Source organism: Pectobacterium parmentieri, from assembly GCF_001742145.1.
GTDB classification, from domain to species: domain Bacteria; phylum Pseudomonadota; class Gammaproteobacteria; order Enterobacterales; family Enterobacteriaceae; genus Pectobacterium; species Pectobacterium parmentieri.
This window is the reverse complement of record NZ_CP015749.1, coordinates 4,322,330-4,783,702: the sequence shown is the minus strand read 5'-3', so window position 1 is coordinate 4,783,702 and position 461,373 is coordinate 4,322,330. Positions and strand designations below refer to the sequence as shown.

Here is a 461,373-nt window from a genome sequence, read left to right as displayed (position 1 = left end):
GCCTCGGTTTCCGCACCGAAGAAATTGTTGTACCAAATACCGATCAGCGCCAGCAGCACGGGCAGGTTTTTCTCCGCAGGCGTGGAGGCAAAGTGCTTATCCATCGCGTGCGCACCGCTAAGCAATTTTTCAAAGTTCTCAAAGCCGAGAGAAAGAATGATCGACAGCCCAATCGCAGACCACAGGGAGTAGCGTCCACCGACCCAATCCCAGAATTCGAACATGTTGTTGGTATCAATACCAAATTCACCGACGGCTTTCGCGTTGGTGGACAAGGCAGCAAAGTGCTTGGCAACGTGTTTCTCGTCCTGCGCCGTTTTCAGGAACCAGTCACGCGCGCTGTGCGCGTTGGTCATGGTTTCCTGGGTGGTGAAGGTTTTAGAGGCAACAAGGAACAGCGTGGTTTCCGGGTTCAGAGGCTTCAACGTTTCAGCAATATGCGTGCCGTCAACGTTGGAGACAAAATGCATGTTGAGGTGATTCTTATAAGGCTTCAACGCTTCCGTTACCATGAACGGACCTAGGTCAGAGCCACCGATACCGATGTTGACCACGTCGGTGATCGTTTTTCCGGTATAACCCTTCCACTCACCGCCAATCACGCGCTCGCTGAAATCCTTCATCTTCGCCAGCACTGCGTTGACTTCCGGCATCACATCTTTGCCATCTACCAGAATCGGCGTGTTGCTACGGTTACGCAGGGCGACGTGCAGAACGGCGCGATCTTCCGTGCGGTTGATTTTCTCGCCGGCAAACATGGACTGAATGGCCGCAGACAGGTCGGTTTCCCGCGCCAGTGCGTGCAATTTATCCATGGTTTCCGCCGTGATGCGGTTTTTGGAGTAATCCACCAGCATCTGATCGTCGAACGTCGCGGAAAAATGCGCAAAACGGTCGCTATCCTGTGCAAACAGCTCGCTAATTTGCACGTCTTTCAGCGCGTCAAAATGGGTTTGTAATGCCTGCCAGGCGGCAGTTTGGCTTGGATTGATATTTTTCATAATGCGACTTTCTCTCTAAGCATGAGTTCAAAGTGACTGAATCGATTGTATCCCTTAAAATCCCGATTGAGATCCCTTTTCTTGCTAAAAGCGATTTATGCCCTGTAGTTCACTGACAGATGGTTTACTGACAGATTGTTTATTGACAGAAACCGCATAACCCGTTATTTCTAACACCGTACTTGCACACTCGGTGTGCAAGCCAGAAGAGGCGCGTCGCCCAGGTAAGATATCGGAGGAACCGTAATCCGCTGATGGTATCTGAGGGGGAGCGACGCCGAGATGAGGTGAAGTACGGCTTTCACCCTATCGACTACAGAGGCTGAATCCTCTGGGTTGTCACCAGATTCGTCCTGATGGACGTTCAGCAAGGTGGAGCGCTTCTGGGTGTATCGTAGCGATTGTCTACGCCTGCCCCCAACTTACCGCCCTCCCCCTGTGCCAAGGCTGATTTAATGGAATGCTGTTTACTGAAAACAGCCTACCCTGACACGAGGTTTTTTGACATGTCTGCAACTGAAGTATCCGCAAACGCGAATTCTACCGTTATTGCCAAATTTGGCGGCACCAGCGTGGCGGACTTTGACGCCATGAATCGTAGCGCCGATGTGGTGTTATCTAATCCGAATGTACGCGTTGTCGTGCTATCGGCATCGGCGGGTATCACCAATTTATTGGTCGCACTCGCGGAAGGCCAGACGCCGGAAACGCGCGTCGAACATCTGGCGAAGATCCGCCAAATCCAATACGCCATTATCGACAAGCTGACCAATCAGAGCGTTATTCGTGATGAAATTGATCGCATGTTAGATAGCGTCACCACGCTGTCTGAAGCCGCGGCGCTCGCGACGTCCAACGCCCTGACCGATGAACTGGTCAGCCATGGCGAACTGATGTCTACCCTGCTGTTTGTTGAGATCCTTCGCCAGCGCGATGTGGTGGCTGAGTGGTTCGATGTACGTAAAATCATGCGTACCGACGATCATTTTGGTCGCGCACAGCCGGATTGCGATGTACTGGGCGAACTGACTCGCAGCCAGTTGCAACCACGCCTTGAACAAGGTCTGGTGATTACTCAGGGCTTTATCGGCAGCGAAGCAAAAGGCCGTACAACCACACTGGGTCGCGGCGGTAGCGATTATACGGCGGCACTGCTGGGCGAAGCGCTCAACGTCAGCCGGATTGATATCTGGACCGATGTTCCCGGCATCTACACCACCGATCCACGCGTCGTGCCGACAGCAAAACGCATCGACCAAATCATGTTTGAAGAAGCCGCCGAAATGGCAACATTTGGCGCGAAAGTCCTGCACCCAGCCACGCTGCTGCCTGCGGTGCGTAGCGATATCCCAGTGTTCGTCGGCTCCAGCAAAGATCCAGCCGCAGGCGGGACGCTGGTATGCAACAAAACAGAAAATCCGCCGCTGTTCCGCGCGCTGGCACTGCGTCGTAAGCAAACGTTGCTCACGCTGCACAGCCTTAACATGCTGCACACTCGCGGTTTTCTGGCTGAAGTATTCAGTATTTTGGCCCGTCACAACATCTCCGTTGACCTGATCACCACATCAGAAGTCAACGTGGCCCTGACACTTGATACCACCGGCTCCACCTCAACGGGCGACAGCCTGCTGTCCAGCGCCTTGCTGACCGAGCTGTCATCGCTGTGTCGGGTTGAGGTTGAAGAGAATCTGTCGCTGGTCGCGCTGATCGGCAACAAGCTATCTCAAGCCTGTGGCGTAGGGAAAGAAGTATTTGGCGTGCTGGAACCTTTCCGCATTCGCCTGATCTGCTACGGTGCCAGCAGCAACAACTTGTGCTTCCTGGTACCGGGTGATGACGCCGAGCGAGTGGTACAGACGCTGCACCGCAGCCTATTCGAGTAGATTCACAACGTCTAGTCGGTCTCCTCGTCATATGTTATGGGAACGCGATTTTGCCGTTATCCGGCGTAAAAATTATGCTGAGGAGATAGCAGGCTTAGGATGAGCCGCATGGACGCGGCGAAAGCTTGCGCCACGCCGGACAAAAACGTCAGAGACGTTTTTGAACAGCACTTGTGCTGGCCCGAAGGGTGAGCCCCATTATTTATGGGGCGAGTAAGCGTGTCGCAAGCGGTCCGTTAAGCCTGATATCGACGAAGGCACCGCAGTCAGCGGCATAATTTCCGCCAAAAGCCTGGGGTCTCGGGGCGAGCGGCGTTTGAGCCGTCCCGAGTCGGGCGCGAGCTACGAGGTAGCATGAAAATGGCAGCATTATCGCGCACGAAACTATCTCTCAGTCAGCATAAAAATAGACTGCTGTGTCCAGTGAAACCCCACAAGATTCTGTCACAATGTCAGCGGCGATTCTTCGCGCTCTTCGTCCCCGTCCTGCTGCACAATCAATACGTTATATGCCACCGCACAGAACAGTGAATTCAGTCGGTTCATATCTCCCAACAGGCTCAAATGGAGCGAACTGGTTTCCAGACTCTGTACGTTGTGTTGATGTAAGCGATCAACGTGTGCATGTGCATAACGGCGATTCATAATGCGGAAGCGGTGTTTGGCACGGCGCAGACGTTTAGCACTGGTCACGTCTTCCGACAAGAAAACCGACAGCCCCAGACGCAAGTTCGCCAGCAGTTGGTCATGCAAGTGGTTCAACTCTTCCAACCCCTGAGCGGAAAACGCCATGCGTACACCAGATGAATGATTGCCGATGTCATCCGCCATGCGTTCAATAATATCGCCCGCCTGTTCCAGATTCAGCGCCACTTCGATCACTTCCGCCCAGCGCTGAGAATCCCGCTCATCCAACCCATCTTTCTGAATCTGCGCCAGATAAAGCTTAATCGCGGTGTACAGTATATCGACATCATCATCAAGCCGACGGATCTCGCGCCGCTGCATAAGATCGCCTTGCAAGACTTCGCGGTACAAGCTCAGCATCTGCTCCAGCACATCGCCAATCCGCAGCGTTTCCCGTGCCGCATTGGCTAACGCCAAAGCTGGCGTATCCAGCGAACTGGTATCCAGATGACGCGGTTTCATCTCAATATCAACCTGCGGCGAATCAGCAATCATTGCGCAGGACAGCCGGGCCACCACGCCAGTAAGCGGAATCAACAGCAGGCAACGGATCAAGTTGTAGAACAGGTGGAAGTAAATCACCAGTTCTTCGGCACTTAACGGAATACGCGTCAGCCAGCGCGAGAGCGGCTCAACCAGCGGCAGCACAACCAGACAACCGATCATCTTAAACAACATACTGCCGAGCGCCACACGTCGTCCCGCCGCATTCTGCGTCGAGGTGCTCATCATTGTCAGTAATCCGCTACCCAGATTGGCCCCGATGACCAGACACATCGCCACTTCCAGCGAGATCACACCGCTTGCCGTTAACGTCGCCGTCAGCAGCACCGCAGCCAGACTGGAATAGGTCATCACCGCAAACAACGCCCCAGCCAACGCATCCAGCATCACGTCGCCCGTCAGCGAGGAGAACAGCACCTTCACGCCCGACGCTTGCGTGATCGGCGCAGCAGCCAAGACGATCATTTCCAGCGCCAGCAGAATCAGCCCAAGTCCAATCGCTACACGACCAATCTGGCCAACACGCGTCTGTTTACGGCTGAGGAAAAACACCACGCCAAGAAAAATCAGCAGCGGAGAAAGCCAGGACAGATCGAACGTCAGAATTCGCACCATCAGTGCCGTACCGACATCTGCCCCGAGAATAATCACCAACGCAGGCGTTAAGGCCACCAGCCCCTGCGAGACAAAAGAGGTCGTCAGCAACGCTGTCGCATTACTGCTTTGCACCAGCGCGGTTACGCCAATACCTGCCATAAAAGCCAACGGTTTTTTCTCAACGCTATCGCTGAGAACCCGCCGTAACTGAGTGCCATAAACCCGCATGATACCGGTACGGACAATGTGAGTGCCCCAAACCAGTAACGCAATCGCAGAGAGGAGATTCAGCAGTGTTAACAAAAAGTCCGCGCCTCCGGTTAAACAATATGTCGATGAAATACCGTGTATAGATAGGAAACACGGTATTGATGAGGTAATGAGCCGCCATCTTACCAGATGTTAGCTGGCTGTACTGCGAGGCAGTCCTCGCCACAGGAAAATCACTCACATCAATAAATGAAAAAAATTAATTAAATGACAATATTTAAAAAACAGAATCCAAATCAATAATCCTGCGGTTTCCTGTCACACCTTGTCTGGTTAGCGCTATGCTCCTCTTATGCACCTAACCCTTATGGGGTATGCACTTAAAAAACGTTAAGCATGCTTAATATTTAGCAAATTGAGTACGTTAGCGTATGCCCTGCAATCCTTCTGGCTTTTTAGTAAGGAAAATGGATGAAGACAAAAACCTCGTATGGACTAAACTGGCTCCCGCTGATCGTGATCCTTGCCGTCGCCGCCTTTTTTTGGCAGATGGAACCTCCAACAGGCTTAAATCCAGCCGCCTGGCACTCTGCCGTCATTTTTGTAGCAACAATCGTTTGTATTGTCGCTAACGTCCTCCCAATTGGGGCTATCGGTATTATCAGCATCACCCTTTTTGCGCTAACTTACGCCGCAGGGGATAAAACGGCCAGCGGAGCCATACAAACCGCACTCAGCGATTTGAACAGCTCGCTAATCTGGCTGATTGTTGTTGCCTTCATGATCGCACGCGGCTTTATCAAAACGGGATTGGGCCGCCGCATTGCCTTGCAGATGATCCGCCTGCTGGGAAAACGCACACTGGGACTGGCTTACGGCCTGGCCTTTGCCGATCTGGTGCTTTCCCCCGCGATGCCGAGCAACACCGCACGCTGCGGCGGAATTATTTATCCGATTGCCGATTCACTGTCGCGCAGCTTCGACTCCAAACCGGAAGACGCATCGCGCAGTAAGATTGGCACATTCCTGATCACCTGTATTGGTAACGTTAACGATGTGACGGCGGCGCTGTTTATGACCGCCTACACCGGCAACCTGCTGGCGGTAAAACTCGCAGCCAACGCAGGCGTTACCATTACCTGGGGAAGCTGGTTTCTGGCAGCACTCGTCCCCTGTTTGATCTCTCTGGCGATTGTCCCGTTGCTCGTCTACTGGCTGACCAAGCCAGAAATTCGCCATACGCCAGATGCGCCAAAACTGGCCGTCGCCGAGTTGGCAAAGATGGGCAATATGAGCCGTGGCGAATGGCTGATGGCATTCACCGTGATCCTACTACTGGTACTGTGGATTTTTGGCGACCGTTTAGGCGTAGATGCCACAACGGCCTCCTTCGTCGGGCTTTCCTTCTTGCTGTTAACTGGTGTACTGAGTTGGGAAGACGTGAAGAGCGAGAAAGGCGCCTGGGATACGTTGATTTGGTTCGCTGCCCTGCTGATGATGGCGAATCAGTTGAAAAAGCTCGGCTTCACCAACTGGTTCGGCGATCTCATCGGCAGCAACATCGGCCATTTGATGCAGGGAACAAGCTGGGTCTTGGTGCTGTTGCTGCTGAACGCAGCCTATTTCTACACTCACTATTTCTTCGCCAGCGGTAATGCACAGATCGCCGCACTTTTTGCGGTATTCCTCGGTGTTGGGATCAACCTGAACATTCCAGCAGTACCGATGGCGTTCATGCTGGCGTTTACCAGTAGCCTGTACTGCTCACTAACGCAATATACCCATGCACGCGGTCCGATCCTGTTCGGCGCAGGCTACGTGCCCACCGCTGTCTGGTGGCGCACCGGTTTTGTCGTCAGTCTGGTGAATCAGGCGATCTTCATGAGTGCGGGTCTGCTGTGGTGGAAAGTGATTGGGCTGTATTGATCGCTAGCTAATACATGATGTGAAAAAGCCGAGTTTCCTCGGCTTTTTCGTTTACTACCTAAAATTTCAATACAAAATATTGTTTTTATTATTTTTCTTTTTTTTGTTTTCCAATCTTAAGTTTTCACATATTTATTAATTTGTTATGTTGTTTTCATTAACAAACAAGAATGTGATATAAAAACACCTCTTTTATTCAAAATGGATTTTTAGAAAAATTTAAAATAGATTTCTGCTAGTACTGTATTTTCTTCCTTGCAGGAAATGCACGGGTAGTTAGAGTAGCTGAACGAGTGCCCCCTATAGCCAGAGTGGATACTTATTCAGCCGATTTCACTCTAGCTTAACGCTGTTGTATTACGAATAGGTATAAAAATGTTATCAAAGATCGATATAACATCTTGAATACTTTCTTTAAAAGCCACTGGGAAAAAACAGGATATAAATGCTCGCGATGAATTGACTATTGCTAATTTAGTCAAATCGGAGTCTAGCACTAAGGTATCATTCTCATCTCAAGCACAACAACAGACTAAATTATCTGAAGTCGTGTTGAATAAATATCAGCAACTGCGCAGTAACGTCGATCAAAATGAAGTTGATTCCTATATAAAGGACTTATATGCCACCCCTCGGCAATCTCATGAATTAGTCTCTATTGAACATTACCCTGATGTGTTTAACGCTTATACAGGTGAAAAGGTAACATCAGAATCTACGGCTATGTTTGCAGAATGGGATCAGAGCATTTTAGCTATGACAACTCAAATATATAATGAAGAAAAAGCGAAAGGAACGTCATCTTCAGATATCTATTTGAAAATTCAGACCCATATGAGCCAGCAACCGGATTATTTTCTGAATAAGATCAACTGGCCTAACCAGGAAGCATAACGTTTCTGAGTAATCAATTACTACGTATCTATTCCCCGAAGAGGTTGCTACAGGCCGTGTTAAAATTTGCCTCTGGCAGGCTCGTCGCTTATCCAAATCATTTACCTGTAGCCAGCAACGGATTCAATTATTACCGCCACTAAGGTGCCATGATATAGCAGTACTTTCACACTTGGATCATGGGGAACAGAGCTGAATTAGCAGAGCGATTTGACACACACTTGCTATTTTGCTCCATTCCCCTTTCTAAGCTGTGGGGCTATTTATTTTACTTATTCAACCTTGCTCACAGTAATCGCATTACCTTCCCTCTAAATATTCGGTTATAAAAGTAAACCGCACAGATCGGTTCTCATAACTTAATCCGCATCATAACCAAGATTCGGCGCCAGCCAGCGCTCAACTTCGCTCACGTCCATGCCTTTACGCACTGCATAATCCTTCACCTGATCGTGCTGAATTTGCGCGACGGCGAAGTATTTGCTGTCAGGGTGGCTGAAATACCAGCCGGATACTGAGGCGCCCGGCCACATGGCATAGGACTCAGTGAGCTTCATACCGGTATGCTTTTCTACATCCAGCAACTGCCAGATTGGTACTTTCTCCGTGTGGTCTGGACAAGCCGGATAGCCCGGCGCAGGACGAATACCCTGATAATTCTCACGAATCAGCAGCTCATTACTGAGATTCTCATTCGGCGCATAGCCCCAGTAAACCTTACGCACGCGCTCGTGCAGGTATTCCGCAAACGCTTCCGCCAGACGGTCAGAGATCGCTTTCACCATGATCTTGTTGTAATCATCGTGCTGCGCTTCCCACTGATCGGCCAACGTATCCTCTTCCAGCCCGCCAGTCACCGCAAACGCTCCCAGATAATCCGGCTTGCCGCCGGATTTTGGTGCCACAAAGTCGGACAAACTGTAGTTAGGGAAGTCAGTTTTTTCCGTCTGTTGACGCAGGTGATGGCTGACTGACAGCACCGTCTCACGCCGCTCATCGGTATAAATCACCACGTCATCCCCCACGCGGTTCGCCGGAAATAAGCCAACCACGCCACGAGGGTTCAGCGCGCCACGCGTGGACAAATCGTCCAACATCGCATTAGCGTCGGCAAATAGGCGTTTAGCTTCTTCCCCTACTACTTCATCTTCCAGAATGCGGGGATACTTCCCCGCCAGCGACCAGGTCATAAAGAACGGCGTCCAGTCGATGTAGTTGCGCAGCGTTTCGATGCTGGCCGTTACCGCCTGCACCCCCAGACGATGCGCAACCGGCGGCGTATAGTTTTCCCAGTCCAGATCTGAGGCGTTAGCTCGGGCTGCCTCCAGCGTCACGGGCGGCGTTCTCGGCTTTTTCCTCGCGTGCTGAATACGCACGGTTTCATACTCTTTACGGGTGCGCGCAACAAAATCGTCATACTGTGTACTGGACAGCAGCGCCGACACCACGCCAACAGAGCGCGAGGCATTCTGTACGTAGACCGTCGGGCCGCTATAGTTCTGCTCAATCTTCACGGCGGTATGGGCTTTAGAGGTCGTTGCGCCGCCAATCAGCAGCGGCAGCGTAAAGCCCTGACGCTCCATCTCTTTCGCCACGTTGACCATTTCATCCAGCGACGGCGTAATCAGCCCGGACAGCCCGATGATATCGACCTTCTCCTCACGTGCGGTCTTCAGGATTTTATCCGTCGGCACCATCACGCCCAGATCGATAATCTCGTAGTTGTTACATTGCAGCACCACGCCGACGATATTCTTACCGATATCGTGAACGTCGCCTTTTACCGTCGCCAGCAGGATTTTCCCCGCAGACGAGCCTTTATCTTTGCTGGCTTCAATATAAGGTTCGAGGTAAGCCACCGCCTGCTTCATCACACGCGCGGATTTCACCACCTGCGGCAAAAACATTTTGCCTGCACCGAATAGGTCACCGACCACGTTCATGCCGTCCATCAACGGGCCCTCGATCACTTCAATCGGTCGTGACGCCTGCTGACGCGCTTCTTCCGTATCCAGCTCGATAAACTCGGTAATGCCTTTAACCAGCGAATACTCCAGGCGCTTCTTCACATCCCAGCCGCGCCACTCCGCCTGTGTTTTACTGCCTTCATCTTCTGTTTTGCTACCGCGATATTTTTCCGCCAGTTCGAGCATGCGCTCGGTGGCATCAGCGCGACGGTTAAGGATCACATCCTCTACCGCATCGCGCAGCTCCGCAGGAAGATCGTCATAGATCGCCAGTTGGCTAGCGTTCACGATCCCCATATCCATACCATTGCGGATCGCGTAATACAGGAAAACAGCGTGAATCGCCTCACGAACCAGATCGTTACCGCGGAACGAGAACGATACATTGGACACGCCGCCAGAGATCATCGCATGCGGCAACTCTGCCTTTATGTCTGCGCAGGCTTCGATGAAATCCACCGCGTAGTTGTTGTGCTCGTCGATCCCCGTTGCCACCGCGAAAATATTCGGGTCGAAAATGATGTCTTCAGGCGGGAAGCCGACTTCTTCCGTCAAGATGCGGTAAGCGCGGCGACAAATTTCAATTTTACGTGCGCGAGTATCCGCTTGCCCGACCTCATCGAAGGCCATCACCACCACGGCTGCGCCATAGCGCCGCACCAGCTTAGCGTGATGGATAAAAGCCTCGACGCCTTCCTTCATGGAGATTGAATTAACAATCCCTTTGCCCTGAATACATTTAAGCCCTTTCTCAATCACCTCCCATTTTGAGGAGTCGATCATAATCGGCACACGGGCGATATCAGGCTCACCCGCAATCAGATTTAGGAAGCGGATCATCGCCGCTTCCGCATCCAGCATGCCTTCATCCATGTTGATGTCGATGATCTGCGCGCCGCTTTCGACCTGCTGGCGGGCGACATCCAGCGCTTCGTTATATTTCTCTTCTTTGATCAGACGTTTAAAACGCGCAGAACCGGTAACGTTCGTCCGTTCCCCCACGTTAACAAACAGGGTGTTAGCATCGATAGTCAGCGGCTCCAGGCCGGATAAACGACACGCCACGGGGATCTCTGGCAGCTTGCGCGGCGGCACGCCGTCCACCACTTTCGCCATCGCGGCAATGTGCGCAGGCGTCGATCCACAGCAGCCGCCGACAATATTCAGAAAACCGGATCGCGCCCATTCACCAATATGCTTCGCCATATCGGCGGGATCGAGATCGTATTCCCCGAAGGCGTTAGGCAGCCCTGCATTCGGGTGCGCACTCACATAACATTCCGAAATACGCGATAGCTCGGCGACATACTGGCGTAGTTCATCCGGCCCCAACGCGCAGTTCAGACCGAAGGAAAGCGGGCGGGAATGACGCAGGGAATGGTAAAATGCCTCTGTCGTTTGACCAGATAACGTCCGTCCTGACGCATCCGTGATCGTGCCGGAAATCATCACGGGTAGAACGATCCCCAACGCCTCAAATTCGCTTTCCACCGCAAAGCTTGCCGCTTTGGCATTCAGCGTATCGAAAATGGTTTCGATCATGATCAGATCGACACCGCCCGCGATCAATGCACGGGTCGATTCACGATACGCTTCTACCAGTTGATCAAAACTGACGTTACGAAAAGCTGGATCGTTAACATCGGGGGAAATCGACGCAGTGCGGTTCGTCGGGCCAAGCACGCCGGCAACATAGCGCGGCTTATCCGGCGTTAGCGACGTCCATTTGTCCGCGCTGGCACGCGCCAACTGGGCAGCAACGGTGTTAATTTCCGCCGACAGCGATGCCATATCATAATCTGCCATCGCAATAGTGGTGGCGTTGAAGGTGTTGGTTTCGAGAATATCGGCACCGGCTTCCAGATAGGCATCATGGATTTCACTAATCACCCGCGGCTTGGTCAGCACCAGCAGATCGTTATTTCCCTTCACATCGCTCGGCCAGTCGGCAAAGCGCTCGCCGCGATAATCTGCTTCCTGCAGGCGATACCCCTGGATCATGGTACCCATACCACCATCCAGCACCATAATGCGTTGCGCCAACTGACGCCGCAATTCGTCTAACCGATTACTCACGCGAACCCCATTCCCGGCCAATAAATACGATATGTTGTGTGTATCCTAGCATAAGTTATGAACACGCTAACGCGAGGTAGCATGAGACTTTTTCAGGTCATTTGCCGATAAAAAACACGGAGAAAGAAGAGTTGCATTCTGCGGTAAAAAAACGAAAATCAATTCCATTACCATAAAAAGGAATCGATGCCATGACGCCACCAGAGCCAGCTAAACGCGGCAAGAAGCCCAGAGCCAGCACGGGCACCGCTACACAGCCAACCGGGCAGGTTCAGTCGCTGACCCGTGGCCTGACGCTGCTTGAATATATCGCCAAAGCAAACGGCAGCGTGGCGCTAACCGATTTGGCTCAGCAAGCTGGTTTACCCAATTCCACCACCCACCGCCTGCTCACCACTATGCAGCAGCAGGGCTTTGTGCGTCAGGTTGGCGATCTGGGGCTGTGGACGATTGCGTCACACGCGTTTATCGTTGGCAGTAGCTTTCTGCAAAGCCGCAATCTGTTGGCAATTGTGCATCCGATACTACGCACGTTAATGGAGAATTCGGGTGAAACCGTCAATCTGGCCGTTCTCGATCAGACGGATAGTCAGGCGATCATTATCGATCAGGTACAATGCACCGCGCTGATGCGGATGTCTGCACCGATCGGCGGTAAGTTACCAATGCATGCCTCCGGTGCTGGAAAAGCGTTTTTGGCACATTTACCCGATGCGCAGGTCACACAACTGCTGCACAAAAAAGGACTGCATGGCTATACGCCACACACGTTCAATTCGCCGCAGGCTCTGAAGGAAAATCTCTCGCTGATTCGTAAGCAGGGGTATTCGTTCGATGACGAAGAACACGCGCTGGGGCTACGCTGTATCGCGGCCTGTATTCTGGATGAACATCATGAAGCCTTTGCCGCCATTTCCATTTCCGGCCCCGTATCACGCATCACGGACAATCGCGTAACAGAACTCGGCGCATTGGTGATCAAAGCCGCTAAGCAAATCATGCAGGAATATAGTGGGATACCATGATAATGGGCGAGTATACCAGTCCGAAGATAAGCCTGCGGCGTGAAAAAGAAGATGTATAAAAGGGTGTGCGACCCTCGTAATACCATTATTCTTACCGGTACTTACAGCATACATACCTATACGTTTTACCAATGGATCATGTACATCATGGAACAAGATATCAAAGATCGCCGCCCCATTAAGGCTCGACAAACACGCTGGGCCAGCTATTTCGCTCGGGCATTGCAATTGAGGGGCTTTACCCCTAACGCGATTTCCCTTTTCAGCATTCTTTTTGCTTTGATCGCCAGTATCAGCTTTATTTTCGCTTTTCGTACCGACCAAGACACCACCACTCGGCTACTCCTGCTGGTAGGGATTATCGGTATTCAGGGTCGCCTGCTATGCAATCTGCTTGATGGTATGGTCGCGGTAGAAGGCAAACTCCGCAGCCCGGTCGGGGCGATTTATAACGATCTGCCCGATCGGATCTCAGATACGCTGATCATCATGGGCGTCGGTTACGGCATGACAGTGTGGCCTCTTGCCCCCACGCTTGCCTGGGCTGCGACCGTGATGGCAGTGCTGACGGCTTACATCCGTCTGTTAGGTGGAAGTTGTGGTTTACCGCAACAGTTCAGCGGGCCAATGGCAAAGCAGCATCGTATGGCCATTCTAACGCTGGTTTCCCTACTCGCCCTGATCGCCCCCGCTTATGGGCAATGGCTTTTCATCGCCGCGCTTGGGGTAATTCTGCTCGGTTCGACCGTCACCTGTATTAACCGCACTCGACAGATTATGAGCGCACTGCGCATTCAGGGATAATCTTATGGCTAACGTTTTCTCTGGGCTGGACAAAAAAATTGTCAGTTCACTTCTGGTTACAGTTTGTCGGCTCCTCACCGGCGTTCGCGCACACTGGCGAAGTGAACCCGATCTGGTACGCCCTAAAATTTATTATGCCAACCATAGCAGCCACCTTGATGGACTGGTGATCTGGGCCAGCCTGCCACGCGAACTTCGAACCATCGTACATCCAGTCGCTGCTGCCGACTATTGGCTAAAAAAACCGTTACGCCGCTATCTGGCTCTGCGTATTTTTCAGGCTGTTCTGGTCGAGCGACGCAATAAAATCCCAGAAGAAGGGCACTCGGAACGGCTTTCACAAGATCCGCTGCAACCGCTAAAAACCACGTTAAACGAGAACCAGTCACTGATTCTGTTTCCCGAAGGCACGCGGGGAGATGGCGACCAGTTGAATAGCTTTAAAAGCGGGATTTACCACTTATCAAAACAGTATCCAGACATCGAATTGGTTCCCGTCTGGCTGGAGAACCTTAACCGCGTCATGCCAAAGGGGTCGCGGCTGGTCGTTCCTATCATCTGCCACGCCACATTTGGTGAACCAATACAAGGCGTTGCCGAGATGGAGTCGAAACAGGATTTTCTTGAACGCGCTAAGCAAGCGCTTGAGGAGTTATCAGCGTGACAGCTTGGGATAACGAGATGCAATGGCTGCTGAGCGGCCTATTCGGATTACTGACTTTTGCCAGCCTAGTCGGTTACATACTGGCAAAACGTCAGCAAAATGCCACAATCATGAACCTCAATGCCCGCATTCGTGCCTGGTGGCTCATGTGCATTATTTCTGTGTTAGCCATGATGATTGGTGCGATTGGTTCGACGATCCTGTTTGCCCTGATGTCATTTTATGCACTGCGAGAATGCATTACGTTGATGCCAACTCGCCGGGGCGACCATGAGGCGCTGTTCTGGTGCTTTTTCATTATCCTGCCGCTTCAGTATCTGCTGGTTGGCATACAGTGGTACGGCGTTTTTATTATTCTGATACCGGTATACGCATTTCTCTTCGTCCCTGCGCGTTTGGCGTTAGCGGGAGATACGCTGCATTTTCTTGAGCGTGCCGCCAAAATTCAATGGAGTCTGATGATCGCCGTGTACTGTGTCAGCCACGCGCCAGCGCTGCTGATGCTAGATATCGCAGGGTATGAGCACCAGAATATCAAGCTGTTGCTGTTTCTCATGATCGTGGTGCAGTTATCAGACGTACTGCAATACGTTTTCGGTAAACTCTGGGGAAAACGCCCTATCGTCCCCAAACTCAGCCCAAACAAAACGGTGGAAGGGTTTATCGGTGGTATTTTGACCGCCAGCCTAGTGGGGATGGGGTTGTGGTGGATCACACCATTTTCCCCCTGGCAGGCTTTTCTCATCGCCTTCTTGATCGCACTGCTAGGTTTTGCCGGTGGGCTTTGCATGTCCGGCATTAAGCGCGATCGCGGCGTGAAAGATTTCGGCACCATGCTGGAAGGGCACGGCGGGATGATGGATCGCATCGATTCTCTCTGTTTTTCTGCTCCCATTTTCTTCCATATCGTGCGCTATTTTTTCACCTGAATGCCACATCAGCCGTCGGATACTCTGACGGCTGATACCCGCCCCGCTGGCTAAAACGCTTCCGGCGTCGGTAGGCGTAAACATCCTCGATATAGCCGTCCTTTATGCGCTGCTGTAATGCCCGCCAATAATCCGCACAAAACAGATCGCCATGCATTTCCTCAAACAACGTCCGAATATGACGGTCACTACACAGGAAATGCGGAAACTCTTCGGGAAATACATCATTCGGTGCGACGCTGTACCACGGCTCTGCGGCCAGTTCGTCCTCTGGGTGACGCGGTGGCGGAATCTTGCGGAAATTCACCTCTGTCATGTAGCAAATTTCATCGTAATCATAAAACACGACTCGCCCATGACGCGTGACGCCAAAATTCTTAAACAACATATCACCGGGGAAAATATTCGCCGCGGCCAACTGTTTGATGGCATTACCGTACTCTTCAATCACATCGTGCAGTTGCTGTGCGCTTGCCTGCTCCAGATAGAGATTCAGCGGCGTCATCCGGCGTTCCATATACAAGTGTCGGATCACTAACTTATCACCCAGATCTTCCAGCTTATCAGGTACCTCACGCCAAAGTTCATCCAGTAGTTCCGGGCTGATTCGGTGCTTATCGATGACGAAATTTTCATATTCCTGCGTATCCGCCATGCGCCCAACACGATCGTGCTCTTTCACCAGTTGATAGCACGCCATGACCCGCTCCGCACTCACCTCTTTCTGTGGCGCAAAACGATCTTTGATGACCTTAAATACGCGATCGAACGAAGGCAGCGTAAACACCAGCATCACCATACCTTTCACGCCGGGAGCAATGATGAACTGCTCTTCTGATGCCGCAATGTAATCCAGATATTCGCGGTAATACTCGGTTTTACTGTGCTTCTGACAGCCAATAGCCAGATAAAGCTCTGCTGTCGTCTTTCCCGGCAAAATGTCACGTAGCCAGGCCACCAGCGCGGACGGCAACGGGGCATAGACCATGAAGTAAGAGCGGGCGAAACCGAACACGATGCTGGCGTCTGATTGACTGGTTAAGCAGGTATCAATAAATAGCGCCCCGCGTTCGTTGTGGTGAATCGGTAGCAGGAACGGAAAAATACCGTCAGGCAGCGACAGTTTCCCCACCAGCCAGGCCGCTTTGTTGCGATAAAACAGCTCGTTCGCTATCTGTAACGTCGACTGAGCAAGCTGATCAGGCGAGAAAGTACGCTGTAAATATGCAACGATATAGCCAATATCACGCGGCAAATCTTCCCACGGTAAACGCAGCGGCACATCACCCAGCAACTTTTCCAACATATTCTGCCAGCCGTCAGCGGGCACAAACGTCTTGGCAATCGGACGGGGAATCTCATGAAAGCGCTGCTCTGGCTGAGAACTGAAAACAAACAGTTTATCGGGCGTCAGCTCCCGATGATTAAGCAGCCGACAATAGACGGAATTAAAGAAACTCTCAGCAATCTCGAAACGTGGATAATCCGGCAATAGGCAGGTGTAGATATGCTTCACCCGCGCCAGAAAATCCGCATCATCACAGCGGATACTGGTAATACAGCGCAACTGTGCAACCACCAGCCCAACATGGTGATCGTATAGATGAATACGCTGTTTCATTGCCTGCTGTACGGCAGACCAGTCAGCCTGTTCAAAACGCTGCTGCGCGCCAGCCGTTACTTCGAGAAAACGTCCATATTGCGCATCAAACCCTTGCAGGATCGTCTGCGCCACCAGCTTTTCAAGGTCACGCGTCATCATGATCTCCAGATGAAACCCGGCCAGCCGAACGCTGACCGGGTTAGGATCAGAACTGCTGTTCTTCCGTCGATCCCGTCAGCGCCGTCACTGAAGACTCGCCTCCCTGAATGATGTTCGTTACCTTATCGAAATAACCTGTCCCCACCTCCTGCTGATGCGATGAGAAGGTATAGCCGTCTTTAATCGCCTCGAATTCAGGCTGCTGTACTTTTTCTACGTAGTGCCGCATCCCTTCGCCTTGCGCATAGGCATGCGCCAGGTCAAACATGTTGAACCACATGCTGTGGATGCCAGCCAGCGTAATAAACTGATACTTGTAGCCCATTGCCGACAGCTCATCCTGAAAACGTGCGATCGTGCTGTCATCCAGATTCTTCTTCCAGTTAAAGGAAGGCGAACAGTTGTACGCCAGCAACTTGCCGGGAAACTTAGCGTGGATGGCCTCGGCAAAACGACGCGCCAGCGATAAATCCGGCGTCGACGTTTCGCACCACACAAGATCCGCATAAGGCGCGTAGGCCAGCCCACGGCTGATTGCCTGTTCAATCCCCGCACGCGTGCGATAGAAGCCTTCCACCGTGCGTTCCCCGGTAATGAAATCACGGTCATATTCATCACAGTCGGACGTCAGTAAATCTGCCGCATCCGCATCAGTTCGCGCAACCAGTAAGGTCGGCACGCCCAAGACATCCGCTGCCAGCCGGGCCGCAACCAGCTTCTGAACGGCTTCCTGCGTGGAAACCAGTACCTTGCCGCCCATGTGTCCGCATTTCTTCGCCGATGCCAGTTGATCTTCAAAGTGAACCGCCGCCGCACCCGCTTCAATCATCGACTTCATCAGCTCGAACGCATTAAGCACACCGCCAAATCCGGCCTCCGCATCCGCAACAATCGGCAGGAAGTAATCGGTATAGCGCTTATCACCCGGCTCAATGTGATTCGCCCACTGAATCTGATCGGCACGCCGGAACGTGTTATTAATGCGTTCGATCACCGCAGGCACCGAATTTGCTGGGTAGAGCGACTGATCGGGATACATGCTGGACGCCAGATTGGCATCCGCCGCCACCTGCCAACCGGAAAGGTAAATAGCCTCAATGCCGGCTTTCGCCTGCTGCAAGGCTTGCCCACCCGTCAGCGCCCCCAGGCAGTTAACATAGCCTTTGCGGGATTCGCCATGCAGCAGGTTCCATAGCCTCGCCGCACCGAGCTGTGCGAGTGTGCATTCCGGGTTCACCGATCCACGTAGATTAATCACATCTTCTGCGCTGTAGGGGCGCGTAATACCTTCCCAGCGGGCGGTTTTCCACTCTTTTTCGATATGCTGGACTTGTTGGGTACGAGAGGTCGTCATAGCAGAGGTTCCTTTTTATTATCAGTCAGGATTAATCAAGCAATGCGTAGCCGGGTAACGTCAGAAAGTCGATCAGTTCATCTTGCGTAGTGATTTGCTCCATCAGTCGGGCTGCCTCATCGAAGCGCCCTCCGCTAAAACGGGCATCACCTAATTCTTCCTGAATCACAAACATCTCTTCGGCCAGCATCTGGCGGAACAGCGTTTTGGTGATCACTCGACCATCGCTCAACGTCTTACCATGACGAATCCACTGCCAGATCGAGGTTCGGGAAATTTCTGCCGTCGCCGCGTCCTCCATCAATCCATAAATCGGGACGCAACCATTACCAGATATCCACGCTTCGATGTACTGCACGGCAACGCGGATATTCGCGCGCATACCGATGTCCGTACGCTCCCCCGGACAGGGTTCCAGCAGTTCCTCTGCGCGAATAGGCGCATCCTGTTCACGGCTGATATCGAGCTGATTTTTACGCTCACCTAACGCCCGATCGAATACCTCCATCACGGCATCTGCCAGCCCCGGATGAGCCACCCAAGTGCCATCGTGACCATTGTGAGCTTCCAGTTCTTTGTCTTTACGTACCTTATCCAACACCCAGTTATTGCGTTCCGCATCCTTACTCGGAATGAACGCTGCCATTCCACCCATGGCGAATGCACCGCGCCGATGACAGGTTTTGATTAACAACCGCGAGTAAGCACTAAGAAAGGGTTTTTCCATCGTCACCGACTGACGATCGGGCAGAACGCGATCGCTGTGGCTCTTTAATGTTTTGATATAACTGAAAATATAATCCCAACGACCACAGTTCAACCCGACGATATGATCGCGTAAGTGGTAGAGGATTTCGTCCATCTGGAAAACGGCAGGTAGTGTTTCAATCAATACTGTCGCTTTGATCGTCCCACGCGGAAGGTCAAAGCGATCTTCCGTATAGCAGAAGACATCATTCCACCAGGCCGCTTCCTGCCATGACTGTGTCTTTGGCAAATAGAAATAAGGACCACTACCTTTCTTCAACAATTCCTGATAGTTGTGGAAAAAATACAGCGCGAAATCAAACAGGCTGCCGGGAATGGCTTCCCCCTGCCAGGACACGTGTTTTTCAGGCAAATGCAACCCGCGTACCCGGCAAATTAATACAGCAGGATTGGGTTTCAACTGGTAAATTTTTCCTGTTTCATTGATGTAGGAAATCGTACCGCGCACGGCATCACGCAAGTTGATTTGCCCATCAATCACCTTTTCCCATCCCGGTGACAGCGAATCCTCAAAGTCCGCCATAAAAACCTTCACATTGGCATTCAACGCGTTGATCACCATCTTGCGTTCAACCGGGCCAGTAATTTCAACACGGCGATCCTGAAGGTCATCGGGAATACCACGTATCATCCATGCTTTATCTCGAATGGAAACTGTTTCTGAAATAAAATTTGGTAGCTTACCCTGATCGATATTACGCTGCTGCACCTGCCGTTCCGCAAGTAATTGATTACGTGCTGGCGTAAAATGTGCGACCAACTCCGCTAAGAAATCAACTGCCTCTTCAGTAAGAATGTGCTTCTCACCTTCGCCAAAACGCTGACTAAATGCCAATTCTCTGTTTATCGTCTGCTGCATCATTCGTGGTTCCTTTTCAGATTCCGCTTCATTCATCAACAACCGCCAGGTCGGCAAAAACAGTATGTACGTTTCTTAGCCGACAGAATTAAGCGTAATGCAATAAAAACAAAAATCAAAAACAATTTCCATTTTTATGAAAAAACAATGTCAAGCATATGATATAAATGAACATTAATATTAAAAAGAAAAAGAAATAGCTTTCACTTACCAACAGGAATGAAGTGATTCAGTACAAAAAAGAAAGGCACCTTTAACGGTGCCTCAGAGAAAAAGATCAAGATGAGAGCTAGTCCAGCGTAGGATTCATTTTGCGCAAATCGTAAGGCGTAATCTGGTAAACATAGTAATTCAGCCAGTTAACAAAAAGTAGATGCCCATGGCTACGCCAGCTCGCTTTCGGTTCCAGTTCAGGATTGTCATCCGGGAAATAGTTAACCGGAACCGCCGGATCTAATCCGGCATCGCTATCACGGAAAAACTCTCCTGCCAGCGTCAGAACATCATACTCTGGGTGCCCAGTAACGAACGCCAGACGTTTATCTTTACTGGCAAACAGGTAAGCACCAGCCTGCTCCGATTCAACCAGAATATCTAAATCCGTATGTTGTCGAATCACATCAGATGGGAAATCTGCGTAGCGTGAATGTGGAGCCAGGAACGTTTCGTCAAAGCCGCGGGTCAGCAAAGCATGGGGTTGTAACGTCTGATGCAAGTAAACGCCAGATAGCTTTTCCTTTCGGGTCATCTTGGGAATGCCGTAGAGGATATTGAGAGCCGCCTGTACAGCCCAGCACACGAATAATGTGGATGTGACATGCTCTTTTGCCCACTCGATGACACGTGCGATCTGCGGCCAATACACAACATCGCAGAAATCGACGAGTCCCAGCGGGGCACCAGTAACAATCAAACCATCAAAATTGTCGTCCTGAATATCGTCAAAATTGCAGTAGAAATTATTCAAATGCTCAGTTGGCGTATTCTTGGATTCTCGACTATCGATACGCAACAGTTGGATATCGATCTGTAGGGGAGAATTGGATAACAGACGTAGAAACTGGTTTTCAGTCTCGATCTTCTTAGGCATCAGGTTCAGAACCAGTACTTTGAGTGGACGAATTTCCTGCGTTTTAGCACGCGAGGACGTCATGACAAAGACGTTCTCATTACGCAGAAAATTAACGGCTGGTAACTCATCAGGAACCCGAATTGGCATAACCTTATATCCTCAAAGCATACGTTTAAACGTTTAGACATCCAGATGCCCGAAGATAGCGAGTTTTCAGACTAATGTCGAGCACTCAGCGCATAAGGTGAAAATGTTTCACTGTGCCTAAAAAAACGTTATGCGTTTATCTATTTTTCTTTGCTTGTTCAATAACTTCCGCATCAGCTAATACGCGAGCATCTTCTATCACAACTAGCCGGGCTCTTGGTGAAGTGGAAACGGCTATTTCCTGAAGAATACGTTGCTCAACCTGAGACAGCCCACCTTCATTCATTTCAAGAGCATGAATGACAAGTACATCCTGACCAAATTTGAACCAGCTACGTTTTATTAATTTTCGGGCTAAATTTTTAAGCACCTTCTCTGCACGAAAAAAATCAGCAACAAGTAGACGTGTATTACTGAAAACCTGACTAGAATCACCTAGCTCTTGGTGAGTTTCAGGATTACGCACAACCATTTTGTTCTTACGGATCTGGATATATAAGATCGTCATTTATTTCCCTATATTTCTTATTCCTAGTGGATCTCTATGTGCAAACAGTGGGCAAATTTATTACAGATAAGGTCAAAAATAATATATAGCAAAAAGCCCCTGTCTTTCGACAGGGGCTTTCCACTTATTTGATGCCTGGCAGTTCCCTACTCTCACATGGGGAAGCCCCACACTACCATCGGCGCTACGGCGTTTCACTTCTGAGTTCGGCATGGGGTCAGGTGGGACCACCGCGCTATCGCCGCCAGGCAAATTCTGTTTCATTCCAACCGTTACTTTACATGACTTTTTTCTTTGTCATCTCCGTAACCATCAGAACCAATCTTTGAACAAGCTGAACATCAAAATCTATGAGTCTTTCATCACCCACAAAACACCTTCGGTGTTGTAAGGTTAAGCCTCTCGGGTCATTAGTACTGGTTAGCTCAACGTATCGCTACGCTTACACACCCAGCCTATCTACGTCGTCGTCTTCAACGGCCCTTCAGGGACATCAAGTGTCCAGGGAAGACTCATCTCGAGGCAAGTTTCCCGCTTAGATGCTTTCAGCGGTTATCCCTTCCGCACTTAGCTACCGGGCAATGCAATTGGCATCACAACCCGTACACCAGTGGTGCGTTCACTCCGGTCCTCTCGTACTAGGAGCAACCCCTCTCAATCTTCCAACGCCCACGGCAGATAGGGACCGAACTGTCTCACGACGTTCTAAACCCAGCTCGCGTACCACTTTAAATGGCGAACAGCCATACCCTTGGGACCTACTTCAGCCCCAGGATGTGATGAGCCGACATCGAGGTGCCAAACACCGCCGTCGATATGAACTCTTGGGCGGTATCAGCCTGTTATCCCCGGAGTACCTTTTATCCGTTGAGCGATGGCCCTTCCATTCAGAACCACCGGATCACTAAGACCTGCTTTCGCACCTGCTCGAGCTGTCACTCTCGCAGTCAAGCTAGCTTATGCCTTTGCACTAACCTCCTGATGTCCGACCAGGATTAGCTAACCTTCGTGCTCCTCCGTTACGCTTTGGGAGGAGACCGCCCCAGTCAAACTACCCACCAGACACTGTCCGCAACCCGGATCACGGGCCTACGTTAGAACATCAAACATTAAAGGGTGGTATTTCAAGGTTGGCTCCATGCAGACTGGCGTCCACACTTCAAAGCCTCCCACCTATCCTACACATCAAGGCTCAAGGTTCAGTGTCAAGCTATAGTAAAGGTTCACGGGGTCTTTCCGTCTTGCCGCGGGTACACTGCATCTTCACAGCGAGTTCAATTTCACTGAGTCTCGGGTGGAGACAGCCTGGCCATCATTACGCCATTCGTGCAGGTCGGAACTTACCCGACAAGGAATTTCGCTACCTTAGGACCGTTATAGTTACGGCCGCCGTTTACCGGGGCTTCGATCAAGAGCTTCGCCTTGCGGCTGACCCCATCAATTAACCTTCCGGCACCGGGCAGGCGTCACACCGTATACGTCCACTTTCGTGTTTGCACAGTGCTGTGTTTTTATTAAACAGTTGCAGCCAGCTGGTATCTGCGACTGGCTTCAGCTCCATCCGCAAGGGACTTCACCTACGCGCCAGCGTGCCTTCTCCCGAAGTTACGGCACCATTTTGCCTAGTTCCTTCACCCGAGTTCTCTCAAGCGCCTGAGTATTCTCTACCTGACCACCTGTGTCGGTTTGGGGTACGATTTGATGTTACCTGGAGCTTAGAGGCTTTTCCTGGAAGCGTAGCATTGGTTACTTCATCACCGTAGTGACTCGTCATCACGCCTCAGTGTTAACGATGACCCGGATTTACCTAAGTCACCCACCTTCACGCTTAAACCGGGACAACCGTCGCCCGGATAACCTAGCTTTCTCCGTCCCCCCTTCGCAGTAACACCGAGTACAGGAATATTAACCTGTTTCCCATCGACTACGCTTTTCAGCCTCGCCTTAGGGGTCGACTCACCCTGCCCCGATTAACGTTGGACAGGAACCCTTGGTCTTCCGGCGTGCGGGTTTTTCACCCGCATTATCGTTACTTATGTCAGCATTCGCACTTCTGATACCTCCAGCAACCCTCACAGGCCACCTTCAACGGCTTACAGAACGCTCCCCTACCCAACAACACCTAAGTGTCGCTGCCGCAGCTTCGGTGCATGGTTTAGCCCCGTTACATCTTCCGCGCAGGCCGACTCGACCAGTGAGCTATTACGCTTTCTTTAAATGATGGCTGCTTCTAAGCCAACATCCTGGCTGTCTGTGCCTTCCCACATCGTTTCCCACTTAACCATGACTTTGGGACCTTAGCTGGCGGTCTGGGTTGTTTCCCTCTTCACGACGAACGTTAGCACCCGCCGTGTGTCTCCCGTGATAACATTCTTCGGTATTCGTAGTTTGCATCGGGTTGGTAAGTCGGGATGACCCCCTAGCCGAAACAGTGCTCTACCCCCGAAGATGAGTTCACGAGGCGCTACCTAAATAGCTTTCGGGGAGAACCAGCTATCTCCCGGTTTGATTGGCCTTTCACCCCCAGCCACAAGTCATCCGCTAATTTTTCAACATTAGTCGGTTCGGTCCTCCAGTTAGTGTTACCCAACCTTCAACCTGCCCATGGCTAGATCACCGGGTTTCGGGTCTATACCCTGCAACTTAACGCCCAGTTAAGACTCGGTTTCCCTGCGGCTCCCCTATTCGGTTAACCTTGCTACAGAATATAAGTCGCTGACCCATTATACAAAAGGTACGCAGTCACCTAACAAGTAGGCTCCCACTGCTTGTACGTACACGGTTTCAGGTTCTATTTCACTCCCCTCGCCGGGGTTCTTTTCGCCTTTCCCTCACGGTACTGGTTCACTATCGGTCAGTCAGGAGTATTTAGCCTTGGAGGATGGTCCCCCCATATTCAGACAGGATGTCACGTGTCCCGCCCTACTCATCGAACTCACAACTTGTGCATTTTTGTGTACGGGACTATCACCCTTTACTGTGCGACTTTCCAGACGCTTCCACTAACACACAAACTGATTCAGGTTCTGGGCTCCTCCCCGTTCGCTCGCCGCTACTAGGGGAATCTCGGTTGATTTCTTTTCCTCGGGGTACTGAGATGTTTCAGTTCCCCCGGTTCGCCTCATTACGCTATGTATTCACGTAATGATAGTGTGTCGAAACACACTGGGTTTCCCCATTCGGGTATCGTCGGGTATAACGCTTCATATCAGCTTACCGACGCTTATCGCAGATTAGCACGCCCTTCATCGCCTCTGACTGCCTAGGCATCCACCGTGTACGCTTAGTCGCTTAACCTCACAACCCGAAGGTGTCTTGAATAAATCAAGGTCACGTTCGCGCTGCGATTATTTGAGAGACTCATTGACAGACTGATGCATCACGATGCACTCGAAGGTCATCGTGTTTTGTCAGCCGTCATGTTTCAATTTTCAGCTTGTTCCAGATTGTTAAAGAGCAATATCGTAAACATGACTCCGAGGAATCATCTTTAAGATATTCGGTGATAATGTCTTTCACTCATTATCGGATTGGCGTCCCCAAGGGGATTCGAACCCCTGTTACAGCCGTGAAAGGGCAGTGTCCTAGGCCTCTAGACGATGGGGACACGAAAAATCCGTACCGAATCAGAAATTCGGCACTATCGCGTCAGCATGAGTCTACACTCATGACATCAACAGGTGCGCTTGCTCAGTATTTTCATCAGACAATCTGTGTGAGCACTTCACGTAACACACATCTTTTTTGGTAAGGAGGTGATCCAACCGCAGGTTCCCCTACGGTTACCTTGTTACGACTTCACCCCAGTCATGAATCACAAAGTGGTAAGCGCCCTCCCGAAGGTTAAGCTACCTACTTCTTTTGCAACCCACTCCCATGGTGTGACGGGCGGTGTGTACAAGGCCCGGGAACGTATTCACCGTAGCATTCTGATCTACGATTACTAGCGATTCCGACTTCATGGAGTCGAGTTGCAGACTCCAATCCGGACTACGACGTACTTTATGAGGTCCGCTTGCTCTCGCGAGTTCGCTTCTCTTTGTATACGCCATTGTAGCACGTGTGTAGCCCTACTCGTAAGGGCCATGATGACTTGACGTCATCCCCACCTTCCTCCGGTTTATCACCGGCAGTCTCCTTTGAGTTCCCGACATTACTCGCTGGCAACAAAGGATAAGGGTTGCGCTCGTTGCGGGACTTAACCCAACATTTCACAACACGAGCTGACGACAGCCATGCAGCACCTGTCTCACAGTTCCCGAAGGCACTAAGGTATCTCTACCGAATTCTGTGGATGTCAAGAGTAGGTAAGGTTCTTCGCGTTGCATCGAATTAAACCACATGCTCCACCGCTTGTGCGGGCCCCCGTCAATTCATTTGAGTTTTAACCTTGCGGCCGTACTCCCCAGGCGGTCGACTTAACGCGTTAGCTCCGGAAGCCACGCCTCAAGGGCACAACCTCCAAGTCGACATCGTTTACAGCGTGGACTACCAGGGTATCTAATCCTGTTTGCTCCCCACGCTTTCGCACCTGAGCGTCAGTCTTTGTCCAGGGGGCCGCCTTCGCCACCGGTATTCCTCCAGATCTCTACGCATTTCACCGCTACACCTGGAATTCTACCCCCCTCTACAAGACTCTAGCCTGTCAGTTTTGAATGCAGTTCCCAGGTTAAGCCCGGGGATTTCACATCCAACTTAACAGACCGCCTGCGTGCGCTTTACGCCCAGTCATTCCGATTAACGCTTGCACCCTCCGTATTACCGCGGCTGCTGGCACGGAGTTAGCCGGTGCTTCTTCTGCGGGTAACGTCAATCGACAAGGTTATTAACCTTATCGCCTTCCTCCCCGCTGAAAGTGCTTTACAACCCGAAGGCCTTCTTCACACACGCGGCATGGCTGCATCAGGCTTGCGCCCATTGTGCAATATTCCCCACTGCTGCCTCCCGTAGGAGTCTGGACCGTGTCTCAGTTCCAGTGTGGCTGGTCATCCTCTCAGACCAGCTAGGGATCGTCGCCTAGGTGAGCCATTACCTCACCTACTAGCTAATCCCATCTGGGCACATCCGATGGCAAGAGGCCCGAAGGTCCCCCTCTTTGGTCCGAAGACGTTATGCGGTATTAGCTACCGTTTCCAGTAGTTATCCCCCTCCATCAGGCAGTTTCCCAGACATTACTCACCCGTCCGCCGCTCGTCACCCGAAGAGCAAGCTCTTCTGTGCTACCGCTCGACTTGCATGTGTTAGGCCTGCCGCCAGCGTTCAATCTGAGCCATGATCAAACTCTTCAATTTAAGATTTGTTTGATTTGCTGAACTCGTCAGCGATGCTCAAAGAATTAGTAACTGTTTATTCGTAATGAATTTCACTGTTGTTCACTCTTCAAGACTTTTTATATCGTTAAGATACGGTCTTGTGAGTGCCCACACAGATTGTCTGATTATATTGTTAAAGAGCAGTGCGTTGCGGTCTTATCCGCTTCGCGAGGTGGCGTATGTTACGCTTATCACCTTCAGAGTCAACGTTTATTTTAAAGCGTTTTCTCTTTCTTTATCGACCCGGTTGTGAGTCACAGCGCCGTGTCGATGGAGGCGCATTATAGGGATCTGTTTTCGTTGCACAACAACTTTCTTGATCTTTTTTTCTGTTCGCGCATTTTTCGACCCTTTCGATGAGATCTCACTCGATCTGCGCCACTTTTCAGTTGCCGCCACCGCATATCTGCCGATATTTTGTCTGTTAATGCGAATAATCAGCATATGGTAAATAACTACGAGGTTGTCGATGAGTACAAAAATGTTCCGTCGTTATAACGGTATTTCTCCCATTTTAGGCGAAAGAGTCATGGTCGATCATTCCAGCGTGGTGATTGGCAAGGTAACACTAGGCGATGATGTCGGTATCTGGCCCCTTGTCGCCATACGCGGCGATGTTAACTACATCACTATTGGTGCCAGGAGTAATATCCAGGACGGATCAGTGCTTCATATCACCCACTGCTCAGAGAAAAAACCAGAAGGTAACCCACTTACTATTGGTGAAGACGTCACTGTAGGCCATAAAGCGATGCTACACGGTTGCCAAATAGGAAATCGGGTTCTGGTCGGAATGGGGTCAATACTCCTCGACGGAGTCGTTGTTGAGGATGATGTCATGATTGGCGCTGGTAGCTTAGTCCCGCCAGGAAAACGCTTAGAGAAAGGGCATCTATACGTTGGTAGTCCAGTTAAGAAAATTCGACCACTGACACAAGAAGAAATAGAGGGACTGATTTACTCGGCAAATAACTATGTTCGTTGGAAAGATGAATACCTTGCTCAGGATAATGAGTAATAGCCCTCATCATTCCATTCTTCAGCAAGGATCATTTTTTCCAATTCATCTTCAAGATCCCATCGATGTTCCCTGAACAGCGCCAGCCACTGTTCGGGGCTATCACCGCCATAACGTCGCTGGAGCTGCTCTGCGCTCACTAGACATTCCTGCTGAAAGCCATTTACTAAAACAGGAAAGCGGATCGCCATTACCTTATCATCCCAATTTTCACGATCTGGGAACTGGATCGCTTGGTTCATTTAGCGAGATCCTGCTTTAGCAAATCAATCACTGGCTCCACATCCGGCATCACACCATGCCAAAGTTTAAACGCATGTGCCGCCTGTCCCACCAGCATTCCCAAACCATCTGCATAATAAATAGCACCATGCTGTACGCACCATGACAAAAAGGGTGTCAGTTGCGGCAAATAAAACATGTCATAGCAACACGTTTTTGGAGAAATGAGTTCTGGCGGTAAATTAGGAATACTGTCATACATTCCGGAAGAGGTTGCGTTAATGATCAAATCGAAAGACTGACCATGTAAATCGTCGAGAGCAACCGCTTGAATATCGCCAATATCACAGAAGGCCTTAGCTAAAGCATCAGCTTTAGAAAATGTCCTATTCGTCAGCACAACTGTACAGCCATAAGCCAGCAAGGGTTGGATAACTCCCCGCGCCGCGCCGCCCGCTCCCACCAGCAAAACACGATCCAGCGGTTTCACCAACGCCAGCCGTTGCAGATCGCTGAGTAAACCGATGCCATCAGTGTTATCACCAAATAGACGACCGTCACTCAGCCTCTTCAATGTATTCACCGCGCCTGCACGCGCCGCACATTCGCTACACTCATCAGCTTCGGCAAAGGCTCTCTCTTTAAAGGGCGCAGTGACATTTGCACCACCAGCACCATCGTGAAAATACTGATGCAGCAGCAGCTCAAAATTATCCAGAGGCGCTAACACACGCTGGTACGTCAACGTTATCCCCGTCTGTGCAGCAAATAGCTCATGTATACGAGGTGATTTACTATGCGCAATCGGATTGCCAAAAACCGCAAAAGACGTTACTTCAGACACGTTCCCCTCCAAGTTGCCGTTATCCCTGACGAATGAGCTCGCCTGTTAGTACATCTCTGATCTCTGATGGGTTCATTCTTCCACCGACGTCCCCCACTAGCACAGGAAAATCATCACCAAATTGCTGAGATACTTCCTGAGCAGTACGGCAAGGTGGTTGGCCACTTAAATTGGCACTGGTCGAAACTAACGGTTTACCGTAACGCTGGCACAGTTCCTTGACTAATGGATGCCCACTAACGCGCACCGCAAGCGAAGAAAATTGCCCCGTTAACCATTGTGGCGTTGTGTGCTTCGCTGGCAATACCCAAGTAACTGGACCAGGCCATGTGGAAAACATCACGGCTTTCTGCTCATCGGATAACGCACTGTCATCAATATAAGGTACTAGTTGGCTAAAATCTGCCGCAATCAAGATCAACCCTTTTTGCCAGGGGCGTTGTTTCAGCGCTAGCAGGCGATTAACCGCCACTTCACTATCAGGATCGCACCCCAACCCAAATACCGCTTCAGTCGGGTACGCAATCACCTGCTCAGTATGCAATTCCCGCAAAACGGGAATCATTAACTCATCAGACACATCACTCATTCTTATCAACTTCTGTCGCTATCGGTTTTCCACATAATTTACTGGCACAAAATAGCTTAGAGCCTTGTGCCGTCTTCTTCTCAAACAATAAAGCATAATGGCAAGAAGGACATTCACCCGCTATCGGTTTATGGTTTAACACAAACTGGCAATCAGGATAGCGATCGCAAGAATGAAACACCTTGCCGTAGCGAGACTTACGCTGTAGCAGCGTGCCTTCATTACACTGTGGACATCGAATCGCCGTTTCATCAGGGCGATCGATAATCTCAGTATGATTGCACTCAGGATAATTGCCGCAACCGATGAACATCCCATAACGGCCTTGCCGTAGCACCAATGTCGACTGACAAAGCGGGCATTGCTGCCCATCCAACACTTTGACGATATGTCCATCAGCCTGCGCTTTCAGTGGGCGAATGAATTCGCATTCTGGATACGCAGAACAGCCAAGAAATGGACCGTGCCGACCAGAACGGATAACCAGTACTGACCCACAGTCTGGACATATTTCCTGTTTTTTTTCAGCAAACAGTACGGACTTAGCCATTCAAAATGTTATCCCTTTGGCTATTGCACATAACCGTTATTGACCTCAAAAAGTAATTCTTCCATTTGCTGATAGGCATTCTCACAACCAGGAACATTGAAAAGCACCATGAGAATGACCCACTTCAGATCTTCCAGATCAAACTCCTGCGTTTCCAGCGCCATGACGCGTTCGATGATCATCTCGCGCGTTTCAAGATTCAGAACCTGGATTTGCTCAAGGAATAATAAAAAGCCACGGCAGTCCGCATCCAAACGCAACTCCTCATCTTGCGTATAGATCCGCATAGCCAGAGCATCACTCGCCAAATAAAGCGGCGCAGCTTGCCCTTCCTGAATATCGGCCAATTTTTCCAGCCAACTCAACGCGCTATAAATATCGTTACGATGGAATCCAGCGCGAGTGAGGTCATCAGTTAACGTATCCTGATCGACACGCATTTCAGTTTCATTGTGGATGTAGCTCTCAAACAAGTACATGAGTACGTCGAACATGGCTTGCCCTCCTTAATCGAACATAGCCGCCGGGTACTGCTGCGATCCATCCTGCTAACTCCAGTTCTAATAGCTTAGTAACTACCTCTGGCACAGGTTGGCCGGCACGTTCAGCGACAACGTCAACAGGTGTAACCTCATCTCCTACGTTAGCCAACACGTCGGCAAATGGCAATTCGCCATTCTCTTCTTCGTTAGAAATAGTTTGCCCGCTTTCCATCGGCAGCCACTGTAGTTCACTCACCAACTGTTCAAGAATATCCTTCGGATGTGTAACCAGGCTTGCCCCTTGCTGGATCAACCAATGTGTACCCTCAGCCATAGGATTACCGATAGCCCCCGGCAAGGCAAAAATGTCCCGCCCTTGCTCCAAAGCATAACGTGCAGTGACCAGCGACCCACTACGGATAGACGCTTCGATAACCAGGACGCCCAGCCCTAACCCACTGATGATGCGATTTCTTCTAGGGAAGTTGGTTGGAAACGGCGGCATAGCAAGGGGAAATTCCGAGACCAGTGCGCCACCATCGCCACAAATACGCTCAGCAAGCTTAGCGTGCCGCTTGGGATAAATATTCTCCAGTCCGCTCCCCAGCACTGCTATCGTTTTCCCTCCAGCATCCAAGGCAGCCCGATGAGCAATACCGTCAATACCAATCGCTAGCCCACTAGTCACCGTGAGTTCATTCGCAGCAAATTCCTGTGCGAAAAAACACCCCCAGCGTTCACCATAAGTGCTATTGCCTCGGCTACCAACGATCGATATTTGTGGCGATGCCAATAACTCAGGAGAACCAGAGACAAAAAGCAACAGAGGAAAATCACGAATATTGCTCAACAGAAAGGGGTACAGAGCATCTTCGCACGTCACGATATGGTGATTGGGACAAGACAGCCAGTTGAGAGTCTCTTCCAGGATCTTGGGATCATAGGCCCAAAACTGAGATATTTGAGCATGAGACAAGCCTAATACGCTCAACGCATTGTTATCTAACTCATTTATATAAATAAGCTTTCTGGCAATCGCTCGACTACGTCTGATGCTCAGATGCCTTACGCCCGTCATACGTAGCCAAATTTCCGTTGATAGCATCAGCGTCCCTTATTCCGCTATGTTCAGATAAGTCGTGCAATTCGGTGCTGATGCTGTCAATCGAGGCCGGAAATGTCTAGAATGTACGCTAAGTCTCTTTCACTATTCAGATACAGATCTAAACATATATGTCAGTTTTGCAGGTATTACATTTCCCAGATGAGCGGCTCCGCATCACTGCGCAATCCGTAAAAGAAGTCAATGCAGATATTCAACGTATCGTGGATGATATGTTCGATACCATGTACGAAGAAGAAGGTATTGGGCTGGCCGCAACGCAGGTGGATATTCATCAGCGTATTATTGTGATTGACGTCTCCGAAGAACGAGACCAACGGCTGGTGCTGATCAATCCAGAGCTGATTGAAAAGAGCGGTGAGACGGGTATTGAAGAGGGTTGCTTGTCGATCCCCGAAACACGCGCACTGGTTCCCCGAGCAGAGCATGTAAAAGTGCGAGCATTGGATCGTGAAGGTAAAGTATTCGAGCTTGAAGCAAGCGAGCTACTTGCCATTTGCATTCAGCATGAAATGGACCACCTGGTTGGGAAATTGTTTATCGATTACCTTTCCCCGCTTAAACGCCAGCGTATCCGTCAAAAACTGGAAAAGCTGGCTAAGCAGAACAGCCGAACCCAATAATTTTCATCCTGACAGGAAGCACCGTGTCTGATTCTTTACGTATCATCTTTGCCGGAACCCCTGACTTTGCAGCGCGTCACCTTGACGCACTTTTATCATCAGGGCACGAGGTTGTGGGCGTTTTCACACAGCCTGACCGCCCATCGGGTAGAGGCAACAAGCTCACACCAAGCCCGGTAAAAGTGCTGGCAGAACAACATAGCATCCCCGTTTTCCAGCCTAAATCTCTGCGACCAGCAGAAAATCAGGCGATGGTTGAGGCGTTAAGTGCCGATGTTATGGTCGTTGTCGCCTACGGGTTAATTCTGCCACAGCCGGTGCTATCTATGCCTCGCCTCGGTTGCATTAATGTACATGGTTCTCTGTTGCCTCTCTGGCGTGGTGCTGCGCCTATCCAACGCGCATTGTGGGCTGGGGATAGTGAAACTGGCGTGACGATCATGCAAATGGACGTGGGACTCGATACTGGCGCAATGCTACACAAAATTTCGTGCCCCATCCTGCCACAGGATACCAGCGCAACGTTGTACGATAAACTTGCTGAGTTAGGGCCGCGTGGCTTATTGGAAACGTTGGAACAGCTTGCGGATGGTAGTGCTGTTGCTGAAGCACAAAATGACGCCCTTGCCACCTATGCAGAAAAACTTAGCAAAGAAGAAGCTCGCTTAAACTGGCAGCTATCCGCTGAGCAACTTGAACGCTGTATTCGCGCTTTTAATCCCTGGCCAGTCAGCTATTTCATCGTAGATGAACAACCAGTAAAAGTCTGGAAAGCTGAGGCCATCGCCAAAGCACATGGCTTACAGCCTGGCACAATCATACAGGCAGAGAAACAAGGCATTCAGGTAGCAACAGCCAATGGCATCTTGAATATTCAGGAGTTGCAACCCGCAGGCAAAAAAGTGATGAGTGCGCACGATCTGCTGAACTCACGTCGTGAGTGGTTCGTTCCCGGTAATACACTGAACTGATCTATTTTTCATACCGGCACCATGCCGGTATATCCTCTCTCTTTTACGTATACATCATCGCTAACACATGAAAAGCTCATACAATCTACGCAGTATTGCCGCAAAAGTGGTGGGACAAGTTCTGGATCAGGGGCAATCACTCAGCGCCTTATTGCCTGTTCATCAACGTGACGTTTCCGATAAAGATCGTGCACTTTTACAAGAGCTTTGCTTCGGCGTATTACGCGTTCTGCCGCAGTTGGAATGGTGTATTCAACAACTGATGGCTAAGCCCCTGACGGGCAAACAACGTACACTGCATTATCTCATCATGGTTGGTATCTACCAATTACACTACACTCGTATCCCACCCCATGCTGCTCTAGCAGAAACGGTAGAAGGTGCTGTCGCGTTAAAGAGGCCACAGCTTAAGGGACTGATTAATGGCGTATTACGCCAATTTCAACGTCAGCAGGAAGAACTTATTCAGCGTGAGGCGACAAATTCGTCTCACTACCTGCACCCAAGTTGGCTGCTGGCGCGTATTGAGCATGCTTATCCAAATCACTGGCAAAGTGTTGTTGATGCGAATAATCAAAGACCTCCGATGTGGTTACGCGTGAATCGGTTACACCATACACGGAAAGCATACTTAGACTTGTTAGCGCAAGAAGGAATCGAAGCGTTTGCTCATCCTGAATATGCCGATGCGATACGACTTGCTTCTCCCTGTGCCGTCGATCTCTTGCCGGGCTTTGCACAAGGGTGGGCAACAATACAGGATGCTTCGGCTCAAGGCTGCGTCTACTGGCTTGAGCCACAAGATGGCGAGCAGATCCTCGATCTCTGCGCCGCACCCGGTGGAAAAACAACGCACATTTTAGAAGCTGCGCCAAAATCTCACGTACTCGCTGTCGATATTGATGAAACGCGTTTAGGCCGAGTAAGAGAAAATTTACTGCGATTACAAATGCATGCAGAAGTGAAACAAGGCGATGGGCGTTACCCCAGTTCATGGTGTGAAGGGCGTATGTTTGATCGTATTCTATTGGATGCCCCTTGTTCCGCTACTGGTGTGATTCGTCGTCACCCTGATATCAAATGGTTACGCCGAGACAGGGATATCGAGGAATTGGTTGCGCTGCAAAAAGAGATTATTGATGCCATCTGGCCACATCTAAAGCCGGGCGGCACAATGGTCTACGCGACCTGCTCTATTCTGCCGCAAGAGAATGCCCAGCAAGTCACAGATTTCTTGTCTCGCCATGCCGATGCAACGCTTGTTGATACAGGTACAAGTGAAATACCGGGTATACAGATGCTCCCCCATGCTGATGGTGGCGACGGTTTCTTTTATGCGAAGCTGGTAAAAAACTGATATTGAACCCAGTATTGTCTGCAACAGACAGCAATCAATAAACGGCATGGCTTATTATGAAAATTATCATTCTTGGCGCGGGTCAGGTCGGCGGAACACTGGCAGAAAATCTAGCGGGTGAAAACAATGACATCACTGTCGTTGATACTGATGCAAATCGGTTGCGCCAGCTTCAGGATAAATTTGATCTTCGCGTCGTTACAGGCCATGCCTCTCATCCGCGTGTGCTACGTGAAGCGGGAGCGGAAGATGCTGATATGCTGGTCGCCGTTACCAATTCAGATGAAACGAATATGGTCGCATGCCAGATCGCTTATTCTCTTTTCAAAACACCAAACCGTATTGCACGCATACGGGCCGCTGAGTACATTCGTGAATCTGAGCATCTGTTTTTACCAGAAGCCGTCCCTATTGATCATCTGATCTCCCCAGAGCAGTTGGTGATCGATAACATTTACAAGTTGATCGAATACCCTGGGGCACTTCAGGTCGTCAACTTCGCTGAAGGTAAAGTGAGTCTTGCCGCTGTTAATGCCTACTATGGCGGCCCGCTAGTCGGTAATGCCCTTACTTCTCTCCGCGAGCATATTCCTCATGTAGAGACCCGCGTTGCGGCGATTTTCCGCCACGATCGTCCTATTCGCCCTCAAGGTTCCACCATCATCGAGGCCGGAGATGAAGTATTTTTTGTCGCGGCTTCCCAGCACATTCGTGCTGTGATGAGTGAGTTGCAGCGCCTTGAAAAACCGTATAAAAGGATCATGATCGTTGGTGGGGGTAACGTCGGCGCAGGATTAGCACAGCGGTTAGAAAAAGACTACAGCATCAAGTTGATAGAACGAAATGCAGAACGTGCGACGGAGTTGGCAGAATTTCTGCAAAATACAGTTGTGTTTCATGGCGACGCCTCAGACCAAGAGTTACTCGCCGAAGAGCACATTGAGCAGATAGATGTATTCATCGCCATTACCAATGATGATGAAGCAAATATTATGTCAGCTATGCTGGCTAAGCGTATGGGCGCGAAAAAAGTGATGGTACTCATCCAGCGTCGGGCTTATGTCGATCTGGTTCAGGGCAGCGTTATTGATGTCGCTATTTCCCCACAGCAGGCGACAATTTCTGCACTACTCAGCCATGTGCGTAAGGCTGATATTGTTAGCGTATCCTCTCTGCGCCGAGGAGTTGCCGAAGCGATCGAAGCCATCGCACATGGTGACGAGGGTACATCGAAAGTTGTCGGCAGAATGATCGAAGATATTAAGCTCCCACCGGGTACCACTATTGGAGCAATTGTTCGCGGTGATCACGTCATTATTGCCAATGCAAATAGCAAAATTGAGCAAGGCGATCATGTCATCATGTTCTTGGCTGACAAAAAATTTGTGCCCGATGTTGAACGCCTATTTCAACCAAGCCCTTTCTTTTTGTAATCCGGGAGCTAATTTATTACTAACCGATAATCTGGCAAAGATACGGCTATTGGTTAGAATTAATTTATATTTTTGGCAAGGAGAACAGATATGAGTATCATCAAAGAATTCAGAGAGTTTGCCATGCGTGGCAACGTTGTCGATTTAGCGGTGGGTGTCATTATTGGTGCCGCTTTCGGTAAAATTGTTTCTTCTCTGGTATCGGATATTATTATGCCGCCGCTAGGGCTTTTGATTGGTGGTGTCGATTTTAAACAGTTCAGCCTCATTCTCCGTGATGCCCAAGGCGACATTCCTGCCGTTGTCATGAACTACGGCGCTTTCATCCAGAATATTTTCGACTTTGTCATCGTCGCTTTTGCAATTTTTATAGCTATCAAGCTGATGAATAAAATGCGTCGTAAACAGGAAGATATCCCTACCGCCCCACCAAAACCGAGCGCAGAAGAGAAGCTGCTAGCTGAAATCCGCGATTTGCTTAAAGGGCAGCAGCCCAAACAGTAAATATTGAATTTCTGCCCGCCCCTTAGTTCGTTATTACGCAGAAAGTAGAAAGGCCAGAGGTAAATAATCACTTGATTGCTTACCACTGGCCTCCCAACTCCCTTTCTTCACATGTTTGTCTTTTCTACGATAACTTCCTTTCCCTTTTTCATTCACTTCAATTCGTTGGCGAAACAGCGGATCATGCAGCAACGCCTCAATGGCGTTATCCTGAATTTTTCCGCGCTTATGGCGGTATGTGGTCATCATTACTCCTAAGAAAGTCGAAATGGTATGTACATCAATAAAACGTGCAGAGTATATAGTCGAAATGGGTAGATGAGAATAGGTGGGATGTATTTTCAGCTCACTCAGACACAGGCAGTTGTTTACCATGTATATTTATGCGAAAGCATGACTTATTTCAGATATAAAAAAACCGGGTTTCCCCGGTTTTTTTACGCTCTTACAGATTACTCTGCAGTAGCCACTTCTTCTGTCTGCGAAACTGAGCGATCAACGAGCTCGATGTATGCCATCGGCGCATTGTCACCAGCACGGAAGCCACACTTCAGAATACGAGTGTAACCACCGGCACGGCTCGCGAAACGCGGGCCCAGTTCATTAAACAGTTTTGCCACGATCTCGTTATCACGAGTGCGGGCGAATGCCAGACGACGATTAGCAACGCTGTCGGTCTTGGCAAGAGTAATCAGCGGTTCAACAACGCGACGCAGCTCTTTCGCTTTCGGCAGGGTCGTCTTGATGATTTCATGACGAACCAAAGAACTAGCCATGTTACGGAACATAGCCTGACGATGGCTGCTGTTACGGTTCAGTTGACGACCACTCTTACGATGGCGCATGACCTTATCCTTCTCAGTAAAACCTTAACCTGTGATCTGGTTACTCATCAGCAATACTTGCAGGTGGCCAGTTTTCTAGGCGCATGCCCAGAGACAAACCACGGGAAGCCAGTACGTCTTTAATCTCAGTAAGAGATTTTTTACCCAGGTTAGGCGTTTTGAGCAGCTCAACCTCGGTACGCTGTACCAGATCACCGATGTAGTGGATAGCTTCTGCCTTAAGGCAGTTAGCAGAGCGGACAGTCAATTCCAGATCGTCAACAGGGCGCAGCAGGATCGGATCGAACTCTGGTTTCTCTTCTTTAACTTCTGGCTGACGAACATCACGTAAGTCAACAAAAGCTTCAAGTTGTTCAGCCAGAATGGTGGCCGCACGGCGGATCGCCTCTTCAGGATCGATCGTACCATTGGTTTCCATCTCGATGACTAGCTTGTCCAAGTCAGTACGCTGTTCTACGCGAGCTGCTTCAACATTGTAGGCAATACGCTCTACAGGGCTGTAGCAAGCATCAACTAACAGACGACCAATCGGGCGCTCATCTTCTTCCGTATGAATACGGGCAGATGCCGGCACATAACCACGACCACGTTGAACTTTGATACGCATACTAATAGATGCGTTTTCATCGGTCAGGTGGCAAATTAAGTGCTGCGGCTTGACGATTTCGACATCACCATCATGGATGATGTCGGCTGCAGTCACAGGGCCAATGCCAGATTTATTCAGGGTAAGAATAACTTCATCTTTGCCTTGAACTCTCACCGCCAGCCCTTTCAGGTTGAGCAGGATTTCCAGGATATCTTCCTGTACGCCTTCTTTGGTGCTGTACTCATGCAGTACACCATCAATCTCAACCTCGGTCACCGCGCAACCTGGCATGGATGAAAGCAGAATACGGCGCAGTGCGTTGCCAAGAGTATGGCCGAAGCCTCGCTCTAATGGCTCAAGGGTCACCTTGGCGTGCGTCGAACTCACTTGCTCGATATCAACCAGGCGCGGTTTTAGAAACTCTGTCACAGAACCCTGCATTGTGTCCTCTCTTTGGTACTAAGCTTTACTTGGAGTAAAGCTCGACGATCAGGTGTTCATTAATGTCCGCAGACAGATCGGTACGTTCAGGAATACGTTTGAACACACCTTCCATCTTGGCAGCATCAACTTCCAGCCAAGTTGGCTTTTCACGCTGTTCAGCCAGCTCCAGAGCGGCTTTCACGCGAGATTGCTTTTTCGCTTTCTCACGGATGCTGACTACGTCATTCGGGGATACCTGATAAGAAGCGATGCTAACAACGCGACCGTTTACCATGATAGCTTTGTGGCTCACCATCTGACGTGATTCAGCGCGAGTAGCACCAAAACCCATACGATAAACAACGTTATCCAGACGACCTTCCAGCAGTTGCAGCAGGTTTGCACCTGTGTTGCCTTTCAGACGTGCAGCTTCTTTATAATAGTTACGGAACTGACGCTCAAGCACACCGTAGATACGGCGAACTTTTTGCTTTTCACGCAACTGTACACCATAGTCAGACAGACGCGGCTTACGCGCACCATGCTGGCCAGGAGCTTGTTCAATTTTACACTTGGAATCGATCGCACGAACACCAGACTTCAGGAACAGGTCGGTGCCTTCACGACGGCTCAGCTTGAGCTTAGGACCCAAATATCTTGCCATTTTCTTTCTCCAACAATCCTAAAAGCGGCGTTATACGCGGCGCTTTTTCGGCGGACGACAACCGTTATGAGGGATCGGAGTCACATCAGTAATATTAGTGATGCGGAAACCAGCCGCGTTCAATGCGCGGATAGTAGACTCACGGCCCGGACCAGGTCCTTTAACCATAACTTCCAGGTTCTTAATACCGTATTCTTTCACGGCCTCTGCGCAACGTTCTGCAGCTACTTGAGCAGCGAACGGCGTAGATTTACGAGAACCACGGAAGCCGGAACCACCGGCAGTTGCCCAACCCAGCGCATTACCCTGACGATCAGTAATGGTTACGATGGTGTTGTTGAAAGAAGCATGGATATGAGCCACACCGTCAGAGACTTGCTTTCTTACACGCTTACGTGCACGAATAGGTGCCTTTGCCATTATTCAATCACCCCGATTATTTCTTGATCGGTTTGCGCGGACCCTTACGGGTACGGGCGTTAGTCTTGGTACGCTGACCGCGAACCGGCAGACCACGACGATGACGCAAACCACGATAAGTACCAAGGTCCATAAGACGCTTGATGCTCAGGGTAACTTCACGACGCAGATCACCTTCTACAACAAACTTGGCAACTTCGTCACGCAGCTTATCGATTTGCTCTTCAGACAGCTCACTGATCTTAACATTCTCGGCAATCCCTGTTGCAGCACAAATAGCCTGCGACCGAGTTTTACCGATACCGAAAATTGATGTTAATGCAATAACGGTATGTTTATGATCAGGAATGTTAATGCCTGCTATACGGGCCACTATGCACTCCTACAATTTTATACAGCAACACCATTCTGAAAAGCCCGTTTTCAGGATACTCAAATAATGTTGCAGCTACATACAAAAGATTGGCTGGCTAATCTAGCCAGCTCAACCCAACTTTGCAAGAAAAATATGCGAGATAATCAGCCTTGACGCTGTTTATGCTTCGGTTCGGCACTGCAGATCACACGAACGACACCGTTACGCTTAACAATCTTACAGTTACGACATAATTTCTTGACGGAAGCACGAACTTTCATTTTTACTCTCCGTAACTTCTCAAGCTCACCTAATTAACGGTTATAGCCTTTCAGGTTTGCTTTCTTCAATGCAGACTCATATTGACTCGACATCATCAGAGTTTGCACTTGAGCCATAAAGTCCATGATGACGACAACAACGATCAATAAAGATGTACCCCCAAAATAGAAAGGCACTTTCATTGCGTCACGCATAAACTCCGGGATCAGGCAGATAAAAGTAATATACATCGCACCAATCAGAGTCAGGCGAGTCATCACTTTATCGATATATTTCGCCGTTTGCTCTCCCGGACGAATTCCTGGCACGAATGCACCGGACTTCTTCAGGTTATCTGCTGTTTCACGCGGGTTGAAAACCAACGCAGTGTAGAAGAAACAGAAGAAGATGATTGCAGACGCATAGAGTAACACATAAAGCGGTTGTCCGGGCTGCAAATACAGCGAAATAGTTGTCAGCCAGTTCCAACCGGTACCGCCCCCAAACCAAGATGCAATCGTGGCAGGGAACAGAATAATACTGGAAGCGAAGATCGCAGGAATAACCCCGGCCATATTCACTTTCAGCGGTAAATGCGTACTCTGTGCTGCATAAACACGACGACCTTGTTGACGCTTTGCATAATTAACGACGATACGACGTTGACCACGCTCAATGAAAACAACGAAGAAGGTTACTGCAAACACTAAAACTGCAACCAACAGCAACAGGAGGAAGTGCAGGTCGCCTTGCCGAGCTTGCTCGATGGTATGGCCAATGGCCGGCGGGAGACCCGCAACAATACCAGCAAAGATTATGATCGAGATACCGTTACCGATACCACGCTCCGTAATCTGTTCTCCCAGCCACATCAGGAACATTGTTCCAGTAACCAGGCTTACAACAGCGGTAAAGTAGAAAGCAAAACCTGGATTTATGACCAAATCTTGCATTCCAGGCATATTCGGCAAACCGGTAGCAATACCGATAGATTGGAATATGGCCAACACCAAGGTGCCGTAGCGGGTATACTGACTAATCTTACGACGGCCAGCCTCCCCTTCTTTCTTTATTTCAGCCAAGGTGGGATGAACCACCGTCAGCAACTGGATAATAATCGATGCCGAAATATATGGCATAATACCCAGTGCAAAGATAGAAGCACGGCTGAGAGCACCACCAGAGAACATGTTAAACATTTCAATGATGGTGCCTCGCTGCTGTTCAAGCAATTTGGCAAGCACAGTGGCATCAATACCAGGGATCGGAATAAAAGAGCCAATACGGAAAACAATTAGCGCACCGATAACAAACAAAAGTCTGCGCTTCAGTTCACCAACTCCGCCTTTAGCACTCTGAAAATCTAATCCTGGTTGCTTAGCCATCTGCTACTTATTCCTCAATTTTACCGCCAGCAGCTTCGATAGCAGCACGAGCACCTTTAGTGACACGCAGACCACGAATCGTTACCGGACGAGCAACTTCACCAGACAGAATCACTTTCGCGAATTCAATCTGAATGCCAATAACATTAGCGGCTTTCAGCGTATTCAGGTCAACTACGTCGCCTTCTACTTTAGCAAGATCAGACAAACGAACTTCTGACGTGATCATTGCTTTACGAGAAGTAAAACCGAATTTCGGCAGACGACGGTATAAAGGCATCTGACCACCTTCAAAACCACGGCGCACGCCACCACCAGAACGAGAGTTCTGACCTTTGTGACCACGACCGCTAGTTTTGCCCAGGCCAGAACCGATACCACGACCTAAACGCTTCGGTGCATGTTTAGCACCTTCGGCCGGAGACAGAGTATTTAAACGCATCTGTTACTCCTCCACTTTAACCATGTAGGAAACCGCGTTGACCATACCACGAACCGCAGGAGTATCCTCACGTTCAACAGTATGACCAATACGACGCAGACCCAGGCCAAGCAGTGTCGCCTTATGTTTCGGCAGACGACCGATTGCACTACGGGTTTGAGTGATTTTAATAGTCTTTGCCACGGTCAATTACCCCAGAATTTCTTCAACGGATTTACCACGCTTGGCAGCGACCATTTCCGGGGACTTCATGTTGGCTAAGCCATCAATCGTTGCACGAACCACGTTAATCGGGTTAGTGGAACCATAGGCTTTAGCCAATACGTTGTGAACCCCTGCAACTTCCAAAACGGCGCGCATTGCGCCACCGGCAATAATACCGGTACCTTCGGAAGCTGGCTGCATGAACACACGAGACCCCGTGTGAGCACCTTTAACTGGGTGCTGCAGGGTGCCGTTGTTCAGCGCGACATTCATCATATTGCGACGGGCTTTTTCCATCGCTTTCTGGATCGCTGCTGGAACTTCGCGAGCTTTACCGTAACCAAAACCAACGCGGCCGTTGCCGTCACCCACTACAGTCAGTGCGGTGAAGCTGAAAATACGACCACCTTTAACGGTTTTAGATACGCGATTTACCGCGATCAGCTTTTCCTGCAGTTCGCCAGCTTGTTTCTCGATGTGAGCCATCTTACACCTCTACCTTAGAACTGAAGGCCAGCTTCACGGGCAGCATCTGCCAGTGCTTGGACTCGACCATGATATTGGAAACCGGAACGGTCGAAAGAGACATTCTTGATGCCTTTTTCTAACGCGCGTTCTGCAATAGCTTTACCTATTGCGGTTGCTGCGTCTTTGTTGCCAGTCGACTTCAGTTGTTCAGCGATAGCTTTTTCTACAGTAGAAGCGGCTACCAGGACTTCAGAACCGTTCGGTGCAATGACCTGCGCATAAATATGGCGTGGAGTACGATGTACCACCAGACGCGTCGCACCCAGTTCCTGGAGCTTGCGGCGTGCGCGGGTCGCACGACGGATACGAGCTGCTTTCTTATCCATAGTGTTACCTTACTTCTTCTTAGCCTCTTTGGTACGCACGACTTCGTCGGCGTAACGGACACCCTTGCCTTTATAAGGCTCAGGACGACGGTAGGCGCGTAATTCCGCAGCAACCTGACCAATAACCTGCTTATCAGCACCTTTCAGTACGATTTCAGTTTGGCTTGGGCATTCTGCAGTAATACCTGCCGGCAGTGCATGCTCAACTGGGTGAGAAAACCCAAGAGACAGATTAACCACATTGCCTTTAACAGCAGCACGGTAACCAACACCAACCAGTTGCAGCTTCTTAGTGAAGCCTTCGGTAACACCGATAACCATTGCGTTCAACAGAGCGCGAGTGGTACCCGCTTGGGCCCATCCATCAACGAAACCTTCGCGCGGGGCGAAAGTCAGAGCGTTGTCAGCTTGTTTCACTTCAACGGCATCATGGATCTTACGACTCAGCTCGCCGTTTTTACCCTTAATCGAAACATCCTGACCGTTGAGTTTTACCTCTACGCCGGCAGGAATGACGACGGGTGCTTTTGCAACACGAGACATTTTTCCTCCCGATTAAGCTACGTAGCAGATAATCTCGCCACCAAGACCAGCCTGGCGAGCTGCACGATCAGTCATAACACCTTTAGAGGTAGAAACAACTGCGATACCCAAACCGGCCATAACTTTTGGCAGCTCATCTTTTCTTTTATAGATGCGCAGACCTGGACGGCTTACTCGCTGAATGCTTTCTACCACTGCCTTGCCCTGGAAATATTTAAGTTCTAATTCCAGAACTGGCTTGGTGTCGCCTTCGATTTTGAAATCTTCAATATAACCTTCTTCCTTCAGCACGTTGGCAATTGCCACTTTCAGCTTGGAGGAAGGCATGGTGACCGCAACTTTGTTCGCGGCTTGACCGTTACGGATACGGGTCAGCATATCCGCGATCGGATCTTGCATGCTCATCTGTCTTTACTCCCGTGATTCAATTGGTGACAATTACCAGCTAGCCTTTTTCAGACCCGGAATTTCACCGCGCATAGCGGCTTCACGGACCTTGATACGGCTCAACCCGAACTTCCGCAGGAAAGCGTGCGGACGACCAGTTTGGCGGCAGCGGTTACGCTGACGAGACGGGCTGGAATCACGCGGCAGAGTCTGCAGCTTAAGAACAGCATCCCAACGATCTTCGTCGGATGAGTTCACACCAGAGATGATAGCTTTCAATTCCTCGCGTTTAGCGCGGTATTTTTCAGCCAGTTTCACACGAACAACTTCGCGTGCTTTCATGGATTGCTTAGCCATTAGTAACCCTACCTTACTTGCGGAATGGGAAGTTAAAGGCGGCCAACAGCGCACGGCCTTCATCATCGGATTTCGCAGTAGTGGTAATGGTAATGTCCAAACCACGAACGCGATCGACTTTATCGTAGTCGATTTCCGGGAAGATGATCTGCTCACGCACACCCATGCTGTAGTTACCACGACCATCAAATGACTTAGCGGACAAGCCACGGAAGTCACGGATACGCGGTACAGCAATGGAAATCAGTCGCTCAAGGAACTCCCACATGCGTTCGCCACGCAGAGTTACTTTACAGCCGATCGGATAGCCCTGACGGATTTTGAAGCCTGCAACAGATTTGCGTGCTTTGGTGATCAACGGTTTTTGACCGGAGATTGCTGCCAGATCTGCTGCTGCATTATCCAGCAGTTTCTTGTCAGCGATCGCTTCACCAACACCCATATTCAGGGTGATCTTCTCGACCCGAGGGACTTGCATGACAGAATTGTAGTTAAACTCAGTCATGAGTTTTTTAACTACTTCGTCTTTGTAGTAATCATGCAGTTTCGCCATCGTACTACTCCAAATTACTTGATAGTTTCGCTATTAGATTTAAAGAAACGGACTTTTTTTCCGTCTTCGAATCTAAAGCCTACACGGTCAGCCTTACCAGTTGCCGCATTGAAGATTGCAAGGTTAGAAACTTGAATTGCAGCTTCTTTTTCAACGATGCCACCTGGTTGGTTCAGGGCCGGAACCGGCTTCTGATGTTTTTTAACCAGGTTAATACCTTCAACAATGACCTTACTAGCAGACAGGACATTTTTTACTTTACCGCGCTTACCTTTATCTTTGCCGGTTAGCACGATAACTTCGTCATCACGACGGATTTTCGCTGCCATGATTCGCTCCTTAAAGTACTTCTGGTGCCAGAGAGATAATTTTCATGAACTTCTCATTACGCAGTTCACGAGTTACCGGCCCAAAAATACGCGTACCGATAGGCTGTTCGCTGTTATTGTTTAGAATAACGCAAGCATTTCCATCGAAGCGAATGACAGAACCGTCCGGGCGACGAACACCCTTCTTGGTGCGCACCACTACCGCCTTCAGAACATCGCCTTTTTTCACCTTACCGCGAGGAATTGCTTCCTTGATGGTAATTTTGATGATATCGCCGACGCCTGCGTAGCGACGGTGCGAGCCACCTAGAACCTTGATACACATTACGCGACGTGCACCGGAATTATCGGCCACGTTCAGCATAGTCTGTTCTTGGATCATTTTAGTGCTCCGCTAATGTCAACTACTACTTTAGGACCCTTTCGGGCCATTAAATACCCCATAATTGAGGGCGCAGCATTATAACACCGCTTCCTTAGTATGGGTAGAAAAAATAAACGGCCCTTTGCAGAGCCGTTTATCGTAAGAGAAGAGCGCTACTTTATTACAGAATCGCTTTCTCTACAACGCGAACAAGTGTCCAAGACTTAGTTTTGGACAGTGGACGGCATTCGTGGATTTCAACCACGTCACCGATACCACATTCATTGTTCTCGTCATGTACGTGCAGCTTAGTCGTACGTTTAATGAATTTACCGTAAAGCGGGTGTTTCACGAAACGTTCGATAGCAACAACAATGGATTTCTCCATTTTGTCACTTACAACACGACCTTGCAAAGTACGGATTTTATCGGTCATTACGCACCCGCCTTCTCAGTCAGTAAAGTCTTAACACGTGCAATATTGTGACGCACTTGTTTTACCAGGTGAGTCTGTTGCAACTGACCACTGGCAGCCTGCATACGCAGGTTAAATTGCTCGCGCAGCAGGCCGAGCAGCTCAGTATTCAGCTCTTCAACGCTCTTTTCACGCAGCTCATTTGCTTTCATTACATCACCGTCTTAGTTACAAAGGTGGTTTTGATAGGCAGTTTCGCTGCTGCCAGTTGGAATGCCTCACGGGCTAACTCTTCCGGCACACCGTCCATTTCGTACAGGACTTTACCTGGCTGAATCAAGGCAACCCAATATTCCACGTTACCTTTACCTTTACCCATACGAACTTCAAGCGGTTTCTCGGTGATCGGTTTGTCCGGGAATACACGGATCCAGATCTTACCTTGACGCTTAACAGCACGAGTCATGGCACGACGTGCAGCTTCGATTTGACGAGCAGTCAGGCGACCGCGGCCAACAGCTTTCAGACCGAAAGTGCCGAAGCTAACATCCGTACCCTGCGCCAGACCACGGTTGCGGCCCTTGTGCACCTTACGGAATTTTGTACGCTTTGGTTGTAACATCAGCGACTCTCCTTACTTGCGGCCTTTACGCTGCTGCTTTTTAGGTTGAGCAGCCGGTTTTTCCGGTTGTTCAACGGCAGCCATACCACCCAGGATCTCACCTTTGAAGATCCACACTTTCACACCGATAACACCATAAGTGGTGTGCGCTTCGGAAGTGTTGTAGTCGATATCCGCACGCAGTGTATGCAACGGAACGCGACCTTCACGGTACCATTCGGTACGCGCGATTTCAGCGCCGCCAAGACGGCCACTTACTTCAACTTTAATACCTTTAGCGCCCAGACGCATGGCGTTCTGTACCGCACGCTTCATAGCACGACGGAACATCACACGACGCTCCAGCTGAGAAGTAATGCTGTCAGCAACCAGTTTTGCGTCCAGTTCAGGTTTACGAACTTCTGCGATATTGATCTGTGCAGGTACGCCAGCGATATCCGCTACGACTTTGCGCAGTTTTTCAACATCTTCACCTTTTTTACCGATCACGATGCCTGGGCGAGCAGTGTGAATAGTCACACGGATGCTTTTTGCAGGACGTTCGATAACGATACGAGAAACGGAAGCCTTCTCCAGTTCCTTCGTCAGGTATTTACGAACTTTAAAATCGCTGTCCAGGTTGTCAGCGAATTCTTTGGTATTCGCATACCAGGTAGAGTTCCAAGGTTTGACAATACCCAGGCGAATACCATTAGGATGTACTTTCTGACCCATTGCTAGTCTCCAGAGTCTCAGCGATCGGACACAACCACAGTAATGTGGCTGGTACGCTTCAGGATGCGATCCGCACGGCCTTTAGCACGCGGCATAATGCGCTTCATGCTTGGGCCTTCGTCAACGAAAATCTTCGCGACTTTCAGATCATCAATGTCAGCGCCATCGTTGTGTTCTGCGTTAGCAATAGCAGACTCCAGCACTTTTTTAACCAGACCAGCAGCTTTCTTGTTGGTGTAGGTCAGAACTTCCAGAGCTTGCGACACTTTCTTACCGCGAATCAGGTCTGCCACCAGGCGAACCTTTTGAGCAGAAGAACGAGCGTGGCAATGTTTAGCGATAGTTTCCATCTCTTCCTCCTACCTTAGCGCTTCTTGGCCTTTTTATCGGCCGCATGGCCGCGATAAGTACGAGTCGGCGCGAATTCACCCAGCTTGTGACCGACCATTTCATCGGAAACAAACACCGGAACGTGCTGACGACCATTATGGACAGCGATGGTCAAACCGATCATATTTGGAAAGATCGTTGAACGACGGGACCAAGTGCGCAAAGGCTTCTTGTCTCCGCTTTCCACCGCTTTCTCTACCTTCTTCAGCAAGTGCAGGTCAATAAATGGACCTTTCTTGAGAGAACGTGGCATGGTTTATCCTCTAAGATTATTTAGTACGGCGACGTACGATAAATTTATCAGTACGCTTGTTGCTGCGGGTCTTTTTACCTTTGGTCTGAAGGCCCCACGGACTAACCGGGTGCTTACCAAAGTTACGACCTTCACCACCACCGTGTGGGTGGTCGACTGGGTTCATTGCCGTACCGCGAACGGTAGGACGAATCCCGCGCCAGCGTGCAGCACCAGCTTTACCCAGAACACGCAGCATATGCTCAGCGTTACCAACTTCGCCCAGCGTAGCGCGGCAGTCGGATTCGACTTTACGCATTTCGCCAGAACGCAGACGCAGGGTAACGTAAGCACCATCACGAGCAACGATCTGAACGTAAGTACCAGCAGAACGAGCCAATTGGCCGCCTTTACCTGGTTTCATTTCTACGTTGTGAACCGTTGAACCGACTGGGATGTTACGCATAGGCAGGGTGTTACCCGCTTTAATCGCAGCATCAACGCCAGATTGAATCTGGTCGCCGGCTTTCAGGCCTTTCGGCGCCAGAATGTAACGACGCTCGCCGTCTTTATACAGAACCAGCGCGATATTCGCGGAACGGTTCGGATCATACTCCAGACGCTCAACAACCGCAGGAATACCATCTTTGTTGCGTTTAAAGTCAACAATACGGTAAGCCTGTTTGTGACCACCACCGATGTGACGGGTAGTGATGCGGCCATTGTTGTTACGGCCACCGGATTTGCTGTTCTTTTCCAGCAACGGGGCATAAGGTTTGCCCTTGTGCAGCTCAGGGTTAACCACTTTAACAACGTGGCGACGACCCGGAGATGTCGGTTTACATTTAACAACTGCCATTGTCTTTCTCCTCCGACTTACTCAGCGCCGCCGATGAAGTCCAGATTCTGGCCTTCTTTCAGGGTGACGTAAGCTTTTTTCCAGTCGCTGCGACGACCAATACGCTGTCCGTGACGCTTAACTTTACCCTTAACTACCAGGGTGTTTACGTCTTTAACTTCTACTTCGAACAGTTTCTCTACAGCAGCAACGATCTCTGCTTTAGTCGCGTCTTTAGCAACTTTGAGAACGATGGTGTTAGTTTTTTCCATCGCGGTAGATGCTTTTTCAGATACGTGCGGCGCGCGCAGTACTTTCAGCAGACGTTCTTCACGGATCATGCCAGCATCTCCTCAACTTGCTTAACTGCATCAGCAGTCATAACGACTTTGTCGAAGGCGATCAGGCTAACTGGGTCGATTGCTGCTGCATCACGCACATCAACCTTGTACAGGTTACGCGCAGCCAGGAACAGATTCTCATCCAGTTCACCGGTGATGATCAACACGTCTTCCAGTGCCATTTCTTTCAGTTTCTGAGCCAGCAACTTAGTTTTCGGTGCTTCTACAGAAAACGTCTCGACAACGATCAGACGATCTTGACGTACCAGTTCGGACAGGATGCTTTTCAGCGCGCCGCGGTACATCTTCTTGTTAACTTTCTGACTGTGGTCCTGTGGCTTAGCAGCGAAGGTCACACCACCGGAACGCCAGATCGGGCTCTTAGCAGAACCTGAACGCGCACGGCCAGTACCTTTCTGACGCCAAGGTTTTTTACCGGAACCAGTTACTTCAGCACGGGTCTTCTGGGCGCGAGTACCTTGACGGGCACCTGCTGCATAAGCAACAACAACCTGATGTACCAGCGCTTCGTTGAAATCACGACCGAAGGTAGTTTCGGAAACAGTCAGCGCGCTTTGCGCGTCTTTCAATACTAATTCCATTGCTATCTCCTCACGCCTTCACAGCTGGTTTAACGATCAGGTCGCTACCGGTAGCTCCCGGAACAGCACCTTTAACCAGCAGCAGGTTGCGCTCAGCGTCAACACGCACTACGTCCAGGCTCTGAACAGTTACACGTTCGTTACCCAGCTGGCCTGCCATTTTCTTGCCTTTAAACACTTTGCCCGGAGTCTGGTTCTGACCGATAGAACCCGGAACGCGGTGGGACAAGGAGTTACCGTGGGTAGCATCCTGAGTACGGAAATTCCAGCGCTTAACTGTGCCAGCAAAACCTTTACCTTTAGATGTACCAGTAACGTCTACTTTTTTAACGTCAGCGAAAATTTCAACACTGATGCTCTGACCAATAGTGAATTCTTCGCCTTCAGACAGACGGAATTCACGCAGGGTACGGCCAGCTTCTACACCAGCTTTAGCAAAGTGACCTGCTTCTGGCTTGGTAACACGGTTTGCTTTTTTAGCACCAGTAGTTACTTGCACAGCGCGGTAACCGTCGTTAGCCAGGTCTTTAACCTGAGTTACGCGGTTTGCTTCAATTTCGATAACGGTTACGGGGATAGATACGCCATCTTCAGTGAAGATACGGGTCATGCCCACTTTTTTACCGACTAAACCAATCATTGTTTCAACCTCTCAATCGCTCAATGACCTGATTAACCCAGGCTGATCTGCACGTCTACACCAGCAGCCAGATCCAGACGCATCAGAGCATCAACGGTTTTCTCGGTTGGCTCAACGATGTCAACCAGACGCTTGTGAGTGCGAATCTCGTACTGATCGCGCGCATCTTTATTGACGTGCGGAGAAATCAGAACGGTAAAGCGCTCTTTGCGGGTCGGCAGCGGGATCGGACCACGTACTTGCGCACCAGTGCGCTTAGCAGTCTCGACGATTTCCGCAGTTGATTGATCAATCAGACGATGATCAAACGCTTTCAGGCGGATACGGATTCTTTGGTTCTGCATGAGACCAGAGCTCCAATTATTTATAAACGTAAATGATTACTCCTCGCACCCATTTCGATTGATGAGGGAGTGTAATCGTCAGCACATAACCCCCATATTGGGAGTATTGTTTTAGGCGCAATAAATGAATATTGACCCTCTGATTCGGATTGAATCAGGCTTACCTTGTTTCAGCAAGCTCGCGCATTATACGCAAATTGGCAGGGGAAGCAATAAGCAGGATGAAATGATTTGAAACCCGACCGGACGATGTGAACTAGTCCGGCCAGGTTGGGCATAAAGCACATAAGATCGTATATCTACTCTGTTACTCAGCTTTTAGCTGAGCTTGAAGATAGTTTTGTATACCAAGACGTGAAATCAAATCTAATTCAGTTTCCAGCCAGTCGATGTGCCCTTCTTCATCGGCAAGAATTTCTATCATTAAATCCCTGCTGACATAGTCATGTACAGAGTCAGCATAGGAAATTGCTTCGCGCAAATTCTTTGCGCCATCCAATTCAAGTTGAAGGTCTGAACGTAAGATCTCTTCGACATCCTCGCCAATATTTAACTTACCCAAATCCTGTAGATTCGGGATGCCTTCAAGAAACAGGATTCGTTCGATGTAGCGATCAGCATGCTTCATTTCGTCAATAGACTCATGATACTCGTGATCGTTAAGACGGGTTAAGCCCCAGTTTTTAAACATGCGGGCATGAAGAAAATATTGGTTAATGGCTACCAGTTCGTTGCCCAATAACTTATTCAGGTATGTGATGACTTTTTTATCGCCTTTCATGACATGCTCCTCCGCTCCAGTTCTTAAAGTGTAGAACTGGTCAGCAGAGAGTCAAAAAAACGACCCTACATTTTATGCTACTTCATACATGTCAGGAATTTTAGCTTGTTCTTCCTCAAAAATGACGCGCGCCTGACGAATACATTTACCACAATCTGTCCCGATAGGAACGAGCTTGCGTAATTGTTGCATAGATTGAGGCTGGTGCTGACGAACAGCATTACGAATGACTTTGTCAGAAATCGCGTTGCATAAACAAACATACATACCAGAATGACTCATCGTTATCGCGAGTGTCTTTAACGCTACCTTTCAGGACACTACAAACAGCATTTGAAACCGCTCCTAGCGATTTTTTAACCAACACCGATATTGTAAATAAGAATTATTTTTATTTCAATTTAGATTTAATTATTTAGACGTAAAAAAAGGCACCGAAGTGCCTTTTTCATGCATTGAGTTTATCAGCGATTAAGCGATAACTTTAGCAACAACGCCCGCGCCTACAGTACGGCCGCCTTCACGGATTGCGAAACGCAAACCATCGTCCATCGCGATTGGGTGGATCAGGGTAACAACCATTTTGATGTTGTCGCCCGGCATGACCATCTCTACGCCTTCTGGCAGTTCGATGGTACCCGTTACGTCAGTGGTACGGAAGTAGAACTGAGGACGGTAGCCTTTGAAGAACGGAGTATGACGACCGCCTTCATCTTTGCTCAGGATATACACTTCTGATTCAAACTGGGTGTGCGGCTTGATTGAACCCGGCTTAGCCAGTACCTGGCCACGCTCGATTTCTTCACGCTTGATACCACGCAGCAGAACACCAACGTTCTCCCCTGCACGACCTTCGTCCAGCAATTTGCGGAACATTTCTACGCCAGTACAGGTCGATTTCGCCGTATCTTTGATACCAACGATTTCAACTTCTTCACCGACTTTAACAATACCGCGCTCTACACGACCGGTAACAACAGTACCACGACCGGAGATGGAGAATACGTCTTCGATTGGCAGCAGGAACGGCTTGTCAATTGCACGCTCTGGTTCTGGAATATAAGAATCCAGGTAGCCTGCCAGTTCGACGATTTTAGCTTCCCACTCAGCTTCGCCTTCCAGCGCTTTCAGCGCTGAACCACGAATTACCGGCGTGTCATCGCCTGGGAAGTCGTACTGAGACAGCAGCTCACGCACTTCCATCTCAACCAGTTCCAGCAGTTCTTCGTCATCAACCATGTCACATTTGTTCAGGAACACGATGATGAAAGGAACGCCAACCTGACGACCCAGCAGGATGTGCTCACGAGTCTGAGGCATTGGGCCGTCAGTTGCAGCAACAACCAGGATCGCGCCATCCATCTGGGCAGCACCGGTGATCATGTTTTTCACATAGTCGGCGTGTCCTGGGCAGTCAACGTGCGCATAGTGGCGAGACGGGGTATCGTATTCAACGTGAGACGTGTTGATGGTGATACCACGTGCTTTTTCTTCTGGTGCGTTATCGATCTGGTCGAATGCACGTGCGTTACCACCGTAGGTTTTAGCCAGAACGGTAGTGATTGCAGCAGTCAGAGTCGTTTTACCATGGTCAACGTGGCCGATAGTACCGACGTTAACGTGGGGTTTTGTACGTTCAAATTTTTCTTTAGACACGGCGATATTCCTTACTCAAATGCTCTCCCCCTATGGAGAGAGCACGGGATTTTGTTTTAACCCTGAGGCTTATTTACCACGGGCTTCAATTACGGCCTGAGCAACGTTGTTAGGCGCATCATCGTACTTCAGGAACTCCATGGAGTAAGAAGCACGGCCTTTAGTCAGAGAACGCAGTTGAGTTGCGTATCCGAACATTTCAGACAGCGGAACTTCAGCGTGAATCACAACGCCAGTCACGTTAGATTCTTGACCACGCAGCATACCACGACGACGGCTAAGGTCACCGATGACGTCACCCGTGTTCTCTTCCGGCGTTTCAACTTCAACCTTCATGATCGGCTCAAGCAGAACTGGTTTCGCTTTCTTAAAGCCATCTTTAAAGGCGATAGAAGCAGCCAGTTTAAACGCCAATTCAGAGGAGTCAACGTCATGGAAAGAACCGAAGTGCAGACGCACACCGAGATCAACCACTGGGTAACCAGCCAGAGGGCCCGCTTTCAGTTGTTCCTGGATGCCTTTATCAACGGCAGGGATGTATTCGCCAGGAATTACACCACCTTTAATGTCGTTGACGAACTCGTAACCTTTCGGATTTGAGCCCGGCTCCAGCGGGTACATATCGATAACGACATGACCATACTGACCACGACCACCAGACTGCTTGGCGTGTTTACCTTCGATATCGGTAACTTTCGAGCGAATTGCTTCACGATAAGCAACCTGTGGTTTACCCACGTTTGCTTCAACGTTGAACTCACGCTTCATACGGTCAACGATGATATCGAGGTGCAACTCACCCATACCAGCGATGATAGTCTGGTTAGATTCTTCGTCAGTCCATACACGGAAAGACGGGTCTTCTTTAGCCAGACGGCCCAATGCCAGACCCATTTTTTCCTGATCAGCTTTGGTTTTCGGTTCTACCGCGATGGAAATTACCGGTTCTGGGAATTCCATACGTTCCAAAATGATGACGTTGTCTGGATCACACAAGGTGTCACCCGTCGTTACATCTTTCAGACCGATAGCAGCAGCGATATCGCCTGCGCGAACTTCTTTGATCTCTTCACGCTTGTTAGCGTGCATCTGAACGATACGACCAAAACGCTCACGTGCTGATTTAACTGGGTTCAGTACGGTATCACCGGAGTTAACCACACCGGAGTACACGCGGAAGAACGTCAGGTTACCCACAAACGGGTCGGTAGCAATTTTGAACGCCAGTGCAGCAAACGGCTCGTCATCACTTGCGTGACGCTCAGCCGGTGTGTCTTTACCGTCATCCAAAAGACCGTTGATCGCAGGTACGTCGACTGGGGATGGCAGGTAGTCAATTACCGCATCCAGCATCGCCTGAACACCTTTGTTCTTAAAGGCAGAACCACAGGTTACCAGGATGATTTCGTTGTTCAGAACACGCTGACGCAGAGCTTTTTTGATCTCTTCTTCAGTCAGTTCTTCACCACCCAAGTATTTCTCCATCAGCTCTTCAGAAGCTTCAGCAGCGGACTCGATTAGGTTCTGGTGCCATTCTTCAGCCAGATCTTGCAAATCAGCCGGGATATCTTCGTATTCGAAGGTCACGCCCTGATCGGCATCATTCCAGTTGATGGCTTTCATTTTCACCAGGTCAACAACACCGGTGAAACCTTCTTCAGCACCAATCGCCAACTGCAGCGGAACAGGGTTCGCGCCCAGACGGGATTTGATCTGACCAACAACTTTCAGGAAATTCGCACCCATGCGGTCCATTTTGTTAACGAACGCAATGCGTGGAACTTTATATTTGTTTGCCTGACGCCATACGGTTTCAGACTGCGGCTGAACACCACCAACTGCGCAGTAAACCATTACCGCACCATCAAGCACACGCATAGAACGTTCTACTTCGATAGTGAAGTCAACGTGTCCTGGGGTGTCGATGATGTTTACGCGATGCGGTTCATACTGCTTAGCCATACCAGACCAGAATGCAGTAGTCGCTGCGGAAGTGATAGTAATACCACGTTCCTGCTCCTGCTCCATCCAGTCCATGGTAGCTGCGCCGTCATGAACTTCACCGATTTTATGGTTTACACCAGTGTAGAACAGAATACGTTCGGTAGTAGTGGTTTTACCGGCGTCGATGTGCGCACTGATACCGATGTTACGATAGCGTGCGATGGGTGTTGTACGAGCCATTTGTATCCTCTATTTACTAGGGCGTTCAATTTAGTTAACCCAAGCGGGTTGGCTATTTTTAGCGCCCGCTTGGTTAGCATGACTACAACGAAGGGATTACCAACGGTAGTGAGCGAACGCCTTGTTAGCTTCGGCCATACGGTGAACGTCTTCACGTTTCTTAACAGCAGTACCTTTGTTTTCTGCTGCATCAGAAAGTTCGTTCGCCAGGCGCAGAGCCATAGATTTATCACCGCGTTTACGAGCAGCTTCTACGATCCAACGCATTGCCAGCGCATTACGACGAACCGGACGGACTTCTACTGGTACCTGATAAGTAGAACCACCAACGCGGCGCGACTTAACTTCGACAGTCGGGCGAACGTTGTCCAGAGCTACTTCAAAAGCTTCCAGATGGCCTTTACCAGAACGCTGAGCCAGGGTCTCCAGCGCGGTATAGACGATTGCTTCAGCAGTAGATTTTTTACCATCTACCATCAGGATGTTTACAAATTTGGCCAGCAGTTCTGATCCGAACTTAGGATCCGGCAGAATTTTACGTTGACCAATGACGCGACGACGTGGCATGGAAATACTCCGTTGTTAATTCAGGATTGTCCAAAACTCTACGAGTTTAGTTTGACATTTAAGTTAAAACGTTTGGCCTTACTTAACGAAGAACCATTAAGCCTTTGGCTTCTTCACGCCGTATTTGGAACGGGATTGCTTACGGTCTTTAACACCTGAGCAGTCCAGCGCGCCACGAACGGTGTGGTAACGCACACCTGGCAGGTCTTTAACACGACCGCCACGGATCAGGATCACGGAGTGCTCCTGCAGGTTATGACCTTCACCGCCGATATAGGAGGTGACTTCAAAACCGTTAGTTAAACGAACACGACATACTTTACGCAGTGCGGAGTTCGGTTTTTTAGGGGTGGTAGTATATACACGGGTACATACGCCACGTTTCTGCGGGCATGCTTCCAGCGCCGGAACGTTGCTTTTAGCAGCCTTCAGGGAGCGTGGTTTGCGTACCAGCTGGTTAATTGTTGCCATTAAAAAAGCTCCTGGGTTTTGCTTCGTAAACACGTAATAAATCGCCTCATGTTTGCGCAAGGCAAAGTATGAGGACGCAGAATTTTAGGGCTGGCAGTGGAAGGAGTCAAGAAATATACAAAAAATCGGCGTTACCACGCGAGTTGCTGAGGGTGTTCCACTGTCAGTTGAACAAATTTATTATAGTCAATGAGGGCCACATTGTTTGAAATTTGTTCAGTCATGCCCCTTGCCTCAGTATCAGGTCGGAGCACATAGAGAAACACTGCTGAAGCAAGAAGGCGGTGAATAATGTCTCCACCAGCCAGGGCAGCAATCACACCATCTTGTAGTAAGACCAAAGCATCCCCCTCGTCCACACTACGCAAAAGCGTATCCAGATCAGCGTGATAAGGGGAACTTGAGAGCGTATGTAGCATAAATGGAAAGACCCGCAGCTAGAATGAAAGGATGGAATGATAATCGGCCAGCTTGCTACGCCATGCTTCTGGCGCTAATAATTCCACATCCAAAACCCAGTCCGTATCGACACTCAACCCACGCTGATGCACGGAAGTCTCGCACAGATAGCAGCATTCGATATCGTACAACGGCAGCACGCCAAACGTTGCGATGTAATTGCGCATCAGAATCTTTTCCGGCTGTTGGTGCGGCAGAAGTTGGAGAACGCCATCGCCAACAAAAAATACGCCAATCTCTTCCGTCAGTGCTGACATCGCCAATAGCGCATCCAGCCCTTCTCGCCCGGATGCACTTCCATGCGGAGAATGCGTAAAAACAAATGCGACTCGCTTCATAACGCTACCTTAAAACTGAATAACCCGATCGCAGGTCAGCACCGATTGCGCCAACTCACCCAGCCCGCTCAGAATAAAACCGGGTTGCAGGTTCGCTCCCACAAGGCCAAGTTGGGCAGCTTGCTGAGCGTCGGCAACGCCTCGGCGCAGTGCGGCAGCAACACACACATTCAGCGCCACCTGATGCTTTGACCCCAGTTGTTGCCAGCCGCGTACAAGATCAAACTCATCATTAGCGGGTGATGTCAGTTGGTTGGCATTCAGCACGCCTTCCCGATAGAAGAACACACTTTTCAGCGTGTGCCCCTCAGCTAACAGCGCCTGCGCAAACTGCAATGCGCTGCTCGCTTGCTGTGTGCCGTAAGCCGGGCCAGTCACCAGCAAACAATAACTCAGCATCAACGCTCATGTCCGCTGAAGTCGCCGCTTTTGAATTGACGAATATAAAGATAAACCGTGTGCTTGGAGATATTCAGACGTTCAGCGACCTGGTTGATAGCGTCTTTAATATCGAAAATGCCTTTCTCGTACAGGCTCAGTACGATTTGGCGGTTTTTGGCATTATTAGAGACGTTGCGGTCCGCATTGACTTCCTCAATGGAAAATTCCAGCGTTTGTGCAACCAGGTCGTCGACAGATGATGCGAAGTTGACGGAAGAGGCAACGTCATGCGTTTCAGGTGGAATAAAAGTCTGCACAATCTGGGAGAAAGGTACGTCCAGATTCATGTTAATACACAGCAACCCAATCACGCGCTGATCGCGATTACGGATCGCAATCGTCACTGATTTCATCAACACGCCGCTTTTTGCACGGGTAAAATAGGCTTTCGACACGCTGCTATCTTCACCAGCCATGTCATGCAGCATACGCAATGCCAGATCCGTAATCGGCGAGCCAATCTTCCTGCCAGTATGTTCCCCATTCGCAATACGCACAGCGGAACATTTAAGATCCTCAAGCGAGTGCAATACAATCTCACAATGCTCGCCAATCAACATGGCTAAGCCATCAACCACAGCTTCATACGATTTCAGGATCTCATAGTCCGTTTGACTGAACGGCCGTTCATCCAGTAAATCAAGCTCATAAGATTCGCCAGATACAAGCGAATTAGACATGGCAAACACCACCCTCAACGTCATCTATCCCCTAAATAATTCGAGTTGCGTGAAGGCGGCTAACGCACAAGCAGCTTGAAATATGGCGGATATATTTATTTTATATTGACAGGGGACATAGTCTAGCAAATGTCCACACTCTCGTCCCTGAATTTCACGGTTCCCCTCTTAAGGTTGCATTAATTTAACCTCGCTAGAGTCTGCGTCTTCTTTCCTCTCCATAATGGAAATCACGAGAGACGTGTATGAAAAATCTAATATCGATGGGCAGGCCACACCTGAACAGCATCACGTTCGTGCTGATATTTTCTGCCTTCATTACCCTGGCCCAGAACATCGCCTACTACCGTCAGGCGCTGCAACTGATGGATATGACAGACTGGAGCACGCTCCTCTTCTTTCTCAGCATGCCGGTGGTGATTTTCGCGGTGCTGAATATTATTTTCACGCTGCTGGCCGTCCCTTATCTGCGTAAGGCCGTCATCGTTTTTTTCTTACTGTCCGGTGCCGCCGCACAATATTTTATGCTGAACTACGGCATTATCATTGACCGCACCATGATCCAGAATATTTTGGAAACTACGGCCAGCGAGTCCTTCTCACTGCTTACGCCGCAGCTTGTCGCTTGGGTATTCTTTATTGGCGTCATTCCCGCCGCGCTCGCTATCTGGATAAAAATAAAGCCCGCCAAACCGACAACCCTCTATATCGGCATGCGCGTTCTCAGCGTCATTATTTCGTTATTCGCTATTTTATCTGTCGCGGCCTTCTTTTATAAAGATTACGCCTCATTCATGCGTAATAACAAAGAGTTGGTAAAAGCGATTACGCCCAGCAATATTGTGGCAGCCAGCCTGTCCTACCATAAGCATAGCGCGCTAGCTAATTTACCCCTGGAGCAGATTGGCCTGGATGCCCACAAGGTTTCGCCACCGTCCCCAACGGCAAAAAGGAATCTGGTTATTCTGGTCGTGGGAGAAACCTCGCGTGCACAAAACTTTTCACTGGGAGGCTATGGGAAGGAAACCAATCCGCTACTGGCAAAGGACAACGTGGTTTATTTTGAAAACACGTCATCATGTGGCACATCAACAGGCGTTTCCGTTCCCTGCATGTTTTCTAACATGCCGCGCCAAAGCTTTAATGGTGACGTAGCCAGCCATCAAGAAGGGCTGCTGGATATATTACAACGGGCAAAGGTTAACGTGCTCTGGCAGGAAAATGACGGCGGTTGCAAAGATGTCTGTACCCGTGTACCAACGGTTGATGTGACATCGCTGAAACTACCAGGGCTATGCACCAACGGCGAATGCCACGATGAAGCGTTATTCCACGGTGTAGAAGACTATATTAACAAGCTCGACAACGACGGGATTATTGTATTACATACGATAGGCAGCCACGGCCCGAGCTATTACCAACGTTACCCTGACGCCTTTAAGAAATTTACCCCAACCTGTGATACCAATCAGATTCAAACCTGTACGCAGGAAGCGCTGACTAACACGTATGACAACACGATCCTGTATGTCGATTTTTTTCTGGATAAGACGATCAATTTACTGAAACAGCATCAGGATAAATTTAATACTTCACTGGTTTACCTATCTGACCACGGAGAGTCGTTAGGCGAGAACGGTATCTACCTGCACAGCATGCCCTACTCTATTGCGCCCAAACAGCAAACACATGTGCCAATGTTGATTTGGTTATCAACGGGTTACCAACAGCAACAGGCGATTCAGGACACCTGTCTGCGTCAGAGTGCGAAGCAGCAGGATTACTCGCAAGATAATCTTTTCCATACCATACTGGGGATGTTTACTATCGCTACGAAAGAATATCAGCCTCAGCTTGATATCCTTCAGCCATGCAGGGATAAGGCAACATGAAATTATTGATTGTTGAAGACGATAAGCTGCTGCAAGAGGGATTATTATTGGCGCTGAGTCATGAAGGCTATGCCTGCGATTGCGCAGGCACGGCCAAAGAAGCGGATGCGCTCATCGGCAGCGCACACTACAGTCTGGTGATCCTCGATCTTGGCTTGCCGGACGACGACGGCCTCGCCCTACTATCCCGCTGGCGTAAGAACAATTATCAGCATCCCGTGCTCATCTTAACGGCGCGGGATAAGGTCGACGATCGCGTCAGCGGATTGGATGTTGGCGCAGACGATTATCTCGCCAAGCCTTTTGCACTGACGGAATTACAGGCGCGAGTACGCGCGCTGATTCGCCGCAATCAGGGGTCGAGCAACAGCAAGATACAGGTCGACAACATTACGTTGGATTTAAACAACCAACAGGTGCTGCTGGACGAAAAGCCGGTAGTGCTGACGCCAAAAGAGTTTGCGATACTTTCCCGCCTGATGTTGAAAGCCGGTTCTCAGGTACACCGAGAACTTCTACATCAGGATATTTATGCCTGGAACGACGACCCGTCCTCGAATTCGCTTGAGGTACATATCCACAATCTGCGTCAAAAGATAGGGAAAGACCGGATCCGAACTCTGCGAGGATTTGGCTACCTGCTGACCAAAGGGGAACAACCATGAAGGGCGACTCCGAAGCCGTCACCAGCATGCGCCGCCGTTTAGTGCTGGCGCTGGGCGGCATTCTCCTCGTCTGCCAGATGATCAGCGTATTCTGGCTCTGGCACGAAAGCGAAGAACAAATCGGCCTGCTGGTTGATAAGTCCCTGAGCGCAGCCGCCCAGAACATGCAGATCGATCAAGAGATTAATGAGGCGATCGCCTCTCTCAGCATCCCAAGTCTGGTGATGGTCATCCTGACGTTGCTCATGTGTTTTCAGGCAGTCAGTTGGATTACCCGCCCGCTTTCCCGTCTTCAGGAAGAGTTGCAGGATCGCACGGCTGAAAATCTGGAGCCGCTGCCACAGCAGAGTGACATTAAAGAAATCGCCGCGGTCACCCATACCATCAACCAGCTTTTTCAACGCTTAGACGAAACGTTGAAACGCGACAGGCAATTTACTGCCGATGTCGCCCATGAGTTACGCACTCCGCTAGCCGGCATCCGGCTGCATCTTGAATTACACCAGCAACAGCATCAGATTGACTGTAGCTCACTCATCAAACGGATTGATAAGATGGTGAAAACGGTGGAACAACTCTTACTGCTTGCGCGTGTCGGACAAGAATTTTCAGCAGGCCACCACGAGAATGTCGCATTCCTGAAAGACGTTATTTTTCCCATGCAGGATGAACTGGCTGAAATGCTGCAAAAGCGCCAGCAAAGGCTGAAATGGGTATTACCGCAGGAAGATGTCACTCTCCACGGTGATGCCACGTTGCTACAATTGCTGTTACGCAATCTGGTAGAAAATGCCTATCGCTATAGCCCGGAAACAAGCCAGATTACCGTGAGCCTTAACACCCAACAACATGTTGAACTACAAATCGAAGATGAAGGGCAAGGTATCGATGAAAGCAAAGTGGGTGAATTAAGTAAGGCGTTTGTTCGCATGGACAGTCGCTATGGCGGTATCGGCCTTGGGCTTAGCATCGTGACGCGCATTGCTCAGTTGCACAATGGGAAATTTTTCCTCAGTAATCGGCCGCAAGGTCCTGGCGCACTCGCGCGAGTGGTACTAACCACGCCTGACAACTACCCAGATGTAGCCTGAAGAACACTACTAGAAGATCTACGTCAAAATAGCACCGCGACGGCACATCCCTGTGCAGAAGCCTTATCCCCTTATTGATACACAGGATAGCGGCGGCACAGTGCTACCACTTGCTCACGAACGCGATCGCGTATCGCCGTTAATTCCTCATTCCCGGCACCCAGTCCATCCAGCACATCACATAGCCATCCCGCCAATTGCTCGCACTCTGCCACACCGAAACCACGCGTTGTGACGGCTGGCGTACCAATACGCAAGCCTGAAGTAACAAAAGGTGAACGCGGGTCGTTAGGCACCGAATTCTTATTTGTCGTGATATAAGCCTCGCTCAGCGCGGCGTCGGCCTCCTTACCGGTATAGGGCTTAGCGGACAGGTCGATCAGCAGTAAATGGTTGTCGGTGCCGTCGGAGACAATCTTGTAACCCCGCAATTGGATAATACGCGCCATTGCCCTGGCGTTAGCCACAACCTGACGCTGATAAACCGTGAACTCAGGGCGCAACGCTTCCTTGAAGGCTATCGCTTTGGCGGCAATAACATGCATCAGCGGGCCGCCCTGAATACCGGGGAACACGGCTGCGTTGAGCTTTTTGTAAAAATCTTCACTCTGTCCTTTGGCCAAAATAATTCCACCACGCGGGCCGCGCAGGGTCTTATGCGTTGTACTCGTCACAACATGCGCGTGAGGGAGCGGAGTCGGGTACTCACCTGCTGCCACTAAGCCAGCCACATGCGCCATATCCACCCAGAAGATAGCTCCCACTTTGTCAGCAATCGTGCGCATGCGCGCCCAGTCCTTGTGACGTGAATAGGCAGAGAACCCGCCTATTAACATTTTTGGCCGGGTTTCCAAGGCAATACGCTCCATTTCGTCATAGTCGATAAGCCCTGTTTCAGGGTCAAGACCATAAGGTACGATCTTGTAATGGCGACCAGAGAAGTTGGAGGGATTACCGTGAGTCAAATGCCCACCTTGAGCCAGATTCATCCCCATCACGGTGTCACCGGGGTTAGTCAGTGCCAGAAACACGGCCGTATTAGCCTGAGCGCCGGCATGGGGCTGAACGTTAGCGTAATCGCAGTCAAACAGCGCTTTAACCCGCTCGATAGCCAGGCGTTCGGCTACGTCTACATACTCGCAGCCGCTGTAGTAGCGCTTGCCGGGGTAACCTTCTGCATATTTGTTGGTGAAGACGGAATTCTGGATCGCCATCACCAGCGGGCTGGCATAGTTCTCTGAAGCGATGAGTTCAACGTGGGTTTCCTGACGGTGTTCTTCATGCAAAATGGCATCGGCCAACTCAGGGTCGAAGTCGGTAAGCGTAAAAGAGGTGTCATACATGGGCATCATCCTATGCGTTAATCGTTGGTTTTTTTAAAGATGTACTTCTGTGGTGGTTTCATCAGGCCAGTAGTAGCTATCCGGCAAAGGGCGTGCACCGAAGATCGCCTGACCGACGCGTACGACAGTGGCACCTTCCTCGATCGCGATCTCAAAATCGCCGGACATTCCCATAGATAATTCATCCAGCCCGATGCCAGCAGGCGCGTTTTGCTGCAACCGGTCGCGCAGGTTACGCAGTCGAATAAAACACTGACGCACACGTTCAGCCTCGTTGGAAAACAGCGCCAGCGTCATGAGCCCACGCACACGTAGCGCAGGGAATGCGGGAAGCGCCTGAATAAAAGCGGGAACATCTTCAGGCGACAGGCCGTACTTACTGGCCTCACCGGAGGTGTTAACCTGCACGAAGACATCCAGCGAGCGCCCTTCAACATGCAAGCGACGATCTAACGCTTCAGCTAGTCGCAGGCTATCCAATGCCTGAAATTCGCTAGCGAAGCGTGCCACCAGCTTAGCCTTGTTGGTTTGCAAGTGGCCAATGACCGACCACTGTAAGTCAGCCAAGTCCTGCATCGCTTCCCATTTACGGTTTGCCTCCTGCACCTTGTTCTCACCCACTATCCGGCAACCTGCCATATAGGCCATACGCAGGCGATTTTCTGGTTTAGTCTTGCTGACTGGCAGTAAGCGCACGGTGGCAGGATCGCGGCCGACACGATGGCAGGCCGCCGCGATACGCATCTGTACCGCAGCCAGATTACGTTGGAAATCTTCAACCGTGGCAGCTTCAGGGTAGCGACCGTGGCTGTCATGGCGAGTCGGTGTATCGGAAAATATCGGCATCAGCCTAACTCCTGATGAAGAGGATGAATGGATTGTGAAACGTATTTATAGATTTAAAATAGCCGGATGTTCCCCACCATTTTCTTTATAAGAGGCAGACCAATTGTTCAAACATGCCCAACTTGAATCTGTCAAAGCCTGGATTGGCGATCCCGCACACGGCACGTTGCCCCTGCATGCTCGTATCCAGCGGGCGATTCGCCAGCTCATCCTTGATGGCATTCTCGACGTAGGGAAATCCTTGCCTGCATCGCGCGCGCTGGCTACATCACTGGGAGTATCGCGTGATACGGTCGAATCGGCTTACAGCCAACTACATGCCGAAGGGTTCATTGAGCGTCGCGTTGGCAGCGGCAGTTTCGTGTCCGAGCAGGCAAAACGCCTGTCAGGACGTGGCAAAGCTCGGAAAGTCGGCACTAGCAAAACAGAGCTACGTCTCAGCCAGCGCGGCAGCGCCATGTTCCAGAATGGTGGGGTGCGTGATTTCATCATACCGCGCGCGTTTGCGCCCGGCGTACCGGAAACACGCACCTTTCCCCTCCAGACGTGGGAGCGACTGGAACGGCAGGTGCTAAAAGAGCATGGCACACAGGCGCTGCTACACAGCCCGCCGCAGGGTATGGAAGTGCTGAGACGAGCCATCTCAGATTACGTCAATCTCGAACGCGGAGCCCGCGCCACACCCGACCGCGTGTTAGTGTTGACCAGTTCCCAGCAAGCGCTAACCCTGTGCGCGAATGTGCTGATGGATGTTGGCGACAGGATCTTCCTTGAAGATCCTGTGTACCACGGTGCCCGTAAGGCATTCGAGGCTGCCGGGCTTGCTTGTGTGCCGATACCATTAGATGCCAATGGGTTGCAAGTCGATCGCTTGCTTGAAGCAAGCGGCGAACACAATGCGTCCGCGAAAGCCGTGTTCCTGACTCCCTCACACCAGTTTCCTACCGGTGCGACTCTGACGTTGGATCGAAGGCTCGCGGTTATCGAATGGGCCTGGCAGCACCAGAACTGGATTATTGAAGACGATTACGACAGCGAGTTTCACTACGCGGGCAAACCTACCGCCTGCGTGCAGGGACTCGATCCGCACGATCGCACGATCTATATCGGCACTTTCACCAAATCACTGTTCCCCGGCCTACGCATCGGCTACATGGTACTGCCGCCACAGTTGGTCGCACCGATGACCGTGGGCCGCACCTTGATGGATGGACACAGCGCACCGATCCCACAACTCACGCTGGCACGCTTCATCGAAGGCGGCCATTTTGGTGCTCATGTACGCACGATGCGCACCATTTATGCGGCACGTCGCGATGTGCTGGTACAACTGGTTCGTCAGCATCTGGCTGATTTCGTAGAACCACGGGTGCCGACAGGAGGCATGCAGATGCCCTGCATCTTCATCCGTGATATTCCTGAACACGATGCGGTGGAATCCGCACGTCGAGCCGGTATCGATCTACTGGGACTGACGGCGCTGCATACGTCGGGTCAGCATAAAGCAGGTTTCCTTATGGGATTTGCTGCCCACGCTCCGCATGAACTGGAAATTGCCGTCAAGACGCTGGCAAAGGTGCTACGTGCACTGTGCCGCTCATAGGTGGTAAGCATTGAGTAATAGGTATAAGCCGAGCCGTCACGGTCAGTTGGAAAATATCTGTCAGACTGGAGATAAGCGTCATTGAAAGACGATTAGCTGGAAAAAGGATTTGATCGCAGGGAAGTGATTGTGAAACACAAAAAAACCGCAGGCCAGGCCTGCGGTCATATCACCATAATAGCGATACTTATTTAGCGGTTTTCTCTGCGGCGGCTGGTTTTTCAGCTTTCGCATCATCTGCGGCTTTCAGATCAGCTTCAGATTTAATGTCCAACAGCTCAACGTCAAACACCAGCGTAGAGTTAGCTGGAATGCCAGGCACGCCGTTTTCGCCATAGGCCAGCGCTGGTGGGATAGCTAGCTTGATTTTGCCACCTTTCTTAACGTGCTTCAGACCTTCAGTCCAACCTGGGATGACGCCGTCCAGACGGAAAGAAAGCGGCTCGCCACGTTTGTAGGAGTTGTCAAACTCGCTACCGTCAACCAGCGTACCTTTGTAGTTAACGACTACGGTATCGCTGTCTTTCGGCGCGCTACCGCTACCTTCTTTCTCAACCTGGTACAGAAGGCCAGATGCCGTTTTCTTCACGCCTTTTTCTTTAGCGAAGGTTTCAAGATACTTGGTGCCTTTGTCCGCATTATCTTTCGCATCTTGCTTCATTTTGCCTTCAGCAGCAGCTTTCACTTTGCCTTCAAAACCTTGCAGCGTTTTCTCAATTTCTTCGTCAGTCAACTTGCTCTTGTCAGCAAACGCATCTTGCACGCCAGCAATCAACTGATCTTTATCCAGTTTTATGCCTAATTTTTCTTGTTCTTTCAGAGAGTTATCCATATAACGCCCTAAAGAAGCACCTAACGCATAAGCCGCTGCCTGCTCATCGTTTTTGAATTTGGCTGCCGCAGTATTATCAGATGCCTGCGCCTTGTCTGCCGCCAGAACCTGGCCTGCGTTCAGAGCCAGAGCCATCGTTGTTGCTAACAGCGTTACTTTAAACAGTGATTTCATCCATTTCTCCAGCATCTGGAGCGACGCGCTCCAGCCATCATTAAAATAAATTCGCGCCTACTATAACTGTGCGGACGAAGACAACACAACGACGCACTCGACAATCCTTTGATAAAAAACGTCAGGAAGCTTTTCCGACATCATTTGTATCGCCCCGAGGCCATCTGGCAACGATATGCCCCATTTCGGATACTGCATTGCGCCCTACTGCGACCGTTTTTACTACCAGAAGTTTCCGCTTTCTGACAAACTCGCAGGTAACAAGAAGTAAGGGGAATACCGATGTCATCATCAGCACTTGAAGAACGGCTTGAACAGTTGGAAAGCCGACAGGCCTTTCAGGAATTAACCATAGAAGACCTTAACCAAACAGTCATTCAACACGAGCGAGAAATTAGCCGCCTGCGTGAGCACGTTCGTCTACTCACCGACAGACTGCGCAACCAGCAAACGTCGCTCGTTGCTCCTCAGTCAGAAGAAACGCCGCCGCCGCATTACTGAGGCCTACCATACCGAGATTCACTACCAGCAAGATATAAAAAAACCTCAGGTGACATTCATCAACCTGAGGTTTTTTTTATGCGCTACAACTAATTAGTGTAATTAGTGGCAACCGCATCCACCGTGGCCGCCGCAGCCGCCTTTACCGTGTTGGTGATCATGGTCATGATCGTGGTCATGGCCATGACCGCCACAGCAGCCGTCACCGTGTTCGTGATCGTGTTCGCCATGAACGTGACCGTGCGCCAATTCTTCTTCCGTCGCTTCGCGAATAGCAATCACTTCAACATGGAAGCTCAGGTTTTGACCTGCCAGCATGTGGTTGCCGTCGACAACAACGTGGTCGTCTTCAACTTCAGTGATTTCAACCGGAACAGGACCCTGATCGGTTTCAGCCAGAAAACGCATGCCAACTTGCAATTCGTCAACGCCCATAAAGACATCTTTCGGTACGCGTTGAACCAGATTCTCGTCATAGTTGCCGTAAGCGTCGCTGGAACCAATGTTCACATCAAACGTTTCGCCAGCTTCACGGCCTTCCAACGCAGTTTCCAGACCTGAAATCAGGGAACCGTGACCATGCAGATAGTCCAACGGCGCGCTCACCGGAGACTCATCAACCAAAACACCGTCTTCTGTACGTACCTGATAGGCCAGGCTGACCACCAGATCTTTTGCTACTTTCATGATATCTCCTACCGTTGGAAATCAAACTGGCGCAAATTGTAGCTGAAAAATGTCCCTATGTACCGTCTGGAATCAAAAAACGTCAACAGTTGGTGACAATGCCACCATGACTCTCATCCCTCATTCTGGCCGGAAGATCCCGATAATATCGCTAGCCTGCGGGGCAGGTGCTGTCATGGGTTCATCTGCCCGACTCTGGCGATATCCGCACTTTACGCACACCACCACCTCAACGTCATCTTCTCGTCCAACCGCTAGCGTGTCCTGCGCCTGACACGTCGGGCACACCGCCCCGGCAATAAAACGTTTACGCATGCTCGCTCCCATTATCCATTACAGAACCTGTATCCAAGAACTTATCCAGTAGGCGTTATTGATTCTTACTCGTCGTCCTCATCCCACACACTGGGCCGACGGCGCTCACGCAGCATTTCGCGCTGGAAAATATCCTCCAGTTCACGGCGCGCCTCTTTCACACGGGAAATTTGTGCGACATCCCCCGTCAACTGCGGCATCAGCTCGCGCAGCATGCGCATATCCAGACGGCGAAAGTGCTGTTGCGCCCGCATCGCCTGGTGGGGGTGCATACCGAGCGTCACCAGTGTTTTCCGCCCCAGCTCCAGCGCGCTGGAAAAGGTTTCACGCGAGAAATGTTTCACACCGGTTTGCAGCAGTTCATGGGCTTCAACACGACCACGCGCCCGTGCCAGAATCTCCAGATTTGGAAAATGCTGCTGACACAGATGTACGATTTCCATCGTATCTTCCGGCGCATTACAGGTGATCACAATCGATCGCGCTTTGTCCGCTCCCGCCGAACGCAGCAGTTCCAGCTCCGTGGCATCACCATAATAAACCTTATAGCCATAGCTACGCATCAGGCTGACGGCACTGATATCGCGCTCAAGAACCGTAATCCGCATTTTGTTCGCCATAAGCAAGCGGCTGATCACCTGTCCAAAACGTCCGAAGCCCACCACAATGACCTGCGGCTCGTCGTCTTCAACATACGGCTTCTCATCCGGCACGTCCTGCACGTTATAACGACGCGCCAGAATGCGGTCAATCACCTGCATCAGCAAAGGCGTCGTCATCATCGATAGCGTCACCGTCACCAGCAACAGCGGCAACTGTTCACCTTTCAATACGTTGAATGAAGCCGCGGCGGAAAACAGCACGAAAGCGAACTCGCCGCCCTGACTCAGCACACCGGCAAACTGCAAGCGCTCGGAGCGGCGCATTCGGTTAATCCGCGCAAGGAAATAAAGTACCGCCGCTTTCACTGCCACCAGCACCAATACCGCAACCATAATCTTTACGATGTGGGTATAGAGGATGCCGAGATTCAGCGCCATCCCCACGGAGATGAAGAACAGCCCAAGCAGTAAACCTTTGAACGGCTCAATCGCAATTTCCAGTTCATGCCGGTACTCACTTTCCGCCAGCAGAATACCAGCGATAAAAGTGCCTAACGCCATGGAAAGCCCTAATGCTTCCATAAACAACGCAGAACCGAGCACCAGCAACAGCGCGGCAGCAGTGAATACTTCGCGCACGCCAGATGCCGCAATAAAACGAAACAGCGGACGCACCAGATAGCGGCCACCGATTAACATGCCGAGGAACGCGGCAACTTTAAGCCCGATCCGCTCCCAATCGCCGAAATCCCCCTGCACACCCGCCAGAATCGGAATCAACGCCAACGCAGGGATAACGGCCAGATCCTGAAACAGCAGGACAGAGAAGCCAAGCTGCCCGGACTCACTGCGATTCATGCCTTTCTCGCGCATCAGTTGCAGCGCCATGGCTGTTGACGACATCGCCAGCCCCACGCCACCAATCAACGCTGACTGCCACGAGAAGTCTGTCAGATATAATGCCCCACCGAGAATCAGCGCACTCAGGCCAACCTGCGCCGCCCCAACGCCGAAGATCGAACGACGCAGCGTCCAGAGCTTGGCCGGATTCAGCTCCAGGCCGATGATAAACATCAGGAAAACCACACCCAGCTCCGAGAAGTGCAGGATAGCGTCCACGTCACGAATAAAGCCGAGCCCCCAAGGGCCAATGGCGATCCCGGCGATCAAATAGCCCAATACGGCGCCAATCCCTAATCGGGCAGCGATCGGTACGGCTACTACCGCCACAAACAAAAACAAGACTCCGGCGGTCAGTAGCGCAGAACTCTCCATATTAGCGTTCCTCTTCAGATAAAGGTGAGGAGAGCCATTCACCGTAAGCTCTGGCTTGACTCGATAACACATCGGGCTGTAAACGACGTGCCCAGTAAACAATCATGGGGCGCATCCAGTGCATACGACACATGGCGGCCGTCAGCTCAAACGGGCGTAGCAAATCTTCCATCGGGTAGCGGTTGTTACCATCAGCATGATAAGCATCTTCCGGTTCACCGGTCGTAATCACCGAACGCCAGTATTTGCCCGCCAGCGCATTGCCGCCAATCCCATTGGCAAAACCACGGGATAACACCCTATCGAGCCACTCTTTCAGTAACGCCGGGCAGCTATAGGTGTAAAACGGGTGTTGGAAAACAATGATCTGATGCTCGCGCAGCAACTGTTGTTCGTGATGAATATCGATAAAGAAATCAGGATAGTGTGCATAAAGATCGTGCACGGTTACATTTGCCAACTGCTGCGCCGGTTGCAATAAGACGCGGTTTGCTACCGAGTCCTGTGGTTCCGGATGGGCATACAGCAGCAAAATCTTCGGTGGCTGCGACATCATTCCCCTCCAAAGCGTCGTCATGATAATCGTTTTCCGTTACCATGCAGCGCAACGACTAAAAACAGGACACCGCGTGTCCTGATATGTCCATAATTTAACATACTCTGAACATACGGCGCTTTATGATTGTTTTCTCTTCGCTGCAAATTCGACGTGGTGTACGCGTTCTAATCGACAACGCGACAGCAACGGTTAATCCCGGCCAGAAAGTCGGTCTGGTTGGCAAAAACGGCTGTGGTAAATCTACGCTGCTGTCATTACTGAAAGGTGAAATCAGCGCCGATGGCGGTAGCGCGACATTCCCGCAAAACTGGTCACTGGCCTGGGTCAACCAGGAAACACCGGCATTGGACAAACCTGCGCTGGACTACGTGATTGACGGTGACCGCGAGTTTCGCCAGTTGGAAGCTGCGTTGCAAACCGCCAACGAAGAGAACGACGGCAACGCTATTGCCACCCTGCACGGCAAGCTGGATGCCATTCAGGCCTGGACGATACAAGCCAGAGCGTCAAGTCTGCTCAGTGGATTAGGGTTTTCTCAGCCACAGTTGCAACAACCTGTCAGTGCCTTTTCCGGCGGCTGGCGGATGCGCCTGAATCTGGCACAGGCGCTGATCTGTCGTTCAGACCTGCTGTTGCTGGACGAACCAACCAACCACCTCGATTTGGATGCGGTCATCTGGCTGGAAAAATGGCTGAAAAACTACGCCGGCACGCTGGTATTGATCTCGCACGACCGTGACTTCCTCGATCCGGTGGTGACCAAGATTCTGCACATCGAACAGCAGTCGCTCAACGAGTACACCGGCAACTACTCCTCGTTTGAACGCCAGCGCGCCACCCGCCTCGCACAACAGCAATCGCTCTATGAGCACCAGCAGGAGCGCGTCGCGCATCTGCAACACTATATTGATCGGTTCCGTGCGCAAGCGACCAAAGCCAAACAGGCGCAAAGCCGGATAAAAATGCTGGAACGCATGGAGATGATTGCGCCAGCGCATGTCGATAACCCTTTCCGCTTCAGCTTTCGCGCGCCGGAATCGTTGCCCAATCCACTCATGAAGATGGAAAAGGTCAGTGCTGGCTACAACGACAAGCTGATTCTCGAATCCATCAAACTCAATTTAGTGCCAGGTTCCCGCATCGGATTGCTCGGCCATAACGGTGCGGGTAAATCCACGCTGATCAAGCTGCTTGCGGGCACACTTGCCCCGCTGAAAGGGGAAATCGGGCTAGCGAAAGGCGTTAAGCTCGGCTACTTCGCCCAGCATCAGCTAGAGTTTCTGCGTGCGGACGAGTCCCCCTTGCAACATCTGGTGCGTCTGGCAGAACGGGAAACGGAACAGCAACTGCGCGACTACCTCGGCGGCTTCGGTTTTCAGGGTGACAAAGTCACCGAAATCACCGAGCGCTTCTCCGGCGGCGAAAAAGCCCGTCTGGTGCTGGCGCTGATCGTCTGGCAGCGTCCGAATCTCCTGCTGCTCGACGAACCGACCAACCACCTCGATCTGGATATGCGTCAGGCACTAACCGAAGCGTTAATCGATTTTGAAGGCGCGCTGGTTGTCGTCTCGCACGATCGACACCTGATCCGTTCGACCACTGACGATCTCTATCTGGTACACGACCAGAAAGTCGAACCGTTCGACGGTGATTTGGAAGACTACCAACAGTGGCTGGTTGGCCTGCAACGTCAGGAAAATGCGGCCGATGAAACGCCAAAAGAGAATGCCGCCAACAGTGCGCAGGGTAGAAAAGATCAGAAACGTCGCGAAGCCGAGTTGAGAACACAAACTCAGCCGCTGCGTAAGCAGATAACCAAGCTTGAGCAGCAGATGGAAAAGCTGGGTGAAGCGCTGGCCACACTTGAAGCCAAACTGGCGGACAGTGCAATCTACGATATCAGCCGCAAAGCCGAACTCACCGACTGCCTGCAACAGCAAACCAAAGTCAAAATCGATCTGGAAGAAACAGAGCTGTCCTGGCTAGACGCACAGGAACAGTTAGAGCAGATGATGCAGAGCGAGTAACTTTGATATCTCTCGTCTGAAAAGCGTCGCGAGCGGTAAACCGCTCGCGGCCTCATCAGCATCAGTTCAGCACTAATGCCAAATCAACAGCACACAGGCGGCAGTCAGCAGCCCCATTGACACGTTGAAGATAATCCACGCTTTCTTACTGCGCAGCAGTCGCCCAATCATCGTACCAAACCCAAGCCAGATGACGCCGGAAACCAAATTCACCAGCACAATGCCGATGCTTATCGCGATCACAGAATGGTTATAACCTTCACCCGCCAGACTAAAGCTGGCAACCGCACCCAGCGCCATGAGCCACGCTTTCGGGTTCAGAAATTGCAGTAACCACCCCTGATAAAGTCGGATCGGCTGAGGCGGTGCAACGGACGTCTCCAGCCGTTCGTAAGCCGCCGTGGCGATTTTCCACGCCAGCCAAAGCAGATAGGCGCTACCGAGGACTTTCAGGACAAAGTGCAGCGAAGGATAAATCAGAATCAAACCACCGACGCCGAATGCGACCAGCAGCAGAATGCTCTGCATGCCCAGCATAATACCGACCATCAACCACAGTGAACGCATAAAGCCAAAATTCGCGCCCGAGGTGGTCAACAGCATATTATTCGGCCCCGGTGTGATGGCCGCTACCCACAAAAAGCCCAACATCGAAAGAAATAAACTCAGTTCCATTATTTGTGGGCGCTCCTGACCCAAATGTCGTACCAACTGGCAGCATTGAAGCTAACAGTGTGATATTGATCGTACAAGAGCCGACAACAAGATTTTCATATTCTTTATGCATGACCATTTTCGCCCGCTGAGCGGCGCGCATAATCCGCATCTGCAAACGCTATTACCGCGCCTGATTCGCCGTCACGCGCAGTTTTTACCAGTCTGGCAAGCGCTCGAATTACCGGACGGCGATTTCGTCGATCTGGCATGGAGCGAGGCGCCCGAGCAGGCGAGGCATAAACCGCGCGTGGTGCTGTTTCACGGCTTGGAAGGCAGCTTCCATAGCCCCTATGCCCACGGCCTGCTTCATGCCTGCAAACAGCGCGGTTGGCTGGCCGTCATCATGCATTTTCGCGGGTGCAGCGGTAAGCCCAACCGGATGAAGCGTATTTATCACTCTGGAGAAACCAGCGATGCCGGCTATTTCCTGCACTGGATGCAGGAGACGCTGGGCGAGGCTCCTACCGCCGCCATCGGCGTTTCTCTCGGCGGCAACATGCTGGCCTACCTGCTCGGCCAGCAGGGTGAAGCCTGTTCCTTGTCCGCTGCGGTCATCGTTTCCGCCCCCTTGATGCTCGAACCCTGTAGCCGTCGGATGGAACAAGGTTTCTCCCGCATCTATCAGCACTACCTGCTGCGTCTGTTGAAACAAAACGCGGGACGCAAGCTGGCCGCCTACCCGGACACGCTGCCGATTCAGTTGCCGCAGTTGAAGAAAATCCGTCAGTTACGCGAGTTTGATGACGTCATTACCTCACGTATCCACGGCTTTCACGATGCGGCTGACTACTATCGACGCTGTAGCGCTCTGCCGCTGTTACCTCAAATACGCAAACCGCTGCTGATCATCCACGCGAAAGACGATCCTTTCATGACGCCGGAGGTGATTCCCGATCTGTCGCAGTTACCGTCTAATATTGAGTATCAGCTAACGGAACATGGTGGGCACGTTGGCTTCGTCAGTGGTACGTTATTGAAACCGGAAATGTGGCTGGAACAGCGCATTCCCAACTGGCTTAGCCCATTTTTGGACTACGCCACCGATTCTTCTCTAGGAACCCTTTTGACCCAGGAACCCTTTTACTCAGGAAACATAGCGTGATTATTCCCTGGCAACAGCTCGATCCAGAAACGCTGGATAACATCATCGAATCGTTCGTGCTGCGCGAAGGCACTGATTACGGCGAACAGGAGCGCTCGCTGGCACAGAAAGTGGAAGATATCCGTAGCCAACTCCAATCTGGCGACGTAGTTTTGGTGTGGTCTGAGTTACATGAAACCCTCAATATTATGCCACGCGGCCAGCTCAATGCCGGAGGGCATGCCCCTTATTGATCATGGCGAAAGGCGTGAAAGCGCACGCCAAACATGCTAACAATGGGAACCATTACGTCTTTTTTGAGGATGCACACAGGCTTCAGCCTATGTGGCATCGCGATCACGGAGTCACGCGCCTTATGTCACATCAGCATCCGATTATTGCGGTTACCGGCTCCAGCGGAGCAGGTACCACGACAACCAGTCTGGCCTTTCGTAAGATTTTCCAGCAGTTTGATCTACGAGCAGCCCAGTTGGAAGGCGACAGCTTTCACCGCTATACCCGCCCGGAAATGGACATGGCGATCCGCAAAGCGCGTGATTTAGGGCGACACATCAGCTATTTCGGCCCGGAAGCGAATGATTTCAGCCTGCTGGAACAATCGTTTATCGAATATGGCCTACATGGTCACGGTCAGACGCGTAAATACCTTCATACCTACGATGAAGCGATCCCCTACAATCAGGTTCCCGGTACATTCACACCGTGGGAACCGATGCCGGAGCCCACCGATATCCTGTTCTATGAAGGGCTGCATGGTGGCGTGGTCACCGATCAAAACGACGTGGCACAGCATGTCGATTTGCTCGTCGGCGTGGTACCGATCGTCAACCTGGAGTGGATCCAAAAGCTGATTCGTGACGTCAATGAACGTGGTCATTCGCGTGAAGCGGTGATGGATTCCGTCGTCCGCTCTATGGAAGACTACATCACCTACATCACGCCACAGTTTTCTCGCACACACATCAACTTCCAGCGCGTCCCCACCGTGGACACCTCCAACCCGTTTGCTGCCAAGTCAATCCCCTCACTGGATGAAAGTTTCGTCGTCATCCACTTTCAGGGATTGGATAATATTGATTATCCCTATCTGCTCGCCATGTTGCAGGGGGCGTTTATCTCCCACATCAACACGTTGGTCGTCCCCGGCGGAAAAATGGGGCTAGCGATGGAGCTAATCATGGCACCGCTGGTGCAGCGGCTGATAGAAGGGAAAGCCATCGAATAAGCAAAGCTGGGCACGGTGAGAACGTGCCCGAGGATAATACCAATCGTTTATGCATCGAGATACTCGGGCCGTCCACCGGGGTGAGGCCTCCCTACGAGAACCTCCCCCCCGGTGTTTCTCCTAATAACGGGCTCAAGTGAGCAGAATTAGTGCCCAGAGGAAGGAACTATGCCAGCGCTCTAATTTCGTGACTGTGCGTCACTTCAACGGCTTTGCCCAGCATCAATGCCACGGAGCAGTATTTTTCCGCTGATAGGGCAACCGCCCGCTCAACGACGTTATCGGTCAACCCTTTCCCCGTCACAATAAAATGCAGATTGATATGGGTAAATAAACGCGGCGCTTCAGAGCGGCGTTCCGAGGTTAATTTCACCTCACAATCTGCCACATCGTTGCGGCCTTTTTGCAGAATTGAAACCACATCAATCGCGCTGCATCCCCCTACGGACATCAACACCATTTCCATCGGACTAGGCGCTTTATCGCCAGAATTACCGTCCATCAATATCTGGTGCCCTGATGCCGATTCGCCCAAAAACGTTAAGCCTTCAACCCATTTTACCCGAGCCTGCATGATGCCTCTCCACTAAAATTTTTTTGAAAATTTATATCGTTACTGTACAAAAACCAGCGTTAATCAGAGCTTTGTCATGCTGAAGCGAGACAACACAAGACACATCATTAAAGCTGTGTTAAAACAAAAATAGAATAGACCTTTTCTGGACAAACCCAGAAACGAAGAAGATGATGACGTAGCCAGACATACCCAGCCACGTTTACGGTGCGGCAAGGTAGCAACCGGAAAATCAAGGGTACAGTGGTTCCAGTATATTCCCTGACGTCATTCTGCCTAGACTGAATTTTATTTTTTTAGCAGTTAAACACGCCGTACAGGGAACTCTGACCCCTGTAATTTGCGCAGTGAATTACAACAGAGGATGATAGCGAATGGTTCTCGGCAAACCGCAGACAGACCCAACTCTCGAATGGTTCCTTTCCCATTGTCATATCCACAAGTATCCATCGAAGAGCACGCTGATTCACCAAGGTGAAAAAGCAGAAACGCTTTACTACATCGTGAAAGGCTCTGTCGCAGTGCTAATCAAAGATGAAGAAGGCAAGGAAATGATTCTTTCCTACCTCAATCAGGGCGATTTTATTGGTGAGCTAGGCCTGTTTGAAGAAGGTCAGGAGCGCAGTGCCTGGGTTCGGGCAAAAACTGCCTGTGAAGTGGCTGAAATTTCATACAAAAAATTCCGTCAACTCATCCAGGTTAACCCGGACATCCTCATGCGCCTGTCTGCGCAAATGGCAAACAGACTTCAGGTGACTTCAGAAAAAGTCGGCAACCTCGCCTTCCTTGATGTGACTGGCCGTATCGCCCAAACATTACTCAACCTGGCCAAACAACCTGATGCCATGACACATCCGGATGGCATGCAAATTAAAATTACCCGTCAGGAAATTGGGCAAATCGTTGGCTGCTCGCGTGAAACCGTGGGCCGCATTCTGAAAATGTTAGAAGACCAGAATCTGATCTCTGCACACGGTAAAACGATCGTCGTTTACGGCACTCGCTAAATCCCTGTCGCGGTACCCTACCAATAAAAAAGCGTGAAGCCTCGGCCTCACGCTTTTTTTATGGCGAGTTTTCTGCTCGTCACCCCACGCGCCGTCGCAAGCGACGTTGAAAAACGTTCCCTACGTTTTTTATGGCGTGCCATCCCTGGCCGCCCCCCTGCGGGCCGTCGCAAGCGACGTTGAAAAACGTTCCCTACGTTTTTTTATCGCTGCTATTTTAAGAGCGTAACTCAGTTTCCTGCGTTAACGACCTGCGCAACAGCGTTGGCGAATTTCGCCATCCCCTGTGCAATATCATCTTCATCAATGATCAAAGACGGCACAAAACGGATGACGTTCGGACCCGCCATCAACACCATCAGCCCCTGTGCCGTTGCGGCAGCCAGAAATTCGCCCGCACGGCCATGCCACTGCGGTTTCAGTTCGGCCCCCAACAGCAGCCCCATACCACGTACCTGATCAAACACACCGTACTGCTGGTTGATTTTCTCAAGTTCACTAACAAAGCGATCGTGACGATCTGCTACGCCCGACAGCACTTCCGGCGTATTGATGATATCCAGCGCGGCTTCTGCCACCGCACAGGCCAGCGGATTGCCGCCATAGGTCGTTCCGTGTACCCCAACCGTCATGGCCGATGCGATCTCTTCCGTCGTCAGCATCGCGCTAATAGGGAAACCACCGCCCAACGCTTTAGCGGTTGTCAGGATATCCGGCGTAATCCCATAGTGCATATAGCTGAATAATTTACCGGTACGCCCCATCCCGCTCTGCACTTCATCAAACACCAACAGCGCTTTATGTTGATCGCACAACTCACGAACGCCCTGCAAAAACTCAGGCGTAGCGGGTGTAATACCGCCCTCTCCCTGAATCGGCTCCAGCACAACCGCGCAGGTGTGATCGTCCATCACTGCTTTAACCGCAGCCAGATCGTTGAATGGTACGTGCACAATATCGGCAGGCTTAGGCCCGAAACCATCGGCATACTTAGGTTGTCCGCCAACTGAAACGGTGAACAGCGTGCGACCATGGAATGCATTGTAGAAGGCGATGATCTTGGTTTTATACGGACTATGGCGTTTAACCGCATAGTGACGTGCCAGCTTAAATGCCGCTTCGTTAGCCTCTGCACCGGAGTTAACAAAAAACACACGATCGGCAAACGTGGCATCGATCAGTTTGCTAGCGAGGCGTAGTGCGGGTTCATTAGTGAAAATATTGCTGGTATGCCACAGCTTTTCGCCCTGCTGCTGCAATGCGTTGACCAGCGCCGGATGGCAGTGACCGAGCGCCGTGACCGCGATACCACCAGAGAAATCGATATATTCACGACCATCCTGATCCCAGACGCGACTCCCTTTACCTTTCACTGGTACAAACTTCGCGGGTGCATAAACCGGCAAAATCACTTTATCGTGAGTATCCCGTGTCACTGCTTTCTGCTCTGCTGCCATTTGCTGCCTCACTCTGCTATCCATCACGTTAGAATGAAAATATAGTCAATAAATATGCATAAAAAATCAATTACAGGCAATATTAAATCGGCCACTAGAGAGAATAACTTTCTATATAGCTAAATTTTAAGGAAATTATCCAAAAGCTGATGTCCTTGCTGGCTGAGAATGCTCTCCGGGTGAAACTGCACACCTTCAAGCGGCAGTGAGCGATGGCGGATCCCCATAATCTCATCTCGCTTGCCTTCATGTTCGCTCCAGGCGGTAATCTCAAAGCAATCGGGTAGCGAAGCTGCATCAATGATGAGCGAATGATAGCGAGTCACCGTCAAGGGCTGAGCGAGCCCCGCAAAAACGCCTGTATTGCTGTGCGCAATCGTAGAGGTTTTGCCATGCATCACCTGTCGTGCCCGCACTACGCGCGCGCCAAACGCCTGCCCCATCGCCTGATGGCCAAGGCACACACCCAAAATAGGCAACTTGTCAGCAAAGTGACGAATAGCCGCCAGTGAAATACCCGCCTCATCTGGCGTACAGGGGCCTGGAGAAATCACCAACCGCTCGGGCGCAAGCCGCTCAATCTCGTGCAGCGTCAGTTCATCATTACGCTTCACCACGACTTGTGCACCAAGCTCACAAAAGTATTGGTAAAGGTTGTAGGTAAAGGAGTCGTAGTTATCGATAATTAGCAGCATAAATTAGTTAACTTATTGATAAATAATAAACATGTTAATTGAGTTGTCTTTCAATACCCGCATTAATACCCGCAATTTTTTTGATACATTCTTATGGGCTAAAGCGATAAAGGCCATTGTACCTGTCTCCAGCATGAAAGGGATGACAAGAAATTTACGCTAACAAAACGCTAAAGATACCCATGACCATGCAGTGGAACCCATCACACCGCGCCCGCCCCTTATTCAGGGATCACGGCTTCCCCCATCTGATTTTTATGATTAGGTTAAAAATTATTATTTATTAGTGAGTTAAGTTATGATCTGCCTTGATTTAGTGCCCACCTTGTTTTCAAATCAGTCAACGAAAGCGAGGTCGCTATGACGAGACAACAATATACCCCGGAGTTCAAGCGTAGAGCCGTGGCGTTACTGCTCGAAAGCGGCAAGTCTGTTGCCCGTATGGCACAGGGGCTTGATATCAAAGAGAACACGCCCTACAACTGGAAAAAACTCTATCAGGATATAGACGCACTGGAGATGGCGAATATCGATATATCGTGAACTGGCCGGATTCCGCGAGTTGGAGAAGCACTACGCAACCCTTGCCGATGAAAAAATTACAGCACTGATTAAGAGTAAAGAACTGGTGGAGATTTGCCATGACCGCACAAAGTAAATTCAAGAATCCTGCATTTGAGGCTATTCACAGCGCGGCTTCTGGATTATTCAGTGTCGACGCTATCCCTCAGGAAACCATGCGCAACTTTGACAAAGCGTGCCTCAACAGTGTGGATGATCTTCACCACCTTGAGATTAAGGCACTGCGTGAAAAGCTGAACGTCAGTCAGCCAGTTTTCGCCCGCTACCTTAACACCAGAGTCTCAACGGTGCAGAAATGGGAAAGCGGCGTAAAACGTCCCAGCGGGTTATCGCTGAAACTGCTTACCGTGGTGCAGAAGCATGGTTTGAAGGTGTTGGTTTGATTTATTGGACTGGTTATTTTGGAAGATAGATTGACGGTCTGCCCTGTGCCAGAAGCGAACGTCTATGAGATCGTGTAATGTTGTTAACTGGGAGCGGTTCGTTAGGTGTACAGTTCGCGCAACGAGGGAATTGGCTGGCACTGAATAATAATGGAGAAGATGAATGACAATTGATTTTATTGCGCTTTCTGCTATTGGTGTAGCTATCACGATCGGTGCAATGAGCCCGGGGGTGAGCTTTCTCCTCGTTGCCCGCACTGCCATGTCCAGTTCGCGACGGGCGGCATTATTTGTTGCGGCAGGTATGGGTTTTGGTGCGCTTGTCTTTGCTGCCATAGCGTTGGCGGGTCTTCACACCTTACTGACGTTGGTTCCGTCACTTTACACAGCTCTGAAAGTTGTCGGCGGTTGTTATCTTCTGTGGCTGGCGTTAAAAATGTTTCGTCGTCCTTCAAACCGGTTTAATGATCCTGCCGTTTCAGGGAACATCAGCGCCTCAAAAGCTTTTCTGACCGGTGTATTCACACAAATCAGTAATCCCCATACCGCTCTGGTATTTGCCAGTATCTTTTCCGCGGCACTTAGCAAAGATATTCAGCCGGTTATGTATATCATCCTGCCCATGATGGCCTTCGTTATTGATGTGCTCTGGTATGCAGTCGTTGCATGCCTGTTATCAACTGAGGGGCCACGTCAAGCTTACATTAAATACCGTAAATTCTTAGATAGACTAAGCGGAGCAGTAATGGCCTTTCTTGGAATTCGACTGCTGTTAAAGTAAGTGAGACGAGTAAATTTCAGTCCGTGGATACGCAGCCCTCAGGTCTGTTTTTCGCTCGTAGCAGACGTGTTATTCATGGGCCTGTCAGCTCCGTGCCGAAACAGACGTTTGGTGCTTCTAGAAAAGCTCTCATGTCGTGGACAATTTTTGTCGCCCACTGCAAGCCACTGAAATTATTTACAATGCAAATTACCGACAAAATCCGCCCACACTTGCATCATCTTCCGTCGCTCATCCAGATATTCCGCACGGTTGTAACTTGCCCGTACCTTGTTACGCTCAGTATGAGCAAGCTGACGTTCGATCACATCCGGCCGGTAGCCCATTTCATTTAATAAACCATAAGATGGAGCGTAACAAACGCTAATGGACGTCGATGACAGTTATCGATAAGTAGCAGCATAGTCATTGTACTGTTAGTCGGAAAAACGGTACTAACATACATGAAATTCGAATCTGGCACCCAGTCCCTTGTCTCCAGCAAAGACAAAAGACTCACAATCCCTGCGCAATAAATTAGTGCAATAATAATTATATTGATCACAAATGATTTATTTCCACAATAAATAACCTTATTAATAGGTAATATTTATTATTCCATCCCTGTAGAACGCGATTTTCATGAAATCATTTTTAACAAAAAAAATAATAACTAAAAATACCTCATGAATTAATTACGTTTTTTAAATTCGGCAGGTTAAGCCATGGGATTAATATTCATAAATCGTATTTATTTTTAACTTTTGACGGCGATCACAATTGCTTCAAAAGGAATAACTCTTACGTAAAAAACGGATAAAAATAAAGAATCCATATCGAAAAATAAAACATAAGCGAATGAATTAAAAGGATTTAAACAGAAATAAGTTTCTATTTAAAGATAATGAACACAAATTTACTCAGTTGTCCTCTGTTATTTAATTAATATATTTAACGCCCCATCTTGTATTGTTTGTTTTTTCTGTTAACACTTAGCTCGGCTTTATAGACAAACCTTAATTTCATTTTTGTTGAAACAGCCATTTTATTACACAGGGTGTGTAGTGATAAATACCCAAAAAATTCTACGTCAAGGAGAGTACTCAATGAAATACCTACTGCCTTCTGCAGCCGCTGGGCTGTTGCTGCTCGCAGCCCAACCGACAATGGCGGCAAACACGGGAGGTTATGCCACCACTGACGGCGGCGATGTTTCCGGCGCGGTGAAGAAAACCGCACGTTCTCTGCAAGAAATCATTAATCTCATCGAAGAAGCGCAACTGGATTCTAAAGGTAAGAAAGTCAAAGGCGGCGCTTATCCGCTCGTCATCACCTATAACGGTAATGAAGATGCATTGATCAAAGCGGCTGAAGCCAATATCTGTGGCCAATGGAGCAAAGATCCGCGCGGTGTAGAAATCAAAGAGTTTACCAAAGGGCTCACCATCCTTGGTACCAATGGCTCTTCCGCCAATTTCGGTATCTGGCTGGTTAACTCTTCCAACGTTGTCGTGCGCAACATGCGCTTCGGCTACATGCCGGGTGGAGCAAAAGATGGCGATGCCGTCCGTATCGACAACTCACCGAACGTCTGGATCGACCACAACGAGATCTTCGCTAAGAATTTCGAATGTGCTGGTACGCCAGACAACGACACCACTTTTGAATCGGCTGTCGATATCAAGAAAGGGTCAACCAACGTCACCGTATCGTACAACTATATCCACGGCGTGAAAAAGGTAGGTTTGAGCGGTTCAAGCAACACGGACACCGGCCGTAACCTGACTTACCATCACAATATTTACAGCGATGTTAACTCACGTCTGCCGCTGCAACGTGGTGGTCAGGTACATGCTTATAACAACCTGTATGACGGCATCAAAAGCTCAGGCTTTAACGTCCGTCAGAAGGGGATTGCGCTGATCGAAAGCAACTGGTTCGAAAATGCACTCAACCCAGTAACTGCACGTAATGACGATTCCAACTTCGGTACCTGGGAACTCCGTAACAACAACATTACCAGCCCATCTGATTTTGCTAAATACAAGATCACTTGGGGTAAACCGTCTACCCCGCACATCAATGCGGATGACTGGAAAAGCACCGGTAAATTCCCAGCCGTACCGTATAGCTACTCTCCTGTTTCCGCACAGTGCGTGAAGGATAAACTGGCGAACTATGCTGGCGTAGGTAAAAACCAGGCAGTACTGACAGCAGCCAACTGTAAATAAACGCGTTAATCCCGACGTGTTCACTCTGCGTCGGGTTCTCTCTGAGCGAGCTGTTTGGGCTCGCTCATTTTTTACGCTACATAGAGACCAATAATAATTATTTTTTAACAAACTAAAATTCACGATAAAATTGACGCATCACGTAAACAATATTGAATATGCCTGTGATAGTATATTTTGACTTAAGATGATTTCCTTACGCTAGCGGCAGTCATTGCCACAACCAAAATAATCATTTAAAACCCAACCAATAAAGAAACCCGAGTGAATCTATTCTCTGCAAAAAAAATAACTTTATGATTTCCGGTTACTTTAAAAGAAAATTGTTTCTTATAAAACCCAAATTATCCAATCATCAGTATTACAAAATGTTTCAACCGTAATACATTTAACATTTCACCCTTGAACTGATCTTATTTTTTGACCACACTCCCCTTGGTTTTTCACCAAAACTGAGTTTCATTTTTGTTGAAAAATTTGTACCTGCGACATCGGGCATATGGAACGATAAATGCCCATGAAAATTCTATTTCAAGGAGACAGTCATAATGAAATACCTATTGCCTACGGCAGCCGCTGGATTGTTATTACTCGCTGCCCAACCAGCGATGGCCGCAAATACGGGTGGCTATGCCACCACAGATGGTGGAGATGTTTCCGGCTCAGTGAAAAAAACCGCACGTTCCCTGCAAGAAATCGTGGATATTATTGAAGCCGCGAAAGTGGATTCAAAAGGCAAGAAAGTCAAAGGCGGCGCTTACCCACTCATTATCACCTATAACGGTAATGAAGATTCATTAATCAAAGCGGCTGAAAAGAATATCTGCGGCCAGTGGAGTAAGGACGCACGCGGCGTACAAATCAAAGAGTTCACCAAAGGTATTACCATTCAGGGTACCAATGGCTCATCCGCCAACTTTGGCGTCTGGATCGTGAACTCCTCTAACGTCGTGGTACGTAATATGCGCTTCGGTTATATGCCGGGCGGTGCGCAAGACGGTGATGCCATTCGTGTTGATAACTCTCCGAACGTCTGGATTGACCATAACGAGATCTTTGCCAAAAATTTTGAGTGTAAGGGCACACCAGACAACGACACGACTTTTGAGTCAGCGGTTGATATCAAGAAAGGATCAACTAACGTCACGGTATCCTACAACTACATTCATGGCATCAAGAAAGTCGGTCTAAGCGGCGCAAGCAATACGGACACCGGTCGTAACCTGACTTACCATCACAATATCTATCGCGATGTTAATTCACGTCTGCCGCTGCAGCGTGGTGGCCTGGTTCATGCCTACAACAACCTGTATGACGGCATCACTGGCTCTGGCTTTAACGTTCGCCAGAAAGGGATCGCGCTGATCGAAAGTAACTGGTTCGAAAATGCACTGAACCCAGTGACGGCACGTAACGACAGCTCCAACTTTGGTACCTGGGAGTTGCGTAACAACAACATCACCAAACCGGCAGACTTCTCCAAATACAACATTACTTGGGGTCGCCCTTCCACACCTCACGTCAATGCCGATGATTGGAAAAGTACCGGCAAATTCCCTTCCATTTCTTACAAATACACACCAGTTTCGGCGCAGTGCGTGAAGGATAAACTGGCAAACTATGCTGGCGTAGGTAAAAACCTGGCAGTACTGACAGCAGCTAACTGCAAATAAATGCGGTCAGGCTTCCTTTCCCCAATGAATGGCAGGAAGGAATAAGCCTGAATTTTCCACAACAGCGACTTTTCACTCTGAGCCACTGTTCTGTCCGAGCGAGCGCTTAGCGCTCGCTTATTTTTATGAAAGCCTACGCGTGAATATTGAAATACATGCCTAAAAATAAGTGATGAATTAACTATCAAGCTAATTATTAATTTAGTTAATTGATAGCTTAACCAATAAATAAACCATTCATTAGTTAAGGATTAGGATGTGCAACCTAAATAATAACTCACCAACACGGGATTAATTAGTAACTTGATCGACATCAACTATTTTCTGATACCATCATCTCAATTAGGTAACCCTATTTGTTGATATTACCCACAGCGATCGTTTCCATCAAAGCACCCCTATCAAAAAATAATAAAACGAAATATAATTTCGTTTTTAATAAAAACCATAAAGACCTTAATTTTAGAAAAAATGAAAATAATATTATCATTTAAAATAGACACTTACTAATCATCAATACATCCCTATGTTATTCAATCGATAGATTTAATATCTAAATATTGAGTTATTTTATTTTTGTGATAACACTTATCCGGGGTTTCAATAAACTTAATTTTCATTTTTATTGAAACACCACAATAATATAATCTGGGTTATGTGGACCATAAACACCCAAACAAAAATTCTATTCCAAGGAGAGTACCTAAATGAAATATCTACTGCCTTCTGCAGCCGCTGGGCTGTTATTGCTTGCAGCCCAACCGACGATGGCGGCAAATACGGGAGGTTATGCTACCACTGACGGCGGTAACGTTGCCGGTGCCGTGAACAAAACAGCGCGTTCCATGCAAGATATCATTGATATTATCGAAGCTGCGAAGCTGGACGCCAAAGGTAAGAAGGTCAAAGGTGGCGCTTACCCGCTCGTCATCACCTACAACGGTAATGAAGATGCGCTGATCAAAGCTGCTGAGAATGATATCTGTGGTCAATGGAGTAAAGACGCTCGCGGTGTGGAAATCAAAGAGTTCACCAAAGGGATTACTATCATCGGAACCAATGGTTCTTCCGCCAACTTCGGGATCTGGCTGACGAAATCATCCGATATTGTCATCCGTAATATGCGTTTTGGTTACATGCCGGGCGGTGCGCAGGACGGTGATGCAATTCGTATCGATAACACGCCAAACGTCTGGATTGACCACAACGAGATCTTTGCCAAGAACTTTGAGTGTAAAGGTACAAAAGACGGTGACACCACATTCGAATCCGCAATTGATATCAAGAAAGCGTCTACCAACGTGACCGTGTCGTACAACTACATTCACGGCATCAAAAAGGTGGGGCTGAGCGGCTTCAGCAGCAGCGATACAGGTCGTGATCTGACTTACCATCACAATATTTACGACGATGTTAACGCTCGCCTCCCACTGCAACGTGGTGGTCAGGTTCACGCTTACAACAACCTGTATACCAACATCACCAGCTCTGGCCTGAACGTGCGCCAGAAAGGGATTGCGCTGATCGAACGCAACTGGTTCGAAAATGCGAAAAACCCGGTGACCTCACGCTACGATGGTTCCAACTTCGGTACTTGGGAATTGCGTAACAACAACGTCATGAGCCCAGCCGACTTCGCGAAATACAACATCACCTGGGACAAAGATACCAAGCCCTACGTGAATGCTGAAGACTGGAAAAGCACCGGCACGTTCGCTTCTGTTCCTTACAGCTACTCCCCAGTTTCAGCACAGTGCGTGAAGGACAAGCTGGCAAATTATGCTGGCGTGAACAAAAACCTTGCCGTACTGACAGCAGCAAATTGCAACTAGTCGAGAAGAGTAAATAAGCTGGCTTCAGGCTCCTACCCTCATTGTCCTGTGCTAACAGGAGTCTGTAAACGAGCTTAACGCCCGTCGATTTATCGTTCGGGCCGCACTTGAGCGAGCCCTTAGGGCTCGCTCATTTTTATCGTTAATATTCAAGGAAATGAAATGAAACGTACTCTTTTGTTCGCCGCACTGTTCAGCACCAGCTTAACATTCAGTGTCGGCATACCGATGGCGAGCGCAGCCACACCGGCAGCACCAGAGTTGAAAGGATTCGGAACTGATACCGTGGCAGGCAGTGGTGGGCGCATTATTCGCGTCACGACGCTGGCGTCTTCCGGGGCAGGTTCACTCAGAGAAGCACTGGCCGCCAAAGGGCCACGCATTATCGTTTTCGAGGTTGGCGGTATTATCGACTTAAACAAAAGTGACCTCCGGCTAACGGAACCGTTTGTCACCATCGCTGGTCAGACCGCACCTTCTCCCGGCATCACCATTATTCGCGGCGGGATGGGGATTAGCACCCATGACGTACTCATGCAACATATTCGTTTTCGTATCGGCGATGCAGGTACGGGTAAGAAAAGTGGCTTTGAACGCGATGTTTCAATCAACGGCGCAAATGCCTACAACGTTGTCATCGACCACTCAAGTTTCGCCTGGGGTACAGACGAAAACCTATCGATATCCGGCCCGCGCTATGACGGCCCACAGAACACCGCACACCGTATCACGCTCTCGAATAATATCGTTGCAGAAGGCTTATACGATTCCGCCCACACCAAAGGTATTCACTCGATGGGGACGCTGGTTCACGATAACGTGACTGACGTGACGATCGTTGGCAGCCTGTATGCCCACAACAACGAGCGCAACGCCTGGTTCAAGGCTGGCTCAACGGGCGTCATGGTCAATAACCTGATCTACAACCCCGGCATCTGGGGTCTTCGCGTTGGTGGGGTAAAAGGAGAATGGGAAGGGAAAACCATGCCCGCTAGCCCACGCGTCTCCGTTGCGGGTAACGTTATGCACTACGGCGTAAATACCAAAGCCGGTTTAGGGCTGGTAGGAAGCAACAGCTCTGGCGATGTCTGGATGTCAGATAACCTCGCGTATGATGCCAACGGAAAAACTGCACCGCAAACGTCAGGCAGCGGGATTACGTTACTCAAGGTATCCCCTATTTGGCCTGCGGGCTTAACGGCTTCACCGGCCAGCTCAGTCACCAATCAGGTACTACAAAGCGCGGGCGCACGTCCCAAAGATCGTGATGCTGTCGATAAGCGTATCGTGGACAATGTCAAACAGCGGAAAGGTAGCTTCGTAAACAGCCAGGAAGACGTTGGTGGCTACCCTGTAGCAACGGCAACTTACCGCAAACTTAGCGTGCCAAGTACTGGCGTAGATGCCTGGCTACAGCAGATGGCAAAAGCTCTGGAATAGCGCGGTAGCTAAGGCGTTAAGATCGTAAAAGGCCACTCTCATGGCCTTTTTCATATTCTCAGTGTCTTACTTCTATCTCACCAATCAAGGCAGCACTTTTGCTGACTGAATCACGATCGGTGTAGTCGGCACATTCTGGTAAGGCCCAACATTCTTCGTTGGCACCTGAGAAATCTTATCCACGACTTCCATGCCCTTCACCACTTTACCGAACACAGCGTAACCAAAATCACGCTGACCGTGATCGAGGAAAGCGTTGTCCGCAATGTTGATAAAGAACTGGCTGGTCGCGCTATCTTTGTCAGCAGTTCGCGCCATCGCGATCGTACCACGCTGGTTACGCAGGCCGTTGTCAGCTTCATTCTTGATCGGCGCATTGGTCGCTTTTTGACTCATTTCGCCAGAAAAACCGCCGCCCTGCACCATAAAACCGGGGATCACACGATGAAATGTCGTCCCGTTATAGAAGCCATTGTTAACGTACTCGACGAAATTTTTTACCGAAACTGGTGCTTTTTGATTATCTAAAGACAGTTCGATATTGCCTGCGGACGTCGTCAACAGCACATGCGTGGTGCCGGAAGCCGCAAAGGCTGGAGAAAATGCCGCCAGTGAAATAAGGGCTGCTGCCGCAACCAGAGTACGTTTGAACATGAGAATTCCTTTTTGAAGAGGCCAACTACAGAAAGCGTAATGATTGTAAGTATCCACACTCTTCAGCGCTACCCATTTACCTTTTTTTACGTATAAAAGTCTGTTCGTAACCAACTGTGAACGAAAACCTGCGTGAAAGATAAAAAAAAGGCCGATTACTCGGCCCTCATGATGCTTATCGCGCAGCATGCCGCCTATACAACCTAGCCCATGCGCTCCGAACGCACCGCCAGATCGCGGCTGTACTGACGACTGGCATCCACCAGCATCGAGGTATAGGCATCCTTCGGCACATCGCTGGTCAGATCGTCGGTCTCCAGCGTTTCCAGTATCTTACCGTATTGCATCACCGCCACTTTATGACACAAGTGGGAAATCACGCCCAAATCGTGCGTCACCATTAGGTAAGTCAGCTTTTCCTGCTGGTGCAACTCCGTCAACAGATTGAGGATCTCCGCCTGCACCGACACGTCCAGCGCCGAAGTTGGCTCATCCAGCAGCAGCACTCTCGGCTCCAGAATCAGCGCCCGGGCAATCGCCACGCGCTGGCGCTGCCCACCCGATAGCTGATGCGGATAGCGTCGGCGGAAGTTCGTTCCCAACCCGACCTTCTCCAGCAACGTATCGATACGATCGTCACGGTCGTCAAAGCGGTGGATCGACAGTGGCTCTTCCAGAATCGCTTCCACCGTGTGGCGAGGATGCAGCGACCCATACGGGTCCTGAAACACCATCTGCACCCGACGACAGCGTGCCCGATCGATCCGGTGCGCCAGTTTCTGCCCGTCAATGTGCAGCGTGCCTTCCCAATGATTAAACAATCCGGCCAGACACTTCAGCACCGTAGTTTTACCGGAACCCGATTCCCCCACCAGACCAAAGATATCGCCATCGTTGACCGTGAGGTTCACGTCGTACAACACCTGATTCTTTGCACTACCCTGACCGAAAGAGAGATTCAGGTTATTCACTTCGATCATCGGCTGACGCTGACGCATTGCTTCAGTTGCCATGATTATCCCCTTTATCCGTTGATCCAGGCAGGATCGCGATTCATCACCGGCAAACGCGGGCGTCGGTGGTCGATATCCGGCAGCGAATTCAGCAGCCCGCGCGTATACGGGTGCTGTGCGTTATCCAGATCGGCGGCAGCAATTGACTCCACGACGCGCCCGGCATACATCACCAACACCCGATCGCAGAAGCTGCGCACCAGATTGATATCGTGGCTGATGAAAATCAGCCCCAGACCACGCTCACTCACCAGATCGTCCAGCATCGCCAGTACCTGCAAGCGCACGGAGACATCCAGAGCGGAGGTCGGCTCGTCGGCAATCACGATTTCAGGTTCGGTAATCAGCATCATCGCAATCATGATACGCTGCCCCTGACCGCCCGAAATCTCGTGGGGATAGAGATTGTAGACACGTTCTGGCTGACGAATACGCACCACGTCCAGCATCGCCATGACCTTTTCCTTCGCCTCGCGGTGCGACACCTTATGGTGCGCCAGATAGGCTTCGGCAATCTGATCGCCGACGCACACCACCGGATTCAGCGAGTATTTAGGGTCCTGCATAATCATGGATATGCGCTTGCCGCGAATCTGACGCATCCGCGCCTCATCCGCTTTCAGCAAATCGGTATCACCGAAACGCAGTTTATCCGCTGTAATCCGCGCACTGTGCGGGTGCAATTGCAACAGCGCACGGCCGACCGTCGATTTACCGGAGCCAGATTCGCCGACAATGGCCAGCTTTTCACAACCCAATGAGAAGGAGACACCGCGCACGGCATCCGTCACGGCACCACGGTTCACGAAGCTTACCCGCAAATTCTCCACTTCCATCAGAGGAGAGCTTCCCGATACACGTTGAGAAGACTTATTCAGTTCTGGGATCGAGGATGTCACGTAGGCCATCTCCAAGGAAGTTGAACGCCAGGCTGTTAATCAAAATCGCCAGCCCCGGAATAGTTACTAACCACCAGCACTCCATCATGTAACGACGACCCGCAGAGATCATCGCACCCCATTCAGGATCGGGCGGCTGTGCCCCCAATCCCAGAAAGCCCAGGCCCGCAGCCGTCAGAATGATGCCCGCCATATTCATGGTGATACGAATAATCACCGACGGCAGACACAACGGAACAATGTGGTGCAGCAGGATGCGGACAGACGATGCGCCTTGCAGCTTCACGGCAGAAACAAAATCCGCGTGGCGCAGCGACAGCGTCTCCGCCCTTGCCAAACGCGCAATCGGCGGCCAGGCCGTCAGCGTAATCGCGATCACCACATGATCCAGACCAGGACCGAGTGCCGCCACGAACGCCAGCGCCAATACCAGACTAGGGAAAGAGATGAAAATATCGGTGATACGCATCAGGATGGTATCGACGATACCGCCGTAATACCCCGAAACCACACCTAGCGCCAGCCCGATCGGCCCAACGGTGACCGACACCAGCGCAACGATATACAGCGTGATGCGCGAACCGTAGACCAGACGACTAAACACATCGCGCCCAAACTCATCGGTGCCAAAGTAATGTGCCGCACTCGGTGCCTGTAGCGCATTGGACAAATCCTGTACCAGCGGATCGTGCGTGGCGATCCACGGCGCGAAGATGGCAACCAGCACCAACATCAGCACAATCGCGGAACCAATCGCGGTGAGCGGATTGCGTAGCATCGTCAAGAGAAACCCGCCGATTCGCGCCCCGCGTAGCCGCAGACGACTCACGCGTTTTTCCGGTGGTGTCCGCATTACCGACTCACGGCTGACCGGCGGCTCAGTGGAAATATTCATGCGTTCGTCCTCGGATCAAAGATTTGATACAACATGTCCGACAGCAGGTTAAGCGTCACGAAGATCAACCCCACCAGCAGCACACACCCCATCACCGCGTTCATATCCCCCAGCAGCAGGCTCCCCGTCAAATAGGAACCAAAACCTGGCCACGAGAAGACCGTTTCAATCAGTACCGCTCCTTCCAGCAGTGAGCCATACGCCAGCGCCACCACCGTCAAAAGCTGAACCAGAATATTGCGAAACGCGTGCGCCCAGACAACACGGAACTCAGACAGCCCTTTCACTCGCGCAGTAATGATGTATTCCTGCGAAAGCTGCGCCAGCATGAAGCTGCGCGTCATACGGCTGATATAGGCCAGCGAATGGAAACCGAGGATCGTAGCTGGCAGCACCAGATGGTTCAGCGCGCTGCGGAACACATCCCACTCACCTGCCAGTAGCGAATCCAGCAACAGCAGGCCGGTACGGTTCTCCACCAGGCCGTCGTAGGCCATGTCAACCCGCCCAGCACCGCCGACCCAATTCAGCCAGGCATAGAACACCAGCAGCCCCATCATCCCGACCCAGAATATCGGCGTCGAATAACCGGCCAGACTGATAAAACGCACCACATAATCCGCCCACTTACCGCGCCGCGCCGCAGCCAGCACGCCTAGCGGTACACCCAGACCTGCACCGACGATAATCGCCATGGTGGCAAGCTCGATGGTGGCAGGGAAAACCCGGATAATGTCATCCATGACCGGTCGCCCAGTCAGGAGCGCATTGCCCAAGTCCCCATGCATCAGTGAATTGAAGTAAATAAAGAACTGGACATACAGCGGCTTATCCAACCCCAGTTGTTGGTAAACCTGTTGATAGGTACTTTGGTCAGCATCCTGCCCGACAATAGCCAGGACTGGATCGATTGGCATCACGCGGCCGATCACGAAGGTCAGGATTAATAACCCGAACAGCGTGACGATCACCTGAAACAGACGTTTTGCCAAACGACGCAGTACTCCACCCGGCTTGATCCAATCAGAGAAAACCATGTTCTTTCTCCTGATATCCCGGTTAGCGGCGACAGCAAATCACCACCCACGCGGTCATCTCTTTTTAGCGTATCTGATCGGGATGATTAGCCGGGAACGTGTCGGCTAATCATCCGATTTAACGTGTGGACACTAGCGCTGCTTATAAACCTCGCGCAGATGCGTCGTGGAAGACGGATGCGGCACATAGCCTTTCACGTCCTTACGCAACACCACAGAATCGATCATCTGCGACACCGGAATAATGGCCGGGAACAGTTCTTCATAGCGATTCTGTACGTTGATATACATCTGCTTCTGTTTCTGAGGATCTTTCTCCAACAACGCCTGATCGATCATGTCGTTCAAGGGTTTGTCGTAGAAAGAGGTGCGCCAGCCTTGGAAGTTGGTCAGTTTGGCTTCGTCGCTGTTATCCGGGTTATAGACAACAGAACGCAGGCTGGAGTGAGGATGCGGATCGACGCCACCACCACCGCGGCCAACCAGCATATCGAAGTTACGATCGCGCATCGCGCCGTAAACCTGATTACCAGTGCCGGAGATGATTTTGGCTTTGATGCCCGCCTGTGCCAGCGTGGACTGTACCGATGTCGCCAGATTCAGGAACGGCTGATCGGAAAGAACACGCAGTGTGGTTTCAAATCCATTCGGGTAGCCCGCTTCGGCCAACAGCGCTTTAGCGCGTGGCACATCCAGCTTGTAGCCAGGGTCCGGCAACGTCGCATCCATCCCTTTTTGGATGGGGCGCTGATGATAGAAGCCGTAGCCAGGCATCACCGTCTTATTGACGCCATCGTAATCAATCAGGTAACGAACCGCTTCGCGCACTTTCGGTTTAGCGAAGTATTCGTTTTTCAGGCTCATTGCAACGTAGTACAGCGTGCCTTTTTTCACCTCATCAACCACAACATCTTTGTCTTGTTTCAACGCATTGATATCTGGCACCGACATCCCAGAGGCCACGTCAATGTCGCCTTTTTCAATCATCAGACGCAGCGCCTGTGATTCGGTCATATGGCGGAAAATCACGCGCCGCATTTTCGCGTCGCCCTGCCAGTTATTCTCAACTTTGCTGATGCGCAGCACGTCTTTCGCCTGCCACACGTCCAGCTTGAACGGGCCAGAACCGGCTTCATTGGTGGTTAGCCAGCCATTGCCCCAGTCGCCGTTTTTCTCATGTTGCATGACGGTTTTACTGTCCAGTACCGAGCCGCTACCCAGCGTCGCCAGCGAGTAGATCACCAGTTTGGGGTCGTTTGGTTTTGGCAGTTCGATTTCAACGGTGTGAGCATCTTTGGCACGGATCATTTTCTCCACGTTTTCCGCGGTGAAGCCGTAGGATTTCCACGTCGTGGCCTGAGCCATGTTGAGGTTAAGCAGACGCTTCATCGACCAGGCGAAGTCTTGCGCCGTTACGGGGTTACCGGAATGGAATTTGGCGTTATCCACCAGATTGAAGGTAATGACCTTACCATCATCACTGACGCTCCAGCTTTTCGCCAGAGAAGGCAGGATGTTGCTCAGGTTAGCCGGGTCGAGCACCACCAGCGAGTCATAGAGGTTGACGATAATGCCCACCACTTCGTTACCGGTCATAGCGGCCGGATCGAGTGAGAGCATGTTGTTCATGTTCATCCCCACGATCAGCTGATCGTCAGGGGTTTTTGCCGATAGAATGGCCGGCGTAGCGGCCACGCAGAGTGAACCTAACAGCAGGGTACGGAGTATTGCTCGTGCTTTCATCATTATTCTCCAGGTGTGGGAGCATGGAAGACGACAACTTTTTATTTTTTAGGTAAGGCTATCTTTCAGATCGAACAAAAAACTATTCATACAAAAAAACTATTCTTTGCTTAGGGTATGCTCCTCAATCCAGTCAAAATTAATATCCTCTCCCAGCCCCGGACGTTGCGGCAGATGCACAAAGCCCTCGTCATCCATCGGGTCGACAATCGAATTAAGGTAAGCAGCAGGCTCATCGTAATCGAGGAAAGGATGCAGTAACCCGCGTTCATACCAGCGGCAGTTTTTAATTGCCCCCACGACGTTGAGGTTTGGCGCACCGTTACCGTGGATTTCGCAATCCATACCGAAAGATTCCGCCAGACTGGCAACCTTCAGACACGGCCAGAGACCACCGACGCCTTGCACGCCCGCGCGTAAAATGTCACATGCGCCTTCTTTAACCCAGTCAGCACGGCTGAAATATTTACCCGACAGGCTTTCCGGCCCGATGACATCGATATCCAGGCTCTTGGTCAGCCAACTGTAGGATGCCATGCTCTGTTCTTCCATTGGCTCTTCAAACCAGGTGAAATCGAGCTTTTGCAGTTCACGGCCGATATATAGCGCATCGCTGCGGCTATACCAGTGGTAGCCATCCAGCATCAGGCAGACATCCGGGCCAACGGCTTCACGCACCGCCGCACAGGCTTTTACATCAATCTTCGGGCTGGGCGCGAACGAGACAGGCGGCATCCAAGTATGCAATTTGATGGCTTTGTAGCCACGCTGCACCAGCTTTTCGGCAAACTGACCAAATTCCTCTGGCGTGGATAAACCGCCTTCCAGCTCATCGCCACACATGGTGCTGCCGTAAGCAGGGACTTTTTCACGATAGCCGCCAAGCAGCTTATGCACCGGCATGTTCAGCACGCGACCTTGCAGATCCCACAGTGCAGATTCCACAATCGACAACGCGCGATCGGTCAGTTGGTTGGCGCTACCGCGTTGCCAATGCACCAGATCCTGCCAGAGACGCTCACGATCGAACGGATTCTGCCCAATCAGCACTTTGCGGAAGAACGCATTAACGATATGGGGACGAATCACTTCCGGCGGAGCGAAAGCGTAACCTTTTTGGCCGTCATCTGCCGTGATGGTCAACAGCGCCATCTTGGCCTGATTCTCGGCTCCCGGGTGTGAATGGCCCGCACTATCGGAAACCCGACGTGTGGGATAAGTGAAGACGGTGACATCAATTGATTCTATTTTCACGTTTTTACCTGCTTTGATGTTTAACACAACTCATGTAAAAGATTTGCGAATGTAAGCCGTATAAATAATTAAAGAATCACTTCACTGCCTGTGCTGGGACTAGTAGATAAAAAACGCATAACGCTTTCTGGTACGACCTTATAAGTCGATCGGCGTCACAAAAAGAAATCACGTGTTAATTAAAAAAAAATAGCGTTTTATTTTTAATTATTAAGGTTGTTACGCCGTTAGTCATTAGGCAATTTCTTTCATATGAAGAAATTATGTCGCGGATAACTGTGCATTTGCACATAAAGCTGTGAGCACTATCACCAGAAAATTCCATATCCTTACTAAATGAATGGATAATCCCTTAGTTTTATTTTTACGCCTTCAGGAACGTGAATGATTGATGAGAGGGACGATTACCCTGATAGCGGATTGGCCGCTAATCAGTCGGCTTCTGACCAAAAGCGTGCTATAGATCTCATTTTTACCCATCCCAAAAACTCCAATGAAAACCAACACTTAATAAAAATTAAGTAAAATCATCAAGATACCCACAAAGAAGTATATAAAAGACAACTTGATGTACATCAATAAGCGGCCTTTGTAGCGCGATAAGGTAACCTCAGAAGAAGCAATTTTGAGGCAAAAATGAACAAAGTCAGACTCGCTGTTATCGGTAACGGGATGGTTGGCCACCGTTTTATCGAAGAGTTGCTGGATAAGGCCCCAACGTCCACCTACGAGATTACCGTTTTTTGTGAAGAACCCCGCGTTGCCTACGATCGTGTCCACCTCTCTTCTTACTTCGCTCACCATACGGTAGAAGAACTTTCTTTAGTACGCGAAGGTTATTACGAAAAAAATGGCGTTAACGTCCTGCTCGGTGAACGCGCCATCACCATCAACCGCAGTGAAAAAGCCATTCACTCTAATTCCGGCCGTACCGTGTATTACGATAAGCTCATCATGGCAACCGGCTCCTACCCCTGGATTCCTTCAATCAAAGGATCAAACGGGCAAGACTGTTTCGTCTACCGCACCATTGAAGATCTGAACGCCATCGAAAACTGCGCACGCCGTAGCAAGCGCGGCGCGGTGATCGGCGGGGGGCTATTAGGTCTAGAAGCGGCTGGCGCGCTGAAACACCTTGGCGTGGAAACACACGTCATTGAGTTCGCCCCCGTGCTCATGGCCGAACAGTTAGATGCACAGGGTGGCACCCTGCTGCAACGCAAGATTGAAAACATGGGTGTGCGTGTGCATACCAGCAAGAATACGCAGGCGATCCAACATTCTGGTCTGGAAAGCCGCAAGACGATGGTGTTTGCCGACGGCAGCACGCTGGAAGTCGACTTCATCGTGTTCTCTACCGGTATCCGCGCACAAGACAAATTGGCACGTCAGTGTGCGCTGGAAATTGGCCCACGCGGCGGTATCGCGATTAACGACTGGTGCCAAACTTCCGACCCTGACGTCTACGCTATCGGCGAATGTGCCGCTTGGCAGGGCAGACCGTTTGGTCTGGTTGCGCCCGGCTACAAAATGGCACAGGTTACCGTCGACCATCTGTTAGGACATGAGAACCGCTTCCAAGGCGCCGATATGAGCGCCAAGCTCAAACTGATGGGTGTCGATGTCGGTGGGATTGGCGACGCACACGGCCATACGCCAGGCTCTCGCAGCTACATGTGGCTGGATGAAAATAAAGAAACCTACAAACGACTGATCGTCAGCGCCGACAATAAAACGCTGCTCGGAGCTGTGCTGGTCGGCGACACGCGGGATTACGGTAACCTGCTGCAATTCATGCTGAACAAAATCCCGCTGCCGGATTCTCCTGAAGCGCTGATTCTTCCTGCGTCCGCTGGCAGTGCGAAACCGACGCTGGGTGTCGATGCACTGCCAGAAAGTGCGCAAATCTGCTCCTGCTTCGACGTGTCCAAAGGCGACATCATCAAAGCGATTAACGGCGGCTGCCATACCGTCGCGGCGCTTAAGGAAACCACTAAAGCCGGTACGGGCTGCGGCGGCTGTATCCCGCTGCTTACGCAGGTGTTGAACGCGGAACTCAGCAAACAGGGGATCGAAGTCAATAATCACCTGTGTGAACACTTCGCCTATTCGCGTCAGGAGTTGTACCACCTGATCCAAATCGAAAAAATCAAAACGTTCGATCAACTGCTGGAGAAACACGGTTCAGGCTACGGCTGTGAGGTCTGTAAACCGACCGTTGCGTCCCTGCTGGCTTCCTGCTGGAACGAGTACGTGCTCAAACCGCAGCACACGCCGTTGCAGGATTCTAACGACAATTTCCTCGGCAATATCCAGAAAGACGGCACCTACTCCGTGATCCCCCGCTCCGCAGGCGGGGAAATCACGCCGGATGGCCTGATCGCCATTGGTCGCATCGCGAAGCAATACAACCTGTACACCAAGATGACCGGCTCTCAGCGCATGGCGTTATTTGGCGTACAAAAAGACGACCTGCCTGACGTATGGGCTCAGCTCATCGAAGCCGGATTTGAAACAGGCCACGCCTACGCCAAGGCGTTGCGTATGGCAAAAACCTGCGTCGGTAGCACCTGGTGCCGTTTTGGCGTTGGTGACAGCGTAGGGTTTGGCGTCGAACTGGAAAACCGCTACAAAGGCATCCGCACCCCACACAAAATGAAATTTGGCGTCTCCGGCTGCACGCGGGAATGTGCAGAAGCACAGGGTAAAGACGTGGGGATCATCGCCACCGAAAAAGGCTGGAACCTCTATGTCTGCGGCAACGGCGGGATGAAGCCGCGCCACGCTGACCTGCTGGCAGCCGACTTAGACCGCGAAACGGTAGTCCGCTATCTGGATCGTTTCATGATGTTCTACATCCGCACGGCCGATAAGCTCCAGCGTACCTCCGTCTGGCTGGATAATCTCGAAGGCGGTATCGACTACCTGCGCAATGTGATTGTGAAAGACAAACTGGGCATTAACGATCAGCTTGAAGCCGATATCACACACCTGCGAGCAGGCTACGTCTGCGAATGGCAGGCCACGCTGGAATCTCCGGAAGCACAGAAACGTTTTGCCCACTTTATTAACAGCCCAGAACGTGACCCGAACGTACAAATGGTGGGTGAACGTCAACAACACCGTCCGGCGCGTCCTGCTGAGCGTATTCCGGTGAAACAGATTGAGCTGGAAGGGGAAAACGCATGAGCCAGTGGACTACCGTATGTAAGTTAGACGACATCCTACCCGGCACCGGTGTTTGTGCGCTGGTTGAACAGCAGCAGATCGCCGTGTTCCGGCCACGTAACGATGAGCAGATTTACGCCATCAGCAATATCGATCCGTTCGCCCAAGCGAGTGTGTTAAGCCGTGGGATAGTGGCTGAACATCAGGACGAGCTTTGGGTCGCAAGCCCATTGAAAAAACAGCATTTCCGCCTTTATGACGGCTTCTGCCTGGAAGATGATGCCTATTCTGTTGCAGCTTATGATACTCAGGTAACAAACGGTAATGTGCAAATATCCATCGCAAACAGTAACGTAGCGGTTGATAATAGCCGACCATTACCGTAATGACATGGCCGGTGCCCTGCGACAGCAGGGCACACCACTATCTGAGTCTTCAAGAGGCGTTGCATGGATTACCTACCGATATTCTGTCAGTTGCACGATAAACCTTGTCTGTTGGTAGGAGGCGGTGAAATAGCCGAGCGCAAAGCCCGGCTATTGCTGGATGCTGGCGCAGTCATTACCGTCAATGCTCTCGATTTTAACGATCAATTTCAGGCATGGGAGCAGGATGCCCAAGTAACGCTGGTACACGGCACTTTCGATCCCACCTTGCTGAACGAGGTGTGGCTGGTGATTGCCGCTACAGACGATCAGGACGTCAATAATCACGTTTATGCCAGCGCCAGCGAGCGTCGGATTTTCTGCAATGTGGTCGATTCACCAGAACGTGCCAGCTTCATTATGCCGTCAATCATCGACCGTTCACCGCTGATGGTTGCCGTATCTTCCGGCGGCGCAGCTCCGGTATTAGCTCGGCTACTGCGGGAAAAACTGGAAAGTATTCTGCCGCAAAATCTCGGTAAACTGGCAGCATTCGCCGGTGAATTACGCGGTCGGGTAAAAAACCGTTTCTGCAAAATGAGCGCACGCCGTCGCTTCTGGGAAAAACTCTTTGTACACGATAGGCTAGCACAGGCGCTGGACAGCGAAGACAGCGAACGCGTTCAACAACTGACGGAGCTGCTGTTCTCCGCCCCACTGGATGACCGGGGGGAAGTCACGTTGGTCGGCGCAGGACCGGGCGATGCCGGGTTACTGACGTTGAAAGGCCTACAACACCTACAGCAGGCTGACATCGTCGTTTACGATCGGCTGGTATCGAAAGAGATTCTCAATCTGTCACGCCGTGATGCCGAGCGCATCTTCGTCGGCAAAACGTCTGGCTATCACTGCGTTCCTCAAGATCAAATCAATCAGTTGCTGGAAGAAAAGGCACGCGCTGGCCATCGGGTCGTCAGACTAAAAGGTGGCGACCCGTTTATCTTCGGCCGTGGTGCTGAAGAATTGGAGTACCTGCAACAGGCTGGCGTACCGTTCTCTGTCGTTCCCGGTATTACTGCTGCGTCAGGCTGCTCAGCCTACAGCGGGATCCCACTCACCCATCGCGATCACTCGCAGGGTGTCAGACTGATCACCGGGCACGTCAAACATGACACCGATCTTGACTGGTCAAGCCTCGCAGCAGAAAAACAAACGCTGGTGTTTTACATGGGGCTTCAGCAGGCTGAACACATTCAAAATAATCTCATCGAGCAGCAACTGCCGGAAACCGTGCCTGTCGCCATTATCGAAAACGGCACGTCAACCAAGCAGCGCGTTCTGAGTGGACAGCTCTCACAGTTGAGTGAATTAGCCCAACAGGCAAGCAGCCCGAGTTTGATCATCATCGGCAACGTTGTCGGACTACGGGAAAAATTGAGCTGGTTTTCAGACCAGACAGCATAATCTTCTTCTCACCCTCCCACTCACCCGCTATCCGTCCTGCCGGATAGCGGTTACTGCACCATCATAATGCAACGCCCCACCAAATAGCATAATAATGCACTATTTTTAACATCCCCCCTTACAAAATATCACTTTAATGCTTTACCACAGGCCATATCTGTCTTATTTTGACTAAAACAAAACTAATTAATAAGCAGGCTATGTGAATAAATAATCAATTATCGTCTACATGAAACGTGGCCCGAGTATTGCTTAGTTTTCTAATAGATTCGCGGCACGACTTCTGAATCGTTCTTATCGAACCGATTTCATCGTCAAACCATCGTGTTTCATCGAATTCGTACTCCATAGAATGAGTACATCATCGAGTCAGTGCCATTACGCATTGCTGCTCTCGTTCCTAAACAGAGTGTGTAACCCTCTCATCACAAACACAGTTCTGTGTAACGGAGCCATTTTTTACTACTAACAAAACTTGCTAAGAACACTATTTGCTAAGAATAAAATTTGCCAAAAACAGGCAGTTTGGAGTCACTTGTGGAAAACATTAGTTTCTGGCAGCTCATCAGTTTTGGTGAACACGGCTGGGGAAAATTATTACTGATTGGGGCAGGAATGACGATCGCACTGGCGATCGGTGGCTTCCTGCTGGGGGCCGTGATCGGCACGATCGGAGCCTGGTCCAAAATTTGCGGCAATCGCCCCGTGCGCTATCTGGCCGATGGCTACACCACACTCATCCGTGGCGTCCCCGATCTACTCATCATCTACCTACTTTATTTCGGCGGCAGCTCGGCGTTAACCCTGCTCGCCAAACTGTTTGGCAGCAATGAGTTCTTTGGCTTTCCGGGTTTCCTCGCCGGGGTACTCGCCGTCGGCATTTCCTCCGGTGCGCAGCAGACGGAAGTCTACCGCGGTGCCTTCTACGCCGTTTCCAAAGGGGAAATTGAGGCCGCCAAAGCTTGTGGTATGCCAACGCTATTGCGTCTGCGCCGCATCATCATACCGCTCCTGTTGCGCCACGCGATCCCCCCACTCGGCAACGTGTGGCAACTGGTGCTGAAAACCTCTGCGCTGGTTTCCGTTACTGGTGTCGCAGAGCTGATGACGCAATCGCAAACCGGTGCCGGTTCTACCGGTAAACCGTTTGATTTCTTCATGGCGGCCGCGCTGCTGTATCTGCTTATCTCAATCTGTTCCGGCTGGATTATGCGCCGTGCTGAGTCTCATTATTCCCGGGGGGTGAAACGCTGATGGATTTTCCTTTTCTGTACGAGACGTTTCTGGAGATTATCCCCGGCATCCCGCTGACCCTACAACTGGCGGTCAGCTCGGTCTTTCTGGGCTTCTTTCTGGCGCTGGGCTTAGCACTGATGCAACTGTCATCCTTTGCCGTGCTGCGATCCATTGCACGAACCTACGTGCTGTTTTTCCGCGGCACACCGCTGCTGGTGCAGCTGTTCCTGATTTACTACGGGCTGGGGCAATTCCCTTGGGTTCGGGAAAGCATGCTTTGGCCGTTCCTGCGGGAACCCCACTGGTGCGCCCTGCTGTCGCTCAGCCTGTGTACCGGTGCCTATGCCAGCGAAATTATCCGTGGCGGATTGCAATCCGTTCCCGTCGGCCAGATCGAATCTGCACGCGCCTGCGGCATGCCGTCGTTCATGATTTTCAAGCGTATCGTTTTCCCACTGGCAATCCGTCAGGCGCTCCCTGCTTACGGTAATGAGCTGATTTCGATGGTCAAATCGACCTCGCTGGCTTCCATCATCACGCTGATGGAAATCACTGGTATCGCCGCACGCCTCATTGCAGAAACCTACCGGGCGCTTGAAGTCTTTCTGGTCGCCGGTGCTATTTATCTGTTTATTAACCTTATTCTGACACGTTTACTGATTTGGACAGAATTTAGGCTTACCCCTCATCTCCGTGCGCCGGGTGCGCAACCGGCAGCGAAAAAAATTAAGAAATTGGGAGATCTGCAATGACGACACCCGCCATTAGCCTGCGCAACATTCATAAAAGCTTCGGTTCTCTGGACGTCCTGAAAGGGATTTCGATTGAAGCCAACCAAGGGGAAGTCATCTCAATTTTGGGATCGTCCGGTTCAGGCAAATCGACGCTGCTGCGCTGTAGCAACCTGCTTGAGCTTCCCGATCAGGGCGAGATTATCGTCGGCGGAGAAGCAATTGAAATGAAGCCGAACCGCAAAGGGCAGAACCGCCCGTCGAACCTCAAACAGATCGACAGAATTCGTACCCAACTGGGCATGGTGTTCCAGAATTTTAACCTCTGGTCACACAAGACCGTGTTGGAAAACATCATCGAGGCGCCCGTGCACGTCTTAAAGCGTCCACAGGCAGAATGCGTCGAACACGCCGAGCAGTTGCTGGAGAAGGTCGGCCTGGCGGATAAGCGTCACTACTATCCCGCACATTTGTCCGGTGGTCAGCAGCAGCGCGCTGCGATTGCCCGTGCGCTCGCGATGGAACCTAAAGTGATGCTGTTTGATGAGCCAACCTCTGCACTCGACCCAGAACTGGTTGGTGAAGTGCTGCGCGTCATGCGCACGCTGGCGGACGAAGGGATGACCATGCTGGTCGTGACTCACGAAATGGATTTTGCCCGCGAAGTTTCTAACCGTATCGTCTTCCTCCATCAGGGGGAAATTGAAGAACAGGGAACGCCGGAGCACGTTTTCACTGCCAGCCAGTCGGCTCGCTTCCGGCAATTTATTGCCAGTTGGTAAACACAGCCTCACTACTATCGTCACAGTGGTGGGAAATAAACAAAATATAACGATATAAAACGCCGGGAGAACACCAATGATCAAATCAAAACTCACTCTGCTCGCCTGTTCACTGTGTATGGCAGGAACGCTGGCCGCCTCATTCACCGCCTCAGCGGAAGAGAAAAAATGGACGACCGTCCGCATCGCGACCGAAGGCGCTTACCACCCGTATAACTTCACCAAGCCAGACGGCACACTGGATGGCATGGAGATCGAACTGTATAAAGTGCTGTGCAACAATATGCAGGTAAAATGCGAGATCATGGTCCAACCGTTCGCCAGCGCGATTCCTGCGCTGAACGCGGGTAAATATGACGCGATCATTGCGGGGATGTCTGCCACGGCAAAACGTCGTGAAGTGATCGACTTCAGCCAGCCGTACACGCAGGCAGGACAGACTTTCGCCGTGCTGAAATCCAGCTCACTCGCCAAAGATTTCCCAGACGCGGGCGTGCGTTTCTCCATTGAACCCGCCGATGAAGCAAAAGCACTGGCTGAGGTTGAGAAGCTAAAACCGCTACTGGAAGGCAAAACTATCGGCGTGCAGTCTGCTTCTATCGCCAGCGCCTTTTTGGATAAATATATGAAAGGTGTGATGAAAGTACGCGAATATAAAACCACACAGGAACACGATCTCGATCTGAAAGCAGGCCGCGTGGATCTGGTCATCGCTTCTGCACCTTATTTGAAAAGCACGACGGACAAACCAGGCAATGACAACATCGTGATGCCGGGGCCACAGTTCATCGGCGGCATTCTGGGTAGCGGTTCCTCTGTTGGCCTGCGCAAAAGCGATCCTGAATTGAAAGCCATGTTCGACAAAGCGATCGATCAGGCCAAGCAAGATGGCACCATCAGAAAGCTGAGTGAAAAATGGTTCGGTATGGACACCACGCCACTCTGAGTATGACCCTCTAGTTGAATCGCGTGTCATAGCCAACGGGCTGTGACACGCTCCTCGCAAATGCATCAGAGCAATCAAACGAGCACACCACGCATGAATGCAACACACAATGAAGGAACGCTGCCTGCCGTCAATCACCAGACCGTGGAAGAGATCTGCGACCTGATTGCGGCCAAGCGGCAGCAATTCTGTACGCTGAGCGACGGTATCTGGGATACGCCAGAACTGAACTACGAAGAACACCGTTCAGCCGCACAGCACGAAGCCGTACTGAAGGCAGAAGGTTTTCGCCTGACGAAAGGCATTGCCAACATGCCGACTGCGCTACTGGGGGAATTCGGTGAAGGTCTGCCGATTATCGCCATTCTGGGTGAATATGATGCGCTGCCGGGCCTGAGCCAGCAGGCAAATGTCGCAGAGCCGAAGCCGCTGGAAAATGGTGGCAACGGCCACGGCTGCGGGCATAATCTGCTCGGTACCGCAGCGCTACAGGCCGCAACGGCAGTGAAAGATTATCTGCAAAAGCACGCGCTGGCCGGAACCGTGCGCTTTTACGGCTGCCCTGCGGAAGAAGGCGGATCGTCCAAAGGTTTTATGGTCAAGGAAGGCGTGTTTGATGACGTCGATATTGCCCTCTGCTGGCATCCGGCGACCTTCACTGGCGTCAACAGCCCGGTATCACTGGCCTGCAACGAACTGAATTTTTACTTCAAAGGCCGTGCCGCCCATGCTGCCAGCAGCCCACACTTAGGGCGCAGCGCGTTGGACGCCGTTGAATTAATGAATGTTGGCGTGAACTACATGCGCGAACATATGCCGTCCTCCGCGCGCGTTCACTACGCAATTACCGACAGCGGCGGTCAGGCACCAAACGTCGTGCAGGCTAACGCGACCGTGCGTTACCTTGTACGAGCACGCCAGTTGCCGGAACTGCATCAGTTGGTCAAACGCGTGAAAAAAATTGCCGAAGGCGCGGCGCTAATGACAGAAACCGAAGTCAGCAGCGAGGTGATTAGCGGTGATGCCAACCTGCTGGCAAACCCGCCGCTGGAAGCGCGTATGCATGAACACCTGCTGGCACTCGGCCCGATACCGTTCGATGACGAAGATCGTAAGGTCGCGGCAATGTTCCAGACGGCGCTGAGCGCCGAAGACATCGCCGAATCCTACGCACGTTTTGGCGTCAAACCTCAACCGGGTTTAACGCTGCACGATGGAATTTATCCGCTGTATAGCCCGAATGAAGCCTTCATCGGCTCCACCGATGTGGGAACGGTCAGTTGGGTGGTGCCGACCGTGCAGATTCGCAGCGCCACTTACGCCATCGGTACACCGGCGCATTCGTGGCAGTTGGTTGCACAGGGGAAAACCGGTGCAGCGCACAAAGGCATGGAATATGCGGCAAAAGCGATGGCGTCACTGGCTATCGATCTGCTGGCCACACCGGAACTGATTACTCAGGCAAAAGCCGACCATCAGGAAAGATTGCGACACACACCGTTTGAGAACCCGATTCCAGATGACGTGTTCGCGCCTATCCCGCAGGGATAAGAAGCCGACTCGAAGGGATAAATAAGGCGTATCAGGAAACCGTCAGGAGAGAACCTCCTGACGGTGATTAAGACTTACGGGCGGGAAACAAAACCGACAGCGTCGTAGACTTTCTTCAGCGTTTCCTGTGCACGACCGCTGGCTTTTTCAGCGCCTTCACGCATCACCTGTTGCAGGAAAGCCTCATCGTTGCGGAAACGGTGATAACGTTCTTGCAGCTCCGACAGCATACCGGATACGGCCTCCGCCACCGCACCTTTCAGATGACCATACATCTGGCCATCAAATTCCTGCTCCAGCTCTGGGATGCTTTTTCCCGTCACGCCAGACAGAATATCCAACAGGTTCGATACCCCGGCTTTATTCTTCACATCATAGCGAATGACTGGCGGCTCATCGGAATCTGTCATCGCGCGTTTGATCTTCTTCACCACCGCTTTCGGATCTTCCAGCAACCCGATAACGTTGTTGCGATTATCGTCGGACTTGGACATCTTCTTGGTAGGTTCCAGCAGAGACATCACGCGCGCGCCCGATTTTGGAATAAATGGCTCCGGCACTTTGAAAATGTCGCCATACAGGCTGTTGAAGCGTTGACCAACGTCGCGGCTCAATTCCAGATGCTGCTTCTGATCTTCGCCCACTGGTACTTGATTCGTTTGATACAACAAGATATCCGCCGCCATCAGCACCGGATAATCAAACAGACCGGCGTTGATGTTCTCTTCATAGCGCGCGGATTTATCCTTGAACTGCGTCATACGACTCAACTCGCCGAAATAGGCGTAGCAGTTCAGTATCCAGCTCAGTTGGCTATGTTCAGGAACGTGTGACTGAACAAAAATGGTGCTCTTTTTCGGATCGATGCCACAGGCCAAATACAGCGCCAGGGTATCCAGCGTCGCTTTTCTCAGCGCCTGCGGATCCTGACGTACCGTGATGGCATGCAAATCCACGATGCAATAGATGCAGTCATAATCGTCCTGCATACTGACCCACTGACGTAACGCCCCCATGTAGTTACCAATGGTCAATTCACCAGACGGTTGCGCACCGCTAAATACAATGGGCTTGCTCATACTAAGGGTTCCTGATTGTGTGAAGAAGACTGCCCGATCAGAGGCAAAATATCGGCAAAGCGATCCAGAACGATATTCGGCTGACTCAGCTCGATCGCTTCACCATAGTTATAACCATACGTCATGCCGACACTGCGGCAACCCGCCGCCTGCGCGGCCTGAATATCATTGCGGGAATCACCGATGAACAAGAGTTCGCTAGCGCGTAACCCCAGCTTCCCCAGCACCAAATAGAGCGGCGCGGGGTGCGGTTTTTTCACGATAACGTCATCACCACCGATGATCAGTGAAAAATAGTCACCGATCCCTAATCCTGACAGCAACGGTGCAACAAACGGCGTGGGCTTATTGGTCACCACGGCCATCGGAACCCCTTGCTGTGCCAACTGCGCCAGTGTCTCTTTTACCTGTGGGAACAGCGTACTACCGCTATCCACCGTCTGCGCATAATAGCGATCAAACCGCTCACGGGTTTCCTGCAAGCGCACGCCTGTCGGCTCAACGCCAGCCCAACGCAGCGCACGTTCAACCATGACGTCAGCACCGTTGCCGATCCAGGTTGCAACGCGGGCTTCGCCTGCCGCAGGCAATGACTGCGCCACTAATGCCTGATCGATAGCCGCCGCCAGACCCGGCGCGCTATGAATTAGCGTACCGTCCAAATCAAAAGCCAACCCGCGAACTGCGGTTAATTCAGTCATGTTTCGTCCTTGAAATTTCATTACGCATTTGATCGATAACGGTACGGTAATCTGGATGACCAAAAATAGCCGATCCCGCCACAAACATATCCGCGCCAGCTTCCGCAATCGCGCCGATATTATCCACTTTTACCCCGCCATCGACTTCCAGTCGAATGTCGTAACCGCTATCGTCGATCAAGCGACGAACCTGACGAAGCTTATCCAACGTGCTGGGAATAAAGGACTGACCGCCAAATCCAGGGTTAACCGACATCAGAAGAATGATATCCAGCTTATCCATGACGTAATCGAGGTAACTTAGCGGGGTCGCAGGGTTAAACACCAGCCCGGCCTTGCAGCCGTGATCTTTGATGAGTTGGAGTGAACGATCGAGATGATCGGTAGCTTCGGGATGAAAGGTAATGAAACTGGCTCCCGCGTTGGCGAAATCGGGGATGATACGATCAACCGGTTTCACCATCAGGTGAACATCAATCGGCGCGGTAATGCCGTAATCGCGCAGGGATTTCAGTACCAGCGGGCCAATCGTCAAATTTGGCACGTAGTGGTTATCCATGACATCAAAATGCACCACATCAGCCCCGGCAGCTAATACGTTAGCGGTATCTTCACCAAGACGGGCAAAATCAGCCGACAAAATAGACGGCGCGATTAAAAACGGTTTCATTCATTTCTCCAAACGGTAAAGTCTGAATGCCTGCGGGTAACCTCATTCTCGGCTAATGACGCCACTCAGACGACATAAACCGATTCACCGCGCTCTGTTTGCCCAAACGGTATTACCGATATAGGGCTAATAACTCGTTTACTTTACTACGCCCTAAAATATTACGGCTAATGGTTCTGCGCGCTTTAACAACATAAAGCACAGCTTCCTGATACCACTCACGGGTCAGCAAGGTGTCATGATTGGAAATCAGCACGGGGATCTGGCTTTCTACTGACAAACGCCGAGCCAATTGCGCCAAACTTTGCTGATCGGCACGACTGAAATTATTGGTGTGGTAGGCCGTAAAATTCGCGGTAGCAGACAGCGGTGCATAGGGTGGATCGCAATAAATAACCGATCCCTTCTCTGCTTTTTCCAGCGTGTCCTGATAATGCTCACAAACGAAGGTGGCATTTTGCGATTTCAGGGCAAACCAGCGAATCTCTTCTTCAGGAAAATAGGGCTTCTTATAACGCCCAAAAGGAACATTGAACTCACCGCGCATATTGTAACGGCACAGGCCGTTATAGCAGTGGCGATTCAAATAGAGAAATAGCAGGGCACGCCGATAAGCATCGCTGCAAAGGTTAAATTCGTCACGCAGCAGATAAAACGCCTCAGACGTGTTCACTTCATCCGTAAACAGCTTACGGGCGTCGAGAACAAACTCCTCGGCATTCGATTTGACGATATTGTACAGGTTAATCAGGTCGCTATTAATATCAGCCAATATGTAGCGCTCATATTCCGTATTCAGAAATACGGAACCTGCGCCAACAAAAGGCTCAATAAGACAGTCTCCTGCGGGTAAATAGCGACGAATTTCTTCTACCAGCGGATATTTACCACCAGCCCATTTTAAAAAAGCGCGGTTCTTCTTCATGCCGTCGTTAGTTACTCATACGTTTCAGAGCCGCGGATTGTACTCTGTGTCAGACAGCACATCAGGGCTAAAATTGGTGTTACTTATTCAAGTCCTGCTTCACCTGACGGATCGGCTTAACCCATGGTTTTTTCGCTTGTATCTCTGCGGGCAACGCGGCAATCGCCTGTTTCGCCTCCGCAGAAGAAGCATAGACTCCGGTCACTAACACATACCAGGATTTTCCGTCTCGTTTCGTTTCATAAACCCATGAATGGGCAAGATTGTGTTGCTTCGCGTAGGCTTTCAGCGTGTCCGAGCGTGAAGCGCTGCTCAATTGCAAAGTAAAGTGGCTGGCTGGCGCATTCTGTACGGAAACGTTCTTCCCGCTAGTCGCTGGCACCGCGTTTGCGTTAGTCGCAGGTTTGCTTGCTACTGGCGTTTTTGGTGCGCTGTTCGCAGCAGGCTTAGCGTTGTTGGCGTGTGCAGGCGTCGCATTACTATGTGTATTTTTAGCTGACGATGTCGCTGACGTTTTTCCTGCTGGAGCTACCGTTGCAGGCGCTGTCGGCAGCGTCGAATTTCCTGACGCCCCCTGAGAGAATTCACTCACGCGCCCTTGCTGTTGCGACAATGCATCGGTGATATTGCCCGGCAGTTCAATACGCTGCTGGCCTGCCACCGGCGGTTGAACCTGCGCATCTGTCGGCGTACCGGAAATCGGCGGGGCACTTAATGTTTGAGGTGACATCGGCGCTTGAGAAGACGTCTGCGCACCATGACCAGCCTCACCGGGAACCGCCGTAGGGTTCTCGCCCTGTGAAGCAGGTTGCGCGCTCTGTGTCATAGAAGACGAGGAAGAGAGATCGATATTCCGTTCTCCACCCGCTTGGTTCTGCGTCTGTTGCGTTTGTGGTTGGGAAGGAGCCTGCAAAGCAGATCCGATACCTACAATCAACAGCACCAGCACGACGATCCCGATGCCAATCATCAGGTGCTGTCTGGAAAGCGCGATTTTGGGTACCGCGAAGTTGCTGCTTTTTTGCTGACGAGTAGGTCGACGGTCACTGGTATCAGGCTTCAGCTCATCTTCCGGCTTGAACTCATCCATTTAACATCTCCCCACTAAAAAGCTCAAATCCACCATAGGATCACCAAGGCGAATCATTGAATCGTAACGCATTGTATTTTATTAACCATAACCCATCAGGGCGTGTCTGTCGTTAATACTTATCTTTCATAACTGCTGGTCTTTCATAACCCGATAGCATTACGCATCAGGCTTGGCAATCCGCTATTGAGGCCAACACCATGTCATGCGCAACGCCACCGCGGACTTCTGATTGACCAATCGCTGTTGGCAACACTAGACGTAGCTCACCTGCTAGCACTTTTTTGTCTCGCATCATGTGAGGAAGATAGGCTTCAGGCGTCATTTGCGTCGGGCCGTTCACTGGCAGGCCAGCACGAACCAACAGAGACTTGATGCGCTCGACGTCCGCTGCGGAGAACTGCCCGAGGCGACGTGCCGTATGCGCAGCCATTACCATGCCTGCCGCAACCGCTTCGCCATGAAGCCAGTTACCGTAGCCCATTTCAGCTTCAATGGCATGCCCGTAAGTATGGCCCAAATTGAGCAATGCACGCATGCCACTTTCACGTTCATCAGCGGCGACCACTGCCGCTTTGATTTCACAGCAGCGTCGAATGCAGTAAGCCAGCGCGTCATGCCGTAGCTCACGCACTGCCTCAATGTTTTCTTCGAGCCAAAGAAAGAAATCGCGATCCAGAATAATGCCGTACTTAATGACTTCCGCCAGCCCGGATGACAATTCCCGTGCCGGTAAGGATTTCAGGCAGTCCAAATCGATCACAACCGATACGGGCTGATAAAACGCCCCGATCATGTTTTTACCCAACGGGTGATTGACGGCGGTTTTACCACCGACGGAAGAATCTACCTGCGATAACAGCGTTGTCGGCACCTGAATAAACCGGACGCCGCGCTGGTAACTGGCTGCGGCAAAACCGGCTAAATCGCCGATGACACCACCGCCTAAGGCGACAATCGTCGTATCACGACCATGTGGCTTCGCCAGCAGCGCAGTAAAAACCTGATCCAGTACGGCCAGCGATTTGTATTGCTCGCCATCAGGTAAGATAACCTGATCGACATGCACGCCAGTGTTTTCCAGCACACCACGAACGCGGTCAAGATACAGAGGGGCCAACGTCTGGTTAGTCACCAGCATGACCTGCTCCCCCGCTTTTAACGGCATAAAAGATGCCGAATCATCAAATAATCCGGCGGCTATCGTAATGGGATAACTGCGTTTCCCTAGTGTTACGGTAATTCTTTCCATGCTCGTTAAACAACCCGTTCAGGTCCGCCCAATGCGGATTAAGGTATGCTCTTAGTTGCTTTCCAGCATATTGATAATCTGGTTAGCAACGACCTTGGCACTTTGCTCGTCAGTCCGAATGGTAACATCCGCGATTTCTTCATAAAGCGGGTTCCGCTCTTTCGCCAATGCTTCCAATACTTCACGTGGAGGGGTTTCAACCTGAAGTAACGGACGTTTCTTATCACGCTGCGTGCGGGCCAGTTGCTTCTCGATTGTCGTTTCCAAATAAACGACAACGCCGCGCGCAGAAAGACGGTTACGCGTCTCACGTGATTTGACTGAGCCACCGCCTGTTGCCAGTACGATGCCTTGCTTTTCCGTCAATTCATTAATGACTTTCTCTTCACGATCGCGGAAGCCTTCTTCGCCTTCCACATCGAATACCCAGCCCACATCAGCCCCAGTGCGTCGCTCAATTTCTTGATCGGAGTCGAAAAACTCCATATTGAGTTGCTGAGCTAATTGACGGCCAATAGTGCTTTTGCCGGCACCCATAGGCCCAACCAGAAAGATATTGCGTTTCTCTGCCATGTTTTTTGGTATTACTAAGACAATTCGTTAATGATAACCCGCCCCGCCAATCAACCCAGCGGCGGGACCTAAACTGAAACCTCATGAGCGATAGTGCGAGAATCAGACAAAAAATTATCTCAAGACTCAGGGTAGTTTGGCAACCGAATAAAATGTCACACCGACCACAGAGGGTCAATGCAGTATGTTTTGTAGACATTTTCGGTGGAACAACACTTCAGTGCTCAATTCGCTAACCCTTGTAAGCTAAATCCGCCGCAGCGTCAAACTCATAAGCGCTGAACGTGACAAAAATATTGCGTCCTATCTGCAAAAAATTACCGTACAACATCAGAGCGAGCCTGGGTTTGCTCACGATGAGGCAGGTATCAACGTCGGTGTAATGAAAATAACCAATTCTCGTCGCGTATGCTGCTGAGTATGGTTTCTGAACAGATGACCAAATACGGGAACCTCACCCAATATTGGCACCTGACTGCCACTATTCTTTTTTTGCTGCTGGAAAATGCCGCCTAATACAATAGTTTCTCCATCAGCGACCGTCACCTGAGTTTGGATTTCCTGTTTATCGATCGCTAACGCTTCGCCATTATCGCCTTGCTTAATCGTCTGTCCCGGCATGTTTTGACTGATTTTCAGGTTCAGCGTAATGCGTCCGGCACGCAGAATGTCGGGCGTCACTTCCATACCGAGCACCGCTTCTTTAAACTCGATGGAGGTCGATCCGCTAGCACCGCTGGAAACCTGATACGGAATTTCCGTTCCCTGCTTAATACTGGCGGTCTGCTGGTGTGCAGTAAACAGGCGGGGGCTGGCGATAATTTCAACCTGGCTTTCCTGCTCCAGCGCCATTAATTCCAGATCCAGCAAACGGCCATTCAGTCTCGCCAAATGGAACCCCGCATTGACTGCTGGCGTGTCTACCGGCAGGCCAACATTAAAATTATTCAGCCTGAGTGCCTTGTTCGCCGCGTTTCCTTCCCCCAGCCCCCAGTTAACCCCCAGCGCCTGTAGGTGTTCGCTGCTGATAGTGACAATATGCGCCGCCAGTTGCACCTGCGCTAACGGCAGATCGAGCTCCTTTAACCACGGTTCGAGCTGTGCCAACGCGTCTTCCGTATCGCGAATCAATAAGGTATTCGTCCGCTTATCCACAGTTACGCTGCCACGTGTAGAAAGCAGGGCTCCACGCTGGGCCTGAACGCTGGCCGCTACGTCAACCACATCAGCATACTGCAACGCGACAGAGAGGTTATGTAGCGGCAGTTTCTGCGCCAACTCCACCATGCGTTCATCCTTTTCCTTCTGTTGGGACGCAAGATGTTCAGCAGGGAAAACCAGCAGCACATTTCCGTTGCGCTCGACGCTCAGTTTCCCCATGCGTAAAACAATATCCAGCGCTTGCTGCCAGGGAACCTCTGCCAGTCTCAGGCTCAGATTTCCCGTCACACCCGGCGCGATGACCACATTGAGCTGTTGGTGATCGGCTAACGCCTGTAGCACCTGAGGTATTGGCGAATTCTCAAAAGCCATCGATACCGAAGGTTCAGCCCCGACCTGATACGGTACGGTGAGAAGCAGTAGCCAACTCAACGTCGCCACGCGACATAACATTCTTATATTCATAACCTTCCTTGTTATCGAGATAAGTGGTTGTTAAAAATATGGGTCGGTAGGCAAGTTTCACTTATCCTTTGGCCTATCAACAAATGGCGAATCCAGCAACAGGCTATCCGGCAGGCCATCACAGCCGGCCTCACGCAACGTCGGAACAAGTGTGGCCCCGGATTTGTCTAGTTGGCTAACCACCCAGTTTCCTGGCGGGATCGTCTCGCCACTGGTTAGTTTTACCCACCCCATCTCTGCCTGTGCTAACCAACCAATCCAACGGTCACCAGAACCAATTACGCCCTTTAGCCGCCACGCAGGCAAAGTCGCCGAGGGCAGGCAACGTGCGGCGTTCAAAGGATGAAAAGGGTCGATACGCGCTACGGTTTTTTCTGCCTGCACGCTATGCAGCACGAATAACAACATCCATGCGATACGGCAGGTTGTCTGGCTCATTGCGCCACCTCCGGCCCGATCAGCGATAATTCAACCTGTAGCCGTGGCGCTTCCGACGGCAGCGCTGTTGGTGCGGTATCTGGCTTTACCGTCAACTGCGCAATTCGCAATACATAAGGCAACGCCGTTAATTCGCGAAGCACCTGTAATACCCCCGCGTAATCCGCGCTAAATGTCAGTTGCCAACGTTCCTGGTGGGGCGTTTCTGCAGAACGGGAAACTGGCTGCCACGACAGCAGAGAAGCACCCGCCTGCGATAAGGGTTTGACGAGTAGCTGTGCCAGCCTGTCGGACTGAAAGGAAGTGCTTTGCGTGATTTTTCCCGCTAACTGCGCTCGTAACACCGACAGTAACGGCATCGCATCGAGTTTCTGTTGCACCGCGTGTATACCCAGACGCGCCTGAACAGTTTGCTCTTCTATGTCACTCACCGCTTGCCGGACGCTATCGATAAAGAGCCAGCCTGATAGCAGCCCAACGGGGGCGACAAACGCCAGTTGAAGGACGACCTGCCGCCAAAGCGATTTAGTAATGAGCCTTGGTCGATTCAACACAGCATCAAGCATGATTTTTTGATTAATCATGATCATCCCCTTGTAGGGCATCAGTAGCATCACGCCAGTCAGCCTGTAAGGAAAAACGTAGCCCGTTATCCACACCACGCTCTCGGGACGTGCGCAGCACTTGCACACGTTCGACTGCAACATGGCGCAATAACGCGTGCTGTAGCGTAATGATGTCGTGATAGTTTTCGCTCACACCTGTAAGTAACAGATACGATCCACGATCGACAATTTCCGTCAGCCACAGGCGCTCAGGCATCATGCCAGCAAGCCGCTCTAACAAATGAAGATTGCGACGATTGTCATGCAGGATTACCGCCTCTGCACGTTCTTGCACCTGAAAACGATGCAGCGCTTCCCGCGCGAGGTGAGTTTGCTGATACAACGCGGTCAATTGCTGCTGTTGCGCCAGAACCGCATTGAGCCCATCCTGTGCGCGTTGTTGTCTGTGCTGCCAAAACAGATAACTTGCCGCAATAAGGCATAACATCAACCCCGTCTGTAGCCACAATAGCCCTAACCAGCGGCGTGCCCGCTGACGTATCTGAGTGTTACGCCAAGGTAAAAGATTAATCAGCAGCATGGTCAGGCATCCTCAGGGCGCAATGCCAACCCACCCGCGATCGCAAAAGCTGGGGGAAAACTCGGTAGCGGCGGCTGCATGTGGCTAAACACCGTTAACGGCGACCACAGCAATAATTCGTCAGTACGCTGGCTGAGCAAATCGGGTGAGACGCTGGAGCAATAGGCTATGCTATCGACATCATGCTGATAGCGAGTGCTTACAACCGATACGATATCAGTTTCGTCATTCAGTTCATCAAGGTGTATTACGCCCGAGTGAAACGCATGGCTCAACGGGGATGCCCACAGCCAACCCTCCAACAGGCGATGCAGAAACAGACGGTTGGATTCAAGTCCGACCAATTGTGCCATGGTTCGAAGCGCGCACGTTGGAACGTCAAGGACATCAGGACGCAGCCCCGCGCTCTTAAAGCATGTCAGCCATTTGTCGATTTCCTGTAGGCGTGCTGCCGTCACCAACAGTGAACCCTGCGCCTGTGGATCTTCCCGATAGTCTATCGCCAGCGATTCGCGGCTAATCGGCAGCTTACGAGCCGCCATGGTTTCAATATAGAGACTACGTTCTGGCTCCTGTAAACGCCGGTCGGGTTGCGGCAAATGCTGCTGCAAAATCGACTGCACAGGAAGCCCTACCCGCAGCGAAATGTGTTCAGGCAGTAAACGACGCCATGTTCGTAAGGCCTCACAAAGCACCTCAGTATGGTGTAGACTACCTGTGTGCAACGTATCGTCCGGTAGTGGATATTCCCACCAGTGACGAAGCTGCCAGCCGTAGCGGCGACGCTGAACTGCCAGAGCGCGCATGAAGCCGTTCTGTATATCTAACCCAACCCGCCAGATGTGATAAGCCATGTTTAACCCGATTTCCTTATCCAATAAACGTATCCACAGTGCTGGGTTATCTTTATACTAGCGCCCGATTGTTTATAAACTGTCCAAACGCTACTGAATGGAAAATCCCAGGTGAAGTTCGTAAAGTATCTATTCATCCTTGCAGTCTCTTGCATTCTGCTGGGAGCTGCCTCGATATATGGTTTGTACCGCTATATCGAACCCCAACTGCCCGATGTCGCCACGCTGAAAGACGTCCGGCTACAAACGCCAATGCAGGTCTACAGCGCCGACGGCGAACTGATCGCTCAATTTGGTGAGAAACGCCGTATCCCGCTCAAGCTGGACCAGATTCCTCCTGAGTTGGTACATGCTTTTATCGCGACCGAAGACAGCCGCTTCTATGATCACCATGGTGTCGATCCCGTCGGGATTATCCGCGCCGCATCTATCGCGCTCACCTCTGGTCATGCCTCTCAGGGGGCGAGTACCATTACGCAACAGCTCGCCAGGAACTTCTTCCTGAGCCCAGAACGCACTCTGATTCGTAAGATCAAGGAAGTGTTTCTGGCTATCCGTATTGAGCAGTTGCTGACCAAAGATGAGATCCTTGAGCTCTATCTGAACAAGATTTACCTCGGCTATCGCGCCTATGGCGTTGGCGCAGCGGCACAGGTTTACTTTGGTCGCCCTGTTGACCAGTTAACGCTGAGCGAAATGGCGATGATCGCCGGCTTGCCGAAGGCTCCATCTACGTTCAACCCGCTCTATTCCTACGACCGCGCCGTTGCCCGCCGCAACGTAGTGCTTGCGCGAATGAAGGATGAAAACTACATCACGCCGTCGCAATACGATGCGGCGCGTAACGAAAAGCTGGTCGCGAATTATCACGCGCCTGAAATTTCGTTCTCCGCACCGTATGTTGCAGAAATGGCGCGGCAGGAGATGTTCAAACGCTACGGCGAAGATGCATACAACGACGGTTATAAGGTCTACACGACGGTCACCAAAAAATTGCAAACTGCCGCACAGGATGCATTGCGTAATAACATTCTCGCCTATGACATGCGCCACGGTTATCGCGGCCCAGGCAAAGTGTTATGGAAAGTGGGTGAAGGCGTTTGGGATCAGGCGAAGATGATTGCCGCCCTGAAAGCGTTGCCGGTCTACGGCCCCCTCTCTCCAGCCATCGTCACCAGCACAACAGCAGACAACGCCATTGCTATCCTGTCTGACGGCAGCAACATTGCCTTGCCGATGGCGGGTATGCGCTGGGCACGCGCCTATCGTTCTGATACGCAGCAAGGGCCAACACCGAAGCGTGTAACGGATGTAGTGCAGACAGGCCAACAGATTTGGGTGCGTAAAGTGAACGATGACTGGTGGCTGGCACAGGTGCCGGACGTCAACTCTGCTATCGTCTCACTCAACCCGAAAAATGGCGCAATAGAAGCGCTGGTTGGCGGCTTTGACTTTAACCAAAGCAAATTCAACCGTGCAACACAGGCGCTACGTCAGATTGGTTCCAACATCAAACCGTTTCTGTACACCGCGGCGATGGACAAAGGTTTAACGCTGGCAACAATTCTGAACGATGTACCCATCACCCGTTGGGATGCCGGTGCAGGATCTGACTGGCGGCCGAAAAACTCCCCGGCAACCTATGACGGCCCGATCCGTTTGCGCCAGGGGTTAGGCCAATCTAAAAACGTGGTGATGGTGCGCGCCATGCGCGCGATGGGCGTCGACTATGCGGCGGAATACCTGCAACGCTTCGGTTTCCCGGCGCAGAATATCGTCCATACCGAATCGCTAGCGCTGGGTGCGGCCTCGTTTACGCCGCTACAGGTTGTACGTGGTTATGCCGTCATGGCAAACGGCGGCTATCTGGTCGATCCCTATCTGATTAGCAAGATAGAGAACGAAGTAAGTGGAACGGTCTTTACCGCGACACCGAAAGTAGTTTGTGATACCTGTAATCTACCGTTGGTCTACGGTGATACGCCACGTTCTCCGGTGCTAGCAACCACTAACGTTGAAGATGTGGCCACATCAAACGAAGCACCGCCGTTAGGTCTGCCGCAACCAGAACTGGAGCCTGTTACACCAGAGGCCGCACAGCAAAATGCAGCACAGCCTTATGCACCGCACGTTATCAGTACCCCACTGTCATTCCTGATTAAAGACGCGCTGAACAGCAACGTCTTTGGTGAACCAGGTTGGATGGGAACGGGCTGGCGCGCAGGTCGTGATTTAAAACGTCGTGATATCGGCGGTAAAACCGGTACAACAAACAGTTCCAAAGATGCCTGGTTCTCCGGTTATGGCCCGAATCTGGTGACTTCAGTCTGGATCGGCTTCGACGATCATCGCCGCGATCTGGGTGCCAGTAGCGCATCTGGGGCCATCAAAGATCAGATCTCCGGCTATGAAGGTGGCGCAAAATCGGCCCAGCCCGCATGGGATGATTTTATGAAGGCCGCACTGGATGGCGTACCGGAACAACCGCTGACCCCGCCACCCGGCGTCGTCAGCGTGGTCATTGACCGCAGCAGCGGCAAGTTGTCCAGCGGTGGAGGGAACAGCCGTTCCGAATACTTCGTCGAGGGTACGCAGCCGAAAGAATACGAAGTGCATGAAGTCGGCACCACGCTGATGGATAACGGACAAAGCGAAGAACTGTTCTAGCCAGCGTTCGATGACGTTACGCAGTACAAAGAAGGCACCAGAAACGGTGCCTTCTTGTTTTGACTACGATGATGAATCAGGAAATTAGCGGGGTGTACGGCGCAACCAGTCGTGAGCCAGAAACAGCGCACTGACATTACGGGCCTCGCGGAAGTCGGGCTCTTGCAGCAGTGACATCATGTTGTCTATCGGCCAGCGGACTTGCGGCAGGGGCTCCGGCTCATCACCTTCCAGACTCTGCGGGTACAGTCCGCGCGCCACCACAATATTCATCTGGCTGGAAAAATAGGAGGGAGCCATGGTTAACGTCGCCAGCAGGTCCATCTTCTCCGCCCCGAAACCAACTTCTTCCATCAATTCGCGATTCGCCGCTTCAAAGACCGTTTCACCGGGATCGATCAGCCCCTTGGGGAAACCCAGTTCGTATTCCTCAATGCCGACAGCGTATTCGCGGATCAGCAAGAGTTCATCATCAACGATCGGGACAACCATCACCGCCTGCCGACCGCTTGAGCGCATCCGTTCATAAACCCGGCGTACCCCGTTGCTAAATTCAAGATCGACGGATTCCACATTGAACAAGCGCGAACGCGCTATCGTTTCCACCTTGAGGATTTTAGGTTTTTTCAGGTTATGACTCATTGATGCCCCCAGAGAATTACGACCAGAACGGCACCTTAGCCCAACGCGCATGGGGGGCTGCGTTTATCGCAACCTGAACACGACATGCTGTTGAATAAGAAGAGATCGTAAATATTCTTTTTTGATTCTATTCACATTGTGCGTTAACAGTCACCTTCGCTGCAACTATCGTGACGATGAATTTACGTGTGAGCAACATGCAGGACACATCCTGTATGAGAAACCACCGCCACAAGTCAATAACTTAAAAAAAATAGGATTATCCTCATTCAATAGGCATTTTTTGCTTGTTACTATCATCACCTTATGCGATTAATTCTATTCATAATTACGTTATTAATCTAAGAAAACAACGCCATACGGGTTATCATCGATTGTATAATTTTGTTAAACTCCGACGGAAACAAGGAGCATTGCGTTTTGGAATGGAGATGACATGAGCACAATATTTACCCTATTGGCGATATTGCTTGCCTGTCTGATCGTTATCGGAGGTCTTGTCGGCTACCGTATGCGACGCCGTTTCCTGTCCGCTCGCCCCTTACCTGTTTCACAATCGCTTCCCCGTCGGTTAACTGAAGATGAACGGATCGCCATTGAGCGCTATCTGGCTCAGGAAAACAGTCAACAAACCACGCCGCTTGATATCCCCAATGCACAACCAAAACTGCCGCGATCTCTGCAAAGTAATCGGGTGTACCCTATCACGCATACCATTACACGCTACGGCCTGAGCACCGATGCTCAGAATAAGTGGCGTTATTATATCGATACCCAGGAAATTCATCTGCCGCCCAATTGGGAACAGTTCATTACCGAAAACAACACCGTCGAACTGATTAAGACACGCTCGATCCCGTTGGTCATTTCCCTAAACGGGCATTCGCTAACTGAATGCCTCGACGAGCGTCCACTGGCTCCGCTACCGGCTGAAATCCCCGTGCCAAACGCCTCCATCCGCCAGGAAGGCAGTGAGCATGCGGAGTTGGTCACTATCCGCAAAGAAACGCGTGAAGAACACGTCATGCACCACTCCAGAGGGTTGAAAGAAACGGCCGTGCTCTGCCTGTCTTTTCTACTCCTGTTCATCAGCCTGAATAGCCCTATCACCTTACTTCCCTGGCTGATCGGCACCGCAACGTTACTGGTAAGCTGGAGTCTGTGGCAACTTTTCCGATCGCCGTCCGCCCAAGAACTGCAGGATGTGCATTGCCTTCACGGCACGCCGCAAGGCTTGGGTTTGTTTGGCGAATCCAATCAGGGACCACTCGGCAATATCTCGCTCGGCAACATCGATCTGATCTACCCGCCTCACTGGCAGCCCTATATCACACAGGATTTGGGGCGAAAAACGGACGTAGATATCTATCTCAACCGACAGGTGATCCGTCAAGGTGAGCACCTTTCGCTGCATGATGAAGTGAAATATTTTCCGCTACAGCGCTGGGGCCGGAACCTGCTTCTGGCCACCGGTTCACTGCTCAGCCTGATGTTGCTGGTCACTAACGTGCAGCTTGAACTGCCGTTAAAACTCAGCCTTGCCTGGCTTCAAGGCGCACAACACATTGAGGTAACGCAAGTCAGCGATCTGGAAAAAGCCCCACTCCGTATTGGCGATACGCTGGCGGTTCGCGGCAATGGCATGTGCTATGTGCCAGCAGGCATTCACCCGGTCTCCGCTCCATCGTCCTATGCCTTCAGCCCTTTCGACTGCTCCGCGATTTACTGGAACAAAGCCGCGCCACTCCCACTGCCGGAATCCGAGACGATTGAAAAAACGTCCGCCTTGCTTAAATCCGTCAACAGCCAACTCCATCCACAAACGGATAAAGAAGGTCAGGTCAATTCTCAGTTAGCGTCCACCATCCAGAAATCAGGGCTGATTCTGATGAAGAACTTCGCCGATGTCGTCCTGAGAACACAAGATTTGTGTAAACAGGAAAACGATTGCTCCCGCCTGAAAAATGCGCTGGTGAATCTGAGTGACGTCAAAAACTGGAATACCTTGGTGAAAGATGCCGATTCCGGCAAGTTGAAAGGCATGAATGTCGTGTTGCCTGCCGTCAGCGCAGAAACACTCGAATCATTGGTCAACAGTTCCACCGATCAATTCTTCTATCAGGAAATCAATAATGCGGCAGAGTCGCTAAACAGCCCGCCACCCGGTGGGTTCCTGATCCGCAGCGATGAAGGCCGGCAGTTCGTTAACCATCCACTCCCTCCCATGCCGCTCAATGAATACCGTCCATCAGATCAGTGGCAGGAACTTCAGCGGCTTTCAGCGATGCTGCTACATACGCCGTTTAATGCCACCGGCGTTATCACTCAGCTCAATACCGATGCCAACGGGACGCAGCACATCAGCCTGCACAGTGAGCCCGATGTCATTACCGTCTGGCGCTATCTCGGCAGTTGCCTGCTGCTGCTGCTCTTTTCCGCGACGTTTATCATTAATGCGGTTCTGACCGGTATTAAAATACGCAGAAGCCAGAAACGGGTTACCGATATTCAGCGCTATTACAGCTTACGCTTCAATATGATGGCGGATTCATTCTCGGATAATCGTCCTCAACTCCCCCGCTGACAGCATCGTGCCCTCTCTACGATTATGCTAACCTAGCGGAATCGGTTTCTTGCCACTATTGCATTGCGCGTCTCCTGCTTCATCACTCCTATGGCACGGCGCGACATCTGGAGTCGTTATGAATCCCCACGTTAACTGGCACGACATCGACACCGTGATACTGGATATGGATGGCACGCTGCTCGATCTGGCGTTTGACAGCTATTTCTGGCTTCAATTGGTGCCGCAGTCGCTCAGTGAAAAACGTCGAATCAGCCTTGAACAGGCGCACCAGCTTATCCAACAAGAGTATCAAGCCGTTCAGCACACGCTAAACTGGTACTGTTTCGATTACTGGACGGAACGTCTCGATCTGGATATCTATCAGATGACGACAGATATCGGCACGCGTGCCCGATTGCGCGACGACACCACGCCGTTTTTAGCGGCGCTGCGTGAGTGCGGTAAAGAGACAATTCTGCTAACTAACGCCCATCCGCACAGTCTGGCGGTAAAAATCGAGCATACAGGGCTGGATCAGCACCTTGATTTATTGCTTTCCACCCATACTTATGGGTATCCGAAAGAGAATCAGCGTTTATGGCAGGCCGTACAGCAGCAAACCAGCTTTGACCCCGCCAGAACGTTATTCGTGGATGACAGCGAACCGATTCTGGATGCTGCGAAAACGTTCGGCATCCATTACTGTCTGGGCGTGCGCAATCCAGATTCTGGCCAGCAGGAGAAGACATTCCTGCAACATCCGTCAATGAACGACTACCTTACGCTGCTACCAGCCCTGCGTCACTCCGTTAACACCGGAGCATGCGGTTGGCCTGAGGGGGAAACGCGGTGATGGGGTTCCCGTAGGGATGCCTCGCGCCGTGGTCACCCCCGGTAACGCGATCCTTAAACGATCGGCAGTAGGGTAATCAGGAGAATTTATGGCGAAAGCTACCGAACAGGCTGACGACGCCGTTCGTCTGGACAAATGGCTCTGGGCCGCCCGTTTCTATAAAACCCGAGCGATAGCCCGTGAAATGATCGACGGCGGCAAAGTGCACTATAACGGGCAACGCGGTAAACCGAGCAAACAGGTCGAGCTGAATGCCGAGATTAAACTGCGTCAGGGGAATGATGAACGCACCGTCATCATTTTAGCCGTCAGCGGCCAGCGCAGAAGCGCGACAGAAGCGCAGGCGCTGTATCAGGAAACGGCAGCAAGCATTGAGAAACGAGAAAAGGTGGCGCAGGCGCGGAAAATGAATGCGCTGACGATGCCGCACCCCGATCGCCGCCCTGATAAAAAAGAGCGACGCGATCTGATTAAATTTAAATACAGCGATCAGGACTAACGCGCTACGCGTCAGAGAAGACCCGGCAATCGCCGCACTCCTAGCCGCCGCACTACGACGAGAAAATATTATGGCTCATGACCAACTACATCGTTATCTGTTTGAAAATTATGCCGTTCGTGGCGAATTGGTGACAGTTAACGAGACGTATCAACGTATTTTGACCAACCACGACTACCCCGTTGCGGTAAAAACCCTGCTGGGAGAAATGCTGGTTGCCACCAGCCTGCTGACGGCCACGCTAAAATTCAGCGGTGATATTACCGTTCAGCTTCAGGGCGATGGCCCGCTGAAGTTGGCAGTGATTAACGGTAACCACCAGCAGCAGATGCGCGGCGTTGCCCGTCTGCAAGGGGATATCGCACCGGGGAGCACGCTGAAAGAGATGGTCGGCAATGGCTATCTGGTTATTACGATTACGCCGACCGACGGCGAACGTTATCAAGGCGTTGTTGGCTTAGAAGGTGAAACCGTTGCCGAATGTCTGGAAAGCTATTTCCAGCAGTCCGAACAGTTGCCGACACGCCTATTTATCCGCACCGGACAACATGAAGGAAACCCGGTCGCCGCAGGCATGCTGCTACAGGTATTGCCCGCGCAGGATACCGACCGTAATGATTTTGATCATCTGGCCCAGCTCACCGCCACGGTCAAAGCCGAGGAGCTGTTTACCCTACCTGCCAATGAGGTGCTGTACCGCCTTTACCATCAGGAAGAGGTTACCGTGTATGAACCACAGAATGTCGAATTCCAGTGTCACTGTTCGCGCGATCGTTGCGCAGATGCATTAATGACGCTGTCCGATCAGGAAATCAATGAGATGATCGAGCAGGACGGTGAAATAGATATGCACTGCGATTATTGCGGCACGCACTACCTGTTTAATTCACTAGACATCCGCGCCATTCGGCACGACTCATCAGGAAATCTGTTGCATTAGCCTTTTTAACGGGTACGTCAGTACCCGTTTTATTTTGCTTATTCTCCCGCTTACAAACCACCATGGTTATTTTGCAAACACCATGAATAAGCAAAGTTATTAATGAATTTATTTAATTTTATGATTGCTATCGCGGTTAAAATAAGCTCACTCCCTACAATGTTTAGTAGTACGACTATAACTTGAGGAGTAGCAACATGCAGATCAACGGTATTACCCCGCAAGCCCTGGCTGCTTATGGAATCCATGATGTCCGCGATATTGTCTACAATCCCAGCTATGAACTGCTTTTTAAAGAAGAACGCTCTTCTACCCTACAAGGCTATGAACGTGGCATCGAAACCCAACTGGGTGCAGTAGCCGTTGATACCGGCATCTTTACTGGCCGTTCCCCGAAAGACAAATACATCGTGCGCGATGACGTTACCCGCGACACGGTGTGGTGGTCCGATCAAGGCAAAGGCAAGAACGATAACCACCCTCTGAGCCAGGAAACCTGGACGCACCTAAAAGAACTCGTCACCACGCAGTTATCCGGCAAGCGGTTGTTCATCATCGATGCTTTCTGCGGTGCTAATCCAGACAGCCGCCTCAGCGTGCGTTTCGTAACCGAAGTGGCCTGGCAGGCGCATTTCGTCAAAAACATGTTTATCCGCCCAAACGATGAAGAACTGGCAGGTTTTGAACCGGATTTCATCGTGATGAACGGTGCAAAATGCACCAACCCGAACTGGCAGGAACAGGGGCTGAACTCTGAGAACTTCGTCGCGTTCAACCTGACGGAGCGCATCCAACTGATTGGCGGCACCTGGTACGGCGGCGAAATGAAGAAAGGGATGTTCTCCATCATGAACTACCTGCTGCCGTTGAAAGGCATCGCCTCGATGCACTGCTCGGCAAACGTCGGCGAAAAATCTGATGTGGCGGTCTTCTTCGGCCTGTCCGGTACAGGTAAAACCACGTTGTCCACCGATCCGAAACGCCAACTGATTGGTGATGACGAGCACGGCTGGGACGACGACGGTGTCTTCAACTTTGAAGGCGGCTGCTACGCCAAAACCATTAAACTATCCAAAGAAGCGGAGCCGGATATCTACGGAGCCATCAAACGCGATGCGCTGCTGGAAAACGTTACGGTGCTGGCAGACGGCAACGTGGACTTCAACGACGGTTCCAAAACTGAGAACACCCGCGTCTCTTACCCGATCTACCACATTCATAATATCGTTAAGCCGGTCTCCAAAGCGGGTCATGCCACCAAAGTCATCTTCCTGACGGCGGACGCCTTCGGCGTGTTGCCACCCGTTTCTCGCCTGACATCCGATCAGACGCAGTATCACTTCCTGTCCGGCTTTACGGCCAAACTGGCGGGAACTGAGCGCGGCGTGACGGAGCCGACACCAACCTTCTCCGCCTGCTTTGGCGCAGCCTTCCTGATGCTACACCCAACGCAGTACGCCGAAGTGCTGGTGAAACGTATGAAGGCGGCAGGCGCACAGGCCTATCTGGTGAATACCGGCTGGAACGGCAGCGGCAAGCGTATCTCAATCAAGGATACGCGAGGGATTATTGACGCCATTCTGAACGGCAGCATTGATGATGCAGAAATGCAGACGCTACCCGTCTTCGATTTGGCAATCCCGACCTCGCTGCCCGGCGTCAATCCTGACATTCTCGATCCGCGTGATACCTATGCGAGTGTCGAAGCGTGGCAGGAAAAAGCGGACGATCTGGCACAGCGTTTTATCACCAACTTCGATAAATACACCGATGCGCCAGCAGGTGCGGCACTGGTAAAAGCGGGGCCGAAGCGCTAAACGCTCACCAGAAACACACAGAGAAAAGGCGCGGATTCCGCGCCTTTTGCTATTTTAGGACTTAAGAAGAGGTTATGACTCACGCTGGTGGCCTAAGCCTCATTTTAGGAGAAACATGGGGATGAGGTTCCCGCAGGAACACCTCGCCCCGAGGTCGCTCCGTGTATCTCGGTTCTTAAACGATCGGCATTAAGCTTATGACTCGTTTGCAGCACCGTTATCCACTACAGACGCATCCGATAACAGCGGCAAATATGCACGGACACAAAGCCCACCGCGTTCGCTTGTGCCAACATCCAGCACGCCATTATGCGCATCGATAATACGCTGCACAATCGCCAAGCCCAGCCCTGTCCCGCTGGTGGTTCGCGCGCTATCACCGCGCACAAACGGCTGGAACAAATGCTGTAATTGATCGGTCGCGATACCTTCTCCGTCATCTTCTACCTGAAACCAGACGCGCTGTAACTCACGTCCGGTACTGACCTTGATCCAGCCGTTACCATAACGCGCTGCATTCACTACCAGATTCATCGCCGCTCGTTTTATCGAGAGCGAACTGATGCGCACCAGCAGCTCACCGGTAGCAAATTCACTGTCAATCTGACGTTCATAACCGCTTTCCGACGCCACCACTTCACCCATAATCGCGTTCAGGTCAGCCACTTCCGTCTGCATTTCCTGACCGGTGCGCAGGTAGTCGAGGAACTGCTCAATAATCGCATTACACTCTTCAATGTCCTTATTGATCGACTCTGCCAGATAGTCATCTTCCTTGCCCATCATTTCGGTCGCCAGACGAATGCGCGTCAGCGGCGTACGCAGGTCATGACTGACACCCGCCATCAGCAGCGTGCGATCGTCGGCCAGCAGCTTCACGCCAGAGGCCATCTGGTTAAAGGCGCGCGTCACAGAACGCACTTCAGACGCACCATACTCCCGCAGCGGCGGCGGAATAATGCCTTTACCGACCTGCAAAGCGGCATGCTCCAGCTCAACCAGCGGTCGGTTTTGCACCCGAATAAATAGCCATGCACCGCCAATCACCAGCAACATAATCGCCAGCGTATAGCGGAAAAGCGGCGAGAAATCGCCCTGATGAATTTCAGTGAGGGGAACGCGTACCCAGATATCCGGTGACAGCCAGGTTTTCAGCCACACCACGGGCGTGTTCTTGCTGACTTCGACCCGCACATCTGTCGGGCCGCCCAGTTGTTGCGCCATCTGGTCACTCAGAAACTTATAATGCTGGGCCCAACGCAGGCCACTTTCCTCCGCCGCGGCATTGGTGTATAGCGATATACCCAATTCACGGTAAATCTCACGCCGGAACGCAGGTGGCACCTCAAGCGTGGAGCCATCTTCGAGTTGCAGACTATCCGTCATCAGCATTCTCACTTCGTATGCCAGCACTTTATTGAACTGCTGCAAACTCGGCAAAATGGCAAAGTTGAGCACCACCAGATAGGTGGTGACCAAGCTGACAAACAATAACGTGACAATCAGTAGCAACGTCCGTGCAAATGAGCTGCGCGGAGAAAAGCGCCATTGCATCATGCCTTACTGCCGTCCGGGACAAATACGTAGCCAAGACCCCACACGGTTTGGATGTAGCGTGGGTGCGCCGGATCCTCTTCCACCATGCGGCGCAGGCGAGAAATTTGTACGTCGATGGAACGCTCCATCGCGCTGTATTCGCGACCACGTGCCAGGTTCATCAACTTATCGCGAGACAGCGGTTCACGCGGGTGGCTTACCAGCGCCTTAAGCACGGCAAATTCACCGCTGGTTAACGGCATCGGTTCATCATCGCGGAACATTTCACGCGTACCCAGATTCAGCTTGAACTTGCCAAACGCGATAATCGCTTCTTCCTGCGATGGCGCACCCGGCAGTTCGTTTGCCTGACGACGCAGCACGGCACGGATACGAGCCAGCAGTTCACGCGGGTTGAAAGGTTTAGGAATATAATCGTCCGCGCCAATTTCCAGCCCGACGATACGATCCACTTCTTCCCCCTTCGCCGTCACCATAATGATCGGCATCGGGTTGCTCTGGCTGCGTAAACGACGGCAGATGGACAGCCCATCCTCGCCTGGCAGCATCAAGTCCAGCACCATAAGGTGAAAGGATTCTCGGGTCAGCAAACGGTCCATCTGTTCAGCATTCGCTACGCTACGTACCTGAAAACCCTGTTCGGTCAAATAACGTTCTAACAGCGCACGCAAACGCATATCGTCATCTACAACCAGAATTTTATAGTTTTCTTGCATTCTCTTTCTCCAAAGGCGTAATAGCGCCGACGCTGCTATTGTTCAGAAACACACGAATTACTGACAGTCGTTTCTGGTATACATTCTAGGCAAAATTGTTACAAAGCATATTAAAATTCGTGTAATCAATCATTTCCTGTGCCGTCAGTCATAAAATCATCGGTGCTTTACGCAGGTCGTGGTTAACAAAGATTGTCGGTTACCAAGATTATAGTAACGCCGCCGCCAATAAAAAGGCACCGTGGCGGCAAATGTCCTCCATCAGGCATTCCACATTTGATATATCGACATTTTCAGAGGGATGCAGGAATTGCACGGGCCGCTCCGACGTAACCATCGGAGCTGCCTCTCATTTACGGCGCAAGACTGACGAAGTAGCCCGGCTGGTAGTCAACTGGTAAAAACTGCTGATGAAGCTGGCGGAAAGTGTCATCCGCATTGAGATCGCGGAATAAATCTGGGTGAAACCACTCTGCCAGTTGCTGAATCGCGATGAAATCATACGGGCCGTTGTAAAACTGATGCCAGATAGCATGGAACGCACGCTTCTGTTTGGCAATGCTGTTGGTATAAGCCGGACGCCCCAGAAACCATTCAAGCCGCTTGCGCCCTTCCGCCCTGTCCTGCCCCGGTCCTAACCCAATCCAGCGGCCGCCGGGCACGAAGGCTTCAAAGTTGCCGCTGGTGATCACCACGATCTCTGGGTTTTCCACAATCACCTGTTCAGGATGCATTTGCATGAAAGTATTCGGCGCGTTTTTCGCGGCCACGTTATCGCCACCAGCCAACTGCACGAACTTACCGAAGTTATCCCGACCAAACGTCAGGCAGCACTCATCGGTGTAGCCACCCAGTCGCTCAATGAACACGCGCGGAGAACGCGGGTGTTTCGCTGCCAATATGTCGGAAACGCGTTTTAGCTGCGCCTCACGGAATGCGAGAAAGGCTTCCGCACGCGCTTCCTGATTAAACAGCGTGCCGAGTAAGCGCATGGTCGGTGCGGTGTTTTCCAGCGGGTGATAGCGGAAATCAACGTAGACGATCGGAATACCGACGCTGTCCAATATCCGGTCGTAACCCGCATCGACAATCGCCCGCTGCGCCTCAATGTTCATAATGATGACGTCCGGCTTCAGGGACACTGCCTGCTCTACGTCAAACGTGCCCTTTTCCGTGCCGTCAAACGTCGGGATCGTCGCCAGTTGAGGAAAACGATCGCGATACTGGTGCCACGTTGCCGGATCGGATTGAATCAGATCGCGCCGCCAGGCAACAATCCTTTTCGCCGGATCTTCTCTGTCGAGCATGGCAACCAGATAAAGCTGACGCCCCTCTCCCAGCATCACACGCTGCACTGGCGTGTTGACTCTCACCTCGCGCCCCAACACATCCTTGACGACGGTTGAGGTTTGCGCAGCCTGTCCTACCAGCGGTGACAGAAATACCATCAACAGCGCACCCAAAAATAACGAACGGCAACGCTGCCGCTTCCAGCTAGTTAACATTTTCGATATTTCCCTTCGTCGAGAGAGAACCATGTTTTTCCGCTTGCCTCCGCAGACGTCGTAGCAGCATCAGAGCAACCAGTAAGGTCACCAGATACGCAGCACCAACGCAGAAGAATAGCGAACGTAATCCGGGGGAGTAGAGAACTAATCCGCCCAAAGAAATGCCAAGAATCGAGGCAAACTGGCTGACGCTTTGTGCCACGCCGAGTATGTACCCCTGTTGTCCGGCACCTGCCGCACGGGAAATCAGTGCCATCAGAACCGGCGTGGTTGCCCCCAACAGTACGCCCCACAGGAAGTAAAGCGGGATAAAAATCGCAATATTCAACATGGTAGCAGCGGTCAATGTCACGATGGTACAGGCCAGCATGACCACGCACAGGCGGCTCAGCGTCTGCGGCAGCGAGAGGTTTTCAAAATAGCGCGCCCACAGCGACGCGGAGACAATCACGCCGGTCGCTTGCAAACCATAGCACAGGCCGATAACCCACTTATCCACCTGAAAGAAGCCGTCCATGTAGAGGGAAAACGGCGTTTGCGGAATCATGCGGCTGGTCAGCAACAGGCCGGAAATCAGCAGTAGAGCGGGGATCGGAGACAGCGCCCAGAGCCGTTTGCGGGGTGCCTCTTTCGCCTGCACATCCGCAGACGGTGCCGTTGGCACCATCGGGGCGACATGCGGCAGAAATAGTGCCACGGTGATGCCACACAGCGCACACAGGATCGCGGCGCTCAGGTTGATCCAGAAGAAGTTCAGGTAATCGAGAATCAGCCCGCCAACAATCGCCCCCAGCAGCGATCCCACGTTGGTGGAGACCTGAAGCCAGGCAAACAGCCGCGTGCGCTGTAACGGGCTGACCACTGCGACGCCATACGCCTGCGCGGGCGCAATATAACCCGCACAGGCACCCTGAATAAAACGCAACACGACGATCGTCCAGATATCATTTGCCCACGCCAGCCCAAGCTGAGTCAACGCCAGCCCGAACAGCGCGCGGATCATCATGGCCTTGTTGCCCAACCGATCGCCCATCCGTCCCCAGAAGGCGCTGGTCAGCATAATGCCCAACATCGGCCCGACGTACACGGCAATCCCCGCGATACTCAGTTCAGCGTCGGACGACATGCTTTCCAGATGCAGCGGCCAAAACGGCCCGCTCATCTCCATCGCCCCCATCGCCACCAGTTGTACGACAAACATAAAGTGGATGATGAACGCAACCTGTCCGGTCAAGCGCATGCGTCAGTTCCTTTTGCTTTCACGGTGTCACGCCGTCTCACTTCGGCCACTGTGCCGGGAAATCGTCGGGACAATCCCACGTAACAGCGGGAAAAACACTGCAGCAAAGCTAAACAGGTTGCTCATGACCAGCTCCTTAATGAGGGGTTTCTTATAACCCGGCTCCTTAGAAATCAACCGCTACGGAGAGCATCAGCGTCCGCGGCGTTCCCTGCGATACCGTGCTGAACGACGTCACGCCAGACCAGTAATTGCGGTCAAAAGCATTAAGGACATCTGCGCGGAACGTGGTCGGTGCGTTATAGATGCGCGTCTTGTAACGTGCACCGAAATCGACGGTGGTCCAGGAAGGGATAGACTGGGTATTGATGGTGTTGACGTTCTGCTTCCCGTTATGGATAACGTTGGCGTTCAATGTTAGATCGCGCAGGAACGGCAGGTCATACTCCACTCCGGCATTCGCCTGAAAACGTGACGTGCCCGGCGCACGTTTGCCCTGCGCACCCAGCGTCACGCTTTTAGTCAGCTCCGCATCCAACAGCATCACGCCGCCCGTCAGACGCAGATCCTCCAGCGGTGAACCGACCACATCCAGCTCGATACCCCGATTGCGCTGCTCGTTGGCTTCAACAAACGTGCCGTTAACCAGCGCACCGCTCGGCTTGGTGATCTGGAAGACGCTCAGCGTGGAGATCGTCCCCAACGCGTCCATTTTTACCCCGGCTTCGTACTGTTTGCTCTTATACGGCGTGAGTACCTGCCCGGCATTACTCGCCGTCATGGGTGCCACATCCCCTTTACTCAGCCCTTCGATATAGTTGGCATAGAGCGAGACGTGCTGCCAGGGTTTAACAATCACCCCGAGCATCGGGGTGATTGCGCTCTTGTCATAAGAAGAGCGCGTCCCGCCATCCGGTGCAGAGAAATTATCCGAGTTGATCTGCTGATAACGTAAACCGCCCGTGACTTGCAGTACGTCGTTCCAGAAACCGAGCGTATCTGCCAGCGCGATGCCCGACAGTGCAGTGGAGGAGCGTTTGTATATGCTCGACGGCGCGGCAATGTCCTGTGCTGGCACATAAACTGGATTATAAATATTTGAATCAATCGCTGTTCCTGCCCTACTAGCGCTGGCCTGACGATCGCGATAGTAGCTGGTCTGTGCCGACAGCTTATGCGTCACCGAGCCTGTTTCCACATCCGCACGAACGCCGGTCGCGAAATTGTAACGACTGGTGGTAAAGCGGTAATTCCCTACGCCAGAACGGATATCACCATTGTTATTCGTGACCTGCGGCACCTGCTCCGACAGTCGGCTCACGTGTGCGCTGGAACCACCCAAATCGGTAAACCAGGTGACGTTATCCGCCAGATCGTATTCGGTATGCAGCAGCACCGACTGATCTTTGGAGTGCCAAAACCCCCACGGCTGAGAAATATTGTTATTACCATCCGGCGCGTCAGGCACGGTCACGCCCGCCGCAAACGAATAAGGACGAGACGGCGCACGGGTTTTCAAATGCTGAGTGATGAGATCCAACGTGGCGCGGAAGCGTTCTGACGAGAAATCCAGCCCAAGCGAGCCGACCTGTGTACGTTTGTCGCTGCCGTCCCACACCGTGTCGCCGTAGCCGTAATTCCCGTTAAAACGCACGCCGAGCAGATTGTTATTGTCCAACGCATAAACGCGGGAAATATCCGCATGTTGCGTAAATTGAGAATCAGACTGCCAACTGGTGGTCAGGCGGGTCAGATTGCCTACGGTGGTCGGGCGTTTGGTGACAGCGTTAATCACACCGCCCACACTGCTGTTAGGCGACAGCCCATACAGCAGCGCCGACGGCCCTTTTAGCACTTCAACCCGTTCAATGTAGTCGGTCATCAACTGATAGTTGGGCGCAACGCCGTACACGCCGTTCATAGCGATATCGCTCAGGTTGCCTTCGTTGAGCGGGAAACCACGAATGTAGTAGGAATCCAGCAGACCGCCCTGCGAACTACTGACTCGCACCGAGGCATCATGCGCCACCACCTGCCCCAGCGTCTGCGCCTGTTTGTTTTCAATAAACGACGACGTCATGTTACTGACGTTAAACGGCGTATCCATGACGTCCTTTTTGCCCAGTAGCCCGGTGCTGGACGCACGCGCCGACATGCCGCCCGCCACCAACCCCTGCGCAGCCTCAGCATCTTTGGCTTCAACCACGATAGTGGAATTATCGCGTTCCGCCGTTGCTGCCTGCACGGGTATCGTGACTCCGCTCAGCACAGCCACTGTGACAGCGACGGCCAACGTAGAGGGAATAGGAAAACGCGTTTTCCCGGTAGACGGCGTGAAGTTCTTCCTGGCGTTCATCAACAAAGTTATCCATCTCAAAATGAGGAATGAAAAAGATGCTCCGGTTTTGCAGCCGATGAGGCAGGAGCATCGCCATACATCACGATCCGATGCGGGTTTATTCCCCTTCCGTGAGGAAGGGATTGCTCAGACCGTGCTGAATCCGGTAGTCGCGGTATTTCTGGATATGCATGCGCAGCGGCGAACCAATCGCCTTGACGCACTTTTATTTGAATAATCAGAGAGAAATTATCTGAAAACTGATGTGTACCCCTGCGTTTAACCGCGTCTACCTTGATATTCACAACCACGCCTCATACAGATAAAACAGGTAATCATTGATTGCCGTAACGTATAAAAGGGTGTTATTAGCGCTCGGGTTAACACATCCCGAAACGTAATAAAAATGTCGTGATAGATAGATTGAAAAATAATGACCGGAAAGTTAGCATATCATTAACATAAATGTAAATGGGTATCATTGTTATTCGTATTTAATTGGTTACATTTTAATAAATTTATTTTTAATCAAAAAGTTAATAGAATAAAATCGGAGTGGAACACGCTAAGCGCTATCTCCTCGTACCCGGTAATACACCCCGTCGCTTTCAGCATGCCGTTAACTACGGTGCCGATACCGTGATATTTGATTCAGAAGATGCTGTTAATCCAGATGATAAAAATCAGGCCAGAGAAAACATTATTCAGTGGTATGAAAATGATACTGCCGTCTCTGAAATAAACTGTAAAAAACCTATACAGTTAAATAAATTTGGTTCAATAGCGTTTAATGCAGATATCGATCGTCTGAATAAGCCTAATAAAAAAGTGGGATTAAAAAGCGACGAAACATCCCAAAATAAAGCAGTCAAATGGGAAACTGTTTTACCTAAAATAGCCTCCGCAGAAATGCGTCATGAAGCTGAGAAAATGAGAAATCGCAATAAACTGGAAAACGTGAATATTATTGCGATTATTAAAACAGCGCGGGGGGCGATGCCGTGCGGCAGGCCAGACAGCGGCTACGGGCGCAAAATGTAGATGATTACCTGCTGCATTTTTCACGCCGGCGATGCATCTGCCCGGTGTGAGCCGGGCTACGCTCATGGCTTAACGTAATCAATCGCATTGACGAACCACTCACGTGGGCCGTCTGGCGTATTGACGGTGAACTCCTCATCAACCGCTTTTTTCAGCATCGCGCGCGCCATAGGAGAGTCGATCGAAATATAGTCTTTACTGTCGCCGTAGATCTCGTCCGGGCCGACAATCCGCAAGCGCTTCACATCCCCTTGCTCATTTTCGATCTCTACCCAAGCGCCAAAAAATACGCTGCCATCCTGCTGCGGTGAGTAATCGACGATTTTCAATTCCGTCAGACATTTTCTCAGATAGCGCACACGGCGATCAATCTGGCGTAACAAACGCTTATTGTAGGTATAGTCCGCATTTTCTGATCGATCTCCCAAGCTTGCAGCCCAGGAAACGATTTTGGTAATTTCCGGGCGTTTTACATTCCAGAGATGCTCATGTTCTGCCCGCAGTTTGTCATACCCCTCGCGGGTAATCAGATTGGTTTTCAAGTCAGTAACCCCGTTAAGCTCTTAGCGCGTATGCTGTCCGGCGTATTTTCAAAAATAAATACACATAAGGGAAAACAAGCATTTTGTTCTATTAATAGAGCATAGTAGCCAGTTATGCCTTATTAATGAAACAAGACGTGCAAACCACAGCGGCAGAGTTGCCCTATCGGACTTTTGCACGGCGCAGTGGCCTACTGAACGGGCATCTATGTGTAAAAAATCTCGCGTTCATTACACAGACTTACAATTTTGGCTAATAATCTATCAACAGACATAAATATGTCATTTCTATCCCGTACTTTTAGCCACGGAGAGCTACGGAGAACGATTTATGTTTAGCTTAGACGCCATTCTGCAAGATCTTGCCCCGCATCGCCATACGCCACCCTGGCAGAAAACGGTTTTGCGTTCTCTGCTATTTGAAAATGAAATGCAGCAATTTGCCCGGCGTTATCCGCATTTGAAAGGATTGGATCTGGTCGAACAGATTCTTGATTACTTCAACTTCAATTGTGAAATGGTCGAGGGGGATTTAGAAAATATCCCCAGTCAGGGGCCGGTGGTACTGGTTGCCAACCACCCGATTGGCTCACTGGACGGTTTGGCGCTACTGCGCACCGTCGCCAGCGTCAGGCCCGATGTCCGCATCGTCGCCAGCCAGCTCCTCTCTTATGTCGCCCCGCTCAAAAATCTGTTTTTTTCCGTCGATAACTTCAATAACCGTACCAAACGCCAGCAAATCAGCGCTATTCAGCAGCATCTGGAAGGCGACGGCGCGATCATCGTGTTCCCGGCTGGTGAGGTTTCACGCGCCAGCCTGCAAGGGATCCGTGATGGTCACTGGCACAACGGGTTTATCCGCATGGCAAGCAAAGCCCGTGCGCCCGTGGTGCCTATCCATATCGGCGGACGCAACAGCGCGCTGTTCTACCTCTCTTCCATGGTTTATCGCCCGCTGTCCACCCTCCTGCTGGTCAGAGAAATGTTTGGCCAGCGCGGACAAACCCTCAAACTGCGTATCGGTGCCAGAATTCCTTATGCATCCTGGAGTCAGGGCGAATGGAACGCCAACGATCTGGCGGCCCGCTTCCGGCGACACGTTTATCGGTTAGGGCAAGGAAAGCCAGGTTGCTTTGCCGGTGAGAAACCCATCGCGCTGGCCGAAGACCGCGTGCTGTTGAAGCGTGCACTTTCAACGTGTGAAACGCTGGGCACCACGCCGGATGGCAAGATAGTCTATCTGTATCGGCGCGGTGAAGAGGATTACGTGCCGCTATTGCGTGAACTCGGACGCCTGCGGGAAATTGCCTTTCGCGCCGTGGGCGAAGGCTCCGGTCAGCGTCGCGATCTGGACAGCTATGACGATGACTATCTGCACCTGATCCTGTGGGATGATCGTGAGCTGGAGATTGTCGGTGCCTATCGCTTTGTCTCGACGGCAAACTTGATCGCAGAAAAAGGGAAAAGCGGCCTCTATAGCCACAGTCTATTCCAGTACGGCGACGAAATGGACCCGATACTGGCATCAGGTATTGAGCTAGGACGCAGTTTTATTCAACCCAAATACTGGGGTAAACGCGGGCTGGATTATCTCTGGCTGGGTATTGGTGCCTATCTGGCGCGCTATCCAGAACACCGCTATCTGTTCGGTCCGGTATCGCTTTCCGGCACCTTACCACCTCATGCACGCGATTTGCTGGTTGCTTTTTATCGTCTGCACTTCGCGCCCTGTCAGTCGCTGGCAACGTCACGCCGCCCTTATCCGGCCTCGCTGCCTGACGTGCTGAAGCAATTTGAAGGAACGGACTACCAGCAGGATCTCACGCGATTGAAAAGTATGCTCAGCAACATGGGGTGCGCCATTCCAACGCTCTACAAACAGTATTCAGAGCTGTGTGAACCGGGAGGCGTGCGGTTTATCGACTTTGGCATCGATCCCGATTTCAATAACTGCATCGACGGCTTGGTGCTTGTCGACCTGCAACAGTTGAAAACATCACGCTATCAGCGCTATATCGCCCCTTTTGTCGGCGATAACGTCTCTTAAGTGACCGGTGCGTTAGCGTCTTAAGGGCTAACGCGCCAATCGCTTCAGAACCGAGATACGCGGAGCAACCACGGGGCAAATTTTACCGGCGGGAACCTCATCCCCATTTTCTCCTAAAAATAGGCTTAAGTAGCCAGCGTTACCACTTCCCTTCACCTCTCTCATCCCCGTTAGCCAATGTCGTAATAACCCATATTTTGTCTCTCAGATCACACATTTAATACGAAATCCCTCTCACCGTAATTTACGTGATCAACCAAACGCTTTTTTTGCCGATATTAAAGATATTCTTATCTACAGATTTTTAAATCCGGGAGTCGACGATGTATCCCGAAAATAAGAAACATAGCAATAAAGCCCTGTCATTGCTTGTATCAATTACGATAACGAGCCCCCTCCGTTATGCCTTCGTAGCATGTCAAAAAATTAAGGATGTTTATGAATATGCTGAACAGAATCAAACTCGGTAACATGCTGGGTATGGGATTTACTCTGGTTATCATCATCAGTTTGCTGGTCGCATTTTTCGGACGGTTCCAACTGGTTGGGCTGGGTAACGACATCAACCGGCTTTCCGGCACCACATTAGCCAACATGCTGCTCATTCAGGAGGTTAAAGCCGGTTTTGATGCCAACGCCCGCCTTATCCGCAACATTGCACTGAGCACCGACCCTGAAAAAATTCGACAGGAAAAACAGTTCGTTGACGAACAAATCGCCCGCAATACCGCCAATCTGAAAAAGCTCGGGCAGCAGTTAGATACCGAAGGCACTGGCACGCTGCTGAAACAGTTTCAGGACACGCGACCACCATACCTTGCGGCCTTTTTGAAAGCCATGGAGCTGGTGCAATCTACCGATCCACAACAGCGCCAGCAGGGTAACACCATTATTCTTAACGAGATGCAGACCGCACAAAACGCACTGTTCAAAGTGCTGGATGCGATGACAGCCTCACAGCAGCAGGATACCAATGAGATTGTCAGCCGTGCGCAGCATAATGCGCAATCCGGCAGCGTCATCATGCTGATCCTCGCCCTTGCTGCCACCGCGATGGCCGCGGTCGTAGCATGGCTGATCACCCGTACATTGAAAAAGCAGTTAGGCGGTGAACCGCTGTATGCAACCCTCGTTGCCCGGCATGTCGCTGAGGGCGATCTGTCCGTCGATATCGACATAAAACCGGGCGACCACAGTAGCCTGTTAGCTACCATGCACCACATGAGTAATAGTCTGGGAGATATCGTCGAACAGGTGCGGCAAAGCAGTGAAGCGATCGCTTCCGGCTCCAGCCAGATCGCTGCTGGCAGTGAAAACCTTAGCCAACGCACAGAAGAGCAAGCTGCCAGTTTGCAGCAAACCGCCGCATCGATGGAGCAGATGAGTCAGGCGATTCGTCAGAATGCGGATACCGTGCGTAACGCCACCCGCCTCGCTAGCCAAACCAGCGAAACGGCAACGAAGGGCGGCGAGGCCATTAGTGATATCGTCGTGACGATGAAAGAGATCTCCGACAGTTCGCATAAAATTCGGGATATCATCAGCGTGATTGACGGTATCGCCTTCCAGACCAATATTCTGGCGTTGAATGCGGCAGTTGAAGCCGCCCGCGCTGGCGAACAGGGTCGTGGCTTTGCCGTCGTCGCCGGAGAAGTTCGTTCGCTGGCACAGCGCTCCGCCTCTGCCGCTAAAGAGATTGCGGTACTAATCAATACCAGCGTCGAAAAAGTCGAAGCAGGCAACCGTCTGGTCGAAGAAACGGGTAGTACCATTGATGAGCTAGTCAGTCAGGCACGCAACGCCGCAACGTTAATCGGCGAGATCGGGACAACTACGCAGGAGCAGGAATCCGGCATTGCGCAAATTCATGATGCCGTCAACCAACTCGATCAGGTCACACAGCAGAACGCAACGCTGGTTGAAGAATCTGCCAGTGCAGCAACCAGCCTGCGCGAACAGTCATCCCATCTGGTGACACTCATGAACCATTTCCACCTGCGGAACATGCCAGTAGCCCGCCCAGCGCCGATGACAAAGACCGCACAACCGACTCGCTTAGTGCTAGCCCCCGTCGGTAACACACAGGATAACTGGGAAAAATTCTAGCGTCTCTGCCCTACCACCCTGGTGCCACGATATCGGCATCAGGGTGGCAATGACGTCAATCTTTCCGCTGATAAATACCATTTATGGAAACAAATCTGTTCTTAAGGAAACCTTAATGTCAAAAAATGGCACTTTTTGGAAACTTATCTTTTTTTAGAAACATAGTCCCGGCGCGGCTGCCCGGTGTAAATTTGACGCGGGCGATAGATGCTGATGTCCTGCTGCTTGTGCATTTCATCCCAATGCGCGATCCAACCGATCGTCCTCCCTACGGTGGAAATGACCGTAAACATTGACGGCGGCAGCCCCATCGCCTTCAGGATGACCGAGGTATAGAAATCGACGCTCGGATAAAGTTTATTCTCCAGAAAATAGGCGTCGGTCATGGCGATATGTTCCAGCTCCATCGCCACCTGCAACAGGCTGTCTTCCGTACCCAATTCACCCAGCACCTCATAACAGGTTTTACGCAGAATCGCCGCACGCGGATCGAAGTGCTGGTAGACCGAGTTACCGAATCCCATCAGACGGAATGAATCACAGCGGTCTTTCGCACGCCGTACAAATTCAGGCACGCGATCGACCGTTTTAATCTCTTCCAACATGCGCATGCAGGCTTCGTTCGCTCCTCCGTGCAGTGGCCCCCACATCGACGCCAGCCCGGCCGCAATGCAGGCAAACGGGTTCGCACCGGAAGAGCCAGACGCTCTGACCGCCATCGTAGACGGACATTGACCATGATCGGCATGCAGGATCAGGATGCGGTTCATCGCCCGTTCCAGCACCGGATTGACTTCATACTTTTCCGCCGGTACTGAAAACAACATGTGCAGGAAGTTGCCGGTATAGGAGAGGGAATTACGCGGATAAACAGAAGGCTGTTCGATGGAATATTTGTAGCACATCGCCGCCAACGTCGGCATTTTCGACAGCAGCCGCACGGCTGCTAGCTCACGATGATCTGCGTTATGGATGTCCAATACATCGTGATAGAACGCGGCCAGTGCCCCCACCACCGCACACATCAGCGCCATCGGATGGGAATCACGGCGAAAGCCGCTGAACATCCGGGTAATTTGCTCATGAACCAGCGTATGTCGGGTAATGTTATTGGCAAATTCTGCATACGCCTCCGGCGAAGGCACGTCGCCATGCAGCAGAATGTAACAGACTTCAGTAAAGTCGCACTGCTCGGCAAGCTGTTCGACAGGGAATCCCCGATGCAGTAACACGCTATTCACTGCATCAATATAGGTAATCGCCGACTCGCATCCTGCCGTATTGGCAAAGCCGGGATCATAACTGCATAGCCCGTGTTCACCGAGTGGGCGAATATCCACCGCTTCTTTCCCCAATACGCCGGCGCGCATTTCCAGCGTAATACTCGCCTGCCCTTCTGCCGTCAACGTGGATGTTCTGACTGTCATAAACTTTTCCCCTGCCCGAATGATAATGATGTGCCCGTTCGCTCTCACGGCCTTCTGGATAGGCAATACCGTGCTACACATCCTGATTACAACGACACTCAATTTACAGCGAAACAAGCCACCGTATGTCATACGCTAAAATCGTAAGTAGGTTGCAAGAATCTGACGGAATATTGATTTAGGTAAAGATTGTGGCGCTGAACAGGGCGAGATCCTTCGCGTTTGTCCAGATAGCAGCATCTGACATTTTGCACGTTCAATCCGTATAACGACCCTTACTTGTTCAATTCACTGACTTGTGACGATTGATATCAGACCCATGAATGATTCATTGAGCTATACCATCAAGGAGCCGCGCGGCCTGAGGGCGTTGTTATAGGCAGGCCAATTGGTGGAATAAATTACCTGCATTCTGCGAAATGACGTAGCAAAGAAAAAACTTAACTTTATACCCCAGAGTTAAATAGCACGAACATCTACATGATTATTTTATATTTTCAATGAAGAATGCCCTCTGTTTTTATCTACTGATATCATTCTTATGTTATTACAAACAAAATAAAAACATAACATTCACGCCATTAACATCTCCAATACAATTTATTTTCTGTTTGTTTGTGAGCCGTTTCATTATTTTAAATAATTAAATAATGTATGGTTTAACGGAAATTAAATTGAACAAATGGATATCATGAAAGATAAATATAGATTACATGAATTTCTTGATGTCGATCGTTTACAGACCCTTCAGGATAATTTCAGTAAATCAATGATGATCGCACTTGTGATCGTGGATCAGGAAGGCGTTCCCGTGACGCGTCCCAGCGGCTTTTCGGATTTTTGTGCACGTTCCCGCATGAACGAAACGCTGGCGCGCCATTGTTACGATAGCGATAGCGCGGGAGGCGAAGCAGCAATGCGTGCCGGAGAGCCGGTCGTGTATCGCTGTTACTGCGGTTTCGTGGAGTTTGCTGTGCCGATAATGATTAATAATCATTACCTTGGTGCATTTATTTCAGGCCAGGTTAAGGTTGAAGAAGAGAAAGAGAAAAGTATTCCCTACATTCTGGACGATAACCATCTATGGCAAGAAAACCCCTGGCTGATCAATTTGCATGAAAACACGCAGCACATGCCCTACGAGCGATTTGAATCCACCGCCTATACACTTCTCCATGTCGCTTCATATCTGGTTGAACAGGCTCACGCCAATAATATTCAGCGTGAGCTTCGCCATAAGGAGCAGGAGCTAACCAGTGCATTACGCAAACGTGTTGAGATTGAGCGATCTTTACATGAAGCAGAATTTAAGGCGCTTTCATACCAAATCAACCCACATTTTTTATTTAACGTACTAAATACCATTGGTCGCCTGGCGTTTTTAGAAGATTCCAAGCGTACCGAAACTATGGTTCATGATTTTTCCGATATGATGCGCTATTTATTGCGCAAGAATAATAATGGTCTTATTACGCTTGGCCAGGAGATTAATTATGTAAATTGTTATATGTCAATTCAAAAAGTGAGAATGAACGATCGTTTTGATTATACTTTTGATATTTCTGATAAATATAATGATATCGTTTGCCCATTTTTAATACTTCAACCTTTGGTCGAAAATTTTTTCAACTATGTAGTAGAACCGCGTGATACAAAAAGTCATATTATTCTTCGCGCGACCGATGATGGAAAAGATGTCATTATTGAAGTTACGGATAACGGTGACGGAATTTCCCAGGAAGACATTGAGCACATTTTGTCAGGAAACCAGAACAGACAAAAAGGCGGCATAGGCATTAATAATATTAAAAATCGCCTTCAGTTATTATTTGGTGAAAGTTATGGGTTGAAAATAATCAGTCCTCATAAACCTATGCTAGGCACCACAATAAAAATACGATTCCCTTTAGTCACAGCCTGAGCCAGGGGTGTAGATATGTATAACATTGTTATTGTCGAAGATGAATATATTGAGTCAGAGTCGCTAAAACGCATTATTTCTCACTGTGTTGAGAACTCCGTCATTCATGAAGCGCCCACAGGAAGACAAGCCATCCAACTTATCGATCAACTGAGTCAAATCGATATGATGTTTGTCGATATCAACATCCCACTACCTAATGGCAATCAGGTTATTGAATATCTTAAGAAGAAAAATACCGCGACTAAAGTGATTGTGACGACAGCAAATGACGACTTCGATATCGTGCGCCATATGCTGAGCCTGAAAGTTGATGACTATCTGTTAAAACCAGTGAAGCAAAGTATTTTGAACGACACCATTCGTAAAACGTTATTGGTAGATGAAGAAGCCGCCGCCGCCACGCGTGAACAACGCCAAAATATTAGCGATCTCATGAGTCGTTGTGATTATCCTGCCTGGCATACTTTTTTATTCAGTATTCTTGACGCTGCCTGCACTGGACAAGTATTCGGTGACGATCGCTCGAAAACAATGACTGATTTATTGGAATTGGTGCAACAACATCTCGCAGGCATGGGGGATAAATATGCAGTATGTCGCAATAATGTCGCTACCGTTATTCAGGACATTCACCAGCAAGGGTTGCCAGCAAGCCATTACTGGCGCGTAATGAATGGATTATTAAGTATGAGTGAGGGTATTTTTGAACAGGTATTTAAAAACACCTGTGGGAATATGGATTTTGTCGATCGCGCAAAATTTCATATCGAAAAGAATATTCTTAGCAACCTGACACTGGATGATATCGCGGCAAAATCCTTCGTCAGCCCATGTTATTTGAGCCGGGCATTCAAAAAGAGTATGGGAACGGGGTTCTCAAGCTATATTACCAGCCGTAAAATTAGCATGGCGAAATCACTTCTACAGTTCAGTGATTTAAAAGTGAACACTATTGCACTGGAACTGTCCTGGCAGGATGCGAACTATTTTTGCCGAATCTTCAAGAAAGAGGCCGGTATTTCCCCTTCAGATTACCGCCGCATTGTTTCGCCAGAGGCATGCTGATTTATCCGATATTTTTGCGCTTGCGCTTGCCGTGAGCGCAAAAAAGTCCGCCATTCAGGCAAGATAGTTTACTCTCGCCAACGGAGCAAGCCGCTAAAATGAGACATCCTTTTTCTAAAGCGGCACCGCGATGGACGAATACCTCTTTACCTCCGAATCGGTTGCCGAAGGGCATCCAGATAAAATGGCGGATCAGATTTCTGACGCCATCCTTGATGCTTACCTGCTAAAAGATCCCTGGGCTAAAGTCGCCTGTGAATGTCTGGTAAAAACAGGTGCGGTTATTCTTGCCGGTGAGATCGCTTCCTGCGCACAGGTCGACATCGAACAGGTTGTACGCTCCACCGTAAAATCAATGGGTTATGACCACTCATCAAAAGGGTTTGATGCCACAACCTGTGCGGTTTTTAGTATGTTGGGTAAGCAATCTCATGATATCGCCAAAGGGATCCGTGCGAGCGACCCAGAATCACTCGGTGCAGGAGATCAGGGGATCACGTTTGGCTATGCCTGCGATGAAACACCGCAACTGATGCCGGCCCCCATACTGTATGCACATCGGCTGATGGAACGACAGGCGCTGTTGCGTAAAACAGGCCTACTCAATGGATTATTGCCGGATGCCAAAAGTCAGATCACGTTGCAGTATCGCAATGGCTTGGTTCAGCACGTCGATACCCTTGTTATCTCAACACAGCATCGTGAGGATATTTCGCTCACAACGCTACGTGAAGCCGTTATTGAAGAGATTGTTAAACCCGTTATCCCGGCTCGTTGGCTGACATCAAACACGCGTTTATTGATTAACCCCGCTGGCGCGTTTATTCATGGTGGACCACTCGCTGATTGTGGCCTCACCGGACGAAAAATCATTGTCGATACTTACGGCGGCGCAGCTTGTCATGGTGGAGGGGCGTTTTCTGGTAAAGATCCCTCTAAAGTCGATCGCTCGGCGGCTTATGCCGCGCGCTATGTAGCAAAGAATATTGTCGCGGCAGGTCTGGCAGCACGTTGCGAAGTTCAATTTGCCTGGGCTATTGGGTTTTCCCGACCCGTTTCTATCCGCATTAATACCTTTGGCACATCTCGGTTGGGACAGGACCATCTGGAAAAATTGGTCACACACCATTTCGACCTGAGCGTTTACGGCATGATCAAGCAACTCGATTTACTCGCGCCACGCTATCGTCAGACAGCTTGCTACGGCCATTTTGGCCGGGAAATATTCCCATGGGAATTAACCGATAAAGCCACTCAGCTTCGCGATGATGCGACGGGTCTGGCATCAATTCCCTCTTTACCCCATTGATTTGAAAACAACAGGAGAAGGTTATGTCCGGGCAGAGTTTAGGCTTAATTGAAACCGTGGGCTTAGCGGTGGCTATAGAAGCCGCCGATGCCGCAATGAAATCGGCTAATGTCGAACTGGTCGGATACGAGCTGACGAAAGGCGGCGGATTGGTGACAGTGAAGCTAGCAGGTGAAGTCGGCGCAATGAATGCGGCCGTCGCCGCAGGTGTCGCCGCCGCTCACCGGATTGGTAGCGTCTATGCCTGGAAAGTCATTGCGCGTACAGCAACAGGCATTCATCGTCTGATTGCATCCGAGGAAACCAATGGCGTCGATCCGCAAGATTCCGCAATACCGTCTTCTGAAAAGGAAGCGCCAGTTGCTGAACATAAAGAGGACGTGATTCCGACTGTCAACATCGAACCTGAGGTATTAACCGCTGATTGTACAGATCGGGACAACCACGTTGCTACGGATACACCGGCCCATACTCAGCCTTCAATAGAAAGCGAATCGACGCAGAACGGGAACAGTGCAGCGCCCAAGATATCGCCTGAAAGTGTTGCGCAAGACAATAAGAAATCGGCACGAGCTCGCGCTAAAAACCCGCGGGGGTAACGATATCGTATAGTGACTAAGCCATCTACGGGTGGTTTTTTTACGTCTGTACGACTGAATGAGATGCCGGCGGCAGTTCAGTTGCAAGAGAGTATTTGGTGACAAAAGAGAGTTTGTTGGAAGCGGTCGGAGGGAGATGAGATAAAAACTCCGCCGCAAGCATGTTGATGCGGCGGAGTTTTACCGATGACAATCAGGTTGCAGTATTATTTACCGCTTGCTTGTGCATAAGGCAGATAACGCCCGATACCATAGCGATAAATGGCCGCACCAAGGAGCCCACCGATCACTGGTGCAATCAGAGGGACAAGAAAGTAGGGAATGTCTCTGCCGCCGGTCATTGCTACCGATCCCCAGCCGTTTAGCCAGGTGAAAAGTTTCGGGCCGAAGTCGCGGGCGGGATTCATGGCAAACCCCGTCAACGGCGCAGTCGCAGCACCGATTACTGCAATAAGCAGACCAATCAGCAATGGGGCAAGCGGCCCTCTGGGAACGCCGTTACCGTCATCGGTCAAGGCCATAATGAGCCCAACGAGCATCGAGGTGATGACAATTTCCACAAGTGCGGCCAGCCAAATGCTAATACTCGATGCCGGATAAGTAGAAAAGATGCTGGCCAAAAACAGGCTATCCTGACTACCGCGTACCATCTGGTGAGCTTGTTCATACTCAGCAAACATATTGTGGTAAAGCAAATAGGTGAGTGCGGCACCGCAAAATGCGCCCGCTAGCTGCGCCAGAATATAAGGCACGACTTTTTTGGCATCAAAGTGGGCAAATATCCACAGCGAGATCGTCACGGCAGGGTTAAGGTGCGCGCCGGATATGCCAGCCGTCAGATAGACCGCGAGAGCGATACCTAAACCCCATACTATACATATTTCCCAAAGGCCAAAGCTGGCACCAGCGAGTTTTGCCGCGCAGATTACGCTAGTGCCGAAGAACATAAACAATCCGGTACCAAGAAACTCTGCAATACATGGCCCTTTTAATGATTCATTCATGATATTTTCCTATATTAAGCGATGTTATAACTTTCACCGTTTAATTGATTGTGAGTACAAAAGAAGAATAAAAATCGATAAAATATATATTGTTATTTTGATGCTAATTAACCACCAATGTGACAATGAAATCCCATTGATTCGACGATTTTTTTCAGACTTTCCATTTTATCTTCTGGATGTGATTTCGCATCGCCCATTGGGTAAATTCTGCCTAGCAAATCATATTTATTTTCCCCGAAGGTATGATATGGCAGAAGGTGAATAGTATCGACGCCAGACATTAGTCGAGCAAATTCAGCAATACTACGGATTTCATCCGGGTTATCATTTACCCCCGGAATGACGGGAATACGCACGATAACGTTAGTGATAAAAGAAATACGGATCAGATTTTCAAGAATTCGACTATTATTGACCCCAGTATTTTCTTCATGAACCATTGGGTTAATGGCTTTAATATCCGTAAGCGCCAGATCGACCCACGGAAAGACATCTTCAACCACCTCTTTAGTTGTAAAGCCAGTGGTTTCAATAGCAGTGTGCCACCCTTTCTCTTTACAGGCTTTTAATAGCTCGCGAGCAAACTCCGGTTGCGCCAACGGTTCGCCACCCGATAAGGTAATTCCCCCGCCTGAGCGACGAAATAAGTTTTCCTCCTTCTGTAGCTCACGCACCACCTCACCGACGGACATACGCTTGCCTTTCATCTCCAGCGCCTGGGTCGGACAAACGTGAGTACAATCACCACACTGAATGCACCGTTCACGATCGATGAAAAAAGGATTATTGGGGGAGAGCGCATGCTGTTTGCAGACATCCACGCATTTTCCACAGCGTATACAATCATTTTTTTTATAAATCAGTTCAGGCTGTGGGCGCTGTGACTCAGGATTACTGCACCACTTGCAGGCCAACGGACAACCTTTAAAAAAAGGGATTGTCCTGATGCCGGGACCATCATGTAAGGAATAGCGTTGAATATTGAATAAAACGCCTTCGGTATCGTATTCGACTCTCTTCATAACATCACTCGTCAAAAAAGCGACCATCAGGCAATAGCACATCAGCCGCTAAAATCGGGCCTGAGAAAGGGCCATGCGTACCAACATGGCCCTGACAAGCAAGGAAAAATCAGAAGTGCTGCTCGGTACGACTAATGATGTCGTCCTGAACCTCTTTGGCTAATACCACAAACTGGGCGCTATACCCCGCCACACGGACCACCAGATCCTGGTGCTGCTGCGGGTTTTTCTGTGCTTCCAACAAGGTGTTACGATCGATCACGTTGAATTGCACGTGCATGCCTTTCTTATCGAAATAGCTACGAACCAGACCGCCAAAGTTACGTAACCCTTTTTCCCCGGCCAAAGAGGAAGGCAGGAATTTCTGGTTGTATAACGTACCGTTGGAAGCGATGAAGTGATCCAGCTTCGCAACAGAGTTCGCGGCGGCGGTTGGGCCAAGGGTATCTTTACCCTGACGTGGCGATACGCCGTCAGCCAGAGGCTCTTTCGCCAAGCGACCGTCCGGCAGTGCGCTCACGTCTTTCCCAAACAGCACGTTTGCCGATACCGGGTAGATGCCAGCCTGGAAGCGGCCACCGCGTGGGTTAGTGTATTTTTCCACTTCCTGGCAGTAGATCAGAGCACAATTGCGGGCCACCAAATCCACGTCATCGATGTCATTACCGAAACACGGTGTATTTTCCAAAATATGACGAATCTCTTCATAGCGGGCGTTGCCCGTAGACGGAGCAGTGCTGCCGCTGGAGAGCTGACGGTAAACTTCATTTTTAATCGCTGCCGGGTTGAGCGTCCCGTGTTGATCGATAATGCGTTTGACCACATCGTAAATATCCTGCTCACCGAGAGAGGATTTCGCTGTTGCATGATGTGAAGTGCCGCCAACGGGATAGCCAAAGTTAGCATCAAGCGCGTTTTTCAGTTCCTGAAGCGTCATCCGACGGTCTTCGAATACCTGTTTCTGAATGGCATAAACAGAGTCGCCAGTATCCGCCACGCCGAATGCCTGCGGGCCAGTAAAGTTGTAAATGGCACCACCTTCCTGAAGCGATTTGCCACGACCAATACAATCATCCACGAGCGCGGAAAGGAATGGCAGAGGGCAACGTTCACCATGGGCGATATCAACGCTGTTACACGCTTCAACCAGTTGGTGAACAAAGTGAGCCATCTGTTTTTTGAAGGCGGTATAGAAATCATCCATGCCGGTGTACTGCGTCATCTCACCCGTTACCGGGCCTAGCTGCTTGTCCCCGGCACGACCATTATTGAGGGTGATTTCCAGTACCTTCGCCACGTTGAAGAAAGCGGCATCGTGCCAGCCTTCAGTGCGATGCGGTGACTGAGGCTCCACACAGCCGATGATGCAATAATCACGCGCATCACGCAGTGATACACCACGGTTTTGCAGTGCCGGAATGATCACTTCATCGTTATACATGGCAGGTACGCCGAGACCCAGACGTGTCAACTCACAAGCGCGATAGAGGAATTCATCTGGCGTGCCCTGCCAAACACGAATAGAGAAGGACGGCTGCGGCAGGCGCACATGCGCGGTCGCTTCCATACACATATAAGTCAATGGGTTGGTGGCGTCGCGACCATCTTCAGTCTGCCCACCCACACACAGGTTCTGGAACACGGCATAACCAGCAAAAGCCTGAGCAGACACTTCATCGCGGGTTTTGTTGATATCGTTAAGTTTGATCCAGCAGCAGTCAACCAATTCCTGAGCAAATTCCGTGCTGATCGATTTATCCGCCGCCAGATATGGATACATATACTGGTCAAAACGCCCTGGGGAGATGGAGTGACCACTGGATTCAATCTGTAACATGCTCTGGATAAACCAGAATGTCTGGCACGCTTCCCAGAACGAGGTTGCGCCATATTCCGGTACACGGGTACAGTTTTGGGCAATGTGTTCCAGTTCACGCTGACGAGTTGGATCGCGCTCTTCGCTGGCAAGCCGGGACGCTTCCTGAGCATAACGATGCGCAAAATTGATTGCAGCCTGATAGCTCAGAATAACGGCGTGATAGAACTGCTCTTTTTTGATGTAATCCGGTTCGCTGCGATCAAGGTTCTCCAATGCGCGAGTGACTTCATTGATGATGCCGCGAAAACCGATTTTCAGCACTTTGCCATAGTCAACGCTGACATGGCCTACACCGCCAAAGAAATAGTTACCTACGGTGAAAACACCGCTACCCATACTCTCTTTTGTCCCTTCAGACATATAGGAAGAGGCCAACGAGCTGGTGGTTTTACCCGGCCAATATTTAAACGCCTGATGCAGTTCATCTGCCGTTTTCTTCGGAATAATAAACGGGTCGGCAACACGATGCTCCATGGTGTCGAACTCATTCTCCACCCAATCATAAGAAAATTCAGGGCAGATTTCCGTGGAGCGCGGATTAATAGTCACTGCACCAACAATTAATTCATCTGGGCGAATCGTGACAGGCAATTCATTGAATATTTTCTCAACGACTTTTGCCCGACGCATAATAGCGGGAAGATGTTCATTCTCTTTATAAGCCTCAGTCGCCAACACGGCACGTTCAGACTCTACATAAGGTTTGGCATGCAGAATCATATTTTTGAGTCTTACAACACGATCGGTCGGATTAAGAAAGCCTTTCTCTAACATACAATAACTCCCGAAATGATAGTAGCGTGATTGTTCAACCACACTTGAATTGTTTAACCTGACGGCAGTGCCGGGTACACTAGTGAATAATGCTGGTGCCTATTAAACTAATAAATTGACGTAATATTGCCGGATGTCCCATCCAGGTTGCGGCGGTGACCAGATTGCCATCTTGTATGGCCTCGTCATCGGCGGCGGTAATCCACTTTCCTCCTGCCATTTCAATCTCAGGTTTTAAAGTGAAATATCCCGTCAGTTTCTTTCCTTTTAATATGCCTGCCGCGACCAGAATCTGAGGGCCATGACAAATTGCCGCAATAGGTAATGTAAAATTATTCGCATAGTGAATAATGTTCAGTACTGATTTATTCAGGCGTAAATATTCTGGTGCTCGACCACCAGCAATATATACACCACCGTACTCTTGCATCCTGACTTCATCAAAAGATGCGGTTAATCGAAATAAATGACCGGGTTTCTCGGTATAAGTTTGGTCGCCTTCAAAATCATGAATCGCGGTCTTAATATATTCCCCAGTACGTTTTCCCGGGCAAACTACATCAACTCTGAAACCTAACATGCTTAATGCCTGCCATGGCACCATGACTTCATAGTCTTCAGAGAAATCGCCTGCAAGCATCAGAATTCTTTTCATAAGCGAACTCTCAGAATGTACTAGCATCATCCTCAATAATGCGCATGGCTTCATTCACTGCGGCAACCTCGCCGAATATGGCCAGCGTCGTGATATGTTGCGGGCAACTGCCAAAGATTTCCGATACCGCAACATGTGCACTTTTACTGGCCTGATCGGCGTAAAAATACAGATCCGGTACCGGCAACATAATCAACCCGATAGCGTCGATACGTACCATTTCCAGACGGTTGCGCGACTCGGAAGGCATACGCCGTTTCAGCATGGCCAGCGTTTCCAGCGTCGGCGCGTTGATGATACGTTTTTTCATCTCAGGGTTACCCGTCCTGCTAATATCAGCGAATATTGAGCGCTTCGACCATCACGCACCGACGGTTTCTGGCAAACGTGCGCGCGGAGGTCAGCCCTTCCCCGGTTGGCCCGGCGATAGTAAACGTGGCATGACCTTCACCACCCACACCAATTCCGGCGTATGAGGGACCATTTTTCACAAAAATAGTCGTCTGAATAAGACGCGCCATCTTGGTGAGTTTTTCAACATTAGTGGAGTGCATCATGGCGGTATGACGATTGCCATGCTCTACCTTCACCGCTAGCTCGATCGCTTCATCGACATTTTCTACCCGAACCACTGGCAGAATCGGCATCATTAGTTCATGCACGACGAAAGGATGGTCACGCTCGGCTTCAATCAGAATCACCTTAATCTCTTCCGGCACGTTGATACCAATCTGCTGCAAAATGAAGCGGGCATTTTTACCCACGAACGCGGTGTTCGGGCCTGTACCTTTTTCATTAAGCACGAGCGATTGCAATTGCTGGATATGCTGTTTATCGCATAGCAGCCAGGCTCCGCTTTTCTTCATGCAATGAATAAGGTAATCAGCCACTTCGTTAACGACAATGACCTCTTTTTCCGCCACGCAAGGTAGGTTGTTGTCGAAACTACAGCCGTTAATGATATCCCGGGCAGCTTTCTCGACATTCGCAGTTTCATCCACCACGGCGGGGGGATTGCCTGCACCGGCACCAATGGCTTTCTTACCGGACGACATCACCGTTTTCACAATGGCTGGGCCACCTGTCGCGACCAGCATATTGACGCGAGGATCGTTGATTAACGCGTTAGTGTTATCAATCGACGGTTTAGTCACGGTCACGACCAGATTGGCTGGCGCACCCAGCCGAGCCAGTTGCTGGTTGATCAACGCAACACAGTGCAGTGATACATTACGTGAGCGTGGATGAGGGCTGAACACCGCGGTGTTGCCTGCCGCTAGCATGCCGATGGAGTTGTTGATAATGGTTTCCGTCGGGTTAGTGGTCGGCGTGATCGAACCAATGACGCCATAGGCGGAGTATTCCATCAGCGTCAGGCCACCATCACCACTCAATGCGCTCGTTGCTAAATCTTCAACGCCTGGCGTTTTTTGTGCAGCAACGCGGTTTTTTACCAATTTATCGGCATAGTTACCCATGCCGGTCTCTTCCACCGCCATTCTGGAAATGGCCTGCAATACCTCTTCCTGCAGGAAAAGTTGGCGAATACCATCAACAAAACGGGTACGATCCTGCATTGAGCAGTGGCGATACTGGATTTGCGCATGTTGTGCTGCGGCAATCGCCTCATCCATCGTCGCAAAAGCGCCATTTCCCGATGTTTGGTCGGCAGCAGGTTCGGCACCCGCTCGTCTTGCCAGCGCACTGGCGACAATCGCTTCAATGTTGTCGCGATCAGGCGCTGGAGTTGCAGAAGGGCCGCTGTGCTCTTGTGCTTCTGGCGTTGTTTTGGTGTATTTACTCAAGGCACGGGAAACGGCCTGAGTAATTTCAAGATCGTTCATGCTTTACATTCCTTACTTCACATCGCTTCACACACGTTGCCGCTCGCCATCAAATGTACGGTGTCGTTGTCGATTTGATTGGTGCCGGATCCAGAGTAGCCAGCAGTTTCTTACCGACCTCTCTTGCCGAAATAACCGCTTGACGAACGGCGCCAGAATCACCAGAAAAAGTGAAAATCACTTCGTTACTAAAACTGGTGCCGTGTGCAGGACTGGCATAGCCCACTGGCTCGATCACAGCCGCTTTTGCAGCAGCATCGGCGACAACCACACCAATCGCGGCAGGAGAAGCACAAGTCATTCCGAAGGATTTACCCACTGGTGCGCCTAGCGCTTTATTGAGGGCATAGCTGGCGCGAGCGGTGTACTGGAATTCCAGATGACCTGCCGGCGAACCGTAGACATCCCCCATCGTTCGCTCAATTTCACCCAGAGCGACTTCAACCGCACGGCGAACATCTGACACATCGGATGCACCAAAAATGATTAAACACCCATGTCCACCACCACCTTCGGTATCACGAGCCAGCTCAATAGAAAGAATTTCGCTGTTCGTGGCTTTAATAGCTTCATCCGCCGCGAAAATATGTGGGCCGGCACCGGTACGCGCGCCAAGAATACCGATTGAGCGATATTTCTTGTCGATATTCATGATTTCATGCAACTGATGATCGACATTGGCAATAACCAGCCCAATAGTATGTCCCAGAGCTGTACCAACAAATTCCGTTAAACCACAACCAATAACGCTGTTTACGGTTTTGTTATTTTCGCTCACATCAGCCTGTTTATTCATTACTTCAGATATAATCTGTTCAACAAGATTATCTCTCATGGTCAGTATCCTCTGGCTTTATTAACTGACAGCTTTCGGCAGAATTTTTTCCACTTCAATATGCGGGCGTGGAATGACATGTACGGATACCAGTTCGCCGACTTTACCCGCAGCGGCAGAGCCAGCATCGGTTGCGGCTTTTACTGCACCAACATCGCCGCGTACCATAACCGTCACTAATCCAGAACCAATTTTTTCATAACCCACCAACATTACGTTTGCGGATTTAACCATGGTGTCTGCGGCTTCAATTGCGGAAACCAGACCTTTTGTTTCAACCATTCCTAATGCTTCTTGTTGCATAATGACCTCTATATTTCCAGGTAAGAGTAAAAGTCAGTAATGAATTACCCACATCGAAGGTGAATTCATGTACCTAATAAATTCATGCACTATGATGTTATTGCGCTAAGGACAAAATGTTTTGCCCGTCAGAGAGACTTTCTTGTTTTTCGGTATAACCCCAGACAATAAAATCCTCCCTACATGCACCTCGTTGCACCTGATTCAGGAGGCCACCTCAAATGTGGCAGAAAGCATGGCAGCATCTTGCGCAATCATCTTTTCTTCATTGGTTGGGATCACCGCCACAATCGGTGAGCCAGGGAGCGAGATCACTCCGTCTCGACCCGCAAAAATTTGCGCGTTCTTCTTCACATCAATATGTACGCCAAACACCGCCAGTTTTTGGGCTGTGAGTTCACGCACCAGCGCAGAGTTTTCACCGATGCCACCGGTAAAAATGAGTGCATCAAATCGATGCAATGAGGCGAGGTGAGCCCCAAGGTGGCGAGCAAGACGGTGAACCATCACGTCGATGGCAAGCGTGGCGCGCGCGTCGCCATTGCTACGAGCGTCCTGCAAGGTACGACAATCGCTGGATAGGCCGGACAAACCGAACAAACCAGACTCGTTATTCACCATTTTGTACAGTGATTCGAGCGTCTGCCCAGTGCAACGGGCGATATAGGCCGCTGCGCCGAAATCCAGATCGCCACAGCGCGTTCCCATCACCAGCCCCTCAAGTGGAGTCATCCCCATTGAGGTATCCACGCTTTCGCCGTTTTTTACCGCACATACCGAAGAACCGTTGCCAAGATGGGCGATAAGAATGCCATGATCGGTTGGGTTGAGTTTCAGTCTGGTAACCGCTTCTGCGGCAATAAACCGGTGGGATGTCCCGTGAAAACCATATCGCCTAACCTGATGGTGCTGCTGATACTCAAGTGGAATGGCGTAAGTGTAGGCTTCTGGTGGCAACGTCTGATGAAACGCGGTATCGAACACCGCAACCTGCGGCAGCGCGGGTAACAGCGACATCGCCGCTTCAATACCGACCACATTGGCAGGATTGTGTAAAGGGGCCAGAGTGGAGAGCTCCCGAATACGCGCAATCACCTCTGGTGTGAGCAACACGGACTGTTTGAAATCACTGCCGCCATGCGCGACACGATGGCCGATGGCACACAGGCGCGGCAGTAGCATCCGTTCATCAAGTGTTGCGAAGAGCGTATTCAGTGCGCTGTTGTGGCTAGGTTCAGTAAGTAATGTGGTCGTTTTATTACCCACCGCGTCTTTAAACGTAATGCAAGCCTCTTCCAATCCTAACTTTTCCGCCAGTCCAGACAGCAACGGGGCATCTTCATTGAGTGGGATGACTGAAAACTTGAGTGACGATGAACCACAGTTAATAACCAGAACCAGTGAAGCTAACGACATGATGACCCCTGCCTATCTCTTTTTTAGAAAAACGATTCATTAAATGGTGTGAGTGGGAATTGCTCACGACTGAAACGTGCGAGGGCGGCGCTGGCGATCGCAATATCCTCTTCGACGCTACCGCCGCTTATACCGATAGCCCCTAGCAGCACCCCGCCTGACCAGCAGGGCAATCCACCGCCAAAGCAACAAATGCCAGGTTCATTTTGCAAACCGTAAAGGCTGGATCCGGGCTGTACTTTTTCCGCGAGTGTGTGGGTCGGCATTTTCAACGCCACGGCACTCCAGGCCTTTTGTCCCGCGAGCGTATGGCTAATGAGTAATGCGTTATCCATGCTAAAGAAGTAGCGCTGCTGGCCGCTGGCATCCACCAGACTGAAAACGATGGGGACATTGGCATCTTCCGCCGCTTCGCTGGCATATTTTGCCAACAGCGCGGCATTCGCCAGACTTAAGGAGAGGCGGCGTGGCAATAACTGCCGCGAAATCGCCTCATTGATACGGCAATCCAGTTCAGTATTCAGTTCATGGTGCATCGCTTTTCCTCACGTAGGAATTACCGATCATTGAGATCGAGCGAATCAACAATACCGACGACGGCGGCATCAATGACGGAGTGTTCTTTGCTGGTGCTCATACGCGCGGAGCTACCCGTGGTCACAATCACCGTTTCGCCATTGCCTGCACCAACAAAATCTACAGCCACCTGTGCCGTGCCTGTGGGCTGATAGTATTCATCCAGACGGGCGACAATCAGCAATTTTGCACCATTGAGCGAAGCGTGTTTGGTGGTCGACACCAACGCACCGGTTACCTTTGCCAGATACATGTTTCCTCCAGGTGGCTCTGAACGATGACGATTCCGCGATCCCGGATTTCATCACGGGCGGAAGGGGTAATTAGCGTGCGGTTCCCGATATGCAACACCTGTCCACTCGGGTATTGGCGTACATCGCTGAGTGTTACCAATTGCTTGTGGGGACTCGCTGATAGAGTTTGTTTCGTGCTTGTACGGTGTTGGCCGATCACGGTGAAACCATATTCCACAAGCGTATTGGTATAATTCGCAAGGCGCGCCTGTAATGCTTGCGGTAACGGGTTATCAACGTCAGGCCGACATTCGGCATTGAGCGTGACAATAACGGCCTTATTCACGCTCAGCGCCTGAAAAACCCAGCGGCACACCAGATTATCGCGGATACCCAATGCGATTTTGCTCAGGCTGTTGCTGGAGAGCGCTGGTAAATAGAGGCTGCTGTAGGCGTCCTCCGTTTGATGTGGCTCCCGGCTGTCGCACAACACGTCAATACCACGCCGTGCGAGTCCTTCCAGGCAGGCGGTGTGTAATGACGATTGCATGGCGCTATGAGAAAACACCATCACGAGCAAATAGCCACTACGATCCAGAGCCGCAAGGCAATCCAGAGTGGTCGGTAGCGTCGTGAGATCTTCACCGCTCAACACCACACGCATCACCCTATTGCGTGTTTGTAAACGCTGTTTCCGTTGCGCTAAGACATCATCAATAATGGTATCAAGCAGGTGCGAGAATCGTTGCGAGTCCATAGTTTCCCTTCTCAGCAGCGGCGCATGACAACGCTAAGCGCACCCTGACAGGCAGCCAAATCATGTAACCGACAGATTGCAGGGCTTTTAGCCATAATGGCATTCCGTCAGTACGCGTTTTATGCAATCACCGTTACGTAAGCCAAAGCCGTTTGCTTCTTCCACATCAATATGCATTTCCAAAACAGCATCAGTACTTACGCGAACCACAACGTGGCTAAGAATTCCACCACGATGCCCTTCAATGCCGACGTCGATTTCCATACCATCGCGCAGGCCATATCTCTCCGCTTCTGCCGGTGAAATATGAATATGCCGCCAGGCAACAATGACGCCATCCGTTTTAGTCACCCGCCCATAGGGACCGATGATGTCGATGCCAGGGGAATCCTGTAGGTCGCCAGACATTCTGATCGGTGCTTTTACGCCAAGAACAAAACCGTCAGAAACGGAGATTTCAATTTGAGTCGCGCTGCGTAGTGGCCCCAGTACCCGTACTTTAGTTAACTCACCCTTTGGCCCACGCAGGGTTACCGTCTCTTCAGCAGCATATTGACCGGGTTGCTTTACCGCTTTCATTCGGGTGAGCGTGGAGCCGTAGCCAAACAATACGTCCATGTCTTCCCGGCTCAGATGCACATGACGGTTAGAGATACCAATAGGAATTTCCAACGCTGGAGGCGATGGCGGGACGTCAACAAACGAGGTGCTACGGGCTGCAAGCTCCTGAAGAATCTGCTGGGTAATCAATTCGGCTTGCTGTTGGTTGTAATTCATAACGTCAACGACCTGAAAGTAATGGATGGAGCAATAGGTAGAATATTCAGTCCTGGATTAGGCTTTTTGCCGTCACGCAGGACTTTTTTGACCGTCCTTTTATCAAAGGACAAACTTGTCCAGATTTATCCGACAATCTCTGTCAGCAACTGGTCTATATCTACGGCGTTTGGTTTACAGGGATTCGATGCGGTGCAGCCGTCCGCTAACGCAGCGGCGATTAGCGGTTGACGTAAGGATTCGAAATCAGTGAGATCTTTGCCCAACTCCCGCAGCGTGGCAGGAATGCCAAAATAGCGATTCATATCGCGAATACTGTTTATTAACGCGTTCAGAGCGTGTTCCGCAGTGGTGGACGGCAGGCCCATGATGGCGGCACACTTCTGGTAACGTGCCATCACGTGAGGAGCGTGACAGGCGTTGTAGGCAATAACCAGGGGCAGCAGCATCGCATTAATTTTGCCATGCGGTATGTGTAACATGCCGCCAATGGCATGCGCCATGCCGTGTACCAACCCCAGACCTGCGGAGTTAAACGCCATTCCAGCCATACAGGACGCGTTGTGCATATGGGTTCGCGCCTGGATATTTGTTTCATCCTGGAAAACATGCGGGAGGTATTGCCAGGTGAGTGCAATCGCTTTTTCTGCCAATGCGTCGCTAAAATCATTTGCGCCAGATGAGACCAACGCTTCGATAGCGTGTGTCAGCACATCCATACCCGTATCAACCGCGACCTGACGGGGAACAGACAGCACTAAATGCGGGTCGAGAATGGCATAATCTGGAACGAGTTCGTCTGCAATCAGGGGATATTTTCGGCCATTCTTCGGATCGGAGATAATGGCGTAGGAGGTAACTTCGGAGCCAGAACCGCTCGTGGTAGGAATGGCAATAAGCTCAATCGCGTGACCGGGAAAATACTCTTCCAAAGCAACCTTAATCCCTTTCGCGGCATCAAGCGAAGAACCGCCACCCAGCGCAATAATGACGTCTGGCTTGAATGTTTTAAATTGTGTCGCCCCTGCCAGCAGGATCTCAACGCTCGGATCGGGTTTTACGTCACTGAAAATAGACACGCAAGCCTGTGGCATTTCCTTAATGAGATAGCGAGTTTTACCCGATTTGGCCATAAAATCGTCAGTAACAATCCCGACCTTTTTATGGTTCAACCGACGCAACGCGCCAATGGCTTCCTCGCCAAAATAGACTTTCGGAATAGAAAAAAAATAGCTCGCCATCTCTCGACTACCTTATCCCTTAATACAAGTTACCGGCATACACGCACCGGCCATGAAAAGAGATCTCATGGTGTCATGGTGTAACGAAGAAGAGTCTGGCTATGATTGTGCAGCGTCAGGATTATGTTGCTGTCGTATACCAATATTGACAAGAAAGTACAGCCGCCAGTAAACAGCTCAATAAAAGAAGGTTGTACGGAACAACACGGGATCATCGGCGTTTCCAGATGGCAGCGGCTGGCATTTTGCCCGCTCAATCCGTATAACTGTCCTCACTTGTTTAATTCACGACTTATTTACTCCACTACTTTTTTATTCCACTAATGTGATGACGACTGATATCAGACCTATGAATGATTCATTAAGCCAACTTATCGCCAGCGAATTGCAGGCGCGCACGGAGCAGGTAGACGCGGCTGTCCGCCTGCTGGACGAAGGAAATACCGTCCCTTTTATCGCCCGTTACCGTAAAGAAGTGACCGGCGGGCTGGATGACACCCAACTGCGCCAGCTCGAAACGCGCCTCGGCTACCTGCGTGAGCTGGAAGACCGACGCCAGACTATTCTGAAATCCATCGACGAGCAGGGAAAGTTAACCGCACAGCTCGCCACCGCCATTAACGGCACGTTGAGCAAAACCGAGCTGGAAGATCTCTACCTGCCGTATAAACCTAAACGCCGCACGCGTGGACAAATCGCGATTGAAGCCGGTCTGGAGCCGTTGGCTGATGGCCTGTGGCAAGACCCAAGCCAGGAGCCAGAGCTGGCGGCACAGACCTATGTCGATGTCGATAAAGGCGTAGCGGACGTGAAAGCCGCACTGGACGGCGCACGGTATATCCTGATGGAGCGCTTTGCCGAAGACGCGACGCTGCTGGCAAAAGTGCGTAACTACCTATGGAAAAACGCGCATCTGGTTTCCCGTGTGGTTGAGGGGAAAGAGGAGGAAGGCGCGAAGTTCCGCGACTATTTCGATCATCACGAACCGATTGCTCAGGTGCCTTCACACCGTGCTCTGGCGATGTTCCGTGGTCGTAATGAAGGCGTACTGCAATTGGCGCTGAATGCCGATCCGCAACACGAAGACGCGCCGCGCGAGAGCTACTGCGAACAGATTATTATCGACCACCTGAACCTGCGGCTAGGTAATGCGGCAGCAGACAGTTGGCGACGCGCCGTCATTAGCTGGACGTGGCGCATTAAAGTGCTGCTGCACCTTGAAACCGAACTGATGGGCAGCGTGCGTGAGAAGGCTGAAGACGAAGCGATCAACGTCTTTGCCCGTAACATGCACGATCTGCTGATGGCCGCCCCTGCGGGCATGCGTGCCACCATGGGTCTCGATCCGGGCCTGCGTACTGGCGTAAAAGTCGCGGTGGTGGATGCCACCGGCAAGCTGGTCGCGACCGACACCATTTATCCGCATACCGGTCAGGCCGCTAAAGCGGCTCCGATCATCGCCGCACTGTGCCTCAAGCATCAGGTTGAGCTGGTGGCGATTGGTAACGGGACTGCCTCGCGTGAAACCGAACGTTTCTTCCTCGACACACAGAAACAGTTCCCGGATATCAAGGCACAGAAAGTGATCGTCAGTGAAGCCGGTGCGTCGGTGTACTCTGCGTCCGAACTGGCTGCGCTGGAATTCCCCGATCTGGATGTGTCACTGCGCGGCGCGGTATCCATTGCTCGTCGTTTGCAGGACCCGCTAGCGGAACTAGTAAAGATCGATCCGAAATCCATCGGTGTTGGTCAGTACCAGCATGACGTAAGCCAGAGCCAGTTGGCGAAGAAACTGGATGCGGTGGTCGAAGACTGCGTAAACTCCGTCGGTGTTGATCTGAACACCGCGTCCGTGGCGCTGTTAACCCGTGTCGCCGGGCTGACGCGCATGATGGCACAAAACATTGTGACCTGGCGTGATGAGAATGGCCGCTTCCACAACCGCGAACAATTGCTGAAAGTCAGCCGTCTGGGGCCAAAAGCCTTTGAACAGTGCGCGGGCTTCCTGCGCATCAACCACGGCAATAACCCACTGGATGCTTCTACTGTTCACCCGGAAGCCTACCCGATTGTAGAACGGATCCTGGCCGCGACCGAACAGGCGTTGCAGGAGTTGATGGGGAATCCAACCGCACTGCGTAACCTGAAACCATCGGATTTCACCGATGAACGTTTCGGCGTGCCGACGGTAACCGATATCATCAAAGAGCTGGAAAAACCGGGCCGCGATCCGCGTCCTGAATTCAAAACCGCCAGCTTCGCCGACGGTGTAGAAACCTTAAACGATCTGCTACCGGGCATGATTCTGGAGGGTGCAGTCACCAACGTCACCAACTTTGGCGCGTTTGTGGATATCGGCGTCCATCAGGACGGCTTGGTACATATTTCGTCGCTGGCCGACCGTTTCGTCGACGATCCACACAAAGTGGTGAAAGCAGGCGATATCGTGAAAGTGAAAGTGATGGAAGTCGATCTGCAACGTAAACGCATCGCGCTGACCATGCGGCTTGATGAGCAGCCGGGTGAGACATCATCGCGCCGTGGCGGTGGTAATGCACGCGCTGATAACACGACCTCACCGCGTCAGCCAACAGGTAAATCACGCCCCCGTCCTGCTAGCACATCCGCCGCAGGCAACAGCGCGATGGGCGATGCGCTGGCCGCTGCATTTAAAAAGCGTTAATCACTGTCCTCCCATGATTTAAATAATGCCCGGCCTCATTAACAAGGTCGGGCATCTTTCCTGCCCAAATATCGCTATTTTGTTTCCCTAATAAAACTACGTTTCATTTATATTGAAATATTCAACCTATTTGAGATTAATTTGTGATCTGTATCTAGGTAAATAAATGACCGTTGCGTTATTATTGTTCTATATAGGAAACCATAGTTTTATATATAGAACACCATGAATATATTCCAGCAACTCGAACACAGTAAAGCGCCTGCAGCGGTCCGTTTAGTGATGATTATTGACTACATTGCCAAACGCGACGAAGCCAGTTTCACTGAGATATGTACTGACTTGTCTATTCCAAAAAGCAGCGTACATCATCTATTGGAAGTGCTGGTGATCACACAGCTATTACGCCAGCGCGCTGACGGGCGTTATGTTTTGGGGTTGAGACTGTTTGAACTGGGTGGTCTGGTAATAAAGAATATTGATCTGCGTAAAGATACGATTAACTTTATGCATGAGCTGGTCAAAGAAACGGAGTTGACCTGCCATCTTGGTATTCTGGACGGCGATAATGGTTTCTTCCTGAGTAAAGTAGAATCTCCCAAGGCCATTGTAAAAACATCCTGGGAAGGTAAGAAAATCATTTTTAACCGTATGTCTCTGGGAAAAGTGCTCATAGCCTGGCTTCCACAGGAAAGAATTGAATCGCTGATTGCCAATTGCACCTTTGAGTATTTAACGCCCCGGACAATTACCAATAAAGGCGATTTCTTACAACACCTGAAAACCGTTAAGGAACAAGGCTGGGCAATAGATGACGGTGAAGATATAGAAGAAATCTGCTGCATGGCGGCTCCAATCTTTAACCAGGATGGTGACGTCATCGCCGCTATCGGCGTTAACGGTATGCAATCGCAATATGCTAATGGAAAAAAAGAGAAGCATCTGGCGAGCCTGATTAAAACCAGCAAGGCTATCACCGCCCATATTAATAGCCGGAGCACTGATAGTAGATAATACATCTTTATTACATAACCATAGCGAATTTCAATTTACCATTAATTGAAATTCACAGAGTAATAGTCACGCAAAAACTAGCATGACGAATATGTTACGACATCATTACCGGTAAACGCTAATCCAGCGTTACGGGAAGGGTTTCCATCACCTAAAAAACATTAAAGAACACAGAGTCATTAAGGTGACGAAAAAATGAATCATCAACTTTATAATAAGGACGAGCATCTTCAATAATTAATAAAATTGGGTAATAACACATCCGTTATTATTTTACTCTATTTGTTATTTTATAAAAAACCTCTCTGTCTTCATTGACGGCGGGCCGAATATATTTCTATTTTTACAATCAGGACTGTTATGAAAATCAAACAAGCTATTGATAAAATCCCTGGGGGATTAATGCTGGTTCCGCTCTTTTTGGGCGCGTTCTGTAATACCTTTACGCCAGGTGCTGGGAAATTTTTAGGTTCGTTCAGCAACGGCCTTATTACTGGCACGATCCCGATTCTGGCCGTCTGGTTTTTCTGCATGGGCGCATCTATTGAGCTTAAAGCGACGGGTTCGATGCTGAGAAAATCAGGCGTACTGGTTGTGACAAAGCTCGCCACCGCTTGGGTTGTAGCGCTGATCGCGGGCGCATTCTTGCCAGGAGATGGCATCCAAAATGGCTTGCTGGCGGGGATCTCCGTTCTTGCGCTGGTCGCGGCAATGGACATGACGAACGGCGGATTGTATGCCGCATTGATGAACCAATATGGTTCGAAAGAAGAAGCCGGTGCCTTCGTGCTGATGTCTCTGGAGTCCGGCCCGTTGATGACGATGGCCATTCTGGGTGCCAGCGGTATCGCGACCTTTGAACCTCAGCTATTTGTCGGTGCCGTGCTGCCTTTCCTGATTGGTTTTACGTTGGGCAACCTGGACCCGGACTTGAGAAAACTGTTCGGTAATTCAGTACAAACCCTGATCCCTTTCTTCGCCTTTGCGTTGGGCAACACCATTAATTTATCGGTGATCCTCCAAACAGGCTTCGCAGGGATCTTCCTCGGCGTACTGGTGATTATTGTTACCGGCATTCCATTGATTTTAGCGGATAAATTTATTGGCGGCGGTAATGGAACCGCGGGTGTGGCCGCATCCAGCAGCGCGGGTGCCGCCGTCGCGACGCCTCTGCTGATCGCGAATATGGCACCGGAATTCGCTCCCGTCGCTCAACAGGCGACAGCGTTAGTCGCCACCAGCGTCATCGTGACGTCAGTATTGGTGCCCATCATTACGGCATTATGGGCAAAACGCTTTTCACCTAAACACGCATAAAAAGGTAGCAAAATGGACGTAAGACAAAGTGTACACAGTGAGCATGCGAAAACGCTTGATACCACCGAACTGAGGAAGAAATTTCTCATTGAGAAGATATTTACGCCAAACCACTACACCATGACTTACAGCCACATCGACCGTATTGTTGTGGGCGGGATCATGCCGGTGGATGGCGAGATAACGTTTGATGACGGCATCGGTAAACAATTTGGCGTGAACTATTTTCTTGAGCGACGCGAGTTGGGGTTGATCAATATCGGCGGCCCGGCAAAAATCGTTATCGACGGCACAAGCTATCAGGTTGGCAACGAGGAAGCGCTCTATGTCGGCAAGGGCGCTAAGGCCTTAGCCTTTAGTAGCCTCGACAAAGCTAAACCAGCCAAACTGTATTATAACAGCGCACCAGCGCATGCCGTTTACCCGACACGCATCATCACACAGGATGACGCAATCAAAGCTCCGTTGGGAGACGTCACGACCTGCAACAAACGGACGATTTGCAAATATCTGGTGCCGGAAGTGGTAGAGACCTGTCAACTGAGCATGGGATTAACGCGTCTGGCAGAAGGCAGCAACTGGAATTCAATGCCGACGCATACCCATGAACGCAGAATGGAGGTTTACTTCTATTTTGACATGGCGGAAGACACCATTATTTTCCATATGATGGGTGAACCCCATGAAACGCGTCATCTGGTGATGCATAACGAACAGGCAGTGATCTCCCCGAGTTGGTCGATTCACACCGGCGTTGGCACCAAAAACTATGCCTTTATTTGGGGCATGATCGGCGAAAACCTGACGTTTGACGATATGGATCATATCGCGATGCTGGATTTACGCTAACCCCCTCAGGGCGATGCCAAGAGAGTAAAATGCAGCAGGGTGAACCGCGTTCACCCTGTTTTTTTATCTAACTTCAGTAATCCAGTTCTACTGGAACAGGGTAATCCTGCAATTTCGCCGCCCCGCCCAACGCTTCACGAATGGTGGCCGAATAGCGTGTGGTTCCCGCGCCCCCCACCAGATTATCCAGTTCGCTAAAGGCAAAGCGTAGCGCCCGGTTATGCGCCCAGTTCTCCAGTGACGTTAAACGATACGTAAAATACACCACCGTCAGTTCCTGATTCACGCGATCGACTTTCTCAATACTCCCCACCTGCATCCTGCCGTAACACAGGTCACCGTGCTGACGCCAGTTCTTATCTCCTACTGGTGATAAACGATATACCGTGCTGGTTCCTTCCGGCGTGGCATAGGCCAAACCGGCGTCTACCAGTGCGTGCAAACGCCCACGGTTCCAGGGTGCATCACCTTTAGGGCTATGTACCGGCCACTGCTTCTCGCCCAGACACAGAGGTGACCCGGCATCAAAGAAATCCTGTATCCGCTGCTGATAATCCTGCTCGCTAAGCTGTGCCAGCGCCCCAAAGGGCGACAATAGCCCTACTGCGATTAGTATCGACGTTTTCATTTTTCTAGCATCGCCTCACTGACTTCCTTGTAGGCCTCATCAACGGATTGATAGGCATTTTGCGTTACCACGCGCTTGCGTTCTGACCATTCATACAACGGCACACCCGGATCGTCCTGCGACGAACTGAAACCGTAAATCGTCAAAATCACTTTTGCGGGATCAAATGCGTTTTCCCCTTCCTTCCTTGCCGATACCAGAAAGTAGCGACCGCCAGACAGGAACAGTTGATTATCCTGCACCAGAAAATCCGCCGCAGCGGACAGTCGATAGTCAAACCAGGTAAATGTATTACTGTTGGCAACCGGCATAATGCTGTGTCCGCCATCCGGCCGTTGTATAAAGAACGTCAGCCCGAGATGAGGATGCGAGGTATTGTTGTCAAATTGGGCCACGACAACATAGTCTTGCCCACCATCCTGATTCAGATCCAGTTGGTTGATGCCGTCTTTCAGCACCACGGGCGACAGCGCCGCGGCAGTGCTGCTGATAGCACAAAGTGCCACCCCACCAACGAATTTATTTATCACCACGCGTCCTTACCAATCGAAAACCGATATCCGGCATGAAAAAGCCGGGCGTATGCAGATCGCAGCTTGCCAGGCTATGCACTTGTTCCAGATAACTTCCGCCGCAAAAGTAGAACATCGTTTTGCCGCCCTCCACCGCATAGGGCTCATTCAACCACTCAGAGACATTACCGCTCATGTCGTAAAGACCCAGTGAGTTGGGGCGCTTCGATGCCACTGGCACCGTACCAAACGATTGCCTATCCGAGGGAAAGTGCGCCACACGCTCCGACTGTTCGCTGCCTGCATAGCGAGAGCCGTAAGTGGCATCCGCAAGCCCCTTTTGGCCCCCTCTGGCTGCCATGTGCCATTCTGCCAACGTCGGCAAGCGGTAACCCGATGCCTGCAAATCCTCGCGCATCAGCTTATCGTTATCGTCTTCTGGGGCACGCTTCAGCGTCTTACCGTCAATAGTGAGATAACGAGGTTGCAGTTGCTGCCGCTCACTGAGCGCATTGGCAAAAATTACCGCATCCCACCATGAAACATTGGTGACAGGGTGCTGCCCACCATCTTGTTCAGGCGACAGACAATCTTCAAACGTCGCGCCATTGCAGCCACCGCTAAGCTGATAGCCGTGCGCGTCCGCCCAGTCTTGCAGCGCATGGTACTGCTGATAGGTGATTTCTGTTTGCGTCATGAAAAAGGAGGGAATCGACGTGTTGGCATGGGCCGCATAGTCTTCTGGGCCAAAGACGGAACCCACGTAAAAATTGCCACCGTCGACATTAATTTCCGTCATCCCGTTAACCTTAGCTTCCGTAACGGGTAGCGCTGCGACAGGCTGTAGCACTAAACACAGCCCCAAAAAGGTAAAACCGTTCTTTAACATAACAATCCGTGTTGACCGTACCGAGGAGGGAATATCATTTGCTTACTCGTAGCCGGAGTATATGCCGCTGCCTACGGTTTGAGCTAGCCATAGAATAAGCTTTTCATTTTACTCGCGGTTCAAACGGGGGGCTACAGGTGGGGAAAGACAGCATCGGACGCCAAAACAACGCGCCCGATGCCAATACGGCCTAGCCTAGCGAATGAGTCAACGCATTGAGTCGACTCACTTGTTCGCCACACTTATTCCCCTCGAAGCGCCGTAGCAGGGGACTGTCGGTAAGATAGCATCGCGGGGATCGTGAGGACGACAGCAGCGACCAGCAATAGAAGCAGGATGAAGTGGATATCTTCCCATTCCAACGTCACCGGCAGAACAAAGCCGCTTCTCTCGCTCATAACCACCGCAATCGCACGTGCCGCAAGGTAGCCCAAGCCAACACCCAGCAATACGCCAACACTCACCAGCGACATCAGCCCGCTCCAGATCAGCGTAAAAATGCCGTAGCGCGGTGCGCCAAAAGCCCGGAGCGCACCGATCTGTTTCTGCCGCTGCCGCAGGTGGATAACCGCCACCATCGCCACGGCCACGCCCACCAATCCCTGTGTCCCTAGCGAGATATAGGTCAGTAGTTCGCGGATATCACCCAGCATTGAATAGAGCTTCACCAGCACTTCGCCGGGGAACACCGCCAGCGTCGTGTTGCTGCGATACAGCGAACGCAGTTGATAAGCCCCTGCGATTGTTTTTGGTTTCACGACAATCGCAGGCAATCCCGCCTGATGTTTGTGCTCGTGTGCTTCCACATCGCTATGGTCGTCATCATGTGCTGCCGTAGCCGGATTCGCGGCCTCATCATGATGTTCTTCACCTTCAGAGTGATGTTCCTCATCAGGTGAATGTGTCACGCCAGCGTCGTCGTGATGTTCATCATCGTGATCATGGCCGTGTTCATCGTGATGCGCATCATGTGGTGGATGGATACCGTGTACTCGCCATACGGCATTCACCGGCACCAGAATCGCTTTATCCCATGCGCTGCCGTCCGCGGGTAGCACGCCGACAACGGTATAGATGACATTATCATGCGCGTGCGCCCCTTCCGTTCCTACCTGACCATGAATGGGACTAAATGTACTCCCCACCGTCAGCCCGGTTTGTGCGCCGACCACAGCTTCAAAACCGTCGTTGAAGAGGCGTCCGGCGGTGAGCTGTCTCTTGCCGTTATCCGTCACCAGCGGCGGCGTGGTGCCGATAATCGGCATCCCCTGATAGAAATCACCGAATGCAACCGGGGCGGCCCACGCCACCAGCGGATTTTTCTCCAGATCGGTTAACACCTGCGCGGGAATCAACGTTAGCGCAGAGGGTTGCAAAAATACGGATGACAGCACGAGCTGTGTTTCGCTTCCCGGCGCACCGATGACCAAATCAAAACGATCGGCAGCCTTAGCGCTGCCCATGCGTAATGCTCTTTCCTGCAAGCTCACTGAAATACTTAATGCTGTCGCCACGGCGATCAGCAACACCACGACCAGCACACCCGGCCACAGCCGACGCCAGTCGACCCAGATAAGACGCCACGGAATCATGCACGATCCTCCTGATAGGGCTTGTCCGCCACGAGGCGTCCTTTTTCCAGTTGAATACAGCGCGACATTTGTGAAGCCAGACGCGCATCGTGCGTAATGGCGATAAGCGTTGCACGACTCTCGCGCGCCAGCGTCACCAGCAGGTCAGCAATCTGCTCACCGCTCTGCGCATCCAGACTGGCAGTTGGCTCATCGGCGACGATGATGTCCGGCTTGCTGAGCAAGGCTCTTGCTACCGCAACCCGTTGCTTCTCGCCACGTGATAACACCTCAATCGGGCGTTTCCCCGTATCCAACCCTACCTGAGCCAGCAAATCTACCGCCCGTTGCCTGAGCGATGCCGGTATCCGCCAGTGGTGAAACTGTGCGGGCAACAAGACGTTCTCTATGGCATTCAGGCCAGGGAAAAGATGGAAGTCCTGCATCACCAGCCCGATATGCTGTGCCCGCCAGCGGTCACGTTCCGCTTCGTTCAACTGCCAGATATCCTGCTTTTCCCACTGCACCTGACCCGTCCCGCTGTGATCCATGCCAGTGATAGCATTCACCAGCGTGGTCTTACCGGAGCCAGAAGGCCCCATCACCGCCACGCGCTCGCCGGAACGAATCGACAACGCGGGAATATCCAGCACGGCCTCTGAGGTATCAGGGAAGGTCACACTCAGGTGTTGAATCAATAACTCAGCCATTAGCGCTCCTAAAGGGTATCGAACGTGGCTTCACGCAGTCGCAGCAGGCTGACAAAACCCGTTTCAGGATCGGTCCACGATCCGTGCTCCAGCACACCTTCTACTTCAATCATGGTGTTGTTCTGTACGAAGGTCTGACGTTTGGCGAGATAGACCACAACGATATCTTCGGGCCAGTCCGCATCAGACGAACAGAAGGGACACAGCGCCATCGGCATTTTAGTGAGTACAAAGAACTGTGACTCCGCCTTGAGCGGCGGTGCCATAAAGCCGTGCATCTTTACCCGTTTACCGGAAAGTGCTTTGACGTCATTGGAGAATTCAAGACCTAGCACGCCATAAGAGGCATACAGCTTATCGAAGGAGAGTTCTGACTGCGCAGCGTTCACGGGTGCGGTGCCGCCGAGGAGGAACAGCACCAACACCGCACGCAGCCAAGAGAATAAAAGCGGGGTTGCCCCCGCTTTGCTACATTTCGCATTATTCATAGCGTCGTAGGATTACTTCTTGTCTTGCGGTTTTACCGCCAGTGCATCGACAATCACGCGGAACAGATCGGTGTTTTCCATGTAGCCACGGATACGTTCTGCACCTGGGCCGCTCGCCTGAATCACCATATCGTCAACGGCATGAACACCGGTATCGGAAGAGCGTGGCAGGATCCCTTCACGGAATACCGCACCCGGCACTTTCTCGTAGGCTTTGTTGGCAATGTACTCATCTTTTTCGTTCTTGATAGCAGGAACGAACTGACCATCCAGCTTCGGACGGAACGTTTCGTAATAGTCTGGGTAGTTGTTGAAGAACACAGCCAGACGTTTGGAGACGTTCAAATCATCCGGGTAACCGTCCTTGTTGGTATCCTTGTAATTCGGATAGCCCGCATCTTCATACACGCCGACTTTCTCGCGCATCTCGGTGCCTGGCTTGCTGTCATCTACCGTACCGATGATAGACAGACCGTGCGTATGGTCACCCGTGACGATGATCATCGTGTCTGGGTTCTTCTCCACGAACTTCTTGGCGATCGCGACAGACTGATCCAGCATGATGGTGTTCGTAAACGCACGTTCCCAATCCAGCGGGTGAGAGGCTTTGTCGATCAGCGCGGATTCCACCATCAGGAAGAAGCCGTCTTTATTTTTGGACAGCACATCCAGCGCCGCCTGCGTCATTTCGGTCAGATCAGGCTGGTTGGGGAATTTCTTGGCTACGTCGTTTTTCAGGAAACGACGATCCATCACGCCGTCCATATTACCGGTGTGGAACAGCCCCAGCAGCTTGGTGGCCTGTGCAGCGTTTTTCTTCAGAGAATCCGCATCGGTAACCAGTGAGTAACCCGCCTGCTGGAATTTCTCAACGTAGTTGGTTTCGTCTTTACGCTTTGAACCCGGCGTGCTTTTCGGCAGGAAGTAGGCAGAACCACCGCCCAACATGACCGTAGGCTGCACGTTGTAGAACATCTCGACAATTTCGGCTTTATCCGCGCGGCGGCGAGTGTGCGAAACGACAGCGGCAGGCGTCGCATCCTGAAGTTCAGCATCGCTGACGACACCAACAGACATTTTGGTAGAACGGGTCAGCAGTTCACCCAGCGTTTCCTGCTTTGGGTGATCCAGTGAATTTTTGCTACGGCTGACGTACACACCCAGCGCATTCACACCGGATTTGTGGCCAGTCATGTAAGCACTCATGGTGTTGGCGCTGTCGGCCGCGATAGAGTCAGTACTGGAAGTACCGCCAAACGCCATATATTGCAGGTCATCAATCGCCAGACGACCGTCTGCTTTCCCTTCCGTCACGCCTTTGGACAGGATACGCGCGCCGGTACGGTGTGCGACAGACAGGCCATCGCCGATGAACAGAATCACGTTCTTGGCTTTACGCGGGCCGGAGGCCGAATAAACGTCCCAGTTCACCTGCGTTTTCTTGCCTTTGGCTTCCGCTTCTACCACATACTTGCCTGCTTCAGGCAGGTTCACGTCTCGCAGCCAGATCGTGGAAGCATTGCCGCCATCTTCACGTTCAACAAATGAGGCCGTTTTACCCAGCGCCTGCTGGTAATCTTTGCCGTTGATCAGAATCCGGATATCTTCCGGTTTCAGCACTTCATCAAACTCGACTTTAAAATCGAATTTCCCGCCCGCCAGCATGGTGGCGCGGTCAATGGGATAAATGGCCTGAGCCTGCACCATTCCTGGCAGCGCAGCAGAAATCAGTAAAGGCAGTAACCAGCGAGCTTTCATTGTTATGTCCTTGGTTGCGTAGTTTAGCAGGACATAACGTAGTTACTTTTTTTTACAGTTTGATGACTAAAATACAAAATTTGTAATAAAACCGCTACAGAGGCGTGGTGACGGTGTACAGGCGTTAGCTCGCTGGATGAGCACAGCGAATAAGTTTCACATACGTGCATGTTTCGGTTTCCACTGGTCGTATCCACACGAACTGCACCAATCACACCCACCACGATGGTAATCGGGAAAACCACCGCACATGCAGCGTTAATTATTACGGATATATATTCAATGTCCCTAATCAAGACTGATAGCCGCCATAATAATTTCTTCTTTATCAGGGTAAACACTCAGGTAAACATCATATTCACTATAATCTGGCGAATGCCAACGGACCGTATTAGCATCGATAACTTCAGGCACAAACCGCTTAACTATTAAGTAGTTTTCGAGCTCAGACCGATCGCTCGCTCCCGTAAAAAACAGGGTATTCGTCTCAGGTTTGTTACCATCATGGGCTGAGTAAGTTATAACGTAGTTCTGGGAGATAAGGGGGACCTCCCTTATCACTTCCATTGAAAAGAAACGATCATAAAACCAATTGTCTCTTTTGTAAGAAAGACTATCAATCGTCAATAATTTAAAAAAAACACATACTATTATCGCTATGGAAGTAAAAAAAAAACGATTTTATTATTAACTCTCATATATTCCCTTATCGTTTAAATATATTCCAGAATCACCATCATTGATGACGGTAACATTCTCAGGATTGAACAGCAGGAGTAATGCGAACGCATTACTCCATACTCTTGTGGTAACAAAAATCGTGGCATTATCATCCTTTCTCCTTCAGCGGGAAGCGACGACGCACCACGACAAAGAACAGCGGCACGAAGAAGATGGCGAGGAAGGTCGCGGCTAACATGCCGCCGATCACGCCCGTTCCCACCGCATGCTGGCTGGCTGAGCCTGCACCGCTGCTAGTCGCCATCGGCAGGACGCCGAAGATAAACGCCAGTGAGGTCATCAAAATTGGCCGCAGCCGCTGACGGGAAGCCTCCAGCGTGGCCTCAACCAGATCCTTCCCTTTCTGGTTCATCTCGTTGGCAAATTCCACAATCAGAATGGCGTTCTTCGCCGATAGCCCGACCACCGTCAGTAGCCCAACCTGAAAATAGACATCGTTTTCCAAACCGCGCGCCCAGGTCGCCACCAGCGCCCCGAGCACGCCCATCGGCACCACCAGCATGACGGAGAACGGCACTGTCCAGCTTTCATACAGCGCAGCCAGACACAGAAACACCACCAGCAGCGAAATCGCATACAGCGCCGGAGCCTGCGCCCCGCTCAACCGTTCCTGCAAGGACATCCCCGTCCACTCTAACCCAAAACCTTCCGGCAGCTTCGCCACCAGCGACTCCATGATCGTCATTGCCGTACCCGTGCTGACACCCGGTGTCGCTTCGCCGACAATTTCCAGCGACGAATAGCCGTTGTAACGCTCAAGGCGCGGCGAGCCAGTTTCCCAGACGGTTTGTGCAAACGCGCTGAACGGCACCATGCCGCCGCGGTTGCTGCGTACATACCATTTGCTGATATCGTCCGGCAGCATGCGGAACTTCGCTGCCGCCTGAACGTAGACTTTCTTCACCCGACCACGGTCAAGGAAGTCATTCACATAGGTCGAGCCCCAGCCCGTTTTCAGCGTGCTGTTAATATCATCCACCGAGACCCCCAGCGCCTGTGCTTTGCGCTGGTCGATATGAATCCGCAACTGTGCGCTGTCATCCAACCCGTTGTGGCGCACGCGCGTCAGTTCGCGGTTGCTGTCAGCCATATTCAGCAATTGATCTCGCGCTGCCATCAACGCATCGTGCCCTAATCCAGCGCGATCCTGTAACCGCATAGCGAAACCCGCAGCGCTGCCCAAACCGTTAATCGATGGCGGGCTACTGGCGAATACTCGCGCTTCCTTGATAGCGCGAAATTCTTTGGTCGCGCGTTCGATCACAGCAAACGAACTGCTCTCCGGCGTGGTACGCTCCTTCCAGTCTTTAAGACGCACAAACAGCCGCGCCACGTTCTGCCCGTTACCACCCGGCCCTGAGCCAATGGTGGAAAATACGGACGTCACCGTGTCCTTTTCCTGCGTGAGATAATACTGCTCGATCTTGTTGACCACCTGTAGGGTCTGTTGTTGCGTGGAACCCGGTGGAAGCTGCACTTGTGTCGTGAACACGCCCCGATCTTCCTGCGGCAAAAACGAAGTTGGCAGCCGGAAAAATAGGAAGGCCATAATCCCGATGATGCCCATATAAAGCAGCAGCCAGCGCCCGCTGTTGACCAGTATCTTGCCAACGCCACGCTCATAGCCCAGCGACGTGCGGGTAAAGCTCCGGTTAAACCAGCCGAAGAAGCCTTTACGACCGGGGTGTTGGCCTTTGGCGAGCGGCTTGAGTAGCGTCGCACACAGCGCGGGCGTCAGAATCATCGCCACCAGCACCGACAAAATCATTGACGTCACAATCGTGACAGAGAACTGGCGGTAAATCGCCCCCGTAGTACCGCCAAAGAAGGCCATCGGCACAAACACGGCAGACAGCACCAGCGCAATCCCAACCAACGCCCCCTGTACCTGTCCCATCGATTTTCGCGTCGCGTCGCGTGGCGAAAGCCCCTCTTCGCTCATCACCCGCTCCACGTTTTCCACCACCACGATGGCATCGTCCACCAACAGGCCAATCGCCAGCACCATCGCAAACATCGTTAACGTGTTCAGGCTAAAGCCGAAGGCATACAGCACGGCAAACGTGCCGAGCAACACCACCGGCACGGCAATCGTGGGAATAAGCGTGGCGCGGAAATTCTGTAAGAACAGGTACATCACCAAAAAGACCAGCAGTACCGCTTCAAACAGGGTTTTCACCACATCGGTGATAGAGGCTTTAACGAAAGGGGATGTCTCGAAGGCGATTTTGGCTTCCAGCCCGTGCGGGAAGTATTGCGATAGCTCCTCGATACGTTCTCTGACGCGTTTATCGGTTTCCAGCTCATTTGCGCCAGACGCCAATTTTACGCCCAGACCGGAGGCAGCCTGACCGTTAAAACGACTGAGAAAATCGTAGCGTTCAGAACCCAGTTCCACTTCCGCAACATTGGCCAGCGTCACGGCAGAACCGTCTTGGTTGACCCGCAGCGTAATATCGCGAAACTGCTGCGGCGTCTGTAACAAAGATTGCGCGTTGATCGTCGCGTTGAGCGCCTGATTATCCACCGACGGTACACCGCCGACTTGCCCCACCGAGACCTGACTGTTCTGCGATTCGATCGCCCGCACCACGTCACTGGTCGTCAGTGCGTAATCCATCAGCTTGGCCGGATCCAGCCAGATGCGCATCGCATACTGCGAGCCATAGGAATCAACCTCGCCCACCCCACTGATGCGGCTGATCGGCTCCTGAATATTTGTCGCGACATAATCAGAGATATCCTGTTTATCCATGCTGCCATCGGTAGAGACAAACGCGACCATCAGGATATTGGTATCACCCGTTTTACTCACGGTGACACCCTGCTGCTGCACGTCCTGCGGCAGCTTGCGGGTAGCAGATTGCAGTTGGTTTTGCACCTGCTGGCGGGCTTCATCGGGGTCAGTGCCAGCTTCAAAGGTCAGCATGATTCGCGCCTGCCCGGTGTTACTGCTGTCCGAAGACATGTACATCAGGTTATCCAGCCCGGTCATGCTCTGCTCGATAACCTGTGTCACGGTATTTTCCAGCGTCTGTGCCGACGCACCGGGGTAACTCGCCGTGATCCTTACACTGGGCGGCGCCAGATCGGGATATTGTTCCAACGGTAATGACTTGATCGCCAACATACCGCACAGGCTGAGAAGGATAGCCAGCACCCACGCAAAAATAGGACGGTCGACAAAAAAATTCGCCATCGCTTCTACACTCCTCAGCCATATTTTGATGTGGCTGCTTCATGAGCAGCCTACTTATAATCGAACAGAATCTGGTTCATTCAACCCAGAGAAAACCCTGCATACAAGGTAATGCTGATCACTTCAGCATGGATTTACTCGCCCAGTTCCTGTGCTCGCCCTGACGGGCTGCCACAAGTGGCATTTAAAATGCGTTTGCATTTTATAAGGGGAAACACGGTGATGAGGTTCCCGTAGGGATGCCTCACACCGTGGTCGCCCCCGGTATCTCGATCTTGAAACGACCGAAATTATGCATACAGCGTGCCGAATAACCTTAACTGCCAGCATCGGTTAAATCGTGGAGAAATTGAGGAGAAAATGTAAATTATCGTCGGTTACGCCTGAGCGAACGCGATTATCTGTTCGGAAAAGGCATCCGGGTGCGAGATAAACGGCGCATGCGCGGCCTTTGGCATCACCACCGACGTGGAGTTCGGCCATTGTTCCTCCAGCAGTCCAGCAACTTTGCGCGGCACCAGCCCATCTAACGCACCATAGAGCCGCAGAAACGGCACAGTCACGTCGGCTAACGGCTGGCGTAAATCGGCTTCCCGCAGAATTTCCAGCCCACCGTTCAATACCTCGACTGACGGCATCGGCTGTTCCAACACCACGCTTTTTAGCAATCGGGCATCCTGCCGTGCGCTCTCCGTTCCCAGCGTTTGCAGCGCCAGAAACCGCTCGACCGTGCGCTGGAAATCTTCGCTGAGCTGCTGTTGAAAGCCCTGCAATACGTCTGGCTTGATGCCCGGCCAGCGACCCTGTGCGCTGAAACAGGGCGATGACGCCACGGTAATCAGCTTGTCCACCCGAGCAGGGGCGCTTAGCGCAATTTGGCTGGCAACCAGTCCACCGAGCGACCACCCCAGCCAGACAACGCAGTCCGGTGCCTGCGCCAGCACGCTGTCCGCCATGTCATTCAGGGACATCGGCCCGAATCCTTGGCTTCTGCCATAGCCCGGCAGATCGACCAGATGCAGGCGAAAATGCGGAGCGAGTCGCACGACCATGTTCTGCCATACCTGCGCATTCAATCCCCATCCGTGCAGCAACACAAGATCCGTATTTCCTGCGCCTTCGGTCTGCCAATACAACGCTGCCATCAGTTATCTTCCTTTTTCAGGGAAAAACCGTATTTAGGGAAAGAATATGTTAACCATCACAGCACGCTGTTGGCTATGCTTATTGCCACTTCATCGCAGCCAGCAGGGGATTTGTTCGTACTGTCAGCGCCACTTGCCCCGTTTGCCTACCTGCTGTCCGCGTTGTGGCTTGCCCGCAGGCGACACAACGCATCAGTGCGGGCGCTGCCTGCAAAATCCACCACCTTGGCAATCGATGACCTTTATCAGCGACTACACACCGCCGATCAATACGCTGCTTAAGCATTTCAAGTTTAACGGTAAAACCGAGCTGGCAGCGGTACTGGCGCGGCAGTTGTTACTACATTGGCAGAGGGTCTATCGTGAACGAAAGCTCACCGGGCAGGTGCCGCTGTCCCGCCCCGATCGTCTGTTCACCGTTCCCCTGCACCGGAACCGCCAGTGGCATCGTGGCTTCAACCAGACCGAACTGCTCGCTCGCCCTCTCGCTCACTGGCTAGACTGCGCTTACGATCCGCGTGAGTTACAGCGCACCCGACGCACGCCGTTGCAGCAAACGCTCAGCGCCAGCGCACGGCGAAAAAACCTGAGAGGCGCATTTTCCTGTGATGTCTCGCTGTCCGGGCAGCAGGTGGTTTTACTCGACGATGTGGTCACGACAGGCAGTACCGCCGCTGAAATTAGCAGGCTATTACTCGCTCAGGGCGCGGCAGGCGTTCAGGTCTGGTGTTTGTGCCGAACCTTGTAGTCAGGGGGAGGATGGGCGTATTATAACCGATAGGTGCAGTCAACTATCGAGCTTACTATTATGATCCGTATTACCGATGCTGCTCAGGAGCATTTCCTGAAACTGTTGGCAAAACAGGAAGAAGGCACACAGATTCGCGTATTTGTTATCAATCCAGGTACGCCAAACGCCGAATGCGGCGTCTCTTATTGCCCGCCGGATGCCGTAGAAGCCAGCGATACCGTACTGAAGTTTGAAAAAATTTCCGCTTACGTGGACGAGCTTAGCGCCCCTTATCTGGAAGACGCTGACATTGACTTCGTGACTGACCAGTTAGGTTCTCAGCTCACGCTGAAAGCGCCAAACGCGAAAATGCGTAAAGTGGACGACAGCGCTCCGCTGATGGAACGCGTTGAGTATGTGCTGCAATCGCAGATCAACCCACAGCTAGCTGGCCACGGCGGCCGCGTGACGCTGATGGAAATTACCGATGACGGTCTGGCGATCCTGCAATTTGGCGGCGGCTGTAACGGCTGTTCTATGGTTGACGTCACGCTGAAAGAAGGGATTGAGAAAGAGCTGCTGCAAACCTTCCCAGAGCTGAAAGGCGTGAGAGATCTCACCGAACACCAGCGTGGCGAGCACTCTTACTATTAATCCTCTCACCTGCTGATTTGTCTTTGCTTTTCCTCCCCGACGCAGGGGAGGAAAAGTGTTCGTTCTGTTGTTAGGCTTTTTGTGTTTTCATCGGCGCACCGCGGCGCAAATCCACATCCCGAACCAGTCGTTCAAGGCAGCGGTCAGCGAAGATCGATTCCAGCGGACGCGTCAGCTTGCGTCGCCAGTTAGGGTATTCGCGGTTGGTGCCCGGTACATTCACCGGCGTGGCCATATCCAACCAGTCTTCCAGTTGAAACCCGACCAGTGCGCTGGCGCTATCGGCGACATAGCGGTGAACGCCACGGCTCAGCGGTGCGCCCATTGTCGTCAGCGCCGAGTTACGGCCAACACGCTGTGGCAGCAGCCCGTAATGGTGTAATGCGTTGAGCAACCCCTGTTTCGCTTTTTCACGCTGTAGCATCTGCTCTTGCAACAACGCCTCTACAGGATACAACCCTAACTCGCGCCCAAGCGATAAATCCACGGTTTGCCAGTAGCCGCGCAGCGTCGGAAGGTCGTGAGTGGTAATGGTTGCCATCGCCTGACGCGGGTAATCCTCGGGCGGGCGAAAGTGGTCCTCTGCATCCTTTTCAAAGAACAGCACCTTGTAAGAATAGATACCGTAATCATGCAGTTTGCTGACAATTTCCGGCGGCACCGTGCCTAAATCCTCACCGATAATCAGGCAGCGATGACGCTGGCTTTCCAGCGCCAGCACCGCCAGCAGATCGTCGACCGGATAATGCACGTAGGCCCCGTTGCCCGCTGGCTCCGCCTTCGGTATCCACCACAGGCGCAAGAGCGCCATTACATGATCGATACGCAACGCGCCGCAGTGCGCCATGTTGCTGCGCAGCACGTCGATAAAAGGTTGATAACCCCGAAGCTGCATCATGGTGGGGTTCATCGGCGCAAGTTGCCAGTTTTGTCCCTGTGGCCCGAGCGGATCGGGCGGTGCGCCGATAGAAGCATCGAGACAATATAGCTGTCGTTCGTCCCAGGTTTCTGCGCCGCCCCGTGCGACCCCGACGGCCAAATCGCGATATAAACCTAACGGTAAACCAAGCTGTTTACTATGCGCGTAGCAGTCTGCTAATTGCTCATGCGCCACCCATTGCAGCCAACTGTAGAACGTAATCTCATCGCTGTTTTCACGGCGAAAGGCTTTTACGGTCTCACTGTGTACATCATGATAACTGGCAGGCCATTGATGCCAGTCCGCATAATTCTCGCCCTGTTTTTTCAGGTAGGTCTGCAACGCATCAAACGTCGCCTGAAGTTGCAGGCTCTGCCCGCCGCTGACGACAAACTGACGAAATGCACTAATGCGCGGGTCCAGCGCGCTACGGGTCGTAAAATAGCGAAACGCCAGCCGCAGAGCAGCTAACTTAAGCTGCGTCACCGGCTCATAATCAACCCAGCGCCCCGCCCGCAACGCTGCGATCGCACTTTGCGTCTCCTCACGGTGCCACCACGCCTGCGCTTCCCCGCTCTGTTGGAAATCATCAATCCGATTCACATCGATATAAATAATGTTCAGCCAGTGGCGGGACGACGGACTGTAAGGGCTCGCCGCCTCTGCCAACGCCGGGTACAGCGAATGCAGTGGGTTCAGCCCCACAAAGGCGCCACCGCGTCGGGCAATCTGTTCTACCAGTTGGCGCAGATCGCCAAAATCCCCTACGCCCCAATTGTTCTGCGAACGCAAGGTGTAAAGCTGTACGGTCACGCCCCACCAGCGTTTTCCCTGCTGTAAAGCTTCGGGTTCATAGCAGCGATGCGGTGCAACAATAATCCGGCAGCTCCAGCGCTGGTCGGCCTGCGTCAACGTCAGGTAGTGGTAGCCCAGCGGCAGCACGCCCGGCAAAGCCAGCGTTGAACCACCGGTTATCTGCCCTTGAATTTGACCGCCGTTTTCATACATCAGCGTCCAGAAGAATTCACCGTGACCAGCAAGCTCGATGACCGCCTCTCGGCCTTGCAAGAAGACACGAACAGGCGGCAGGGGCGCATTACCGCTATCAGAAACGTCCATCATTGCCTGAATCCGGTTTCTGACTGCGGCCGCAACAATGTGCTTTTTGCCATAGGCATCGGTATAGCTTTCCGCGATGCCGGTCTGCTGGCTTGCCAGTTTATCCACCTTGAACATCCTCTCCTTTTCCTAATGATGCGCTTGCCAAATACGCGTCTGGTAATCATGAATTGCCCTGTCCGAACTAAACATCCCCATTCTGGCGGTATTCAACACACAGCGGCGCGTCCATTCATCCGGCTCACGATAAAGCGCATCAACACGCTGCTGCACCTCACAATATGGTGCAAAATCGGCCATTAACATATAGGGATCGCCCAGCTTCAGCAGGCTATCCAGCAGTGGGGCAAACGCATTTTTATCCCCCCGGCTGAATGCACCACTCGCTAACTCATTCAGTATTTCACGTAGCAAAGGCGTTGTAGCAAGGTAGTCAGACGGCGCATAGCCCTGAGTCTGTAGGGCTTTTACCTGTTCTACGGTATGACCGAAAATGAACAGATTGTCCTCGCCGACCTGCTGCGCCATTTCTACATTTGCCCCATCTAACGTGCCAACGGTCAACGCGCCATTCAGCGCCAGCTTCATATTGCCAGTGCCAGACGCCTCTTTACCTGCCGTCGAAATCTGCTCAGAGACATCAGCAGCAGGGATCATCCGCTCAGCCAGCGAGACACGGTAGTCCGCCGGGAAGATGACCTTTAGGCGATCGCTAACGCGGCGATCCTGATTAATGACCGTAGCGACCCGATTAATGGCATAAATGATATTTTTTGCTAAGACATAACCCGGTGCCGCTTTGGCACCGAACAAAAAGACGTGCGGCACTATATCCAGATGCGGATTGTCACGCAATTGACGATATAGCGCGAGAATATGAAGTAGATTCAAATGCTGACGTTTGTATTCATGCAATCGCTTAATTTGTACGTCAAACAACGCCAGTGGATCGACCACAATGTCATACTGTTGACAGAGATAGCTCGCCAGTTGCGTTTTATTATCGGCCTTGATTTGTCGATAACGCTCACGAAAGCCAGCATCGTCAGCGTAGGGCTCCAGCCCTTGCAGCGCGGGTAAATCATTCACCCATGGCGTATTTAGCGTGTCATCAATCAATGCAGACAGCGCCGGGTTACATTGCTTCAGCCAGCGGCGCGGCGTTATGCCGTTGGTAACATTGTGGAATTTGGTCGGCCACAGTTGATGGTATTCGGGGAACAGATCTTTCACCACCAGTGCCGAATGCAATGCCGCCACGCCATTGACGGCAAAGCAGCTCACTACGCACAGGTTTGCCATACGGATCTGGCGCTGGTGGCGGATAGCAAGCTTCGCCCACATCTGCCGATCGCCAGGCCATTCTTGCTCGACCTGCACCTTAAACTGCGCATCAATTTGCCGGACAATCGACAGATGACGAGGCAGCAAACGGCCAAACAGCCGTTCGTCCCAGCGCTCAAGCGCTTCCGGCATCAGCGTATGATTGGTGTAAGCAAAGGTACGTCCGGTTATCGACCAGGCGTCGTCCCAGGGTAGCTGGTGTTCATCGAGCAGCAGGCGCATCAACTCAGGGATCGCCAGCGTCGGGTGAGTATCATTAAGCTGGATGACTTCATAATCCGGCAGCGCAGACAGCGCACGTCCCGCGCTAAGATGGCGGCGTAAAATGTCAGCCACCGAACAAGCACAGTGGAAATACTGCTGCATCAGACGCAGGCGCTTGCCCGCCGCATGATTATCATTCGGGTACAGCACGCTGGTCAGGCTGGCGGCGGAAATACCCGCCTGCGCCGCGCGCAAATAGTGACCTTTATTGAATAAGGTTAAATCAAACGGATCGCAATGCGTCGCACGCCACAAACGTAGCGGCTGCGCGGCTCCGTTTTGATAACCAATCACCGGCAGGTCACAGGCTTCGCCTCTAAAAACCGTATCCGGCAGCCAGCGCAGGCGACCATCGGTCTGGGGTTGCAAACGCCCGCCAAACCCAACCTCTACCGCCAGTTCAGCACGCGGTAAAAGCCACGGATAGGTATCACGCTGCCAGTCATCGGCCGTTTCCTGCTGCTGCTCTTGTGCAAAATGCTGACGGAACAGGCCATACTGGTAGTTGAGGCCGTAGCCCGTTGCAGGCTGCCCCACCGTTGCCATCGAATCCAGAAAGCAGGATGCCAGTCGGCCTAATCCACCGTTGCCTAAGCCCGGATCGGTTTCCTGCTCCAGCACATCGCTCAGGCTAAGACCTTGCTCTGCCAGTACGTCGGCTACGGCGTCATACCATCCCAGATTCAGCAGGTTGTTACCCGTCAACCGACCGGGCAGAAACTCCATCGACAGGTAGTTCACATGGCGCTGAAGCGTATTAACCGTGGAAGGGGTTGGCGCGGTGGGATGCATCAACAGTTGTTCCGCGAGCGCAAGGCTGACGGCACGCCAGCACTGCACCAATGTCATCGCCTTCAGGGAAGCAACGCCACCGAGCCGCTGTTGGCGGCGCAGCGCGGCGGTAAATTCTGAGGCATCAAAGGCGATAGCAGGATGAGCGGAGGAAACGGGCTGCGTTAAAGCATCTGGCTTTTTTGCAGCCGCTGAACGTTTTGACGATCCTGGTACTTTTGCAGAACCTGACTTTCTTGAAGAATCTGACATCGTGCCTCCTCCTTTGTCCATCATGGAAAAGGCACATCGGGCTCAACACAACTCCAACTGTACCTTATGTTGTTCAATAATTTTCAGTACGCTGGGTGGGGGTGACTGATCGGTAAAAAGATAGTCGATCAAATCCATGTTGCCCAAATTCACCATCGCATTACGACCAAACTTGGAATGATCCGTCACCAGCATCACACAGCGAGAATTTTCAATAATCGCCCGTTTTGTGCGCACTTCATGGTAATCAAACTCCAGTAATGACCCATCCATGTCAATACCGCTGATGCCCAAAATGCCAAAATCCAGACGGAACTGAGAGATAAAATCCAGCGTCGCCTCCCCCATAATACCGCCATCGCGGGTGCGAACTTCGCCACCAGCCAAAATCAGGCGAAAATCCTCTTTTGCCGTTAGCAGCGTTGCCACGTTCAGATTATTGGTGACCACGCGCAGATCCTTATGCTGCATCAACGCATAGGCCACCGCCTCAGGCGTGGTGCCGATATCGATAAACAAGGTCGCACCGTCTGGAATCTGGCTCGCCACCCGACGGGCAATACGTGCCTTTTCATCCGACCACATCATTTTACGATCGTGATAAGCCGTGTTCACCGAGCTGGATGGCAATGCCGCGCCGCCGTGGTGGCGATGGATTTTATTTTGCTCAGCCAGATCGTTCAAATCGCGACGGATGGTTTGCGGGCTCACTGCAAAATGATCCACCAGTTCTTCAGTACTGACATACCCCTGCCGACGCACCAGTTCAATAATGGCGTCATGCCGTTGTGTCTGCTTCACATTTATCCCCTAAGACGCCCCGATTTACCGGGGGTTTGTTTTATTATACGTGTCCCAAAAGGCCATCAATAGCCCGACAATCAGCCCTGCCACATGTGCCGCATTCGCGATCGACATGCCTAAAATATCGAAATATCCGGCAACCAGCCACAGTAACGCGAAGACCATCAGGCTGCGCGGCATAGCCAAATAACCGTCTGGCTCTCTTTCCCCTCGCAGCCAGACGTAACCCATCAGGGCATAGACGACGCCAGACAGGCCACCAAAATAGGTGCCGCTAAACCAGGACTGCGCCCAGCCGCTGACCAGCGCGGAAACCAGCGTGATGACCAGCAGCTTGCCGGTCCCCAACACTTTTTCAACCGGCCCTCCCAGATACCACCACCACATCAGATTGAACAAAATATGCAGCAGGGAAAAGTGCAACAAAGCATGACTGAACCAGCGCCACAGTTGTACCTGCTGCCCTTCTGCCGGGAATGCTAGCCACGTCATCACGCTCTCATAGCCTGAAATCTGCATCAGAACGAACACCGCAATCGTCACGACCATCACGGATAACGTCAGCGGCCCTGCCTTTTGTTGCAGCGTTTGCAGGAAAGGATAACGTTGGTATTGAATACCGGTGTCCATCGATCCCGTTTGCCAACTGGCCGCCAGATAGCGCGGATTGGTCGGGTCGCGCAGAAAAATCTCCAGCGCCTCCTGAACCTTGCTCAGTTGAGTTTCATCTTTTAGCCACAGCTCAGCTTCATGTCCTTGAGGTCGCATGTCCAGATGAACCTGCTGAGTACGCATGTAATCGACAAATGCCTGAGCCAGACGCGGGTTGGAGAGAGCAATAACGCGGATTGGCATTGTTGTGTATCCGTTAGCGAATAGATTTACCTAAAAATATCATATTGCTTCGCAGGCTGGGGGGGAAAAAGTAAAAACACCCTTCTTAACCGATAACATTCTGCTAACTTCCGTTTACTTCCGTTTCACCGATCATCCTATGACAGTAGTCACTTTTTAGCCGCAGACTCTCCTTTAGGCTCATAACCAACAACTGAGGTAAGCATGTTTCTAGAAGAAAGACGTAATCAGATTCTGGCCTATCTGGCCAAACATGAACGCGCCAGCGTCGATTATCTGGCAACGGCCTTTGCCGTTAGCAAAGAAACTATCCGCAGTGATTTGAATGAACTGGCACGGTTGCACCTGATTCAGCGCTGCTACGGCGGAGCCATCATCGTGCGACGTCTTCTACAGTCCGAATTAATCGCCCCGTCTGGCGAGAATTTCGAAGTACTGCTGAAGCGGTTAGAAAAACAGAACAGACATCAAACCAGCAAACAGAAAGGAAATTCGATGAACGGCAAGGTGTGTATTTTAGGATCGTTCAATGTTGATATCGTCGCCAAGGTGATGCGTTTTCCCAAGGGCGGTGAATCCATCATGGCTCAGGGCAGCGCGATCGGCCCTGGGGGTAAAGGCGCTAACCAGGCCATGGCTGCCAGTCGGGCAGGTGCACAGGTCTATTTCATCGCTAAAGTGGGTACCGACCAATTTAGCCAATTTGCCTACGATCATTTTACGGCATCAGACATTCACTCGTTCAAGCTGTACCAGTCAGATAGCGAACCCACAGGTAACGCGATCATTTACGTCTCGCAGCAAAACGGCGAAAACATGATCGCCATTCACCCCGGTGCTAACCAAACCATTACCGATGACGAAGTCGCCGCCATCGCGTCAGAACTCACTACCTCAGACGTACTGCTGGTGCAGTTAGAGAATAACTTTTCCGCAACGCTGAACGCGATCAAGCTGGCCCATACGCTGGGCAAGAAAGTGATTCTTAACCCCGCACCTTACTCTAGCGAGATCCTGCCCTATCTGGATTATCTCGACGTCATCACGCCCAACGAGACGGAAGCCTCGCTTCTATCCGGCATTGATATTCACGATGTTGACGATGCCAAAGAAGCAGCGCTGAAAATCGCTGCTCTGGGAGCCAAACGCGTGATTATCACCATGGGCTCCCGCGGTGCACTGTTATTGGACGGCAAACAATTCCAGCATATTCCTGCCTTTCCGGCACTCGGTGTCGATACTACCGGCGCAGGGGATGCATTCAACGGCGCGTTTGCCGCCGCGCTCGCTAACGGGCAGAGCCTGGTGCAGGCCGCCACTTACGCCTCTGCCTTTGCCTCCCTCGCCGTTGAACGTGAAGGGGCCTCTAACATGCCTGAACATCAACAAGTTATTGCACGTTTATCGCAACGCTAACGCGGAAAATCGCCCGCAACCGCTGTTTTTTGGAGAATAAAGAAATGAAAACAATTGATGGTATCGTCCCGGTCATGCTGACCCCGTTCACCGAACAGAACGACGTCGATTATCCCGGTCTGGCGAAGCTCATTGACTGGTACATAGACAAAAACGTCGATGCGCTGTTCGCCGTGTGTCAATCTAGCGAAATGCAGTTTCTCTCGTTAGAAGAACGTGTGGCCGTAGCGCGCTTTGTGGTGGAACACGTGCAAGGCCGTATACCGGTGATTGCTTCCGGCCATATCAGCGACGATCTCAACGCACAGGTTGAAGAGCTTTCTGCAATGGCGGAAACCGGCATCGACGCACTGGTACTTGTCACTAACCACCTCGATCCACAGAAAGCGGGCAGCGATACTTTTTTTGCCAATCTGAATCATCTCTTGGACGCCCTGCCAAAGACACTGCCACTTGGCCTCTATGAATGCCCAGCGCCTTATCGTCGGCTATTGAGTGATGAAGAGCTGACCTATTGCGCCAATACAGGCCGTTTTGTGGTGCTAAAAGACGTCAGTTGTGACCTGGCTACCGTCACCCGCCGTGTGGGTTTAGTACAGGGAACGCCGCTCAATATCATTAACGCCAATGCCGCTATCGCGTTCCCCGCGATGAAAGCGGGCTCACGCGGCTTTAGCGGTGTGTTCACCAATTTCCATCCTGAACTCTATGTCTGGTTATATCACCATCATCAAGAAAACCCCGAACTGGCAGAAGAACTCGCTGACTTCCTGTCGCTGGCTGCCGTGACCGAAACCTTGGGCTACCCGAAAAATGCCAAGGTTTACCATCAGCGCCTCGGCACCTTTACCAGCATTCAGTGTCGCGTCAATAAAGATGACGTACTGGAGAAATATTGGGGATTAACCGTCATCCTCGATCAAATTCGACACGGAACAGCGCACTACCAGAAAAAAATTACACGATAACAATAAGCGTCTACGGGTAACGAGAATAAATAGTTCTTCTCGTTACCCTATATAAAAAACCGCATTCACAGGGGAATATTTCATCATGATTATTTGCGATCAGCGCGATTGGGCGCAGGAAAAGCATGCCCTGCACCCTATTATCCAAAAAGGGATTGATTATATTAATCAAACTGATTTCGCCAGATTAACACCAGGGAAATACGATATTATCCCAGGCAAAATGTTTTGCCTGCTGCAAGAAACCTCTACGGTGCCTGCTGCACAAATGCGTGCGGAATCACACTTTAATTTTGTTGATATTCAATATCTCATTTCTGGAGAAGAGAGTATTGGCGTGGCGCGTGGAGCCAAAGAGCATACGGTTATCGAAAATAAAGCGGCACAAAACGATATCGTATTTTACACCGACACGCAAAACGAATCCTTTATTCATCTGCTACCCGGCATGTTTGCCGTATTTTTCCCCGAAGATTTACATCGCCCTTGTTGTCAAACGCACGGCGAATCTTTTATCCGCAAAGCGGTAATCAAGATTCACCTCAGCCTGTTTACGGAAAATAAATAAAATGAAACAGACAACTGCCTCATCTACACCTGCTGCTGTAACGCAACCTTCGCAGAAAATATCTCGTCTGCGTTGGAATATTATTTTCATATTACTGATTGCTGCCGTGGTGAATTATCTTGACCGCGCCAATCTCAGTATCGCCAACACCACCATTTCAAAAGAGTTTGGTTTCAGTTCCACACAGATGGGACTCCTGCTCTCCGCATTCTTATGGCCTTATGCCATCGCTAACCTGCCTGCTGGCTGGCTGGTCGATAAATTTGGTCCGAAAAAAATGTTCTCCTGGGCTCTCGGCCTCTGGTCTGGGTTCACTATTCTAGCCGGGTTCGTCAATGGCTACGCCATGTTCTATGGCCTGCGTATGTTACTCGGGGTGTCTGAATCCCCGTTCTTCACCTCCGGGATTAAAATCACCCACCGTTGGTTCCCAAGCAATGAACGCGGCCTACCCACCGCCATCATCAACACAGGTTCGCAAATCGCCAATGCCATTGCGCCACCGATTTTGACCATCCTGCTGTTAACTATGGGCTGGCGTGGCATGTTTATCGCTATTGGTCTGGCTGGTATTCCGCTCCTGCTGGTCTGGATGAAGCTCTATCGTAACCCGACGCCACAGGAAGAAGTTGAAATCCATGGCCCTGTCGAAGCCACGGAAACGCAAAAACCAGACGCGCCAAAAGCAAGCTGGGGCTCTCTGTTCAAGCACAAGACGACCTGGTTCATGATTCTGGGCAATTTCTCCATCATGTTTACCATTTGGGTCTATCTCACCTGGTTACCCAGCTATCTGGAACGTTCTCTTGGATTCAGCTTGATGAAAACAGGTTGGGTCGCCTCTATTCCGTTCATGGCCGGCATTTTGGGCGTGCTGTGTGGTGGGATAATTTCGGACCGTCTGATTCGTCGCGGCACCAACACCATTACCGCGCGCAAGATCCCCATTGTATGCGGTGCCGCTCTCGCTGCATGTTGCGTAGCTCCCGTGCCGTTCGTCACTGATACAACATTATGTATCGCGCTGCTTTCCCTGGGATATTTCTTTTCTCAGATGCCTTCTGGCGTGATCTGGACACTCGCAACCGATATCGCCCCGAAAGCACAGGTTGCCTCCCTTGGTGCCATCCAGAACTTCGGCGGTTTCCTCGGCGCGGCCAGTGCCCCCATCGTCACAGGTATCATTCTGGATATGACGGGCGCGTTTACCAACGTGTTTATCTTCGGTGCCAGTTTACTTATGCTAGGTGCTATCAGCTACGGCGTATTTGTCAAAAAGCCGTTACCGGCTGAACAATAATGGCTCACCTGCTGCGCCTTCAAACGCAGCAGGTTTCCACTGTCACACTGGTGGTAACACATCCTGCGGGTAACGGTGTTGCCAGGCCTCAAAGCCACCATCGATGCTGTACACCGAATCAAACCCCAAGCTAATCAGGTACTGTGCGGCATTGCGGCTGCTAATGCCATGGTAGCAAATCACCATGACTGGCGCGTCGAAGTCAGCGTCGCGCACAAAGTCAGACAGGCTCTCGTTCGTCAAATGTGTTGCACCGGGAACATGGGCAACGGCAAAACTCTGTGGATCGCGAATATCAACGACAACGCCCCCTTCCTGCCAGCGGGAATAGGCTTGCTCAATACTAATAGCTTCAAATTGTTCCATCGAAAGTGACAACCTTGTTAATAATAGACAGGATGTTAGTAACAACTGGCGTCATTGTAACCTGCCTTTGGCAGCATAAAACCTATATGATTATAAGGTTATTAAGAAAAACAGTACGTCACTAACGTGAGAGTGACGACAATACAGCCCCCATCCAGCCCAATAACCCTTATTTTAATGTGACAATTATCATCATATTGTTAGCTTCATCACGCATAAATGTTTTTATTTGGTTAACCATTGGCTGATTTGTTTGTTTTCGATTATCATAATGCTCGAAAACGAACATTTTGATTTATTCGAAGGTGGAGGAAGAAACGTGGAAACCAAAGATCTCATCGTTATCGGCGGCGGAATTAACGGTGCAGGCATCGCCGCAGATGCGGCTGGGCGGGGTTTATCAGTCCTGTTGTTGGAAGCGCAGGATCTCGCCTGTGCCACGTCCTCCGCCAGCTCCAAGCTGATTCACGGTGGCCTGCGTTACCTTGAGCACTATGAGTTTCGTTTGGTCAGCGAAGCGCTGTCTGAGCGTGAAACGCTGCTGAAAATGGCACCGCACATTATTTTCCCGATGCGCTTTCGTTTGCCCCATCAGCCACACCTGCGTCCGGCCTGGATGATTCGTATCGGCCTGTTCATGTATGACAACATTGGCAAACGCGTTAGCCTGCCTGCCAGTAAGGGACTGAAATTCGGCGCAGATTCGGTTCTTAAACCTGAACTGAAGCAAGGCTTTGAATATTCGGACTGCTGGGTGGACGATGCGCGTCTGGTGGTGTTAAACGCGCAGGAAGTGACAAAACGTGGTGGAGAAGTCCGTACCCGTACCAAAGTTACCCGCGCTCGCCGTGAACAAGGCGTGTGGATTGTGGATGCCGTTGATTCACTGACCGGCGAAACCTTTACCTGGCGCGCCAAAGGTTTAGTAAACGCAACCGGCCCGTGGGTGAAGGAATTCTTTGATGACGGCCTGCAACTGAAATCGCCTTACGGCATCCGTTTGATCAAAGGCAGCCACATCGTGGTGCCAAAAGTCCACAACCAGCCGCAAGCGTATATCCTGCAAAACAAAGATCACCGTATTGTGTTCGTGATCCCGTGGCAGGACGATTATTCGATCATCGGCACCACTGACGTGGAATACAAAGGTAATCCGCACGATGTGAAGATCGATGACAACGAAGTCGGTTATCTGCTGGATGTGTATAACGACCACTTCAAACAGCAACTCACGCGTGACGATATCGTCTGGACATATTCCGGCGTGCGTCCGCTGTGTGATGACGAATCTGATTCTCCACAGGCGATTACGCGTGATTACACCCTGTCAGTGGATGATGACAACGGTCAGGCTCCGTTGCTTTCCGTGTTTGGCGGCAAGCTGACGACATACCGTAAGCTAGCAGAGCACGCGCTGGACAAGTTGCACAAATACTATCCGCAGGCAGGCAAAGCCTGGACAAAAGGTGCGGTACTGCCGGGTGGTGATATCGCTGGCACACGTGATGACTACGCTGCTGCGCTGCGTCGCCGTTTCAATCTGCCTGAATCACTAACGCGCCGTTACAGCCGTACCTATGGTTCAAACAGCGAACTCATTCTGGCAAACGTGAAAAGCCTCAGCGATATGGGTGAAGATTTCGGTCATGACCTGTATGAAGTGGAACTGCGCTATCTGATCGAGAAAGAATGGGCTGTCACGCTGGACGACGTCATCTGGCGCCGCACCAAACTGGGCATGCGCTTTGATGACGCACAGAAACAGCGCATCAGCGACTGGTTAGCCAGCCACCGCCAACAGCAGATGGCAAAAGCGGGTTAATACGCGGTCACTGCAAACGCCTTTTACTGCAATAAAAAAGCGCCGTAGGTTGTTGCCTACGGCGCTTTTTTCATATCATCAACACGCCATCACAACCGTGTCGGTTTGATATTCCAGATATCTTCTGCATATTCACCGATGGTGCGGTCAGACGAGAAATAACCCATATTGGCAGCAGTCCAACGGCATAACCAACCCCCGCGTAGCTTGACGTTGTATGGATATATCGGGATGATACAGTACAAACATGGGTTTTAATGTTATGAATAATACAATTAAGGATGATGATGAGCAGGAATACATGTTTAAAATCGGATAATAATGGAGTGAGAATAAATAAATCATCTATTATTAAAATTTTTTTATTACCTACCTTTTTTTGGTGTTTTTTATCATTTTTATATGTTTTATTTTTCGGCGATCGATATAGTGAGACGAATTTTTTTAATAGCTGGGATTTTTTAGCTTGGATTATGTTCTCCGGTTACATCATCTTTATTGGGGTTGTATCTATTTGTTTACATTTCATAATTAAAAAATATTTCATCGGCGCGATGGCGATTATCATTTTTTTATTTATCATGGCAACTATAGATTTTGATTACGAGCTTTCATCTTTAATGTTTATTACTATGCTCACCATTCCTATTTTTGGCTCGTTGACGTTGAGATATCTGCATAAAAAACACGACCAGCATGTGGAATAGCGAACCCATTAGAAAATATTAAGATGAATCATTGAAAATTCGCATACCCCCGATAAAAATGCTAACCATAATAAACAGGCGTTCATTGAACGCCTGTTTATTTTAAGAATTAGCCATCAATGGCAGAGCCCTTCCCTCATCACAGCCGTATCGGTTTAATATTCCAAATATCTGCTGCATATTCGCCGATAGTACGGTCAGACGAGAAATAACCCATGCTGGCAATATTCTGGATGGCGCTACGCGCCCATTCGTCCTTGTTCTGATACAACTCGTCAACCCGATCCTGCGTATCCACATAGCTGCGATAGTCTGCCAGTAGCTGATAGTAATCGCCAAAATTAACCAGTGAATCAAATAGATCGCTGTAACGGCGGCTATCATCAGGACTAAAAGCGCCTGTGGTGATTTGCGTCAGAACGCGGCGTAGCTCTTCGTCCTGATCGTAATATTGCCGTGGGTTATAGCCGTTCTGACGTAGCGCTTCAACCTGGTCGGCCGTGTTACCGAAGATAAACATATTCTCTTCACCAATATGTTCCAGCATTTCGACATTCGCCCCATCCAGCGTGCCGATCGTCAGCGCGCCGTTCAGGGCAAATTTCATGTTGCTGGTCCCGGACGCTTCCGTTCCCGCCAGCGAGATCTGCTCAGAAAGATCCGCTGCCGGAATGATCAACTGCGCCAGACTCACGCTGTAGTTCGGAATGAATACGACCTTCAGCCGATCGTGCAGTGCCGGATCGTTGTTGATCACCTTCGCTACATCGTTGATCAAGTTAATAATGTGCTTCGCCATGTAATAGGCCGATGCCGCCTTACCCGCAAAGATCGCGACACGCGGAACACGCGCGACGCCGGGATCGTCCTTAATGCGGTTATAGAGCGTGATGATGTGCAACACATTCAACAGTTGCCGTTTGTATTCGTGAATACGCTTAATCTGTACATCAAACAATGACTCGGGGTTAACCACAATATTCAGGTTTTCCGCCATGTAGGTCGCTAAACGTACTTTGTTCTTGAGCTTCACCTTGCGGATTTTCTGCACAAACGCCGGATAATCGATGTGTTGTTTCAATTCGCTCAATTGGCTCAGATCGGTACGCCAGGTCTGCCCGATGGTGTCATCCAACAGCTTAGAGAGCGACGGGTTGGCCAGCGCCAGCCAACGTCGCGGCGTTACGCCATTGGTTTTATTACAGAAGCGGTTGGGGAAGAGTCGAGCGAAGTCGGCAAACAGGGACTGCACCATCAGATCCGAATGCAGTTCCGATACGCCGTTCACTTTGTGGCTGGCGATCACCGCCAGCCACGCCATCCGAATTTTACGCCCGTTGTTTTCATCAATGATGGAAACCCGCGCCAGCAGTTCGTTGTCATCGGGAACTTCTTTCTGTACATACTCCAGAAAATGTTCGTTAATTTCGAAAATCAATTGCAGGTGGCGCGGCAGGATTTTACCCAGCATATCAACCGGCCAGGTTTCCAGCGCTTCCTGCATCAGCGTGTGGTTGGTGTAGGAGAAGACCTTCCTCACTACCGTCCACGCCTCGATCCACTTGAATTTATGCTCATCGATCAGCAAGCGCATCAGCTCTGGGATCGCCAGCACCGGATGCGTGTCGTTCAGGTGGATAGCAAATTTTTCCGCCAGATTGGCATAGGTCTTATGCATCATCCAGTGGCGACTGAGGATGTCCTGCACCGTGGCAGAAACCAGAAAGTATTCCTGACGCAAACGCAGCTCGCGGCCAGAGTAGGTGGAATCGTCGGGATACAACACGCGCGACACGTTTTCCGAGTGGTTTTTATCTTCCACCGCCGCAAAATAGTCGCCCTGATTGAATTTACCTAAATTGATTTCGTTACTGGCCTGCGCGCCCCACAGACGCAATGTGTTGGTGGCATCGGTATCGAAACCGGGAATGATTTGGTCGTAGGCGCACGCGATAACCTCTTCCGTTTCCAGCCAGCGTAACTTGCTGCCTTCCTGCTGGATACGTCCCCCAAACCGCACTTTGTAACGCGTGCTATGGCGCGGGAATTCCCACGCGTTACCGTATTCCAACCAGTAGTCCGGCGATTCCGCCTGCTTGCCGTTAACGATATTCTGTTTGAACATGCCGTATTCGTAGCGAATACCGTAGCCACGCCCCGGCAGCGCCATCGTCGCTAACGAATCGAGGAAACAGGCAGCCAGACGCCCCAGGCCACCGTTCCCTAAGCCAGGGTCATTTTCTTCCTGTAGCAGATCGTCCAGTTCCAGCCCCATACCATCCAGCGCCGCTTTCAGATCTTCATACAAACCCATCGCCAGCAGCGCGTTCGACAACGTCCTCCCCAGTAGAAACTCCATTGACAGGTAATACACCTGCCGGACATCCTGCGAAAGCTGTGCGCGGTTCGAGCGCAGCCAACGTTCTACCATCCGGTCGCGCACGGCCAACAGCGTAGCATTCAGCCAGTCATGCTTATTCGCAATCGAGGGATCTTTTCCCACGCTAAACATGAGCTTGTAAGCAATAGAGTGTTTCAGCGCTTCCACACTGAGCGTTGGTGAAGTATAGATAAACGGCGAGTTCATAATATTCATTCCCAAGTGAGTGTTACCCTACCCTGTCGTTTTCAGATTGCACGCGGATGACGCACCGCAGGAAAACTAATGGGTATACAAGCGTTGATATAGCGCACCATAAGCCTGAGCAGAAACCTGCCAACCAAAATCCATCGCCATCGCCTGACGCTGCACATAGCGCCATAGCATAGGTCGGGACCACAACACGAACACACGACGAATCGCACGGGATAGCGATCCCACGCTGCAATCGTTAAAGACAAACCCGCTTGCCAGACCATCCGCCAGATTCTCCAGCGAACAGTCCGATACCGTATCTGCTAGCCCGCCGGTTCGGCGCACCAGTGGCAACGTGCCATATTTCAGGCCATAGAGCTGCGTTAACCCACAGGGCTCAAATCGGCTGGGCACCATAATGACATCCGCGCCGCCAATAATGCGGTGCGAGAAGGCTTCGTGATAACCAATCTGTACGCCAACCTGACCGTGATATTCGGCTGCGGCGGCCAGAAAACCTTCCTGCAAATCGGCATCCCCTGCGCCCAACACCACCACTTGCCCACCCTGTTCCAGCAAATCCGGTATCGCGCTTAACGCAATGTCGAGCCCTTTCTGGCTGGTCAGACGGCTAACGATGGCGAAAATAGGAGCCTTGTCATCGACCTTCAGCCCCATCGCCGTTTGCAGATGCCGTTTGTTTTCCGCTTTATTCGCCAGCACATCGCGGCTGTAATGGCTGGTGAGCAAAGGATCATGCGCCGGATCCCAAATCGTTTCGTCTACGCCATTGAGAATACCAGACAGCCGCCCCTCTTCTTCACGCGCCTGTAACAAGCCTTCCATGCCATAGCCATAGGCTGGCAGCGTAATCTCATGCGCGTAGGTCGGGCTCACGGTCGTAATGTGGTCGGCGTAGAACAAACCGGCCTTGAGGTAAGAAATCTGGCCGTAAAACTCTAGCCCGTAGACCTGAAAGAAGTCGTTCGGCAAGTGGAGATCTGCCATATGTCGGGCATCAAACAGCCCCTGATAAGCCAGGTTGTGAACGGTAAAGACCGATTTCGCCGGACGGTTACGAGCGGCCAAATAGGCGCAGGTCAGCCCCGCGTGCCAGTCATGAGCATGCACAATATCGGGCCGCCAATAGTGGTCCAGCCCGCACGCCATTTCACACCCCATCCACCCCAACAGCGCAAACCGCAGATAGTTATCGGCATAAGCATAAAGCGCCGGGTCGTGATAAGGGCTACCCGCACGTTCATACAGCTCAGGCACATCAATCAGATAAATACCGACGCCGTTAAAATGGCCGAACAGTAAGGTGACATGTCCGGCAAACGTATCCAGCTCACGCACAACCTGTATATCGGCGATCCCTTTCTTCAAATCGGGGAAGGCAGGCAGGATGACGCGGACATCCATCCCCGCCGCAATTTGCGCGCCGGGCAACGCCCCTGCCACATCCGCGAGACCGCCGGTTTTCAATAGTGGAAACAGCTCTGAACAAACATGTAAGACCCGCATTATGACTCCCATTTTGTGCCGATGGCGTTTACAGCTTTTCCAACATCGATCGCGTGACCAGAACGATCCCTTCTTCCGACCGGTAAAAACGGCGGCTATCCTCTTCCGCATTTTCACCAATCACCATGCCTTCCGGCAGGTGGCAGGCACGGTCAATCACGCAACGGCGTAAACGACAGGAGCGCCCCACGTTGACATCCGGCAGGATCACCGTCGAATCGATACTGCAAAATGAATTGACCCGCACGCGCGGGAATAACACCGAATGCGTAACAACCGAACCGGAAACGATGCAGCCCCCCGACACCAGCGAGTTCATCGTCATGCCATGGCTGCCAGAACGGTCCTGAACAAATTTGGCTGGCGGCAGCGATTCAATCGCGGAACGAATTGGCCAGTGCCGATCGTACACATCCAGCTCTGGCGTCACTGACGCCAGATCGAGATTGGCGCGCCAGTAGGCTTCCAGCGTGCCGACATCCCGCCAATACTGGTGCTCATCTTCACCCGACGTGACGCATGACAGGGTAAAAGGGTGAGCCCAGGCCAGACGCTGCGAGACAATCTTCGGGATCAAATCCTGACCAAAGTCGTGGGCAGAGTCCGACGCGTTGCGATCCGCTTCTAGTAATTGATAAAGATAGTCCGCATTAAAAACATAGATCCCCATGCTCGCGAGCGCCATATCCGGGTTATCCGGCATCGGCGTCGGGTTATCTGGTTTTTCGGCAAAATCGAGGATGCGATGCTGTTTGTCCACGCTCATGACGCCAAAGGCATTGGCTTCGTCCAGCGGCACGGGCAGGCAGGCGACCGTACATTCCGCCCCCTTCTCCACGTGATCAATCAGCATACGTGAGTAGTCCATCTTGTAGATGTGATCGCCCGCGAGGATCACCACATACTCAGCACGGTAGCGCCGAATAATGTCGAGATTCTGACAAACCGCGTCCGCCGTTCCCCGATACCAATGATCGGTAGAATGGCGCTGCTGTGCGGGAAGCAGATCGACAAATTCATTCATTTCCGCATTCAGAAATGACCAGCCGCGCTGAATGTGCTGCACCAGCGTATGCGACTGATATTGCGTAATCACGCCAATGCGGCGGATGCCGGAGTTCAGGCAGTTAGAGAGCGCGAAATCAATAATGCGAAATTTACCGCCAAAATGGACGGCAGGCTTGGCACGCAATGCCGTCAGCCCTTTCAGTCGCGTTCCACGGCCGCCAGCCAAAATTAATGCCACGGATTTCAAAGGGAGCTGTCTTGCCAACATCAGAGGGTCATGCTTGTCGTTGTTCACCATGGCTATCTCCTGATTATTCTTTTAATGGCTTGCGCTTAGACGGTCTGCTTTATCAAGACGCCTACCGCCTGCGCTTGTCCGTGCCACATTCCGCCCTCAGGCGGATTCGTCTCATCAAACGGCGGTGAAACCTGCCAGTGGCCTTCTGGCAACATGAACGTGCCGGCATGCAGGCTGGCGTTAACCAGCACAAGCCAATGACCGGAAAGTAAAATCTGTAGCTGATGCTCCCCTTGCTCCCACTGCTGCGGCGTCAAAGGCTGCCCTTCTCGGTTCAGCCACTGCACCGCGTCGTCCCCTTCTTGCCACCATGTTTCCTGCTGTAATGCCGGGATCGTGCGGCGCAGTTGGATCAACCCGGCGACAAATTCGTGCAAGGCGCGATCCGCGTTTTCCCAGTGCAGCCAGGTCAATTCATTGTCTTGGCAGTAGGCGTTGTTGTTGCCCCGTTGGCTGTGCCCCAGTTCATCGCCCGCCAACAGCATTGGCGTACCCTGCGACAGAATCAGCGTCGTCAGCAGCGCCTTCTGGCTAGCCAGCCGACGTTGACGGATGTCATCATCCGCTTCCAGCCCTTCCATACCGTGGTTATTGCTGAAGTTACTGTCTGTGCCGTCGCGGTTACCCTCACCGTTAGCGTCGTTGTGCTTGTGGTTGAAACTCACCAGATCGCGCAGCGTAAAACCGTCATGGGCCGTCAGTTTGTTGATAGAGGCGTAAGGCAGGCGGTCGCGCTGCTGGAAGATGTCGCTGGAAGCCGCAAAGCGGCGGGCAAATGCGCCGAGAGAAATGTCACCATGCAGCCAAAAGCGGCGCATGTCGTCACGATAGCGGTCGCTCCACTCGGCAAACGGTGTCGGAAACTGACCCAGTTGATAGCCGCCATGCCCGATATCCCAAGGCTCGGCGATCAGCTTGCAACCCTGTAAGCGGCTATCGTTTTTCATGGCAGACAGCAGCGGCGCAGCGGCAGTAAAATCGGGAGTACGCCCCAGCACTGTTGCCAGATCGAAACGAAAACCGTCAACGTGGCAGACCTCGCGCCAGAAACGCAGACAGTCCATCACCCAGTCAATCACCGCAGGATGGTTCAGGCGCAGCACATTGCCGCAGCCGGTCCAGTTGTGGTATTCGCCGCTGTCACTCAGCCAGTAATAGCTGCGGTTGTCGATACCGCGCTGGCACAGCGTGGGCCCTTCAACGTCCAATTCGGCACTGTGGTTGAACACCACATCCAGAATGACTTCGATCCCCGCGTGGTGCAGCGCTTTCACTGCATCACGAAATTCATTCAGCGCATCGCCACCTGCAGCCAGGCTGTTATCCACCGCAAACGGCAGCAGTACGTTATAGCCCCAGTAGTTACGCAACCCCAATTGCTGAAGCCGCGGTTCATCGGCATGCTGCTGCACCGGAAGCAGTTCCAGCGCCGTGATGCCCAGCGACGTCAGATAGTCAATCATCACCGGATGCCCCAGCGCCGCATAGCTACCGCGAATATCTTCGGGAATATCAGGGTGCAGTTGCGTCAACCCGCGAACGTGCGCCTCATAAATTACCGTCTGATTCCAGGACGTTCGCGGATGTTGGTCATCCTGCCAGTCGTAATCCTCTGCCGTGACGACGCACTTCGCCATAATCTCAGCGCTGTCGCGTTCATCCCTCTGGTCAATTCCGCCTTGCAGGCTAGCGTCATCCACCACCCAGCCATCAAGCTGGCGGGCACACGGATCTAATAGCAACTTGTGCGGGTTGAAGCGTAAACCCTGTGACGGTTCGAACGGCCCATCGACCCGGAAACCGTAGCGTAAGCCGGGCTGCGCATCGGGAAGATAGCCGTGCCAAATATCGCCGCTGCGCGCGGTCAGCGCGATCCGTTGTTCCTGCTGACGTTCATCAAACACACACAGTTCTACCCGCTCGGCATCCGCCGAAAACAGCGCGAAATTCACGCCCCGTCCATCAAAACTGGCCCCCAGCGGCGTCGGCTTGCCCGTCTGCAATTCCGCCATTTACGCCTCCTTCACCAGATACAGTGTGGCAAGCGGCGGAATGGTCAGAACAAGAGAGTGCTGGCGCTGATGGCTGCCCCACTCTTCGCTGTAAATCGTCCCAACGTTACCCTGATCGCTACCGTTATAGTGAACAGAATCGGTGTTCATGACTTCGCGCCAGCCGCCGGGCTGGTTAATGCCAATCCGATAGCCGTAGCGTGGCACTGGCGTAAAGTTGCTGACCACCAGTACTTCGTTGCCCTGCTCATCACGCCGGACAAAGGCAAAAACCGAGTTTTCCCGATCGTCCACCACCAGCCATTCAAAGCCCTGTGGCTGAAAATCCAGTTGATACAGCGACGGCTGCTGGCGATAGTAATGGTTAAGATCGCGCACCAGCGCCTGCACGCCACGGTGCCACCCTTCTGGTTCATCCAGCAGGTGCCAATCCAGACTGGCGTCGTGATTCCACTCACGCCCTTGTGCAAATTCACCGCCCATAAACAGCAGCTTTTTGCCGGGATAGGCCCACATAAAACCGTAATAGGCGCGTAAATTGGCAAATTTCTGCCAGACATCACCGGGCATACGATCCAACAGTGAACGTTTGCCGTGCACGACTTCGTCGTGAGACAGCGGCAGCACGAAATTCTCGCTATAGGCGTACAACATGCCGAATGTCAGCAAATCGTGATGGTGTTTACGGTGAACCGGATCGAGCTGCATATAGGTCAGCGTGTCGTGCATCCAGCCCATGTTCCACTTGTAGTGAAACCCTAAGCCGTTGCAGTCCGGCGGCAGCGTGACGCCCGGATAATCGGTGGACTCTTCAGCAAGTGTGATGGCCGCAGGTGCCGCATGACCCAGCATGTGGTTGGTGTAACGCAGGAACGCGATGGCTTCGAGGTTCTCTTTACCGCCATAATGGTTCGGCACCCACTCGCCTTCGCTGCGGCTGTAGTCGCGGTAAATCATCGAAGCCACTGCATCCACCCGCAGCCCGTCGATACCGTAGCGCTCCATCCAGAACAGCGCATTACCCGCCAGGTAATTACGCACCTCGTGGCGGCCATAGTTGTAAATCAGCGTGTTCCAATCCTGATGATAGCCTTCGCGCGGATCGGCGTATTCATACAGCGCGGTGCCGTCAAACTGAGCCAGACCGTATTCATCACCGGGGAAATGCCCCGGTACCCAGTCCAGCAGGACGTTGATACCCGCATCATGGAGCGCATCAACAAACGCTCTGAATTCCGGCGCAGTGCCGAAGCGGCGCGTTGGCGCATACAATCCCAGCGGCTGATAGCCCCAACTGCCATCGAACGGATGTTCGTTAATCGGCATCAACTCAACGTGCGTGAAGCCCATGTACTGCACATAATCAATCAGTTGGTTCGCCAACTCCTGATAGCTCAGCCAGAAATTGTTATCTGTATGCCGCCGCCAGGAACCGAGGTGGACTTCATAAATAGAGATAGGAGAGCGCAGGCCATTCGCCTCACGACGGGCCTCGTTGGTCGGGACTTTCTCAGGCAGTGGCGTAATCAGTGATGCGGTATCCGGGCGCATCTGCGCTTCAAAAGCGTAAGGATCGGCCTTCAGCCGGACGCTACCGTGGCTGTCGATCATTTCATATTTGTAGAGCTGCCCTGCTTTTACATCGGGCAGAAACAGCTCCCAAATGCCATTTTCCCTGCGTAGCCGCATCGGGTGCCGGCGGCCATCCCAAAAGTTGAATTCTCCCACCACCGAAACGCGCTGCGCATTGGGTGCCCAAACGGCAAAGCGCGTGCCTTCTACCCCATCCAACGTTTCCAGATGTGCGCCTAACCGCTCGTAAGGTCGCAGGTGGGTACCTTCGGCCAACAGCCAAATGTCCATATCCTGCAATAGCGGGCCAAATCGGTAAGGATCTTCAATCACCCAGGTTTCTTCACGCCAGGTCACAGCCAATTGATAGTGAAAAGCATTTTTCCGGCGCGGCACCAGACCACAAAAAAAACCGCGCTCATCTACACGTTCCAGCTCAATGATTTTTCGCCCGTTACTGGCATCCACAACCCACGCTGCCTGCGCATCCGGCAGCAATGCGCGAACTTCAAGACCGTCGGAGGAATGATGCATACCTAACAGCGAAAATGGATCGGCATAATGACCGGAAATAAGTGAATTAATCGCATCAGAAAACGCTGACATGGTATTCATCCTTTGATTAACCATTTGAATTAAATAAATAAGCGATATAAAACGTTATGTGCCGCTTATATTTTCCCCAAACTTTATTTTCGATAAAACTCAATAAAAATAATGAGTTATTAGCTTGCTAACGAATAACGGCGACATGTAAAAATAATGAATACTATGAAAGGGTTCTCGCGCGACACCCCTTCATTTAGCGTAGTCAAAGAACGAAAAAATATCTGAGAACTGATGAGATTTTTCCGTTTATATTTATACGAATAAGTTATGACACAGGACTATTAGCATCTTTTGTTTAAAGATCGATTCGCCCGCTGGCAAAAAGCAGTACAATTCGGTGGATTGTGTACGTTGAAGATTGTGTATGACGAGACCCTACCCATGGTTAGCCAGATTGATCTGATTCTTTCCCTGTTACAGCAGATGTGTGTTTATCTGGTAATCGCTTATTTACTCAGTAAAACACCGCTGTTTATCCCGCTGATGCAGGTCACCATTCGCCTGCCACACAAGTTAGTCTGCTATCTGGTTTTTTCCGTATTTTGCATTATGGGAACCTATTTCGGGCTGCATATAGACGATTCTATTGCCAACACCCGCGCAACGGGTGCGGTGCTCGGTGGCATGCTCGGCGGTCCTTCCGTGGGCTTTCTCGTCGGGTTAACGGGCGGATTACACCGCTATTCGATGGGGGGTATGACTGCGCTGGCCTGTATGCTATCGACCATTGCCGAAGGTCTGCTTGGCGGACTGCTGCATCGCTATCTGGCACGCCGCAATCGTATCGATTTGCTCTTTAAGCCCCTCGTCGTCGGATTGACCGCACTGGTTGCGGAGATACTGCAAATGGCGATTATTCTGCTGGTCGCCCGCCCATTTGATAACGCCGCTGAACTGGTGAGGGACATTGCACTACCGATGATGATCACCAATACCATCGGTTCTGCCATGTTCATGCGTATCCTGCTCGACCGGCGCGCCATTTTTGAAAAATACACCTCTGCATTTTCCGCCAAGGCGCTGCAAATCGCTGCCCGCGCCGAAGGGGCGCTGCGTCAAGGGTTCAACCCACAAAACAGTATGCGCGTTGCCCGTATTTTGTATGAAGAGCTGGGTGTCGGTGCCGTGGCAATTACCGATCGCGACAAATTACTGGCATTCATCGGGCTGGGCGATGACCACCATAATGTCGGTGCCCCCATTACGTCATCACACACGCGCCGGGCAATAGACAATAACCAGGTGGTGTACGCCGATGGTAACGAGGTGTCTTACACTTGTTCGATTTCATCGCACTGCAAGCTGGGCTCCACGTTGGTGATCCCACTTCGCGGCGAAGATCAGCGCGTTGTCGGCACGATCAAGCTTTATGAACCTAAAAACAAGCTATTTTCCAGCATTAACCGCACGCTGGGAGAAGGGATCGCCCACCTGCTTTCCGCACAGATCCTGACAGGCCGCTTTGAACAGCAGAAACAACTGCTGGCACAGTCAGAAATCAAGCTACTGCATGCGCAGGTCAACCCGCATTTTCTGTTCAACGCACTGAATACGCTGTCTGCCGTGATACGACGCAACCCTGACCATGCTCGTCAGTTGGTGCTGTCTCTGTCGACATTTTTCCGTAAAAACCTTAAGCGCAGTAACGATGAAGTGTCGCTCAATGACGAGCTAGAACACGTTAATGCCTATCTCGAAATCGAAAAAGCACGCTTTGCCGATCACCTGACGGTAGACATTTCGCTGCCGGAAGCGCTGCGTGAAGCGCGATTGCCCGCATTTTCCCTGCAACCGATTGTCGAAAATGCGATTAAGCACGGCATCTCACAGATGATTGAAAGCGGGCACATCCACATCAGCGGACGCCTGCATGCCAATACGCTGGAACTGTCAGTGGAAGATAACGCGGGCACCTATCAGCCCCGCAGCGGTGGCGATGGGCTAGGCATGAATTTGGTCGACCGTCGCATCAAAGCGCGCTACGGCAACCGCTATGGCATCACGGTGGTCAGCGAGGCAGATAAATTCACTCGGGTCGAAGTACGTGTCCCGCTGATTTCCCCCCGTCAGATACTGGAAAAGCTGGATAGCGTGGCGTGACGGAGAGATAAAGGCGTTATGGGTTGAATAGTTGAATGCCATGACGACAGAGAAAAATAAGTTTAACAATACAAGGAACAGTTATGACCGATACCGCACTTTATGCTGCATTTGAACAGGCAGTGCCCGGATTTTCAGCACGAGATATCATTACGCCAGCATTAGATAAGTCGCATGGTGAATATGCGCAGATCTATTGGCTGGATGATTTATTGGGGGAAGATTTTCTTTGTTATATTGAATGGAAAGAATTTGATCCTCGGGATCTGGGTGCTCTAGTGCCTATCAAGCAGTCTGGGGTCTCCTTATCGGTGGACAGTTTGTTTGACGAACAGGGTTTTCCAATCGGAGACATCACTCCTGAAGAGTTCTTTTATGCTGCATCCGGTTTTTTCCTGCCGGTGTTACAGCAGCAGCTACAACAAGCCGAATTGCAGTTGCTTGAAGTCGGATTACTTCAGAACGGCGAAGTTTATTTACATGAAAACTCACGCCTTATCTGCATCACGACGAATAAAGATAAAGTGGATCAACTGAATCAGTGTCTGCAACAAAGAGGTCTGGTGCTTTGCTGAAAGTGTTAGCTGCAAACCAGTAGTCCAGACATCAATGAAACCTGCCAAGAATAGCCAGCGTTGTCTACGCCATCTCTTATTCACTGTTGGTATTCATTCGTTTATGTTCTCGATGTAACCTGAGTATGAAACTGGCGCAACACCAACCGATGTCGCGCCAGAAAAGCAGCAGAATTACAGCAGGATACGCAGCATACGGCGCAGCGGTTCAGCGGCTCCCCACAGCAACTGATCGCCAACCGTAAAGGCGGACAGATATTCCGGCCCCATGTTCAGCTTACGCAGACGACCCACCGGCGTGGAAAGCGTGCCCGTTACCGCAGCAGGGGTCAACTCACGCATGGTGATGTCACGATCGTTCGGCACCACTTTCACCCAGTCGTTATGGGTAGCCAGCAGTTGTTCAATTTCCGGCAGCGCCACGTCTTTCTTCAATTTGATGGTGAACGCCTGGCTATGACAGCGCAGTGCGCCGACGCGCACGCAGAGGCCATCAACTGGAATCACGCTGCTGGTGCTCAGAATTTTGTTAGTTTCCGCCTGACCTTTCCACTCTTCGCGGCTCTGGCCATTATCCAACTGTTTGTCGATCCACGGAATCAAGCTACCTGCCAACGGCACACCGAAGTTATCAGTCGGCAGCGAACCGCTACGGGTCAGCGCCGTGACTTTACGCTCGATATCCAGAATCGCAGAAGCCGGATCCTGTAATTCTTTCGCGACTTCACCGTGCAACTCCCCCATCTGGGCCAGCAACTCACGCATGTGACGCGCACCACCGCCAGAGGCAGCCTGATACGTCGCAGCAGACACCCACTCCACCAGATTATTAGCAAACAGACCGCCCAATGACATCAGCATCAGGCTGACGGTACAGTTACCGCCAGCAAAGGTTTTGATGCCTTTATCCAGACCTTGCTGAATCACCCCGTGGTTAACCGGGTCCAGAATAATAATCGCGTCATCTTTCATACGCAGCGAGGATGCGGCGTCGATCCAATAACCCTGCCAGCCACTTTCACGCAGCTTTGGGTACACTTCATTGGTATAATCGCCACCCTGACAGGTAATGATGATGTCCAGCGCACGCAATGCTTCGATACTATAAGCATCCTGCAACACGCCTTGATGACCGCCCAGTGCGGGTGCGGGTTCACCGTGCTGAGACGTTGAAAAGAATACCGGGTGAATCACATCAAAGTCGCGTTCTTCCACCATGCGCTGCATGAGAACCGAGCCGACCATACCGCGCCAGCCAATAAAACCAACATTTTTCATGGTAACTGTCCTGCTTTGGGGGTAACAAAAAGAATTCCGGCTAACGTCAATAGCGCGTAGTTATTGCTGACTCAGTGATCTGCCGCAGAGGTTGCGCGTGTCGTGTCGTAAACCTGTAAATTATCGTGTCATTCAACCTTACAAAATGTACATAAAGTCGCAAGTGAATTTATTCGATAGTACGGCATTTTTCAGCAGTCATTCTAATATCATCAACCTGACTCACGATAAGAATCGCGACCAGTACATAATATCGCCGCCACGGTCAGGTAACAGGAGCAACAACTAACATGACAGAAATGATCTCCGCAACGGTGCTGCTGTTGCTCATTATGGATCCACTCGGCAACCTGCCGATTTTCATGTCCGTACTCAAGCACCTCGACCCCAAACGCCGACGTGTGGTGCTGATCCGCGAAATGCTGATCGCACTCGGGCTGATGCTGATTTTCCTGTTCGCCGGTGAACACATTCTGGCGTTCCTGAATCTGCGCACCGAAACCGTATCCATTTCCGGCGGTATCGTGCTGTTCCTCATCGCGATTCGGATGATTTTCCCCTCGCAGGAAGGCAACAGCAGCGGTCTGCCAGCCGGAGAAGAACCGTTTCTGGTGCCGATGGCGATTCCGCTGGTCGCAGGGCCGTCGATCCTCGCAGCGCTGATGCTGCTTTCCCACCAGTATCCGGATCAGTTACCCCACCTGACGCTGGCGCTGTTTATCGCCTGGACGATCTCCTTCATCATCTTGCTGATGTCAGATTTGTTCTTGCGTTTGCTGGGTGAGAAAGGCGTGAGTGCGCTGGAGAAATTGATGGGGCTGATTCTGGTGATGCTATCGACGCAGATGTTCCTCGACGGTATCCGTGCTTACATGAAGTTATAAAACTGGGGCTAGGATAACTGAAGCCTGCGATCTTTTCCTGCAACGCAGTCGACACCTAAGCGGGATTACGCAAATAGCGGCTTACCGTTATGTTGGTAATCCCAACGCGGTCATAAACATCCTAGAGAACGGATATTCTCCTCTTCATCATCGACTAAAATCGCTTGAAAAACAGTGCCCTAAATCTAGTAAAAAAAGGATAACGAAAGGAGAAGGGGAATAATTTACGTGTTCCAGAAAGTACGAGATGGCTTTTAATTACCCATGTTAATAATAATGCTTTAGCTAATTTTAATGCTGACTGTCCATTGCTTCACGCCTAAATATTCAACACGTTATTAATTAATATTAATATTCACTCTTTTTTACACCCTATCTAATCGATTGTCAGAATATTGCTGTCTGATATCTGAATATCAAAAAATGACATGTGACGTTATATACCATAACTAATTAGAGTTTCAGGAAAAAACGGCAAGGCGTTTTTGAACAGCGCTTACTCTGACCCCGAAGGGATGAGCTTACTTGAATAAGTGATTCCGGCGACTGAACGTAGCCAACGTTCATGCAACTTGAAGTATGACGGGTATAGCACTTACATATTATTTTACTGTCATTAAACCTTAACCTGAAAAAGGAAATATTTTATGAATATTAAACAGAAAATAAACCAAATGACATTAGAAGAGAAAATCGGACAAAAACTCATGCTGGATTTTCGCTACTGGAATTCAACGGGAAAAAGTAATCAGGACATGACGATTCCCGATGACGCGATAGGAAAATTAATCACGGATCACCATATTGGTGGCGTGATCCTATTTGCCAACAATCTGAAAGATAAGCTGCAAATTAAAAAACTGACAGCTTGGTATACCGCGATGGAAACCTGTGGTGGCGTCCGATTATTCATTAGCACAGATAACGAAGGGGGCAACGTTTTTCGCCTACCACGCGGCGATTATGCATCATTTCCCGGTAATATGGCGCTATCCGCAGCGATTGAAGGAGGAGCTGATATACAGATTGCCAGCGAACAGGGCCGTCTGATGGCACAAGACATGCTTTTTACGCATATCAATACCAACTTTGCACCGGTCGTTGATGTCAACACCAACCCTTTCAACCCGGTCATTAACGTGCGTGCTTTCAGCGACGACGCGGACACCGTTTATCGTGTGGCGGAAAAAATGACGGCAGGCATGAAACAGCAAGGATTGATCACCGCTTACAAGCATTTTCCGGGACACGGCAGCACATCTACGGATTCTCACACTGGTCTGCCCCGTGTCGACCGCTCACGAAAAGACGCCTTTGCCATCGATATCATGCCTTATAAGCGGGCTATTGATAGCCAGACGGTGCCGGATATGGTCATGACGGCTCATATTCAGTATCCGGCACTGGATAACTCTCAGGTTACTACACGTAACGGTGAAAAAATTACGGTGCCTGCAACCATGTCATATGCGATCCAGACTGATATCCTGCGCGGTGAGTTGGGCTATGCTGGTGTGACGATTTCAGATGCACTGGATATGGGCGCGATTGCCGATCATTTCAGTCAGGAAGAAGCCGTCCGACAGGTGTTCACCGCTGGCGTGGATATAGCCCTGATGCCCATCAGCATTTCATCTCCCGATCAGATCAAACTCTTGCCAGACTTGATCCAGCATATTGTGGACATGGTGAAGAAAGGGAACATCAGAGAAGCCGAGATTGATGCGTCGGTAGAGCGAATTTTAACCCTCAAAGCACGGTATCACCTTTTATGTGAGAAAAAACCAACCATCGCTGACACCTCTTCTACACGGGGATACGAGGTAGAAAAACACATTGCCGATCGTTCCATAACTGTGGTGATCAACCAGCAATCACTGCTGCCATTAAGAGACAAGACCCTGCGCTATTTTATCCTGACCCCCTGGGGAGAGCAGGCCAAAGGCATTGCAGCCGTTATGACACAGGAGGGATACCTAAATGTGGTTGCAGCAAAGGAAACGGAACTGACCGATGCCCAAGTCAGAGATCATATTTCCAACTGTGACGTATTTCTTCTCGGAACGTTGTCAACCCGCTTTACACCAGTTGAGCAGGATGAAACTGCCACTGAAAAAGCAAAGGACGGGGTCGCGAATACCCCCTACCCGAACTGGTTACGACATGCTGCCGATCTGGGGAAAAAGCGCGTTCACCTTTCACTACGCGCACCGTATGACATTATCAGCTACGCTGGTGACGTTAACGCTGCTGTGGCGACATATTCCTATTACGGGTATGACAACGGTAGTTGGCGTGGTCACTCGATGATATCTTTGGCAGAGGTGCTGACAGGTAAGCTCGCGCCACAGGGGAAACTCCCGGTCAATATCTGGCAAAACTACGATGTGGAGACGAATACCGGTACGGTGGCATTTTCTAGAGGGTTTGGGCTGAGCTGGTAATGTGGCTGAAATAAGCCCGCGTCCTTTCTACGCGGGCTTATTAACGTCTTCGCCATCGTTATACCGGCGGCAAATCAAACAGCAGAATTTCGCTGTCTGCGCTGGCGTGTACGGAAATCGCCGTTTCATCCCAAACCGCAAATGCATCGCTGGTTTCCGCTTTCTGGCCGTTAATCTCTACACTGCCGCGTACCACTTGAACCCAAACGCGACGGTCAGCCTGAATCTGATACACCGATTGTTCCTGCGCTTTCAGTGCCCAGCGCCATAGCGTCATGTCCTGAAAAACTTTCAGCGAACCTTCACGCGCATCCGGGGACAGCACAAGTTGACGCCCCTGAAGCACATCAAAACGCTTCTGCTCGTAGCGCGGCGTCAGCCCGGTTTTTTCCGGGATAATCCAAATTTGATACAGGTGCAGTTGTTCGTCCTTGCTGGCGTTATATTCAGAATGACGAATGCCCGTTCCCGCGCTCATAATCTGGAATTCGCCCGCTGGCACCTGCTCTTTATTTCCCATGCTGTCCTGATGCTCAACCGCACCGGACAAGACATAGGTCAAAATTTCCATATCTTTATGCGGATGCGTGCCGAAACCCTGACCACCTTCAATAAAGTCTTCATTAATCACGCGCAGTGCTGAGAATCCCATGAAATCAGGATCGTAATAATCGGCAAATGAGAACGTGTGCCAACTGTCGAGCCAGCCGTGATTAGCATGTCCGCGATCTTGCGCTTGACGTAAATAGATCATGTTCTTTCCTCCTGCGTTTCTGATAAGGAAAGTGTAACGGGCGGTGGTAAATAAGATAGCGCAAAAAACTCACCGCTCTGTTCGAAAAATCAGAACGGGATGAAAGGTTGGCGGGGCATATTATGAACATCCCCGTCTCTTAGCTATTTCGTTTTCAACCACGCCATAAAATCGTCAATAAACACACGCGTTTCAAGCGACCGTTCAGCAAATAACTATTTGCGATAAACGTTGGAATCAGTGCTATACCCACGCCCTGCAATATCGCATCAATCATCGCATCACTGTTATTGATCATCAGCCTTGGGGTAAGCAGCACGCTTTCCGTTTGATCATGTAGCCAGAAGCACCACTCGCCGCGAAACTGTGAATCGTTAGGAAAGAAAATATTGTTAGGAGGCGAATTTGCGCTTCGTGAACGCGTGCTGGCAGGAGCACTCCGAGCCTCCAGCGGTATGCGCGTACTCACCATGGCCAAAAGAAGAGTATGTTACGGCCAGACAAGAGGTAAGTGTCGAGGTGATTAATCAGGGAGATTATCATCGTGCCATTGCAGTCACCGACAAATACCTAGGCAATGAACCGCATTAAGCCCCGTTTCATCTTCTTTAATGTCGATGCGGTTCGTGCGGTATTGATGATAGTGACTTTTGTCGCTCTCTACCTGTCCCCACAAGCCACGTTTCCAGCCCTAGCCACAATGATGGCTCTGCTATCGGTGGCCTATGTGCTTAACTTTGTTGCCACTGATGCCCTACTGCCACGTCATATCTCGCCCGACGCGTTGCCTAAAACCCATACCATGCTGCAAGGCGTCGATCAGATAACCATGGTGTTAGGTCCAGCGGTAGCTTCATGCCTCTGCAAATTATCGCCATAATTTTGGTTGCAGCACTGATATTCGGGATTGCGTTGATTGTGTTCGGACGCCGTGCCTTTGGCTATCGTAGCTGGCTACCGCCTGTCATCACGGCTAATGCTTCAAGCTAATGATCTTACGGCAGGGTAATTTTGGAGATTACCGTTTATGGATAGTGAGGTAGTGGCTCATTTCTATTGATAATCAAAAAAATATGACAAAAAAAAAGCCAGCACCCGAGCTGGCTAAATAATACTGGAAGCAATGTGAGCAATGTCGTGCCTTCACAGGGAAGCCGTATCGTCGTGAACACCATTAACTCAGGTACATGACATCGTCCCCCGGAACGCACAGCAATAATAATCATTATCATTCGCACTTGTAAAGTTCTTTTTGCGATAAATTCTTATTCTCAATACGGACCGCAGAACAGCGCGTTTGGCTTAATACCGATCGTTTAAAAACCGAGAAACACGGGGCGAGGTATCCCTGCGGGAACCTCATCTCCGTGTTTCTCCTAAAATGAGGATTACGTGACCTGCATTACCCGTTTTGTTCCGCTTTTGCTTGTTACTCTGGCTGTGCTAATGACCTTGCCAGCAGCGTGATTGGGTGTTCACATCGTTTGCTGGTCGACATCTCAATCTGCCATTTACAGGTTTCACAGTCCGTCACCACGATATCAACTCCGCTTTCTTCAATCTGCTGGAACAGCGGAGCGCCAATGCCTTGCGAGGTGGCGTAATTCTCTTTCTTAAAGCCGTAGGTGCCCGCAATACCGCAGCACTGGGAATCCAGCATCACCAGTTCAAGACCGGGAATACGTTGCAACAACGCTAAGGTATACGCCGTCCAGCCCATGCGTTCCAGATGGCAAGGCGTATGATACGCCACCCGCAGCGGCAGTTTGCGCAGCGGCAGCGTTCGCCCTCCCTCTTCCAACAGACGATAGAGCTGTCGCGTCACCAGTTCGATACCATCGCGCACGTGCCCGTTGTCTACGCCCAGCAGATGCGGATACTCGTCCCGCAGCGTGAACGTACAACTGGATGATGTCGCGACCACCGGAAGAGATTTATGATTGATCGCCTCATCCAGCGACGTGATATTCGCGTGTGCCTGCTTTCTGGCCTTGTCGTGAAAACCATTGGCGATCAGCGGCACACCACAGCACTTCTCTTTATTCAGCAACTGGACGCCAATCCCCATCGCGTTAAAGACCTGAACCAGATCTTTACCCAACTGTGGATGGTTGTAGTTCACATAGCAGCCGTGGAAGTACGCGACCTGCTCATCATAGGCCTGTTGCTTTGCTGCCTGCTGGCGATACCAGCGTCGGAACGTACCGAACGAATATTTCGGCAACTGGCGACGATGGTCGATTTTCAACGCTTTATCCAACAACTGGCGCACCGGTTTCAGGCTGGTAGCCGTATTAACCAACGGCGCAAACGGCGTAGCAATCGACCCCATGAGGTCGGTATGGCTCAGAATCGCGTCGCGCAGCGTCGGCTTGTGACTGCTGTGTGTCGCTTTCGCACGCTGAATAATGTCGCCGATTTTGACATCCGACGGGCACGCGACTTCACAGCGTTTGCAGTTGGTGCAGTATTTCAGCGCATCATCGTACAGCGCAGGATCTTTGCGCCGCAGGCGCTCGCCGTCCGGCCCAGCCTGTTTCGGGCCTGGGTAAAGCGGGTTCACGCGCGAAACCGGACAGTACGTGGTACAGACCGTACACTTGATGCAATCCTCAAAACTGTTATCGCTAAGCAAGCTCATAGATTGCCCTCCTTCAAAATCTGTTCGGCAACATGGAGCGCACTAAGCAAGGAAACCCCTGCGCCACATCCCTGCACAATGGGGTCGAAACCTTCCAGCACCGCGCCAATCGCATACAGATTGTTGACCGTTTCTCCCCCGATACGCGGATGCAGATGTTCATCGACAATCGCACCAAATTGCATATAGGGCTGCGGCGAAAACACGTCCTGCTGGCTCCAATCCTCACGCTGTTCAGCAAACCGAACATCCAGCCCAAAGACGGGTTCGGTCACCCGATCGAACTGTGTCACCAGCCCGTTACTGAAGAAACTTCCGCTCGCCAATACCGCATGCTTCGCCCGCAGCGGAATATCACGGTGATGGTGGCTATGGACTGCGATCTCCTGCGGCGACAGCGATGCGCGCACCGCGCGATCGCCCGGCATCACCATGCCACCCAGTTGTCGGAAACGCTGTGACAGCGCCTGATGTAACCGTAGCCCGAGTACCGACGGCGGTAATGTCGGTAACAGCAGCACCGGTTTACCTAACGTATCAGCCAGTTCACGCACGATCTCAGGGCGATCCAGCCCCAGACAGGCGGGCATGATGATGGCATCGTTACCGTTGGCCAGAAGCGATAACTCTTCCACCAGCGCCGCGCGATTTTCCGGTCGATCGAGCACACGGGCGATATTTACTGCACGGAATTCGCTGGGGTTTTGCCGTAACCGATCCAGCACGGGCAGCTTGAGTTCATCACTACGTGCCGCGATACCCTGCGTCTGAAGCGTGCCAGCAACAATACGGGACTGAAAATCCAGAAAGCCTTCAATACCGGCAATGAGTGGGTTGTCACCAAAACAGGAATCCGGCAGGCCACGCGTGACGCCGTCAACCGGGCTCAGCCAGCATGCACGAAATTTACCTAACGGCGTCATACGCCAGTGATTGTGCTGATGGTCGCCCAACAGGGTGATATTGCAGCGATCCAGCAATGCTTCCACCTGTGGTAACAAGGCCGATACCGCTGCCGCGCCCATACGGGAATAAGGATGATGAGGAGCCTGACGCGCCAACTCGTCCAGTGCCGCAAGCGGCTGGCTAACGGGCTGCCCGTCAGGAAGATCGGAAAGTAAATCCAGCGCGCCGGACGAAAAATGCAGTGCATTCTGCCCTGCGCTAACAATCGCGCAGCGTTTTCCCTGCTCCGATAAACGAATACCGCAGGTCAGCCCCGCCAGCCCGCCACCAATAATCACAACATCATAGCGCATGACGATCCTCCTGACTGTCGCTGGCTGTCAGACCACACAATCCCTGATAAATCCAACTGGTAAACTCGCTTTCACGCAGCGCATTGCCCCACGCAATCGGGCGAATCCCTTTCCAGCGTTCGTTCAAAAACTGGCTGAGCTGCGTGAGCGACTGTTCCGGCGTCGCGGTGCCCAAACGGCATAGCAAGCCTGCCGCACGGCAGGCGCACAATTCCCCCTGACAGGTGCCCATACCGACACGAGTGCGCCGACGTAAATCAATCAGGTTATTCACCTGCAACGACTCCACGGCGTAGCGCACTTCACCCGCCGTCACCGCTTCACATTCGCACACCAGACTACGGTCCAGACGTTCACCGGACAGCATTCTTCCAGCGCGTTCGCCGTGGCGATAAATCGCCGAACCGCGCAGTGGCGCAGAGAGCGGTTTTGCCGCAGGGTACGCTGATAAAGCATGAGGAGCGGTTTTCACCTCCTCCAGTGACTCAGAACCGGGCAGCGGCGTCTGTGCCGTCGAACAGGCAACGTTATGACCCAATTTTGTGCAGATAGCGTCCGTCACCCATTCCGCCATCAGGCGGTAGGTCATCAGCTTGCCACCGGTGATGGTGATAAATCCTTCCAGTCCGTCGCGGCTGGCATGGTCGAGCAGCACAATGCCGCGGCTCACGCTACGCCCGCTAGGATCGCTATCGTTGGCAACCAGCGGACGGACGCCCGCATAGGCACGTAGAATTCGCGTGCTTGCCAGCGACGGTGCCAACATTGAGCCTTCCCGCATCAGCGTTTCTACCTCGGCAGGCGTCACCAGCATATTGTCGATCTGATCGTAGTCGATGTGAGTTGAAGTAGTGCCAATCAGCGAAATGGTATCGCCCGGCACCAGAATGTCGGCATCGGCCGGTTTACGGCAGCGGTTGATCACCATATTGTTGATACGGTGCCCAAGAATCAGCAGCGCACCTTTTGCCGGGAACATGCGCACGCGCAGATCGGCATATTCCGCAATGTGTTGCCCCCAGATACCGCCAGCATTGACCACCACCTGCGCATATATTTCTGTTTCTACACCTTTTTTATGGTCGAAAACGCGCACGCCGGTAATACGATCGCCCTGACGAATCAGCCCGATAACTTCATGATAGGTTAGGACTTCCGCGCCGTGTTCACAGGCATCAATCATATTGGCCGCCGTCAGGCGAAAAGGATCGACAGAGCCATCCGGCACGCGAACCGCACCAATCAATGTAGGGTTTGCCGCCGGCTCCAGCCGCAGCGCTTCCTGCGGGTCAAGCGCCTGCGCGCCAATCCCCGCCTGCTGGCAAGCGGTAATGAACTGCGTCTGCCAACCGAGATCGTCTTCCGGCAAGGTGATAAACAGACCGTCGGTTGGCTCAATGCAATGGCGGGCGATCCGCCGGAGGATCTGGTTCTCTTCAATACATTCACGGGCAGACTCGCCATCGGTTACCGCATAGCGGGCACCGCTGTGTAATAAGCCGTGATTACGCCCGGTCGCTCCGGTCGCAATATCATAGCGTTCAAGCAACAGGCAGCGCAGCCCACGCAGGGCACAGTCCCGTGCCGTACCCGCCCCCGTCGCCCCACCGCCGATGACAACCACGTCAGTTTCACGCCAGTTCCCAGTATTTTGCTTCATGTTCTCGCTCCAGGCGGAGGATATAGAGGGTATATATGTTGCTATTGGGACACAAAAAGGAGGGTTAATGTTTGATAAAGAGCAAAAACGAGCACTAAACGAAAATAAATGCGAGTTTAAAAACAATAAGTGTGATTTACATCACTAAAACCGCACTGTGGAATTTTCCTATTCTGTTAACATGAGCGCAAAAATCGTCACAGTTTCATAAAAGTGTAACATTAGCGTCATGAATCACACTCATTTGCACGCTATCCCCTTACAATAACGTTCGTAATAGAACAAAAAAGCTATCGTTTTTTTTCGCATTGGAGATATCTATGCTGAGTATTTTTAGGCCCGCCGCCCACCAGCCACGCGTGTCGCAGGATCGTGTCGATCCCCTCTATCGCCGCCTACGCTGGCAGATTTTCATGGGGATCTTTTTTGGCTACGCCGCCTACTATCTGGTACGTAAAAACTTCACACTGGCTATGCCTTACCTGATTGAGCAGGGCTTCTCGCGTGGTGACCTTGGCTTTGCGCTGTCCGGTATCTCTATCGCCTACGGCTTTTCCAAATTCATCATGGGTTCGGTATCTGACCGTTCCAACCCACGGGTTTTCCTGCCTGCTGGTCTGATTCTGGCGGCTGCTGTCATGCTATTCATGGGCTTTGTACCGTGGGCAACCTCCAGCATTGCAGTCATGTTTGTCTTACTGTTCCTGTGCGGTTGGTTCCAGGGAATGGGCTGGCCACCGTGCGGGCGCACCATGGTTCACTGGTGGTCACAAAAAGAACGTGGCGGTATTGTCTCCGTATGGAACTGTGCCCATAACGTCGGTGGAGGGCTTCCGCCTCTGCTGTTCCTGCTGGGTATGGCCTGGTTTAACGACTGGAAAGCCGCACTCTACATGCCGGCCTTCGCCGCGATCCTGGTTGCGCTAATCGCATTTGCCCTAATGCGTGATACCCCGCAATCCTGTGGTCTACCGTCAGTCGAAGAATACAAAAACGACTATCCGGTTGATTACAATGAAAAAGACGAAGAAGAACTGACGGCTAAGCAGATTTTCATGCAGTACGTTTTCCCGAACAAGCTGCTGTGGTACATCGCTATCGCCAACGTCTTCGTTTACCTGCTGCGTTACGGCATCCTCGACTGGTCACCGACTTACCTGAAAGAAGTTAAACACTTCGCACTGGATAAATCGTCCTGGGCTTACTTCCTGTACGAATATGCGGGTATTCCAGGTACGCTGCTGTGCGGCTGGATGTCAGATAAGGTCTTCAAAGGCAACCGTGGCGCAACAGGCGTGTTCTTCATGGTACTTGTCACCATCGCCACCGTCGTTTACTGGATGAACCCAGCCGGTAATCCGGGTGTGGATATGGCGTGTATGATCATCATCGGCTTCCTGATTTACGGCCCGGTTATGCTGATTGGTCTGCACGCGCTGGAACTGGCACCGAAGAAAGCGGCCGGTACCGCAGCGGGCTTCACTGGCCTGTTCGGCTACCTCGGCGGATCCGTTGCCGCCAGCGCCATCGTTGGCTATACCGTTGACTTCTTCGGTTGGGACGGCGGCTTCATGGTGATGATCGGCGGCAGCATTATGGCTGTACTTCTGCTGATTGTTGTTATGCTGAATGAGAAAAAGCATAAAGCTGAGTTAGCTAATCGCGCCTAACAGTTGACGTGTGTTTTCTGCGCGGCGTACCTGCTACGCCGCGCATCATCCAACCCCACCGCCTCACCCAGCACGTCGAGATCGTCCTTGGTGATAAGTTACTTCAGAAACAATTCCCGCAGGTAATTCGGCACCGCGCTGTCCGCGTTAGAACCAATCACTTCGCGATCCGGCAGTAAATTCTTCAGGCGCTGATGCGCATTCTGCATGACGCAACCTTTACCCGCCATCGACAGCATTTCATAGTCGTTCATGCCATCGCCAAACGCTACGCACTCTTTGAGCGAGAAGCCGATAATCTTCGCAACCTGCTCCAGCGCATGGCCTTTAGACACGCCGCCCGCCATTACTTCCAGACAGGTGAGCGTCGAAAAGCTCACGTTGACCCGATCGCCCCAACGCGCGTTGATCGCTTCTTCCAACGGCAGCAACTGTTCATGGGAATCGCAGGTAAAGAACACTTTGCTGATGCCATCGGTCTCAAGCAGTGCGGGTTCAAACAGCTTGTATTTAAAGATCGACTCTTTGAAGAAACGCTCTTCTTCAGCACGCGGACGGTTCATAAACCAGTCATCATCGCGGTAAACGTGCGTCAGCATATCGGGATTCGTGTGTACGACGCTGTAAAGGTCGCGGGCAATATCCTGATCCAGGTTGTGGCTGAAAATCAGTTCGCCCTGCGAGTTGTGAACACGCGCGCCATTCGAGGTAATCATAAACGCGCTGATGCCGAGATTATCGCGGATCTGCGCGACATCCATGTGGTGCCGTCCGGTAGCAAACACAAAGTGAATTCCTTTCTCCGTCAGCAGCCTGAGGGTTTCTTTCGCATACGGGGACAGCGAGTGGTCAGGTGACAGCAGTGTGCCATCTAAATCGGACGCAACAACATGGTACATAACGATGAGATCTCACTTCTGGTGTAATGGCGGCACACGCCGCAAAAATTAATGATAACGCGCAAAGTGCGAAAAAATCAGCGCAAATGCCTGAGCGCGGAGGTGATCCGTTTCAAAGAGAATTTCATGCCGCGCACCACAGATAACCTGCAAAACGCCGTCAAAATTGGCGTTCTCGTTCTGTGTCACTGCCTGACAAAACGCATTCTGGCTACGGTTATCTACCACGCGATCGTCTTGCGCCTGCAATAGCAGAAGCGGCGTGGTGATGCTGCTAGCCTGTGACAGCAACTGCTTTCCCACCTGTAGTGCTTCGCGCACCCAATGGTAAGTTGGCCCACCTACGCGCAAACCCGGCGAATCCGCATAAAAGCGAATGCTGCGCTGGTAGCGCTCACGGCTGTGCGTCAGCACATTCATCCGATAAGGCAAAGGACGCCACTGTCCGGTGCCAATAGCGTAATAATCACGTATCGCCGGACGGCGCTCCGCCCAATCGACAATCCACCCAGCAACACAGTGCGGAAGCGGTAAACGGATGCCGAACATCGGCGCGCACAGTGCCACCGCATCAAACGTCGCGGGTTGGCGAGCCAGGAGCTGTGCCAGAATCGCGCCCCCCATGGAATGGGCTAACGCAAACCGTCGGGTATATCGCTTAACGTCAATGTGTTGCTGGCACAACGTTTCGGCATCATCGACATAATCACTGAAACGCAACACATGTCCACGGTGACCATCTTGCAACATCCGTCCAGATCGCCCTTGCCCACGGTGATCCATGATGAGCACATCATAGCCGCAATGAAAGAGATCGTAAGCCACTTCGCTGTATTTGACATAACTTTCGATACGGCCTGAAAAGACAACAACAATCTTGTCATGCTGGGGCGCGGTAAAACGAACAAACCGGATTGGCACAGCATCCACGCCAGAGAATTCACCTTCTTCGCGCTGACGCCAGAAATCCAGTAATTCTCCTGTCGCAAACGCGGCAAATTGCGCTTCTCGCGTCAGCAGACTGGTCATTAACGATTCAGGCGTTAACCGTTCCGACGCAAACAACGTATTGGGGCGTTGAATCATCACACCTCTCCGGTGACGCAGGGAAAACAAAGCTAGCGGAAGCACATGACAAGCAGTAGATCACGAGCGTATTGTGACATAAAAAACAAACAGACTCTCGTAATACAGAACGTGGTTCAGGAGCCGTATTTCATGACATTGGATTGGTGGTTAACCTACTTACTCACAACGCTTATTCTCAGTCTGTCGCCCGGTTCGGGTGCCATCAATACCATGAGCACTGGCATCAGCCACGGCTATCGCGGCGCAGCGGCCTCCATCTGTGGCTTGCAGGTCGGGCTGGCGATTCATATCGTGCTGGTCGGCATCGGGTTAGGCGCATTGCTTAACCAGTCCGTGCTGGCTTTCGATGTGTTGAAATGGCTGGGCGCAGCGTATCTGATTTGGTTAGGTATTCAGCAGTGGCGCGCCGCTGGCGCACTCGACCTTCAGGCGCTTGCCAGCGCCATGCCGCGTCGTAAGCTGTTTAAACGTGCGATATTGGTCAACCTGACCAACCCGAAAAGTATTGTGTTTCTGGCAGCGCTGTTTCCGCAGTTCATCATCCCCCATCAACCACAGGCCGCACAGTATCTGGTATTGGGCATCACCACAGTTGTGGTCGATATTATCGTGATGATTGGCTACGCCACGCTAGCCACGCGTATCGCTGGGTGGCTGAAAGGTCCACGGCAGATGAAAACACTCAACCGGATATTTGGATCGCTATTCGTGCTAGTCGGCGCATTACTCGCCACAGCGAGAAAGGCCTGATGAAGGCAGCGCGCCGTATCGAATCACGGCGCGCTGTTGTTTCTCCTGCGGGAACGCTCAGGAAGAACAGTTAGCGAGAGAAAATCAGGTGCAAGCCAAAACCGGTAAACAACACGCCCGCCACACCATCTACCCATTTCGCCAGACGCTGATAGCCACGACGTATGGTCGGTAGGGCAAAAACCATCGCAACCAAACTGAACCAGATCAGCGTTTCAATCGAGATCAGCGCAAACAGCCCCCAACGCGCCCCGCTGCCAACGCTGTCACCAACAAACAGCGAAAACACGCTGCCAAAATAGATCAGCGCCTTTGGATTAGCCAAATTCGTCAGCAGCCCACGCATGAAGGTTTTACCACGCTGCGGCAATACCACGGCCGTTTCCTGCGTAGTTTCCAACTGCGCTTTACGCCGTGCCGAGCGCAGCATCTGCCAGCCCATCCAGCACAGATACAGCCCGCCGCCGACGGTAATTGCCGTATGCAGCCAGGCCATTTTTTGCAGCAGCAGGTGCAGCCCCAGCAGCGCGATAGCCGCCCAGACCACAACGCCCAGAGAAATACCCAACACGCCCATCATCGCTTCGCGGCGCGAACGGCTAGCCGCCGTTTGTGAAACGAAAAAGAAATCTGGTCCCGGGCTCATCAGCGCAATGAAATGCACCAGCGCCACCGTCAGAAATAGCATCAGCATGTTGGTTTTCCTGTTTTTAAATGCAATCAGATAAGGCGAGCGTCACTCATCATCATTATCGACATGATCGCGGATCATGTTCATGAAAGGCGCACCGAATCGTTCAAGTTTGCGGTGGCCGACCCCGTTGATATTCAGCAACTCACCCGCCGTGATCGGCATCATTTCCGCCATCTCCAGCAGCGTGGCATCGCTGAACACCACGTAAGGTGGAATATTGTCTTCGTCCGCAATGGACTTGCGCAATTTACGCAATTTGGCAAACAGCTTACGGTCGTAATTTCCGCCGTAAGATTTTTGATTAGCACGGGGTTTCAGGTTAATCACACGCGGCACGGCCAGTTGCAACGGCATTTCTCCCCGCAATACCGGACGCGCAGATTCGGTAAGCTGTACGGCGGAGTGCATCGTAATGTTCTGGTTCAGCAAACCCAGATGAATCAACTGGCGCAGCACGCTGACCCAATGCTCCTGCGATTTATCCTTACCAATACCGTAGACCGGCAGTTTGTCATGACCGAAATCACGAATACGCTGGTTATTCGCACCGCGTAATACCTCGACGATATACCCCAGACCAAAACGCTGCCCGACTCGGTATACGCAAGAAAGTGCCTTTTGCGCCTCAACCAGCCCGTCGTAACGCTTCGGCGGATCGAGACAAATATCGCAGTTTCCGCAGGCCTCTTGGCGTCCCTCACCGAAATAGTTCAGTAACACCAGACGACGGCAGGTCTGCGCCTCGGCAAACGCGCCCATCGCATTGAGCTTATGACGTTCAATATCCAACTGCGGCCCGGCAGGTTTCTCTTCCAGACAGCGACGCAGCCATGCCATATCTGCCGGATCGTAGAACAGTGCAGCTTCGGCAGCGAGGCCATCACGCCCGGCACGCCCCGTTTCCTGATAGTAGGATTCGATGTTGCGCGGAATATCAAAATGCACCACGAACCGCACGTTAGGCTTGTTGATACCCATACCAAATGCAACGGTTGCGACCACCACTTGAAGATCGTCACGCAGGAACGCTTCCTGCACTTGAGCACGCCGTTCATTGTCCAACCCGGCGTGATACGCCCCTGCGCTCAGCCCACGAGCCTGCAAACGTGCGCTGATGTCTTCCACGCGGGAACGGCTATTACAGTAGATAATGCCACTTTTCCCCCGCTGCCCCTGCACGAACATCCAGAGCTGGTCGAGCGGTTTGAATTTCTCCACCAGCGTGTAGCGAATATTTGGGCGGTCAAAACTGCTGATCTGAATCAGCGGGGACTGAAGATCCAACAGGCGAACAATATCGTTCCGTGTGGTCTCATCGGCGGTGGCCGTCAGTGCAATAAAAGGAAGGTGGGGAAAACGCTGTTTAATCTGCCCCAGCGCCCGGTATTCAGGACGGAAATCGTGTCCCCATTGGGAAATGCAGTGCGCTTCATCCACCGCGATCAGTGAAATCTGCCAGTGGGCGAGATGATCGAGGAAACTGTCCGTTGTCAGACGTTCCGGCGCGATATAAAGCAGTTTGATCTGGCCGGTACGACAGCCAGCCATTACCTCAAGCTGCTGTTCGCGCGTCTGCGTCGAATTGAGACAAGCGGCCGAAACACCGTAGGCCTGAAGCTGATCGACCTGATCTTTCATCAACGAAATCAGCGGAGACACCACCAGCGTCAGCCCGTCCATCACCAGCGCGGGGATCTGGTAGCATAGCGATTTACCGCCGCCTGTCGGCATAATGACCAGACAGTCCTGCCCACTGAGCGTCGCGCTGATAATTTCCTGCTGACCCGGTCGGAATTGCTGGTAGCCGAACGTGTCCCGTAGAACCTGAACCGCCAGCGCTTCCTTATTCAATACTTCCGCCGTAGACACGCCTTCCCCAATTCAATGAAATCAAACAGGCGCTATTTTCAGCGCCGTCGGGTAAAACTGCAATCGCTAAATCACACGATCGTTAGAACATGTCGTTCAGCGTCACCCCAACACCGAAGCGGGTCTGACGATGGTTGTAATCAATCAGGGATTCACCATAGCCGCTGAAGACCTTGGTGTAGAAACGAACATGGCGCGTCAGCGGATAGCTCCAGCCCAGTTCGCCGCCGCCGTAGCCGCTGTTCCAGTTATAACGCCCTTCCGCGCTAAACACGCTGTCGCCCCATACATAGCCGACGCGTAAACGGTAATGGCCCATGTATTTGGTGATATCCGGGTTATCGTCTTCGCTGTCGGAAAAACGCACCCACGGCTTCACCTCAACCTGCCAGTTGCCGTTTTGCGCCATCAGACGCGCATAAGCGCGGTTCCAACTGCGGGATGTCGGTTCGGATCGGCCATTAGACTGGTGATTAAACCCCATTTCCACATCCCGCAGCGTCCAGCCTGCTAATGTGTAATTGGTTGCCCAACCCAAGAAAACTTGTGGCTCATAATCAGTTTCACGGAATGGAGAGGACTCGCTTTTATTAGACAACTGCCACCAGGAGCGCTGGGTATAAGACGCGCCCAGCAGCGAGTTATCACCCAAAATGCCACGCCAGATCGGGAAACCCAGACTGAGCTGGAAATGCACTTCATCTTTACGTGCTTCATCACCCCAGTTATAGCTCTGTATCGCCGTTTTATTGATGTTGCTGGTATAGGTATACAGTATGTAATTACTTTCGTAAGGATAGAGAACAAACGGGGTATCGTGTTCCTGCAACAGGCTGGCAATAATACTGCCACGAACCGCCGGTTGGTTTGGCGCAGGCGCGTTGGTTTTGTCTTCTGCATGAACCTGTGCCATTAGTAATGCTGCCAGGACGAGAACTCTCTTACGCATTCATTTTCTCCGACATATGTTTTAACCGGCGTTCGTTTTAACTAACACCCATGTTAACCAATAAGTGATGGGTATTTTCACAATGCAAGCCCGCCATTCTACACAGTTCAGCGACGTTTGAATTACCGTTCCCATGTTTATCCGCCTTTTCTGGAAAGAAACAAAATCAACGCATAAAATAAACATCTACATAACTTTCCAGCGTCAAATAAAACACATTTATTGCGTATCTCTTATCCGAGCGGGAAACGACTATGGCTGACGTACCATCATTTCAGGGAACGACCTTAACCAGAGAGACCGTGCGCCAGCTCGTCGGCGAGATTTTCATTTACAAGATGCCGTTCAACATCGAGCTTGGCCTTGAGTTACAGCAGTTTGACGCCGACAAAGCCGTCTTGGTGTTCGCTCGGCAAGATAAGCTCATCGGCAATGCGGCACAAAAGATTCTGCATGGTGGCGTGATCGCCGCCGGGTTGGACGTCGCAGCCGGATTGGTGTGCGTCGGCAACACGCTGCTGCGCCATGAGACGATCAGCGATCAGGAGTTTCATCACCGACTTGCACGCATGGGAACCATTGATATGAGGGTCGATTATCTGCGTCCGGGCTACGGGGAGCACTTCACCATTACCAGCACGCTGCTGCGCGGTGGTAATAAAATCGCTGTCGCGCGCGCCGAGTTGCATAACGAGCAGGGTTCGCATCTAGCCAGTGCCACCGCAACCTATATTGTCGGATAGCGTTTATCGTTGACGAACATCTGTCGCGGGCAAGCCGAATAATAAACACTTTACGTGAAAGCGCTCACAGTTTTGGGTAGACTTAGCGTTTTCCCGCCGTCCTTATCGAGTTACCCATGAACGCGCAACAAACCCGTGAGGGGATCTTTTTCGCCCTCGGTGCGTATTTCATTTGGGGAATTGCTCCCGTTTACTTCAAGCTGCTTGAGCACGTTCCACCCAATGAAATACTGACGCACCGTATTATCTGGTCATTCTTCTTTATGCTGATCCTGCTGACGGTTGGCCGGAAATGGCGTCAGGTGAGCTATGCCTGCCGCAATATCAAGCATCTGTTTTTGCTGGCATTAACGGCAGTACTTATCGGCGGGAACTGGCTGTTGTATATCTGGGCGGTCAACAACCATCACATGCTGGAAGCCAGTTTGGGGTATTTCATCAACCCGCTGGTCAACGTCATGCTGGGCATGATCTTTCTGGGCGAACGCTTTCGCCGCCTGCAATGGCTGGCCGTGCTGCTTGCCGTGACTGGCGTACTGGTTCAACTGTGGACATTCGGCTCGCTGCCGGTTATCGCGCTCGGTCTGGCATTCAGCTTCGCGTTATACGGACTGCTGCGTAAAAAGATTGGCATCGATGGGCAAACCGGCATGCTGATCGAAACGCTATGGCTGCTTCCAGTCGCCGTCGTGTACCTGTTTTTTATTGCCGACACACCGAGCAGTCATCTGACGGCTAACCCCTGGACGCTGAATTTGCTACTGCTTTCGGCAGGTATCGTCACCACCGTACCGCTGCTTTTCTTTACCTCGGCGGCCATGCGCTTGCGCCTGTCAACGCTCGGCTTTTTCCAGTATCTCGGCCCCACCATCATGTTCATACTAGCGGTGGTGTTCTACGGTGAAACATTCAGCAGCGACAAGTTGATTACCTTCGCCTTCATCTGGGGTGCGCTGGTGCTGTTCATTCTGGATGCGCTTTATACGCAGCGTAAGCTACGGCGCACGCCAGCTACAGCGTCCCAGCCTCAACACGACGGGAAATAAAACGCGATAAGATCGGGCTGCACAACAGCGTCGAAAACAGCCGCAGCGTCTGCATGGCAATCACAAACGCCATATCGACCCGACTGCCTGCGGCAATAATCGCAATCGAATCCAGCCCGCCGGGGCTGGTCGCCAGAAAAGCGGTCAGCATATCCACCGGTATCATTTTCGTCACCATCCATGCCATTCCACCACACAGCAGCATCAGCCCGACAATCGACGCCATCATGTGCGGTAAGGTGCGGATCGCCAGCAAAAAGATCGGGCGAGTGAAGCATAAACCCACGCTCCACCCAATCACGGCATAAGCCAATGCCAGCAACCATTCCGGCGTTTGCAGTTGTAATGTACCGCTGGCATGCAGCATCGAACCGATAATCATCGGCCCCAGTAACGCCCCAGAGGGAATACGCAAGCGTCTTGCTAACCAGGCACTACCGAATGCCACACCGAGCGTCGCGAGAAAACGCCAGTCCAACGCAGGGAACCACACGAGCATGGCACTGTTTTCCGCTGCATCATCCCCCAAACTCAGGCGTGCCACGAACGCCGCAGAGGCCGTCACCATCAGCACCCGCAAATATTGCATGAAGGCAACCAGTCGCACATCCGCGCCGAACTCGCCAGACATGGCGACCATCGCGGATGCGCCGCCCGGTGATGCTCCCCAGGTTCCGGTCGTTCCGGGCAATTCGCTAAATTTGACCAGTAGCCAGCCAGATAATCCGCTGGCAGCCAGCGTCGCCAGCAGAATAAACAGCACCAGCGGCCATTCGTTCAGCAAAGGCGTCAGGATAGAAAAAGACAGGCTTTGTGCAACCAGACAGCCCAGAACGGCATTACTACCCGCAAAGCCGACGGGCGGGATACGGATCGTGGCACCATTTAACCCCATGACGACGCCGACCATCATCGGCCCCAGCAACAACGCGGCGGGGACATGGTACACCTGTAGCCCGAACCCCAGAGATAATGATACCGACAGCAGGATCCCCCATTGCCCCCAAGGCGACATGCCTTTCATGTACACGACCTGTATTTAATAATAGAGAGTAAGAATGGAAAAGCGGTTCACCATTCTAAACAGAATAACGGGAGAATAAACAGGAATAGTAAGGTCGCAAACTATCAAGCAGGAAAGGAATTTTGCAGCGAAGAGAAGAAACACGATACGCCTGATGGTTAATCTCCGTCAGGCGCATCGGTGAAAGCTTAGAGCCAGTTTTTACGTTTAAAGTAGAGGTACGGTGCCAGTCCGGCGAGGATCATCAGTACAATTGCCCCCGGATAGCCAAACGACCACCTCAGTTCCGGCATAAACTCAAAGTTCATCCCGTAGCTGGACGCCACCAGCGTCGGCGGCAGGAACACCACGGATACCACCGAGAAGATCTTGATAATCCGGCTCTGTTCGATGTTGATAAAGCCCATCGCCGCCTGCATCAAAAAGTTAACCTTCTGGAACAGCGATTCGTTGTGCGGCAGCAGAGATTCGATATCGCGCAGAATTTCACGCGCCTGCTCCAACTGGCCGGACGGCAAGCGGGCTTTACGCACCAGAAAATTCAACGCACGTTGAGTATCCATCAAACACAGGCGAACCTTCCAGCCCACGTCTTCCAGTTCCGCCAGCGTAGACAATGCATCATCGTACTCGTCGCCCTGACGCCCTTCCATAATGATGCGGCTCAGCGATTCCAGATCGCTGTAGATGTTCTCGATTTCATCCGCCAACTGCTCAATTTTAGTCTCAAAGAGATCGAGCAACAGTTCATAAGCATTACCGTCTACCAGCGTTTGGTTACGAGCACGCATGCGATACAGGCGGAATGCGGGAAGCTCACGCTCGCGCAAGGTATACAAGCGACCATCGCGAATGGTAAACGCCACGGTAGAGTTGCCCGCGTGATCTTCCGCGTCTTCGAAGAAGAAAAAAGAGTGAATATGTAGACCGTCTTCATCTTCAAAAAAACGTGCCGACGCTTCAATGTCTTCCAGTTCCGGACGGGTTGCCAGGCTTTGCCCCAGTTCGGTTTGTACTTTCTCACGCTCATCGTCTTCCGGCTCGATCAAATCGACCCAAATTGACGTAGTGAGATCATCGGAGTCATCCAATTCCAGACGAGATAAACGGCAATTATCCAGTTTAAATGCGCTCAGCATGGGCCATAGCTCCCCTTTCAGTAGCAGAGATGGATAACGCGATTGAAGCACAGAAACGGAGGTGAGGTGTCACCGGTAGGTTTCAGTCCGTTCGACGGATCTGACTCATAGCGACAAAAACAGCATCGCTGACAACCACGAAGGATATCAGCAGAGGAAGATAGCCTTAGAAGTTGTACCTAATGAACAGGTTAGTGAGCCAGTATCGACTGGGTGTGTCCAAGGCGTTAGTCCTCCGAGAATAATGATGCGCGCATGTTACGCTGAGATGAAAAAGACTTCAACTTTAAAACCGCGGCTGAAACACGCTGTAAAATATTGGTCAAATGGATAAGACCTTTTCAATTAATTTATCTATAAAATCAATAAGAAACGCGATTTCTCGATCTAAAGAAAGGAACCGCGTTTGTCTGTCAGGCGTTATCCGGTAAATAAGCGATGGCGCGGACAGGGAAACCGGGCGCACCCGCGAAATTAGGGTAGCTGACGTGAATATAAGCGCCGGTAGGCGGTAGTTGATGCAGATTGTTCAGTACCTCAACCTGCCAGGCATTCTGATTCAGTACAAAGAACTCGCCAATAAGTCCGCTGTTACGACGGAAATCAACAGCGGAATCCGTATCCAGCGTTTCGTGCCCTACCGCGCTAATGCCGCGCTCGTCAAACAGGAAGGTTAGCGCCTCAAGCGACCACCCCGGCGTATGGCTGTTTCCCTGCTCATCTTTATTCGCAAAGGCATCAAGATCAGGCCAGCGCGTGCTCCAGCCGCTGGCAAATGCAACGAAGCTTCCTGAGGCGATTTCCCCGTGTTCGCGCTCGAACGCCAGAATATCGTCGACAGAAAGGCGATAATCGGGATCGCGCGCGACAGCATCTTGTTTATGAAGCACCACAATTGGCAGCAACAACTCTTTATTATCAATGCGATCCAGATAACGCTTACCCGCGACAAAATGCCCAGGTGCATCAATATGCGTCCCCGTCTGCGTGGCAAACGTCACGGCCTGTGCATAAAAACCGTGATCTTCGACATTAAATAAGGTCTTGCGCTGCAACACGCCTTCAAACGCGCCAAAAATAGGAATCGACTCCGTAATTGTATGCGTAAGATCGACCCATTTTTTCTTCTGTAACTCAGCAATAATGTGGTCTAGCGTCATCATGAAATATTATGAATGCATCCCGTTTGTCAGGCCATTTCCGCTCGGCGTCTAACACCCTTTTCTCATTCATCCTTTTATAGAAATCATTGTTATAGCGATTAAATACAAGCGCTGTATTTTTCCCAGAAAATCCACCACCAATAGCCAATCACAGCAATCAGCCCAAGAAAATAAACCGCTACCTTGAAGAAATGTTTTAAGAAGACATCGCGAATTAAAGCAATTAAAAGCGGTATCCCAAACACCGTAACCAACAACGGCGCGGTGATATCTTTAGTGTCATCGTCAAGCGGCAAATCACACAGGGACTCCCCAGACTGTAACATCCAATCATATTCTCCAATATTGAGAATATTCATAAAGAAACACGCCATAAGAAAATAGCCGATGACAGATAGCACTTCAACCAGCCTACTTTTATACACATTCATTCTCTAGATGATCATCACACCGTTTCCAGTCTGGCGTAGGCGGCGACTAGCCATTTAATACCCTGCCCCTGAAACGCGACCTGAAGACGGGCGTGATCGCCGCTGCCTTCCAGATTCACGATGGTGCCTTCGCCGAATTTCGCATGGCGAACCCGCTGCCCCAGCTTGTAGCCGCTGTCATTTTGCGTTATCGGTGTGCCAAGACGCTGGTGGTTAACCGGGCGAGAGACGCTGGCGCGTAATCGCACCTCTTCAACACACTCTTCAGGCAGTTCACCGACAAATCGTGACGGTCGGTGATAGGCTTCTTTACCGTATAACCGACGGGACTCGGCGTAGGTTATTGTCAGTTTCTCCATCGCACGCGTGACGCCGACATAAGCCAGACGACGCTCTTCTTCCAGACGCCCACCTTCATCCAGCGACATCTGGCTAGGGAACATGCCTTCTTCCATTCCGACGATAAATACCTGTGGGAACTCCAACCCTTTCGCCGAGTGCAGCGTCATAAGCTGCACGGCGTCCTGATTAGCATCAGCCTGACCTTCACCCGCTTCCAGTGCAGCATGCGACAGGAACGCCTGAAGCGGCATCAGATCCTGATCTTCTTCCTGATAGCTGAACTGACGCGTCGCCGTCACCAATTCCTCCAGGTTTTCTACCCGCGCCTGCCCTTTCTCGCCTTTTTCCTGTTCGTACATGCTCCACAGGCCAGAATCTTTAATCGCCCGGTCGGTCTGCACATGCAGCGGCAGTTCAGAGGTTTCATAGGCCAGCGCATCGATCAATTCGATAAAGCGTTGCAGCGATGCCGCCGCACGCCCGGCCAGCACCTTCTCCTGCAACAGCGCCCGCGTGGCTTGCCACAGCGTCAGTTGGCGATCGCGCGCCGTCTGACGCACGACATCCAGCGTGCGATCGCCAATACCGCGCGTCGGCGTATTCACCACGCGCTCGAACGCCGCATCATCGTTACGATTGGCGATCAGGCGCAGATAAGACAGCGAATCTTTGATTTCCTGACGCTCAAAGAAGCGCATTCCTCCGTAGATGCGGTACGGCATACTCTGCTGTAACAGCGCCTCTTCCAGCACACGTGACTGGGCGTTGCTACGGTAAAGAATAGCGTTATCTTTCAGCGCACCACCATTTTCCTGCCAGGCTTTAATTCGGTTGACGACGTAACGTGCCTCATCCAGTTCATTGAACGCGCAGTAAAGTGAAATGGGCTCGCCCTCAACACCGTCCGTCCAGAGGTTCTTACCAAGCCGCCCGCCGTTGTGGGCAATCAGGGCATTCGCCGCTTTCAGGATATTGCTGGTCGAACGATAGTTCTGCTCCAGGCGGATCGTTTCTGCACCAGCAAAATCTTTCAGGAACAGTTGAATATTTTCGACCTGTGCACCACGCCAGCCGTAAATTGACTGATCGTCATCCCCAACGATCATGACCTTGGCGCTATCGCCCGCCAGCATGTGGATCCAGGCGTACTGAATACGGTTAGTATCCTGAAATTCGTCCACCAGAATATTGGTAAAACGCTCACGATAGTGGTTCAGCACATGCGGCTTATTCAGCCACAGTTCATGCGCACGCAGCAGCAGTTCGGCGAAATCCACCAGCCCGGCGCGATCGCATGCTTCCTGATAGGCCTGATATACACGCTGCCACGTTTGCTCGATAGGGTTACCGTAGCTTTCAATGTGCTGCGGACGTAAACCTTCATCTTTTTTACCGTTGATGAACCACATCGCCTGACGCGGCGGCCACTGTTTCTCGTCCAGATTCAGCGCCCGAATCAGCCGTTTCAGCAGGCGCAACTGATCGTCACTGTCCAGAATCTGGAAATCCTGCGGCAGGTTGGCATCCATATGGTGTGCACGCAGCAGACGGTGTGCCAATCCGTGGAAGGTGCCAATCCACATGCCACCCTGACTGGTGCCAATCAAGTGATTGATACGATGACGCATCTCTGCCGCGGCTTTGTTGGTAAACGTCACCGCCATGATGGAGTACGGCGAACAGTTCTCAACAGACAAAAGCCAGGCAATGCGATGAACCAGTACCCGAGTCTTGCCGCTGCCTGCCCCCGCCAGCACCAATAAATTGCTGCGCGGCGCGGCTACCGCGGCACGCTGTTTGTCGTTGAGGCCATCGAGCAGATCAGAAACGTCCATAGGTACGGGTTATCCGGTGACGGGAAACACCGCGCATATCAGGGGCGTTTCCACTGGTGATGTAGAGCCTATTCCAGTAGGCGTTATTGGTGCGGCCAGTTTGGACACGGACAGCGCGCAAAAACCGGAGCGTACACCAGTACGTGAGGATTTTGAGCACTGCCCTGGTTCAAAATGGCAAATGAAATAGCCCTAATGGGATTAGCTCTTATACAGATTAATGCCGTGATTATAACAACGCCGACAGCGATGCCAACCGCGAAATTTCAATATGCGGCAGCAGTCGGGCATCCCCAATCTGCGTCAGGCTGCCTTCACGCAGGTTAATCCAGCAGGCTTGCATACCGCAGCGGATCGACCCCGCGACATCGGTCGTGAGATCGTCGCCGACATGCAGAATCTCATGCAAAGGCAGATTGAGTTTTTCCGCCGCCAGATGGTACATGTCATCAAACGGCTTGGCGCGACCATCTGGACCGGCACGCAGGGTGAAAGAAAAATAACCTTCCAGACCAAACCGATGCGGTTCAGCGTTGCCGTTGGTAATCGCCGCCAGCGGCACTTTCTTGGCTAATGCTGCCAACGTTTGGTGCGTCTCTTCCGTAATCGTAATCTGGCTACGCCAGTGGGCAAAATTTTCCATTGCTGCTTTTGCGCCATCCTTAGACTCTGCGACACTTAGGCCACGATCTAACATCGCCAGTTCAACCGCACGGCGACGCCATTCGGTAACGTCGTGATAGATATCTGGCTCACGCTCTAGCAAGGTCTGGCGTAAGTTTTGGAAATCATCCGCCTGAAAATCACGAAGCGCAGGATGGTACGCTTGCAGGAAGCGGATTGACTCTTGCCCCGTGCGTCGAATGACGTCCGCGTTGTCGTACAGCGTGTCATCCAGATCGAACGTGATCGCACGGATCGGACCAAGAGGTCGGTAAAAATGCATCAGGGCTTCCCTCGTTTGGCGCGTGGATGCGCAGCATCGTACACAGAGGCTAAATGTTGAAAATCAAGATGGGTGTAAATCTGCGTTGTGGTCAGGTTAGCGTGGCCAAGCAACTCTTGGACCGCACGTAAATCACCGCTGGATTCCAGCATGTGCGTCGCAAAGGAGTGGCGCAGCTTATGTGGATGAACATGGCTATTAACACCTTGCTTAACGCCCCACTCGGCAAAACGCTTTTGCACGTTGCGCATCGAAATGCGTCGCCCCTGATTGGAGATAAACACAGCATTATCCTGTGGGCCGAACAGTTCACGCAGCGCCAGCCAGCGTTCCAACCAGGTTACCGCCGTTTTTCCTATCGGTAATTTGCGCTCTTTGCTGCCTTTCCCCACCACCCAGACTTCACCGCTTGCCAGATCGATATGCTGATAATCCATGCCAACCAGCTCTGCCAGACGCAGCCCCGCACCGTACATCACTTCCAGCATCGTACGATCGCGCACCGCAAGGGGATCGTCCAGATCGATCTCCAGCAGGCAATTCATCTCATCCACATCCATATTCTTAGGCAACGGGCGTCCAGCTCGCGGCGTGGATACCCCTTTAGCCGGGTTTGCCGTCAGCACACCGCGTGACACCATCCAATCGAGAAAGCTGCGTAATGCCGATAGACGTAGCGCAAGACTCGCTGAATGTAGCCCATCGCGTTTACTGCGGGACACCACGGAGCGCACGCCAGAGGCGTCTAGCTTGCGCCAGTCAACCACGCCCGCAGCGGAGAGTATCGTGATAACCGCAGATAATTGGCGCGAATAGCTGGTCAGTGTCAACGGACTTAACTGGCGTTCTGCTTTCAGATAACGCAGGAAGGCATCAACATCCGTTTGTAAAAGAGAAGAGGAAGGTAACTCCGATGATGTAGGCTGTCGGCTCATACCCGCTCAACCCAGCGTGCCAGCATCGCAGGCAACATCATAGCCATTTGCTGAAGCAGTACGGTTCCCATGCCATCCTGATAATGGTAGCTGTCACGGCTGCTGAAAATCAGCACGCCCAAATCGTGATGATTGCCCATCAGCGATAGCGCGACCGACCCAACCTGTCTGGCCTGCGGTAGCAGCAGTAACAGTTCCGGTCCATTCAGGCTGCCAAGGTAGTGGTTCTGTTGTCCAAAACGCTGAATGCGCAACGGCTCAAAGGTAGAGCGATTTAGCCCAAGGTGGGTAAAACCCGAAGGCGCACCAATGCGCCATTTGTCGCTAAACAGGCGAACCGTTGCCCCCGCCAGACCAAGCTGACGCGCCCAGCGCTGCAACCGATCTAACATATCCGTGAGGCTATCCGCCGATGCCAATTCGGTTTGTAACCCAAGCAGGCGGTTGAACAGCACTTCATTCGCCCCCGCTTGCTCCATCAACAGCGTGATTTCTTCCTCAAGCTGGGTGATATGGTTACGCTGACGTGCCAGTTGCCATTCCACCAGCGAAACGGTTCCCCGGACGGGATGAGGAATACGCATCTGTTCGACGGGACGCGCATTGCGGATAAAAAAATCAGGATTTTGTTGCAGGAACTGCAAAACCATCTCGTCACTGAGTGCGATCTCGCGTTCTGCCTGTTCCTCGACATTCTTCATAAATGAATAAATCCATCGTAGACATGCGTTGCAGGCCCGGTCATGAATAACGGATGCCCCGGCCCATCCCACTGAATATTCAACTCCCCGCCCGGCAGCGATACGCGAACTTTCGCGGACAATGACCCCTGCAGGATACCGACCGCCACCGCTGCGCACGCGCCGCTACCGCACGCCTGCGTTTCTCCCGCACCGCGTTCGTACACCCGCAGACGGACAGTCTGGCTATCGACGATCTGCATAAAACCGATGTTGGCACGCTCAGGAAAGCGCTCGTGACTTTCCAGCAACGGCCCCAGCGTTTCCACCTTCGCCGTTTCCACGTCGTCAACCTGAATCACACAGTGCGGGTTGCCCATCGACACCACGCCACAAAGTACCGTGTGTTCGTCGGCACGCATGATGTAAGTTTTCTCCGCTTTGACTGCGCGAAAAGGCACCTGTTGCGGCTCGAAATTCGGCTCACCCATATTAACGCGCACCAGTTCATCGTCCGTCACAGATAGCACCATCCGGCCAGTCTGCGTACTCACGGCGATATCACGCTTGTTGGTCAGCCCTTTCAGGCGCACAAAGCGGGCAAAACAGCGCGCGCCATTACCGCACTGCGCCACTTCACTACCATCCGCGTTAAAAATACGGTAATGAAAATCCAGTTCAGGATCGTAGGGCGGCTCGACCACCAATAGTTGGTCGAAACCCACACCACAGTGCCGATCCGCCAAACGACGAATCAGTTCGGGTGAAAAATAAACGTTTTGCGTAACGGCATCAACAACCATGAAATCGTTGCCTAATCCGTGCATCTTAGCGAACTGCATTATCCTGACTCCCCCGCTTACTTAACCGGGCGCGATAAACGTATACGTGACCTGTTGTTATTGGTTGTCGTCACACATTAAGGACGCATTGACGGTTTCTTTTGCGGCGGCTGGTTCTCATTTTGCTGAGTCGTTGACGCGCCGGACTTGCTATCGGTTGGCATATAAAGCGGACCTTTCAGGCCGCAACCGAGTAAACTCACCACTGATAACACCAGAAGAAGTGGGCGAAATGCGTTTTTCATTACGTTAAGACCTGTCATTAATACTCGTATGCTCTCTATAATCGCAGGTGGATCATGAAAATCAATAGGAATCGAAAATGAACGATAGCGAGTTCCACCAATTAGCCGACAAACTCATGCTTCAGTTGGAAGAAACGCTGGATCGGTTTGAGGGTGATGCCGACATCGATTACGAAATCAACGGCGGCGTAATGACGCTGAGTTTTGAGAACGGCAGCAAAATCGTGATTAATCGGCAGGAGCCGCTGCACCAAATTTGGTTAGCGACCAAAGCGGGTGGCTACCACTTCGCCCTTCAGGCGGAACGCTGGGTATGCAATCGCAGCGGTGAAGACTTTCTCGTATTGCTGTCATCAGCCTGCTCGGCGCAGGCCGGGGAAACCGTTCACTTCGAGTAACTGCCGTATTTTCAATGGTATCACGGTTCAGCGTACCTCAGCGCCGTCCCAGAACGGTCGGCACCAGTACCAGCAACAACAGCATGCCAATACCGACCATATTCACCAGCGGCCAGCCGCTGGTTAGCGCCATCAGGCTACCGGCAGACAGAGACGCCAGTGCGTTAGGCAGGTAAATCAGCAACGAGTTAATGCCCTGCAAGCGAGATTTATGCACAGAATGGGTAAAAGCATTCAGCATAAATGTCCCACCGTTGAACATAAACGCCCACCCGATACCAAACAACATCAGCGCAAAAAGAAAGTGCCAGAACGTCAAACCACTCAGCGCGACCACCACACCAACCACGTTACAAGTCACGCCGATCGCCACGACCTGAACCGGCGTCAACCGTTTCGCTAGCAGCACTAATAGCAGTGCAGGCGCATACATAGCGACAAAATGCCATTGTAAAACTGTCGCGCTATGGCCAACGGAAAAGTGGTGCTGGTGCATCGCCAACGGTACAGAGTTCATTAACAGCGTCATCACCACAAATCCGACGGAACAACTTGCGGTTCCCAACAAAAATGCTCGACTTTTCAGAATCGATGCCAGCGGTTCGCTAGGCTGAGCACTAGCCGTAACCACCGACATCGGGGGTAGTTTAAGACCGAGCAACAGCAGTGAGGTCACAATGCAGATCAACCCGGCGGCGATAAAACTACCGAGAAACGGGTACGATGCCCAGAGTTGAGAAGATTGGCTGGCGGCAAACGGACCGAGGAAGCCCCCTAAAATACCACCGCTGATCACCCAGGAGATTGCGCGGTTTTTCTGCTGATTATCGGTGAAAATTTCAGCAGCCGCAAAACGATAATATTGATTAAAGGCGCAGGACATTCCCAGAACAAACGTTGAAAACACAAAGAGGGAGAAGCTGTGTAGCACAATCGCCACCGCCGCCAATAGCGCCCCAGACAACCCTATCAGCGTACCGATGATGAACGTATTGCGCCTGCCATATTTTGTCATCAATGAGGAAACGGTGTAGATCATCAGCGCTGCGCCGCACACCGTCGCGGTAATCGGTAGCGTGGTCAATAGAGGGACAGGCGTCATCGATACGCCAACCAGCGTAGAACACAACGTCATCAGGGAAATAATACTGCCAGTCAGCCCTTGCCCGAGCGCCAGCAGTATCAGATTTCGGCGTTGCAACGAATCCATCAGTACATCCCTTTCTGAATACGCTGAAAGCCGAGTGTCAGGCGGTTACTAGAGGATCTGTAGCCGCTGCTTCATCGTCATTACCTCATCCCCGACCACGGGCGTAATGCACAGATGAGAAAGTGCACTGCTGCGGAACGGGATGACCTGTGTGCGGCCGTCCAACTGTACAATTTGGTAGAACTGCGGCAGGTTGAAATTGATAAAGCTGGAACCGTAAGTAAAGCGATCGTGCGAAGATGAATAGAAGCGGCTGACATCGCGCACCAGTTCTTCTTTACTACCTTCACAGTGGTGATACACCTCAACGCGATTCGACTCATCCAGAATATAGATATTAAAGCCCTGATTTTCCGTCACATCTTCGAAGAAGAACTGGATGATCCCTTCGCTGGCAACGCCATCAACGACTGCTGGTAAATGCACATGGTTGGTTTCAACCTGAACTGGCTGGCCTTGCAGTTTGTTGTTAGAAATCGCGCCATAAAATTCGACCGCGTTTTCCAATTTCTGCACTGACACGCTCAACCGCTCAAAGAACAGGCCCCAGGTTTGGCCCGCCACTTTTACCGCTTTGAAGCGCCCCGGCTCCTGCTGACGCGTACTGGTCAGCCGTAGCTCAATGCATTCGGAGACCAACTGCTGCACGCGGGTACGAATCAACCCACGCAGATGCTGGCTGTAGCAGAACACTTCCAGCGATTCCGGCAGCGCCGCATCCTGATGCATTTTGCCCAGAATGGTTTTTAACGCTTCCAACACCGCCTGCTCGCCGCTGAAATGCAGAGTACGGACTTCATTCCATGAGTTGCGATACAACAGATCGATGCTGCCAACCAGACACTGCTGCTGCTGGCCGAAGCTGAACACATCCAGATGACGGAAATCGAAATGCACGACCTGGTTACGGAAAGCCGCGGTCGGATCGTGTTCCAGATTAACGATAATCGCCAAGTGACGAATTTCACACGGGCTATACAGCGCCTTCGGTGTGGGTGCAGGCAAACGCAGTGGGAAATGGCCAGCCACATCGTCCACCAGCGCTTGCAGACGCGTGATGTCACACAGCTCGTTGCCTTTAATATACAGGCGCGTGCTCGGCGTCAGCAGACCATTAAAATAGGCCCATGCCACCAGTTTGTTCAGATAGCGGTTATATTCCAGCGGCTGATGGCTAACGATCGCATCCATCGACGGTGCCTGATTGTACAGATACCAGCCTGAACGATTCGCACGACCCGGCGGAACATAAATAAAGGTTAAATTCGGCTCCGACAAATCGGGAGAAATTTGTGGGTTCAGCAGGGTAACTTTACCCGGCAGCGCTTCAAACGCGGCATACAGTTTACGGGTCAATACACCGATATCCTGCGGGCTCGCGCTGACGCTCAGATTATTGCGGCGGGCGAAGCGGATCAGGTTGCGATAGGTCTGCATCATCGCATCCAGCAATTCATTATGCGCTTCGCGTACCTGTTCAATTTTCCAGTTAGCGCGGTTATCCAGCATCGCCAGATGCTCGTCGCTCCAGCCCCATTCCTGCACCAGTTGGCTCAGAATCTGACGACGCCAGCCGACACAGGCTTGTTCTCTGGAGAGCTTTTCACACACTTTTAAATAGAAACATCGACGCGCCAGATCGAGACGCGTGGGATCGTTGATCGCCGTCAGATAGTGCGTCACGCGATCCAACATCATGCAGTAAGGATCGAGGCCGAAAGAGACGATCTCACCATCATGCAGACGTTTTTTAATTTCAGTCGAAAGCAGACTGGTATCCGGGTATTCCCAGGAATAGGCTTCCAACAGCAGCGTTTTCAGCACGGCTTTATACGGGGAATCGATACTTTTGTAGAGCTGCCAAAGGCTCGCACCGAAATACTCTTCCGCCGACAGCGTGCTTAATCCGCCTAAATCCATCCACTCGTTCGGTGCCAGCGCTCCCTGTGAGTACAGCGACAGCACATATTCATCGTAGTGGGATTCTTCTTCGACCGGCACCATATTCCACAGAATACGTTTACCCGCCATACGCACAGCGGTGCGGTAAAATTCGTCGAGTAGCAGGATGTGTTGCATGGTGCCGCAGTCTTCACCGCTCAGGCTACCGCTTTCATTGTGGCGGAAGCGGCTTTCATCCATCAGGAAGAAGCTGACCTCAGCGCCCTGCGCCGCAGCCCACTGCTCCAGCAGCGTACATTTTTTCTGTAGGAGTTGGCGCTCTTCGCTATCCAGCCAGGATTGATGGCACACCCAGATATCGAGATCGGAGCTACAGCTCTGCCCGATAGACGAGGTGCTCCCCATTGAATAGATGCCCGTGATCGGCAGCTCGCCCTGCGGATGAGAGCGGTCAAACTGGCCCCAGCGCAACGCGATGCCATCAAGGTACTGTTGCTGCTTTTCATCAGGCGTGTGAGTGCAGATACCGTGAGGCACCTTGCCTTCAAGGTAGCCGGGCATCAACGGGTGATGATGATGTAATAAAATGGGCAGAAGACTGTAAACCTGCTGAAAAGCGGGCTTCATTGCTCCCAGAGCACGGTCAACACGCAGTTGGTTGATCGCATCCAGTCTTTGCTTCAAAGTCTCGATGTAGAAGTACAAGACGCTTCGCCTGATTTATCCCAGTGCCTAGAAAAACCCCGTGTTCCAAACTCGCCAATGATAAAATTAGAAGAATGTTTGGCGAATTATTGCTGGAAACGTGATCAATTTAACACCTTGCTGATTGGGCGTAAAGAAAGTAAAGAAAGTTAGACTTATCTATCTTGCTTTATTAGGAATTTTTCTACCCGACTTCATCAGCACGGCTTCTTACTCGTCATACTTCAAGTTGCATGTGCGTTGGCTTCGTTCACTCACCCGAATCACTTACTTGAGTAAGCTCATCGGGATTCCCTCGCTTGCCGCCTGCCTGAAACTTGAATTATTTAGAGTATCTCTATGTATGCGGCACCCGAATTTCAGACCGTTTTAAAGGCGCGCCGCTAATGCCCACAACCTGACACCAACGCACCATCAGTGATACGATGGCGGAAAATGATAAAAACGGTATCAAGCATGTTAGCCAATATTATTAGAATTGCCACCCGACAAAGCCCGCTGGCCTTATGGCAAGCACGATATGTTCAGCAGCGTTTGAACCATCTCTACCCCGATTTATCCGTGGAACTTGTGCCGATGGTGACCCGCGGCGACATCATTCTGGATACGCCACTGGCAAAGGTTGGCGGTAAGGGATTGTTTGTTAAAGAGCTGGAACTCGCGCTGCTTGAAGGGCGCGCCGATATCGCCGTTCATTCCATGAAAGATGTGCCTGTCGAATTTCCCGATGGCCTTGGCCTGACCACCATTTGTGAACGTGACGACCCACGCGACGCTTTTGTTTCCAATCATTACGACAGCCTCGACCAATTACCGCAAGGCAGTTGTGTCGGCACCTCCAGCCTGCGCCGCCAGTGCCAACTGCGCGCCCGACGTCCCGATCTGGTGATTCGTGATTTGCGCGGCAATGTCGGTACGCGTCTGTCAAAACTGGACAACGGCGAGTATGACGCCATTATTCTTGCTGTCGCAGGTCTGAAACGCCTCGGGCTTGAAGAACGCATCCGCTGTGCGTTAAGCCCGGAAGAGTCTCTGCCTGCCGTCGGACAAGGCGCTATCGGCATCGAATGCCGTTTGGATGACGATCGCATTCGCCAACTCCTTGCCCCACTCAATCACACCGATACCGCCGCACGCGTATTGGCTGAACGCGCGATGAATGTGCGCCTTGAAGGCGGCTGTCAGGTGCCGATTGGCAGCTACGCCGAACTGGAAGGCAATACGTTATGGTTGCGTGCGCTGGTTGGTGCACCGGATGGCAGCCAGATGATTGTCGGTGAACGTAAAGGAAGCGTCGTTGACGCTGAAAAAATCGGCATTGCCTTGGCTGAAGAGCTGTTAGCGAAAGGGGCCAGCGCCATCCTTCAGGCCGTTTATCAAGGGTCAAGTTCATCATGACGATTCTGGTTACCCGTCCGTCACCCACTGGCGAACAACTGGTGACCCGTTTAAGAAAGCTCGGCTACCACGCCTGGCACAGCCCGCTGATCGAGTTTTCGCCTGGACGAGAACTCGCTGGTCTGCCTGCGCAATTACAAGCCCTACACACCGACGACCTGGTGTTTGCGCTCTCACAACACGCGATTCATTACGCCGATCCCATGCTGACGCGCACGGGCACAAGCTGGCCTGCCCACCTCGCTTATTATGCCATTGGCCGCACGACGGCACTGGCTTTACATAAAATCAGCGCACACCCTGTCATCTACCCGCCTGAACGTGAAACCAGCGAAACGCTATTGCAACTTCCTGAGTTACAAGATGTTGCAGGGAAACGAGCGCTATTACTGCGCGGCAACGGCGGAAGGGAGCTGCTAGGTGAAACGTTGACTGAGCGGGGCGCACAGGTAACCTACTGTGAATGCTATCAGCGCCGAGATGTTCACTATGATGGCTCGGAACAAAGCCGCCACTGGCAGCAAATAGGCATCGACAAACTGGTGATTACCAGCGGAGAAATGCTACAACGGATCTATACTTTAGTACCTGATTACTATCGGGCTTCCTGGCTACTTGGCTGCCAGTTGATCGTCGTTAGCGAACGACTGGCAGAACAAGCGCGTCAGCTCGGCTGGCATGATATCCGGGTGGCCGATAACGCCGATAACGATGCGCTCGTGCGCGCACTACAATAAACCTGATCATGGGATGTACCATTATGACGGAACACCATACCCCCACAGCTCCATCCGACGAGGTTGCTGAACGGGTTGAACCCGCTCATCAGCAGCAAGATCCCGTACCGCAGCCCAAGCGCAGTGGTGCCGTGCTTGGGGCGATCGCCATCGTGATTGCGCTGGCAATAGGCGCGGGATTGTATTATCACGGCCACCAGCAGGCACAACGGGAAACCGCTTCGCTTCAACGTCTGGAATCACAGCTAAACGCCTTGCAACAGCAGCACAAGCAGGAACAGCAGCAGTGGCTGGACGCTCAACAGCAGCAAAGCAAAGCACAGGACACCGCCACACAGCGCCTTGAGGCGCTAACGCGTCAATCAGATGCATTGCGCGATAAGCTGGCGGCGCTTTCCAGCCATGACACCAATACCTGGCTAATCGCTCAGGCAGATTTTCTGGTAAAACTGGCAGGACGTAAGCTGTGGAGCGATAAAGACGTCACCACCGCAGGCGCATTGCTGAAAAGCGCAGATGCCAGTCTGGCGGAAATGAACGATCCCAGCCTGATAGAAATTCGCCGCGCCCTGACCCACGATATCGGGGCGCTGGCTGGCGTTAGCCAAGTCGATTTTGACGGCATCATCCTGAAAGTGAATCAGCTCACTGACCAGTTGGACAACTTGCAACTCGCTGACAACAACGCCGATGACGCTCCGATGGACGCTAACAGCACCGAGCTATCCGCTTCATTGAGCGAGTGGCGTCAGAATTTGAGCAAAAGCTGGCACAATTTCATGGCTGATTTCATCACCATTCGCCGCCGTGACAGCGCCGCTGAACCGCTGCTGGCACCGAATCAGGATGTGTATCTGCGTGAGAACATCCGTTCACGTCTGTTGGTTGCCGCACAGGCCATTCCTCGTCACCAGAATGAAGTGTACAAACAGTCACTAGAAACGGCAGCAACCTGGGTTCGCGCCTACTTCAATACCACCGACCCCACGACGCAGGCCTTTTTGGATCAGCTCGATGCCTTAAGCCAGCAGTCGGTTTCACTCGATGTCCCAGCCGAGTTACAAAGTCAGGCGCTGTTGGAAAAACTGATGCAAACGCGCGTTCGTAACCTACTGGCTCAGGCGCCAGCCACACAGCAAGGAGAGTGAACATGCTGAAGGTCTTATTGCTGTTCCTGGTTCTGATCGCAGGCGTGGTGATCGGCCCGATCGTCGCAGGCCACCAGGGCTACGTCCTGATTCAGACGGATGACTATGACATTCAAACCAGCGTGACCGCTATGGTTATTATGCTGGTGCTGTTTTTTCTCGCCTTTCTGGCGGTGGAGTGGCTGCTGCGCCGCATCTTTCGCACTGGCTCCCGTACACGCGGCTGGTTCCTCGGCCGCAAACGCAGCCGTGCCAGAAAACAAACCAAAGCCGCACTGCTCAAACTGGCCGAAGGGGATTATTTGCAGGTAGAGAAACTGCTAACTCGCAATGCCGATCATGCCGAGCAGCCCGTGGTTAACTACCTTCTGGCAGCCGAAGCCGCACAGCAGCGCGGTGACGAATTCCGTACCAAGCAATACCTGGAGCGTGCCGCCGAAGTAGCAGATACCGATCAGCTTCCAGTCGATATTACGCGCGTGCGTATTCAGCTAGCGCGTAATGAAGATCATGCTGCACGTCACGGCGTAGACAAATTGCTGGAAGTCGCACCCCGTCACCCTGAAGTACTGCGTTTAGCGGAACAAGCTTTCCTGCGCACTCACGCCTATAGCGCACTGCTGGATATTCTGCCTGTGATGCGCAAGATCAATCTGTACCCTGAAGCGCGTTTGCTGGATCTACAGCAGCAGGCTTATATCGGCTTGATGAACCAGGCGATGGCGGATGGTGGCAGCGAAGGGCTGAAATCATGGTGGAATAATCAGAGCCGCAAAGTGCGTCATGAGATCCCACTTCAGATCGCGATGGCTGAGCATTTGATCGAGTGTGACGATCATGATACTGCCCAGAAGATCATTCTCGATGGTCTCAAACGCCAATATGACGAGCGTTTGATCCTGCTGATGCCACGTCTTAAAGCCGGTAACCCAGAACAATTGGAAAAAATGCTGTATCAGTACATCAAGCAGCAGGGTGCAACACCGCTGTTAAACAGCACGTTAGGCCAGTTGCTGATGAAACACGGCGAATGGCAGCAGGCCAGCGATGCCTTCCGCAACGCATTAGAACAGCGACCAGACGCTTATGATTATGCCTGGCGTGCCGATGCGCTGGAACGGCTACATCTGCCGGATGAAGCGGCGCAAATGCGGCACGAAGGGCTATTGCTCACGCTACAGCAACCAGCCCACTAACCACGGTATCATCCCTTTATAAGGCTCCTTCTTTGGGGCCTTATTATTTTTTATGTTTCGATAGCAGGCTGTGCCCGAACATTTTCATCAGACGAAAAAAAACGCTTACCGATAAACGGTAAGCGTTGAAAACATCAGGTCTGTCAGACAACAGAATGGTGCCTCACTCAACGTTATGTCCGGAAAGCCCGATGGAGATTTGCATCTTCATCTGGAGTTGGACGATAGGCACCTCAAATTGGCTCTGCGTCATTCCCAGGATTATGAAGCCGAAGCAAGCATAGAAGGTGGAATGAGCATCTACACGCTTATTTAAGCATAAATTATGCCAACATGCATAATGTTATTACTAATGCTTCATAAAATCATGATAACCAGCTAATAATAAATACTATTTTTATTATTGGCTGGAAGAAAGGTCAAGACACTGTCGGCGACAAAAACGAGATCGGGCTCACAAAAACTGTCGCCATTCAGAGACGAATTTGTCAGATAAAGTATTAATCATTATTAATCAAAGAATTAAATGTCTCCTTTTTGAGACATCAGATCCCCCCACGTGTCGTGCTTTTCCGACAGCCCTATCAAAGCTGTTGATTCAACATGCTTAACCGGGCGCGATAGCCGTTACGAATATGCTGGCAGGCAGCCTCTTGTGCCGCATCCTTATCACGCCGAACTAACGCTTCCACAATCGCCTGGTGTTCACGCCTCGCCTCTTCGGTACGCTCCGGCGACTCATAGGTGGTTCCGCGCAGTAGCGACAGATGAATACGCAAATTTTCCAGCATTTCATTTAGATAGGGATTATGGGTCGCTCGATAAATCTGCCGGTGAAAAAGACGGTTGTGATCGTGCAATTGCCGACTGTCAGTAAGCGTTTTCTCCACTTTAACCATATCCTGCAACAGCTCCAGTTCTTCCGTTGAAGCAGATGCCACGGCCAGTTCCATCGCCAACCGTTCCAACCCTTCACGCACGGCGAAAAGCTGGCGCAGTCGCTCATAGCTGATCTGAGCAATCATCAGCCCGCGCTGAGGGCCCGGTTCCACCAATCCTAGCGCTTCAAGCCGGTGCAGCGCCTCACGAATCGGCGTGCGGCTGAGCCCAAATTGCTGCGCCAACCGTGTTTCCTGCAAACGTTCGCCAGGCAACAGCTCACCTTTCTCGATTGCGCTAATCAGTATCTCGAACGGCGACAACGCCAGCTCTTTGTCGTTAAGTGTTAAGTTCATAATCCCTTGATATATGGTTGACGGTCAGTACAAGGCCACGCACAGATGGCGTCTTTAGGCTGCTCACATGTGCACGCTGCGCCACGGATCGTCATGTATTGAGAAAAATTCAAGTTTGCCCGACGCCCTGCCTTTATCAAGCTGTCGTATCGCATATTTTGTGCTTAGCTTAGCGAAAAAGCGTCTTTGTCACTGAATGAGCGATTGAATATGCTTTCACCACACACTGTATACAAATGCATTCAACAAGACAAAACGCGCATCCCAAGACCCGTTTGGCGGTACTGGCAATGTCATCGCGTTTTTGCCTAAGGAGTTCCTACGATGCCAGCTACACCGACGTTTCCTCGCGGCAACGCGCTCAGCCAGTTTATTCACACCGCGCCCACGATGACAATCCCCGATGCCGTCTGGCATGAGGCTAAGCGAGCGCTCATTGACTATCTGGGCGTCGCTATTGGTGCCGTAGGAGATAACGCGGCCTGCGCGGTTCAGCGCGTGGCACAACGCTGGCAGGCGCAGGGTCATGCGCAAGTTATCCTCGGAACGAAAACCACACCCGCGCTGGCAGCACTGATCAACGGCACACTTTCTCATGCTGCCGATTATGACGATACGCATCCGGCTGGCGCGGGCCACCCTAGCGGCCCCTGCTGGTCGACAGCGCTGGCAATGGCGCAACACTACAGCGCGGACGAGCGCACGACGCTTATCGCTTTTATTACCGGATTTGAAGTGATGGCAAAACTGGGCGGCGGCTGGGTGCCCGGAGTAGGTCGTAACCTGCAACGTCGCGGTTTTCACCCGACATCGATTGTCGGGCGTGCGGGAGCCGCCGCTGTCGCGGCTTCCATTTTGCACCTTAATCCCAATGCAATCGCCAACGCATTGGGTGCGGCTGCAACCATGATGGGAGGATTACAGAAATCATCCGGCACGCACGGTAAACCATTCCATGCTGGCAAAGCGGCAATGGATGGCATCACAGCAGCAGAGCTGGCGGATGAAGGCTTTATCGCCGCCCATCATTTTTACGAAGCCGATGGCTGGGTGCAAACCTTTGTGCAGGATGGCAGCGCCGTCATCCCGACGCTCGATTTTGGCGACAGTTGGGAGCTATTAGGTAACGGCTACAAGCTGTATGCCAGTTGCCGAGGAACCCACGCATCCATCGAAACGGCGCTTAAACTCTTCCCACAGTTGAAAGGCCGCGCTATCGCCCGTATTCATGCCAAAGTCCACCCGATGGGAATGGTGAACGCCGGGATCGCCAACCCGCAAACGCCGCTAGAGAGTAAATTTAGTATTCCGCACTGTATTGCGCTGGCGCTGAGCGGCTATCGCCTCAACGATACGGACTTCACGCAGCGCACCGTTGACGATCCCGCACCGCGCCAGTTGCTGTCGCGCTTACAGATCGACGCAGTAGAGGGGCAGTCGGCCAGCTCCGCGTTTATCGATATCGAACTGGAAGACGGCGAAAAACTGTATGCAGAAACCGACGTGTATCGCGGTCATCCGCAAAATCCACTGACCGACGCCGAGCTGCGCGCCAAATTTGATGCCCTGACTATTCCCCTATTAGGGGAAACCCGTAGCGATCGGCTCTATCAGGCCGCCTTCCACTTTGAGCAGCCGGGCTCGCTTGCCATTCTTACTGAATTATTAGCAGGATAGTCAATTTCAGTTCGACCTAAACAATTCGATATAAAAAGTCTCACGATAATAACAGGATGCTTTCATGACCATTGCCCGCCAGCTTGCCCATAATCTGCTGGAATTTTCTCGCCAGACGTTCCCTGCCGACGTCTTGGCACACGCACGAACCGCCATAATTGATACGCTGGGCGTCACGCTCGCTGGAGGGATTCAAGACGGTGCGCAAAAACTCAGAGCGGTGATCGTTCCATCAGCCACCGTAGGGAAAAGCAGGATTTTCGGTACAGACCTCAAACTCAACGCGCTGGATGCGGCATTATTAAACGGCACATCCGCACATTTACTCGATTTCGACGATTCCAATTCCTGGCTGCACGGGCATATTTCCGTCGCCGTGCTCCCAGCTTTGCTGGCATTGGCAGACGAGCAGGAAGCCAGCGGTGCAACAATCCTACACGCCTATCTGTGCGGTTATGAAACTGCGGTACGCATGGGCAAAGCCGTCAGCCCTTTTCAGTATCGCAACGGCTGGCACCCGACAACTTCTGTCGGCATCTTCGCTGGTGTAGCCGCCTGCGCAGTCTTGTTGAAACTTAGCGAAGAGGAAACAGCGACCGCCTTTGCTATTACCGCGTCGCTGGCCTCCGGCATCAAATCCAACTTTGGTAGCCAGACGAAATCACTGGCGGTCGGTCACGCCAATCGCAGCGCCGTCATGGCAGTATTATTGGCGCGTCAGGGATACAGCGCGGGTGATACCGCGTTTGAACATCACCACGGCTATTTCAACGTCTACAACCGCTCAGATGAAAACGTCGACACCACGCCGTTAACCGACCCCTGGTCTGCGCCGTCCCACATTCTCGATCCTATAAAAGGGAACAATTTTAAATACTTCCCCTGCTGCTACGCCATTCTGGCACCGCTGGACGGGCTGCTGGCACTGCGCGAGGAAACCGGACTGAATCCCGAATCGCTGGATCGAATTCAGATTGCCATCCACCCTATTCGCTTTCCGCACATCAACATTCCAACGCCGGATACGCCGCTGGCAGGGAAATTCAGCCTGCACTACTGCATCGCCCGCGCCTGGGTACAGGGGAAGTTGACGTTGGACGACTTTATTGACGAGGCGGCGCTGCACGATCCCACGACACAATCGCTGATGGCACGTGTTGAACTGATCTGTCATGACGAGAGCACCACGCACACGGCACACGTCACATTAGTGACCCGTGATGGCCGCACTTATCACCGTCGTGTGGCAGGCGCGCTAGGCTCCAGTGCAGAGAATCCGTTGCCGGACAATCTGATTGCGGAGAAGTTTATCGACTGCGCCAGTCAGCTTTTTCCGCGCAGCGAGGCAGCGGCGTTGTATCAACGACTGTTGCGCGACGATTATCGTTAACGGCGGAAAGGATGCTTGATACGCATTAATCGCATCAGGCATGATCATTTTTCGCCTCGTCTGTTTAACCATGCGCGACACAGGGATAGCTTTCACCATGTTACATCTTGTTCCACCCGACATTTCGCCACTCTTTGCTGGTGTACTGGTTTTTTGCAGTTTTCTGACATCGGCATTAACGGCCGCGCTAGGACTGGGCGGCGGCGTCACACTACTGGCAATAATGGGTCTAGGGATGCCAGTCAGCAGCCTGCTGCCGGTTCACGGTATCGTCCAGCTCGGTTCCAACCTGAGCCGCAGCCTGATTCAACGTTTGTATATCGTCTGGCCGCTGGCGCTGTGGTTTTTTATCGGCAGCGTCATTGGCATCGCACTGGGTGCGCCCGTCGCCGTCTGGCTCCCAGACAGTGTGGCAAAGATCGCGCTGGCCAGTTTCATTCTGTGGTCAGTTTTCCGTAAACGCACCGCACCAAAACCGGTTAATCGCTTGTTCTTTATTCTGGGCGGTGCGCTCACCAGTCTTGGCACCATGGTCGTCGGTGCAACAGGCCCCATGGTCGCTGGGTTGATCAGTTCGCAAGGGGTAACTAAAAAGCCGCTTATTGCCACGCACGCGCTCTGCATGGTGTTACAACACGGTCTAAAGATACTGGCATTCGGAATGATGGGATTTGCCTATCACGACTGGCTACCGATGCTGGCGGCAATGATTGTCAGCGGTGTATTGGGCACCTGGTTGGGTACACGCCTGCTGGATAATTTGCCAGAAAAACTCTTCCGCACGACCTTTCGCCTCACCATGTTGATCCTCAGTGCGCAGCTCATGTGGCAAGGTGTACAAGGGCTACTTGCCCGCTAAATCATCCCGCCAGTGCCTTGTTCATCATGCAAGGCTCCGCTCTCTTTTCTCCTTCACATCATCCCCGAAATAGCTATATCCATTATTCAGCTTTAGATAGAGAAATATGCTATTTGCCATTTACAGGCAACATTGAGAACATTTGTATACAAAAGAACGCATCACAATAAAAACAATTAATTACAACAAATTAGCCCCTGAGTAATTCGAGTTGCAGCCGGCTTGAAATCTGACGGGCATAAAACAACACCGACCATTCTGAGGATACTTATGCTGCGAAAACTACTCTCATTGACAACCGCCACAGCGCTGACTTTAGGGGGGCTGCTGCTGCCTGTTGCTCACGCCAATGCCGCTGACGCAGGAAACGGCGAAACGCTCAAAAAGATCAAAGCACGCGGCGAGCTGGTTTGCGGCGTGCATCCGGCACGTCACGGTTTTTCCGCAATTGATAGCAAAGGGCAGTGGACCGGGCTGGACGTCGATTATTGCCGTGCGTTAGCCGCCGCTATTTTTGGCGATGCCAGCAAAGTACGTTTTGCCGCCCTTTCCACCGCACAGCGTTTCCCGGCAATTCAGTCAGGTGAAGTGGACGTGCTATCACGCAATATCACCGCTGATTTATCTCGCGACACCTCGCTTGGGTTGAACTTCGCACCGCCGACTTTCTATACCGGAACCGGCTTCATGGTGCGCACCAGTGCCAATGTGAAGACGGTGGAAGATCTGGACGGCGCAACCGTCTGCATCACGCCGGGCAGCAGCACCGAACGCAACGTCGCGCAGATTTTTGCGTCACGCAACCTGCATTACACCCCAGTGGTCATTGAGAACAATAAAGAGTATGTCGCAGCCTATCTGTCCGGACGTTGCGACGTCATCGCTCGCGATAAAGTCGCTCTGCCTGGCGTGCGTACCTTTGATGCGGAAAAACCCGCGGACCACGTGATTCTGTCGGGGATTTACTCAAAAGAGCCGCTGGCAATGGCGGTTCGTCAGGGCGATGACCAATGGTACGACATCGTGAAATGGGTGGTTTACGCCACGTTCAATGCGGAAGAGATGGAAATCGGCCAACAGAACGTAGACAGCAAACTCAAATCAACAGACCCGGATGTACAGGCACTGCTTGGCACCACGGGAGACTACGGCCAAAAACTGGGACTGAATAACCAGTGGGCTTACAACCTGATTAAGCAGGTAGGGAATTACGGCGATATTTATAACCGCCATTTCGGGCCAGACACCCCGGCACCGTTAGAGCGCGATCTGAATAATCTCTGGACGAAAGGCGGTCTGCTCTACGGCCTGCCCATTCGTTAATTCACCACACTGTTGGCGTCAGCTCGGAAAGGTTCGGGCTGATGCCATACCGCCCTATTCAGACACTACCGTCATTGGGTGTGTTGAGAATCGGCAACGACCAGAAGAAAAGACCGCCGGTAATGAAATCATCAGACAAGACGCTACTACCAGCCTCAGCCACACCGTGGTCAGGAACGCCATCTCACTCGCGCCACCTGTTGAACGCCTTTGGCAGCAAATCCCTACGTGCCTGGATTTATCAGTGCCTGCTCGGCCTTCTGATCGTCGCGTTCAGCTACTGGCTGTACGCCAACGTAGTCGAAAATCTACGCTCACAAAATATCGCGACAGGATTTGGCTTCCTCGACCACACCGCACAGTTTGAGATTGGTGAAAAGCTCATCGCGTTTACCCCACGCGACAGCTATCTGCGTGCGCTTGGCGTCGGTTTATTGAATACCCTGTACGTTACGCTATGCGGTATCGTGCTTGCTACGCTGCTGGGCTTCTCCGTTGGTATCGCCCGCGTCTCCCGCAACTGGCTGCTGGCGCGGCTTGCCGGGGGATATATCGAAATGATGCGCAATATTCCGGTGATCTTGCAGGTAATTTTCTGGTCGGTGGTTATCCGTAACCTGCCCTCACCACGCGATGCTATCGAGCTTGGCAGCCTGGGCTTCCTGACCAATCGCGGGCTGTCTTTTGCCGTTCCCGCGGCGCATCACGGCTGGCTGTTGAGCGGAATCGCCCTACTCGCCGCCGCCCTAATTTCCCTGATCCTGAACCGCGTGGCGCGCTATATTCGGGAAAGCCGGGGGCGCTCTCTGCCGACAGGCCGCCTGACACTCGTCGCGTTCATCGGGCTACCGCTGCTAGTCTGGTGGATTTCCGGCGCACCAGCAGAACTTGATCGCCCAATCCTGCGCGGTTTTAACTTCCGTGGCGGCTTTACCGTCAGCCCTGAATTCACGGCACTGTTGCTCGGTATTGCGCTCTATTCCTCAGCGTTTATCGCGGAAATCGTGCGTGCGGGGATTCAGTCTATCCCCAAAGGCCAGTTGGAAGCGGCACGTGCGCTGTCCTTTTCGCCCTGGCACATGATGCGCCACATCATCATTCCACAGGCAATGCGCGTCATCGTTCCACCGTTGACCAGCCAGTATGTCAGCCTATCAAAAAACAGTTCGATCGCGGTCGTGGTCGGTTACCCAGAGCTGGCGAACATCAGCAACACGCTGATGAATCAAACCGGTCAGGCGCTCGAAGTGATTGCCATCATGATGGTGGTTTACCTGACAGTCAGCATCGTGACCTCGCTGCTGATGAATCTATTTAACCGCGCCGTCGCCATCAAAGAGCGTTGAGGAACACTGAATGTTATTTCCGGTACAGTCACTCTCCACCGTTCCCAGCCGCCTGCGCACGCCGCTGCTGTGGATGCACCGCCATCTGTTCAGCAGCATGCCGCAAACTATACTCACGCTGCTACTGGTGGTGCTGATGTGGATCATCGGTAATAAACTGCTGCACTGGGGCATTCTCGATGCCGTGTGGTACACCACCGACCCAGACGTCTGTCGTGCCGCCGCCGGTGCCTGCTGGGCAGTGATCGTGGAAAAACATCGCCCCATCCTGTTTGGCCTTTACCCTTACGATGAACACTGGCGTCTGGTACTGGCAATGGGGATCTGGTTTCTGGCTCTCGGTCTGTCACTGATGCCCCGTTTCTGGCATTCGCGCATCCTCTTACCGCTGTGGATCATCGCGGTAGTCGCCATTGCCATCCTGATGTCCGGCGGTTTATTTGGCTTATCTTACGTGCCTTCCAGCGAATGGGGTGGCCTGCCGCTAACGCTCCTGTTATTTAGCGGCACCGTCGTCATTGGTATGCCCGTTTCGATTTTGCTGGCACTGGGGCGGCGCTCACCGTTGCCTTTCCTACGCGGCCTGTCCGTTGTTTTCATCGAAGGCCTGCGCGGCGTACCGCTCATCACGATCCTATTCGTCGCCGTTAACGTCTTCCCGCTGTTTCTGCCCGCAGGTATGGAAATCAACAAGCTGCTGCGCATCATTATCGGCATCGCGTTGTTTTTCGCCTGCTATCAGGCCGAGGTCATTCGCGGCGGTTTACAGTCCGTCCCGCGCGGGCAATACGAAGCGGCGATGGCGCTCAATCTCAGCTACTGGCACACGACGACCAAAATCATCCTGCCGCAGGCGCTGCGCATCTGCCTGCCCGCCATGACCAACCATATTATCGCCGCCATGAAGAACACCTCGTTTGTCATCATTATCGGACTGTTTGACATCCTCACCGCCACCAGCTCAGTGATGCAGGATCCGCTATGGCGGCGCTATTACATTGAAACCTATATTTTTATCTCGGCTATCTATCTGCTGTTTGGCTTCCTGCTCTCACGCTACGCGCTGTGGGTGGAAAAACGCATCGATGCCAGCCGTAACCCAGAAACGTATCACGGTTAAGCAGTAGCCGTTGATGAAAACACCGACAGGAGCTTGGTTACCATGAGCTTAGCCGCAGACACTTTAGTTACAAACCAAGTAGTTACAGACAATAACGTCATCATTGAGATCAACGCTGTCAGCAAATGGTATGGCGCATTTCAGGCGTTGAATAACGTGACGCTGAACGTACAGAAAGGCGAGCGCGTGGTGATTTGCGGCCCTTCTGGTTCAGGTAAATCCACACTCATCCGCTGTATTAACCGACTGGAAGAGCACCACGACGGCCATATCCGCGTGAATGGCATCGAAGTTAACGACAACATCAAGAACATCAACCGCGTGCGCTCCGGCATCGGTATGCTGTTCCAGCAGTTCAACCTGTTTCCCCATCTGAGCGTGCTGGATAACCTGACGATTGGCCCGACGCTGGTCAAACAGCGTAAGAAGCAGGAAACCATCGATTTAGCGATGCACTATCTGGAGAAGGTGCATATCGCCAATCAGGCACATAAATTCCCGCTCCAGCTCTCTGGCGGCCAACAGCAGCGTGTGGCGATTGCCCGGGCGCTGTGTATGCAGCCGGAAATCATGCTGTTTGACGAACCCACTTCAGCGCTGGATCCAGAGATGATTAAAGAAGTGTTGGATGTGATGCTCGATCTGGCGGAATCCGGTATGACGATGATCGTCGTCACCCATGAGATGGGCTTTGCCAAGACGGTCGCTGACAAGGTGATTCTGATGGCCGACGGTAGCATCGTTGAATCCGCTCCGCCGCAGGACTTCTTCAACACGCCATCACACCCGCGCACGCGCCAGTTCCTGGATCAGATTCTGAGCCATTAATAGGCAAAAAATATCCGCGTCGGAAAACCGACGCGGATAGCATTAAGCAATCAGGAATTAGCGAGAAGAGAGCTGCTCTAAACTCTGTTTCGCGACCTGATACAGATAGTGTGCCGTTGGGAACAGTGCGCTGTCGTCAACGCGGAATTTCGGGTGGTGTAGTGCATAAGGTCCGCCGGAGCCAACCATCATGAAAGTACCCGGCAGTTTCTGCTGATAGAACGCAAAATCTTCACCAATCGGGCTGGCTTCCACACGGCGTGCTTCAAACCCTTCGTCACTTGCCACGTTCAGCGCAAACTCAACCCACTCTGGCGTATTGATCACCGATGGCGGCCCTGCATGCCACAGGAACTCAATTTCCGCGCCAAAGGTGCTGGCGATACCCGAAACGATTTGGCGGAAGCGCTGTTCAATTAAATCACGCGCGTCCTGATTGAACGTTCGGACCGTACCTTCAACATAGGCCGTATCGGGAATAACGTTCCAAGTGCTGCCGCTATGTACCTGAGTAATTGACACCACCGCGTTATTATCGGACGACACCGTGCGACTGATGATGGTTTGCACCGCAGAAATCAACTGACCCAAAATGATTATCGGATCGTTGCCTTCATGCGGCTTCGCGGCGTGGCAGCCTTTCGCCGCAATTTTGATCTCAAAGCGGTCAACACCCGCCGTCAATGCACCGTCTTTCCCACCGATGACGCCAACAGGCAACGTCGGATCGTTGTGAATACCGAAAATCGCTACCGCATTGTCCAACGCACCGACAGCAATCACTTCCGGTGCGCCCAGCCCAGTCTCTTCAGCCGCCTGGAACAAAATCCGCACCGTGCCTTTCAGTTCCGGCTCGATTTTCTTCAGCAGGATCGCCGCACCCAACGCAGCGGAAGAGTGAAAGTCATGACCGCAGGCGTGCATCACCCCTTTGTTGAGCGACGTGAATTCTACGCCAGACTCTTCCTCAATCGGCAGGGCGTCGATGTCCGAACGCACCACGACCAGTGGGCCATCCTGTAGGCCACCGACTTCCGCGACCAGACCAGTTTTCAATGGTAGATCGAGGACGCGAATCCCTTCTTTTTCCAATACCGCACGAATCTTTTTCGTCGTTTCGAACTCCTGATTCGACAGTTCAGGATTGCGGTGTAAATCGTGGCGAAACGCCTGAATAAACTGAGCCAGAGGCTCGTGCTGAGGTGCTGTTCTCATCAATTCTTGCTCCACATTATCGTGCCCCGTCTGACGGGGCGGCCTTGTTCAGGCGTGCAGGTATGTCTACGTGTGCGTTAAATATCGTACTCAAGCGGCTCAGGCAGCTTGGTCAACTGACGCAGGAAACGCTGGGTTTGCGGGTTATCTGAGAAGCTGATCACCTGCTCCGCCGGGCCTTCCTCAACGATGTGACCGTCTGCCATGAAGATCACGCGGTCAGCCACTTCTTTGGCAAACTGCATTTCATGGGTAACGATCACCATCGTGGTGTCGTTTTTCGCCAGCTTCTGAATCACCTGAAGCACTTCGTGTACCCTTTCTGGATCCAGTGCCGAGGTCGGTTCATCAAACAAAATGGCTTTCGGATCGACCGCCAGCGCACGAGCAATACTCACACGCTGCTGCTGCCCGCCGGATAACGTCACCGGATACTGCGCCGCCTGCGGCAGCAGGCCAACCTGTTCCAGCAACGCCAGACCGATTTCATCCGCCTGCTTCTTCGGCATTTTTTTCACGACAATCAGCGCTTCCGTTACATTCTCCAGCGCCGTCTTGTTCTTAAATAGGTTATAGCTCTGGAATACCATCGCCGTTTGACGGCGCAGCGCGTAGGCCTCCTTGGAGGAATAACGATGCGTATCCAGCATTTGTTCGCCAATTTCAATCGTGCCTGACTCTGGCGTTTCCAGCAGATTTAGGCAGCGCAGTAGCGTGGATTTACCTGAACCGGATGGGCCGATGATGGCAACAACTTCGCCTTTCGCGATATCCAGACTAATGTTGTTCAACACCACCTGATCGCCAAAGCGTTTAGAAAGATTCTTTACACTGATCATGTCAGCCCCTTATCGCTGTAGCGAGTGATTCAGTTTCTTCTCAAGCTGTTTTTGCAGCCAGGCGTAAACCACAATCACCATCCAGTAAATCAGACCCACGACCAGGAAGGTCTCAAAGAAACGCAGAGATTCAGCGGCAATCATCTTGCCTTCCGCGAACAGCTCGGAGACACCCAGCGCAAAGGCCACCGAAGTATCTTTAATCAGGGAAATAAAGGTGTTCCCCGTCGCTGGCAGCGCATTCAGCATGGCCTGAGGCAACACGATGCGGCGATAGACCTGCGCTTTACTCATGCCAATGGACAGACCCGCTTCCGTCTGGCCGAAATCCACCGAGGCCAGGCCTGCACGGAAAATCTCAGCCATATAGGCGGAGGTTTTCAGGCTAAAACCAATAATCGCGGCCGTCATCGCATCCAGATTGGATAAGCTTGGAAATAGCTGCGGTAGGCCGAAATAGATAATAAACAATTGAACCAGCGACGGAATACCGCGGAACAGGGAAATATACAGTTCGACAATTTTTACTACCGCGACGATCTTGCTTTCACGGACTAACGCCAGGATAAGGCCGAGAACCATAGCAAAAAACATCGACACCACGGCAAGGAACAGCGTGGTCGGCAAATACATTAATACCTGGGGAAAGACCTTCAGCAGGTAGGCAAGATCGACATTCATGAGTTATACCATTAATGCTTCCACCGGCCATACTGCACCGGTGGAGGAGGCGATAAGTCAACCGACAAGCGGCAATGCAATAACGTTACTTTTTCGGTGAAACAGAGATATCCTCACCAAAGTATTTTTCGGCGAGAGCTTTCAGGCGTCCATCTTCACGCATTTTCGTCAATTCAGCATCGAATTGTTTACGTAATGCATCACCATTTTCGTCTTTGTGGAACGGGAAGCTGACCTCTTCAATCACCAGCGGCTCACCAACCAGCTTAAACGGAAGGTTACGCTTATTGATTTCTGCCAGCAGGATCGGACGTGAATTCACGTAGCCTTCAACGCGTTTAGACAGCGCATCGTTCATCGCACCATCGCGTGTTTCATAGGTGCGAATAGTGACGCTGCCGTCGGCAAAGGCTTTTTTCAGGTTGTTGACGTGGTTAGAACCCAGAACGCCAGCAACCGTCTTCCCTTTCAGGTCGGCCAGTGTATTAATGTCTGTGTTATCTTTGTGCGTCACAATCTGGCTACCGTAGAAGCTATACGGCTGGGCGAAATTGTATTTTTCCTGACGTGCAGGGGTAATTGCCACCACGTTCGCCACGGTATCCAGCTTTTTCGCTTCCAATTGCCCCATCAGGCCACTGAAATCAGCGGTAACCCACTCAACTTTGTAGTTCAAATCCTTCGCGATGGTTTCCGTGACTTCAACGTCAAACCCGACCAGCTTGTTATCCTGCTTAAAACCACTTGGATAACTCTGGCCCGTTGAACCCACTTTCAATACTTTTTCCTGCTCGGTGCCGCTCTTCCCAGAATCACAACCGGCAACAAGAAAGGCGGTCGTCAGCGCCAGAACAGACAACGTTACTTTTTTCATCATTTTACTGCCTCTCTTTTTGAATTTTTATCTTTCCACTGGTCGTACAATTGGTTATCAAGGATTTTTTCCATCCAGATTGTCAGGTGTCCTTTTCCCAGATTCGTCTGCCCGACTTCCTTGAAACCATAATTTCGGTACATCTCAATCAGCCACGGGTGGTTTTGCGCAGTGCCCAGCGACACTGCTGGCGCTTTGAGCTGGTTAATCAGAATTTCTTCTTCCAGCCAGCCCATCATTTGCTTACCCAATCCCTGTTTTTTATAGCCAGGGTGCGTCGCAAACCAGCCCAGATGGGGTAAACCGAACGGACCCGGCTCAGGCCCCCACGGATAGCGAATGGTAAATGACGACACCATCTCCCCGTCTTTTTCCATCACATAAACGCCGTGTGAGGCGATATGCGTGCGCACCATGTCAATATCCGCATGGGCCGCAGAAAAATTGATACCTAACTGGCGAATGGGCTCAAAGGCCGCCAGCGCCAGTGCCAAAAAAGTTTCATCATCCGCAAGCGTAGCCTGACGAAATACGATACTCATGGTTTCACCTTATGCTGGCAACAGGCCGGAGTTATCTGCATAGCGGATAACATCATCAACCTTCTGCGGCGCGCTACCGACATAGTTCGCCGGATTCAGCCAGTCGTCCAGATCGGCGGCAGTCACCTGTTCAGAAAGCACCGGATGGGCCAGCAGCACCGATTTAAAGGACTGATCCTGCTCGAATGCCTGCATAGAACATTCGTAAACCAAATGGTGAGCGGTCTGCTTACCGAGACGTTTGCCAATCTCGAACATCACTTTCTCGGACAACAGCAGGCCATTTTGCAGATCGAGGTTCGCCAGCATCTGCTTTTCGTTAACAGACATGCCACGCAGGATGCCAAGTGCATTCTGAAGTTGAGCGGACAAATAGATGTTGATTTCCGGCAGCGCGATCCACTCCGCACGCCAGCTCATCGCATCGCGCTCATGTTCAACTTTCATGGATTCGTGGATCAGCGCGGCGCTCTTAAACAGCGGTGCCGTCAGGCTCGCCAGCCCTTCCAGCGCGGCAGGGTTACGTTTGTGCGGCATCGTGGTAGAACCGATTTTCCCTTCGGAGAACGGCTCTTCGATTTCATTAATCTCGGTGCGCATCAGGTTGTACAGCTCGTTGCCGATTTTGCCCAGCGTACCGCTGATCAGAACCGTCACGGAGGCATATTCGGAGAAGCGATCGCGGGCAGACTGCCAGCCGATATTCGGCGTATTCAGCCCCAGTTTATCCAGCGTCAGACGCTCAATTTCCGGCCCTTGCTCGCCAAAAGAAGCATAGGTGCAAATAGCGCCGTTGATGTTGCCAACCAAAACACGCTCTCTGATTTCACCCAAACGCTCAAGGTGACGAATAAACTCATCCAGCCAGACAGCCAGTTTGAAGCCAAACGTGGTCGGCAGCGCCTGCATGCCGTGGGTACGGCCAGCCATCAGCGTATGTTGGTATTTCTTCGCCAAACGTTTCAGTTCAACGGCCAGCAATTGTGTATCTCTGACGACAATATCAAAAGATTGTTTCAGTTGTAACACTGTCGCGGTATCAACGATGTCCTGCGTGGTCACGCCATAGTGAATAAATTCACCCGCAGCACCACACTGTCTCTGAATCGCGGCAATCGTCGGCATCAGAGAATGCTTCATGCGTGCCGCATCTTTGGCAATCTCTTCAACGTTAAGTGCGCTTGCGTCAGCGTTTTCTGCAATGGTTTTTGCCGCATCCAGCGGAATGACACCCAGTTCACCCTCGGCAAGCGCCAGGGCCACTTCTACCTCGACCTGTTTAGTCAGGCGGTTATGCTCGGACCAGACGCCGCGCATTTCAGGCGTGCCAAAATTATTCCCTATAAGAAGAAAATCAATAAGATGTGATGCCATAATTAACTCGTTAGTGTTGGATTTATCAGGCGGGGTTTTATGTCGTCTTTTTAATTTTTAAAAATATAACATGCGGAAATTATGCGCTTTATATCTTTCGGATCTATCTTAGATCTAAAAGTTTGATTGCAAAGTATGCATCTGGACATGTTCGCTAACACTCCCTCTTGGGCTGAGAAACCCGTTTGTCACTTTCCCTTCTCTACAATGAAATTCCTTGCCCGTATTACTGCTGACGAAGGACTATCATGCTTTCCCACTACACATTGCGAACGCTCCGTATTTTATTGATTGTCATACCTATTATCTCAACGTTCTCTACTCAGGCTCAGGATCGCTACCAGTTGGAGAAGGTGGTTGAAGTCAGCCGCCATGGTGTTCGCCCCCCGACTGAATCCAACACAACCGCGTTAGAATCCGGCACAGCACGACAATGGCCGCAGTGGGTCACGCGGGATGGCGAATTAACCGGACATGGCTATGCCGCCACCGTGCTCAAAGGCCGCTATGAGGGCGAATATTATCGTCAACAACATCTGTTCGCTTCAGGTTGCCCGATGGAGCAACAGATTTATGTGCTTGCCAGCCCATTACAACGCACTCGCGCAACCGCACAGGCTTATATGGACGGCATGTTTCCTGGTTGCGGTGTTGCCACACATGCCATTGAGGATGAAAAACACGATCCGTTGTTCCACGGGGATAAAATGGGAATTGGCACGCTTGACCCTGAACGGGCAAAGGCCGAGATGTTGAAAACGATGGGTGGCGATCTAGATACCGCCTATCAACGTCTTAAGCCCACTATCGCGTTGTTGAAGCAGGTCGTATGCGAAGCAGACCAACCCTGTCCGGTGTTTGATAAACCGTGGGCGCTCAAACAGGATAAAGATGGTTCGACTTCTATCAGTGGTCTGAATACGCTGGCGAATATGAGCGAGGTTTTCCTGCTGGAATATAGCGAAAACCTGCCGCTGGCACAGGTTGCCTTCGGTCATGTCCGCAGCACGCAGGATCTCACCCCATTGATGGCCCCGATGACGGCTAAATACGACGTCACCAATGATGTTCCCTATATCGCACAGCGCGGTGGCTCGCTATTGATGCAGCAAATCGCACAGGCGCTGGCGCAGGGAACACAGGAAGCGCAGGACACCGCACAAGGCGAGCCGCCGACAGCACCTTACTTGTTGTATGTCGCCCACGACACCAACATCGCCTATCTACGCACGCTATTGCAGTTTCACTGGCAGCTACCCGGCGATACCGCCGATAACATCCCGCCCGCAGGTAGTCTGGTCTTTGAGCGCTGGCGCGATGCCACCACTCAGCAACGTTTTTTGCGTATTTATTTCCAAACACAATCGCTGGATCAGATCCGTTCGCTGACACCGTTGGGCGAGCAGCAACCGTTACTGAAAGAAGAATTTACATCCCAGGGTTGCCAGCAGACAGAGCAAGGCACGCTGTGTCCTTTTGATACCACGCTAAAATCAATGCGAAAAAGTATCGATAGCAGTGCGTTAGCAACGGTGCATTACACGCCATAACGCACTACCACGCAGGGAAACAACGTCCTGTCGGGTTGATGAATCCGGCAGGACAGCATGGCTATCTGTGCATATTTTCCACCGCCAGAAGAGCGCGGCTCAGTGCGTCTGGAGAGAGAGAGAACGGCAACAACGCCGCGCTGTCAGTAGGGAATTTAAAGTGTGTCACGATATGCTTCACCGCTTCCTCATATTGATCTCCTGCTATCGGAAGCGATAAGGGCATATCATAGCGAGATAACTGCTTCAATAAATCGTCATCAACACACTCGCTGTCGTGAGCCAGAAGAGATTGTACTAGCAATCCGAATCCGACTTTTTCACCATGTAGCCAATCGTGCAACTCGGGGATATAGGTCAAACGGTTATGAATAGCATGAGCAACCCCCGGAGCAGGGTTTTCATCCCTCATACTGTTAGCCAGTCCCGCGCCAGCAATCGCCGCGTCAATAACCTTCTGCAACGCAGGCGTCACCTCCTGATTTTTGTTATCGCGTATCGCCTGTTCTCCCCATTGTTCAAAGATGTCACGGGCAAAAGTGGCAGCCTGTATCTTGAGGCTCAATGCCAGGCTGTCGCCACACGATATCAAGTACGGCTGAAATTCATACCATTTCGCCAATGCGTCAACGATCCCGGCTTTCAAATAACGCGCGTCGCTACGTGCAATAACGGAACTATCAACCATGACAAGGACAGGCATCCGTTTGAGCACAACAGTCCCCTGATGCCCGCCGTGATCATTATAAAGAATGCTAATTGGCGACCAGGCAGCACAGGTAGCCGCTATCGTTGGTAGTGTGGCAACCTGCCCATTTTCCAGTCCGTCTGCCACCGCCTTAGCACAATCCAGCACACGCCCGCCGCCAATCCCTACGACGAACTGAATGTTATTCCGTGCAATTTTTTCGCGGTGGTATTCCACACTTTCACGCGTACATTCTCCGGTTAAGAAATGCACATCAAAAGCAATTCCGCTGTCCTTAAGGCTGCCAGTCACTTCATTCTCAACCGCTTGCCAGGCTCTTGGGCTGGTTAAAATCGCAATGTTCTGACTAAACGAGCGAATTAGCTCACCGATATGACGGCACAAATCAGCCTGATGATGATAAGCAAGGGGAGATTTTATAGATAACACAAGAATTCCTTTTTAACTGGCCGTTGCCATTCTTTCATAATCATGAGGAAGGCCCACAGATTGGTTTATCAGTTTAAGAATCCCGATGAAATTTGTAACTGGAGTAAAGAGAATAAATTATAGCATTACGATATAAGCCACTCATTTTTCGCAGTGATATAGTTCAGTTTAGGTTCTTAAATCTATATCTATCAAATAATTATATTAAAACCCAAACTGATATAACCATTACACTAGGGAATAGGAATCCACCATGCAAACACGTTTCTTTATTAAACCTAAAACACTCTTGCTCGCAGCAGGGATCGCCGTCGTCGTAGCTGGGTGTGATAATACGACCACTACAGACCAGCCACAGGTTTTACGCATTGGTACTACCGGACAAAGTTTTCCTGGTTCTTATAAAGAAAACGGTAAACTCGTTGGCTATGATGTAGAAGTCGCTGAAAAAATAGCGAATGAACTGGGCTATAAGGTCGAGTGGACAACATCGGACTTCAGCGGCTTACTGGGGCAGTTAGAGGCAGGAAAACTTGATACTATCGCGAATAATTTCGTCCAAACCGAGGCTCGTCAGAAAAAATACAATTTTTCTAAAGACTACCTCACTTATGCTTCACAGGTCGTCACAAGTATAAAAAATGACGATATCCAGTCTTTATCCGATCTGGACGGAAAAACGATTGCTGGGGTTCTAGGCTCTACACACGTCACAAACCTGCGTAACGCTTTTCCCAAAAACAATATTACCATTAGAACCTACGAGACCCGGGATGGCGCAGTCAATGATGTCATCAGTAACCGCGTACAGGGCTATGTCAATTCACGCCCAATTCTGCTAGCCGAAATCAACAAACATAAACTGCCACTCAAGTTGGTTGGGGAGCCGTTATCTCATGAAATCGTTAGTTTTCCGTTTGCGAAAAATCCAAAAGGCGACACCCTGCTCGCTGCTTTTAACGAAAAGCTCGACACATTGAGAAGCAACCATCAGTTGAACGAGCTGGCTGAAAAGTATTTCGGTAGCGATGATGTGCTGGGGCATGGATCCAAAGCTAAATAAAAACAGCCTATCGGTACAAATCCAGTCTATCTGTAAAAATCAAAGTGCGGACGAGCAACCTTTCATATCCGCACTCTACCCGTATTAAAATTAAATAAAAAATCAGGGTTTATCGTCGTTACATGATTTTCAGACGAAAAAAAGCACATCTTTCGATGTGCTTTTTTTGTAATTGGTCGGCGAGAGAGGATTCGAACCTCCGACCCACTGGTCCCAAACCAGTTGCGCTACCAAGCTGCGCTACTCGCCGAATGTACTGCTTATTGAACATCACTGATGTTCTCGTTTGTGCGTGGTGCGAAGAGAGGGACTTGAACCCTCACGTCCGTAAGAACACTAACACCTGAAGCTAGCGCGTCTACCAATTCCGCCACCTTCGCATAACTCACAAACTTTTTTATTAACGAAAAATCGCTAATTTACTGCTAAATCTGGGGTGGCTAATGGGACTCGAACCCACGACAACTGGAATCACAATCCAGGGCTCTACCAACTGAGCTATAGCCACCATCACCACATTTTACATCTTATTACGCGGCACTTCCTTTTTACGGGATACTTTCTTTACGAAGGTAAGTGTACCACCGCAGCTCTTGCACACAACATACTCGTTTACACAATATAATGGTGCGCCCGACAGGATTCGAACCTGAGACCTCTGCCTCCGGAGGGCAGCGCTCTATCCAGCTGAGCTACGGGCGCTTAGCGCCGTTGCGGGACGGGATATTACGGACTTAGCGACTGACTGTCTAGTGCTTTTTTATCGAAATGATGCGTTTGCTTATGCTTTGTTCATTTCAAGCTAAATAACGTACAAATCCGCGCTTCCCGCCCCCAAACACGACTATTTACCCCGTGCCAGCGACGTTTTTTTGCCCAATCCCAGCACGAAATAGCACAGGCTGACTACAGCTAAAAAGGCGATACCAACCAATAAAGACATCCGTGTGTCTATATTTATATACATTCCCACCAGCACACACAGCAAAAATGCCATCGTCAGGTAGTTTACCCACGGGAACAGTATCGATTTAAACGGATGTGCGACCAGCGCAGCACGATGCTGCTCACGAAAACGCAGTTGGCTGATCAACACCACAAACCACGGCACCATGCCCGGCAGCACGCTGGCGCTATAAACATAAACAAACACTTTTTCCGGGTTAGGGATGACGTAATTCAAGAGTGACCCAGCCACCAGACAAAGAATAGAAACCATGACGCCTGCCGCCGGCACACCGCTGGCCGTCACTTTACCTAGCCAGGCAGGAAGTTGGCGGTTGTTAGCCAGCGAATACAGCATCCGACCACAGCTATACATACCGCTGTTACAGCCGGACAGCGCAGCCGTCAGTACCACAAAGTTGATGATGCCTGCCGCTGCCACAATACCGATTTTGGCAAACGTCAGCACAAACGGGCTGCCGGACGTACCAATTTCATTCCAAGGAAAAATCGTGACGATAACGAAGATCGCGCCCACATAGAAAATCAGGATGCGCCACAAAATGTTATTGATAGCGCGCTTCAGCGTCACCTGCGGATTTTTCGCCTCTCCTGCCGTAATACCTACCAGCTCAACCCCCTGATAGGACGCCACCACCAGACAGAGTGCAAACAGCAGACCTTTCCAGCCTCCCGCGAGGAAGCCGCCGTGTTCGGTCAGGTTACTGAATCCGGTCGCCTGACCGTGGTTACCGAATCCGAAGAAGATAATACCGACGCCGACTAATATCATCACGACGATGGTGGTGATTTTAATCATCGCGAACCAGAATTCGATTTCGCCATACAACCTTACGGCAGCAAGGTTTGCGCCCGCGACGAGTGCTACCGCAGCGATGGCCGGTATCCACTGTGGCAAGTCGGGGAACCAATACTGAACATATACGCCAATAGCGGTAATTTCCGAAATCCCGACCGCCATCCACATAAACCAATAGCCCCACGCGGTGAGATAACCGAAGAAGGGGTGCATATATTTATGTGCGTAGACGGCAAACGATCCTGCTACCGGCTCCAGATAGAGCATCTCGCCCATTGAGCGCATGATGAAGAAAACGAAAATCCCGGCAACAATATAGGCCAACAAGACTGATGGTCCTGCCCACTTCAACGCACTGGCCGCGCCCATAAACAGCCCGACGCCAATTGTGCCGCCCAGCGCAATTAGCTCAATATGTCGGGCTTCCAACCCTCTATGGAGTTTTTCCTGCTTTACATCTTCTGCCATATATCCTCTGTCTTTATGTTGTGCTTATCCCGACTGCTGCCGGTTATTGTTCTTATTTCAGAAATGCTATCTGTTAGAAAGATTGTGTCCTCGCCTTAAATGGCGGCCATGAAAATACCGTAATGTGAGCTTGAATAACACATCAGGGACGACGAATACGTCAAAGATAGAATTCTGTCTTTCGGATTGTTTGGCAAACAGACAATTGAAGTCGAATAGGAATGAAAAATTAGGGTTATCTACTGTAGAGAAAGGCGGTGAGGAAAGGTTGGCGCGTTTAACGCGCCAATTCAATGAATTTACAGGCGACCACTATAGTGATAGGCGACATATTTCAACAGCTTAAACTGCCGAAAAATACGGCTCGGCTGGGACAGCAAGCGATACAACCATTCCAGCCCTAGGTTTTGCCACACGAGCGGGGCGCGTTTCACATGCCCGGTAAAGACATCATATGTTCCACCGACGCCCATATATAGCGCATCAGGATAGTGGTGACGACAGTCGCGCATCAGGATTTCCTGCCGTGGCGATCCCATCGCGACAGTAACAATTTGCGCACCGCTGGCGCGGATACGTTCGAACAGGGCATCGCGCTGCTCTGGCGTAAAATAGCCGTCCTGACTGCCGACAATATTCACGTTCCACTGCGCCCGCAGTTTCACTTCCGTTTGTGCCAGCACATCAGATTTGCCGCCCACCAGAAAAACCGGCGTTCCCTGCTTGCCCGCCCGCTCCATCAGCGCTTCCCACAGGTCTGCACCCGCAATCCGTGTGACGTCAGCCTGTGGATATTTGCGCCGTATTGAACGCACAATGCTAATACCGTCCGCATACTTATATTCTGCGCGATCGAGCAGCGTTCGCAGCGCCACATCTTTTTCCGCCGTGAGCACTTTCTCGGCGTTAATCGCGACAAGCGTCCCCGTTTCAACCCGCTCCCCTGCAAACAGGTAATCAATAAACTGCGCCTTATTGCGAAAACCGTGAATGGACAAACCACGGATAGCATACAAAGGAATGGTCTCTGGGGTTTTCAACGCGGTCATATCTGCTCCTTTATCACAGGATCCTGTACAGTGCTGGGTGTGGATGCTAGCGGCGTGGCACGCATGCGCACCAGACGCTGTCGGATGAGCCCGGCACTTTCCAGCAGCCAGTAAAGCAACTTCGCTACAAGCAAGCACAGCCCAAATACCAGACAGAAAAACACCACGCGTGAAACGAAGGCATCGACGCCTTCACGTGCCAGCACAATGATATTGAATACGGCACCGAAGCAGAACGCCTGTAAAATAGCAGCCTTGTAGCGATTGCTATCGTTCTTCCCTAGCTCATACACCCAGTCAAACCACTTGATAACCAGCCCTACCGCAACCGCCCCCAGCGGGATAAACAGCACGCCTCCCATCACCACCAGCGAACCCAACAGCGTGGGGGATATCGCCAGCCCAGAGTGGTTATTCAGCACCTCCCAGGTGAAATAGTTGGCGCTGTTTAACACCAGATTCGGACGATCGGGCCATAGCCAGGAGGGAATAAAGACGTAGAAATCACGGGCGATGGGGGCCAGTCCCTGAAATTCAATTTTGTCATAGTTCTGCCACAGCAGCGCCAGATTCTCCCAAGGCGAGAAGGTGTCACGAGTTAAATAGAGGAAAGTATAAAAGGCGTAATCGCCGCTGACATCCAGCCCATAGCGCTTCAGCGCTAGCCAGAACATCCCGACAATCCCAAACACGCCAGCCGCGACTAGCATCCAGAGCGTAATCCAGCCGCGCACGATTCCAATAAACAGAAACAGAGCGAAGGCGATGATCACATTCGCGCGCGTGCCGCCGACAATCACATACGTCAGCATCCCGAAGGCAACCGTTCCAATGAGGAACACTAGCCACGCACGCTGCGTCTGACGCAGAAAATAGACCACCAGCATTGCCGGAATGAAGAAGTAGAAAAAGCGTTTCAACGCCACGCCAGACACATCGCTGGAAAATATCTGGCTGTAAGTACGCAGCTTAAACAGTAGGAAACCGTTGTTGAGAAAGAAAATACCGACGGTCACTACCGCGATCAACGCCAGCAGCAGCCAGGTCAAGTTGGCTTCAACCCGATTCACCGTCAGAAGTGGCGCACGCGGCGCGGCGGTTTTCTGGCGTAATCGCGTTTTATAGCTGACGTAGTAGATCGCATAAAACGCCGTTGCGGACAGCATCGCCTGAAGCAGGTACTGCACGGGGACGACGTCAACGCCAAACCGGAACGCCAGTACACAGGTAAACGGAAAACCAAAATAGAACGTCAATAAATAGAGCAGAGAAAACAGTACGTTAAAATTAAAACGCACTCGCCTAAACTCCATCCAGGTCAGGCTAAGGATAAAGATGACTGAAACCAAGTAGACAGCAAATAGCCCACCAAATTGCCCCAGCGTCATATCGGTTCTCCCACCGCCAACGCCAACGCCAGCGCATCCCGCCAGCCTTGCAGATAATTGGGATTGAAGAACGCGATCTGGTGTTTATCTACCGATGCCAGTTGTCGCTGAGCCTCACGCACCAACGCTTCATCCAGTTGGTCACCGTAAAACAGCACGGGTAGACCTTGTTCCGTCAAATCCTGCCAGAACGGATTTTGCCGACTAATCACGAACGGCACGCCAAACTGAATCAGCAGACATAGCGTCCCGATCCCCTGCTGGCGATCGAAAATAAAATAGCCCAAATCACAGGTACGCAGCATGTTGAGATAATCATCAAACGCGAGTTGGTCTTTCAGCAGTTGGAAATTTTTCACGCCGAACAGCGCCAAACCGTCCTTTTCCACCTGTGCGATGTAGGATGCGTTATTGGCAGGGTAGCCCATTGGCACAATAACCCGCACATTGCTCCCAAACTGTTTGTGAATCGCCTGCAACGCTTCCTGATGACGATTCGTGCGATCGCCAGAGTTGCCGACCAGAATCGTCATCGGCCCAGCCAGCGGCTTATCCACCTGCATACCCGTTAGAGACGGATTCATCCGCGTTGGGAAGTACAACAGTGACGCCGGCACGCGAGGAGCTCGCGGCTGATACCACGCCAGATCGCCACGCGTGGCAAACACGTGCCCGACGCGCTTCTGCGCCATACGCCGCAGCAGGTAAAACAGGCGGTATTTCAGGCCGCTTGCTTCTTCATACAAATCCGCGCCCCAAACATGCCAGTAAACCTGCTCAGGTTTGATTTTCCCACTCAGCAACGCCAGCCACAGCGTGGGGTTAAACTGCCCATGCAGGAAAAAGCGCATCTTGCGGTTCGATTTTGCTCTGGCGATAACCGCCTCAGCCAGCGTTTTTTTATCCACGCAGGTTTCGATACGCAATGCAGGAAAATCGGCTGGCGAAATGCCGTCGTGGGACGCGACGATAAAATGCCGAATCTGCTGTTCGGGGAGTTCCGTCGCCAGTACGTCGTTAAAAAAACGTAAAACGGTCTGGTTATGATGCGGGATATCAGATCCCAATACATGAATCAGTGTCGTCATGCTCGCCTACGGTAAATAATGAATACGCAACAACAAAGCAAAAAATAGACCAAGTAGGTTGCCATATAGGCCTGCGCTGCGCCTTGTGCGCCATAAAGCGGAATTAACCAGTGAGAAAAACCGGTTAACAGAAGAAACTGGCTCACTTCCGTGAGCAGATAAAAGCGCAGCGCCGCTTTTGCGATGACCAAATAGCCAAAGACGTAAGCGCCCACTTTCATCACATCCCCGACCAACTGCCAAACAAAGAGATCTCTCATTGCAGTAAACTGGCTGGAGAACAGCAGCCAGATGGCAAAATCTCGCAGCAGCCACACGCAAAAGCTGACGCCCGCTACGACGGGTAATACAAACTTCAGCGAGCGCACAATTTCCTGCGCCAGCGCGGTCTTATCCGTCAGACGTGAGAGCGTCGGCAACAAATAAACGGTAAAGGAGGCGGTAATAAATTGCAGGTAAGCATCGGAAATACTGCTAACGCCCTGCCAAATGCCCACTTCATCCCAACTGTAATGCGCCGCCAGCAGGTTACGCATCATGATGTACGCGACGGGCAGCGTCACCGCCGTCATCAACGCCATCAGCGTAAATTTGCCCAATTGCCCGGCGATGGCGCGATCCCACGCGGGTTTTAACGACGCTAACGACAGCGGTGTACGCCGCAATAGCATTATTCCCGCAGGAATAACCAACAGCGCAGGCACCAGAGCCAGCCCTGCCAATGCGCCAACATAGCCGCCCAGCCGCAGGCAGATCCAAAAAGCCGCCAACCCGATCAGACTGCCGCCGATAACAGCCAGCGCGTTGCCTATCGCATCTCGATAGCCTTTGAGGATCGCCAGAAACAGGTTGGCATAGGCGATACCCATCTGGATAAATGCCAGCGCACGCACCACATCACGATAATCGTCATGCCCAAACAGTAGCTTGGCGATAGGCGTTGCGGCCGCTAGGAAGAGTATTGCCAGAAAAGTGGAAAATCCCAGCACCAGCGTGATAGACGTGCCGAGCAGCGGTCTCAATTGGTCCGGCTGTTGCTGATACTCCGCAACGTATTTAGTGACGCCGTTGAAAATCCCCGCACCGGCTAGCACGCCCAATACCGTAATCAACTGGCGGAAATTTCCTGCCATCCCCACACCGCTGGGGCCAAACGTGACCGCCAGCAGTTTGACGACAACCAGCCCCGCGCCGATTTTTATCAGCGTGGAGCCTGCCGTCCATATCGATGCTTTCGCCAACGACATATCAGGAGAAGAAGCTCAGAATGGTATTAATGACGGTACGCTGATTGACGTCCGACAGGTTGTAGAACAGTGGTAAACGTACCAGCCGCTCGCTTTCCTGCGTGGTGTAGCGATCGTCACCGGAGAAACGACCGAAGTTCAGGCCGGCCGGGCAACTATGTAGCGGGATATAATGAAAGACCGTCATGATTTCGGCTTCTTTCATATAATTGATAAACGCACTGCGGTCGTCCTGATCGCGTAGTTTGATATAAAACATGTGCGCGTTGTGGATCCCATTGGCAGGCACGGTCGGTAGGGTAAGTCGCCCAGCGTCGGCCAGCGATTTAAATGCGGCGTAGTAGTTCTGCCACAGTTTCAGGCGACGTTCATTAATCGGTCGCGCTGCTTCCAACTGTGCCCAGAGATAGGCGGCCTGAATATCCGCCATCAGATAGCTTGAGCCGATGTCGCGCCAGGTATATTTGTCCACCTGCCCACGGAAGAACTGGCTACGGTTGGTGCCTTTTTCACGAACGATTTCCGCTCGCTCCACCAGCCTGGCGTCATTAATCAGCGTGGCCCCGCCTTCTCCGCCCGAGGTGTAGTTCTTGGTTTCGTGAAAACTGAAGCAGCCGATGTGGCCGATGGAGCCCAGAACGCGGCCTTTGTAGCTGGACATCACGCCCTGTGCCGCATCTTCCACGACATATAAATCGTATTTTTTCGCCAGTGCCATAATCGCGTCCATCTCGCAGGCGACGCCCGCGTAGTGAACTGGCACGATAATGCGCGTTTTTTCTGTAATTGCCGCTTCGATCTTCGTTTCGTCAATGTTCATCGTATCTGGACGGATATCGACAAACACGATTTTCGCCCCACGCAATACAAAGGCATTGGCGGTAGAAACGAAGGTATAGCTCGGCATGATCACTTCATCGCCGGGCTTCACGTCCAGCAGGATAGCGGCCATTTCCAGCGACGCGGTACAAGACGGCGTGAGCAGGACTTTTTTACTACCGGAATAATGTTCCAGCCACTGCTGACAACGGCGGGTAAACCCGCCATCGCCGCACAATTTGCCGCTGCTCATGGCGGCCTGCATATAGTCCAGTTCCGTACCGACAACCGGTGGCGCATTAAATGGAATCATGTGATCACCTGTATAACCAATACGCCGTGCTCTCAATAGTGGCACCACGGCGAAGATAAAGACGAAGAGCCGCCACGTTGCCAATCTGCGTCGCGACCCGAAGGCGTATCAACCCTTGCTGTCGGCACCACGTTTCCGCCAGCGCCATCAGTTGTGAACCCATGCCACGTACCGTAACGCCGGGCCAAACACCGAGTAACCCGATACGAGCCTCCGTGTCATCAACCCTGCGCAGCGTGACCCACCCTTGTGGATGGCCCGCAGCATCTTCCACCAGCAAACAGCAGTGGTCGAACGTCCCGTGCACAGCATTCTCAATCCACTGCGCGTAGAAGCGCCCACTATCCTCCGGTTGATACCACGGGGAACGAAAGCGGCTCAGCGCAAAAACGCGTGATGCGGCATCCCTCAACACAGGGATATCGTCAGGCGTGGCTTCACGCCAGCGCGGTAACGACGTAACAGCGATAGCGGAGTGCAGCGACAGACTGAGATCGGCCTCACCTTCCACCAAGCGAAAACCGAGATCGGCCAGCGCATCCGCCAACACCAGGTTGTCTGCTGCGATTTTGGCCTGCGTCAGCGTAAATGCACTCAGCACATCACTCGTTAACGCGGGCGCAGCAGGCGAAAAATTCAGCTTACCGCTGTCAATCTGGAAGAATTCGCTCTCCCAGACCAGCGGCTCAATCGTGGCGCAAATCTCTCCCTTTCCTGCTGATATCGGACAGGTCATTATTTCGCCCCTTTCTTTTCCGCCATATAGCACGCAGTTTAGTCGTTCAGTCCTAAACGCTCACCGGTATAAGAACCGTCCTGCACGCTGCGCCACCATTTTTCGTTATTCAGATACCAACTGACGGTTTTTTTCATGCCCGTCTCAAACGTTTCTTCTGGACGCCAGCCCAGTTCACGTTCAATTTTTCCGGCATCGATGGCATAACGCATATCGTGGCCTGGGCGGTCTTTCACGTAGGTGATGAGATCGCGATAATGCGCTACGCCAGCAGGCTTATTCGGTGCCAGCTCTTCCAGCAGTTCACAAATAGTCTGCACCACTTCAATGTTTTTACGTTCGTTATGACCACCGATGTTGTACGTCTCGCCGATTTCGCCTTCCGTCACGACTTTGTACAGTGCGCGAGCGTGGTCTTCGACAAACAGCCAGTCACGAATTTGCGCGCCGTCACCGTAAACCGGTAACGGTTTGCCCGCGACTGCATTCAGGATGACCAGCGGGATCAGCTTCTCTGGGAAATGGTAAGGGCCGTAGTTATTCGAGCAGTTGGTGATAACCGTCGGGAACCCGTAGGTACGCAGCCAGGCACGAACAAGGTGGTCGCTAGACGCTTTCGATGCTGAATAGGGGCTGCTCGGCGCATAAGACGTGGTTTCGGTAAACAGATCGTCCGTCCCATGCAGATCGCCAAACACTTCATCGGTAGAAATATGGTGAAAACGAAACACCCCCTTGTCCGCATCTGCCAGGTTCTGCCAGTAGTGGCGTGCCGCTTCCAGCATGGTATAGGTGCCGACAATATTGGTTTCGATAAACGCCGCCGGGCCATCGATAGAGCGGTCAACGTGGCTTTCCGCCGCCAAATGCATCACCAGTGCAGGTTGGTAAGCCGCAAAGACGCGATCCAATTCAGCGCGATCGCAGATATCCACCCGCTCGAACGCAAAACGTTCACTCTCAGCAACCGGTGCCAGCGAAGACAGGTTCCCCGCATAAGTCAGTTTATCGACAACAACAACGCTATCCTGCGTTTCAGTCAGAATGTATCTGACCAACGCTGAACCAATAAACCCAGCTCCACCGGTAATTAAAATACGTTTCAACGCCATACTCCTTTGGTATCAATGACCCACGGTTGTTTCACATCTTCTGGGTTAATCGCTTTAAACTGACGATGATCGACCAGCATCACTAGCACATCAGCTTCTTTTAATGCGCTGAGGGTATCGACCAGTTTTACCTGCCCAGCCAGCGCGGACGGCAGGTGTTTGACATTCGGTTCGACGACTAACGTCACGCCGGAATTCCATTGTGCAATCATCGACGTAATCCCCACCGCAGGGCTTTCACGCAAATCGTCGATATCAGGCTTGAACGCTAATCCAAAGCAGGCCACCGTGACCTCGCTAGCGCGCTTATCCGTTTGCACCAGATAATCCGCCACGGCCGCTTTGACCTGATCCACCACCCAGAGCGGCTTACCATCGTTCACCAGCCTGGCGGTGTGAATCAGTCGAGCCTGCTGCGGATTTTGCGCCACGATAAACCAAGGGTCGACCGCGATACAGTGCCCGCCTACGCCAGGACCGGGTTGCAGGATATTGACGCGGGGATGGCGATTTGCCAATCGGATAAGTTCCCATACGTTAATGTTTTGTTCGGCACAAATCAGCGAGAGCTCATTGGCGAAAGCAATATTAACGTCGCGGAAGCTGTTTTCAGTCAACTTACACATTTCGGCGGTGCGGGAGTTAGTAACCACACACTCACCTTCCAGGAAGATGTTGTACAGTTCACTGGCGCGGGCAGAGCACACGGGAGTCATACCGCCAATAACGCGATCGTTCTTAATCAACTCCACCACAACCTGACCGGGTAGTACGCGTTCAGGGCAATAGACAATATTGATGTCTGCCGTTTCCCCTACCTGCTGCGGAAACGTCAAATCCGCGCGCGCCTCAGCAAGCCACTCGGCCATTTGCTCCGTCGCCCCTACGGGGGACGTTGATTCCAGGATCACCAGATCGCCTTTCTTCAGAACAGGGGCGATGGACGCAGCAGCAGCCTGAACGTAGGTTAAATCAGGTTCGTGATCGCCTTTGAAAGGCGTAGGAACGGCGATCAGGAAAGCATCGGCTGGCACAGGTTTTGTCATCGCCTGAAGGTAGCCATTTTCCACCGCGACCTTGACCAAGGTATCCAAATCGGGTTCGACAATATGGATTTCACCGCGATTAATGGTCTCAACCGCCAGTTTGTTCACATCGACACCGATAACTTTTTTCTGACGCGACGCAAACGCCGCAGCGGTGGGTAAGCCAATGTAACCTAAACCGATTACGGAAATGGTAGTAAAGCTCATAGTGTCACCATAATTTTTATGTCTGCCGCCGCATGGCGACGTTTAAAATCGCACCTGGCGATTTTTTATGTCAGGCTATCCCTGCCCGACACCCTTCGGGTCGCTGCAAAAGCAGCGCTAAAAATCATTCCCTATGATTTTTTAACGCATCAACAATGCGTTGACAGGCTTGGCCATCGCCATAGGGGTTGTGGGCGCGGCTCATTGCCTGATACGCCTCTTCATCCGTCAACAGCATAGATACCGCATCGACAATGCTCGCCACTTCCGTGCCGACCAGTTTGACCGTCCCCGCTTCCACCGCTTCCGGTCGCTCCGTCGCATCACGCATCACCAAAACAGGTATTCCTAGCGACGGAGCCTCTTCCTGAATGCCACCCGAGTCGGTCAAAATCATGTAAGAACGGTTCATCAAATACACAAAAGGCAGATAGTCCTGCGGTGCAATCAGCATCACATTATCAATGCCGCTCAGGATACGATTCACCGGCTCGCCAACGTTAGGATTCAGGTGGACTGGGTACACAATCTGCACTTCAGGGTGTCGGCGGGCAATATCGGCCAATGCGCCACAAATGCGCTCAAAGCCGCCGCCAAAGCTCTCACGTCGATGCCCAGTAACCAGAATCAGTTTTTTACTGTCGTCCAAAAAAGCATATTTTTCGTCGAGGCTGCGACGTAGCGTAGCATCGCCGATGATACGGTCACGCACCCAAAACAGCGCATCAATCACCGTATTGCCCGTCACAAAGATATGCCGATCGGACAAGTGTTCACGCAGCAAATTTTGGCGGGAATTCTCCGTCGGGGCAAAATGGTACATCGCCAGATGCCCGGTCAGCTTACGGTTGGCTTCTTCCGGCCAGGGAGAATACAGATTACCAGTACGCAAACCCGCTTCTACGTGGCCGACCGGAATACGCTGGTAAAAAGCCGCCAGACTGGTTGCCAGCGTCGTAGTGGTATCGCCATGAACCAACACCAAATCCGGTTTGAACTCCGCCATAACGGGTTCAAGCCCCGATAAAATCCGGCAAGATATCTCACTGAGCCCCTGTCCCGGTCGCATAATATCCAGATCGTAATCCGGCGTAATATCGAACAAACGCAGCACCTGATCCAGCATCTCCCGATGCTGGGCTGTTACGCAAATTCTCGATTCAAAGGCTCCATCCTGAGCCAAGGCATGGACCAGCGGTGCCACTTTAATGGCCTCCGGCCGGGTGCCGAAAACAGTCAACACTTTCACATTGAATCTCTTTAATCAGGGTAGATGCAAATGCTTGCCGAGCATCAAACACAAATCAGCAAGCCGGTTAGCGCGGACGGCGGGCCAAGGCAATCCCCGCCCCGATGAGCGCACCAATCGCACCCCACATCACCATCAGAAATGCCCGGCGCGGGCTGTCACGCTTCACCGGCTCTTCCGGCGTTCGCAAATAACGATACGTCTGGAAATTGGGCTCGAGCGTTGGTCCAACGTTCAACGTTGCCAACATCGCACGATTTTGATCGTAATCCAGTTCGTAGTGAGGGCCGCTGGTCTGTAACGTCTCCAGTCGGGCTTGGAGCATCGGCCTGCCAAGCAGGAACATTTCCGATGCGGGGATTTCATCTACTGGTGTATCCGTCTGACTACGGCTAATACCTTGTTGTTGTGCAATTTTCAGTGCCAGTTCGACGCTGCGAATTTCACGATCGTAAATCGCTTTCGCTACCGCTTCCTGACGTTTAATCTGCGACTTCATGAAAATAGTTCTGGCGGCCCAGGCCCCTTTAATCTCTTCATTCAGATGGCTGGCAGCACGCTGGCTGGCAAAAGCCACATACTGACGGAGTAACGTATTTGCATCCGCAGAGGTTTCCGCCACTAACTTAACGGAATCGTTGGTTTTTTTCCCATCATCACGCGGCGTAAACTGAATATTATTGACCAGTTCATCCAGCAAGGCCGCGTCAGCCTTTTCATCACCTTCCAGCCGTTGCTTGTAGTAGTTGGTCTGCAACCAGAAATCGCGGCGGGTATCATAAGCCGCTAATTGCATGATGAGTTCACCATAAGCATCAGCCGAGATAGGCGGTTGTTCAGGCTGAAGAGTGGAAAAAGATCGGGCATCAAGGTTACGCAGGAATTGCTGCTGCGAGTAATATCCACCCAGCATATTGACCGTTGGTTTGTCGGTAATCGCTGTCGCACTCCACTCCTGTTTAACAAGATAGGAGTAACCTAATGCTACAATGGCAAAAAGCAGGCCAATCGCTACCGGCCACACTTTCCCACGCCACAAGTGGCAAAATAAACCACGAATATCCAGTTCGTTATCAATCAACGCATTCCCAGTAGACAAGTTCTCTGATTTCATTACTTCCCCAAAGTTATTTGGTCAGGATGACTGCTTTTGCTCATCAGAATGCCGCATACGGCGTTTGACTCGCTTGATAAAACGGGCGACCCGCCATGCTCGTTTCAGGCAGTAGCCATATAGCAGAAATACAAGCAAGAATAATGCCAACATGACCCATTCAGGTATAAAAAAGAAATATTCTCCCAACACGCCGATCGCAGCCAACAAGGCGGCAGCCAGCGTAATCAGGACAAATGCCTGACGGGAAGAAAAACCAGCTCGCATCATTAAATGATGAATATGCTGTCGGTCAGGCGAGAACGGACTCATTCCCTTACGCAAACGTCGATACATAATGGCAATCATATCGATCAGCGGAATAGCGATAATCCACAGTGCGGTAACCGGATTAATCGGATGCTGCGGGCCTTGCGTCGTCTGAATCAGGAGCCAAATAGCCGTGAAGCCAATCATCGTGCTACCCGCATCGCCCATGAAGACTTTGTAGCGTCGCCCAAACATGCCGAGATTAAGCAGAATATAAGGCAACGTCGCCGCGATCATGGCGAAACACCACAATGCCAGATTCGTATGGCCGCTCAGATACAACAAGATCCCCATCGCCCCGAATGAGACGCTGGACAACCCACCGAGCAACCCATCAATCCCGTCCACCATATTGAACGCATTGATCGCAGCCCAAACGGCAAACAGCGTAACCAGATAGCCAAACGGCCCCAGCCCCATCGGCCATGGGCCGAAAATGTGCCCCAGATTGTGTATCGTCAAGTCAGCAAAGGCCATCATCACCACCGCGACCAATGCCTGCACAACGGCACGAATTTTCACACTGATATCAAAACGATCGTCAAGCATGCCGACAAATACCAGCACACCCGCGCACGGCAGGTAACGATCGAAGTTGGGGATATATTGATCGGTAATAAAGTAGGTAAAGCAGATACCCGCATACACGGAAATGCCGCCAACCAGAGGTACAAGACCCCGATGACGTTTACGGTAATTGGGACGATCGACAAGTCCTATTTTACCCGCGATGCTGCGAGCAAAAAAAAGAAAGCCCAGAGAAAACAAGAAAATAAATAGTAATTCGGTACTCATAGTGAATAAGTTCACCGTTAACAGCCGTGCTGTAGCTGTTCAGTATAGACTCGGTTTACGCCTTATATCCTATCGCCCACGTTGATCGCCAGTACAAATTGAAGTAGTAACCGCGCTTTCCCTGCGGAAAGCACATTCACATCCGATCACTTAGGAGATAAAAAAACGCCACGACCCAGCGTGGCGTTCCCCGAGTTATCCGTAATGTACCCGCCATACTTCAAACTGCGTTTGCGTTGGCAATACTCGTCTCGTATCCGAGCATCACCCTGAGGGGCTAGCGTTTCGCGTTATTCAAAACAAACACGTTTTGTCCCGCAACTCGAATTATTTAGGGTATAGATGAACGCCCGGATTTATGAACGTTTCATCATATCGAAGAATTCATCGTTGGTTTTCGTCATCGCCAACTTATTGATGAGGAATTCCATCGCATCGATCTCGCCCATTGGGTGGATGATTTTGCGTAGAATCCACATCTTCTGCAATTCTTCAGAGGTAGTAAGCAGCTCTTCTTTACGCGTACCAGAACGGTTGTAATCAATCGCTGGGAACACGCGTTTTTCTGCAATTTTACGCGCTAGGTGCAGTTCCATATTACCTGTACCTTTAAATTCTTCGTAAATCACTTCGTCCATCTTGGAACCAGTATCAACCAGCGCGGTGGCGATGATTGTCAGGCTACCACCTTCCTCAACGTTACGTGCCGCACCGAAGAAACGCTTCGGACGATGCAAGGCGTTGGCATCCACACCACCAGTCAACACTTTGCCCGAGGCCGGAACAACGGTGTTGTAAGCACGCGCCAGACGAGTAATGGAGTCCAGTAGGATGATAACGTCTTTCTTATGTTCAACCAGACGCTTCGCTTTTTCGATCACCATTTCAGCAACCTGAACGTGACGGGAAGCTGGTTCGTCAAACGTTGATGCAACCACTTCACCTTTCACCAGACGCTGCATCTCGGTAACTTCTTCCGGACGTTCGTCAATCAGCAACACCATCAGCACACAGTCAGGATGGTTGTAAGCAATGCTCTGCGCGATATTCTGCAGCAGCATGGTTTTACCTGCTTTTGGCGGCGCAACGATCAGCCCACGTTGACCACGGCCAATTGGCGAAGCCAGATCCAGCACACGCGCCGTCAGATCTTCTGTTGAACCGTTACCACGTTCCATACGCAGACGAGAATTTGCATGCAGTGGCGTTAAGTTTTCGAACAGGATCTTGTTGCGGGCGTTTTCAGGTCTGTCGTAGTTAACTTCGTTAACTTTCAACAGTGCAAAATAGCGCTCACCCTCTTTCGGCGGACGAATCTTGCCAGAAATGGTGTCACCAGTGCGGAGATTGAAACGGCGGATTTGGCTGGGAGAAACGTAGATATCATCGGGGCCTGCGAGGTAGGAGCTATCTGCGGAGCGGAGAAAGCCGAAGCCATCCTGCAGTATCTCCAGCACACCATCGCCGAAAATATCCTCGCCACTTTTGGCATGCTGTTTCAGAATCGCGAAGATAATATCCTGTTTACGCATGCGGGCCTGGTTTTCCAGTCCCATATTTTCGCCAAGAGTAATTAACTCAGAAACTGGCGTATTCTTTAATTCGGTAAGATTCATAGTGGTGGGTTCTTTAACTCGGGGTAAATCTCGAACTATTAACGTGAATGGTATGGCAGGATCATCCGTGCCTCTATAACAGCCTTCAACCACCGGATTCCTGTCTGGTTTCACACCTGAAGCGCATTAAATCCGCGCCAAACGACATCCGCATAAACGATATCTGCATAAATCAACGGCAGGAGATCGAAGACACATAAAACCAATTATTGTAAAACTAGTAGACTGCCCAAATCGGATCATAAACGTGTTGTAAAACAACTATTTTGCAAAAAATACTTTGTAAAACAACGTTCTTTCGATTTCGACACAGAATAATGCTTTAGAGTCTAACTTTCAGGCTTAAGCCTAAGGGGCTTAAACATAGGCAAGTACGATATGCAGTGTTGAAGAATCTAACACGCTTCCCGACGAGCAGCAAGCAGTCAATATGAGAATTGCATATTGCCCAATTGCGCCCGCCGGTAATCCCCTTTCACAGGGGATCAAGCTAATTACAGATTTGCCGTCAGGAACTCTTTCAGTTGCCCTTTGGACAGTGCGCCAACTTTTGTCGCCGCCACTTCGCCGTTTTTAAACAACAGCAGTGTAGGGATACCGCGGATACCATATTTCGGTGCAGTCGCAGGATTTTCGTCAATGTTCAGCTTGGTCACCGTCAGTTTACCTTCAAACTCTTCGGCAATTTCATCCAGAATAGGAGCGATCATTTTACAAGGACCACACCACTCAGCCCAAAAATCAACCAAGGTAGCGCCATCAGCCTGCAATACTTTCGTATCAAAGCTGTCATCAGTCAGGTGAATTATTTTATCGCTCATATTTTACTCCACAGAATTATTTATATACCCAATAGATTTCAAGGTGCAGGACAAAACGTGCGAGAGCAAGGCCCGGTGAAGCGCCAAGTCATTCAGTACCACTGACACACCTACAACTTGAAAAATGAAGGGCATATCTTGTTGGTCTAGCATTAACCAACAGCAGGTTGACTTTATTTCACCGGATACGCTTTCGTAAAGCAATAGTTAGCTGATATTCTACCACACTATGAGCAAAACACACTTAACTGAACAGAAGTTTTCCGACTTCGCCCTGCACCCGCAGGTTATCGAAGCCCTTGAAAGTAAAGGGTTTCATAACTGTACGCCTATTCAGGCGTTAGCTCTGCCATTAGCTTTGTCAGGGCGTGATGTTGCGGGTCAGGCGCAAACCGGTACCGGCAAGACGCTGGCTTTTCTCGCGTCTACTTTCCATTATTTGCTTTCACACCCTGCAAACGCAGAGCGTCAAACCAATCAACCGCGTGCCTTAATTATGGCACCCACCCGTGAACTGGCTGTCCAGATTCACTCTGACGCAGAAGCGCTGTCTCACCTGACTGGGCTAAAATTGGGTTTGGCCTACGGTGGCGACGGCTACGACAAACAGCTTAAAGTGCTGGAAAGCGGCGTTGATATTTTGGTCGGCACCACTGGTCGCCTGATCGACTATGCCAAACAAAACCATATTAATTTGGGCGCGATCCAGGTCGTCGTGCTGGATGAAGCGGATCGCATGTACGATCTCGGCTTCATCAAAGATATCCGCTGGTTGTTCCGCCGTATGCCAGCCGCTGCACAGCGCCTGAACATGCTCTTTTCCGCTACGCTCTCCTACCGGGTGCGTGAACTCGCGTTTGAACAGATGAATAACGCTGAGTACGTGGAAGTCGAACCAGAACAGAAAACCGGCCACCGCATTAAAGAAGAACTGTTTTATCCATCCAACGAAGAGAAAATGCGCCTGCTCCAGACGCTGTTGGAAGAAGAGTGGCCGGATCGCTGCATTATTTTCGCCAATACCAAGCATCGCTGTGAAGACGTCTGGGGCCACTTGGCTGCCGACGGCCACCGCGTCGGGCTGCTGACGGGCGACGTGGCGCAGAAAAAACGCCTGCGTATTCTGGAAGAATTTACTCAAGGTAATCTGGATATTCTGGTGGCAACGGACGTTGCAGCGCGCGGTTTGCACATTCCTTCTGTAACCCACGTTTTCAACTACGACCTGCCGGATGACTGCGAAGACTACGTTCACCGTATTGGCCGTACTGGCCGTGCAGGGCAAAGTGGGTTTTCTATCAGTCTGGCCTGCGAAGAGTACGCACTGAATCTCCCGGCTATCGAAACCTATATCGGCCACGGTATCCCGGTCAGCAAATACAACAGTGACGCACTGATGAACGATTTACCTGCGCCTAAGCGTTTAACACGCCCACCGCGTTCTAATAATGGCCCGCGCCGACATAGTAGTGCGCCACGCCGCAGTGGAGCGCCCCGTAATAACCGTAAACGAGCGGACTAACCGTTGATGCTGAGCTCTTCTTCACTTTACGCAGCCATCGATCTCGGTTCGAACAGCTTCCATATGCTGGTCACCCGGGAAACCGCAGGCAGCATTCAGACGTTGGCGAAAATAAAGCGTAAGGTCCGCCTTGCGGCAGGGCTGGATAAGCAGAGTCGGCTCTCGCAGGAAGCGATGCAGCGTGGTTGGCAGTGTCTACAACTGTTCTCCGAACGGTTGCAGGACATTCCGCAGGATCAGGTGCGTGTCGTCGCGACCGCAACCCTGCGGCTGGCAACGAATGCTGACGAATTCCTGCAACGGGCTCAGGAAATTCTGGGCTTGCCGATTCAAGTTATCAGCGGCGAAGAAGAAGCACGCTTGATTTATCAAGGCGTAGCACATACGACAGGTGGCCCGGATGCGCGTCTGGTTGTGGATATCGGCGGTGGCAGCACCGAACTCGCGACAGGTGTCGGTGCCAAAACGACCCAGTTGATCAGCCTCCCGATGGGATGCGTCACGTGGCTGGATCGCTATTTCAGCGATCGCAACCTCGAAGCCGGTAACTTTGAACGTGCTGAACATGCAGCGCGTGAAATGTTGCGCCCTGTCGCGGCTTCTCTGCGCGAACAGGGTTGGCAAATCTGCGTCGGCGCTTCTGGTACAGTACAAGCACTACAGGAAATTATGGTCGCGCAGGGAATGGATGAATACATTACCCTGCCGAAGCTCAGGCAGCTTAAAGAGCATGCGATTCAGTGCGATAAGTTGGAAGAATTAGAAATTGAAGGCCTGACGCTGGAACGCGCGCTGGTTTTCCCCAGCGGGTTAGCCATCCTATTGGCTATCTTCCAGGAACTCGACATCAAGACGATGACGCTGGCTGGAGGCGCTCTGCGTGAAGGGCTGGTCTATGGCATGTTGAATTTGCCCGTCGATCAGGATATTCGCCACCGCACGCTGGAGACGCTACAACGTCGTTATCTGCTGGATACTGAACAGGCTAAACGCGTCAGTACGCTGGCAGACAACTTTCTGCAACAGGTTGCCCGTGACTGGCAATTAGATAGCCGATGTCGCGAGTTACTGCGCAGCGCCTGTCTGGTGCATGAAATCGGTTTGAGCATTGATTTTCGCCAGTCGCCCCAGCATGCAGCCTATTTGATTCGCCATAGCGATCTCCCCGGCTTCACACCAGCCCAGAAGAAACTGTTAGCCACACTCCTGCAAAACCAGATTAACCCCGTCGATTTGATGCCGCTCAGTCAGCAGAATGCGCTACCGGTCAATCAGGCACAGCGCCTGTGCCGCCTGTTGCGTCTGGCAATTATTTTTGCCAGCCGCCGCCGCGATGACACATTACCAGCAGTACGATTACGCGTAGAAGGTGAAGCGCTACGTTTGATTCTACCTGCTGGCTGGCTGGCTCAGCACCCGCTCCGGGCAGAAATGCTGGAACAGGAAAGCCGCTGGCAAAGCTACGTACACTGGCCGCTGATGCTGGAAGAAACGACGATTTAACAGATAGTTAAGGGGAAATTTACTCCCCTTTTGCTTTTGCCAACATCGCCCGAATATTAGCGACGTTCGTTTGACCTTTCTGCATACGCTCTTGTGCGCTAACCACTTTTCTTTCCGTTTCCCACACCACATCATCCTGCGGCAGTTCAAGCAGGAAGCGGCTCGGTTCTGGGCGCATGAGTTCGCCATACTGGCGGCGTTCTTTACACAGCGTGAAAAACAGCTCGCGCTGAGCACGTGTAATCCCCACGTATGCCAGACGGCGTTCTTCGTCAACGTTATCTTCATCAATGCTGCTCTGGTGCGGCAACAGGCCCTCTTCCATCCCAACTAAAAAGACGTAGGGGAATTCCAGGCCTTTGGACGCATGTAGCGTCATTAGCTGTACCTGATCTAATTCCTCTTCACTTTCACCACGCTCCATCATGTCCCGCAGCGTAAAGCGCGTCACCACCTGCGTCAGCGTCATGGGTTCATCCAGATCGGAGCCTTCGAGCATTTCCGTCATCCAACTGAATAGCTGATTGACGTTCTTCATCCGCATTTCCGCTGCTTTTGGACTAGGTGAGGTTTCATACAGCCAACTTTCGTAGTCTAACCCATGAATCAGGTCACGCACGGCGGCAACAGGCTCACGCTCAGCAAGGCGGGAAATACCCTCCATCCACTGCGTAAACCGTTGCAGGGATTCCAGCCCACGGCCAGTCAGAGACTGGCTCAATCCGAAATCAAAACTCGCGCTGAACAGGCCTTTATTACGCTGCCCTGCCCACTCGCCCAGCTTCTTCATCGTCGCCGGACCAATCTCACGTTTGGGCGTGTTCACTATGCGTAAGAACGCGCTGTCATCGTCCGGGTTAGTCAATACACGCAGGTAAGCCAGTAAATCTTTGATTTCAGGTCGAGAGAAAAAAGACGTGCCGCCGGAGATACGATATGGAATACGGTTCTGCATCAACATCTTTTCAAACAGACGTGACTGGTGGTTGCCACGATACAAAATGGCATAGTCGCCGTACTGGGTCTTTTTAATAAAGTGATGGGCAATCAATTCGCCAACGACACGCTCGGCCTCGTGATCTTCGTTGTTGGCGGTAATCACTTTAAGCTCATCACCGTAACCCAGCTCCGAGAACAGCCGCTTTTCAAAAACGTGCGGGTTATTAGCGATGAGAATATTGGCTGCTTTCAGAATACGCCCGGATGAACGGTAGTTCTGTTCCAGTTTGATCACATCAAGCGCGGGGAAATCCTGCTGTAATAACACCAGATTCTGTGGCCGTGCGCCACGCCAGGAGTAAATAGACTGATCGTCATCCCCTACGACGGTAAAGCGTGCGCGAGTGCCAACCAGCAGCTTAACCAGCTCGTACTGGCTGGTATTGGTATCCTGATATTCATCCACCAGCAGGTAGCGTAAGCGGTTCTGCCAGCGTTCACGCACTTCGGCATTCTGCTTCAGCAACAGCGTAGGCAGCAAAATCAGATCGTCGAAATCCAGCACGTTACAGGCACGCAGGTGTTCGTGATAAAGCGAGTAGCAATGTACAAACAGCTTGTCGCGTTCGGATCGAGCGGTCGCGGCTGCACCGGCAGGATCGATCAGATCATTTTTCCAATTTGAGATCGTTGAGATCAGTTGTTGCAGCAGAACTTTATCGTTTTCCAGCCACTGTTCCGTAAGCTCTTTCAGCAGCGCTATCTGATCCTGATCGTCAAACAGGGAGAAATTGGATTTCATACCCAGCGCGGCGTATTCACGCTTGATGATCTCTAGCCCCAACGTATGGAAGGTCGCAATCATTAGCCCGCGCGTCTCTTTACGCCCCAGCGTTTGCGCCACACGTTCCTTCATTTCACGCGCCGCTTTATTGGTAAACGTTACCGCAGCAATGTGTCGAGCCTGATAGCCACACTGACGGATAAGGTGCGCAATTTTATTGGTGATAACGCGGGTCTTGCCTGAGCCTGCGCCCGCCAGTACCAGACAAGGTCCGGTGACGAATTCGACGGCATGTTGTTGGCTGGGGTTTAAGCGCATAACGATCTTGCTCACTCATAAAATGGAAGGCGATTGTAGCAGAAAGCCGTATCGATCTTGACCGGGGATTTGTTATTAAGGAAAGCACGTCGCAGTCCACATCCTGCGTTGCAAATGTTACATTGCGCGCCGGAATCTCTTTTGCAAAAAAAGGTAATAACATGGCAAATACCGCAGCAGCCCTACACATTCTGGTCGATACCGAGCAACTGGCTAGCGACATTTTGGCTCAACTGGAAAAAGGTGCCGATTTTCAGAAACTGGCGCAAAAACACTCAACCTGCCCATCAAAACGTAACGGCGGAGATTTAGGTGAATTTCGTAAAGGTGACATGGTGCCAGCTTTCGATAAAGCCGTGTTTTCCTGCGAATTACTGAAACCGTTTGGTCCGGTGAAGACCCAGTTTGGTTACCATGTGATCAAGGTGCTGTACCGTAACTAAGTCGTCACGCCGACGCCCAAACATAAAAAGCGCGCCCACTCTTCCGGTTTGGCGCGCTTTTTTATTGAATGCCTTATTAACCTATCGTCATTAGGCTGGCGTTACCGCCCGCGGCGGCGGTATTGATGCTCAAAGAGCGTTCATTCAGCAGACGCTCCAGTTGAACATGGATATCACCCTGCGCGTAGCCCAGCAGCGGAATAACCGGCCCATCACGTTCTGCGAGTGCTTCGCTGATCTGCCGTAACCGATCGGCATCGCCATGATAAATTACACCGTGAAAAGACACCCCATCATGGCGTTGCCAGTCATGTACAAGCTGAATACGCGACTGCACCTTCTGCGGTAAACGTTCGTAGAGCGTTTTCTCCTGTTCACCTTCAGGCCACAGGAGTTTTCCGCCCGTTGCCAGCACCGCTGCCGCCTGAATCAAACGGTCGTCCTCATTATCTGCCAGACATAGAATCTGCTCACGTGGCAACAACGTATACGTATTACTTTCCCCTGTCGGGCCAGACAACTGTAGCGTTGTTCCGCTAACACTATGCTCTTTATAGCGCTGACACAGCGCCGCCAGATCGTGACGCTCACCGCTAATCGCCCAGTCTTCCAACGCCTGTAGTCCCGCCAGAAGCGATATTTGGGCAGAAGTATCCGGTGCCTGCTCACGATTCTGTTTGGCGAATTCTGCTGCGAACGCGTTGTCCGGTCGATGTGCCAGTAAGCGGTATAGATAAAGCGGTCCGCCGGCCTTTGGCCCGGTTCCTGATAAGCCTTCTCCGCCAAACGGTTGAACGCCGACAACGGCTCCCACCATATTGCGGTTCACGTACTGGTTACCCACCTTTGCCCTGTTCGTCACACGCTGGATAGTTTCATCAATACGCGTATGTACGCCCAGCGTCAGGCCATAACCCGCCGCGTTGATCTGCTCAATCACGGTATCCAACTGCTGGCTTTGATAGCGAATGACGTGTAAAACTGGACCAAAAACCTCTTTTTTCAGCTCGTCTATATTGCCCAATTCGATTAGGGTCGGTTTTACAAACGTTCCGTGCAGCCATGTCTCCTCGTCCTGCGGATGCGCAGCCTGAAATACGGTATGACCTTTCGCCCGCATCGTCTGAATATGCTGATCCACATTCTCTTTCGCTTCGGCGTCAATCAGCGGGCCGATGTCGGTCGATAGTCGTTCAGGATCCCCCATTCGACACTCCGCCATCGCGCCGCGCAGCATAGCCAGCGTGCGATCCGCGATATCTTCTTGCAGGCACAGCAGGCGCAGCGCCGAACAACGCTGTCCGGCACTGTCGAACGCAGAGGCGATAACATCATTCACCACCTGTTCCGTTAGTGCAGACGAGTCGACAATCATGGCATTCAGGCCACCCGTTTCGGCAATCAACGGCGTCAAACGCCCCTGTGGATCGAGTCTGCCAGCAATGCTACGTTGCAGGGTTTTGGCTACAGCCGTCGAACCGGTAAACACCACGCCACGTACTCGCTCGTCGTTCACCAACGACGCGCCTATCGTTTCTCCTTGTCCAGGCAGCAGTTGCAACACACCCAAGGGAATACCTGCTTCATGCAGAATACGCACGGCCTGCGCCGCAATCAGCGGCGTTTGTTCAGCCGGTTTCGCCAATACGCTGTTTCCTGCCGCCAGTGCAGCAGAAATTTGTCCGGTAAAGATTGCCAGCGGGAAATTCCACGGACTAATGCAAACGACGGGACCCAGAGGACGATGGGTATCATTGGTGAAGGTGTCTCGCACCTGCCCCGCGTAATAGCGTAAGAAATCGACCGCTTCACGCACTTCCGCAATCGCGTTGCTAAAGGATTTACCGGCTTCCCGCACCAACAGCCCCAGCAGGCTTTGTAACTGCCCTTCCATCAATGAGGCGGCCCGATTCAATATCGCGGCACGCTCAGCAGGCGGCGTCGCAAACCAGATGGCACCGGCATGCACCGCAGCATCGATTGCCCGTTCAACATCCGCCACGGAGGCATCACGGACATAGCCCACCACATCGCGCACGTCGGCGGGGTTCACTACGGGCTTTTGTTCACTCGCCTCGCACTCCCCTTCAATCATCGGCTCGGCATACGGCTGCACCGCCTGACTTAGCAGCGCGCTGGAGAGCGAAGCTAGCCGATGCTCATTCGAGAGATCAAGCCCGCTCGAATTTTTCCGTGCCTGCCCATATAGCTGATGCGGCAGCGGAATATGGGGATGCGGTGCGCCCATACTCCATTCTACTTTTGCCAGTGCCTCTACGCTACTAACCGGATCGGCAACCAGCGTTTCCAGCGCCATAGACGTATCCGCAATACGGTTAACAAACGAGGTATTCGCGCCGTTTTCCAGCAGGCGTCGCACCAGATAAGCCAGTAGCGTTTCATGGGTTCCGACCGGGGCATAGATACGACACGGACGGTTAAGTTTACCGTCGGCAACCGCACCGACCACCTGATCATAGAGCGGTTCTCCCATACCGTGCAGGCACTGGAACTCATACTGACCAGGATAATAATTGTTACCCGCCATGTGGTAGATCGCGCTTAACGTCTGCGCGTTGTGGGTGGCGAACTGCGGATAAATTAGATTCGGTACGGCCAGTAGTTTACGTGCACAGGCCAGATAAGACACATCGGTGTAGACCTTACGCGTGTAGACCGGATAGCCTTCCAGCCCGTCAATCTGCGCCCGTTTAATTTCACTGTCCCAGTACGCCCCTTTCACCAGACGAATCATCAGCCGCCGATGACTGCGCTGTGCCAACTCAACCAGCATATCAATCACATATGGGCAACGTTTCTGGTAAGCCTGAATCACAAACCCGATACCATTCCACCCCACCAGTTGCGGATCCATACAGAGCTTTTCCAGCAGATCGAGAGAGATCTCCAGTCGATCTGCTTCTTCCGCATCAATATTGATCCCGATATCGTACTGGCGCGCCAGTAGCGTCAGCGATAACAGCCGTGGGTACAACTCATTGAGCACACGATCATACTGCGAACGGCTATAGCGCGGGTGCAGCGCCGAAAGCTTGATGGAAATACCCGGCCCTTCGTAAATTCCACGCCCGTTCGAGGCCTTGCCGATAGCATGAATCGCCTGTTGGTAAGCGGTCAGATAGGCAGCGGCATCGTGTTCCGTTAGCGCCGCTTCACCCAACATATCGTAGGAATAGCGGAAACCTTTACCCTCCCGTTCGCGGGCATTCGCCAGCGCTTCACCGATGGTTTCCCCCGTGACGAACTGTTCTCCCATCAGTCGCATGGCCATATCGACGCCTTTGCGGATGAGCGGCTCGCCGCGTTTACCGATGATGCGATTCAGCGAGTTCGACAAGTGTGCTTGATTGTGTGTCGCAACCAGCTTGCCGGTAAACAGTAGCCCCCAGGTTGCGGCATTCACGAAAAGCGATGGGCTATGACCGAGATGCGCCTGCCAGTTTCCTCTGCTGATCTTGTCGCGGATCAGCGCATCACGCGTCGATTTATCAGGAATACGCAGCAGCGCTTCCGCTAAACACATCAGTGCCACCCCTTCCTGAGAAGAAAGTGAAAATTCCTGTAGCAACCCTTGCACAATGCCCGCACGACCACTTCCGGATTTCTGACTGCGTAATTGCTTTGCCAGCCGATAAGCCAGATTTTGAGTTAATTTCGACATATCGTCAGTAAGTCTTGCCTGTTCAAGCAAGATAGGAACAAATTCGTTCTCGGGCCGACGATAAGCAGAGGTAATGGCTGCGCGGATGACGGACTGGGGAAGAACCTGCCCGGCGAAATCAAGAAAGGGTTGGTGGGTTTCTTCTTCACGAGATTGCGGCATAATCTCTCCTGCTTCAATGTGGCTCGCGTTCGCCCATTGCGGTGTTTCAGGAGTGTCGAGGCCACTTTCGAGGCGTTCGAGGTAATGGAAAATAGCCTGTTTGATCAGCCAGTGCGGTGTACGATCAATACGCTGTGCCGCCGCCTTGATGCGTTCACGTGTTTCCTCATCGAGTTTTACACCCATCGTGGTAAAGCCCATAGCGTCCACTCCTGTGATTAGAAGATGCACATCGGGATAACGTCAATATCAACCATGTTGCAACTTTGTGCAACCTTGTTAACAAATGGAACGGTTGCTGCCCATCATCACCTTCAGGCCTCGTTCCGGCCTGAGTGATTACTATAAAACACAGCGTCGCCGCGACAGCGGCACGAAAAAAAATGTGGAGAGTTGAATGACAATAAGCACACCCATGCTGGTGACGTTTCTGGTGTATATTTTCGGGATGGTCCTCATCGGCCTGTTTGCCTACCGCGCCACCAATAACTTTGGTGATTACATTCTGGGCGGACGTCGGATGGGAAGCGTCGTCACTGCACTGTCGGCTGGCGCTTCCGATATGAGCGGCTGGCTGCTGATGGGATTACCGGGTGCTATTTTCATTTCCGGTATTTCTGAAAGCTGGATCGCGATCGGCCTGACGTTAGGCGCCTACCTGAACTGGAAATGGGTCGCTGGACGCCTGCGCGTACACACCGAAATAAACCACAACGCGCTCACGCTGCCTGACTATTTCACCCACCGTTTTGAAGATAACAGTAAATTACTGCGCGTAATCTCTGCGTTAGTCATTCTGGTTTTCTTCACTATCTACTGTGCTTCTGGCGTCGTCGCGGGGGCTCGTTTGTTTGAAAGCACCTTCGGCATGAGCTACGGCACCGCATTATGGGCAGGGGCAGCGGCCACTATCGCCTATACCTTTATCGGCGGCTTTCTGGCTGTAAGCTGGACGGACACCGTGCAGGCCAGTCTGATGATTTTCGCCCTGATCCTGACGCCAGTGATGGTCATTTTATCACTGGGAGGAATAGACACCTCACTCATGGTGATTGAAGCCAAAAACCCAGCCAATATGGATATGTTCAAAGGACTGAATTTTGTCGCTATTATCTCGCTGATGGGCTGGGGTCTGGGCTATTTTGGCCAACCACATATTCTGGCACGCTTCATGGCTGCGGATTCACACCACACGATCCATAGCGCGCGCCGCATCAGTATGACCTGGATGATTCTGTGTCTCGCTGGTGCGGTGACGGTAGGCTTCTTCGGCATCGCCTACTTCCACAACAACCCGGATCAGGCCGGTAACGTGGCGCAAAACAGCGAGCGCGTCTTTATCGAACTATCTATGCTGCTGTTCAATCCGTGGATTGCCGGTGTGCTGCTGTCTGCGATTCTGGCTGCCGTGATGAGTACGCTGAGCTGCCAGTTACTGGTGTGCTCCAGCGCCATCACCGAGGATTTGTACAAACCCTTCCTGCGCAAAAATGCCAGTCAGAAAGAGCTGGTATGGGTGGGACGTGCGATGGTGCTATTAGTCGCTATCATTGCTATTGCGCTGTCGCTCAACCCTGAAAACCGCGTACTCGGTCTGGTGAGCTATGCCTGGGCAGGGTTCGGTGCCGCCTTCGGACCGGTGATTTTGATTTCTCTGCTGTGGCCGCGTATGACGCGTAACGGCGCACTGCTCGGCATGATCGTAGGTGCAGCAACGGTACTGATCTGGAAGCAGTACGCCTGGCTGGGCCTGTATGAAATCATCCCCGGATTTATCTTCAACAGTCTGACCATTTTCATCGTCAGCCTGTTGGGTAAAGCGCCGTCAAAAGCGGTTACCGACCGCTTCAAGCAGGCAGAAGCGGAATACCAGTCCGTTTAGCCATAATGCCCGTGGCATCGTTCGCCGTGTCACGGGCTTATCGTTATCCGAAATTGGCTCTGACTGCATCGACAAAGGTTTTAACTTTAACCGCCGCCCGCCGTCCCACCGGCACCATGACATGAACTGGGCGAGCAGGCCCATTATAGTCAGACAGCACCTGCACCAGACGCCCACGGTCAATTTCCTTACGTAACACGACCTCCGGCCCAAGCGTGATACCATATCCCTCTATCGCGGCATGCAGCAGCGCATTCCAGTCATTAGCAAAAAGCCGACCTTCCGGCCTGACTTCCTCCGTCTTACCGTCCTTCTGAAATACCCACCGACAAGACGCAGCAGCGGTGCGCACGCCATAAATAAGGCTCGCGTGGCGTGCGAGACTTGATGGCGTATCTGGCACGCCTTCACGCACCAGATAGTCAGGCGATGCGCAAGCGATCAACGAGTAAGGTTGAAGTGGCCAAGCCACCATCGAACTATCTGCCAATTCACCGATGCGAATGATGACTTCAAACCCCTCTTCTATCGGGTCAACCATACGATCGTTCAGCGTCAGCGCAATTTGCGTGTCGGGATAGCGAGCAAGGTAGTGCGTGATGAACGGCGCGAGCAGATGCGATCCCCAGGTAACCGGGGCATTCACCTGAATGATACCGGAAGGTGTCACCTGCATTTCACGGGCAATCGCATCGGCATCTTCCGCTTCAGCAAGAACAACCTTACAGCGCTCATAATAGCGCAGACCAATGTCCGTCAGGCTCTGCCTACGCGTGGTACGGTTCAGCAGTCGGACTCCAAGCCTCGCTTCGAGCCATGCTACCTGCTTCGCCACCATCTGGGGTGAAATGCCCAACACCTCTGCGGCCGCGGCAAAAGACCCCAACTCCGACGCTTTGACAAAGGTGTTCATGCTGGTCAGCCGATCCATGATTCACTCATATTTGTTGTTTGTTTTCGATTAAAAACACAATTTATCTTCAAATTGTAGGCAATTAAGCTTCTCTTCTCAAAAGTATTAGGGAGAAAAAGATGAAAATTGGCATTATTGGTGCGGGCTTTGTTGGGCGGGCGATCGCTAAATTAGCGCTTCAGAACGATCATCAGGTTATGCTCAGCAACTCGCGCGATCCCCAGTCACTGTTCAGCCTCCGTCCCATGATCGGCTGCGATATCGGTACCGCCACTCAGGCAGCGCTCTTTGGCGACATTGTCGTTATTGCTGTTCCCTTTACCGCCATCGATAACCTCCCTACACAGGCTTTACAGGGCAAATCCGTCATCGATGCCGTCAACTACTATACCGAGCGAGATGGCAAGGTAGCCGCACTGGATACGCGCAGTACCACCACCAGCGAACTACTGGCTGGGTATTTACTAGGTACAAAGATCACCAAAGCGTTCAATGCCATCCCCATGACGCAGCTTGAAAGTGATGGTTTACCTGCGGGTTCTGCCAATCGCCGGGCGCTACCGCTTGCGGGTGATGACGAACGGGAAAAAGCCATTGTGGCCGAACTCTATGATGCCTTCGGGTTTGATGTCGTCGATGCGGGAAAATTGTCTGAAGGATGGCGCTTTGAAAGGAACATGCCGTCTTACTGTATACGGATGACAAAAGCGGAATTAACCGCTGCGCTGGCGCTTGCCTCGCGTGAAAGCACCGCCGATACGCAACAGGGATAACGCAAGCTGCGGGATAGCTGCGGATAAAAAAATGCTGCTCCCAGAGGGAGCAGCATAGAAATTATCGAACTTTGCTAAACGTAAAAGCGACGATTAACCCGCGACAGCGATACGCTTCATGTCTTTCATGTAGCCGCGCAGCGTGTGGCCTACGGTTTCGATCGGGTGGTTACGGATGGCTTCGTTAACATCACGCAGTTGCGCGTTGTCTACTTCAGTACCCGCGACCGCTTTGCCCAGATCGCCCGGTTGCAGAGATGCCATGAACGCACCTTTCAACAACGGTACGGCTGCGTTAGCAAACAGGTAGTTACCGTATTCTGCGGTATCAGAGATAACCACGTTCATTTCATACAGACGCTTACGCGCGATAGTGTTGGCGATCAGCGGCAGCTCATGCAGTGATTCGTAGTAGGCGGACTCTTCGATGATGCCGGAGCTCACCATGGTTTCAAACGCCAGCTCAACGCCAGCTTTCACCATCGCAACCATCAACACGCCGTTATCAAAATATTCTTGCTCAGCGATTTTACCGTCGAACTGCGGTGCGTTTTCAAACGCCGTTTTACCGGTCTCTTCACGCCAGGTCAGCAGTTTCACGTCGTCGTTCGCCCAGTCAGCCATCATGCCGCCAGAGAATTCGCCGGAGATGATGTCATCCATGTGCTTCTGGAACAGCGGAGCCATGATGCCTTTCAGTTGCTCAGACAGCGCATAAGCACGCAGTTTCGCCGGGTTAGACAGGCGATCCATCATCAGCGTAATCCCGCCTTGCTTCAGCGCTTCGGTGATGGTTTCCCAGCCGAACTGAATCAGCTTTTCTGCATAAGCAGGATCGGTGCCTTCAGCAACCAGTTTATCGAAGCCCAGCAGAGAACCAGCCTGCAACATACCACACAGAATAGTCTGCTCACCCATCAGGTCAGATTTCACTTCTGCAACGAAAGAGGATTGCAGAACGCCCGCACGGTGGCCGCCCGTTGCCGCCGCCCAGGCTTTGGCGATTGCCATGCCTTCGCCTTTTGGATCGTTTTCAGGGTGAACGGCGATCAGCGTCGGTACGCCGAAACCACGTTTGTATTCTTCACGCACTTCCGTACCTGGGCACTTCGGTGCCACCATCACTACCGTGATGTCTTTACGAATTTGCTCGCCCACTTCAACGATGTTGAAACCGTGAGAGTAGCCCAGCGCTGCGCCCTGTTTCATCAGCGGTTGTACCGCCTGAACCACTGCGGAGTGCTGTTTGTCCGGCGTCAGGTTAACGATCAGATCGGCCTGCGGGATCAGATCTTCGTAGGTGCCAACGGTGAAGCCGTTTTCGGTCGCTTTGCGCCATGATGCACGTTTTTCCGCAATGGCTTCAGCACGCAGGGCATAAGCGATATCCAGACCGGAATCGCGCATGTTCAGACCTTGGTTCAAGCCCTGAGCACCACAACCGACGATCACCACTTTTTTCCCTTTCAGGTAGCTCGCCTCATCGGCAAATTCATCACGCCCCATAAAGCGGCACTTGCCCAATTGATCCAGCTGCTGACGCAGGTTTAATGTGTTGAAATAGTTAGCCATGTCGTGCTCCGTATACGGTTTTGTTTGTCTGTTATTCAGAAAAGGATTCCCGCCAAATGGGAATTCACTATGACCCCATCATATGACAGGAATTGCGTTGCTTAAATTGATATATTAGCAACGTCATATTGCACTATTTGCAAGATAAAAAACGGCTACAAGATAAAAAACGGGGCCTGCATCGCATGGATTTACGTGATCTCAAATTATTTCTGCATCTGGCGGAAAGCCGACACTTTGGCCGTACCGCCAAGGCGATGCATATCAGCCCGTCCACACTGTCGCGGCAAATTCAGCGGCTGGAAGAGGATTTAGGGCAGACACTGTTTCTGCGCGATAACCGTACCGTGCAGCTCACCGATGCCGGGGAGCACCTGAAGCTGTTCGCTCAACAGACGCTGCTGCAATACCAGCAGCTACGCCACACGATAGACCAACACGGGCCATCATTAAGCGGAGAACTGCGAATCTTCTGCTCCGTCACCGCCGCCTACAGCCATCTGCCGCCGATTCTGGATCGCTTTCGGGCGCTGCATCCGCTGGTGGAAATCAAGCTGACAACCGGTGACGCCGCCGATGCCGTTGAGAAAATTCAGTCGATTGATGGGGATTTGGGGATTGCCGGACGCCCAGAAGCGCTGCCTGCAAGCGTTGACTTCATGCCGCTCGATAAACTGCCTCTGGCGCTGATTATCCCAGCACTTCCCTGCCCGGTACAGGCGCTGGTGCGCCAACCCGATCCAGACTGGTCGCAGATCCCCTTCATCCTGCCGGAACACGGCCCGGTGCGTAAGCGAATCGATCAGTGGTTCAGACGCAACCATATCGCCAACCCACAGATTTACGCCACGATATCCGGTCATGAAGCGATGGTATCGATGGTGGCGCTGGGTTGCGGTATCGCATTACTCCCTAATATCGTGCTGGAAAACAGCCCGGAACCGGTACGCAATCGCGTCTCTGTCTTGGCCGAACAGGTGATGGAGCCACTTGAACTCGGCGTCTGCGTACAGAAAAAACGGCTCAGCGAACCACTCATTGCCGCCTTTTGGGACATATTACAGGACACACCATGAAGATAGCCTTCACTGCCATCGCTGCAGCAGGGATGATGCTCGCCGCCCTCAACCACCCTGCGCAAGCCGCCAGTTTCTCCTGCGAAAAAGCCGCTTCCGCCCAGGAAAAGTTGATTTGCGCCAGCCCGTTGCTCGGGCAGCTAGATGAAGAATTGGCGCAGGCATGGAAAACATCCCACGCGTTCCTGACGGCGTATGACAACAGCGCACCGTGGGAAAAGACGCTCAACCAGTTTCAGCGCAGTTGGCTTACTACGCGCGATCGGTGCAAAGATGAGGACTGCCTGCGCCAGCGCTATCAGCAGCAGTTAAATCGGCTGCGTTACCTAAATGACATCGCACAGCACGCCTTACCGTCACCGATTACCCCCGTAAAAAGCACGTCCTGCTTCCACGGGTCGTTCAGCTATGAATATGTGATGTCAGGGCTTTCCGCTGAGGAGTACCGCGATCTGGGTGATTATTTTCGGGAAATGTATGACCAGAAAGCGCCCTACCACGCCGTCAGCCTGACCATGACCAATCAGCGTGGCAAGATTGAAGGCGGCGCGTCCATTGCATTCCGCTACGGTAACAAGCTGGATGATTCCGGCTTCACTGCCCGTCAGATGAGCGATACGCAAGCCACTGGCAAAGGTGAAAGCAGCTTCGGTCAGCAGGTGAAAATACTGCTCACCTGCATTGACGATGATCATCTGCAAATCGCCACCTTCGGCAGCAATCAGGAAGAAGGTTACCTGTTTAACTATTTGCTGGAGCGCGATAACACCCCATTAGAGCAACAGAAAGCACCGTAGCGCTAGCTAGCTCTGGCTCTAGCGCTCAAACCACTTATCCGCCGAAAATTCCCGCGTATCGGACTCTGCTTCCTGCGCGGCTTTCTTCATGGTTTCGATATTCATCAGGTAATGATAAAGCGGCTCAAGCTGGGTAAATCCCTGAGACAGAACCGCCACCAGGTCACCAGAAAACAGCGCTTCCATATCCTGTCGAGTACATATCGCGGCAAACGATTTGCGGTTATACCAGTTAGCCAGTTCCGGTTCCTGATCTTTAACCAGCGGGCGTTTATAGCTGTCCCCTTCCAGCGTGAAGGCATTCCCCAGACAGCTAGCAACCTCAAGAAACTGCGGCGAATTACCGCGCAACGTCTGGCGGAACAAATCCATCGTATTACGCGTCGCACTGTAATAGCCCAGCCCATAGCGCCAGGTATCGGGCGTGATTTCAAAGAAATACACTGGGGCATCCGTCCAGTCTTTGCGGGTACGTTTGAAAGTGAGCCACATATGGCTGCGATAGCGTGATTTATCGTGTGAAAAGCGCGTATCACGATGAATGCGGGAGAGGGTCTTGCCGATTGCAGGGCGAGTTTCAAAGTGGTCGTCAATCTGCAACATTGTCAGGCTGAGTTCATCCACCAGCGTGCGAAACGGTGCCACCAATTGCTCATCATAAATTGAACGATGCTCATCAAACCACGCTTTATCGTTGTTCTGCCGCACCTGCTGAAGAAACGTCAAACCCGCTTGAGAAAAACCCGTGAATTGCGTTGCCATAGAGAAATGCCATCCCTGTTGCTGTCAGATGACATAAAGATAACGCCGTCAGTAGCGAAACACCATCGGCGGCGTTAGGGAAACACTCAGCAATTAACCCGCCAGAAAGAAGCGGAATGCCGGATTATTGGTTTCGTCATGGCATTCATAGCCCAATGCCTGCAAGTGCTGCTCAAATTCCCGATCGCCAGCCTCCAATTCGAACGCGGCCAGCACGCGACCAAAATCTGTGCCGTGGCTGCGGTAATGGAACAGCGAGATATTCCAGTGCGCCCCCAGCGTATGCAGAAATTTCAGTAACGCGCCCGGTGACTCAGGGAATTCAAAGCTGTACAGCCGCTCCTGTAGTGGTTTGGAAGGCCGTCCACCGACCATATAGCGAACGTGCAGTTTCGCCATTTCATCATCGGACAAATCCACCACTTCATAGCCGTCAGCGGAAAGCTCAGCAATAATTTCCTGCCGCTCCGCATAACCGCGCGTCAAACGCACGCCGACAAAAATGCAGGCGTCTTTGGCATCCGCGTAGCGATAGTTAAACTCCGTGACGGAGCGACCACCCAGCAGTTGGCAAAACTTCAGGAAGCTTCCCTGTTTTTCGGGGATCGTCACAGCCAGCAAGGCTTCACGCTGTTCACCCAGTTCGCAGCGTTCGGAAACGTAGCGTAATCCGTGGAAGTTGACGTTCGCACCGGACAGAATATGCGCCAGACGCTCCCCCTGAATCTGATGCTGCTGGATGTATTTCTTCATCCCTGCTAACGCCAGTGCGCCAGACGGTTCCGCAATCGCACGGACATCTTCGAACAGATCTTTCACTGCCGCACAGATGGCATCGCTATCGACGGTAATCACATCATCCAGATATTCCCGACACAGGCGGAACGTTTCATCGCCGATGCGCTTCACCGCCACGCCTTCGGCAAACAGCCCAACACGCGGCAGATCGACAGGTTGCCCAGCGTCCAGCGCCGCACGCAGACAGGCGGAATCTTCCGCCTCAACGCCGATCACCTGAATCTGTGGCATCAGTTGCTTAATCAGCACGGCAACGCCTGCTGCCAAGCCACCACCACCAACAGGCACAAATACGCGATCCAAATGCGCATCTTGCTGTAGCAACTCCAACGCCAGCGTACCTTGTCCGGCAATCACCGCCGGGTGATCGAACGGCGGCAGAAAAGTCATATGCTGTTGCACTGACAGTTCAATCGCCTTGGCCTTGGCCTCATCAAAGTTAGCACCGTGTAACAGCACTTCCCCACCAAAACCACGCACCGCATCCACCTTGATGTCGGCCGTCGCCACCGGCATCACAATCAGCGATTTAATTCCCAGCTTGCTGGAGGACAGCGCGACCCCTTGTGCATGGTTACCGGCTGACGCCGTCACCACACCGTGGGATTTTTGTTCGTCGCTCAGACCCGCCATCATCGCGTAAGCACCACGCAGCTTAAAGCTGTGCACCGCGTGTCTATCTTCACGTTTTACCAGTATGACATTACCCAGTCGCGAAGAGATCTTATCCATCTTCTCCAGCGGTGTGACCTGCGTGATTTCATACACTGGCGACCGCAAGATCGCACGCAGGTACTCCGCGCCCCCCGGCGCGGCAGGAAGAGGTTGTGATACAGCCATCAGCATTAGCCTCCCAGCTTGCTTTTATCCCGCACAGCGCCTTTATCTGCGCTGGTTGCCAGGCTGGCATACGCACGCAGCGCAAAAGAAACCTGACGTTCGCGATTATGTGGTGTCCAGGCCGCATCGCCCCGTGCCAGTTCTGTTTCACGGCGGCTTGCCAATTCACTCTCCGCGACGTCCAGCACAATGCTGCGGCTCGGGATATCAATGGCAATCATATCGCCGTCCTGTACCAAGCCAATCGTGCCACCATTCGCGGCTTCAGGAGACGCGTGGCCGATGGACAGACCAGACGTCCCACCAGAGAAACGACCGTCAGTGATCAGCGCACAACTTTTACCCAACCCCATCGATTTCAGGTAGGTGGTCGGATACAGCATTTCCTGCATGCCCGGCCCGCCTTTCGGCCCTTCATAACGGATGACAACCACATCACCCGCCACCACTTTACCGCCCAGAATCGCGTCTACCGCGTCATCCTGGCTTTCATAGACTTTTGCCGGGCCGCGGAAAATCAGGCTATCTTTATCAACACCTGCGGTTTTGACGATACAACCATCTAGCGCGATGTTGCCGTATAGCACGGCCAGCCCGCCGTCCTGACTGTAAGCATATTCACGTGAACGGATGCAGCCTTCCTGACGATCGGTATCCAGTGAATCCCAGCGACAATCCTGAGAAAACGCTTTGGTCGTGCGAATACCTGCCGGGCCAGCGGAATACATACGCTTCACGCTTTCATCTTTCGTCAGCATAACGTCGTAGGCTTCCAGCGTTTCCGGCAGCGTTTTACCCAACACGTTGTTGACTTCACGGTTCAACAGACCAGCTCTGTCCAACTCACCCAGAATGCCGATAACCCCACCAGCACGGTGTACGTCTTCCATATGGTATTTCTGACCACTTGGCGCGACCTTGCACAGGTGTGGCACCTTACGTGAGAGACGGTCGATATCCGACATGGTGAAATCAATTTCGCCTTCCTGCGCTGCGGCCAACAGGTGCAATACCGTGTTGGTGGAACCGCCCATCGCGATATCCAGAATCATGGCGTTTTCAAATGCGGCTTTACTGGCGATATTGCGCGGCAATACGCTCGCGTCATCCTGCTCGTAATAACGTTTCGCCAGACCCACAATACGCGTGCCCGCATTCAGGAACAGATCTTTACGATCGGCATGCGTCGCGAGCAATGAACCATTGGCTGGCTGGGAAAGCCCCAGCGCCTCAGTTAGGCAGTTCATGGAGTTCGCGGTGAACATCCCCGAACAGGAACCACAGGTCGGACAGGCAGAACGCTCAATTTGCTCACTATCGGCATCGCTGACGTTAGGGTTCGCCCCCTGGATCATGGCATCGATGAGATCGAGCTTGATAATTTGGTTGGAGAGCTTGGTTTTCCCTGCTTCCATCGGGCCGCCGGAAACAAAAATCACCGGAATATTCAGGCGCAGTGACGCCATCAACATCCCTGGGGTGATTTTGTCGCAGTTGGAAATACACACCATCGCATCCGCGCAGTGGGCATTAACCATGTATTCCACGGAGTCGGCAATCAGTTCACGGGAAGGCAGAGAATAGAGCATACCGCCGTGTCCCATGGCGATACCGTCATCAACCGCAATGGTGTTAAATTCTTTCGCGACGCCGCCAGAGGCTTCGATCTGCTCGGCAACCAGTTTCCCCAGATCGCGCAAGTGCACATGGCCGGGCACGAATTGGGTGAAGGAGTTAACCACCGCGATAATCGGTTTACCAAAATCGTCATCGGTCATTCCGGTGGCGCGCCACAAGGCTCGGGCACCGGCCATATTACGGCCGTGTGTGGTTGTGGCTGAACGGTACTTAGGCATGCTCTATTACTCCAAAAATTACGAATTTGGCGATGACGGAACGCGTCACCGCCTGACTGTCTGTATACCCGTTATATTTCAAGCTGCATGTGCGTTGGCATTCCTGCAACCCGAACTATTTAGGGTATATAATTTAACGATTTATCGGATCCAACCAGCCCCATTTATCTTCGGTTTCACCCGTGAAGAGGCCAAAAAATGCATCCTGTAAGGCTTTGGTGACCGGGCCGCGTTTGCCAATGCCGACCTGAATGCCGTCTACGCTGCGTACCGGCGTAATTTCCGCCGCCGTGCCGGACATAAACACTTCATCCGCCAGATACAGTGACTCACGGGACAGCACCTGCTCACGCACTTCATATCCTGCGTCCTTCGCCAACTTGATGATGGCGTCGCGCGTAATGCCCGGCAGCGCTGAAGAGGTAAACGGCGGCGTGAAGATAACGCCGTCCTTCACTTCAAATAGGTTCTCGCCAGCCCCTTCGGAAACATAGCCGTGGACATCCAGCGCGATCCCTTCCTGATAACCGTGACGACGAGCTTCACTGCCCACCAGCAGGGAGGACAGATAGTTACCGCCCGCTTTAGCAGCGGTTGGAATGGTATTCGCCGCGACACGGTTCCAGGACGACACCATCGCATCAATACCGGCTTCCAGCGCTTCTTCACCCAGATACGCACCCCACGGGAAAGCCGCGATGATCACATCAGTTTGATAACCGTCTGGCGGGTTAACGCCCATCCCCACATCACCAATAAACACCAGTGGACGAATATAGGCGCTGGTCAGGTTATTTTTGCGCAGCGTTTCACGACAGGCTTCCATCAACTCGTCCACACTTTGTGCGACTGGCATACGGTAAATTTTTGCCGAATCATGCAGGCGCTGCATGTGCTCACGGTGACGGAAAACCACCGGGCCCTTATGTGAATTGTAGCAACGAACGCCTTCAAAGACGGAGGTGCCATAGTGCAGGGCATGCGACATCACGTGTACTTTTGCTTCAGCCCAAGGAACCATCTCGCCATTGAACCAAATGTAGTCCGCTTTTTTTGTCATTCTTCTTTTTCCTTACTCTTTTGCGTTAGGCGCTGATCTGCTGTGATGTCGTCATCGGTTGAATGTCAACGCAGGCAATATCCAACAGCTTGCTCAATTGTGTTGACAATAAATCCACCGAACGATGGCTGGCAACGGTCAGTTCAATATTAATGTGATCGGTATTAGTAGTTTGCACCATATTCATCGCGCAAACTTTGAAGCCGCGATGGCGGGTAACACGCAATACACGCTCCAGAACCTCGGGACGGAAGCGCGCCTGAATCGAAAGTTGATGGTGTGTCATTCTGTTGTCTCCAGCACTTATTCTGTGTAAGTCAGCCATTAGTGGGTTTCGTCGAGCTTATTTGGTTTTATCGAGCATCGTTTCATTACCCGCACCCGGCGGAACCAGAGGCCAGACGTTTTCGTATTCATCGATCGATACATGCAGTAAATAGGGCCCTTCGCTATTAAATAGGGCATCCAGCGCGGCATCAATTTGATCTTTACGGGTGATGCGCTGGCCGGGGATATCAAATGCGCTTGCCAGCGTCAGGAAATCAGGGTTATCGGAGAGATCGGTTTCACTATAGCGTTCATCAAAGAATAACTGCTGCCACTGGCGTACCATGCCTAACCGTTGGTTATCCAGCAGTACGATCTTCAACGGCAGCCGTTTTCGTTTGATGGTGCCCAGTTCCTGAACGTTCATCATGAAAGAACCGTCACCGGAAATGCAGATAACCATGTCGTCCGGGCGCGCAACCTGCGCACCTACCGCTGCGGGTACGCCAAAGCCCATCGTACCGAGACCGCTGGAGGTGATGAAATTCTCAGGACGGCTGAACGTCATATGCTGTGCAGCCCACATTTGGTGCTGGCCCACATCGGTCGTCACCACGGTATCCGCATCCATTCGTTCGGAAATCGTCTTCAGCAGCGCGGGGGCATAAATCGCCTGACCGGGATGATCGTAACGCCACGGGTATTCCGCCTTCATCAGTGTAGCCTGCTGACGCCACGCGCTGATGTTCAGCGGTTGTTGCAGAGCCGGTAATATCGCCTTCAGATCGCCTTGCAGCGCCACATTGGCATGGCGCAATTTGCTCAGTTCCGCCGGGTCGATGTCCATATGAATGACGCTAGCATGAGGGGCGAAGGCGTTCAGCTTGCCAGTCACGCGGTCATCAAAACGCGCTCCGACCGCGATTAACAGATCGCATTCCTGCACAATCAGGTTCGCCGCCTTCGTGCCATGCATACCAATCATACCGAGATAATAGGGATGATTGGCATCCACGGCACCTAGCCCTTTCAGCGTAGAAACCGAAGGAATATCCGCCACACTCAGGAATTCACGCAGTGCAGGAACCGCATTCGCCATACCGACCCCGCCGCCAACGTACAGCACCGGTTTCTGTGCTTTCGCCAGCAGAGCGTGCGCCTGCGCGATATCTTGTTCAGGGAAATCAACATCATTAGCAACGGGCGCAAAGTTCGGCGTGAAATCGCCGACAGCTAACTGAATATCTTTAGGAATATCGACCAGTACAGGGCCAGGGCGGCCGCTGTTAGCAATCGCGAACGCTTCTGCCATCACTTCCGGCAATGATTCGAGAGACTCAACCAGAAAACTATGTTTCGTACAGGCCAGTGACAGACCCAACACGTCTATCTCCTGAAAAGCATCGGTGCCAATCAGCGCCGACCCCACCTGTCCAGTAATCGCCACCACAGGCACAGAGTCCAGCAACGCATCGGCCAAACCGGTGATCAGGTTGGTAGCACCCGGGCCAGATGTCGCTATACAGACACCCACCTTGCCCGTCGCGCGGGCATAGCCAAGCGCTGCCATTGCCGCACCTTGCTCATGGCGACACAGAAGGTGTTTAACGCCGCCGTCATAAAGTGCATCATAGACTGGCATTATCGCCCCACCCGGATAACCAAAAACGGTTTCCACTCCCTGTGCTCGCAACGCTTGCACTACCCACTGTGCTCCATTCATAGTTATTTCCCCGACATCTTATGGGAATAACAGAATTTTATGCTGATGTTCATTTTCTGTTCCTTTCTGTTATAGATTACGCCCAACAAAAAACCCCCGACCTTTCGGTGCGGGGGTTTTCTTGAATCAGGCCTTGATTTCTAAGCCATTCTTCGTCCAAGTGCAGCCCCGCACGGTGGGATAATAATCACCACCACGCTAATCACGACTAGGCTAATCACTAGGGATAGGGCTTTCATAATAGGTTGTTCATTAATCTTCTGTCGAACGAATGCCTACAGAGTTATCACAGTCAGACATGCCATGACAACAATTTTTTTTCATTGCCACCAGTAAGGATTACCTATGATACGGGAAAAAATACAACGTAATCATAAGGTAGAAGCCTGTGAAATTATTTTCGTCTATTGGATGAAAAATGAGCATCACATGAGGATACGAAGCAATGAAAACATGTGTTACCGCTCGTCAGATAACGTTAAGAGAACCGTTCGCCCTAAATAATTGCGGCACCGTGCGCACAAATTTTATCCATTGTTGAAACAGAAGATTATTTTATGACACCGCCGCGCAGGTTAGCGATGACAGCCTCTACTTTCTCACCCTTGCAGCACATGATGCATACCATCATCAAAGGGGAAATAGCATGTCATTGGCAGTTACCTATACTCGGGCAATGATTGGTGTACAAGCGCCGGACGTTTACATCGAAGTTCACATCAGCAGCGGATTACCTGCATTAACGCTGGTGGGGTTACCAGAAACCACCGTCAAAGAAGCGCGCGATCGTGTGCGCAGTGCACTCATCAATTGCGGGTTTACGTTTCCAGCAAAGCGTATCACCGTCAACCTCGCCCCGGCAGACTTGCCCAAAGAAGGGGGACGCTACGATCTACCGATTGCTCTGGCGATTCTAGCGGCATCAGAACAAATCGATGGCGAAAAGCTAAGCCGCTATGAATTTCTCGGCGAACTCGGCCTGTCTGGTACGTTACGTGGCGTAAATGGCGCGATTCCAGCCGCACTAGAAGCCATAAAAGCAGGTCGTCAGCTTATCCTGCCAGATGACAACAAACGGGAGATGACGCTGATACCGCAGGGTGAAGCGCTAATGGCGGGACATCTGTTACAGGTATGTGCTTTTCTCAGTGGAGAAGAAGAGCTACTCAGTTGCTCCGATATGACGCCCGTTCCGCAACTTGAGGAAGATACGCTCGACCTGAAGGATATTATCGGTCAGGAGCAAGCTAAACGCGCGCTAGAAATCGCGGCAGCAGGCGGTCACAACCTGCTATTGCTAGGACCGCCAGGAACAGGGAAAACCATGCTGGCGAGTCGGCTAGGCAATCTAATGCCGCCATTGAGCGATGAAGAAGCGTTAGAAAGCGCCGCTATCAACAGCCTCGTCAACATTGATGCCACCATGACGCGCTGGCGGGCCAGGCCCTTCAGAGCGCCTCACCATAGCTCTTCAATGGCTGCGCTCGTGGGCGGAGGTTCACTGCCCAAACCCGGAGAAATTTCGCTCGCCCACAACGGCGTACTGTTTCTGGATGAATTACCGGAGTTCGAGCGACGCGTTCTGGACTCACTACGAGAGCCTCTGGAATCCGGTGAAATTATCATTTCCCGCACCCGAGCCAAAGTGTGTTATCCAGCACGTGTACAGCTTGTCGCTGCAATGAATCCCAGTCCGTCAGGTCACTATCAGGGCATCCATAACCGGCTCCCTGCACAACAGATACTGCGCTATCTCAGTAAGCTCTCCGGTCCCTTCTTGGATCGCTTTGACCTTTCGATCGAAGTTCCTTTGCTGCCACCAGGGGTGTTATCTCAACAACATTATCAGGGGGAAAGTAGCGCAACAATTCGCGAGCGTGTGCTGATCGCCCGGCAGATACAGTTGAAGCGAGCAAATAAGATCAACGCACGGCTAACTTCACGCGAAATAGAAAAACACTGCGCGCTAGAGATGCCTGATGCAGCTTACCTTGAAGAGGTGATGAACAAACTTGGTTTATCTGTACGTGCCTGGCACAGAATATTGAAAGTCGCACGTACAATCGCTGACCTCGGCGATCGGGGCAACATTGAGAGGAAGCATCTTGCCGAAGCACTGAGCTACCGTTGTATGGATCGATTACTCATTCAGCTCCACAAAAGCCTTGAATAGCGGGAGTTAATGACTTACCCCAAAAGGAAATGGGGCTAACGCCCCATTCTTAATTAATCATCGCTTTCAGTGTATTCTTCCACCGCGTCCATTTGCGGCTTACCACCGGACAGCGTATGGAAGCGTTTAGGACGACGGACACGTTCCAGATATTTGGACCAGATTTTTTCCAGTTCCGTTTCCGCTTTACGTTCGCCGCGACACATTGCAACAAACGATGTCTCTTCCTCTGTCACTGGTTCACGTTTGCCCAAATCCAGCTCGTTAAACGCGTAACCGTGGCGCTCCAACAGTTGTGCTTCTTTAATAGTAAAGTCGCCATGTCGGGAAAAACCACGCGGGTAGAACTTGTTATCAAAAAAACGATGAGTGGTAGAGAAGCTTTCTGCCATCTTACACGCTCCTAATTCTTCTATGGTCGTGTTGTTTATGGCGCGGAGTATTAGATAGGCTTGACATTGTGTAAAACAAAACATTTAAATCATCACGACAAATTTTTTTTGGAGACGGGCGTGGATACCGAATTACTAAAAACCTTTCTGGAAGTCAGTAGGACAAGACACTTTGGCCGTGCCGCCGAATCCCTGTATCTGACGCAGTCAGCGGTGAGTTTTCGGATTCGCCAGTTAGAGACGCAACTTGGTGCCAACCTGTTCACACGTCATCGGAACAATATACGTCTGACCCCCGCTGGCGAACGACTTCTACCCTATGCGGAAAGCCTTATCGGTACCTGGCAGATCGCCAAAAAAGAGGTTGCACGCTCTCAGCAACACAGCCTGCTCTCGGTAGGAGCAACCGCTTCATTATGGGAGGTATATCTGACACCGTGGTTACAATCTCTCTACCAACAGCGCCCATTGCTCCAGTTAGAAGCGCGGATTGCCTTGCGCCACTCGCTGGTAAAGCAACTCCATGAACGTCAGTTGGATCTGTTGATTACGACTGAACCACCCAAAATGGAGGAATTGGCGAGCCAGCTACTGGGCAATTTTTCCCTTTCGCTGTTTGCAGCAGAAGCGCACCCACCCGGACAGGAACTGCCCTATATCAAACTTGAATGGGGAGCTGATTTTCATCAGCAGGAACATCGCCTGCTAGCCAACGAGCAACTTCCTGTCTTGACAACAACATCGGCCCATTTAACCCGTCAGTTGCTTGAAACAACCGGCGGTTGTGCGTTTTTACCTAGCCATTGGTTACAAACGTACACCAATCTGCAGATAGTCGGCGACAGTCAGCCCGTCGTGCGTCCGTTTTATGCCGTTTGGTTGCAAAATAGCGATCAACAGACAATGATCCGTCAGTTGTTGAAAACGCCTATTTTAATAAATGCATGATCCATTCAGCTCATATCTGACTTAGAACCTATCTCAGTAGGCGTTATTGGCGCAGCCAGTTTGGACTCGGACAGCGCGCAGACAACATGTAACACATGTTGAACGGACGCTAGTCCGGCCCAACGGGCGAGCATAGCGAAAACCGGAGCGTACACGGAGTACGTGAGGATTTATTCGCTACGCTCACCCTACGGGTAGCCCCAAAGAGCGTTCAAACACAATTGCGTTTGTGCGAACACTGCCCAGGTTCAAAATGGCAAATGAAGTAGCCCTAATGAGACAGGTTCTTAAGTACGTCTGCCTAACCAGAAGGTGCTTAACGCTTTCTGTAGCCCAATGAAAGCAAACAGCAGGAAACCAATGACAATTTTTGTCCACCATGAACTCAAGGTGCCGTCAAACGTGATATACGTTTGAATTAAGCCTTGAATCAGTACACCAAACAAGGTTCCTAATACGGTTCCAACACCGCCGGTCAGTAGCGTACCACCAATCACGACAGCCGCGATGGCATCCAACTCCACACCGCTTGCCGCCAGAGCATAACCCGCAGAGGTATAGAGCGAAAAAACAATGCCTGATAGCACCGCTAACGTACTGGAAAGCATGTATATATGAATTGTCGTTCTCCTGACAGGCACCCCCATCAGCTCCGCAGAATAGCTGTTACCGCCAATCGCATAAACACGGTTACCGAAGCGGGTACGATGCGCCATTACAATCCCTACCAGCACCACAATCAACATAACCAGTGCCAGAAAGGTAAACCGCCCGCCATCAGGCATGCGCCATGCCAAACCCGCCAGTTGGCTATAAACCGGATGATCGATGGGAATCGACTCCTGTGAAACGATAAAGCTCATTCCCCGGACAAAGAACATACCCGCCAACGTGATAATAAATGCAGGCAATTTCAGCGTATCTATGATCCATCCCATCACACCGCCAAACATGGCTCCCATCACCAACGCGATTGCGAACGCAAAGAAAGGATCCATTCCATAGACACCGATCAATTTGGCCAACAACACGCCGGTAAACGCAATCACTGATCCCACGGAGAGATCGATCCCGCCAGACAGAATGACGAACGTCATCCCAACCGCTACGATCCCTAAAAAAGCGTTATCCGTCAGTAAATCAAAGAAAACTCGCGTCGAAGCAAAACCGGGAAACTGGCTGAGACAAAACAGATAACCAGCAATAAATACCAGAATTGTCATCAGCAGAGGGAAGTGGCGTCTCAACATTATACTTTCCTCCTGAATAGGTGATGCAGCGAAATACGTGGGGATTGCATAATCAGAACCAGCAGAACAACGAGCGCTTTCAGAACCAGATTAAATTCCGGCCGATAACCAGAGAGCAGGATGCCAGTATTCATGCTCTGAATAATCAATGCACCGACAACAGAAAGCAGCAAATTAAAACGTCCTCCGAGTAGAGAACCGCCACCGATCACCACGGCCAGAATCGCATCTAATTCCAGCCAGAGGCCTGCATTGTTCGCATCCGCACCGCGGATATCCGCCGTTACGATAATGCCTGCCACGGCGGCGCATATGCCGCATATGACATAAGCCGCGATTAATACCAGCTTTGTGCTCACGCCAGCATTGCGAGCTGAGCGCAGATTAATGCCAACTGATTCGATAAATAGCCCAAGCGCCGTTTTACGCGTCAGCGCCCACAGGGCCAGTAGCGTCACGCTGGCAATAATCACCGGCATCGGCAGATAGAACAAGGTTCCGCTACCCAGCTTAGCCAACCCGGCGTTATCAAATGTAATAATCTGGCCTTCGGTAATCAGTTGAGCAATACCCCGCCCCGCGACCATCAGCATTAACGTCGCCACAATCGGCTGAATCTGTAATACCGCGACCAGAAAGCCGTTCCATAACCCACATAGTGCGCCAACCAATAATGCGGTCAGTAATACGGAAGGGAGTGGATGACCCGCAGCCGTAAGCGTCGCGGCTGTCGCTCCCGCAATCGCCATAACCGCACCAACTGATAAGTCAATGCCACCCGTGGCAATAACCAGCGTCATACCTAACGCCAGTAGCGCAACGGGCGCACCGCGATTAAGGATGTCGATAAGGCTCCCGAATAAGCGCCCATCCTGAATGTGAAGGGAAAAGAAGTTTGGCGCGACCACGCTGTCAATCAACAGGATAGCGGCCAGCGCCAGAAGCTGTGGCACTCCTTTGGTGAACGTTAGGCGCACTTTTTTGGCAGGTTTGATGTTATTGTCTGGCATCAGTCGCTCCCGTTTGTATTGCGATTGCCTGCATCACTGCGGCTACCGAGATCTCGCTATGTTCGAGATGCGCAACGTGTTGCCTGTCTCGCAACACAATGATGCGGTCGGCATAGCCAGTCAGCTCTTCCAGTTCAGAAGAGATCACGAGTAACGCCATCCCCTGCTCACACAGTTTTTCGATAAGGCGAATGATTTCAGCATGTGCGCCAACATCAATCCCTCTCGTTGGCTCATCCAGAATCAAGAAACGCGGCTCTGTGGCCAGCCAGCGCGATAGCAATACTTTTTGCTGATTCCCTCCCGATAGATACTGAATTTCCTGTTCAGCACTGGGCGTGCGAATCCCTAACAGACTGATAAATTTTTCAGCGATACGGGTTTGCTCGCGTAAAGAAATGGGTTTCAGCCAGCCACGTTGAGCTTGAAGTGCCAGAATAATGTTCTCTCGTACCGTTGCTGCGCCGACGATGCCGTCAGTTTTGCGATCCTCTGGGCAATAGCCAAAACCTAGCTTTCCTGCTGCACGCGGCGTGCGAATGTTGACTCGTTTGCTATCAACCCAAGCCTCACCAGCATCAGGCACGTTGATACCAAATATTAACTGCGCGGTTTCCGTTCTGCCGGACCCCAATAGACCTGCCAGACCAACAATTTCCCCTGGGCGCACGGAAAGCTCGAAGTCATTAATCGAGCCACGTCGGCCATAGTGTTTAAATTGCACAATAGGTTCACCCGAGGCATCACTGTGTTTACCACGTTTAAGTAACGTTTCATCAAAACTGTGTCCCAACATCATTTGAACTAATTCAATACGCGGCAATTCTGCAGCAGGTAATGTCCCGACTAGTCGCCCATTACGTAAAACGGTAATTCTGTCGCTAATACGGTAAACCTGATCCAGAAAATGCGTGACAAATATCATGCCAATTCCGCGATCACGCAACTTCCGCAATATATCCAGCAGCATATCGACTTCTTTTGCATCAAGGCTGGCGGTGGGTTCATCAAGAATCAAAACTTTAGCGGAGAGATCGATAGCTCTGGCAATCGCTACTATTTGCTGGACCGCAATGGAATAATTACCAAGTGGATGGCTCACATCAATCATCAGTCCATAACTTAATAAGAGCGCTTCGGCCTGATGTAGGATTCTCTGTTGATCAACGATGCCCCACCGAGTGGGTTCTCGTCCAATGAATAAGTTAGCGGCAACAGACAAATTCGGTAATAGATTAACTTCTTGATATACCGTTCCGATACCCAATGATTGGGCATCGGCCGTATTAACAGGATTAATCGCTATGCCATCAAGGATAATGCCACCCGATGAGCGGTGGTAAACACCTGTCAGCGCCTTAATTAGCGTTGATTTACCTGCACCGTTCTCCCCCAATAGCGCCACTATCTCGCCGCGATTAAGCGTGAAATCCACACTATCTAATGCCTTCACTCCCGGAAACTCAACGCTCATACCCCGAATATCTAACAATCGTGTCGTTTCCATCAGCATCACCTATGCGACAACTTAACAAGGCCACGTCACACCTGAGCAATATTATGGTAAGTAGGCTGACAATATTCACTGCCCTTTTATTTAAAAGGGCAGAAAACAGGGTAAACCTACTTTTCCATATTCATATTTCTGCTAGGTATTTAGCAAAATTTATATAAATCATGAATTCATAATATAAATATCAATAACCAAGATCTTTTTTGGTTTCATATTCCTGTTTTGCCGTGTCAGGCAATAATAAACGGGATTCTGTCTGGATAAATTTTTCCGGCTGCTTTCCGTCTTTCTTCATCGCTAATAAAGCATCAAAAGCAGGCCCAGCCATATTGGGTGTTAACTCAACGGTGGCATTAGCTTCACCATTCATCATGGCCTTGAAAACATCGGGGACACCATCAATAGAAACAACTTTTATTTGTGAACCAGGTTTTAGGCCCGCTTCTTTAATTGCCTGAATAGCACCTATAGCCATATCATCATTATGTGCATAAACTGCACAAATATTTTTCCCGTTCTGTTCAGCTTTAATAAAGCTTTCCATAACCTCTTTACCCTTACTGCGAGTAAAGTCTCCCGATTGTGAACGGATAATTTTTATCTGCGGGTCCGAAGCTATGCCGTCAGCAAACCCTTTCTTGCGGTTTATCGCTACGCTAGCTCCAACTGTTCCCTGTAACTCGACAACATTACAAGGTTTACCTGCGGCCTCTTTCACAAGCCATTCCCCCGCCACTTTTCCTTCATAGACACTGTCAGAGGCAATAGCAGCGGTGTACAACGATGGATCACTAACTTCAATCGTTCTATCAAGTAGAAAAACCGGGATTTTTGCTTCTTTGGCTTCTTGTAAGACTGGGACCCAACCGGTGGCAACGACCGGCGCGATAAATATGGCATCTACGCCTTGAGCAATGAATGACCGTACAGCCTTAATCTGATTCTCTTGTTTCTGTTGAGCATCAGCGATCTTCAGCGTTATTCCACGTTTCTCAGCTTCCTGCTTTGACACTTTAGTCTCCGCAGAACGCCATCCTGATTCTGAACCAATCTGGGAAAACCCGACAGTTAAGGGTTTTGCCTGTACGGCACCGCATAATGCCGTGCTTACAGCAACAGCGACCAGTAAACGTCTGTACATACTTAAACTCCTTCTGTGTAGCTTTACAGCTACGTAGTCAGATTTCAGGTACAGCATAGCGCCACGAATTTATGCTATAGCGCTACCGATGTGATGTTGGCAGATATCACTCACAAGTGAATGTAACCTGAAGGCGTATTTTGAATAACGATTTACTCTTCACTCAGGTTGTAGATAGTTTTAGTTCAAATATCGAACAAGGTAGATGAGCAAGTTCACAACCTGGTATTACGGTGATTTTGTGCATATTTACAGCTAAATCAGCACGATCTGTCAGAAGGACACTAAAGTATTTTATCTGTTAAATAACAATGAATTAGATTAACCGGGTATCCAATAGAGATAAATAATGGAGAAATCAGGAAGAGGGATACAAGACAGGATCGAGCATAAAGTACAGATCAAAAAAAACCCTTCACGATGACGTGAAGGGTTTTATCTGGCAGGGGCGGAGAGACTCGAACTCGCGACACCCGGTTTTGGAGACCGGTGCTCTACCAACTGAGCTACGCCCCTATATTTCTCTTAACATTATGCCTGCTAAAATTAGCAGGCATAATTTTTAATAAGTGGCGGAACGGACGGGGCTCGAACCCGCGACCCCCTGCGTGACAGGCAGGTATTCTAACCAACTGAACTACCGCTCCACCGAATTTCTCTACAATCACCAGATTACTCCGGCTTACTGCTTAATTTGATGCCTGGCAGTTCCCTACTCTCACATGGGGAAGCCCCACACTACCATCGGCGCTACGGCGTTTCACTTCTGAGTTCGGCATGGGGTCAGGTGGGACCACCGCGCTATCGCCGCCAGGCAAATTCTGTTTCATTCCAACCGTTACTTTACATGACTTTTTTCTTTGTCATCTCCGTAACCACCAGAACCAATCTCTGAACAAGCTGAACATCAAAATCTATGAGTCTTTCATCACCCACAAAACACCTTCGGTGTTGTAAGGTTAAGCCTCTCGGGTCATTAGTACTGGTTAGCTCAACGTATCGCTACGCTTACACACCCAGCCTATCTACGTCGTCGTCTTCAACGGCCCTTCAGGGACATCAAGTGTCCAGGGAAGACTCATCTCGAGGCAAGTTTCCCGCTTAGATGCTTTCAGCGGTTATCTCTTCCGCACTTAGCTACCGGGCAATGCAATTGGCATCACAACCCGTACACCAGTGGTGCGTTCACTCCGGTCCTCTCGTACTAGGAGCAACCCCTCTCAATCTTCCAACGCCCACGGCAGATAGGGACCGAACTGTCTCACGACGTTCTAAACCCAGCTCGCGTACCACTTTAAATGGCGAACAGCCATACCCTTGGGACCTACTTCAGCCCCAGGATGTGATGAGCCGACATCGAGGTGCCAAACACCGCCGTCGATATGAACTCTTGGGCGGTATCAGCCTGTTATCCCCGGAGTACCTTTTATCCGTTGAGCGATGGCCCTTCCATTCAGAACCACCGGATCACTAAGACCTGCTTTCGCACCTGCTCGAGCTGTCACTCTCGCAGTCAAGCTAGCTTATGCCTTTGCACTAACCTCCTGATGTCCGACCAGGATTAGCTAACCTTCGTGCTCCTCCGTTACGCTTTGGGAGGAGACCGCCCCAGTCAAACTACCCACCAGACACTGTCCGCAACCCGGATCACGGGCCTACGTTAGAACATCAAACATTAAAGGGTGGTATTTCAAGGTTGGCTCCATGCAGACTGGCGTCCACACTTCAAAGCCTCCCACCTATCCTACACATCAAGGCTCAAGGTTCAGTGTCAAGCTATAGTAAAGGTTCACGGGGTCTTTCCGTCTTGCCGCGGGTACACTGCATCTTCACAGCGAGTTCAATTTCACTGAGTCTCGGGTGGAGACAGCCTGGCCATCATTACGCCATTCGTGCAGGTCGGAACTTACCCGACAAGGAATTTCGCTACCTTAGGACCGTTATAGTTACGGCCGCCGTTTACCGGGGCTTCGATCAAGAGCTTCGCCTTGCGGCTGACCCCATCAATTAACCTTCCGGCACCGGGCAGGCGTCACACCGTATACGTCCACTTTCGTGTTTGCACAGTGCTGTGTTTTTATTAAACAGTTGCAGCCAGCTGGTATCTGCGACTGGCTTCAGCTCCATCCGCAAGGGACTTCACCTACGCGCCAGCGTGCCTTCTCCCGAAGTTACGGCACCATTTTGCCTAGTTCCTTCACCCGAGTTCTCTCAAGCGCCTGAGTATTCTCTACCTGACCACCTGTGTCGGTTTGGGGTACGATTTGATGTTACCTGGAGCTTAGAGGCTTTTCCTGGAAGCGTAGCATTGGTTACTTCATCACCGTAGTGACTCGTCATCACGCCTCAGTGTTAACGATGACCCGGATTTACCTAAGTCACCCACCTTCACGCTTAAACCGGGACAACCGTCGCCCGGATAACCTAGCTTTCTCCGTCCCCCCTTCGCAGTAACACCGAGTACAGGAATATTAACCTGTTTCCCATCGACTACGCTTTTCAGCCTCGCCTTAGGGGTCGACTCACCCTGCCCCGATTAACGTTGGACAGGAACCCTTGGTCTTCCGGCGTGCGGGTTTTTCACCCGCATTATCGTTACTTATGTCAGCATTCGCACTTCTGATACCTCCAGCAACCCTCACAGGCCACCTTCAACGGCTTACAGAACGCTCCCCTACCCAACAACACCTAAGTGTCGCTGCCGCAGCTTCGGTGCATGGTTTAGCCCCGTTACATCTTCCGCGCAGGCCGACTCGACCAGTGAGCTATTACGCTTTCTTTAAATGATGGCTGCTTCTAAGCCAACATCCTGGCTGTCTGTGCCTTCCCACATCGTTTCCCACTTAACCATGACTTTGGGACCTTAGCTGGCGGTCTGGGTTGTTTCCCTCTTCACGACGAACGTTAGCACCCGCCGTGTGTCTCCCGTGATAACATTCTTCGGTATTCGTAGTTTGCATCGGGTTGGTAAGTCGGGATGACCCCCTAGCCGAAACAGTGCTCTACCCCCGAAGATGAATTCACGAGGCGCTACCTAAATAGCTTTCGGGGAGAACCAGCTATCTCCCGGTTTGATTGGCCTTTCACCCCCAGCCACAAGTCATCCGCTAATTTTTCAACATTAGTCGGTTCGGTCCTCCAGTTAGTGTTACCCAACCTTCAACCTGCCCATGGCTAGATCACCGGGTTTCGGGTCTATACCCTGCAACTTAACGCCCAGTTAAGACTCGGTTTCCCTGCGGCTCCCCTATTCGGTTAACCTTGCTACAGAATATAAGTCGCTGACCCATTATACAAAAGGTACGCAGTCACCTAACAAGTAGGCTCCCACTGCTTGTACGTACACGGTTTCAGGTTCTATTTCACTCCCCTCGCCGGGGTTCTTTTCGCCTTTCCCTCACGGTACTGGTTCACTATCGGTCAGTCAGGAGTATTTAGCCTTGGAGGATGGTCCCCCCATATTCAGACAGGATGTCACGTGTCCCGCCCTACTCATCGAACTCACAACTTGTGCATTTTTGTGTACGGGACTATCACCCTTTACTGTGCGACTTTCCAGACGCTTCCACTAACACACAAACTGATTCAGGTTCTGGGCTCCTCCCCGTTCGCTCGCCGCTACTAGGGGAATCTCGGTTGATTTCTTTTCCTCGGGGTACTGAGATGTTTCAGTTCCCCCGGTTCGCCTCATTACGCTATGTATTCACGTAATGATAGTGTGTCGAAACACACTGGGTTTCCCCATTCGGGTATCGTCGGGTATAACGCTTCATATCAGCTTACCGACGCTTATCGCAGATTAGCACGCCCTTCATCGCCTCTGACTGCCTAGGCATCCACCGTGTACGCTTAGTCGCTTAACCTCACAACCCGAAGGTGTCTTGAATAAATCAAGGTCACGTTCGCGCTGCGATTATTTGAGAGACTCATTGACAGACTGATGCATCACGATGCACTCGAAGGTCATCGTGTTTTGTCAGCCGTCATGTTTCAATTTTCAGCTTGTTCCAGATTGTTAAAGAGCAAAACATCGCAGTGCACCTAAACAGGTACACTCTGATGTTTTTTATCATAGCGAGTAGTGATGGTGGAGCTATGCGGGATCGAACCGCAGACCTCCTGCGTGCAAGGCAGGCGCTCTCCCAGCTGAGCTATAACCCCGTCTCTACTTACAGTTACCTTAGATACCACTCATGGAAGAGTTGGTAGGCCTGAGTGGACTTGAACCACCGACCTCACCCTTATCAGGGGTGCGCTCTAACCACCTGAGCTACAAGCCTATTAAGGTATTTCTGCTCGTTATTTTCATCAGACAATCTGTGTGAGCACTTCACTTAACACACATCTTTTTTGGTAAGGAGGTGATCCAACCGCAGGTTCCCCTACGGTTACCTTGTTACGACTTCACCCCAGTCATGAATCACAAAGTGGTAAGCGCCCTCCCGAAGGTTAAGCTACCTACTTCTTTTGCAACCCACTCCCATGGTGTGACGGGCGGTGTGTACAAGGCCCGGGAACGTATTCACCGTAGCATTCTGATCTACGATTACTAGCGATTCCGACTTCATGGAGTCGAGTTGCAGACTCCAATCCGGACTACGACGTACTTTATGAGGTCCGCTTGCTCTCGCGAGGTCGCTTCTCTTTGTATACGCCATTGTAGCACGTGTGTAGCCCTACTCGTAAGGGCCATGATGACTTGACGTCATCCCCACCTTCCTCCGGTTTATCACCGGCAGTCTCCTTTGAGTTCCCACCATTACGTGCTGGCAACAAAGGATAAGGGTTGCGCTCGTTGCGGGACTTAACCCAACATTTCACAACACGAGCTGACGACAGCCATGCAGCACCTGTCTCACAGTTCCCGAAGGCACTAAGGTATCTCTACCGAATTCTGTGGATGTCAAGAGTAGGTAAGGTTCTTCGCGTTGCATCGAATTAAACCACATGCTCCACCGCTTGTGCGGGCCCCCGTCAATTCATTTGAGTTTTAACCTTGCGGCCGTACTCCCCAGGCGGTCGACTTAACGCGTTAGCTCCGGAAGCCACGCCTCAAGGGCACAACCTCCAAGTCGACATCGTTTACAGCGTGGACTACCAGGGTATCTAATCCTGTTTGCTCCCCACGCTTTCGCACCTGAGCGTCAGTCTTTGTCCAGGGGGCCGCCTTCGCCACCGGTATTCCTCCAGATCTCTACGCATTTCACCGCTACACCTGGAATTCTACCCCCCTCTACAAGACTCTAGCCTGTCAGTTTTGAATGCAGTTCCCAGGTTAAGCCCGGGGATTTCACATCCAACTTAACAGACCGCCTGCGTGCGCTTTACGCCCAGTCATTCCGATTAACGCTTGCACCCTCCGTATTACCGCGGCTGCTGGCACGGAGTTAGCCGGTGCTTCTTCTGCGGGTAACGTCAATCGACAAGGTTATTAACCTTATCGCCTTCCTCCCCGCTGAAAGTGCTTTACAACCCGAAGGCCTTCTTCACACACGCGGCATGGCTGCATCAGGCTTGCGCCCATTGTGCAATATTCCCCACTGCTGCCTCCCGTAGGAGTCTGGACCGTGTCTCAGTTCCAGTGTGGCTGGTCATCCTCTCAGACCAGCTAGGGATCGTCGCCTAGGTGAGCCATTACCTCACCTACTAGCTAATCCCATCTGGGCACATCCGATGGCAAGAGGCCCGAAGGTCCCCCTCTTTGGTCCGAAGACGTTATGCGGTATTAGCTACCGTTTCCAGTAGTTATCCCCCTCCATCAGGCAGTTTCCCAGACATTACTCACCCGTCCGCCGCTCGTCACCCGAAGAGCAAGCTCTTCTGTGCTACCGCTCGACTTGCATGTGTTAGGCCTGCCGCCAGCGTTCAATCTGAGCCATGATCAAACTCTTCAATTTAAGATTTGTTTGATTTGCTGAACTCGTCAGCGATGCTCAAAGAATTAAAACTGTTTATTCGTAATGAATTTACTGTTGTTCACTCTTCAAGACTTTTTATATCGTTAAGATACGGTCTTGTGAGTGCCCACACAGATTGTCTGATCATATTGTTAAAGAGCAGTGCCACTTCTTCGGTGGCGCGGGCTGCATATACTATGCTAATCCGCTTTAAAGTCAAGTCATTACTGACCGCCTTTAGTAAATCTTTTTCCTGTCACCACAACGGCGTGTCGCTGTTGCCGTGTCAGTGGAGGCGCATTATAGGGACTTCTCGGCGGCTGACAAGCGCTAAATGCAAAATAATTTCCGAGTGAGGTTTTTTTCAGCAAAGCGTATTAAAAGACGACGTTATGCCGGATTTTTCGCCGCTAATTGCGCGAAATCCCGTGCGAAACGGGCAACCTGTTGCCAGTCCGTGTATTCAATTTCTTTCGTACTATCCGTTTCACCGCCCGTCATACGCATAATGAGTTGAATCATTACCCGATCGAACCAACGATAACGCGGATAACGCAGAGCACCCGCGAACACACAACACAGATCTGGCTGCCAAGGGGAATTCAGCAGGAACTTACGCGTATAGGCATTGGTTTGTATCGTGCGCTTTTCCGGTTTACGTGCAGTGAGATTCACAGAGAAGAAAGCGCTAGGCAGTTGTTGCAGGGAAGCCAGATGCTTATGGATAAATTGATTTACCGCTGGATGAAAGCGCCCGTACCGAATCGACGCCCCAATCAGAACCCGATCGTATTGACCCAGATCGATATTATTCGCATTGAGCACGTCAACAACATCACACTCCAGGGTCCCTTTCAGCGTATTCGCAATAGAGGAGGCAATCGCTCTGGTTTGCCCATCCCGACTCGAAAACACGATCAAAGCTTTCATTGTTCTTTATCCTTATGGGGACTATTCCCGCCAGAAGGTTGGCGTAAACAGCACTAAAAGCGTGAAGACTTCTAAACGACCAAACAGCATTGTCAGTATCAGAATCCATTTCGCCGTATCATTCATTGACGTAAAATTCTCAGCGACGACGCCCAAGCCCGGCCCAAGATTATTCAATGTGGCAGCAACCGCAGCAAACGCGGAAAAATCATCAACGCCTGTCGCAATGACAGCCAGCATGCTGACAATAAAAACCAGCGCGTATGCGGAAAAGAATCCCCATACCGCTTCAAGGATGCGCTCCGGAAGCGCTCGATGACCCAACTTAATGGTGTAAACCGCATTCGGATGTACTAAACGCTTAAGCTCACGCGATCCTTGCAGGAAAAGCAGCAGGATACGAATCACTTTCAGGCCACCGCCGGTTGACCCCGCACACCCGCCAATAAACGCAGAACACAGAAGCAAAACCGGCAGAAAAAGTGGCCATGATGCAATGCTATCCGTCGTAAACCCTGCCGTTGTCGCCATGGAGACAACCTGAAAAAAGGCCTGATTGATCGTCTGCATCCCGCTGTCATAAACATGGTGGAACCACAGGACAATCGTACACACGGCCACCAGCGACAGTTGAACAAAAATGAACATGCGGAATTCTGGGTCACGCCAGTACACTTTCAGGCTGCGGCCGCTCAGCAGAGCAAAGTGCAAACCAAAGTTACAGCCAGAAATCAGCAAGAATATCGCGATGATGGTGTTAATCGTTGGGCTGTTAAAGTAACCGATACTCGCATCGTGGGTAGAGAACCCGCCGACCGACACCGTAGAGAAGCTGTGCCCAATTGCATCAAATATCGGCATGCCAGCCAGCCACAACGCAACTGCACAGGCAATCGTGAGTAAGAGGTAAATCAACCACAGCGTTTTCGCCGTATCGGCAATACGCGGGCGCATTTTGTTTTCCTTTAACGGCCCCGGCATCTCCGCACGATAAAGCTGCATCCCACCAACACCCAGAATCGGCAGGATAGCAACAGCGAGCACGATGATCCCCATCCCGCCAAACCATTGCAGCATCTGTCGATAAAACAGGATGGCTTTAGGCAATGAGTCTAACCCAACCAGCGTGGTTGCCCCTGTTGTCGTTAGCCCTGAGAACGATTCAAAAAAAGCATCCGTTACGCCCAGATTAGGATGCTCGGCAAACAGAAAAGGCAGAGCTCCGACGCTTCCCAGCACCGTCCAGAAGAGGACAACAATCAGAAACCCTTCTCGAGACTTCAGTTCATGTTTCTGTTTACGGTTTGGTAGCCACAACATGATGCCAATTGCTAGCGCGACAATAAATGTCTGCGTAAACGCTCGGCCTGCGCCATCACGATAAATTAATGCCACCAGCCCAGGAATAACCATCGTCCCGGAAAAAAGGATAACCAACTGGCCGACAATACGGGTTATGGCGCGCAAGTGCATCGCAGGGAATTCCTTAATGATTCATAAAAAAGCGCTGGGATTATTATAGAATCGGCAATAAATGCAACGCACCGCGACTCAAATCACGCAATTTCGTTGCCGCTTCCTCGGTTCCCCTGATAGGGAGAGAGAACCGCAATACGACGTCCACGCCATACTCGCTATGCAGCACTTTTCCGCCAAGCTGAAAGATCAGTGATTCCACCTGGGGTAACAGCGCATAGTCACAGTGTAAGCCATACTCTTTTTGCAAGACTTTCTCTTGCAGCGATACCAGCTTGAGCGCTTGCTGAACGCCACCGCCATAAGCCTTTACTAACCCGCCAGTACCTAGCGGGATGCCGCCATAGTAACGTACCACTACCGCCGTAATTTCACCGATGCTGCTTCCCATCAGTTGCGACAACATCGGTTTACCCGCCGTGCCGGACGGTTCGCCATCGTCAGAAAAACCAAGCTGCTGAGAATCGTCAGGCGCGCCCGCAACAAACGCCCAGCAGTGGTGCCCCGCCGAGGCATGCTCTTCTCTGACGTGCTGGATAAACGCTTTTGCCGCGTCGACTCCTGGCGTCGCCGCCAGGATAGTAGTAAAGCGGCTTTTCTTGATTTCCTCACTGAAGCTCACGGGTGCAGTAAGAATGGGATACGCTTGCATCAGGCTAAATTCAGATCGCGCGTCATGTTTTCCACACGCCCTTCATGAATGACAATATTATCTTCGATACGAATACCACCAAACGGTTTCAGCGCATCTATTTTTTGCCAGTCAAAGTGCTGACTCAATGCGCACTCACGCCACGGAGTGAGCAATGATTCAATGAAATAGATTCCCGGTTCGATCGTCATGACCATGCCTGACTCGAGCACACGGGTACAACGCAGATAAGGATGCTGCGTCGGAGCAGCCAGATGTGTACCGCGGTCGTCTTGCATAAACCCAGCGACATCATGCACCTGCAAGCCCAGCGGGTGACCAAGGCCGTGCGGCAGGAAAGGCGACGTAAGCCCCTGCTCTACCATCGCTTCTTCGCTGATGTCCCGCACCAGTTGATGTGATTTCAGCAGCTTCGCAATCCGCTGATGCATCTGAAGATGGTAATCGCTATAGCGCACGCCCGCCTGAACGGTATCAATCAACGCGAGCATTTCCTGGTTGAGATCTTTAATCAGTTGAGCAAACGCCCCATCGCTCTGTGCAGAATAGGTTCGCGTGAGGTCAGCGGCATAGCCGTTATATTCAGCGCCCGCATCAATCAGAAAGCTGCGAACATCGGAAGGTGCCTGATGATCTAACTGGGTATAGTGCAGCACCGCTGCATGTTCATTGAGCGCAATGATATTGCCGTAAGGCACATCGATATCCCGATGGCCAGTTGCCGTCAGATACGCCAGATTAATATCGAATTCGCTCATGCCAGAAAGAAACGCTTCATGCGCTGCACGATGGCCGATAACCGCCGTCTTTTGAGCTTCACGCATGCAGGCCAGCTCGTAGTCTGTTTTGTAAGCGCGATGATAGTGCAGATAATCCAACACGCCCTGAGGATTGATATTATCCGCCCGAATACCCAAATCCTGCGCACGCTGTGGTGCGTAGCCGATGTAGGCAACACGTTCGCGCTGCGATGGGAGCAACTGCCCAATATCATCCGCATTCCGCAGCACAGTAATATCAATCTCTTCAGTCCAGAAACTCTCAGGAACCGGCACTACGTTATGCCAGTAATCAACCGGTGAGTAGAACCACAGCTTCGGCGGATTAACGCCATCAACCCATAGCCAGCAGTTCGGCACCTGCGTGACCGGAACCCAGGCTTTAAACTGCGGGTTAACTTTAAAAGGATAGTCGTGATCGTCCAGAAAAACGGTCAACAGCTCACCAGAGTGAATCAGTAATGCGTCAAGCTGATGGCGCGCTAAAACCGCCTGAGCACGCGTTTGCAGCGTCGCCAGATGGTGATGATATAAAGAAGCCAGCTTTTCCATAAGTATCCTTGTACGTCACGACATGATCCCTCCATTTTAACACAGGCATCCCCCAAGGGCAGCGTCCGGTGCTTTGTGATCAATTCGGCAAAAAATTAATCTCTCGTTTGCAAAAAATTAACATTAAAACCACAATTCAATTATCTGGTCATACCAGATCACTCACACAAACAGCGGAGATAAACATGCTTTATCAAGGTGAATCCCTCTACCTTAACTGGCTTGAGGACGGCATTGCCGAGCTGGTATTTTCTGCCCAGGGCTCCGTAAACACACTAGATACACGCACGGTTGCCAGCCTAGGTAAAGCGCTCGACGTTCTGGCGGAACAGCCGAACCTGAAGGGCTTACTGCTGCGTTCGGATAAACCTGCATTTATTGTCGGGGCCGATATCACGGAATTCCTTTCTCTTTTTGCCGCACCAGCCGAAAAACTGCATGAGTGGCTGGCCTTCGCCAACCGTATTTTCAACCGCCTTGAGGATTTATCCGTTCCCACACTGTCCGCGATTAATAGCTATGCGTTGGGTGGCGGCTGTGAATGCGTACTGGCGACCGATTTTCGCTTAGCCACACCGGATGCACGTATCGGCTTGCCCGAAACTAAACTCGGGATCATGCCGGGTTTTGGTGGCACGGTCAGGCTACCACGTCTGCTGGGTGCTGATAGCGCGCTGGAGATTATCGCCGCAGGTAAAGACGTCAGCGCGGTCGATGCTTTAAAAGTGGGGCTGGTGCAGGCCGTTGTCGCGAATGAAAAACTGATTCCCGCCGCTATCAAAATGCTAAAACAGGCTATAAATGGCGAATTAGACTGGCAGGCTTATCGGCGCCCAAAACTTGAGGCGCTGAAGCTCAGTAAAATTGAAGCTATGATGAGCTTTACCACCGCCAAAGCGATGGTGCTGCAAACCGCCGGGAAACATTATCCGGCACCGATGTTAGCGGTAAAAACCATCGAAGCCGCCGCAACCATGACGCGAGATGACGCCTTGCAGCTCGAAACGCAGCACTTCGTTCAACTGGCTCGCTCAAATGAAGCCCGCGCCCTCGTCGGTATTTTCCTCAACGATCAATATGTTAAAGGCAAAGCGAAGAAGCTGATCGGCGAGACATCTGTGCCACAGCAGGCCGCCGTACTAGGTGCAGGAATTATGGGCGGCGGAATTGCCTATCAGTCCGCGTTCAAAGGCGTGCCGATTCGGATGAAAGACATCAGCGAGAAACCGCTCGCACTGGGGATGAATGAAGCAGCCAAACTCCTGAATAAGCAGATGGAACGAGGCAAGCTGGACGGAATGAAAATGGCGGCGATTCTGGCCAGTATTCAGCCAACGCTGGATTACGCCGGGTTCGAGCGTACCGATATCGTGGTTGAAGCCGTGGTAGAAAACCCGAAAATCAAAGCCAGCGTATTAGCAGAAACCGAATCGCACATTAGCGAAAGTACGATTCTGGCTTCGAATACCTCAACGATTCCCATTACTACACTGGCTGCTTCGTTAGAACGACCACAAAATTTCTGCGGTATGCACTTCTTCAACCCAGTACACCGCATGCCGCTGGTCGAAATTATTCGCGGTCCCAAAACCAGTGACAGCACCATCGCCAGCGTGGTGGCTTACGCCAGCAAAATGGGCAAGACACCGATTGTCGTGAACGACTGCCCCGGATTCTTCGTGAATCGCGTCCTATTTCCCTACTTTGCGGCATTCAGCTTATTGCTCAGAGACGGTGCCGATTTCCGCGATATCGATAATGTCATGGAGAAAAAATTCGGTTGGCCGATGGGCCCTGCTTATCTGCTTGACGTTGTCGGTATTGATACCGCTCACCATGCTCAGGCCGTGATGGCTGAGGGCTTCCCACAGCGCATGGCGAAAGACTATCGCGATGCGATTGATGTGCTGTTTGAACACCAACGTTTCGGGCAGAAGAATGGTCAAGGCTTCTACCGTTATCAAACGGATGGCAAGGGGAAACAGCGTAAAGAGCGAGATGACGCCGTAGATACGCTCCTTAAAGACATCAGCCAACCGAAAAAAACCTTCAGTGCAGAAGAGATTATCGCTCGCATGATGATCCCGATGATTAATGAAGTCGCGCGTTGCCTGGAAGAAGACATCGTTGCCAGTCCGGCCGAAGCAGACATGGCGCTGGTATACGGGCTAGGTTTTCCTCCCTTCCACGGCGGAGCCTGCCGTTATCTGGATACCTTGGGCAGCGAACGTTATGTCGAAATGGCGCAGTCGTTGGCACACCTCGGCACCATCTATCAGGTGCCAGACGGCTTACAGCAAAAAGCCAGAAGCAATGAAGGCTATTACCCATCGGTCGCGCCACACGCGGACATTTCCCACGGACAACCGGCATGAGGGCAGGAAATATGGAAAAGGTAGTGATTGTTGATGCCGTACGTACGCCGATGGGGCGATCCAAAGGCGGCGCCTTCCGTCAGGTGAGAGCAGAAGACCTGTCCGCGCACCTGATGCGTAGCTTATTAAGCCGTAACGCCGCGCTAGACGCCCACGAGATCGATGACATCTATTGGGGATGTGTGCAACAGACGCTGGAGCAGGGCTTCAACGTGGCCCGTAATGCGGCTTTGCTGGCTGAAATCCCGATGAGCGTACCCGCGACTACCGTTAACCGACTGTGCGGTTCCTCCATGCAGGCGCTCCACGATGCCGCCCGTGCGATTATGGTCGGTGACGCGAACGTCTGCTTAATCGGTGGCGTTGAGCATATGGGGCATGTGCCGATGAATCATGGCGTCGATTTTCATCCGGGATTGAGCCGCACTATAGCTAAAGCAGCAGGGATGATGGGGCTAACGGCCGAAATGCTAGCACGTATGCACAATATTAGTCGTGAGATGCAGGATCAATTCGCCGCCCGCTCACACCAGCGTGCTTACAACGCCACCCAATCTGGCGCATTTCGTCATGAAATCATCCCCACGGCGGGTCATGATGCAGACGGTGCGCTGCAACGTTTCGATTATGATGAAGTGATTCGCCCGGATACTACCGTCGATAGCCTTGCCGCTCTCAAACCGGCATTCGATCCGGTTAATGGCACAGTGACGGCGGGCTCATCCTCAGCGTTGTCCGATGGCGCATCGGCTATGTTGATCATGAGCGAATCCCGCGCAGCATCATTAGGCTTACCGGTTCGGGCCCGCATTCGAGCGATGGCCGTGGTGGGCTGCGATCCGTCGATTATGGGTTATGGCCCCGTCCCTGCCACCAAATTGGCGCTGAAACGAGCAGGTCTGAGTCTGACCGATATCGGCATCTTTGAACTGAATGAGGCATTCGCCGCCCAAACGCTGCCCTGCATTAAAGATCTGGGTCTATTGGAACAGCTCGATGAAAAGGTCAATCTCAACGGCGGAGCCATCGCGCTGGGTCACCCACTCGGCTGCTCAGGCGCACGCATCTCCACCACATTGGTTAATCTGATGGAAAACCGTGACGTTCAGTTTGGCGTAGCGACGATGTGTATCGGGTTGGGGCAAGGTATTGCGACCGTGTTTGAACGCATTTAAGCAAATTAATCGCTAACGGTATCACGTTAATCCATGGGAATTTTACAACGCAGCCGAGTAACAGAGCATCATCTATAAACAAGAGCGATAGAAAACTCTATCGCTCTTGTTATTTTACTGCTTAATATCTTGACCGATTTTTTTAATCTCACTCTGACTAAAACCAATACTCACGCTCTCACCCGTATCCTGCAAAATTTTCTGAGCAATTAGGCGGGTAATCGGCAATATAATAGTAAAGTGATCTCCATAAGGTATGCTGTGGGCATAGAAAGGGACCTGTGCGCCTAACGCATCATCCTTCATAGTCTTTAGTTCTTCATCCCAATAAGATTCTTCCCCTTCAAAATAAAAGGTTGGGGATTTTATATGGGTAATAAAGGTTCGTGGCGAACGTAAATAGAACTCTTGAGGGTTACTTGTATTAAATGAAGGGCCAACCGCGGTGGGACCGGCATCAAGCCGTACTTTCAAATCAGGGATTCCCCCCAATGAAAAAGCAGCGCGGAAACCCGCACGATATTCATTAGCTAATAAAGCCATGGTTCCACCTGTGCTGTGACCCGCCACATAAATACGTTTAGGATCGACATAAGGCAGCTTAGCCAGATATTCCCGCGCGGCGTGCAGATCGTCAACTTCGCCGTAGAACATTTCAAACTTACCGGGATTATCATTCTCGCCGCGCCAACTCGGAACCATCATAACGATTCCCGCTTCACGAAAGGCTCGTGCACTTTGATCGTTATCCTCATCCTGAGGCTCCCAGAAAAAATCACCGATACCACCATACCCACCATGTGCCCAGACAACGGCGGGATGGCGCTTCTCATCCTTAGGATCGGGAGAAATATAGGCAACGAGTGGGCCGACCGCAGAGGGGTAGTGAACTGTATTGAAGATCTCCTTCGGCGGAGTATCCGCTTTTCCATCAGGCTCCAACGTATCCATTACTAACTGCGTGTGAAATCCTTTACGGGCTTCAGATAAATCTTTATCACTTAAAGGGTAGCCGAATGCTGCTCCCATCCCCCCCAAAAAACTGATAGTTAAGAATAGATTACTTATTATTTTGACGTTCAACTCAATTTCCTTTTGATATAAAACACAACAGAATGCCATTGATAGATAATGATTAAAGCAAAGAAACCATCCACAGCCGATATAACATTAAGCTATTGATAAAATTAACAGAAGAGATATTACATAGAAATAAAATAGGCAAACCACACAGCCATCGATACAGATGGCTGTGACCTTCACCTCAGCTCAAGGGTGAATAAAAAACGTGAGCAGCCAGCAAATACCACTTCGTCAAATAAACGAAAATGCATCGCTGAACATATGAGCTGCCAGCGCGCCACGCTCATTACAAAAACGCTCACGCGCAATTTTCGCCATCTCAAAACGCCCAGCGATGTAAATATCCTGTTCCGCCAGTGAACCGTAATCCTGCAAAACCGCGCTCAGAACCGTGCCCGTTCTACCATTCCACCCTTCTTCTGGCTGTTCGACGACGGGCACGACGCGCAGATTAGGGTGCTTGGCCACAAAACCTTCAAGCTCCGTTAAATCGTACAGATGCTGGGATTCGCGTCCGCCCCAGTAAATGGAGATATCGCGCTCAGGTTGCTGCGCCAGTGCGGTCAGCAGAATAGAACGCACATACGAAAATCCGGTTCCACCGGCAATCAACACCAGCGGGCGCGTACTCTCTTCTCGCAGCCAGGCCTCGCCATGCGGGATATCTACCGTCAGGTTTTTTTCCTTGTGAATGCGTTCCATCACGGCCATCGCGTAAAGGTTCAGTTCGGACGCCCCAATATGCAACTCAATAAAACCTTTATCCATCGGGGTCGATGCCAGTGAGAAAGGACGTTTATCTCGATCGCCCATCACTACCATCAAATATTGGCCAGCCCGAAAGGAAAAAGGCGCTTCAGGTAACAAACGAACGCGATAAACCGTATCGGTTATGGCTTCGACCGAAGTCACTTTACAGCTCAATGTTGTCATGCATTCCCTCTATAGGGTCATAAAAGCAAAACTGAGAACAGAGCAGCAGCAGTTAGCGCCGAGGCTCTCTGTCACTAAAAATGGCTAATTCGTCCCATATTTCATCAATACGGGCGCAAATCTGCGGGTCTTTCTTGATGGGGTGTCCCCATTCACGCTGCGTTTCGCCAGGCCATTTATTGGTCGCGTCCAGACCCATTTTTGAGCCCAGACCAGAAACCGGCGAAGCGAAATCAAGATAGTCTATCGGCGTATTTTCCACTAATACCGTATCGCGAGCCGGATCCATACGTGTGGTAATCGCCCATATCACGTCTTTCCAATCACGCGCGTTAACGTCATCATCGCAGACAATGACAAATTTCGTATACATGAACTGGCGTAAAAAAGACCAGACGCCCATCATGACGCGTTTGGCATGACCCGCGTACTGTTTCTTCATGGTAACGACCGCCAGACGGTAAGAGCAACCCTCCGGCGGCAAATAAAAGTCGACAATCTCAGGAAACTGCTTTTGCAGGATCGGTACGAAAACTTCATTCAGCGCCACGCCCAGTACCGCAGGCTCATCCGGCGGCCGCCCTGTGTAAGTCGAGTGATAAATAGCATTCTGGCGTTGAGTAATATGCGTAACGGTAAAGACCGGAAAGTGATCGACTTCATTGTAATAGCCGGTATGGTCGCCATACGGCCCCTCTGCCGCCATTTCTCCTGGCTCAATATAGCCTTCCAGAACAATTTCCGCACTGGCAGGGACTTCCAAATCGCTCGACAGACATTTAACCACTTCAGTCTTATGCCCACGTAATAAGCCCGCAAAGGCATATTCTGACAACGTGTCAGGCACAGGCGTCACCGCACCGAGGATCGTCGCTGGGTCAGCCCCCAGCGCGACAGCGACTGGAAAACGCTGCCCCGGATTTTCCTGACACCACTCCTGAAAATCCAGTGCGCCGCCGCGATGAGATAGCCAGCGCATGATCAGTTTGTTTTTACCCAGCACCTGCTGGCGATAGATCCCCAGGTTCTGCCGCTCTTTATGCGGCCCCCGCGTCACGGTGAGTCCCCAGGTAATAAGCGGCGCGGCATCTTCCGGCCAGCACTGCATCACTGGAATGCGTCGCAGATCAACATCATCGCCTTTCCAGACCTGCTCCTGACACGGCGCAGAAGACAGCCGTTTTGTCGGCATATTCAGTACCTGACGGAATTTCGGCATTTTATCGACCAGATCGCGGAACCCCTTAGGCGGCTCTGGCTCTTTCAAAAATGCCAGCAGCTTGCCAACGTCTCGCAATGCGCTGACCTCTTCCTGTCCCATTCCCAATGCAACACGCTTCGGCGTGCCAAATAAATTGCACAACACCGGCATGTCATAGCCTTTGGGGTTCTCAAACAGGAGGGCTGGACCTTCCGCACGCAGCGTCCGATCGGCAATTTCCGTCATTTCAAGGTAGGGATCGATGGGCTGGGTAATGCGTTTCAACTCCCCTCTCTCTTCCAGCAGTGAGAGGAATTCGCGTAAGTCACGGTATTTCATGCTATTCATCGGGGGCAGTCTATCGTTCTGGCTATTATAAAGTCTCTTAGCCAGCCTGTCGCTTCCCGCAATGCCTATTTATGGCAAGAATCCAATCACCATCAAGAATCCGCTCACCATAGTGTGATAACAAAAATATCCACCGAAAATTTTTTATCCTTGCTCGCTTTTGTTATGCTTGCACGTCGGAATCATAAGTCTGCGAAATTATGGAAGCCTGGTACTTACTGTATTGTAAACGTGGTCAACTGCTGCGAGCGAAAGAGCATCTGGAACGTCAGGATGTCACTTGCGTGAGCCCGATGATCACGCTAGACAAAATTGTTCGTGGTAAGCGAACTGAAGTGTGTGAGCCGCTGTTCCCGAACTACCTGTTTGTGGAATTCGACCCCGAGCGCATCCACACCACCACCATCAGCGCGACGCGTGGGGTGAACAGCTTTGTGCGATTTGGTGCACTGCCAGCGACCATTCCGCAGCAGGTTATTGATGAGCTATCACTTCGCCCCATACAGAAGATCATTGACCCGTTGACGCCACAGCCCGGTGATAACGTTGTGATCACCGATGGTGTCTTCTCTGGCCTTCAGGCGATCTACACCGAACCTGATGGTGAAGCCCGCTCAATGTTATTGCTGTGTATGCTAAACAAGCAGGTCAAGCACAGCATAGATAACCGAGAATTTCGTAAAACCTAGTCAAGCACGCCATCTTCTTTGCCTCACCCGGCGCGTTTGCACCACGCCGGGTGAGAACAGGTTTAGCGTTGCATATTCTGATCGTGCAGCCACTGTGCGACACGCTTAGCAAAATAGGTCAGTACGCCATCTGCGCCCGCGCGTTTAAAGCACAACAGAGACTCCATCACCACCGGTTGCTCCTGCAACCAACCGTTCTGAATCGCAGCCATGTGCATCGCATACTCACCAGAGACCTGATAAGCAAACGTCGGCACGCCGAACGTCTCCTTGACGCGACGAACCACATCCAGGTAAGGCATCCCCGGTTTGACCATCACCATATCCGCGCCTTCCTGCAAATCCTGTGCAATTTCCTGCAAGGCTTCATCGCTGTTGGCCGGGTCCATCTGGTAGGTTTTCTTATTGCCGCCTTTCAAATTACTCGCTGAACCCACGGCATCACGGAAAGGTCCGTAATAACACGATGCATATTTAGCTGAATACGCCATGATCTGGGTATTGATCAAGGTCTGCGCCTCAAGAGCGTCGCGGATGGCCCCGATACGTCCATCCATCATGTCGCTGGGGGCAATAATTTCGGCCCCAGCCTCGGCGTGAGACAACGCCTGACGCACCAAAATCTCTTTGGTGACGTCATTAATCACATAACCCTCTTCATCAATAATTCCGTCCTGCCCATGTGTGGTATAGGGATCGAGCGCCACATCCGTCAGCAAACCCAGCTCAGGGACAGCATCTTTCAACGCGCGGATCGTGCGCGGAACCAAGCCATTCGGATTATAGGCTTCTTCGGCATAGAGTGATTTTTTATCCGCTTCAACAACGGGAAACAGTGACAGCACCGGGATGCCAAGCTTAGCGATCTCTTCGGCTTCTTTCAGAAGCACGTCGACAGTCATCCGGTATACCCCCGGCATTGAGGGAACTTCCTGACGATGATTTGTCCCTTCCATCACGAAAACGGGATAAATCAAATCATTCACCGTCAGTTGATTTTCAGCAACAAGACGGCGGCTGAAATCATGGCGGCGGATGCGACGCATACGTCGGCCAGGGAACGTGCCGGGAAAAGCATTGCTCATGTCATTATTCTCCTGAATCAGGCCAGCCGGAAAATCCGGCGGGCATTTTCATCTGTAATCTGCCCCAACCATGTGGCATCTTCTCCACGCCACTCCGCAATCTGGCGAATAATATGGGGCAGATAACAGGGTTCGTTACGGCGGGATGCTGGTTTAGGGCGTAAATCCCGGGGTAACAGATAAGGTGCGTCGGTTTCCACCAACAGCCGATCGGCAGGGATATGTGGCAGTAAGGCGCGGAGTTCAAGTCCACGACGCTCATCACAAACCCAGCCGGTAATGCCAATCGTTAAGCCCACCGCCAGACACGCATCCAACTCTTGGCGATTACCAGTAAAGCAGTGAACCACAGCAGCAGGTAACTGACCCAACCACGGCGTCAGCAGAGAGATAAAGCGGGGATGTGCGTCGCGGCAGTGAAGGAAAACCGGCATGGACAGCTCAGCAGCAATGGCCAATTGTGCACTGAATGCTCGCTCCTGCTCTTCTGGAGTCGAAAAGTTACGGTTGAAATCCAACCCACATTCGCCAATGGCAACCACACAGGCAGCATTTGCCATGTGGTGAACCTGTTCAGCGATATCACCATTCCACTGGCTGGCATCATGCGGATGAACACCCGCCGTTGACCAGCAGTAATCGGGATAAGCTTGCGCCAGTAACATGGCCTGATGGCTTTCCTGGGCATTGGTTCCTGTGATCAAGATGCCACTGACACCCGCTTGCTTTGCCCGGATGACGACCTGTTCCCTGTCTTTTTCAAACTGAGAACTGGTTAGGTTGACACCAATATCAAACATGACTTTCACTCTAGCGAATAAAAAATAAGACCTCTCAAAGAGAGGTCATTTTACCGTCCTGCCGCAGGTAACCGTGAGTGACTACGATAGCTCTTCGGTTTCGGTTCTTCGGCCTTTACCAACATAAAACCGCGCGAAGAAGACGCCGATTTCAAACAGCAGGTACATCGGGATAGCCAGCAGCGTCTGTGAGAGAACGTCCGGCGGCGTTAGCAGCATCCCGACAACGAATGCGCCCACCAAAATATAAGGACGCTTTCTCTTCAGATCTTCCGGCGTCACCACGCCACTCCAGCAGAGCAGCACAATGGCAACGGGCACCTCAAACGATACGCCGAACGCCATGAACAGCGCCATAACAAAATCGAGGTAGTTATTGATGTCAGTTGCAATCACCACGCCAATGGGCGCAGTTTTCGCAAAAAAACCAAACGCCAGCGGGAACACCACAAAGTACGCAAACGCCATACCCGAATAAAATAGCAGGCTGCTGGATACCAGTAACGGCATCATTAAGCGACGTTCGTGTTTATACAGGGCAGGCGCGACAAACGCCCACACCTGATACAGCACCAGTGGCGCGGCAATAAACACCGAGACAATCATCGTCAGCTTTATCGGCGCGAAGAACGGTGAAGCGACATCAGTCGCGATCATATTGGCGCCGGCAGGCAATTGCTCGATGAGTGGTGCAGAAACCAGTTGGTAAATGTCATTGGCAAAGTACACCAGCGCAATAAATACCGCCAGCACACAGATAATGCTGTTTAGTAGTCGCTTGCGTAGCTCAATAAGGTGGCTAATTAGCGGTTGAGTATCTTCATCGGCCATAAACTAAAGACTATCGCTCGGTTGGCGGGCAGAAACAGCAGAAGACTGGGACTGCTCAGGTTTGACATTATCGTTGCCGACAACTTCATCACCTGTAGCGTTACGGCCATCATGGTGATATTCAGAAGCAACACTGTTTTCAGGTTTAGGCTGGCTGACTGCCGGACGTACTGTGGCTTCCGCTTCAATCACCCCATCATAAGCGGCTTCGGGATCGCTCAGTGGGATGTTGCGCTGCGGTTCCATCGCCGCATTGTGAACGTCTGATTTTTTGGGATCGTCTGATTTTGCGAGCCCCTCTGACGTTTGCGGTAACGATGTTCCGGTATAGCCACGTTTCATCGCCTCTGCCGCCTCTTTGAGTTCATCCATTGAGGCTTTCAACTCAGGCGACAGGTTCTGCAAACTGGCATTTTCGACTTTCTTCAGGCTTTCCTGAAACTCCTGGAGTTTCAGTTCCTGCGCCAGTTCATTCTGAACCGTAGATGCCAGCGAACGCAGCGTCCTGATCCAGCTTGCAACCGTTCTGACTGCGACGGGGAGACGCTCCGGCCCGAGAACAATCAGGCCGAGAATCATCACCAATAGCAATTCACCAAAACCGATATCGAACACAGATTACACCTGCTCTTTATGCTGGCTCTTCGTATCGCCCTGCTTGACGTCTGATTGGCTGTCAGCAATAGACTTGGTAGAGAAATCGGCATCTGGCTGCGTTTTGTCTGTACTAGCCGGCGGCTGTTCGTCACCCATGGCTTTCTTAAAGCCTTTGATTGACGCGCCCAAATCCGAACCCAGCGTTCTCAACTTGTTGGTTCCGAACAGCAAGATGACGATAACTGCGATAATCAACAGGTTCCAGAGACTAATACCACCCATAACATTTACCTCTTTTCAAAAAGGGGAACGACAGAATTTTCGTTATTATATCGGGTAATTCTGGCGTGCATCATGATCTGCTTCAACGAGTTCGACGCCAACCGATAAACCAGGCAACAATTCCTGCTGCCATCAACCCTGCGGGAACCATATCGGTTCCAACACGACCAACCAGTAACACCGTACCACTGATTAGCAGGGTTGCGCCAATACCCAAAAGATATCGTGACTGTCCTTGGCGAGCCTGCTGCGTTTTCAGCTCATGTGCCAGCTTATCGACGCTTTGCTTTAACATCTTATGCTGACGCAGCCCATCATAAAAGAGCTCAGGAAGCTCCGGCAGTTTCTCAGCCCAGAACGGTGCCTTTTCTTTTAGCGCCCGGAAAACCGCAGGTAAACCGACCTGTTGCTTCAGCCAACTCTCCAGAAAAGGCTTAGCGGTTTTCCACAGATCGAGCTGCGGATAAAGCTGCCGACCAACGCCTTCAATATACAGCAGCGTTTTTTGCAGCAATACCAACTGAGGCTGTACTTCCATATTGAAGCGACGCGCCGTATTAAACAAATTCAACAATACATGACCGAACGAAATTTCCGCCAACGGCTTCTCGAAAATCGGCTCACAGACAGTACGAATAGCAAACTCAAAATCTGCAACATTGGTATCTGCAGGCACCCAGCCCGAATCTACATGCAGTTCGGCGACTTTGCGATAATCACGGTTGAAAAAAGCGATGAAATTCTCAGCCAGATAGCGCTTATCTTCTTTATTCAACGAACCGACGATACCGCAATCAATACCGATGTACTGCGGGTCTTCGGGGTGATCGTAGCTGATAAAGATATTGCCGGGATGCATATCCGCATGGAAGAAACTGTCGCGAAATACCTGCGTGAAGAACACCTGAACGCCGCGCTCTGCCAGCAATTTCATATCCGTTCCATTGGCTTGCAGCGCGTCGACATCAGAAACAGGAATGCCGTAGATACGTTCCATGACCAACATGCTTTCTCTGCAATAGTCCGAATAAATTTCCGGCACATACAGCATCGGGCTGTTCTCAAAATTACGCCGCAGTTGGATGGCATTTGCCGCTTCTCGCAGCAAATTCAGCTCATCAAGCAGTGTTTTTTCATATTCCAGCACCACTTCACGCGGGCGCAGACGGCGACCATCCGGTAACAAGCGAGGCAACCAGCCAGCCAGACGTTTCATCAGGCGCATATCTGCCTTGATGACAGGTAAAATATCCGGGCGGATCACCTTGATAACAATCTCTTTTCCCGTACTTTTCAGGCGGGCGGTATGAACCTGTGCAATCGAAGCTGAAGCCAACGGTTTGATATCAAAATCGTCAAACCACTCTTCAAGAGGGATCCCCCCCATTGACAGCTCAATCTGCTCACGCGCCAGTTTGCCATCAAACGGCTCAACCTTATCCTGCAACATTGCTAACTGATCGGCGATAGCAGGTGGAAACAGATCGCGGCGCGTCGACATCATTTGCCCGAACTTAATCCACACCGGCCCCAACTCCTGAAGCGCTAAACGCAGACGTTCCCCTAAAGGCATGTTGCGGTGGCGGTTAGGTAACCAAAACAGCAGGCGGCGACCCGCACGCAGTGGAAACGTCAGACGCATTTTAGGAATGAGTTCGTCCAGACCATAGCTCAACAACACACGCACAATGCTGTAGAGGCGGCGTAATTCACCGGGCGTCATCGTAAGGTCTCCAGTTTCGCCAGCCGTTCAGACAACACATCAACGGATTTATCCAGCGCAACAATTTCCTCGTGGAACCAGGCGTTTTCCAGTTTTCCCGGTGCCAGTCGCCACTCTTCCGTTAACGTCTCGGAAAGAAAATGTTGCTGCTGATGTAATGACCGTTTCAGGAAACCCAGTGTTTTCTGTGCCGTCTGGCTAAGGCCCTGAGCAACGATATCGCCCAGATAAGGGGATAGCCATTCCGCCGGATCGAACTCCGCCAGATCGCACAGCACGATGAACTGTTGAACGACTTGAATATCACCTTCAATAACCAGTTCACCGCTACGCATCAGTGACGATAGCTGTTGACGATCGCGTAATTTCATCAGAACCGGGACGCGTGTATTCAGACGACAATCAGCCAATTCGCCCCACTGGCTAACGACATCCAGTCGCTGTTCGTTAAACACCAGCACCAAAGGAACATCCAGTTCAGCCAGCGCGATCTGGAGTGTTTTTCCCTGTAAACGCTGACGGGCAGACTTCATGCTCCGATCACAAGAAACAGTGTCGTGAAAAAGAAGCTGATTCAGCGCAGTTTCCAGCGTAGCTGTCAGAAAAGACGTTATCAGCATTGGCGTTTCCAATCAGAATTTAAACCCACGGTGCAGCGCAACGATTCCACCGGTGAGGTTGAAATAGTTAACGCTGTCAAAACCGGCATCGCTCATCATCCCTTTCAGCGTTTCCTGATCGGGGTGCATGCGGATAGATTCCGCCAGATAGCGGTAGCTCCCGGCATCACTTGCCACAGCTTCGCCAATTCTCGGCAGGATATGAAATGAATAGGCATCGTAAACGGTGCTCAACTGTTTAATCACCGGTTTGGAAAACTCCAACACCAGTAACCGACCGCCCGGCTTTAGAACACGGTACATGGAGCGTAGCGCTTTGTTTTTGTCCGTCACGTTGCGCAGACCAAAGGAGATAGTAATGCAGTCGAAGAAATCATCGGGGAACGGCAGCGCTTCTGCATTTGCCTGCACGTAGTTGATGTTGTCGATAATACCTTTGTTACGCAGTTTCTCGCGGCCGACCTTCAGCATTGATGCGTTGATGTCCGCCAGAATGACCTCACCCCCTTCGCCCACCATGCGGGAGAATTTGGCGGTTAAATCCCCAGTTCCACCTGCAAGATCCAGCACGCGCTGGTTACGTCTTACCCCACTGCATTCAATGGTGAAACGCTTCCAAATACGGTGGATACCAAAGGACATCAGGTCATTCATCAGGTCATACTTTGCTGCTACAGAATGAAAAACCTCAGCCACCATGACTTCTTTTTCATCCCTGGCGACAGTCCGGAAACCAAAGTCGGCCGTATTCTCCTGCTCACTTGCCATCTTATCCGCCTACTATTTCAGTCAAATTTCGGGTCTACCCATTAATGGTGAGAGTGTACCAGACCCGGATAAAAACCCCACTGCACTAATTTCGCATAGCATGAGTGCCAAACCCACGAAATTCATACCTATTTATGCTGTCATACTTCAAGCTGCTTGTGCGTTGGCGGCCCTTCTTCACCTTCCGTTTTTACGGTTGGAGAGCCAGAGTCGGGCGCGGCGGAGCCCAATAATTCATCGTGCTCAGTGTGCTCATGAGCCATTGCTTTTTCTGCCAATGACGGGCTGATCGTGCGTTTAATTTCTACACCCAACGCGCGGAACCCCTCAGCCTGGCCAATAAGATTACCACGCCCAGAAGAAAGTTTATTCATCGCCTGACGATAAGTGCCCTGCGCTTTATCCAGACTCTGCCCCAGAGATTCCATATCATCTACAAACAACCGCAGCTTATCGTATAGCCGTGAGGCTTTCTCGGCGATCTGCTGTGCATTGCGGCTCTGTTGCTCATAGCGCCATAAATTGTTGATGGTACGCAATGCCACCAGCAGCGTGGTCGGGCTGACCAGCATAATGTTGTGCTTTAACGCCTCGTTGATCAACTCGGGCTGGCGGTCGATAGCGACCAGAAAAGCGGGTTCGACGGGAATAAACATCAGCACGTAGTCTAGCGAACGCAGCCCCGGAAGCTGCTGGTAATCTTTGCTGCTCAACTGCCGAATATGGCTGCGCACCGAGAGCAAATGTTCGTTCAGCGCCGTACTACGTTCTACATCATCATCACTATTGAAATAACGCTCGTAGGCCACCAGCGACATCTTGGCATCGATCACGACATCTTTGCCCTGCGGTAAACGCACGATGACATCCGGTTGCAAACGGCTATTTGTCCCCGTTTGCACACTAACCTGTGTTTGGTATTCATAGCCTTCACGCAGGCCAGAGGCTTCCAGCACGCGGCTTAACACCACTTCACCCCAGTTACCCTGCGTCTTATTGTCGCCTTTCAACGCTTTCGTCAGGTTGATGGCTTCGTGTGCCATCTGCGCGTTCAACTGTTGCAGATTGCGGATCTCGTGCGCCAGCGTGTGGCGCTCACGTGCTTCCGCGCCAAAGCTGTCCTGTACCTGACGGCGGAATCCATCAAGTTGCTCACGCAACGGCATCAGCAACTTATCCAGACTCTGTTTATTTTGTTCGTCCACCTTGCGACCGCTGTGTTCGAAAATACGATTCGCCAGATTCTCAAATTGCGTCGTCAACCGCTGTTCGCTGCTTGCCAGCAACCGCTGCTTCTCTTCCGCCGCCATCCGGGTTTCTTCTAACCGAATGGTGACTTCACGCAGTTCAGCTTCCAGTGTGCTATTGATTTCGCGTAGCGTCCGCAGTTCCTGATTTAACTGCACGCACTCAGTGCGGAGTTCACCAAGCTGTTGCAGCTTTTCATGGCTGGCAGAGAGTTGAGCGTGAACCGTGCGCAGTTCCAGCTCGTTTTGCCGCAGCCGTTGTTCGTCCTGCTGCTTTGCCTGCTGCTGTTCGCTGAGCGACTGTTGAGCCTGCTGTAATGTCTGAGCCAGCAACCGTTGTTCGGTATCATGCTGCGACAGCTTCTGCTGGTGAATCAGGCTGGCAATTAACCACCCGATCAGCAGACCCACCGCACCACCGCCTAGACCATAAAATATGCTGATATCCACTTTGCCTCCGCAGGCCTTTCACGCTGTCGGTCAAGGTAAAATGATACTGTATGGATGTCCAGAAACAATTCTGACGGGGGAGTAGGTTGAGCCAAAAAATGCGAGCCGCATTCCATATGAATATGGGCATACGATAATTTGCAGAAAAATCAGAGCAGTAACGCTTCCATTCCCCCAACGTGAACACCTACATTGGGGGAATGGAAGGTATAGCTTAGCGAAGAGTGCGACTTAACCTAGGCGCTGCTTCGCATCGCTGATAGCTTTGGCAACCTGCTGTGGTGATACGCCACCCTGTGCAGCACGCTTATCCAGACAGGATTGCAACGCCAGAATCGGGTATACATCTTCGCCAATCACGGCGCTGAATTTTTGCAGATCGGCCAGCGGCAGTGCTTCCAACGCTTTGCCCTGACGAATGGCTTCAACCACCGCTTCACCCACGATATGGTGCGCTTCACGGAACGGAACGCCTTTCGCGACCAGATAATCCGCCAGCTCTGTCGAGTTGGCGTAGCCTTGCTCGGCGGCTTCTTTACAGCGTGGACGTTTCACCTGAATGCCTTCCAGCACCAGACCCGCCATCATCAGGCAATCGTGCCAGGTGTCGAGCGCGTCAAACAGCCCTTCTTTGTCTTCCTGCATGTCCTTGTTATACGCCAGCGGCAGGCCTTTGAGCGTCATCATCATGCCCGTTAACGCACCCTGTACACGGCCACATTTACCACGAATCAGCTCCAGCGCATCCGGGTTTTTCTTCTGCGGCATCAGGGAAGAACCGGATGTCACACGGTCAGAAAGCTCGACGAACGCCGCTTCACCGCTGTTGAAAAAGATCAGATCTTCGGCAAAACGCGACAGGTGGATCATGCCGATCGAGGCGTCGGACAGCAGTTCCAGTACATGATCGCGATCGGAAACCGTATCCAGACTGTTGCGCGTGGCGGAAGCAAAACCCAGCCAGCCAGCCAACTGCTCACGGTCAATAGGATAAGCCGTTCCTGCCAGCGCGCCACAGCCCAGCGGGCTGACATCCAGACGCTTCAGCGTATCTTCCAGACGGCTTTCATCACGCGCCAGCATTTCATGATAAGCCAGACACCAGTGTGCAAACGTCACCGGCTGCGCGCGCTGCAAGTGGGTGTAACCCGGCATCACGGCATCCTGATTCGCTTCTGCCGTCGTGACCAGCGCCTGACGCAGTTGGCGCACTGACAGCAGCAGCTCTGCAATCTGCGCCTTGCACCACAGTTTCAGGTCGGTTGCGACCTGATCGTTACGGCTGCGACCGGTATGCAGTTTTTTGCCCAAATCACCGACTTTCTCTATCAGGCGCAGTTCAACCCAACTGTGAATGTCTTCTGCATCGCTTTGCAGGATGATCTCAGGATCGGCTTGTACCTCAACCAGCAGCGCATTCAGCGCCTGTTCCAGTTGTTGTTGTTCCTGCTCGCTGAGCACATTGACCGTCACCAGCGCTTTCGACCAGCCGATCGAGCCAACGATGTCCTGTTCCGCCAGACGGTAATCAAACCGCAGTGAGTCATTAAATTGTTTAAAACGCTGATCTGCTGCCTGACTAAACCGACCGCCCCACAAAGCCATAACCCTTACTCCTAAAAATTTAATTCATGTTGGTATGGCATCATGCCATACCCAGAAACGACTTACGCCAGAATACGTGTACCGATAGCCACACCGTTAAACAGCGCAGGCAGTTGCTCGGCATGACGCCAGCTAGCGATATCAACCGGACGACCCAGCGCACGAGCAGCATCCAGCGCGGCATTGACCTTAACAATCATGCCGTCGGTGATAATGCCTTGAGCAATCAACTGCTCGGCTTTCTCTGCCGTCATTTCGGCAATACGCTGGCCTTTACCGTCCAGAATGCCGCTAACGTCAGACAGCAGGATTAAATCTGCGCCCAGCGTTTGCGCCAGCGCCGTCGCTGCCTGATCGGCGTTGACGTTCATCAGGTCGCCCTGCGCCGTAATACCAATGGAGCTGACGACAGGCAGATAGCCCGCAGACAACAGCGTGTTCAGCAACGCAGGCGACCCGGCTTCCGCTTTACCCACAAAGCCCAGCGCTTCATCTAACTGCGTGACCGTGGTGCTGCCACCATCGCCCAGACACAAGCCGACTGCGTTGATATCATGCTTCTTCGCCCATGACAGCAGGGTTTTGTTGGCCGAGCCCGCCAGCGCACCAGTGATGATGTCGATCTGATCGGCTGGCGTGACGCGCAGGCCGTTTTTCTTCACGACAGGCAACGACAGCTTCTTCATCAGCTCATCTACCAGACAGCCACCGCCGTGTACAATCACCAGCGGACGCTGATGCTCCTGACGGTAAGCCACCAGCGCGGTAAACAGACGCTCCAGCGCTTCTTCGCTATCCAGTAAAACGCCACCTAACTTGATAATTAACGGATTCATTATGCTTCGCGCCTCGAAATGTCGGGACCAGTAGTGATTAAATTAACGATTGGGTTTCAGGGAAACCAAAACGAATGTTCATGCATTGCACAGCCTGTGCCGCCGCGCCTTTCAGCAGGTTATCTTCGGTTGCCACCACGATCAGGTGCTCACCGTCAACCGAGAAGCCAATATCGCAAAACGGCAGACCAACAACGGATTTCAGCGCCGGAACACCCTTATCATACAGGCGAACCAGCGGCTTATCGTGATAAGCGTTGTGATAGGCTTCGGCGACATCCTGCTGGGTTACGCCCGGTTGCAGGCGACAGGTGATGGTTTCCAGAATGCCACGGGCGAAGTTGCCCAAATGCGGCGTGAAGATCACCGGTGTACCGAGGTGCGTTGAAATTTCAGGCTCATGACGGTGGTTGAAAATACCGTATGGTTGCAGGCTGACCTCACAGAAACTGTTGGTCATCGATGCTTTACGTCCTGCCCCACTCACACCGCTGACGGCATTAATCACTGGCCACTGGGCCGGATTCAACAGTTGCGCATCCAGCAGCGGTTTCAGCGCCAACTGTGCGGCCGTTGGATAACAACCCGGCACGGCAATCAGTTGTGCCTGTTTGACACTTTCAGCGCGCCATTCGGCCAGCCCGTAAACCGCTTTTGCCAGCCAGTCAGTGTGCTGATGTTCGAAGCCATAATAGCGGCGATAAAATTCGGCATCCTGTACGCGGAACGCGCCGGATAAATCAAAAACAGTGCAGCCTGCCGCCAGAAAAACCGGGGCCAGATCGTGGCTGACTTTGTGGTCGGTCGCCAGAAAAACGACATCCACGCCTTTCGCCGCTTCTTCAGCATCGGTCAGCGGTTTTACCGGTATGTCGATGATGCCTTTGAGCTGCGGATGTAAATCAGAAATCAATTTTCCTGCATCGACACTTTGCGCAGAAACCATCAAAGCGGTTATGTTCATCTGTGGGTGACGGTTCAGGTAGAGCGCAAGCTCAGCGCCGGTATAACCACTTGCACCAACAATCAGCGTATTCAGCATGGGATCCGTATACCTTCTTATTTATCTATGGAACAGGTAACAGGGTTCACCAGCGTCGGTACGCTGTTCACCCGAGAAACTCAGTGAAAGTGACGAATCGTCATCGCCGCACCTTTGGGTTTCCTTTCGCCGAGCATTATTGTATTTTTATTCAAAATAAATGCATGAATATTGATACTATCCTAACCAGAGGCTGTCAACAGTGAAGATGAATTTACCCCCTTTTATTGAGCTATATCGGGCATTGATCGCCACACCGTCCATCAGCGCCACCGACAGCGCGCTCGATCAAAGTAATCATACCTTAATCAACCTGCTGGCAGGCTGGTTCGGCGATCTCGGCTTCCATGTTGAAGTTCAACCAGTGCCCGGCACCCTCAATAAATTTAATATGCTGGCGCGGATTGGTGAAGGAAAAGGCGGCTTATTGTTGGCAGGGCACACCGACACCGTCCCCTTCGACGATGGTCGCTGGACGCGCGATCCTTTCACGCTGACGGAACACGACAACAAGCTGTATGGCTTGGGTACAGCGGATATGAAAGGGTTCTTTGCCTTTATTCTGGATGCCTTGCGCGATATCGATCCGACCAAACTCACGAAGCCGCTCTATGTGCTGGCGACGGCGGATGAAGAGACGACCATGGCGGGTGCCAAGTATTTCTCCGAATCCACCCAGATTCGCCCGGACTGCGCCATCATCGGCGAACCGACCTCGTTGCAGCCGGTACGGGCGCACAAAGGCCATATGTCCAACGCGATCCGTATTCAGGGGCAATCCGGCCATTCCAGCGATCCTTCACGCGGCGTGAATGCGATTGAGCTGATGCACGAGGCGATTTCCCACTTGCTGGTGCTGCGTAACACGCTACAGGAGCGCTATCACAACCCGATTTTCCACATTCCTCACCCGACCATGAACCTTGGTCATATTCACGGCGGCGATGCAGCCAACCGTATCTGCGGCTGCTGTGAACTGCATATGGATATTCGTCCATTGCCGGGCATGACGCTTAACGATCTCGATGGATTGCTGTCTGAAGCGCTTGAGCCTGTTAGTCAGCGCTGGCCGGGTCGGTTGACCATCAGCGAACTGCATCCGCCGATTCCTGGCTATGAATGCCCGCCGGATCACCGTCTGGTATCAGTCGTGGAGAATCTACTGGGGACGAAAACAGAAATTGTGAACTACTGCACCGAAGCGCCGTTTATTCAGACGCTGTGTCCGACGCTGGTTCTGGGGCCAGGATCGATCGAGCAGGCACACCAGCCGGATGAATACATTGATACCGCGTTTATCAAACCGACGCGGGAACTGATTTCGCAGGTTATTCATCACTTCTGCCACCACTGATCCGACGCAAACGGCCCTGTCAGACGCACAGGCAGGGCTATTCTGAGACAGCCCATGAAAAAGAAAGATTTCATCGCGCAGGACTTATTGAGCAAAATCTATCAGCACACCGATCCGCTACCAGAAAAGTTACCTCCAGAACGCCAGTTGGCGGAAGAATACGGCGTGTCGCGCTTCACTATTCGTCAGGCGCTGGAAAAGCTTGCCAGTATCGGCGCAATCCATATGGTGCAAGGTTCTGGTAACTTTATTAATCAGGGCGTGCGCAGTAACCCACTGGTTTATAACTCGATTACCGAAAAGAAATTTACTCAGATTTCATCTCGCCTGCTTAGCCTACATAAACGACTGCCAAACCGAGAGGAACAGCAGGTCTTTGCTATCAGCGAAAATGCGTTCATCTGGGAGTTCAGCCGCTTACGTTATGTTGATAACCGCAAGGTACAGATCGAGATATCGAAGATGCCTGCCGCAGACTTCCCAGAGATGAGTCAGAAGATTATCGAAGGCTCTATTCAGCAGTATGTGCTCAGCAAGGGCTATGCTATTTCACACTACCTGACACATTATCAGGCGGTTAACGTCACGAAAGCACAGGCTGAGCTACTGGGGTGCAAGAAAGGTACGGCGGCGATGCATATTCTTAACCGCGGAATTTTACAGGGCGGCCGCGTGTACGAATCGAGCGATATCATCGATATAGATTACACCTGTACCTATGTCATCCCCTTAAATCTCGATAACCTGGCCTTCCGCCAATCGCCGTAATGCGGCTTAAGGCGTATGCATCGTGCCATCCGGCAGGCGGCTCTGCGTCCACTCGTGCGGACGATAGACGACAGGGAACTGCCGCGCCGCGTCCAAATCGATCCCAACGCCAATACCGGGACGTTCAATCGGATACAGGTAGCCATTCTCCGGTTCTACCGCCTGCGGGAAGACCTTGCGGGTATTTTCCGGGTAAGCGACAAATTCCTGAATCGCGGCATTATGCAGGTGGATATTGAGGTGGATATTGACCGCCGCACCGATGGGCGTCATATCCGGCGGGCAGTGCCACGCTAGCCGAACGCCAAAATTCTGACAGAATGCGCCCAGTTTCAGCGCTGGCGTAATCCCGCCAATCTGTGAGACATGGCAGCGAATGAAATCAACCTGACGGTTAATCACCAGATTCTGCCACTCAGCAGGATTGTTAAATAATTCTCCCGTCGCCAGCGGCACCGCGCTCTGACTGCGGATCTGCGCCAGCCACTCATTTTGGGCAGGCGGCAAAATATCTTCGATAAAATAGGGACGATAAGTTTCTACCGCTTTAGCGAACTGCACGGCCTGATTGGGGAACAGGCGCTCATGGACGTCATGCAGGATGTGAAAACGATCGCCGTATTTCTCCCGCAAGGCACGGAACATGGCAAGCGTGTTAGCCATGTACTGATCCTGATCGTAATAGGCTCCCTCTGTTGGCTGTCGCGTGCTGTGCAGCGCATCAGGATTACCACCATAAAACCCTAACTGGCAGCGGATATGACGATAGCCCTGCGCATACAATCGTTCCACTTCCTGATAGAGTCCATCCAACGTATCGCTGGCGGCATGGCTGTAAGCGGCAATCGCATCGCGAGATTTCCCACCAAACAGATGATAGAGCGGCATATCCGCCAGCTTACCCTTGATGTCCCACAGCGCCATATCAACGCCTGCAACGGCATTGTTGATAACCGGCCCATTACGCCAATAAGCGTTGACCATCATCATGTGCCACAGATCTTCGATATGGTTAGCATCTCTTCCCACTAAAAGCGGTTTGAGATACTCGTCCACCATCGCTTTTACGGCTAGTGGACGTTGTTGGAAAGTCGCACACCCATAACCCGTAACACCTTTATCCGTATGAACCACCACCGTCACTAAATTATGACGGTCGGGGCGGGTAACGAGACATTCAATGTCAGTGATGATTGTCGGCAACACAAAAATATCCTCCGGTGCACTTACCGAAATAGCCATATCCGGTAAAAACACAGTCTAAAATCAGTTTCTTTTTTTGTTTTCTACTTATTTTTCCTTTTATTGTAAACCTATTCTTTAAAAGAATTATTTTGGTTTGAAAAAACCAATAAATTAAACAAAAAACCAGACCAATTATCAGTTATCGGTAATAAAAACCCCTTAACCATCTAATCATGTGATGAACCTCATATTTTATTGGTTTGTTTTTTTATTTTTAGTTTTTTATTATCAGCGGGAATGATTTGACCAAAAATAACATAGTGCTATGCAGGGGTTTATTCCATGGGAAAAAATGAGGTTATTCAGTCAATCATTAAACTGGTTGGTGGAAATGATAATATAAATAAAGCCTGGCACTGTATGACGCGGCTTCGGTTTGATTTAATTGATGAAAGTAAAGTACAAACCGACGCAATTAAGAACCTGCCGGGTATATTAGGTGCACAACACCAAAGTGAGCAATTTCAGATTATTATCGGGCCGCAGGTCAGTGAGTATTACGAACTGTTGAACGCGCAGCTTGCTCCTACTACCGCGGCCCTGCCAGACGCGAAAAAGCAGAAAAAAGGGCCGATCTCGCTGTTCATGGATACCGTTTCTGGCGTATTTGGTCCGATCGTGCCTGCTATTGCAGGCGCAGGGATGATCAAAGGGCTGCTGGCTGGGCTGATTGCCTTGAAAGTGGTCTCAGCCAAAACCGATACCGTGATCGTCATCGATCTGATCGCCAGCGGCGTATTCTATTTCCTGCCGTTTTTCCTCGCCGTCTCGGCTGCCAAGATATTTAAAACGAACGAATATTTAGCCGCAGCGGTAGCCGCCTGCCTGATGTATCCGTCGTTGATGGAAGCCGCGAAGGCATTAGCCAGCCACAACCCTGATGCGGTCAGCGCCTTTTACTTCATGGGCGTACTGCCCATTTCGGTGTTCAACTACTCCGCCAGCGTCATCCCGGTGATTTTCTCCGTTCTGGCGTTGAGCTATATCCACCGTTGGGTCGATCACATTATGCCTTCGGTGCTGAAAACGGTGTTTACCCCAACACTGACGCTGTTTATCACCGCACTGGTGTCGCTCACCGTTATCGGACCATTCGGGATTTATCTCGGCAAGCTGCTGGCGCTGTTTATCCAGAGCCTGTTTGATATATCCTCGGTCTTCGCTGGTTTTATCGTTGGTGCGATCCGGCCTGTCGCCATCCTGACCGGCATGCATCACGCCATGACGCCCATTGCGCTACAAAACTTTTCTGACCAAGGTTTTGATATGCTGATGCCGATGATGTGTATGGCCAATATGGCGATTGCAGGTGCCACGTTTGCCATCTACTTCCATGCCAAAACCCGTCAGGATAAATCTGTCGTGCTGTCTGCTGGCGTTTCTGCGCTGCTTGGCATAACCGAACCCGCGCTCTTCGGCGTGCTGACCAAGTACAAAAAAGCGTTTATCGCCGCCACGGTAGCCAGCTCCATCGCCTCAGCCTTCATCGCGTACTTCGGCGTCCGGCTATATGGCTACATTTTGTCGAGTATTTTCAGCCTGCCAGCCTACATCGGCCCGTACTTTAGCTATGCCATCTCTGGTATGGCGATTGCCATCGTGCTGTCTTTTATTCTGACCTACATCCTGGTCGTCAGAGCCTCCAGACAGGCCGTAATGCCCTGATCCACATCACAATAAAACAGACGGGTGTTGCATGACAGCAGCACCCGTTTTTTTGTTCGTGTTACGGGCATTTAAGTTTTCTCATGCCTATTTTGCCTAACCAATGTTGGTAATTACTCACTTACACACTTCGCAAGTGTGCACAAATTATCACCTTATTTGCCATTAACCTATCAATACAACACATTTAAATTGGTTATTCCTTTGATTAATTCAGCGCTAAGGAAAACTTTCAGCATTACTGCGCATTCTGCGCAACTTCTTGCTCACTTTCTGGTGGAAATCACTGTTTGCGCAATGGATGCCGTTTTTTCGCGAGGTCTGCGCAACTTCTTGCTCAAATTTGGCTTAAGGAAAATATGACTTAAGTGATTATTCAGCAAAAACAACAGGATAAAAATTGGCATGCGAATTGCTATACAGAACGTGAAGTTATTCATCCCGTTCAACAACAAGGAGCAATACCATGCCAACTCCATGCTATATCAGCATCGAAGGTAAAACACAGGGCAACATCACCGCAGGGGCTTTCACCTCTGATTCTGTCGGCAACATCTACGTGGAAGGCCACGAAGACGAGATGCTGGTGCAGGAATTCAAGCACGTCGTCACCGTACCAACCGACCCGCAGTCCGGTCAGCCATCCGGTCAGCGCGTCCACAAACCGTTCAAGTTCACCGTCGCGCTGAACAAAGCGGTACCGCTGATGTACAACGCCCTCGCCTCCGGCGAAATGCTGCCAACCGTCACCCTGAAGTGGTATCGCACCTCGGTAGAAGGCAAACAGGAGCACTTCTTCTCTACCGTGCTGACCGATGCCACCATCGTTGACGTTAACTGCCAGATGCCACACTGCCAGGACCCGGCCAAGCTGGACTACACCCAACTGATTGAAGTCTCTCTGGCCTACCGCAAAATCGACTGGGAGCACACCGTCGCGGGCACCTCCGGCTCTGACGACTGGCGCGTGCCGGTCGAAGCCTAATCGTTCTGTCTCCAACCCGGCCACCGTGCCGGGTTTTTTGCCTGAGCGGCGGTGTGGGCAGACCCAGACCTCCACTCAGGTATTGCAGTAATCGGGTATTTCAGCAATCACAATAGCGACGTGCCGCTCTGGGGAGATCCGGTGCGTGCGGTAGCCATGTCAGCGGCGAAGGATGAAGGAGAGAACGGATGGCCAACAGTACAGGATTGCAGTTCACTGTAAAGGTCGGCGCGTTGCCGGCCTCGACGTTTGCGGTGGTCGATTTTCAGCTCAGCGAGGCGCTTAACCGGCCTTTCAGCCTATCGCTGAGTCTGGCCAGCGCCCTGCCGGATGTGGATTTTGGCGCGGTGCTGGACCAGCCGTGCGAGCTGATGATTTGGTATGAGGGTGAGCTAAAGCGTCGGGTCAGCGGGATTATCAGTGGTTTCACACAGGGCGACACCGGTTTTCGCCGCACCCGCTATCAGGCGGAAGTGCGCCCGGCGCTGTGGCGGCTGGGCTTACGTACCAACGCCCGCATCTTTCAGGCGCAGAAGCCAGAGGCGATTATCGGCACCCTGCTGGAAGAAGCCGGGATTACCGACTACGCCTTCTCGTTACGTCATGACCATGCCCCGCGTGAATACTGCGTGCAGTACCGGGAAAGTGATTTGGCGTTTGTCACCCGACTGGCCGCAGAGGAAGGCCTGTACTTCTTCCACGAATTTGAGGAAGGCAAACACCGGGTGGTCTTTGCCGACGATGCCGGCGCATTGGCCAAAGGCCCTGAGTTGTTCTTCAATTTGGCGACACAGGGGCTGAGTGAGGGCGAATATGTCCGGCGTTTCCACTATGCCGAGCGGGTGAGTACGGCAGAAGTGGAATTGAAAGATTACAGTTTCAAAACACCAGCTTACGGGCTGTCACACAAGAAGATGAGCAGCGAACTGGCGCACCAACGTGAAAGCTATCAGCATTACGACTATCCAGGGCGTTATAAACAAGATCCGAGCGGCAAAGCGTTCAGCAACTACCAGTTGGATGCACTGCGTTCAGAGGCGGTGACAAGCCAAGGGGAATCGAACTGCGCGGGGCTGATGCCGGGCCGTCGCTTCACGTTAACCGAACATCCGAATGCAACGCTGAATGCAGTGTGGCAAACGGTGAGCGTGACGCATATCGGGCAGCAGCCACAGGCGCTGGAAGAAGAAAGCGGCGGCGAGCCAACGACCATGAGCAACAGTTTTGAAGTTATCAGTGCAAAAAAAAACTGGCGAGCCATCATGCCGTACAAACCCATGGTGGATGGCCCACAGATTGCCACGGTGGTAGGGCCGACTGGCGAAGAAATCTACTGTGACCAGTACGGCAGGATCAAACTGCAATTCCCGTGGGACCGCTACGGCGCAAGTGATGACCAAAGCTCCTGCTGGGTGCGAGTGAGTCAGGGCTGGGCGGGCGGCCAGTACGGCATGATAGCCATCCCGCGCATCGGCCATGAAGTGATTGTCAGCTTCCTCGAAGGTGACCCGGACCAGCCGATTGTCACCGGCAGAACCTTTCATGCGACTAATCCAACACCGTATGTTTTACCGGCACATAAAACGCGTACAACACTTCGTACCGATACACATAAAGGCAGCGGCTTCAACGAACTGCGCTTTGAAGATGAGGCAACGCGTGAACAAATTTATTACCACGCGCAGAAAGATATGGATGGTGTCATCAACAACATCCACCGACAGAGCGTGGGGCGCGATCAGCATCTCACCGTGGCTCAGGATCAGTTCCAACGCGTCGAACGCCACCGTCACCGCACGATAGGCAAGGATGATTTTGAAAACATCGGTCAGGATCATCATCAGGAAATTGGCCGGAGTTTTATTCAGAAGATAGGTTCTTCATTCAAACGCTTCATCGGCGGAGGAGAAGTTACCCAAATCGAAGGGAGTCGTCAGACCACGATGTCCGGGTCTGAAGAGACACTGATCGGCGCACACCAGCATGTTCTGGTGAATACGGACAGCTATCTGAAAGCCGCAGACATTGTGCTGGAAGCGGGACAAGCTCTGACGATTAAAGCGCCTGGCGGTTTTATCAAGATTGATAGCGCGGGTGTCACAATTTCCGGGACGATTGTGAAAATCAACGATGGCGGTGCGGCTGGCGTGGGGACAGCGCCCGTGTCGGTTACGCCAGAAGATCCTACGAAGCCCACCCTGCCAGATGCGCCAGACAGACGTTAAGGAGGCTCTATGCCAGGTGCTGCACGTTTAGGGGACAGTTGCGCGGGTCACGGCTGCTTCCCTGCTACCCCAATAATTGAAGGCAGCGGTGATGTCATCATCAATGGCAAACCAGCAGCCCGTAAAGGCGATGGCGTTTTACTCCATGCCTGCCCTTGCCCGAATATGCCTCACGGTATACACGATCGTGCGATATCCGCGGGTTCCGGTACGGTCATCATCAATGGAAAACTGGCGGCGCGCATCGGTGATGCGATTGGCTGTGGCGGCTCGGTCGCCGCAGGCAGTGGGAACGTGATCATTGGTGATACCCCCTATCAGTCCCCGGTGAAAGCATGTGCCGAACAATCGGCGAAAAGCCGCGCGCCCCTGCTGGCATTGACGCCGATGTTGTTGCCGACGTTAATGGAATGGGCTTCGGTCGCCGAGTTACCCATTCTTGATGACCTGCTCACTATCGCCCAGCGTAAAGATCGCTATCTGGCGCGTGCAAAATTGGCAACCGAAGCGGCAACGCTGCCGGGGTTAGCCGATGCGGCAAAACGGTTGGCATTTAACAACGACAGCATATTACGCGCCGAGGCAGCCCAGTATGTTTATTCGGTCGATGAATTCCGACGAGGCGTGCTCGATAAATTGCCGAAAGCACCCGTTGGCCTTGAGCTTCTGGATACGAATCAGCTTCCAGGCCTAACAGACAATGATTTTATGGATAAGAAAACAGGATTTGGTTCTGCCTTGTTCAAGTCAGCCATTAATGGCGAAACGATGTTGACCTATCGGGGAACGAATAATGCGGTAACGGGGGCTAAAGATTGGCTGACTAATGCTGGGCAAGGTATGGGATTGGAGACGGATCAATATAATCAAGCGATGTATTTGGCAAAGCGGGTAAAAAATATCCTTTCTCCCCCTCCTGTCATCGTAGGGCATTCATTAGGTGGTGGTTTAGCATCCGCTGGCGTCGGTGTGACTGGATTACCGGGTTATACCTTTAATGCTGCTGGTTTGCATACCAATACCGTGGAACGCGTTGGTGGCGCTGACCTGGCGAAAACAGCGTCGTTAATAAAGACGCAGGCGGTGGATGGCGAAGTGTTAACCATGGCACAAACTTACGGTAAAGCCTTGATTCCCGGTTTGCTATCCGGTGCGGGAGCATTGATTGGCGGAGTCGCTGGTGCGGCGCTAGGTGGCATTGTCGGCGTAGCAAAACTGTTAGAGGGGGGTCTGCCAAAAGCAAGCGGTGATATGATGGCACTTCCTGCAGTAGGCGGTTCGCCGATTGCGCGCCACGGTATGGATCAGGTGATTGCAGGTATTGAAAGCCAGAAAAAGGAAGATATCGGGAAGATAACCAATACATTCAGGGGAATATAATGCGATGGTTGGCACGTATAAAATGGTTGAGCGTCATTATTCTGGGATTATTAACCGCTTGTCAGGCAGGAGGACACAGTATGCGGGCGAGTGAGCTTTTTGAGCCATCTGTCGTGGCAGTATTACAGAGTATTCAACAAGGTGATGAAACGGCGGCACGTTATCAACTGTCACAGGGTGTTAACCTGAATATTCAGGGAAAAGAGGGTGTAACACCGCTATTATGGCTGATTTACGAAACGCAGGATAAAAAAGCCGTCACGTTAGCGCTTAAACTGGGTGTCGATCCAAATTATAAAGATGGCTTTGGTGACAGTGCGGTCAATTCCGTCGCTGGTGCTAAAGACCCGGATTGGCTGCGCATTATTCTGGATGCAGGAGGCGATCCGAATGCCATTGGGCGTCGTGGCCAGCCAGCAATATTTAGTGCTATTGGTGAGGAACGTTGGGCCGATATTAAATTGCTCGTTGAGAGAGGCGCCGATTTGAATCTCGTTGATGGCTCCAAAGTAAACAGCGCCCACTATGCTGCTTATCTGAACAAATATGAGATTACCTATTGGCTGATAGAACAAGGTGCGGATATCCATATTTATGATGAGACGGGTAGTAATCTCGCTTTTACTGTTGAAGACAGCCTATCGCTCATGTCCCCTAAATCTCCTCATCATCCTTGGGCGCTGAAGGTAAAACAGCAACTGCTGGATCGCGGTGTTAAATTCCCACCGTTGCAGCCTGCTGAAGTGAGGGAGCGCAGGGAAAAAGGAGAACCTCTTTGAAATGGTGGTATTGGCTGCTTGCGTGCCTGCCACTATTAACCGCTTGTCAGGCAGGAGGACACAGTATGCGAGCGAGCGAACTTTTTGATCCACCGGTGGTGGCAGTATTGCAGGATATTCAGAAAGGCGATGAAACAGCAGTTCGTTATCAGTTATCGCAGGGTGTTAACCTGAATATTCAGGGAAAAGAAGGCGTGACGCCGCTGTTATGGCTGATTTATGAAACACAGGATAAAAAAGCGGTCACACTGGCGCTTAAACTGAGTGTCGATCCAAATTATAAAGATGGATCGGGTGATAGTGCGGTGAACCGAGTATCTGGTGTTAAAGATCCTGACTGGCTTCGTATTATTCTGGATGCAGGAGGCGATCCGAATGCCATTGGACGCCTTGGGCAACCAGCAATATTTAGTGCCATTAACGAAGAACGCTGGGCCAACATAAAATTACTGGTGGCACGTGGGGCTGACGTAAATTTAACTGACGAGCAAAAAACCAATAGCGCTCACTATGCTGCTTATCTTAACCAGTATGAAATCTCATATTGGCTGATTGAGCAAGGCGCTAATGTTAATACCTACTCGGCTACGGGGGCTAGCTTAGCCTGGAGCGTTGAAGACAGCTTATCCATCATGTCACCTAAATCGCCTCATCATCCTTGGGCGCTGAAAGTAAAACAGCTATTGCTGGATCGTGGTGTTAAATTTCCAGCGTTGCAGCCTGCTGAAGTGAGGGAACGTTGGAAAAAAGGACTACCTCTTTGAAATGGTGGTATTGGCTGCTTGCCTATCTGCCACTGTTAACCGCTTGTCAGGCAGGAGGACACGGTATGCGGGCGAGTGAGCTTTTTGAGCCATCTGTCGTGGCGGTATTGCAGAGCATTCAGAAAGGCGATGAAACAGCAGCTCGTCATCAACTGTCACAGGGCCTTAACCTGAATATTCAGGGAAAAGAAGGGGTAACCCCGCTGCTGTGGCTAATTTATGAAACGCAGAATAAAAAAGCCGTCAGGCTGGCACTTAAACTGGGCGTCGATCCGAACTATAAAGACGGCTTTGGCGACAGTGCGGTCAATTTCGTCGCTGGGGCTAAAGATCCAGACTGGCTTCATATTATTCTGGATGCAGGAGGCGATCCGAATGCGATTGGTCGTCGCGGTCAGCCTGCAATATTTAGTGCTATTAATGAACAACGCTGGGCTGATATTAAATTACTCGTTGAGAAAGGTGCCGATCTGAATTTAGCCGATCAAAATAAAAGAAATAGCGCCCTTTATGCCGCTTATGTAAACGAATACGAAATTGTTTATTGGTTGATTGAACAAGGTGCAAAATTCGATACATATTCGGCTACCGGAAGTAGCTTGGCGTGGCGAGTACATGACAGCCTATCGATCATGTCGCCTAAATCTCCTCATTACCCTTGGGCGCTGAAGGTAAAACAGCAATTGCTGGATCGCGGCGTTCAATTCCCGCCGCCGTCGCCTACTGAAGTTCGGGAGCATTGGGAAAAAGGAGAACTTCTTTGAAATGGTGGTATTGGTTGTTTGCGTGCCTGCCACTATTTACCGCTTGTCAGGCAGGAGGACACAGTATGCGGGCGAGTGAGCTTTTTGAACCACCAGTGGTAGCAGTATTGCAGAGCATTCAGAAAGGCGATGAAACGGCGGCACACCATCAACTGTCACAGGGCGTTAACCTGAATATTCAGGGAAAAGACGGTGTAACACCGCTGCTGTGGCTAATTTATGAAACGCAGAATAAAAAAGCGGTCAGGCTGGCGCTTAAATTGGGTGTTGACCCGAACTATAAAGACGGCTTTGGTGATAGTGCGGTCAATTCAGTCGCTGGAGCTAAAGACCCGGACTGGCTTCGCATTATTCTGGATGCAGGGGGCGATCCGAATGCCATTGGGCGTCATGGTCAGCCAGCAATATTTAGTGCTATTGGTGAGGAACGTTGGGCCGATATCAAATTGCTCGTAGAACGGGGAGCGGATTTGAATTTAGTTGATGGCCCCAAAAGAAATAGTGCCCACTATGCTGCTTATCTGAATAAATATGAGATTACCTATTGGCTGATAGAGCAAGGCGCAGATATCCATATTTATGATGAGACGGGTAGTAATCTCGCTTTTACCGTTGAAGACAGTTTATCCATCATGTCGCCTAAATCACCCCATTACCCTTGGGCACTGAAGGTAAAACAGCTATTACTGGATCGCAGCGTTAAATTCCCACCACTTCCACCCGCTGAAGTGAGGGAACGTTGGGAAAAAGGGTTACCGCTGTAATGTCCTCTCGATGCACGGTTTGTATTACTCGTTTTACGTCATAAAAATAAACGGTACTTCTCTACCAGATAATCAGCCTGATTATCTGGTCGTTGCTGTGCGGCTTAACACACGTCCATTTAATTAAAGTTATCTCATTTATTTACAGGCAAATAACGATGATGACAAACGGTTATACTCTGTTTGAAATCAGCCAGCTTGATGCGCCTTTGTACGCGATTATTTCACCGCTGAGTTATCCCAAATTACCTGAGTATTGGCAGGCTTTTCAACCTGCGGCGGCGGATATATGGCAACAATTGCATTTTGGCAAGGATGCCGAAAACTGGCAGATGTGGGCCCCTATTGTGGTGAAAGTAGAAGAAGGCAAGCCAGGAGAAACCTTGTTGCATTGGCTGACCGATACACAGCCAGAGCGACACGGTAGCGTGATCCTGATGCATGGCGAACTGACATTACAGCAGATGACTGATTTTTGGCAGCAACGCATTTTCTGTCTCTGGCCTGATGGCACAAGAGCACTATTTCGTAGCTATGCACCAGACATTTTATCGACCTGGTGGCCAACCTTAGATCCTGCGGCTCAAACGAATTTCCTCGGCCCGCTGAATAACCTGTATTTACCCATAGTGCATAACGAACATGGGGAATATCAGTTGTTCGCACAACAGGGAATCAAAAACAAAGAAAAGGTAGAAATTAATAAAGAATATCAAATCCAGTTAACGAATTATCAATATAATCTTCTCGCCAATGATAATCGCCTACACCGACTAGCAAATGCGCTTTTTCTTTTTGTCAGCGCGCAATGTATTTTCCCTCTGGATATCGAAAGAGTAAAAACGCGCTTTATTAGCGGCATTGCATTGGCTGCGAAATATTATCCCAAAGCCAGCGAAGCGGAATGTGAAGCCTGGTCCGCTCATCGCTGGGTGCTCGGTAGCGAATTCTATTTGCACCCGATCTTTATTCATCTGACTGAACGTTATTCGATTGCCGACAGTATTCGGATTTTCAAATCTGAGCCTGATCGTATTGAAAGTGTGCAGCTTAATTACCATCGCCCCGGTTGGATGCGGGGAGAGTTACCTGACATAACGGAGGTCACGCTGTGAGTGTATCGCAACCTTTCCTTGAACGGATGCCGGAAGATAACGCCGCCTGGCAAGCACGTATCGCCCAGGGAGGCTGTTTTGTTATCGCTGAGGCATCGATAAATGATGCCGTGCCCTGGCTAGCCGAGCGCTGGGGAGGCAGCCTGGAACAGACGCGTTTGTACTGGGGAGAAACGGGGCGCGTTCATGCGTCAGTATCGCCCTATTGCATCCCGCTTCACGCCGCTAACTGGCCGCAGGTGAAAGAGCATATTGTCACCCAACCCGGTTGGGGTATGGGTCTGCAACTGGAATGGTTTATGCAGGCGTATTCACCGCTCGATCAACTGCTTGAGGTAACGAAACACCTGCGGCAGTGGAACCTGGTGGCCTCGCCTTCTGGGGAGAATGCCATCCTGCGTGTAGGTGACTGGCAGGTAGTGAATCAACTGCTATCCGCCAGCTCCGCGCAAGAAACCTGCGCACTCTATGGCCCAATAGCTCGCTTCTGTGACATTTCTCCTGATGGCGCAGTAACGACCTTAAACCTCACGACCCGTGAGCCACATTCCATTCCAGATATCCTGCCACGCCAACTGAGTGACGAACAATGGCAAGCCATTATGGTGCCTGCTGAACATCAGAATCTGGCGCGCTATATGGAACACCTGCGCACTTACCATACTGACTGGCAACACGCCTCTGACGATGAGCTACAGGTATTTACCCGCCAGCAGGCGGAACTGGCGCAGCACAATGGCTTTAACAACGATCGCGATATCGTGCGCTGGCTGGCGTTGGCGACAGAGCTCTCGCCGGCATTCATTCATCAGCCTTGGGCAAAAAACATTCTGGTTCAGCCTGAATACCTTGGCACCCAAAGCCGTATGGATCGCCTGTATCAGGCCGCCATTGACCACCTGGACGAAGCATAAAATAAAAAGGACGTCATTTCATGAGTGAAGATAAAAGCAACGCGTTAGCTACCAGTGGGGACGCCGCGAAACGTAACTTTGCCACGGATAATAAGATTTCAGGGGGTTGTACCACCTGTGGCTGCGAAATACTGGTGCATTACCATTACGATTCGGGCGAGCCAATACCGAATGCTCCTTTTGAGTTAACCGATAGCAATAATCACAAAATAAGAGGCAAAACCGACGATAACGGGATGTTTTTCATCCATGACATGGGGTGTCTCACGTATGAACTGCTGTTGGGGGAAGGCAGCGATACGCTCGACCCTGAGGAAACGGTGCAGAATAATCCGGTCTTGATGTCGAACCCTGACTATGCACGCTTCGCCGGAGAGTACTTTTCCCTATTTATCATATTGAGAAATAACGGGATTGTGGATTACGGTTCCGTCCAGCAGTCGGTGAGAATACCACTGTCTAACAACAATATACCAGAGCAATACAAACCGGCGTTAAGGCGTTTCTGGGAATTAGAAAGACAGCTTCACCGAGATAATGGCGAGCTCCAACGGGAAATCCGTCGGGTTCAACACCGACTGTCGGCGGAGGTGGCAAGCAAGGCGTCCACTATTGATAACGCAGTTCTGCTGTTCTGTGAGGTCATTCTGGGCTGCATTCCCGTAGTTGGTCAGGCGATGGATGTGTATTTCCTCGGGGAGTGGTGCTGGTATAGCTATAAAACCCCTGAATTATTGGACGATACCATGCACCAGATTGACGGGGTGCTGTGTGTTATCGGTTTTGTTCCCGGGGTTGGGGACGCGCTGAAAATCAGTGGGAATGCAATTACCAAAGCCCTGCGGAAACTAAGAAGTGGTAAAGGCAGCAAGCAACAGAATATTGAGGAAGCTACTCAGATTATTCGGGGCTTGGGTAACGGTGATGTGGTCACTTGGCTGACTGGCATACGCTCCGATATCAGAATGTATGCCGATAAGGGGAAAGCGCTGCTGGAAACCATGAAAGAAGCGCTAGACCTGCTGGTGAAAGGTGCTTCTGGAGAGCGAAGCTGGGTAGTCACGTTGATGGCGGACAGTTTCCAAGCGATGGTGGATGTCCTCGATAAGTTAATTACGTTGTTTACCAGCGTGACGCTCTTAATCGAAGCCGAATTCGCTGAGTTTATCCCCCAAATCATGACGCAGGTTATTGGAAGCGCACGCCCTAAAGGGAGCTGTGAGCTATCGGCGATGACGGTGCAAAAGGGTGACTCTGGTGATTATCGTACCGAGGAAGAGATCGACGAGTTTAATCAACGGGCAGCAGAACCGGGTGGCTTGGGGGTTGCTGAAGCGGGAATGCTAGCGTCAGTGATCCTTTTTGGGGGGAAAGGGAACAAGAATAGAGCTGGCATTGCCCCTAGAGGGGAAAGAAATGCGGCGGGATCGCCCCATACTTCTCAGACTTCCCATACACCAACTGGGCAACCTCATTCTCCCGCATCGGAAACGCAGCCAAACGCTACACCTACACCTACACCTACACCTACACCTACACCTACACCCAACCCGCCCCAAAATGACAATAGTAGTGAACATAATCAAAACAATAATCACACGCCAAAGGACAAGGACAAAGACAAAGACAAAGACAAAGACAAAGACAAAGACAAAGACAAGGATAAAGAAACGGTTCAATCCCCTAAAGGCGCACATGACGTAACGGCGGTTGCCACATCTGAACCTAAACCGGGTGATGCAGCCGCTCAGGAAAAAGCAAACACACAGGATAAGAAAACAAATACTGACCCGGAAAAAGGTGAGAAAAACGGCGATCCGGTTGATATGGCTACCGGTGCCGTGGTGGAACAGCGCACTGACATTCAGGTAAGTAGTCCCCTCCCCCTGTCACTGCAACGTTATTACCGTTCTACGGGAAAACGTCACCCCGGTTTACTGGGGACACTGTGGCGCACCAATTGGGATATCAGCCTAACGCTTGACGATGGGGTAGCTACGCTAACGGATGGTGAGTTCAATCAGGCCTTCTTTGTCCTGCCCAATGAAGGAGAGTTCAGCCGTTCGCCGTCAAGCCCGCAATGGCGACTGACCCGCCAGCAGGGTGAACTAGTGCTACACCATGTCGGTGGCCTGCGCTATCGATTTGAATATGCACTCGGCCTCCAACTGTGTTTGACATCTATCGACGATGCGGCGGGCAATCGGGTGGCTTTCGAATGGGTGCTGGGCGAGTTGCGCTGGGTTACGCTGTCGGACGGGCGTTTGATTCATGTCACCACAGAACACCGAAGAATTACGGCACTCACGCTGTGTACGTCGCAGCGTCAGCCATTAAAAACGCTGGCCAACTATACCTATGATGACCACGGGCATCTACTGAGCGTGCGTGCAGATGAGGGCCGTAACTTCGATTATCGCTATTCGCCGGAAGGCTGGCTGTTGCGCTGGTCGGATTTAGGTTCGACCTGGGTTGAGCACGATTACGATAAAAAAGGCCGCGCAATCCGGGACAGAACCTCGGAAGGCTACTGGCCGGGTCACTTTGAATATGACGACGATACCCTGACGAGCCACTACCACAGCGGGTTTGGCGGGGTATTCAGCTATGTGCGCGACGAACGCAACAATATCCTGCTCAAACGCACGCCTGACGGGGGCGAGACCCGGTTTGAGTGGGTCAACAACCAACTGATGGCGGAGACTGACCCGTTGGGTGGCCGCACGGTATACCAGCGCAATGACTGGGGGCTGATGACCGAGGTGGCCCTGCCGGATGGAGCCACACATCGATACACGTATGACGGCAACGGGCAACTGCTCGCCTATGCCGACCCACTGGGCAGCGAATGGCGCTACCACCGTAACGAGGCCGGGCAGGTTATCGAGGTGAACGACCCGGAAGGGCGTGAATGGCTGTACCGTTATGCTGATACGGGACAACTGTCGATCGTGATAGCTCCGGACGGCCTGTTGCAGCGTTATCACTACAACCGCCGTGGCCTGCTGAGTAGCCTTGAGCGAGATAATGCACCACCCGTGATGTTCCGGTACGACGACCTTGATCGCCTGACAGAGCGGCACATTGGGCATGAAGCGGGCGTGCAGGTTCGCCGCTGGGAGTATGATGGCGTACGCGAGTCACCGTCGAAAGTAGTGTATGAAGACGGCAGCGAGACACGGTTTGGTTACGATGTGGAAGGTAACCTGACGGCGGTAACGGATGCACTGGGGCAGCGCTACCAGTTCCGCTACGGCGCGTTCGATAACCTGCTGGAAGCAACCGACCCGCTGGGGGCCACGGTACACTACCACTACAATGCGGAAGCCGAGTTCGCTGGCGTAACAAACAGCCAGGGACGGGACTGGACGTACAGCTTTGACCACGGCGGACGACTGAGTGAAGAGCGGCATTACGACGGTCGGGTGTACCGCTATCACTACGATGTGGCCGACCGTCTGGTGCTGCGTACCGCACCGGATGGCAGCACGCTGCATTACGAACATGATGTGGCTGGTCGCATCACGCGTATCACCGCTCGTCGGGCCGACGGGGAAACGGACAGCATCACCGAACTGGACTATGACGTCGCGGGACGGCTCACCAAAGCCGCCAGCCCCGATGCCGTCGTAGAATACACCTATAACCGGGCCGGTCAGGTCACCTCGGAAACGGTCAACGGCGAGGCGATACAGAGCACTTACGACGCCGGCGGTCAGCGTGCCCTGGTCGACGGTATTCTGGCGCCGCTGCAACTGGCCTGGCAGTCGGGACGCCTGTCATCATTGGGTATCGGTTCACACCAGCCATTGCAGTTCAGCCATACCGCGGCAGGCGAAGAGCAGCGGCGCAGCAACGGCTGCGGGTTTTCATTACGCCATGAATGGAGTCCGACCGGGCTGCTACAGCGTCAGGCGCTGGAAGGGGCCGATGGCCGCGTCAATGACGTGCTGGAGCGCCGCTACCAGTATGATGTGCTGGACCGTCTGACCGGTATCAGCGACAGCCACTGGGGTGAACAGGCCTTCCGATTGAACGGGGCCGGTCAGGTCACGGCGGAGCGCCGTGACGAGGGACGCCGCCGTCAGGCTCGCCTGTTTGGCTACGACAGCGAACAGAACCTGTGCGAGGTGTCACAGATAGCGCCGGGTCTGGCTCAGACACTAAAAGTGCAGGATGCGGTAGTGCAAGCATCGGCACGGTATGATGCCGCGGGCCGGGTAGTCGAACGGGGCCATACGCAGTACCAGTATGACGACTGCGGGCGTCTGGCAGTAAAACGGGAAACGCGTCCGGGGTTCAGGCCGAAGGAAACCCACTTTGACTGGGACGTGCAGGACCGGCTGGTGCGGGTGAGCCTGCCGGACGGCGCACGGTGGCGCTATCGTTATGATGTATTTGGTCGCAGGATCAACAAGGTGCGTGAGGGACAAGTGCCGTCGACGCAGGCGGTAGCGCGGGTGGCATACCGCTGGGACGGTGACCAGCTTATCGGCCAGCAGCAGTACCGGGCGGACGGGTCAGCGGCACGGGAGGTACAGTGGGTGTACGAGCCGGGCAGCTTCCGGCCACTGGCACAGGTCGAGGCACAAGGCGGCGACACGCAGTTGCACTACATCGTCACCGACCTGGCAGGCACCGCCAGAGAGCTGTGCAGCGAGGAAGGCGACGTTCACTGGCGCGGCGAACAGGGTCTGTGGGGCGCACACCGTGAAGAAAGACGCCCTATCCCCCTCCGACGTTATCTGGGGGATGCGGCCAACGAAGAAGTGTACTGTGAACTGCGCTATCAGGGACAGTTGTACGATGCAGAAACGCGGCTTTACTACAACCGGCATCGTTACTATGATGCAGAGAGCGGGCAGTATTTATCGCCGGACCCGATAGGTTTACTTGGTGGCATTAGACCTCAAGCGTATGTTCACAATCCGCTGGAGTGGGTCGATCCGTTCGGGTTGGATAAGAAAGGGCCACACGGTAACTCCAAGAACTCTCAGAAAGCCCAACATGGTTATGAGATTATCGATAACGATACGGGAAATGTGGTTAAAACTGGTGTGAGCCAATCTAAACTGAAAGTCGGGCCAAATGGTGAATTAAGTTCTCCTCGTGCAAATACCCAAGTCCGTAAATGGAATAAAGAGGTAGGCAGAAATGAATTAGGCAAAGAGAAATATAGTGCCAGAGTTGTTCACCAAGAGCCTGCGGGTCCCGGAGCTAGGAAAAGAATCTTAGAATGGGAACTTAAAAATGCTGATAAACATAGACAGACTTTAGATCCTATAAGGCATAAGACACCATGATATTAAAAGATATATATCTCTATCCAGAGCTTCTAGATTACGGCGAAGAAATAACATATCCGTTCAAAGAATTAACTAGGTCGTTATGCAATTATCTTGGCCGGAAGGTAAAGGAAGCTAGATGTGAGACCGCTGGGTTTAATCGAGTATGCTTTGTTGGTAGAAAAGAGCCAAGCGGTGAAGCATACGTTAACTCAAGCAATGTTCTTGGTGTTGAGATATTTATTGATGAGGATGAATATCTGAATACGACAAAAGAGAAATTGAATAAATACTTTTCAAAACTTATCATGGATGGTTTAGATAAGGTTGACGATAAATACTCTTTGCCTAAAGATGTTATAGTTAATGCAATCAGTGATTTTGAGTGTTCTGGGTTCATAAATGAATGGGTTCATAAAAAGAAGGTTTTTAAAAAACAGAATTTAGTATGTTCTCTTATTTGTAATCATTCGATTAATGATTTTCAGCTTTCATTAAAAGTTATGCGTGCAGGTGATGTTGTTTTTAATGAGGTTATATTAGTCACTCCACCTGATGAGTTAGCATATCATTATAAATTTAAAGATATTCTTATGGATGATGATGAAGTTATAGTAACAACAAAGTTACATACTGAACCAGATAACGTTTTGTTTAGATTGAAATTAAGTTAGATTTTTTTATAAAAAGCCGGAAGCGATCACACGATCCTTCCGGCTTTTATTTTATGGTCAGGTTATTTTTTATAAATTAATCTGCGTCTCAATAATAATCCTGCCCCGCTCCACCGTGACGGTCACCGGCATCCCGGTGATAAAGCCCGACTCTTCCAGCCAGCGGCCTTTAAGGTTGATGGCAGAGGGTGGGTTGGACTTGCCATTATGCGGGGCGTATCCCACGGTATAGTAACGCTCTGTTTTGGTTGCTTTATTAACGGTGACGCCTGACTTAGAATGTGCCTTAGCCATAGTAACTACCTCGTTTAGTTGCTTGTGGTGAGCGGCGTGGGTGAGGTGCGAACTCATCTTCGCCGCGCTAGTTATCCTTCAGTTACGCGCCTGAGCAATCAGAGCGCTTAACATCTCCGAAATCATCTTCTGTTTTGCCTTCGGCAAACTGTCTATCTCTTCCATCTGTTGCAGCCACTTCGGGGCCGGGCCGCGCTTGCGTCTCGCTGGCTCCGGGGCTTCCCCGAATACCTCTTCAAGCGAAACTGAAAAAATCTGTGCTACAGAAGGGAGTGATGAAACCTTAATCCTTCTGCGCCCGGCTTCCCATGCCTGAACCGTCTGCTGGGAAACGCCGAGCTTCTCCGCCAGTTCAGCCTGTGTGATACCCCGCTCTTTACGCAGGGTGGTGATGCGTTCACCCAGTGCCATGAAGAAATCGCGCTCTTCGTTACTGATAGCCATAGCTGTTACCGATGTTGAATGTAATAAGACAGCCATAACTTACCTCACGTTTTACCACGATATGTTGTATATACTACATTATGTGGTATATTGGCGTCGAGTTATTTTTAGCCAAACCCTATTGACAGGTTTTTAGAGGAAATCCGTTTATGGCACGCATCCCCGAATCCGAGTTGCAGCACCTGAAAGCCGCCGTGTCACTGGTTGAGGTGGTGCGTGGTCAGGGAAGAAAGGTGGTGAAGCGCGGCAAGGACTTCGTGGTGCTGTGTCCGTTCCATCAGGAGAAAACCCCTTCAATGGTTATCTCGCCGGACAAGAACCTCTATCACTGCTTCGGCTGCGATGCAGGCGGCTCGGTGCTGGACTGGGTGATGAAGACAGAAGGGTTAAGTCTGCCGCATGCGGTCGATAAACTGCGGCGTGAGTCAGGGGAAGTGCCAGTCACAGCCGCGTTACCGCCTGTTGCCGATATCGCGAATGAACAAGAGCGGCAGGCGTTACTGCATCGTGTCACCGAGTTCTATCATCACACCCTGCTCAATGCGCCGGAGGCCATCGCGTATCTGGAAAAGCGTCGCCTCAACCATCCTGAGTTAGTGGCGCAGTTCCGCTTAGGGTTCGCCAACCGGACGCTGGGCTATCGTCTGCCGTCGAAGAAGCTGAAAGACGGCGCAGCCATCCGGGCGCAGTTGCAGGCCATCGGGGTAATGCGCGACAGCGGCCATGAACATCTGGCGGGGTCGTTAGTGGTTCCGGTTATCGACAGTCACGGTCAGGTGCGGGAGCTGTACGGACGTAAACTGTGTGACAAGCTGCGGGCCGGAACACCAAAACATCTGTACCTGCCGGGGCCGCACGGCGGGGTGTGGAACGAGCAGGCGTTAGTCGCGAGTAAGTCGGTCATCTTATGCGAATCACTTATCGATGCGATGTCGTTCTGGGTGACAGGTTGCCGCAACGTGACGGCAGCGTATGGGGTGAACGGGTTCATAGAGGAAATGCGCGAGTCGTTTATCCGCCACGGCGTGAAACAGGTACTTATCGCGTTCGATAACGATGAGGCAGGCAATACGGCGGCGGTAACACTGGCTGAGTCCTTAGCCGCTGAGGGCATCACGCCGTTCCGCGTGGTGTTCCCGTCCGGCATGGATGCAAACGGCTACCTGTGTCAGGTGGCGGAGCCGGAAACGGCGTTCGGGTTACTGGTTGACGGCGCGTTGCCAATGGGGGAAGCGGTGAGTGCTGAACCTGAATCCGTGCCACAGCCTGAAAAACCGTCTCACCCTGTCTCCTCTTTAGCAGCCGGGGTTGTGGTTGAAGGCCTGCCAAACGGTGAAGTTGAGATAGCCCTGTCCGGCCAACAGTGGCGCATCCGGGGCATGGCGTCGGTGAAAGTCGGTAGCGGTGTAATGAAGGTGAACGCGCAGGTTATCGACACGGCCAGCGGCGTGGTGTTCGCGGACAGCGTGGACATGATGAGTGCGCGGAGCCGGGCGGGGTATGCGCGGTTAGCGGCCAGTGAGTTAGGGCTGGCAGAAAGCGACATCAAACAGCGCTTAGGCCGTGTACTGCTGGCACTGGAAGCGCACCTGAGCCAGCCGGAAGCGGGTGATGAGGTCGTGCCGGCACTGGATGATGCCGCCAAAGTGGAGGCGCTGGCGTTGCTGCGTGACCCGAACCTCATCGGCAGGCTGACGGATGATCTTGCGGCCTGTGGCGTGGTCGGTGAGTCCACTAACTTAGTGGCGGGTTATCTGGCCGCTGTCTCCCGTAAGTTAGATAAGCCGCTGGCCGTGCTTATCCAGTCGTCGAGTGCGGCGGGTAAATCGAGCTTAATGGATGCGGTGCTGAACCTGATACCGCCGGAAGAGCGCTTGCAGTACAGCGCGATGACGGGACAAAGCCTGTTCTATCTGGGCGAAACCAACCTGCAACACAAGATACTGGCGATAGCGGAAGAAGAAGGCGTCAGGCAGGCGGCGTATGCGCTGAAGCTGTTGCAGAGTGACGGAGAACTAACGATAGCCAGTACGGGTAAAGATGATGCCACAGGAAACCTTGTCACCAAACAGTACACGGTGAAAGGCCCGGTGATGTTGATGTTAACCACCACAGCAATCGACGTGGATGAAGAACTGCTGAATCGCTGTCTGGTTCTCACCGTCAACGAATCCCGCGAACAGACCGAAGCCATCCACGCCTTGCAGCGGCACAAGCAGACGCTGGAAGGCTTGCTGATGGAAAACGAGAAAGGCTATCTGACCGAACTGCACCAGAACGCGCAACGGTTACTCAAGCCGTTAAAAGTGGTGAACCCGTTCGCCAGTCAGCTCACGTTCCTGAGCGACAAAACCCGCACGCGCCGCGACCATATGAAGTACCTCACCCTGATACAGAGCATCGCCCTGCTGCACCAGTACCAGCGGGAGGTTAAAACCGTCTCGCACCGTGGGCAGGTTATCGAGTATATCGAAGTCGAGCGTTCGGACATCGTGCTGGCGAATCGGTTAGCGCACGAGATATTAGGCCGGACGCTGGACGAAATGCCGCCACAGACACGCAAGCTGTTGCTACTGATACAGGGCATGGTGAATCAGTTAGCACATGCGCAGAACAAAAAACCGGGCGAGGTGCGCTTTACCCGCCGGGATATCCGCAACGCGACGCAGTGGAGTGACAGTCAGCTTAAGCTGCACTGCCTGCGACTGGCTGAAATGGAATACCTGCTGGTTCATGGCGGGAGCCGGGGACACTTGTTGCAGTACGAACTGCTGTGGGATGGCACAGTGCCGGAAGGGGCGCACCTGTGCGGGTTAATCGAGCCGGAAGTCAGTGAAAAAGACGGGTACGACTTGCGCAAGTCGGGGTCTGGCAATGGCAAGTCGGGGTCAAGTCTGCCCCAAGTCGGGGCCAAGTCTGGGTCAGCAAAACCACGCCAAGCCGCAGCCGATAAGGCGTCACCTGCTGTAAGTCGGGTTAACGGCAAAAGCACGGTTCCGGCAAAGCCAGCTAAGCGCATCACATCGTAACGCTTCTTCCTTAACCTCTCTTCTCACCCCGCAGGACGCGCCGCCATGACCCGACCCAAATCGCCCAGCCCGGAAGCCCTTTACCTTAGCAGCCTGTCACAGACGCTGCGCCAGTACACCACCGCTTACCTTGCGCACCTGACGGCCACGAATCACAGCCCGCGCACGGTGGAAGGGTACGGCGAACGGCTGCGCCCGTTCGTGACGTGGTGTGAAGAGCGGGGACTCACGCAGGCGGCACAGGTAAGTCTGGCAGTGCTGGAAGCCTATCAGCGACATCTGCACGGCTACCGCAAGGCAGACGGCAAGCCGCTGGTACAGGGCGGGCAGCTTAACCGCCTGACGTCCATCAGGATGCTGTTCCGCTGGCTGCTGCAACGCCACCATATCCTGTACAACCCCGCCGAACAGATGACGCTGCCGAAAGCGGAGAAACGACTTCCGGCGCAGATACTGAGCGAGGAAGAAACCGAGGCGGTGATGGACGCACAGGACACCGAGACGTTAACCGGACTGCGTAACCGTGCAGTGCTGGAAATGCTGTGGAGCACCGGGCTAAGACGTTCAGAGCTGGCCGGGCTGATGCTGGACGATGTGGACGTGGGGCGCGGCGTTTTGGTGGTGCGACAGGGCAAAGGCAACAAAGACCGGGTGGTTCCGGTTGGCCTGCGGGCGCTGGTCTGGGTGCAACGTTATCTGGATGCGGTGCGGCCAAGACTGACGACGAAGCACGACAGCGGCTATCTGTTCGTCACAATATGGGGCAAGCGACTGGGACGGGCTACGCTGACAATACTGGCAGGCCGGGCAATACGGGATGACGCGCACCTGAAAAAAGCCGGGGCGTGTCATGTGTTCCGGCACTCGATGGCAACGCAGATGCTGGAGAACGGCGCAGACACACGACACATACAAGCTATCTTAGGTCATGAAAAGCTGGAAACCACGCAGGTCTACACGCGGGTTGCTATCGGGCATCTGAAAGCGGTGCATGAGAAAACCCATCCGGCAGAGCAGAAACCGAAAACGCGACGCAGGAAGAAACGCAAACCGGACACCCCACCGCAGCCGGACAGCCCGAAAAAGTAGCTCACTCTCTTCAACATCGCAGGACGGTGCAGGGCAAACGCTGCGCCGTCCGTGGCGCACCGCTTGCCTTATGTGGCTAAGGCACTCCGGCGGTAAATGTCGCCCGGCCAGCGCTCACCGTCATCACGCTCTGCAAGCATCGTTGCTGGCCGAACGTCATTCAACATAATGTGGCATTACGCGAAATGGGCCGTCGGGGCGGCCCACAACGCGTAACACACATTATGTCTGCGCCGGTTGAGTCATGGGCGCGTTGCGTGCTGCTTCCGCATCGGCGTGCGGCTGGCCGCCGGAGTTCGGCTCTGTGGGGCGGTGTGGCGCACAGGGCTGCGCCCTCTGCTGTCGACCCCGGTGTTCCTTCCCTGGCTCTCACGGTGTGGCCGCCCTCCCTGGCGGCGCTGGCTCCGGCGTCAACCTTCAGCAAACATTAACGTCAACAGAACAGGGGGTTGTCGGCCTGACGGCCTCCTCTGAAAGGCATTACCTCGCCCCCGCCCCAACCCCGCTGCACTGGCTGTGCCCGGCTCGCAGTCGCAGGCTCCTCGCTCGTTCCCGTGCTCGCCATCTCCGCCCCGTGCGGCCCCCGCCGGGGGCCTCCCTGCTTGACCTCTTGTCTTGCGGGCCTCGCCAGCCCGCACCCGGCAGACGCTTCACCGTCCCACAGGCAAGCTGCGGAACGGCTTGCGCCGCGATAAAACCCGGTTCAACAGGAAACGACTAATGGCAGCGGCTGACGCCGCTGCTATGATGTGGCGCAGGCAGACAGGGACGTCACAGCATGGCGGTAGCGTGTCTGCGGGTAAAAGTGCGCGTCGGGGTGTTCGGGTTAAAACGTTGTTACGCTGGCAAAAAACGCGACTTAAAAAGGCTGTTGCTTCAATAGGTTAAGTGCGCTAAAAAGTACGATTGCACCGGAGTTGTCCCTATGACCCGATAGGGCTGCTGGGAGGGATAAGGCCTCAGGGTTATGTACATAACCCATTAATGTGGGTCGACCCGTTCGGACTAGATAAGAAAGGCGCGACATCTCAGGTACAGATAAACCGAGCCAACGGTAAGGCATGGGAAAGAGATGTGACTCAGGCAGCCAAAGATAAATACGGGGCCGAGAATGTTCACGAACAGGTTTATATCCGTCCATTAGATGCATCGGGTAAGCCTGCGGATTATCGAGTGATCGTGGACAATGCAATAAGAACCCCTGACGGCTCCCTGAAACTGGTCGATGCCAAAGCATCATCGACAGCAGGCTTTACTAAAAACCAGAAGAAGGGTTATCCGCTTATTGGGGAGCATGGTGGGATTATAGAAAGTGGTTCGATGAAAGGAACCGTTATTCCTCGGTCGGATGTCGTGAGGATAGATCCTAACACAATTAGTTTACTGTAGGTATTTTATGCAAAAGTATGATGCAATTATTTATGAATTTGGCGATAAATATTTTATTGTTCAGCGTTCAAGGCAATCGAAGAATATGGCCGAGAGTCCTAGTGAGAATGTCGCATTAGCCGCCGCATTGCCGACAAATGTTGATATCACTACGTTGGGTAAAGAAGCACTGACGGCGATAGATAATTATGGTGTAGTCGATCCTGCCTATAAACCGTGGGAGCTTAAAGAGTTACGAAAACAGCTTTGTGGATGGATAGGCGCAAGATCTTATACGGGGTTAATAAAAAACTGCCGGATCGTTCTCCTTTATAAAGATTTTGATGAGGAAAAAATAAAAGTTATTCCTTTTGATAATCATAATATCAAAGCGTGGGAAAGTATGATGAATGATGACATTATCGTTCTTCCTATTGATGCAACGATCGATGATATAGGCGCTGCAATAGATAAAGCCTTCTCAATATCGACATATCATCCTGAACGAAAAAAATAAATAATAGCCGGAAGCGATCGCAAAGATCCTTCCGGCTTTTTATTTTATTAGCGGTCAGGTCAGCCGCTACAAATTAATCTGCGTCTCAATAATAATCCTCCCCCGCTCCACCGTGACGGTCACCGGCATCCCGGTGATAAAGCCCGACTCTTCCAGCCAGCGGCCTTTAAGGTTGATGGCAGAGGGTGGGTTGGACTTGCCATTATGCGGGGCGTATCCCACGGTATAGTAACGCTCTGTTTTGGTTGCTTTATTAACGGTGACGCCTGACTTAGAATGTGCCTTAGCCATAGTAACTACCTCGTTTAGTTGCTTGTGGTGAGCGGCGTGGGTGAGGTGCGAACTCATCTTCGCCGCGCTAGTTATCCTTCAGTTACGCGCCTGAGCAATCAGAGCGCTTAACATCTCCGAAATCATCTTCTGTTTTGCCTTCGGCAAACTGTCTATCTCTTCCATCTGTTGCTGCCACTTCGGGGCCGGGCCGCGCTTGCGTCTCGCTGGCTCCGGGGCTTCCCCGAATACCTCTTCAAGCGAAACTGAAAAAATCTGTGCTACAGAAGGGAGTGATGAAACCTTAATCCTTCTGCGCCCGGCTTCCCATGCCTGAACCGTCTGCTGGGAAACGCCGAGCTTCTCCGCCAGTTCAGCCTGTGTGATACCCCGCTCTTTACGCAGGGTGGTGATGCGTTCACCCAGTGCCATGAAGAAATCGCGCTCTTCGTTACTGATAGCCATAGCTGTTACCAATGTTGAATGTAATAAGACAGCCATAACTTACCTCACGTTTTACCACGATATGTTGTATATACTACATTATGTGGTATATTGGCGTCGAGTTATTTTTAGCCAAACCCTATTGACAGGTTTTTAGAGGAAATCCGTTTATGGCACGCATCCCCGAATCCGAGTTGCAGCACCTTAAAGCCGCCGTGTCACTGGTTGAAGTGGTGCGAGCTCAAGGGCGCAAGGTGGTGAAGCGCGGCAAGGACTTCGTGGTGCTGTGTCCGTTCCATCAGGAGAAAACCCCTTCAATGGTTATCTCGCCGGACAAGAACCTCTATCACTGCTTCGGCTGCGATGCAGGCGGCTCGGTGCTGGACTGGGTGATGAAGACGGAGAATCTCAGCTTGCCTCATACGGTCGATAAGCTGCGGCGTGAGCTGGGGAGTGTGCCCGCCGCTGAGCCGTTGCCGCCTGTGGCGGATATCGCCGATGAACAGGAAAGGCAGGCGTTACTGCATCGTGTTACCGAGTTCTATCACCATACGCTGCTGAACGCGCCGGAGGCCGTCGCCTATCTGGAAAAGCGTCGCCTCAACCATCCTGAGTTAGTCGCGGCCTTTAAACTGGGGTTCGCCAACCGGACGCTGGGCTACCGTCTGCCATCAAAGAAGCTGAAAGACGGCGCAGCCATCCGGGCACAGTTGCAGACCATCGGTGTGATGCGCGACAGCGGGCATGAACATCTGGCGGGGTCGTTAGTGGTTCCGGTTATCGACAGTAACGGTCAGGTGCGGGAGCTATACGGGCGCAAACTGTGTGACAAGTTGCGGGCCGGCACACCAAAACATCTGTACCTGCCGGGGCCGCACGGCGGGGTATGGAACGAGCAGGCGCTAGTAGCGAGTAAGTCGGTCATCTTATGCGAATCACTTATCGATGCGATGTCGTTCTGGGTGGCGTATGGGGTGAACGGGTTCACAGAGGAAATGCGCGAATCGTTTATCCGCCACGGGGTAAAACAGGTGCTTATCGCGTTCGATAACGATGCGGCAGGCGATGATGGCGCGGTGAAGCTGGCTTCTGCGTTAGCCGCTGAGGGCATCACGCCGTTCCGTATCCTGTTCCCGTCCGGCATGGATGCGAATGGCTATCTCTGTCAGGTGGCGGAGCCGGAAACGGTGTTCGGGTTACTGGTTGACGGCGCGTTGCCAATGGGGGAAGCGGTCAGTGCGGAACCTGAAAATGACGCAGTACCACAGCCTGAAAAACCGTCTCAACCGGCCTCTTCCTTAGCTGCTGGGGTTGTGGTTGACGCCCTGCCAAACGGTGAGCTTGATATCGCGCTGTCCGGCCAGCAATGGCGCATCCGGGGCATGGCGTCAGTGAAAGCGGGTAGCGGCGTGATGAAGGCCAATGCGCAGGTTATCGACACGGCCAGCGGTGTGGTGTTCGCGGACAGCGTGGACATGATGAGCGCCCGGAGCCGGGCGGGTTATGCGCGGTTAGCGGCCAGTGAGCTGGGGCTGGCAGAAAGTGACCTTAAACGCACTCTGGGGCGGGTGCTGCTGGCACTGGAAGCCCACCTGAGCCAGCCGGAAACCCACGGTGAAACCACGCAGGATATTACCGATGAACAGCGGGATGAGGCGCTGGCGTTGCTGCGTGACCCGAACCTTATCGGCAGGCTGACGGATGACCTTGCGGCCTGCGGCGTGGTCGGGGAATCGACCAACTTAGTGGCGGGTTATCTGGCGGCGGTGTCGCGCAAGCTGGACAGGCCGTTGGCGGTGTTAATCCAGAGCAGTTCGGCGGCGGGAAAATCCTCGCTGATGGATGCGGTGCTGAACCTGATACCGCCGGAGGAGCGCCTGCAATACTCGGCGATGACGGGGCAAAGCCTGTTCTATCTGGGCGAAACCAACCTGCAACACAAGATACTGGCAATAGCCGAAGAGGAAGGCGTCAGGCAGGCGGCGTATGCGCTGAAGCTGTTGCAGAGTGACGGGGAACTGACGATAGCGTCAACGGGCAAGGATGATGCGACGGGCAATCTGGTGACCAAGCAGTACACGGTGAAAGGCCCGGTGATGCTGATGTTAACCACCACGGCCATCGATGTGGATGAAGAACTGTTAAACCGTTGTCTGGTGCTCAGCGTGAACGAATCCCGCGAACAGACCGAAGCTATCCATGCGTTGCAGCGCCACAAGCAAACGCTGGAAGGCTTACTGATGGAGAACGAAAAAGGCTATCTCACCGAGTTGCACCAGAATGCCCAGCGGTTACTGAAACCGTTAAAGGTGGTGAACCCGTTCGCCAGCCAGCTTACGTTCCTGAGCGACAAAACCCGCACCCGCCGCGACCATATGAAATACCTGACGTTAATCCAGTCTGTCGCGCTGCTGCACCAGTATCAGCGGGAGGTGAAGCAGGTTGAACACCGTGGCACGGTCATCGAGTATATCGAGGTGGAACGGTCGGACATCGTGCTGGCCAACCAACTGGCGCATGAAATCCTTGGCCGGACGCTGGACGAAATGCCGCCGCAGACCAGAAAGCTGTTGCTGCTGATACAGGGCTGGGTAAAAGCAAGCGGCCAGCCCAAAGCGGAGTATCACTTTGCCCGCAAACAGCTACGGGACGCGGTGCAGTGGGGCGATACGCAACTGAAAATCCACCTTGCCCGACTGGTTGAGCTGGAATACCTGCTGCTGCACAAGCGAGGGCTGACGTTCTGCTACGAACTGCTGTTCGACGGCGACGCGCAGGTGGATAACGCGCACCTGTGCGGGCTTATCGACGTGCCGGAAGCGTCCCCGGAAACGATAAAAATGACAGGAAAAGACCACTATGACGCCGTCCGGTCGGGGGTAAAGAAAAAGCAGTCGGTCTCTGGTCGGGGTGCGGTCGGTAGTCAGTCGGACAAGATAACCGTAGCTAAAGCCAGTACAGACAAGGCTTCTGCGTCGTCCGGTCGGGTTAACGGCAAAACCCCTGTTCCGGCAGCACACAATAAACCCATCGTACCGTAGTTCCCTTCCTGACTGTTCCTCATCACCTCGCAGGACACACCACCATGACCCGACCCAAACCACCCAGCCCGGAAGCCCTTTACCTTAGCGGCCTGTCTCAGACGCTGCGCCAGTACACCGTCGCTTACCTTGCCCACCTGACGGCCACGAACCACAGCCCGCGCACAGTGGAAGGGTACGGTGAACGGCTGCGCCCGTTCGTGACGTGGTGTGAAGAGCGGGGACTCACGCAGGCGGCACAGGTAAGTCTGGCAGTACTGGAAGCCTATCAACGACATCTGCACGGCTACCGCAAGGCGGACGGCAAACCACTGGCACAGGGCGGGCAGCTTAATCGCCTGACGTCCATCAGGATGCTGTTCCGCTGGTTGCTGCAACGGCATCATATCCTGTACAACCCGGCGGAACAGATGACGTTACCGAAAGCAGAAAAGCGGCTTCCGGCGCAGATACTGAGCGAGGAAGAAACGGAAGCGGTGATGGACGCACAGGACACCGAGACGTTAACCGGACTGCGTAACCGTGCAGTGCTGGAGATGCTGTGGAGCACGGGGCTGCGGCGCAGCGAACTGGCTAACCTGATGCTGGCCGATGTGGACGTGGGGCGCGGGGTTCTGGTCGTCAGACAGGGCAAGGGGAACAAAGACCGGGTGGTGCCAGTGGGGCTGCGGGCGCTGGTCTGGGTACAGCGCTATCTGGATGCAGTGCGGCCACGGCTGACGACGAAGCACGACAGTGGTTACCTGTTCGTCACAATATGGGGCAAGAAGCTGGGACGGGCGACGCTGACGATACTGGCTGGCCGGGCAATACGGAATGACGCGCACCTGAAAAAAGCCGGGGCGTGTCATGTGTTCCGGCACTCGATGGCAACGCAGATGCTGGAGAACGGCGCAGACACACGACACATACAAGCTATCTTAGGTCATGAAAAGCTGGAAACCACGCAGGTCTACACGCGGGTTGCTATCGGGCATCTGAAAGCGGTGCATGAGAAAACCCATCCGGCAGAGCAGAAACCGAAAACGCGACGCAGGAAGAAACGCAAACCGGACACCCCACCGCAGCCGGACAGCCCGAAAAAGTAGCTCACTCTCTTCAACATCGCAGGACGGTGCAGGGCAAACGCTGCGCCGTCCGTGGCGCACCGCTTGCCTTATGTGGCTAAGGCACTCCGGCGGTAAATGTCGCCCGGCCAGCGCTCACCGTCATCACGCTCTGCAAGCATCGTTGCTGGCCGAACGTCATTCAACATAATGTGGCATTACGCGAAAGTTGCTGAACGCAACCCACGCGTAACACACATTATATCGGCGCCGGGCAGGCTAAGGGCGCGTTGCGTGCTGCTTCAGCATCGGCGTGCGGCTGGCCGCCGGGGTTGTGCTCCTCAGCACAGCGCGGCGCACAGCTCGCAGGCTCGCTCTGCTGCGAACATCGCGCCCGTTCTTCGGCTCTCACGGTGTGGCCGCCCTCCCTGGCGGCGCTGGCTCCGGCGTCAACCTTCAGCAAACATCAACGTCAACAGAACAGGGGGTTGTCGGCCTGACGGCCTCCGCTGAAAGGCGTTACCTCGCCCCCGCCCCAACCCCGCTGCACTGGCTGTGCCCGGCTCGCAGTCGCAGGCTCCTCGCTCGTTCCCGTGCTCGCCATCTCCGCCCCGTGCGGCCCCCGCCGGGGGCCTCCCTGCTTGACCTCTTGTCTTGCGGGCCTCGCCAGCCCGCACCCGGCAGACGCTTCACCGTCCCACAGGCAAGCTGCGGAACGGCTTGCGCCGCGATAAAACCCGGTTCAACAGGAAACGACTAATGGCAGCGGCTGACGCCGCTGCTATGATGTGGCGCAGGCAGACAGGGACGTCACAGCATGGCGGTAGCGTGTCTGCGGGTAAAAGTGCGCGTCGGGGTGTTCGGGTTAAAACGTTGTTACGCTGGCAAAAAACGCGACTTAAAAAGGCTGTTGCTTCAATAGGTTAAGTGCGCTAAAAAGTACGATTGCACCGGAGTTGTCCCTATGACCCGATAGGGTTGCTGGGTGGTATCCGACCTCAAGCCTACGTGCATAATCCGCTGGAATGGGTTGATCCGCTTGGGTTGGTTAGAAAGTGTACTGGTCATTTGCCTGAAGGTGATTTAGATTGGAGTCGCATAAATCATAAAGGCGAAGATGCTTTAGATCACGTTATGAGACATGATGTGGATATGCCTAATAGAGCGGTACATTCTGTTTTCTCAGAAACGTCACTAGACCAAGTAGAAGATGCTTGGAATATCGCGAAGAAAAAAGGGATATCACCTTATATTGAAGATCCGGGTAATGGAAATTGGATTTATGATATCCCTTATCCAAATGCAGGAATAGCCGGAGGGGTAAAAGGTGCCGCAGCAGGAAATCCGATACTAGATAATATAAGAATTGTTGTTGAGCCTGGTACTAATCGGGTTGTGACTGCATTCCCTTTTTAATGGTGTTTATATGATTGAATATTTCAACGACTCTTGTATAGATGAAGATAAAATAATATGTGCTCTAGGTAGGCACTCATATGGGGATGAGGATTTTTCTATATTTAAATGTCCGTCATGCAATAAAATTTATCTAATAGACTATGAGGTTGATACCATATTTCCAGATTCTAGTAATTTACTAATCATGAGTAATGGAACTAATTTCAGATGTGTTTGTTGTAATTATGATTTTCAAGGGAAGATTATAATAGGTGACAAGGCCGATAAATGTTTTAAAGCTTCAATTGATGAAGTTAAGGAAAGCGGTTGGAAATGGATATTCAGGAAGTGATCTGTTTTAACCAGTAATAAAAGCCGGAGGTGATCTCACGATCCTTCCGGCTATTTTATTTTTAGTAGTTGGTTATCCGCTATAAATTAATCTGCGTCTCAATAATAATCCTGCCGCGCTCCACCGTGACGGTGACGGGCATCCCGGTGATAAAGCCCGACTCTTCCAGCCAGCGGCCTTTGAGGTTGATGGCAGAGGGCGGGTTGGACTTGCCATTTTACTCGTCTCATTTTGAGACTCGCCCTGCGGGCCAGCTAACTCTGTTCAAACCTGTTTACAACAGGTTTGTGCGGTGCGTATACCACGGTGTAGTAACGCTCTATTTTTCCTGCTTTATTAACGGTGACGCCTGACTTAGAAACGACATCGTCACCGACCTGGCAGGCACCGCCAGAGAGCTGTGCAGCGAGGAAGGCGAAATCCACTGGCGCGGTGAACAGGGTCTATGGGGCGCACACCGTGAAGAAAGACGCCCTATCCCACTCCGACGTTATCTGGGGGATGCGGCAAACGAAGAAGTGTACTGTGAACTGCGCTATCAGGGACAGTTGTACGATGCAGAAACGGGGCTTTACTACAACCGGCATCGTTACTATGATGCAGAGAGCGGGCAGTATTTATCGCCGGACCCGATAGGTTTACTTGGTGGAAATAGACCGCAGGCTTATGTGCATAATCCGCTGGAATGGTGCGATCCCTTTGGATTATCTTTAATTAGTCCAAAAACTATTCTTTTTTCTCAGGACAGTATTGCTGGCTCATTTTCGGATGGTGGTTCAATAAATGAATTAGTACATAGGTTGAAAAATAACCCATCCTATATAAATGAAGTTGAGCCTATTAGAAAAGTCAGAATGCGTGATTTACCGACTAATGTCCAAGAAAGATTAATGTCCCAAGGGGCTCATAAAGATTCGGTATTTAGTTTGGATAACCGAAGATTGTACGCTGCAAAAGAAGCTGGTATTTCAAAAATGCCTTCTAGGTGGGCAACTCCTGAAGAGTTGGCAGAGATAAATCTAAATAAACGTTTTTCCACAGAAACAGGTGGGAAAGGTATTGCGGTAAGGAAGGGCTGCGGATAATGACTGATTTAAAAATTAAAGAGTTGGATACAAAATACGGTCGTATTTTCTCAAGAGATGCCTTAATTATTAGGGATTACTCTATTCAACTTGCACCTATGATGGTGAATATCAAAACCTCACTTTCTTTGCGCGGTTGTATTCCCTCAATTAAAGATGCTCCCGACGTGTGTATTGAGTTTTGTTTCAGTGATGTAGAAAATGTATCTATATATAAAATAGATGATTTTCCTTATGAGAAATACACGCTTTCCAGTTTTGATGAGGTCGATGGGAAGTATAAAAAAAATAGAAAAAGAGTAATATTAAGTACATATGATCATGTTTTTGACATTGTTGGAAGTCTTGAGCTGAAATATGAGTGATATAAGAAGCCGGAAGTGATCGCTACGATCCTTCCGGCTTATTTATTTTTAGCTGTTGGTCAGCCGCTACAAATTAATCTGCGTCTCAATAATAATCCTGCCGCGCTCCACCGTGACGGTGACGGGCATCCCGGTGATAAAGCCCGACTCCTCCAGCCAGCGGCCTTTAAGGTTGATGGCAGAGGGCGGGTTGGATTTACCATTTTACTCGTCTCATTTTGAGACTCGCCCTGCGGGCCAGCTAACGCTGTTCAAACCTGTTTACCACAGGTTTGTGCGGAGCGTATCCCTCGGTGTAGTAAGGCTCTATTTTGCCTGCTTTATTAACGGTAATGCCTGGCCTAGAAACGACATCGTCGCCGACCTGACAGGCACCGCCAGAGAGCTGTGCAGCGAAGAAGGTGACGTTCACTGGCGCGGCGAACAGGGCCTGTGGGGCGCACACCGTGAAGAAAGACGCCCTATCCCACTCCGACGTTATCTGGGGGATGCGGCCAACGAAGAAGTGTACTGTGAACTGCGCTATCAGGGACAGTTGTACGATGCAGAAACGGGGCTTTACTACAACCGGCATCGTTACTATGATGCAGAGAGCGGACAGTATTTATCGCCGGACCCGATAGGGCTAAATGGAGGTATTAATCTCTATAGTTACGTTCCAAATCCGTTAAGCTGGATTGATCCGCTTGGGTTGTGCAAAGTCAATAGTGGTGCAGATGTAACACCTGATATAATTCGTGACTCATTGAAAGGCGACACCATGCAGACACTGCAAGGCAGTGTTTCTCTCCCGGCTATTCAACGTTATGTAGACCGATTGCTTAAAGGTGATATAGCTCCGCCAATAAAAGTTGATGGTAATATTGTCGTTGAGGGGAATCATCGATATATTGCAGGTAAGGTTGTAGGGAAAATGCCAGAAATGTCACCCGGCACTTTGCCACCAAGCAAACTACCTGACATAAAACCAATGTCATCAACTATAGTAGATGATTTTGATTGGGGTAACTATTAATGATAACTATTAAATTTAAAACAAACGAAATACGAGAGTTTAACCTTGATAGCTTGGATAGGGTTAATTTCGATGAAGAACAATTACACGCAGCTATATTCGATGGGCTTTCCCTATATAAGGCCAGCTTCATAAAAACTAATCTACGAAGCGCAGAACTTTCCCGATGTTATTTAAATAAAGCCGTTTTTATTGAAGCGTTATTAATGAATGCCTATCTGAAATATTCAGTATTAACAAATTCTGATTTTTCCTCATCTAGACTATCAGGCGCTTGCTTTTTTAAAGCGGATATGAGGAACGCTAATTTATCCCAAGCAGATGTATTTGGTGTCGAATTTAATGGCGCTGATTTAAGAGGGGCTAATTTTTGTGGTGTAGAACGCATTGATAGTGCTAGCTTTGACAAAGCGCTTTATGACAAAAAAACTATTTGGCCTGAAAATTTCTCCGTAGACCTTAAGGGATTAATATTAGTTTGTTAGTTTCTGTCTATAGATGTGGCAGCCTTGGGTATGAACTATGACACGGTAGCTTTAAGACGATATGAGCAAAACCAGTAATATGATCCGCTGGGTTTAGAAAAGAAAGGACCACATTCAGATAAATGTCCCATTAAGCCGAAACTCTGCAAGGAAATTATTAAAAAGTAGAGGCTTGGATAAGACTATTCAACATGACACAGTAAATAGCTTTGATGGGAAAATATACGCAAACCAAGGTAAGAAGAGCTAATTTGACACTTCCTGTGAATCGCCACGGATAAAGAAGGTTCACTAAAATATTTTGACGGTGTTCAAGGAAGTGAAACTTCTATTTCCAGATCTATGTCGGAAAGAATCGAAAAAGATATGGGGTTAGCCCCTGGCTCTTTGAAAGATGGATTTAATGTCAGAAAAATAGAAGGGATAACAAATATGCAGCCCCGAAGCCCATTAGGTGGGAATGAACTCTTCCTTAATCCAGGACAGCATCTACCTGGAGGAGCACCCGAAATGGTTATAAATTCTGTTCCTACATCAGCTCCAGTTATGTTAAGGGTAAATGTATTATGAACGTGATTCCTGATAACTCTATCGTTGTAAGTGATATTGCAACTAATACAGTAAAGCTCCGAGTTAAAGGCGATGATTCAGTGAAAGAAGTGGAAGGTATGGGCTTTTCGGCTTCTGAACAGTACATGATCAAAACTGTAAAAGATGAAGGTGAGAAATTAGAACTCATTAAATCTTTAGTTAAAATTGATGCCTTGTTTGCATTTGGTTATGGATGGTATCCATCAGAGGTTATGGCTTTTTATAAAGAAAAAGATGCTTATATAGGTAAGTATAAAGTTATATGGTGGTCAAATCAAAACCATTACAATATTGAAGAGAAATAAATAAAAACCGGAAGTGATCGCAAAGATCCTTCCGGCTTTTTTTTATATGTTAGTCAGTCGCTACAGATTAATCTGCGTCTCAATAATAATTCTGCCGCGCTCCACCGTGACGGTGACGGGCATTCCGGTAATGAAACCCGACTCTTCCAGCCAGCGGCCTTTAAAGTTAATCGCCGATGGCGGGTTGGATTTACCATTGTGCACGGCGCATCCCACGATGTAATAACGTTATGTTTTTACTTATTATTATCAAAATTATGCCGGCGGTCAGCGTGCCCTGGTCGACGGTATTCTGGCGCCGCTGCAACTTGCCTGGCAGTCGGGACGCCTGTCATCATTGGGTATCGGTTCACACCAGCCATTGCAGTTCAGCCATACCGCGGCAGGCGAAGAGCAGCGGCGCAGCAACGGCTGCGGGTTTTCATTACGCCATGAATGGAGTCCGACCGGGCTGCTACAGCGTCAGGCGCTGGAAGGGGCCGATGGCCGCGTCAATGACGTGCTGGAGCGCCGCTACCAGTATGATGTGCTGGACCGTCTGACCGGTATCAGCGACAGCCACTGGGGTGAACAGGCCTTCCGATTGAACGGGGCCGGTCAGGTCACGGCGGAGCGCCGTGACGAGGGACGCCGCCGTCAGGCTCGCCTGTTTGGCTACAACAGCGAACAGAACCTGTGCGAGGTGTCACAGATAGCGCCGGGTCTGGCTCAGACACTAAAAGTGCAGGATGCGGTAGTGCAAGCATCGGCACGGTATGATGCCGCGGGCCGGGTAGTCGAACGGGGCCATACGCAGTACCAGTATGACGACTGCGGGCGTCTGGCAATAAAACGGGAAACGCGTCCGGGGTTCAGGCCGAAGGAAACCCACTTTGACTGGGACGTGCAGGACCGGCTGGTGCGGGTGAGCCTGCCGGACGGCGCACGGTGGCGCTATCGTTATGATGCGTTTGGTCGCAGGATCAACAAGGTGCGTGAGGGACAGGTCCCATCGGCGCAGGCGGTAGCGCGGGTGGCATACCGCTGGGACGGTGACCAGCTTATCGGCCAGCAGCAGTACCGGGCGGACGGGTCAGCGGCACGGGAGGTACAGTGGGTGTACGAGCCGGGCAGCTTCCGGCCACTGGCACAGGTCGAGGTGCAGGGCGGCGGCACGCAGTTGCACAACATCGTCACCGACCAGGCAGGCACCGCCAGAGAGTTGTGCAGCGAGGAAGGCGACGTTCACTGGCGCGGCGAACAGGGCCTGTGGGGCGCACACCGTGAAGAAAGACGCCCTATCCCACTCCGACGTTATCTGGGGGATGCGGCCAACGAAGAAGTGTACTGTGAACTGCGCTATCAGGGACAGTTGTACGATGCAGAAACGGGGCTTTACTACAACCGGCATCGTTACTATGATGCAGAGAGCGGGCAGTATTTATCGCCGGACCCGATAGGGTTATTGGGTGGTATCCGACCTCAAGCATATATACATAACCCTCTCACTTGGATTGATCCGCTGGGGTTGGCTGAATCTACATGTGAACAGCCGAATCAACCTGAAACTGTAGATCTTGCCTCACCTAAACGTCGCCAGCATATTCTCGATGGCGATGCTACGGGCGGAGGGCATCGCCCTGGTACAGGTATCCCAGGAAAGAGCGAATTTCCCCAAGGATGGTCTGATGATAAAATTATGCATGAAATATCTGATATAGCTACAGATCCCTCACTAGAGCCTACAATAGGTCGTGGGGGAAGATTGGTAACCAATGGAACTAGAGATGGAATAGATATAAGAGTCATTCAGGAAAAGAATGGCGATATCGTTTCAGGCTTTCCAACAAATGTGCCAAGGAATCCACGCTAATGAAATCTGATTATCAAGAAATAGAGTTGGAACTATCTAATTTAATTAATAGCTTAGGTGGTGTTTTTTCATTAAATGAATTAATTGAAATTAAGGATTTTATTGATTACGGAGAATATGGGCTAGCTTTAGAGACAGCGATTGATGTTGTTATTGAAGAAAGGAAGTTAATTAGCTCTGAGTCTTTTAATATAATGATTAAGCTATCTCATCTTATGACTATGGATAAAGATGTTATTAGCTCTCGACTAAAATACTACGTTATTTAAAAAAACCAGAAGCGATCCCACGATCCTTCCAGCTTTTTATTTCATCGCCTGGTCAGACACTACAGATTAATCTGCGTCTCAATAATAATCTTGCCCTTTCCACCGTGACGGTGACGGCATCCCGGTGATAAAGCCCGACTCTTCCAGCCAGCGGCTTTTAAGGTTGATGGCAGAGGGCGGGTTGGATTTACCATTATGCGGGGCGTATCCCACGGTGTAGTAACGCTCTGTTTTGGCTGCTTTATTAACGGTGACGCCTGACTTAGAATGTGCCTTAGCCATGATTAACTACCACGTGGATAGGCGGTAGCATGGATGATTTACGACATTATGACGACTGGATGAAAGTCACTTACGGCTGAAACAGATAGTACGACTCGCCAGACGCTTGGATTGTTGCACAAGACCCGATAGGTTTACATGGTGGTCTGAGGCCGCAGGGTTATGTCACAAATCCTTTAGAATTTTGCGATCCTTTAGGGTTAGCGAAAAATGATGCATCCAGAAAGACAGCAGCGGAACTGACAGATGAAGAATTTGTGCAGCGAGTTGGGGAGAAGGCTGAGAGGTGGGGAGTTAATAATGGTCATGGCTCGGCGGGGTCGGGACATGTTCAGGGGAGTAAGAAACATACATATGCTGATAAATTAATGCGGCGTTATCAGAAAATGACGGGACAAAAAACGCATCTTGAAACTGAAACCTCTTATTCTGGTGGTCATCAAGTATCAAGAGGTACTTTGGGTAGCGCAAGGCCAGATGTCTATAATCCTCAGACTGGAGAAGTCTTCGATTATAAGTTTACCCGAAACTCGACAAGTCCTATCAGTCAGCGGCAACAGCAACATAATATTAAGAATTTGCCTAAGGTTACTTCACAAACTGCGATACATCCGTGATAATAATATGAAATTACTAACAACATCCGAAAAAAAAATCATTCTAGATGATTGGAAGAATGCTCTAGAGGTTTATGAGAAATATAAAACGTTATATTTAATTAAAAGGAATGGGCCTGTTTTATGCGGTGTCTATTTAAAGCCAGTTTACGGTGGTGAACACTACGTTCCTATTTTTCATACTCATTCAATGCTAAGCCAATTTTCTGCTGTAACTATATGTACACCACATGGTTTATTGAATGAAAAAATGGCTGCTGATTCTATTAGTATTAAACGGCATAAAGAAAGTTTACAAGATCTTGTTGATAAATTTAGAGAACAGTGCCCGATAGCATTCTGTGGTGAGTTGTCGCTTAGTCAACTGAATAAGTTATATGAAGACGATATCAATACTTCTATGATATATCCAGATCTTACGATGAAGAATCATGTGTTACTGGCATTCTGGTTTGGATATAAAGAAAAGAGTCAGCAACTTATTTTACGTTATAAAGAAATTATTAAGTCTTGGCCTGATGAAGCTAAACGACGATTCAATGGTGATAATGCATGGGAAGAGGATGTAAGATCACAAATGGATCTTGATAAACTGAATAATACAGTCAATGAAGAATTAGCTAAGTTTAAATTAACCAAATTGAAAGATCATGGGTTATTACCTGATTGATTAATTTGAAAACAAAAAGCCGGAAGCGATCACACGATCCTTCCGGCTTTTATTTTATGGTCAGGTTATTTTTTATAAATTAATCTGCGTCTCAATAATAATCCTGCCCTGCTCCACCGTGACGGTTACCGGCATCCCGGTGATAAAGCCACACTCTTCCAGCCAGCGGCCTTTAAGGTTGATGGCAGAGGGTGGGTTGGATTTACCATTATGCGGGGCGTATCCCACGGTATAGTAACGCTCTGTTTTGCCTGCTTTATTAACGGTGACGCCTGACTTAGAATGTGCCTTAGCCATGATTAACTACCACGTGGATAGGCGGTAGCATGGATGATTTACGACATTATGACGACTGGATGAAAGTCACTTACGGCTGAAACAGATGGTACGACTCGCCAGACGCTTGGATTGTTGCACAAGACCCGATAGGGCTACTTGGTGGTATCGTGCAAGAAAGCAAGGTGCTGATCAAATATATCTAGGCCTGATATATGATTAATACAGCGGGAATTTATATGAACACTGAAAAATTTGTAAAAATAGTTGATTATGTCAGAAATGAAAAGCCTAATTGGTTTTTGACGGAAGATAATTTTCTGGCTAAAAAAGAAGACGTTATGGTGGTTGAGAGAGAGGTTAATGGCTCTCTTCCTGATGAATTTGTATTTTTTTCATTGAAATATAAATCCGGATATTTTTCTTTCTTAAATATATATTCATTAAGTCCAAGCAGCGAATGGTACATTTTAATTAAAAATAGAGAATATCAATCTGTTCCTGAGTGCTTTTTATCTTTCAGTGATGATGAGACTGGGGGGTATTATGGTTTTTTAAAAGATAATGGTCACTATTCGAATAATGTTTATTTTTATGATTCTTCATCGAATGAATCACCGATATCTATGGAGAAAAATTTTTTCGATTTTGTTATAGATAAGGCGTTCCAACCAGATCATTTTAAACTGACACTCCCTGAAGTTTGAAAAGCCGGAAGCGATCACCATGATCCTTCCGGATTTTTATTTTTAGCTGTTGGTCAGCCACTACAAATTAATCTGCGTCTCAATAATAATCCTGCCCCGCTCCACAGTGACGGTGACGGTGACGGTGACGGTGACGGTGACGGTGACGGTGACAAGAATAAACCCCGACTCTTCCAGCCAGCGACCTTTAAGGTTGATGGCAGAGGGTGGGTTGGACTTGCCATTATGCGGGGCGTATCCCACGGTGTAGTAACGCTCTGTTTTGGTTGCTTTATTAACGATATACACATCGGGTAAGCCTGCGGATCGTGGACAATGCAATAAGAACCCCTGACGGCTCCCTAAAACTGGCCGATGCCAAAGCATCATCGACAGCGGGCTTTACCGAAAACCAGAGGAAGGGTTATCCGCTTATTAGGAAGCACGGTGGGATTATAGAAAGTGGTTCTATGAAAGGAACCGTTATTCTCGGCCGGATGTCGTGAGAATAGATCCATCAAGCATTGGTAATTTATAGGGATTCATATGCAAAAACATAGCTCAATTATTTATGAGTTTGGTGATAAATATTTTATTGTTCAACGTTCTAAGCAAGAAAAACGACACGCAGAGAGTGCAAGTGAGAATGTTGCCTTAGCCGCCGCATTGCCGACAAACGTTGATATCACTACGTTGGGTAAAGAAGCACTGACGGCGATAGATAATTATGGTGTAGTCGATCCTGCCTATAAACCGTGGGAGCTTAAAGAGTTACGAAAGCAGCTTTGTGGATGGGTAGGTGCAAGATCTTATACGGGGTTAATAAAAAACTGCCGGATCGTTCTCCTTTATAAAGATTTTGATGAAGAAAAAATAAAAGTTATTCCTTTTGATAATCATAATATCAAAGCGTGGGAAAGTATGATGAATGATGACATCATCGTTCTTCCTATTGATACAACGATCGATGATATAGGCGCTGCAATAGATGAAGCCTTCTCAATATCAACATATCATCCTGAACTAAAAAAATAAATAAAAGTCGGAAGTGCTCACACGATCCTTCCGGCTTTTTATTTTTAGCTGAAGGTGGCGGAACTCAGCACGAATCACCAGATAAGATAATAAATATGGTGGAGAGTGGTTAGCTAAAGAGATGGTGATGTTCATGAATAAAAAAGATCTGAAAGAAAGACTTATCAAAGAGAAAGTATCGAGAACTTTATATTCTTTGGATGGCCGTTTACCAAGTGAAAAGTTATGTCTCGATCATGAAAATGGTTGTTGGGTTGTTTATTACTCAGAAAGAGGGATTAAAACTGGGATGGTAAATTTCCCGACAGAAGATGAAGCCTGCGAATATATATATGTTCAAATTAATGCGATTGTTATTGGCAAAGTAAAATAAATCATAGCCGGAGGTGATCGAAAAGATCCTTCCGACTTTATTATTTTTAGCTGTTGGCCAGCATCTACAAATTAATCTCGGTCTCAATAATAATCCTGCCGCGCTCCATCATGACTGTAACGGGCATTCCGGTGATAAAGCCACACTCTTCCAGCCAGCGGCCTTTAAGGTTGATGGCCGAGGGCGGGTTGGATTTACCATTTTACTCGTCTCATTTTGAGACTCGCCCTGCGAGCCAGCTAACGCTGTTCAAACCTGTTTACAACAGGTTTGTGCGGGGCGTATCCCACGGTGTAGTAATTCTCTGTTTTTGCTTACTTTATTAATAGTTAGAACTAAATTAGAAGCTACATCGTCCCTGACCTGACAGGGACCGCCAGAGAGCTGTGCAGCGAGGAAGGCGAAATCCACTGGCGCGGCGAACAGGGTCTATGGGGCGCACACCGTGAAGAAAGACGCCCTATCCCACTCCGACGTTATCTGGGGGATGCGGCCAACGAAGAAGTGTACTGCGAACTGCGCTATCAGGGACAGTTATACGATGCAGAAACGGGGCTTTGCTACAACCGGCATAGTTACTATGATGCAGAGAGCGGGCAGTATTTATCGCCGGACCCGATAGGGTTGCTGGGTGGTATTAGACCTCAAGCCGATGTTCACAATCCATTGGAGTGGGTGGATCCGCTGGGGTTAGAGAAGAAAGGACCTCAAGGGCTTGATCAAAACAAAGATAAAGATGCCAAGAAAGAAGGTGTTGTTTATTTAAGAACAAATCTTCAAACAGGTGAACAATATGTTGGCCAGGCTAAATCTGATGAAAGATTTGCTGCTCGTCAGGCTAAGCATGATGCTGCTTTAGGGGTTCAACATAAGTATAAATATTAGGGCGGGCCGAGCTTGGCGTGGATTTGGATGTTCTGGAGGAAAGTAAAATCAGGGAATATGGTGGTATAAAACAAACGTCTAAAGGCACAAACAAAGGTGGTTCGTTAGGAAATAAACGTCACCAAATGTCTGATAAGCGCTATAGAAAAAATTTCGGTAGAACCCCGCGACATTATTAACGCAAAGAGGCTGAAAAATGGCTGCAAGAAAGAAAAAGCAAAAATGGAATATTGGCGATTTATTTACTGTACCTTTGAAAGATCATTCGTTCAGTATCGGCAGAGTTGTGGGCTTTGAACCAGAAGCTTTAAATAGCGCAATCTGTGCTTTTTATTCTCATCGTATTGATACCGCTCCTGATGATGAAATTGTTTTACCCGACGATGAGTTAATATCGGTATTGTTCGTGACAAGAGATTTATTGGACTCTGGCGATTGGAAAATTTTCGCCTCTTCTTCTAATTTTTTTTATTTGGAGAGATATATTAACCTCGACAGACTAAGAAATGATGAATTTATTGGTGTGGAATCTATCGGTTCTGGTTTAGTGATAAAGTTAATGGATGCCTATTATAAATTATCTTTTTGGAATGATTTTTATGAACCGGATTTTCTTGACTCGCTCTTGATATCCTCAGAAAAGAAACCTAAAGATGTTATATTAAAATAAAGAATAGCCGGAAGCGATCACACGATCCTTCCGGCTTTTATTTTTAGTGGTTGGTATTATTACGCCAGCATACTTCCCTGCTCTGCCCGAAGTGTACTGCGAACTGCGCTGTACGATGCAGAAACGGGGTTTTACTACAACCGGCATCGTTACTATGATGCAGAAAGTGGACAGTATTCATCGCCGGACCCGATAGGTTTAGCGGGAGGGATAAGGCCCCCAAGCTTACGTTCACAATCCACTGACCCGTGTTGACCCTCTGGGATTAGCTGAATCAGCATGTGAACAGCGGCAGAGGATACTTGATAATATTGAGGCAAGTCGGAGAGCCAGAGAATCATCTAATTTCCCTAACCCATATAATAAAGACCTTGAGTTTGACTCAAAGAAATTTGATTATTTATTTGAGCGTGTAAATAGCAGTCCGCACAGTACTGCTCGTTCTGGTCAGTTGATGGATTCCATGAAAAAGGTGGGGATAGATGATAGTTTGCAAGGAAGAAAAATGTTGACTGATCACTTTAGTGAGTCGCTTAAAGGAAGTAGCAATGTTACTGGTGTGTTTAGGGGGCATGGCGGAATACTACAAGAAATTCGTGAATCCCTTCTTATAGGGCCTTCGGGAAAGGCAACAATGCCTGAAACAACATATGAGATAATGCTGAGTGGTGCACGACGTTTTCTTATTACTATTCCTAAATCATGAGGTTGATTGTGAGACATATAGTTAACTACCCTGATGATATTGATTTTTTATCATTTTTTGAATCAGAGCCGTCATATATATCTTCTGACTTACAATGTATGGCTTATACAGTCTCTAACCATGGAACAACTATTGAATTTTCATATAATGTTACGGAAGGCTGGGTTCAAGTAAAACTATTAGCAGATGAGCACGTAATAATTCAGTATCTAACAGAAGGTGTTACCGATATTGTATTAAGAAAGGACAGGAGCGGAGAGTATATTTTTACTGAAGTTATTTCCCACGTTATAGACACAAAGATAGAAATCATGTGGAAGCCGCTAATATCTATAAAAGTAAACTCTCTTATAAAGAGTTAGCTTTGTTTTATAAACATTAAATAGCTGGAAGCGATCTCACGATCCTTCCGAATTTTTATTTTATAAGTTAGTTATTCGCTACAAATTAATCTGCATCTCAATAATAATTCTCCCCCGCTCCACCGTGAAGAAAGACGCCCTGCGTTATCTGGGGGATGCGGCGAACGAAGAAGTGTACTGTGAACTGCGCTATCAGGGACAGTTGTAAGATGCAGAAACGGAGTGTTACTACAACCGGCATCGTTACTATGATGCAGAGAGCGGACAGTATTTATCGCCGGACCCGATAGGGCTGTAGGGGAATAAGGCCGCAGGGGTATGTGCATAATCCGTTAATGTGGGTTGATCCGTTGGGGTTGGCAGGTGATCCGGCAAACGCGACGCACATTACCTATCAAGGTATGAAAGATGGCAAACCTTATGTGGGATATGCAAGTAAACCTGGGCTAGGGCATTCCGCACAAGATGTGCTCAATTATCGATACGGAAATAATTTTGAGGCATTTGATGTGAAACCAGTACCTATCTACAAGGGCGAAGGCCTTGACGGGAAATATACTGCACGAGGCTTGGAGCAACGTACCTTTGAAGACCTCGGTAGTTTAGGAAAGACATCAAACAAACAAAATCCAGTAGGCCCAAATAATCCACGTAGAGATGATTATTTAGCTGCCGCAGATAGACACAGGGAAATGGAAAAGGAGAAGAAAACGAAATGTCCAAAATAAAGAAAAAAGAGTTAATCGAAAATGCTGTTTTCTCAATTTATTTAGAAGGAATTGGATATACAGTTGCCCAGTTAAGAGATGATTGTCAGATGGAGTTTTTTGATATTATCAGAGAAAAAGATGAATGGAATGGAATAAATTTAAATGAAGAAAAAGTGCTTTTTTGCATTGTGGTCGCAGCTCATCGGTTGCTAGCCTTGCTCCATAGAAATATCAAATTAGAGGTCATATTTAATGAGCGTGCTCGTTATTTAGTTGGACTTAATTATTCATCAGTAAGAAAAAACACAGGGATTTTTGGACTGAATTTAATAAAATATGGGATCGTGTTTGATCCTAGTGATACTAGGATTTTAGTACAAGATTTAGAGCCTAATAAACATAAAGATATATTATATTCTTTTGAGTTGTTAAGTATGAATGGTAGTGTAGAGAAAATAAAAAAAAGGCTTACTACATATTTTAACGATGGCATTAATTTAGATGAGCAAATAAGGATTTTATATCCAGAAGTAGAACTCCCCCCTAAAGGTTACACAAGAATAAAGGAAAGTGAACTTGATAGGCTTTACGAGCTTGAGTGAGTATATTAAATTGATATTTAGATAATGTGATGATGCTGAATATGGTATAGGTGTTAAAATTTTTTCTCTGTCAGTTAAAAAACAAAAAACCAGCATTTTCTCTTGTAAAATAAAATCCGGAAGCGATCACACGATCCTTCTGGATTTTATTTTTATCTGTTGGTTAATTGCTACAAATTAATCTTCGTCTCAATAATAATCCTGCCCCGCGCCACCGTGGCTGTCGCCGGCATCCCGGTGATAAAGCCACACTCTTCCAGCCAGCGGCCTTTAAGGTTAACGCTGGTGTTGGTATAACAGGTGCTTCTTCTAGGGATATTAACATTGGAACTTCAGGCGCTGGACATCATATAAAAAAAGCAGCATATTCATATCGTAACGATATACTTAAATATTTTGGAGTGATTGCTAAGTGACTATAAACATTGGTTTGATTAGATGGCCAGATGATAAAACCTTATCAGTTAGATTATATCTTAGTTTTTTAATTGAAGTGACTGAATTATTGAATATAAATTTCTATGAGGATAACAACCCTATTAAAATAACGAAAAAATATTTAGGAAGATTAATAACGAATGAAGACAGAAAATTAGCCTTGTCATATTGGTGGCAATGTATAGACGATAAAAACATCAGAAATTTCAAAGATAGATCTTCATTAATGTCTCGCTTAGCCATTTGTTTTTTATCTATAAATGAAGAAAATATTGATGAGGTAAGTGAATATTTATCATGGTTTATAGAGGTGTTAGGTTTTTTGAGTTTTAATTTGTCAGAAGTTATTACCTTTATGGGAGAGTATTTCGAATTTAAATCGAATGTAGACGAAAATGTGTAGCTGTATTCTTATTCTAAAATATAAAGAAACCTACCCATTAATTAACCGAAAGTTCTTCTTAATTTAGCATGTTTTCTATTTGTACTGAAATCACCATCTAACATCTGAACCATTGATGGGGGTAAAAAACCTCCACTGGGGTGAGCAGGCCTTCCGATTGAACGGGGCCGGTCAGGTCACGGCGGAGCACCGTGACGAGGGACGCCGCCATCGGCTCGCCTGTTTGGCACGACAGCGAACAGAACCTGTGCGAGGTGTCACAGATAGCGCCGGGTCTGGCTGAGACACTGAAGGTGCAGGATGCGGTGGTTCAGTCATCAGCATGGTATGATGCCGCGGGCCGCGTGGTGGCGCGGGGTCATACGCAGTACCAGTATGACGACTGCGGGCGCTGGCTATAAAACGGGAAACGCGTCCAGGGTTCAGGCCGAAGGAAACCCACTTTGACTGGGACGTGCAGGACCGGCTGGTGCGCGTAAGCCTGCCGGACGGCACGCAGTTGTACTACATCGTCACCGACCAGGCAGGGACCGCCAGAGAGCTGTGCAGCGAAGAAGGCGACATTCACTGGCGCGGCGAACAGGGTCTGTGGGCGCACACTGTGAACTGCGCTATCAGGGACAGTTGTACGATGCAGAAACGGGGCTTTACTACAACCGGCATCGTTACTATGATGCAGAGAGCGGGCAGTATTTATCGCCGGACCCGATAGGGCTGTCGATGGATAAGGCCGCGGGGTTATGTTCACAATCCATTGGAATGGGTTGATCCGTTTGGACTGGATAAGTGTGATCCTAAAATCAATGCGGAACATGTATTTCATGGAGAAATAAAAAAGAAAGGTAAAGCCGTAGGTTTTCATCACCGAGCCAGTATTTAAATGTCGAGACTCATCGTTTTTCCCTAATTCTTGGAATAGAAAGAAAGTTATGTCGGAAATAAGATGGGCTTATAATAACGGTACTGTTTCACCAAATGGTAAATGGTCTGGGGTTTCTCCTAGTGGCGTGGCAATAGAGAGATGATTGGATAAAACTGGGGATATTAATACCGCATATCCTATTCATGATTGGAAGTATATGAAATATTACTATGGCAGTGATGGGTATCCTGTATGTGAAACCGAATGGGATTTGCATATTATTTCTGATTTTCTTCAAGGAGATATACAAGGTAGCTTATCTGGGGTGAATGAATATATATTAGCCTGTGATGATGTTATTTCAGGGAAAATTCCTGTCTGGGAAGCTACTGGTAATGCACATACTCTTACTGTTAGAAAGACTGGGGTGAATATATATAATGAATACTCTGAAGAGGAAATCGACATATCCTCTATCGGTAAGTTTAGAAAATATTTAGAAGGTTGGAGGGAACTGTTGTTAAGTAAAAATAATAATAACTAACAAAATAAAAATCCGGAAGTGCTCTCACGATCTTTCCGGCCTTTTATTTTATGCTCTGCTCAATCACTACAAATTAATCTGCGCCTCAATAATAATCCTGCCGCACTCCACTGTGACGGTCACCGGCATCCCGGTGATAAAGCCCGACTCTTCCAACCAGCGGCCTTTTAGGTTAATCGCTGACGGCGGGTTAGGCCTGCCAGCATCGTTATTATGATGCAGAGAGCGGGTAATATTTATCGCCGGACCCGATAGGGTTACTTGGGGGAATAAGGCCGCAGGGGTATGTGCATAATCCGCTGAAGTGGGTTGATGCTATGTGTCCTGTAAAAGGATCTAACTCCACAGTAACAATTAATAGCGGTAAAGATGCATCAAGCGGATGCTGATACATATACGTTTACAGATACACAAGGTAATATATATACTTGTTCAACAGGTGATTTTAATTCACGTATGGATGATCATATTACTAGTGGTCGATTAGCGTCAGGACAATAAGTTACTTTTACTCCCATAGATACAACTCGACGGAAAGATCAAGGTGCCAGGAGAGTAAGATATTTCTTTGAACAGGAACAAATTGGGGTGGACTCTCAAGGTATTTCTTTAGCGAATAAAAGTTCAGGTTGGAGGGCTGTCGCTCCAGATAAATGGTCTAAATATACGAATTCTGCCGGGAAGATAGATTTTTCAAATTCTTACTTTGATTAGGACTATATTATGGATATAGATAAGCTTATATTATATATAAAATCAAAGCCTCATGATGATTACGCAAGTCTCATTGATCCTAATTTTCAACTATGGTTGGAAAATGCACCAAGCATAAGAAGCCTTGATGATATTAGTGGTGTTTTTTTTAATAATTGCTTTTCAGGGGAAGATTGGTTTTCATTAATTCAATTATTAAGCAATAAATATCTTAGGTTTAATGCAGAGAATGTATCTGAAACCCATGCTGGTTCTTTAAATGACTTAATGAAAGATAAAATCGAGCTATTTAATTTCGAAAGTTTATATTCTATCGGAGAGTCTAGCATTGAATTGGATTTTTCAATTCTGCCAAACCCGCCATTAAAGGTTGAGTTGGTTGGCTCTAAAAAAATAAAGTTATTGAAATTTGGAAAGGAAATAGAAGGGATACGTTTATCCAATCTACAAAAACTAGAAAATATAGATTTATCTTTTCCTTTTGATTCCATCCGTTTTTTTAATATTTATAAATGCAATAATATCAATAATTTTGATTTTCTTGATAAAATAAAAAAATCACTATATGTGTCTCTTGCTGGGAATAACTGGCTGCATGATTTGAATTCTTTATCTAGTGATAGTGATATGGTTATTTTAAATTTATCAGAATCTAAAGTTATCAAATCAAAAAGTACAATAGATAAACTAAGAAGTTTTAAAGATCTACGTTATTTAACCATACAAGCAAACATTAAAGAGAAAAATGAGCTAATGGAGGCGTTACCAAATTGTTTTGTTAATGGGAGAAGTCTCTAAAAATAATTAAATGTATTTTAAAATAAATAGCCGAAAGTGATTTCACGATCCTTACAGCTATTTTATTTTTAGCGGTTGGTGTTATTACGCCAGCATATTCCCCACCTCTGCCCGAATGATTATTTTACCGGGCAGTACGTAATACTTAGCGGCTGGCTGGGTAACCCACTCTGCGTGAGCCAGTCGCACGCCATAGAATGCAGTTGGCGTGGCAGTCGGAACGCCTGTTTAGCTACGGCAGCGAACAGAACCTGTGCGAGGTGTCACAGATAGCGCCGGGTCTGGCTGAGACACTGAAGGTGCCGGATGCGGTAGTGCAATCATCGGCACGGCATGATGCCGCGGGCCGCGTGGTGGCGCGGGTAAGCCTGCCGGACAGCGCACGGTGGCACTATCGTTATGATGTGTTTATTAGCCATCATGTTGGCTATAGCCCTCAAACGAATGAAATGACTATGCAATTTGTCAATCCCGAATATCACAGTTACCCGCATGTAGGTGGTGCGCACGAATTTGAGACTGATACTGGGTTTAAATAGGGATCTCAGGAGGCTATAGATGAGGCGGCAAGAAGAAATCAGCGGTTCGATGTATGTAAAGGTAAAAAATAGGAGGTGATATGTCTAATATTAAATTTTTTTCTGATCCAAATATAAAAATTAAGCATTCCCTGAATGGGTTATCAGAACAAACCATTAATTCTTTACTCCCTTATTCTTTTCCCGGTAAAGATTTTTTTGTTGATTTTTACATAGCGTATAACGGTGGCTATCTTGAAGGCGGGGCATTTTACTACAGAGATGTTTTTTATAACATTCATGATGGTGATTATAATTTAATGGAAGTTGAGGGCTTTAACTTCATCCCTCAGAATATTGATGATAGCTCCTCTCATATCTTATCCTTGATTGATGTGTGGCGACGCAGAAAGAAATATTCTGAGGAAATAAAAAATTTTTGCTTATCTCACTTTCCTTTTGCAGCCGATGCTGGTGATAATGATTATTGGATTGATATTAAAAGCGGCTGCGTGAAGTACATTCGATGGGAAAACGACGACAACCCTAATAATGCGGTAATGATATCTCCATCATTTTATGACTTTTGTGTTAATTTGAAAGCAGAGCGAAAGTGAAATATAGATCTTTATTGAATTAACATTGCTCTTTTTGACTAAGATCTACCGGAAAGATCACCACGATCCTTCCGGTAGGTTTTTAGATGTTGATCAGCCTCTACAAATTAATTTGCGTCTCAATAATAATCCAGCCACGCTCCACGGTGACGGACATCCCGGTGATAAAACCTGACTTTTCCAGCCAGCAGCCTTTAAGGTTGATCGCTGAGGGTGGGTTGGATTTATCATTATACTCGTCTCATTTTGAGACTCGCCCTGCGGGCCAGTTCACGCTGTTCAAACCTGTTTACAACAGGTTTGTGCGGGGCGTATCTCACAGTGTAGTAACGCTCTGTTTTTCTTTATTTATTAATAGTTAGGACTGGCCTAGAAACGACATCGTCACCGACCTGACAGGCACCGCCAGAGAACTGTGCAGCGAGGAAGGCGACGTTCACTGGCGCGACGAACAGGGTCTGTGGGGCGCACACCGTGAAGAACGCCACCCTATCCCACTCCGACGTTATCTGGGGGATGCGGCCAACGAAGAAGTGTACTGTTAACTGCGCTATCAGAGGCAGTGGTACGATGCAGAAACGGGGCTTTACTACAATCGGCATCGTTACTATGATGCAGAGAGCGGGCAGTATTTATCGCCGGACCCGATAGGGTTACTTGGGGGAATAAGGCCGCAGGGGTATGTGCATAATCCGCTGGAGTTGTGTGATCCGTTCGGTCTTGCTAGTTGTAAATTACCCAATGGACAAACCGTTGCTGACTTTGAAAAAAGCTTAGTAAAGCGCCCTGTTAACGAAAGAGTCCCTGTTGTTAAAGATATGGCTGAAAGCGTAGCTAATCAAAATGGGTGGACACGTGCGAAAAACATAGAGAGTAAGAACAAGGGAAGAACTATTTATCAGGATGGCAAACATTACTCTTCTGTCGATGCTCAACATGGGTGTTTTGAACAAATAAGCAAGAAGAACGGTAAACATATGGCTGAAATAGATATGGGGAAAAATCCTATTTCTAATAGCATTGATAAAAGCGGTGAGCATAATTTGGTGGTTAAATGATGACTAAACTTATCGAATATAAATCAAAAACAATATCAAGAGGTTGTGTTTTTAGATTTCCTGCGATTTGGCCTTATGAGAGTTATATTGACCTGCTTGTTGTTGATATACCGGATGAAGGCTCTGGATATAGTTTGGTTGTGACTACTGGTCACAAAGCAGGTCTGATATTGGTTAGATTACCGAATGAATGTGAGTCAGTAAGTAACCGATCAATTAGCAATCAATGGATATTAGATAATTGGAATAAATGGATATACCCTGATTGTAATTTGGAAGATATTTTAATTATCGAACATTATGACGAACCTATGTATACAATTGAATAAATTACCTTATAACTGATGTGCCGAGCAAGATATTAAATCTTCCCGGCTTGTTTTTTATTTAGCTGCCGCTGTCAGTTCACTAAAAAACCACGCCCCCCTTTAACCACCTGTTTTACCTTATAAAATTCATGCCACAGCCCCTGAAACTCGTTATTATCTGTGATGATAGTCATGCCCCTCCGAGCCCCTCACGGTAACGCCCTGATGGGTATCAAATCCCTCCATTTTCAGCAGTCGTCCTCAAGGCACAATCTGAGGCTTGCGAAGATCTGACAGGCACCGCCAGAGAGCTGTGCAGCGAGGAAGGCGACATTCACTGGCACGGCGAACGGGCCTGGGGCACACAGCGAAGAGCGCCGCCCTATCACCCCTCCCGCGCTATCAGGGGCAGTTGTACAATGCAGAAACGGGGCTTTACTACAGCCAGCATCGTTACTATGATGCAGAGAGCGGGCAGTATTTATCGCCGGACCCGATAGGGCTGCTGGGCGGGATGAGGCCGCAGGGGTATGTCACAAATCCTTTAGAGTTCTGTGATCCGTTTAGGCTGGACGCCAAAAGATAAGCATATGGAAGGTTCAATAGCAAAAAGAGCGCCACAATTTAATACCAATAATGTTGAAGATGTTCGCGGTATTGTAAGAGAATCATTGAATTCTCCTAATGCGCAATTTTATCCAAATAATCAAGATGGTTCGTTTAGAGTTGTTACTGATTGAGGCTGACAAGTTGGTACAAAGGGGAAAACTCGAGTTCGCGTTATAGTTGGAGATGATGGAAAAATATGGAATACCCTCCCGGCGAACGAAAAACAAACATTGACTTTAATTACCTAACTATTCCTTCTGTTAATCCTAACCCACAATTACTTTCAGAAATAGAAGGTCGTTTGATAATAAAAGTAAACGATGAGGTTTTTTTTGATGAATCAGACATTTTATTACTTGAGTTGGCTAAAGAGTTGTCCGCTTGGATATCAGTAGGGAGTGGTGATTTTATCTATTACTCAATGGACTATGAGGAAGGACCTATATTATCCTTTCAGGAAACTGAGGGTAGTTGGAGATTGTCCAGTGTTTGGTGTGACGAGTATATTGAAAAAATTAGCTACAATAGTTTTTTGAAACAAGCTGAATGTTTCATCTCTAATCTAGTTAGTTATTTGAATAATAGTCACATTAATCATTTGGATGGGTTAATTAAAAAAATATAGAAAAATCCGGAAATTATTTTTACGATCCTTCCAGATTTTTATTTTTAGCTGTTAGTCAGCCGCTACAAATTAATCTGCGTCTCAATAATAATCCTGCACCGTGGCGGTGACCGGCATCCCGGTGATAGAGCCACACTCTTCCACCCAGCGGCCTTTAAGGTTGATGGCCGAGGGCGGGTTGGATTTACCATTATGCGGAGCATATCCACGGTGTAGTAACGCTCTGTTTTTCCTTCATGATTAACGGTGGCGCCTGACTTAGAATGTGTCTTAGCCATAGTAATTGCTCCTGTTAGTTGCTTGTGGTGAGCGGACTGACGTGTTGCAAGCGCGTCAGTTCCGCGTTAACTCCGTTACTTTGCCGGCGCCTGTATCTGCTTCTTGGTTAAAAAGACATCCAGTAACTTCTTAATCACCTCCTTATCCTCATCGGGCAACTGCTCCACTTCCTGAAACTGCCGCAGTAGTTCGCGGTCTTCAAATCTTGCCTTAGTCGCTTCATCCGTCACCCCTTCCAGTAGGTAATCCCCGGTCACATCCAGCGCATCGGCCAGACGCTTTAACGTGTCGCCGCCCGGTCAGGATGTGCCGCGCTCAAAGCGGTCAATGTGGGTGTAATGCCGGGATGCTTACAAAGCAAGCTGCGGAACGGCTTGCGCCGCAATAAACCCCGGTTCAGCAACAAAACGAGTAATGGCAACGGCTGGCGCCGCTGCTATGATGTGACACAGGCAGACAGGGACGTCACAGCATGGCGGTAGCGTGTCCAGGGGCAAGGACTTTCTAGAGACTTCGGAAAAGCAGATACGCCAGCCCAAATGGGGCTGCTGATTATACTAAGAATGCATAGCACCATCATCAGAATGGCACCACGATGCAAGAAGTACCGAAAGATGTTCACTCAGAGTTAACCCACAAGGGAGGCGCATCTAATATTAGAAATAATAAATGTGGTTAATTCAGGAGAGATAAATGGCAATAAAATTATCCATTGGTATTGACTACTTGGATGTAAAGGATGTTGAATCTAAATATGGGATTATTTTCCCTTCGGACTATATTGATTTTTTAACAAAGTATAATGGTATTTATATCGGTGCTGGATCTTATTGCACTATACCTTTCTCAAAAGTGGATGATGGAGAGATAGATGTTCAAGAAATGTATGGGATTAATACCATAAATCCTTCATTCGATTTACTTAGGGCTAATGAAATTAGAAATGAAGTAGTGGTTCTTGATAATCCATTTATCATTGGATCTGATCCTGGTGGTAATCCATTTTTTATTAACTGTGAAAAAAGTGATAGTGCTGTTTATTATTGGGATAGAACACATATACATTTTGATAATAACTTTGACTATCAAGAAACGAATGAAGAAGGGAATATTTATAAATTGTCTGATAGTTTTTATAAATTTTATGACTTCATCATGGTAAATGTTGGTGGTGATAAAAAAACAATAAAAGAACATTTTTAATAAAAACCGGAAGCAATCACTCGATCCTTCCAGATTTTTATTTTATAAGTTATTCAGTCACTATAGATTAATCTGCGTCTCAATAATAATCCTGCCCCGCTCCACCGTCACGGCAACTGGCATCCCGGCGATAAACCACACTCTTCCAGCCAGCGGCCTTTAAGGTTGACAGCGGAGGGAGGGTTGGGTCTGCCAGCATCGTGACTATGATGCAGAGAGCAGGCAATATTTGACGCCGGAGCAGGATATAGCCAAAGAGCCGACCTCTTCATATATCGATCCTAAATATGTAGAGGGTACTAACTCATTCTGATGCGTCTTGTGATCCTCATTACCATGTTAATAATCCAGCAGGAGAAAGACTGGATATAAATGGAAATTTAGTTACCTCTGACTCATTTACCCTTAGATATGGATCCATGATGAATATAAACATGCACGATTGGACGTTGCTTTCTTTATTAATTGATTGGAACAAAGGGGAACTTGTTATCAGATTATTGAACAGTAACTCTGAACCAGTTGTCATAAAAGCTAATGGTGTTAAGTTAATTAATATACCTAAGGGTGGTGAATGGGGAGAGAGTGTAAGTGTTAATGAACTTATTGAGTTAGATAGAAATTTCGATGGGTTTGAAAGAATGAAAATTGAAGTTCAATCAGGTGATGTTATAGAAGTCGTTGCAGAAGAAATACTACTTCCAAATTAATATCTGATTTTAATGGCCGGAAGCGATCCCCACGCTCCTTCCCGATTTTTATATGCTGGTTAGCCGCTATAGATTAATCTGCATCTCAATAATAATCCTGCCCCGCTCCACCGTCACCGTCATGGGCATCCCGGCGATAAAGCCACACTTTTTCAGCCAGCGGCCTTTCAGGTTGATAGTCGAGGACCAGTTGGTGCGGGTAAGCCTGCCGGACGTCGCGCGGTGGCGTAAAGGAACGAATGCATCTGAGGCTCATGCAGAAATTAAGAATGCGTCATCTCAGGAAATGTTTGATTATTCATTACACAGACAAGGTTTGTTGGAACAACATTATCCAATCAATTTTAAAGAGATATTCTCAGTGGGAAATTATAAATACGAAGCAAGGGTCCATAATATAATCCCTAACGCTCCTTTAAGAAGTAATTCCGCAAATGGCCCTACAGATCGGGTAGATAGAAACCAAAGTGGTGTGAATATTTATATTCATCAATGATATGAGTGGAAATATGCATCATCTGATGGTACGTGCCACCATACTTCTATTTTGAAAACAAATCCGAAATGTCATAATCCAAATTAGGGTTCTGCTGCGAAAAATAGCACTCATATTTCTTTACCTAATGGAGTAATCCCATGAAAGAACAAGATTTAGTATCCGCTATAAAAGAGCATGATTGGAAGCAAAGCTGGTTAGATTTCTCTGTTTTTTTATATGACCGAGAACGTCTAATTATTGTTGGGAGTAATGATTTATCATACTACCATACGTTGGAAATAATTATTGAATCACCATCATTTGTTCAAGGAATACTGGACTGGCCATGTGATGTGAACCATGATTTTATTAAAATATCTAAAGACAATTTAGAAGATGAATTTATTATTAATTTCTATTCGGATGATGAATTTACATTTAAGGCAATAGGAAAACATATATCCATTAACTTTGATACTGTTTTCTATTATAAAAGAGAAAATTTGAAACCAGGTGAGCGTTTAGCATATTTTATTAAATAACAAATCGCCGAAATCGATCTCGCGATCATTCCGGCTGTTTGATTTTTAGCTGTTGATATTATTACGCCAGCACGCTCTCCTGTTCTGCCCGAATAGTGGTTTACTGAGCAGCACATCAATGAGTAACGACTGGCGAGTAACACGCTCTGCGTCAGGTAGTCGCCTACCAGCGTCAGTACCTCATCATCACCCACCCAGTCTGCACCCGGCAGATGTTTCTCCGTCCCACAGGCAAGCTGCGGAAGTGCTCGCACCGCAATAAACCCCGGTTCAGCAACAAAATGAGTAATGGCAGCGACTGACGCCGCTGCTATGATGTGGCACAGGCAGACAGGGAAGTCACAGCATGGCGGTAGCGTGTCTGGGGGAAAAGTCCGCATCGGGAATTATGGGTTGCCAGGTTGTTAAAAACACCGAAAACTCTGCCTAAAAATACAGTTTCTTCAATAGATTGACTTCACTAGAAAGTGCGACTGCACCAGAGTTGTCCCTATGATCCAATAGGACTGCCAGGAGGGATAGGTCTCAAGCCTACGCGTATAACCCGTTAGCTTGAGTCGACCCTTTTGGACTGGAGAAGAAAGGGCCTCAAAGGCCTGATCAAAACAAAGATAAAAACGCCAAGAAAGAAGGTATTGTTTATTTAAGAACAAATCCCCAGACAGGTGAACAATTCGTTGGTCAGAAAAAATCTGATGAAAGATTTACCGCTCGTCAGGCTGAGTATGATGCTGCTTTAGGTATCAAACGCGACGATGAAATATTAGGAAAAGCCAGACCTGGAGTAGAGTGAATTTGGATGTTCTGGAGGAAAATAAAATCAGGGAATATAGCGGTATAAAACAAACGTCCAAAGGCATAAATAAAGGTAGTCCGTTAGGGAACAAACGTCACCAGATGTCTGATAAGCGCTATAGAAAAAATGGCGGCAGAACCCCTCAACCTTAGTAACGCAAAGAGGCTAAAACATGGCTGCAAGAAAGAAAAAATGGAATATTGGCGATTTGTTTACCGTACCTTTGCAGGATCATTCGTTCAGTATCGGCAGAGTTGTGGGCTTTGAACCAAAAGCTTTAAATAGTGCAATCTGTGCTTTTTATGCTCATCATGTTGATGCCGTCCCCGATAATGAGATCATTTTATCCGACAATGAATTGATATCAGTATTATTCGTAACAAGAGATTTATTGGACTCTGGTGATTGGAAGGTTTTTTCTGCTTCCTCCAATGTTTTCCATTTAGATAAGTATATTGATTTAAGTTCTTTAAGATCGAATGGGTCTATTGGTGTTAAGTCCATTGGTTCTGGTTTAATTATTGAATTAATGAATGCTTATTATAAACTCTCCCCATGGAATGATTACTTTAATCCTAATTATCTTGATTCTTTAATTCTATCTCCAGATAAAAAACCTAAAGATGTTATATTAAAATAAATAATAGCCGAAAGCGATCGCAACAATCCTTCCGATTTTTATTTTACCGATAGGGGAGTGATTATAAAAATACAAGAGATATAGAGTAAAAGTAATACAACTCATAGTGATAAGCTAAGGAGTGGAAGGTTAGGATAGGGGAAAATTCACCTACCCTGAATAAAAAGATTACAGTGGGAATGAGTGATGGGAAAATCATTAAAATTGACAAATAATTCTTTTTATTTTGAAAAAATTAATTTTGATTCTTTTAGTTCATCAAATAAATGGATTGGTTATTTTGAAAAAAGCACACCATTCACATCATCATTAATTGATGAATCTATAGAGATAGTGAGTGGTTTTTTTTCTCCGTATTGGGACGACTTTTTTGCTCTGTCAGCTTTATCCTTTGATGACGAAAGGGAAATTGATGAGGCCATAATAAATAAATATGGCGATCTATATAATTACGCTAAAGATAACAACTATTTAAAGCCGCTTAATAATGATTTTGAAAATTATTTATACGGTGATATTCCATTGCCAACCTCTTCCCTAAGCCTACATTTTGATAATAATAGATTTATGGACATTTGTAAATTAATCATGGGACACGGAGGTGTATTAGGTCAGGTTTTTCTCATGGTTAATTTAAAGTTAAATTTGGCTATATACCCTCATAACGATCTCGGATTTGGTATTATATCTTTTGGTGAAAATGACGCTTTCTGTCAGTCTTTTTTAAGCTCTCTGAGTGGAAATAGAAAATTTAATGTGATTACATAAATTTTTTAAATCTACAAAAAGTGATTATTTTAATGGCCGGATCGTTATTTTACCGGGCAGTACGTCAATAGTAATGCTCTCTATAATAATCCAGAACGCCTAAACCTGATAGTAGTCCTACTCATCCGATAATGAAGATAAAGTACACTGGTGATTATTAGGAAGATTTTAAAGCTGTAAATCAGGCTGAGTTTGGGTAGAATTCGACCTCTAGCTTAAATGGGAGTAATAATGTTTATCACCATTTAGATGATTACCAGGGATGGGAATAACGCAGTTAGTAAGAACCGATGCATACAATGGAATTCCCCATATTGGTGATGTAAGTCAGCGCCAACTTTTTACAGGGAAAATATACTTTTAAAACATGGCGAAGGTTAAACATGGCCGAACTAATCTCTCCTCAAAAAAAATTAACACCCCAAGAAATGAGCGATTTTGAATCTATTTTCTCGGTTTCCATTCCTGATTCATTTAAAGATCATTACCTTAAAATCAATGGTGGATTCGTTTCTGAATCGGATGTTGAAGCTGAATTATGGGGGTTACCTGTAAATGGATTTAATCCTATTAAACATGGAAAATTAACTATTGAAAGGCTAATTGAAGACATCCATGAAATAAAACCTAATAATGGGCAGAATGGTGTCTGGGGGTATAAGCAGTTTGTACCTTTTTCCTATGACCTTGGTGGTAATATAATATTTATTTCATTAAAATATGATGATTGGGGTGAAGTTCATTTATATGCCCCAGATGGAGGAAATATTATTAACATTGATTCTTCTTTTACATCTTTCTTGAGACGGCTTTATAAAATGGATTAATATTATTTAAGATTATTGTTAATAAAACCCGGGAACGATCTCACGATCATTTCGGTTTTTTATTCTTAGCTGTTGGTACTATTACGCCAGCACGCTTCCCAACTGTGCTCGCCATCTCAGCCCACAGGCATCAGACATTACTACTGATCCCTCATCAACTTCTGATGTAAGTAAATGGGACTCACCGTATGTAACAGAAATGAGGTCTGGGATAAAAATTAGAGTGGATTTCTACCCTCCAATGCATCCGACACTTTCAGAGAAATATCAACAACGTATCCAACCAATGTTCCACCTACCCCAAAAACTATAATGTGATATGAAAATTAATGATGAGATGACATTTTATATCGAAGTAAAGAGCTCAATTTCAAAACTGATTGATACTTATGGAAAATATCTTGACGAGAAAACTATTAACTCTGTCAATCATTTCTTAGCGCACGGTGAATATGAAATGGCGTATGAAGGAATGTTTATAGATCTCATGCTTATAGGTTTCAACCCTGATAATATCGATATCCCACATTATATAAGAATTGGAACTCTTCTTGGTTTAAATAAAGAAAGTACGTTTGATTTTTATTTTTGGAATAAGTTAAATTCTTATTTGAATTTGTCTTGAGATCCCCTGCGCATTATCGACACCAAAAACCAAAGAAGGGTTACCCGCTTATTGGGCAGCACGATGGAATTATAGAAAGTGGTCCTATGAAAGGAACGGTGCTTCCTCCTAAAAAATTATAAAAATGGATCCGCCAACTATCGGTTGTTTATAGGAAATGATATGAAAATATATGATGCTATTATTTATGAATACAATGATAAATATTTTATTATTCAGCGTTCAAGACAATCTAAAAATATAGTCGATAGTCCCAGTGAGAATGCCGCATTAGCCGCAGCATTGCCAAAAAACGTGGATATCACTACGTTAGGAAAAGAAGCGCTGGCTGCGATAGATAATTATGATGTAGTTGATCCTGCGTATAAACCATGGGAACTTAAAGAGTTACGAAAACAGCTTTGTAGTTGGGTAGGTGCAAGGTCGTATACCGGGTTAATAAAAAACTGCCGGATCGTCCTCCTTTATAAAGATTTTGATGAGGAAAAAATAAAAATTATTCCTTTTGATAATCATAATATCAAAGCCTGGGAAAGTATGATGAACAATGATATTATCGTTATTCCTATTGATGAAAGTATCAATGATATAGGTTCAGCAATAAATACATCCTTCTCGATATCGACATATCACCCTGAAAGAAAAAAATAAATAATAATTGGAAGCGATCGTAATAATATTTCCGTATTTTTATTTCCACAACCGGTATGAGGAGAAGGCACTGCATGGTAACGCTAATAATTAGCAGAAAGTCCAGCATGATTATGAGATTATCGAAGTAGGCAGAAAGAAGTATAATGTCAGTTTTTTTCATCAGGAAGCGGTGATCCCGGATCTAGGAAAAAACATTGGATTGGGGATTTAAAAATTCAGATAAGAATATAAATACGTTAGACCTAAGGAGACATCATAGAGCATGATATTGAAGAATATTTATATTTCCCCTGAATTAGAAGATTATGGAAAGGAAATAGTATATCCTTTTAAGGAACAGAGTAGGTCTATATGTAATTTTCTTGAAAGAAAAATAAAGGATTTAAAATACAGTTCCAAAGGATTTAGAACCGTTTGCTTTGTGGGTAAAAGACACCCATCTAAATATTTTTTTGTTAATTCATCAAATGTTCTTAATGTTGATATTTATATCGACGAGAGTAGATATAAAAGCACAACCATTTATTGTTTAAATAGTTATTTTATTGAAATCATCAAATCAGGGTTGGATAAATGTGGAGATATATTGCCAATTGCTGAAATAACTTCTGCTCTTAATGAATTTGAGAACAGCGGATATGTAAATGAATGGGTGCATAAAAAGAGGTTTTTTAAAAATCAGAATATAACGTGTTCTCTTGTTTGTAATCATTCAATTAAGGATTTTCGGCTTTCATTAAAAATCACGCGTGCGGATGATGTCATTTTTAATGAGGTTATATTAATTACTCCACCTGATGAATTAGCATATCATTATAAATTTAAAGATATTATTATAGATAATGATGAGGTGATAGTGACAACAAAATTACATAGCGAACCAGATAACGTATTGTTTAGATTTAAATTAAAACCATAGCGGCAGATGGACTGGCGCATTAGCTGCTTATAATCCATAAACCTTAACTAGTGATGCAAATCATGGACGAAAAGAGTGTAGTTTCAAAAATTAATTCTGTTTTTAAATGTAATGGTTTTATTAAAAAACGAAATTCTTGGCGAAAGAGCGAGAAGGATGTTGCAATAATAATTGCATTGCAAAAATCTAGATATAGTAATAACTTTACCTTTGAAGTTGGAATTTGCGTTGATCAATCAAGAGATGTTGCTAAGTTAACGCACTATACATGTGGAATTTCCTTTAGGTTCAATAAAATACCGGGTTTTGATACAATTAATATAGATAGTGCTCTTGATTTAGATTCTGATGATACGTTTTTTTTCTCGGACATGATCGTTTTCTTAGAAAAATATGGTGTTAATTTTATAGAACATTTTCTCGATTTATCATACCTTAAATTATTATATAATGATGGTTTCTTTAAGGATAAAATGATCGATAATATATCCGAGTTGATTTTATCTGAATGATATTAAGATAATATCCTGAATCCCCCATACTCCTTCCATTTTTTATTTTACATGTTAGTTATCCATTACAGATTAACCTTGACCTCAATAATAATCCAGCCCCACTCCATCGTGACAGCATGCCGGATTATTGGATTGATATTAAAAGCGATTTCGTTAAGTCTATTAGATAGAAAATCAATGATAATCCTAATAGTGTAGCAATTATATTTTCATCATTTTACGATTTTTGTGTTAATTTTAAGGTGACGCGAAAGTGAAATAGAGAATTTTATTGATTTAACATTATTATTTAATGCTCACTTTGACTAAAACATGCCGAAAAGATCACCCTATTCCTTCCGGCTACTTTATTTTTAGCCACCTTTATTATTATACCAGCGTCATTTCCCCATTATCATCCACCAACTCTCCTCATCACAGTCGTCCAGTCCAATCATCGGCACCGTAAAATAAAGGCTAGTCAATTAAATGTATGGTTAAATTATCAACCCAAACATCAAAATTGCTTCTTGACATAAAATAGAGAGTTTTCATCATTTCCTCCGGACTTATATCAATAATGCAATTGGATGTTTTACCCAATTCAGAAAAAATAGAAATGAATATACTAACGCCTCGCAATCCATTTAATTCCTTTAGTCTCAATATACTGTTCACAAAATCTATAATTCGTTCGGGGGGGTTATCGAAGTCGCTCCAATCCTCAATATCACCAACAAATTCTTTATCTTCAAATTCAATAAAAAACTCATCATTATTGGATCTAAAATACTCTTTCTTCACTTCTTTAATATTATGATCAATTAATACATTGAATCCCATATTTTCAATCAACTCTAATCCTTTGAGTTGATTCCTATCTGTATCGCTAAACTTGAAAGAAATAAGTTGAGAACAATCAAAGTTAAAATTTATTTTTGCATCGCTATTCATGGTTTATATTTCCGATTATAAATATGAACATATTACTGTTTAGTACTTTTATTGCCCGGAGAAGTTTACTCCGCCATTTTAAATTTTAGTGCCTTGCTATTGAAGTCATTGCCTTTTCTGGCGGCGATTTCGGCCTATTTAACAACTTAATACCCCACAACTTCCGACGCACACGTTTGTACCCAGACACGCTACCGTCATACTGTGACATCCCTGTCTGCCTGCACCACATCATAGCAGCGACTGGCACCGCTGCCAGTACTCGTTTGTTGCTGAACTGGGGTTTATCGTGACGCTTTGCCGTTCCGCAGTCTGCCAGTGGGACAGCAAAGCTGTTTGTCAGCAGAGAACAAGCGATGAACGCGATATTCAATTATATTGAGGTGTTTTATAATCAGCATCGCAAACATTCGACACTGGATTATCACCCCCTCGGTGGACTATGAAATCGCAGCGTAATTTTTCGGAAATAATTCCAGGGATAGATAAAACTCTCATAATAATATATTCTGACATGAGGGAAAGGTGGATGAAAGAGGGAGAGTCAATCATTTTTCATCCCACTAGCGGAAATTTAGGAAGGTGATCTTATGGATGTTTCATTTGCAATTTTACTGCCAAATAATATAGATATTAACGTTCTTAATTGGAAGGAGGTTTATATTGAATGGGGTGAAGAAAAATATTCTCAAGCCCCCCAACTATATAAATGGAATGATTTGGTTTTATTTGAATTTGATAAAAACATTCAATCTTATGAAATATTACTAGGTAAGCATGTTTGTTTGAATAGTTATTCAGCATATGTTTTGAAGGGGAGCGAAATTTCTGATTTCGAATGGTGCATCAACAAACACATAGATACAACTAATAATCCAATTCATTTATTATTTAATGATTTTTTAAGCCAAATAGATTATTGGGCAGCGTTAACTTTAGTTGATTGTGATAAATTTGATGAGGTGTATAGCATTGATAATAATACAGATGCGCTCTCGATTCTAAAAGAAAGTTTAGATTGGAGTAACCCCAAGGGAATCGCATTGATAAAAAATGATAAAAGCTAACGGAACCACACTAAAAATAGCCGGAAGCGATTACAACGATCCTTCTGCCTTTTTACTTTATGGTCTGGTTAGCCGCTACAGAGTAATCTCGGTCTCAATAATCAACCTGCCGCGTTCCACCGTGACGATCGCTGGCATCCCAGTCATAAAGCTCAACGCTTCCAGCCAGCGGCCTTTATGGTTGAGGGGCTGTGGCTATTTCTGTTGCTATGGTAGGCGGCAAAGCGTTGTGTACGGATGACAGTGTTGAAATGAGGTGTCATACGCTAGCCGCGCCCTTGTACATATAACTACTGAGCATATAAAAAACGGTTTTATTCTTTTTTCTGCACGACCAAACCTGTTAGCCTGAAAACTCCTTCCGTCCTGATTACACGCCTCGCTATGAATATCGATCTTCGCCAACTGCGTCACTTTATTGCCCTGATTGAGCATCGCAATTTTACGTCGGCGGCACAGGCGATGAAGCTGTCCCAATCTGCCTTTAGCCGCAGCATCCAGTCTCTGGAACAAACCATCGGCACCCGTCTGATCGATCGCATGAACCAGTTGGAGCCCACGCCGAAAGGACTGGTGGTGCTGGAACATGCACGTCGCCTGATTAATCAGACACACGATCTATTTAACGATATCCAGCAGTTCAATGAAAAAGAAGCGGGCGAAGTGAATTTTGGCTGCGGCCCGGCACCTGCCGCCTGGCTGATGCCGCAGGTGATTGGGGCGTTCTCCCGGCTGTATCCCAAGGTGCGGATGGTCTTTCGTGTTGATAACTGGCAGGCGCTGGGCCATCGACTCATGGCCGAAGAACTGGATTTCATTGTAGCGGATATGCGTAATTTTGAATTCGATACCCGCTATCGGGTACAGCCGCTGAGCCAGCATCGTTGGGGGTTTTGCTGCCGCAGCGGGCACCCGTTGGCGGTTCAGGAAGAGATTACCGTCGAGCAATTCTTTTCCTACCCGCTGGCAGCAACGATTCGTCCACCCAACCTGCACCGTGCGCTGGTGCAACTGAGCGGTAAGCTGGATATCCGCACCAATATTGAGTGTGAAAATGGCTACAGTCTGCTGGACGTGGTACGCCATTCGGATGCTATCGGGACGACGAATCATTTCAATGAGCCCGATCGGCACGGCATTCATATGTTGAAGATTGCAGGCTTAGACGACAACACCGACGAATTTTACACCCACTACGGCATCATTTATCTGGCGGACGCCCGTCTGTCTCTGCTGGTGCATAAACTGATCGACACTTTCGTACAGGTCGACGGCGACCTGCACGGCGTGCCAGTGTCGCTTACAGCGGGGTGATGCTGAACTCGCTGATTTCCTGACGTGAAAATACCGTCCGAAAGCCGAAATAACCCGGAGCAGGCGTGTTCGGGTAGCTGGCGCGGAAATAGAGCACGTCATCAACCCAGAAACGCGTTTCCCGCCGATCCACGTCAATCACGATGCGATAGCGATGGTTAGGACGCAGCAGATGCGCGGCATCAGTGTATTCGCCAAGTAGCAGGCGCTCGCCGTGACCATCGTAGTAACGAAAGCGCGTGGTGCTGTTCCAGTTCCCACCCATCCCGACATAGTACAGGTTCAGACTGTCATATTCGTTGAGCTTGCCGTGCCGGGCAAACAGCTTCGGATTATGCAGATCGCGGGCGGCCCAGAACTGGTTAAGGTCGGACACGCGGTCGTGTGGGCGATCCGCAACCAGAATTTCCCGTGTGAAGGCGATGCGATAGGTGCCTGAGAGCTGTGCATCCAGCCAGAGTGTTAGCCCAGCAGCGCTCTCCAACGTCAGACGCTCAGGCGTAGTCTGGATCGCTGTATGTTCAGGGTCTTCCCGCTCCACCTGCCAGCGTAGCGGCTGGCCGTTTGAATCAGTGGACCAGATAAGCGCTGCACGGTGGGGGGACTCGATAATGTCGTGCGTGCCGCCTGTCTGCGGCGACAGGAGGAGCGTGTTTTCAGTACAGCTAGGGTCAATCATGATGATGTCCTGTAACGTGCCGCCGAGTGGCGGCATTAAGAAGAAGCGGGAATGTCATCCAGCAAGGCCAGCAGGGCGATGGCGGCTAATCCCCATTGGGCGACGGCGTTGGTCGCCAGATTGGTTACCGCGGTACTGCCGGAATGTTTATCAATGGTGGAATTGATCACCGGTTCGTTGATGGGGTAAAGCACGTCAGGCGGTGTCAGGCGTCGCTGCGTGAGTGTTGGGTTAGCAATGCCGCCGCTGCCGGCGGTAAATTCTGCCCACGCCCGCTGCGCCAGCGCACGATCGTTCAACCGTCGTGCGGCAAACGCAGTCAGCCGGGCATGGCCTTGAGCCAGATTGAGCTTTTTCACCGTTTTACCTACGGCTGCGCTTAACGCGATCGGATCGTTATACAGCCGACAGTAGTCGAGCCACGCGTGCGTAAAAGCCGGATCGGGCAGCACCTCAACCAGCTCACTACAGATTTCTGTCAGACCAAAAACCGCGCTCAAATGCGAAATTTCTACCTGACCCGCAGGCGCGGGAAGGAATCTGCCGGTATCAGGGTCGATGGCTGCGCTACCAGTGAAAAAACCGTGTGGCTGAGCGGCCAGCGTTTGCATGCTGTTGAGCAAGCGTTCGCGCATCGCTGGATCGCCGTGGCGCTCCCAAGCGGTGAGCCAGGCAGCCGCCACGGCACCCCAGTCGGTGCCGAAACCCAGACTGATATGATTTGGGTTGTCGGGATACGTCTGGCCGATTTTGCGGCCGGGCAGCACCGCACTTAGCGTGCGCAGCGCCTCAACCTGTTCATCCATCAGTTCACCGATGCGTTCATCGGCGGTGAGGTAATAGAGAAAACGGCGATTAGCGACGGTAGAAATACGCAACTGTTTGGCGCTGTCGCCCCAGTGGCGGACATTGTGCCGGGACCCTAGCGGGCTAAAGCGCCCCAGATGATGCACGTCAACTTCACCGGTGTGGCGCGTCATGGCTTCTGCCATACGAAACACGTCGGCGCGTCCGCTGTGCAGGAAGTAATACCAGAGCCACAGATCGGTACTCAGCTCTGAGTTATCCCATGCGTAGCCGCCCACATCGTAGCGCCAGACGTGACGGTCGCTGTCATAGGTGTGCATGACATCGCCGAAATCCCAAAAGCCGTACCATTTTCGTTGCTCGACCTCCTGCTGGTAGGCGTCGAAATACGCCCCCAACTGCGCCTCCAGACGGGTTCGTGCAGGTGTTGCCGCGGAGGCCGGAGCCCACATCGATCCAAATGCCTGCGCACGATACAAATCCGGTGAGTTTGCCACCAGCAGCGGCGGTTGCTGCATACGCCGTGCTCGCGTCACCAGATTTTCCGCGTCGGGCGTTGCGGGCAGCACATCGATAAACAGCTCGCTGGTGCGTGCTACGCCGACCGCCGAGCCGAATCCCGGTTCGTAATCTTCATAGGTGATCGCCAGCCCTTCGCGCTGTTTGTCATGGGTATCCTGACCCAAGCCATCATGATAAAAGCGCATATCCATCGCTTCTGCCCACGGCGACCACAGCCACAGCGTGACGGTTGCCACGTCGGTGTGGGCATTGTCGATTTCCAGACAGGCGGGGTAGCTCTGCCAGAAATTGCGTAGGCCAAATGCCACGCCGCCTGTTGGCGTGCCCAGATAGCCGACGCCTGCTGCCCGTTCTCCCGTGGCGGAAAGCAGCCAACCCTGTCCAGTCGCGGTACGCTTATGGATCTGAAAACCGTCGGGATGGTGCTGGGTCAGGCGATAGCTGCCAAACGCGGGAATATAATCCAGCCGTTTGCCGACCTCCGGTGAGAAATTTGCTATCGGCGGCGTCGCTTGCCCCGCTAGCTGGGCAGCGATAACGGCCGCACCAGGATCGCGGCGTAATCCGCTCAGACCGCGTACCGCTTCACGAAAAAGCCCGCCCTGATCCGAGACGAAGCGTACATGACGATCGTGCAACTCTCCCCGTAACGGAACGTCGAACGCCAGCCCAAGTCCTTTCAGGCTGAGGAGATCGTTGTCGTTGTCATAGAGTAAGGTGTGCACCACGCGCAGCGAATCGGTATTCGCATAGCTATACAGCCGGATAATAAAGGGGATGTGCGCAACCCCCTGTGGTTCGGCGTGATGCGTGCCGCGTAGCGCAATCACCGTGCGCTGCGACCCGCTTTGCTCCACGGTAACCGTGTCGATCACCCCCTGATAGGCGTCCTGCGCCAGCGTACTGTCTGTCTCTGCTCCGCGCTGCATACGCAGCACCAACCTGCCGTTGGTTAACGCTAGCCGACCATCTCGCCATATTTCTTCGATCAGGCGAGAACCTGAACGTGGAATGACGCAGCGAATATGGCCGGTATCGATTGTCCAGCCGCGCGCGTGTTCGCTAACCATCTCTGAACCTGTCGGCACGTCCTTAACGGAAATCGGACGCAGCGTCAGGCCGTCTTTCGGCGCGGCATCGCCGCCCAGAGCATGTGCCGACCATTTAATCGAGCCGTCTGGCCAGCGGGCGAGTGGCCAGCTTTGCAGGCTATAGGCTTGCTGCTGCGCGTCGTACAACGCGAAATCGCTATCGCTGCGCACCGCCCCCTGCGGCCAGGGCACACCCCAGGTGACGCCCGTAAACGAACGGGGGATCTGCCCGTCCAGCCAGCGCAGGCTGGCCTGCGGCGCGGCTTCGCCAGTGCGGTTGGAAGCCGCTGCCAAAGGCGCAGCAGCAGAGGTCCAGAACGGTGCCGACAGCGCCAGCAGCGTGCTGTCACGTAGGAAGCGTCGGCGTGAATACGTCATCTGCTTCATGACATTACCCCTTGAAGTCGTACCCGACCGATATCCCGACCATGCGCGGTTCGCCAATCACGCCTGTCGTGGCGCTGGAGCCTCTGACGGAGCGGTAGTAGTTCTTATCCAACGCATTTTTCACCCACAGCGATACGTTCCAGCGGTTGTCACCTTGCTTGCCGCTCAGCCCGCTAGACAGGTTCAGGACGCCGTAGGCCGGAATACGGTTGCTCTCGGAATCATCGAGCGTACCGTAAGCCCAGCTCCGCCATGACCATTGCCCGGAAACCGAAGCTTGCAGATTGTTTGGCGTATCCCACTGATAACGCACGCGCGTGTTGTAGCTCAGCGTGGGGGATTTGAAGACGCGCTTTCCTGACATATCGCACGAGACGGCGGAAATTTCTGCCGGGCAGCGGGCGTTAGGGAAGTTCAGATAACTGGCATCCAGCAGCGTACCGGCCAGACTGATGCTCAGACCATCAAGCGGGCGTAGCGTTAGCTGAGATTCCCCGCCGCGTGAGCGGAATTTCCCGGCATTAATCAGGTAGCTGGTATCCGTTTCTTCGTCATAGGCGTTATTCTGGAAATCTTCGACGACGCTCCAGAACAGCGCGGTATTCCATTCCACTTTGCGCTGTAGCCAGTGGGTTTTAACCCCCAGCTCCGCCGAGCGAGTTTTCTCTGGATCGACGTACAACGAGTCAATCCCCAACTGCCTTGCTGCCCCGGATGACACGTTCAGGCCGCCGGATTTTTCCCCGTAGCCCAGCGTGAGGTAAGGAGTGACGTTGGGTGCCGCAAACCAGTTCAGGCTGACAGAGCCTGAAGGCAGGCGGTTGGTTTGCGAGAGTGGGCCAGAATCGAAGGTTGCGCGGTTCCTGCGGACAAACGTTCCCTCTTTTTTCTCGTAGGTGTGGCGCAGGCCGACGATGACGTCCAGCTTATCGGCAGCGTGCCAGGTTCCGCGACCATAGACGGAATAAACGGTGTCATCTAGCGTACCAAAGCGCTGCACGTTAATACCCTGATAGCCATTCCCTACCCACGTCCGCACGCGATTGTCGTTGTAGTAGCGACTGTTTACCTCGGTATCGAGGTTCTCTCCCCAGTAATCGACGCCGAGTGAGTAATCGACCTTATTGCCTTTGGGCGAATCCAGCCAAAAGCTTTGTGACCAGACGCGATCGCGTACATCGGCACCGCTGTCGTTATAGAGCGGAATGTTCCAGTTGTCCGCCGTACTGGGCAAGACGCGGAAATAGCGCAATGAGGAGAGGGAATTCAGGCTAAATCCACTCTTCAGTTTCCAGTTGGCCTCGACCGAGCCGCCGCCTTGCGCAACACGAATGACGTTCTCGTCATCCATGGCGACTTGACGACCGCCGACGACCTTAAGGCCCGTTTGTTCGGCGCGAGTGCGAAAAGCGTCGGTTGCGCTCACCAGAACCGAAACGGGGCGCTGAGTCGAATCGCTGTAGTCGCCGGTGATTCTGAGGCTAAAGCTTTCATTGGGTTGATACAGCAATTGGCCGCGCACGCCGTTATTGGTGCTGCCTCCGAGTTTATGGCCGTTTTCGATATTCGTGACATTTCCGCCGCGTTCAGTGCGTGACAGATTGATGCGCCCTGCCCAGTGGTCGCTGAGTGGCCCGGATGCCATCAGTTTGGATTGCAGATAGCCGCGTTGTCCGAACGATTGCTCTAGTGAATATTCGGGGGTGAAAGTCGGTTTGCGGGTGCGAATATCAATCGCGCCGCCGGTAGTATTAAAGCCATAGGCGGCACCCTGCGGGCCTTTGAGCACGCGGGTGCTGTCGATATCCAGCAAATCGTTAGAGATAACGCCGGGGCGGGACAAATAGACGCCATCGACAAACAGCCCCACGCTGCCCGGCATACCGATATTGGTGCCGCTCTCGCCACCATCGCCAATCCCACGGATGGTCACGGTCGTATCCATCACATCGACGGTATCGACATCCAGACCTGTCACTAGCTGTGACAGCTCCTCAAAGCGGTAGAGCCGCTCTTCTTCGAGCGTTTTGCCGTCGATTACCGATGCCAGCGTGGTCGGTGGCTGAATGGGTGCACGTTGGGCGTTCACTTTCACGCGTTTTAGTTGGACGGGGGCGGCGGTTGTCGCCTCGGTTTGAGGAACATTATCCGTTGCGATTTGCGGATCGGCTGCCTGCGTTGTGGCGGGGAGCGTTAAAACGCAGCTCATTAAAATGCCTGACGTTATTTTGTGCTGGTGTTTTTTTAAATACGGTTGGTGCTTTTTAAAATACATGGCGTCTTCCGAATGTCGTCAATAGGTGGCCGATTGCCGTGAATATCACGGCAATACGTGGTTATAATTTTGGGGGGGGTAAATTACTGTGTTGCTTTTAGATAAGAATCATCCAGCCATTTATCGACATCAAACGGTTGCCGAATAAGACGCGATTCATCGGCTAATGTGACGGCGCGTTTTAATTTTTCCACGAAAGCGGTATCCAATTCGGGTGAAAGTCGCTCAGTTAATGGCGGTAACGTATCCCACTCGACGCGTAATATATTTTCCGGGTAGCCTGACTGGGTCGCTAATAGCCGAATAAATTCATCTTTATTTTTATTGTCGCTAGCCCAGTTTGCTGCTTCTCGCTGAACTTTAACTAAGCGCCGCAGAATATCTTCGTTGCCTTTGGCAAATTTCTCATCCACCAACAGGAAGCCGCTGAGCTGACCCGCCCCGTTCAGGTCGCGGCTGGAGAGTGGAATATCTGCCAGCCCTTTGTCCCGTAATGAAAGCGTATTGCTACCGCCCCAGGTGGCGTCAATCTGTCCGGCTGCTAACGCCGCGCTGGCTGCCGCGAAATCGAGATTAATCAGTTTAACGTCAGACGGTTTCAGGCCTTGTGAATCAAGCGCGCTGACAAAGGAAAGTTCACCTGCCGTTCCACGAAAAATCCCGATGCGTTTGCCTTTCAGGTCGATAATTTTCTCAATACCGGAGCCTTTTGCCACGGCCAGATAGTGATTGATGCCGCGTGACGCTACGGCGATCACGCGGGTATCCAGGCCGCGCGACCGACCGATAATGCTGGCTAAATCGCCCAGATAGGCTACATCGACCTGATGGTTGCCAAACGCTTCATTAATGACGGGGCCAGCGCCTTTGATGAACGTCCAGCGTACGCTGATCCCATCTTTGCTAAACTCGCGCTCCAGCAGTTTTTGACTGTGGATGACATCGAGCAGGCCACCGCCGCTGGGTTTTGTACCCGCGCCAATGTCTGGCGCGGCAATCCGAATTTCAGTGATTGCGGAGGTGATGCCTGACCAGGCGATACCCATTGCCAATACGCTGGTCACTAACCATTTTCGTCCTGATGTCGTCATTATTTTTACCCGCCAGTAATGAAATCGATGAATAGAAATTGTGTTATTGCGCCTGTTTTGAACGGCGTCATATCGTTGCAGAACCACATTTAAAGGCTTGGCAATAAACTGACTAATACAAAAAAAGCATTATTATTTTTAATAAATAGCTAAATCAGTATTCATCGTCTATTTCACCGCTATGCAGCGGACGAAAAAAAACTATTCCAACTATGCATTAGCCTGGAAGCAATTTTTCCCTTTAGTCTGGGCGTCGATTATTAACGCTATCGTCTTATTAAATAAAGAATGAAATGAATATAGATATGCAGATACATACGTTGACTTTATTAAATAGTCGGGAAGAATTGATTACCCCAATCGCTATTCCAGGTGAAATAGTCATTGACGCCTGCAACGTAAAATAGGGCGATAAAGATATATTGTCAGGAGCAACCCATCATGACGGAATTACTCTATGCGGGAGCCGCACCGATATCCCGGCCCTATTCACCGGAGCCAACGCCGCATGCTAACACTCAGCAGGTGAACGGCACGGTGCAGCCGCGTTTACCGCAGCTCAATACGGCGATTTCATCCCGACCGGAACGCTGGCTAGCGGTAATAGCGACGTTGCTATTGCACGCAGCGGTGCTGGCGTTGTTCAACAGCGCGGCAACGCCACCGGCTACAGTGCCTGCCCGGCCACAGCCTGTCAGCGTTGAACTGGTTTCTATGGTGGCAGAGCCTGTGCAGCAAGAGGTCGTTTCGGTTGCCGAACCTGAGACACCGACGCCGCAGCCGCTGGAAGAGCCGACGATAACCGAGCCGCTGGTGGATGAACGTGCATTGCTACCCCCAGCCCCGGAAAAACCGGCCCCGGAGAAAAAACCTGAACCTGTACTGAAAAAGACACCGGTGAAAAAGAGCGCCCCTGCGCCTAAGCCAACGCAGCAGCTCCAGACGGAAACCGCATCGGCAGCGGCACCAATAACGCCTGCCCCGATAGCGCAAAAGACGGCGGTACAGCCCGTTGATGCGCCACTGACGCCGCCGCTGGCCAATGCTGATTACCTGCATAACCCTGCGCCGTCTTATCCCGATGTGGCGATTAGCCGCGGTTATGAAGGCACGGTGCTGCTAAATGTGCAGGTACGTGCTGACGGCAAGGTGCAAACCATTCGTATTCATCAATCAAGCGGCTACCCGTCGCTGGACGACGCTGCCAGAGACACGGTAGTGCGTTGGTCTTTTGTTCCAGCGCGGCGCGGCAATCAGCCTGTTAGCGGCTGGGTGGTGGTTCCTGTCGATTTTTCGCTGAACTCATGAGGTATTGGTTATGACACTCGGACACATTGAACTTTTTTCTGCTGAAGGCGCAGTGGTTCTGTTACTGCTGTTGTTTTCTCTCGTCACCTGGGGGCTGGGGCTGTTGAAGTTCACCCAATACCGGCTGGCACAGCGGCGCGATCGGCGTTTCCGTGCGGCTTTCTGGCAGCAGGATGACGTCAGCCAGACACCGGAAACCAGCGCGAAACAGCCTGGCTCACTGGCTAATTTGGCATTGGCTGCCGTTAAAGCGCCGGAGCGGATTAGCGGTCAGCTTGCTTTGAGTATCCATCTTCCCGATCGGGTCGAGCGCGCGCTGCAACAGCAGATTCAGCGCGAACGCCGCTCGCTGGAAAGCGGCCTGGCGGTGTTGGCGAGTATCGGCAGTACGTCGCCGTTTATCGGCCTGTTTGGCACCGTTTGGGGCATTATGGCGGCGTTGCAAGAGATCGGACTATCTGGTTCTGCCAGTCTCGACACTGTGGCGGGACCGATTGGTAACGCACTGATCGCCACCGGAATCGGGATTGCGGTCGCGGTTCCTGCGGTGCTGATCTACAACTACTTTTTACGCCGTCTCAAGCTGGCCGTCGCGGATATGGATGACTTTGCCCATGATGTTTACAGCGTGATGCAGGCGAATGATTTTCACGTCAGTACGTTTCAGGCCAGCACAGAGCCATCCTCTGCGGCTTTCTCCGTAAAGAATTTGAGAGAGGTGGTGTGAGATGGCCTTTACCTCGCGTAATGATGACGACGTCATGAGTGAAATGAATATCACACCACTCGTGGATGTCATGCTGGTATTGCTGGTGGTGTTTATCGTTACTGCGCCGATGCTGACCAATGCCATTCCTATTCAGCTACCGAAAACGGCGGCGGTAGCCCCGGCCGATCGCGCCGATCCGATCGTGATTAGTATTGATGCTGAACAGCGCGTCTTCATCAATAAAGAAAACCTGGCACGTGAGCAACTGGTGCCGCGTTTGCAGCAGGCGAAAGCGAGTAATACCGATTTGGTGGTGCAGGTACAAGCAGACAAAGAGGCCAATTATGGTGCCGTAGCGGCGCTGCTAGCCGATGTCGAGCAGGCGGGGATTACACGTTTATCTCTGCTGACGCAAAAATAACCTAGCCGGATACCGACGAGCATGATGCCCAAATACACACTGCGAATACGCTCCGCTTCTGATGCTTCATTGCCCGCGGTTGCGCTGTCAGCGGGATATCCTGCGCTGACCATATCGTTAATCGCATCGCTGATCGTGCCATTGCTGGTATTGGCCGGATGGTGGCTTGCCAGTCGGTACGGGTGGATGTCTGAGCAAATATTGCCTTCGCCGCTGGCGGTCATCGACAGTGCGCGGGATTTTGTTCCCGAAGAGCTGATTCACCAGTTGCCCATCAGCCTGATGCGGCTTGCGATTGGTTTTAGCGGCGGCATCGCGCTGGGTCTGGTACTTGGTAGTTTGTTCGGTCTGAATCGACGCCTGAATGCGCTATTTATGCCACTCTTCACCGTCATCGCACAGATTCCTACGCTGGCCTGGATACCGCTTTTGATGCTGTCATTAGGGATTGGTGAAGCGCTGAAACTGGTGGTGTTGGTAAAATCAGTGACGGTGCCAGTGACGCTTTACACCTGCGCCGGTATTCAACAGACGCCACAAAAGTTGCATGAAATGGCGCGTAGCCTGCGTTTACCGCCCATCGCCTTCCTGCGTTACCTGATTCTGCCCGCGATGTTGCCGTATGTCATGACGGGGGTACGGCTGGCGTTTTCCACCGGATGGGTGGCGCTGATTGCGGTTGAGTTGCTGGCATCCAGCGAAGGGCTGGGCTACCTGCTGGTACAAAGTCGCCAGTTGTTTATGTTGGATCTGGTGTTTGTCTGCATTTTGATCATCGGGATACTGGGATTTTCCGGGGAACGCGTGCTGCTGAAGCTGGAGCGTCGTTGGATCCACTGGCCTGCGCCGATACTGGGACGCGATAGCCTGAGCTCTGCGCTGTCGGGTTTGTCGCTGACGCCTTGGCTCGCGCCATTGGTTCTGGTTGCGCTGTGGCAGGTTAGCAGCACGCGCGAGTGGGTGAACGTGGCTTTTCTTCCTGCACCGAGTGATGTGATTGAGGCGCTGTGGTCGGGACTGGTTCAGGGGGGGCTGTTGGCCGACCTGAATGCCAGCCTGCTGCGTGCGCTACAGGGCTTTCTGCTGGGGAGCGGGATCGGTGCGCTGGTGGGGGCATTACTCGGCAACTGGCGCATCGCCGACAGGCTGTTTAATCCGGCGCTGTCTGCATTGCGCTGCGTGGCGCTATTCGCCTGGCTGCCGCTGATCACGGCCTGGTTCGGTTTAGGGGAGAGCGCCAAAATCGTATTTATCGCCGTAGCCGCGTTCTTTCCCGTCATGCTGGCAACCCGTCAGGGGATCGCCCAACTTCCCCCTGCGCTGTTGGAAGTGGCTCAGGTTTTGCGCCTTACGCCCATACAGACGTTGCGCACGCTGGTGCTTCCCAGCGTATTACCGCCACTTTTTTCCGGTTTACGGCTGGCGTTGATGCATGCGTGGACCGGAGCCATTGGCGCAGAGTATTTCATGCCGTCGGGAGAGGGGCTGGGCGGCATGATGATTCGCGCACAGCAGTTGCTTGAATCCGATCGCATCATGGCTGGTGTGGTGCTGATTGCGATCGTGGCCGCACTATTTTCCCGCTTGATTGCTTTATCTGAACGGCGGCTGACCCGCTGGCGCTTTGCGTGACCGTTAACGGAGAGTCTATGTCCCTGCATTTTCAGCACATTACCAAGCATTTTACCGTCAACGGCGCACCGCTGACGGTGTTACAGGACATCGATCTGTCGCTGCACGCGGGCGAACTGGTTGCGGTCATCGGAGCCAGCGGCTGCGGTAAATCGACGCTGCTGCGTTTGGCGGCTGGGATTGATACCACCGAACGTGGGCGCATTCTGATTGGCGATCGGTCTGTGCACGGTATTCCCGACGACGTTAGTCTGGTGTTTCAGGAACCGCGCCTGTTTCCGTGGCTCACCGTGACGGATAATATTCGCCTCGGCATGCTTAACCTCAACCTTGCCTCTGCGGACGCTACGCAGCGTATTACACACTATCTTCAGATGATGGGGCTGGAAGGCTTTGCTGACGCATGGCCGCATCAACTATCGGGCGGGATGGCGCAGCGTGTAGCGATTGCCCGTGGGCTGGTGTCGACGCCACGCATCCTCTTGCTGGATGAACCCTTCGGCGCGCTTGATGCACTGACCAAACAGCAGTTGCAGGAACGTCTGGCGGAGATTCGCCGACAAACGGATTTGACGATATTGCTGGTGACGCATGACGTGGAAGAAGCCGTTTTTCTAGCCGACAGGGTGGTGGTGATGTCACCCCGGCCAGGTCGGATTAGTGCGATTCTGCCGGTCAATCTGGCTTATCCCCGCGACCGAACCAGCACCGCGTTATTGGAACAACGGCAAGCGGTCAGTCAGGCGCTGCATCAAGCCTAACAGTCAGGGACATCCGTGAACATTGAGTTGTCCCAGACATCGCACGATCTAATAACGTCGTCATTAGTGACAATCACTGGCATGCCAGTAATAAAGCCGCTCTCTTCCCATCAGCGGCGTCTAAAATTGATAACAGAGTTGGGATTGGGCTTGCCATAGCAGCAAAACGATAATGCTGGCAACTATCGCCGCTGCTATGATACGGGGCAGGCAGACAAGGAAGTCATAGCGCGGCGGTAGCGTGCCCAGGGGAAAAAGGGGCGTCGGGTGTTCAGGTTACGGATGTACTAAACAGGCCAAAAACGCGTCCTAAAAAGGCCGAGTCTTCAATAGTTAATCATGATAAAAGGCGCGACTGTACTGGAATCACTCCTATGATCCGATAGGGCTATTGGGGGATAAAGCCACAGGCTTACGTTCACAATCCTCTGGGTTAATACCGAGCGATTGATAAGCCTATACCTGATTGGGACACGGTAGGATCTCGATATTGGGGAAATAAATATGCTTATCCTAAGGGCTCTGGAGGGTTTACCAACAAGAATTTAGATCTGATAAAAAGCGAAAACGCCCTCTTGATTCAAATAAAAAATCATATGAATGACACCATAATATTTCTCAGCGACATGAAGGTGATAATGTTAACAACTCAATTAATCTTAAGAAAGTAACTCGATAACAACATGCGGTTCTCAAACCGTATCGGCATTTATAAGAGAAATAAAATGAGTGAAATTGACATCATAAAAAATTATCTTGAAGGAAGTATTTCATCAGAAAATTTTAGAAATGAGATTTATTACAATAAAGATATTGAATTGATTTTATCTGAAGAAATAAACATACCTCCATATACCGCGTCTGGAAGCATATATACTTATCTTCTTGAAGCCGATTTATTATCACTACCTGGTGAAATAAATGCAAAAGATTTACTTTCACAGTTCCTTAAAATCAAGGGGGTTGATTTTAAATTCAATGAGGAACATGAAAAAATATACGATATTATGCTGAAAGTGAAGCCATCATGGATTAATATTAGCGGTGATTATCTAAAACATCTTATCGATAAATGCAAAGGAGTTCAAGGAAGGGAATTGGAAATATTATTGAAAAATGAAATACACTCGTCCTTCAAATTTATAAAGAAAAAACCAACATGGTTGCAATCTCCTGACTGGCCAATAAATAACAACAGTCCGTTGTTATTTATTGGCCAGATTGACATCTCTAATTTAAAAAATGATGTTTCATTTTTATATGTGTTTTTTGATAAAAAAAACAGAGAATATATAAACATTGAACAGTCAATGTAATTAAAACATCCAAAAACAATCCTTCCGGATATTTTGTTTTCAGCAACAACTACAATTATGCCAGCAACAGGACGTGTTACCGAACCAATCGTCACTGTCTATTCTCATCCTAAGAGTGCTAACGGTAGTACCTATAAGCCTAAATTAAGGTGAGCTATGTTTTATGAAAAATTAAATGAAGTAACGTTGATTGTTGATTCAGGGATTTATTTTGAAATAAGGGACTTTTTCCTTTCACAAGACGCTATCTCTGTATGTGAAATAAACATCATTGAAGATAGATATAATGTTTTATTGAAGGGAGTGGCTGATAGAAAATTTTATAACAACATGTTTTTTTCATTTGTTAATTTCATTCAATATTCGTACCTAACCTGTTATATAAACAATGTCATTGATGATGACATTGTTTATGAATTAATTACCGCCAATGAAAAAATGAAGGGATTTTATTGCAAGATAATAGTTGAGTCCAATTACTCATAAATAGATTATTTTTATCTTTTACTATATCAACATTCCCTCTTGAATAGAAATCGTAGTAATTTAACCCTCAGAATATTAGTGGGATAAACCTCCTATATTGAAGGAGAATGTGTTATGAGCGCAATGCCAAACAACGCCATTATTGTTATTGATATTTCAAACGATGTGTTGGAACTTAAAGTATTTGGGGATAATTTAAAAGAAAAAGTAAAATCACTTGGTTTTAACTATTCCAAAGAATTTATGGTAAAGAAGGTTGTGGATGAAAAAGAAAAAATAATCATCATAAATGAATTGGTCAAGATGGATGCTTTATTTTCATTCGGATATGGTTGGTATCCTTCAGAGGTTATGGCTTATTATAAGTGTAATGGTGTTTATTCTGGCAAATACAAAGTTATATCTTGGACAAGCCCCTCAGAATATAACATAAGAGAGGAATAAAAATCCATGCCAGAGAATGTAATACTTAAAGGGATCTTATGATCCTTTTGGTTACTTATTTTATAACCTGGTTGCTAAGGATTAATTATGGTTCCAGTAATAACTCGATCTCTTTCCACCGTGGCGAACACCAATATGCTGGTAATAGTACCGACTCTTCGAGCCTACGGCCATTAAGATTGAGCACGACGCTATAGATCCGCACTACCAAGTGGAAAAATAAATAATGCTAAATCACCTAAAATTTATAAACAGAGAGCTTTAAATGGACATTGAGGATTTTGATTTTTATGAAGATGATGAAGGTATCTCAGTAAATATTGTCTTTGATATTTTTAATGAGAATAAGATTAAAGTGATTTATCTAGAATCAGATTCCAGTGATGAAAAAATGGTAAGCGACATTAACTTCATACTGAAAAATCAGAATGAATTTTTAAAACTATCAGAAGAAAAGATAGCTTCATATGTTTATAGCGTTTACAAAAACAAGGATGTGTCGTTTAAATTGATGAAGGTTTACATTTCCCCTGACATTGAAAATGAGTTTGGCTTTTTATTTAGATGGAGTGGCGATACGGAACACGGAATAGGTATTAAATTCTCAGGTCTATCAGTTAAAAAAATAGGAAGTTCAGAGATAGCATTTTTATAAAAAAAATCCTAAAACGATCGCAACACCCCGTCAGATTTTTTATTTTATGCAACCAGCATATTCCCCCGTTCTGCCGGAATGGTGATGTTACCCAGTATTAGCGACTGGCGAGTTAATCAGCTTTGCGTCAGTCGATCGCCCGTCGGTGTCAGTTCCTCGTTATCCCCCCACATAAGGAACAGGGAAATGATCCAAAAACAAGGTGATGAATAGAATGAAAAAGGACGAGCAATTCGTTGACGGAATATTCAAAGAAATATTTAATGATAATTTACCGCACTATGAAAAAACGATAAATGAAAATAAGACCAATGGTAACGATGCATATAGAAAAATAAGTATAACGTTGTCATCCCTTGATGAAGAAGAAAAAAAATCCGTGTTTGATTTTTTTAAAATAGTATCTATAGATACGGCGTCTCTAATATTGGGGGCTATTGATGGCACTCATTTCCCTCCCGGCATTGATAATGATTTCAAACTTATTTCGGATGAAGATGAGATACAGGGTGATTTACAGGATATATTTTTAGGCGCAGTGGAAGATAAAGGAATATTTTAATATAGTCACCAGAAGCAACCGAGACGATCCTTCCGACTATTTTGCTTTTAGTTGTCTCTAGATCCGATAGGTTTACACGGCGGTATTAGACCTAAAATTTACGTTCACAGCCTATTGAAGTGAATTGAGCCGCTGGGATTGTAAAATAAATCGGGCTACAATTAATGATCCTAATTTTCTGAAAAACTCAAAAATATACTCACAGATAGAAAAATTGATATTATTTAGGTTTTATGTTTCTAAAGGAGCCTGGGTGAGTAGGGAAATGGCAGAAACGCCAGAAGCTGGATATCAATATTTTGCTTCAAACTTACGCCAACCATAGATAATAAAAACCATGAGGGTTAATTGGTGAAAATACCTAATGAATTAACTATATCTCTTGAAAACTTGATAATTGAATTAAGTAATAATGGGCAAAGTGAAAATGCCAGTTTTTTTATCGATAAACTAGTGAAATTAAAAGATATTAATTTATCACTTAAAAATAAGATAATAATAATGGAAGAACTGTCGCGGTGCAGAGCAATAGCTCAATATGCTAATTTTTCTTATTATGAAGAAAGTATTCTGGGTGATGTTATTAACATGATCAATTCTCAATTGAAAGCGTTATGAGATTATATTCTAAACAATTAAATCTTCAGGGAAAATATACTGATGGGTAGCCTATCGCGAAGAACCCCCCCTATCCCACCACAGCGTTATCTACGCGATGCGGCAAGCGAGGAAGTGTACAGCGAGTAGCATTATCAGGGACAACAGTACACCACAGAAATAAATGCAAAGGTTAATAACATGAAATTTATTACTCTAGATGGTGAGAAACAAAAAACGCCAACTGATGTTTATGATTACTTTTCGAAGAAGTTTGACTTTGGCCCCTACTTTGGAAGAAATTCAGATGCTTTATATGATTTTATGGTCCCCATAGATCATGAAGATAAGCCCTTAATAGTAGAATGGCGGAATAGCTCTATTTTTAAGAAAAATCACCCAGATGAATTTGTAAGATTGTTGTCGGCCTTTAATAGAATAGATGAATTCTCTGGATTTAAAGAGGATGTTTTTAAATTTAATCTGTATTAATAACTCACTAATTAGGCGACAAGTTTACGAGAATAATCCGCCCACTCAGATTGACAGGCTCTGACCTGGCGAACAGGACCTGCGAGACTGTTGTACGGTGCAGAAACAAGACGTTACTACAACCGACATCGTTACGATGATGTGAAAATCGGGCAATATAGTAACGATGTAAGAAGAAATAGAGACGAAAAGTAGACCCAATGAGGTATAACGTATCATGATATTAAAAGATATATACCTTTATCCAGATGTTTTGGATTACGGAGAAGAATTAACATATCCGTTCAAAGAGTTAACTAGGTCATTATGTAATTATCTTGGCAGAAGTATAAAACAAGCCAAATATGACACTACTGGATTTAATAGAGTCTGTTTTATTGGTAGAAAAAATCCGATTGGTGAATCATACGTTAATTCAAGTAATGTCCTTGGTGTTGAGATATTCATTGATGAAAATGAATATCTCCATACATTAAAGAGTGAATTAAATAAATATTTCGCTAAGCTTGTCATTAATGGGTTAGATAAGGTCGATGGTCGATACTCTTTGCCCAAAGATCTTATAGTTAATGCAATCGATGAATTTGAAAATTCGGGATTTATAAATGAATGGGTTTTTAAGCGAAAGAAATTAAAAGGTTGTAAATTTACGGGTTTGCTTAAATGTCGATTAACTTTAGATAATTTCTTCCTGGATTTCCAAATTATTAATAAAGATAAGGTTGTCTATGAAGAAAACGTCGTAACGGATCATCCCAATGATTTTGTTTTTTATTACCACCTTAATAAATTCAATATCACTGATGATTATGTTGTCGAGGTTGTAAATAAATCTGATAATGTAATATATTCAAATCGCCTGGCTAACGTCTTAGAGTTATTATAAACAAGCATAAAATTAACTGTAGAACATGACATGAAAAAAAATAAAATTAATTTAGAAGTCAATGGTGATGGTGATATGGCTTACCTCGTTCTACCAAATCACCCGGGAAAGGGAAAGGCCGGAGTAGCTGTTAGGCATGTTGCTTTGCGAACAATAATAGAAAATTATCAGGGTCCAGAAATATATTTAGATTTTGATAGTGATGGGTATATGATCGGAATGGAATTTTTATTGGATTAAAAAACATAAACGAAAGAAAGAGAGGAAAATGTTAAATGAAATAAATGGCTGGATCCTATCTAACAGTACCCACCAAGTTGAAATTAACAGAAATGAGTACACGAGTAGTTTGGTTGTTGATTTCGAAGGTGAAAATAAGATCGCCAAATTTACGGTATGGGATGATAAGTCATGTATGTTGGAGATCATACTTATTGACACGGAGAAATACATTATAAATGAAAGAGCGGAATTTTCTGACATAGCCGAAATAATAAAGTTATTCAAGAAGTTCAATGATCTCCTAAGATAGATCCTTCCATAGAAAAGAATCGAGTTTCGGTTACATTAAAGCTATATGGTTTGAGTATGCAATAAGAAAAGATAGAATCATCCTTATGTTTATTTACTAATGGATTTCATTTTGAACGGATTTAATTTTTCATGCAAAAAACCCAGGTTATCCGTGATAATGTCACTGTGAAAATAATAAAAAAAATAACACTATCCAACATCTTGGTAATTATGCAATGCATTTAAACGCATTGATATTATTTAACAGTCAGAAACTGTACGACTTAGAGGTGTTAATACATGATAACAAAATCTGGATTTTTAATTGACTGCCCTAATAAAAGTCATTTACATACTGAACTAGTGAAGTTGATAGGGTGGGCTGACATTGATTTTAATATATTACAGTATAATTATTTTTCCATTGATGAGTATAATGATTACATCGATAAAAATAACTTTAAAACAGATGAAAATCTTCGGTGGGTTGAATTACTAAAAAAAATTGATTTCTTATATGAGGTTGATTTCGTTACGTCATTACGTTCTGTTGAGAGTAGCTATCTTCCTGCTCTAACCAACCTGGTATCTCAGATTTTGTCACAACGTTTACGTTGTAATGTGGTAAGCAGTTTTAAACCCTTAAGCAGCGATGAGGATTTCCCTATTACTCATTTTTCAAATGGTAAGGAAATTACTGATTTCTCGTCTTTTAAGACAGATTGTTGGAATAATGTTCTTTGGGTAAAGTCATTCAATAATGATTAAGTTAACTAAAACAGAACTACGTAATTTGTCTCTCTCTGATTATTCTGTTTCAAGCATGACGTTATCAGAGGATCGCAAAACTATTGTTTTACATACTGATGGTGCTACTCTTTTTTCTATGAGGGCGGTGAAAGATATTTTTAGATATTGCGAGTTGATAATAGTATCAACTAATGAGATAAAAATCAGCCGATATTATCATGAAGAAGAAAAATGGGTGAATAACATCGTTGGAGAGATATTAAAGGATGTCTGTGAGCTGTTGATTGATGATGATATTTTTTTACGCGGATTTGGTTTAACTACAGGTATGTGGTTGGAAGTTAAAATTTCAAATCCAACAGAGGTTACTGCAATATTAAATTAACTGCTTAATTAAATCGAAAGGAATATAACCATTTCCCCGAGAAAAACGCCAATGATGGTAGCAAGTCTACTTTTTAAAATCAAAAACAACCATGTGATTATGTACTAATGGATAGCAATGCGGTCAAAATTTTTATGGTTTATGGATGAAAATCGGGTTACTTATATGGCTTATAAAACAGGTCAAAATCAAGGCTACATAGCTACACAGATAATTACAGGTGTGCAACAAGGTGCTAATTAGAGATTGAAATGATGAAACTCAAGGAAGCATTAGGCGTTTATTGGAACAGTATGATTGGTGATGTTAATGGACAAACTTTTTATTCATATTCTAATGATGTGAATTATTTTCCGCCAGAATTCCCTTCAACTATTTGGCATGATGTGGAATTAAAATCTCAAAGAATAACTGGTGATGACTGGGTTGTATGGTTATGGGATGTTAAATTCAACGCTCATCCGCATGACTGGCTTGATAAAACAGAGAAAACATTATTATATTTTATTGAAAATTTATCGGTAGTGAGTTGGTGTGGGTTAGACGGTTGTTTTTCAGAACCGCCGGGGTTGTTTGATCCGAATGAAATGTCCGAAGGGATATACGCAGCAATCGGTAGTGATAAAATTTTTATTTGTCATACTGATTTCGATGGTGAGTATAAAAATCTAGAAAGAGAAGATCTAATAAAATTAAAAGAAATGTTGTGATTTATTCCATTGATTAGCCACTACACATGTTTTCGGTCTTAATAATGATCCTGCCCCACTCTACCGCAACGGCCACCGATATCGTTACTATAATGCAGGGGATCTGATAGCGTAAAGGTCTGAAGCCAATATGAATATAGATAGTGCAATGGCTCTATTAGCTGACATCATAACTGATTCAGAACACAATAATCGAGATCAAGGTATTGAATTTTATCAATCCGCCATGCGCGTATTGATAAGTGAAAATGTAAAAAAATCTGAACTGAAGAGTTTACATAGCAATTTTTGTGGATATTTAGCTTATGGGGAATTTGACAACGCTGAATATCAAAAAATATTGAAGTTAATTGACTTCCTGGAGTGATATTGCATTCTTTTAGAATATCTTTATTATAAAAATCTTAAAAAGCGAGGTTGTCATGCTACTGGAGTTAACGGAAATAGAATCTAAGCTGCATGAAAAATTTTCTATTTTCGAAGGAGATATGGATGATCTCACGATGAAAAAAGGCGGTTTTTCTATTGATGAAGTTGGTACATTAGAAAAACGGTTAAATATTACGTTACATGATAAATTTAAAAAATTCGTCTTAAATTACAATCTAAATAATTTTTCCCTAGGTAGCTTTATGTTTGGGAATGGCGGTAGCTATCTTGATAAACTTTTCGAATTAAATAGTAAAAATGATTTAATTCAGTGGTGGGGGAAAGGTGAACGCCCTAAAAATTTACTTATTGTTACCTATAATGATCCCTATTCTGTTTTATTGGAAGTAGATTCAGGTCGTATTTATGCGATTACAGATGAATCCGACTTAAATAATATTAAACCCATCTCTTTTGATTTTTGCTTTTTCTTTAGAGGTGTCGGAACCTCATTTTTAAATAAAATAGACTCTACTGATGTAGAAAAATTAGTCGGAAGTGAAGACAAATTTTTTTGGTCTTGCTTATAAATAAAAATCGGAAGGGCCATAAGATTGCCTCTGGTTTTTTGTTTACGTCAGCCTCAGCTCATTGCGGTACAGAGACAAACACTGCCAGCCCCTCAGGCGACCAAAGGCTGTCAACACCGGCGCTACACGCGAAGGATGGCGAGTGTATAAGTTCACCTAATATCCGCGCCGCTGTAATTAAATTTCACAAATTGCCAAGTCCGCATCAATGCAAGTACAAAGAATAGGGAGAAGAAAGAATCGTCAATTGACGAACACGCCTTATCGTGGCTAGATGGAGGCAGTGCGTAAAAATATGTCAAGTGAAATAAACTTACAAAAATGGTAGGGGTGGGTCAGGGTAACTATGAACGAACAATATTCCGCAATGCGCAGTAACGTCAGTATGCTCGGCAAACTACTCGGCGATACTATCAAGGAAGCACTGGGTGAAAACATCCTTGATAAAGTCGAAACAATCCGCAAGTTGTCAAAGTCATCCCGTGCAGGTAATGAAAAACATCGTCAGGAACTGCTGACTACACTGCAAAACCTGTCTAACGATGAGCTGTTGCCCGTTGCCCGCGCATTCAGCCAGTTCCTTAACCTGACCAATACCGCTGAGCAATATCATACGATTTCACCACACGGCGAAGCAGCGAGTAACCCGGCACAGCTTTCCAATGCCTTTGAGCGTCTAAAAGAAAATAAAGATCTGACCGAACGCGATATCCGCGACGCGGTAGAATCGTTGTCGATCGAGCTGGTCCTGACCGCACACCCGACCGAGATCACCCGCCGGACGCTGATCCACAAACTGGTAGAAGTGAACACCTGCCTCAAGCAGCTCGACCACAACGATTTGGCTGATTATGAGCGCAATCAGATCATGCGTCGTCTGCGCCAGTTAATCGCACAGTCCTGGCATACCGATGAAATCCGCAAAATTCGCCCGACTCCGGTAGATGAAGCCAAATGGGGTTTCGCCGTAGTGGAAAACAGTCTGTGGGAAGGCGTACCCGCCTTTTTACGTGAGCTGGATGAGCAGTTGGAACAGGCTTTCGGCTACCGTCTGCCGGTTGACGCCGTACCGGTACGCTTTACCTCGTGGATGGGTGGCGACCGCGACGGTAACCCGAATGTCACGGCAGAAGTCACTCGTCATGTGCTGTTGCTCAGCCGCTGGAAAGCCGCCGACCTGTTCCTGCGTGATATTCAGGTACTGGTTTCTGAGCTATCGATGTCCGAATGTACACCGGAGCTGTTGGAGTTGGCCGGTGGCAACGAGGTACAAGAACCGTACCGCGCGATCATGAAGTCACTGCGTTCGCAGTTGAGCAGCACGCTGAGCTATCTGGAAGCACGTCTGACGGGTGAAGAACGCCTGCCCCCTAAAGATTTGCTGATTACCAACGAGCAACTGTGGGAACCCCTGTACGCCTGCTATCAGTCTCTGAAAACCTGCGGTATGGGCATCATCGCCGACGGTCGTCTGCTGGATACGCTGCGTCGCGTGCGCTGCTTCGGTGTACCGCTGGTACGCATTGATGTCCGTCAGGAAAGCACCCGCCACACCGACGCGCTGGCCGAAATTACCCGTTATCTGGGTCTGGGCGATTATGAAAGCTGGTCAGAATCCGATAAGCAAGCCTTCCTGATCCGCGAACTCAGCTCCAAGCGCCCGCTGCTGCCGCGCTACTGGGAACCGAGTGCAGATACCAAAGAAGTGCTGGATACCTGCCGGGTGATCGCGAAAGCGCCACAGGGTTCTATTGCCGCTTACGTTATTTCAATGGCGCGCACGCCTTCCGACGTGCTGGCCGTTCAACTGCTGCTCAAAGAAGCTGGTTGCCCGTTTGCTCTGCCTGTCGCACCGCTGTTTGAAACGCTGGATGACCTGAACAACGCTGACGATGTCATGACGCAGTTGCTGAGCATTGACTGGTATCGCGGCTTTATTCAGGGCAAGCAGATGGTCATGATCGGTTATTCCGACTCTGCGAAAGACGCAGGCGTGATGGCTGCCTCCTGGGCGCAGTATCGTGCGCAAGATGCGCTGATCAAAACCTGTGAGAAAGCCGGCATCGCACTAACGCTGTTCCACGGACGCGGGGGTTCCATCGGTCGCGGTGGCGCACCGGCTCACGCCGCGCTGTTGTCACAACCGCCGGGCAGCCTGAAAGGTGGCCTGCGCGTAACAGAACAGGGCGAGATGATCCGCTTTAAATACGGCCTGCCGGAAGTCACCATCAGCAGCCTGGCGCTGTATACCGGTGCGATCCTGGAGGCGAACCTGCTGCCACCGCCGGAGCCAAAACAAGAATGGCATCAGGTAATGGACGAACTGTCACGCGTGTCCTGCGATATGTACCGTGGCTACGTGCGCGAAAACCCTGATTTCGTTCCGTACTTCCGCGCCGCTACGCCGGAGCTGGAGCTGGGTAAACTGCCGCTGGGCTCGCGTCCGGCCAAACGTCGTCCGAACGGCGGCGTAGAAAGCCTGCGCGCGATCCCGTGGATTTTCGCCTGGACGCAGAACCGCCTGATGCTGCCAGCCTGGCTGGGTGCAGGTGCCGCATTACAGAAAGTGGTAGATGACGGCAAGCAGGGACAGTTAGAAGAAATGTGTCGCAACTGGCCGTTCTTCTCAACGCGTATCGGCATGCTGGAGATGGTATTCGCCAAAGCCGACCTATGGCTGGCGGAGTATTACGATCAGCGTCTGGTAGAAGAGAAGCTATGGCCGTTAGGGAAGCAACTGCGCGATCAGTTGGCCGCCGATATCAGCATTGTGCTGGCGATCTCCAACGACGATCACCTGATGGCAGACCTGCCGTGGATCGCCGAGTCCATCGCACTGCGTAACGTCTACACCGACCCGCTGAACGTGTTGCAAGCAGAGCTACTGCATCGCTCACGCCAACAGGAACAACCGGATGCCGATCTGGAGCTGGCGCTGATGGTCACCATCGCCGGTGTCGCAGCAGGCATGCGTAATACGGGCTAATCACCCCGGCAGTAAAAGCTATACAGAAGCAAAAATAAAGGCCGGTCAGTTGACCGGCCTAAAACACAGACCCTACGCCAAATACTTATCCTGCAAATAATTCCTCGCACGATTATCCAGACCGTATTCCACTTCAAGCCAGCTATCGATCGAACCATGTCGTTCATAGATCGCCTGCAACGCCGTCACGATGAACTCTTCCTGCACGGAGAGCACATAAGAGAACTGCCCCAGCGCTTTCTCATTCAGCGTTTCCGATAAATGCGCCAGCAACTGCTGACGGAATGGCGTCAGCGTGGTATCCGTGAGCAGGTAATCTTCCATCACGGTCTGTTCATCAGCTCCCAGTGCAAACATCACCAACGCCGAACCGATACCGGTACGATCTTTTCCCACGGCGCAGTGCTGTACCAGCCCACCCTCATCCGGTCGTAATAGCAGCGACACCAATTGCTTATAGGCAGAATTATTGAAGGGCAAACGGCGGTAGAGCTCTAACATAAACGCGCGGGAATCAAAGGCCGCCAACACATCAGACCCCAACGAATCCAGATTGGCCGTCACTTCGTGGCGTAAAGGATTGGCCGGATAAGCGTGATAATTAGCCCCAGTCCACAGTACATCGGGCTTCTGCGCAATTTCATCGGCATCCCGATAATCCACCACGTGAGAAATCGGCACGCCAGTAAGGTGTTCACAATCAGCAGGACTCAGCAAATCCAGCGAACCGGAGCGAAAAAGTTTACCGTGTCGGATAAGCCGCCCGTCAGCAGCACGGTTACCACCTAAATCACGGAAGTTGATTCCGCCGTCCAGCGGTAATAAAGAGGGATGAAGCAACGTTGGTTCGGTCATACATCTCCTTGCGAGGTTGAAAGGCGAGCAAGGCAACCGTATTACACACGCAGAGTGCGTCGCAGGTTAACCCAATAAACCAGAACAAGTTATTAGGATAAAGGCTGGCCTCTGCGATGACCAGCCCAAAATATCATCACTTTTTGCGCTTATTCAGCGGCTAACAAGCGACGTGTCGCATCCAGCAATACCTTGATAACAGTGGTTTCGGCCAGCTTCATCGTTGCCGCATCTGGGATTTCTTGTTGGGTACGGTTCACGATCACGCCCGCGATCATGCCGGCTTTTAGTCCCTGGCTGGCGCACATGGTCAGCAGCGTGGCAGATTCCATTTCATAGTTCAGCACGCCCATGCTCTGCCACTCTTCCATCGAGCCGCGGAAGCGACGCACCACGCGTCCAGAGAACGTGTCATAACGTTCCTGGCCGGGATAGAACGTATCGGAAGACGCCGTAATGCCCACGTGCAACGCGATACCAGATGCCTTCGCCGCATCCACCAGCGCGGTAGTACAGCCGAAATCAGCCACGGCTGGGAACTCCATTGGCGCGAAGTGCAAACTCGCGCCGTCAAGACGGACAGCGGCGGTAGTGACCAGAACATCACCGACATTGATACCGGGCTGAATCGCCCCTGTCGTACCGACACGCAGGAAAGTGCGAATACCGAGCTGCGCCAGTTCTTCTACCACGATTGACGTTGACGGCCCACCGATACCTGTCGAGCAGACAATGATTGCCTTGCCGTCCAACTCTGCACGCCAGGAGGTAAATTCACGGTGTGATGCCAGATGTACCGGGTTATCCATCAGGCGAGCAATTTTTTCGACACGCTCAGGATCGCCGGGCACGATAGCCAGCGTCGCGCCCTGTAAATCGTTCTTGACCAGACCAAGATGGAACACATCAGATGTAGACATAACTGCCTCCCGGGCAATCAATTGGGTATTCGAGAAATCGCGCCGAATGCCTCACCGAAGCTGCTTGTCGCAGTCTGTAAGCATCCGTCTAATAAAAGACTTTAGCGCATCATTACGTTTTTTTAAGTGATGCCAGTCACCTATAAAAAAGAAACAATATTCAAAATACATAAAAAATGTGACACAAATCACTTTTTATTGAGTGCGGAATTCATTTTTGCCGATTAATTGTCTTCTAGTGTAGATTCTTTAATCATTGATAGTATTTATCATGACATCCCTCTTTCACATGAAACCCGGCAGGCCGGTAACAGGAGAGCGCGTAATGAAGACCGATGAACAGACGACCTTCAAACATCTTCCTCAAGGGTTATCCCCGGCAGCAGAACCTCAGGGCTTCTCCATCATTACCACGGATTCTGTCGGTATCGTTGCCAGTGAAACCACCATCCCTTCTCAGGGTGAGCAGCTACCCGCCTATATCGCCAGGCCAGCGAACCATGATGGACCACTCCCTATCGTTCTGGTGGTGCAGGAAATTTTCGGCGTTCATCAACACATTCAGGATGTTTGCCGCAGGCTGGCTAAACAGGGCTATATGGCCATCGCCCCAGAGTTGTATTTCCGTCAGGGCGACCCCAGCCACTATAACGACATTCAGCAAATCCTGACCGAGCTGGTGCATAAGGTTCCCGATTCACAGGTGCTGTCCGATCTCGATCACACCGCCAACTGGGCGATTAAACAGGGCGGCGATGCCAGCAAGCTGGCGATCACGGGATTCTGTTGGGGCGGGCGTATCACCTGGCTCTACGCCGCGCACAACCCGCAACTCAAAGCGGCCGTCGCGTGGTACGGCAAATTTACCGGTGAGAAAACGCTGAACAGCCCCAAACATCCCGTCGATATTGCAACGGAATTGGAAGCGCCCGTGTTGGGGTTATACGGAGCGAAAGACGAGAGTATTCCGCTGGAAAAAGTGGATATCATGCGACAGGCGCTACGCGCTGCGAACGCGACGGCAGAAATCATCGTCTACCCCGATGCCGGGCATGCTTTCCATGCCGATTATCGCCCCAGCTATCATGAAGAATCCGCACGTGACGGTTGGCAACGGATGCTGGCATGGTTCCAGAAAAACGGTGTAGCGTAGCGCCGTCACTCGTTCGCGTTCTTATCCACGATCTAAAACGCCACCGAAAAACGGTGGCGTTTGTGTTTCAGCGTCTTACACAGTCAGCCTTAGAACGTAGTCCAGTCACCATTGTTGCCCTGATCTTTTGCAGGCGTCGCAGGTGCTAAAGACAGCGTTGGGGTACGTGTTGGGGACGATGCATAAGAAGCGGCTTTGCCGTTGCCATATGACAGCAGTTTAAACGCGCTCACCGCTTCCGCCAGCACGGAAGCCTGTGCTTGCAGAGAAAGTGCCGCAGAGGCAGATTCTTCAACCAGAGCCGCATTCTGCTGGGTCGTGGTATCAATTTGCCCAACCGCCAAATTCATCTGGTTAATCCCGTCGCTCTGCTCACGACTGGCCTGCGAGATTTCACTGATGATTTCATTCACATCCCGGACATAGCCGGTTAATCCGCCCATGGTTTCTTCAGCAGTATCCACCAGCGACATGCCTTCCTGAATTTTGTTCACAGAATCGTCGATCAAATCCTTGATCTCACGCGCGGCCGTCGCACTGCGCTGTGCCAGAGAACGTACTTCGCCTGCCACCACCGCAAAGCCACGTCCTTGCTCACCCGCACGCGCCGCTTCAACCGCCGCGTTCAGTGCCAGAATATTGGTCTGGAAGGCAATGCCGTCGATCACACCAATAATCTCGGCCATACGCTGGGATGAATCGCGAATACCGCGCATTTTCTGCGTCACGGACACCATGACATCACCGCTTTGCTTGGCAGCACCAGAGGCTTTATTCGCAATATCTGTCGCCTGTTGGGTGTTTTCCGCCGTATTTTTAATGGTGGAGGTCAGTTGTTCCATTGAGGCCGCCGTTTCTTCCAGTGAGCTGGCCTGCTCTTCGGTGCGCGATGACAGATCCTGATTACCTGCGGCAATCTGTGAAGCCGCCGTCGAGATCGTTTCCGCTCCGTCACGTACCTGCCCGACAATCGTGCTCAGGCTGGTGTTCATGTGATCCAACGATTGCAGCAGCAATCCCGTTTCATCTTTGCTGGTAACAGTGATACGTGAGGTCAGGTCGCCCTGCGCTACTCTGTCTGCTACTTGCAAAGCCTGCTGTATCGGCCGGGTTACGCTGCGCGTGATCGACCAGGCAATTAATGCACCAAATACGGCACCCAGAGCCAAAATAAGCAGCAGAATAATACGGGTCTCGCTGTATACCTCAGCCATGGCTTCAATAGAGGTATCCATCGCATCATCCTGGTAGTTCACTAATTGCTTCACCGCATCGCGGTATTGGCGTTGAACCACGTTCAGGTTGTTGTTGAACTCCTCGATCGCCGCTTCCCGATTGCCCGCTACCACGTCGCTAATGATTTTATCGCCAGACTTCAGAAACTCAGTACGAATCGCGCGAATCGCGCGTAGCTGGGTGACCGAACGTTCTTCAACGGTTTGACTTTCTAGCTTTTCCAGTAGACGACCAATTTCCTGGCGGAATTCATTCACGCGAGTAACGTTTGTCTGGATCTGTTCCTCACCCGAAACCAGCATCAGCCGCTGGTACGCCACCAGAATACTCGTGACATTGTCGATGAGATTATTAGCATCCATCGTTTGTGGATAGACGTCTTTGACAATGCCTCTGGCACCGTCCTGAAAGCCGGACAACTTAGACAGGGAAAAAATACTTACGGCAAACAACATCAGTATCAGGATGGAAAATCCAGCCCCCAATCGATAACCAATACGCCAGTTTGCTAAATTCATGTCTCACTCCTTTTAGGTAATGCATAGCAAGGTCAGTTGCGCACATGTCGCAGCTTGATAGACCACAGGGCGGAGAATGGCTATCCGAAGGAAAAAGCGGTTTCCTTCTGATATACCAGAGATACCTTGAGGCAGGCATTTTTACGCACGCTCTCAGCATGAGGGGCGCGATCAAAAATCAAATAATTTTCCTCAGGTGTTGAGGTGCAAAAGTGGCAATAAATCTAACAGTGGTACAAATACGATTGATAAGACCGCGGAGACGTTATCGAGGTGAGATAATGACCTTCCCTCTCCGTATTCGTGCATCCATAGCCGTTCCTGTGTTATTCGTTTTATCGGCAACTTGTTTCTAAACTTTACAAATTGATCGTTTAAATCATTCAAAAACAGACAATAAATAGATTACAACTATCAAAAATTAAGTTTCGATCGGAAAAATCACAGGTTAATTCAACAATAATTAACAAAAATAACGCCTCAACCACATCAAATGATAGTCAGACATATTTGATATTAAAAATAAATAGATGGAATATTTCTTAAAAAAGGACAACAAACTGAATAAGCAGGGGAAAAAAAAGATTTACTCTATATACCCTAAATAATTCGAGTTGCGTGACAAAACGTTGACGTTTTGAACAACGCTCTGCGTTGACCCTTTAGGGCAAGGACCATTTATGGCCTTGTAATGCGGCAACCGTGCGACAAATCGGTCTTAGACCGATTTGAGCAGCGCTAGCGCTGGCCCGATGGACGAGGCTCAGAGATGAGCCGAGTATTGCCAACGCACAAGCGGCTTTAAGTATGACGGGTATAGCGAGATAACGGAATCAGGGAGGCCATTACCCCCCTGATGAAGCAGACGTTGCGCCGCAACGCGGGCAAATTATGACAGCAAATTTACGCTTTATTTGCCAGCGCCAGCATGGGTGTGCTCACCGGCGTCGAGGCATAAGACGCAGCGTTACCACGGCTATACGACTGTATTTTAAACGCACTCACCGCTTCCGCCAGTACAGTTGCCTGTGATTGCAGAGACTGTGCCGCAGAAGCCGATTCTTCAACCAGGGCCGCGTTCTGTTGTGTCGTGGTATCAATTTGTCCAATTGCCAGATTCATCTGGTTAATACCATCACTCTGTTCGCGGCTGGCCTGTGAAATCTCACTGATAATGTCGTGTACGTCTCTTACGTGGGCCGTTAATCCCCCCATCGTCTCTTCAGCGGTATCGACAAGCTCCATGCCTTCACGGATTTTGCCCACGGAATCATCAATCAGAGCCTTGATTTCTCGTGCTGCTGTCGCACTACGCTGCGCCAGCGAGCGAACTTCTCCTGCCACCACCGCAAAGCCGCGCCCCTGCTCACCTGCACGCGCCGCTTCAACCGCCGCGTTCAGCGCCAGAATGTTGGTCTGGAACGCAATGCCGTCGATCACACCGATGATCTCTGCCATACGCTGGGATGAATCGTGTATCCCACGCATTTTCTGCGTGACGGAAAGCATTACCTCACCGCTTTGTTTCGCCGCCCCCGTGGCTTTATTAGCAATCTCCGTCGCCTGCTGGGTATTTTCCGCCGTATTTTTAATGGTAGATGCCAGTTGCTCCATCGAGGCTGCCGTTTCTTCCAGCGAGCTGGCCTGCTCTTCGGTGCGCGATGATAGATCCTGATTCCCTGCCGTGATTTGCGACGCTGCCGTCGAAATCGTTTCCGCGCCGTCACGTACCTGGCCGACAATCGAGCTCAGGCTGGTATTCATGCGATCCAACGACTGTAGCAGCAGCCCGGTTTCATCCTTGCTGGCCACCGTGATGTGTGAGGTCAGGTCGCCTTGTGCCACTCGATCTGCAACATGCAAAGCCTGCTCTATTGGACGGGTAACGCTACGGGTGATCAACCAGGCAATCAGTGCGCCAGCCGCCGCGCCGAGCACCAAGATAAGCAGTAAAATGAGACGCGTACTGCTGTATACGTCTGCCATGGTTTCGACAGACGTATTCATCGCCTCGTCCTGGTAATTCACCAACTGTTTCACCGAGTCCCGGTAATTGCGCTGAATCACGTTCAGGGTGTTATTGAATTCTGCTATGGCGACGTCGTTATTACCCGCCAACGCATCACTGATAATTTGATCACCGGACTTGATGAACTCGGCACGAAACCCGCGAACAACTCCCACCTGCTTGCGGGAACGCTCTCCTGAGGCATCGCTCTCCAGATTATCAAGCAGACGGCTAATTTCCTTGCGGTACGCCATAATCCGATCGACATATCCCTGACGCTGTTCCTGACCGGATACCAACATCATCTGCAAATAGGCGACAAAATGCCCATTCACGTTATCGATGAGATCATTAGCATCTACCGTTTGTGGATAAACCTCTTTGACGATGTCTCTGGCACCATCCTGAAAGCCGGATAGTTTAGACAGAGAAAATAGACTCACAGCAAATAACATCAGAATCAGGACGGCAAACCCGCCTCCCAATCGATAGCCGATACGCCAATTCGCTAAATTCACATCTCACTCCTTTTAGGTAAAGTATAATAATGTCGATGACGCAGAGTTATTGCCTAATAATGTTGCAGGATGGAAAGCAATGGCTTTTCAGAAAAAATAAACTCTATTTATGGGTATATTATCTCTACCTATAAAGTATAATTAGCAGTATATTTTCAACATAACCAATCTATCAAAAATATAAACAACCCCCTCCTTGTTCGTACATCCTGACCTGCATCTATGCCGTTTACCTTATCGGCACAAGATTTCTTAGCTTTATGACTGGGTCATTTAAATATTCAAAATAAGACAGATTAGTTCAGCAAAAAAATATTCATTCATCACGAATAAAATCCCACCAAAAACAAAAAATAAAGCGTGATCGCGTAGCAATTTTATTAAAGAAAAAACACTATGTTTAATATACAGGAAGGAAAAAACCGAAGAAGGAAATAGAAATTTTACGTGGAATGAAAAAACAAAACATGTATTTTATTTACCACTTATACATAAAAATCAGGGAGCCAATAGACTCCCTGATATCATCGATAATTAACGCTTATTGAGCTTCACGCAGACGTTGTGCTGCCTGAACCATATTTGCCAGAGCCTGGCGCGTTTCCGGCCAGCCACGAGTTTTCAGACCGCAGTCTGGGTTCACCCACAAACGCTCAGCAGGAATACGCTGTGCCGCTTTCTTCAGCAGGGCTTCCATCCATTCCACGCTCGGTACGTTCGGAGAGTGAATATCGTAGACACCTGGACCGATTTCATTCGGGTATTCGAACTCTTCAAACGACTCCAGCAATTCCATATCGGAGCGAGAGGTTTCAATCGTAATCACGTCGGCATCCAGCGCGGCGATAGAATCCATGATGTCGTTGAACTCGCAATAACACATGTGGGTGTGGATTTGCGTATCATCCTTCGCCACCGCGGCATTCAGGCGGAAAGCATCCACCGCCCAGGCCAGATAAGCGGCCCAATCCGAGCGGTGCAGCGGCAGACCTTCACGCAGCGCCGGTTCGTCAATCTGGATGATACCGATACCCGCGGCTTCCAAATCTGCCACTTCATCACGCAGCGCCAGTGCAATTTGCTTGGCAATGGTTTCACGCGTGACGTCTTCACGCGGGAAAGACCAGCACAGGATGGTCACGGGACCTGTCAGCATGCCTTTCATCGGCTTGTCGGTCAGAGACTGTGCGTATTTCGCCCACTCAACGGTGATCGCTTCTGGACGACTCACGTCACCAATGATGACTGGCGGCTTCACACAGCGAGAACCGTAGCTCTGCACCCAGCCATTCTGGGTAAAGACAAAGCCATCCAGATGCTCACCGAAATACTCGACCATGTCGTTACGCTCAGCTTCACCGTGCACCAGTACGTCCAACCCCAGACGCTCTTGCTCAACCACAGCTTGTTTAATGTGCTCAGCAATACCGGTACGGTAGTTATTCCCATCCAGACGACCCTGCTTGAAATCCAGACGCAGGCCGCGAATTTCGGTGGTTTGTGGGAAAGAACCAATCGTAGTAGTCGGCCATGCTGGAAGATTAAAGCGCTCACGCTGAGCATCGGCACGCACGGCATACACGTTCTGACGCTGGCTGTCCTGTGCGGTAATGGCCGCCAGACGCTGCGCAACAGCCGTGTTATTCACACGTGTGGAGGTACGACGAGCACGAATCGGCGCACTGTAAGCTTCCAGTGCCTGACCATTGCCGCTGTTCAGTGCCTGAGACAGCAGTGACAATTCCGCACATTTCTGAATCGCAAAGGCAAACCAGCTCTTCACTTCATCATCCAGACGCACTTCAACACTCAGGTCGATAGGGCTATGCAGCAGGGAGCATGAACTGCCCAGCCACAGATCGCGCGTCCCAACCAGCGGTTGCAGGCGCTCAAACCAGCTACTCAGGTCAGCACGCCATACGTTACGGCCGTTAATCACCCCCAGAGACAGTACCCAGTTAGCAGGCAGTTGGACGCTCAGCGCAGCAGCATCATCCTTACCGTGAACCAGATCGATATGCAGCCCCTGAACCGGCAGCGCTTTGATCGTTTCCAGATTCTGGCTAACGCTATCGAAATAGGTCGTCAGCAGCAATTTCACCTGACCTTGCAGCGCATCGTAAGCGGGTTTAAACGCGGCCAGCCACTCTTGCGGCAGTTCCAGCGCCAGTGCAGGTTCATCGATCTGCACCCACTCAATACCACGCTTCGCCAACTCAGCCAGCACCTGCTGATAAACCGGCAGGATATCTTTCAGCAGTGACAGACGGTCAAATTGCTCGCCTTTCACTTTACCCAGCCACAGGTAGGTCACCGGACCTAACAGAACAGGCTTCACTTTATGGCCCAGCGCCAATGCTTCATCCACCTCATCCAGCAGTTGCGTCCAGGTCAACGTAAACTGCTGCCCTTGAGTGAATTCCGGCACCATATAGTGATAGTTCGTGTTAAACCATTTAGTCATTTCTGCCGCAGCGGCAGGTTGACCGGTTGGCGCTCGTCCACGACCAATACGGAACAGTGTGTCCAGATCGACCGAGCCGTCTTCATTCTGATGACGCGCAGGTACGTTACCCAGCAGCAGACTCGTGGTCAGCACATGGTCGTACCAGGCGAAATCACCCACTGGCAGCAGATCAACGCCAGCATCCTTCTGTTGTTGCCAATGACGCGCACGCAACTCGCGTCCGACGGCCAGCAACTCTTCCTGTGTCGCGTTACCTGCCCAGTAGCTTTCCTGCGCTTTTTTCAGTTCACGACGTAGTCCAACGCGCGGAAAACCCAGTGTGTGATTCACAATCGCCATCGTTAATTCCTCATTTAGCCGTCCAGATGTTTACACATCCATAATCCGCAGGTAGTGTAGTAAGCACAAGCGCAATTTATTCACTGTCACTGTGAAGGACTCTCATGATCGAATTCAAACACCTGCGAACGCTGCAAGCACTGCGCAATACCGGATCGTTAGCCGCCGCTGCCGCTGCACTTCACCAAACCCAATCGGCGTTATCCCATCAGTTCAGCGATCTGGAACAGCGTCTTGGGTTCAGGCTATTCGTGCGTAAAAGCCAGCCGCTACGTTTTACGCCTCAGGGAGAAATTCTGTTGCAGTTGGCAGAGCAGGTGTTACCGCAGATCCAGCAGGCGTTGCAGGCCTGCCACGAGCCGCACCAAACCACGCTGCGTCTGGCAATCGAGTGTCATAGCTGTATTCAGTGGCTGACGCCTGCGCTAGACGAGTTTCATCAGCACTGGCCGCAGGTCGTAATGGATTTTAAATCGGGTGTGACATTCGACCCTCAGCCAGCACTCCAGCAAGGCGAATTGGATCTGGTCATGACCTCCGACATCATGCCGCGCAGCGGCCTGCACTATTCGCCTCTGTTTGACTTTGAAGTCAGGCTGGTGCTTGCTCCCGATCATCCACTGGCAAAAAAAGAGAAGATCGAGCCGGAGGATTTCAGCACAGAAACCCTGATGATCTATCCGGTACAGCGGCAGCGGTTGGACGTCTGGCGTCACTTTTTACAGCCAGCCGGCGTCAGCCCTGCGCTGAAAAGCGTGGATAACACACTGCTGTTGATTCAGATGGTCGCCGCCCGTATGGGAATTGCCGCGCTACCACACTGGGTGGTGGAAAGTTTTGAACGCCAAGGGCTAATTGTAACCAAATCGCTGGGTGATGGGCTTTGGAGCCGGTTGTACGCCGCCGTCCGCGACGGAGAACAGCGCCAACCGGTACTTGATGCGTTTATTCGTTCGGCGCGTCAGCACGCTTGTGATCATTTACCGTTCGTGAAGGACGCTTCACGACCCAATGCTGGTGCACCCACAGCGAGGACGTAATGATTGCCGTCCCCACGATAAAGCTCAGCCAATCTGGCGTTTTGTGCCAAATGGCGAAGTTGACCAGTAGCCCAGCCGGCACGTGAAAGTTATTCATTATGCTGAGCGTTCCGGCATCCACCTGGGTTGCGCCATAGTTCCACATAAAATAACCCAAGCCTGAAGCGCCAATCCCCAGCCAGGCCAGTACGCCCCACTGCAAGGTTGTGGTGGGTAGCTTAGCCATATTACCGAAGAGCAGCCACGCGACTATCGTCACGATTGCCGCTCCCAGATAAAACCAGGAAAACGCGCAGTGCTGCGGCACAGGATGAATCTCCATCAGGCGCTTATAGCCAACCTGGCCTGCGGCAAAACACACGTTAGCCACCTGCACCAGCAGGAACCCCCACCAGAAATGCTCGCTCACGCCGTGATAGTGGATCACGGCTGCGCCGAATACTGCCAGAAGCGCACTCATAGCATAGCCCCAACGCAGGCGCTGTCGGGCAAGCAGATCGTAAATTAGCGTGACGTACAACGGCGTCATCACTGTGAAAAGTAAAAACTCAGGTACGGTCAGGTACAGGTAAGCCTGGAACACGAACAGGTACATGATACCAAGTTGGCAAGCACCTACTAACATATACAAACAAATGACGCGCGGCGCGTAGCCCCGCCAACGTAAGAACGGCAAAAATACCACCGCCGCCGCCGTCAGGCGGAACATCGCAGAAAACCAGCTATCGACCTGACCCGCCAGATATTCGCCAATCAAGCTGAATGAAAATGCCCACAAGATCGTGGTGATAATAAGTAATGGCACGACAGCATCCACTGAGAAAAAAGTATCGTCATTGTAGCGGAGATGGCTGAATGGATTTCAGACAATGTGGTTTACATCAGAACAAATAACAAACAAATGAGAGAAGTCAGTTTTCATACCATTCTCATGATGAAGAAGAGTACCGAAGGAAAAGTAAAATCTATCCTACAAAACAAAATTATCAGTACAAAAAACCATATTAATAAATTTTCTATTTTATAAATTTAATATCAACATCGACATCTCTATAATTAACACGGCTATATCATTATATATTTTAACAGGGAAGGATTTATGAAAAAAATTTTATTGGCTACCCTTGCTTCATCACTTTTTTTTTCCTCATGGGTTAATGCCGAGGAAATGAAAACGGCTCCAAAAAATGAAGTCACCGTTCAAGAAACTATAAAAGTAGCCATTGTAAACGCTAAACTCACGGATTCTAATGAAGGATGTGATTGCAGTTATACAATAAAAAATCTGGCAAACAGCCCACTAAAAAACTTTACGGCTTCGATTGTTATTAAGAATGAAGAAAGACTATTCAGATGTGATGCCGGTCATATCAACTATAAAAATCCAATACAGCCCAACGAATATAATGTCTCAACTAATCTGGCAATAGGCGGATCATGTGGAAAAAAACCAAAATTAACAATACTCTTTGTTCACTCATGTGAATATAGTGACAATTCTGAATGTAGTGATGAAAATGTTGACATTAGTGGTTCAGGACTTAATTGGCCGGAATAACACCAAAAACCACCCTCATTATATCATAAACTATGATGTAAAATTCCGTATTAACAGATAATTCCAGTATTATACTAATAACCAACGCAGCTTTAATGACCTCAACATTCGAGGCCGTTAAAGCTGATAGCACGTATTCTTCATACTTCAAGTTACTTGTGCGTTGACTATGCTGCTCGGATGATTCCGAGTGTAGGTCCCCTTTGTTCCTAAGATATTCCCAAGAAACTTTCTAAATCTGCCATCTAAACCAGGCAAAGAAGACATTACCGTTATTATACGTTCCGGGAATATACGTCGCCTGAAAAGAGAGTTTGCTATAACTTATTGACGCCAAGGGCAACAATACAGGGATCGGGATATAGTTCCAGTTATCACGCATAGTGAAACCCGCCGTAAAGCCCAGACCTAGTTGAAAATCCTGATCGTGGGTGGGCCGCCAGCGCTTTTCATAGCCGTAACCACCAATAGGCTCCCATTTATTAAAGGAGTCTTTAAAAGCCATGATATAAAGCCCGTGCCAATCGCCATCCTGATCCAAACGGGAAACACCGTAACCCGCGCCCCACGGCCTTTCATTATATTTGTCAGTCTTTTCTTTATCATACGTCCAGCGGTTATGCCAAGTGATCGCTGGGATATAAATATCGTGGCTCTGCGACGTATTCCAGGTCGCAGACAGGTTGTGTTTACTTCTCTGCCACCAACTTTCATCCTGCTTATTCGACGTAGAATCCGCCGCGACGGATGCAGGGCTTTCCATGCTGCCCGTATTATTTATGCTTTCTACTGCGTAACTCGAAAAAGGGATGATAGGTAGAGTAATCAAACTCAACGTGATTAAAGCTCGCTTCAAATGCATATAAGGTTCTCTGTAACAGCGTCACGATTCCATTCAAACAAAGGTGATCCAAGCAAAGCTATTCCGATGGTTACCAAAATATATAGTTTAGTTCACGTAATCTGCCTATACCCTAAATAATTCGAATTTCAGGAAGGTGGCAAGAGAAGGCATCCCGATGACCTTACTCAGGTAAGTGATTCGGATGACTAAACGCGGCCAACACACATGCAACTTGAAGTATGACGGGTATATATAAACGGGAAACTAAAACGACCTATTATGAAGGGATAAACAGCGACAGTGCTTAAATAGATAGCGAACCAAGCGTTGCTTTCAGACGTTTCTTAGCTGCAATAACAAAAAACCACCTTATTTATCGGTGGTTTATATTCAGCAAGGGATAATGAAGAACCTATGTCGCGAGGCTAGATGCCGTCGCCATATTCGAAACCACGGTTGATACCGTTGAAATACTGATCCATATCCATCGCGGGTTTATCGCTTTCCGGGCGACCGACGATGCGGGCCGGAACCCCTGCCGCCGTCGTATGTGGAGGCACCGATTGCAACACGACAGAACCAGCACCAATTTTCGCGCCACAGCCAACCTCAATATTCCCCAGAATTTTCGCCCCTGCGCCAATCATCACACCTTCGCGAATTTTAGGGTGACGATCGCCGCTGGTTTTACCCGTACCGCCCAGCGTCACGGATTGTAGAATGGAGACATCATTTTCAACCACGGCCGTTTCGCCGATCACAATACCTGTTGCATGATCGAGCATGATCCCACAGCCGATTCTCGCCGCCGGGTGAATATCCACACCAAAAGAAACCGAGATCTGGTTCTGGAAATAGACCGCCAGCGCTTTACGATCCTGAGACCAAAGCCAGTGGCCAATGCGATAAGCCTGTAATGCATGAAACCCTTTCAGGTAAAGTAGCGGCGTCGAGTATTTGTCCACCGCCGGATCGCGCAGACAGACCGCCTGGATATCGCGAGCGGCGGAAACGATCATCTGCGGCTCGGCGCGGTAGGCTTCTTCCACCACCTCACGAATAGCGATCGCGGGCATAATAGAATTGGCTAGCTTGTTCGCTAGCATGTAGCTCAGTGCACTACCTAAATTCTCGTGCTTCAGCAACGTGGCATGAAAAAAGCTGGCCAGCATCGGTTCACAGTCTGCGAGGTTGCGCGCTTCTGTTTTGATATTGCTCCAGACCAGTTCCAATTCTTCTGTCGACATTGCCTTACTCTCCGAGATACCACACACCACAGCGTATATCTGTTCTCAAACGACAGGCTTAGTAGCGCCACCGCTCGTATACAAGAAAATGAAGATACTATGAGCCCCCAGGATTAGGAAGCCCAGCATAGACTTGCCATACTTCAGGTTGCATGTGCATTGGCTGCGTTACGCGGCACACCTACACATGCCTTACCCAAAGAGTCAACGCTTTGCGTTGTTCAAAACGTTAACGTTTTGTCCTGAAACTCGAATGAGTTAGCGCATAGAACGACGTGTTTTACAATCTGGCGGTTTCGTCTTTACGCGTGCGCCCCAACAGGCTCAGCGCCGCCTCTCGGGCATCTTTCCCACAATACAGAACCTGCCAGAGTTGCTCAGTAATCGGCATTTCAACGCCGTAGCGCTGCGCTAGTGCCAGAACCTCTTTGGTATTGCGGTATCCTTCAACAACCTGACCAATGCTATCCTGCGCGCTCTGCACATCCATTCCCTGCCCCAACATCATGCCAAAGCGTCGGTTGCGGGACTGATTATCAGTACAAGTCAGCACCAGATCGCCAAGCCCAGCCATCCCCATGAAGGTAGTAGGATCAGCACCCAGTGCGGCACCAAGCCGGGTCATTTCCGCCAATCCGCGAGTGATCAGGGCGGTTCGTGCATTAGCACCAAACCCAATGCCGTCAGACATTCCGGCACCGATAGCAATGACGTTTTTCACTGCGCCGCCCAACTGCACACCGATAAAATCCGGGTTGCTATAAACGCGGAAGCTCTTCCCACAGTGCAGCAGCCGTTGCAGGTCATCAGCAAACTCACTGTCCGTTGATGCCAGTGCAATCGCCGTCGGCATACCGGCCGCTAATTCTTTGGCAAATGTCGGGCCGGACACCACCGCAAGCGGGATGGTATCACCCAATGCTTCACGTGCGACATCCTGTAACAGACGCCCTGTTTCCGCTTCCAGACCTTTGGTCGCCCACACGATACGCGCATCAGCACGCAAGTGAGGTTTCAACTGACGTAAAACATCACCAAACACATGGCTCGGCACGACAACCAGCACATTTCTGCTAGCAGCGAGTGCCTGCGCCAAATTAGTTTCCAACTGTAGCGAATCAGGGAAAGGCACATCAGGCAGGAATGCCTGATTACAGCGAGCGGTTTGTAACGCCTGAATGTGCGTAGAGTTGTGGCCCCACAGCACAACTCGATGGCCATTACGCGCCAGCGTAATGGCTAATGCGGTGCCGTATGAACCGGCACCGATGACAGTCATGGAAGCGTCAGACGCGTTCATCAGGCATCCTGATGCTGCGCAGCGCCTTCACCTTCACCCTCGGTTTGCTGCTGCAGGTAATTCATGAACAGCGCATCAAAGTTAACCGGTGCCAGGTTCAATTGCGGGAAAGTACCGCGAGAAACCAGGCTGGTGATGCACTCACGCGCATAAGGGAACAGAATGTTCGGGCAGTATGCACCCAGGCAGTGCGCCAGTTGAGTACCTTCGATACCACCAACGGTAAAGATACCACCTTGCTGAACTTCACACAGAAACGCAGTTTCTTCACCCAGAGAAGCCGTTACGGTCACGCGCAGTACAACTTCATAGATGTCATCAGCCAGTTGGCTAGAAGCCGTATCCAGATCCAGTTTTACTTCTGGCTGCCATTCCTGCTGGAACACCTGAGGCGCATTCGGCGCTTCAAAAGAGATATCTTTGGTGTAGATACGCTGGATTTGGAAAGCCATTTCTGTGTTGTTTTGTTCAGACATGTTAAGTAATACCCTTTTGTTAGATTTTCTTGACGTCTTCCGTCGTCATAAGTGGGCGGACGTCAGCACATTTCTGTCATTGTCGCACAGCAATCAATGTCGTACTGCAATCAGCCTGTCGGTTATCCTGCCAAGTCGTTGCCATTTTCGCTGTGTACGGCTGACACTCATGGCACGATGCGGATAGTTTTACCACAAACTGTTTTATTTGCCGCGGACTAAAGGCAGATTCTCACCGGTCCAGCCAGCCAAACCATCTTTCAGTACCTGCACACGCTCAAAACCGGCTTTGTGCAAATTCTCGGCCGCTTCGCGTGAAGAGAGGCCGTTGGCGCAGACCACGATAATCGGCTGCGACTTATGTTTTTCGAGTTCACCTACGCTGCCGTTTTTAATGTCATTCGGCAACAAGTTAAATGCGCTGGCAATATGGCCACGGCGATAGTCGTCACGGTTACGGATATCAACAATGACAGCATCTTCTTTATTAATCAGGCGGATCGCTTCACCGCGAACCACGTCTTTCACGTTCGACAATTTACTCTTCACAGTAAGTACAATTACCGCAACCAACAACGCAACCCAGGCGATGCTCAAAATAGGGTTCTTGCTAACGAATGGCATAATCTCTTGCATGGGGTGTAACGACTCCCGGATCAGTTAAGCAACAAAAATATAAGGTTCCTGAGTATACCTGCGCGATACGGCAATTACAGCCAGTAAGCCAATATAGCGTATCGAATCTGCGGCGCGCTTTCCATTTATCTATTATTGATACGCATAGACACGCGCCTTTGTGCCATGCTTGTCACGTCTGGAAATAGAAATCAGACAAGAGACAACTGGTAAGCCGCTGTTCATCGTGGAATAATTTATCGATATGAGTAAAAACGCGTTATTTGTACAGAGTCGAGTAGCATGTAGCGCCGATCGCCAGTTATCTGCATTACAAAGGCTGCTCACCCGCTGCGCCAGCGCGCTCTGCGTTGGCGTTTTGCTGTTGCCCGCGCTCGGCCAGGCAGAAGATAATCAGGCGCAGCTTAAAACCCTGCAACAAGATATCGCCGCGAAAGAAAAAAGCGTCCAACAGCAACAGCAACGGCGCAGTACCTTAGTTCAGCAGTTGAAAAAGCAGGAACAATCCATCTCTCAGGCCAGTCGCCAACTGCATGAAACACGCAATACGCTGTCTACACTCAATAAAGAATTAACCAGCCTCAGTGCCTCTATCGCAAAACTGCAATCTCAGCAAAATAAGCAACAAACGCTCCTCTCTCGTCAGCTTGATGCCGCCTTCCGACAAGGCCAGCACAGCGCGCTGCAACTCATGCTGAGCGGAGAGGAAAGCCAGCGCAACGAGCGCATCCTCGCCTACTTCGGCTACCTGAATGAAGCGCGGCAGAAATCCATCAGCGAATTGCAGCAAACCCGCGTGGAGTTGGCTAACCAAAAACGCCAGTTGGAACAAAAACAGACGCAGCAAAAAACGCTGTTAAGTGACCAGCAGCAACAACAGCAAACGCTGGAACAGGCGCAGTCCGATCGGAAGAAAACGCTGTCGACGCTGGAAAGCTCGTTAGAAAAAGATCAGCAGCAGTTGACGGAATTGCGCCAGAATGAAACCCGATTGCGCGATCAGATCGCCCGCGCCGAGCGAGAAGCAAAAGCCCGCGCCGAACGGGAAGCACGCGAGGCCGCCAAGGTTCGCGCCAAAGAAGAGCAGGCCAAACGCAGCGGCAGCAGCTACAAACCCACCGAAGGTGAGCGCTCACTCATGGCGCGTACTGGCGGCTTAGGCCGACCTTCCGGCCAAGCCATCTGGCCGGTTAATGGCCGTATCGAGCACCGTTTCGGCGAGCCGCTACAGGGTGAGCTACGCTGGAAAGGCTTGGTAATTACCGCACCGGAAGGGACTGAAGTGAAATCTATCGCTGATGGCACGGTGCTGATGGCCGACTGGCTACAAGGCTACGGACTGGTGGTGGTTGTGCAACATGGTAAAGGTGATATGAGCCTGTACGGCTATAACCAAAGCGCATTGGTTTCCGTTGGTGCTCAGGTCAAGGCGGGTCAACCCATCGCACTGGTCGGCACCAGCGGTGGGCAGAGCCAGCCCGGACTGTATTTTGAAATCCGTCGTCAGGGTCAGGCGGTCAATCCACAACCTTGGCTGGGAAGATAGTCTTGTCTTATTTAACCAAAGCACCGTTATTGGCATTGAGTCTGTTCGCACTTTCTCCCTTGGCACTGGCCGGCAAGCTTTCCATCGTGATCGATGATTTTGGCTATCGCCCACATAATGAGAACCAGATTCTGGCGATGCCTACGGCGATTTCCGTCGCAGTATTGCCCAACGCCCCCTACGCTCGTGAAATGGCGACAAAAGCCCATCAGCAAGGGCGTGAGGTGCTGATCCATCTACCGATGGCACCGATGAGCAAACAACCACTGGAGCGTGACACCTTACGCCCAGACATGAGCAGTGACGAAATTCAGCGCATTATTCGCCAATCAGTCAATAACGTGCCTTACGCTGTGGGGTTGAATAACCATATGGGCAGCGCGATGACCGCCAGCCTGCCCGGCATGCAAAAAGTCATGCAGGCGCTCAGTGCCTATCAGCTCTATTTCCTCGATAGCATGACGATTGGCAGCAGCCAATCGAGTCAGGCCGCAGCAGGAACGGGCGTGAAGGTCATCAAACGCAAAGTTTTTCTGGATGATTCGCAAAACGAAGCTGAGATTCGTAAGCAGTTTGCCCGCGCGGTACAAATCGCCCGTCGCAGCGGCTCCGCCATCGCTATCGGGCATCCTCACCCTTCAACCATCCGTGTCTTACAGCAGATGTTGCCCACGCTGGATGCCGATATTGTCTTAGTGCGCCCCAGCCAGTTGCTGAATGAACCGACGAGGCAGTATGAGCCACAGCCGCCAGCCAAGCCGCGTAATCCGTTCCGCGGTATACCGCAGTGTCAGGTCAAGCAACCGCCGGAACCGGTGAAGAACGATGTGTTCTTCAGGCTGGTGAGTAGCAGCATTATGGACAGTGTACCGGTGCTATTTATCAAGCACCGCTGGCAGACCTGGGTTGCTCCCACCGACGCCGAAGCACACAAGCAGCCATAACTTCAGACGCGTGTTCGCACGGGTTATCCACGGCAGGGTTATGTCTCATCCCAACTGAGAATAACCTTGCCCGATTGACCCGAGCGCATGGCATCGAACCCTTTCTGAAATTCATCAATATGAAAGCGGTGAGTGATAATCGGGGACAAATCCAGCCCAGACTGAATCAGTGCCGACATTTTGTACCAGGTTTCGAACATTTCCCGTCCGTAGATCCCTTTGATAAACAGCCCCTTAAAAATCACTTCACCCCAGTCAATCGACATCGGCTCATGCGGAATGCCCAACATAGCAATGCGTCCACCGTGATTCATCGCTTTCAGCATGGCGCGAAAGGCCGATGGCGCGCCCGACATCTCCAACCCAATATCAAACCCCTCGGTCATGCCCAGTTCTATCATCACGTCAGACAGCTTTTCCTCTGCCACATTGACGACACGCGTTGCCCCCATTTTACTGGCTAGCTCCAGACGGTACGCATTCACATCGGTAATCACGACATTCCTCGCGCCAGCGTGACGGCACACCGCCACCGCCATCATGCCTATCGGCCCCGCTCCGGCAATCAACACATCTTCCCCGACTAAATCGAAGGAAAGTGCGGTATGCACGGCGTTACCGAAAGGATCGAAAATGGCGGCCAGCTCGTCGGGAATATTGTCGGGGATACGAAATGCGTTATAGGCAGGGATCACCAGATATTCCGCGAACGAACCGGGACGGTTTACTCCAACACCGATGGCGTTGCGGCATAAATGACGCCGCCCTGCACGACAATTGCGGCAGTAGCCGCAGGTAATATGTCCTTCACCCGAGACTCTGTCGCCAATATGAAAGCCATTAACTTCCTGGCCGATAGCAACGACTTCACCCACGTATTCATGCCCAACGACCATGGGAACGGGAATGGTCTTCTGCGACCACTCGTCCCAGTTATAGATATGCACATCCGTTCCGCAGATCGCGCTTTTGCGGATCTTAATCATAATGTCGTTATGTCCAAGCTCCGGCATGGGGGCATCCATCATCCAGATACCTTCTTCCGGCCGCAGTTTTGCCAGTACTTTCATGACGATGTCCTCAGATGATTACACCCAAACGTTTGCCCACGCGGATAAAAGCCTCGACGGCGAATTGGATTTGCTGCGGTGTATGAGCAGCCGACATTTGAGTGCGAATACGCGCCTGACCAAGGGGAACAACAGGATAGAAAAAGCCTGCGACATAAACGCCTTCCCGCTGTAGCGCCTGCGCAAAATCCTGTGCCAATTGCGCCTCGCCTAGCATCACGGGAATAATGGCGTGATCGGCCCCCGCTAACGTGAACCCGGCGGCGGTCATCTTTTCACGAAACAAACGGGCGTTTGCCCACAGGCACTCACGCCGTTCTCCGCCCTGTTCCAGCAGCTCCAGCACCTTGAGCGACGCGGTGACAATGGCTGGCGCAAGCGAGTTGGAAAACAGGTAGGGCCGAGAGCGCTGGCGCAGCCAGTCGACCACCTCACGTTTGCCCGCCGTATAGCCACCCGATGCACCACCCAATGCCTTGCCTAACGTGCCGGTAATGATATCGACGCGGTCCATTACCCCGCGATATTCATGCGTCCCGCGCCCATGTTCACCGACAACCCCCACCGCATGGGAATCATCAACCATCACGAGTGCGTCATAACGATCGGCCAGATCGCAAATCCCCTGCAAATCCGCAATCACGCCATCCATTGAGAAAACGCCGTCGGTGGCAATCATGATGTGTTTCGCCCCCTCCGTTCTGGCGAGTTGCAGTTGTGCTTCCAGTTGGTTCATATCGTTATTGGCATAACGGTAGCGCCGCGCCTTCGATAACCGGACACCGTCAATGATCGAGGCATGGTTAAGCGCATCGGAAATAATCGCATCCTCCGGCCCCATCAGCGTTTCAAACAGCCCGCCGTTAGCATCAAAGCAGGAGGAATAGAGAATTGCGTCCTCCATTCCCAGAAAATCCGCCAGATTACGCTCCAGTTGTTTGTGGATATCCTGCGTTCCGCAGATAAAGCGCACCGATGCCATACCGAAGCCGTGGCTGTCCAACCCGGACTTTGCGGCAGCAATCAGCTCGGGGCTGTCCGCCAGGCCAAGATAATTATTGGCACAGAAGTTGAGCAGGCGGTCGCTGTCCACCACCTCGATTTCAGCTCGCTGCGCAGAGGTGATGATGCGTTCTTCCTTGAATACGCCCTCGGTGCGTGCAGCCATAATTTGTGTCGTAAGTTGCTGATAAAATGCGGCAGGCATAGCGTCACTCTCCCATAAAAAGATCGCTTTATGGTTTTTAAGCTAGCGGATATGGGCAGAAATGCGGGGTAAACAGTCTGAAAATGCTGGCGTCGTCACGGCCTGAATCATCTTAAAAAAGCGGGGCAACACGGGATAAATTAACCTCTGGCTGCTAGTAGTAAAATGAAATGCTATTATAGCGGTCATAAACAGCGTGGGGCGCGGTGCCTCACTGGCAAGATTAACAAAGGTCGCGTCCATGATTATCGTTACTGGCGGAGCCGGTTTTATCGGCAGCAATATCGTAAAAGCTCTGAATAACATCGGCTACCGAGACATTCTGGTTGTCGATAACCTGAAAGACGGCACCAAGTTCGTCAATCTGGTCGATCTGGACATCGCAGATTACGTGGATAAAGAAGATTTCATCGCCAGCATCGTTGCGGGTGACGATCTGGGCGATATCGATGCCGTATTCCATGAAGGTGCTTGCTCTTCCACCACCGAGTGGGATGGCAAATACATGATGGATAACAATTATCAGTATTCCAAAGACGTGCTGCACTACTGCCTCGATCGCAGTATTCCGTTCCTGTATGCCTCTTCTGCCGCGACCTATGGCGGCCGCAACGATAACTTCATCGAAGACCGTCAATACGAGCAGCCGCTGAACGTCTATGGCTATTCCAAATTCCTGTTCGATCAATACGTGCGTGAGATTCTGCCGGAAGCAGAATCGCAGATCTGCGGTTTCCGCTATTTCAACGTCTATGGACCGCGCGAAGGTCACAAAGGCAGTATGGCAAGCGTCGCGTTCCACCTAAATAACCAAATTAATCAGGGTGAAAATCCGAAGCTGTTCTCCGGTAGCGAGAGCTTCAAACGTGACTTCATCTACGTCGGTGATGTCGCCGCCGTCAACCTGTGGTTCTGGCAGAACGGTGTTTCCGGCATCTTCAACTGCGGCACCGGTCGTGCCGAATCCTTCCAGGCTGTCGCCGACGCCACGCTGGCCTTCCATAACAAAGGCAGCGTGGAATACATCGAATTCCCTGAGAAGTTGAAAGGCCGTTATCAAGCCTATACGCAGGCTGACCTCACTAACTTGCGTGCTGCGGGCTACGATAAGCCGTTCAAAACCGTCGCCGAAGGCGTAGCGGAATATATGGCCTGGCTGAACCGTACCGTTTAATCGGATAAGGATTCATAAGCGGTATGAAAATTTTGGTCATCGGCCCTTCCTGGGTCGGCGATATGATGATGTCGCACAGCCTGTATCGCACATTAAAGGCTGAACACCCGGAAGCGGTCATTGACGTGATGGCACCGGCCTGGTGCCGCCCGCTGCTGGCACGGATGCCGGAAGTCAATCAGGCGTTAGCCATGCCGCTCGGTCACGGCGCACTTGAACTGGGGGAACGCCGCCGTCTTGGCGTCTCGCTGCGTGATGCGGGCTATGACCGCGCTTACGTGCTGCCCAACTCCTTTAAGTCTGCGCTGGTGCCGTTCTTTGCCAACATTCCGCAGCGCACAGGCTGGCGCGGCGAAATGCGTTATGGACTGTTGAACGACTTACGCGTGCTGGATAAAGCCGCCTTTCCGCTGATGGTTCAGCGCTACACCGCATTAGCCTATGATCGTAGCCGTATTCATCGTGCTGAAGATCTTCCGCAGCCGTTGCTTTGGCCACAGTTACGGGTCAATCAGGCCGAAATAGCGGACATGACGCAAACCTTTGGTCTCAGCGATGCGCGCCCCATTATCGGCTTTTGCCCCGGAGCCGAGTTCGGCCCTGCCAAGCGTTGGCCGGATTATCACTATGCCGCATTGGCGCAAGCGCTGATTGAACGCGGCTACCAGATAACGCTGTTCGGTTCGGCCAACGATCGTGCAGCCTGTGACGATATCCTGCAGGGATTGACGGAAGACGCACGTCAGTATTGCGCCAATCTGGCGGGAAGCACCTCGTTGGAACAGGCGGTGGTGCTGATTGCTGCCTGCCATGCTGTCGTCAGCAATGACTCAGGGCTCATGCACGTTGCGGCCGCGCTCCATCGCCCACTTGTCGCGCTTTATGGCCCGAGTAGCCCCGATTTTACTCCACCGTTATCTCATCAAGCCGAGGTGATTCGCCTGATTACCGGTTATCACCGGGTGCGCAAAGGGGATGCCGAACAAGGTTATCACCAGAGTTTGATCGATATTCAGCCCGAACGCGTGCTCAGCGCGCTGGATAAGTATCTCATTTCGGAAGGAAGTCTCATTCCGGGAGCAGATGCATGAGAGTGCTGATTGTGAAAACGTCGTCGATGGGTGATGTGCTGCATACGTTGCCAGCCTTGACCGACGCGATGCAGGCTATTCCCGGTATCCAGTTCGATTGGGTGGTCGAAGAAGGTTTCGCACAAATTCCAAGCTGGCACCCAGCGGTTTCCCGCGTTATCCCGGTAGCGATCCGCCGCTGGCGCAAAAGCTGGTTCAGCGCCCCGATACGTCAGGAACGTGCTGAGTTTAAGCGTCAACTATGCCAGCACCGCTATGATGCGGTCATTGACGCACAAGGGCTGATTAAAAGCGCGCTGCTGGTGACGCGGCTCGCCAACGGAAAGAAACACGGATTGGATTGCAAGAGTGCTCGTGAGCCTCTGGCAAGCTGGTTTTATAACTATCGCCACCCGATAAGCCGTCAACAACATGCCGTAGAACGCGTGCGAGAGCTGCTTGCCGCCAGTCTGGGCTATAAGAAACCGACCGAACGCGGTGATTATGCGATTGCCTCGCGCTTCCTCGCCCAATTACCTGGAGATGCCAATCGCTATTTGGTGTTTCTCCATGCCACAACGCGTGATGAAAAGCACTGGCCAGAAGCACACTGGCGTGAACTGATTGCCCTATTGGCACCAAGTGGGCTACGCATCAAACTCCCTTGGGGAGCTGAACATGAGCACCAGCGCGCATTACGGCTGGCGGAAGGGTTCCCACACGTTGAGGTCTTACCGCGTCTGACGCTGCAACAGGTCGCCGAGGTGCTTGCGGGCGCTAACGCAGTCGTCTCCGTCGATACCGGGCTTAGCCACCTGACAGCAGCACTGGATCGTCCGAATATCACACTGTACGGCCCGACCGATCCAGGGCTGATTGGCGGCTATGGGATGAATCAGGTGGTGGAAATGTCTGAAAGCCAGCAAATGGAGACAATTCCCGCTAGCCTCGTCCATCAGAAATTAGAGAAGCTGATAGAATTACCTACATCAGGCGAGTGATATCGCTCCCGACTGTGAACAAATACATGCTTAATGAATTAAGGTACGAACTGGGCAAAACGCCCAGTATAAGTTCGGCTGTCGCACTTAACGCCGTCTTCCCTGGCTGTTTACTCACATTAGCCATTATGCCATTTAGTAGCATTCTTGCCGGGTGGCTTTTTTATCTCACAGGTTCGCTATCTGTTTTCTATGTCGTGACACACCTAAGAACCGTCATAGTCGCTAAACGACGCTTACTGATCCCACTGTGCCTGCTGGCTATCGGCATAACCAATCTCATTTGGTACTACCACTATTATCAACCCGATAGCCTTTTCCCTTATGTATATAACGCCTACAGGACATCTGCGCACGCCGGTATTTTGGGCGCATTTATCGTGCTGACAGCCCTGCATATCAGGCAACAACAGCAAAAGCAGTCGCTCTTCTACATCATCGCAATCTGTGTGTTAGCGCTGAGCTATGCGTTCTATCAGTCACTGTTCAGTGGAATGCATCGCATTGGATTGGCATTTGGTACAGCAACCAGCGCCGCCTATTTTCTTACTTTTATTGGCGCGTTAAGCGCACAGGCGCTGCTGAAGCTCGATTCAACCTATAAGTATTATCTCTATCTGGGGCATTTTCTGTTAGTCACTGTAGCCATTCTACTGACAGAAACCCGGGCAGCCATATTTGTCTACCCTATTGTTGGCGCGACCATTTTACTGTCAGAAGTCAGACACAATAAACGCTTGTTCATAAAGGCATTCATCGGCTCAGCAGCGACGCTGCTTCTGTGCTTATTCCTGTTTCAGGAGACGATTCATCAACGCGTCAACGACCTGTTTAATGACGTACACAGCTACAACATGAATAACAGCAAAACATCAGTGGGTGCACGAATCGCCATGTACCAATCCGGTGTCGAAGCAGGAGAAGACGCGTTATTGGGGCAATCTGCCGAACAGCGCGCCGCTCGGATCATTACACAAGCGGAACAAAAACCGAGCTTAGCGGGTGCAGTCGAATATCTGAATGTCCATCTACATAACGAAGTGGTTGATGCCTTTTCTCTTAAAGGGTTACCGGGAGCAATATTGCTAATATTGCTCTATGCCTCCTTATTTTATTTTTCATTTTTTGTTCTGCGCAGCCATCTCTCCGCTGCACTGCTTTTTTCCCTACTGATGTATGGGCTTAGCGACGTCATCCTCTATTCACGGGATATGCTCATTGCATGGCTGATGACGTTTTGCCTCGGCACAACGCTGACCGGAAAATGGCTAAAGAATTAGCCCTGTTATAATTAGCGTATGGCAGTAGCATTTACCTCTGTGAGAGGGATGTGGGTTCTAGTACCATACGGTGGTTTAGCACAATATGTGCAGTGGCAACATCACGAGATAAATTTGCGTCCCGCAAATCGCCGTGAAATTTCGGATCATCTCAGTCAACTGGTAGCTGTCGAGCCAGGGGCGGTAGCGTGCCCGCAATAAAACAATAACCTTTTGATTATATGAAGGAAAACGAGTGAGTCAACGCATCATCCCTTATCACCGAATTCTTGTGGTAAAGCTCAGATATCATGGCGATATGTTGCTGACCACTCCGCTCATCAGCACGCTGAAAGCCAATTATCCTGACGCTAAAATCGACGTATTACTGTATCAAGATACGATGCCGATTCTCTCCGCAAACCCAGAGATACATCAGCTTTATGGGCTCAAAAGAAAGACCAGCACGCTTTTAGAAAAAATCCGGAATTTCACAGAAATCAGACAGGTGCTTAAGCAAAATAATTACGATCTGATCGTCAATCTGGCTGACCAATGGCCTATTGCCTTATTGGTAAAATCATTAGGTGCGCGTAGCATTGCTATCGATCGGGGTGATAACCTGAAAGGGAAGATGTGGCGTTTATTTTTCAGTGATTGCGTTCCGCCAATAGGCACGCATATTGTTGAGCAAAATCGATCGATACTCTCTCCACTCGGCCTTTCTGATGCACAGCCCAAAGATTGCATGTCTCTCTATTATAGTGTGGAGGATGCAGAACGCGTGTTCAGCATTGCTCCACAACTACGCAAACAGGCCTACGTCGTCATCCAACCGACAGCAAGGCAGGATTTCAAGTGCTGGGACAACGATAAATTTGCGGTCGTCATTGATTATTTGAAAGAGGAAGGGTTAGAGGTTGTTCTGACCTGTGGCCCCTCTCAGGGGGATCTTTATGCTGTGCAAGATATTCATGCTCAATGCATCCATAAGCCGAATACCTTATTAGCCGGTAAAACCAGCTTTTTAGAACTGGCTGCGCTGATCGATAACGCCGCACTTTACATCGGCGTCGACTCTGCCCCCATGCACATGGCTGCCGCGCTGAATACACCGCTAGTGTGTTTGTTTGGACCGACAGATCATAAAAAATGGCGGCCCTGGTCTGACAACAGTATCGTTATTTGGGCCGGAGACTATCAACCGATGCCGGAAAGAAAAGAGCTCGATAGAAATCAGAAATACCTTTCTTGCATCCCTGCACAAGATGTCATTCACGCGGTAAGTGGCCTATTGGCGGGCCCTTCCGTAGACGAGGAAGCACAATGAATATTGCTATCTGCCTGTATAAGTACTTCCCTTTCGGCGGATTGCAGCGTGACTTTTATAATATTGCTCAAGCTTGCGTAAGGCTCGGACATCATGTCCGCGTCTATGTTTTATCATGGCAAGGTAAACAGCCGGAGAATCTTGAAATTATTTTCGTTCCCGCATCGGGTATGAGCAATAACCGACGTAATCAACGTTATAGTGAATGGGTTCAATGCCATCTCCAACAATATCCTGTAGACCGGGTGGTTGGTTTTAACAAAATGCCAGGACTGGATTTCTACTATGCCGCCGATGTCTGTTATGCAGAGAAAGTCGAGCAAGAGAAAGGGACTATCTACCGCTTAATGCCACGTTACAGGCATTATGCCGCCTTTGAAAAGGCGGTGTTTAAACGCGATAGCCACACAAAAATGCTGATGTTGACACAGCGCCAAATCGCGGATTTTAAAAAGCATTATGGCACACAAGACGAACGTTTCTACATCCTGCCACCGGGCATCGCCCTCGACAGAAAGTACGATCGTCAAGCACTTGACGTTCGACAAACCTTTCGCCGCGCACAAGGCATCGACGACAATGCCATCGTCCTGCTTCAGGTAGGCTCCGATTTCAAACGCAAGGGTGTGGAACGCAGTATTCGAGCTATTGCCAACCTACCCGATGCTCTGCGCCAAAAAGTCATTTTTCTCGTCGTCGGGCAAGATAAGTCTGATCGCTACCAGTTATTGGCCAACCAATCGGGCATCGGAGATAACGTACGTTTCTTTGCGGGCCGCGATGACATTCCCTCTTTCATGGCGGCAGCCGACCTACTGATGCACCCGGCCTATCAGGAAGCGGCTGGCATTGTATTGCTTGAGGCTATTGTGGCCGGATTACCAATAATAGTTACCGATGTATGTGGCTATGCCTTCTATATCGATAGGGCGCAGGCAGGGGCTGTTATCTCCTCACCTTACCATCAGGCTTCACTGAATAGCGCCTTATATGGCGCCCTAAATAAGCCCGATACATTAACGAATTGGGCGAAAAATGCTCGCAATTTCGCGGATACTGAAGATATTTACAGTTTGCCGGAAAAAGCCGCCGTACTGATTACGGGTGAATAAAGATGATTGAATTATGCGAACCTTTCGCCTCGTTATGGAAACACAAAGATCCCTTTGTCGAGGTTGAGAAATTAGACGGTGAAGTATTTCGTGCACTGGAGAGTCGTCGAACACTGCGTTTTACGCTAAAAGAAAATTCATACTTTATTAAAATACATCGTGGAACGGCACTCAAAGAAGCGTTGAAAAATTTGGTCTCATTCAGGTTACCAGTACTCGGTGCCGATCGGGAATGGAAAGCAATCCACCGCCTAGCTGAACAAGGGGTGGATACAATGAAAGGAGTTGGGTTTGGACAACGTGGCGTCAATCCGCTCAGCCGGCATTCCTTCATTATCACTGAAGATCTAAACCCAACTATCAGTTTGGAAGATTACTGCGCCATCTGGCAGGAATCCCCCCCCTCCGTAAAAGAGAAGCGACGCCTGATACAACGGCTCGCAGAGAT

432 protein-coding genes, 9 tRNA genes, 6 rRNA genes, 16 pseudogenes and 1 riboswitch (2 of these 464 only partly in view) are annotated in these 461,373 nt (G+C 50.7%); of the genes and pseudogenes, 203 read left to right on the top strand and 260 right to left on the bottom strand.

Annotation, left to right across the window (positions count from 1 at the left end; genetic code table 11):
- On the bottom strand, positions 1–1,001 hold the 5' portion of the coding sequence (pgi, locus tag A8F97_RS21785) for a glucose-6-phosphate isomerase (protein WP_015731316.1). The gene continues 649 nt to the left of window position 1, outside the view; only the first 1,001 of its 1,650 coding nucleotides appear in the window; the start codon lies at positions 999–1,001; its stop codon lies off the left edge, out of view.
- Positions 1,002–1,199: 198 nt separating this feature from the next.
- Positions 1,200–1,392: riboswitch (Lysine riboswitch) on the top strand.
- A gap of 115 nt (positions 1,393–1,507) precedes the next feature.
- Here pgi and lysC point away from each other — a divergent pair.
- Positions 1,508–2,884, top strand: coding sequence for a lysine-sensitive aspartokinase 3 (gene lysC / locus A8F97_RS21780; RefSeq protein WP_014701591.1), 1,377 nt, complete (start codon positions 1,508–1,510; stop codon positions 2,882–2,884).
- A gap of 444 nt (positions 2,885–3,328) precedes the next feature.
- Here the strand turns inward: lysC and A8F97_RS21775 are convergent, their stop codons facing one another.
- The gene (locus A8F97_RS21775) at positions 3,329–4,975 is read right to left on the bottom strand and encodes a Na/Pi cotransporter family protein (RefSeq protein ID WP_014701592.1); all 1,647 of its coding nucleotides are present in this window, start codon (positions 4,973–4,975) and stop codon (positions 3,329–3,331) included.
- Between the two features lie 378 nt (positions 4,976–5,353).
- On the opposite strand from A8F97_RS21775, the gene A8F97_RS21770 reads away from it, so the two are divergent.
- Together A8F97_RS21770 and A8F97_RS21765 are read left to right on the top strand one after the other, a co-directional pair.
- Complete coding sequence (locus tag A8F97_RS21770; protein WP_014701593.1) at positions 5,354–6,808, top strand: DASS family sodium-coupled anion symporter; 1,455 nt, start codon at positions 5,354–5,356, stop codon at positions 6,806–6,808.
- 552 nt (positions 6,809–7,360) lie between these two features.
- Positions 7,361–7,702, top strand: coding sequence for a hypothetical protein (locus A8F97_RS21765; protein WP_227001573.1), 342 nt, complete (start codon positions 7,361–7,363; stop codon positions 7,700–7,702).
- Between the two features lie 359 nt (positions 7,703–8,061).
- On the opposite strand, the gene metH is transcribed toward A8F97_RS21765, so the two are convergent.
- Positions 8,062–11,697: a methionine synthase gene (metH, locus tag A8F97_RS21760; protein WP_232487931.1), complete on the bottom strand. Its 3,636-nt coding sequence runs from the start codon at positions 11,695–11,697 to the stop codon at positions 8,062–8,064.
- Positions 11,698–11,936: 239 nt separating this feature from the next.
- Here metH and iclR point away from each other — a divergent pair, with 239 nt between their 5' ends.
- From iclR to A8F97_RS21740, 4 genes are all read left to right on the top strand, one after another.
- A complete protein-coding gene (iclR, locus tag A8F97_RS21755; protein WP_014701596.1) occupies positions 11,937–12,770 on the top strand; it encodes a glyoxylate bypass operon transcriptional repressor IclR in 834 nt (277 codons plus the stop codon).
- 147 nt (positions 12,771–12,917) lie between these two features.
- A complete protein-coding gene (locus A8F97_RS21750; RefSeq protein WP_033072196.1) occupies positions 12,918–13,574 on the top strand; it encodes a CDP-alcohol phosphatidyltransferase family protein in 657 nt (218 codons plus the stop codon).
- A gap of 4 nt (positions 13,575–13,578) precedes the next feature.
- A complete protein-coding gene (locus A8F97_RS21745; protein ID WP_014701598.1) occupies positions 13,579–14,238 on the top strand; it encodes a lysophospholipid acyltransferase family protein in 660 nt (219 codons plus the stop codon).
- A gap of 17 nt (positions 14,239–14,255) precedes the next feature.
- Positions 14,256–15,167, top strand: coding sequence for a phosphatidate cytidylyltransferase (locus A8F97_RS21740; protein ID WP_071822931.1), 912 nt, complete (start codon positions 14,256–14,258; stop codon positions 15,165–15,167).
- On the opposite strand, the gene aceK is transcribed toward A8F97_RS21740, so the two are convergent.
- The 9 genes from aceK to A8F97_RS21695 all read right to left on the bottom strand — a co-directional run bounded on the left by aceK (position 15,160) and on the right by A8F97_RS21695 (position 26,928).
- Positions 15,160–16,926 (bottom strand): bifunctional isocitrate dehydrogenase kinase/phosphatase, encoded by a 1,767-nt coding sequence (aceK, locus tag A8F97_RS21735; RefSeq protein ID WP_033072197.1) that lies wholly within the window; start codon positions 16,924–16,926, stop codon positions 15,160–15,162. The two genes, A8F97_RS21740 and aceK, sit on opposite strands and share 8 nt — an antisense overlap.
- A gap of 49 nt (positions 16,927–16,975) precedes the next feature.
- A complete protein-coding gene (aceA, locus tag A8F97_RS21730; protein ID WP_015731324.1) occupies positions 16,976–18,283 on the bottom strand; it encodes an isocitrate lyase in 1,308 nt (435 codons plus the stop codon).
- Between the two features lie 31 nt (positions 18,284–18,314).
- Positions 18,315–19,913: a malate synthase A gene (gene aceB / locus A8F97_RS21725; RefSeq protein WP_015731325.1), complete on the bottom strand. Its 1,599-nt coding sequence runs from the start codon at positions 19,911–19,913 to the stop codon at positions 18,315–18,317.
- A 286-nt stretch (positions 19,914–20,199) separates the two neighbouring features.
- Positions 20,200–21,129, bottom strand: a complete 930-nt coding sequence (gene metA / locus A8F97_RS21720) for a homoserine O-acetyltransferase MetA (RefSeq protein ID WP_015731326.1) — start codon at positions 21,127–21,129, stop codon at positions 20,200–20,202.
- A 136-nt stretch (positions 21,130–21,265) separates the two neighbouring features.
- Positions 21,266–21,637, bottom strand: a complete 372-nt coding sequence (locus A8F97_RS21715; RefSeq protein WP_014701604.1) for a YjaA family stress response protein — start codon at positions 21,635–21,637, stop codon at positions 21,266–21,268.
- 133 nt (positions 21,638–21,770) lie between these two features.
- Positions 21,771–21,886: ribosomal RNA gene (rrf, locus tag A8F97_RS21710) — 5S ribosomal RNA — on the bottom strand.
- Positions 21,887–22,026: 140 nt separating this feature from the next.
- Positions 22,027–24,934: ribosomal RNA gene (locus tag A8F97_RS21705) — 23S ribosomal RNA — on the bottom strand.
- Positions 24,935–25,168: 234 nt separating this feature from the next.
- Positions 25,169–25,244 (bottom strand) — tRNA-Glu (locus tag A8F97_RS21700).
- A gap of 141 nt (positions 25,245–25,385) precedes the next feature.
- Positions 25,386–26,928 (bottom strand): 16S ribosomal RNA (locus A8F97_RS21695).
- The 16S, 23S and 5S rRNA genes sit together here with 1 tRNA gene alongside, the layout of an rRNA operon.
- Before the next feature lie 490 nt (positions 26,929–27,418).
- Here A8F97_RS21695 and A8F97_RS21690 point away from each other — a divergent pair.
- Positions 27,419–27,967 (top strand): gamma carbonic anhydrase family protein, encoded by a 549-nt coding sequence (locus A8F97_RS21690; RefSeq protein ID WP_014701605.1) that lies wholly within the window; start codon positions 27,419–27,421, stop codon positions 27,965–27,967.
- On the opposite strand, the gene A8F97_RS21685 is transcribed toward A8F97_RS21690, so the two are convergent.
- The 6 genes from A8F97_RS21685 to dprA are packed head-to-tail and all read right to left on the bottom strand — an operon-like array spanning position 27,952 to position 31,759.
- Positions 27,952–28,209: a DUF1488 family protein gene (locus tag A8F97_RS21685; RefSeq protein ID WP_014701606.1), complete on the bottom strand. Its 258-nt coding sequence runs from the start codon at positions 28,207–28,209 to the stop codon at positions 27,952–27,954. The genes A8F97_RS21690 and A8F97_RS21685 overlap by 16 nt on opposite strands.
- Positions 28,206–29,033, bottom strand: a complete 828-nt coding sequence (aroE, locus tag A8F97_RS21680) for a shikimate dehydrogenase (RefSeq protein ID WP_014701607.1) — start codon at positions 29,031–29,033, stop codon at positions 28,206–28,208. The genes A8F97_RS21685 and aroE overlap by 4 nt, the downstream gene beginning before the upstream one ends.
- Positions 29,034–29,052: 19 nt before the next feature.
- On the bottom strand, positions 29,053–29,622 hold the full coding sequence (tsaC, locus tag A8F97_RS21675) for an L-threonylcarbamoyladenylate synthase type 1 TsaC (RefSeq protein ID WP_033072198.1): 570 nt from the start codon (positions 29,620–29,622) through the stop codon (positions 29,053–29,055).
- A complete protein-coding gene (locus tag A8F97_RS21670) occupies positions 29,615–30,172 on the bottom strand; it encodes a DNA topoisomerase family protein (protein WP_014701609.1) in 558 nt (185 codons plus the stop codon). Before A8F97_RS21670 ends, tsaC begins: the two co-directional genes overlap by 8 nt.
- 20 nt (positions 30,173–30,192) lie before the next feature.
- The gene (smg, locus tag A8F97_RS21665; protein ID WP_033072199.1) at positions 30,193–30,666 is read right to left on the bottom strand and encodes a DUF494 family protein Smg; all 474 of its coding nucleotides are present in this window, start codon (positions 30,664–30,666) and stop codon (positions 30,193–30,195) included.
- On the bottom strand, positions 30,638–31,759 hold the full coding sequence (gene dprA / locus A8F97_RS21660; RefSeq protein WP_014701611.1) for a DNA-protecting protein DprA: 1,122 nt from the start codon (positions 31,757–31,759) through the stop codon (positions 30,638–30,640). Before dprA ends, smg begins: the two co-directional genes overlap by 29 nt.
- 128 nt (positions 31,760–31,887) lie before the next feature.
- Here dprA and def point away from each other — a divergent pair, with 128 nt between their 5' ends.
- The 5 genes from def (at position 31,888) to mscL (ending at position 36,665) form a co-directional block, all read left to right on the top strand.
- Positions 31,888–32,400, top strand: coding sequence for a peptide deformylase (gene def / locus A8F97_RS21655; protein ID WP_015731328.1), 513 nt, complete (start codon positions 31,888–31,890; stop codon positions 32,398–32,400).
- 23 nt (positions 32,401–32,423) lie between these two features.
- Positions 32,424–33,371, top strand: a complete 948-nt coding sequence (gene fmt, locus A8F97_RS21650; protein ID WP_014701613.1) for a methionyl-tRNA formyltransferase — start codon at positions 32,424–32,426, stop codon at positions 33,369–33,371.
- 67 nt (positions 33,372–33,438) lie between these two features.
- Positions 33,439–34,728, top strand: a complete 1,290-nt coding sequence (gene rsmB, locus A8F97_RS21645) for a 16S rRNA (cytosine(967)-C(5))-methyltransferase RsmB (protein WP_033072200.1) — start codon at positions 33,439–33,441, stop codon at positions 34,726–34,728.
- A gap of 56 nt (positions 34,729–34,784) precedes the next feature.
- On the top strand, positions 34,785–36,161 hold the full coding sequence (trkA, locus tag A8F97_RS21640; RefSeq protein ID WP_033072201.1) for a Trk system potassium transporter TrkA: 1,377 nt from the start codon (positions 34,785–34,787) through the stop codon (positions 36,159–36,161).
- A gap of 90 nt (positions 36,162–36,251) precedes the next feature.
- Entirely contained in the window at positions 36,252–36,665 is a 414-nt protein-coding gene (gene mscL / locus A8F97_RS21635; protein ID WP_014701616.1) for a large-conductance mechanosensitive channel protein MscL, read from the top strand.
- A 33-nt stretch (positions 36,666–36,698) separates the two neighbouring features.
- Here mscL and A8F97_RS21630 read toward each other — a convergent pair whose 3' ends face one another.
- From A8F97_RS21630 to A8F97_RS21440, 39 genes are all read right to left on the bottom strand, one after another.
- Positions 36,699–36,911 carry an alternative ribosome-rescue factor A gene (locus A8F97_RS21630; RefSeq protein WP_014701617.1) on the bottom strand — a complete coding sequence of 71 codons (213 nt, stop codon included), beginning with the start codon at positions 36,909–36,911 and terminating at the stop codon, positions 36,699–36,701.
- A 206-nt stretch (positions 36,912–37,117) separates the two neighbouring features.
- Positions 37,118–37,510 (bottom strand): 50S ribosomal protein L17, encoded by a 393-nt coding sequence (gene rplQ, locus A8F97_RS21625; RefSeq protein WP_005970246.1) that lies wholly within the window; start codon positions 37,508–37,510, stop codon positions 37,118–37,120.
- A 40-nt stretch (positions 37,511–37,550) separates the two neighbouring features.
- On the bottom strand, positions 37,551–38,540 hold the full coding sequence (locus tag A8F97_RS21620) for a DNA-directed RNA polymerase subunit alpha (RefSeq protein WP_005970247.1): 990 nt from the start codon (positions 38,538–38,540) through the stop codon (positions 37,551–37,553).
- Between the two features lie 25 nt (positions 38,541–38,565).
- A complete protein-coding gene (gene rpsD / locus A8F97_RS21615; RefSeq protein WP_005970249.1) occupies positions 38,566–39,186 on the bottom strand; it encodes a 30S ribosomal protein S4 in 621 nt (206 codons plus the stop codon).
- Positions 39,187–39,216: 30 nt separating this feature from the next.
- A complete protein-coding gene (gene rpsK / locus A8F97_RS21610; RefSeq protein WP_002919257.1) occupies positions 39,217–39,606 on the bottom strand; it encodes a 30S ribosomal protein S11 in 390 nt (129 codons plus the stop codon).
- Positions 39,607–39,622: 16 nt separating this feature from the next.
- The gene (gene rpsM / locus A8F97_RS21605; RefSeq protein WP_005970252.1) at positions 39,623–39,979 is read right to left on the bottom strand and encodes a 30S ribosomal protein S13; all 357 of its coding nucleotides are present in this window, start codon (positions 39,977–39,979) and stop codon (positions 39,623–39,625) included.
- Between the two features lie 146 nt (positions 39,980–40,125).
- The gene (rpmJ, locus tag A8F97_RS21600; protein WP_002227352.1) at positions 40,126–40,242 is read right to left on the bottom strand and encodes a 50S ribosomal protein L36; all 117 of its coding nucleotides are present in this window, start codon (positions 40,240–40,242) and stop codon (positions 40,126–40,128) included.
- A 33-nt stretch (positions 40,243–40,275) separates the two neighbouring features.
- Complete coding sequence (gene secY, locus A8F97_RS21595) at positions 40,276–41,607, bottom strand: preprotein translocase subunit SecY (protein WP_014701618.1); 1,332 nt, start codon at positions 41,605–41,607, stop codon at positions 40,276–40,278.
- Positions 41,608–41,614: 7 nt separating this feature from the next.
- Positions 41,615–42,049, bottom strand: a complete 435-nt coding sequence (gene rplO, locus A8F97_RS21590) for a 50S ribosomal protein L15 (protein ID WP_005970256.1) — start codon at positions 42,047–42,049, stop codon at positions 41,615–41,617.
- A 3-nt stretch (positions 42,050–42,052) separates the two neighbouring features.
- Positions 42,053–42,232 carry a 50S ribosomal protein L30 gene (gene rpmD / locus A8F97_RS21585; protein ID WP_004846568.1) on the bottom strand — a complete coding sequence of 60 codons (180 nt, stop codon included), beginning with the start codon at positions 42,230–42,232 and terminating at the stop codon, positions 42,053–42,055.
- Positions 42,233–42,238: 6 nt separating this feature from the next.
- The gene (gene rpsE, locus A8F97_RS21580) at positions 42,239–42,739 is read right to left on the bottom strand and encodes a 30S ribosomal protein S5 (protein WP_005970257.1); all 501 of its coding nucleotides are present in this window, start codon (positions 42,737–42,739) and stop codon (positions 42,239–42,241) included.
- Positions 42,740–42,753: 14 nt separating this feature from the next.
- Positions 42,754–43,107 carry a 50S ribosomal protein L18 gene (rplR, locus tag A8F97_RS21575; protein ID WP_005970258.1) on the bottom strand — a complete coding sequence of 118 codons (354 nt, stop codon included), beginning with the start codon at positions 43,105–43,107 and terminating at the stop codon, positions 42,754–42,756.
- A 9-nt stretch (positions 43,108–43,116) separates the two neighbouring features.
- Positions 43,117–43,650: a 50S ribosomal protein L6 gene (gene rplF, locus A8F97_RS21570; protein ID WP_005970259.1), complete on the bottom strand. Its 534-nt coding sequence runs from the start codon at positions 43,648–43,650 to the stop codon at positions 43,117–43,119.
- Positions 43,651–43,662: 12 nt separating this feature from the next.
- Complete coding sequence (gene rpsH, locus A8F97_RS21565) at positions 43,663–44,055, bottom strand: 30S ribosomal protein S8 (protein WP_005970261.1); 393 nt, start codon at positions 44,053–44,055, stop codon at positions 43,663–43,665.
- Between the two features lie 33 nt (positions 44,056–44,088).
- Entirely contained in the window at positions 44,089–44,394 is a 306-nt protein-coding gene (gene rpsN / locus A8F97_RS21560) for a 30S ribosomal protein S14 (protein WP_010286114.1), read from the bottom strand.
- Between the two features lie 13 nt (positions 44,395–44,407).
- A complete protein-coding gene (gene rplE, locus A8F97_RS21555; protein WP_005970265.1) occupies positions 44,408–44,947 on the bottom strand; it encodes a 50S ribosomal protein L5 in 540 nt (179 codons plus the stop codon).
- A gap of 14 nt (positions 44,948–44,961) precedes the next feature.
- Entirely contained in the window at positions 44,962–45,276 is a 315-nt protein-coding gene (rplX, locus tag A8F97_RS21550; protein ID WP_005970267.1) for a 50S ribosomal protein L24, read from the bottom strand.
- A 10-nt stretch (positions 45,277–45,286) separates the two neighbouring features.
- Positions 45,287–45,658, bottom strand: a complete 372-nt coding sequence (gene rplN / locus A8F97_RS21545) for a 50S ribosomal protein L14 (RefSeq protein ID WP_000613954.1) — start codon at positions 45,656–45,658, stop codon at positions 45,287–45,289.
- A 163-nt stretch (positions 45,659–45,821) separates the two neighbouring features.
- A complete protein-coding gene (rpsQ, locus tag A8F97_RS21540) occupies positions 45,822–46,076 on the bottom strand; it encodes a 30S ribosomal protein S17 (protein ID WP_005970270.1) in 255 nt (84 codons plus the stop codon).
- A complete protein-coding gene (gene rpmC / locus A8F97_RS21535; RefSeq protein ID WP_005970272.1) occupies positions 46,076–46,267 on the bottom strand; it encodes a 50S ribosomal protein L29 in 192 nt (63 codons plus the stop codon). The genes rpsQ and rpmC overlap by 1 nt, the downstream gene beginning before the upstream one ends.
- On the bottom strand, positions 46,267–46,677 hold the full coding sequence (gene rplP, locus A8F97_RS21530) for a 50S ribosomal protein L16 (RefSeq protein WP_005970273.1): 411 nt from the start codon (positions 46,675–46,677) through the stop codon (positions 46,267–46,269). The genes rpmC and rplP overlap by 1 nt, the downstream gene beginning before the upstream one ends.
- A gap of 12 nt (positions 46,678–46,689) precedes the next feature.
- Positions 46,690–47,391, bottom strand: coding sequence for a 30S ribosomal protein S3 (rpsC, locus tag A8F97_RS21525; RefSeq protein WP_005970274.1), 702 nt, complete (start codon positions 47,389–47,391; stop codon positions 46,690–46,692).
- A gap of 17 nt (positions 47,392–47,408) precedes the next feature.
- Positions 47,409–47,741: a 50S ribosomal protein L22 gene (rplV, locus tag A8F97_RS21520; protein WP_005970275.1), complete on the bottom strand. Its 333-nt coding sequence runs from the start codon at positions 47,739–47,741 to the stop codon at positions 47,409–47,411.
- A gap of 14 nt (positions 47,742–47,755) precedes the next feature.
- The gene (rpsS, locus tag A8F97_RS21515; protein ID WP_004929772.1) at positions 47,756–48,034 is read right to left on the bottom strand and encodes a 30S ribosomal protein S19; all 279 of its coding nucleotides are present in this window, start codon (positions 48,032–48,034) and stop codon (positions 47,756–47,758) included.
- Between the two features lie 16 nt (positions 48,035–48,050).
- Positions 48,051–48,872 (bottom strand): 50S ribosomal protein L2, encoded by an 822-nt coding sequence (gene rplB / locus A8F97_RS21510; RefSeq protein WP_014701619.1) that lies wholly within the window; start codon positions 48,870–48,872, stop codon positions 48,051–48,053.
- 17 nt (positions 48,873–48,889) lie between these two features.
- Positions 48,890–49,192, bottom strand: a complete 303-nt coding sequence (rplW, locus tag A8F97_RS21505; protein ID WP_005970277.1) for a 50S ribosomal protein L23 — start codon at positions 49,190–49,192, stop codon at positions 48,890–48,892.
- Complete coding sequence (rplD, locus tag A8F97_RS21500; protein WP_005970278.1) at positions 49,189–49,794, bottom strand: 50S ribosomal protein L4; 606 nt, start codon at positions 49,792–49,794, stop codon at positions 49,189–49,191. The genes rplW and rplD overlap by 4 nt, the downstream gene beginning before the upstream one ends.
- A 10-nt stretch (positions 49,795–49,804) precedes the next feature.
- A complete protein-coding gene (rplC, locus tag A8F97_RS21495; RefSeq protein ID WP_014701620.1) occupies positions 49,805–50,434 on the bottom strand; it encodes a 50S ribosomal protein L3 in 630 nt (209 codons plus the stop codon).
- A gap of 32 nt (positions 50,435–50,466) precedes the next feature.
- The gene (gene rpsJ, locus A8F97_RS21490; RefSeq protein WP_001181005.1) at positions 50,467–50,778 is read right to left on the bottom strand and encodes a 30S ribosomal protein S10; all 312 of its coding nucleotides are present in this window, start codon (positions 50,776–50,778) and stop codon (positions 50,467–50,469) included.
- Positions 50,779–51,085: 307 nt separating this feature from the next.
- Positions 51,086–51,559 (bottom strand): bacterioferritin, encoded by a 474-nt coding sequence (gene bfr / locus A8F97_RS21485; protein ID WP_033072202.1) that lies wholly within the window; start codon positions 51,557–51,559, stop codon positions 51,086–51,088.
- A 72-nt stretch (positions 51,560–51,631) separates the two neighbouring features.
- Positions 51,632–51,826, bottom strand: a complete 195-nt coding sequence (bfd, locus tag A8F97_RS21480) for a bacterioferritin-associated ferredoxin (protein ID WP_005970281.1) — start codon at positions 51,824–51,826, stop codon at positions 51,632–51,634.
- Positions 51,827–52,030: 204 nt separating this feature from the next.
- Positions 52,031–53,215 (bottom strand): elongation factor Tu, encoded by a 1,185-nt coding sequence (gene tuf, locus A8F97_RS21475; RefSeq protein ID WP_005969581.1) that lies wholly within the window; start codon positions 53,213–53,215, stop codon positions 52,031–52,033.
- Between the two features lie 69 nt (positions 53,216–53,284).
- Positions 53,285–55,399, bottom strand: coding sequence for an elongation factor G (fusA, locus tag A8F97_RS21470; RefSeq protein ID WP_014701622.1), 2,115 nt, complete (start codon positions 55,397–55,399; stop codon positions 53,285–53,287).
- Positions 55,400–55,495: 96 nt separating this feature from the next.
- Complete coding sequence (gene rpsG / locus A8F97_RS21465) at positions 55,496–55,966, bottom strand: 30S ribosomal protein S7 (protein WP_005969574.1); 471 nt, start codon at positions 55,964–55,966, stop codon at positions 55,496–55,498.
- A 96-nt stretch (positions 55,967–56,062) separates the two neighbouring features.
- Positions 56,063–56,437 (bottom strand): 30S ribosomal protein S12, encoded by a 375-nt coding sequence (gene rpsL, locus A8F97_RS21460; protein ID WP_005969567.1) that lies wholly within the window; start codon positions 56,435–56,437, stop codon positions 56,063–56,065.
- Between the two features lie 131 nt (positions 56,438–56,568).
- A complete protein-coding gene (tusB, locus tag A8F97_RS21455; protein ID WP_033072203.1) occupies positions 56,569–56,856 on the bottom strand; it encodes a sulfurtransferase complex subunit TusB in 288 nt (95 codons plus the stop codon).
- A gap of 18 nt (positions 56,857–56,874) precedes the next feature.
- The gene (gene tusC / locus A8F97_RS21450; RefSeq protein WP_033072204.1) at positions 56,875–57,234 is read right to left on the bottom strand and encodes a sulfurtransferase complex subunit TusC; all 360 of its coding nucleotides are present in this window, start codon (positions 57,232–57,234) and stop codon (positions 56,875–56,877) included.
- 9 nt (positions 57,235–57,243) lie between these two features.
- Complete coding sequence (gene tusD, locus A8F97_RS21445) at positions 57,244–57,633, bottom strand: sulfurtransferase complex subunit TusD (protein WP_014701625.1); 390 nt, start codon at positions 57,631–57,633, stop codon at positions 57,244–57,246.
- Complete coding sequence (locus A8F97_RS21440) at positions 57,633–58,355, bottom strand: helix-turn-helix transcriptional regulator (RefSeq protein ID WP_005969561.1); 723 nt, start codon at positions 58,353–58,355, stop codon at positions 57,633–57,635. The genes tusD and A8F97_RS21440 overlap by 1 nt, the downstream gene beginning before the upstream one ends.
- A 245-nt stretch (positions 58,356–58,600) precedes the next feature.
- On the opposite strand from A8F97_RS21440, the gene eptA reads away from it, so the two are divergent.
- From eptA to pmrB, 3 genes are read left to right on the top strand one after another with little or no spacing between them, the layout of a single operon-like run.
- Positions 58,601–60,247, top strand: a complete 1,647-nt coding sequence (gene eptA, locus A8F97_RS21435) for a phosphoethanolamine transferase EptA (protein WP_033072205.1) — start codon at positions 58,601–58,603, stop codon at positions 60,245–60,247.
- Entirely contained in the window at positions 60,244–60,912 is a 669-nt protein-coding gene (pmrA, locus tag A8F97_RS21430) for a two-component system response regulator PmrA (protein ID WP_033072206.1), read from the top strand. Before eptA ends, pmrA begins: the two co-directional genes overlap by 4 nt.
- Positions 60,909–62,003, top strand: coding sequence for a two-component system sensor histidine kinase PmrB (pmrB, locus tag A8F97_RS21425; protein WP_015731335.1), 1,095 nt, complete (start codon positions 60,909–60,911; stop codon positions 62,001–62,003). The genes pmrA and pmrB overlap by 4 nt, the downstream gene beginning before the upstream one ends.
- Before the next feature lie 71 nt (positions 62,004–62,074).
- Here the strand turns inward: pmrB and glyA are convergent, their stop codons facing one another.
- Both glyA and A8F97_RS21415 read right to left on the bottom strand, forming a co-directional pair.
- The gene (gene glyA, locus A8F97_RS21420; protein ID WP_033072207.1) at positions 62,075–63,346 is read right to left on the bottom strand and encodes a serine hydroxymethyltransferase; all 1,272 of its coding nucleotides are present in this window, start codon (positions 63,344–63,346) and stop codon (positions 62,075–62,077) included.
- A gap of 33 nt (positions 63,347–63,379) precedes the next feature.
- Positions 63,380–64,192, bottom strand: a complete 813-nt coding sequence (locus A8F97_RS21415) for a YggS family pyridoxal phosphate-dependent enzyme (RefSeq protein WP_033072208.1) — start codon at positions 64,190–64,192, stop codon at positions 63,380–63,382.
- A 103-nt stretch (positions 64,193–64,295) separates the two neighbouring features.
- On the opposite strand from A8F97_RS21415, the gene pdxR reads away from it, so the two are divergent.
- Complete coding sequence (gene pdxR / locus A8F97_RS21410; RefSeq protein ID WP_014701632.1) at positions 64,296–65,795, top strand: MocR-like pyridoxine biosynthesis transcription factor PdxR; 1,500 nt, start codon at positions 64,296–64,298, stop codon at positions 65,793–65,795.
- 187 nt (positions 65,796–65,982) lie between these two features.
- On the opposite strand, the gene fkpA is transcribed toward pdxR, so the two are convergent.
- Positions 65,983–66,801: an FKBP-type peptidyl-prolyl cis-trans isomerase gene (gene fkpA, locus A8F97_RS21405; RefSeq protein WP_014701633.1), complete on the bottom strand. Its 819-nt coding sequence runs from the start codon at positions 66,799–66,801 to the stop codon at positions 65,983–65,985.
- A gap of 282 nt (positions 66,802–67,083) precedes the next feature.
- On the opposite strand from fkpA, the gene A8F97_RS21400 reads away from it, so the two are divergent.
- Complete coding sequence (locus tag A8F97_RS21400; protein WP_014701634.1) at positions 67,084–67,302, top strand: protein SlyX; 219 nt, start codon at positions 67,084–67,086, stop codon at positions 67,300–67,302.
- Positions 67,303–67,404: 102 nt separating this feature from the next.
- Here the strand turns inward: A8F97_RS21400 and slyD are convergent, their stop codons facing one another.
- The 4 genes from slyD to kefG all read right to left on the bottom strand — a co-directional run bounded on the left by slyD (position 67,405) and on the right by kefG (position 70,734).
- The gene (gene slyD, locus A8F97_RS21395) at positions 67,405–67,989 is read right to left on the bottom strand and encodes a peptidylprolyl isomerase (protein WP_014701635.1); all 585 of its coding nucleotides are present in this window, start codon (positions 67,987–67,989) and stop codon (positions 67,405–67,407) included.
- Positions 67,990–68,109: 120 nt separating this feature from the next.
- Complete coding sequence (locus A8F97_RS21390; RefSeq protein ID WP_014701636.1) at positions 68,110–68,304, bottom strand: YheV family putative zinc ribbon protein; 195 nt, start codon at positions 68,302–68,304, stop codon at positions 68,110–68,112.
- 65 nt (positions 68,305–68,369) lie between these two features.
- Positions 68,370–70,181 carry a glutathione-regulated potassium-efflux system protein KefB gene (gene kefB, locus A8F97_RS21385; protein ID WP_014701637.1) on the bottom strand — a complete coding sequence of 604 codons (1,812 nt, stop codon included), beginning with the start codon at positions 70,179–70,181 and terminating at the stop codon, positions 68,370–68,372.
- Between the two features lies 1 nt (position 70,182).
- Positions 70,183–70,734, bottom strand: coding sequence for a glutathione-regulated potassium-efflux system ancillary protein KefG (kefG, locus tag A8F97_RS21380; RefSeq protein WP_015731339.1), 552 nt, complete (start codon positions 70,732–70,734; stop codon positions 70,183–70,185).
- 125 nt (positions 70,735–70,859) lie between these two features.
- Here kefG and A8F97_RS21375 point away from each other — a divergent pair, with 125 nt between their 5' ends.
- Positions 70,860–72,767, top strand: a complete 1,908-nt coding sequence (locus A8F97_RS21375) for an ABC transporter ATP-binding protein (RefSeq protein ID WP_025919612.1) — start codon at positions 70,860–70,862, stop codon at positions 72,765–72,767.
- A gap of 72 nt (positions 72,768–72,839) precedes the next feature.
- Here the strand turns inward: A8F97_RS21375 and A8F97_RS21370 are convergent, their stop codons facing one another.
- Positions 72,840–73,442 (bottom strand): LysE family translocator, encoded by a 603-nt coding sequence (locus tag A8F97_RS21370; protein ID WP_014701640.1) that lies wholly within the window; start codon positions 73,440–73,442, stop codon positions 72,840–72,842.
- A 106-nt stretch (positions 73,443–73,548) separates the two neighbouring features.
- Between A8F97_RS21370 and A8F97_RS21365 the strand changes: the two genes are divergently transcribed.
- The 3 genes from A8F97_RS21365 (at position 73,549) to A8F97_RS21355 (ending at position 75,811) form a co-directional block, all read left to right on the top strand.
- Positions 73,549–74,586, top strand: coding sequence for a hydrolase (locus A8F97_RS21365; RefSeq protein WP_033072210.1), 1,038 nt, complete (start codon positions 73,549–73,551; stop codon positions 74,584–74,586).
- Complete coding sequence (locus A8F97_RS21360) at positions 74,583–74,819, top strand: YheU family protein (protein WP_005969531.1); 237 nt, start codon at positions 74,583–74,585, stop codon at positions 74,817–74,819. The genes A8F97_RS21365 and A8F97_RS21360 overlap by 4 nt, the downstream gene beginning before the upstream one ends.
- A 122-nt stretch (positions 74,820–74,941) precedes the next feature.
- Entirely contained in the window at positions 74,942–75,811 is an 870-nt protein-coding gene (locus A8F97_RS21355; protein WP_015731342.1) for a phosphoribulokinase, read from the top strand.
- 166 nt (positions 75,812–75,977) lie between these two features.
- On the opposite strand, the gene A8F97_RS21350 is transcribed toward A8F97_RS21355, so the two are convergent.
- Complete coding sequence (locus A8F97_RS21350; RefSeq protein WP_033072211.1) at positions 75,978–76,385, bottom strand: OsmC family protein; 408 nt, start codon at positions 76,383–76,385, stop codon at positions 75,978–75,980.
- A 374-nt stretch (positions 76,386–76,759) separates the two neighbouring features.
- Between A8F97_RS21350 and crp the strand changes: the two genes are divergently transcribed.
- The gene (crp, locus tag A8F97_RS21345; RefSeq protein ID WP_005969523.1) at positions 76,760–77,392 is read left to right on the top strand and encodes a cAMP-activated global transcriptional regulator CRP; all 633 of its coding nucleotides are present in this window, start codon (positions 76,760–76,762) and stop codon (positions 77,390–77,392) included.
- Between the two features lie 230 nt (positions 77,393–77,622).
- On the opposite strand, the gene argD is transcribed toward crp, so the two are convergent.
- A complete protein-coding gene (argD, locus tag A8F97_RS21340; RefSeq protein WP_014701644.1) occupies positions 77,623–78,849 on the bottom strand; it encodes a bifunctional acetylornithine/succinyldiaminopimelate transaminase in 1,227 nt (408 codons plus the stop codon).
- A 119-nt stretch (positions 78,850–78,968) separates the two neighbouring features.
- Positions 78,969–79,544 carry an aminodeoxychorismate synthase component II gene (locus tag A8F97_RS21335; RefSeq protein ID WP_033072212.1) on the bottom strand — a complete coding sequence of 192 codons (576 nt, stop codon included), beginning with the start codon at positions 79,542–79,544 and terminating at the stop codon, positions 78,969–78,971.
- 360 nt (positions 79,545–79,904) lie between these two features.
- Here A8F97_RS21335 and A8F97_RS23995 point away from each other — a divergent pair, with 360 nt between their 5' ends.
- The 4 genes and pseudogenes from A8F97_RS23995 (at position 79,905) to A8F97_RS21320 (ending at position 81,290) form a co-directional block, all read left to right on the top strand.
- Complete coding sequence (locus A8F97_RS23995; protein ID WP_099092845.1) at positions 79,905–80,087, top strand: transposase; 183 nt, start codon at positions 79,905–79,907, stop codon at positions 80,085–80,087.
- Positions 80,080–80,202, top strand: a pseudogene (locus tag A8F97_RS24895) (type II toxin-antitoxin system RelE/ParE family toxin); the annotation flags it as partial. The gene A8F97_RS23995 and the pseudogene A8F97_RS24895, both read left to right, overlap by 8 nt.
- Entirely contained in the window at positions 80,186–80,509 is a 324-nt protein-coding gene (locus A8F97_RS21325; protein ID WP_033072213.1) for a helix-turn-helix domain-containing protein, read from the top strand. The pseudogene A8F97_RS24895 and the gene A8F97_RS21325, both read left to right, overlap by 17 nt.
- 163 nt (positions 80,510–80,672) lie before the next feature.
- A complete protein-coding gene (locus A8F97_RS21320) occupies positions 80,673–81,290 on the top strand; it encodes a LysE family translocator (RefSeq protein ID WP_033072214.1) in 618 nt (205 codons plus the stop codon).
- Positions 81,291–81,463: 173 nt separating this feature from the next.
- Here A8F97_RS21320 and A8F97_RS23990 read toward each other — a convergent pair.
- Positions 81,464–81,625 (bottom strand): annotated as a pseudogene (locus A8F97_RS23990) (tyrosine-type recombinase/integrase); the annotation flags it as partial.
- 750 nt (positions 81,626–82,375) lie between these two features.
- Between A8F97_RS23990 and pelA the strand changes: the two are divergent.
- From pelA to pelZ, 4 genes are all read left to right on the top strand, one after another.
- Positions 82,376–83,500, top strand: coding sequence for a pectate lyase PelA (gene pelA / locus A8F97_RS21315; RefSeq protein ID WP_014701646.1), 1,125 nt, complete (start codon positions 82,376–82,378; stop codon positions 83,498–83,500).
- 548 nt (positions 83,501–84,048) lie between these two features.
- Entirely contained in the window at positions 84,049–85,173 is a 1,125-nt protein-coding gene (gene pelB / locus A8F97_RS21310) for a pectate lyase PelB (RefSeq protein WP_033072215.1), read from the top strand.
- A 707-nt stretch (positions 85,174–85,880) separates the two neighbouring features.
- Positions 85,881–87,005 carry a pectate lyase PelC gene (gene pelC, locus A8F97_RS21305; RefSeq protein ID WP_014701648.1) on the top strand — a complete coding sequence of 375 codons (1,125 nt, stop codon included), beginning with the start codon at positions 85,881–85,883 and terminating at the stop codon, positions 87,003–87,005.
- 162 nt (positions 87,006–87,167) lie between these two features.
- Positions 87,168–88,445 carry a pectate lyase PelZ gene (gene pelZ, locus A8F97_RS21300; protein WP_015731344.1) on the top strand — a complete coding sequence of 426 codons (1,278 nt, stop codon included), beginning with the start codon at positions 87,168–87,170 and terminating at the stop codon, positions 88,443–88,445.
- 84 nt (positions 88,446–88,529) lie between these two features.
- Here the strand turns inward: pelZ and ppiA are convergent, their stop codons facing one another.
- The 7 genes from ppiA to A8F97_RS21265 form a co-directional block, all read right to left on the bottom strand.
- A complete protein-coding gene (gene ppiA / locus A8F97_RS21295; protein ID WP_014701650.1) occupies positions 88,530–89,099 on the bottom strand; it encodes a peptidylprolyl isomerase A in 570 nt (189 codons plus the stop codon).
- Positions 89,100–89,302: 203 nt separating this feature from the next.
- On the bottom strand, positions 89,303–90,079 hold the full coding sequence (locus A8F97_RS21290) for an ABC transporter ATP-binding protein (RefSeq protein WP_025919615.1): 777 nt from the start codon (positions 90,077–90,079) through the stop codon (positions 89,303–89,305).
- A gap of 44 nt (positions 90,080–90,123) precedes the next feature.
- Positions 90,124–91,011, bottom strand: coding sequence for an ABC transporter ATP-binding protein (locus A8F97_RS21285; RefSeq protein WP_015731345.1), 888 nt, complete (start codon positions 91,009–91,011; stop codon positions 90,124–90,126).
- Positions 90,983–91,864 (bottom strand): ABC transporter permease, encoded by an 882-nt coding sequence (locus A8F97_RS21280; protein WP_095522177.1) that lies wholly within the window; start codon positions 91,862–91,864, stop codon positions 90,983–90,985. Before A8F97_RS21280 ends, A8F97_RS21285 begins: the two co-directional genes overlap by 29 nt.
- Positions 91,865–91,902: 38 nt before the next feature.
- A complete protein-coding gene (locus A8F97_RS21275; protein WP_014701654.1) occupies positions 91,903–92,943 on the bottom strand; it encodes an ABC transporter permease in 1,041 nt (346 codons plus the stop codon).
- 132 nt (positions 92,944–93,075) lie between these two features.
- On the bottom strand, positions 93,076–94,686 hold the full coding sequence (locus tag A8F97_RS21270) for an ABC transporter substrate-binding protein (protein ID WP_014701655.1): 1,611 nt from the start codon (positions 94,684–94,686) through the stop codon (positions 93,076–93,078).
- Between the two features lie 99 nt (positions 94,687–94,785).
- Complete coding sequence (locus A8F97_RS21265) at positions 94,786–95,940, bottom strand: mandelate racemase family protein (protein ID WP_011095551.1); 1,155 nt, start codon at positions 95,938–95,940, stop codon at positions 94,786–94,788.
- A gap of 636 nt (positions 95,941–96,576) precedes the next feature.
- Between A8F97_RS21265 and nirB the strand changes: the two genes are divergently transcribed.
- From nirB to A8F97_RS21225, 8 genes are all read left to right on the top strand, one after another.
- On the top strand, positions 96,577–99,129 hold the full coding sequence (gene nirB / locus A8F97_RS21260) for a nitrite reductase large subunit NirB (protein ID WP_033072216.1): 2,553 nt from the start codon (positions 96,577–96,579) through the stop codon (positions 99,127–99,129).
- Entirely contained in the window at positions 99,126–99,494 is a 369-nt protein-coding gene (gene nirD, locus A8F97_RS21255; RefSeq protein ID WP_014701659.1) for a nitrite reductase small subunit NirD, read from the top strand. The genes nirB and nirD overlap by 4 nt, the downstream gene beginning before the upstream one ends.
- A gap of 63 nt (positions 99,495–99,557) precedes the next feature.
- Positions 99,558–100,937, top strand: coding sequence for a siroheme synthase CysG (gene cysG / locus A8F97_RS21250; protein ID WP_033072217.1), 1,380 nt, complete (start codon positions 99,558–99,560; stop codon positions 100,935–100,937).
- Between the two features lie 537 nt (positions 100,938–101,474).
- Positions 101,475–102,191, top strand: coding sequence for an ABC transporter permease (locus A8F97_RS21245; RefSeq protein WP_014701661.1), 717 nt, complete (start codon positions 101,475–101,477; stop codon positions 102,189–102,191).
- Entirely contained in the window at positions 102,191–102,925 is a 735-nt protein-coding gene (locus A8F97_RS21240; RefSeq protein ID WP_033072218.1) for an ABC transporter permease, read from the top strand. The genes A8F97_RS21245 and A8F97_RS21240 overlap by 1 nt, the downstream gene beginning before the upstream one ends.
- Entirely contained in the window at positions 102,922–103,686 is a 765-nt protein-coding gene (locus A8F97_RS21235; RefSeq protein WP_010277637.1) for an ABC transporter ATP-binding protein, read from the top strand. Before A8F97_RS21240 ends, A8F97_RS21235 begins: the two co-directional genes overlap by 4 nt.
- Positions 103,687–103,762: 76 nt before the next feature.
- Positions 103,763–104,632, top strand: coding sequence for a transporter substrate-binding domain-containing protein (locus A8F97_RS21230; RefSeq protein WP_014701663.1), 870 nt, complete (start codon positions 103,763–103,765; stop codon positions 104,630–104,632).
- Positions 104,633–104,725: 93 nt separating this feature from the next.
- Positions 104,726–106,183, top strand: coding sequence for a M20 family metallopeptidase (locus A8F97_RS21225; protein WP_014701664.1), 1,458 nt, complete (start codon positions 104,726–104,728; stop codon positions 106,181–106,183).
- Between the two features lie 74 nt (positions 106,184–106,257).
- On the opposite strand, the gene trpS is transcribed toward A8F97_RS21225, so the two are convergent.
- The 12 genes from trpS to pilM form a co-directional block, all read right to left on the bottom strand.
- Entirely contained in the window at positions 106,258–107,262 is a 1,005-nt protein-coding gene (trpS, locus tag A8F97_RS21220; RefSeq protein ID WP_014701665.1) for a tryptophan--tRNA ligase, read from the bottom strand.
- The gene (locus tag A8F97_RS21215) at positions 107,259–107,963 is read right to left on the bottom strand and encodes a phosphoglycolate phosphatase (RefSeq protein ID WP_014701666.1); all 705 of its coding nucleotides are present in this window, start codon (positions 107,961–107,963) and stop codon (positions 107,259–107,261) included. The genes trpS and A8F97_RS21215 overlap by 4 nt, the downstream gene beginning before the upstream one ends.
- Positions 107,956–108,633, bottom strand: a complete 678-nt coding sequence (gene rpe, locus A8F97_RS21210) for a ribulose-phosphate 3-epimerase (protein ID WP_014701667.1) — start codon at positions 108,631–108,633, stop codon at positions 107,956–107,958. The genes A8F97_RS21215 and rpe overlap by 8 nt, the downstream gene beginning before the upstream one ends.
- A 112-nt stretch (positions 108,634–108,745) precedes the next feature.
- Positions 108,746–109,558, bottom strand: a complete 813-nt coding sequence (gene dam, locus A8F97_RS21205; protein ID WP_015731350.1) for an adenine-specific DNA-methyltransferase — start codon at positions 109,556–109,558, stop codon at positions 108,746–108,748.
- Between the two features lie 79 nt (positions 109,559–109,637).
- Positions 109,638–110,648, bottom strand: a complete 1,011-nt coding sequence (locus tag A8F97_RS21200) for an SPOR domain-containing protein (protein WP_033072219.1) — start codon at positions 110,646–110,648, stop codon at positions 109,638–109,640.
- 166 nt (positions 110,649–110,814) lie between these two features.
- Positions 110,815–111,900, bottom strand: a complete 1,086-nt coding sequence (aroB, locus tag A8F97_RS21195) for a 3-dehydroquinate synthase (RefSeq protein WP_033072220.1) — start codon at positions 111,898–111,900, stop codon at positions 110,815–110,817.
- A 51-nt stretch (positions 111,901–111,951) separates the two neighbouring features.
- Positions 111,952–112,473 carry a shikimate kinase AroK gene (gene aroK / locus A8F97_RS21190; protein ID WP_005969451.1) on the bottom strand — a complete coding sequence of 174 codons (522 nt, stop codon included), beginning with the start codon at positions 112,471–112,473 and terminating at the stop codon, positions 111,952–111,954.
- A 351-nt stretch (positions 112,474–112,824) separates the two neighbouring features.
- The gene (gene hofQ, locus A8F97_RS21185; protein ID WP_015731353.1) at positions 112,825–114,099 is read right to left on the bottom strand and encodes a DNA uptake porin HofQ; all 1,275 of its coding nucleotides are present in this window, start codon (positions 114,097–114,099) and stop codon (positions 112,825–112,827) included.
- Positions 114,100–114,156: 57 nt separating this feature from the next.
- Complete coding sequence (locus tag A8F97_RS21180; RefSeq protein WP_015731354.1) at positions 114,157–114,537, bottom strand: HofP DNA utilization family protein; 381 nt, start codon at positions 114,535–114,537, stop codon at positions 114,157–114,159.
- Complete coding sequence (locus A8F97_RS21175) at positions 114,534–115,121, bottom strand: hypothetical protein (RefSeq protein ID WP_015731355.1); 588 nt, start codon at positions 115,119–115,121, stop codon at positions 114,534–114,536. The genes A8F97_RS21180 and A8F97_RS21175 overlap by 4 nt, the downstream gene beginning before the upstream one ends.
- On the bottom strand, positions 115,114–115,683 hold the full coding sequence (locus A8F97_RS21170; protein WP_014701676.1) for a PilN domain-containing protein: 570 nt from the start codon (positions 115,681–115,683) through the stop codon (positions 115,114–115,116). The genes A8F97_RS21175 and A8F97_RS21170 overlap by 8 nt, the downstream gene beginning before the upstream one ends.
- A 2-nt stretch (positions 115,684–115,685) precedes the next feature.
- The gene (pilM, locus tag A8F97_RS21165) at positions 115,686–116,537 is read right to left on the bottom strand and encodes a type IV pilus biogenesis protein PilM (protein WP_033072221.1); all 852 of its coding nucleotides are present in this window, start codon (positions 116,535–116,537) and stop codon (positions 115,686–115,688) included.
- A 111-nt stretch (positions 116,538–116,648) separates the two neighbouring features.
- On the opposite strand from pilM, the gene mrcA reads away from it, so the two are divergent.
- Complete coding sequence (gene mrcA, locus A8F97_RS21160; RefSeq protein WP_014701678.1) at positions 116,649–119,204, top strand: peptidoglycan glycosyltransferase/peptidoglycan DD-transpeptidase MrcA; 2,556 nt, start codon at positions 116,649–116,651, stop codon at positions 119,202–119,204.
- An 84-nt stretch (positions 119,205–119,288) separates the two neighbouring features.
- Here the strand turns inward: mrcA and nudE are convergent, their stop codons facing one another.
- On the bottom strand, positions 119,289–119,846 hold the full coding sequence (gene nudE, locus A8F97_RS21155) for an ADP compounds hydrolase NudE (RefSeq protein WP_014701679.1): 558 nt from the start codon (positions 119,844–119,846) through the stop codon (positions 119,289–119,291).
- 436 nt (positions 119,847–120,282) lie between these two features.
- Between nudE and A8F97_RS21150 the strand changes: the two genes are divergently transcribed.
- The 5 genes from A8F97_RS21150 to pckA all read left to right on the top strand — a co-directional run bounded on the left by A8F97_RS21150 (position 120,283) and on the right by pckA (position 126,521).
- Positions 120,283–122,430, top strand: coding sequence for an intracellular growth attenuator family protein (locus A8F97_RS21150; protein WP_014701680.1), 2,148 nt, complete (start codon positions 120,283–120,285; stop codon positions 122,428–122,430).
- 118 nt (positions 122,431–122,548) lie between these two features.
- Complete coding sequence (gene yrfG, locus A8F97_RS21145) at positions 122,549–123,265, top strand: GMP/IMP nucleotidase (protein WP_033072222.1); 717 nt, start codon at positions 122,549–122,551, stop codon at positions 123,263–123,265.
- Positions 123,266–123,353: 88 nt separating this feature from the next.
- On the top strand, positions 123,354–123,764 hold the full coding sequence (hslR, locus tag A8F97_RS21140) for a ribosome-associated heat shock protein Hsp15 (RefSeq protein WP_014701682.1): 411 nt from the start codon (positions 123,354–123,356) through the stop codon (positions 123,762–123,764).
- 70 nt (positions 123,765–123,834) lie between these two features.
- A complete protein-coding gene (hslO, locus tag A8F97_RS21135) occupies positions 123,835–124,704 on the top strand; it encodes an Hsp33 family molecular chaperone HslO (RefSeq protein WP_014701683.1) in 870 nt (289 codons plus the stop codon).
- A 197-nt stretch (positions 124,705–124,901) separates the two neighbouring features.
- Positions 124,902–126,521 (top strand): phosphoenolpyruvate carboxykinase (ATP), encoded by a 1,620-nt coding sequence (gene pckA, locus A8F97_RS21130; protein WP_014701684.1) that lies wholly within the window; start codon positions 124,902–124,904, stop codon positions 126,519–126,521.
- Positions 126,522–126,716: 195 nt separating this feature from the next.
- On the opposite strand, the gene envZ is transcribed toward pckA, so the two are convergent.
- The 5 genes from envZ to A8F97_RS21105 all read right to left on the bottom strand — a co-directional run bounded on the left by envZ (position 126,717) and on the right by A8F97_RS21105 (position 133,898).
- Complete coding sequence (gene envZ, locus A8F97_RS21125) at positions 126,717–128,078, bottom strand: two-component system sensor histidine kinase EnvZ (protein ID WP_033072223.1); 1,362 nt, start codon at positions 128,076–128,078, stop codon at positions 126,717–126,719.
- Positions 128,075–128,794, bottom strand: a complete 720-nt coding sequence (gene ompR, locus A8F97_RS21120) for an osmolarity response regulator transcription factor OmpR (RefSeq protein WP_005969424.1) — start codon at positions 128,792–128,794, stop codon at positions 128,075–128,077. Before ompR ends, envZ begins: the two co-directional genes overlap by 4 nt.
- 353 nt (positions 128,795–129,147) lie before the next feature.
- On the bottom strand, positions 129,148–130,299 hold the full coding sequence (locus tag A8F97_RS21115; RefSeq protein ID WP_014701687.1) for an ABC transporter substrate-binding protein: 1,152 nt from the start codon (positions 130,297–130,299) through the stop codon (positions 129,148–129,150).
- Positions 130,289–131,542 carry an MFS transporter gene (locus A8F97_RS21110; protein WP_033072224.1) on the bottom strand — a complete coding sequence of 418 codons (1,254 nt, stop codon included), beginning with the start codon at positions 131,540–131,542 and terminating at the stop codon, positions 130,289–130,291. Before A8F97_RS21110 ends, A8F97_RS21115 begins: the two co-directional genes overlap by 11 nt.
- A gap of 166 nt (positions 131,543–131,708) precedes the next feature.
- Positions 131,709–133,898 carry a TonB-dependent receptor gene (locus tag A8F97_RS21105; RefSeq protein ID WP_033072225.1) on the bottom strand — a complete coding sequence of 730 codons (2,190 nt, stop codon included), beginning with the start codon at positions 133,896–133,898 and terminating at the stop codon, positions 131,709–131,711.
- On the opposite strand from A8F97_RS21105, the gene A8F97_RS21100 reads away from it, so the two are divergent.
- Positions 133,876–134,118, top strand: a complete 243-nt coding sequence (locus A8F97_RS21100) for a hypothetical protein (RefSeq protein ID WP_033072226.1) — start codon at positions 133,876–133,878, stop codon at positions 134,116–134,118. The two genes, A8F97_RS21105 and A8F97_RS21100, sit on opposite strands and share 23 nt — an antisense overlap.
- 317 nt (positions 134,119–134,435) lie before the next feature.
- The gene (locus A8F97_RS21095; protein WP_050512692.1) at positions 134,436–134,921 is read left to right on the top strand and encodes an aldolase/citrate lyase family protein; all 486 of its coding nucleotides are present in this window, start codon (positions 134,436–134,438) and stop codon (positions 134,919–134,921) included.
- 62 nt (positions 134,922–134,983) lie between these two features.
- Here the strand turns inward: A8F97_RS21095 and greB are convergent, their stop codons facing one another.
- A complete protein-coding gene (gene greB, locus A8F97_RS21090) occupies positions 134,984–135,463 on the bottom strand; it encodes a transcription elongation factor GreB (RefSeq protein WP_015731365.1) in 480 nt (159 codons plus the stop codon).
- 331 nt (positions 135,464–135,794) lie between these two features.
- Between greB and olsF the strand changes: the two genes are divergently transcribed.
- Positions 135,795–137,510 carry a bifunctional ornithine lipid synthase OlsF gene (olsF, locus tag A8F97_RS21085; protein ID WP_025919627.1) on the top strand — a complete coding sequence of 572 codons (1,716 nt, stop codon included), beginning with the start codon at positions 135,795–135,797 and terminating at the stop codon, positions 137,508–137,510.
- 438 nt (positions 137,511–137,948) lie between these two features.
- The gene (locus tag A8F97_RS21080; protein ID WP_014701694.1) at positions 137,949–139,616 is read left to right on the top strand and encodes a methyl-accepting chemotaxis protein; all 1,668 of its coding nucleotides are present in this window, start codon (positions 137,949–137,951) and stop codon (positions 139,614–139,616) included.
- A 143-nt stretch (positions 139,617–139,759) separates the two neighbouring features.
- Here A8F97_RS21080 and A8F97_RS21075 read toward each other — a convergent pair whose 3' ends face one another.
- On the bottom strand, positions 139,760–141,043 hold the full coding sequence (locus A8F97_RS21075; protein ID WP_033072227.1) for a citrate synthase: 1,284 nt from the start codon (positions 141,041–141,043) through the stop codon (positions 139,760–139,762).
- A 691-nt stretch (positions 141,044–141,734) separates the two neighbouring features.
- Between A8F97_RS21075 and A8F97_RS21070 the strand changes: the two genes are divergently transcribed.
- The 4 genes from A8F97_RS21070 to A8F97_RS25000 all read left to right on the top strand — a co-directional run bounded on the left by A8F97_RS21070 (position 141,735) and on the right by A8F97_RS25000 (position 145,940).
- Entirely contained in the window at positions 141,735–142,964 is a 1,230-nt protein-coding gene (locus A8F97_RS21070) for a sensor histidine kinase (protein ID WP_025919629.1), read from the top strand.
- Positions 142,965–142,979: 15 nt separating this feature from the next.
- The gene (locus A8F97_RS21065) at positions 142,980–144,032 is read left to right on the top strand and encodes an AraC family transcriptional regulator (protein ID WP_033072228.1); all 1,053 of its coding nucleotides are present in this window, start codon (positions 142,980–142,982) and stop codon (positions 144,030–144,032) included.
- Positions 144,033–144,162: 130 nt separating this feature from the next.
- Positions 144,163–145,341: a methionine adenosyltransferase gene (gene metK, locus A8F97_RS21060; protein WP_033072229.1), complete on the top strand. Its 1,179-nt coding sequence runs from the start codon at positions 144,163–144,165 to the stop codon at positions 145,339–145,341.
- Between the two features lie 23 nt (positions 145,342–145,364).
- Entirely contained in the window at positions 145,365–145,940 is a 576-nt protein-coding gene (locus A8F97_RS25000; RefSeq protein ID WP_033072230.1) for a BMC domain-containing protein, read from the top strand.
- A 206-nt stretch (positions 145,941–146,146) separates the two neighbouring features.
- Here A8F97_RS25000 and A8F97_RS21050 read toward each other — a convergent pair whose 3' ends face one another.
- From A8F97_RS21050 to A8F97_RS20985, 14 genes are all read right to left on the bottom strand, one after another.
- Entirely contained in the window at positions 146,147–146,944 is a 798-nt protein-coding gene (locus A8F97_RS21050) for an MIP/aquaporin family protein (RefSeq protein ID WP_025919631.1), read from the bottom strand.
- Positions 146,945–147,051: 107 nt separating this feature from the next.
- Positions 147,052–147,969: a glycyl-radical enzyme activating protein gene (locus A8F97_RS21045; RefSeq protein WP_005969393.1), complete on the bottom strand. Its 918-nt coding sequence runs from the start codon at positions 147,967–147,969 to the stop codon at positions 147,052–147,054.
- Positions 147,970–148,078: 109 nt separating this feature from the next.
- Positions 148,079–150,622 (bottom strand): glycyl radical diol dehydratase GrpM, encoded by a 2,544-nt coding sequence (grpM, locus tag A8F97_RS21040; protein ID WP_014701701.1) that lies wholly within the window; start codon positions 150,620–150,622, stop codon positions 148,079–148,081.
- A 79-nt stretch (positions 150,623–150,701) separates the two neighbouring features.
- The gene (locus tag A8F97_RS21035) at positions 150,702–151,277 is read right to left on the bottom strand and encodes a DJ-1/PfpI family protein (protein ID WP_014701702.1); all 576 of its coding nucleotides are present in this window, start codon (positions 151,275–151,277) and stop codon (positions 150,702–150,704) included.
- A gap of 10 nt (positions 151,278–151,287) precedes the next feature.
- A complete protein-coding gene (locus A8F97_RS21030) occupies positions 151,288–151,587 on the bottom strand; it encodes a BMC domain-containing protein (RefSeq protein ID WP_014701703.1) in 300 nt (99 codons plus the stop codon).
- A 25-nt stretch (positions 151,588–151,612) separates the two neighbouring features.
- Positions 151,613–153,121, bottom strand: coding sequence for an aldehyde dehydrogenase family protein (locus A8F97_RS21025; protein ID WP_014701704.1), 1,509 nt, complete (start codon positions 153,119–153,121; stop codon positions 151,613–151,615).
- Positions 153,122–153,170: 49 nt separating this feature from the next.
- On the bottom strand, positions 153,171–153,956 hold the full coding sequence (gene pduB / locus A8F97_RS21020; RefSeq protein ID WP_014701705.1) for a propanediol utilization microcompartment protein PduB: 786 nt from the start codon (positions 153,954–153,956) through the stop codon (positions 153,171–153,173).
- A 21-nt stretch (positions 153,957–153,977) separates the two neighbouring features.
- On the bottom strand, positions 153,978–154,259 hold the full coding sequence (gene grpH / locus A8F97_RS21015; RefSeq protein WP_005969382.1) for a propanediol utilization system shell hexameric protein GrpH: 282 nt from the start codon (positions 154,257–154,259) through the stop codon (positions 153,978–153,980).
- 204 nt (positions 154,260–154,463) lie between these two features.
- Positions 154,464–155,675, bottom strand: a complete 1,212-nt coding sequence (gene tdcD / locus A8F97_RS21010; RefSeq protein ID WP_033072231.1) for a propionate kinase — start codon at positions 155,673–155,675, stop codon at positions 154,464–154,466.
- A 23-nt stretch (positions 155,676–155,698) separates the two neighbouring features.
- Positions 155,699–156,211: a GlcG/HbpS family heme-binding protein gene (locus A8F97_RS21005; RefSeq protein ID WP_014701707.1), complete on the bottom strand. Its 513-nt coding sequence runs from the start codon at positions 156,209–156,211 to the stop codon at positions 155,699–155,701.
- A gap of 20 nt (positions 156,212–156,231) precedes the next feature.
- A complete protein-coding gene (locus tag A8F97_RS21000; protein ID WP_005969376.1) occupies positions 156,232–156,504 on the bottom strand; it encodes a EutN/CcmL family microcompartment protein in 273 nt (90 codons plus the stop codon).
- Entirely contained in the window at positions 156,486–157,241 is a 756-nt protein-coding gene (locus A8F97_RS20995; RefSeq protein WP_033072232.1) for a flavoprotein, read from the bottom strand. Before A8F97_RS20995 ends, A8F97_RS21000 begins: the two co-directional genes overlap by 19 nt.
- Before the next feature lie 87 nt (positions 157,242–157,328).
- A complete protein-coding gene (pduL, locus tag A8F97_RS20990) occupies positions 157,329–158,018 on the bottom strand; it encodes a phosphate propanoyltransferase (RefSeq protein WP_014701709.1) in 690 nt (229 codons plus the stop codon).
- A gap of 125 nt (positions 158,019–158,143) precedes the next feature.
- On the bottom strand, positions 158,144–159,259 hold the full coding sequence (locus tag A8F97_RS20985) for a 1-propanol dehydrogenase PduQ (RefSeq protein ID WP_015731371.1): 1,116 nt from the start codon (positions 159,257–159,259) through the stop codon (positions 158,144–158,146).
- A 349-nt stretch (positions 159,260–159,608) separates the two neighbouring features.
- Between A8F97_RS20985 and A8F97_RS20980 the strand changes: the two genes are divergently transcribed.
- From A8F97_RS20980 to kduI, 4 genes are all read left to right on the top strand, one after another.
- Positions 159,609–161,942 (top strand): Tex family protein, encoded by a 2,334-nt coding sequence (locus tag A8F97_RS20980; RefSeq protein WP_033072233.1) that lies wholly within the window; start codon positions 159,609–159,611, stop codon positions 161,940–161,942.
- A gap of 225 nt (positions 161,943–162,167) precedes the next feature.
- Positions 162,168–162,956, top strand: coding sequence for an IclR family transcriptional regulator (locus A8F97_RS20975; protein ID WP_014701712.1), 789 nt, complete (start codon positions 162,168–162,170; stop codon positions 162,954–162,956).
- Between the two features lie 360 nt (positions 162,957–163,316).
- A complete protein-coding gene (gene kdgT, locus A8F97_RS20970) occupies positions 163,317–164,273 on the top strand; it encodes a 2-keto-3-deoxygluconate transporter (RefSeq protein WP_014701713.1) in 957 nt (318 codons plus the stop codon).
- Positions 164,274–164,285: 12 nt separating this feature from the next.
- On the top strand, positions 164,286–165,122 hold the full coding sequence (gene kduI / locus A8F97_RS20965) for a 5-dehydro-4-deoxy-D-glucuronate isomerase (RefSeq protein WP_014701714.1): 837 nt from the start codon (positions 164,286–164,288) through the stop codon (positions 165,120–165,122).
- 73 nt (positions 165,123–165,195) lie between these two features.
- Here kduI and A8F97_RS20960 read toward each other — a convergent pair whose 3' ends face one another.
- The 9 genes from A8F97_RS20960 to bioH form a co-directional block, all read right to left on the bottom strand.
- A complete protein-coding gene (locus tag A8F97_RS20960; RefSeq protein WP_033072234.1) occupies positions 165,196–165,750 on the bottom strand; it encodes a hypothetical protein in 555 nt (184 codons plus the stop codon).
- On the bottom strand, positions 165,747–166,280 hold the full coding sequence (locus tag A8F97_RS20955; RefSeq protein ID WP_025919635.1) for a carbapenem self-resistance protein CarG family protein: 534 nt from the start codon (positions 166,278–166,280) through the stop codon (positions 165,747–165,749). The genes A8F97_RS20960 and A8F97_RS20955 overlap by 4 nt, the downstream gene beginning before the upstream one ends.
- Positions 166,270–167,151 (bottom strand): SUMF1/EgtB/PvdO family nonheme iron enzyme, encoded by an 882-nt coding sequence (locus A8F97_RS20950; RefSeq protein WP_015731376.1) that lies wholly within the window; start codon positions 167,149–167,151, stop codon positions 166,270–166,272. The genes A8F97_RS20955 and A8F97_RS20950 overlap by 11 nt, the downstream gene beginning before the upstream one ends.
- A gap of 242 nt (positions 167,152–167,393) precedes the next feature.
- Positions 167,394–168,743 carry an FtsX-like permease family protein gene (locus tag A8F97_RS20945; RefSeq protein WP_015731377.1) on the bottom strand — a complete coding sequence of 450 codons (1,350 nt, stop codon included), beginning with the start codon at positions 168,741–168,743 and terminating at the stop codon, positions 167,394–167,396.
- A complete protein-coding gene (locus tag A8F97_RS20940) occupies positions 168,740–169,432 on the bottom strand; it encodes an ABC transporter ATP-binding protein (protein ID WP_014701719.1) in 693 nt (230 codons plus the stop codon). Before A8F97_RS20940 ends, A8F97_RS20945 begins: the two co-directional genes overlap by 4 nt.
- A gap of 8 nt (positions 169,433–169,440) precedes the next feature.
- Positions 169,441–169,920: a hypothetical protein gene (locus A8F97_RS20935; protein WP_014701720.1), complete on the bottom strand. Its 480-nt coding sequence runs from the start codon at positions 169,918–169,920 to the stop codon at positions 169,441–169,443.
- 12 nt (positions 169,921–169,932) lie between these two features.
- The gene (locus A8F97_RS20930; RefSeq protein WP_033072235.1) at positions 169,933–171,678 is read right to left on the bottom strand and encodes an alkaline phosphatase; all 1,746 of its coding nucleotides are present in this window, start codon (positions 171,676–171,678) and stop codon (positions 169,933–169,935) included.
- 829 nt (positions 171,679–172,507) lie between these two features.
- Complete coding sequence (acrD, locus tag A8F97_RS20920) at positions 172,508–175,618, bottom strand: multidrug efflux RND transporter permease AcrD (protein ID WP_033072236.1); 3,111 nt, start codon at positions 175,616–175,618, stop codon at positions 172,508–172,510.
- Between the two features lie 377 nt (positions 175,619–175,995).
- Positions 175,996–176,763, bottom strand: coding sequence for a pimeloyl-ACP methyl ester esterase BioH (gene bioH, locus A8F97_RS20915; protein WP_033072237.1), 768 nt, complete (start codon positions 176,761–176,763; stop codon positions 175,996–175,998).
- Positions 176,764–176,809: 46 nt separating this feature from the next.
- Here bioH and gntX point away from each other — a divergent pair, with 46 nt between their 5' ends.
- Together gntX and nfuA are read left to right on the top strand one after the other, a co-directional pair.
- A complete protein-coding gene (gene gntX / locus A8F97_RS20910; protein WP_033072238.1) occupies positions 176,810–177,511 on the top strand; it encodes a DNA utilization protein GntX in 702 nt (233 codons plus the stop codon).
- A gap of 60 nt (positions 177,512–177,571) precedes the next feature.
- Positions 177,572–178,147, top strand: coding sequence for a Fe-S biogenesis protein NfuA (nfuA, locus tag A8F97_RS20905; protein ID WP_005969334.1), 576 nt, complete (start codon positions 177,572–177,574; stop codon positions 178,145–178,147).
- A gap of 70 nt (positions 178,148–178,217) precedes the next feature.
- On the opposite strand, the gene malQ is transcribed toward nfuA, so the two are convergent.
- Genes malQ through glpG form a run of 4 tightly spaced genes read right to left on the bottom strand, consistent with a single transcriptional unit; the run spans position 178,218 to position 184,496 of the window.
- Positions 178,218–180,302 carry a 4-alpha-glucanotransferase gene (gene malQ, locus A8F97_RS20900; protein WP_014701726.1) on the bottom strand — a complete coding sequence of 695 codons (2,085 nt, stop codon included), beginning with the start codon at positions 180,300–180,302 and terminating at the stop codon, positions 178,218–178,220.
- A gap of 12 nt (positions 180,303–180,314) precedes the next feature.
- Positions 180,315–182,837 (bottom strand): maltodextrin phosphorylase, encoded by a 2,523-nt coding sequence (gene malP / locus A8F97_RS20895; protein WP_082218656.1) that lies wholly within the window; start codon positions 182,835–182,837, stop codon positions 180,315–180,317.
- Positions 182,838–182,879: 42 nt separating this feature from the next.
- Complete coding sequence (locus tag A8F97_RS20890; protein ID WP_005969330.1) at positions 182,880–183,638, bottom strand: DeoR/GlpR family transcriptional regulator; 759 nt, start codon at positions 183,636–183,638, stop codon at positions 182,880–182,882.
- Between the two features lie 24 nt (positions 183,639–183,662).
- Entirely contained in the window at positions 183,663–184,496 is an 834-nt protein-coding gene (glpG, locus tag A8F97_RS20885; protein WP_033072239.1) for a rhomboid family intramembrane serine protease GlpG, read from the bottom strand.
- Positions 184,497–184,700: 204 nt separating this feature from the next.
- On the opposite strand from glpG, the gene rbsK reads away from it, so the two are divergent.
- The 4 genes from rbsK to A8F97_RS20865 all read left to right on the top strand — a co-directional run bounded on the left by rbsK (position 184,701) and on the right by A8F97_RS20865 (position 188,748).
- Positions 184,701–185,912 carry a ribokinase gene (gene rbsK / locus A8F97_RS20880; protein ID WP_014701729.1) on the top strand — a complete coding sequence of 404 codons (1,212 nt, stop codon included), beginning with the start codon at positions 184,701–184,703 and terminating at the stop codon, positions 185,910–185,912.
- A gap of 44 nt (positions 185,913–185,956) precedes the next feature.
- A complete protein-coding gene (locus A8F97_RS20875) occupies positions 185,957–186,880 on the top strand; it encodes a dihydrodipicolinate synthase family protein (protein WP_014701730.1) in 924 nt (307 codons plus the stop codon).
- Positions 186,881–186,965: 85 nt separating this feature from the next.
- Positions 186,966–187,448: a NanQ anomerase/TabA/YiaL family protein gene (locus A8F97_RS20870; RefSeq protein WP_014701731.1), complete on the top strand. Its 483-nt coding sequence runs from the start codon at positions 186,966–186,968 to the stop codon at positions 187,446–187,448.
- Between the two features lies 1 nt (position 187,449).
- Positions 187,450–188,748 carry an MFS transporter gene (locus tag A8F97_RS20865; RefSeq protein WP_014701732.1) on the top strand — a complete coding sequence of 433 codons (1,299 nt, stop codon included), beginning with the start codon at positions 187,450–187,452 and terminating at the stop codon, positions 188,746–188,748.
- 42 nt (positions 188,749–188,790) lie between these two features.
- Here the strand turns inward: A8F97_RS20865 and glpE are convergent, their stop codons facing one another.
- The gene (glpE, locus tag A8F97_RS20860) at positions 188,791–189,114 is read right to left on the bottom strand and encodes a thiosulfate sulfurtransferase GlpE (RefSeq protein WP_014701733.1); all 324 of its coding nucleotides are present in this window, start codon (positions 189,112–189,114) and stop codon (positions 188,791–188,793) included.
- A 319-nt stretch (positions 189,115–189,433) separates the two neighbouring features.
- Between glpE and glpD the strand changes: the two genes are divergently transcribed.
- Entirely contained in the window at positions 189,434–190,936 is a 1,503-nt protein-coding gene (glpD, locus tag A8F97_RS20855) for a glycerol-3-phosphate dehydrogenase (protein WP_014701734.1), read from the top strand.
- Between the two features lie 89 nt (positions 190,937–191,025).
- On the opposite strand, the pseudogene A8F97_RS25330 reads toward glpD, so the two are convergent.
- The 6 genes and pseudogenes from A8F97_RS25330 to glgB all read right to left on the bottom strand — a co-directional run.
- Positions 191,026–191,109 (bottom strand): annotated as a pseudogene (locus A8F97_RS25330) (glycogen/starch/alpha-glucan phosphorylase); the annotation flags it as partial.
- 673 nt (positions 191,110–191,782) lie between these two features.
- A complete protein-coding gene (gene glgP, locus A8F97_RS20845; RefSeq protein WP_014701736.1) occupies positions 191,783–194,230 on the bottom strand; it encodes a glycogen phosphorylase in 2,448 nt (815 codons plus the stop codon).
- A gap of 75 nt (positions 194,231–194,305) precedes the next feature.
- On the bottom strand, positions 194,306–195,745 hold the full coding sequence (gene glgA / locus A8F97_RS20840) for a glycogen synthase GlgA (RefSeq protein WP_033072240.1): 1,440 nt from the start codon (positions 195,743–195,745) through the stop codon (positions 194,306–194,308).
- A 28-nt stretch (positions 195,746–195,773) separates the two neighbouring features.
- Positions 195,774–197,051, bottom strand: coding sequence for a glucose-1-phosphate adenylyltransferase (glgC, locus tag A8F97_RS20835; RefSeq protein WP_014701738.1), 1,278 nt, complete (start codon positions 197,049–197,051; stop codon positions 195,774–195,776).
- Between the two features lie 35 nt (positions 197,052–197,086).
- Positions 197,087–199,063, bottom strand: a complete 1,977-nt coding sequence (glgX, locus tag A8F97_RS20830) for a glycogen debranching protein GlgX (protein ID WP_033072241.1) — start codon at positions 199,061–199,063, stop codon at positions 197,087–197,089.
- Complete coding sequence (gene glgB / locus A8F97_RS20825; RefSeq protein ID WP_033072242.1) at positions 199,064–201,241, bottom strand: 1,4-alpha-glucan branching enzyme; 2,178 nt, start codon at positions 201,239–201,241, stop codon at positions 199,064–199,066.
- A 384-nt stretch (positions 201,242–201,625) separates the two neighbouring features.
- Between glgB and A8F97_RS20820 the strand changes: the two genes are divergently transcribed.
- On the top strand, positions 201,626–203,344 hold the full coding sequence (locus A8F97_RS20820; protein ID WP_014701741.1) for a sensor histidine kinase: 1,719 nt from the start codon (positions 201,626–201,628) through the stop codon (positions 203,342–203,344).
- 83 nt (positions 203,345–203,427) lie between these two features.
- Positions 203,428–203,919 (top strand): hypothetical protein, encoded by a 492-nt coding sequence (locus tag A8F97_RS20815; protein WP_014701742.1) that lies wholly within the window; start codon positions 203,428–203,430, stop codon positions 203,917–203,919.
- A 174-nt stretch (positions 203,920–204,093) separates the two neighbouring features.
- Here A8F97_RS20815 and asd read toward each other — a convergent pair whose 3' ends face one another.
- Positions 204,094–205,197: an aspartate-semialdehyde dehydrogenase gene (gene asd / locus A8F97_RS20810; protein ID WP_033072243.1), complete on the bottom strand. Its 1,104-nt coding sequence runs from the start codon at positions 205,195–205,197 to the stop codon at positions 204,094–204,096.
- A gap of 290 nt (positions 205,198–205,487) precedes the next feature.
- On the opposite strand from asd, the gene A8F97_RS20805 reads away from it, so the two are divergent.
- A complete protein-coding gene (locus tag A8F97_RS20805) occupies positions 205,488–206,081 on the top strand; it encodes a YhgN family NAAT transporter (protein WP_014701743.1) in 594 nt (197 codons plus the stop codon).
- 647 nt (positions 206,082–206,728) lie between these two features.
- Complete coding sequence (locus A8F97_RS20800) at positions 206,729–208,525, top strand: glycoside hydrolase family 3 N-terminal domain-containing protein (protein ID WP_014701744.1); 1,797 nt, start codon at positions 206,729–206,731, stop codon at positions 208,523–208,525.
- A 58-nt stretch (positions 208,526–208,583) separates the two neighbouring features.
- On the opposite strand, the gene A8F97_RS20795 is transcribed toward A8F97_RS20800, so the two are convergent.
- Positions 208,584–209,279, bottom strand: a complete 696-nt coding sequence (locus A8F97_RS20795) for a pirin family protein (protein ID WP_014701745.1) — start codon at positions 209,277–209,279, stop codon at positions 208,584–208,586.
- Positions 209,280–209,433: 154 nt separating this feature from the next.
- Complete coding sequence (locus A8F97_RS20790) at positions 209,434–209,751, bottom strand: LysR substrate-binding domain-containing protein (protein ID WP_033072244.1); 318 nt, start codon at positions 209,749–209,751, stop codon at positions 209,434–209,436.
- A gap of 383 nt (positions 209,752–210,134) precedes the next feature.
- Between A8F97_RS20790 and A8F97_RS24965 the strand changes: the two genes are divergently transcribed.
- A complete protein-coding gene (locus A8F97_RS24965; protein ID WP_257785655.1) occupies positions 210,135–210,269 on the top strand; it encodes a hypothetical protein in 135 nt (44 codons plus the stop codon).
- Positions 210,270–210,708: 439 nt separating this feature from the next.
- Here A8F97_RS24965 and glpC read toward each other — a convergent pair whose 3' ends face one another.
- From glpC to glpA, 3 genes are read right to left on the bottom strand one after another with little or no spacing between them, the layout of a single operon-like run.
- Complete coding sequence (gene glpC, locus A8F97_RS20785; RefSeq protein ID WP_015731385.1) at positions 210,709–211,920, bottom strand: anaerobic glycerol-3-phosphate dehydrogenase subunit GlpC; 1,212 nt, start codon at positions 211,918–211,920, stop codon at positions 210,709–210,711.
- Entirely contained in the window at positions 211,917–213,179 is a 1,263-nt protein-coding gene (glpB, locus tag A8F97_RS20780; RefSeq protein WP_033072245.1) for a glycerol-3-phosphate dehydrogenase subunit GlpB, read from the bottom strand. The genes glpC and glpB overlap by 4 nt, the downstream gene beginning before the upstream one ends.
- Positions 213,169–214,839 (bottom strand): anaerobic glycerol-3-phosphate dehydrogenase subunit A, encoded by a 1,671-nt coding sequence (gene glpA, locus A8F97_RS20775; protein WP_025919643.1) that lies wholly within the window; start codon positions 214,837–214,839, stop codon positions 213,169–213,171. The genes glpB and glpA overlap by 11 nt, the downstream gene beginning before the upstream one ends.
- Positions 214,840–215,159: 320 nt before the next feature.
- Here glpA and glpT point away from each other — a divergent pair, with 320 nt between their 5' ends.
- Positions 215,160–216,509 carry a glycerol-3-phosphate transporter gene (gene glpT, locus A8F97_RS20770; RefSeq protein WP_014701751.1) on the top strand — a complete coding sequence of 450 codons (1,350 nt, stop codon included), beginning with the start codon at positions 215,160–215,162 and terminating at the stop codon, positions 216,507–216,509.
- A gap of 98 nt (positions 216,510–216,607) precedes the next feature.
- Here glpT and yigL read toward each other — a convergent pair whose 3' ends face one another.
- Positions 216,608–217,408: a sugar/pyridoxal phosphate phosphatase YigL gene (gene yigL, locus A8F97_RS20765; protein ID WP_014701752.1), complete on the bottom strand. Its 801-nt coding sequence runs from the start codon at positions 217,406–217,408 to the stop codon at positions 216,608–216,610.
- Positions 217,409–217,456: 48 nt separating this feature from the next.
- Positions 217,457–218,494, bottom strand: a complete 1,038-nt coding sequence (pldB, locus tag A8F97_RS20760) for a lysophospholipase L2 (protein WP_033072246.1) — start codon at positions 218,492–218,494, stop codon at positions 217,457–217,459.
- A gap of 132 nt (positions 218,495–218,626) precedes the next feature.
- Between pldB and rhtB the strand changes: the two genes are divergently transcribed.
- The gene (gene rhtB, locus A8F97_RS20755; RefSeq protein WP_014701754.1) at positions 218,627–219,247 is read left to right on the top strand and encodes a homoserine/homoserine lactone efflux protein; all 621 of its coding nucleotides are present in this window, start codon (positions 218,627–218,629) and stop codon (positions 219,245–219,247) included.
- Positions 219,248–219,317: 70 nt separating this feature from the next.
- On the opposite strand, the gene rhtC is transcribed toward rhtB, so the two are convergent.
- The 3 genes from rhtC to pldA all read right to left on the bottom strand — a co-directional run bounded on the left by rhtC (position 219,318) and on the right by pldA (position 222,759).
- A complete protein-coding gene (rhtC, locus tag A8F97_RS20750; RefSeq protein ID WP_005969249.1) occupies positions 219,318–219,941 on the bottom strand; it encodes a threonine export protein RhtC in 624 nt (207 codons plus the stop codon).
- Between the two features lie 42 nt (positions 219,942–219,983).
- Complete coding sequence (gene recQ, locus A8F97_RS20745; RefSeq protein ID WP_014701756.1) at positions 219,984–221,810, bottom strand: ATP-dependent DNA helicase RecQ; 1,827 nt, start codon at positions 221,808–221,810, stop codon at positions 219,984–219,986.
- A gap of 82 nt (positions 221,811–221,892) precedes the next feature.
- Positions 221,893–222,759, bottom strand: a complete 867-nt coding sequence (gene pldA / locus A8F97_RS20740) for a phospholipase A (RefSeq protein WP_014701757.1) — start codon at positions 222,757–222,759, stop codon at positions 221,893–221,895.
- A 254-nt stretch (positions 222,760–223,013) separates the two neighbouring features.
- Here pldA and A8F97_RS20735 point away from each other — a divergent pair, with 254 nt between their 5' ends.
- Both A8F97_RS20735 and rarD read left to right on the top strand, forming a co-directional pair.
- Positions 223,014–223,502, top strand: coding sequence for a thioesterase family protein (locus tag A8F97_RS20735; protein WP_014701758.1), 489 nt, complete (start codon positions 223,014–223,016; stop codon positions 223,500–223,502).
- Between the two features lie 116 nt (positions 223,503–223,618).
- The gene (gene rarD / locus A8F97_RS20730; protein ID WP_014701759.1) at positions 223,619–224,548 is read left to right on the top strand and encodes an EamA family transporter RarD; all 930 of its coding nucleotides are present in this window, start codon (positions 223,619–223,621) and stop codon (positions 224,546–224,548) included.
- Here rarD and A8F97_RS20725 read toward each other — a convergent pair.
- From A8F97_RS20725 to lptM, 11 genes are all read right to left on the bottom strand, one after another.
- Positions 224,514–225,572 (bottom strand): AbrB family transcriptional regulator, encoded by a 1,059-nt coding sequence (locus tag A8F97_RS20725; protein ID WP_014701760.1) that lies wholly within the window; start codon positions 225,570–225,572, stop codon positions 224,514–224,516. The two genes, rarD and A8F97_RS20725, sit on opposite strands and share 35 nt — an antisense overlap.
- A 188-nt stretch (positions 225,573–225,760) precedes the next feature.
- Positions 225,761–226,711 carry a magnesium/cobalt transporter CorA gene (gene corA / locus A8F97_RS20720; protein ID WP_014701761.1) on the bottom strand — a complete coding sequence of 317 codons (951 nt, stop codon included), beginning with the start codon at positions 226,709–226,711 and terminating at the stop codon, positions 225,761–225,763.
- Positions 226,712–226,877: 166 nt separating this feature from the next.
- Positions 226,878–226,934 carry a YsgD/CorL family protein gene (gene ysgD / locus A8F97_RS25325; protein ID WP_349814568.1) on the bottom strand — a complete coding sequence of 19 codons (57 nt, stop codon included), beginning with the start codon at positions 226,932–226,934 and terminating at the stop codon, positions 226,878–226,880.
- Between the two features lie 190 nt (positions 226,935–227,124).
- Positions 227,125–227,871 carry a cyclase family protein gene (locus A8F97_RS20715; RefSeq protein WP_033072291.1) on the bottom strand — a complete coding sequence of 249 codons (747 nt, stop codon included), beginning with the start codon at positions 227,869–227,871 and terminating at the stop codon, positions 227,125–227,127.
- A gap of 101 nt (positions 227,872–227,972) precedes the next feature.
- On the bottom strand, positions 227,973–228,233 hold the full coding sequence (locus A8F97_RS20710) for a DUF2645 family protein (RefSeq protein ID WP_157681929.1): 261 nt from the start codon (positions 228,231–228,233) through the stop codon (positions 227,973–227,975).
- An 86-nt stretch (positions 228,234–228,319) separates the two neighbouring features.
- On the bottom strand, positions 228,320–230,482 hold the full coding sequence (uvrD, locus tag A8F97_RS20705) for a DNA helicase II (RefSeq protein ID WP_014701764.1): 2,163 nt from the start codon (positions 230,480–230,482) through the stop codon (positions 228,320–228,322).
- A gap of 229 nt (positions 230,483–230,711) precedes the next feature.
- The gene (gene yigB, locus A8F97_RS20700) at positions 230,712–231,428 is read right to left on the bottom strand and encodes a 5-amino-6-(5-phospho-D-ribitylamino)uracil phosphatase YigB (RefSeq protein WP_014701765.1); all 717 of its coding nucleotides are present in this window, start codon (positions 231,426–231,428) and stop codon (positions 230,712–230,714) included.
- Entirely contained in the window at positions 231,428–232,363 is a 936-nt protein-coding gene (gene xerC, locus A8F97_RS20695) for a tyrosine recombinase XerC (RefSeq protein WP_033072248.1), read from the bottom strand. Before xerC (A8F97_RS20695) ends, yigB begins: the two co-directional genes overlap by 1 nt.
- On the bottom strand, positions 232,360–233,064 hold the full coding sequence (locus tag A8F97_RS20690) for a DUF484 domain-containing protein (RefSeq protein WP_014701767.1): 705 nt from the start codon (positions 233,062–233,064) through the stop codon (positions 232,360–232,362). The genes xerC (A8F97_RS20695) and A8F97_RS20690 overlap by 4 nt, the downstream gene beginning before the upstream one ends.
- Positions 233,061–233,885, bottom strand: a complete 825-nt coding sequence (gene dapF, locus A8F97_RS20685; protein WP_033072249.1) for a diaminopimelate epimerase — start codon at positions 233,883–233,885, stop codon at positions 233,061–233,063. Before dapF ends, A8F97_RS20690 begins: the two co-directional genes overlap by 4 nt.
- A 77-nt stretch (positions 233,886–233,962) precedes the next feature.
- On the bottom strand, positions 233,963–234,130 hold the full coding sequence (gene lptM, locus A8F97_RS23730) for an LPS translocon maturation chaperone LptM (RefSeq protein WP_373370594.1): 168 nt from the start codon (positions 234,128–234,130) through the stop codon (positions 233,963–233,965).
- 77 nt (positions 234,131–234,207) lie between these two features.
- Here lptM and cyaY point away from each other — a divergent pair, with 77 nt between their 5' ends.
- Positions 234,208–234,528 (top strand): iron donor protein CyaY, encoded by a 321-nt coding sequence (gene cyaY / locus A8F97_RS20680; protein ID WP_014701770.1) that lies wholly within the window; start codon positions 234,208–234,210, stop codon positions 234,526–234,528.
- Between the two features lie 37 nt (positions 234,529–234,565).
- Here cyaY and A8F97_RS20675 read toward each other — a convergent pair whose 3' ends face one another.
- Both A8F97_RS20675 and A8F97_RS20670 read right to left on the bottom strand, forming a co-directional pair.
- Entirely contained in the window at positions 234,566–235,738 is a 1,173-nt protein-coding gene (locus tag A8F97_RS20675) for an MFS transporter (RefSeq protein WP_033072250.1), read from the bottom strand.
- A gap of 48 nt (positions 235,739–235,786) precedes the next feature.
- Complete coding sequence (locus tag A8F97_RS20670) at positions 235,787–238,345, bottom strand: class I adenylate cyclase (RefSeq protein ID WP_014701773.1); 2,559 nt, start codon at positions 238,343–238,345, stop codon at positions 235,787–235,789.
- A 456-nt stretch (positions 238,346–238,801) separates the two neighbouring features.
- Here A8F97_RS20670 and hemC point away from each other — a divergent pair, with 456 nt between their 5' ends.
- From hemC to hemY, 4 genes are read left to right on the top strand one after another with little or no spacing between them, the layout of a single operon-like run.
- Positions 238,802–239,743, top strand: a complete 942-nt coding sequence (gene hemC, locus A8F97_RS20665; RefSeq protein WP_015731393.1) for a hydroxymethylbilane synthase — start codon at positions 238,802–238,804, stop codon at positions 239,741–239,743.
- Positions 239,740–240,480: a uroporphyrinogen-III synthase gene (hemD, locus tag A8F97_RS20660; protein WP_033072251.1), complete on the top strand. Its 741-nt coding sequence runs from the start codon at positions 239,740–239,742 to the stop codon at positions 240,478–240,480. Before hemC ends, hemD begins: the two co-directional genes overlap by 4 nt.
- Before the next feature lie 23 nt (positions 240,481–240,503).
- Entirely contained in the window at positions 240,504–241,628 is a 1,125-nt protein-coding gene (hemX, locus tag A8F97_RS20655) for a uroporphyrinogen-III C-methyltransferase (RefSeq protein ID WP_015731394.1), read from the top strand.
- Between the two features lie 2 nt (positions 241,629–241,630).
- Positions 241,631–242,824: a protoheme IX biogenesis protein HemY gene (hemY, locus tag A8F97_RS20650; RefSeq protein ID WP_033072252.1), complete on the top strand. Its 1,194-nt coding sequence runs from the start codon at positions 241,631–241,633 to the stop codon at positions 242,822–242,824.
- A 584-nt stretch (positions 242,825–243,408) separates the two neighbouring features.
- On the opposite strand, the gene A8F97_RS20645 is transcribed toward hemY, so the two are convergent.
- Positions 243,409–244,059, bottom strand: a complete 651-nt coding sequence (locus A8F97_RS20645; RefSeq protein ID WP_014701778.1) for a GntR family transcriptional regulator — start codon at positions 244,057–244,059, stop codon at positions 243,409–243,411.
- A gap of 324 nt (positions 244,060–244,383) precedes the next feature.
- Here A8F97_RS20645 and A8F97_RS20640 point away from each other — a divergent pair, with 324 nt between their 5' ends.
- From A8F97_RS20640 to A8F97_RS20610, 7 genes are all read left to right on the top strand, one after another.
- The gene (locus A8F97_RS20640; RefSeq protein WP_033072253.1) at positions 244,384–245,736 is read left to right on the top strand and encodes an MmgE/PrpD family protein; all 1,353 of its coding nucleotides are present in this window, start codon (positions 244,384–244,386) and stop codon (positions 245,734–245,736) included.
- Positions 245,737–245,800: 64 nt separating this feature from the next.
- On the top strand, positions 245,801–247,126 hold the full coding sequence (locus A8F97_RS20635) for an MmgE/PrpD family protein (RefSeq protein ID WP_025919654.1): 1,326 nt from the start codon (positions 245,801–245,803) through the stop codon (positions 247,124–247,126).
- Between the two features lie 97 nt (positions 247,127–247,223).
- Positions 247,224–247,985 carry a sulfite exporter TauE/SafE family protein gene (locus A8F97_RS20630; RefSeq protein ID WP_033072292.1) on the top strand — a complete coding sequence of 254 codons (762 nt, stop codon included), beginning with the start codon at positions 247,224–247,226 and terminating at the stop codon, positions 247,983–247,985.
- Between the two features lie 270 nt (positions 247,986–248,255).
- Complete coding sequence (locus tag A8F97_RS20625; RefSeq protein WP_033072254.1) at positions 248,256–249,308, top strand: amino acid ABC transporter substrate-binding protein; 1,053 nt, start codon at positions 248,256–248,258, stop codon at positions 249,306–249,308.
- 122 nt (positions 249,309–249,430) lie between these two features.
- Positions 249,431–250,654: an amino acid ABC transporter permease gene (locus A8F97_RS20620; RefSeq protein WP_033072255.1), complete on the top strand. Its 1,224-nt coding sequence runs from the start codon at positions 249,431–249,433 to the stop codon at positions 250,652–250,654.
- Between the two features lie 10 nt (positions 250,655–250,664).
- On the top strand, positions 250,665–251,774 hold the full coding sequence (locus A8F97_RS20615; protein ID WP_033072256.1) for an amino acid ABC transporter permease: 1,110 nt from the start codon (positions 250,665–250,667) through the stop codon (positions 251,772–251,774).
- 42 nt (positions 251,775–251,816) lie between these two features.
- Positions 251,817–252,602, top strand: a complete 786-nt coding sequence (locus A8F97_RS20610) for an amino acid ABC transporter ATP-binding protein (RefSeq protein ID WP_033072257.1) — start codon at positions 251,817–251,819, stop codon at positions 252,600–252,602.
- Between the two features lie 57 nt (positions 252,603–252,659).
- Here the strand turns inward: A8F97_RS20610 and A8F97_RS20605 are convergent, their stop codons facing one another.
- The 6 genes from A8F97_RS20605 to purB form a co-directional block, all read right to left on the bottom strand.
- On the bottom strand, positions 252,660–253,817 hold the full coding sequence (locus tag A8F97_RS20605) for a M20 peptidase aminoacylase family protein (RefSeq protein WP_014701786.1): 1,158 nt from the start codon (positions 253,815–253,817) through the stop codon (positions 252,660–252,662).
- 77 nt (positions 253,818–253,894) lie between these two features.
- Positions 253,895–254,656, bottom strand: coding sequence for an amino acid ABC transporter ATP-binding protein (locus A8F97_RS20600; RefSeq protein ID WP_014701787.1), 762 nt, complete (start codon positions 254,654–254,656; stop codon positions 253,895–253,897).
- Between the two features lie 9 nt (positions 254,657–254,665).
- Complete coding sequence (locus tag A8F97_RS20595; RefSeq protein ID WP_005969164.1) at positions 254,666–255,337, bottom strand: amino acid ABC transporter permease; 672 nt, start codon at positions 255,335–255,337, stop codon at positions 254,666–254,668.
- 85 nt (positions 255,338–255,422) lie between these two features.
- The gene (locus A8F97_RS20590) at positions 255,423–256,214 is read right to left on the bottom strand and encodes an amino acid ABC transporter substrate-binding protein (protein ID WP_014701788.1); all 792 of its coding nucleotides are present in this window, start codon (positions 256,212–256,214) and stop codon (positions 255,423–255,425) included.
- Positions 256,211–256,753, bottom strand: coding sequence for a GNAT family N-acetyltransferase (locus A8F97_RS20585; protein ID WP_015731400.1), 543 nt, complete (start codon positions 256,751–256,753; stop codon positions 256,211–256,213). The genes A8F97_RS20590 and A8F97_RS20585 overlap by 4 nt, the downstream gene beginning before the upstream one ends.
- A gap of 9 nt (positions 256,754–256,762) precedes the next feature.
- A complete protein-coding gene (gene purB / locus A8F97_RS20580) occupies positions 256,763–258,127 on the bottom strand; it encodes an adenylosuccinate lyase (protein WP_015731401.1) in 1,365 nt (454 codons plus the stop codon).
- A 248-nt stretch (positions 258,128–258,375) separates the two neighbouring features.
- On the opposite strand from purB, the gene A8F97_RS20575 reads away from it, so the two are divergent.
- The gene (locus A8F97_RS20575) at positions 258,376–259,677 is read left to right on the top strand and encodes a histidine-type phosphatase (RefSeq protein WP_033072258.1); all 1,302 of its coding nucleotides are present in this window, start codon (positions 258,376–258,378) and stop codon (positions 259,675–259,677) included.
- 61 nt (positions 259,678–259,738) lie between these two features.
- Here A8F97_RS20575 and A8F97_RS20570 read toward each other — a convergent pair whose 3' ends face one another.
- Positions 259,739–260,815, bottom strand: a complete 1,077-nt coding sequence (locus A8F97_RS20570) for an iron-containing alcohol dehydrogenase family protein (RefSeq protein WP_033072259.1) — start codon at positions 260,813–260,815, stop codon at positions 259,739–259,741.
- 253 nt (positions 260,816–261,068) lie between these two features.
- On the opposite strand from A8F97_RS20570, the gene A8F97_RS20565 reads away from it, so the two are divergent.
- Positions 261,069–261,878 carry a transporter substrate-binding domain-containing protein gene (locus tag A8F97_RS20565; RefSeq protein WP_014701792.1) on the top strand — a complete coding sequence of 270 codons (810 nt, stop codon included), beginning with the start codon at positions 261,069–261,071 and terminating at the stop codon, positions 261,876–261,878.
- A gap of 173 nt (positions 261,879–262,051) precedes the next feature.
- On the opposite strand, the gene A8F97_RS20560 is transcribed toward A8F97_RS20565, so the two are convergent.
- From A8F97_RS20560 to trxA, 18 genes are all read right to left on the bottom strand, one after another.
- A tRNA-Pro gene (locus A8F97_RS20560) sits at positions 262,052–262,128 on the bottom strand.
- A 43-nt stretch (positions 262,129–262,171) separates the two neighbouring features.
- Positions 262,172–262,258 (bottom strand) — tRNA-Leu (locus tag A8F97_RS20555).
- A 52-nt stretch (positions 262,259–262,310) separates the two neighbouring features.
- Positions 262,311–262,386, bottom strand: a tRNA-His gene (locus tag A8F97_RS20550).
- Between the two features lie 117 nt (positions 262,387–262,503).
- Positions 262,504–262,580, bottom strand: a tRNA-Arg gene (locus A8F97_RS20545).
- 142 nt (positions 262,581–262,722) lie between these two features.
- On the bottom strand, positions 262,723–264,111 hold the full coding sequence (gene thrP, locus A8F97_RS20540) for a bifunctional threonine/serine APC transporter ThrP (protein ID WP_033072260.1): 1,389 nt from the start codon (positions 264,109–264,111) through the stop codon (positions 262,723–262,725).
- A 299-nt stretch (positions 264,112–264,410) separates the two neighbouring features.
- A complete protein-coding gene (wecG, locus tag A8F97_RS20535; RefSeq protein WP_033072261.1) occupies positions 264,411–265,160 on the bottom strand; it encodes a lipopolysaccharide N-acetylmannosaminouronosyltransferase in 750 nt (249 codons plus the stop codon).
- Positions 265,157–266,548, bottom strand: coding sequence for an ECA oligosaccharide polymerase (wzyE, locus tag A8F97_RS20530; protein ID WP_015731404.1), 1,392 nt, complete (start codon positions 266,546–266,548; stop codon positions 265,157–265,159). The genes wecG and wzyE overlap by 4 nt, the downstream gene beginning before the upstream one ends.
- Complete coding sequence (locus A8F97_RS20525) at positions 266,545–267,636, bottom strand: TDP-N-acetylfucosamine:lipid II N-acetylfucosaminyltransferase (protein WP_033072262.1); 1,092 nt, start codon at positions 267,634–267,636, stop codon at positions 266,545–266,547. The genes wzyE and A8F97_RS20525 overlap by 4 nt, the downstream gene beginning before the upstream one ends.
- Positions 267,633–268,883, bottom strand: coding sequence for a lipid III flippase WzxE (wzxE, locus tag A8F97_RS20520; protein WP_014701797.1), 1,251 nt, complete (start codon positions 268,881–268,883; stop codon positions 267,633–267,635). The genes A8F97_RS20525 and wzxE overlap by 4 nt, the downstream gene beginning before the upstream one ends.
- Position 268,884: 1 nt before the next feature.
- Positions 268,885–270,015 (bottom strand): dTDP-4-amino-4,6-dideoxygalactose transaminase, encoded by a 1,131-nt coding sequence (gene rffA / locus A8F97_RS20515; protein WP_005969147.1) that lies wholly within the window; start codon positions 270,013–270,015, stop codon positions 268,885–268,887.
- Between the two features lie 4 nt (positions 270,016–270,019).
- Positions 270,020–270,751: a dTDP-4-amino-4,6-dideoxy-D-galactose acyltransferase gene (wecD, locus tag A8F97_RS20510; protein WP_014701799.1), complete on the bottom strand. Its 732-nt coding sequence runs from the start codon at positions 270,749–270,751 to the stop codon at positions 270,020–270,022.
- 38 nt (positions 270,752–270,789) lie between these two features.
- The gene (gene rffG / locus A8F97_RS20505) at positions 270,790–271,863 is read right to left on the bottom strand and encodes a dTDP-glucose 4,6-dehydratase (protein ID WP_183042268.1); all 1,074 of its coding nucleotides are present in this window, start codon (positions 271,861–271,863) and stop codon (positions 270,790–270,792) included.
- Positions 271,854–273,116, bottom strand: a complete 1,263-nt coding sequence (wecC, locus tag A8F97_RS20500) for a UDP-N-acetyl-D-mannosamine dehydrogenase (RefSeq protein WP_033072263.1) — start codon at positions 273,114–273,116, stop codon at positions 271,854–271,856. The genes rffG and wecC overlap by 10 nt, the downstream gene beginning before the upstream one ends.
- Positions 273,117–273,240: 124 nt before the next feature.
- Complete coding sequence (gene wecB, locus A8F97_RS20495; protein WP_033072264.1) at positions 273,241–274,365, bottom strand: non-hydrolyzing UDP-N-acetylglucosamine 2-epimerase; 1,125 nt, start codon at positions 274,363–274,365, stop codon at positions 273,241–273,243.
- A gap of 67 nt (positions 274,366–274,432) precedes the next feature.
- On the bottom strand, positions 274,433–275,479 hold the full coding sequence (wzzE, locus tag A8F97_RS20490; protein ID WP_014701803.1) for an ECA polysaccharide chain length modulation protein: 1,047 nt from the start codon (positions 275,477–275,479) through the stop codon (positions 274,433–274,435).
- Positions 275,480–275,500: 21 nt separating this feature from the next.
- Positions 275,501–276,598: a UDP-N-acetylglucosamine--undecaprenyl-phosphate N-acetylglucosaminephosphotransferase gene (gene wecA, locus A8F97_RS20485; protein WP_099092844.1), complete on the bottom strand. Its 1,098-nt coding sequence runs from the start codon at positions 276,596–276,598 to the stop codon at positions 275,501–275,503.
- Between the two features lie 341 nt (positions 276,599–276,939).
- Complete coding sequence (gene rho, locus A8F97_RS20480; RefSeq protein WP_025919665.1) at positions 276,940–278,199, bottom strand: transcription termination factor Rho; 1,260 nt, start codon at positions 278,197–278,199, stop codon at positions 276,940–276,942.
- A 494-nt stretch (positions 278,200–278,693) separates the two neighbouring features.
- Complete coding sequence (gene trxA / locus A8F97_RS20475; RefSeq protein WP_015731409.1) at positions 278,694–279,020, bottom strand: thioredoxin TrxA; 327 nt, start codon at positions 279,018–279,020, stop codon at positions 278,694–278,696.
- A gap of 229 nt (positions 279,021–279,249) precedes the next feature.
- Here trxA and rhlB point away from each other — a divergent pair, with 229 nt between their 5' ends.
- The gene (gene rhlB / locus A8F97_RS20470; protein ID WP_014701806.1) at positions 279,250–280,542 is read left to right on the top strand and encodes an ATP-dependent RNA helicase RhlB; all 1,293 of its coding nucleotides are present in this window, start codon (positions 279,250–279,252) and stop codon (positions 280,540–280,542) included.
- Positions 280,543–280,548: 6 nt separating this feature from the next.
- Complete coding sequence (gene ppx / locus A8F97_RS20465; RefSeq protein ID WP_015731411.1) at positions 280,549–282,045, top strand: exopolyphosphatase; 1,497 nt, start codon at positions 280,549–280,551, stop codon at positions 282,043–282,045.
- Positions 282,046–282,064: 19 nt separating this feature from the next.
- Here ppx and rep read toward each other — a convergent pair whose 3' ends face one another.
- Positions 282,065–284,086: a DNA helicase Rep gene (rep, locus tag A8F97_RS20460; RefSeq protein WP_014701808.1), complete on the bottom strand. Its 2,022-nt coding sequence runs from the start codon at positions 284,084–284,086 to the stop codon at positions 282,065–282,067.
- A gap of 161 nt (positions 284,087–284,247) precedes the next feature.
- On the opposite strand from rep, the gene ppiC reads away from it, so the two are divergent.
- Positions 284,248–284,529 (top strand): peptidylprolyl isomerase PpiC, encoded by a 282-nt coding sequence (ppiC, locus tag A8F97_RS20455; protein WP_005969121.1) that lies wholly within the window; start codon positions 284,248–284,250, stop codon positions 284,527–284,529.
- Positions 284,530–284,605: 76 nt separating this feature from the next.
- Here ppiC and putA read toward each other — a convergent pair whose 3' ends face one another.
- Complete coding sequence (gene putA / locus A8F97_RS20450) at positions 284,606–288,574, bottom strand: trifunctional transcriptional regulator/proline dehydrogenase/L-glutamate gamma-semialdehyde dehydrogenase (RefSeq protein ID WP_033072266.1); 3,969 nt, start codon at positions 288,572–288,574, stop codon at positions 284,606–284,608.
- 196 nt (positions 288,575–288,770) lie between these two features.
- Here putA and putP point away from each other — a divergent pair, with 196 nt between their 5' ends.
- Positions 288,771–290,255, top strand: a complete 1,485-nt coding sequence (gene putP, locus A8F97_RS20445; protein ID WP_033072267.1) for a sodium/proline symporter PutP — start codon at positions 288,771–288,773, stop codon at positions 290,253–290,255.
- A 43-nt stretch (positions 290,256–290,298) separates the two neighbouring features.
- On the opposite strand, the gene A8F97_RS20440 is transcribed toward putP, so the two are convergent.
- The gene (locus tag A8F97_RS20440; protein ID WP_014701811.1) at positions 290,299–291,186 is read right to left on the bottom strand and encodes a LysR family transcriptional regulator; all 888 of its coding nucleotides are present in this window, start codon (positions 291,184–291,186) and stop codon (positions 290,299–290,301) included.
- Positions 291,187–291,287: 101 nt separating this feature from the next.
- Here A8F97_RS20440 and A8F97_RS20435 point away from each other — a divergent pair, with 101 nt between their 5' ends.
- A complete protein-coding gene (locus tag A8F97_RS20435) occupies positions 291,288–291,941 on the top strand; it encodes an NADPH-dependent F420 reductase (protein ID WP_033072268.1) in 654 nt (217 codons plus the stop codon).
- A 93-nt stretch (positions 291,942–292,034) separates the two neighbouring features.
- Here the strand turns inward: A8F97_RS20435 and ilvC are convergent, their stop codons facing one another.
- Positions 292,035–293,513, bottom strand: coding sequence for a ketol-acid reductoisomerase (ilvC, locus tag A8F97_RS20430; RefSeq protein ID WP_005969112.1), 1,479 nt, complete (start codon positions 293,511–293,513; stop codon positions 292,035–292,037).
- 185 nt (positions 293,514–293,698) lie between these two features.
- Between ilvC and ilvY the strand changes: the two genes are divergently transcribed.
- Both ilvY and A8F97_RS20420 read left to right on the top strand, forming a co-directional pair.
- Complete coding sequence (gene ilvY, locus A8F97_RS20425) at positions 293,699–294,589, top strand: HTH-type transcriptional activator IlvY (RefSeq protein ID WP_014701813.1); 891 nt, start codon at positions 293,699–293,701, stop codon at positions 294,587–294,589.
- On the top strand, positions 294,586–295,386 hold the full coding sequence (locus A8F97_RS20420) for a lysozyme inhibitor LprI family protein (RefSeq protein ID WP_033072269.1): 801 nt from the start codon (positions 294,586–294,588) through the stop codon (positions 295,384–295,386). The genes ilvY and A8F97_RS20420 overlap by 4 nt, the downstream gene beginning before the upstream one ends.
- 18 nt (positions 295,387–295,404) lie before the next feature.
- Here the strand turns inward: A8F97_RS20420 and A8F97_RS20415 are convergent, their stop codons facing one another.
- The 7 genes from A8F97_RS20415 to ilvL all read right to left on the bottom strand — a co-directional run bounded on the left by A8F97_RS20415 (position 295,405) and on the right by ilvL (position 302,931).
- Positions 295,405–296,148 (bottom strand): DUF2461 domain-containing protein, encoded by a 744-nt coding sequence (locus tag A8F97_RS20415; protein ID WP_014701815.1) that lies wholly within the window; start codon positions 296,146–296,148, stop codon positions 295,405–295,407.
- A 93-nt stretch (positions 296,149–296,241) separates the two neighbouring features.
- Entirely contained in the window at positions 296,242–297,786 is a 1,545-nt protein-coding gene (ilvA, locus tag A8F97_RS20410) for a threonine ammonia-lyase, biosynthetic (RefSeq protein WP_014701816.1), read from the bottom strand.
- Positions 297,787–297,791: 5 nt separating this feature from the next.
- Entirely contained in the window at positions 297,792–299,642 is a 1,851-nt protein-coding gene (ilvD, locus tag A8F97_RS20405; protein WP_015731417.1) for a dihydroxy-acid dehydratase, read from the bottom strand.
- A gap of 133 nt (positions 299,643–299,775) precedes the next feature.
- On the bottom strand, positions 299,776–300,702 hold the full coding sequence (locus tag A8F97_RS20400; RefSeq protein WP_014701818.1) for a branched-chain amino acid transaminase: 927 nt from the start codon (positions 300,700–300,702) through the stop codon (positions 299,776–299,778).
- 25 nt (positions 300,703–300,727) lie between these two features.
- Positions 300,728–300,988 (bottom strand): acetolactate synthase 2 small subunit, encoded by a 261-nt coding sequence (gene ilvM, locus A8F97_RS20395; protein WP_005969103.1) that lies wholly within the window; start codon positions 300,986–300,988, stop codon positions 300,728–300,730.
- Between the two features lie 57 nt (positions 300,989–301,045).
- On the bottom strand, positions 301,046–302,692 hold the full coding sequence (gene ilvG, locus A8F97_RS20390) for an acetolactate synthase 2 catalytic subunit (RefSeq protein WP_014701819.1): 1,647 nt from the start codon (positions 302,690–302,692) through the stop codon (positions 301,046–301,048).
- 140 nt (positions 302,693–302,832) lie between these two features.
- Positions 302,833–302,931, bottom strand: a complete 99-nt coding sequence (gene ilvL, locus A8F97_RS23715) for an ilv operon leader peptide (RefSeq protein ID WP_071531109.1) — start codon at positions 302,929–302,931, stop codon at positions 302,833–302,835.
- Positions 302,932–303,338: 407 nt separating this feature from the next.
- On the opposite strand from ilvL, the gene A8F97_RS20385 reads away from it, so the two are divergent.
- Complete coding sequence (locus A8F97_RS20385; protein WP_015731418.1) at positions 303,339–304,865, top strand: YifB family Mg chelatase-like AAA ATPase; 1,527 nt, start codon at positions 303,339–303,341, stop codon at positions 304,863–304,865.
- A gap of 53 nt (positions 304,866–304,918) precedes the next feature.
- Here A8F97_RS20385 and A8F97_RS20380 read toward each other — a convergent pair whose 3' ends face one another.
- On the bottom strand, positions 304,919–305,257 hold the full coding sequence (locus tag A8F97_RS20380) for a MaoP family protein (RefSeq protein WP_014701822.1): 339 nt from the start codon (positions 305,255–305,257) through the stop codon (positions 304,919–304,921).
- A gap of 120 nt (positions 305,258–305,377) precedes the next feature.
- On the opposite strand from A8F97_RS20380, the gene hdfR reads away from it, so the two are divergent.
- A complete protein-coding gene (gene hdfR, locus A8F97_RS20375; protein WP_014701823.1) occupies positions 305,378–306,205 on the top strand; it encodes an HTH-type transcriptional regulator HdfR in 828 nt (275 codons plus the stop codon).
- Positions 306,206–306,492: 287 nt separating this feature from the next.
- Here the strand turns inward: hdfR and yjfF are convergent, their stop codons facing one another.
- The 15 genes from yjfF to pepQ all read right to left on the bottom strand — a co-directional run bounded on the left by yjfF (position 306,493) and on the right by pepQ (position 321,405).
- Entirely contained in the window at positions 306,493–307,455 is a 963-nt protein-coding gene (gene yjfF / locus A8F97_RS20370; protein WP_015731419.1) for a galactofuranose ABC transporter, permease protein YjfF, read from the bottom strand.
- Entirely contained in the window at positions 307,455–308,465 is a 1,011-nt protein-coding gene (ytfT, locus tag A8F97_RS20365; protein WP_033072270.1) for a galactofuranose ABC transporter, ATP-binding protein YtfT, read from the bottom strand. The genes yjfF and ytfT overlap by 1 nt, the downstream gene beginning before the upstream one ends.
- On the bottom strand, positions 308,452–309,972 hold the full coding sequence (gene ytfR, locus A8F97_RS20360; protein ID WP_025919671.1) for a galactofuranose ABC transporter, ATP-binding protein YtfR: 1,521 nt from the start codon (positions 309,970–309,972) through the stop codon (positions 308,452–308,454). Before ytfR ends, ytfT begins: the two co-directional genes overlap by 14 nt.
- Positions 309,973–310,162: 190 nt before the next feature.
- Positions 310,163–311,119, bottom strand: coding sequence for a galactofuranose ABC transporter, galactofuranose-binding protein YtfQ (gene ytfQ / locus A8F97_RS20355; RefSeq protein ID WP_014701827.1), 957 nt, complete (start codon positions 311,117–311,119; stop codon positions 310,163–310,165).
- Positions 311,120–311,559: 440 nt separating this feature from the next.
- A tRNA-Trp gene (locus A8F97_RS20350) sits at positions 311,560–311,635 on the bottom strand.
- A 54-nt stretch (positions 311,636–311,689) separates the two neighbouring features.
- Positions 311,690–311,766, bottom strand: a tRNA-Asp gene (locus A8F97_RS20345).
- A gap of 52 nt (positions 311,767–311,818) precedes the next feature.
- Positions 311,819–311,934: ribosomal RNA gene (rrf, locus tag A8F97_RS20340) — 5S ribosomal RNA — on the bottom strand.
- 140 nt (positions 311,935–312,074) lie between these two features.
- Positions 312,075–314,982 (bottom strand): 23S ribosomal RNA (locus tag A8F97_RS20335).
- A gap of 222 nt (positions 314,983–315,204) precedes the next feature.
- Positions 315,205–315,280: transfer RNA gene (locus A8F97_RS20330), tRNA-Ala, on the bottom strand.
- 42 nt (positions 315,281–315,322) lie between these two features.
- Positions 315,323–315,399: transfer RNA gene (locus tag A8F97_RS20325), tRNA-Ile, on the bottom strand.
- 74 nt (positions 315,400–315,473) lie between these two features.
- Positions 315,474–317,016: ribosomal RNA gene (locus A8F97_RS20320) — 16S ribosomal RNA — on the bottom strand.
- Positions 317,017–317,406: 390 nt separating this feature from the next.
- Positions 317,407–317,946 (bottom strand): menaquinone-dependent protoporphyrinogen IX dehydrogenase, encoded by a 540-nt coding sequence (gene hemG, locus A8F97_RS20315; RefSeq protein WP_014701828.1) that lies wholly within the window; start codon positions 317,944–317,946, stop codon positions 317,407–317,409.
- Between the two features lie 21 nt (positions 317,947–317,967).
- Positions 317,968–319,419: a Trk system potassium transporter TrkH gene (gene trkH / locus A8F97_RS20310; RefSeq protein ID WP_005973457.1), complete on the bottom strand. Its 1,452-nt coding sequence runs from the start codon at positions 319,417–319,419 to the stop codon at positions 317,968–317,970.
- A 43-nt stretch (positions 319,420–319,462) separates the two neighbouring features.
- Entirely contained in the window at positions 319,463–320,074 is a 612-nt protein-coding gene (locus A8F97_RS20305; RefSeq protein ID WP_014701829.1) for an IMPACT family protein, read from the bottom strand.
- Positions 320,074–321,405 (bottom strand): Xaa-Pro dipeptidase, encoded by a 1,332-nt coding sequence (pepQ, locus tag A8F97_RS20300; RefSeq protein WP_033072531.1) that lies wholly within the window; start codon positions 321,403–321,405, stop codon positions 320,074–320,076. The genes A8F97_RS20305 and pepQ overlap by 1 nt, the downstream gene beginning before the upstream one ends.
- A 185-nt stretch (positions 321,406–321,590) precedes the next feature.
- Here pepQ and fadB point away from each other — a divergent pair, with 185 nt between their 5' ends.
- Together fadB and fadA are read left to right on the top strand one after the other, a co-directional pair.
- Complete coding sequence (fadB, locus tag A8F97_RS20295; RefSeq protein WP_014701831.1) at positions 321,591–323,780, top strand: fatty acid oxidation complex subunit alpha FadB; 2,190 nt, start codon at positions 321,591–321,593, stop codon at positions 323,778–323,780.
- A gap of 11 nt (positions 323,781–323,791) precedes the next feature.
- Positions 323,792–324,955 (top strand): acetyl-CoA C-acyltransferase FadA, encoded by a 1,164-nt coding sequence (gene fadA, locus A8F97_RS20290; protein WP_033072532.1) that lies wholly within the window; start codon positions 323,792–323,794, stop codon positions 324,953–324,955.
- 114 nt (positions 324,956–325,069) lie between these two features.
- Here the strand turns inward: fadA and A8F97_RS20285 are convergent, their stop codons facing one another.
- From A8F97_RS20285 to ubiD, 3 genes are all read right to left on the bottom strand, one after another.
- Positions 325,070–326,038: an alpha/beta hydrolase family protein gene (locus A8F97_RS20285; protein WP_033072533.1), complete on the bottom strand. Its 969-nt coding sequence runs from the start codon at positions 326,036–326,038 to the stop codon at positions 325,070–325,072.
- A 231-nt stretch (positions 326,039–326,269) separates the two neighbouring features.
- Positions 326,270–326,971 carry an NAD(P)H-flavin reductase gene (gene fre / locus A8F97_RS20280; RefSeq protein ID WP_014701834.1) on the bottom strand — a complete coding sequence of 234 codons (702 nt, stop codon included), beginning with the start codon at positions 326,969–326,971 and terminating at the stop codon, positions 326,270–326,272.
- 52 nt (positions 326,972–327,023) lie between these two features.
- Positions 327,024–328,520: a 4-hydroxy-3-polyprenylbenzoate decarboxylase gene (gene ubiD, locus A8F97_RS20275; RefSeq protein ID WP_014701835.1), complete on the bottom strand. Its 1,497-nt coding sequence runs from the start codon at positions 328,518–328,520 to the stop codon at positions 327,024–327,026.
- A 200-nt stretch (positions 328,521–328,720) separates the two neighbouring features.
- Between ubiD and rfaH the strand changes: the two genes are divergently transcribed.
- Positions 328,721–329,209, top strand: coding sequence for a transcription/translation regulatory transformer protein RfaH (gene rfaH / locus A8F97_RS20270; protein ID WP_005973442.1), 489 nt, complete (start codon positions 328,721–328,723; stop codon positions 329,207–329,209).
- 62 nt (positions 329,210–329,271) lie between these two features.
- Here the strand turns inward: rfaH and hemB are convergent, their stop codons facing one another.
- The 12 genes from hemB to argC all read right to left on the bottom strand — a co-directional run bounded on the left by hemB (position 329,272) and on the right by argC (position 341,095).
- Positions 329,272–330,294, bottom strand: coding sequence for a porphobilinogen synthase (gene hemB / locus A8F97_RS20265; RefSeq protein WP_014701836.1), 1,023 nt, complete (start codon positions 330,292–330,294; stop codon positions 329,272–329,274).
- Positions 330,295–330,311: 17 nt separating this feature from the next.
- A complete protein-coding gene (gene tatD, locus A8F97_RS20260) occupies positions 330,312–331,094 on the bottom strand; it encodes a 3'-5' ssDNA/RNA exonuclease TatD (protein ID WP_025920398.1) in 783 nt (260 codons plus the stop codon).
- 81 nt (positions 331,095–331,175) lie between these two features.
- Positions 331,176–331,925, bottom strand: coding sequence for a Sec-independent protein translocase subunit TatC (tatC, locus tag A8F97_RS20255; protein WP_025920399.1), 750 nt, complete (start codon positions 331,923–331,925; stop codon positions 331,176–331,178).
- Between the two features lie 3 nt (positions 331,926–331,928).
- Complete coding sequence (gene tatB, locus A8F97_RS20250) at positions 331,929–332,540, bottom strand: Sec-independent protein translocase protein TatB (protein ID WP_033072534.1); 612 nt, start codon at positions 332,538–332,540, stop codon at positions 331,929–331,931.
- Between the two features lie 3 nt (positions 332,541–332,543).
- Positions 332,544–332,804, bottom strand: a complete 261-nt coding sequence (gene tatA, locus A8F97_RS20245) for a Sec-independent protein translocase subunit TatA (protein ID WP_015731431.1) — start codon at positions 332,802–332,804, stop codon at positions 332,544–332,546.
- 82 nt (positions 332,805–332,886) lie between these two features.
- A complete protein-coding gene (gene ubiB / locus A8F97_RS20240) occupies positions 332,887–334,527 on the bottom strand; it encodes a ubiquinone biosynthesis regulatory protein kinase UbiB (RefSeq protein ID WP_014701841.1) in 1,641 nt (546 codons plus the stop codon).
- Positions 334,524–335,147 (bottom strand): ubiquinone biosynthesis protein UbiJ, encoded by a 624-nt coding sequence (gene ubiJ / locus A8F97_RS20235; protein ID WP_014701842.1) that lies wholly within the window; start codon positions 335,145–335,147, stop codon positions 334,524–334,526. Before ubiJ ends, ubiB begins: the two co-directional genes overlap by 4 nt.
- Before the next feature lie 12 nt (positions 335,148–335,159).
- Positions 335,160–335,915 carry a bifunctional demethylmenaquinone methyltransferase/2-methoxy-6-polyprenyl-1,4-benzoquinol methylase UbiE gene (ubiE, locus tag A8F97_RS20230; protein WP_005973427.1) on the bottom strand — a complete coding sequence of 252 codons (756 nt, stop codon included), beginning with the start codon at positions 335,913–335,915 and terminating at the stop codon, positions 335,160–335,162.
- A 140-nt stretch (positions 335,916–336,055) separates the two neighbouring features.
- On the bottom strand, positions 336,056–337,612 hold the full coding sequence (gene rmuC, locus A8F97_RS20225; RefSeq protein WP_033072535.1) for a DNA recombination protein RmuC: 1,557 nt from the start codon (positions 337,610–337,612) through the stop codon (positions 336,056–336,058).
- Between the two features lie 231 nt (positions 337,613–337,843).
- The gene (gene argH / locus A8F97_RS20220) at positions 337,844–339,217 is read right to left on the bottom strand and encodes an argininosuccinate lyase (protein WP_015731433.1); all 1,374 of its coding nucleotides are present in this window, start codon (positions 339,215–339,217) and stop codon (positions 337,844–337,846) included.
- 62 nt (positions 339,218–339,279) lie between these two features.
- Entirely contained in the window at positions 339,280–340,053 is a 774-nt protein-coding gene (gene argB / locus A8F97_RS20215; protein ID WP_015731434.1) for an acetylglutamate kinase, read from the bottom strand.
- Between the two features lie 37 nt (positions 340,054–340,090).
- A complete protein-coding gene (gene argC, locus A8F97_RS20210; RefSeq protein ID WP_014701846.1) occupies positions 340,091–341,095 on the bottom strand; it encodes an N-acetyl-gamma-glutamyl-phosphate reductase in 1,005 nt (334 codons plus the stop codon).
- Between the two features lie 202 nt (positions 341,096–341,297).
- On the opposite strand from argC, the gene argE reads away from it, so the two are divergent.
- Both argE and A8F97_RS20200 read left to right on the top strand, forming a co-directional pair.
- Positions 341,298–342,449, top strand: a complete 1,152-nt coding sequence (gene argE, locus A8F97_RS20205; RefSeq protein WP_014701847.1) for an acetylornithine deacetylase — start codon at positions 341,298–341,300, stop codon at positions 342,447–342,449.
- A 54-nt stretch (positions 342,450–342,503) separates the two neighbouring features.
- Entirely contained in the window at positions 342,504–343,217 is a 714-nt protein-coding gene (locus A8F97_RS20200; protein ID WP_014701848.1) for a GntR family transcriptional regulator, read from the top strand.
- Positions 343,218–343,223: 6 nt separating this feature from the next.
- Here the strand turns inward: A8F97_RS20200 and A8F97_RS20195 are convergent, their stop codons facing one another.
- Positions 343,224–344,423, bottom strand: a complete 1,200-nt coding sequence (locus tag A8F97_RS20195) for a starvation-sensing protein RspA (RefSeq protein WP_033072547.1) — start codon at positions 344,421–344,423, stop codon at positions 343,224–343,226.
- 321 nt (positions 344,424–344,744) lie between these two features.
- On the opposite strand from A8F97_RS20195, the gene A8F97_RS20190 reads away from it, so the two are divergent.
- The 12 genes from A8F97_RS20190 to A8F97_RS20135 all read left to right on the top strand — a co-directional run bounded on the left by A8F97_RS20190 (position 344,745) and on the right by A8F97_RS20135 (position 361,776).
- A complete protein-coding gene (locus A8F97_RS20190) occupies positions 344,745–346,127 on the top strand; it encodes a PTS transporter subunit EIIC (RefSeq protein ID WP_014701850.1) in 1,383 nt (460 codons plus the stop codon).
- 466 nt (positions 346,128–346,593) lie between these two features.
- Positions 346,594–347,112: an Hcp family type VI secretion system effector gene (locus A8F97_RS20185; RefSeq protein WP_014701851.1), complete on the top strand. Its 519-nt coding sequence runs from the start codon at positions 346,594–346,596 to the stop codon at positions 347,110–347,112.
- A 188-nt stretch (positions 347,113–347,300) separates the two neighbouring features.
- Entirely contained in the window at positions 347,301–349,337 is a 2,037-nt protein-coding gene (locus tag A8F97_RS20180) for a type VI secretion system Vgr family protein (protein ID WP_025920449.1), read from the top strand.
- Positions 349,338–349,346: 9 nt separating this feature from the next.
- On the top strand, positions 349,347–350,717 hold the full coding sequence (locus tag A8F97_RS20175) for a PAAR domain-containing protein (protein WP_014701853.1): 1,371 nt from the start codon (positions 349,347–349,349) through the stop codon (positions 350,715–350,717).
- Between the two features lie 80 nt (positions 350,718–350,797).
- Complete coding sequence (locus A8F97_RS20170; RefSeq protein WP_033072538.1) at positions 350,798–351,496, top strand: ankyrin repeat domain-containing protein; 699 nt, start codon at positions 350,798–350,800, stop codon at positions 351,494–351,496.
- Positions 351,497–351,561: 65 nt separating this feature from the next.
- Positions 351,562–352,260 (top strand): ankyrin repeat domain-containing protein, encoded by a 699-nt coding sequence (locus tag A8F97_RS20165; RefSeq protein WP_033072539.1) that lies wholly within the window; start codon positions 351,562–351,564, stop codon positions 352,258–352,260.
- 65 nt (positions 352,261–352,325) lie between these two features.
- Positions 352,326–353,024 (top strand): ankyrin repeat domain-containing protein, encoded by a 699-nt coding sequence (locus tag A8F97_RS20160; RefSeq protein ID WP_082218665.1) that lies wholly within the window; start codon positions 352,326–352,328, stop codon positions 353,022–353,024.
- Positions 353,025–353,089: 65 nt separating this feature from the next.
- The gene (locus A8F97_RS20155) at positions 353,090–353,788 is read left to right on the top strand and encodes an ankyrin repeat domain-containing protein (protein WP_014701857.1); all 699 of its coding nucleotides are present in this window, start codon (positions 353,090–353,092) and stop codon (positions 353,786–353,788) included.
- 158 nt (positions 353,789–353,946) lie between these two features.
- Positions 353,947–354,903, top strand: coding sequence for a DUF4123 domain-containing protein (locus A8F97_RS20150; RefSeq protein WP_033072541.1), 957 nt, complete (start codon positions 353,947–353,949; stop codon positions 354,901–354,903).
- Positions 354,900–355,817, top strand: coding sequence for a DUF4123 domain-containing protein (locus A8F97_RS20145; RefSeq protein WP_033072542.1), 918 nt, complete (start codon positions 354,900–354,902; stop codon positions 355,815–355,817). The genes A8F97_RS20150 and A8F97_RS20145 overlap by 4 nt, the downstream gene beginning before the upstream one ends.
- Before the next feature lie 20 nt (positions 355,818–355,837).
- Complete coding sequence (locus tag A8F97_RS23710; protein ID WP_083255965.1) at positions 355,838–361,120, top strand: RHS repeat-associated core domain-containing protein; 5,283 nt, start codon at positions 355,838–355,840, stop codon at positions 361,118–361,120.
- Positions 361,117–361,776 (top strand): hypothetical protein, encoded by a 660-nt coding sequence (locus A8F97_RS20135; RefSeq protein WP_069704212.1) that lies wholly within the window; start codon positions 361,117–361,119, stop codon positions 361,774–361,776. The genes A8F97_RS23710 and A8F97_RS20135 overlap by 4 nt, the downstream gene beginning before the upstream one ends.
- Positions 361,777–361,845: 69 nt before the next feature.
- Here the strand turns inward: A8F97_RS20135 and A8F97_RS20130 are convergent, their stop codons facing one another.
- Entirely contained in the window at positions 361,846–362,070 is a 225-nt protein-coding gene (locus A8F97_RS20130; RefSeq protein ID WP_069704205.1) for a SymE family type I addiction module toxin, read from the bottom strand.
- 78 nt (positions 362,071–362,148) lie between these two features.
- Entirely contained in the window at positions 362,149–362,550 is a 402-nt protein-coding gene (locus tag A8F97_RS20125) for a helix-turn-helix domain-containing protein (RefSeq protein WP_069704211.1), read from the bottom strand.
- A 113-nt stretch (positions 362,551–362,663) separates the two neighbouring features.
- Here A8F97_RS20125 and A8F97_RS20120 point away from each other — a divergent pair, with 113 nt between their 5' ends.
- The 7 genes and pseudogenes from A8F97_RS20120 (at position 362,664) to A8F97_RS20100 (ending at position 368,517) form a co-directional block, all read left to right on the top strand.
- Positions 362,664–365,543, top strand: coding sequence for a CHC2 zinc finger domain-containing protein (locus tag A8F97_RS20120; protein WP_069704210.1), 2,880 nt, complete (start codon positions 362,664–362,666; stop codon positions 365,541–365,543).
- A 45-nt stretch (positions 365,544–365,588) separates the two neighbouring features.
- Complete coding sequence (gene xerC / locus A8F97_RS20115) at positions 365,589–366,632, top strand: site-specific tyrosine recombinase XerC (RefSeq protein ID WP_069704209.1); 1,044 nt, start codon at positions 365,589–365,591, stop codon at positions 366,630–366,632.
- A gap of 376 nt (positions 366,633–367,008) precedes the next feature.
- Entirely contained in the window at positions 367,009–367,353 is a 345-nt protein-coding gene (locus tag A8F97_RS24395) for a hypothetical protein (RefSeq protein ID WP_158515012.1), read from the top strand.
- Positions 367,353–367,520, top strand: a complete 168-nt coding sequence (locus A8F97_RS24480; RefSeq protein WP_162939891.1) for a hypothetical protein — start codon at positions 367,353–367,355, stop codon at positions 367,518–367,520. The genes A8F97_RS24395 and A8F97_RS24480 overlap by 1 nt, the downstream gene beginning before the upstream one ends.
- A 39-nt stretch (positions 367,521–367,559) precedes the next feature.
- Positions 367,560–367,641, top strand: a pseudogene (locus tag A8F97_RS25320) (type IV secretion protein Rhs); the annotation flags it as partial.
- 65 nt (positions 367,642–367,706) lie between these two features.
- Complete coding sequence (locus A8F97_RS24390; RefSeq protein ID WP_157985458.1) at positions 367,707–368,021, top strand: hypothetical protein; 315 nt, start codon at positions 367,707–367,709, stop codon at positions 368,019–368,021.
- A gap of 7 nt (positions 368,022–368,028) precedes the next feature.
- Positions 368,029–368,517, top strand: coding sequence for a contact-dependent growth inhibition system immunity protein (locus A8F97_RS20100; protein ID WP_069704206.1), 489 nt, complete (start codon positions 368,029–368,031; stop codon positions 368,515–368,517).
- Positions 368,518–368,583: 66 nt separating this feature from the next.
- Here the strand turns inward: A8F97_RS20100 and A8F97_RS20095 are convergent, their stop codons facing one another.
- Both A8F97_RS20095 and A8F97_RS20090 read right to left on the bottom strand, forming a co-directional pair.
- The gene (locus tag A8F97_RS20095; RefSeq protein WP_069704205.1) at positions 368,584–368,808 is read right to left on the bottom strand and encodes a SymE family type I addiction module toxin; all 225 of its coding nucleotides are present in this window, start codon (positions 368,806–368,808) and stop codon (positions 368,584–368,586) included.
- A 78-nt stretch (positions 368,809–368,886) separates the two neighbouring features.
- The gene (locus tag A8F97_RS20090; protein ID WP_069704204.1) at positions 368,887–369,288 is read right to left on the bottom strand and encodes a helix-turn-helix domain-containing protein; all 402 of its coding nucleotides are present in this window, start codon (positions 369,286–369,288) and stop codon (positions 368,887–368,889) included.
- A 113-nt stretch (positions 369,289–369,401) separates the two neighbouring features.
- On the opposite strand from A8F97_RS20090, the gene A8F97_RS20085 reads away from it, so the two are divergent.
- From A8F97_RS20085 to A8F97_RS20070, 6 genes are all read left to right on the top strand, one after another.
- The gene (locus A8F97_RS20085; RefSeq protein WP_069704203.1) at positions 369,402–372,272 is read left to right on the top strand and encodes a CHC2 zinc finger domain-containing protein; all 2,871 of its coding nucleotides are present in this window, start codon (positions 369,402–369,404) and stop codon (positions 372,270–372,272) included.
- Positions 372,273–372,316: 44 nt separating this feature from the next.
- A complete protein-coding gene (gene xerC, locus A8F97_RS20080) occupies positions 372,317–373,360 on the top strand; it encodes a site-specific tyrosine recombinase XerC (protein ID WP_069704202.1) in 1,044 nt (347 codons plus the stop codon).
- 292 nt (positions 373,361–373,652) lie between these two features.
- Positions 373,653–374,078 carry a hypothetical protein gene (locus A8F97_RS24385; protein ID WP_220669741.1) on the top strand — a complete coding sequence of 142 codons (426 nt, stop codon included), beginning with the start codon at positions 373,653–373,655 and terminating at the stop codon, positions 374,076–374,078.
- Positions 374,078–374,245: a hypothetical protein gene (locus tag A8F97_RS24475; RefSeq protein ID WP_162939891.1), complete on the top strand. Its 168-nt coding sequence runs from the start codon at positions 374,078–374,080 to the stop codon at positions 374,243–374,245. Before A8F97_RS24385 ends, A8F97_RS24475 begins: the two co-directional genes overlap by 1 nt.
- An 81-nt stretch (positions 374,246–374,326) precedes the next feature.
- On the top strand, positions 374,327–374,734 hold the full coding sequence (locus A8F97_RS24880) for a hypothetical protein (RefSeq protein ID WP_227001571.1): 408 nt from the start codon (positions 374,327–374,329) through the stop codon (positions 374,732–374,734).
- A 10-nt stretch (positions 374,735–374,744) separates the two neighbouring features.
- Entirely contained in the window at positions 374,745–375,068 is a 324-nt protein-coding gene (locus A8F97_RS20070; protein ID WP_069704200.1) for a hypothetical protein, read from the top strand.
- Positions 375,069–375,147: 79 nt separating this feature from the next.
- On the opposite strand, the pseudogene A8F97_RS25075 reads toward A8F97_RS20070, so the two are convergent.
- Positions 375,148–375,391: pseudogene (locus tag A8F97_RS25075) on the bottom strand (SymE family type I addiction module toxin).
- Between the two features lie 42 nt (positions 375,392–375,433).
- Here A8F97_RS25075 and A8F97_RS24995 point away from each other — a divergent pair.
- Positions 375,434–376,153 (top strand): annotated as a pseudogene (locus tag A8F97_RS24995) (RHS repeat domain-containing protein); the annotation flags it as partial.
- Positions 376,153–376,518, top strand: a complete 366-nt coding sequence (locus A8F97_RS20060) for a hypothetical protein (protein ID WP_011094908.1) — start codon at positions 376,153–376,155, stop codon at positions 376,516–376,518. The pseudogene A8F97_RS24995 and the gene A8F97_RS20060, both read left to right, overlap by 1 nt.
- A 66-nt stretch (positions 376,519–376,584) precedes the next feature.
- Here the strand turns inward: A8F97_RS20060 and A8F97_RS24270 are convergent.
- Positions 376,585–376,719: pseudogene (locus A8F97_RS24270) on the bottom strand (SymE family type I addiction module toxin); the annotation flags it as partial.
- A 151-nt stretch (positions 376,720–376,870) separates the two neighbouring features.
- Here A8F97_RS24270 and A8F97_RS24990 point away from each other — a divergent pair.
- The 3 genes and pseudogenes from A8F97_RS24990 to A8F97_RS20040 all read left to right on the top strand — a co-directional run.
- Positions 376,871–377,533, top strand: a pseudogene (locus A8F97_RS24990) (RHS repeat-associated core domain-containing protein); the annotation flags it as partial.
- The gene (locus A8F97_RS20050; protein ID WP_050512605.1) at positions 377,533–378,018 is read left to right on the top strand and encodes a pentapeptide repeat-containing protein; all 486 of its coding nucleotides are present in this window, start codon (positions 377,533–377,535) and stop codon (positions 378,016–378,018) included. The pseudogene A8F97_RS24990 and the gene A8F97_RS20050, both read left to right, overlap by 1 nt.
- 566 nt (positions 378,019–378,584) lie before the next feature.
- On the top strand, positions 378,585–378,914 hold the full coding sequence (locus tag A8F97_RS20040) for a hypothetical protein (RefSeq protein ID WP_025920462.1): 330 nt from the start codon (positions 378,585–378,587) through the stop codon (positions 378,912–378,914).
- Between the two features lie 60 nt (positions 378,915–378,974).
- On the opposite strand, the gene A8F97_RS23680 is transcribed toward A8F97_RS20040, so the two are convergent.
- Entirely contained in the window at positions 378,975–379,118 is a 144-nt protein-coding gene (locus A8F97_RS23680) for a SymE family type I addiction module toxin (RefSeq protein ID WP_232830232.1), read from the bottom strand.
- 55 nt (positions 379,119–379,173) lie between these two features.
- Between A8F97_RS23680 and A8F97_RS20035 the strand changes: the two are divergent.
- From A8F97_RS20035 to A8F97_RS20030, 3 genes and pseudogenes are all read left to right on the top strand, one after another.
- Positions 379,174–380,424 (top strand): annotated as a pseudogene (locus A8F97_RS20035) (RHS repeat domain-containing protein); the annotation flags it as partial.
- Positions 380,425–380,592: 168 nt separating this feature from the next.
- Positions 380,593–380,766 carry a hypothetical protein gene (locus A8F97_RS25315; RefSeq protein WP_418303279.1) on the top strand — a complete coding sequence of 58 codons (174 nt, stop codon included), beginning with the start codon at positions 380,593–380,595 and terminating at the stop codon, positions 380,764–380,766.
- Positions 380,766–381,035 carry a MafI family immunity protein gene (locus A8F97_RS20030; RefSeq protein WP_069704199.1) on the top strand — a complete coding sequence of 90 codons (270 nt, stop codon included), beginning with the start codon at positions 380,766–380,768 and terminating at the stop codon, positions 381,033–381,035. The genes A8F97_RS25315 and A8F97_RS20030 overlap by 1 nt, the downstream gene beginning before the upstream one ends.
- A 78-nt stretch (positions 381,036–381,113) precedes the next feature.
- Here A8F97_RS20030 and A8F97_RS20025 read toward each other — a convergent pair whose 3' ends face one another.
- A complete protein-coding gene (locus tag A8F97_RS20025; RefSeq protein WP_227001569.1) occupies positions 381,114–381,317 on the bottom strand; it encodes a SymE family type I addiction module toxin in 204 nt (67 codons plus the stop codon).
- Positions 381,318–381,941: 624 nt separating this feature from the next.
- Between A8F97_RS20025 and A8F97_RS20020 the strand changes: the two genes are divergently transcribed.
- On the top strand, positions 381,942–382,604 hold the full coding sequence (locus A8F97_RS20020) for a hypothetical protein (protein WP_069704227.1): 663 nt from the start codon (positions 381,942–381,944) through the stop codon (positions 382,602–382,604).
- Between the two features lie 72 nt (positions 382,605–382,676).
- Here A8F97_RS20020 and A8F97_RS20015 read toward each other — a convergent pair whose 3' ends face one another.
- A complete protein-coding gene (locus A8F97_RS20015) occupies positions 382,677–382,901 on the bottom strand; it encodes a SymE family type I addiction module toxin (protein WP_069704198.1) in 225 nt (74 codons plus the stop codon).
- A gap of 218 nt (positions 382,902–383,119) precedes the next feature.
- On the opposite strand from A8F97_RS20015, the gene A8F97_RS20010 reads away from it, so the two are divergent.
- The gene (locus A8F97_RS20010; protein WP_069704226.1) at positions 383,120–383,587 is read left to right on the top strand and encodes an SMI1/KNR4 family protein; all 468 of its coding nucleotides are present in this window, start codon (positions 383,120–383,122) and stop codon (positions 383,585–383,587) included.
- Positions 383,588–383,647: 60 nt separating this feature from the next.
- Here the strand turns inward: A8F97_RS20010 and A8F97_RS20005 are convergent, their stop codons facing one another.
- Positions 383,648–383,908 carry a SymE family type I addiction module toxin gene (locus A8F97_RS20005; RefSeq protein WP_227001568.1) on the bottom strand — a complete coding sequence of 87 codons (261 nt, stop codon included), beginning with the start codon at positions 383,906–383,908 and terminating at the stop codon, positions 383,648–383,650.
- A 204-nt stretch (positions 383,909–384,112) separates the two neighbouring features.
- Between A8F97_RS20005 and A8F97_RS20000 the strand changes: the two genes are divergently transcribed.
- Positions 384,113–384,601 carry a contact-dependent growth inhibition system immunity protein gene (locus tag A8F97_RS20000; protein ID WP_069704196.1) on the top strand — a complete coding sequence of 163 codons (489 nt, stop codon included), beginning with the start codon at positions 384,113–384,115 and terminating at the stop codon, positions 384,599–384,601.
- Between the two features lie 133 nt (positions 384,602–384,734).
- The gene (locus A8F97_RS19995; protein ID WP_033070843.1) at positions 384,735–384,974 is read left to right on the top strand and encodes a hypothetical protein; all 240 of its coding nucleotides are present in this window, start codon (positions 384,735–384,737) and stop codon (positions 384,972–384,974) included.
- 64 nt (positions 384,975–385,038) lie between these two features.
- On the opposite strand, the gene A8F97_RS23675 is transcribed toward A8F97_RS19995, so the two are convergent.
- Positions 385,039–385,128, bottom strand: a complete 90-nt coding sequence (locus A8F97_RS23675; protein WP_230856870.1) for a type I toxin-antitoxin system SymE family toxin — start codon at positions 385,126–385,128, stop codon at positions 385,039–385,041.
- 194 nt (positions 385,129–385,322) lie between these two features.
- Between A8F97_RS23675 and A8F97_RS25310 the strand changes: the two are divergent.
- The 6 genes and pseudogenes from A8F97_RS25310 to A8F97_RS19965 form a co-directional block, all read left to right on the top strand.
- A pseudogene (locus A8F97_RS25310) lies at positions 385,323–385,667 on the top strand (RHS repeat domain-containing protein); the annotation flags it as partial.
- Positions 385,668–386,055: 388 nt separating this feature from the next.
- Positions 386,056–386,529 (top strand): Imm26 family immunity protein, encoded by a 474-nt coding sequence (locus A8F97_RS19985; RefSeq protein ID WP_033070838.1) that lies wholly within the window; start codon positions 386,056–386,058, stop codon positions 386,527–386,529.
- Between the two features lie 114 nt (positions 386,530–386,643).
- Positions 386,644–386,816 (top strand): annotated as a pseudogene (locus A8F97_RS25305) (RHS repeat-associated core domain-containing protein); the annotation flags it as partial.
- A gap of 167 nt (positions 386,817–386,983) precedes the next feature.
- Positions 386,984–387,235, top strand: coding sequence for a hypothetical protein (locus A8F97_RS19980; protein WP_127087983.1), 252 nt, complete (start codon positions 386,984–386,986; stop codon positions 387,233–387,235).
- A gap of 504 nt (positions 387,236–387,739) precedes the next feature.
- Positions 387,740–388,016: pseudogene (locus A8F97_RS25300) on the top strand (RHS repeat-associated core domain-containing protein); the annotation flags it as partial.
- A gap of 296 nt (positions 388,017–388,312) precedes the next feature.
- Positions 388,313–388,909, top strand: coding sequence for a hypothetical protein (locus A8F97_RS19965; RefSeq protein WP_033070841.1), 597 nt, complete (start codon positions 388,313–388,315; stop codon positions 388,907–388,909).
- A gap of 170 nt (positions 388,910–389,079) precedes the next feature.
- Here A8F97_RS19965 and A8F97_RS24930 read toward each other — a convergent pair whose 3' ends face one another.
- Entirely contained in the window at positions 389,080–389,169 is a 90-nt protein-coding gene (locus A8F97_RS24930) for a type I toxin-antitoxin system SymE family toxin (RefSeq protein WP_237029078.1), read from the bottom strand.
- 152 nt (positions 389,170–389,321) lie between these two features.
- Between A8F97_RS24930 and A8F97_RS19960 the strand changes: the two genes are divergently transcribed.
- The 3 genes and pseudogenes from A8F97_RS19960 to A8F97_RS19945 all read left to right on the top strand — a co-directional run bounded on the left by A8F97_RS19960 (position 389,322) and on the right by A8F97_RS19945 (position 391,156).
- Positions 389,322–389,750, top strand: a complete 429-nt coding sequence (locus A8F97_RS19960; RefSeq protein WP_050512604.1) for a hypothetical protein — start codon at positions 389,322–389,324, stop codon at positions 389,748–389,750.
- 112 nt (positions 389,751–389,862) lie between these two features.
- Positions 389,863–390,543, top strand: a pseudogene (locus A8F97_RS24840) (RHS repeat domain-containing protein); the annotation flags it as partial.
- Positions 390,544–390,775: 232 nt separating this feature from the next.
- Positions 390,776–391,156 (top strand): hypothetical protein, encoded by a 381-nt coding sequence (locus A8F97_RS19945; protein WP_375154054.1) that lies wholly within the window; start codon positions 390,776–390,778, stop codon positions 391,154–391,156.
- A gap of 66 nt (positions 391,157–391,222) precedes the next feature.
- Here A8F97_RS19945 and A8F97_RS24925 read toward each other — a convergent pair whose 3' ends face one another.
- Positions 391,223–391,312, bottom strand: coding sequence for a SymE family type I addiction module toxin (locus A8F97_RS24925; RefSeq protein ID WP_232487944.1), 90 nt, complete (start codon positions 391,310–391,312; stop codon positions 391,223–391,225).
- A gap of 44 nt (positions 391,313–391,356) precedes the next feature.
- On the opposite strand from A8F97_RS24925, the pseudogene A8F97_RS25295 reads away from it, so the two are divergent.
- The 4 genes and pseudogenes from A8F97_RS25295 to A8F97_RS19930 all read left to right on the top strand — a co-directional run.
- Positions 391,357–391,476 (top strand): annotated as a pseudogene (locus tag A8F97_RS25295) (RHS repeat-associated core domain-containing protein); the annotation flags it as partial.
- Positions 391,477–391,879: 403 nt separating this feature from the next.
- A complete protein-coding gene (locus tag A8F97_RS19940) occupies positions 391,880–392,668 on the top strand; it encodes a hypothetical protein (protein WP_033072505.1) in 789 nt (262 codons plus the stop codon).
- Positions 392,669–392,865: 197 nt separating this feature from the next.
- A complete protein-coding gene (locus A8F97_RS25360; RefSeq protein WP_069704193.1) occupies positions 392,866–393,207 on the top strand; it encodes a hypothetical protein in 342 nt (113 codons plus the stop codon).
- 80 nt (positions 393,208–393,287) lie between these two features.
- A complete protein-coding gene (locus tag A8F97_RS19930; RefSeq protein WP_033072503.1) occupies positions 393,288–393,803 on the top strand; it encodes an SMI1/KNR4 family protein in 516 nt (171 codons plus the stop codon).
- 100 nt (positions 393,804–393,903) lie between these two features.
- Here A8F97_RS19930 and A8F97_RS24260 read toward each other — a convergent pair whose 3' ends face one another.
- Entirely contained in the window at positions 393,904–393,987 is an 84-nt protein-coding gene (locus A8F97_RS24260; RefSeq protein WP_232487044.1) for a hypothetical protein, read from the bottom strand.
- Positions 393,988–394,183: 196 nt separating this feature from the next.
- On the opposite strand from A8F97_RS24260, the pseudogene A8F97_RS25285 reads away from it, so the two are divergent.
- The 5 genes and pseudogenes from A8F97_RS25285 to A8F97_RS19915 form a co-directional block, all read left to right on the top strand.
- A pseudogene (locus A8F97_RS25285) lies at positions 394,184–394,534 on the top strand (RHS repeat-associated core domain-containing protein); the annotation flags it as partial.
- Positions 394,535–394,857: 323 nt separating this feature from the next.
- The gene (imm45, locus tag A8F97_RS23635; protein ID WP_082218663.1) at positions 394,858–395,190 is read left to right on the top strand and encodes an Imm45 family immunity protein; all 333 of its coding nucleotides are present in this window, start codon (positions 394,858–394,860) and stop codon (positions 395,188–395,190) included.
- A gap of 266 nt (positions 395,191–395,456) precedes the next feature.
- Positions 395,457–395,740 (top strand): annotated as a pseudogene (locus tag A8F97_RS23630) (RHS repeat-associated core domain-containing protein); the annotation flags it as partial.
- Positions 395,741–395,759: 19 nt separating this feature from the next.
- Complete coding sequence (locus tag A8F97_RS24255) at positions 395,760–395,909, top strand: class II fructose-bisphosphate aldolase (RefSeq protein ID WP_141650736.1); 150 nt, start codon at positions 395,760–395,762, stop codon at positions 395,907–395,909.
- Positions 395,910–395,974: 65 nt separating this feature from the next.
- Complete coding sequence (locus A8F97_RS19915) at positions 395,975–396,403, top strand: DUF7878 domain-containing protein (protein WP_050512701.1); 429 nt, start codon at positions 395,975–395,977, stop codon at positions 396,401–396,403.
- A gap of 81 nt (positions 396,404–396,484) precedes the next feature.
- On the opposite strand, the gene A8F97_RS25280 is transcribed toward A8F97_RS19915, so the two are convergent.
- Entirely contained in the window at positions 396,485–396,568 is an 84-nt protein-coding gene (locus tag A8F97_RS25280) for a type I toxin-antitoxin system SymE family toxin (protein WP_232830247.1), read from the bottom strand.
- 188 nt (positions 396,569–396,756) lie between these two features.
- Positions 396,757–396,912 (bottom strand): hypothetical protein, encoded by a 156-nt coding sequence (locus A8F97_RS24815; protein ID WP_227001565.1) that lies wholly within the window; start codon positions 396,910–396,912, stop codon positions 396,757–396,759.
- A gap of 365 nt (positions 396,913–397,277) precedes the next feature.
- Here A8F97_RS24815 and A8F97_RS25275 point away from each other — a divergent pair, with 365 nt between their 5' ends.
- Both A8F97_RS25275 and A8F97_RS19905 read left to right on the top strand, forming a co-directional pair.
- Positions 397,278–397,361, top strand: coding sequence for an HNH endonuclease (locus A8F97_RS25275; RefSeq protein ID WP_071822904.1), 84 nt, complete (start codon positions 397,278–397,280; stop codon positions 397,359–397,361).
- A 14-nt stretch (positions 397,362–397,375) separates the two neighbouring features.
- The gene (locus tag A8F97_RS19905; RefSeq protein ID WP_033072500.1) at positions 397,376–397,885 is read left to right on the top strand and encodes an SMI1/KNR4 family protein; all 510 of its coding nucleotides are present in this window, start codon (positions 397,376–397,378) and stop codon (positions 397,883–397,885) included.
- Positions 397,886–397,992: 107 nt separating this feature from the next.
- On the opposite strand, the gene A8F97_RS25060 is transcribed toward A8F97_RS19905, so the two are convergent.
- Positions 397,993–398,157: a type I toxin-antitoxin system SymE family toxin gene (locus A8F97_RS25060; protein ID WP_232487879.1), complete on the bottom strand. Its 165-nt coding sequence runs from the start codon at positions 398,155–398,157 to the stop codon at positions 397,993–397,995.
- A gap of 162 nt (positions 398,158–398,319) precedes the next feature.
- On the opposite strand from A8F97_RS25060, the gene A8F97_RS19900 reads away from it, so the two are divergent.
- Positions 398,320–398,595: a hypothetical protein gene (locus tag A8F97_RS19900; RefSeq protein ID WP_025919684.1), complete on the top strand. Its 276-nt coding sequence runs from the start codon at positions 398,320–398,322 to the stop codon at positions 398,593–398,595.
- A 66-nt stretch (positions 398,596–398,661) separates the two neighbouring features.
- Here the strand turns inward: A8F97_RS19900 and A8F97_RS23610 are convergent, their stop codons facing one another.
- A complete protein-coding gene (locus tag A8F97_RS23610; protein ID WP_232487025.1) occupies positions 398,662–398,751 on the bottom strand; it encodes a type I toxin-antitoxin system SymE family toxin in 90 nt (29 codons plus the stop codon).
- A 480-nt stretch (positions 398,752–399,231) separates the two neighbouring features.
- On the opposite strand from A8F97_RS23610, the gene A8F97_RS19890 reads away from it, so the two are divergent.
- The 8 genes from A8F97_RS19890 to A8F97_RS19855 all read left to right on the top strand — a co-directional run bounded on the left by A8F97_RS19890 (position 399,232) and on the right by A8F97_RS19855 (position 405,356).
- Positions 399,232–399,615 carry a hypothetical protein gene (locus A8F97_RS19890; RefSeq protein ID WP_033072498.1) on the top strand — a complete coding sequence of 128 codons (384 nt, stop codon included), beginning with the start codon at positions 399,232–399,234 and terminating at the stop codon, positions 399,613–399,615.
- 968 nt (positions 399,616–400,583) lie between these two features.
- The gene (locus A8F97_RS19885; protein ID WP_033072497.1) at positions 400,584–401,051 is read left to right on the top strand and encodes an Imm26 family immunity protein; all 468 of its coding nucleotides are present in this window, start codon (positions 400,584–400,586) and stop codon (positions 401,049–401,051) included.
- Between the two features lie 186 nt (positions 401,052–401,237).
- Positions 401,238–401,819, top strand: a complete 582-nt coding sequence (locus A8F97_RS19880; RefSeq protein ID WP_033072496.1) for a hypothetical protein — start codon at positions 401,238–401,240, stop codon at positions 401,817–401,819.
- Between the two features lie 383 nt (positions 401,820–402,202).
- The gene (locus A8F97_RS19875) at positions 402,203–402,646 is read left to right on the top strand and encodes an SMI1/KNR4 family protein (RefSeq protein WP_015731461.1); all 444 of its coding nucleotides are present in this window, start codon (positions 402,203–402,205) and stop codon (positions 402,644–402,646) included.
- Positions 402,647–402,965: 319 nt separating this feature from the next.
- On the top strand, positions 402,966–403,271 hold the full coding sequence (locus A8F97_RS19870; RefSeq protein ID WP_033072495.1) for a hypothetical protein: 306 nt from the start codon (positions 402,966–402,968) through the stop codon (positions 403,269–403,271).
- Between the two features lie 162 nt (positions 403,272–403,433).
- Complete coding sequence (locus A8F97_RS19865) at positions 403,434–403,922, top strand: contact-dependent growth inhibition system immunity protein (protein WP_033072494.1); 489 nt, start codon at positions 403,434–403,436, stop codon at positions 403,920–403,922.
- Between the two features lie 265 nt (positions 403,923–404,187).
- Positions 404,188–404,844, top strand: a complete 657-nt coding sequence (locus tag A8F97_RS19860) for a hypothetical protein (RefSeq protein WP_069704191.1) — start codon at positions 404,188–404,190, stop codon at positions 404,842–404,844.
- A gap of 62 nt (positions 404,845–404,906) precedes the next feature.
- Positions 404,907–405,356 carry a DUF4304 domain-containing protein gene (locus A8F97_RS19855; protein ID WP_227001564.1) on the top strand — a complete coding sequence of 150 codons (450 nt, stop codon included), beginning with the start codon at positions 404,907–404,909 and terminating at the stop codon, positions 405,354–405,356.
- A gap of 459 nt (positions 405,357–405,815) precedes the next feature.
- On the opposite strand, the gene A8F97_RS19850 is transcribed toward A8F97_RS19855, so the two are convergent.
- Positions 405,816–406,292 (bottom strand): hypothetical protein, encoded by a 477-nt coding sequence (locus A8F97_RS19850; protein WP_014701900.1) that lies wholly within the window; start codon positions 406,290–406,292, stop codon positions 405,816–405,818.
- 356 nt (positions 406,293–406,648) lie between these two features.
- Here A8F97_RS19850 and A8F97_RS25270 point away from each other — a divergent pair, with 356 nt between their 5' ends.
- Positions 406,649–406,738 carry a hypothetical protein gene (locus tag A8F97_RS25270; RefSeq protein ID WP_121313432.1) on the top strand — a complete coding sequence of 30 codons (90 nt, stop codon included), beginning with the start codon at positions 406,649–406,651 and terminating at the stop codon, positions 406,736–406,738.
- Positions 406,739–406,882: 144 nt separating this feature from the next.
- The gene (locus A8F97_RS19845) at positions 406,883–407,359 is read left to right on the top strand and encodes a hypothetical protein (RefSeq protein WP_033072492.1); all 477 of its coding nucleotides are present in this window, start codon (positions 406,883–406,885) and stop codon (positions 407,357–407,359) included.
- A gap of 75 nt (positions 407,360–407,434) precedes the next feature.
- Here the strand turns inward: A8F97_RS19845 and A8F97_RS23605 are convergent, their stop codons facing one another.
- Positions 407,435–407,524, bottom strand: a complete 90-nt coding sequence (locus A8F97_RS23605) for a SymE family type I addiction module toxin (protein WP_102990945.1) — start codon at positions 407,522–407,524, stop codon at positions 407,435–407,437.
- A gap of 219 nt (positions 407,525–407,743) precedes the next feature.
- Here A8F97_RS23605 and A8F97_RS19840 point away from each other — a divergent pair, with 219 nt between their 5' ends.
- Entirely contained in the window at positions 407,744–408,673 is a 930-nt protein-coding gene (locus A8F97_RS19840) for a LysR family transcriptional regulator (protein ID WP_014701902.1), read from the top strand.
- Here A8F97_RS19840 and A8F97_RS19835 read toward each other — a convergent pair.
- The 4 genes from A8F97_RS19835 to A8F97_RS19820 form a co-directional block, all read right to left on the bottom strand.
- Positions 408,660–409,352 carry a DUF6250 domain-containing protein gene (locus A8F97_RS19835; protein WP_025919693.1) on the bottom strand — a complete coding sequence of 231 codons (693 nt, stop codon included), beginning with the start codon at positions 409,350–409,352 and terminating at the stop codon, positions 408,660–408,662. The genes A8F97_RS19840 and A8F97_RS19835 overlap by 14 nt on opposite strands.
- A gap of 35 nt (positions 409,353–409,387) precedes the next feature.
- Positions 409,388–412,159 carry an exo-rhamnogalacturonan lyase family protein gene (locus A8F97_RS19830; protein ID WP_033072491.1) on the bottom strand — a complete coding sequence of 924 codons (2,772 nt, stop codon included), beginning with the start codon at positions 412,157–412,159 and terminating at the stop codon, positions 409,388–409,390.
- 4 nt (positions 412,160–412,163) lie between these two features.
- The gene (locus tag A8F97_RS19825) at positions 412,164–414,434 is read right to left on the bottom strand and encodes a TonB-dependent receptor (protein ID WP_033072490.1); all 2,271 of its coding nucleotides are present in this window, start codon (positions 414,432–414,434) and stop codon (positions 412,164–412,166) included.
- An 83-nt stretch (positions 414,435–414,517) separates the two neighbouring features.
- Positions 414,518–415,525 (bottom strand): ABC transporter substrate-binding protein, encoded by a 1,008-nt coding sequence (locus tag A8F97_RS19820; protein WP_033072489.1) that lies wholly within the window; start codon positions 415,523–415,525, stop codon positions 414,518–414,520.
- A 441-nt stretch (positions 415,526–415,966) separates the two neighbouring features.
- Between A8F97_RS19820 and A8F97_RS19815 the strand changes: the two genes are divergently transcribed.
- The 21 genes from A8F97_RS19815 to ppc all read left to right on the top strand — a co-directional run bounded on the left by A8F97_RS19815 (position 415,967) and on the right by ppc (position 432,097).
- Positions 415,967–416,833: an energy transducer TonB gene (locus tag A8F97_RS19815; RefSeq protein ID WP_033072488.1), complete on the top strand. Its 867-nt coding sequence runs from the start codon at positions 415,967–415,969 to the stop codon at positions 416,831–416,833.
- A 10-nt stretch (positions 416,834–416,843) separates the two neighbouring features.
- Positions 416,844–417,560 (top strand): MotA/TolQ/ExbB proton channel family protein, encoded by a 717-nt coding sequence (locus A8F97_RS19810; RefSeq protein ID WP_033072487.1) that lies wholly within the window; start codon positions 416,844–416,846, stop codon positions 417,558–417,560.
- Position 417,561: 1 nt separating this feature from the next.
- The gene (locus A8F97_RS19805; protein ID WP_025919698.1) at positions 417,562–417,963 is read left to right on the top strand and encodes an ExbD/TolR family protein; all 402 of its coding nucleotides are present in this window, start codon (positions 417,562–417,564) and stop codon (positions 417,961–417,963) included.
- A gap of 21 nt (positions 417,964–417,984) precedes the next feature.
- Positions 417,985–419,595 carry an ABC transporter permease gene (locus tag A8F97_RS19800; protein ID WP_014701910.1) on the top strand — a complete coding sequence of 537 codons (1,611 nt, stop codon included), beginning with the start codon at positions 417,985–417,987 and terminating at the stop codon, positions 419,593–419,595.
- Positions 419,596–419,612: 17 nt separating this feature from the next.
- Positions 419,613–420,356, top strand: a complete 744-nt coding sequence (locus A8F97_RS19795) for an ABC transporter ATP-binding protein (protein WP_015731473.1) — start codon at positions 419,613–419,615, stop codon at positions 420,354–420,356.
- Positions 420,357–421,081: 725 nt separating this feature from the next.
- Positions 421,082–421,672: a hypothetical protein gene (locus A8F97_RS19790; RefSeq protein ID WP_033072486.1), complete on the top strand. Its 591-nt coding sequence runs from the start codon at positions 421,082–421,084 to the stop codon at positions 421,670–421,672.
- A gap of 156 nt (positions 421,673–421,828) precedes the next feature.
- A complete protein-coding gene (locus A8F97_RS19785) occupies positions 421,829–422,158 on the top strand; it encodes a hypothetical protein (RefSeq protein ID WP_014701913.1) in 330 nt (109 codons plus the stop codon).
- Between the two features lie 114 nt (positions 422,159–422,272).
- Positions 422,273–422,602: a hypothetical protein gene (locus tag A8F97_RS19780; RefSeq protein WP_014701914.1), complete on the top strand. Its 330-nt coding sequence runs from the start codon at positions 422,273–422,275 to the stop codon at positions 422,600–422,602.
- 265 nt (positions 422,603–422,867) lie between these two features.
- Positions 422,868–423,257: a hypothetical protein gene (locus A8F97_RS19775; protein WP_025919703.1), complete on the top strand. Its 390-nt coding sequence runs from the start codon at positions 422,868–422,870 to the stop codon at positions 423,255–423,257.
- 214 nt (positions 423,258–423,471) lie between these two features.
- Positions 423,472–423,819, top strand: a complete 348-nt coding sequence (locus A8F97_RS19770; protein ID WP_033072528.1) for a hypothetical protein — start codon at positions 423,472–423,474, stop codon at positions 423,817–423,819.
- Positions 423,820–424,170: 351 nt separating this feature from the next.
- The gene (locus tag A8F97_RS19765) at positions 424,171–424,437 is read left to right on the top strand and encodes a hypothetical protein (protein ID WP_025919704.1); all 267 of its coding nucleotides are present in this window, start codon (positions 424,171–424,173) and stop codon (positions 424,435–424,437) included.
- Between the two features lie 180 nt (positions 424,438–424,617).
- Entirely contained in the window at positions 424,618–424,908 is a 291-nt protein-coding gene (locus tag A8F97_RS19760; RefSeq protein WP_014701918.1) for a barstar family protein, read from the top strand.
- Between the two features lie 217 nt (positions 424,909–425,125).
- Positions 425,126–425,794, top strand: a complete 669-nt coding sequence (locus A8F97_RS19755) for a hypothetical protein (protein WP_033072485.1) — start codon at positions 425,126–425,128, stop codon at positions 425,792–425,794.
- Between the two features lie 30 nt (positions 425,795–425,824).
- On the top strand, positions 425,825–426,034 hold the full coding sequence (locus tag A8F97_RS19750; protein WP_033072484.1) for a DUF2283 domain-containing protein: 210 nt from the start codon (positions 425,825–425,827) through the stop codon (positions 426,032–426,034).
- A gap of 28 nt (positions 426,035–426,062) precedes the next feature.
- Positions 426,063–426,326 carry an immunity protein TriTu family protein gene (locus A8F97_RS25265; protein WP_033072483.1) on the top strand — a complete coding sequence of 88 codons (264 nt, stop codon included), beginning with the start codon at positions 426,063–426,065 and terminating at the stop codon, positions 426,324–426,326.
- A 281-nt stretch (positions 426,327–426,607) separates the two neighbouring features.
- Complete coding sequence (locus tag A8F97_RS19740) at positions 426,608–427,075, top strand: hypothetical protein (RefSeq protein WP_014701922.1); 468 nt, start codon at positions 426,608–426,610, stop codon at positions 427,073–427,075.
- On the top strand, positions 427,068–427,442 hold the full coding sequence (locus tag A8F97_RS19735; protein ID WP_014701923.1) for a hypothetical protein: 375 nt from the start codon (positions 427,068–427,070) through the stop codon (positions 427,440–427,442). The genes A8F97_RS19740 and A8F97_RS19735 overlap by 8 nt, the downstream gene beginning before the upstream one ends.
- A gap of 251 nt (positions 427,443–427,693) precedes the next feature.
- Positions 427,694–428,152, top strand: coding sequence for a hypothetical protein (locus A8F97_RS19730; protein ID WP_033072482.1), 459 nt, complete (start codon positions 427,694–427,696; stop codon positions 428,150–428,152).
- Between the two features lie 130 nt (positions 428,153–428,282).
- The gene (locus A8F97_RS19725; protein ID WP_033072481.1) at positions 428,283–428,519 is read left to right on the top strand and encodes a hypothetical protein; all 237 of its coding nucleotides are present in this window, start codon (positions 428,283–428,285) and stop codon (positions 428,517–428,519) included.
- Between the two features lie 55 nt (positions 428,520–428,574).
- Positions 428,575–429,111 carry a hypothetical protein gene (locus tag A8F97_RS19720; RefSeq protein ID WP_033072480.1) on the top strand — a complete coding sequence of 179 codons (537 nt, stop codon included), beginning with the start codon at positions 428,575–428,577 and terminating at the stop codon, positions 429,109–429,111.
- Between the two features lie 346 nt (positions 429,112–429,457).
- Positions 429,458–432,097: a phosphoenolpyruvate carboxylase gene (ppc, locus tag A8F97_RS19715; RefSeq protein ID WP_014701927.1), complete on the top strand. Its 2,640-nt coding sequence runs from the start codon at positions 429,458–429,460 to the stop codon at positions 432,095–432,097.
- A 72-nt stretch (positions 432,098–432,169) separates the two neighbouring features.
- Here the strand turns inward: ppc and A8F97_RS19710 are convergent, their stop codons facing one another.
- Together A8F97_RS19710 and udp are read right to left on the bottom strand one after the other, a co-directional pair.
- Complete coding sequence (locus tag A8F97_RS19710) at positions 432,170–432,952, bottom strand: tyrosine-protein phosphatase (RefSeq protein ID WP_014701928.1); 783 nt, start codon at positions 432,950–432,952, stop codon at positions 432,170–432,172.
- A gap of 149 nt (positions 432,953–433,101) precedes the next feature.
- Entirely contained in the window at positions 433,102–433,872 is a 771-nt protein-coding gene (gene udp / locus A8F97_RS19705; RefSeq protein ID WP_025919707.1) for a uridine phosphorylase, read from the bottom strand.
- A 325-nt stretch (positions 433,873–434,197) separates the two neighbouring features.
- Here udp and A8F97_RS19700 point away from each other — a divergent pair, with 325 nt between their 5' ends.
- Complete coding sequence (locus A8F97_RS19700) at positions 434,198–435,025, top strand: dienelactone hydrolase family protein (RefSeq protein WP_014701930.1); 828 nt, start codon at positions 434,198–434,200, stop codon at positions 435,023–435,025.
- An 89-nt stretch (positions 435,026–435,114) separates the two neighbouring features.
- Here A8F97_RS19700 and A8F97_RS19695 read toward each other — a convergent pair whose 3' ends face one another.
- The 3 genes from A8F97_RS19695 to metE form a co-directional block, all read right to left on the bottom strand.
- The gene (locus tag A8F97_RS19695) at positions 435,115–436,779 is read right to left on the bottom strand and encodes a methyl-accepting chemotaxis protein (protein ID WP_033072479.1); all 1,665 of its coding nucleotides are present in this window, start codon (positions 436,777–436,779) and stop codon (positions 435,115–435,117) included.
- 903 nt (positions 436,780–437,682) lie between these two features.
- A complete protein-coding gene (locus tag A8F97_RS19690; protein ID WP_014701932.1) occupies positions 437,683–439,305 on the bottom strand; it encodes a methyl-accepting chemotaxis protein in 1,623 nt (540 codons plus the stop codon).
- Between the two features lie 541 nt (positions 439,306–439,846).
- Positions 439,847–442,111, bottom strand: a complete 2,265-nt coding sequence (gene metE / locus A8F97_RS19685) for a 5-methyltetrahydropteroyltriglutamate--homocysteine S-methyltransferase (RefSeq protein WP_015731488.1) — start codon at positions 442,109–442,111, stop codon at positions 439,847–439,849.
- Positions 442,112–442,215: 104 nt separating this feature from the next.
- On the opposite strand from metE, the gene metR reads away from it, so the two are divergent.
- A complete protein-coding gene (gene metR, locus A8F97_RS19680) occupies positions 442,216–443,151 on the top strand; it encodes an HTH-type transcriptional regulator MetR (RefSeq protein WP_014701934.1) in 936 nt (311 codons plus the stop codon).
- Here the strand turns inward: metR and A8F97_RS19675 are convergent.
- On the bottom strand, positions 443,057–443,956 hold the full coding sequence (locus tag A8F97_RS19675) for a carboxylate/amino acid/amine transporter (protein ID WP_014701935.1): 900 nt from the start codon (positions 443,954–443,956) through the stop codon (positions 443,057–443,059). The two genes, metR and A8F97_RS19675, sit on opposite strands and share 95 nt — an antisense overlap.
- Before the next feature lie 294 nt (positions 443,957–444,250).
- Here A8F97_RS19675 and A8F97_RS19665 point away from each other — a divergent pair, with 294 nt between their 5' ends.
- Entirely contained in the window at positions 444,251–444,709 is a 459-nt protein-coding gene (locus tag A8F97_RS19665; RefSeq protein WP_033072477.1) for a hypothetical protein, read from the top strand.
- Positions 444,710–444,941: 232 nt separating this feature from the next.
- Here the strand turns inward: A8F97_RS19665 and pagP are convergent, their stop codons facing one another.
- From pagP to A8F97_RS19640, 5 genes are all read right to left on the bottom strand, one after another.
- On the bottom strand, positions 444,942–445,571 hold the full coding sequence (gene pagP, locus A8F97_RS19660; protein WP_014701937.1) for a lipid IV(A) palmitoyltransferase PagP: 630 nt from the start codon (positions 445,569–445,571) through the stop codon (positions 444,942–444,944).
- A 407-nt stretch (positions 445,572–445,978) separates the two neighbouring features.
- Positions 445,979–446,800, bottom strand: coding sequence for a serine O-acetyltransferase (gene cysE, locus A8F97_RS19655; RefSeq protein WP_014701938.1), 822 nt, complete (start codon positions 446,798–446,800; stop codon positions 445,979–445,981).
- A gap of 280 nt (positions 446,801–447,080) precedes the next feature.
- On the bottom strand, positions 447,081–448,100 hold the full coding sequence (gpsA, locus tag A8F97_RS19650) for an NAD(P)H-dependent glycerol-3-phosphate dehydrogenase (RefSeq protein WP_033072476.1): 1,020 nt from the start codon (positions 448,098–448,100) through the stop codon (positions 447,081–447,083).
- Positions 448,100–448,576 (bottom strand): protein-export chaperone SecB, encoded by a 477-nt coding sequence (gene secB, locus A8F97_RS19645; RefSeq protein WP_014701940.1) that lies wholly within the window; start codon positions 448,574–448,576, stop codon positions 448,100–448,102. The genes gpsA and secB overlap by 1 nt, the downstream gene beginning before the upstream one ends.
- A gap of 204 nt (positions 448,577–448,780) precedes the next feature.
- Positions 448,781–449,212: a rhodanese-like domain-containing protein gene (locus A8F97_RS19640; protein WP_005968345.1), complete on the bottom strand. Its 432-nt coding sequence runs from the start codon at positions 449,210–449,212 to the stop codon at positions 448,781–448,783.
- Positions 449,213–449,456: 244 nt separating this feature from the next.
- Between A8F97_RS19640 and envC the strand changes: the two genes are divergently transcribed.
- Together envC and A8F97_RS19630 are read left to right on the top strand one after the other, a co-directional pair.
- Positions 449,457–450,758: a murein hydrolase activator EnvC gene (envC, locus tag A8F97_RS19635; RefSeq protein WP_025919710.1), complete on the top strand. Its 1,302-nt coding sequence runs from the start codon at positions 449,457–449,459 to the stop codon at positions 450,756–450,758.
- Positions 450,759–450,760: 2 nt separating this feature from the next.
- Positions 450,761–451,702, top strand: coding sequence for a divergent polysaccharide deacetylase family protein (locus A8F97_RS19630; protein ID WP_033072475.1), 942 nt, complete (start codon positions 450,761–450,763; stop codon positions 451,700–451,702).
- A 38-nt stretch (positions 451,703–451,740) separates the two neighbouring features.
- Here A8F97_RS19630 and tdh read toward each other — a convergent pair whose 3' ends face one another.
- Together tdh and A8F97_RS19620 are read right to left on the bottom strand one after the other, a co-directional pair.
- On the bottom strand, positions 451,741–452,772 hold the full coding sequence (gene tdh / locus A8F97_RS19625) for an L-threonine 3-dehydrogenase (protein ID WP_033072474.1): 1,032 nt from the start codon (positions 452,770–452,772) through the stop codon (positions 451,741–451,743).
- 10 nt (positions 452,773–452,782) lie between these two features.
- A complete protein-coding gene (locus A8F97_RS19620) occupies positions 452,783–453,979 on the bottom strand; it encodes a glycine C-acetyltransferase (RefSeq protein WP_014701944.1) in 1,197 nt (398 codons plus the stop codon).
- A gap of 241 nt (positions 453,980–454,220) precedes the next feature.
- Here A8F97_RS19620 and rfaD point away from each other — a divergent pair, with 241 nt between their 5' ends.
- The 7 genes from rfaD to rfaP form a co-directional block, all read left to right on the top strand.
- Complete coding sequence (gene rfaD, locus A8F97_RS19615) at positions 454,221–455,153, top strand: ADP-glyceromanno-heptose 6-epimerase (RefSeq protein ID WP_025919714.1); 933 nt, start codon at positions 454,221–454,223, stop codon at positions 455,151–455,153.
- 23 nt (positions 455,154–455,176) lie between these two features.
- The gene (gene rfaF, locus A8F97_RS19610) at positions 455,177–456,244 is read left to right on the top strand and encodes an ADP-heptose--LPS heptosyltransferase RfaF (protein ID WP_033072473.1); all 1,068 of its coding nucleotides are present in this window, start codon (positions 455,177–455,179) and stop codon (positions 456,242–456,244) included.
- Entirely contained in the window at positions 456,241–457,224 is a 984-nt protein-coding gene (gene rfaC / locus A8F97_RS19605; RefSeq protein WP_033072472.1) for a lipopolysaccharide heptosyltransferase RfaC, read from the top strand. The genes rfaF and rfaC overlap by 4 nt, the downstream gene beginning before the upstream one ends.
- Positions 457,225–457,250: 26 nt before the next feature.
- Positions 457,251–458,504, top strand: a complete 1,254-nt coding sequence (locus A8F97_RS19600) for an O-antigen ligase family protein (protein WP_227001563.1) — start codon at positions 457,251–457,253, stop codon at positions 458,502–458,504.
- Positions 458,505–458,739: 235 nt separating this feature from the next.
- Positions 458,740–459,813: a lipopolysaccharide core heptosyltransferase RfaQ gene (gene rfaQ / locus A8F97_RS19595; RefSeq protein WP_033072471.1), complete on the top strand. Its 1,074-nt coding sequence runs from the start codon at positions 458,740–458,742 to the stop codon at positions 459,811–459,813.
- Positions 459,810–460,925, top strand: coding sequence for a glycosyltransferase family 4 protein (locus A8F97_RS19590; RefSeq protein WP_033072470.1), 1,116 nt, complete (start codon positions 459,810–459,812; stop codon positions 460,923–460,925). Before rfaQ ends, A8F97_RS19590 begins: the two co-directional genes overlap by 4 nt.
- Before the next feature lie 2 nt (positions 460,926–460,927).
- Positions 460,928–461,373, top strand: the 5' portion of a protein-coding gene (rfaP, locus tag A8F97_RS19585) for a lipopolysaccharide core heptose(I) kinase RfaP (RefSeq protein WP_025919720.1). 355 nt of this gene lie beyond the right edge of the window; the window shows 446 of its 801 coding nt (coding positions 1–446); its start codon is at positions 460,928–460,930; the stop codon falls past the right edge of the window.

What these genes read in the sequence shown, in the direction of transcription:
- A8F97_RS25275 (WP_071822904.1), top strand. Translation starts at nt 397,278, where the DNA reads ATGCAAGAAGTACCGAAAGATGTTCACTCAGAGTTAACCCACAAGGGA.
- tdh (WP_033072474.1), bottom strand. Translation starts at nt 452,772, where the DNA reads ATGAAAGTACTGGCAAAACTGCGGCCGGAAGAAGGTATCTGGATGATG.
- grpH (WP_005969382.1), bottom strand. Translation starts at nt 154,259, where the DNA reads ATGCAACAAGAAGCATTAGGAATGGTTGAAACAAAAGGTCTGGTTTCC.
- rffA (WP_005969147.1), bottom strand. Translation starts at nt 270,015, where the DNA reads ATGATTCCATTTAATGCGCCACCGGTTGTCGGTACGGAACTGGACTAT.
- rplP (WP_005970273.1), bottom strand. Translation starts at nt 46,677, where the DNA reads ATGTTACAACCAAAGCGTACAAAATTCCGTAAGGTGCACAAGGGCCGC.
- A8F97_RS21370 (WP_014701640.1), bottom strand. Translation starts at nt 73,442, where the DNA reads ATGGAACTGAGTTTATTTCTTTCGATGTTGGGCTTTTTGTGGGTAGCG.
- aroB (WP_033072220.1), bottom strand. Translation starts at nt 111,900, where the DNA reads ATGGAAAGAATTACCGTAACACTAGGGAAACGCAGTTATCCCATTACG.
- pelZ (WP_015731344.1), top strand. Translation starts at nt 87,168, where the DNA reads ATGAAACGTACTCTTTTGTTCGCCGCACTGTTCAGCACCAGCTTAACA.
- A8F97_RS20435 (WP_033072268.1), top strand. Translation starts at nt 291,288, where the DNA reads ATGAAAATTGGCATTATTGGTGCGGGCTTTGTTGGGCGGGCGATCGCT.
- putP (WP_033072267.1), top strand. Translation starts at nt 288,771, where the DNA reads ATGACAATAAGCACACCCATGCTGGTGACGTTTCTGGTGTATATTTTC.
- pelA (WP_014701646.1), top strand. Translation starts at nt 82,376, where the DNA reads ATGAAATACCTACTGCCTTCTGCAGCCGCTGGGCTGTTGCTGCTCGCA.
- A8F97_RS20935 (WP_014701720.1), bottom strand. Translation starts at nt 169,920, where the DNA reads ATGAATAATGCGAAATGTAGCAAAGCGGGGGCAACCCCGCTTTTATTC.
- A8F97_RS19825 (WP_033072490.1), bottom strand. Translation starts at nt 414,434, where the DNA reads ATGTATTTTAAAAAGCACCAACCGTATTTAAAAAAACACCAGCACAAA.
- A8F97_RS20180 (WP_025920449.1), top strand. Translation starts at nt 347,301, where the DNA reads ATGGCCAACAGTACAGGATTGCAGTTCACTGTAAAGGTCGGCGCGTTG.
- rplW (WP_005970277.1), bottom strand. Translation starts at nt 49,192, where the DNA reads ATGATCCGTGAAGAACGTCTGCTGAAAGTACTGCGCGCGCCGCACGTA.
- A8F97_RS24255 (WP_141650736.1), top strand. Translation starts at nt 395,760, where the DNA reads ATGGAAGGTTCAATAGCAAAAAGAGCGCCACAATTTAATACCAATAAT.
- A8F97_RS20040 (WP_025920462.1), top strand. Translation starts at nt 378,585, where the DNA reads ATGAACGTGATTCCTGATAACTCTATCGTTGTAAGTGATATTGCAACT.
- A8F97_RS21065 (WP_033072228.1), top strand. Translation starts at nt 142,980, where the DNA reads ATGTATAACATTGTTATTGTCGAAGATGAATATATTGAGTCAGAGTCG.
- A8F97_RS21230 (WP_014701663.1), top strand. Translation starts at nt 103,763, where the DNA reads ATGATCAAATCAAAACTCACTCTGCTCGCCTGTTCACTGTGTATGGCA.
- kduI (WP_014701714.1), top strand. Translation starts at nt 164,286, where the DNA reads ATGGACGTAAGACAAAGTGTACACAGTGAGCATGCGAAAACGCTTGAT.
- A8F97_RS19965 (WP_033070841.1), top strand. Translation starts at nt 388,313, where the DNA reads ATGTCCAAAATAAAGAAAAAAGAGTTAATCGAAAATGCTGTTTTCTCA.
- A8F97_RS19805 (WP_025919698.1), top strand. Translation starts at nt 417,562, where the DNA reads ATGGCCTTTACCTCGCGTAATGATGACGACGTCATGAGTGAAATGAAT.
- pmrB (WP_015731335.1), top strand. Translation starts at nt 60,909, where the DNA reads ATGAAGGGCGACTCCGAAGCCGTCACCAGCATGCGCCGCCGTTTAGTG.
- yigL (WP_014701752.1), bottom strand. Translation starts at nt 217,408, where the DNA reads ATGTACCATGTTGTTGCGTCCGATTTAGATGGCACACTGCTGTCACCT.
- hslO (WP_014701683.1), top strand. Translation starts at nt 123,835, where the DNA reads ATGGCTCATGACCAACTACATCGTTATCTGTTTGAAAATTATGCCGTT.
- A8F97_RS19820 (WP_033072489.1), bottom strand. Translation starts at nt 415,525, where the DNA reads ATGACGACATCAGGACGAAAATGGTTAGTGACCAGCGTATTGGCAATG.
- A8F97_RS21440 (WP_005969561.1), bottom strand. Translation starts at nt 58,355, where the DNA reads ATGTCTAATTCGCTTGTATCTGGCGAATCTTATGAGCTTGATTTACTG.
- ompR (WP_005969424.1), bottom strand. Translation starts at nt 128,794, where the DNA reads ATGCAAGAAAACTATAAAATTCTGGTTGTAGATGACGATATGCGTTTG.
- fre (WP_014701834.1), bottom strand. Translation starts at nt 326,971, where the DNA reads ATGACAACATTGAGCTGTAAAGTGACTTCGGTCGAAGCCATAACCGAT.
- A8F97_RS21390 (WP_014701636.1), bottom strand. Translation starts at nt 68,304, where the DNA reads ATGCGTAAACGTTTTATTGCCGGGGCGGTGTGCCCGACGTGTCAGGCG.
- A8F97_RS20170 (WP_033072538.1), top strand. Translation starts at nt 350,798, where the DNA reads ATGCGGGCGAGTGAGCTTTTTGAGCCATCTGTCGTGGCAGTATTACAG.
- A8F97_RS19730 (WP_033072482.1), top strand. Translation starts at nt 427,694, where the DNA reads ATGATGAAACTCAAGGAAGCATTAGGCGTTTATTGGAACAGTATGATT.
- A8F97_RS20875 (WP_014701730.1), top strand. Translation starts at nt 185,957, where the DNA reads ATGAAAACAATTGATGGTATCGTCCCGGTCATGCTGACCCCGTTCACC.
- gpsA (WP_033072476.1), bottom strand. Translation starts at nt 448,100, where the DNA reads ATGAACGCGTCTGACGCTTCCATGACTGTCATCGGTGCCGGTTCATAC.
- A8F97_RS20565 (WP_014701792.1), top strand. Translation starts at nt 261,069, where the DNA reads ATGCAAACACGTTTCTTTATTAAACCTAAAACACTCTTGCTCGCAGCA.
- ilvG (WP_014701819.1), bottom strand. Translation starts at nt 302,692, where the DNA reads ATGAATGGAGCACAGTGGGTAGTGCAAGCGTTGCGAGCACAGGGAGTG.
- tusC (WP_033072204.1), bottom strand. Translation starts at nt 57,234, where the DNA reads ATGAAGCGAGTCGCATTTGTTTTTACGCATTCTCCGCATGGAAGTGCA.
- A8F97_RS21240 (WP_033072218.1), top strand. Translation starts at nt 102,191, where the DNA reads ATGGATTTTCCTTTTCTGTACGAGACGTTTCTGGAGATTATCCCCGGC.
- A8F97_RS20805 (WP_014701743.1), top strand. Translation starts at nt 205,488, where the DNA reads ATGACAGAAATGATCTCCGCAACGGTGCTGCTGTTGCTCATTATGGAT.
- A8F97_RS21270 (WP_014701655.1), bottom strand. Translation starts at nt 94,686, where the DNA reads ATGAAAGCACGAGCAATACTCCGTACCCTGCTGTTAGGTTCACTCTGC.
- pelC (WP_014701648.1), top strand. Translation starts at nt 85,881, where the DNA reads ATGAAATATCTACTGCCTTCTGCAGCCGCTGGGCTGTTATTGCTTGCA.
- rpmC (WP_005970272.1), bottom strand. Translation starts at nt 46,267, where the DNA reads ATGAAAGCAAATGAGCTGCGTGAAAAGAGCGTTGAAGAGCTGAATACT.
- rfaF (WP_033072473.1), top strand. Translation starts at nt 455,177, where the DNA reads ATGAAAATTTTGGTCATCGGCCCTTCCTGGGTCGGCGATATGATGATG.
- A8F97_RS19865 (WP_033072494.1), top strand. Translation starts at nt 403,434, where the DNA reads ATGAAAATATATGATGCTATTATTTATGAATACAATGATAAATATTTT.
- A8F97_RS20940 (WP_014701719.1), bottom strand. Translation starts at nt 169,432, where the DNA reads ATGGCTGAGTTATTGATTCAACACCTGAGTGTGACCTTCCCTGATACC.
- trpS (WP_014701665.1), bottom strand. Translation starts at nt 107,262, where the DNA reads ATGAGCAAGCCCATTGTATTTAGCGGTGCGCAACCGTCTGGTGAATTG.
- rfaH (WP_005973442.1), top strand. Translation starts at nt 328,721, where the DNA reads ATGGAAGCCTGGTACTTACTGTATTGTAAACGTGGTCAACTGCTGCGA.
- secB (WP_014701940.1), bottom strand. Translation starts at nt 448,576, where the DNA reads ATGTCTGAACAAAACAACACAGAAATGGCTTTCCAAATCCAGCGTATC.
- A8F97_RS21035 (WP_014701702.1), bottom strand. Translation starts at nt 151,277, where the DNA reads ATGAAAAGAATTCTGATGCTTGCAGGCGATTTCTCTGAAGACTATGAA.
- A8F97_RS19760 (WP_014701918.1), top strand. Translation starts at nt 424,618, where the DNA reads ATGAAATTTATTACTCTAGATGGTGAGAAACAAAAAACGCCAACTGAT.
- putA (WP_033072266.1), bottom strand. Translation starts at nt 288,574, where the DNA reads ATGGGCTTTACCACGATGGGTGTAAAACTCGATGAGGAAACACGTGAA.
- A8F97_RS21175 (WP_015731355.1), bottom strand. Translation starts at nt 115,121, where the DNA reads ATGATTAATCAAAAAATCATGCTTGATGCTGTGTTGAATCGACCAAGG.
- A8F97_RS21280 (WP_095522177.1), bottom strand. Translation starts at nt 91,864, where the DNA reads ATGCGGACACCACCGGAAAAACGCGTGAGTCGTCTGCGGCTACGCGGG.
- A8F97_RS20130 (WP_069704205.1), bottom strand. Translation starts at nt 362,070, where the DNA reads ATGGCTAAGGCACATTCTAAGTCAGGCGTCACCGTTAATAAAGCAACC.
- A8F97_RS19735 (WP_014701923.1), top strand. Translation starts at nt 427,068, where the DNA reads ATGATTAAGTTAACTAAAACAGAACTACGTAATTTGTCTCTCTCTGAT.
- ytfQ (WP_014701827.1), bottom strand. Translation starts at nt 311,119, where the DNA reads ATGTACAGACGTTTACTGGTCGCTGTTGCTGTAAGCACGGCATTATGC.
- A8F97_RS21000 (WP_005969376.1), bottom strand. Translation starts at nt 156,504, where the DNA reads ATGTATCTGGCAAAGGTAACCGGTGCGTTGGTGTCGACCACCAAACAC.
- A8F97_RS19885 (WP_033072497.1), top strand. Translation starts at nt 400,584, where the DNA reads ATGGCTGCAAGAAAGAAAAAATGGAATATTGGCGATTTGTTTACCGTA.
- dapF (WP_033072249.1), bottom strand. Translation starts at nt 233,885, where the DNA reads ATGCAGTTCGCTAAGATGCACGGATTAGGCAACGATTTCATGGTTGTT.
- A8F97_RS19930 (WP_033072503.1), top strand. Translation starts at nt 393,288, where the DNA reads ATGTCTAATATTAAATTTTTTTCTGATCCAAATATAAAAATTAAGCAT.
- smg (WP_033072199.1), bottom strand. Translation starts at nt 30,666, where the DNA reads ATGTTCGACGTACTCATGTACTTGTTTGAGAGCTACATCCACAATGAA.
- A8F97_RS20800 (WP_014701744.1), top strand. Translation starts at nt 206,729, where the DNA reads ATGAATATTAAACAGAAAATAAACCAAATGACATTAGAAGAGAAAATC.
- slyD (WP_014701635.1), bottom strand. Translation starts at nt 67,989, where the DNA reads ATGAAAGTAGCAAAAGATCTGGTGGTCAGCCTGGCCTATCAGGTACGT.
- A8F97_RS19755 (WP_033072485.1), top strand. Translation starts at nt 425,126, where the DNA reads ATGATATTAAAAGATATATACCTTTATCCAGATGTTTTGGATTACGGA.
- A8F97_RS20385 (WP_015731418.1), top strand. Translation starts at nt 303,339, where the DNA reads ATGTCATTGGCAGTTACCTATACTCGGGCAATGATTGGTGTACAAGCG.
- rplE (WP_005970265.1), bottom strand. Translation starts at nt 44,947, where the DNA reads ATGGCGAAACTGCATGATTACTACAAAGACGAAGTAGTTAAAAAACTC.
- A8F97_RS20420 (WP_033072269.1), top strand. Translation starts at nt 294,586, where the DNA reads ATGAAGATAGCCTTCACTGCCATCGCTGCAGCAGGGATGATGCTCGCC.
- dprA (WP_014701611.1), bottom strand. Translation starts at nt 31,759, where the DNA reads ATGCTATCAACGGAAATTTGGCTACGTATGACGGGCGTAAGGCATCTG.
- tatC (WP_025920399.1), bottom strand. Translation starts at nt 331,925, where the DNA reads ATGGCCGATGAAGATACTCAACCGCTAATTAGCCACCTTATTGAGCTA.
- olsF (WP_025919627.1), top strand. Translation starts at nt 135,795, where the DNA reads ATGTTTAGCTTAGACGCCATTCTGCAAGATCTTGCCCCGCATCGCCAT.
- A8F97_RS19915 (WP_050512701.1), top strand. Translation starts at nt 395,975, where the DNA reads ATGGAATACCCTCCCGGCGAACGAAAAACAAACATTGACTTTAATTAC.
- A8F97_RS21685 (WP_014701606.1), bottom strand. Translation starts at nt 28,209, where the DNA reads ATGAACCAAGCGATCCAGTTCCCAGATCGTGAAAATTGGGATGATAAG.
- lysC (WP_014701591.1), top strand. Translation starts at nt 1,508, where the DNA reads ATGTCTGCAACTGAAGTATCCGCAAACGCGAATTCTACCGTTATTGCC.
- rplQ (WP_005970246.1), bottom strand. Translation starts at nt 37,510, where the DNA reads ATGCGCCATCGTAAGAGTGGTCGTCAACTGAACCGTAACAGCAGCCAT.
- A8F97_RS21745 (WP_014701598.1), top strand. Translation starts at nt 13,579, where the DNA reads ATGGCTAACGTTTTCTCTGGGCTGGACAAAAAAATTGTCAGTTCACTT.
- rpe (WP_014701667.1), bottom strand. Translation starts at nt 108,633, where the DNA reads ATGAAACCGTTTTTAATCGCGCCGTCTATTTTGTCGGCTGATTTTGCC.
- crp (WP_005969523.1), top strand. Translation starts at nt 76,760, where the DNA reads ATGGTTCTCGGCAAACCGCAGACAGACCCAACTCTCGAATGGTTCCTT.
- purB (WP_015731401.1), bottom strand. Translation starts at nt 258,127, where the DNA reads ATGGCATCACATCTTATTGATTTTCTTCTTATAGGGAATAATTTTGGC.
- trkA (WP_033072201.1), top strand. Translation starts at nt 34,785, where the DNA reads ATGAAAATTATCATTCTTGGCGCGGGTCAGGTCGGCGGAACACTGGCA.
- bioH (WP_033072237.1), bottom strand. Translation starts at nt 176,763, where the DNA reads ATGGCAGCGTTGTATTGGCAGACCGAAGGCGCAGGAAATACGGATCTT.
- A8F97_RS21325 (WP_033072213.1), top strand. Translation starts at nt 80,186, where the DNA reads ATGACCGCACAAAGTAAATTCAAGAATCCTGCATTTGAGGCTATTCAC.
- rho (WP_025919665.1), bottom strand. Translation starts at nt 278,199, where the DNA reads ATGAATCTTACCGAATTAAAGAATACGCCAGTTTCTGAGTTAATTACT.
- yrfG (WP_033072222.1), top strand. Translation starts at nt 122,549, where the DNA reads ATGAATCCCCACGTTAACTGGCACGACATCGACACCGTGATACTGGAT.
- A8F97_RS19995 (WP_033070843.1), top strand. Translation starts at nt 384,735, where the DNA reads ATGAATAAAAAAGATCTGAAAGAAAGACTTATCAAAGAGAAAGTATCG.
- A8F97_RS21630 (WP_014701617.1), bottom strand. Translation starts at nt 36,911, where the DNA reads ATGACCACATACCGCCATAAGCGCGGAAAAATTCAGGATAACGCCATT.
- glpC (WP_015731385.1), bottom strand. Translation starts at nt 211,920, where the DNA reads ATGAGCTTGCTTAGCGATAACAGTTTTGAGGATTGCATCAAGTGTACG.
- A8F97_RS19775 (WP_025919703.1), top strand. Translation starts at nt 422,868, where the DNA reads ATGGACATTGAGGATTTTGATTTTTATGAAGATGATGAAGGTATCTCA.
- metR (WP_014701934.1), top strand. Translation starts at nt 442,216, where the DNA reads ATGATCGAATTCAAACACCTGCGAACGCTGCAAGCACTGCGCAATACC.
- A8F97_RS20615 (WP_033072256.1), top strand. Translation starts at nt 250,665, where the DNA reads ATGTTATTTCCGGTACAGTCACTCTCCACCGTTCCCAGCCGCCTGCGC.
- A8F97_RS19700 (WP_014701930.1), top strand. Translation starts at nt 434,198, where the DNA reads ATGAAGACCGATGAACAGACGACCTTCAAACATCTTCCTCAAGGGTTA.
- glpT (WP_014701751.1), top strand. Translation starts at nt 215,160, where the DNA reads ATGCTGAGTATTTTTAGGCCCGCCGCCCACCAGCCACGCGTGTCGCAG.
- A8F97_RS20995 (WP_033072232.1), bottom strand. Translation starts at nt 157,241, where the DNA reads ATGGACTCGCAACGATTCTCGCACCTGCTTGATACCATTATTGATGAT.
- A8F97_RS20125 (WP_069704211.1), bottom strand. Translation starts at nt 362,550, where the DNA reads ATGGCTGTCTTATTACATTCAACATCGGTAACAGCTATGGCTATCAGT.
- A8F97_RS21025 (WP_014701704.1), bottom strand. Translation starts at nt 153,121, where the DNA reads ATGAACGATCTTGAAATTACTCAGGCCGTTTCCCGTGCCTTGAGTAAA.
- rplD (WP_005970278.1), bottom strand. Translation starts at nt 49,794, where the DNA reads ATGGAATTAGTATTGAAAGACGCGCAAAGCGCGCTGACTGTTTCCGAA.
- kdgT (WP_014701713.1), top strand. Translation starts at nt 163,317, where the DNA reads ATGAAAATCAAACAAGCTATTGATAAAATCCCTGGGGGATTAATGCTG.
- nirB (WP_033072216.1), top strand. Translation starts at nt 96,577, where the DNA reads ATGAACAAAGTCAGACTCGCTGTTATCGGTAACGGGATGGTTGGCCAC.
- xerC (WP_033072248.1), bottom strand. Translation starts at nt 232,363, where the DNA reads ATGAGCCGACAGCCTACATCATCGGAGTTACCTTCCTCTTCTCTTTTA.
- A8F97_RS20015 (WP_069704198.1), bottom strand. Translation starts at nt 382,901, where the DNA reads ATGGCTAAGGCACATTCTAAGTCAGGCGTCACCGTTAATAAAGCAGGC.
- glgX (WP_033072241.1), bottom strand. Translation starts at nt 199,063, where the DNA reads ATGGCGGAATTGCAGACGGGCAAGCCGACGCCGCTGGGGGCCAGTTTT.
- A8F97_RS21670 (WP_014701609.1), bottom strand. Translation starts at nt 30,172, where the DNA reads ATGGCTAAGTCCGTACTGTTTGCTGAAAAAAAACAGGAAATATGTCCA.
- aceK (WP_033072197.1), bottom strand. Translation starts at nt 16,926, where the DNA reads ATGACGCGTGACCTTGAAAAGCTGGTGGCGCAGACGATCCTGCAAGGG.
- A8F97_RS19875 (WP_015731461.1), top strand. Translation starts at nt 402,203, where the DNA reads ATGGCCGAACTAATCTCTCCTCAAAAAAAATTAACACCCCAAGAAATG.
- A8F97_RS21750 (WP_033072196.1), top strand. Translation starts at nt 12,918, where the DNA reads ATGGAACAAGATATCAAAGATCGCCGCCCCATTAAGGCTCGACAAACA.
- metH (WP_232487931.1), bottom strand. Translation starts at nt 11,697, where the DNA reads ATGGTGCTGGATGGTGGTATGGGTACCATGATCCAGGGGTATCGCCTG.
- rplB (WP_014701619.1), bottom strand. Translation starts at nt 48,872, where the DNA reads ATGGCAGTTGTTAAATGTAAACCGACATCTCCGGGTCGTCGCCACGTT.
- tusB (WP_033072203.1), bottom strand. Translation starts at nt 56,856, where the DNA reads ATGCTACATACGCTCTCAAGTTCCCCTTATCACGCTGATCTGGATACG.
- A8F97_RS21200 (WP_033072219.1), bottom strand. Translation starts at nt 110,648, where the DNA reads ATGGATGAGTTCAAGCCGGAAGATGAGCTGAAGCCTGATACCAGTGAC.
- hemX (WP_015731394.1), top strand. Translation starts at nt 240,504, where the DNA reads ATGACGGAACACCATACCCCCACAGCTCCATCCGACGAGGTTGCTGAA.
- rhtC (WP_005969249.1), bottom strand. Translation starts at nt 219,941, where the DNA reads ATGCTGATGCTATTTCTGACGGTGGCGCTGGTGCATTTCATTGCGCTG.
- A8F97_RS25265 (WP_033072483.1), top strand. Translation starts at nt 426,063, where the DNA reads ATGTTAAATGAAATAAATGGCTGGATCCTATCTAACAGTACCCACCAA.
- A8F97_RS20950 (WP_015731376.1), bottom strand. Translation starts at nt 167,151, where the DNA reads ATGTTAAAGAACGGTTTTACCTTTTTGGGGCTGTGTTTAGTGCTACAG.
- rpsC (WP_005970274.1), bottom strand. Translation starts at nt 47,391, where the DNA reads ATGGGTCAGAAAGTACATCCTAATGGTATTCGCCTGGGTATTGTCAAA.
- acrD (WP_033072236.1), bottom strand. Translation starts at nt 175,618, where the DNA reads ATGGCGAATTTTTTTGTCGACCGTCCTATTTTTGCGTGGGTGCTGGCT.
- A8F97_RS21180 (WP_015731354.1), bottom strand. Translation starts at nt 114,537, where the DNA reads ATGAGCCAGACAACCTGCCGTATCGCATGGATGTTGTTATTCGTGCTG.
- hemD (WP_033072251.1), top strand. Translation starts at nt 239,740, where the DNA reads ATGACGATTCTGGTTACCCGTCCGTCACCCACTGGCGAACAACTGGTG.
- A8F97_RS21740 (WP_071822931.1), top strand. Translation starts at nt 14,256, where the DNA reads ATGCAATGGCTGCTGAGCGGCCTATTCGGATTACTGACTTTTGCCAGC.
- A8F97_RS21415 (WP_033072208.1), bottom strand. Translation starts at nt 64,192, where the DNA reads ATGCCGATATTTTCCGATACACCGACTCGCCATGACAGCCACGGTCGC.
- pilM (WP_033072221.1), bottom strand. Translation starts at nt 116,537, where the DNA reads ATGGCTTATCACATCTGGCGGGTTGGGTTAGATATACAGAACGGCTTC.
- A8F97_RS20980 (WP_033072233.1), top strand. Translation starts at nt 159,609, where the DNA reads ATGAATGATTCATTAAGCCAACTTATCGCCAGCGAATTGCAGGCGCGC.
- wecD (WP_014701799.1), bottom strand. Translation starts at nt 270,751, where the DNA reads ATGACCTGTCCGATATCAGCAGGAAAGGGAGAGATTTGCGCCACGATT.
- A8F97_RS20165 (WP_033072539.1), top strand. Translation starts at nt 351,562, where the DNA reads ATGCGAGCGAGCGAACTTTTTGATCCACCGGTGGTGGCAGTATTGCAG.
- A8F97_RS20605 (WP_014701786.1), bottom strand. Translation starts at nt 253,817, where the DNA reads ATGAGAACAGCACCTCAGCACGAGCCTCTGGCTCAGTTTATTCAGGCG.
- A8F97_RS19900 (WP_025919684.1), top strand. Translation starts at nt 398,320, where the DNA reads ATGCACGATTGGACGTTGCTTTCTTTATTAATTGATTGGAACAAAGGG.
- A8F97_RS19880 (WP_033072496.1), top strand. Translation starts at nt 401,238, where the DNA reads ATGGGAAAATCATTAAAATTGACAAATAATTCTTTTTATTTTGAAAAA.
- A8F97_RS21350 (WP_033072211.1), bottom strand. Translation starts at nt 76,385, where the DNA reads ATGCAGGCTCGGGTAAAATGGGTTGAAGGCTTAACGTTTTTGGGCGAA.
- ilvD (WP_015731417.1), bottom strand. Translation starts at nt 299,642, where the DNA reads ATGCCTAAGTACCGTTCAGCCACAACCACACACGGCCGTAATATGGCC.
- xerC (WP_069704209.1), top strand. Translation starts at nt 365,589, where the DNA reads ATGACCCGACCCAAATCGCCCAGCCCGGAAGCCCTTTACCTTAGCAGC.
- rpsH (WP_005970261.1), bottom strand. Translation starts at nt 44,055, where the DNA reads ATGAGCATGCAAGATCCGATCGCGGATATGCTGACCCGTATCCGTAAC.
- A8F97_RS21080 (WP_014701694.1), top strand. Translation starts at nt 137,949, where the DNA reads ATGAATATGCTGAACAGAATCAAACTCGGTAACATGCTGGGTATGGGA.
- A8F97_RS20870 (WP_014701731.1), top strand. Translation starts at nt 186,966, where the DNA reads ATGATTATTTGCGATCAGCGCGATTGGGCGCAGGAAAAGCATGCCCTG.
- A8F97_RS19695 (WP_033072479.1), bottom strand. Translation starts at nt 436,779, where the DNA reads ATGAATTTAGCAAACTGGCGTATTGGTTATCGATTGGGGGCTGGATTT.
- A8F97_RS20000 (WP_069704196.1), top strand. Translation starts at nt 384,113, where the DNA reads ATGCAAAAACATAGCTCAATTATTTATGAGTTTGGTGATAAATATTTT.
- A8F97_RS20930 (WP_033072235.1), bottom strand. Translation starts at nt 171,678, where the DNA reads ATGAAAGCTCGCTGGTTACTGCCTTTACTGATTTCTGCTGCGCTGCCA.
- A8F97_RS19600 (WP_227001563.1), top strand. Translation starts at nt 457,251, where the DNA reads ATGCTTAATGAATTAAGGTACGAACTGGGCAAAACGCCCAGTATAAGT.
- nirD (WP_014701659.1), top strand. Translation starts at nt 99,126, where the DNA reads ATGAGCCAGTGGACTACCGTATGTAAGTTAGACGACATCCTACCCGGC.
- A8F97_RS20645 (WP_014701778.1), bottom strand. Translation starts at nt 244,059, where the DNA reads ATGAACTTAACACTTAACGACAAAGAGCTGGCGTTGTCGCCGTTCGAG.
- A8F97_RS21030 (WP_014701703.1), bottom strand. Translation starts at nt 151,587, where the DNA reads ATGAAAAAACGTATCATCAACGCGCCGACGCTGGAAACGCTGGCCATG.
- envC (WP_025919710.1), top strand. Translation starts at nt 449,457, where the DNA reads ATGAGTAAAAACGCGTTATTTGTACAGAGTCGAGTAGCATGTAGCGCC.
- A8F97_RS20305 (WP_014701829.1), bottom strand. Translation starts at nt 320,074, where the DNA reads ATGCAAGCGTATCCCATTCTTACTGCACCCGTGAGCTTCAGTGAGGAA.
- glyA (WP_033072207.1), bottom strand. Translation starts at nt 63,346, where the DNA reads ATGTATGACACCTCTTTTACGCTTACCGACTTCGACCCTGAGTTGGCC.
- nudE (WP_014701679.1), bottom strand. Translation starts at nt 119,846, where the DNA reads ATGAGTCATAACCTGAAAAAACCTAAAATCCTCAAGGTGGAAACGATA.
- rpsS (WP_004929772.1), bottom strand. Translation starts at nt 48,034, where the DNA reads ATGCCACGTTCTCTCAAGAAAGGTCCATTTATTGACCTGCACTTGCTG.
- lptM (WP_373370594.1), bottom strand. Translation starts at nt 234,130, where the DNA reads ATGAAAAACGCATTTCGCCCACTTCTTCTGGTGTTATCAGTGGTGAGT.
- ilvL (WP_071531109.1), bottom strand. Translation starts at nt 302,931, where the DNA reads ATGAAAGCCCTATCCCTAGTGATTAGCCTAGTCGTGATTAGCGTGGTG.
- A8F97_RS19985 (WP_033070838.1), top strand. Translation starts at nt 386,056, where the DNA reads ATGGCTGCAAGAAAGAAAAAGCAAAAATGGAATATTGGCGATTTATTT.
- A8F97_RS20710 (WP_157681929.1), bottom strand. Translation starts at nt 228,233, where the DNA reads ATGAATATTCTCAATATTGGAGAATATGATTGGATGTTACAGTCTGGG.
- pelB (WP_033072215.1), top strand. Translation starts at nt 84,049, where the DNA reads ATGAAATACCTATTGCCTACGGCAGCCGCTGGATTGTTATTACTCGCT.
- glgB (WP_033072242.1), bottom strand. Translation starts at nt 201,241, where the DNA reads ATGTCAGCGTTTTCTGATGCGATTAATTCACTTATTTCCGGTCATTAT.
- A8F97_RS21150 (WP_014701680.1), top strand. Translation starts at nt 120,283, where the DNA reads ATGAGCACAATATTTACCCTATTGGCGATATTGCTTGCCTGTCTGATC.
- rbsK (WP_014701729.1), top strand. Translation starts at nt 184,701, where the DNA reads ATGTTTCTAGAAGAAAGACGTAATCAGATTCTGGCCTATCTGGCCAAA.
- A8F97_RS19795 (WP_015731473.1), top strand. Translation starts at nt 419,613, where the DNA reads ATGTCCCTGCATTTTCAGCACATTACCAAGCATTTTACCGTCAACGGC.
- A8F97_RS19845 (WP_033072492.1), top strand. Translation starts at nt 406,883, where the DNA reads ATGGATGTTTCATTTGCAATTTTACTGCCAAATAATATAGATATTAAC.
- A8F97_RS20050 (WP_050512605.1), top strand. Translation starts at nt 377,533, where the DNA reads ATGATAACTATTAAATTTAAAACAAACGAAATACGAGAGTTTAACCTT.
- A8F97_RS19780 (WP_014701914.1), top strand. Translation starts at nt 422,273, where the DNA reads ATGAGCGCAATGCCAAACAACGCCATTATTGTTATTGATATTTCAAAC.
- rep (WP_014701808.1), bottom strand. Translation starts at nt 284,086, where the DNA reads ATGCGCTTAAACCCCAGCCAACAACATGCCGTCGAATTCGTCACCGGA.
- A8F97_RS20155 (WP_014701857.1), top strand. Translation starts at nt 353,090, where the DNA reads ATGCGGGCGAGTGAGCTTTTTGAACCACCAGTGGTAGCAGTATTGCAG.
- tatA (WP_015731431.1), bottom strand. Translation starts at nt 332,804, where the DNA reads ATGGGTGGTATTAGTCTCTGGAACCTGTTGATTATCGCAGTTATCGTC.
- A8F97_RS21215 (WP_014701666.1), bottom strand. Translation starts at nt 107,963, where the DNA reads ATGACTGAATTAACCGCAGTTCGCGGGTTGGCTTTTGATTTGGACGGT.
- A8F97_RS23995 (WP_099092845.1), top strand. Translation starts at nt 79,905, where the DNA reads ATGACGAGACAACAATATACCCCGGAGTTCAAGCGTAGAGCCGTGGCG.
- A8F97_RS20095 (WP_069704205.1), bottom strand. Translation starts at nt 368,808, where the DNA reads ATGGCTAAGGCACATTCTAAGTCAGGCGTCACCGTTAATAAAGCAACC.
- A8F97_RS20100 (WP_069704206.1), top strand. Translation starts at nt 368,029, where the DNA reads ATGCAAAAGTATGATGCAATTATTTATGAATTTGGCGATAAATATTTT.
- malQ (WP_014701726.1), bottom strand. Translation starts at nt 180,302, where the DNA reads ATGTTCAAGGTGGATAAACTGGCAAGCCAGCAGACCGGCATCGCGGAA.
- A8F97_RS20070 (WP_069704200.1), top strand. Translation starts at nt 374,745, where the DNA reads ATGATTGAATATTTCAACGACTCTTGTATAGATGAAGATAAAATAATA.
- pagP (WP_014701937.1), bottom strand. Translation starts at nt 445,571, where the DNA reads ATGCATTTGAAGCGAGCTTTAATCACGTTGAGTTTGATTACTCTACCT.
- rpsL (WP_005969567.1), bottom strand. Translation starts at nt 56,437, where the DNA reads ATGGCAACAATTAACCAGCTGGTACGCAAACCACGCTCCCTGAAGGCT.
- hemG (WP_014701828.1), bottom strand. Translation starts at nt 317,946, where the DNA reads ATGAAAGCTTTGATCGTGTTTTCGAGTCGGGATGGGCAAACCAGAGCG.
- A8F97_RS20735 (WP_014701758.1), top strand. Translation starts at nt 223,014, where the DNA reads ATGGCTGACGTACCATCATTTCAGGGAACGACCTTAACCAGAGAGACC.
- A8F97_RS25270 (WP_121313432.1), top strand. Translation starts at nt 406,649, where the DNA reads ATGAACGCGATATTCAATTATATTGAGGTGTTTTATAATCAGCATCGC.
- iclR (WP_014701596.1), top strand. Translation starts at nt 11,937, where the DNA reads ATGACGCCACCAGAGCCAGCTAAACGCGGCAAGAAGCCCAGAGCCAGC.
- aceA (WP_015731324.1), bottom strand. Translation starts at nt 18,283, where the DNA reads ATGACGACCTCTCGTACCCAACAAGTCCAGCATATCGAAAAAGAGTGG.
- rhlB (WP_014701806.1), top strand. Translation starts at nt 279,250, where the DNA reads ATGAGCAAAACACACTTAACTGAACAGAAGTTTTCCGACTTCGCCCTG.
- A8F97_RS20690 (WP_014701767.1), bottom strand. Translation starts at nt 233,064, where the DNA reads ATGAAGAATGTCGAGGAACAGGCAGAACGCGAGATCGCACTCAGTGAC.
- pduL (WP_014701709.1), bottom strand. Translation starts at nt 158,018, where the DNA reads ATGAATTACAACCAACAGCAAGCCGAATTGATTACCCAGCAGATTCTT.
- A8F97_RS20960 (WP_033072234.1), bottom strand. Translation starts at nt 165,750, where the DNA reads ATGAAAACGTCGATACTAATCGCAGTAGGGCTATTGTCGCCCTTTGGG.
- ppiA (WP_014701650.1), bottom strand. Translation starts at nt 89,099, where the DNA reads ATGTTCAAACGTACTCTGGTTGCGGCAGCAGCCCTTATTTCACTGGCG.
- A8F97_RS20090 (WP_069704204.1), bottom strand. Translation starts at nt 369,288, where the DNA reads ATGGCTGTCTTATTACATTCAACATTGGTAACAGCTATGGCTATCAGT.
- wzzE (WP_014701803.1), bottom strand. Translation starts at nt 275,479, where the DNA reads ATGAAATCAGAGAACTTGTCTACTGGGAATGCGTTGATTGATAACGAA.
- A8F97_RS21335 (WP_033072212.1), bottom strand. Translation starts at nt 79,544, where the DNA reads ATGCTGCTAATTATCGATAACTACGACTCCTTTACCTACAACCTTTAC.
- A8F97_RS20030 (WP_069704199.1), top strand. Translation starts at nt 380,766, where the DNA reads ATGAAATCTGATTATCAAGAAATAGAGTTGGAACTATCTAATTTAATT.
- imm45 (WP_082218663.1), top strand. Translation starts at nt 394,858, where the DNA reads ATGATGACTAAACTTATCGAATATAAATCAAAAACAATATCAAGAGGT.
- bfr (WP_033072202.1), bottom strand. Translation starts at nt 51,559, where the DNA reads ATGAAAGGCGATAAAAAAGTCATCACATACCTGAATAAGTTATTGGGC.
- ubiE (WP_005973427.1), bottom strand. Translation starts at nt 335,915, where the DNA reads ATGGCAAGTGAGCAGGAGAATACGGCCGACTTTGGTTTCCGGACTGTC.
- A8F97_RS21770 (WP_014701593.1), top strand. Translation starts at nt 5,354, where the DNA reads ATGAAGACAAAAACCTCGTATGGACTAAACTGGCTCCCGCTGATCGTG.
- metE (WP_015731488.1), bottom strand. Translation starts at nt 442,111, where the DNA reads ATGGCGATTGTGAATCACACACTGGGTTTTCCGCGCGTTGGACTACGT.
- A8F97_RS21115 (WP_014701687.1), bottom strand. Translation starts at nt 130,299, where the DNA reads ATGTTAACTAGCTGGAAGCGGCAGCGTTGCCGTTCGTTATTTTTGGGT.
- rplN (WP_000613954.1), bottom strand. Translation starts at nt 45,658, where the DNA reads ATGATCCAAGAACAGACTATGCTGAACGTGGCCGATAATTCCGGTGCA.
- hemY (WP_033072252.1), top strand. Translation starts at nt 241,631, where the DNA reads ATGCTGAAGGTCTTATTGCTGTTCCTGGTTCTGATCGCAGGCGTGGTG.
- rpmJ (WP_002227352.1), bottom strand. Translation starts at nt 40,242, where the DNA reads ATGAAAGTTCGTGCTTCCGTCAAGAAATTATGTCGTAACTGTAAGATT.
- gntX (WP_033072238.1), top strand. Translation starts at nt 176,810, where the DNA reads ATGTTAACCATCACAGCACGCTGTTGGCTATGCTTATTGCCACTTCAT.
- A8F97_RS20020 (WP_069704227.1), top strand. Translation starts at nt 381,942, where the DNA reads ATGAAATTACTAACAACATCCGAAAAAAAAATCATTCTAGATGATTGG.
- A8F97_RS20585 (WP_015731400.1), bottom strand. Translation starts at nt 256,753, where the DNA reads ATGAGTATCGTATTTCGTCAGGCTACGCTTGCGGATGATGAAACTTTT.
- A8F97_RS20085 (WP_069704203.1), top strand. Translation starts at nt 369,402, where the DNA reads ATGGCACGCATCCCCGAATCCGAGTTGCAGCACCTTAAAGCCGCCGTG.
- glpB (WP_033072245.1), bottom strand. Translation starts at nt 213,179, where the DNA reads ATGCGCTATGATGTTGTGATTATTGGTGGCGGGCTGGCGGGGCTGACC.
- ubiJ (WP_014701842.1), bottom strand. Translation starts at nt 335,147, where the DNA reads ATGCTGATAACGTCTTTTCTGACAGCTACGCTGGAAACTGCGCTGAAT.
- A8F97_RS20525 (WP_033072262.1), bottom strand. Translation starts at nt 267,636, where the DNA reads ATGACGACACTGATTCATGTATTGGGATCTGATATCCCGCATCATAAC.
- ppiC (WP_005969121.1), top strand. Translation starts at nt 284,248, where the DNA reads ATGGCAAATACCGCAGCAGCCCTACACATTCTGGTCGATACCGAGCAA.
- A8F97_RS19740 (WP_014701922.1), top strand. Translation starts at nt 426,608, where the DNA reads ATGATAACAAAATCTGGATTTTTAATTGACTGCCCTAATAAAAGTCAT.
- A8F97_RS20400 (WP_014701818.1), bottom strand. Translation starts at nt 300,702, where the DNA reads ATGACAAAAAAAGCGGACTACATTTGGTTCAATGGCGAGATGGTTCCT.
- eptA (WP_033072205.1), top strand. Translation starts at nt 58,601, where the DNA reads ATGAAAAATCTAATATCGATGGGCAGGCCACACCTGAACAGCATCACG.
- A8F97_RS24965 (WP_257785655.1), top strand. Translation starts at nt 210,135, where the DNA reads ATGCCTCTGCAAATTATCGCCATAATTTTGGTTGCAGCACTGATATTC.
- A8F97_RS25060 (WP_232487879.1), bottom strand. Translation starts at nt 398,157, where the DNA reads ATGAAGAGGTCGGCTCTTTGGCTATATCCTGCTCCGGCGTCAAATATT.
- glpG (WP_033072239.1), bottom strand. Translation starts at nt 184,496, where the DNA reads ATGCCAATCCGCGTTATTGCTCTCTCCAACCCGCGTCTGGCTCAGGCA.
- A8F97_RS21290 (WP_025919615.1), bottom strand. Translation starts at nt 90,079, where the DNA reads ATGATCGAAGTGAATAACCTGAATCTCTCTTTCGGTCAGGGTAGTGCA.
- A8F97_RS19620 (WP_014701944.1), bottom strand. Translation starts at nt 453,979, where the DNA reads ATGCCTGCCGCATTTTATCAGCAACTTACGACACAAATTATGGCTGCA.
- A8F97_RS20600 (WP_014701787.1), bottom strand. Translation starts at nt 254,656, where the DNA reads ATGATCAGTGTAAAGAATCTTTCTAAACGCTTTGGCGATCAGGTGGTG.
- pepQ (WP_033072531.1), bottom strand. Translation starts at nt 321,405, where the DNA reads ATGGAAAAGCTGGCTTCTTTATATCATCACCATCTGGCGACGCTGCAA.
- A8F97_RS20185 (WP_014701851.1), top strand. Translation starts at nt 346,594, where the DNA reads ATGCCAACTCCATGCTATATCAGCATCGAAGGTAAAACACAGGGCAAC.
- A8F97_RS20975 (WP_014701712.1), top strand. Translation starts at nt 162,168, where the DNA reads ATGAATATATTCCAGCAACTCGAACACAGTAAAGCGCCTGCAGCGGTC.
- A8F97_RS20815 (WP_014701742.1), top strand. Translation starts at nt 203,428, where the DNA reads ATGACCGATACCGCACTTTATGCTGCATTTGAACAGGCAGTGCCCGGA.
- pduB (WP_014701705.1), bottom strand. Translation starts at nt 153,956, where the DNA reads ATGAGAGATAATCTTGTTGAACAGATTATATCTGAAGTAATGAATAAA.
- A8F97_RS20725 (WP_014701760.1), bottom strand. Translation starts at nt 225,572, where the DNA reads ATGAAAGGCATGTCGCCTTGGGGGCAATGGGGGATCCTGCTGTCGGTA.
- pldA (WP_014701757.1), bottom strand. Translation starts at nt 222,759, where the DNA reads ATGCGTAAGAGAGTTCTCGTCCTGGCAGCATTACTAATGGCACAGGTT.
- trxA (WP_015731409.1), bottom strand. Translation starts at nt 279,020, where the DNA reads ATGAGCGATAAAATAATTCACCTGACTGATGACAGCTTTGATACGAAA.
- A8F97_RS21045 (WP_005969393.1), bottom strand. Translation starts at nt 147,969, where the DNA reads ATGAAGAGAGTCGAATACGATACCGAAGGCGTTTTATTCAATATTCAA.
- A8F97_RS23710 (WP_083255965.1), top strand. Translation starts at nt 355,838, where the DNA reads ATGAGTGAAGATAAAAGCAACGCGTTAGCTACCAGTGGGGACGCCGCG.
- rpsJ (WP_001181005.1), bottom strand. Translation starts at nt 50,778, where the DNA reads ATGCAGAACCAAAGAATCCGTATCCGCCTGAAAGCGTTTGATCATCGT.
- A8F97_RS20625 (WP_033072254.1), top strand. Translation starts at nt 248,256, where the DNA reads ATGCTGCGAAAACTACTCTCATTGACAACCGCCACAGCGCTGACTTTA.
- bfd (WP_005970281.1), bottom strand. Translation starts at nt 51,826, where the DNA reads ATGTATGTTTGTTTATGCAACGCGATTTCTGACAAAGTCATTCGTAAT.
- A8F97_RS19770 (WP_033072528.1), top strand. Translation starts at nt 423,472, where the DNA reads ATGAAAAAGGACGAGCAATTCGTTGACGGAATATTCAAAGAAATATTT.
- yigB (WP_014701765.1), bottom strand. Translation starts at nt 231,428, where the DNA reads ATGCATTTTTACCGACCTCTTGGTCCGATCCGTGCGATCACGTTCGAT.
- A8F97_RS20630 (WP_033072292.1), top strand. Translation starts at nt 247,224, where the DNA reads ATGTTACATCTTGTTCCACCCGACATTTCGCCACTCTTTGCTGGTGTA.
- kefG (WP_015731339.1), bottom strand. Translation starts at nt 70,734, where the DNA reads ATGTCGCAGCCACCGAAGATTTTGCTGCTGTATGCCCATCCGGAACCA.
- A8F97_RS20190 (WP_014701850.1), top strand. Translation starts at nt 344,745, where the DNA reads ATGGGAAAAAATGAGGTTATTCAGTCAATCATTAAACTGGTTGGTGGA.
- trkH (WP_005973457.1), bottom strand. Translation starts at nt 319,419, where the DNA reads ATGCACTTGCGCGCCATAACCCGTATTGTCGGCCAGTTGGTTATCCTT.
- hslR (WP_014701682.1), top strand. Translation starts at nt 123,354, where the DNA reads ATGGCGAAAGCTACCGAACAGGCTGACGACGCCGTTCGTCTGGACAAA.
- wzxE (WP_014701797.1), bottom strand. Translation starts at nt 268,883, where the DNA reads ATGTCGTTGGCGAAAGCATCGATATGGACGGCAGGCTCCACGCTGATA.
- rfaC (WP_033072472.1), top strand. Translation starts at nt 456,241, where the DNA reads ATGAGAGTGCTGATTGTGAAAACGTCGTCGATGGGTGATGTGCTGCAT.
- rplR (WP_005970258.1), bottom strand. Translation starts at nt 43,107, where the DNA reads ATGGATAAGAAAGCAGCTCGTATCCGTCGTGCGACCCGCGCACGCCGC.
- glgA (WP_033072240.1), bottom strand. Translation starts at nt 195,745, where the DNA reads ATGCGGGTCTTACATGTTTGTTCAGAGCTGTTTCCACTATTGAAAACC.
- fadA (WP_033072532.1), top strand. Translation starts at nt 323,792, where the DNA reads ATGGAAAAGGTAGTGATTGTTGATGCCGTACGTACGCCGATGGGGCGA.
- A8F97_RS24480 (WP_162939891.1), top strand. Translation starts at nt 367,353, where the DNA reads ATGGCAGCGGCTGACGCCGCTGCTATGATGTGGCGCAGGCAGACAGGG.
- A8F97_RS19850 (WP_014701900.1), bottom strand. Translation starts at nt 406,292, where the DNA reads ATGAATAGCGATGCAAAAATAAATTTTAACTTTGATTGTTCTCAACTT.
- xerC (WP_069704202.1), top strand. Translation starts at nt 372,317, where the DNA reads ATGACCCGACCCAAACCACCCAGCCCGGAAGCCCTTTACCTTAGCGGC.
- A8F97_RS19710 (WP_014701928.1), bottom strand. Translation starts at nt 432,952, where the DNA reads ATGACCGAACCAACGTTGCTTCATCCCTCTTTATTACCGCTGGACGGC.
- A8F97_RS20715 (WP_033072291.1), bottom strand. Translation starts at nt 227,871, where the DNA reads ATGACGCTAGACCACATTATTGCTGAGTTACAGAAGAAAAAATGGGTC.
- A8F97_RS20865 (WP_014701732.1), top strand. Translation starts at nt 187,450, where the DNA reads ATGAAACAGACAACTGCCTCATCTACACCTGCTGCTGTAACGCAACCT.
- tusD (WP_014701625.1), bottom strand. Translation starts at nt 57,633, where the DNA reads ATGCTGAGTTATTGTTTGCTGGTGACTGGCCCGGCTTACGGCACACAG.
- A8F97_RS21070 (WP_025919629.1), top strand. Translation starts at nt 141,735, where the DNA reads ATGAAAGATAAATATAGATTACATGAATTTCTTGATGTCGATCGTTTA.
- rsmB (WP_033072200.1), top strand. Translation starts at nt 33,439, where the DNA reads ATGAAAAGCTCATACAATCTACGCAGTATTGCCGCAAAAGTGGTGGGA.
- rpsG (WP_005969574.1), bottom strand. Translation starts at nt 55,966, where the DNA reads ATGCCACGTCGTCGCGTCATTGGTCAACGTAAAATTCTGCCGGATCCT.
- A8F97_RS19905 (WP_033072500.1), top strand. Translation starts at nt 397,376, where the DNA reads ATGGCAATAAAATTATCCATTGGTATTGACTACTTGGATGTAAAGGAT.
- A8F97_RS19790 (WP_033072486.1), top strand. Translation starts at nt 421,082, where the DNA reads ATGAGTGAAATTGACATCATAAAAAATTATCTTGAAGGAAGTATTTCA.
- ubiB (WP_014701841.1), bottom strand. Translation starts at nt 334,527, where the DNA reads ATGACGCCCGGTGAATTACGCCGCCTCTACAGCATTGTGCGTGTGTTG.
- glpE (WP_014701733.1), bottom strand. Translation starts at nt 189,114, where the DNA reads ATGGAACAATTTGAAGCTATTAGTATTGAGCAAGCCTATTCCCGCTGG.
- rpsD (WP_005970249.1), bottom strand. Translation starts at nt 39,186, where the DNA reads ATGGCAAGATATTTGGGTCCTAAGCTCAAGCTGAGCCGTCGTGAAGGC.
- argD (WP_014701644.1), bottom strand. Translation starts at nt 78,849, where the DNA reads ATGGCAGCAGAGCAGAAAGCAGTGACACGGGATACTCACGATAAAGTG.
- A8F97_RS19940 (WP_033072505.1), top strand. Translation starts at nt 391,880, where the DNA reads ATGGATATAGATAAGCTTATATTATATATAAAATCAAAGCCTCATGAT.
- ytfT (WP_033072270.1), bottom strand. Translation starts at nt 308,465, where the DNA reads ATGCCAGACAATAACATCAAACCTGCCAAAAAAGTGCGCCTAACGTTC.
- ytfR (WP_025919671.1), bottom strand. Translation starts at nt 309,972, where the DNA reads ATGGAAACGACACGATTGTTAGATATTCGGGGTATGAGCGTTGAGTTT.
- A8F97_RS19720 (WP_033072480.1), top strand. Translation starts at nt 428,575, where the DNA reads ATGCTACTGGAGTTAACGGAAATAGAATCTAAGCTGCATGAAAAATTT.
- metA (WP_015731326.1), bottom strand. Translation starts at nt 21,129, where the DNA reads ATGCCAATTCGGGTTCCTGATGAGTTACCAGCCGTTAATTTTCTGCGT.
- A8F97_RS19815 (WP_033072488.1), top strand. Translation starts at nt 415,967, where the DNA reads ATGACGGAATTACTCTATGCGGGAGCCGCACCGATATCCCGGCCCTAT.
- A8F97_RS19800 (WP_014701910.1), top strand. Translation starts at nt 417,985, where the DNA reads ATGATGCCCAAATACACACTGCGAATACGCTCCGCTTCTGATGCTTCA.
- aceB (WP_015731325.1), bottom strand. Translation starts at nt 19,913, where the DNA reads ATGATGCAGCAGACGATAAACAGAGAATTGGCATTTAGTCAGCGTTTT.
- A8F97_RS20025 (WP_227001569.1), bottom strand. Translation starts at nt 381,317, where the DNA reads ATGGCTAAGGCACATTCTAAGTCAGGCGTCACCGTTAATAAAGCAGCC.
- ilvC (WP_005969112.1), bottom strand. Translation starts at nt 293,513, where the DNA reads ATGGCTAACTATTTCAACACATTAAACCTGCGTCAGCAGCTGGATCAA.
- A8F97_RS21235 (WP_010277637.1), top strand. Translation starts at nt 102,922, where the DNA reads ATGACGACACCCGCCATTAGCCTGCGCAACATTCATAAAAGCTTCGGT.
- rfaD (WP_025919714.1), top strand. Translation starts at nt 454,221, where the DNA reads ATGATTATCGTTACTGGCGGAGCCGGTTTTATCGGCAGCAATATCGTA.
- ubiD (WP_014701835.1), bottom strand. Translation starts at nt 328,520, where the DNA reads ATGAATAGCATGAAATACCGTGACTTACGCGAATTCCTCTCACTGCTG.
- fadB (WP_014701831.1), top strand. Translation starts at nt 321,591, where the DNA reads ATGCTTTATCAAGGTGAATCCCTCTACCTTAACTGGCTTGAGGACGGC.
- hemB (WP_014701836.1), bottom strand. Translation starts at nt 330,294, where the DNA reads ATGAGCAATGCTTTTCCCGGCACGTTCCCTGGCCGACGTATGCGTCGC.
- A8F97_RS19890 (WP_033072498.1), top strand. Translation starts at nt 399,232, where the DNA reads ATGAAAGAACAAGATTTAGTATCCGCTATAAAAGAGCATGATTGGAAG.
- A8F97_RS20790 (WP_033072244.1), bottom strand. Translation starts at nt 209,751, where the DNA reads ATGGTGAGTACGCGCATACCGCTGGAGGCTCGGAGTGCTCCTGCCAGC.
- A8F97_RS19665 (WP_033072477.1), top strand. Translation starts at nt 444,251, where the DNA reads ATGAAAAAAATTTTATTGGCTACCCTTGCTTCATCACTTTTTTTTTCC.
- A8F97_RS21365 (WP_033072210.1), top strand. Translation starts at nt 73,549, where the DNA reads ATGCATGACCATTTTCGCCCGCTGAGCGGCGCGCATAATCCGCATCTG.
- udp (WP_025919707.1), bottom strand. Translation starts at nt 433,872, where the DNA reads ATGTCTACATCTGATGTGTTCCATCTTGGTCTGGTCAAGAACGATTTA.
- A8F97_RS24475 (WP_162939891.1), top strand. Translation starts at nt 374,078, where the DNA reads ATGGCAGCGGCTGACGCCGCTGCTATGATGTGGCGCAGGCAGACAGGG.
- uvrD (WP_014701764.1), bottom strand. Translation starts at nt 230,482, where the DNA reads ATGGACGTTTCTGATCTGCTCGATGGCCTCAACGACAAACAGCGTGCC.
- A8F97_RS20060 (WP_011094908.1), top strand. Translation starts at nt 376,153, where the DNA reads ATGACTGATTTAAAAATTAAAGAGTTGGATACAAAATACGGTCGTATT.
- pmrA (WP_033072206.1), top strand. Translation starts at nt 60,244, where the DNA reads ATGAAATTATTGATTGTTGAAGACGATAAGCTGCTGCAAGAGGGATTA.
- mscL (WP_014701616.1), top strand. Translation starts at nt 36,252, where the DNA reads ATGAGTATCATCAAAGAATTCAGAGAGTTTGCCATGCGTGGCAACGTT.
- rffG (WP_183042268.1), bottom strand. Translation starts at nt 271,863, where the DNA reads ATGGCGTTGAAACGTATTTTAATTACCGGTGGAGCTGGGTTTATTGGT.
- A8F97_RS19590 (WP_033072470.1), top strand. Translation starts at nt 459,810, where the DNA reads ATGAATATTGCTATCTGCCTGTATAAGTACTTCCCTTTCGGCGGATTG.
- rplC (WP_014701620.1), bottom strand. Translation starts at nt 50,434, where the DNA reads ATGATTGGTTTAGTCGGTAAAAAAGTGGGCATGACCCGTATCTTCACT.
- hemC (WP_015731393.1), top strand. Translation starts at nt 238,802, where the DNA reads ATGTTAGCCAATATTATTAGAATTGCCACCCGACAAAGCCCGCTGGCC.
- A8F97_RS20610 (WP_033072257.1), top strand. Translation starts at nt 251,817, where the DNA reads ATGAGCTTAGCCGCAGACACTTTAGTTACAAACCAAGTAGTTACAGAC.
- glpA (WP_025919643.1), bottom strand. Translation starts at nt 214,839, where the DNA reads ATGAAGCAAAATACTGGGAACTGGCGTGAAACTGACGTGGTTGTCATC.
- A8F97_RS25000 (WP_033072230.1), top strand. Translation starts at nt 145,365, where the DNA reads ATGTCCGGGCAGAGTTTAGGCTTAATTGAAACCGTGGGCTTAGCGGTG.
- A8F97_RS21375 (WP_025919612.1), top strand. Translation starts at nt 70,860, where the DNA reads ATGATTGTTTTCTCTTCGCTGCAAATTCGACGTGGTGTACGCGTTCTA.
- ilvA (WP_014701816.1), bottom strand. Translation starts at nt 297,786, where the DNA reads ATGGCTGTATCACAACCTCTTCCTGCCGCGCCGGGGGGCGCGGAGTAC.
- fkpA (WP_014701633.1), bottom strand. Translation starts at nt 66,801, where the DNA reads ATGAAATCACTGTTTAAAGTAACGCTGTTAGCAACAACGATGGCTCTG.
- A8F97_RS19810 (WP_033072487.1), top strand. Translation starts at nt 416,844, where the DNA reads ATGACACTCGGACACATTGAACTTTTTTCTGCTGAAGGCGCAGTGGTT.
- rhtB (WP_014701754.1), top strand. Translation starts at nt 218,627, where the DNA reads ATGACATTGGATTGGTGGTTAACCTACTTACTCACAACGCTTATTCTC.
- A8F97_RS20575 (WP_033072258.1), top strand. Translation starts at nt 258,376, where the DNA reads ATGCTTTCCCACTACACATTGCGAACGCTCCGTATTTTATTGATTGTC.
- thrP (WP_033072260.1), bottom strand. Translation starts at nt 264,111, where the DNA reads ATGGCAGAAGATGTAAAGCAGGAAAAACTCCATAGAGGGTTGGAAGCC.
- rplO (WP_005970256.1), bottom strand. Translation starts at nt 42,049, where the DNA reads ATGCGTTTAAATACTCTGTCTCCGGCCGAAGGTGCTAAACATGCACCG.
- A8F97_RS19870 (WP_033072495.1), top strand. Translation starts at nt 402,966, where the DNA reads ATGAAAATTAATGATGAGATGACATTTTATATCGAAGTAAAGAGCTCA.
- A8F97_RS25360 (WP_069704193.1), top strand. Translation starts at nt 392,866, where the DNA reads ATGCAGTTGGCGTGGCAGTCGGAACGCCTGTTTAGCTACGGCAGCGAA.
- A8F97_RS20590 (WP_014701788.1), bottom strand. Translation starts at nt 256,214, where the DNA reads ATGATGAAAAAAGTAACGTTGTCTGTTCTGGCGCTGACGACCGCCTTT.
- A8F97_RS20595 (WP_005969164.1), bottom strand. Translation starts at nt 255,337, where the DNA reads ATGAATGTCGATCTTGCCTACCTGCTGAAGGTCTTTCCCCAGGTATTA.
- rplF (WP_005970259.1), bottom strand. Translation starts at nt 43,650, where the DNA reads ATGTCTCGTGTTGCAAAAGCACCCGTCGTCATTCCTGCCGGCGTAGAG.
- A8F97_RS20135 (WP_069704212.1), top strand. Translation starts at nt 361,117, where the DNA reads ATGATATTAAAAGATATATATCTCTATCCAGAGCTTCTAGATTACGGC.
- dam (WP_015731350.1), bottom strand. Translation starts at nt 109,558, where the DNA reads ATGAAGAAGAACCGCGCTTTTTTAAAATGGGCTGGTGGTAAATATCCG.
- A8F97_RS21320 (WP_033072214.1), top strand. Translation starts at nt 80,673, where the DNA reads ATGACAATTGATTTTATTGCGCTTTCTGCTATTGGTGTAGCTATCACG.
- rplX (WP_005970267.1), bottom strand. Translation starts at nt 45,276, where the DNA reads ATGGCAGCGAAAATCCGTCGTGATGACGAAGTTATCGTGCTAACCGGC.
- A8F97_RS20985 (WP_015731371.1), bottom strand. Translation starts at nt 159,259, where the DNA reads ATGGCGAGCTATTTTTTTTCTATTCCGAAAGTCTATTTTGGCGAGGAA.
- ppx (WP_015731411.1), top strand. Translation starts at nt 280,549, where the DNA reads ATGCTGAGCTCTTCTTCACTTTACGCAGCCATCGATCTCGGTTCGAAC.
- yjfF (WP_015731419.1), bottom strand. Translation starts at nt 307,455, where the DNA reads ATGTTGAGACGCCACTTCCCTCTGCTGATGACAATTCTGGTATTTATT.
- tatD (WP_025920398.1), bottom strand. Translation starts at nt 331,094, where the DNA reads ATGTTTGATATTGGTGTCAACCTAACCAGTTCTCAGTTTGAAAAAGAC.
- A8F97_RS21105 (WP_033072225.1), bottom strand. Translation starts at nt 133,898, where the DNA reads ATGAACGCCAGGAAGAACTTCACGCCGTCTACCGGGAAAACGCGTTTT.
- A8F97_RS20150 (WP_033072541.1), top strand. Translation starts at nt 353,947, where the DNA reads ATGATGACAAACGGTTATACTCTGTTTGAAATCAGCCAGCTTGATGCG.
- A8F97_RS19855 (WP_227001564.1), top strand. Translation starts at nt 404,907, where the DNA reads ATGGACGAAAAGAGTGTAGTTTCAAAAATTAATTCTGTTTTTAAATGT.
- grpM (WP_014701701.1), bottom strand. Translation starts at nt 150,622, where the DNA reads ATGTTAGAGAAAGGCTTTCTTAATCCGACCGATCGTGTTGTAAGACTC.
- A8F97_RS19980 (WP_127087983.1), top strand. Translation starts at nt 386,984, where the DNA reads ATGGATTCCATGAAAAAGGTGGGGATAGATGATAGTTTGCAAGGAAGA.
- ppc (WP_014701927.1), top strand. Translation starts at nt 429,458, where the DNA reads ATGAACGAACAATATTCCGCAATGCGCAGTAACGTCAGTATGCTCGGC.
- malP (WP_082218656.1), bottom strand. Translation starts at nt 182,837, where the DNA reads ATGTCAGATTCTTCAAGAAAGTCAGGTTCTGCAAAAGTACCAGGATCG.
- A8F97_RS21075 (WP_033072227.1), bottom strand. Translation starts at nt 141,043, where the DNA reads ATGACAGTCAGAACATCCACGTTGACGGCAGAAGGGCAGGCGAGTATT.
- tsaC (WP_033072198.1), bottom strand. Translation starts at nt 29,622, where the DNA reads ATGAGTGATGTGTCTGATGAGTTAATGATTCCCGTTTTGCGGGAATTG.
- rpsK (WP_002919257.1), bottom strand. Translation starts at nt 39,606, where the DNA reads ATGGCAAAGGCACCTATTCGTGCACGTAAGCGTGTAAGAAAGCAAGTC.
- asd (WP_033072243.1), bottom strand. Translation starts at nt 205,197, where the DNA reads ATGAAAAATGTTGGTTTTATTGGCTGGCGCGGTATGGTCGGCTCGGTT.
- A8F97_RS19840 (WP_014701902.1), top strand. Translation starts at nt 407,744, where the DNA reads ATGAATATCGATCTTCGCCAACTGCGTCACTTTATTGCCCTGATTGAG.
- kefB (WP_014701637.1), bottom strand. Translation starts at nt 70,181, where the DNA reads ATGGAGAGTTCTGCGCTACTGACCGCCGGAGTCTTGTTTTTGTTTGTG.
- rpsN (WP_010286114.1), bottom strand. Translation starts at nt 44,394, where the DNA reads ATGGCTAAGCAATCCATGAAAGCACGCGAAGTTGTTCGTGTGAAACTG.
- nfuA (WP_005969334.1), top strand. Translation starts at nt 177,572, where the DNA reads ATGATCCGTATTACCGATGCTGCTCAGGAGCATTTCCTGAAACTGTTG.
- A8F97_RS19785 (WP_014701913.1), top strand. Translation starts at nt 421,829, where the DNA reads ATGTTTTATGAAAAATTAAATGAAGTAACGTTGATTGTTGATTCAGGG.
- A8F97_RS21355 (WP_015731342.1), top strand. Translation starts at nt 74,942, where the DNA reads ATGTCACATCAGCATCCGATTATTGCGGTTACCGGCTCCAGCGGAGCA.
- hofQ (WP_015731353.1), bottom strand. Translation starts at nt 114,099, where the DNA reads ATGAATATAAGAATGTTATGTCGCGTGGCGACGTTGAGTTGGCTACTG.
- A8F97_RS21225 (WP_014701664.1), top strand. Translation starts at nt 104,726, where the DNA reads ATGAATGCAACACACAATGAAGGAACGCTGCCTGCCGTCAATCACCAG.
- rplV (WP_005970275.1), bottom strand. Translation starts at nt 47,741, where the DNA reads ATGGAAACTATCGCTAAACATTGCCACGCTCGTTCTTCTGCTCAAAAG.
- A8F97_RS20620 (WP_033072255.1), top strand. Translation starts at nt 249,431, where the DNA reads ATGAAATCATCAGACAAGACGCTACTACCAGCCTCAGCCACACCGTGG.
- A8F97_RS21400 (WP_014701634.1), top strand. Translation starts at nt 67,084, where the DNA reads ATGTCATCATCAGCACTTGAAGAACGGCTTGAACAGTTGGAAAGCCGA.
- A8F97_RS21275 (WP_014701654.1), bottom strand. Translation starts at nt 92,943, where the DNA reads ATGGTTTTCTCTGATTGGATCAAGCCGGGTGGAGTACTGCGTCGTTTG.
- A8F97_RS21690 (WP_014701605.1), top strand. Translation starts at nt 27,419, where the DNA reads ATGAGTACAAAAATGTTCCGTCGTTATAACGGTATTTCTCCCATTTTA.
- A8F97_RS20640 (WP_033072253.1), top strand. Translation starts at nt 244,384, where the DNA reads ATGCCAGCTACACCGACGTTTCCTCGCGGCAACGCGCTCAGCCAGTTT.
- A8F97_RS19860 (WP_069704191.1), top strand. Translation starts at nt 404,188, where the DNA reads ATGATATTGAAGAATATTTATATTTCCCCTGAATTAGAAGATTATGGA.
- glgC (WP_014701738.1), bottom strand. Translation starts at nt 197,051, where the DNA reads ATGGTGAACAACGACAAGCATGACCCTCTGATGTTGGCAAGACAGCTC.
- cyaY (WP_014701770.1), top strand. Translation starts at nt 234,208, where the DNA reads ATGAACGATAGCGAGTTCCACCAATTAGCCGACAAACTCATGCTTCAG.
- A8F97_RS20200 (WP_014701848.1), top strand. Translation starts at nt 342,504, where the DNA reads ATGAAAAAGAAAGATTTCATCGCGCAGGACTTATTGAGCAAAATCTAT.
- aroK (WP_005969451.1), bottom strand. Translation starts at nt 112,473, where the DNA reads ATGGCAGAGAAACGCAATATCTTTCTGGTTGGGCCTATGGGTGCCGGC.
- rpsE (WP_005970257.1), bottom strand. Translation starts at nt 42,739, where the DNA reads ATGGCTCACATCGAGAAACAAGCTGGCGAACTGCAGGAAAAGCTGATC.
- A8F97_RS20635 (WP_025919654.1), top strand. Translation starts at nt 245,801, where the DNA reads ATGACCATTGCCCGCCAGCTTGCCCATAATCTGCTGGAATTTTCTCGC.
- ilvM (WP_005969103.1), bottom strand. Translation starts at nt 300,988, where the DNA reads ATGACACACCATCAACTTTCGATTCAGGCGCGCTTCCGTCCCGAGGTT.
- A8F97_RS19750 (WP_033072484.1), top strand. Translation starts at nt 425,825, where the DNA reads ATGAAAAAAAATAAAATTAATTTAGAAGTCAATGGTGATGGTGATATG.
- wzyE (WP_015731404.1), bottom strand. Translation starts at nt 266,548, where the DNA reads ATGACGCTGGGGCAATTTGGTGGGCTATTTGCTGTCTACTTGGTTTCA.
- cysE (WP_014701938.1), bottom strand. Translation starts at nt 446,800, where the DNA reads ATGTCGACAGAAGAATTGGAACTGGTCTGGAGCAATATCAAAACAGAA.
- envZ (WP_033072223.1), bottom strand. Translation starts at nt 128,078, where the DNA reads ATGATGCAATGGCGCTTTTCTCCGCGCAGCTCATTTGCACGGACGTTG.
- A8F97_RS19835 (WP_025919693.1), bottom strand. Translation starts at nt 409,352, where the DNA reads ATGATTGACCCTAGCTGTACTGAAAACACGCTCCTCCTGTCGCCGCAG.
- def (WP_015731328.1), top strand. Translation starts at nt 31,888, where the DNA reads ATGTCAGTTTTGCAGGTATTACATTTCCCAGATGAGCGGCTCCGCATC.
- metK (WP_033072229.1), top strand. Translation starts at nt 144,163, where the DNA reads ATGGACGAATACCTCTTTACCTCCGAATCGGTTGCCGAAGGGCATCCA.
- wecC (WP_033072263.1), bottom strand. Translation starts at nt 273,116, where the DNA reads ATGAGCTTTACTACCATTTCCGTAATCGGTTTAGGTTACATTGGCTTA.
- A8F97_RS21050 (WP_025919631.1), bottom strand. Translation starts at nt 146,944, where the DNA reads ATGAATGAATCATTAAAAGGGCCATGTATTGCAGAGTTTCTTGGTACC.
- argH (WP_015731433.1), bottom strand. Translation starts at nt 339,217, where the DNA reads ATGGCTTTGTGGGGCGGTCGGTTTAGTCAGGCAGCAGATCAGCGTTTT.
- A8F97_RS20820 (WP_014701741.1), top strand. Translation starts at nt 201,626, where the DNA reads ATGGTTAGCCAGATTGATCTGATTCTTTCCCTGTTACAGCAGATGTGT.
- A8F97_RS19830 (WP_033072491.1), bottom strand. Translation starts at nt 412,159, where the DNA reads ATGAAGCAGATGACGTATTCACGCCGACGCTTCCTACGTGACAGCACG.
- A8F97_RS25315 (WP_418303279.1), top strand. Translation starts at nt 380,593, where the DNA reads ATGCATGAAATATCTGATATAGCTACAGATCCCTCACTAGAGCCTACA.
- pckA (WP_014701684.1), top strand. Translation starts at nt 124,902, where the DNA reads ATGCAGATCAACGGTATTACCCCGCAAGCCCTGGCTGCTTATGGAATC.
- secY (WP_014701618.1), bottom strand. Translation starts at nt 41,607, where the DNA reads ATGGCTAAGCAACCAGGATTAGATTTTCAGAGTGCTAAAGGCGGAGTT.
- A8F97_RS20945 (WP_015731377.1), bottom strand. Translation starts at nt 168,743, where the DNA reads ATGATTCCGTGGCGTCTTATCTGGGTCGACTGGCGTCGGCTGTGGCCG.
- A8F97_RS20160 (WP_082218665.1), top strand. Translation starts at nt 352,326, where the DNA reads ATGCGGGCGAGTGAGCTTTTTGAGCCATCTGTCGTGGCGGTATTGCAG.
- wecG (WP_033072261.1), bottom strand. Translation starts at nt 265,160, where the DNA reads ATGACCGCGTTGAAAACCCCAGAGACCATTCCTTTGTATGCTATCCGT.
- tdcD (WP_033072231.1), bottom strand. Translation starts at nt 155,675, where the DNA reads ATGTCGTTAGCTTCACTGGTTCTGGTTATTAACTGTGGTTCATCGTCA.
- A8F97_RS21715 (WP_014701604.1), bottom strand. Translation starts at nt 21,637, where the DNA reads ATGACGATCTTATATATCCAGATCCGTAAGAACAAAATGGTTGTGCGT.
- argB (WP_015731434.1), bottom strand. Translation starts at nt 340,053, where the DNA reads ATGAATCCGTTAATTATCAAGTTAGGTGGCGTTTTACTGGATAGCGAA.
- A8F97_RS20675 (WP_033072250.1), bottom strand. Translation starts at nt 235,738, where the DNA reads ATGGATTCGTTGCAACGCCGAAATCTGATACTGCTGGCGCTCGGGCAA.
- corA (WP_014701761.1), bottom strand. Translation starts at nt 226,711, where the DNA reads ATGCTGAGCGCATTTAAACTGGATAATTGCCGTTTATCTCGTCTGGAA.
- fusA (WP_014701622.1), bottom strand. Translation starts at nt 55,399, where the DNA reads ATGGCTCGTACAACACCCATCGCACGCTATCGTAACATCGGTATCAGT.
- A8F97_RS20795 (WP_014701745.1), bottom strand. Translation starts at nt 209,279, where the DNA reads ATGATCTATTTACGTCAAGCGCAAGATCGCGGACATGCTAATCACGGC.
- argC (WP_014701846.1), bottom strand. Translation starts at nt 341,095, where the DNA reads ATGCTGAATACGCTGATTGTTGGTGCAAGTGGTTATACCGGCGCTGAG.
- A8F97_RS20175 (WP_014701853.1), top strand. Translation starts at nt 349,347, where the DNA reads ATGCCAGGTGCTGCACGTTTAGGGGACAGTTGCGCGGGTCACGGCTGC.
- A8F97_RS19640 (WP_005968345.1), bottom strand. Translation starts at nt 449,212, where the DNA reads ATGCAAGAGATTATGCCATTCGTTAGCAAGAACCCTATTTTGAGCATC.
- rpsQ (WP_005970270.1), bottom strand. Translation starts at nt 46,076, where the DNA reads ATGACCGATAAAATCCGTACTTTGCAAGGTCGTGTTGTAAGTGACAAA.
- A8F97_RS21620 (WP_005970247.1), bottom strand. Translation starts at nt 38,540, where the DNA reads ATGCAGGGTTCTGTGACAGAGTTTCTAAAACCGCGCCTGGTTGATATC.
- A8F97_RS21005 (WP_014701707.1), bottom strand. Translation starts at nt 156,211, where the DNA reads ATGCACCATGAACTGAATACTGAACTGGATTGCCGTATCAATGAGGCG.
- A8F97_RS20415 (WP_014701815.1), bottom strand. Translation starts at nt 296,148, where the DNA reads ATGGCAACGCAATTCACGGGTTTTTCTCAAGCGGGTTTGACGTTTCTT.
- rarD (WP_014701759.1), top strand. Translation starts at nt 223,619, where the DNA reads ATGAACGCGCAACAAACCCGTGAGGGGATCTTTTTCGCCCTCGGTGCG.
- A8F97_RS21170 (WP_014701676.1), bottom strand. Translation starts at nt 115,683, where the DNA reads ATGCTGCTGATTAATCTTTTACCTTGGCGTAACACTCAGATACGTCAG.
- A8F97_RS19725 (WP_033072481.1), top strand. Translation starts at nt 428,283, where the DNA reads ATGAATATAGATAGTGCAATGGCTCTATTAGCTGACATCATAACTGAT.
- A8F97_RS21110 (WP_033072224.1), bottom strand. Translation starts at nt 131,542, where the DNA reads ATGCGCTTGACCGGACAGGTTGCGTTCATCATCCACTTTATGTTTGTC.
- pldB (WP_033072246.1), bottom strand. Translation starts at nt 218,494, where the DNA reads ATGATTCAACGCCCCAATACGTTGTTTGCGTCGGAACGGTTAACGCCT.
- A8F97_RS20380 (WP_014701822.1), bottom strand. Translation starts at nt 305,257, where the DNA reads ATGGCAGAAAGCTTCTCTACCACTCATCGTTTTTTTGATAACAAGTTC.
- A8F97_RS20440 (WP_014701811.1), bottom strand. Translation starts at nt 291,186, where the DNA reads ATGGATCGGCTGACCAGCATGAACACCTTTGTCAAAGCGTCGGAGTTG.
- ilvY (WP_014701813.1), top strand. Translation starts at nt 293,699, where the DNA reads ATGGATTTACGTGATCTCAAATTATTTCTGCATCTGGCGGAAAGCCGA.
- A8F97_RS20120 (WP_069704210.1), top strand. Translation starts at nt 362,664, where the DNA reads ATGGCACGCATCCCCGAATCCGAGTTGCAGCACCTGAAAGCCGCCGTG.
- cysG (WP_033072217.1), top strand. Translation starts at nt 99,558, where the DNA reads ATGGATTACCTACCGATATTCTGTCAGTTGCACGATAAACCTTGTCTG.
- glgP (WP_014701736.1), bottom strand. Translation starts at nt 194,230, where the DNA reads ATGAACTCGCCGTTTATCTATACTTCACCAACGCTCAGTGTGGAAGCG.
- A8F97_RS20010 (WP_069704226.1), top strand. Translation starts at nt 383,120, where the DNA reads ATGAACACTGAAAAATTTGTAAAAATAGTTGATTATGTCAGAAATGAA.